The organism is Streptomyces vietnamensis (assembly GCF_000830005.1).
Lineage (GTDB): Bacteria > Actinomycetota > Actinomycetes > Streptomycetales > Streptomycetaceae > Streptomyces > Streptomyces vietnamensis.
In genome coordinates this window covers 167,075-628,447 of record NZ_CP010407.1, presented here as the reverse complement: position 1 = coordinate 628,447, position 461,373 = coordinate 167,075, and the positions used below count along the sequence as shown (strand labels likewise).

Genomic DNA, 461,373 nt, shown 5'->3' with positions numbered 1-461,373 from the left:
CACCGCGCACCGGCCCGGGCAGCGACCCCAACGGCCTCGTGCACCTCGACGGGGAGTACCACCTCTTCCACCAGGCCGAAGGCCGCTGGGCGCACGCCGTCTCCACCGACCTCCTGCACTGGCGCGCCCTGCCGACCGCCCTCGACTGGAACGAGTACGGCCACCGCTGGTCCGGCTCGGCCGTCGCCGATCCGGGCGACGCCTCCGGTCTGTTCGGCGGCGGCTCGGGTCTCATCGCCTACTACACGAGCTACCACCCGGACAAGATCGGCGGGAACCAGGCGGTCCGCGCCGCCTACAGCACCGACCGGGGCCGCTCCTGGCAGCCGTACGGCGGCCCCGAGCCGCTGATCGGCAACCCCGGCGGCCCGGACGGCGGCTGGGACTTCCGCGACCCGAAGGTGGTCCGGGACGAGGCCCACGACCAGTGGGTCATGGTGGTGTCCGGCGGCGACCACGTGCGCTTCTTCACCTCCCGCGACCTCCTCCACTGGTCCCACACCAGCTCGTTCGGCTACGGGGAGTGGGTGGCCGGCGGCGGGGTCTGGGAGTGCCCCGACCTTTTCCCGCTCCCCGTCGACGGCGACCCCGCCCGTACGGTCTGGGTCCTCACCTTCAGCACGGGCGCCGTCCGCGCCACCGACGGCTCCACCGCCCGCTGCCTCACCGGCAACTGGAACGGCACCGCCTTCACCGCTCACCAGGCCCCGGGCCCGGCCCCGCGCAGCGACCACGGCCGCGACTTCTACGCGGCCATCACCTTCGCGGACCTGCCCGACGCGCGCCGGGTCTGGCTCGGCTGGACCACCGACTGGGACTACCCCTTCAGCGCCCCCACCCGCCCGTGGAACGGCCAGCACTCCCTTCCCCGCGAACTCACCCTCGCCGACGGCCCGGACGGCCCCGTCCTGCGCCAGCGGCCCGTCGCCGAACTGGCCTCCCTGCGCACGGACACGACGGTACGGAGGGACCTCACGGCCGGACCCGGCGCGCCCGACCCCTGCGCGGGCCTGACGGGCACCACGTACGACCTGGAGGCCGAGCTCGTGCTGCCTCCGACCGGCGCCGCCACCAGCTGCGCCTTCCGTCTGCGGGCGAAGGACGGGCAGGCCACCCTCGTCGGCTACGACACCGTCCGCGAACGCCTCTTCGTCGACCGCACCACCTCCGGACGCACCGACTTCACCCGGTACTTCGCGGGCCGCACCGAGGCCCCGCTCGCCGCCGTCCGGGCCCCCGACGGCAGCCGCACGGTCCGGCTGCGGGTGCTCGTCGACTCCTCCTCCGTGGAGGTCTTCGGCGGCGCGGGCGAGGCCGTCGTCACCAGCCTGGTCCTGCCCGACCCCGACGCCGACGGCATCGCCTTCACCGCCGAGGGAGGCGCGGTGCGGATCGCCGAACTCGCCGTCCACCGCCTCGCCTCCACCTGCCGTCTCTCCGATGCGCTCCCCGCCCTGCCCGCCTCACCGCCGCCGGGGGAGTTCCGCACGGACCTCGGCACCCTCACCACCGTCCCCGCCGGGCGCTGGGAGCCCACCGGCGCCGGTCACACCGGGGTCTTCGACCGCGACAGCGACGCGATGTCCACCCGACGCTTCGCCGACCTCGAACTCACCACCCTGCTCCGGCTCGGCGGCCCCGACGGAACCCGGGGCGCCGCCTCCCTGATCTGGCGGGCCTCCGCCGACGGCGCCGACGGGTACGTCCTCAACGTCGACCCCGACCTCCGGTCCGTCCGCCTCGTCGTCCGGCGCGGCGGCTCCTTCGACGACGCGGCCGCCCTCGCCAAGGTCCCCGCCCTCGTACGGCACGGCGCCACGTACGATCTGCGGATCGTCCACCAGGGCACCCGTATCCAGGTCTTCCTCGACGGGGAGCGGATCATCGACCTCACCGACCCGGCGGCCACCTACACCGACGGTCACGTCGGCCTGAACGTCTTCGGCGGCCGGGCCGGCTACCAGGACACCTACGCCAAGGAGCTCTGACCCATGTCCTTCCTGGTGATCGGCGAGTGCGTCGCCGACATCGTGCGCGGCGCCGACGGCACCGAACGGATCCACCCGGGCGGCAGCCCCGCCAACGTCGCCTACGGCCTCGCCCGCCTCGGCCGGGACGTCACCCTGCTCACCCAGCTCGCCGACGACCCCACCGGGCGGCTGATCGCGGACCACCTCAAGGGCGCGGGGGTACGGGTGGAGGTCGGCGGCGTTCCCGTACGCACCCCGTCGGCGGTCGTCGGGCTCGACGCGCGGGGCGGGGCCTCGTACACCTTCGACATCGCCTGGACCCTGGAGGCCGGGGAGTACGACGTGGACCGGCCCGTCCACGTGCACATCGGCTCCATCGCCGCCGTCACCGCCCCCGGCGCGGCCACCGTCCTGGCCGAGGTCGGGCGGCTCCGCGACCGGGCCACGGTCAGCTACGACCCCAACGTGCGGCCCGAACTGATGGGGGAGCACGGCGAGGCCGTCGCCCGCGTCGAGCGCTGTGTCGCGCTGAGCGACGTGGTGAAGGCGAGCGACGAGGACCTGGCCTGGCTGTATCCGGGGGAGTCCGTCGAGTCCGTCGCCGCCCGCTGGCTGGGCCTCGGCCCGGCCGTCGTCCTGGTCACCCGGGGCGCCGACGGCTCGCTCGCCTTCACCGGGCGGGAGACGGCCTTCGCAGAGGCGCCGGCGGTCACCGTCGTCGACACGGTCGGCGCGGGCGACTCGTTCATGTCGGCCGTCCTCGACACCCTCGCCGGGCGGGAGACCTTCGACGGGCTCGGTGCCGAGTACCTCGTGAGGCTGCTGCGGAGGGCGGCCGTGGCGGCGGCCGTCACCGTCTCCCGGGCCGGCGCCCAGCCCCCCGACCGGGCCGAACTGGACGCGGCCGGGGAGCGGTTCGCCGTCAGGTGCGGGCGTGTGAGGTGATGTCCGCGGCGAACTGCTCGATCATCTCCGGCGTGACCGTCGGCCGGCACTCGGCGATGGCCTCCAGGTAGTCGGCCGTGCTCGCCCCGGGTGCCGGGTCGTCGCCGCCGCGCCCGCCGACCGCGACGAGGTCCCGCTCGAAGGAGGCCTGGGCGGCGATCCGGGCCGCGTGCTCGATGTCGGCGGGCGTGAACAGCTCGCTCGCGAGGACCAGTTCGTCGATGTCGACGTCCGGCCGCCCGTCGGTGTAGCGGGACCAGATCGCCGCCCGCGCCGCCTTGTCCGGCGTACCGATCGGGATGAGGTAGTCGAAGCGGCCGGGGCGCAGGAACGCCGGGTCGAGGGAGCGGATCGAGTTGGTCGCGCAGACGAGCAGCCGCTCGTCCCGCTCCCGGAACCCCGGTATCAGCTTCAGGAGTTCGTTCGTCACGCCGTGCATGCCACCGGGCTGGGCGGGCTCCGAGCGGACCGGGGCGATCTCCTCGACCTCGTCGATGAAGACCAGGACCCGCTCCAGCTCGGCGATCCGCGCGAAGGCGGAGCGCAGGGCGGCGGCGAGGTTCCCCTCGTCGGCGAGGCGGGACGGCAGGATCTCCACGAAGGGCCAGCCGAGCCGGGAGGCGATGCCCCGCGCGAACGTGGTCTTGCCGGTGCCGGGCGGGCCGAAGAGGCAGACCGCGCGCGGCGGCCGCACCCCGTGCCGGGTGGCCCGCTCCGGCTCGGCCAGCGGCAGCACCACCCGGCGCTCGATCAGGTCCTTCTCCCGCTCCATGCCGGCGACCTTCGCCCACAGGTCGCCCGGAAGGAGCCGGCCTCCGAGGTCGTCGAGGAGGCCGGCGGCGGGGCCGTGCAGCGGCTCCACCTTCTCGAAGTACGCGACGGCCGGCTGGCGCGTGTACCCGGCGTTCAGCAGGCCCTCGCCGAGGAGCTCCTCCTCCGGCAGGACGTACGCGATGCGTCCGACGCGGGCCGCGACGAGCCGCCGCTCCAGCTCCACGAGCAGGGCGCTGGCGAGGCCGCGGCCCCGCCACGCGGAGGAGATCGCGATCCGCATGACCCAGGCCCGCTCGCCGGAGACGCAGGCGAGCGCCGCCCCGATGGGGGCGCCCTGGTGCACGGCGACCACGGCCGGCTGACGGGAGGTGAGGGCGCCGATGCACTCGGCGAGCGAGAAGACGGACTCCTGCCCGAGCTCGGCGGTGGTGTCGATCAGATGGACGACGGCGGCGAGATCGCTCTCGCGGTAGTCGTGGATGTGCCAGTTCACCGGCGGTACCGCCCCTCGTTCGTGCTGTTGCGGCGAGGCTAGGCGGGGTGCAGGGCGGCGGTCCTGCGCCATCCTGCACAAGGCGGGGCGGTCCAACGCGCCGATCCGTCACTGGGCGGAACGGCGCGCATACGGTGAACGGCGGTACCTCTTGGGGGAGGTACCGCCGTTCGGGGGGAGAGGATCGACGCGTCACGTCCTTCTCTTGCTCATCAGCAGTCCGCCGGCCGTCAGGGAGAACAGGCACACGCATGCGCCCGTGATGACGTTGCTGACGATCATGCCCGTGCTGGGGTGCCGGGTGACGACCCAGGGCGCGACGATGAGCCACGCACCCATGAGCAGTACGACGAAGTTCAGGTCCTGGGACCTCTCCGGGGCCATCGACATACACAGGCCGAGGACCGCGAGGGCGATGCCGACGACCAGGTTGGTGATGGCGAGTGTCGGCGCAGCGGCGGCGAAGTGGACCGTGTAGGCGGAGATCGCCGCCCAGACTCCTGCGAGGATCACGAGTTCCTCGACCGCCGCGACACCTCGGGTCTGCAGCATGCGGGCGTAGCGGTCCCGCATCTCCGACGCATCGGGGTGCCCCGTGATATCACCGGGACGGTGAGAGACGTCGGCCATACGACTCGCCTCCTTCTGGCGCTCTGCACGTCTGACCGCGCTTGCGGCATCGTGCCGCGTCTTCATTGTGCCCTTATCTGTCCTTTATGTGTAGGTCTGCCCTCTATGGGATGGGCATAGAAAATGGGTGTCGAAAGTGTGGGAACCCACCAAAAGCGACCCGCCGCGCGCGGTGACCCCCGTCGCCCCGGCGTAGCCTGGAAACGGACTCGGGGACACCGGACTCTTCCCATCGCCGGGAGTACACGATGGCCGGCATCGTACGAAAGAGCTTCGACTCGGCGGACGAGACGCGTCCCTTCGAGGACGGCAAGGGCAGGCTGGACCTGCTCATCGGCGACGGCGGCTCGGTGGGCCGGGCCGTCTTCGAGCCGGGCTGGCGGTGGTCCAAGCACATCAAGCCGATCGCCGGCACCGACAGCTGCCAGGCCTCGCACGTCGGATACGTGGTCAGCGGCCGGATGAAGGTCGTCATGGACGACGGCGAGACCGCCGAGTTCGGCCCGGGCGACTACATGGAGGTCAAGCCGGGACACGACGCCTGGGTCCTCGGGGACGAACCCTGCGTGACCCTCGACTGGCTGGGCTTCACGAACTACGCCCTGCCGCCGTCCTCCTGACGGCTTTCCCGTCCCCCCGCCCCGGGCGCGGGCGAACCATGCTCACCCGGGGCGGTCATGGGTCACGCCGCCGGTGAGGCCTTCGAGGTCTCGGAGGTCGTCGAGTCGCCGGACGCGATGCCGAACGCCGGGTCCGGCACGGACTCGGGCGCGAGCAGGACCGAGGATCGGCCGTCCACGCCGACCGGCACGTCGCCGTCGATGGTCACCCGGCGCAGCTTGCGCTCGTGGTCGTCGGAGTCGTCCACGCCGTAGTGCTGGGTGGCGCGGTTGTCCCAGATGGCCACGTCGCCGACCTGCCACTGCCAGCGCACTGTGTTCTCCGGGCGCTCGATGTGCCCCTGGAAGAGGTCGAGCAGCGCGCGCGAGTCGGCGCCCGTCAGACCACTGATCCGCTGGACGAAGTTGCCGAGGAGGAGGGTGCGTTCGCCGGTCTCCGGGTGGACCCGTACGACCGGGTGCTCAGTGAGGAACTTCGTCGAGGCGAAGACCTCGCGGAAGCGCGCGAGCTGCTCCGGCAGGACGCCGGGGCGCAGGGCCGCGTAGTCGTAGTCGTTGGAGTGCACCGCGCGCAGGCCGTCGGCCAGGGCCTGCAGCGGTTCGGGCAGCTTCTCGTACGCCGTCGCCGTGTTGGCCCAGAGGGTGTTGCCGCCGTACGGCGGGATGACCACCGCGCGCAGGACGGAGAAGGCGGGGTAGGCCGGCACGAAGGTCACGTCGCTGTGCCACTGGTTGGCCCGGCCGCCGTAGTCGGAGTCGATCGGGAACGAGTAACGGCCGTCGGCCGACGGCACGGTGGGATGGGCCACGGGCGTCCCGAGCAGCCGGCCGAAGGCCTCGTGGGCCTCCTCGTCCAGGTGGTCCTGGCCCCGGAAGAAGACGACCTTGTGTTGCAGGAGCGCGGCCCGGATCTCGGCGACGGTCTCGGCGGGGAGGTCGCCGCCGAGCCGGACGCCGGAGACGACGGCGCCGAGGCGGCCGCCGACCTTCTGGACGGTGACGGGGGTGGTCGCGGTCGACATGGCGGGTCCTTTCGGAGGTCCGGGGAGCTCCCGGAGCAATTAATCTCGGAGCGGAAGCAATGAGGTGACGAATGCCCGAGGGGGTGGTACGGGAACCCGTACAAGATGGGGTCGGGACAGCGGGGCGTACGGGGGAGGCGGTGGGCCCGGCGGGCCGGCCACGCGCGAGGGTCGCGAGGGTCAGGCGCCGAGGACGGCGGGACAGGAGGAGGTCGCGAACATGTCCCGGAGACTCGCAGCGGCCGCCGCCGCACGTCAAGCGGCCGTCCGTGCCCCGAACGACCGCTCACGATGGTTGAATCGGCGCCTGCCCGGCGCCGATGGCCGGAGTCCCCACGGTCTGCGGAACCGCCGTTGACCAGCGAAGACTTCCCTCCGTACGGCAGACACGACCGGTGGCGAAGGGGCGGCCGGCGGGCCCGCGTCCGGCGGCCCCGGGATTTCACACCACCGCAACAGTCACCAGAGAGGCACCCATGACGACGACCACCCCGCACGGTTCTCGCATGGCGGGCGACGGCCGGCGCGAGGCCAATGCCGCCACCGTGCTGAGGACCGTCCTCGATCACGGCCCGGTCGCCCGCAGTGCCGTCGCGCGGCTCTCCGGCCTCAGCCCCGCCGCCGTCTCGCGCCAGGCGACCGACCTCACCCGCCTCGGCCTCCTGCGCGAGCTGCCCGAACTCGCCGGGGGCGGGGGAGTCGGACGGCCCCAGATCCCCGTCGACCTGCACATCGGAGCCATCGCCGGGCCCGTCGCGGGCGGCGTCCACCTGGGCGTCCCCGGCTCGACGTTCGCCCTCGTCGACCTGCGCGGACAGGTGGTCGCCCGGCGCACCTACCCCCACGACGGCATCGCGCCGGACGCCCTGCCCGCCGCGATCGCCCGTGAACTGCGCGGATTCCTCGACGCCCATGCGCGGGGGCGCCCCCTGCTCGGGGTGGGCGCCGCGGTCGGCGGCTGGGTGGACCCCGCCGAGGGGGTGGTCGTCCGGCACGACGCCCTGGGCTGGCGCCGTCGGCCGCTCGCCGCCGAACTCGCCCGCGGCCTCGGCGGACGCACCGTACGCCTGGACAACCACGCGCGCTCCATCGCCCAGTCGGAGATCCTCTTCGGGCGGCCCGCCGCCCGCCGCAGCCTGGTCCACCTCTTCGTCGGCAATGTCGTCGACGCGGCCGTCGGCCTCGCCGGCGTCGTGCACCAGGGACCCGGCGCGGCGGCCGGGGACGTGGCCCACCTGCCCGTACCGGACTCCACGGCACCCTGCCCGTGCGGACGTTCCGGCTGCCTGGAGGCCACGGCGTCGAACACCGCCCTCGCGACCACGGCCGTCCGCCGGGGCATCGTGCCCGAGCCCGACACCTTCCTGGTCGTGGACGCGGCGGCGGCCGGGGACCGGCGCGCCGACCGGCTGCTGCGCGAACGGGCGCGTGCGGTCGGCCGCGCCGTCGCCCTGCTCCTCGACGTCCTCAACCCCGATCTGGTCGTCGTGACCGAGCAGTCCAGCATCCTCGAACCGGACTATCTGGAGGAGATCCGCGGGGCCGCGATCGACCTCTCGCACGTCTGCGACGACCCCGAACGCATCGTCAGTCCACATGCTGGACCGGCCACGCTGCCCGTCGCGGCGGGCACGGTTCTGCTGAATCCCCTGTTCAGAAGGCCTCTTGAGACCTCAGGAGAGCTGCTTCCCGCCCTGTGTGAAAGCTGATGTCGTCTCATCATGCGGTCAATGCCGGTTGACCGCTCCGTGAAGCCGCTGTCATATTGCTCCCGTGAATCCGGACATGCACCTCATCTCCCGCAGGCACGTCGACCTCTGTCGACAGGCCAGTGCGGTCTGTGCCGTCCGCGCCTGACCCCGGCGCCGGTCGCCGCACCGGCCTCGCCACTCCCGCCCCGGCCACGCCGCACGCGGGCCCCTCGCACCCCCCTCGCTGACACGCCGTACGCCCTTCCCGTGTGACGGCGCACCCCACCGCGTACCTCCGCACGCCCTCCGCCGGCCGCGCGGGCCTCCCTTCGCGCCTCTTCCTTCCGCAGCGGAACGAATCCGTGCACCCTGCGGCTTCACACCCTCTTTCGCCTCACACCCTCTTTCACAGGCAGGCATCGATGACCGAGCTGTACTCCTCCACGCCCACCGCCCTCTCCCGGCGCACGACCCTGCGCGCCGCGGGCGGCGGCACCCTGCTGCTCGGGCTCGGCCTCACGGGCTGCCGCTCCGCGGTCTCCGAGGCCGAGGCGCCCGCCGGCAAGGCCGCCACGGAGCCGGAGCGCGGCGGCACCCTCACCGTCGCCATCAACTCGGACTTCACACCGAGCCTGCTCTTCGCCCAGAGCGGCCAGTCGCTCCAGCAGCGGCTGATCTACAACACCCTCACCCGGTACGACGACCAGCTGAAGCCGCAGCCCGAACTCGCCACCTCCTGGGAGTACGCGAAGGACGGCCGCAGCATCACGCTCAAGCTGCGCACCGGCGTGACCTACCACGACGGTCGGCCGTTCACCGCCGACGACGTGATCTTCGCGGTGAAGAACCTTCAGAATCCGGTCCGAGCCTCGCAGTTGAGGGCGACGGCCGCCGCCGTCGCCGGTTTCGAGAAGCATGGCGACCACGAACTCGTGCTCAAGCTCGCCCACCCGGTGAACAACCTGTTCGACCTCTTCGAGTTCATGATCCTCACCGACCGGAACAGCGTCGAGGACGCCGTCACCGGCAAGAAGCTCAACGGCACGGGCCCCTTCAAGCTGACCAAGTGGAGCCCCGGCGCCGGTCTCGGCTTCATCCGGAACGAGAAGTACTGGCAGCCCGACCGTCCCTACCTGGACGCCGTCGAGTTCCGCGTCGTACCCCAGGCCGACGCCCTGCTCTCCTCCCTCCGCACCGGCCAGTCCCAGCTCTCCTTCGACGTCCCCGGCAACAACCTCGCCACCGTCGCCACCACCCCCGATCTCGCCCTCGGCGAGTACGCCACCGGAGCCGGAGCCCTGTACCTCGGCGTCAACACCACCGTGGCCCCGCTGAACGACAAGACCGTCCGGCAGGCCCTCGCCTGGGGCATCGACCGCGAGCGCATCCTCAAGCAGGTCCTCGGCGGTCACGGTCTCGCCTCCGCCACCCCCTGGCCCAAGTCCTCGCCCGCCTTCACCGAGGCCGGCCGCACCCACTACACGTACGACCCCGGCAAGGCCCGCGAACTCCTCAAGTCCGCCGGTCACTCCCGGCTCGACCTCCCGCTGCTGCATCTCGGCCTGCCCGGCGACACCGCGGTCGCCGAAGCGATCCAGTACGACCTCAAGCAGATCGGCGTCCAGGTCACCCTCCAGCCCACCGACCCGGCCACCGCCCAGAAGAAGCTCATCTCCCAGTCCATGCCCGCCCTCTGGACCATGGGCCACGGCTTCGCCCAGGTGCAGCCCTCCACCCTCGCCGTCAGCGCCTACCCCTTCAACGAGGCCAAGAACACCTCGAAGTTCCGCTCCGCCGCCTACACGAAGGTCGTCCGCGAAGCCTGGACCACCCCCGCGACCGGCGCCCGCGCCAACGCGCTGCGGCAGCAGATCACCGACACCCTCCTCGACGAGGCGTTCATCATCGACCTCGTCATCCGCGGCTCCGTCCAGGTCTCCGCGAAGAAGCTGCACGGCGTCACCCTCAACAAGTTCGCCTACCTCAACCTCGACGACGCCTACCTGGCGGGCTGAGATGCGCGGCTACCTGCTCCGGAGACTCCCCTCCGCCCTCCTCGTCCTCCTCGCCGCCTCCTTCCTCGCCTTCGCCGTCCTCCGACTCGTCCCCGGCGACCCGGCCGCCGTCCTCGCCGGACCCGACGCGAGCGCCGAGACCGAGGCCGTGATCCGGGCGCGCCTCGGCCTCGACGCGCCCCTGCCCACCCAGTACGTCCGCTGGCTCGGCGACCTCCTCACCGGCGACCTCGGACCGTCCTACGCGATCGGCGGCCGGACCGCCGACCTCATCGGCGACGGACTCGGCGCCACCGTCGAACTCACCCTCGGGGCCCTGCTGTTCGTCGTCGTCCTCGGCGCCGCCTTCGGCATCCTCGGCGCGACCGCCCGCAACCGCTGGGTCCTCGGCACCGTACGCGTCCTCACGACCGGTGCCCTCGCCGTGCCGCCCTTCGTCACCGGTGTCCTCCTCGTCCTCCTCTTCTCCGTCCTCCTCGGCGTCCTGCCCCCGGGCGGCCGCGTCCCCCTTCTCACCGCACCCGACCTCGGCGTCCAGTACCTGCTGCTGCCCTCGCTCTGCCTCGCCCTGCCCAGCGCCGCCGTCCTCGGCCGCTACCTCGAGGACGGCATCGAACGCGCCCTCGCCGAGGACTACGTCCGCACCGCCACCGCCGCCGGCATCGCCCCCCGCCGCCTCCTGCTGAGGCACGCCCTGCCCAACGCCCTCCCGCCCGTCGTCACCCTTCTCGGCATGCAGACCGGCTACCTCCTCGGCGGCGCCGTCCTCGTCGAGGCGATCTTCGCCTGGCCCGGCCTCGGACAGCTCGCCGAACAAGCCCTGATCCGCCGCGACTACCCCGTCGTCCAGGACCTCCTGCTCCTCCTCGTCACCGTCTTCGTCCTCGTCCAGCTCCTCACCGACCTCGTCCACGCCTGGCTCGACCCCCGGATCAGGTGGGAGTGACCGCCATGACCACGCTCACCAAGCCCGCTTCGCCCCGCGCGCGTCGCCCCCGCCACGGCTACCGCGCCGCCCTCGGCACCGCCCGCGGCCGCACCGGTCTCGCCCTCGTCGCCGCCGTCGTCCTCGCGGGGCTCCTCGCCCCGCTCCTCGCCGGACACGGCCCCACCGACCAGAGCGGCCTGGCGCTCGCCGTGCCCGGCACCCCCGGCCACCCGCTCGGCACCGACGACCTGGGCCGCGACCTCCTCGCCCGCCTCCTGTACGGCATCCGCGCGGACCTCGGCATCATCGCCGCCGCCGTCCCGCTCGGCGCCGCCCTCGGCTGCCTCCTCGCCCTGGCCGCCGCCGTACACCCGGTCCTCGACACCGTCGTCCAGCGGACCTTCGACCTGATCCTCGCCTTCCCCGGACTGATCCTCGCGCTCGCCGTGACCGCGATCCTCGGCCCCGGCCGGCTGCCCGTGGTCCTCGTCATCGCCCTCGCCGAGATCCCCGTCTTCGGACGGCTCCTGCGCACCGGCATCCTCGTCCAGCGCGGCCGGGAGTACGTGACGGCCGCCCGCGTCGGCGGCACCTCCGGCGGCCGGATCCTCACCCGGCACATCCTGCCCAACGCCGCCGACCCGCTCGTCGTCCAGATCGCCGTCTCCCTCACCGTCGCCGTCTTCGTCGAAGGCGCCATGAGCTTCCTCGGCGTCGGCGTCCGGCCCCCCGAGCCCACCCTCGGAGCCGTCCTCAGCCAGTCCATGCCCTACCTCGCCCAGGCCCCGCACTTCGCCGCCGGACCGCTCGTGACCGTGACCGCGCTCGTCCTCGGCCTCTCCCTGACCGCCGAGGCACTGAACCGGGAGATACGCCGATGACCACCCCACCGCTCCTCGAAGTCCAGGGCCTGGACGTGGAGTTCACCACCCCCGACGGCGGCACCCTGTACGCCGTCCGGGACGTCTCCTTCACGCTCCGGCGGGGTGAGACCCTCGCCGTCGTCGGGGAGTCCGGCTCCGGGAAGTCCACCACCGCCCTCGCCCTGCTCCGCATGCTCCCCGGCACCGGCCGGATCACCGGCGGCGCCGTACGCCTCGACGGCGAGGACCTCGCCACCGCCGGCGAGGACCGGCTGCGGGCCGTGCGCGGTGCCCGGATCGGCATGGTCTTCCAGGACCCGATGACGGCCCTCAACCCCGTCCTCACCGTCGGCCGCCACCTCGACGAGGTGCTCCGCGCGCACGGCGGGCGCGACAAGCGGGCGCGCAAGGACCGCGCCGTCGAGCTCCTGCGCCTCGTCGGCATCCCCGACCCCGAGCGCCGCCTCGACGACCACCCGCACCAGTTCTCCGGCGGCCAGCGCCAACGCGTCCTCATCGCCATGGCCCTCGCCGGCGAACCCGACGTCCTCCTCGCCGACGAACCCACAACCGCCCTCGACGCCACCGTCCAGGACCAGATCCTCACCCTCCTCGGCGAGCTCACCCGTACCACTGGCACCGCGCTCGTCCTCATCACCCACAACATGGGCGTCGTCGCCCGCGCCTGCGAACGCGTCCTGGTCATGTACGGCGGCACCGTCGTGGAGGACGGCCCCACCGCCGAGGTCCTCACCCGACCGCGCCACCCCTACACCGCCGGCCTCCTCGCCGCCGTGCCCCGGCTCTCCGCACCCTCCGGCACCCGCCTCACCGGCATCCCCGGCACCCCGCCCGACCTGAGCCTCCCGCTCGCCGGCTGCGCCTTCGCCGCCCGCTGCGCCCTCGCCGAGGACCGCTGCCACACGGCCGTACCCCCGCTCACCGCCGTATCCACCCTCCCCGCCGTACCGCAGCCGAACGCGTCCGGCGACACCGTCCGCGTCGCCTGCCTGCCCGCCGCCGAAGGCGCCGAACGGGACGAACCGCTGTTTCCCCCGCCCCCCGCCCGCATCGACCGCCCCGCACCCGGCGCCACCGTCCTCGCCGCCGAGTCGCTGAGCAAGACGTACGGCCGCCGCCGACGCCGCTTCACCGCCCTCGACGACGTCTCCCTCACCCTCGCGGCGGGGGAGACCCTCGGCATCGTCGGCGAGTCCGGCTCCGGCAAGTCCACCCTCGCCCGGGTCCTCGCCCACGCCCACCCCGCCGACGGCGGCCGCATCCTCCTCGACGGCCGGGACGTCACCCGCCCCGGCCGCGCCGAGCTGCACGCCGTACGCCGCCGCGTCCAGATGGTCTTCCAGGACCCCTACGCCTCCCTCAATCCCCGCATGACCGTCGGCGAGATCGTCGCCGAACCACTGCGCGCCTTCGGTATCGGCGCCCCCGGGGAGCGGGCCGACCGCGTCGCGGACCTCCTCCGCCTCGTCGGCCTCGACCCGGCCGCCGCCGACCGGCACCCGCGCTCCTTCTCCGGCGGGCAGCGCCAGCGCATCGGCATCGCGCGCGCCCTCGCCCCCGAACCGGCCGTCCTCATCTGCGACGAACCCGTCTCGGCCCTCGACGTCTCCGTCCAGGCCCAGATCGTCGGCCTGCTCACCGACCTCCAGCGCGACCTGGGCCTCGCCCTCGTCTTCATCGCCCACGACCTGGCCGTCGTCCGCCAGGTCAGCCACCGCATCGCCGTCATGCACGGCGGCAGGATCGTGGAGACCGGCGACGCCGACGAGCTGTGCGAGCGCCCCCGCGACCCCTACACCCGGGCGCTGCTCGCCGCCGCGCCCGAACCCGTGCCCGTACGCGCCGTGGCCGAGGCGGTGTCCGCGTGAGCGCCTGCTGCACCCCGGGACGCGGCTGTACGGGAGGCCACCCGGCGGCCGTCGAACTCCTGCCGCTGCCGACCGTACGGACCTCCCCGCCGCCCCACCCCATGGTGGAGCTGCCGGGCGGCACGTTCCGCATGGGCGACGCCTTCGGCGAGGGCTATCCCACCGACCGCGAGGGACCCGTACGGGAGGTCACCGTCGCCCCCTTCGCGATCGACGCGACCGCCGTCACCAACGCCCGGTACGCCGCGTTCGTCGAGGCCACCGGGCACCGCACCGACGCCGAACGCTTCGGCTCCTCCTTCGTCTTCCACCTCCTGCTCCACCCCGACGCCGAACGCCACGTCCTCGGCCGGGTCCCGCAGGCCCCCTGGTGGCTCGGCGTCGCAGGGGCCGCCTGGCACAGCCCGGAGGGTCCCGGCTCCGACCTCGAAGGCCGCGCCGACCACCCCGTCGTCCACATCTCGTACGACGACGCCCTCGCGTACTGCGCCTGGGCCGGCGTCCGGCTGCCCACCGAGGCCGAATGGGAGTACGCGGCCCGCGGCGGCCTCGACTCCGCCCGCTACCCCTGGGGCGACGAGTTCACCCCGGACGGCCGCGAGAGGTGCAACACCTGGATCGGCACCTTCCCGCACCGCTCCGAGAGGCCCGGCGGACGCATCGGCACCGTCCCCGTCACGGCGTACGAACCCAACGGGTACGGCCTCCACAACACCTCCGGCAACGTCTGGGAGTGGTGCGCCGACGCCTTCGGCCCCGCCGAGCGCGTGATCCGCGGCGGCTCCTACCTCTGCCACGCCTCCTACTGCAACCGCTACCGGGTCGCCGCCCGCTCCCACAACACCCCCGACTCCTCGACCGGCCACGGCGGCTTCCGCTGCGCCCGCTCGCCCCTCCCGGAAGGACCCGCCCCCGCATGAGCACCGCCCCCCGACGCGACCCCTACGAGGGCTTCGCCGGCCGTGTCGGCCGCACCTTCGCCGAGTCCGAGCCCGCTTGGCCGACCCGTACCACCCCGCCCGCCAAGGCCCCCAACATCGTGGTCGTCCTCGTCGACGACATGGGATACAGCGACATCGGCCCCTTCGGCTCCGAGATCCCCACCCCCGTTCTCGACGGCCTCGCCGACGCGGGCGTGCGGCTCGGCAACTACCACACCATGCCGCTCTGCTCCCCGGCCCGCGCCGCCCTGCTCACCGGCCTCAACCCGCACCGCGTCGGCTACGGCATGGTCGCCAACTTCGATCCCGGCTTCCCCGGCTACGGCATGGAGGTCGCCGACGACATCCCCACCCTCGCCGAGCTCCTCCACGACGCCGGCTACGCCACGTACGCCGTCGGCAAGTGGCACCTCGTCCGCGACTCCGCCTCCAACGCCGCCGACCACCGCGGCAACTGGCCGCTCCAGAAGGGCTTCGACCAGTACTACGGCGTCCTGGAGGGCCTCACCAGCCTCTTCCACCCGCACCAGCTCGTCCGGGACAACAGCCCCCTCGACATCGACGAGTTCCCCGACGACTACTACTACACCGACGACATCACCGACCAGGCGATCTCCATGGTGAAGTCGCTGCGCGCCCACGACCCCGACAAGCCCTTCTTCCTCTACCTCGCGCACAACGCCGTCCACGGCCCCCTCCAGGCCAAGGCCGAGGACATCGCCCGCCACCGCGGCCGCTACGACGAGGGCTGGGACGCCCTGCGCGAGCGGCGCTTCGCCGCCCAGATCGCCGCCGGACTCTTCCCGCCCGGCACCGAACTCCCCGAACGCAACAGCGAAGCCGGACTCGACGTCCCCGCCTGGGACTCCCTGACGGAAGACCAGAAGCGGCTCTACGCCCGCTACATGGAGGTGTACGCGGCCCTCGTCGACAACATCGACCAGAACCTCGGCCGGCTCACCGACACCCTCGCCGCACTCGGCGAACTTGACAACACCATCATCGTCTTCACCTCCGACAACGGCGGCACGGGGGAGGGCGGAAGAGAAGGCACCCGCTCCTACTTCAGCCGCTTCGTCCACCAGCCGGTGCCCGGCGACTGGAACCCGGACGTCGACCGCGACCCCGAGCTCATCGGCGGCCCCCGCAGCCTCGTCCACTACCCCCGCGGCTGGGGCATGGCCTCCAACACCCCCTTCCGCCTCTACAAGGGCGACACCTACGCGGGCGGCGTCCGCGTCCCCTTCGTCCTTTCCTGGCCGGAGGGCGTCAGGGACGGCAGGCTCGCCACCGGGCACCGGCCCCAGTACCAGTACGTCACCGACATCGCACCCACCCTCCTCGAACTCGCCGGCCTCGCCCGCCCCGAGACCCGCCGGGGGGTCCCGCTCCAGGAACCGGACGGCACCAGCTTCACCGCCGTCCTCGCCGACCCCTCCCACGACTCCACCCACCCCGAGCAGTACTGCGAGATGTCCGGCAACCGCAGCCACTACCGCGACGGCCACAAGCTCGTCACCCTGCACCGGCCCGGGGCGCCCTACGACGACTCCGAATGGGCCCTGTACGACATCCGCACCGACCCCACGGAGATCCACGACCTCGCCGCCGAGCACCCCGAACTGGTCAAGGAACTCTCGGCCGCCTGGGAGGAGGCCGCCTGGCGCAACGGCGTCTTCCCGCTCCCCGACCACAGCGGCGCCCTCGCCCGCCGCAACCCCGCCGAGGAGCGCCTCGCCCGCCCCCTCACCCTCCTCCCCGGCACCCCGGAACTGGAGCGCTACCGCTCCTCACGGCTTGTCTCCCTGCGCTCCTTCGAGATCGCCGTGGCCGTCGACGAGACCGGCGACGGCGTCCTCGTCTCCCACGGCGACCAGGGCGGCGGCTACAGCCTGTACGTCGAGAACGGCCGGCTGACCTTCGCGTACAACGAGTACGGTGACCTCCACGAGACCGACGCGGGCCCGCTCGCCCCCGGCCCCCACGAGATCCTCCTCGCGGCGACGGCCGAGAAGGGCCTGCGCTGGCGCTTCACCGTCACCGTCGACGGCGGACACCGGGCCGCGCCGGACAGCGTCCACCAGCTCATCGGCATGGCCCCCTTCCAGGGCATCAGCGTCGGCGTCGACCGCAAGTCCCCGGTCTCCTGGCCCCTCTACGAGCGCCACCGCTCCTTCCGCTACACCGGCCGCCTCCGCTCGGTCACCTACCGCCCGGGCGCCCCGGGCCCCGACGCCCCGGAGACGGTCGCCGCCGCACTGAAGGAGGCCGCAGCGGCCTTCGAGTGACCGCCCTATCCGTAGGCGTCGGTGACGCAGTCGGCGGCACAGCGCCCGTGCTCGAAGCGGCGGCGGAGCGCCGCCGCCGCGTGCCGGCGCTCCACCCCCGCGTAGCCGTACCGCTCCTCGGTCATCCGCATCACCGCCTCGACGGTGACGATCGCCGGCTCGCCCTCGCCGGCGGCCCGGCGGGCCGCCGCGATCACGTGGTCGGCCGCCCGCTGGAGGTCCCGGGCGTACTCCCGCTGGGCGACGGCCCGCGCCCGCGAGGCGGCGAAAGGCCGCACGGCCCGGCCCTTCCAGCGCGCCCCGGCGGCCACGAGACCCACCCCGAGCAGCGCGACGAGCACCCCCACGGCGGCATCGGCATCCCACCCCATCGCCGGCCGTCCTCCCCCTTGGACCCACGGGTTCTGCGCGAGCCTCCGAGTCCAGGGGCGGGGTCTCGCCCCTCGGTGGATTGACACGTGTAAGCGAGCGGTGACAGGCTCCTTCTCCGGCCCCGTGTGCCCGCGCAGAAGGAGCAGCACCCCATGAGCACCATCGTCACCACCGCCCGAGGACCCGTGCGCGGCGAGCGCCGTGCGGACGGCAGTCTGCGTTTCCTGGGGATCCCGTACGCGCAGCCGCCGGTGGGCGAGCTGCGGTTCGCGGCTCCGGTGCCGCCGGTGCCGTGGTCGGAGCCGCTGGAGGCGACGGCGTACGGGCCGACGGCCCAGCGGCGGCCGTTCGCGGAGGTCACGACGATCCCGGAGCCGTCGATCCCGGGGGCGGGGGTACTGAACCTGAACGTGTTCACGCCCGATGCCGACCCGGAGGCAGGCCTGCCGGTCCTGGTGTGGATCCACGGCGGGGGATACGTGGCGGGTTCGGCGGCGAGTCCCTGGTACGACGGGGCCGCGTTCAACCGGGACGGCGTCGTGCTCGTGTCGATCGGCTACCGGCTGGGCATCGAGGGGTTCCTCCACCTGGAGGGCGCGCCGGACAACCGGGGGGTACGGGACTGGATCGCGGCCCTGGAATGGGTGCGGGACAACATCGCGGCCTTCGGCGGCGACCCGGCCAAGGTGACCGTCGCCGGGCAGTCGGCGGGCGGCGGCGCCGTACAGACCCTGCTCGCCGTCCCCTCCGCCCAGGGCCTGTTCCGGGGCGCACTGTCCGTCTCCGGCGCGGTCATGCGGCCCGACGGCCCCGAGGTCGCCCGCGCCGCGGCCCGGCTCTTCACCTCCCGCACCGGCGTCCCCGCCACCGCCGCCGCCCTCCGCGACCTGACCGACGACGAACTCCTCGACCTCCAGGACCGCATGTCCGAACCGGGCCCCGACCGCGAGGGCCTGCCGCCGATGCTGGCCCTCGCCCCCTTCGCCGACGGCGACCTGATCCCCGTACCCGTCCTGGACGCCCTGACGACGGGCGACGCGGGCGCCGACGTGCCGCTGATGCTCGGCTTCACCGAGGACGAGTTCTCGATGTTCCCCGCGCCCGGCCCCGACGGCCCGCCGCTGTCCGTCCTCCTCGGGGGGCTCGGCCTCGACCCCGCCAGGGCCGACGACTTCGCCGAGGCGTACGCGGCGGGCGGTGAGGAACGGTACTTCGGCCAGGCGCTGACGGACACCGTCTTCCGCGCCCCGAGCCTCGCCGTCGCGGACGCCCGCGCCGCGCGTGAACGGCCCACCTGGTTCTACGAGTTCCGCTGGCGGTCCCCGGCGCTCGGGCTCGCCTTCCACTGCCTGGACCTGCCCTTCGCCTTCGACCTCCTCGACGCCGAGGGCGTCGCGGCCGTCGCCGGGGACGCGCCGCCGCGCTCGCTCGCCGACGCGATGCACCGGGCCTGGGTCGCCTTCGTCACCGACCAGGACCCGGGCGCCGACTGGCCGCGCTACACCTCCGCGGAACGCGCCACGAAGATCTGGGACGCGGAGCCCCGGATCGCCGCGGACCCCGTGCACCGGGTCCGCGCACTCTGGCTCGACTGAGCCGACCGGCCGTCCCGCCCCCGCGTGCGTCCGCCTGCCGACGAGCCCGATCCTGCGCGCCTCGACCGGTCGGCCGTCCCGCGGGGCCGGCTGACGCGCCATGAGGTCCGGGCACCGGACGGGGGCGACCGGGGCCTGGGTTCAGGACGTGCCGCGGGAGAGGCCGGCCGTCAGGCCCGCGAGCAGGACCGCGAGGCCCGCGTCGAACATCTCGGCGGGGGCCTGCTCCGAGGCGTTCCCGACGACGTGCGCGAGCGTGGGATAGCGGCCGGTGGCGAGCATACGGCCGAGGTAGGGACCCGTCGCCGCCCGCCACTGACTCTCCGTGAGGCCGCTCGCGCGTTCCACGCGCCGCTCCGCGACCTCGTGGCGGACCGCTCCGAAGACGTAGCCGTTCACCGCCTGCAGGGCCTGCATCAGCGTGTCGGGGTCGTCGCCGATCCCGGGCGCGGAGCGCAGCGCCGCCAGGGTCGCCTCCATGTGGGCAAGGGCCGAGGGCCCCACTTGGGGGCGGCCGCCGAGGAGGTCGGCGAGCCACTCGTGGCGGAGGGCGGTGTCCCTGAAGCCGCGCGCGAGGGACCTCACCTCCGCCTGCCAGTCGCCGCCCGTGGCCGGCGGCGGCGCGGGGATCTCCCCGTACACCGCGTCGACCATCAGGTCGAGGAGTTCCTCCTTGGTGTCCACGTAGCGGTAGAGCCGCATGGGACCCGCGTCGAGCGCGCCCGCGACCTTGCGCAGCGACACCGCCTGCAGTCCGTCGGCGTCGGCCAGTCCGATCGCGGCCCGCACGATCCGCTCGCGGCTCAGCGGGCTCAGCGTCGAACGCGAGGCCGGTTCGGGGCGTTCCCAGATGAGCATGCGTGCGTCCTTTCCTCACTCCCCATCGATACAGTGTATCTTGCCGATACGGTGTATCGAATCGACTGGAGGGCAGAGCCGTGTCACGTATCGCCATCGTCGGAGCCGGGCCCGGCGGCCTGGTCCTCGCCCGCGTCCTGCACCTGCACGGCATCGAAGCCGTCGTCTACGAACGCGACGCGTCGCCCGACGCCCGCACGCAGGGCGGCATGCTCGACCTCCACACCGAGAGCGGCCAACGCGCCCTGCGCGAGGCCGGACTGGAAGCGGAGTTCCTCCGCATGGCCCGGCGCGAGGGTCAGGACATGCGCCTGCTCGACCACACCGGGAAACTCCTCCTCCAGGAGGACACCCCCGAGGACGCGCCCATGGACCGCCCCGAAGTCGACCGTGCAGACCTGCGCGCGATCCTCCTGGACTCACTGCCGCCGAGCACGATCGCCTGGGGGCGCGGCCTCCGGCACGCCGAGGCCCTGCCCGAGGGCCGCCACCGCCTGCACCTCACCGACGGCAGCACCGCCGAATGCGACCTGCTCGTCGGCGCGGACGGCGCGAACTCACGCGTGCGCCCGCTGCTCACCGACGCCCGCCCGGCCCACCTCGGCGCCCACATCATCGAGACGGGCATCCCCGACCTCGTCCGTACGCGCCCCGACCTGGCGGCGAGGGTCGGACGCGGGAACTACTGGGCCTTCGGGCCCGACCGGTCGCTGTCCGCGCAGCTCAACGGGGACGGCCGGCTGCGCGTCTACCTCACCTTCCACGGCCCCGAGGACTGGCTCGCCACCTGCGGCATCGACTTCGACGACCCGGCCGTCGCCCGGGCCCGGCTGGCGGGCCTGTTCGCCGACTGGGCCCCGCAGTTCACCGAACTGATCGACGCCTGCGACGACACCGTCGTCCCCCGCACCCTCGCCACCCTGCCGGTCGGCCTCAGCTGGCCCCACACGCGCGGCGTCACCCTCCTCGGCGACGCCGCCCACCTGATGCCGCCCGCGGGCACGGGCGCGAACATGGCCCTGCTGGACGGGGCCGAGCTCGGTCTCGCCATCGCCGCCGGGGGCGGGGACCTCGACGCCGCCGTACGCCGTTACGAGACGGCCATGTTCCCGCGGGCGGAAGAGGCCGCACGCTTCTCCGCACGAGTCCACGAGATGCTCATGGCACCCGACGCCGCCCAACGCCTGCTGTCCTTCTTCCAGCCCGCGGACGTCTAGTGCTGTGACCGGGACGGTCCACCGTGACCGGAAGGCGGCTCGCGGGACGAGCGCATGAGCAACGGCTGGTATTACTGGGGCATGCAGGAAGAGACGGCACGCTCCGCGATCGACACGTTCATCTCCGCGTTCAACGCCTCGGACGACGGCTATGTGACTGCCCTGCTCTCCCAGGCCCTGACCTCGGACGTGGTCTTCTGGGGGCCGTTGGGCCGCAGCGAAGGAATCGCGGCGGTCGAGCAGTTCGTGCTGGACATCCGGCGCCACCCGGCGGGGACCGGCACGATGGTGCGCTGCTCAGCGGTGGACATGCCTGACGAGTGGGCCCGGTACCAGTGGGTCTTCACCACGCCGGACGGAGGCCCCCGCCTGGCGGGAACGGACGTCGTCCATCTGCGGCGGAGCCTCATCGACCAGGTCATCGTCTTTGCGGGGGAGATCGAGCCGTCCGCCTCCTGAGTCGTCCTTCTGTCACTGTCTCTTGTGCTTGCCGGTCAATCTGCTTACGCGGATGCGTGACGACCGATACGGCGTGGAAACTTTAGTTTACGTAGACAGGCTCGGGAACTATAGTTGTCGCATGACGGTCTCTGAGATCACCCCAGAAGAGCAGACAGAGCTCGACAAGGCCCTGTACGACGCCCTGAACCCCCTGGCCTCGGCCATCCGCTCCCGGGAGACCGGGCTGCCCGTCGACCGTATGTGGGAGGCGGATCCTGTCGAAGTGGCGCTGTCCGTCCTGGCCGCGTGGAAGGTGGTGGACGGGGAGGTCAAGCGGCTCACGGAGCAGGCTGCGGCGACCGCCGGCTCCTACGGCGCGAGTTATGAGCAGTTGGGAGCCGTCTGGGGCATCACCCGGCAGGGCGCCCGCAAGAAATGGCCCGAGGCCGTCAGCCGCCCGGCACCCGCAACAGCGGGCAAAAGCAGGCTCGCGCTGTTCGGAGGGACTGCTGAGCTGGTGCAGTCGCCTTCCGGCGGTTGGGGCTGGACCGGGCGAGGCGCTGACGGAGTGTCCGGCACGGCCGCCGACGGGGCGCCGTACGCGACCGCCGAAGAAGCAGCGGCCCACGCGGGCGCATTCCTCAAAGAACACGCCCTCGACATCGGCGATCAGCCCTAACTGCTTGAGCCGGTCGATGCAGTGACCGACACGGTCCAGCCGATGTCGTCATCGGCGTCGGCCGCCGCCAGGACCCGGGCAACGACGCGTTCCCAGGTGCCGTCCACGGCCCACCGCCGACCGCGGACCGGATCGGCCGGCATCAGCGGCTCGATCCGGTCCCGCATCGCATCAGTGATCACCAACCGGGCAGACGCATCCGATCAACTGACCAACCGCTCGAAGAGACACGCTCTAGTCGCCGGTCGTGCCGTCGAGGAGCTCGCGCAGGATGTCCAGGTGGCCGTTGTGGCGGGCCGTCTCCTCGGTGAGGTGGAGGAGGATCCAGCGCAGGTCGACGTGGAGGCCGTCGCGGACGGTTCGCTTCGCCTTGGCGTCCAGGTCGTTCCCGGCGACCAGTTCGCGGTAGCGGGCGCTCTGTCCGGCGTACTCGTCGAGCAGCTGCGCGAGCGGGAAGTCGACGGCGATCCGCATCTCGCGGTCGGGGTCCTCCTCGGTCCAGGGTCCCTGGTCCTCCTCGCCGAGGAAGACCACCTGGAACCAGTAGTACTCGACCCAGCGGAGGTGGTTGATCAGTCCGCTCAGGGTCATCAGGGGCGAGCCAGGCAGAAGAGCCTTGCGGGCGTTCTCCGCCGAGACGCCCTCGCACTTGGCGCGGGCGGTGTCACGTGCGTAGTCGAGGAACGTGGTGAGCTGGGTGCGCTCGTCCCACGCGGGCGGTGTGTCGTCGATTCTGGTCATCGCGTGAAGCCTCCCCGATCATGGGAACGCTGTCGAGGTATTTAGGGCCCTGGACACGGGGCCCGACCCACCGCACCCGCCACGGACGGATCGGAACGCCAGATGCTGAAGGACTTCGCCGACCTCTCCACGCCGCTGATCGCCGACGCCTGCGTACGGCTCGGGGAACCGCTGCGGGCCGCGCCCGCCGGGATCCTGCCCGTCGTCCCCGGGCAGCGCGTCGCCGGACGGGTGCTGCCCGCCCGCCACTACGGAAGCGTCGACGTCTTCCTGGAGGCCTTCACCCGCGCCGCACCCGGAGACGTCCTCGTCATCGACAACGCGGGCCGCCGCGACGAGGCCTGCATCGGCGACCTCGCCGTCCTGGAGGCCGAAGCGGCGGGCGTCGCCGGGGTCGTCGTCTGGGGGCTGCACCGGGACACCCCGGACCTGGTCGGGATCGGACTGCCCGTCTTCTCGTACGGACGCCACGCGCCCGGCCCCGTACGCCTCGACGACCGGGACCCGGACGCGCTGACCGCCGCGCGGTGCGGCGACCACGAGGTGACCGCCGCCGACGTGGTGTTCGGCGACGACGACGGCGTGCTCTTCGTGGCGGCCGACCGCGTGGACGCCGTCCTGGAGACCGCCCGGGAGATCTTCCGCACCGAGCGGGAACAGGCCCGTCGGATCAGGGCGGGGGAGACCCTGCGCGCCCAGACCCGGTTCGACGCGTACCTCGCGGGCCGCGCCGAGGACCCCTCGTACACCTTCCGCCGGCACCTGCGCCGGATCGGCGGCGCGATCGAGGAGTGACGCCCTCCCCAGGTCCTGTCCGTCCCTGACCCGCCGGACAGGACCTGGCCGGGCGGCGCGGTCAGCCCTCGAAGCCGACCGTGCCGTCCGGCAGGATCGCCTCCACGTGCGCGCCGTGCTCCACGGTCCGGCTCACCGTGCAGAACTTCTCGTGCGTCAGACGCACGCCCCGGGCGAACACCTCGGCCGCCTTCGGATTGTTGTCCGGCAGGTCGAACTCGTAACTCACCCGGATCCGACCCAGCCGGCCGTCGTCCTCGGGACCCGACACCGACTCCACCACGATCCGCAGGTCGTCGTGGTCCACCGCCCTGGCCGTCCGGTCGATGACGAGCCCGCCGCAGCCGCCCATCGCCGCCAGCAGCAACTCGACCGGGGTGAACGAGGGCTGCGCGTCCGCGTCGTCGGCGGCGGCCATCCGGACCTCCGCGCCCCGGTCGTTGCGGGCGGTCCAGTTCCGGTACCCGGTGCGGACGGTCTCGATCCGATAGTCGGCCATGGCGGCGAAGCTCCTTCGTTCACGTGCGTGTTCCCGTACGGTACGCGCCGGGGGCGGTGCTCAGGCGATCCGCGCGCCCGCGTGGGCGCGGACGACCGTGCCCCACGCCTCGGACACCGCGCCCCAGACCGCGCGGAGTTCCGGCTCCGCCTCCCGCACCGACGCCACCGCGGCCTCCGGGTCGCCGCCCGCCGCGCGCAGGTCCTCCCCGTCGGCGTCCGCCCACACCGCGACCGTGTCCGCGCCCACCTCCGGATGGAACTGCACCGCCCAGCCCGCGCTCCCGACCCGGAACGCCTGGTACGGGCAGTCGTCACCGGTCAGCAGCGGCACGGCGCCGGCCGGGAGCCGGTCGACCTCGTCCCAGTGCCACTGCGCCGCCGGGGCACCCTCCGGCACCGCGCCGAGCACCGGATCGCCCGCGGCGGCCGGCAGTCTGCGCAGGGACACGGACCCCACCTCGGGCCCCTGGACCCGCCGCGCCACCGAACCGCCCAGGGCATGGGCGACGATCTGGCCGCCCAGGCATATCCCGAGCAGCGGCACCTCGCCGGCCACGGCCTCGCGGACGAGCGCACGGACCCGGGGGAGCCACGGCGCGGCCTCGTCGTCCTCGCAGTTGACGGACCCGCCGAGGACGAGGAGTCCCGTGTGGCCGCCGAGGGTCTCCGGGAGCGCCTCGCCCTTCCAGGCGCGTATCACGTGGAGCCGGAGCCCGGTCCGTACGAGGTGCTCGCCGACCAGGCCGGGGCCGGCGTCCGCCTCGTGCTGGACGACGAGCACGGCCTGCCCTGTCTCCTGCGTCTCCGTCGTCACGGTCGCCCCGCCTCCACGTCTCGTTCCCGGGAACGCCCGGGTGCGTTCGCCCTCCCGAGGATCTCCGAAGAAGGGCCGGTGCGGGAGCCCTCGGGGACGCGTGCGTGAGCACATCTGAGTAGCCCGGTACGGGAGCCTGAGTACGCCGACCGATACGGCGGCCGCCGCCCGCTGATGGACTGGGGTCATGACCTTCGACGCCCGGCGCACCCGCCGCCTCCAGCACGTCACCGCCACCGGCTCGGCCCTCGCGGTGGCCCTCGGCCCGCTGGTCGTCGGCGCGCTGCTCGCCAAGTCGGTCGGCGGGGACCCTATGGCCTCCGTCAACGCCCTGATCGCGGGCGGCGGCCAGCGCGCCCGGATCTCCCGCGCGCAGCTCCGGTCCGGTGTCCGGCTCCGGTCCGGTGTCCGGCTCCGCCCGGGCGTACGGCTCCGCCCCGGCGTACGGATCCGACCCGGTGTACGGCCCGGTTCAGTCGCGCGGCCTGCGCGCCAGGAGGAAGGCCTGCGGCGTGCTCTCCGCGGGGTCCGGCTCCCGTACCAGACGGGCCGATTCGACCAGACCCGCCGCGGACAGCAGGCCCGCGAGACGGTCGGGTGACCAGCGGTACACGTCGAGGCTGACCTCGTGCCCGTACGCCCGCTCCAGACGCACCCGCTCGTCGCCCACCTTGAAGGCGACGAGGGCGTACCCGCCCGGCGCGAGGACCCGGTGGAACTCGGCGAAGGAGGCGGCGAGTTCGGCCTCGGGCATGTGGACCGTCGAGTACCAGGAGAGGACCCCGCCGAGCGAGGCGCCGGGCAGGTCGAGCGCGGTCATCGAACCCACCTCGAAGCGAAGCCCCGGATAGGTGTCCCGGGCGACCGCGATCATCCCGGGCGACAGGTCCACGCCGAAGACCTCGGCGCCGAGGTCCCGCAGATGGGAGGTCACCCGGCCCGTCCCGCAGCCGAGGTCGCCGATCGCGCGCGGCCCGCCCGCCGTCTCCACCTTCTCCACGAAACCGGCGATCATCGCCCGGTCCAGCGGCGTCGTCGCCAACTGGTCGGCGAGCAGCCGCTCGTAGTCGACGGCGACGGTGTCGTACGAGCGGCGGGTGGCGGTGAGGTGCGCGGCTTCGGTCATGGCGGCACCCTATGGCGCTCGTCCCCGCTCGTCCCCGTCCGTTCCCGCTCGTCCCCGACGAGGGGTCCCCAGAGGTCCCCCGCATGCGCGATGATCGTCGCCTCTGAAGATACTCGGCGGTAGCAGGCCGGGTCCACGGCGAAAGGGCACACCGAATGGCGAGGCGGCACCCCGCGCGGGACGACCACCACACGAGCGGAACCGGGGACGGAACCCCGGCCCGCGCGAGCGAACCCGGCATCGGACGGCGCCGGTTCCTCGGGTACGTCCTGGCCGCGCCCACCCTCACCGTCGCCGCCCAGCTCGGCGCCGAGGCCCTCGCCCCGCGGCAGGCCGCCGCGGCGACGCCGGCGCTCATCCCCTCGCTGCCGGGACCGGCCGAACTCCTCGACCTCAACGAGCTGCTCACGCTCGCGGCCGCGCCCACCAGCAACCTCATCACCATCCGCGTCGACGCCGACGGCACGGCCCACTTCGCCCTGCCGCGCGCCGAGGTCGGCCAGGGCGTCACCACCTCCAGCGCCATGATCGTCGCGGAGGAACTCGACCTGCCCCTGGACAAGGTGAAGGTCACCCTCGCCGACGCCCGCCCCGAGCTGCTCTTCAACCAGCTCACCGGCGGCTCCAACACCACCTACTCCACCTACACCCCCATCCGGGTCGCCGCCGCCCTCGCCCGCGCCCGGCTGCTCCACGCCGCCTCCCTCGTCCTCGGCGACGCCGTCGACACCCTCACCACGAAGGCCGGCACCGTCCTCTCCCCGGCCGGAGCGGTGCTCGGCTACGGCGAACTGGCCGCGAAGGCCGCCGCCGTCACCGACGCGGCGGTGGAGGTGACCCTGAAGGACCCGGACCGCTTCCGCGTCATCGGCACCGGACAGCGCCGGGTGGACGCCCTCGAAGCGGTCACCGGGCGCAAGAAGTTCGCCATGGACCTCCAGGTCCCGGACGCGCTGCCCACCATGGTCTGCCGCCCGCCCACCATCAACGGCACGGTCCGCTCCGTGGCCAACCTCGCCGAGGTCCGGGCCATGCCCGGCATCACCGACGTCGTCACCGTCTCCACCGGCGTCGCCGTCCGCGGCCGCACCTTCGGCCAGTGCATCGACGCCGTCCGCGCCCTCCGCGTCGACTGGGGGCCCGGCACGGCGGAGGGCGCCTCCGACGCCACGATCCTGGAGAAGCTGCGCCGGGCCGAACTTCCGCTGGTCGTCCCGCCGCTGCCGCTCCTTACCAAGGCGGTCGACGCCCGCTTCACCTTCCACTTCGCCAGCAACGCCGCCCTGGAGACCAACTGCGCGATCGCCGACGTGCGGAAGGACTCCGCGGAGATCTGGGCCTCGGTCAAGGCGCCGATCGTCGCCCAGGAGAAGATCGCCCTCAAGCTCGGCCTGCCGCCCACCGCCGTCCGCGTCCACGTCACCGAGGGCGGCGGCTCCTTCGGCCGGAAGCTGTTCTCCGACGCCGCCCAGGAGGCCGCCGAGATCTCCAAGGCCCTCGGCAAGCCCGTGAAGCTGATGTGGCACCGCACCGACGACTTCCGCCAGGGCCGTACGCACCCGATGTCCACCTCCCGGGTCCGGGCCACGTACTCGCTCGGCGAGGTCCTCACGTACGAGCAGCGCCACACCTCCGTGGCCACCGACTTCGGGCACGGCGTCGGCGAGGTCCTCACGGCGGAGGCGGCCCGGCTGCCCGTCGCCGACGCCACCTTCTCCGAGACGATGTTCCAGCTCACCCAGATCAGCCCCTACCACCTCGGCGTCACCACCCAGCTCCTCGCCGAGACCGACAAGGGCTTCAACACCGGCTCCATGCGGAACATCTACTCGCCCAACGTCCGCTGCGCCCAGGAACTCGTCATGGACGAACTGGCCGAGCGGACGGGCCAGGACCGGTACCGGATGCGGCGCAAGCTGCTCAAGGACGCGCGGGCCCGCGCCGTCCTCGACAAGGTCGCCGAGGTGGGGTCGTGGGGCCGGAGCATGCCGGCCGGCACGGGCCAGGGCATCGCCGTCCACACCGAGTACCACTCGGCCGTCGCGATCCTCGCCGAGATCGACTGCCGGCCCGAGACCACCGGACGGAAGATCCCGGGTGCGTACACCGGGCCCCGCGTCACCAAGGTCGTCTGCGCCGTCGACGTCGGCCTCGCGGTCAACCCGCGCGGCCTGGAGGCCCAGATGATGGGCGGCATCGCCGACGGCATCGCCATCACCCTGACCTCCGGACTCCACCTGAGCGACGGGCACTTCCTCGAAGGCAGCTGGGACCAGTACTTCTACACCCGGCAGTGGAACACCCCGCCCGAGCTGGAGATCATCGTGATGCCGCCGAGCGGCGACAAGCCGGGCGGCGCGGGCGAACTGGCGGTCGCCGGCGCCATGGCCGCCGTGGCCTGCGCCTACGGCCGGGCCACCGGCACGATGCCGACGGTCTTCCCCGTCAACCACGCCGAGCCGCTCGCCTTCACCCCCCTGCCGACCGTCCCGCCCGTCCCGGCCTCGCCCACCGACGGCCGCGACCGCACCATCTGAGACCTGGAGCCCCCGTGCCGCAGCACACCTTCATCCTGAACGGCAAGGCCGTCACCGCCGACGTCGAGGGCGACGTCCGGCTCCTGTGGGTCCTCCGGGACGTCCTCGGCGTCACCGGACCCAAGTACGGCTGCGGGGTCGGCGTCTGCCGGGCCTGTACGAGCCACCTCAACGGCAAGGCGTTCACGCCCTGCGCCGTACGCGTCGACGACGTGGCCCCGACCGACGAGATCACCACCATCGAGGGCCTCCCCGACACCGTCGGCGCCGAACTCCACCCGATGCAGGAGGCCTGGCTCGACCTCGACGTCGCCCAGTGCGGCTTCTGTCAGCCGGGCCAGATCATGGCCGCCGTCGCCACCGTCCGCAAGGCGCGCGAGGCCGGACGCGAGGTCACCGAGGCCGACCTCGACACGATCCGCAACATCTGCCGGTGCGGCACCTACCACCGCATCCGGCAGGCCGTCCTGGAGGGCGCCCGCCGGATGACGTGAGATCGGTTCGCACCACGGAGGCCCTGGCTTCCTCGCCGCCCCCGCGCGAGCCGTACGCCGTCGCCCGCGCGGGGTGTCCCGGCGTGAGCCGTGCGTTCAGGTCCGCGCCGGGTGCCCCGGCGTGAGCCGTACGTTCCCGTCCGAGGCGGGTGCTGCGGCCCGTGCCGGGCGCCGTCGGCCGTGCCGGGTGCTGTGGCCCGGCCCCGTACCGCCCCGCGGGGTCAGGGCGTCGACTGGAGCAGGGCGAGCGTGGACTCCAGCTCTTGGCGGGTCAGCCGGGCGGCCTCCTCGGGGTCGCCCGCCTCCACCGCCCGGACCACGTCCGCGTGGGCGTCCTCGCCGTGCCGGAGGTCGGTGCCCCGCAGCCCGAGCAGGTCGAGCAGTTCGATCAGGCCCTCGCGGAGCACCGGCGCGAACTCCCCGAACAGGTCGGTCAGGACGGGGTTGCGGGCCGAGGCCACGATGGCCGCGTGCAGGGCGATGTCGGCGTCGACGAAGGCCGCGTCGTCACCCTCGGCGGCCGCCACCCGCCCGGTCAGCGCCTCCCGCATCGCCGCCACGTCCTCCTCGGTCCTGCGCAGTGCGGCGAGCCGCGCCGCCTCCACCTCGACCAGCATCCGCACCTCGTACACGTCCGTCACCGCCGCCCTGCGCAGCCGGGCCGGCCAGTCCTCCGTCGGCCGGGTCGCGATCACGAAGACGCCCGCGCCCTGCCGGGCCTTGACGAGCCCCGCGCCGGCCAGGGCCTGCAGCGCCTCGCGGACCGTGGAGCGCCCCACGCCCAGCTCCTTGGCGAGCGTCGTCTCCCCGGGGAGTTTCGTGCCGACCGGCCAGTGGCCCCGGACGATCTGCTCGCGCAGCCGCTCGGCGGCCTGTTCGACCAGGGGGCTGGGGCGTAGGGCACCGAGCGACATGGGGTCACCTGTTTCTCTGATGGTCCGGAGCTTCTCCGCCGTTCCGGATCGTGGGCGCGCCCTCCGGATCACGGGAACGCTGCCGAGGAATCTACCCGAACTTGTCTGAGGAGTACTTGTCTGAGGAGCTGAGGAGTGGTTACGGTACCCGCCATGATCCGCAATCCCCAGCGCCCGAGCCCCATGCCGTACCACCGCTACCGCCCCTTCCAGGACCGCGTCCACGTCCCCGAGTTCGACCGCCGCTGGCCCACCGCCCGCCTGGAGCGCGCCCCGCTCTGGGTCCCCGTCGACCTCCGCGACGGCAACCAGGCCCTCGCCGAGCCCATGGACACCGACCGCAAGCAGCGCTTCTTCGACCTGCTCGTCCGCACGGGCTTCAAGGAGATCGAGGTCGGCTACCCCTCCGCCAGCCGCGCCGACTTCGACTTCGTCCGCCACCTCGCCGGACTCGTCGCCTCCGGAGCCGTCCCCGACGACGTCACCCCCGTCGTCTTCACCCCGGCCCGCCCCGAACTCATCGAGCGCACCTTCGAGTCCCTCGACGGCCTGCCCCGCGCCGTCGTCCACCTCTACATCGCGACCTCGCCGGTCTGGCGCGACACCGTCCTCGGCCGCGACCGCGCCGAGGTCCGCCGCACCGTCCACGAGGCCGCCACGCTCATGGCACGGCTCGCCGAGGCGCGCCCCGGCGCCGACATCCGCTTCCAGTTCTCCCCGGAGACCTTCAACCTCACCGAACCGGACTACGTCCTGGAGCTGTGCGACGGCCTCACCGAGCTGTGGGACGCGAGCCCCGACCGGCCGGTCACCCACAACCTGCCCGCGACCGTCGAGATCTCCACCCCCAACGTGTACGCCGACCAGGTCGAGTACGTGCACCGCCACCTCGCCCGCCGCGACTCCGTGATCCTCTCCGTCCACCCCCACAACGACCGCGGCACCGGCGTGGCCTGCGCCGAACTCGCCGTCCTCGCCGGCGCCCAGCGCGTCGAGGGCTGCCTCTTCGGCAACGGCGAACGGACGGGCAACGTCGACCTGGTGACCCTCGCCCTCAACCTCTACGCCCAGGGCGTCGACCCCATGCTCGACCTCTCCGACATCGACGCCGTCCGCGACGTCGTCGAGCACTGCAACCGGCTCCCCGTCCACCCCCGCCACCCCTACGCGGGCGAACTCGTCCACACCGCCTTCTCCGGCACCCACCAGGACGCCATCAGCAAGGGCCTCGCCCGGCACGCCAAGGACGCCGCCGAGGCCGGGATCCCGCCGGAGCTCGCCCCCTGGAACGTGCCCTACCTGCCCCTCGACCCCGCCGACCTCGGCCGCGGCTACGAGGCCGTCATCCGCGTCAACTCCCAGTCCGGCAAGGGGGGAGTCGCCCATCTGCTCCGCACCCACCACGGCCTCGACCTGCCGGAGCGGATGCGCCCGGACGTCTCCCGGGCCGTCCAGGCGGTGACCGACGACAGCGGCCGCGAGGCCACCCCCGACGACCTCCGCGCGATCTTCCGCACGGACTACCTGGAGCCCGGCCGGGGCGCGGGACCCGTCGCCCTGGAGTCCTGGAGCACCGACCGGGACACGGAGGGCGGCCACCGCTTCACCTGCGTCCTGCGCGTCGGCGACCGTACGGAACCGGCCGAGGGCAAGGGCAACGGACCACTCTCCGCCCTGGCCGACGCCCTCACCCGGGCCGAAGTCCCCGTCGACGTCCTCGACTTCAGCGAGCACGCCGTCACCACCGGCAGTGCGGGCGAGGCCGCCGCCTACGCCGAGTGCCGGGTGGGGGACCGCACCGCCTGGGGCGCGGGCCTCGACACCTCCGTCCTCACCGCCTCCGTCCAGGCCGTCCTCTCCGCCGTGAACCGGGCGTACGCGGCGTGAGCCGGCCCCCGCACGTGCCCGTCCTCCCCGCCGAGGCCGTCCTCCCCGCCGAGGCCGTCCTCGCCGGGGAGCTGCTCGGCGCCTGCTCCGGCCTGCCCCTCGCCGTGGAGCGGCACGACGGCCGGTACGCCGTCCGACGCCCACGGAGGGCACCGGCTACGCCGTCAACTTCTCCCGTACCGCGTCGAGATACTCCGCCACCGCGTCCCGGTTCCGGGTCAGGCAGCGGATCCGGTCGGTCATCCGGTCCCGCTCGTTCTCCAGGGTCTCCAGCATCTCCGGGGTCGCGTCGGGGAAGTGGATCGTCCGCGGCTTGTTCAGGCACGGCAGGATCTGCTTGATGATCCGGGTGGGCAGGCCGGCGTCGAGCAGGCCCCGGATCTGCATCACCCGGTCCACGTTCGACGCGTCGTAGACGCGGTAGCCGTTCGGCAGCCGGTCGGCGACGATGAGACCCTGCTCCTCGTAGTAGCGCAGCAGTCTGCGCGGTGTTCCGGTGCGCTCGGACAGCTCGCCGATCCGCATGGGAACCCCCCTCCAGGGAATCGCTTGACCTTCACATCAATGTGAGGGTTCGAGCATACGGACATGACCCACGACACGACAGTGGCGGCCGGTCCCGCCACCCCCACGCCCGCGCAACTCCGCCCCGAATCCGGCCGGTTGCCCCTCCCCGCACTCCTCGCCCTCGCCACCGCCGTCTTCGTCACCAGCCTCACCGAGACCCTCCCCGCCGGAGTCCTGCCCGGCATGAGTGCCGACCTCGGCGTCGGCGAGGCCGCCATGGGCCAGTCGGTCACCGGCTACGCCCTCGGGACGGCCCTCACCGCCGTACCGCTCGCCGCCCGCACCGCCGGCTGGCGCCGCAAGCGCCTGCTGCTCACCTCGATGGCCGGATTCGCCGCCGCCAACACGGTGACGGCGGTCTCCTCCTCGTACGCCCTCACCATGGGCGCCCGCTTCCTCGCCGGGGTCGCCGCGGGCGTCGCCTGGGCCCTGCTCGCCGGCTACGCCCGCCGCCTCGCCCCGGCACACCTCCAGGGCCGCGCCGTCGCCGTCGCGATGACCGGCATCCCGCTCGCGCTCTCCCTCGGCGTCCCGGCCGGCACCTTCCTCGGCGACGCCGTCGGCTGGCGGGCCGCCTTCACCGCCATGACCGTGATCGCCGTCGCGCTCCTCGGCTGGATCGCCCTCGCCGTCCCCGACCTGCCGGGCGAACCGCGCGGCGGGCGCGCCCCGGTGGCCCGCACCCTGAGGACCCCGGGCGTCCTGCCCGTCCTCGCCGTCACGTTCACCCTGGTCCTGGCCCACACCGTCCTCTACACCTACATCGCCGCCTACCTCGACCACCTCGGCCTCGGCGGCTCCACCGGGCTGGTCCTGCTGGTCTTCGGCGCCGCCTCGCTCGCCGGGATCTGGTTCACGGGCCGTCACATCGACCGCAGGCTGCGGGCCCTGACCCTCGCCGGAACGATCCTCTTCGCGGTCGCCGCGGCCGCGTTCGCCGTCCCGGCGGCGAGCACCGCCCTGGTCCTCGTGGCCGCGGCCCTCTGGGGCTTCGGCTGGGGCGGCGCGCCCACCCTCCTGCAGACGGCCGTCGCCGAGGCGGGCGGGGACGACGCCGACACCGCGCAGACGATGCTGGTCAGCCTCTGGAACGCGGCCATGGCGGCGGGCGGCGTCGCGGGCGGCCTCCTCCTCGACGGGCTCGGCGCCGGCGCCCTGCCCTGGAGCGTCCTCGCCCTGCTCGTCCCGGTGGTCGTGATCGTGACCGGCGCCCGCGCCCACGGCTTCCCGGCCCGCGGGTGAACCCCGCCTGTCCCACCCGGACGCACCGAGGCCCCCACCGCGCGCGGTGGGGGCCTCCGTACTGCTGCGAGCCGGGTCAGACGGCCGGCGGCACCCGGGACGGGCGGCCCGTGCCGCGCGTCAGGGCGTAGCCGCCGATGCCCGCGAGCGCGGCCAGGACGCCGCCCGCGAGGGTCCAGATCCAGCGGTCCGACCACCAGCCGGAGGACCAGCCGTCCTCCGGGGCCGCCGCCTCGACGGCGGTCTTCCGGCCGGCGTCCTCGTCCGCCTTCGCCTGGTCGGCGGTGGTCGCCCCCGGGACGAGCGGCGCGGCGAGCGAACCGTCGGTGGCGTAGGCGCCGCCCTTGTCGAGGATGTCGGCGCCGATCCGTGCGGTGAACGGCTGGCCGAGGTCCTCGTCGGGCAGATCGCCGGCGGTCAGCCGGACGTAGTAGCTGCCGGGCAGCGGGTCGTTGGCCCAGGCGTCGGCCGAGGCCCGGACCGGGCGCAGCACACAGGCCAGCTCCACGGTCGCGGCCTCCTTCGCCGCCGTACGGGACTGCATGCCGTACATGCACGGCTGGCGCCGCCGCAGCCCGTCGTACACGTCGATCCGCCAGGTGGCGGGCCCGTGCCGCAGTGCCGCCTCGGGCAGCGTGACCGTGGCCTTCACGGTCGGCCGCTCCCCGGTGTCCGCCGGGAACACCCAGTACAGGTAGTCACCCGTGGCGGCCTGAGCCGTGGCCTGCTGCCCCGGCAGGAACCGGGCGGCGGTACGGAAGGTGGTGCCCGCCTCCGTGGGGCCGGCCTCCTCGGAGGAGGACGCCGAGGGACTGGGCGTGTCGGCCAGGGCGGCCGGGGCCGTCAGACCGAGCAGGGCCGCGCCCGCGAGCGCGGCCGTGGCGAGCAGGCGTACGGTACGCATCAGTTGGTCCTCCAGACAGCGACGCGCCAGCGGGACAGCCAGCCCCAGAGCAGACCGGCCAGGAAGCCGACGAGCACCAGCACGCCGAGCAGCCACCAGCCGCGGCCGAGACCGAACGAGGCGATGTCCGAGGCGGACGCGGGGCCGTCGACGACGTCCACCGTCAGCTCGACCGGCATGCCCGGCGTCGTCTTGACCGACGGGGGAGCGGAGAAGGAGTTGCTGACCTGGAGGCAGACCGTCTCGGCCGCCGGCTTGGCGTCACCGGGCTCGTCGTCGGCCTCCGGCTTCGGGTAGCGAAGGCCGGTCGAGATCACGTCGGTGCGTCCGTCGCCCGCCTCGGAGCCGCGGACGATCTCCCGGCCGTGGAGCGTGACGGCGCGCAGCAGCACCCCGTAGTCGTTGTTGACGGCCCGGTCGGCCGACACGCTGACGGAGGCGCGCAGTTCCTGGCCGGGCAGCAGGTCCACCCGGTACCAGCGGTGCTCGCCGAAGGACTCGCGGTCCGTGTACAGGCCGGGCTTCAGCTGCGGCGCCTTCTCGCACCGCGCCGCACCCTGGGTGGCCACGGGGGTGACGACCGGGTCGGCCGCACGGTCCACCAACTGCTTGACGCGGCCGGCGAGGTCCTCGGTGTGGTGGACCGAGGTGTACGTGCCTCCGGTGGCCTCGGCGATGCAGGCGAGCTGCTGCCGGGTCTTGGCGTCCGGCACGAGGCCCAGGGTGTCGATCACGAGGTGGATGCCCTCGGCGGCGATCTGGCGGGCGATCTGGCACGGGTCGACGCCGCAGGTGTCCTCGCCGTCGGTGATGAGGACGATCCGCTTGGTCGCCCCGTCCTTGCCGAGGTCGTCGGCCGCGCCGAGCAGCGCCGGGCCGATCGGCGTCCAGCCGGTCGGGGCGAGGGTGGCGACGGCGGTCTTGGCCTCGGTCCGGTCGAGCGGCCCGACCGGGTACAGGGCGCGGGTGTCCTTGCAGCCGCGCTTGCGGTCGTTGCCGGGGTAGTCGGCGCCGAGCGTGCGGATGCCGAGCCGGACCTCCTCCGGCACCGCGTCCAGGACCTCGTTGAAGGCCTGCTTGGCGGCGCTCATACGGGACTTGCCGTCGATGTCCTTGGCCCGCATGGAGCCGCTGACGTCGAGGACCAGCTCGACCTTGGGGGATTCCTTCGCCGCCGGCTCGTCGGCGGCCGCGCCCGTCGGCAGGAGCGCGACGCTCAGGGCGGCGAGCAGCGCGCAGGCCCCGGTCGCCAGCCGTTTTCTCGTGATCATCGCCGGATCGTATTGATGATCGTGCGACAAACCCAAATCAGGTCCGACTGTTGACGGGATCAGGCCTGGCTGTTGAGGAAGCCGATGAGGGAGGCGCCCCACCAACCGGTCTGGCTGACGGTCGCGGCCAGGCCCGCGAGGACGAGCAGCCGGCGCGGGACGGGGCCGGTGCGGTGGGCTTCGAGGCGCTGGCCGAGCCGGTGCGCCCAGAGGCCGTTGACGGTGACGGCGACGACGAGCCCCAGCTTGGCCAGGGTCAGCGGGGAGTGGAGGTCGGGGCGGAGGAAGAGCCCGGAGACGACGAGCCCGCCGAGACCGGCCCAGATCGGCGTCTGGAGGGCGACGGCCGTGTCGAGGACGCCGGCGAGGGGGCGCTTCCCGGTCAGCCAGAGGACGGCGAACCAGTCGACGGCGAGGACGGAGCCGAGTCCGACGACGAGGAAGGCGACGTGGAAGAACCGGGCCACGGTCAGCAGGGAGGCGTCCGCGTGGACGTGTCCGGCGGTCCAGCAGGCCGCCGCGATGCAGGCGGTGGCGGCGAGCCCGATGGCGGTGAGGAGCCAGGACGGGGTGAGCTCCTGCGCGGGTCTGAGCTCCTGCGCGGTTCTGGACATGCGTTGATCTTCCGGACGTATGAACGGCATAAATTAGGTAAGGCGAAGCTAAGTTCTCACCTGTGTGCACGTCAAGCCGGGGTGACACACGTCCCAGCCCCCGGAAGGGCTGCTCATGCGAGGGGGCAGATCGACCGAATGGGGTCTCCCTGCTCGAGCGGAGCCGAGAGCTCGGGGAAGGGTGGACAAGCACGCGAAGCTCCCGGCAGACACGGGTGATCTCGGTCGAGGACCCGTCTGCCAGGAGCTTCGTCGTCGCGCATGCGTGTCCAGCACGCGGTCAGCGCCGCCGGCTCGGAAAAGGCTCAGTGGAGATCCGACCGGACCTCGGTCAGTCGATGCCCTCGACGATGCGGAAGTCGCGCTCGACGCCGTCGGAGAGGGCGGCCAGCGCCTCCTGGTAGGCAGCGCTCTCGCGCGCCGCGACGGCCTGCTCGAAGCTGTCGAACTCGACCAGGACGGTGCGCTCGGCGATTCCGGCGTCATGCGCCGAGACCCGACCGCCACGGACGATGGTCCGACCGCCCCCGGCCCTGACGGCCGCAGCGGCCAGCTCGTTGTAAGCAGCCAGCTTCTCAGGGTCTGAAATGGTGCGGTAGACGCTGACCCAGTAGCCCTTGGGCATGGAACCTCCAATGTGGGGATGAGTGCATCTGACTTACGGGTTGGTCCCGGACGAGCGGCGGCGGGCGAGAGCGAGGCTTGTCAGCGTCGTGATCGCCATGGCGCCGATGCCGACCAGCGCCGCGGTGGTGTAGGCGCTGTCGTCGGGGAAGAGGTGGCCGGGGCCGGTGCCCGCGGCGAGGATCAGGCCGCCGATGGCGCTGCCCAGGGAGTACCCGACGCTGCGGACGACGTAGTTGAAGCTCATGGCGCTCGACGTCTCGCTCCTGGGGATGACGGCCAGGATGACGCCGGGCATCGCGGCCGAGAAGCCGCCGACGCCGAAGCCGAGCACGCCCATCGCCGCGAACAGTTCGGCCAGGTCCGACCGGGCCGCCGCGAACAGGGCGAACCCGCCGCCGACCACGACGGCGCTGCCGGCCAGGCGCAGGGGGTCGGCGATCCGCGTCCGGACCCGCGGCGTGAGCTTGCCGGCGACGAACCCGAGGACCGAGAACGGGATGAGGACCAGCCCGGCGACGAAGGTCGTCAGCCCGAAGCCGTAGCCGGCGCCGTGCGGCGTCTGCGCGTACCGGGTGATGAGCGTGAGCAGGAGGTACATGCCGATCCCGCCGACGAACATGGCGAGGTTCGCCCCGGCGACCGCCGGGTGCCGCACCGCCCGCACATCGACCAGGGGCGTCGTGCTGCGCAGCTCGATGACGGCCCAGAGGCAGAGCAGCACCACCGCGACGACGGCGAGGCCCGCCGCCACGGCGAGGTGCCGGCTCCACAGATTCCGTTCCCCGGCGAGGAACAGCACCAGGAGCAGCGCAGCGGCCAGGACGACCGCGCCTGCCACGTCCACGTGGGCGGAGCGGCCTTCGGGGGCTTCGGGCATGGAGCGCCACGCGGTCAGGAGGGCGGCGGCGGTGACGACCAGGCCGAGGCCGTACGCGGCCCGTACCCCGCCGAGCTCGGCGAGCAGCGCGGCCAGCGGGTAGCCGACGCCGGCCCCGATGACCGAGACCACCGAGATCAGGGCGATCACGGCCGCGCTGCGCTCCTCGGGGAGGTGGTCCCGGGCCACGCCCATCATCAGCGCGGTCAGTCCGAGCCCGACGCCCTGGGCCGCCCTGCCGGCCAGCAGCCACGCGAACGGCAGCGGCAGCACGGTGAGCGCGCTGCCGGCGACGACGACCGCCAGCGTGGCGAGGATCGCGGCCCGCCGGTGCGGGCCGGCTCCGAGCCGCCCCAGGACCGGCGTGGCGACGGCGCCGCTGAGCAGCGCGACGGTCAGCGTCCACTGCGCGCTGCCGAGCGAGACGTGGAACGAGGTCGCCACGCTGGTGATGAGCGGCGTCCCGAGGCTGGCGACCGCCGCCACCACCAGAGCGATGAACACCAGGGCGGGGACCAGCAGCCGCGCCTCGGAACGCGCCACCGGGAACGCCTTCACCGTGGCCCCGTCGACCGGCTGCCCGGTCACTGCTTCGGCCCTTCGCGGTCCTGGCTTTCGAGCTCTGCCAGATGCTTCAGCGCCGGAAGGGCCGCCACCAGCGTCTCGACCTCGTCGCCGGTGAGCTCGCCGATCAACCGCTCGAACGCGTGGACGCCCGCCTGGCGCCGCGCCCGGACGTAGGAGGCGCCGGCCTCGGTCAGGCACACCAGCGTGACCCGTTTGTCGGACGCGTCGCCCCGCCGCTCGACCAGACCGGACTCCTCCATCACCCGGACCAGGGCGGTCATCGCGGGCTGGGTGACGCCCTCGACCGCGGCCAGATCGGTGATGCGCCGCGGGCCGGTCCTGTCCAGGGTGGCCAGGGTGGCGGCGGACGTCAGGCTCATGTCCCGGGGCAGGCGTCTCGTGGCCCTGGTGGCCAGGCCGTAGAGGGCTGCCCCGATGGCGGCGGACGCGCCGGGAGTGGTGTCTTGACGACTCATGCTCGAAGCATAGCGTTTTTATATTCATAGTTTATGTAAATGGTCGACCGGCAGGGGCGGCCTCGACCGCTGGGAGCCGGTGACGTCTCCGTGAGCCTTTTCCGACCTCGCGGCGAGTCGGGCTGGTTGGGGCACCCTGCGCTCGCCGAGGCCGGGCTCAAGTGCTGGGCCGACAAGGCGTACCAGGGGCTGTCGACTCGGGGGCGACCGTGCCGGCGCAGGCCCTGACATGGCTGAACACCTGCTTCCCGTCCCTGTCTTGCGGTCCCGACCATGGCGACGTGTCCTTATCCCATGCCGCCACTTCCGTACTCTCCCAGTCGAACAGTGGTCTCAGCCGGCCCGATCGCTTCGCCTGGTTCATCGATGCGGTGCGCGAGGGAATCGCTCCCTTCGCGTTGTCCAGCCCCTACTCGGGGGACTTCACCGCGCGGGTGGTGAGCGCCGATCTCGGCGCCACCCAGCTGGCGACCTTCTCCTTCCCCGCTCTCGACGCAGTACGCACCGCCCGCCACATCCGGCGCGGTGACCCCGAGACCTACATGCTGGGGCTTATCCAGCGTGCTCCCATGCAGGTCGCCCAGAAACGCGAGACCGTGGCCGTTCGGGCGGGTGAGCTGGTGCTGTTCGACACCTCCTACCCCCTGGAGGCAGTGTTTCCGGACCATGGGCACCACGTCGTGGTCACGATCCTGCGACTGCCAAGGGCGTCGATGCCGCTTCCCGACGACCAGGTTGACCGGCTGCTCGCCCAGCCGTTGTCCACGTGCAGTGCCACGGGTTCTCTCCTGCGCCACCTCATGGGATCCGCGCTCGGGCCGGTCGCGGACCAGTCGCAGACGGAGAACCAGCGCCTGGGCACGATCGCCGTCGACCTGGCAGCCGCCTTCCTCGCCGGCCACATCGACGCCAGTGGCTTCCTCCCGACCGAGACGAGGCGCCGAGCCCTCGTCGCGAGAATCGGAGCGTTCATCGAGGCGAACCTCGGCGACCCGGGGCTCACTCCGGCCGCCATCGCCTCACAACACCACATCTCGGTCCGCACCCTGCACCAACTGTTCAACGCCGAGCCCGAAGGCGTCATGGCAACCGTGCGGCGCCGACGGCTGGAACGCTGCCGGCAAGCCCTCGCAACGCCCTCCCTGCGCAAGCAGCCCATCGGCGTGATCGCCGCCCGATGGGGATTCTCCAGCCCGGGCGAGTTCAGCCGGGTGTTCAAGAGAACCTACAGCGAGACGCCCCGGCAATTCCGGGACGGCACGGCCGCAGCACGTTCTCCGCGCTGAATGCACATCCGCTCCGCACTCGTCGCCAACTCCACGAACACACGGCACACCACGATGGGTGCGCGGTACCGGGGGACAGAACAGGCCCTGACACCTGCGGTATCCAGGAGAATTCGGGAGGCGAGATGGCAGGTCAAGGACAGGGGCCCAGCGGGGGCGGCGGTTCGTTCAGCCGCGGGACGGGGCAGGGCTGTGGCTTCTGCATGGGTGTTCTGCTGGCTTTGATCATCCTCATGGCGATCGTAGTGGTCGGCGGCTATTCCGCGGTGTCCGGGAGCTGACCGCCACGGTCCGACCCCACACACGAACAGACAACCCGCACTGCAGCCACTGGGCCGTTTTCATCCTGGACAGCCGCAGGCCAGCAGCGTGTGGACGGCCTGCACGGGGTACGGACGGTGGCGCCGGCGCCCTGGTGGGCGCGGTCCGCGAGTACGAGGATCCGCCGGGTGAGGCAGGCCTGGTACCCAGGCCGCGAGGGCGTCCAGGGCCTCGTCCCCTGGACCGCACTCAACGGTGCTCGGGGTTCTCGAAGTCGAAGCGGCAGCCGGCGTCCCATTCGGAGCGCTGGTTGCCGTACGCCGGGATGCCGCCGGCGTCCTTGAGCATCCGGGCGAGGTGGAGCTGGTTCCAGGTCATGAAGGTGGTGTTGCGGTTGGTGAAGTCGTTCTCCGGACCGCCCGAGCCCTCGTCGAGGTAGGAAGGGCCGGGTCCGGCCGGGCCGACCCACCCCGCGTCGGCCTGCGGCGGGATCACGTACCCGAGGTGCTGGAGGCTGTAGATGACGTTCATCGCGCAGTGCTTGGCGCCGTCCTCGTTGCCGGTGATCAGACAGCCTCCGACCCGACCGTAGTACGCGTACTGGCCGCGCTCGTTCAGGATCGACGAGCAGGCGTACAGGCGCTCGATCACCTGCTTCATGACCGAGGAGTTGTCTCCCAGCCACACAGGCCCGGCCAAGGTGAGGATGTCGGCGGCCATCACCTTCGAGTAGATGACGGGCCACTCATCGGTCTCCCACCCGTGCTCCGTCATGTCCGGCCACACACCGGTCGCGATGTCGATGTCCACCGCCCTGAGCACCTCGACCTGCACGCCCTGGCGCTCCATGATCCCGGTGCTGATGTCGATCAGCCCCTGAGTGTGGCTGCGCTCCGGCGACCGCTTGAGCGTGCAGTTGATCACCAGGGCGCGAAGGTCCGTGTAGGAGGTGCCGGAGTCGGTCATCGATGTGTCCCCTTGCGGACGAGGTGGGTGGTCAGCCGGTCAAGCACACCCGGCTGCCGACGTCGGCAACGCCCTGCTCGGTCCGGCCGAAGATCCGGTCTACTGTCTCGCCTCGTCGGGTGGAAGGACCGGTCGCCGCGCCAACGGTCGCGGAGTCGGCCGCCCGATCACCCGCATGGCCCGTACCGGTGACATGTATGGCCGAATCAGACGCCCCGCTGCCCGGTCGTCGATACGGAGTGCTCGCAGCGCGTCGAGGCGCTGTCCGGCGCGTACGAGATGGCCCGGTAGCCGCCTTGCCGCGCCCGAGCCGGGTGGCAGGCCGGGCCCGCTCCGGCCTCTCACCCGAAACCGCCTACGATGACCGCCCATGAGCACGAATGACGACCGAAGACCCCTGGTCGACGGACGCTTCCGACTGATCTCCCGACTCGGCAGCGGTGGCATGGGCACCGTCTGGCGCGCCCGCGACATCGCCCTCGACCGCGACGTCGCCCTCAAGGAGGTCCGCCCGCCCGACCCCGCCGTCGAGGACGCGAACCCCGGATTCGCCGCGCAGCTGCGTGAACGCGCCGTCCGCGAAGCCCGCGCCCTGGCCCGGCTGTCGAACCCGCACGTCGTGACGATCCACCACATCGTCGAGCCGCAGGACGGCTCGCACCCGTGGATCGTGATGGAGCTCGTCGAGGGCAGCTCCGTGTACGACCGGCTCGCCGCGGGCCCGATGCCCGTCCCCGAGGTGCTCGTCCTCGGCCGCCAGGTCCTCTCCGCACTGCGCGCCGCGCACGCCGCCGGCATCCAGCACCGCGACGTCAAACCCGCCAACGTCCTGCTCCGCCACGACGGCGGAGCCGTGCTCACCGACTTCGGCATCGCCGCGTTCGACGGCGCCACCTCCCGGCTCACTTCCACGGGCGACCTGATCGGCTCGCCGGAGTTCATCGCTCCCGAGCGGGTCCGCGGCGAGGAGGGCAACCCGGCCTCCGACCTGTGGTCGCTCGGCATGCTCCTGTACGTGGCGGCCGAGGGCCACCACCCGCTGCGCCGCGCCACCGGCCTCGCGACCGTGGTCGCGGTGCTCGACGACCCGATCCCCGCGCCGGTGCGGTCCGGCGCGCTGGGTCCCGTACTGACCCGGCTCCTCGTCCGCGATCCGGCGCAGCGGCCGGACGGGGCGCTCCTGGACCGGCTGTTGGCGGAGGCTGAGGGCGGCGCGGCCGCGGCGCCTGTTCCCGCCGCTGTTCCCGCCGCTCCTTCCGCGCCCGTCGCCGTCCCCGCCACTCCCGGCCCGTACGCGCCGGCGCCCGCGCCGTACCCGCACCCTGCCTACGGCCCACCCGCCGCGCCGGGCGCGGGCTTCGGCCCGCCGACGCTGCCCACTCCCGCGCCCTCGAGCCCGCGCAAGCGCGCCGCAGGCGTCGCCGTCGGCCTCGCGCTGGCGGCCGCCGCGGTGATCGCCGTCGTGAACCTGTTCCCCGACGGCAACGACGGCGGCGACGGCAGCGGCGGGACCTCCGGGGCGAAGGGCGGCGCCTCGCCGACCGGCGCCGTGCGCACCCCCGGCCAGGGCCCGGGCACGGGCACGGTTTCGTCCGCCTCCGCCTCCGCCCCCGCCCCCGCGGTCCGCGGCAGCCTCCTCACCACCGCCAACGTCCGTGCCGTCATCGCGGAGTTCCGCCGGGCGAGCGGCACCACGACGATCAAGGACCTGACGGTCTACGAGGAGTACGCCCTGGCGAACATCCCGACCCGGCCCGGCGCGAAGACCTACGACGCGTATGAGTACCGGGCCGGCGTGGTCAGGAAGACCGGCCCCGGCGGCACCATCAGCGCCGACGACGCCGACGAGCAGCCCTTCGACGTGTCCACGATGCCCTGGGACAGCCTCCCCGCGCTGATGAAGCGCGGCGAACGCGACCTCAAGGTGGACGACCCCACGATGCGCTACGTCGTCGTCGACCGCTGGACCTTCAACGACGACCGTCCGACACTGCGCTTCTACCTCAGCAACGACTACCGGGCCAGCGGCTATCTCGCCGCCGACGCCTCAGGCAAGGTCGTCTCGACCCTGCCCGCGTCCTGAGGCCGCCGCCCTTGCGGACCGTGGCTGTCCGCAAGGGCTCCTGCAGTCGGAGCATGCCGCTCTACGAGCTGGGTGGGTGCGCTGTCGAAGATCCGAAAGACACGCCCTGGGACTTTCGTCCGGACATCACCGGTCAGCTCCCGGTGACGGTGGTGCGGGCGGTTTCGTCGACGTGGAGGGTGAAGACGTCGGGGCGGGCGTAGTGGCCGGTGGTGTCGAGGTCGAAGCGGGCGCGGGCGAGCTCGTCGAGGTCGAGCTCGGCGGTCAGGACGCCCTCGCCGTCGCGCAGCGGCCCGGCGAGGACCTCGCCCAGCGGGGAGACGATGACGGAGCCGCCGCCGATCAGTACGGTGTCGGGCGCGTCGCCCTGGACGGGGTGGAGGTCGTCCGGCAGGCCGTCGCGGCGCAGGTACTGGCAGGCGGAGAGGACGAAGCAGCGGCCTTCCAGGGCGATGTGGCGCATGGTGGCCTGCCAGGCGTCGCGGTCGTCGACGGTCGGCGCGCACCACAGGTCCACGCCCTTGGCGTACATCGCGGTGCGCAGGAGCGGCATGTAGTTCTCCCAGCAGATGGCCGCGCCGAGGCGGGCGGTGCCGGTGTCGACGACGGGCAGGGTGGAGCCGTCGCCCTGGCCCCACAGGTAGCGCTCGGCGGCGGTGGGCATGAGCTTGCGGTGCAGGCCGAGGTAGCCGTCGGGGCCGAAGAAGAGCGCGACGCAGTACAGGGTGGAGCCCCGGCGTTCGACCGCGCCGATCACGGCGTGGACGCCGAGTTCCCGGGTGACGGCGGCGAGCGTCCCGGTCTCCGGTCCCGGGACCTCGATGGCGGCGGCCTGGTAGCGGCGGAAGAGGTCACGGCCCGCGGGGGTGCGGCTGCCGACCGTGATGCCGAAGTCCAGTCCCTTGGGGTAGCCGCCGATGAACGCCTCGGGAAGGACGACGACCTCGGCGCCCCGGGCGGAGGCCTCGCGGAGGAGTTCCTCGGCCCGGGCCACCGCGGCCGGGGTGTCGAAGAGCGGGGCGGCCGCCTGGGCGACGGCGACGGTCACGGTGCGGCGGGGCCCTGAGGCAGTCGTGGTCATGCCCTTCACGCTAGAAACCCCACCACGCATCCGGCAAACTAATCTTCCTGATGATCGACATCTATGAAACCGAATTCAGGAAGGCCGACCTCAACCTTCTGGTGGTCTTCGCCGCCCTGATGCGCGAGCGCAGCGTCACCCGGGCCGCCGCCGCGCTGCACCTGAGCCAGGGCGCCACCAGCGCGGCCCTCGGACGCCTGCGCGGGCTCTTCGGCGACGAGCTGTTCACCCGCACGCGCACCGGCGTCGAGCCGACGCCGCGCGCCGTCGCACTGGCCCGCCGCATCGAGCCGGCCCTCGGCCTGATCCACGGCGCCATGACCGATCGTGACCGCTTCGACCCGGCGACCGCCCGGCGCACCTTCACCCTGGGCATGTCGGACGACCTGGAGGCGGTCCTGCTGCCCCGCCTGCTGAACGCCACGGCCGGCCTGCCGGGCATCCGGCTCGCCGTACGGCAGGCCAGCCGCAACACCGTCGCCGACATGCTCGACCGCGGAGAGATCGACCTCGGCGTGGCCGCCGCCCCCGCACACGGCCCCGACCACCGCAGCCAGGACCTGTTCCCCTCCGGTTACACCTGCCTGTTCAACCCCCGCCTCCTGCCGCTCCGGACCCCGCTCACCCTCGACGACTACCTCGCTCACCCCCACCTGCTGATCTCCTACGACGGCCGGCGCGGCATCGTCGACGACATCCTGGAAGCACGCGGCCTCACCCGCCGCGTGGTCGCCTCCACCACCCACTTCGCCGGAGCGGCCCTCCAGCTCGCGACCCTGCCCGCCCTCGCCACCGTCCCCGCCCACGCGGCCACCGTCTACGCCGACCTGCTCGACCTCACCGAGACCCCGCCCCCCATCCCGATGCCCGCGTACACCGTCAGCGCCACCTGGCACGGCAGTGCCGGCGACGACCCCGCCCACGCATGGCTCCGCGGGCTCGTCGGCGCGCTGGCTCGCGGCGAGACACCGGACGATCGGAGTGGGCCGCCCAGCTGAACGCACCCCGGCGAGGCCGGGGTTCGGCCGGATCCACGCCCCCGACCAGTGCCGGCGGTCACGATGTCGGAGCAGGAACCCTCGGGATGTCGGAGCAGGAGCCCTCGGACGCGATCGCGCCGCCGGGTTCAATGTCGCCGCCGGGCGCCGGGGCGTGACGCCGTCCTTCCCGAACGCGCAGGGAGGGCGGCCCCGGCCATGGGGCCGCCCTCCCTTTTCCGGATGCTGATTACGGCTTGCGTCCGCACCACGCCACGAGGCGGTCGATGGCCGGCGCGTCCGCGTCGACGTCCACCGCGGCCCCGAACGGCGCACCGTCACGCGGCCCGGCGGGCAGCCCGCGCCTCATGGCGGCGTACGAGATCGCCACGAGTTCGGGGTCCCAGTCCGGGAACTGCCCGGTCGCGGTGGCCATGTCCCAGGTGTGCACGGTGAATTCCGAGGTCCAGACGGCCGCGGCGGCAGCACCCGGAAGGCTGCCGAACGGCAGTGTCAGTATCCGGCCCAGGACCGCGGGATCCGCCCATGCCGCCTCGACCTCACGCACCGCGGCGTCCCACGCCTCCTGCCATTCGGTGTCCGCGAGGTCGTCGGCGACCGTGGGGAGACTCGTCACGTCGCCACCGCGCCCGGCGAGGGCGATCCGGCGCAGGACGGCGACGAGGTGCCCGGCCAGCCGCCGGACGGTGAACTCGGGGCAGGGCGTGGGTCCGTCGAACTGCTCGGGCCGGACTGCGGCGACGGTACGCCCGGCCAGCGCGATCGCCTTCAGAAGGCCCTGGCGAGGGTCGGCGGTGGCATCAGGGGCGACAGTGGACCGTGGGGTGTTCTCAAACCGTGGGGTGTTCTCCATCTGTGTCATGGCTTCATCCTGGAAGCCGAATAGGTCATCTCCTGGCCGCTTTCCGGAAAAGAATGGCAGCCATGAGAGCCGATCGCCTGGTGGCAACCCTGCTGTTCCTCCAAACACGCACCCGTGTGACCGTGGCCGAGGTCGCCGCCGAACTCGAAGTGTCGCCACGGACCGCACGCCGTGACCTGGAGGCCCTGTCCACCGCGGGCATCCCCGTCTACTCGCAGCGTGGCCGTGGCGGCGGCTGGTCGCTGGTCGGCGGCGCCCGTACGGACCTCACCGGGCTGACCGCCGAGGAGATCCGGGCACTGTTCCTGCTCGCGGGCCCTTCGTCCACCACGCCCGAACTCCGCACGGCATTGCGCAAGTTGGTACGTGCGCTGCCCGCACCCCTGCGTGCGGGCGCCGAGGCCGCGTCGCGGGCCGGCCTCACCGACGGCACGAACTGGTCGCGCGCCGACGTCACGGCCACCGGGCCGCACCTCGACGCGCTCCGGCGGGCCGTGGTGGACGGGATCCAGGTGCGGCTCGGGTACGCCGGGCCCGGCAAGCCCGTCGGCGTGCGAACCGTCCATCCGCTCGGGCTCGTGACCAAGGCCGGTCACGACTACCTCGTCGCCGAGACGGAGCGGGGCTTGCGAACCTTCCGGCTCAGCCGGGTCGCCTCGGTTCAGGCAACCGGCGAACCCGTCGTACGGCCACCCGGCTTCGACCTTCCCACGGTCTGGCGTTCGTTCGCCGCGCGCCTGGAGGAGCGGCTGTACGCGGCGACGGTTCGGGCCCGGGCCGAGCCGGGTGCCATGGCGATCCTGGAGCGGCTGTTCGACGGGCGCCTGCACGTCGGTCCGATGCTCCCCGACGGGTGGACGGAGATACGGGTCGACGGGCCGACGCCGGAGGTCGTCGCGACCCAGCTGGCCGGCCTTGGGGCACGCGTCGAGGTGCTGGACCCGCCGGAGGCAAGGGAGCGGCTCGCACGTCTGGCGGTCGAGCTGGCCGGTGTGTACGGGCCGCCGGGCTCTTTCTGAGCAAAAAGCGGCTTCTGAGCAAAAAGCGGCGCGATCGGCGGGGTCTCCTCGTCCCGGGTGCGGGCCCCCTCCCGGGGCCCGCCCCCGGCCCTGCGCACCCGGTCGGCCGGGCCGGTCCGGAGCGACCGAACGCATGGGGGCCCGGGGCGGGGCGTCAGGCCGAGGGGGCCTCCGTGTCGGGGAGCGGGCGGGCCCTGACGCTGTGGGAGGGCTCCTGGTGGCCGCCCGAGGCGAGGATCCGTACCTCGTCCCGGTCGCTGATCTCGGCCCGGATGATGCCGGTGGCGTCGGTGTACACGGGATGGCCTCCGGACCCCGTGAGCTGCGTGCGCTCCACGATCACGACGTCCTGGGCCGAGCCTGTGCTGTCGGAGAACACCAGCTCGTAGCGGAGTGGGTTCATCTACCCGATTTTACGCCGATCGGGCATGCTCACCCGCTGAGGCCACCGCGTCGACCAGGGCGGCCAGGGCCGCCCCGAGGGCCTCGGCGCCCGGGCCCGCCGGACCGCCCGGCTCGCTCATGTACAGGTCGCGGCGGATCTCCACCATCAGGGCGCTCACCCGCGGATCCCGGCCGTAGTGCGCCAGCGGCACGTACGTCCCCGCGAAGGGACTGTCCGTGCCGACGCCGCCGAACCCGGCGAACGCCTCCCGCGCCGCGTCGAGCAGCGCGGGCGGCGTGTGGAAGGCGTCCGTGCCGAGGCAGACCGGCGGGCGCGGCCCTTCGCCGTGCAGCTCGTACGGCAGCCGCTCGGTCGGGTACGAGTGGACGTCGACGATCACCACCCGTCCCGCCACGGCGAGCCGCTCGGCCACGGCCTCCGTCATGGCCCGGGCGTACGGGGTGAAGTACCGGTCGAGCAGCGGCGCCGGGTCGAAACCGTCCGGCCGCAGCGGCGCGCGGTGGGTGGTACGGGTGTACACCGCACCCATCCCCACCGACAGCATCTCCTCGCGCTCGTCCGGGAAGCGCTCCGGATCGACGACGAGGCGCGAGAGCCCGTTGACGAACCGCCAGGGTGTCGTGCCGGCCGCCGCCGCGGCCACGGCGGCGATCTCCGCCGTGTGGGAGTCGGTGATGTGGTCCAGTTCGAGGGCCAGCTCCTTGTCGCCGAGCAGGATCCCCTCGCGCACGTCCGGAGGCACCTCGCGGGAGGAGTGCGGTACGTGGAGGAGGACGGGGGAGTCCGGGGCTCCGGGGAGGAGGCGGAAGGAGGGCGCGGTGTCGGTCATGAGGCGATCCTGCCTCCGACCCCGCCCGCTCCGTGGCGAAACCGCTGGTTAGAGTGGTACGAGGTCGCGCCACCGCACCAGGACCAGGCGCGAGACCGGGCCGACTGTCGACCACAGGGACCCGTACGACCGTCCTTTCCCGCCCCTGCCGTCCCTGTCCCGGAAATCGCGCATCCCATGAGCATCGACGCCGCACCGCGTCCCGACACCACCGCTTCCGCCCCGCGGGGTTCCCGCCCGCGGTGGATCGCCGGGCGCGCCCCGGCCCGCCCCGCGCCCGGCGCCGCCTTCCACAGCGTCAGCGCCGCGACCGCCGCCCTCCTCGGGCTCGTCGCCATCGGCGCCCTCATCCACGAACCGGTACTGATACCCCCGCTGGCCGCCAGCGCCGCGCTCGTGCACTGCGCCCCCGCGCTGCCCCTGGCCCAGCCCCGCAACGTGATCGTCGGCCACCTCATCGGCGCCGCCGCCGGATACGCCGTCGCGGCCGTCGCCGCGCACGGCAGCGCCTGGGCCGCCGCCCTCGCCGCCGGAGTCGCCCTGGCCCTGAACACGCTGGCCCGCACCCCGCACTCGCCGGCCTGCGCGACCGCCGTCGTCATCGTGCTCCAGGCCCCCGCGCCCGGCCGCTTCGTCCCCCTGCTGTTCGGGTCCACGGTGCTGCTCGTCCTGACCGCGTTCGCCGCCTCCCGCATCCGCCGCGCCGCACCGAGGTACCCCGCCTACTGGTGGTGAGGCCCGGAGCCTCCGCACCCCTGCGCCCCGGGGTGGCGACCGTACGCCCTCCCGCTGATCGCGTGTGCGGGCGCCTGCGGCCCGGTGCGCCCCGGTGATCCGCACCTCCGGGCGCCTTCCCCGGGGGTGATCGGGTCACCTTCCGGCCTGTTCCGGTCGGAAGTCGCCCGTGGACGCCGGACCGTCCGCAACGAGGGCGTATGACCCCCTGTATGGCCTCCTCCTTTCCGTACCTCCGGCAGGACTTCGCCGCCTCCCTCGTCGTCTTCCTCGTCGCGCTGCCCCTCTGCATCGGCGTGGCCGTCGCCTCCGGCGTCCCCGCCGAACTCGGTCTCGTCACCGGCATCGTCGGCGGCGCCGTCACCGGCCTCATGCGGGGCAGCAGCATCCAGGTCTCCGGCCCCGCCGCCGGCCTCACCGTCCTCGTCCTCGACGCCGTCCGGACGCTGGGCCCGGCCGGGCTCGGCGTCGTCGTGCTCCTCGCCGGTCTGCTCCAGGTCGCCATGGGCCTGCTGCGCTGGGGCCGTTGGTTCCGGGCCATCTCCCTCTCCGTCGTCGAGGGCATGCTCGCCGGGATCGGCCTCGTCATCGTGGCCGGCCAGCTCTACGCCGCGGCCGGACTCGACGCCCCCGCCTCCGGCCCCGCCCGGCTCGCCGGACTGCCGACCGCACTGGGGCGCGCGGTGACCGGCGGCACCACCCTCGTCCCGCTCGCCGTCGCCGCCGCCACGGTCCTCGTGATCGTCGGCTGGCGGCGCCTGCCCCGCCGGGTGCGGATCGTCCCCGGCGCGCTCGTCGCCGTCCTCCTCGCGGCGCTCGCGACCGCCCTGCTCGACCTGCCGGTGGCGACCGTACGGGTGGGCGGGGTACTGGACGCCGTACGGCTGCCGGGGCCCGACGGGCTCTCCGCCCTGACCGACCTGGCCCTGCTCGGCACCGTCCTCGCCTTCGCGCTGATCGCCTCCGCGGAGTCCCTGTTCAGCGCGGCGGCCGTGGACCGGCTGCACGACGGGCCGCCCACCGACTACGACCGGGAACTGCTCGCCCAGGGATGCGGCAACGCGCTCTGCGGACTGCTCGGGGCCCTGCCCATGACCGCCGTGATCGTCCGCAGCTCCGCCAACGTCCAGGCGGGCGGCAGGACCAAGGCCTCCCGCGTGCTCCACGGCCTGTGGCTGCTGCTCTTCGCCGCCCTGCTGCCCGGCACCCTGGAGTACGTGCCGCTCGCGGCCCTCGCCGGGATCCTCGTCCACGCGGGCTGGAAGCTGATCCCCTTCCGCGGCCTCGTCACCCTGTGGCGCGGCCACCGCGGCGAAGCGCTGGTCCTCGTGGTGACGGCCCTGGCGATCGTCACCGTGAACATGCTCGAAGGCGTCCTCCTCGGGCTCGTCGTCTCCGTCGCCAAAGCGGCCTGGGACGCCTCCCACCTCCGCGTCGACCACACCGACGAGGGGGAGGGGCCGGTGCGCGTCGGCCTGTCGGGCACCGTGACCTTCCTGCGGCTGCCGAAGATCCTCGACACCCTCGAATCCCTGCCGCGCGACCGCCCCGTCGTCCTGGACCTCTCGGGGCTCCACCACCTCGACCACGCGTGCCGGGCCGCGCTCGACTCCTGGGCCGACCGCCACCGCACGGCCGGCGGCCCCGCCTCCGTCCACCTGCACGGGCCGCCGGAGCGGCACGTCTGAGGGGCCGGACCACCGCGGTACGGCTCAGCGGTCGACGGCCACCGCCGCGTGCACGGTCTTGCCGTCCGGCCGCGTGTCCACCGTCACCTCGCGGCACAGGCGCAGCACGATCGGCCAGCCGAAGCCGCCGGGCCGCAGCTCCTCGCGGAGCTCGTGGCGCGGCGGCTCCCCGCTGGAATCGGCCACGGAGACGGTGACCCGGTCGCGGCCGACGGCGACCCCGAAGGAGGTGACCCCGCCCCCGTGCCGGTGGGCGTTCGTGACCAGTTCCGAGGTGACGAGCAGCAGGTCGTCGACCTGGGAGGGCCGCAGGGGGCCGAGGGCCGTGAGCGTGTGGCGGACCAGCTGCCGGGCCTGCGCCGGAGTGAGGAGCGGGGACGTTCCGGTGCTCCCGGCAGTGGGGACGCGGGGCCGGGGTTCGCTCCGGCTGTTCATCGCGGGTCCCTTTCTTCCCGATGTGTCAGAGGGTGACGGGTTACGCCTGCCCACCCAGGCCCGGGTGATGCCTCGGACACGGCGCGCACCGGTGAGGAGTGCCCCCGGGCGGAGCGGGTACGCGAACCGGGACCGCCGAACGGACAGAGAGCAGGAGGAGGTCGTCCCCGTGCGGATCGAGGTGGCCAAGGCGACGGAGACGTACGTGACGAGCGGTACGGGGGAGGGTCTGCCCGATATCGAGGCCCCCCACGAGGTCGCGCCCCGGGACGCGCGTGCCCTGTCACGGGTGTTCCTCCGCGAACTCGCGGCACGGGAGGAGGGGACGGCGGGACACCAGTACGTCCGGAACACCCTGATCGAGATGAACATGACGCTCGTGCGGTACGCGGCCGGCCGCTTCCGCGGGCGGGCCGAGGAGATGGAGGACATCGTCCAGGTCGGCATGATCGGCCTCATCAAGGCGATCGACCGCTTCGACCTGTCCCGCGAGGTGGAGTTCACCACCTTCGCGGTGCCGTACATCGTGGGCGAGATCAAGCGGTTCTTCCGCGACACCTCCTGGGCGGTGCACGTCCCGCGCCGGCTCCAGGAGGCGCGCGTGGAGCTGGCGAAGGCGACCGACGAACTGAGCTCGCGGCTCGGCCGCGCGCCCCGGGTCGCGGAACTGGCGCCCGTCATGGACCTGTCCGAGGACCAGGTGGTCGAGGCCCAGCTGGCCGCGAACGGCTACCACTCGACGTCCCTGGACGCCGCGATCGGCAGTGGTGACGACGAGACGGACGACGCGGCCCTGGCCGACCTCATCGGCGATGAGGACCCGGCGCTCGCGCTCTTCGAGGACTTCCACACCCTCGCCCCGCTCGTGGGGGCCCTCGACGAGCGCGACCGGCTGCTGCTGCACCTGCGCTTCGTCGAGGAGCTGACCCAGACGCAGATAGGCGAGCGGATCGGCGTGTCCCAGATGCACGTCTCGCGGCTCCTGGCCCGGAGCCTGAACCGGTTGCGGGAGGGGATGGTCGGGACGGAGGCCGACGGCTGACCCGGCCCGGTTCTCACCGGACCGGGCCCGGCTCACCGGACCGAGCCGAGGAACGCGCGCGTGCGTTCGTGCGTGGGCGACTCCAGGAGCTCGTCCGCCGGGCCCGACTCCACGATCCGGCCCCGGTCGAACATCAGGATCCGGTCGGAGACGTCCCGCGCGAAGCCCATCTCGTGCGTCACGCACAGCAGGGTGATGTCGGTGGAGCGGGCGATGTCCCGCAGCACGTCGAGCACCTCCGCCACCAGCTCCGGGTCGAGCGCGGACGTCACCTCGTCGAGGAGCAGGATCTCGGGCCGCATCGCGAGGGCGCGGGCGATGGCCACGCGCTGCTGCTGGCCGCCGGAGAGCCGGGTCGGCCGCGCGTCGGCCCGGTCGCCGAGCCCGACCAGGTCGAGCAGGTCCCGCGCCCTGCGGCCCGCGTCCTCCCGGCTCTCGCCGAGCACGTGGACGGGCGCCTCGACGACGTTCTCCAGGACGCTCATGTGCGGGAAGAGGTTGAACTGCTGGAAGACCATGCCGATCCGGCGCCGGTGCGTCGCCAGATGCCGCTCGCTCGCCGGCACCAGCTTTCCGCCCGGGCCTCCCGGCATGTGGGAGAAGGGCCGGCCGTCGACGTGGATGACGCCGTCGGTGACCCGTTCGAGCGTCATGAGCAGCCGCAGGATGGTGGTCTTCCCCGAGCCGCTCGGGCCGATCAGCGTCACGCGCTCCCCGCGCCCGACCTCCAGGTCGAGGCCGTCGAGCACGGTGCGGTCTCCGTACCGCTTGGTGACCCGCTCGAAGCGGACCGCGGGGTCCTCCCGGTCCTCATACGGCAAGGCGTGCCTCCAGTCGTCGTACGAGCACGGACGTCGGCCAGCTCGCGAGCAGGAACACCGCGGCGGCCAGGGTGAAGCTCTCCAGATAGGCGAAGTGGGTACTGCCGAAGGTGTTCGCCTCGTGGACCATCTCGTGCACGGTGATCACCGAGAGCAGGGGCGTCTCCTTGAACATGGACACCGCGTAGTTCCCGAGCGGCGGCAGCACGTTCCGTACGGCCTGCGGCAGCACCACCGCCCGCCACACCCGCCGGCGCGGCAGCGAAAGCGCCGTGCACGCCTCCCACTGCCCCTTCGGCACGGCGTCGATGCCCGTCCGGTACACCTCCGAGAGGTACGTGGCGTAGTGCGTGCCCAGCACCAGGACGCCGAGCACCGGCGCGTCGAGGGCGGGCACCAGGACCCAGGCCGCGAACAGCTGCACCAGGAGCGGCGTCGTACGGACGAACGCGGCCGCCCCGCGCACCGGAAGCGCCAGCCACCCGGGGCCCGCCCGCTGCACGAGGGCGAGGACGAGCCCGAGGAGCATGGCGACGGCGAACGCCGGCACGGTGGCCAGGACGGTGACGCCGAACCCCTCCAGTACGGCGGGCAGCGCGGCCCGGGCCGCCTCCCCGTCCCACATCAGGCACCGCCTTCCTGCCCGAGCCGGGCCTTCGCCGCCCGCTCCAGCGCGTTCATGAGGAGGCTCAGCACGACGGCCATGCCGAAGTAGAGCCCGAGGAGCAGCAGGTACGAGGCGGCCGTCGCGCCCGTCGACGAGCGCAGCTGGTCGATCTGGAAGGTGAGGTCGGGGACCGTGACCAGGGAGAGCAGCGGTGTCGCCTTCAGGAGCTGCACGAGCAGGTTCTTGAACGGCGCCACCATCAGGGCGTGCGCCTGCGGCAGGACGACCCGTCGCAGCCGCAGCCCCGCCCCCATGCCGAGCGCGATCCCCGCCTCGGTCTGGGCCCGGGGGACCGCCGCCACCGCGCCCCGCACCACCTCGGCGCCGTACGCCCCGTAGTTGAGGCCGAGGGCGAGGACCGCGCAGGCCAGCGGTTCGAGCCGGAAGCCGACCATCGGCAGCGCGAAGAACAGCCAGAACAGCTGCACGTACAGCGAGGTCCCCCGGAAGAACTCCACGACGAGGCGCGCACCGCCCCGCACCGGCAGCCGCGCCGACCGGGAGAGCAGCCCGAGGACGTACGCGAGGACCAGGGCGAGCGCGGCGCCGAGCACCGTGGCCTCCACCGTGACGAGGAGCCCCTCGGCGAGCCGGGGCAGCGCACGCCGCAGCTCGGGCAGGAACCCGGCCGCGACGGGCAGGGAGCCGGACCCGAGGGACAGCGAGCCGGCCCCGGCGGGCAGGGCGTCGGCCGCGACGGGCAGGGCGTCAGCCACTCCCGCCGCCCCTCATCCTGCGCACAGGTCGGCGGTCCGCAGCGAGCGGGGCGGGACCTCGCGGGCGGTGAAGCCGTACTTCCCGACGAGCCCGACGAACCGCTCGGGGGAGCCGGTGATCTTCAGGAGCTCCCGGTCGAAGGCGTCCCGCAGCCCGCCCGCCCCGGGCCGGAACACGGCCCCGCCCGCGCCGAGCTGCCGTACCCCGCCGACCACCGGGACGAACGCCTCGCCCACCTCCACCGGCGCGCCCGCGTTCGTCCGGGCGAGCCAGCGCAGGGAGACCGCGGTCAGCGCGAAGGCGTCGATCCGGCCGGCGAGCAGGGCGTCGAGCCCGTCCTGCTGCTTGGCGAGCGTCTTCACCGACCCCTCCGGAACCCCCGCCGCCTTCGCGTAGGAAGCCTCCACGGCCGCGGTCAGCACCCCGACGGTGGCGCCGTTCGCCGCGCAGGACTCCAGGTCGCTCACCCCCTTCGGGTTGCCCTTGCGGACCATGAGCGCGGTGGGGGAGACGAACTCCGGCTCGGAGAAGACCACCTTGGCGCAGCGCTCCGGCGTGATCGACATGCCCGCGCTCACGACGTCGAAGCGGCCGGCGAGCAGTCCGGGGATCAGCGCGCCGAACTCCGTGAGCGTCGGGCGCAGTTCGCGCACGCCGAGCGCCGTGAATATCTCGCGGTGCAGCGTCGGGGCCTCGCCGGCGAGTTCGCCGCCGTCCTGGAAGCCGTACGGCGCCTCACCGGCGAAGCCGACCCGCACGAAGCCCTGTTCCCGCAGGCGCGCGAGGAGCTTCCCGTCGTCGCCGGGTGCTCCCGTCCCGGCCTGGGTGCGGGTGCACGCGGTCAGGGCGAGACCGCCGAGGAGGGCCGCTCCGGTGAGGAAGTCACGGCGGCCGAGCGTCATGAGTGCTCCCCCGGGCGCGCGGCGATGAAGGAGGGGCGCCGGACCGGGGCGGCGAAGGGGGCCTCGGGCACGTTCTCGACGCTGTTGAAGACGAGGAACACATTGCTCCGGGGGTACGGGGTGATGTTGTCGCCCGAACCGTGCAGGGCGTTGCAGTCGAACCAGGTGGCCGATCCCGCCGGGCCCGTGAAGTGCCGGATGCCGCAGGCGTCGGCGAAGGTGGTGAGCGCCTCGTGGGACGGGGTCCCGGCGTCCTGCATCCGCAGCGACTGCTTGTAGTTGTCCTCGGGCGTCTCGCCCGCGCAGCCCAGGAAGGTGCGGTGCGAGCCCGGCATGATCATCAGGCTGCCGTTGGTGGTGTGGTTCGGGGTGAGCGCGATCGAGACCGAGACGGTCCGCATCCGGGGCAGGCCGTCCTCGGCGTGCCAGGTCTCGAAGTCGGAGTGCCAGTAGAAGCCGCTGGCGCCGAAGCCGGGCTTGACGTTGACCCGCGACTGGTGGACGTAGACGTCTGAGCCGAGGATCTGGCGGGCCCGTCCCACGATCCGCGGGTCCTCGGCGAGGCGGCGGAAGACCTCGCTGATCCGGTGCACCTCGAAGACGGAGCGGATCTCCTGGGAGCGGGGCTCGACGACGGCCCGCTCGTCCGCCCGTACGGCGGGGTGGGGGGGGAGCCGGTCCAGCTCGGCGCGGAGCTCGTCGACCTCGTCCGGGGTGACGATCTCGTCCACCGTGACGAAGCCGTCGCGGTCGTACTCCTCCAGTTCCCTGGCCCAGAAGGGGCCTGGCGTACCGGGCTCGGACCACACGACGGGGTCCTTGCGGCCGATGAGCTCCTCCCGGGAGCCGCGGGTGGGGTAGAGGTCGACGGGACGGGTGGGTGCGGAGGCCATGGGGCGGGGTGCCTTCCTTTCGCGTACGGAATCAGGTGGGTGTCAGGCCTGGCCGGGCTCGGATTCGGGTTCCGTGAGGAGCGGGTAGACGCCGTTCTCGTCGTGGTCCTCGCGCCCGGTGACGGGCGGGTTGAAGACGCACAGGCAGCGGAAGTCCCGCTTGACCTCGAGGGTGTGGCGCTCGTGCCCGTCGAGCAGGTACATCGTTCCGGGCAGGATCGTGTACGTACGACCCGTCTCGTGGTCGGTGAGCTCGGCCTCTCCGGCGGTGCAGACGACGGCCTCGACGTGGTGGGCGTACCACATGGAGGTCTCGGTGCCGGCGTAGAGCACGGTCTCGTGGAGGGAGAAGCCGACCCGTTCGCGGGCGAGGACGATGCGCTTGCTCTCCCAGGTCCCGGACGCGGCCCGGACGTGCCGCTCGGTGTTCTCCAGCTCGTCGAAGGTACGGACGATCATGGCGATGGCCTTTCGGGTGGTTCTGTCGGTGCGGTCTCAGGCGGAGTGGCGTACGGAGCGGGCCAGCATGCCGAGGCCCTCGTCGAGTTCGTCGTCCGTCGCGGTCAGCGGTGGCAGCAGCTTGACCACCTCGCCCCGCGGCCCCGAGGTCTCCAGGAGCAGGCCGATCTCGAAGGCCCGCCGGCACACGGCCGCGGCGCGCTCCCCGTCGGCGAACTCCAGGCCCCACACGAGGCCGCGCCCGCGCACGGCCAGGCCCGAGCGGCCGTCGTCGCCGCACAGGTCGAGGAGGGCGCGCTCGACCCGGCCGGCCCGGCCCAGGGTGCGTTCGCGCAGGGTGCCGTCGCGCCAGTACGCGTCGAGGGCGGCCGTGGCGGTGACGAAGGCCGGGTTGTTGCCGCGGAAGGTGCCGTTGTGCTCGCCGGGCTCCCACAGGTCGAGCTCCGGCCGGAAGAGGCAGAGGGACATGGGCAGGCCGTAGCCGCTGATGGACTTGGACAGGGTGACGATGTCGGGCGTGATGCCCGCCTCCTCGAAGGAGAAGAACTCGCCGGTGCGTCCGCAGCCCATCTGGATGTCGTCGACGATGAGGAGCATCTCGTGCCGGCGGCAGAGCTCCGCGAGCGCGCGCAGCCACTCGGCCCGTGCGACGTTGATGCCGCCCTCGCCCTGGACGGTCTCGACGATCACGGCCGCCGGGTGGTCGAGGCCGGAGCCGGCGTCGTCCAGGAGCCGTTCGAACCAGAGGAAGTCGGTGACCTGCCCGTCGAGGTAGTCGTCGAAGGGCATCCGGGCGGCGTGGTGCAGCGGGACGCCGGCTCCGGCGCGCTTGGCGGCGTTGCCGGTGACGGCCAGCGAGCCGAGCGACATGCCGTGGAAGGCGTTGGTGAAGGAGACGACCGTCTGGCGCCCTGTGACCTTGCGGGCGAGTTTGAGGGCGGCCTCCACGGCGTTGGTGCCGGTGGGACCGGGGAACATCACCTTGTAGGGCAGGGCGCGGGGTTCGAGGACCGTCGCGCGGAAGGTCTCGAGGAAGGTGCGTTTGGCAGTCGTCGACATGTCGAGGCCGTGGGTGATGCCGTCGTCGGCGAGGTAGTCGAGGAGGGCGCGCTTGAGCACCGGGTTGTTGTGGCCGTAGTTGAGCGAGCCCGCCCCGGCGAAGAAGTCCAGGTACGGACGGCCGTCCTCGTCGTACAGTCGGCTCCCACTGGCGCGTTCGAAGACGACGGGCCAGGCGCGGCAGTAGCTGCGGACCTCGGATTCGACGGTCTCGAAGACGGAGGGGGCGGCGATGTCGGTCAGGGTCACGAAGTCTCTTCTCCAGGGTGTGGTGCGGGGGAGTGGCGCGGAGTCGGCTCAGGACGCCGCGGGGGCGAAGGGACCGATGCGGTACAGCACTTCGGCGTCGTGTCCCGCGGAGGGGAAGGAGGCGGACGGGAACAGGACCTCGTGGGTCAGGTCGGCGCCGTGCCTGCGGGCGAAGGACCGGAAGAGCCGGTCGGACGCCAGGTTCCCCGGTGTGACGGTCGCCTCCACCCGGTCGAGTCCGTGCTCGGCCGCCACCCGGGCGGCCAGAGCGTCGAGCAGGGTCCCGGCTACCCCGGTTCCTCGGTGCGAACCCTCCACGGCGACCTGCCAGACGAAGAGCGTCCCGGGCGCGTCGGGCCGCAGGTATCCGGTGACGAAGCCCACCGGCCGTCCGGAGGCGTCACGGGCGACGGCGGTCGTGCCGGCGAAGTCACGGCACCACAGCAGATAGCTGTACGGCGAGTTGAGGTCGAGTTCGCCCGAGCCGCGGGCGATCCGCCAGAGTGCGGCGCCGTCCGCGATCTCGGCCGGGCCGACGGAGACGCCGCCGACCAGGGATGTCAGGGGGGCAGTGGTCATGGGCGCCGAAGCTACCGAGCGGACCGCGGAACTTCCTGGGGCGGAGGCCTTGTTCGGGGTGGTGGGGACGTGATAGGTGCGTCGGCGGTGTCCGTGCCGGGAATCTCCTCCCGTGCGCACGGCAGACGCGGACGAATCGGTACAGAATCCCCGTTTATAACGGGTGGATAACGCCTCTGGGTTACCACAGGTGTTATCTCAAGAACGTGAGAAAATCCGGGATTTCGCGTTTGAAGGCCCCGGAAGCGGGGAGCCGGGCCGGGTAAGGCGAACCCGGCCCGGCTCCGTCACTTCTCGCGTGGTGCTCGGACTACCAGATCGCCTCGATCCACTCGGGGTGGTCGATGAACGGGTTCCGGTTGTGCTGGTACGTGTTGTAGATGACGTCGTTGCGGCGCTCCTCGAAGGCGCTCGGCGGATCCTGCTGGTTCCACTGCTTCAGGATCGAGAGGCGGCCGTGGAAGGGGACGCTGCCGTTGGTGGAGGACTCGTTGGGCTCCAGGTCGGGCCAGCCGTCGTCACCCTCGTACCGGACGGCCATGTACAGGATCATGCGGGCGACGTCGCCCTTGTCCGCGTCGCGCGGCTCGAAGGAGTCGCTGTCCGTGTAGGCGCCCGGCGCGCCGCTGACCGGGCTGCCGCCGTTGTCCCAGTCCTTGTTGCCGCGGGTGCTGTTGACCTGCACGTCGCAGGCGCGCAGGTGGTGCAGATCGGTGCCCGGGCCGGCCGAGGTGCCGAAGTTGCCGTGGGACTGGGCCCAGGTGTGCTCGCGGTTCCAGTCGCCCACGGAGCCGCCGTTGAGCGACTTGCTGCGCGAGACGCCGCTGTAGAGCAGGATCACGTTGTTGGTGTTGTTCGGGTCCTGGTCGGTGACCTTCAGCGCGTTCCAGACCGCGTCGTACGAGATCTTGCTCTGGCTGCTGATGATGGTGTGCAGCGAGGACTTGAGGCTAGTCCCGGTCTTGCCGATCGCGTCCTTGTAGTACGTGGTGTCGTACGCGGTCGTCGTGGCGCTCGCGGGAGTCGCGGCGACCGTGGGGAGCGTGACGCCGACGAGGGTGGCGGCGACGGCCGCCGCCCACACCTTCCATCTGCCGGTCCGCACAACGGACATGGGGGGCCCTTTCCCGGGGACGGCACGCGCGGGACGGCGGCCGGCGACTCAACCGATCCGCTGTCTACGCGTGTTGACTACGTGTCATCGGGAGGGTGGCACACGTCAGGTACCTGTCATGTAACGCGGAGGAGGCTGTTCCGTGACGTTCTCGCATACGGCGGAACCGGGAGCCTCAGACGCCCCGGACGTCCACCGGCATCCCCTTCGGTTCCTTGATCCGCTTCATGATGATCTGCGAGTTCACCTCGGTGACCCCGGCGAGCGTCGTCAGCCGCTCGATCCACAGCCGCTCGTACGCCGCGAGGTCCGCCACCGCGATCCGCAGCAGACAGCCGGGACTCCCGAACAGCCGGTACGCCTCGATCACGTCCGGCACGTCCTGGAGCGCCTCCTCGAAGGCCTCCACCGTCTCCCGGTCCCGCCGCACCTCCACCGAGACGAGGACCTCGAAGCCGCGCCCCACCGCCTCCGGGTCGATGATCGCCCGGTAGCCCCGGATCACCCCGTCCTGCTCCAGCTGGCGCACCCGGCGCAGGCAGGGGGAGGGGCTGAGCCCGACCCGCTGGGCCAGCTCCTGGTTGCTCAGCCGGCCGTCGTTCTGGAGCTCACGCAAGATGTGGAGATCGATTCGGTCCATGGCGCAATTATCTACCACGATGAAACAGACCAGGGGCTGATTTCGCAATCGCCTTGCGCGCCTCCTGTCCTATCGTTGCGACCGCAGGAGATATGGGTACGGAGTAAGGACGGCAGGCATGAAGCGGACGAACGACGGGGGAGCGCGCCGGATCGTCGTCATCAGCACCGGGGGCACGATCGCCAGCCGCTGGCAGGGCACCGGCTACGCGGCCGACGCCTCCGGAGACGACGTCCTGGCCACCGCCCCCCTCCCCGAGGGCGTCACCGTCGAGGTCGTCGACCTGTTCAACGTGAACAGCTCCCGCATGACCTCGGCCCACCAGCTCGCCCTCCTGCGCACCGTCCACGAGACCTTCGCCGACCCCGGCGTCGACGGCATCGTCGTCACCCACGGCACCGACACCCTGGAGGAGACGGCCTTCCTCCTGGACCTCCACCACGCCGACTCCCGCCCGGTCGTCCTCACCGGCGCCCAGCGGCCCTTCGGCACCGGAGACGGCGACGGCCCCGGCAACCTCTACGACGCGCTCCAGGTCGCCGCGAGCGTCCGCGACCTCGGCGTCCTCGTCGTCTTCGACGGACGCGTCCACGCGGCACGCGGCACCGTGAAGACCCAGACCCTCGCCGCCGACGCCTTCTCCGACCCCTCCGCCGAGCGCCTCGGCCGCGTCGGGTTCTCCCGCGTCGACATCGAGCGGCAGCCGGAGCGCCCCGCCCCGCTGCCCCTGCCGGCCGCCGCCCGGACCGCGAACCCCGGGGCCACCGGCCCCGACGCCACCCCGCTGCCCCGGGTCGACATCATCACGCACCACTCCGACGGCGACCCGTTCCTCCTGAACGCGGCCGTCTCCGCCGGCGCCCGGGGCATCGTCCTCGTCGCCACCGGCGCGGGCAACGCCACCCCCGAGATCGCCGCCGCCGTGGCCGACGCGATCGCCCGGGGAGTCCTCGTCGCCGTCACCACCCGCGTCCCCGCCGGACCGCTCGCCGAGATATACACCGGCGGCGGCGCGGTCGACCTCGTCGCCTCCGGAGCCCTGCTCACCGGCACCCTCCGGGCCGGCCAGGCCCGGATCGCCCTCCTCGCCACGCTCCTCGCCGAAGGCGCCGGCGGCGCGGGCGACCCCGCCCGCAGCACCGCCCTCCTGCGCCGCCTCCTCGAAGGACCGGTCCGCGCCGAGCCCGCCCTCGCCACCGGCCACTCCCGCTCGGCCTCGGCCGTCGCCGCCCGGGCGTAGGGCCCGTCCGCCGGATCAGGGGCCGATACGGCTCCGACGACCCGGCGCCCCTCAGAACCCCGGCTCGCGGACGGCGCCTCCCCCCGCCCGCCCGCGAGCCGGAATCAACCCTCCTTCACCGGCGCACCGCGCCCGCCGGGCCCGCCCGGCGGCTCCGCCGTGCCCGGAACCGGCCACCACCGGGTCCCGCACGCACGCGTAGCCACCACCAGGCCCCGCACGCGCGCATGTACTCACCACCGGGCCCGCACGCACACGCGTGGCCGCCGCCCGATCCCGTACGCGCACGCGCACGCGTGGAGACCGGATCACCACTTCCGGTGTCCGCGTACACCCCACCCTCCCCACCCTCCCCAAGGACGGCCCCTCATGGTTCCCGCACCGGCCCCGCACGACCTCCCCGTCCGCCGCGAGCACGATCTGCTCGGCGACCGGGACGTCCCCGCCGACGCCTACTGGGGCGTCCACACGCTGCGCGCCACCGAGAACTTCGCCATCACCGGTACGCCCATCTCGGTCTACCCCCTCCTGATCGACGCGCTCGCCGCCGTCAAGGAGGCCGCCGCCCGCGCCAACGAGGAGCTCGGCCTGCTCCCCGCCGACAAGGCGGCCGCCATCACCGGAGCCTGCCGGGAGATCCGTACGGGACGGTTCCACGACCAGTTCGTCGTGGACGTCGTCCAGGGCGGCGCCGGCACCTCCACCAACATGAACGCCAACGAGGTCGTCGCCAACCGGGCCCTGGAGCTCCTCGGCCACGCCAAGGGCGAGTACACCCACCTGCACCCCAACGAGGACGTCAACCTCGGCCAGTCCACCAACGACGTCTACCCGACCGCCATCCGCATCGCGGCGATCGGCGCGGCCCGTGAGCTCCTGAAGGCCATGGCCGTCCTCCAGGACGCCTTCGCCGCCAAGGCCCTGGAGTTCCGCGAGGTCGTGAAGATGGGCCGCACCCAGCTCCAGGACGCGGTGCCCATGACGCTGGGCCAGGAGTTCTCCACGTACGCCGTGATGCTGGAGGAGGACCGCGGCCGGCTCGCCGAGGCGATCGAGCTCATCCACGAGATCAACCTCGGGGCCACCGCCATCGGCACCGGTCTCAACGCCGCCCCCGGCTACGCCGAGACCGCCCGCCGCCACCTCGCCGAACTGACCGGCCTGCCGCTCGTGACCTCCGCCAACCTCATCGAGGCCACCCAGGACTGCGGCGCCTTCGTCCAGCTCTCCGGCGTCCTCAAGCGGATCGCGGTCAAGCTCTCCAAGACCTGCAACGACCTGCGGCTGCTCTCCTCGGGGCCGCGCGCGGGCCTCGGCGAGATCAACCTGCCGCCGGTGCAGGCCGGTTCCAGCATCATGCCCGGCAAGGTCAACCCGGTGATCCCCGAGGTCGTCAACCAGGTCGCCTTCGAGGTGATCGGCAACGACATCACCATCACCATGGCGGCCGAGGCGGGACAGCTCCAGCTCAACGCCTTCGAGCCGGTCATCTTCCACGCCCTCTCGAAGAGCCTGCTCTCGTTGCGCGCCGCCTGCCTGACCCTCGCCGAGCGCTGCGTCACCGGCATCACCGCCAACACCGAGGCGCTCCGCGCGGCCGTGGAGAACTCCATCGGCCTCGCCACCGCCCTGAACCCGCACCTCGGCTACACCGCCGCCACGGCCATCGCCCAGGAGGCGCTCGCGACGGGCCGCGGGGTCGTCGAACTCACCGTGGAGAAGGGCCTGCTGCCCGCCCACCGCCTCGCCGAGCTCCTCACCCCCGAGCGCCTCACCGGCGCGCCGGGCCAGGCCGTCGGCTGACGCGCGGACAGGGCGGGCAGGGGCGATCAAGAGGGCATGTCCGGCCATAAGTTACCGGGCAGTTTCTCGTGACTTCCTCGGCGGGCGGTCGTAGAACGTGTTGCCATTCACTCGCGAGTGAGGAAGATCCCATGAGTGAACACCCCTTGTCCGCCCAGGGAAGACCCCAGGTAAGTCGCCGCCGCTTTCTCACGGGAACAGGTTCTGTTCTCGGCGCCGCCGCCCTCGCCGGCACGATCACGACCCCCGCCCGCGCCGAAGTCCCCGGCCTGAACTGCACCCCCATCCCCGACGGCGCCCAGGTGCGCGCCCTCGTCGTCGGCACCGGCTACGGCGGCTCCGTGGCAGCCCTGCGGCTCGCCCGTGCCGGTGTCGACGTCCACATGATCGAGCTGGGCATGGCCTGGGACGCCCCGGGCCCCGACGGCAAGATCTTCGCCAACACCACCAGGCCGGACTACCGCTCCTTCTGGCTGCGCACCCGCACCAAGCAGCCCATCAGCCAGTTCCTCGGCTACCCCCTCGACAAGGACGTGCCGCTGCACACCGGCATCCTCGACGCGGAGGACTTCGCCGGCATCACCGTCTACCAGGGGCGCGGCGTCGGCGGAGGTTCGCTCGTCAACGGCGGCATGGCGGTCACCCCGCTCCGGGAGCGCTTCCCGGCGATCCTCCCCACCGTCGACCCGGCCGAGATGTACGCCACCTACTACCCGCGCGCCAACGCGGGCCTGGGCGTCACCTCGGTGGACGTGAACTGGTGGGAGAGCCAGGACTGCTACCAGTACGCGCGCGTGGGTCGCAAGCACGCCGAGCGCTCCGGCTTCCCCTTCGTCTTCGTGCCCAACGTCTACGACTGGGACTACATGAAGCAGGAGGCCGCCGGGACCGTCCAGAAGTCCGCCCTGGACGCCGAGGTCATCTACGGCAACAACGCAGGCAAGAAGAGCCTCCAGAAGACCTACCTCGCCCAGGCCGCCGCCACCGGCCGCGTGAACGTCTCCCCGCTCCACCGGGTGACCTCCGTCAGCCCGGCGGCCGCCGGCGGCTACACCGTCGTCATCGACCAGATCGACACCACCGGCGCCGTCCTCGTCACCAAGACCGTCCGCGCCGACCGGGTCTTCTTCGCCGCCGGCAGCGTCGGCACCAGCAAGCTGCTCACCCGCCTCAAGGCGACCGGCGCCCTGCCCGCCCTCAACGGGGAGATCGGCAAGGGCTGGGGCGACAACGGCAACGTCATGTGCGGCCGCGCCAACCACATGTGGGACCCCACCGGCACGCTCCAGTCCTCCATGCCCACCGCCGGCATCGACAACTGGGACGCGGGCGGCGCCTTCGCGGAGGTCGCCCCGCTGCCCACCGGCATCGAGACCTACGCCTCCTTCTACCTCTCCATCACCCGCACCCCGCGCCGCGCCGAGTTCAGCTGGAACCCGGCCACGGGCAAGGTCGACCTGAGCTGGGACCGGGCCTGGAAGCAGACGTCCATCGACATGGCCAGGTCCATCTTCGACAAGATCAACAGCAAGGAGGGGACGATCTACCGGACCGACCTCTTCGGCGCCTACAAGATCTGGGGCGACCACCTCACCTACCACCCGCTCGGCGGCGCCGTCCTCGACCGGGCCACCGACAACCACGGACGCCTCCACGGCTACCAGGGCCTCTACGTCATCGACGGCTCCCTGATCCCCGGGAACACCAGCGTCAACCCCTTCGTCACCATCACCGCCCTCGCCGAGCGCAACATCGAGCGCATCATCGCCGAGGACTTCTGAGCACGCCCACGCGAAAGACCCACGCGGAAGACCCACGTGAAAGAGGGGCCGGCCGGATTCCGGCCGGCCCCTCTCCGCACCCTCAGTGCGTCGGCAGCACGCACACCTCGTCGAGCCCGAGCACCCGGTTGAGCCGCCCGAACGCCAGCCACGAGCCCAGGCTCATCGTCAGCTCCACGATCTCCGCCTGGCTGTACCGCGCCGTCATCCGCGCCCAGAACTCCTCGTCGAGGCCGTGGTGGTCGAGCGCGTACCGCTCCGCGTACTCGGCCGCGAGTCGCGTCCGCTCGTCGAAGGCCTCCGAGACCTCCGTCTCGCGCCACGCCGCCACGAGCGCGTCGAAGCCCTCCTCGACCTTCTCCCCGTCCCGGTCGGTACGCCAGTCCAGACAGAAGCCGCAGCCGTTGATCTGCGCGATCCGCAGCCGCGCCGCCTCGAACTCGCGCAGCCCCAGGGTCGTGTGCGCGTACACCGACAGCGAGAAGTTCGCCGCCGCCGTCCCGATCTCCGGGACCATGTCGCCCCACACGTACCCGATCGGCTCCTGGCCCTCGGGAATGTCGATGATCACCGTGGTCTCCTTCCCAGCTTCCCGACCGCCGGCCGCAACGGCACGTCCAGCGCGTCGTACAGTCCCGGCTCCGCCGCCACCAGCCAGTCGATCGCCCCGACGAGGCGTCCCACCGCCGTGGCGTTCCCGCCCGCCGACCGGTTCTCGCCCTCGTCGGTCGCCGCGACCGTCACCTCGATCCGGGGGCTCCCCTCGACGACCACCCGGTGCGCGCCCGCCCCGTCCGGCGGCACCGGCCAGTCCGGCGCGCACGAGGGATGGATCCGGGTGACGTGCTCGATCACGATGCGGGGCTCCCCGCCGACGATCCCCTGCACCTCGAAGCGGACCGCGCCCTGAGTCCCCGCCTCGAACACGCCCATCGTCCGCGTCTTCACCGTGGACTCCAGCGGGCGCCGCTCCAGAGTCTCGCGGATCTCGTCGAGTTCGGCCCCGAGCGCCCGGGCCATCAGCCGTATCTGCCCGCCCCAGACCATCGTCGGCACCGAAGGCCACAGCATGGGCGGCTCGTACTCCATCGGCTTGCCCATCCCCACCAGCTCGCGGACCGACTCCTCCTGCTCGTACGTCGAGTAGTCGAAGATCTCCTGACAGCGGATCACGTCCACCGTCGCGGCGAGCCCGCTCACCAGGAGCGGCAGCACGTCGTTCCCCCAGCCCGGGTCGACGCCCGACACGAAGAGCGAACCGCCGCCCTCGGCGACGGCCGCGAGCACCGGATTCCGGAACTCGGGCGGCGCGTTGCGCTGGTCGTACAGCGGATACAGGGCGGGCGTCACCACCACCGCGCCCGCCGCCACCGCCCGCGCCACATCGGCGAGCGCCCCGTCGGGCCGGGTGTCGCCGGAGGCCGCGTACACCACCGCCCCCGGCCGCCCGTCGAGCACCGCGCCGACGTCGTCGCCGGCCACCACCCCGAGATCGCGCCCGAGCCCCGCGAGCCGGCCCGCGTCCCGGCCCACCTTGGCCGGATCGGACACCAGCACGGCCGCGAGCTCCAGGCCCGGATGGGCGTCCACGGCGCGAATGGCCGCGCGCCCGACATTTCCGGTACCCCACACCACCGTCCGAATCATGCGCGGAGGGTAGCGCCGGGCCCCGAAGGTTCCCAGACCCGCGGCACGATGTTCTGACGACTCGTCAGAAAGGGTGCTCGTCAGGCCAGTCGCAGCGCCACGAACGGAATCGTGTCCCCCGGCAGGACGTACCGCTCCACCTCCACGAAACCGCGCGCGAGCGCGAACCGCAGCCCCTCCTCGTTCGAGGCGAGCACCACCGTCTCCACGCCCTCGTCGCTCAGCGTCCGCGCGTGCGCGAGCCCCCGCTCGTACAGCGCGGTCCCGAACCCCCGCCCGCGGTACCCGGGCAGCGTCCGCGCGATCACGGTGGCCGCCGGGGTCTCCCCGTCCGGCGGACGCACCGTCGAACACCCCACCGCCACCTCCCCGAGGTACGCGACGTCCAGCCGGTTCCGGCCCGCACGCTCCCGCACTTCCTCGGGGGACAGCACCGCCGTCGGGATGATCGTGTTGTGCACGGCCCGCCAGTCGGCGAGCTGCTCCTCGGTCCGCGCCCGTTCGATACGAAGATCACTCATTCCCGCAGGAAAGCGCGGCCGCCCCGCCCGGTCAACCTCTTTCCGGCCCACCGGGACACATCCGTACGGGTGAGGGCAGGGTCGTGGAGGCAGCGCCGCCCGCCGAACGGGTACGGATCGCTGCACTGCCCCCGGCCAGGAGGAAGCCGTCCCATGCCCGTCCGCAAGGGCGCCCCCGCGCTGCTGAGCGCCGGCACACTGTGCGCGGCCCTGTTGCTCACCGGCTGCGCGGGCCCCGCCCCGTCCGCACCCGTCCCGTCGTCCTCGCCCGCCGCGGGCGACGGCCGCCCCGCCCCGGGCCCGCCCGGGGTCGCCGCCGACGACCTCGCCTCCGCCCCGGTCCCCACACCCCGGATCCCCGGCATCGGCCCCGCCACGCACGCCCTCGTGCCCGACGGCTCCACCCAGGTCCTCGTCGCCACCGGCGCCACCGCCGACTCCAACACGGCCACCGTCACCCTCTACAGGCGCGACCGGGCCGGCCGGTGGACCGAGGCCGCCGGACCGTGGGCCGCCCACAACGCCCTCCAGGGCTGGACCGACGACCACACCGCCGGCGACCTGCGCAGCCCCATCGGCGTCTTCCGGATCGGCGACGCGGGCGGTCTGCTGCCCGACCCCGGCTCCCGGCTCCCGTACGACCAGGACGAGGAGTTCGAGATCAGCGGCACCGGCCTCTCCGGCGAACCCCTCGAAGGCTCCTTCGACCACGTGATCGCCATCGACTACAACCGGGTTCCCGGCCGCACCCCGCTCGACAAGGAACGCCCCCTCGGCGAGGAGAAGGGCGGCGGCGTCTGGATCCACGTCGACCACGGCGGGCCGACCCAGGCCTGCATCGCCCTGGACCGGGAGGCGCTGCGCGAACTCCTGCGCGCCCTCGACCCGGCCGCGGGTCCCGTCGTGGTCATGGGCCCCAAGACCGTACTCGCCCGGTGACGGACCCGTGCGGCACCGGGAGCGGAACGCCCCGGCGCCGCACGTCCGTCAGTCCCCGCCGCCCGACCCGACCGCTCCGCGGAACGAGGCCGTGTGCTCGCGGACCTGCTCCGGCGTCAGATACGCGTCCGTGTACTCGAAGTCCCGCAGCGTCCCCGCCTTCGAGGCCAGGAATCCGGTCCGTACGTAGTCGTCGCCCGCGACGGCGTTGAGCAGCCAGTTCGTCATCACCCGGGTCTTGGCCACATTGGTCCGCAGCGCCGCCCAGTGGTAGCCGCGGGCCACGGCCTGGGCGGGCGCCCCGTGCAGCTCCACGCCGAGCGGCTTCGACACCCCGTCCATCCCGCCGAGGTCCACCACGAGCCCCAGGTCCTTGTGCATGTACGGGTGGGTCCGCTCGCCCCGCAGCGTCGCGACCAGGTTGTCGGCGACGGCCTTGCCCTGCCGCATCGCGTGCTGCGCGGTCGGCGGGCAGATCGCCCCCTCCTCGCCCTTGGCGAGATCGGGGACCGCCGCCGCGTCGCCGAGCGCCCACACCCCGTCGAGCCCCGGCACGTCCATCTCGGACGAGACGACGAGCCGGCCCCGGACGGTCTCCGCGCCGAGCGTGCCGATCAGCGGACTCGCGGCCACGCCGGCCGTCCAGATCAGCGTCCGGCTCGGCAGCACCCGCCCGTCCGTGAGCGTCACTGTGTCCTCGTCCACCGAGGCCACCGACACGCCGAGCGACACCTCGATGCCGCGCTTGGTCAGGATGTCCATGGCGGCGGAGCCCAGCTTCTCGCCCAGTTCGGGCATCAGCTTCGGCGCGATGTCCACCAGGTGCCACTTGATGAGGTCGGGGTCGAGCCGGGGGTACCGCTTGACCGCGTTGGAGGTGAGCAACTGGAGGCAGGCGGCCGTCTCCGTCCCGGCGTAACCGCCGCCGACCACGACGAACCGCAGCCGCGCGGCCCGCTCCTCCTCGTCGTCGCTCGCGTCCGCCAGGTCCAGCTGGGCGATGACGTGGTCCCGGATGTAGACGGCCTCCGCGAGCGTCTTCATCCCGCGCGCGTACTCGGCGAGCCCCGGGATGTCGAAGGTGCGGGTCACGCTGCCGGGCGCGAGGACGAGATGGTCGTACGGCTCCGTCACGTGCTCGCCGGAGATCGTCCGCACCACGCAGACCTTCGCCGCCGTGTCGATCCCGACCACACCGCCCGGGACGATCCGGGTCCGGTGCCGCCGGCTGCGCCGCAGCGACAGCGCGACCGACTGCGGGGTCAGCACGCCGGCGGCCACCTGGGGGAGCAGCGGCAGGTACAGCTGGTACGAGAACGGTGAGAGGAGCGTGATCACCGCCTCCCGTGCGGCAAGGCGCCGTTCGAGCCGCCGCACGCAGCCCACTCCGGCGAAACCGGCGCCCACCACGAGAATCCTCGGTCGCGTCACGCTGTCCGCCCTTCCGTATGAGCGTCGTTTCACCCTTTTTATCGTGATTGGTGAGGTATCGCCCTTCGGGTTACGTTGCGGCAGGAGAACCCACGGCCCCCACGGAAGGCGGAACAGCGCGCATGACCACGTACAAGGTCGGCTACTTCATCGGCAGCCTGTCGGCCACGTCCATCAACAGGATCCTGTCCCGGGCGCTCCTCCGCGTGGCGCCGCCGGGCCTGGAGTTCCAGGAGATCCCCATCAAGGACCTCCCGCTCTACAACCACGACTTCGACGCCGACTACCCTCCCGAGGGCAGGGCGCTGAAGGACGCCATCGCGTCCGTCGACGCGGTCCTCTTCGTCACCCCCGAGTACAACCGGTCCATCCCCGGCGCCCTCAAGAACGCCATCGACTGGGCCAGCCGCCCCTGGGGCACGAACTCCTTCACCCACAAGCCGTCCGCCGTCATCGGCGCCTCGCCCGGCAAGATCGGCACCGCCGTCGCCCAGCAGAGCCTCCGCTCGGTGCTCTCCTTCTGCAACTCCCCGCAGATGAACGCCCCGGAGGCGTACATCCAGTTCACCCCGGGGCTGTTCGGCGAGGACGGCGAGGTCACGGACCCGACGACCCAGCAGTTCCTGACCGACTTCATGGCCGACTTCAAGGCCTTCGTGGAGCGCGTCCTCACCGTCCTGCCGCCCCAGCGCTGAGACTTCGGGCGCGTCAGAGGACCGCGATCCCGAGCGGCCGGGAGCCCGCCGGAAGACGGCGGGTGTCGCCCGAGTCGAGGTCGATCACGGTCAGACCGTCCCAGTAACCGTCCCGGGTGAATCCGCCCGTCACATAGGCGGTGCGGCCGTCCCGGGACACGGCCACGCTCTCGTGCGGGCCCTCCAGCGGATAGACCCGCTCGGCCCCGCCGGGCGTGCGCACCGTCAGGGAGGGCCCCTCGTCCACGTCCGGGTCGATCGGCCCGGTGCCCACGGTCAGGAGCGTCCCGTCGGCGGTCACGGTCGTGCCGTGCTGATGCGTGTTAGCGGTCATGGGCTCGATCGTCGTCCGGCCCGTGCGGGGGTCGACCACCGCGAGCCGCTCGCCCTCGAAGGGCAGCAGCAGCTTCCCGTCCGAAGGCCGTACGGCCGTGTAGTGCGGCTTGAGCCAGGAACCGAGTCCGCCCTCCGTGCCGTACGGGGCGACCTCGATCCGGCGCGGCTCCAGGGTCTTCGCCGCGACGACCGTGACGTCGAAGGAGTCGTGGTCCGTCGCGTACACCTCGGAGCCGTCCCGTGACACGTCCACGTCGAACGGGCGCCGGCCGACCGGGACGGCGTCCGTGACCTTCAGGGTCGCCGTGTCGACGACCTCCAGGGCGCCGTTCCCGCCGGGCACGTTGACCCCCACGTACACCCGCCGTCCGTCGGGCGCGAGCGCGATGCCCATGCCGCCGCCCCGGTACTCGCCCGTGGTCACCGGGCCGGTGTCCGTCCGGTACGGAATCAGCGCGAGCCGCTCGCGGCTCGCCGTGTCCACGACGGCCACGCCCTCGGCGGTCGCCACCCAGGCCCGCCCGTCCTCGCCGACGGCCAGACCGTACGGCGCGGTGCCGACCTTCACCGAACCGGTGGCGCCCCGCGCGGGGTCGACGAACGTGACCGTGTCGGAGCCGAAGTCGCCGACGAGCAGGGTGCCCGGGGCGACCGTGCCGTCCGGGTCCGGCGTCACGGTGACGGGGGAGCCGGGGACGGGGGATCCGGGGACGGGGGATCCGGCCGTGGGAGAGGTCCCGGCGGGTGCCGTCGTGCCGGCGGCGGAGGCCGTCCCCCCGGAGCCCCGGGCGCAGCCCGCGAGCAGGACCACGGCCACCGCGCCGGGCACGAGCACCCGGGCGGCACGGGACGAACGGCGGAACTTCGGCATGACGGACTCCTCGGTACGGCGACCGCGCGGACGGCCCCGTTGGGGTCCGCGCCCTGCCCCGATCCTCCGCCCGCGCCCGCCTCCCCCCGGTCCGCCGCCCGGCCCCTCACGGGCAGCGGATCGGCGGACACAGGGGTCCACCGATCGGTCGACCCCTTGAGGCTCCCCCTCGGGGCTCACCTCTTGAGGGTTTCCCCCGCGGGGCTCACCCCTTGAGGGCGTCCAGGAAGCACAGCACCCGCTCGGTGCACAGCGCGGCTGCCTCCGGCACGTGCTCCGGCGTCCCGCGCTCCATGAACAGGTGGGCCGTCCCCGGGTACAGGAACAGCTCCCGGTCCCCGGCGCCCGCCACGAGCTCGCGCGCCGCCGCCAGGTCGCCGTCGTCGACGAAGTACGGATCGGCGTCCATGCCGTGCACCTGCGTGGGCACGCCCTGCGGCCACTCGGGGCCGAAGGCGGCCACCGGCACGCAGCCACCGAACAGCAGGGCGCCCGCGGCCCCGGGCCGGGTCTGCGCCAGCTTCTGCGCGGGCAGCACGCCGAGCGAGAACCCGGCGTACACGATCTCCCCGGGCAGCCCCCCGGCCGCCCGCTCGCCCCGGGCCGTGATCGTGTCGAAGCCGACCTCCTGGGCGTACCCGACGCCGGCCTCCAGGTCCTCGAACGTCCGCCCCTCGTACAGATCGGGCACGTGCACCGTGTGCCCGGCCCGCCGCAGTTCGTCGGCGAACGCGCCGACGCCCTCCGTCAGTCCCAGCGAGTGGTGGAAGAGCAGTACCTCGGCCATGTCGTCATCCCCTGTGTCACCGTACGGTCACTTCACCGGGCAGCATGACGTACGCCACTGACAGCGGTGCGGGGGACGAGGTCAGAGCATCGGCCGGTGCGGGACGACGGCGCCCGCCTGGCCCACCATGCCCGCGGGACCGCCGACGCCCATCGGGCCGACGGCACCCATCGGTCCGGTGACGCCCATCGGACCGCCGGCACCGGGGTGCGGGGCACCGGCGTGCGCGACGGCGCCCTGCTGCGGCCCGGGGATCCCCTGCGGAGGCATCTGGATCACACGGCTCAGATCCCGCAGAACCTCCTCGGCGACCTGGCGGACGTCACCGGGAACGTCCCCCCGCTCCCGTATGAGCTCGGCATAGATCGGTGCCGTGCCGTCCGCGTGGTTCATGGGGCTCGCTTCCTCGTTCCTGCGCCGGTTCCGTCACCGACGGGCAGACGGCGAGTCTACGGGGCACCACCGACACGCCCGGGATCGGGAGCCGGATAAGGACCCCGCCGGCCTGTCCCCGACCGTGAAAATTCGCTGTCCTCCCCGGCCTTCCCGCCCCGAGAATGGATCACCGAACACACGGGAGGGACCCCCATGAGCCAGGCGACCCTGACTCTGCACGACCTGATGCCGTCCGAAGAGCTCGCCGCCGCACTCGCCGACGGGCACATCACTCGCAAACAGCACCCCGAACTGCCGCTGTCGATCTACACGTACACGCGCGCGTGCCAGTACGCCCAGCACTGGAACCGGGCCACCACCCGGTGCCGCGGGCTCGTCGCCGACGACGCCACCGGGCGGATCGTCGCGCTCCCCCTCCCCAAGTTCTTCAACCTCTCCGAACACGCCGGCGGACGCCCCTACGCGCCCCCGCTGCCCGACGAACCCTTCGAGGTCTACGACAAGGTCGACGGCAGCCTCGCCGTGGTCTTCCACTACGCCGACCGCTGGCACGTCGCCTCCAAGGGCTCCTTCACCAGCGGCCAGGCCACCTGGGCCCAGCGCCGCCTCGACGCCGCCGACACCACCGGCCTGACCCCCGGCGTCACCTACCTCGCCGAGATGCTCTACCCGGGCAACCGCATCGTCGTGAACTACGGCGAGCGCCGCGACCTCGTGCTGCTCGCCGCCTTCGGGGCGGACGGCACCGAGACACCCCTCGCCGAGGCCGCCGAGGGGTGGCAGCCGATCGGCTCCGTCGTCCGCACCTGGCCCGCCATGGGCGTCGACGAGCTCGTCGCCCTGACCGAGTCCAACACCCTGCCCGGCGGCCGCCCGGCCACCGGCACGGACGCCGAGGGCTTCGTCCTGCGCTTCGCCTCCGGCCTGCGCGCCAAGGCCAAGCTCAGCGAGTACGTGCGCCTCCACAAGGTGCTCACCGGCGTCACCGAGCGGGACATCTGGCGCAGCCACGGCATCCAGCGCTTCGCCGCCCTCCCGGCCGGCGAACTGGCCAAGGGCCTCGGCTGCGCCGTCACCGACGTCGAGGCCTCCGGAGGCAAGCCCCTGGACGCCCTCCTCGACCAGGTCCCGGACGAGTTCGACACCTGGGTCCGCGAGGTGATCACCCGCCTCGAGACGGCCGCCGCGGACCGCGAGAAGGCCGTCGACGAGGCGTACGCCCGCCTGGCCCACCTGGCCGGCGACCGGGCGGCCTTCGCCCGCGCCGCCTCGGGCCTCGCCGACCGGGCCCTGCGCGCCCTGCTCTTCCTGCGCCTCGACGGCCGCCCCACCGACCTCCTCGTCTGGCGCCAGCTGCGCCCCGAGGCCACCGACCCCTTCGCCCACGACGAGGAGAACTGACCGTGCCTGTCGTCCACCTCATGACCGGCCTCCCGGCCTCCGGGAAGACGACCGCCGCCCGCGCCCTCCAGGCCGCCGCCGAGGGCCGGATGCGCCGCGTCAACCTCGACGACCTCCGGGCCATGCTCGACGTCCCCGCGCCGGACCGAGGCCGCTCCCACAAGCACGAGCAGACCGTGCTCGGCATCCAGGACGCGGCCGTCCGCGCCGCCGTCGACGACGGCTTCGACGTCGTCGTCGACAACACGCATCTGACCCCGCACGTCCCCAAGCGGCTGAAGGCCGCCGTGGGCGGCCTCGCCACCTTCGCGGTCCACGACTTCACCGACGTCCCCGTCGACGAGTGCGTCCGCCGCGACGCCGCCCGCGACCGGCCCGTCGGCGAGGAGATCATCCGCATCCTCGCCGACAAGCACGCCAAGGCCACCCGGGGCGGCTGGCGCCTCACCGCGGACTGGCTCAACGACCGCCCCACCGTCGGAGACCCCTACGTCCCCGACCCGGCGCTCCCCACCGCCGTCATGTGCGACATCGACGGCACCCTCGCGCTGCGCGTGGACCGGGGCCCGTACGACTTCAGCCGCTGCGACCGCGACCTGGTCAACCCCTCCGTGCGCGACGCCCTGCGGGCCTTCCGGCACACCGAGCAGGACCGGATCGTGCTGCTCTCCGGGCGCAGCGAGGACCACCGCGCCCTCACCGAGAGCTGGCTCGCACGCCACGAGGTGCCCTACGACGAGCTGTGGATGCGCGCCTCCGGCGACGGCCGCGGCGACGACCTCGTGAAGGCGGAGCTCTTCGACGCCCATGTCCGCCACCGGTACGCGGTCCGGGTCTCCCTGGACGACCGCGACCGCGTCGTCGCCCTCTGGCGCCGGATGGGCCTGCCCACCTGGCAGGTCAACTACGGCGCCTTCTGACCCGGCCGCGGCCGGGCGTCCGACGGGGGTGGGACCGCCCACCCCCGTCGGCGTGTCAGGATCGTGGGATGGTGGAGAAGATCATCGCGGCGTGCGACGGCGCGTCGAAGGGAAACCCCGGCCCCGCGGCCTGGGCATGGGTCATCGGCCGCGCCGACGGAGCGATCGACCGCTGGGAGGCGGGCCCCCTCGGCCGGGCGACCAACAACGTGGCCGAACTCACGGCCCTGGAACGCCTCCTGGAGGCCCTCGACCCCGCCGTGCCCGCCGAGGTCCGGATGGACTCGCAGTACGCCATGAAGGCCGTCACGACCTGGCTCCCCGGCTGGCGCCGCAAGGGCTGGAAGACCGCCGCGGGCACCCCCGTCGCCAACAAGGACCTGGTCGTCCGGATCGACACGCTGCTCACCGGCCGGGACGTCGACTTCGTGTACGTCCCCGCGCACCAGGTCGACGGCGACCCCCTCAACGACGCCGCCGACCGCGCGGCCAGCCACTCCGCCCGTACGCAGGAGCCCCTGGCCTCCGAGGGCGGCGCCGAGCTGCCCCCGGCCGAGCCCGCCGCACGCGCCTCCACGCCCCGGCCGCGCTCCTCTGCGCCCCGCAGGGGCTCCGCGAGCGCCGGCGGGGGTTCCGCCCGCAGGACTCGCCCGTCCGGCGGCACCCTGAACGCGAAATTCCCCGGCCGCTGCCGCTGTGGTCGTGCCTACGACAAGGGCGAGACCATCGCGAAGAACGCGGACGGCTGGGGCCATCCCACCTGCGTCTGAACCGACGGGCCGTCCGACTGGCGGGCGGCCCCGTCCGGCCCGTGAGACCGCTCGACCCGGTCGCACGGCAGGCTTCACCCTCGCGTGGACGCAGGTTCTCCCGGGGTTCTGTTCTCGGAGCGGTTGTGGCTGCATACTGATCCTCCTCGCATCCGGTGGCGAACCGTTTTACCTGCTCATTTGTCGTTCTCACGACACCTTCGGCACCGGACGAGAACCCCCTCCTGCTGCCGCCGCGGCCTCTCCGCGGCGGGAGTCGTCCCTGCCCGTGAAAGACCCGAGGTTCCGTGCCAGTACCTGTTCTCCTGACCGGGCGCTCCGTGCGCCTGGAGCCGCTGGCGATGCGGCACGCCGAAGCCCTCGCCCGGGCCGGCGGGGCGGACCGATCGGCCTACGCCTTCACCCCCGTACCCGACGGCCTCGAATCGGCCCTCGACTACATCGCCCGTGCCCTCGCCGATCAGGCGGCAGGCCGTTGCCTGCCCTTCGCCCTGGTCAGTACGGCCGACGAACGAGTCATCGGCTCGACCCGCTTCCTCGAACTCGACTACTGGCGGGGCCCGCTGATCTGGCCGCCCGTCCCCGGCATGCCCCACGGCGATCCGCTGACCGCCGTCCCGGACGCCGCCGAGATCGGGAACACCTGGATCGCGGGCGACGCCCGGGGCACGGGCATCAACACCGAGGCCAAGTACCTCATGCTCCGGCACGCCTTCGAGTCCTGGGGCGTCCGCCGCATCACGATGCGCGCCGACGCCCGCAACACCCGCTCCAGAATCGCCATCGAGCGCCTCGGGGCGACCTGCGAAGGCATCCGTCGCGCCCACTCCCGTGGCCTCGACGGCGCCGTCCGCGACACGGCCTTCTACTCGATCCTCGACGAGGAATGGCCCACGGTCCGGGACATCATCGAGCTGCGCCTCTCCACCCCCCGGCAGGTGCGCATCCCGCAGGACCTGCTGCCGGCCTGAGGCCGGGCACGGGACGTGGTCACCCCGTGACCACGTCCCGTGAACACGGGGGCTCGCGCCCCCGTCCCAGCGGTGGTTCCATGGAAGTGACGGGAAGGACTCGGTGTGAGGACGCGGAGTAGCGGCCGTCACCGGACCGCGCACCGTGCAATCAGGATCCGCGAGAAGCGGATGAGTCCTTCCCGCCCCTCCACCCCGCTCCGGGGGGTGCGACGCGTCCCGGTACGGTGGCCGGGACACAGAGTCGTGCCACCCGAAGGGACCGAGTGATCGTGCCGACCGGAACTCCCGACGTGCTCCTCCGGACGGAGGGCCGCGCCGGGTTCATCACCTTGAACCGGCCCCGCGCCATCAACGCGCTCACCCACGCCATGGTCCTCGCCGTCGACGACGCCCTCACCGCGTGGGAGCACGACCCGGCCGTCACCACCGTCGTCATCGAGGGCGCCGGGGAGCGGGGCCTCTGCGCCGGCGGCGACATCCGCGCCATCCACGACGACGCCCGCGCCGGGGGCTCCGCCTCCGCGGCCTTCTGGCGGGACGAGTACCGGCTCAACGCCCGCGTCTCCCGCTACCCGAAGCCCTACGTCGCCCTCATGGACGGCATCGTGATGGGCGGTGGCGTCGGCGTCTCCGCGCACGGCTCCGTCCGCGTCGTCACCGAGCGCTCCCGCGTCGCCATGCCCGAGACCGGCATCGGCTTCGTCCCCGACGTCGGCGGAACGCATCTGCTCGGCCGCGCCCCCGGCGAACTCGGCACCCACCTCGCCCTCACCGGCACCCCCGTCGGCGCCGCCGACGCGATCCTCACGGGCCTCGCCGACGCCTTCGTACCCTCCGCCGAACTCCCCGCCCTGGCCCGCGACCTGACGGAGCTGCCGGCCGCGGAGGCCCTCGCCCGCCACGCCGCCACACCGCCGGAGGGCGTCCTCGCCGAACAGCGGGAGTGGATCGACGCCTGCTACACCGCCCCGACCGTCGAGGAGATCGTCGAGCGCCTCTACGACACCGGCGTGCCCGCCGCCAAGGAGACGGCCGAGACCCTCCTCACGCGGTCCCCGGCCGCCCTCAAGGCGACCCTGGCCACCCTCCGCCGCTCCCGCGCCCTCGGCACCCTGGAGGAGGTCCTCGACCTGGAGTACCGCGTCTCCTGCGCCGCCCTGACCACCCCCGACCTCGTCGAGGGCATCCGCGCCCAGGTCGTCGACAAGGACCGCGACCCCCACTGGACCCCGGCCACCCTCGCCGAGGTCACCGAGGCCGACGTCGCCCGCTACTTCGCCGTCCCGGCCGGCGGCGACCTCGGCCTGGCACCGCGGGGTGGCGTGTGACCACCAGCACCACCTTCCAGTTCCAGCCCGTCCTGGACCGCATCGCCGAGGAGATCGCGGACCTCACCGACCGGGGCACCCCGGCCGACTACATCCCGGCCCTCGCGGCGGGCGACCCGCGCGACTTCGGCATGGCCGTGGCGGAACTCGACGGCACGGTCTACGGAGTGGGGGACTGGCGGCGCCCGTTCTCCACGCAGTCCGTCACCAAGGTCTTCACCCTCGCGCTCGCCCTCGCCGGAGAGAGCGAGGCGCTCTGGGCGCACGTCGGCCGCGAACCCTCCGGCGACCCGTTCAACTCGCTCGTCCAGCTGGAGTACGAACACGGCATCCCCCGCAACCCGTTCATCAACGCCGGAGCCCTCGTCGTCACCGACCGGCTGCACCGCCTGACCGGCGACGCCTCCGGGAGCCTGCTCGACTTCCTGCGCGCCGAGAGCGGCAACCCGGACCTCGCCTTCGACGACGGCGTCGCCGCCTCCGAGGCGGCCCACGGCGACCGCAACGCGGCCCTCGCCCACTTCATGGCCTCCTACGGCAACATCACGGGCCCCGTCCCCGAGCTGCTGCGCGAGTACTTCCGCCAGTGCTCCCTGGAAGCCTCCTGCGCCGACCTGGCCCTCGCCACGGGCTTCCTGGCCCGGCACGGGCTCCGCGCCGACGGCAGCCGCCTGCTGACCCGCAGTCAGGCCAAGCAGGTCAACGCCGTCATGCTCACCTGCGGCACGTACGACGCGGCCGGTGACTTCGCCTACCGCGTCGGGCTCCCCGGCAAGAGCGGCGTCGGCGGAGCGGTCGTCGCCGTCGTACCGGGCCGCTGCACCCTGTGCGTGTGGAGTCCGGGCCTGGACAGCCGGGGCAACTCGGTGGCGGGCGTGGCCGCCCTCGACCGCTTCACGACCATAACGGGCCTGTCGGTGTTCTGACCGGCCCGGAGTCGCGAGGTCAGCGGGGCCAGTCCGGGGCCGGGTCCTCGTCCAGGAGGGGCCGGAGGGCGCCCACGACCGCGCCGACGCACACATCGCGCAGTTCGGTGCGCGTACAGGTCTCGTGGGTCAGCCAGTCCACGCACAGCACCTGCACGAAGACCAGCCAGCTCTTCAGGACCCCCGACACGGCCGCCCGGGTCCGGTCGTCGGCGAGCGGCAGCACGCCGAGCAGACGCTCGCGCAGGGCGTCGAGCTCACCGGTGATGATCGTCTGGACGAGACGGTCGCCGGCCAGGACGCGGTTCGCCGCGAGCACGGTGTTGCGGTTCTCCGCGAAGTACTCGATGTGCGCGTCCAGACCCTGCGTCAGCTGCTCGACCAGGGTGTCGGCGGGGTCGAGCCGCGTCTTCGCGAGCAGCTGCTCGGAGGCCTCCCTGTAGAGCGCGGCGAAGAGGTCGCGCTTGTTGGGGAAGTGCTGGTAGAGCAGGGCGCGGGAGACCCCGGCCCGCTCGGCGACCTCCTCCATCAGCACCTCGTCGTACGGCAGCGCCGCGAAGAGCCGTGCGGCGACGTCCAGGAGCTGGGCGCGGCGTTCGGCGGGGCTGAGGCGTCTACGGGGAGGCACGCCGCCAGCTTACTTGACAGGCGTCCAGTAAGCGGTCGTACGCTGGCGGTGCACCACTACTAGATGCGCGTCTACTGGATGGGGGCCGCGGACATGACCAGAGCCAAGGCACTGCGGGGGCTCGCCCTGGCCATGGGGTACGCCTGCGTGGCCATCGGACTGTTCCACGTCCTGCTCGGCAACGCCGCGATCCCGGGAGCCGCGTCGGCCGGCCCGACGGTCGACAGCCTGGGCCGGTTCTTCGGCGCGATCTTCGCCGGCTACGGTCTCGCCTGGCTCTGGGCGGCGCGACAGTCGCCGATCCCCGCCGCGGCCGTGCGGGGGCTCACCGCCGTGTTCCTGCTGGGCGCGCTCGGGCGGCTCCTCTCCCTCGCCGTCGAAGGGCGGCCGCACGGGTTCCAGCTGGCGCTCGCCGCCCTCGAACTCGCCCTGTCCCCGCTGCTGTTCTGGCTGGCGAACGCGGACGCGGACGCAAAGGCGGAGGCGCGGGCGCGGGGCGGTTCCGCCTGATTCAGCCCTGCCGTCCCTCACGCGGCGCGCCGCCGAGGGCCGCCGGTTCGCCGAGCGCCCCGGCCGCCGTCCGCCAGGCCTCGGTCACGGCCCCGTGCGCGAGCTCCGTCGCGGCGGCCACGCCGTCGGGCAGCCGCAGCGGCGTTCCGATGTGGACGTGCAGGCACGGCCTGCGGACCGGCGCGGTGAGCACTCCGGCGAGCTGCTTCACCCGCCCGCCCGAGGTGATCCGCCGGGCCCCGGCCTGGCCGATCGGCACGACCGGCGCCCCCGTCGCCCGCGCGAGCCGCGCGAGGCCGGTGCGGAACGTCTCCGGCGGGTTCTCGGCGGCGTCCCGGCGCGGCGGGATGCGCCCCTCCGCGTACAGCATCACGTGCCGCCCCGAGGCGAGCGCCACCGCCGCGTGGTCCAGGGCCGCCGCGGCGTGCGCCGAGTTGCGGTGGACGGGGACGTGGCCCTCACGGGTCAGCGCCCGGCCGAGGACGGGGACCCGCCAGAGCCCCGAAGTGGCCAGGAGGACCGGTTCGACGGCCAGGCGCCTGCGGAGCGCGGCGAGCACGAGCGCCGGGTCGGCGAGCGACGTGTGGTTCACGACGAGGATGCTGCCCGGCTCGACACGGGCCCCGGGGTCCGAGGTGACGGTCAGCCGCCCGAAGAACGGGACGACATGGGCGGCGATGCGGCTGAGCACGGGAGGCCCCCTGGATGCGAGGCGGAACGGTGACGGAACCATCGTCCGGTCACCCCGAGGACCGGACATGAGCATCCGTACTCAACCGCCGTGCGTACTCCGTACCCCGCCGTCGTGAGCCGTCGGACGGCGGGCCGCCGTCCCGGTCAGGGGTTGTCGAACCAGGACAGGGCCGCGATCCGCCAGCCCTCCGGGGTCCGGACGAACTGGATCGTCTTGGTGCCCTCGCCCTCGTACGGCTTCCCGTCGAAGACACCGGACTTGCGGTAGGTGCCGAACCGCGAGGCGACGTCGCCCTCGATCCGCGTCTCCTCGGAGGTCTCCCACTCGGAGAACTCGACGAGCCGCCCGTCGGAGAGCAGCCGCTCGCGCGGGGCGATGAACTCCTCCACGGAGTACGCGGTGAACGTGGGCGCGGTGCAGACGATGACGCCCTGGGGCAGGACGAGCCGCCGGATCCGGTCCACATCGGCGGCCTTGCCGCCCCGGTTGTCGAACGCGCCGTAGAACTCGGCGGTCACCTGGTCGATCTCGGTCTTGGACATGACACGACCCTACGCCCCGTCCCACCGCCCCTCGGCGGTGAGCCGGCCTCCGCGCAGGCCGAGCACGCGGTGGCAGAGGTGCCGCACGGTCGCCGTGTCGTGGGAGATGAACAACATGCCGATGCCCAGGTCGTCCTGGAGGTCCATCAGGAGATTGAGGACACCCGCCCGTACCGTGGGGTCGAGGGCCGAAGTCGGCTCGTCGAGCACAAGGAGATCCGGTCCGCCGGCCAGGGCCCGGGCGATGCCCACCCGCTGGCACTGGCCGCCGGACAGCTCGTGCGGCAGCCGCTCCCCGAGCGCCGGGTCCAGGCCCACGAGTTCGAGGAGCTCGACGATCCGCGCGGGTCCTTCCGTGGCCGACCACGGGCCGTGCAGCCGCAGGGGCTCGGCGAGCTGCTCGCGGATCCGGCGCCGGGGGGAGAGCGAACCGTACGGATCCTGGAACACCGGCTGGAACCGGCGTCGCAGCGGCCGGAGTTCCCGCTCCCGCAGCTTTGTCAGCTCGATCCCGGCGAAGCGGACCGTACCGGCGTCCGGCCGCAGCAGTCCGAGCACGGCCGCGGCCGTCGTCGACTTGCCGCACCCCGACGGGCCCACCAGGCCGACGGTCTCCCCGGCCGCCACCGTGAACGACACCCCGTCCAGGACCGTCCGTGCCCCGCGCCGGACGACGAGGTCCCGTACGTCGAGCAGGGCGTTCACGCTGCCGCCTCCCTCGGGTGATGGCAGGCGACCAGCCGGTCCCCGTACGCCCTCGGCTCGGGATCCTCGCCCCGGCACAGGGCGTCCGCCCGCGGACACCGAGGGGCGAAGGCGCACCCCACGGCGGACAGCCGCGGAACACCCTCGAACGAGGGGAGCCGCGAGCGGTGCGGCAACCCGGCCGTCGGCAGGGAGGCGAGCAGGCCCCGGGTGTACGGGGCGGCCGGGCGCCCCCAGACCACCTCGGCCGCACCGAGTTCGACGATCCTTCCCGCGTACATCACGGCGACCCGGTCGGCGTGCCGGCGTACGGACTCCAGGTCGTGGCTCACGAGCAGCAGCGCCGCCCCGGCCGCCGCGCAGCGCTCCCGCAGCAGCGCGAGGACCTGATCCCGCCGCTCGGCGTCGAGCGCGGTCGTCGGCTCGTCGGCCACCACCAGGTCCGGCCCGTTGACCAGCGCCATCGCGATCACCGCACGCTGCCGCATCCCGCCCGACAGGGCATGTGGATACGCGGACGCCACCGCGCCGGCCAGGCCGACCTCCGCGAGGGCCCGCCGCGCGACCGCCAGGGCCGCGCCGCGCCGCCTCCCCGTCGAAGTCCGTGCCGCGAAGGCCAGTTGGGCGTCGACCCGGTGGACGGGGGAGAGGGACGCCGTCGCGTCCTGCGGGATCCACGCGAGCCGCCGCCCCAGGTCGGCCGAAGTGACCGGGGCGCCGCGCAGCAGCACGCGGCCGGAGACGGCGGCCCCGCGCGGCGCGAGGCCGAGGAGCGCCCGGCCCGTCAGGGACTTGCCCGCGCCGGACTCGCCGACCAGCGCCAGGACCTCGCCCGGGTGGACGTCGAAGGAGACCCCGCGTACGGCCTCGGCGCCCGCGAAGGACACGCGCAGTCCCTCGACGGCGAGCAGGGGTTCAGACGGAGGGAGCGGCAACGGACGAGACCTTTCGCGCGGTACGTGTACGGGTGCGGGCGGCCCGGAGCCCCGGGAAGCCCTGCGACAGGGAGACGGCGAGCGCGGCGAGCAGGGCGAGGGCCACGGCCGGGGCGAGCGCGGCCACCGGCGCCCGCTCGGCGTAGTCGGCCGACTCGTCCAGGAGCAGCCCCCACTCGGGCGACGGCGGCTGTGCGCCGAGCCCCAGGAAGCCGAGCGAGGCGAGCGCCAGGGCCACCCCGGGCAGCCGCAGCACCGCGTGCCGGGTGACCGGACCGGCCACCGACGGCAGGACGTGCCGGGTCCACACCCACCACGGCCCCGCGCCGAGCGCCCGCTGTGCGACGAGGAACCCGGAGGCCCGCACCTCCTGGACGAGCGCCGCCGTGTGGGAGGCGAGCGGCGGCCAGGCGCCGAGCGTCACGGCGAGCGCCGCCGCTCCCGCGCCGGGCCCGGTCACGGCGGCCACCAGGAGCCCGAGGACGACCGGAGGCAGCGCGTTGGCGACGTCCGCGAACGCCGCCGCGGGCCCCGGGAGGAGTCCGAGCACGAGCGCGACCAGAAGGGCCGCGAGGGTCACGGCGCCGGCCGTGCCGACCGTCGCCGCCGCGCCGTGTCCGAGGCGGGCCAGCACGTCGCGCCCCAACGCGTCCGCGCCCAGCGGCCGTTCGGCAGACGGCCCGGCGAGGCGCGCGCCGAGGTCGACGGCGTACGGATCGCGCAGCAGCCCCCAGCCGATCACCCCGGAGAGCACGGCGGCGAGCGCGACCGGCACGGCGACGGGGATCCGCCGGGGCCGGGGCGGCGGCAGGCTCAGGCCCGCCTCCCGGAGGGCGGGCCCGAGCAGCGCGCGCCGTACCAGTGACGCCGATCCGCCCGCGAGCAGGCCGAGTCCGAGGAGCACGAGGACACAGCCCTGGAGCAGCGGCAGGTCCTGCGACCGGGCCGCGCCGAGCGCCGTACGCCCGATGCCCGGCACGGCGAAGACGGTCTCCACGGCGACGGCCCCGCCGGTCAGCCCGACGACCACCATGCCGAACTGCCCGGCGAGCGCGGGCAGCGTCCGCCGGAGCGCGGCCGCCCGGATCCGGACCGTGCCGGTGCCGGCCCCGCGCCACAGTTCGACCCAGCGCTCCGCCAGGACGGCGGGGAGCGCGTCGGCGACGAGCCGGCCGAGCAGCGCGCCCGCGGGGAGGCCCAGGGCGAGCGCGGGCAGCATCACATGGGCCGGGCTCGCCCAGCCCGAGGTGGGCAGCCACCCCAGCCACACCCCGAGGACGATCAGCAGGGCCAGGGCCAGCAGGAACTCCGGCACCGAGGTCAGCATCGCCGCCGGCGCGCCACCCGTGGCCCGCCCACGCAGCAGCACCGGGGCGGCGAACAGCGCGCCGACGGCGAGCGCGACGAGCAGCGCCGCCCCCATCAGGGTCAGCGACACGCCGAGCCCCGCCGTGACCGACGGCAGCACCTCGGCCCCCGACACCCAGGAGGTCCCGAGGTCACCGCGCGGCAGCCCGCCGGCCCAGTCGCCGAGCAGCGCCCACGGCCCGGAGCCGAGCCCGAGGTCGGCGCGGATCGCGGCCAGGGCCTCGGCGGTGGGCTCCTGCTCGGCCGACCGGGCGCGCAGCACCCGCAGCGCGGGGTCCTCGCCGGAGAGCAGGGGCAGCAGTCCGACCAGGGCCAGGACGCCGAGCAGCGCTCCTGCCCTGACGGCGACGGCCTTCACCGTACGGACGCCCTTCACCGTACGTACGTGTCGACGGTGACGAGTTCGCGTTCGCGGGGGTCGTGCGCGGCGCCCACGACACCGGCGGCGTCGCCCTGGACGACGCGCTCGTGCAGCATCGGCACGGCCGCGTCGGTGGCGAGCACGGCGGCCTCCGCCGCGACGATCGCCCGCCGGCGGGCCTCGCCGACGGGGGCCGCCGACGCGGTGGCGAGCGCCCGGTCGACTCCCGGGTCGGCGAGCTGGGAGAGGTGGAAGGAGCCGTCGCTCGCGAAGTCGCTGTACAGGTAGGCGGCGGGGTCGCCGGAGTCCAGGACGGTGGCCCGCGACAGGACGAAGGCGTCGAACTTCCCGGCCAGCGCGTCCGCTTCGACGGCGGCGTACTCCCGCACGTCGAGCCGCACCCTGAACCCGGCCTTCTCCAGCTGCCGTTGCAGCAGCTGGGCGACCTCGGGCAGCTCGGCCCGGTCGGTGAACGTGCCGACGGTGATCGCCGCGCCCTTCGGGTCGGCGGCGGGGGCGCGCCGTACCGGTGCGCGCAGCGGCGCCGCCCATGGCAGGGCGGGGCCGAGGAGCCCGGTGGCGAGGTCGGCCCGGCCCTCGTACACCCCGGCGACGAGACCGCGCGCGTCGACGGCGGCCCGGGCGGCGGCCCGCAGGCCCGCGTCCCTGAACGGGCCGCGCCGGGTGTTGAGGTAGAGGGTGTTGGTGCGGGGCATCGGCACCTCGGTGAGGAGCTCCTGGTCGAGGAGTCGGGCCTGCGCGACGGGGACGGCCTCGACGATGTCGGCCTCGCCGGTGCGCAGGGCGGCGGCCCGGGCGGTGCCGTCGGGGACGTACCGGACGTCGATGCCGGTGGCCTTGGCGCGCCCGCCCCAGTACCGCTCGTACCGGTCGAGGGTCGCCGACGAGGTCCCGTCGGCCCGGACGAGGACGAACGGTCCCGTCCCGGCCCCGACCGGGTTCACCGTCCGTCCCGCGTACGCCTTGGCGGCGAGGATCGCGAGCTGCGGCGAGCTGAGCCGCTGCGGTACGAGGGGGTCGGCGGCGCCCGTGGTGACGGTGACCGCACGCGGTCCTGCCGCGCGGACGGTGAGGTCGACCCCGTCGAGGATGCGGGGCTTCGGCGAGGCCCGTACGGCGGCGGTGAGGGAGCGGACGACGGCCTCGGCGGTCAGGGGCGTCCCGTCGTGGAAGGTGACCCCCTCGCGCAGCGTGAACGTCCAACTGCGCCCGGACCGCCGCCACTCGGTGGCCAGTGACGGGGTCGCGTTCCCGTCGCGGTCGAGCCGGACCAGGGTCTCGGCGGTGGACCAGCGCGACAGCTTGAAGGCGTCGTCGGACAGGGGGGACAGCCCGGACCGGGGCGGCTGCATCATCGCGACCCGTATGCGGCCGCTCGCGCCCTCACCTCCCGTCCCGCTTCCGGCGAAGCACCCGCCGAGCAGGGCGGTCGTGGCGACCACGGCGACGACGGACAGGGGGCCGCGCCGGGAGCGGCGGGGGAGGTGCGGGGGCAGGCGAAACACAGGGGTCCTCGGGGGAGCGGTGTGCGGGACGCCCTGACCCTAGCATCATGACAATCGTTTTCATTTGGAGAGTCCCCGGCTCTCGCGCCGGTCTCCGCGACCTTCTCGGACCTTCTCGGCGAAGGGCGCGGGAACGGCGTAGTCGACGCGGTGGTCATGGCGACCACCCTGAGCCAGGCGATACGTATCGTCTAAAGGTTTCGCGGAAGCGGGAGGGGCAGGCGCGGCGGTGTCCAGTCGGCGTGCCGCAGGATGGCGCGCAGGGTCGCGCGGTCCGGCGCCGCCCGCAGGGCCGTGTTGCGTACGGAGACGGCGACGGGATGCGAGAGCTGCTGGCCCATCCGGCCGGCCTGGCGGGCGGCGCGGGCGACGGCCTGACTGCGCGGTCGCCGCTCGGCGTCGTACCGGGCGAGCGCCGACCCGATGCCGGACGCGTCGGCGCATCCGCCCTCGCCGGACGCGCCGGCGAGCGCGGCGGCCAGTGACACCGCGTCCTCGAGGGCCTGGCAGGCGCCCTGGCCGAGGTTCGGCGTCATGGCGTGGGCCGCGTCGCCGAGCAGGACGGCCCGGCCGGCGACGAAGGACGGCAGGGGGGTGGCCAGTTCGTGGATGTCGTGGTGCAGCACGGCCTCGGGGCGGGTCGCCGCGAGGAGGGCCGGGATCGGCTCGTGCCAGTCCCGGAACCGGCGGCGCAGTACGGCCAGAGGGTCCGGATGGCGCACGGCCGGCGGGGAGTTGAGCACGGCGTGCCACTCGGCCCGCCCGTCGGCGAAGGCGATGTGCCCGAACTCGGCGCCCCGCCCCCAGGTCAGCTCGAAGTCGGACGCCAGCGGCACCGGGGAGTCGGTGATGGCGCGGAGGACGGTGGACCCGCTGTACGCCGGACCCGGGTGGCCGGGGAACAGCAGCGCCCGGAGCGCGCTGTTCACGCCGTCGGCGGCCACCACCAGATCCGCCTCCCGTACCCCCTCCCCGGTGACCACCCCCACCCGGTCCGGGACGGTCAGGTCCAGGGACGTCACCTCCGCCCCGACGAGCAGGCGGTCGGCGGGCAGCGCCGCGCGCAGCGACCGGTGCAGGGCGGCGCGCGGGATCCCGACGATCGGAGTGCCGAGCGCCCGCTCCAGGGCGGCCCCGTCCATCCGGGCCAGCCAGCCGCCGCCCGGGACGCGGGTGCCACCGGTGTACTGGGGCCGGGCCGCCTCGCGTACCGCCTCACCGACGCCCAGGGCGTCCAGGGCGCGGATGCCGTTGGCGTGGAGGGAGATGCCCGCGCCGGCGTCGCCGAGGGCGGCGGAGCGTTCGAGGACGGTCACCTCCCAGCCGACCCGCCGCAGACCGATCGCCGCCGCCAGGCCACCGATCCCGCCACCGACCACCACCGCGTTCCCGCCGCCCATGTCAGGCACCCCTCTGTACGGTTCTTCTACAGCTGTAGAAGAACCGTACTCCTCCCCTCTACAGGTGTAGAAAGGGGGGATGCCCGCCTCCGCCGCCGCCCGACGTGCCCTCCTCGCCGACACCGCCATCGACGTGCTCGCCGAGCAGGGCATGCGCGGGCTCACCCACCGCGCGGTCGACCGGGCCGCCGGCCTGCCGCCCGGTACCACGTCCGCGTACCACCGCACCCGCCAGTCGCTCCTGACCGCGCTGGTGCTCCGCCTCGTCGAGCGCGACCAGGCCGAGATCGAGGAGGCCGGGCAGCGGGCCGGCGCCCCGCGCGACGCCGAGGAACTCGTCGCCGGGCTCACCGCGTTCACCGCGCTCCGGCTCACCGGCGAAGGCCGCCGCCGCTCCCTCGCGCGCTACGGGTGCGCCCTGGAGAGCGTGCACCACCCCGAGCTGCGGGAGATCCTGGTGCCGCGCGACAACGCGGCCCGGCGGTCCGTCGAGGACTTCCTCGCCGCCCGGGGTCTCGCGGACGCCCGCGCGCGCACGGTCACCCTGCTCACCTGCGTGGACGGCCTGGTCTTCGACCGCCTCGTCAACGGCGGAGCCGTACCCGCCGAGGAGATCCGCCGGCTGGTGGAGACCGCGCTGCGATGAGCGCGCGCTCTCGCGCGTATGGAGTGGGCATGTCAAGATGCGGTCGGTCCATGCCAACCGACCCGGGGGGACACCGTGAAGACACAGGCGCACGCCACCAGGGGCGTGCTCGCCCTCGCCGGCGCCCTCGCACTGATCATCGCCCTGCCGGGCAGCGCGCTCGCCGCGCCGCCCACCGCCCTGCCCGCCAACGCCGACGGCCTGGAGCAGACCTTCCAGCCGGCGTACGACTACGACACGGACGGCTGCTACCCCACCCCCGCGATCGGCCCCGACGGGACGCTCAACGGCGGCCTCAACCCGTCCGGCGCCCTCAACGGCCAGTGCCACGACGCCTCGGACCTCACCAACACCAACGGGTACGCGCGCGCGAAGTGCAACAACGGCTGGTGCGCGATCATCTACGGCCTCTACTTCGAGAAGGACCAGGCGGTCATCGGCAGCAGCCTCGGCGGACACCGCCACGACTGGGAACACGTCGTGGTCTGGGTGCAGAACGACCAGGCCCAGTACGTCTCCACCTCCGCCCACGGGAACTTCAACGTCTACGGCCGCGACCGGATCCGCTGGGACGGCACCCACCCGAAGGTCGTCTACCACAAGGACGGCATCGGCACCCACTGCTTCCGCCCGGCGAACTCCAACGACGAACCGCCCGAGAACCACCAGCACACCTGGCAGTTCCCCGGCCTCGTCGGCTGGAACGGCTACCCCGCGGGCATTCGCGAGAAGCTCAGCCAGGCCGACTTCGGCAGCGCGGTCTTCGGCCTCAAGGACGGGAACTTCGCTGCCCACCTCGCCAAGGCGAAGCCGGCCGGCATCCCCTTCGACCCGTACGCCTGACGATCGCGAAGGGGCGATCGCAAAGGGGTGAATATGCCCCGATGCCGCCTCGTCGCCGAGGTCTGGGCGGCACCCTGCTGACGTGCGAAAAGAAGACAAAAAGGTCGTTCCCGGGTAGCGGGGCGCTGCACAGGGGTCCGCTCCCGGCCGGACCGAGGAACCCCGGGCTGCCGACGATCGGTCCGCTCGGCGGACGCACTCCGCCGAGGACGCTTTCGTTACCGGTCCTCATCGCAGTGCACTGCCCTTTAGGGCGGTGGTGAAGCGATGTGGAGCCTGCGGGAGTTGACGCCTTTCGTCACGGAAACCGCGTGTGTGTGGAGGGCGAAGCCGCAGCGTTGATTGGTGCGAATGTTCTGATATTCGGCCATGAATCCGCTGCGGTACGGTGATCGGTATGCAGTTGAGGTACAGCTTCCGCCTATACCCGAATGGTCCTCAGCGCTCCGCGCTGGCTCAGGCGTTCGGGTGCGCGCGGGTGGTTTACAACGACGCCCTGCGGGCTCGTGAGACCGCCCGCGCCGCGGGTGAGGCATTCCCCAAGACCGGGGAGCTGTCGAAGCTGCTGATCACCGAGGCGAAGAAGACCGACGAGCGCGCCTGGCTTGGCGACGTGTCCGCCGTGGTGCTGCAACAGTCGTTGCGGGACCTTGACACCGCGTACCGGAACTTCTTTGACGGCCTCGGGGGTAGGCGCCCGCGTATGGGCACGCCCCGGTTTAAGTCCCGCAAGGACAACCGGCAGGCCGTACGGTTCACCGCCAACGCACGCTGGAAGATCACGGCCGGTGGGGCCCTGTCCTTCCCGAAGATCGGAGATGTGCGGGTCAAGTGGTCCCGCTCCCTGCCCTCGGTTCCGTCCACGGTGACCGTGGTCAAGGACGCCGCCGGCAGGTACTTCGCCTCGTTCGTGGTGGAGACCGCGCCGGATGAGACGCTGCCCGGGACGGACGCCGTGGTCGGTATCGATCTCGGCCTGACCCACTTCGCGATCCTCTCGGACGGTACGAAGATCGACGCCCCGCGTTTCCTGCGCCGGGCGGAGAAGAAACTCAAGAAGGCCCAGCGGAACCTGAGCCGCAAGGCGAAGGGGTCGAACAACCGGGACAAGGCCCGTATCAAGGTCGCTCGCGCTCACGCGCGGGTGGCCGACGCGCGGCGTGAGTTTCACCATCAGCTCTCCACGAAGGTCATCCGCGAGAACCAAGCGGTGGCGGTGGAGGACCTGGCGGTGAAGGGACTCGCCCGCACGCGTCTGGCCAAGTCGGTCCACGATGCGGGCTGGGCGTCGTTCGTCGCGATGCTGGAGTACAAGGCCGCCCTCTATGGCCGGACCTTCATCCGCATCGGACGGTTCGAGCCCACCAGCCAGGTGTGCTGCGCGTGCGGGACCAAGGACGGTCCCAGGCCCCTGCACGTCCGTGTGTGGGAGTGCCGGGGCTGCGGGACGGTCCTGGACCGGGACATCAACGCGGCGGTCAACGTCGCCAAGGCCGCCGGACTGGCGGTGTCGGCCTGTGGAGCGCGGGTAAGACCGGTACGCGTACCGGCGCAGCGCGTTGAAGCAGGAACCCACCGAGACGGTCGGCCGACCGTGGTAGGAATCCCCGGCCTTTAGGCCGGGGAGCGGAAGTCAACGCTCCCACACCCGTGCCACGACCGCCCCCGACGGCGGCCTGCGCATCAACCCGCCGAAGGCCCACGTCCGGTACTGGCATCCGGAGGACGAGATCGTGATCATCGCCCGGGGAAACGCCTCCTCCGGCACCGTGAGCAAGGTAGGTTGCCCGCCATGACCGAACTCGGAACCGTCGCCTGGCCGCCCGCCCCGATGAAGACCGAACGGCTCGTGCTGCGCGAGTCCGAGGCCCGGGACCGCGCCGCCTTCGTCGAACTGTTCGCCTCGCCCGAGGTGGGCACCTACGTCGGTGGCGCCCGACCGCGCGATGAGATCGAGCGCGGGATGCCCGAGGTGCCCGGGCGGCGCCCCCGCCTCTTCGTGGTCGAGCTCGACGGGACGATGATCGGCATGATCACGCTCGATCGACGCGACGCGGAGCGCAAGGGGCGCGTCCGTCCGGAGGGCGGCGAGGCCGAGCTCGGCTACATGTTCCTGCCTCAGGCGTGGGGACGCGGGTACGCCGCCGAGGCGTGCGCGGCGGCACTCGACTGGTTCACCGGCGTGCACCCCGGCGAGCCGGTGGTGCTCTCCACCCAGACCGCCAACGACCGCGCGATGCGCCTCGCGGCGAAGCTCGGGTTCACCGAGGTGGAGCGGTTCGAGGAGTACGGCGCCGAGCAGTGGTTCGGCGTGTGGTCCCCGGCCACGCGGTAGACGGACATGAGCGGCTTCTCCGGGGAGTCCGCGACGAGCTCTTCGAAGGCGCGGACCGAGCTCCTGGCCGGGCTGCGGCTCGACCGGGTGGCCGCCGCGGCCGCCGCCACCGTCGGCGAGCTGCCCGCATACCGGGTCCTGGACGAGGAGGAGACGGTCCGGGAGCTCCTGGCCGTCATGGAGACGGCGCTCGCCGCACTCGCGGAGGGCCGTGCCCCCACGGACCGGGAGCGCGTGGAGTTCTCGGACTTCGGCGCCCGCCGAGCCGACCAGGGCGTCCCCCTCGAACCGCTCCTGGAGGCTTTCCGCCTCACCTCCCGCCACGCCTTCGACGCCCTGTACGCGGCGGCCGGTGCGTACGGCGAGTTCGCCGTCGCCCTCGCGCTGACCCGGGACTTCTGGCTCTGCTGCGACCACGTGTCGACGGCGGTGATCGACGGCCACCGGCAGCGCGAGACGGAGCGGTTGCGCGGCGGCGAGGAACAACGCGCGCTGCTGCTCCGGCAGTTGCTGAGCGGTGAACTCCCGCCGGAGTGGCTGCCGACGGCCACCCGGCTCCTCGGCCTCGACCCGGGCAAGGAGTACCCCGCCTTCCACGCCGTCTCCGCCCCCGGGCTCGCGGACATGCTGCGCGAGCACGCGGCCGCGCTGCTCGTCGAACCCGCGTCGGGGCACGTCGTCGGGCTGGTCGAGCCCGGCAGGCTCTCCTCCCTGCGCGTCCCGGTCGGCCTCGGCCGCGCCCTGCCCGTGGCCCGCGCGCACGAGTCGTACCGGCAGGCCCGCCGGGCCGGTGAACTCGCCGCCGCCTTCGGACTCCGCCGCCCGGTGACGGACGGCGAACTTCCGCTGCACGCCGCCGTACTCGCCCTCCCGGACACCGGTGAACAGCTGGTGGACCGCTGCTTCGGGCACACGAGCGGAAGCCGCCGCGCGACCCTGATCCGTACGGTGGACGCCTACCTCGCGGCCGACGCGAACGCCGAAGCGGCGGCGGCCGCCCTGTACGTCCACCCGAACACGCTCCGGTACCGGCTGCGCACCTTCGCGCGGGTCACCGGGCTCGACCTCGGCCGGTCCGAGGACGCGATGCGGGTCTGGTGGGCACTGCGCCACCTGGAGGCGGTGGCCGCCGGAGCCGGGGGAGCGGCCGGCTGACCCCCGTACGCCACCGCGGTTCTTGTCGGGGGCGACAAACACCGGCGCCCCGCTGTTGGGCACCGCTCCATGGTCACGCGCGCGCGTGACGGGCACGGTGGTGGGCACCACCGCGGGCGAGCCGAGCGCCCGACGAGGGACCGGAAGGAACGACGCCCCCCCATGCCCCAGAAGTACGGCGACTACCAGAACGAGATCTACCTCGACGGGCTCTTCGGCGTCACGCCCGCCCTGCCGATGACCTTCGACGAACTGGAGACGCGGGCGCGGGCGGCGCTCCCGCCCTCGCTCTGGTCGTACGTGGCCGGCGGCGCGGGCGACGAGCACACCCAGGAGGCCAACGTCACGGCCTTCCGGCAGTGGGGGCTCGTCCCGCGCATGATGGTCGGCGCCGCCGAACGCGACCTGTCCGTCGACCTCTTCGGCATCGGGCTGCCGTCCCCGCTGTTCATGGCGCCCGTCGGCGTGATCGGACCGTGTGCCCAGGACGGGCACGGCGACCTCGCGACGGCCCGTGCCGCCGCCCGCACCGGCGTACCGATGATCGCCTCCACGCTCACCGTCGACCCCATGGAACGGGTCGCCGCCGCGTACGGGGACACCCCCGGTTTCTTCCAGCTCTACACCCCCACCGACCGCGCCCTCGCGGAGAGCCTGGTGCACCGGGCCGAGGCGGCCGGCTTCCGGGGCATCGTCGTCACCCTCGACACCTGGGTCACCGGCTGGCGCCCCCGCGACCTCGCCACCGGCAACTTTCCGCAGCTGCGCGGACACTGCCTGGCCAACTACACCTCCGACCCGGTCTTCCGGGCGCGGCTCGCCAAGGCCCCCGAGGAGGACCCGCGCGCCGCCGTCGCGGAGTGGGCGGGGATCTTCGGCAAGCCGCTCGTCTGGGACGACCTCGCCTGGCTGCGCTCCCTCACCGACCTGCCGATCCTCCTCAAGGGCATCTGCCACCCCGAGGACGTCCGCCGCGCCAGGGACGGCGGCGTCGACGGCATCTACTGCTCCAACCACGGCGGACGCCAGGCCAACGGCGGCCTGCCCGCCCTCGACGCCCTCCCCGGGGTGGTCGCCGCGGCCGAGGGACTGCCGGTGCTCTTCGACTCCGGCGTCCGCACCGGCGCCGACGTCGTGAAGGCCCTCGCCCTCGGCGCCACGGCGGTCGGCGTCGGCCGCCCGTACGCGTACGGCCTCGCCCTCGGCGGCGAGGACGGCATCGTCCACGTCCTCCGCTCCCTCCTCGCCGAGACCGACCTCATCCTGGCCGTCGACGGCTACCCGACCCTGGACGCGCTCCGCGCGGAGGGCGCCCTGCGGCCCGTCACGGCGTACGGCGCGCCCGGCCCGCGAGGGAGGTGACGCGGCGGCGCCGTTCCTCACGCGCGCGCGTGTGGCGGTCCAGTTCCTCCATGAGGCGGCGACCGCGATGGTCCGGGTCGAGTTCGTCGAGGACCCGGTCGATCTCGGCGAGCAGCGCGCCGTAGAACTGCCAGCGCTCCGGATCGTGCGCCGCCTCCTCCCGGAGGAGCACGGCGGCCCGGTCGCGGGCGGTGCGGGCCGCCGCGAGCTCCTCGCCGAGACGGGTCTCCGCCGTCTCCGCTCCGGCGCTCGAATGCGAGGTGACGAGGTCGGCGAAGCTCACGAGGGTGTCCGCGAGGTGCCGCAGCGTCTCCCGCAGGGCGAGGCCCGTCCCGGGGCGTACGAGCGCGGCCCCGTGCCGTTTCCTCGCGAGGTCCGTCAGGGAACGGGCCAGGACGCGCAGCACGACCGCGCAGATCTCCAGGGTGTCGAGGCCGGTGCGCAGCACGATCCGGTGCAGCAGCCCCTCCTTGACCCGCGGGTTCAGCCGGAGGCTGTCCTCCGCCTGCCGCAGGGCCGCGTCGACGTCGGCGACGTCGTTGTCGAGGCGCCGCGCCTCGTGCAGCCGCGCCGCGGCCCGCTCCACGGGAGCGGGGGAGGAGGCCGCGTCCGGCAGCGGGGCCGGTTCGTGCGGGGCGTCCGGGTCGGCGAGTTCCTCGCCGATGTCCAGGAGCAGCCGGCGCATCCGCCGGGCCAGGTCCCCGATCGAGTCCCCGGCGGTGTCCACCCAGACCGGCGGGACGAGCACGACGTTGAAGAGCAGTCCCACGACCGCGCCGATCAGCGTCTCCAGGACGCGGTCCCACGCGGTGTCGGCGACCTGTGTGACACCGAGGACCAGCATCGCGCTGATGGCCACCTCGGGGACGAACTCCTCCACCCGGACGAACCGGCCCACGACGAGCGACGCCAGGATGACCAGGGCGAGGCTCCACCAGCTGAGTCCGACGAGCGCGCTGAACGCGATGGCGATGAGCACGCCCACGACGACGGAGTTCACCCGCCGGAGGCTCGTCGTGAGCGTCGAGTACAGCGTCACCTGGACGACGAGCAGTGCGGTGAGCGGTGCGGTCAGCGGCGCCGGCTCGGAACTCAGCCGGAGGGCGACGACGTACGAGAGCGTCGCCGCGGCGGTGGAACGCAGGGTCTGCACCACCACCGGGTCCCGCCCCCATCGCCGCCACCACCTCCATCGGCGCCACGGGCGCGGAAGGGCGTGCAGGACGGAGCGGTGCGGCATGGCGTACTCCTCCTCCGATGGTCGGGGGCCGGTCCTCCGCCGGGACCGTTCTCCGCCGGGCGGGGGACCGTTCTCCGCCGGGCGGGGACTGTGGACGCCTGCCCGCCCCGACTCCATCGAATCGCGATGCTCCGGGGGCCGCCCGCCGAGGCGGTCCGGGGGAGCGTGTGAGGGGCGCCGTTCGCTCCGGCCTAAAATCGTCACATGAACGAGAACCTTCCGCCGTGTCCCCAGTGCTCCAGCGCCTACACCTACGAGATGGGCGCGCTGCTCGTCTGTCCCGAATGCGGCCATGAGTGGCCTGCCGCGTCCGACACCGCCGCCGAGGCGGCCGCCTCCGGCGAAAAGGTGATCAAGGACTCCGTCGGCAACGTCCTCGCCGACGGCGACACCGTCACCGTCGTCAAGACGCTCAAGGTCAAGGGCAGCCCCTCCGGCATCAAGGCCGGCACCAAGGTCCGCAACATCCGGCTCGTGGACGGCGTCGACGGCCACGACATCGACTGCAAGGTCGACGGCTTCGGGCCCATGCAGCTCAAGTCCAGCGTGGTCAAGAAGGCCTGACCGACCACGAAGGGCCCCGATCGAGGCTCTCCATGAATTGCATAATTTGGCAATTCAATACATGATGGGTTTGCTGTGCCCGCAGGTAGCCGCGGGCACAGCATCCGATCGACGACCCGTCGACGCCCCCTCGCCCACGCGAGCCGATGAGGAGAGTCACGACCGTGTCGGTTCCCCTGTACCAGGCCAAGGCCGAGTTCTTCCGGATGCTGGGACACCCGGTGCGCATCCGGGTCCTCGAACTCCTCCAGGACGGCCCGAAGGCGGTACGGGACCTGCTCGCGGCGATCGAGGTCGAGCCGCCGGCACTCTCGCAGCAGCTGGCGGTGCTGCGCCGGTCGGGGATCGTGACCTCGACGCGCGACGGCTCCACGGTGGTCTACCGGCTCGCCGGGGGCGACGTCGCCGACCTCATGCAGGCGGCACGGCGCATCCTCACCGAGATGCTGGCGGGCCAGAACGAACTCCTGGAGGAGCTCCGGGAGGCCGAGGTCACGACACGGTGAACACGACCCTGCACCGGGTGCGCTCCCTCCTGCCCGTACGAGCCGACTTCACCGCCATGGCACGCACCCCGCGCCGTGACCTCCTGGCGGGGCTGACCGTCGCGATCGTGGCACTGCCGCTCGCGCTCGGCTTCGGCGTCTCCTCCGGCCTCGGGGCCGAGGCCGGACTCGCGACCGCCGTGGTGGCGGGCGCGCTCGCCGCGCTCTTCGGCGGCTCGAACCTCCAGGTGTCCGGGCCGACCGGGGCCATGACCGTGGTCCTCGTCCCGATCGTGGCGCGGTACGGCCCCGGCGGCGTCCTCACCGTCGGGCTGATCGCCGGCGTGATGGTGATCGGGCTCGCCCTCGTCCGGGCCGGCAGGTACATGGCCTACATCCCCGCCTCCGTGGTGGAGGGCTTCACGCTGGGCATCGCCCTCGTCATCGGCCTCCAGCAGGTTCCGAACGCCCTCGGTGTCCCCAACCCCGAGGGCGACCGGGTCCTGGCGGTGACGTGGCGCGCCGTCGAGGAGTTCCTCCGGACCCCGAACTGGACGGCCCTCGGGCTCGCCCTGGGCGTCGCCGCCCTCATGCTGGTCGGCGCCCGGTGGCGGCCCACCATCCCGTTCTCCATCGTGGCGGTGATCGCCGCCACGGTTGTCGCACGGCTCTTCCACCTCGACGCGGCGGCACCGATCGGCGACCTGCCCGCCGGGCTCCCCGCCCCCTCCCTCGGTTTCGTCGATCCGTCCGCGCTGGGCTCCCTGATCGCCCCGGCCGTGGCCGTCGCGGCACTCGCCGCCCTGGAGTCGCTGCTCTCCGCGCAGGTCGCCGACGGGATGACCGTGGGCCAGAAGCACGACCCCGACCGGGAGCTGTTCGGGCAGGGGCTCGCGAACCTGGCCGCGCCGCTGTTCGGCGGCGTCCCCGCGACCGGCGCCATCGCCCGTACGGCGGTGAACGTCCGTACCGGCGCCTCCTCCCGGCTCGCGGCCCTCACCCACGCCGCCGTCCTCGCCGTGATCGTCTTCGCCGCCGCCCCCCTGGTCTCGAAGATCCCGCTCGCCGCGCTCGCCGGTGTCCTGCTCGCCACCGCGATCCGCATGGTCGAGGTCGGCTCGCTGCGCGCCATGGCGAAGGCCACCCGCTCCGACGCCGTCGTCCTGGTCCTCACCGCCGTCGCCACCCTCGCGCTCGACCTCGTCTACGCGGTGATCATCGGCTTCGTCGTGGCCGGGGCCCTCGCCCTGCGCGCCGTGGCGAAGCAGGCCCGCCTGGCCGAGGTCGACTTCCGCGCCGACCTGTCCGGCGAGCACAGCGAGGAGGAGCGGGCGCTGCTCGCCGAGCACATCGTGGCGTACCGGATCGACGGCCCGCTCTTCTTCGCCGCCGCCCACCGCTTCCTCCTCGAACTGACCGAGGTCGCCGATGTCCGGGTCGTGATCCTGCGCATGTCCCGCGTCACCACGATCGACGCCACCGGAGCGCTCGTCCTCAAGGACGCCGTCGAGAAGCTGAACCGGCGGGGGATCGCGGTGATGACCTCGGGGATACGCCAGGGTCAGCGGCAGGCCCTCGCCTCCGTCGGAGCCCTCGACCTGCTGCGCCTGGAGGGGCGGGAGTACGCGACCACACCCGAGGCGATCGCCGGAGCCCGCGCCCATCTGAGAGGCGCCGGGATACTGCCCGCCGGCACGTCCCGGCCGCACGGGCCCGCCGTCACCGGGGAGGCCGCACGATGACGATGCCCACCACCCGTCGCATGGTCGAGGTCTCCGGAGCCGAAGCCCTGTGGCTCCTCGAAGGGGCCGCCCACGGGCGACTGGTGCACATCCGGCGGGAGCAGGCGGTCGTCCGCCCGGCCGTGCACGTCCTCGAGTACGGCCGGCTGATCGTCCGCACCCCCGTGCAGGCGGAGGTGGCCGACGGCCGGCCCGTCCTCACGTACCAGGCGGACGACATCCGGCTGCCCGGCGGCACCGGCTGGGCCGTGACCGTGACCGGCCCCGCCGAACCGGTCGGCGACCCGGTCGAGGCCGCGCACTACCTGCGCACCCTCCCCGGCTGGGCGTACGGGCCGCACGACACCCTGCTGCGCATCACCCGGCAGACCGTGACCGGGTACCGCCTGGGCACGGTGGAGCCGCGGTGAACCTGGACGCGAGCTCTCCTCCCCCTGTGAAGACGAAGGCGACGACATGACCATCGAATGGCGCTACACCACCCACCCCGGCCTGGGCGTGCTCTCCCTGGCCGGCTTCCTGGGGGCCGACGCGGTCGGACGGTTCAGCGGCGCCGTGGGGTGGGTCCTCGCCCGTGGCACCGGGCCGGTCATCCTCGACCTGACCGCCCTGCGGGGCTGGTCCGCCGACGGGCAGCCGGCGGTCACGGACGCCGCCCGCCGCCTCGCAGCCGAGGGGCGCCGCCTCGAACTCGCCGCGATCCCCGCCGACGGGTCCCTCGTCCCGAGCGGCGACCACCCGGAGATCCCGGTCCACTGCGACCTGGAGGCGGCGCTCGCCGCCCACCACGGCGGAGGCCGGGAGCAGCGGGAGTGGTGCAGCGGCGAGTGGCCCGGCGTGCGGAGTGACGTGAGCCCCAGCCGGAAGTGACCATGGACCGCCGTGGAGGCGGGAGGATGGTCCCCATGGAGAAGAGTTCTGGGTGGAAGCGATGTACGGTGCGGGCACTGCGGCGGTCCTGCGACGCCGCGGCGGCCTCCTCCGCGGGCGGGCGGTGCGCACGGTGAGCGCGCCGCTGTACCAGTTGAAGGCGGAGTTCTTCAAGACGCTCGGGCACCCCGTACGCATCCGCGTCCTGGAGCTGCTCAGCGTCCGGGAGCACGGCGTCTCGGAGATGCTGGCCGAGATCGGGGTCGAACCCGCGCACCTCTCGCAGCAGCTCGCCGTGCTGCGGCGTTCGAACCTCGTCGTCGCGCGCCGCGAGGGGTCGGGGGTGTTCTACTCGCTGACCAACCCCCAGGTGGCCGAGCTGCTCGCGGTGGCGAGGTCGATCCTCTCCGGTGTGCTCGCGGGTCAGGCCGAGCTCCTTGCCGACCTTCGCGCCGCCACGCCCGGAGCGGTACCGCGCGACTGACGGCCGCCGTCGGACAAGCCCCGTACAAAGACTCGACAAAGCGCGCAAAGTGCAAGGAAAGTGCCGTAACTCCGGTTGCGAGAAGCTCCGTTAGCCGTCCCGGAAGGGTCCTCGCGACCACTGCGGGAGGGTACTCATGGGCCTGTTGCGCAAGATCCGGACGACCGGACGGGTGGCCGAACCGGCACCCCCGGCGCCCATGGGCGAAGTCCTGCCGCAGGCACGTCGCCTGAGCGGCTCCGCCCAGGTGCGCTGCGTCGACGCGGGCTCCTGCAACGGGTGCGAGATCGAGATCGCGGCCGCCTTCAACCCGGTGTACGACGCGGAACGGTACGGGGCCCGGCTCGTGGCCTCCCCGCGCCATGCCGACGTGGCCCTGGTGACCGGGCCGGTGACGCGGAACATGGCGGAGCCGCTGCGCCGCACGGTCCAGGCGATGCCCGAACCCCCGATCGTCGTGGCGGTCGGCGACTGCGCCATCGACTGCGGGGAGTTCGCGGGCGGGTACGGGATCGAGGGCGCCGTGTCCGACGTCGTACCGGTCGACCTCGCCGTACCGGGCTGCCCGCCGGCTCCGGCGGAGATCGTGGCGGCGCTGCGCCGGGTGACGGGCCGGTGAACGCCGTCGCGGCCGGGCTCGGTGCCGCGGCGGGGTTCGGCGCGCTGGGCGCGACGGCGGGCGCCGTACTGCCGCCACGGCCACGCCTGCCGGTGGCGGGAGTGTGCACGGCGGGGGTCGGTGCGGCGGGGTGCGCGGCCGGCGTGGCGGCCCTGGGCGGTGCTGGGTGGTCCGTACGACTGCCGGGACTGCTGCCGCTCGCGGGGACGGTGTGGTCGGTCGACGCCCTGTCGGGCCTGTTCATGGCCGTGGCGGGGGCGGTGGTGACCGCGGTCGCGGTCTACGGCATCGGCTACGCCTCCGGCCACGGCGACCACGGCCTCGCCTCCCGGGCGGCCCAGGCCGTGCTGCCGTTCTTCGCCCTCGCCCTGATCCTGGTGCCCGCCGCGGCCTCCGTCTCCACGTTCCTCGTCCTGTGGGAGCTGACGGCACTCTCCTCCCTCCTGCTCGTCCTCGTGGAACACCGGGAACGGCCGGCGGTGCGGTCGGCGGGCGTCTGGTACGCGGTGATGGCCCACCTCGGTCTGGTCCTGCTGCTCGCGGGCCTCGCCCTGTTCGCCGCGCACGCCGGGGGAGAGGGCTTCGAGGAGCTCCGGCGGCACGCCGACGAACTGCCACCGGCCGTACGGGGCACGGTGTTCGTCCTCACCGGCGCCGCGTTCGCCTCCAAGGCGGGCGCCGTGCCGCTGCACGCCTGGCTGCCACGGGCCCATCCCGAGGCGCCGGGGCCCGTCTCGGCACTGATGAGCGCCGCCATGGTCAACCTCGGCGTGTACGGCATCGTCCGCACCGGCTTCGACCTGCTGGGCGGGGGACCGGCCTGGTGGTGGCTGGGCGTGATGACGGTGGGCGGACTCTCCGCCGTGCACGGGATCCTCCAGGCCGCGATGGCCTCCGACCTGAAGCGGCTCCTCGCCTGCTCCACGGCGGAGAACCTGGGACTCGTCCTCGTCGGGACCGGCGCCGCGGGCCTGTTCGCCGCCTCCGGCGACGGTCCCCTGGCCGCGCTCGCCCTGGCCGCCGCCCTGCTGCACCTGGTCAACCACGCCGCCTTCAAAGCCCTGTTGTTCACCGCGGCGGGTTCGGTGGTCCGGGCCACCGGGGTACGGGACCTCGACCGGCTCGGCGGTCTGCGGGCCCGGATGCCGCTGACGGCGGGACTCTTCGCCGTGGGCGCCCTCGGCGCCGTGGCGCTCCCGCCCGGCAACGGGTTCGCCGGCGAGTGGCTGCTGCTCCAGTCCCTGATCCACGGCATGGAACTGCCGGGGGTGGCCGTGGCGGTCGTGCTGCCGCTCTCGGTCGCGTTCATCGCCCTGTCGGCGGGCATCGCCGCGGCGGTGTTCGTGAAGGCGCTCGGCATCGCCTTCTTCGCCCGGCCGCGTGGGGGACAAGCCGCCCATGCCCACGAGTCGCCCCCGCCGATGCTCGCCGGCATGGGCCTCCTCGCGGTGGCGTGCGCGGGCCTCGCGCTGGCGCCGGGGCTGCTCGGCCCCGGTCTCGACCGGGCGGTCGCCGCGGCCGGCCCCCGGGGCGCCGTGCCCGTGACACGCGAGGGTCTCGGCGTACGCCTGCACGACATCGAGGCCACGCTCTCGCCGCTGTGGGTGGTGGCCGCCCTCACCGGAGCGCTCGTCCTGGCCACCGTCGTCCCCCGGTGGTACGGGACCCGGCGGCGCCGGACGAACGCCCGCCTGTGGGACTGCGGCGGCGGCGCACCGACACCCCGCATGGCGTACACCGCGACCTCGTTCGCCGAACCGCTCCAACGGGTCTTCGACAACGTCCTGGCCCCCGAGCAGGACGTGGACGTGACGCACGCACGGGAGTCGGCGTACCTCGTGGAGCGGGTGCGCTTCCGCAACCGCGTGCCCGACCGGATCGAACACCGCCTGTACGAACCGGTGCTCGGCGCGCTCGCCCGCACCGGACGGAACGCCCGCCGGCTGGCGAACGGCAGCGTCCACCTCTACCTCGGATACGGCTTCCTGGGACTGCTGGCCCTGTTCGTGGTGCTGGCGGTGGGCCGGTGAGCGCGGTCGGATACGCGGCGGTCGCCGTGCAGACGGGCGCGGTCGTCGGCGGCGCGCCGCTCCTGACGGGGCTGATGCGGCAGGTGCGGGCCCGCCTGGAGGGCCGGGCGGGCGCCGGCGTGCTCCAGCCCTGGCGCGACACGCGCAAACTCCTGCGCCGCGAACCGATCGCCCCGGTCGGCACCGGCCCCGCCTTCCGGACGGCCCCGGCGCTCCTCGTGGCGACCACCCTCGTGGTGGGCTCGCTCGTACCGCTGCTCTCGACGGACACTCCGGTCGCGGGGCGGGCGGACCTGATCCTGGTGGTCGCGCTGCTCGCCCTCGGCACCGTGACGCTCGCCCTCGCCGGCCTCGACACCGGCACCGCGTTCGGAGGCATGGGCTCCTCGCGGGAGATGACCATCGCCGCCCTGGTCGAGCCGACGCTGCTGATGGCGGTGCTCGCGCTGTCGCTACCGGCCGGGACCACCAACCTGCCCGCGATCGTCGCCGACGCCGTGCGCGATCCGAGCCGGCTCGCCTCTCCCGCAGGGCTGCTCGCTGCGGCCGCGCTCACGGTCGCCGTGCTCGCCGAGACCGGGCGGCTGCCCCTGGACAACCCCTCCACGCACCTGGAGCTGACGATGGTGCACGAGGCGATGGTCCTGGAGTACGCGGGCCGGGACCTGGCACTGGTCGAGCTCGGGGCGCAGATGCGCCTCGCGGTGCTCCTCGGTCTGCTCGCCTCGCTGTTCACGCCGTGGGGCATCGCCACCTCGGCCTCGGCGGCGGGTCTGGCACTGGCTCTCGTGGCGCTCGCTGCGAAGGTCGCGCTCCTCGGCACCGTACTGGCGGCGGCCGAGGTGTTCTGGGCGAAGCTCCGTCTGTTCCGCGTCCCCGAACTGCTCGCCGGATCCTTCCTGCTCGCACTGCTCGCGGTCGCCGCCTCCTACTTCCTGAGCGGAGAGTGAGCCACCGTTGAGCGACAGCACGTACACCCAGCTCCTGGACCTCGCGTGCGGGGCGTTCCTGCTGGCCGCCGTCATGGTCCTGTGGCGGCACGAACTCACGGCGATCCTGCGGGTCTTCGCGCTCCAGGGCGTCGCCCTGGCCGCCGTCGCCGTACTGCTCGGACTCCACGAGGGCCGGGCCGGCCTCGTCGTGGTGGCGGTGGGCATCGGGGCGCTGCGGGCCGGCGCCCTGCCGTACCTGACGCACCGGGCACTGGCCGCCCTGACGACGGACCGGCAGCCGTACGACACCGCGAGCACCGAGACGCGCGAGACACGGCCGCTGGTGAACGTGGCCGCCTCGCTGCTCACCGCGGCGGCCCTGACCCTCCTGGCCCACGCGGTGGCGCGCCCCCTCGTCGAGCTCGACCCGACGCCGGCCACCCGCGCCCTGCCCGTGGGGCTCGCGGTGGTGCTCATCGGCTTCTTCGTCCTCGTCACCCGGCGCCACGCCCTCGCCCAGGCGGTGGGCTTCCTGCTCCTCGACAACGGCATCACCGCCACCGCCTTCCTCGCCACCTCCGGAGTGCCGCTCATCGTCGAACTGGGCGTCTCCTTCGACGTCCTGCTCGCGGTCCTGGTGCTCCGACTGCTCACCGCCCGGATGCGGGCCGCGTTCGGCACGACCGACCTCGACGACCTGCGGGAGCTGCACGACTGATGGACGCCACCACGACCACGCTCCTCCTGTCCGGCCCCGTCGTCGTCCCCTGCGCCGTCGCCGGTGTCCACGCGTACGCGTACGCCGGGGCACGCCGGACCCCGGCGGTGCCGCGCCCCGTGCCCGTCACGGTCGGCGCGGGGCCGACGGAAAACGCTCCGCCACCGCCGGACGCCGACGCGACCACCCGACACGCCTCCCCCTGGTGGGGGCTCGTCCCACCGTCGGCGGTGCTGGTCTGCGGCGCACTGCTCGCGTCGGCGCTGCCGCGCGGCGGGGCGCTCTCGGCGTGCGGCGGACTGCTGAGGGCCGACGCGCTGACGGCGTGGATGCTGCTCGTCGTCGGAGCCGTCGCCCTGATCGCCTGTGCCGTCCTGCCGTCCCACCTGGCCGGGGAACGCCTCTCCGCACGGGGCACGGCGCTCCTGAACGCCCTGGTCCAGGCGTTCCTGGGCGCCATGTGCCTGGCGGTGGTGACGGCGAACCTGGGGGTGCTGTGGGTGGCGGTCGAAGCGGCGACGATCTTCACCGCCTTCCTGGTGGGCCATCGACACACCCGGCGGTCCGTCGAGGCCGCGTGGAAGTACGTGGTGATCTGCTCGGCCGGCATCGCGCTCGCCTTCCTCGGCACGGTGCTCATCTCCTACGCGGCCCGACAGGCCGGCATCGACGAGGCGCACGCCCTGGACTGGCCGACGCTCGTGGCCCACGCGGACGCGCTCGACCCGTCCGTCACCCGGCTCGGCATCTCCCTGGTGATCCTGGGCTTCGGGGCCAAGGCCGGACTCATCCCCCTGCACGCCTGGCTGCCGGACGCCTACGACCAGGCGCCCGCGCCCGTCTCCGCGCTGATGTCCGGAGTGCTGCTGTCCGTCGCCTTCTCCGCGATCCTGCGCTACGACGTGATCGCGGACACCGCGCTCGGGGACGGCCGGCCTCGCACGCTCCTGGCGGGGATCGCCCTGCTCACCCTGGCCCTCGCCACCGCCCTGCTGCTCGCCCAGCGCGACCACCGGCGCATGCTGGCGTATTCGAGCATGGAGCACATGGCCCTGATCGCCCTCGGCACGGCCATCGGCACCCCGCTCGCCCGGGCGGCCGTCCTGCTGCACATCGCCGGGCACGGCCTTGCCAAGGCGGTCGCCTTCTGCGCCTCGGGCCATGTGCTGCGCCTGACCGGGACGACGCTCGTGGGACGGGTGCGAGGGCTCCTCGCCCGGCTGCCCTGGCTCGGAGGCACCTTCGGCCTCGCGGTGCTCGCGCTCCTCGGCTTCCCGCCGTTCAGCCTGTTCTCCTCCGAACTCGGCATCGTCCGCGCGGGGTTCGCCGTCGGCATGGGCTGGGCGACGGCGACCGCCCTGCTGCTCGTACTGATCGCGTTCGCCGCGCTGGCCGTCCGTACGGCCCGTATGGTCCTCGGCCCGTCACCCGCTCCCGCCCCGGCGCCGTACGGGGCGGGAGCCGTGTGGCCCCTCGTCCTCGGCCTCGGCGCGTGCGCCGCGCTCGGTGTCACGACCGGGCCGCTGACCGACCTCCTGCACGATGCCGCCGCCGCGATCGGAGGCCACTGACCCCATGCGCACCGTCCACGAGATCCCCGTCGAAGAACTCCGTTCGAAAGCCGCCGAGTTGCTGGACGGCGGCCACCGTCTGGCGCTCGTCGCCGCACACCACGACGACGGGGACCGGGTCCGGGTCGTCTACCTCTTCACCGCCGGCCCGCCGGACGTCCGTACCGAACTCCACGTCCACCTGGACCCGGACAAACCCGAGGTGCCGACCCTCGCCCCGCTCTCCTTCCCTGCGGGCCGGTTCGAGCGGGAGATCCGCGACCTGCACGGCGTCGTCCCGCTCGGGCATCCGCTGCCGCGCCGCCTGGTCCGCCACTACCACTGGCCCAAGGGCTGGTACCCGATGCGCCCCGACGCCGCGCCGCCACCGCCGTTCACCGAGCAGGAAGGCCCGTACCCCTTCCTGGAGGTCGAAGGCGACGGCGTGTACGAGATCCCCGTCGGCCCCGTGCACGCCGGGCTCATCGAACCCGGCCACTTCCGCTTCTCCGTCGTCGGCGAGACCATCCTCGAACTCAAGGCCCGGCTGTGGTTCGTCCACCGGGGCGTCGAGAGGCTCTTCCAGGGCCGGACGGTCGCCGCCGGCCTGCCCCTCGCCGAACGCATCAGCGGCGACACGGCCGTCGGCCACGCCCTCGCGTACTGCCTCGCCGTCGAGGAGGCCACCGGCACCGAGATCCCGGGCGCAGCCGCCCGCGGCCGCGCGCTCCTCCTCGAACTGGAACGGCTCCACAACCACGTCGCCGACCTCGGCATGCTCTGCAACGACGTCGGCCACGGCATCCTCCACGCCCACGCCCAGCGCGTACGGGAACAACTCCTGCGCCTGAACGCCGAGATCACCGGTCACCGGCTGCTGCGCGGCGGTGTCGTCCCGGGCGGCACGGTCCTGCGGGCGCTCCCCGACCCCGTACGACTCGCCGCCCTCGGCCGCGACATCCGGGAGGTCGCGGGCCTGGCCCTGCACCACTCCACGGTGCGGGACCGCTTCACCGGCACCGCCGTCCTGACCGCACGCGCCGCCGGGGACCTCGGCTGCCTCGGCTACGTGGCCCGCGCGAGCGGCCTCACCGGCACCGACGCCCGCGTCGGCCACCCCTTCCTCCCGTACGACACGGAGCTCCCCGTCCCGGTGCGGGACACCGGCGACGTCCTCGCCCGCTTCCTCGTCCGGGCGGAGGAGATCGACGTCTCCCTCGCCCTGATCGACCACCTCGCCGAGGGCATCGCCCCGGGCGAGAGCCGTACGCCCGTCGCCGGACGACGCGGCTCCGGAGTCGGCATCGTCGAGGGGTGGCGCGGCGCGATCACCACCCGCGTCGAGACCACCGCCGACGGCCGCCTCGGCCGCGTCAAACCCGTGGACCCGTCCTTCTTCAACTGGCCCGCCCTGCCCGTCGCACTCGCGAACACGATCGTTCCCGACTTCCCCCTCACCAACAAGAGCTTCAACCTCTCCTACGCGGGAAACGACCTCTGACCGGCAGGCGAGGCCCGGCCCGCCCTCGCCCGGGTGCTCGGCGACGCCGCCCACGTGCTCGTGAAGCCCTACTGGAACAGCCGGGGGGCCGGCCTTCCCAGGGCCCGGCCCGCGCGCCACTCCTGCCACTCCTGCCACTCCTGCCACCCTGCCGTCCCACGGCGTCCGAACGCGTTGTCAGTGGGCGGGGATACGTTGTCGATGTTCCGCCGCTCCGGCGTGAACACCCCCTTTGACGTGCATGGGAGAAGTGCGTTGCCGGTCTGGGAGAGGTCGAGCGCGGCACGGGTGGTACCGCCCGCGCGGCCGCGGAAACTTGCCAAGGTACCGTTCGTCGAACTCGCCGACGGGCGCCTGCAGGGTGTGGTGTCGAGCGGCTCCGACATCGGGCGCGTGTACGTGTCCTCGATCGCCGCCGGGACGTACGCGTTCGCGTGCAGCACCAACAACAACCGCCCCTGCGGCGGCGCGCGCGGCTCGTTCTGCAACCACATCCGCGCACTCGTCACCGAGGCCGTCCTGCAGTACGGCGCGCAGCGCGTCGCCCGCTACCTGAAGGCCGACACGCCCGACGCGGAGCCCGATGCCGACGCGCTCGTCTCGGCGATGACCGCCACGCGTCCCGCGCAGGGCGACCGTTCGGCCGCCGCCCCGGTGTTCAGCCGGTTCCTCAGGCACCTCGCCTACCTCGAACGGGAGCCGGTCACCGCACCGCTGCCCGAGATGCAGTGGTTCCCGCCGACGAGGGCGGTCGCCTGATGCGTACGGACCTGCTCGACGACCCCGTCGACGGACTCGACGAGGCACTGGCCGCCGTGGACGCCTTCGACGACGCACTCGTCGCCGGCCTGCTCCGCCCGCAGCCCGCGCAGACCGACGGGATCGCCGCGCTCGCGGCCGCCCTCGCCGGTACGCCGCTCGCCTCCCTCGTCGCCGAGGCCGCCGACAAGACCGCCGCCGGTACTGCGGGCGAGGACCACCTCGTCGCGCTCGCCGCCGCCCGCACCGCGCTCATGGGCTCCGTCCACGACGCCCTGACGGCCCGCATCGGGGACGTCACCGGCCGCCCGGCCGCCGAGGAGACCCCGCAGGCCGCCACCGGCGAGGAACCCGCCGCCCCCGTGCTCGCCGCGGCCCGCGCCTGGCTGTGCGACCTCGCCCGCGCGGGCTGGAGGGGCATCGACCACGAACTCGTCGGCGGCGCCGCACCCGTGGTCTCCGCGCTGCTGCCGGACCCCGCGCTCCGCCGGCAGGCGACGCTCCTCGACGGCTTCGCGGCCGAACTCGCCGCCTCCTGCCCGGGGGCCACCCTGGAGCGCGTCCCGGTGCGCCGCTGGGCCGACCTGTGGTCGCGCGCCCTCCTGCTGACCCTGCCCGGAGCCGCCCGCACGCCCGCCGTGTCCACCGCGACCGGCCGTCTGCTGCCCCTCGGCGTCGACGTGCAGGAGCACGCGACCGCCGTACAGGCCCAGGTCCACGCGGTGTTCGAACCGGCCGACGGCACGCGGCCGCGCCTGGTCAGGGCCGCGGTGTCCGCGCCCAAGCCGGACACCGTCGTCGGCGCCGGGCTCTGGCAGCTGCTCCGGCCGCGCATGTCGCTCCTCGCCGCCGTGAGCGAGGGCCGCGCCGTGGAACTCGACGCCATGCCCGTCACCGCCGAGGGCGACCTCGTCTGGGACGACGAGCACGCCCGCGCGGGGGAGCCCGCCGACCCCTTCGCCACGGCCAGGGTCGTCCTCGCCACCGCGACCGACCCGCTCACCGCCCCGCTGGACCGCCACCCGGCCCGGATCGCCGTGCCCGTCCTCCTGGAGGGGTACGCGGCCGAGCGCGAGGACGACGGGCCGCTGACGTTCACCATTGCGGGACACCGACTGGCCGTCGACACCGACCGCGTACCGGCCGCCGGCCCGCTCACCCCGGAGGCGATCGCCGCGTCCGGAGCCTGCCTGGGCCTGCTGCGCTGGGACGCCGGAGCGTTCCTCCTCCAGCCGCTCGCCGTCGAGACGACCGTCCGGAAGAAGACCGTCGCCGTCCACGCGGGCGCGTGGGCCGGCGGCACCACCGACAAGGCCGGAGTCCGCGCGGAGAAGGCGGCCACCGACACGGTCGCCGTCCTGCGTGAGCGCGCCGGAAAGCTGCTGCGCTCATGACCGACGCCACCGACCCGACCTTCTCGCCCGACCCCGAAGTCGGCACGGACGCCGGCTCCTCGCCCGGTCCCGCTGCCTCGCCCGACCCCGACGACAACCGGCGCCAGGTCCTCTACTGGCGGCTCCTCGCCCGGCTCTTCGACCCCGAGGAGCAGGCCGCGCTGGAATCGGCGAGCCTCGCCGTCGTCGAGGACATCGGCCTGCCGTCCGCGCTGCTCGACCCGGGCGCCTCCGTGGACTCCGTCGTCCAGCGCCACCCCGAGCTGGCCGACGAGTTCGACGGCCTGATGGCCCCGGAGCCCGAGCCGGACGGCGCGCGCGACCGGGCCGCCGAGGTACGACGCGCGGCGCTCGCCTCGAAACTGCTGCTCAACGTCTTCGCCACCGGCACAGGCACCGTCTCCGCCGGGCAGCTCGCCCGCTGGCAGTCGGACGCCGGCTGGCTGGAGCGCGCGCACGGCTGCCCGCCAGGCGGGCTGCGCGGCGGGAAGGCGTCGGGAGCGGCCCTCGACGGCGGCGGCCTCGGGCCCGAACTCGGCGCCATCGAGGCCGACCTCGTCCACCGCATGCACCTGCGCGAAGTGCTCGCCGACCCCGTGCTGGCCGCCCGGCTCACGCCCAGCATGTCCCTGATCGAGCAGCTGCTGCGCGACAAGGGCAACCTCTCCGGCACGGCCCTTGCCAACGCCAAGGCGCTGATCAGGCGGTACGTCGACGAGGTCGCCCAGGTGCTCCGTACCCAGGTCGAGAAGGCCACCGCCGGCGAGCTCGACCGCTCGGTCCCGCCCAAGCGGGTCTTCCGCAACCTGGACCTCGACCGCACCATCTGGAAGAACCTCACCAACTGGAGCCCGGAGGAGGAGCGGCTCTACGTCGACCGCCTCTACTACCGGCACACCGTCCGCAGGACCACGCCCCAGCGGCTCATCGTCGTCGTGGACCAGTCCGGCTCCATGGTCGACTCGATGGTCAACTGCACCATCCTCGCCTCGATCTTCGCCGGGCTCCCCAAGGTGGACGTCCACCTCATCGCGTACGACACGCGTGCGATCGACCTCACGCCCTGGGTGCACGATCCGTTCGACGTGCTCCTGCGCACCAACCTCGGCGGAGGCAACGACGGGCCGGTGGCGATGGCCATGGCCCGGCCGAAGATCGCCGAGCCGAAGAACACCGTCATGGTCTGGATCTCCGACTTCTACGAGTTCAGCCGCTCACAGCCGCTGTTCGAGGGCATCGAGGAGGTCCACCGCTCCGGGGTGCGGTTCATCCCCGTGGGCTCGGTGACCAGCTCCGGACGGCAGGAGGTCAACCCCTGGTTCCGGGAGCGGTTCAAGGCGCTCGGCACCCCGGTGATCTCCGGCCACATCGGCAAGCTCGTGCACGAACTCAAGACCTTCCTCACCTGAGACCTCACCTGAGACCTCACCCGAGACCTCACCCGAGACCGAAAGGCTCCGCACATGTCCGACCTGCTCCGCGCTCCCGCCGAGATCAAGTACGCCGAGGAACTCGACTGGCTGGAGTCGATCGACGACAACCCCAAGCCGTTCTCCTGGCGCCTCTCCCCGAAGATGGTCCGCCTGTTCGTCCTCGGCTCCGAGCGCGCCGACGGCCTGGACCGGGAGGTGTCGCAGAAGTGGTTCGGCGACCGCAGCTTCGTCGAGCGCTCCATCGTCACCCTCGCCTCCGACCGCGGCCTGCTCCTCATCGGCGACCCCGGCACCGGCAAGAGCTGGCTCGCCGAACTCCTCGCGGCCGCGATCAGCCGCAACTCCACGCAGGTGGTCCAGGGCACGGCCGGCACGACCGAGGACCACATCAAGTACTCCTGGAACGTGTCGATGGTCATCGCCAAGGGCCAGTCCCGCGCGTCGATGATCCCCTCGCCGATCATGACCGCGATGGAGACCGGCACCATCGGCCGCTTCGAGGAGCTGACCCGCTCCACCAGCGACGTCCAGGACGCGCTCATCTCGATCCTCTCCGAGAAGTACATCTCGGTCCCCGAACTCGACGGCGCCGACGGCGAGAACATCGTCTTCGCCAAGCCCGGCTTCTCGATCATCGCCACCGCCAACAGCCGCGACCGGGGTGTCAACGACCTCTCGTCCGCGCTGAAGCGCCGGTTCAACTTCGTCCGCATCCCGGTCGTGACGAACAAGAAGAGCGAGGCCGAGATCGTCCGCTTCCGCACCGAGGAGCTGCTGCGCCGACACGCCATCGAACTGGACGTGCCGCCCACCCTCCTCGACGTCCTCCTGCAGAGCTTCGCCGACCTGCGGGCCTCCGCCGCCGCGGCCGGCAGCGACGACGAGAAGCTGGAGTCCGCCCTCTCGACCGCCGAGCAGATCGGCGTCCTGGAGGACTCGATCCTGCACAGCAACTTCTTCGGCGAGCGCACCCTGACCGCCCGCGCCCTCGCCGCCTCGCTCGTCGGCACGCTGGCCCGGCGCGAGCCGGAGGACCTGGCCATCCTCAACAAGTACCTGCACGGCGTCGTCGAGCCGCGCGGCAAGGAGGAGGGCGGCTCCTGGCCCGAGTTCCTCGAGGGCGGCCGCGAAGCGATCGCGAAGCTGTCGTGACCGGGGCCCCGTTCACCGCGCTGCGCGGTCAACTGCACGAGGCGGCAGCCGAGTTCGCCGACGGACCGGACGCCCTGGAGGGCGTCCTCCTCGGACTGGTCGACGACGTCGACCGAGCAGTGACGGAACCGCTGGAGATCTTCCCCGTCTGTCACCACTCCCCGGCCTCCGCCCTCGCCATGGCCCGGCGGCTGCGCGAGAAGCAGCCCAAGGTCGTGTACCTGGAGCTGTGCGAGGACATGGCCCCGCTCCTCACCGAGCTGCGGAACTGCCGGCTGCCGGTCGCGGTGCAGGCGTTCGCGAGCGACATCGACGGCTTCCCGCCCGACTGGGCGCCGCTGTCCGTCGTCGCCCCGATCACGGAGGCCTCCGCCGAGTACCAGGCCATCGCGTACGCCCTCGACACCCCCGGCGTGGAACTGGTCCTCGTCGACCGCTCCTCCGACCACGTCTTCCAGTGGGACGCGCGCCACGACCGCGCCGACGAGCCGGACGCCCGTGAGGAAGGCGGCACCGGGACCGCGCTCCACGGCGAGGCCGTCGGCGTCGAGATCGGCGACCTGCGGCCGCGCTTCGCCGAACTGGAGGAGCACCTGCTCCGCCACGGCAAGGTGCGGCACTGGTCGGAGTGGTGGCACCAGTACGTCGAGGTGCCGCTCGGCGACAGCGACCACGACACCTACCGTCAGGTCATGTTCCTCATCGGCAGCCTGTTCCGGCGGCTCGCGCCGGGGGACGGCGACCGAGTCCGCGTCGACGAGGACCGCGAGCGGTACATGTGGACCCGGATGCGCGAGCACCTGGCCGCGACCGGCGCCGACCCGGCGGACTGCCTGTACGTGTGCGGCGCCTTCCACGCGGCCAGCCGCGTCGACGAGTTCGGCGTGCACGGCGACGACGGCTTCGAGATCTCCCCGCGCACGGCCACGACCTGGCAGTACGGTCTGATCCCCTCCAGCAACGCCGCGATCGAGGCCCAGTTCGGCCTCGCCTCCGGCTCCGTGTCGATCGCCGCGACGCAGTGGACGAAGAACCTCAAGCGCACCCGGGTGAAGCCGTACCGCCTGGACGGCCAGGCCGGCACGAAGAGGACCGGGACGAAAGCCGCCGCGACGGCCGCCCTCCCCGCCGCCGCCCCACCGCCCGAGGACCGCCTCTCCGGCTTCCTCCAGCGGCCGCCGGTCCTCGACACCCTGGACGAGACCGAACTGCTCGGCTGGTCCGTGGACATCGTCCGCGCCGCCCGACGCAACGGCTACCAGGCCTCCACCGCCGACGCGATCGCCGTCTTCGAGACGTCGATCCTGCTCGCCGGGATGCGGGACCGGGCCAAGCCCACCCCGTACGACTTCCAGGACGCCGCGGTCACCTGCATCGAGAAGGACGGCGTGCCCGGGCGCCGGGACGTGCGCCGTCTCGTCGAGATCATGATGGGCGGCGACCGGATCGGCCAGGTCGGCTACGAGGCACTGCCGCCGCTCGCCCGCGACGTCCACGACCGCCTGGCCCCCCTGGAGCTGAACCTCCAGCAGCGCGGGGTGCGCCGGGCCCTGCTCGACATGACCTCCCGGCCGGAACTGCGGGCCTGCTCGGACGTCCTGTGGATGCTGCGCCGCCTGATGCCGGGCGGTGCCGCACGGCCCGTCATGGGGGAGCGGCGGCTCGGCGAGCGGTCGATCCAGGAGTCCTGGGACCTCGCCCTCGGCACCCACCAACGGGCGCTCATCGAGCTCGGCTACGAGGGCGTGAGCCTCGAACAGGTCCTGGAACAGCGCCTGCGCCGCACCGCGTACGGGCCGCAGGCGACCACCGCCGAGGTCCTCGCGGCCGTCGAGGACGCCACGCTGTACCTGGGCGGCCGGCGTCTCGCCGAGGAGCTCGGCGCCCGCGCCCTCGACGTCCTGGCGGGGGAGCGCACGGTCGACGGGGCGCCGGAGGTGCTGCGCCGGGTGCGCGGACTCCTCGCGTACTACCGCACCAGCGAGCCGGTCCTTCCGCCGTGGATCGAGTCCTTCGTCCGCACCGGGTACGCCCACTACTGCACGCTGCTGCCGACGGCCTTCCGCGACGAGGACGCGACGGTGGGGCAGGTCGCGGCGATGCTCGGCTTCCTGTTCAGCATGGAGGGCCTGGCGCTCTCCCTGGGCTGCGACAGGACGCAGCTGGAACTGGCGGTCGCCCAGGCGCACCCCGAGGACCCGGCGAAGACGGCCCTGCTGTGGGCGGCCCAGGTACAGCTGGGCACGCTCTCCCGGGGCGAGCTGCGGGCCCGCTGCGACGAGCTGCTCGCCAACCCCCTGGTCGTGCCCTCGTACCCGCGCTACCTCAGCGGCTTCGTGCACGCCCTGGAGCCGGTGCCGGGCCTCGCGGACGTGGTGGTGGAAGCCGTGTCGAACGCCTTCGGGCGCCTGCCGGACGCCGTCCTGCTGCCGTGGCTCCCGGTCCTCATCACGACCCTCCGCTCGAACGCCGCGGAGCTGGCCCCGCTGCTCATCCGTGAGGCGGGACGGATCTTCCCGGCCCGGCTCGCGGCCCTGGACACCTGGGTCCCGCCGTGGCACGGACAATCGGCCGCCCCACGCGCGCTCCCGGCAACCACCGCCCCTCGGGGAGCGGCGCTCCTTCCCGCCCTCCCGGCGACCTGCGACGCGCTCGCGGAGCTCCTCGGCTGCACGGAGGAATGGACGGCGACGCACGCGTCGGCGGGGACGGGCGCGGCTCTCCTCGCCACCCACCCGGCCACGGCCGAGGCGCTGGCGGCCGTCCTCACGGCCCGATGACCCCGGTTCCGCTGTCGACGGCGGAACCGGACGGCGGCCCCGGGACGGGTGACCCTCGCCGTGCGGCCGCCCGAGGCGGTGCGGCCGCACGGCCGAGCACCGGCGGGTGCGCGGACCGCCGGCTCTGTCGCGGGACGGCGCCGAACAAGGGCTGCCCCACGGCGCGAACGTCAAGGACGCCGCGTCCAGCGTGGCCGGCTGCCCCGATCCCGTGCCCCGCTCCGTCCACGTACGGCAGCGGTTCACTCGTCACGGTGGACTCGGCCGAACCATCGGCCCCCGCGCGTCGAGGCTCGGGCACCGTGACTCCCATGCACGCCCGCCGCATGACAACGCTCCTGCTCATCGCGCTCCTCACCTCCGGATGCGTGGCCGTCCCGCACGGCCCCGCTCCCGCTCCACCGGCCCGCTCCGGCGGGCTCGCGCCGGCCGCCGACCGGCCTCCCGCCCCGCTTCCCGCCGCGCCTCCCATCTGGCCCGCGCCCACGGAGCCCGCCCCTCGTGAGGCCCTCACCGTCACCGACCCCCGCCCGGCTCCCGAACCGACCCGGGCCCCCGACCGGAAGGCCCCCGACCGGAAGGCTGCCGTCGCGGCCGCCGAGGCCCCCGCCGCCCGCCGGCCACGTGCTCAGAGGCCGGCCCCGAACCGCCCGCACACCAAGGCGAACAAGCAGAACAAGCCGAACAAGCCGGCGCACAGGAGGTCCGGTACGCACACCATCCCCCGCTCCCCGCAGAAGAACCGGCCCGCCCCCGCCGGCCCGCACCGGCCGACGGCCGCCCGGCCGCCCGAGATGCGCCGCCTCTGCCACCAGGCCGAGTCCATCCAGGCCCCCATGGGCGCGGCCGACCTCTGCCGCGATCTGTACGGCCGCTGACCTCGGCTGCTCCTTCCGCCCGGGCGGAAACTCGCTTGTACCGGCTCGAGGGGCCCGCGTATAAGACGATCATGTTCACGCCTCGCCCGTTCCTCCACTCCGACATGCCCCGCCTCCAGGAGACCGTGGCGGAGTGGATCGCCACCGCCGGCCGCGACGCCTACGACCACGTGGGCGAGCTTCCGCACCGCGTCTACGACAACCTGCGCGGCGGCCCGCCCGTCGGCGACCTCGTGCACGTCTGGGAGGACGAGCACGACGGCCGCGTCGGGGGCATCACGATCTGCCTGCGGTTCGGTACGGCGTTCGACGCGTTCTGCGCGCCGGAACTGCGCGGCACCGACGCCGAGCGCGCGATGCTGACGTTCGCGGCCGACACCACCACCCGGCACATGGCGGACGACGAGGAGTACGTCCTCACCGACCTGTTCGAGACCGACGCCACCCGCGGACGTCTGCTGAACGAACTGGGCTTCGCCTTCTTCCGGGTCTGGGACGACGTGAACACCCGCGACCTGACCGATCTCCCTCCCGTCGTGGTGCCCGAGGGATTCGCCGTCCGGGCGGCCACCCTCGCCGACGCCGAAGCCCTGGCCGAGGCGCGCAACGCCTCGTTCGGCTCCGACTGGACGGGCGCGGCCTACCGGGACGGGATGATGACCCGGCCCGGGTACGACCCGGGGTACGAGATCGTGGCCGAGGCCCCGGACGGGCGGATCGGCGCGTACACCGTCGCCTGGGTCGACGAGCGCAACGGCCTGGGGCACTTCGAGCCCGTCGGCACCCACGAGGCCTTCCGCCGCCGGGGCCTCGCCTCGGCGGTCATGACCGAGGCCATGCGGCGCATGGCGGAGCTCGGTCTCCGGCGCGTGACGGTCAACCACGACGCCGAGAACGCCCCGGCCGCGAAGCTCTACGGCTCGCTCGGCTTCACCCGCGAGTGCCGCACCCACGGCTACCGCAGGGCGAAGGCCCAGGACTCGACGTCGCGGTAGCGGATCGGGCCCGGGCCGCGGCCGTAGTTGCTGCCGACCAGGTGCAGGCGCTCGGCCGGCCAGCGGCGACCGGTGAAGCCCGCGAGCCCGGCGGCCGCCTCCCGTACGGACGTCGCGTCGTCGCGGCGGGCGCGGGCGAGCGTCAGATGGGGGCGCAGCGGCCGGTCCTCGAAGGGGATGCCGCACTCCTTGACGACCGTCCGCACCTCGGTGGCGAGCGCGTGCAGCCCGTCGAGGTCGCCGTCGATCCCGCTCCACAGCACCCGGTCGTCGAAGTGCCCGCCGCCGCGCAGCGCCAGCTCCAGGGGCTTCCGTGCCGCCGCGATCTCCGCGAGCGGCGGCCGCAGCAGGGGGACGGTCGCCACCGGGAGCTCCCCGAGGAACGCCAGCGTGATGTGCCAGTCCTCGATCCGGTTCCACCGCATGCGCGGGTACGCCTCGTACGCCGGGCGCAGCTCGCGTGCCAGCTCGTCCTTCGCGTCGTCGGGCGGGGCGAGCGCGACGAACACGCGTACGGTCGCGGCCCGCGCCCTGTCGTCGTCACCGGACTCCGTACCCTGCCCGGGCGCCTCAGCCATCTTCCGTTCCCTACTCACCATCTGTCCCGCAACCGTCGGAGGCGAGGGTACGCGGTACCCCGGACACCACCGACGCAGGGGATCGCCCCAGGCCGACCCCGAACCTCCCCGACACCGCATCAGGGGCGCCCGGCGGTCGACGCGCCCCCGCGCGCTCCCCCACGGGGGTGGTTCCCCGGGGCCAGTGGGGCGCAGCGCGGCACGGTCCGCACGGACGCGCGGAGCTCAGGGCCGAAGCTGTGCGCTGTTCCCTGTTCACCTGCGAAGACGGAGGTTCGTCCACCCATGACCCACGCACTTCTCAGACCGTCGGCATGGCGCCGCAGACCGGGCGGGAGGGCCGCGGCGCCGGTCGCGCTCGGGCTCGCGCTCGTCCTGGCCCTGCCCGGCACGGCCTTCGCGGCCCCTGGCGACCTCGACCCGACCTTCGGGGAGGGAGGCCGGGTGACGACCCCCGTCACCAACTACGCGGAGGGCCACGACATCGCACGGCAGGGCGACGGCAAGCTGGTCGTGGTGGGGACGAGCGAGGGCGGCTTCACGCTCGCCCGCTACAACACCGACGGCAGCCTCGACACCACCTTCAGCGGCGGCACGGTGACCAGCGACTTCGGCGGCGGCTCCCACTCGGCCAACGCCGTGGCGATCCAGCCCTCCGACGGCAAGATCGTCGTGGCGGGCACCACCGAGGTGCTCGATGAGGGCGGAGGCTGCTGCTTCTTCTCCGTCGCCCGCTACAACACCAACGGCACCTTGGACACGACCTTCGGCACCGACGGCCTGGTGCGGGTCGACGAATTCGGCGGCTCCGCGGACGGCTCCGACATCGCCGTGCAGCCGGACGGCAAGATCATCGCCGCGGGCAAGCCCGGTGGCGACGGCTTCGCGCTCGTACGCCTCGACACCTTCGGGAACTTCGACCCGAGCCTCGGCGGTGACGGGACCGTGGTCGCGGGCTTCACGTCCACCTCGCCCCAGGGCGGCGGCGGCATCGCGCGGAGCATGGCCCTCCAGCCGGACGGCAAGATCGTCGCTACCGGTTACGTCGGTAACACCGCCTTCGACATCGGCGTGGCCCGCTACAACAGCAACGGCACCCTCGACACCACCTTCAGCGGCGACGGCATGGTCACCGCCGACTTCGGCGGCACCGAGTTCGGCAACGCCGTCGCGGTGCAGCCCGACGGCAAGGTCGTCGCCGCGGGCTCCGGGGGCGCCGGCTACGCCCTGCTCCGCTACAACGCCGACGGCACCCCCGACGCCGGCTTCGGCACGGGAGGACGCACCTCGGTCGCCTCCCCGGGCGACGGCGGCCTCGCGTACGCGATGGCGCTCCAGCAGGACGGCAGGATCGTGCTCGCCGGCCGGGCCAGCGACCCCAACAGCTCCGAGGCCAACGACTTCGGCCTGGTCCGCTTCCAGCCGAACGGCACCGTCGACACGGGCTTCGGCCGGAACGGCTTCGTGGTCACCGGCTTCAACGACTTCGACGAGGCCCGCGGGGTGCTCGTCCAGCCGGACGGCAAGATCGCCGCGGCCGGCTACGGAGCGGGCTTCCAGTTCGCCCTCGCCCGCTACGAGGGCGGCGGCGGCACGACCCCGTCGTACGCCGACCTGTCGGTGACGAAGTCCGGTACGAGCACCGTGAGCATCGGCAACCGCGCCACGTACACGGTGACCGTCACCAACGCGACCTCCTCCACCGCCACCGCGACCGGCGTCACGCTGACGGACTCGCTCTCCGGCGCCGGCGCGACCCTCGTCTCGGCGGTCCCCTCGCAGGGCACCTGCACGACCACCGCGACGGGCGCCACCTGCGCCCTCGGCTCCCTCGCCCCGGGCACCGGCGCGACGCTCACGGTGACGGCCGAACCCCGAGCCACCGGCACGCTCACGAACACGGCCGGCGTCAGCGCCACCCAGCCGGACCCGACGACCCCCAACACGGCCACCGCGACCACCTCGGTCAACAACGCCCGCGGCTGCACGATCATCGGCACCAGCGGCGCGGACACCCTGACCGGCGGCTCCTCCAACGACGTCATCTGCGGCCTCGGCGGCAACGACACCATCCGCGCGAGCTACGGCAACGACACCGTGTACGGCGACTACGGCAACGACAACATCGACGGAGGCTTCGGCGACGACACCCTCAACGGCGGCCCGGGCAACGACACCCTGACCGGCTACTACGGCAACGACCGCCTCACCACCACCGACGGCGTCTCCGGCAACGACACCGCCAACGGCGGCCCCGGCTCCGACACCTGCACCACCGACCCGGGCGACACCCGCATCAGCTGCCCCTGACCCCACCCTCCTCCGAGTGCCGTCGCCGCCCCGCGCGCCGACGGCACTCGTGCGTGCGGACCGGTCCTCAGGCCATGTTGAAGTACGGGAGCGGGCCGGCCGGTTGGTCGGCGGTGATCACCGGCATCGCAGGTGGGTGCCGATCAGGTGTCCAAGGGTCCGGCACCGGGGACCGCGGTCACGGATCCGGCCGGGCCCGCGCCTGCTCCCGTACCGCCCGCGGCGACGACCCGAACTCGGCCCGGAACACCCGGCTGAAGTGGCTCGCCTCGCCGAGCCCCCGGCGCGCCGCCAGGACGTACGCGGGCAGGTGGGCGAGCGACGGATCGACGAGGTCCCGGCGGATCCGCTCCAGACGCCGCCGCACGTGATCGCTCACCGTCACGCCCGACTCCCGGAACAGCGCGTGCAGATGGCGTACGGAGATGTGGTGCGCCGCCGCGATCGTCCCCGGCGACAGGTCCTCCGCCAGGTGTTCGTCCACGTACACGAGGATCCGCTCCAGGACCCCCGAGGACCCGGTGCCGGAAGCCGCTCCCGCACCGCCCGCCTCGCGCAGCAGCGTGCGCAGGATCGCCGACACGTGCTCGCCCATGTCCCGGCGGGCCAGCGGCCCGAACCCGTGTGCCCGCTCGGCCAGTTCACCGAGTACGGCGGCGAGCACCCGCCCGCTCGGTGAGCGCGGCAGCTCCGCGTTGGCCGTCACCGCGCCGTCCGCCCGCGCCAGCTGTCCGGCCGTACCGGCGTCCAGGGACAGCAGGAAGTACCGGTGCGAGGAGCCGAGTTCGAGGCGGAAGGGCCGTGCGCCCGTGTAGAGCACGAAGTCGCCCGGCGCGAGCACCGCCCGCCGTCCGTCCTGCTCCAGCTCGCCGCGCCCCGACACGAGCAGGCCGAGGAGATGGCCCGGCCGGGGCGCCGCGGGGGAGGGCCGGGGCATCACCCGGATCTCCTGCTCCCCGCTGATGTCGCAGCCGCTCAGCGCGCCGAAGCGGCTCGGCCGCATGTCGGCGGCGTACCCCTCGTCGCCCGCCCGGGCCCGGACGAGCACCGTGTCCGAGGCACCCGACAGGTCCGCCGTCGCGGTGTCGAGATAGCCGAAGACCAGATTGCCGTCGTCCCGTCGCTCCACCCGCATGCCGCGCTCCTCCCGCCCCCCTGCCCGCACCGCGCGCACCCTTCGCGCCGCCCGGTCCGCGCACTGCGGGCACAGAACTCTGCGCTGCCGGACCAGTGCCCACCGCGGGATTGCCAGATGCTCGCAGAGTCCCCGCTGCACCCGGAAGCACAGAGGCGGTAACAGATGGATGTACTTCTGGCCATCCTTGGCCAGTTCGGCCTCTACGGCCTGCTCACGGTCGGCATCGCGGTGATCTTCGCGGCGACCCGCGTGGTCAACCTCGCCCAGGGAGACCTGGCCATGGCCGGCGCCTACGCCGCCGCGACCGCGACCGCCGCCCCCTTCGGCCTCCGCACCCTGCTCGCCCTCGCCGCCGGAGCGCCCCTGCTCCTCGTCGTCGAGCGGCTGCTGCTCCGCCGCCCCGGCTCCGACGGCCTGGCCGCCATGCTCGTCACCTGGGGCCTGGGCATGGCCCTGCGGCAAGGTGCGGAACTCCTCTTCACCGGAACCTCGCGCACCGTCGCCGTACCCGTGGACGGCACGCTCGACGTCCTCGGCACCCCCTACCCGACGTACCGCCTCGTCTGCGCCCTCACCGCGATCGGCGTCATCGCCCTCGTCCTGCTCGCGGCCCACCGCACCGACTGGGGACTGCGGCTGCGGGCCGTCGCCGACAACCCGGCCATGGCCGCGCTCCTCGGCACCGACCCGCGCCGCATGCGCGCCACGGCCTTCGCCGCCGGCGGCCTCCTCGCGGTCCTCGCCGGAGCCCTCTACAGCCCCGTCCTCGCCGTGAACCCCAGCATGGGATTCGGCCTGCTCGTCCCCGTCTTCTTCGGCCTGCTGCTCAGCCGCCCCGGCGCCCTGGCCACCGCCGCCGGCGCCGCCCTGCTGATCTCCGCACTGTCGGTCCTGCTGCGCACCTGGCTCTCCGACACCCTCGCCGAAGCCCTCTTCTACGCCGTCGTCGTCGCGATCGCCGCCCTGCGCTCGCGCCCCTGGATCGGAAGGTTCTCCGCATGGTTCCGTCGCACCCCCGCGCCCGCGAGCGCCGCATGACGCCCGCGCCCCGGACCACCGCGCTCGCGGTGGCGGGCACCCTCGCCCTCGTCCTCACCGGCTGCCAGGGCGCGGCCCTGTCCGGCGACGACGCCCCGGCCACCGGCGGACCGGTGAGGATCGGCGTGATCGTCCCGCTCACCGGACCGGTCTCCCAGGTCGGAACCGCCCTGCGCAACGGACTCGAACTGGCCGTCAAGAAGGTCAACGCCGACGGCGGCGTGCACGGCCGGCCCGTGGAGTACGTCGTGGTGGACGACGCCGGCGACCCCGCCAACTCCACCCAGCTCGCCCGCCGCCTGGTCCGCCAGGACAAGGTCACCCTGCTCTTCGGCACCATCACCGGCGACACCGCCGAAGCCGTCGGCAGGGTCGCCGACGAGGCACACGTGCCCTTCGGCACCGCCATCCTCGGCGACACCGAACACTGCTTCGGCCACCAGTGGGGCTTCGGCGAATCCACCCGCCAGATGCTCACCCCGACCGTGCCCGGCCTCGTCGCGAAGTACGGAGGGAAGGTCGCCCTCGTCGGCTCCGACTACAACTACCCCCACTTCTACGCCGGTGTCGCAAAGGAACTCGTGAAGAAGGCCGGCGGCACCGTCGTCGCCGAGGAGTACAGCCCCCTCGGACAGACCGACTGGCAGCCGGGCATCGGCCGCCTCAAGTCCGCGAAGCCCGACACCGTGCTCTCCATGGTCGTCGGCGCCGACGCCGTCACCTTCGGCAAGCAGGCCCAGCAGTTCGGCCTCCTCACCCCGGAACTCGGCTTCGAGGGCGCGTCCCTGGACGCCGACTTCCAGCCCGCGCTCGGCGAGCTCGTCGCGGGCCGCACCCACACGGTGCGCTGGAGCGACCGCCTCGACGACCCCGAGAGCCGCGCCTTCGTGCAGGACTACCGGGCCGCCCACCAGTGGAAGGCCCCCATCCCCGAGGTGGCAGGCAACGCCTACTTCGGCGTCAAGTTCCTCCTGGCCGCGGCGGAGAAAGCCGGCTCGAACGAACCCGAGGCCGTCAACAAGGCGATCGGCGGCCTCTCCTTCGACAGCCCCCTGGGCAAGGGCACCCGCTTCGACGCCTCCAACCACGTGCTCCAGGCCGACATGCGGGAGGTCACCATCGGCCGCGACGGCGCGTACACCGTCACCAGGACCCACCCGATGGTCACCGACAAGACCCCCAAGAAGGGCTGCGCGTGACCGTCCCCACCGCATCCGCCGCCCGCGTCGCCCCCACGACGGGCATCCGGCGCACCCTGCGCCCCGCGCTTCCGGCCCTCGCCGGGGTCGCCCTGCTCGCCGCCCCCTTCGGCCTCGACGCCTTCGCCGTCGCCACCCTCACCCTCGGCCTGTGCCACGGGCTGTTCGCCTACGGCCTCGACCTGAGCTGGGGCCGGGCGGGCCTCCTCAGCGTCGGACACGCCGCGTTCTTCGGACTCGGCGCGTACGCCGTCGCCCTCGGCCAGGAGCACGACCTCCCCCAGGCGGCGACGGTCGCCGCGGCCGTCGCCGCCGCCGTGGCGATCGCCCTGCCCGTCGTCCGCATCGGCCTGGCCGCCCCGGTCCCCGACGCACCCCTGATCCTCCTGACCATCGGCGTCGGACTCCTGCTCCAGCGCGCCGCCACCACCCTCGCCCCCGTCACCGGCGGGACCAACGGACTCTCCGTCTCCGGACCCGACGTCGTGACCTCCTACTACGTCACCCTCGCCGCCGTCGCGGCCGTGGTCGCCGTCTGCGGAGTGCTGTTCGTGCGCGGCCGGTTCGGCGCCCGCCTCGTGGCGGCCGCCCACAACCCCGAGCGAGCCGCCCAGAGCGGCGTCGACGGGACCAGGGTGCGCGCCACCGCCTTCGCCGCGAGCGCCGCCGTCGCCACCCTGGCCGGAGCGCTGTACGCACCCGTGGCCGGCCTGGTGTCGCCGCAGGTGTTCGGCCTCGGCCTGTCGACGTCCGTACTGATCTGGCTCGCCCTCGGCGGCCGCGCGTCCACGGTGGGACCGTTCGCCGGCGCCCTCGCCGTCACCGTCGGCCAGCAGTACCTCGGCTCCACCTGGCAGGGCTGGTACCTCCTCGCCCTCGCCGCCCTGTTCCTGCTCGTCGTCCAGGTGGCACCCGCCGGTCTCACCGCCGCCCCGCGCCGGTGGCTGGCCGGGCCAGGACCCGCCGTACGCCTGCCGGCCGCGGCCCGCCGGGATCGGAGCCGTACCGTACGGGAAACCCCCGCAGGAGCCGCACCCCTCGCCGTCACCGGCATCCGGAAGGCCTTCGGCCCCGTCCAGGTGCTCGCCGGCGTGGACCTGACCGTCGAAGCCGGCCGCTGCGTCTGCCTGATCGGACCGAACGGCGCCGGAAAGAGCACCTTCCTGAACGTCGTCGCCGGACAACTCGCCCCCGATGCCGGCACCCTGCGGCTCTTCGGCACCGACGCGACCGGACTGCCGGTCCACCGCCGGGTGGGGCTCGGCGTCGGCCGGATGTTCCAGATCCCCAGCGTGATCGCCGAACTCTCCCCGGCCGACAACCTCCGCCTCGCCCGCATCGAGGCACCCCAACCCACCGAACCGCCCGCCGAGTTCCGCGACCTCGTCGCCGACGGACTCCGGCCCGCCGGAACCCTCCCGCTCGCCGACCGGCGCCGCCTCGAACTCGCCATGGTGCTCGCCGCCGCGCCCCGGCTGCTGCTCCTCGACGAACCCGCCGCCGGACTCGGCCCCGACGACGCCCGCCGCCTCACCCGGGAACTCCGCGAGGTCAACCGGCGCACCGGCTGCGCCCTGCTCGTGGTCGAGCACGACATGGACATCGTGCGCGAACTCGCCGACGAGGTCGTCGTCCTCGCCGAAGGACAGGTACTCGCCCGCGGCCCGCTCGACACGGTCGCCGCCGACCCCGCCGTCCGCACCGCCTACCTGGGAGCACACTGATGCTCGAACTGACGGGCCTCGCCGGGGGATACGGGCAGGCCGCCGTCGTCCGGCCGACCGACCTGACCGTACGCGGCGGCGAGATCACCGCCCTGATCGGCCGCAACGGCGCCGGGAAGACGACCCTCCTGCGGACCGTCTTCGGCCTCGCCGACCGGCACGCCGGCCGCGTGACCCTCGACGGACACGACGTGCCCCCGGGCCGCCCCGAACTGCTCGCCCGGGCCGGCGCCACCCTGATGCCCGAGGACCGGGGCGTGTTCCCCGCGCTCACCGTCGCCGAGAACCTCCGCCTCGCCCGCCGCCGCGACACCGAACCGGCGGTCGACCCGTACACCGTCTTCCCGCTCCTCACCGACCGCGCCGGGCAGCAGGCCGGCACGCTCTCCGGCGGGCAGAAGCAGCAACTCGGCATCGCCCGGGCGATCCTCGCCGGACGCACCCTCATCGCGGTCGACGAACTCACCCAGGGCCTCCAGCCCTCCGTGGTCGCCGACGTCCTGGAGGCCCTCGGCGCGATCGCCGCCGCCGGAACGGCCGTCCTCCTCGTCGACCAGCACGCCGGAGCACTCCTCGACCACAGCCGGCACGTCGTGGCGATGGAGGCCGGACGGGTCGTCCTCGACGCGCCGAACGGGCCCGGTCTGCGCGACCGCCTCGACGACATCCTCGCGGTCCGCTGACCGCGAGGAGCGAGCCGGCCCGCGCCACCGGCCCGACGCCCTCCCCGCGGTCCGCCGACCGCCCCACCCTCTGGAGCCATCCCATGGACCCCTTCGCCTCAGCCACCGACCTCGCGGCGGCCGTACGCCGACGCGAACTCAGCCCCGTCGAGATCGCCGAGACCTACCTCCGCAGGATCGCGGAACACGACGGGGAGCTCGCCGCGTTCACCTGGCTCGACGAGGACGCCGTCCGCGCCGCCGCCCGCCGCGCCGAACAGGCCGTCACCGACGGCGGCCCCCTCCCGCCGTTCCACGGCGTGCCCGTCCCCGTCAAGGAACTGACCCAGGTCGAGGGCCAGCCCGCCACCTACGGTTCGTACGGAGTCGACGACCGGCCCCGCACCCTCACCGAACCCGTGGTCCGCCGCCTCCTCGACGCCGGGTTCCTCCTCATGGGCCGCACCAACTCGCCCGAGATGGGCCTCCTGTCCACCACCGACAACAGCCGCTTCGGCAGCACCCGCAACCCCTGGAGCCCCGAACACTCCGCCGGCGGCTCCAGCGGCGGCGCCGCCGCGGCCGTCGCCGCCGGCCTCGCACCCGTCGCCCACGCCAACGACGGAGGCGGCTCGATCCGCATGCCGTCCTCCTCCTGCGGACTCCTCGGCCTCAAACCCAGCCGGGGCCGCGTCCCCCAGCAGGTCCCCGGCTGGGAACACGCCACCGTCGAGGGCGCCATCACCCGCACCACCCGCGACGCCGCCGCGCTGCTCGACGCGATGTCCGTGCCCGACCGGCTCGCCATGTACCAGGCCCCCGCACCCGACCGCCCCTACCTCGACGAGGTCGGCCGCGACGCCGGACGCCTCCGCATCGGGCTGCTCACCGAGGCGCCCACCGGCCTGCCCGTCGACCCGCAGTGCGTCGCCGCCGCCGAGCACACCGCCCGGCTCCTCGAAACACTCGGCCACCACGTCGCCCCCGCCGCACCCCGCTTCTTCAGCGAGCAGGCGATCACCGGATACGCGCAGACCGTCCTCGACGCGGCGCTCTGGGCCGCCCCGTACCAGCAGCCGGAACTCGCCGAGCCGCACCTCAGGTTCCGGATGGACCGGGCCGCCGGGAAGCACTCGGGCGAGTACACCCGGGCCGCGACCCTGCTCGCCGAGGAGGCCCGCGCGGTCCGCGCCCAATGGGGCCAGGAGTTCGACCTGCTCCTCACCCCCACCATGGCCTGCCTGCCGCCGCCCGTGGACGCCCTGCTCAAGGAGGCCAACGCGGACCCCGGCGGCCCGCGCACCACCGAGACCCGGATGATCTCCTTCACCTCGATCTGCAACATCACCGGGCAGCCCGCCGTCAGCCTGCCCACCTTCACCTCGGCCGAGGGCCTCCCCGTCGGCAGCCAGCTCATCGCCGGCCCCTGGGACGAGGCCGCCCTGATCCGGGTCGCCGCCGAACTGGAGGCCGTGGACGGCTGGGCCCGCCGCCGCCCCGCGCGCTACGCCGCCTGATCCCCGGCCGCTCGCGCGAGGCGTCTCTCCTCGTCGGCGGTGGCACCGCGCCACCGCCGCTCCCGGTTCCCCCTCCCCAGGGAACCGGCCCCCTTGGAAGGAGCCGCACCATGGCACGTACCGCACCGGCCCGCATGCTGCGCCGGATCGTCGCCGAACACTCCACTGAAACGGCCATCGGTGGGCCCTCCCGCCGCACCGTCCTCGGCGGACTCGCCGCCGGGGTGGGCCTGGCCGCCACCACCGCCGTCGGCGCGGCCGGTCCCGCCCGCGCCGACACCGCCCCGAGGCCCGTCATCGCGATCGTGGGGGCCGGCATCGCCGGACTCAACGCCGCCCTCCGGCTCGCCGACCACGGCATCGCCGCCACCGTCTACGAGGCCGACACCCGCGTCGGCGGCCGGATCCACTCCAACCCGGCCGGCTCCTACTGGGGCGACGGCCAGAGCTCCGAGTGGGGCGGCGAGCTCATCGACACCGGCCACACCCACATGCAGAACCTCGCCGCCCGCTTCGGCCTGCCCCTCGACGACCTGCGCGCCGCCGAGCCCGCCGGCGCCACCGAGGTCTACCGCTTCGACGGCGCCTACTACACCTACGCCCGGGCGAGCGCCGACTTCAAGAAGCTCAAGCCGGTGATCCAGCAGGACCTCGCCACCTTCGACTGGCCCGTCGCCTGGGACGCCGCCAACAGCCCCGGCGCGGTGGCCCTGTCGAACATGTCCATCCACGACTGGATCGCCACCCGCGTCCCGGGCGGCCACGCCTCCCCGTTCGGGCAGCTCCTCGACGTCGCCTACACCACCGAGTTCGGCATGGACACCGCGTCCTCGTCGGCCCTCGGCATCATCGGCATGCTCGGCTACCAGCCGACCCCCAACGGCTTCGCCCTGTTCGGGGAGAGCGACACCCGCTACCGCGTCCGCGGCGGCAACCAGCGCCTCCCGCAGGCCGTCGCCGCCGCCCTGCCCCCGGGCACGGTACGCCACGGCTGGCGGCTCCAGTCCGTGGCGGCCGCACCGGGAGGCCGTCAGCTGCTCACCTTCACCGCCTCCGGCTGTACGCAGACGGTGCTCGCCGACCATACGATCCTGGCCCTCCCGGTCGGCATCCTCCAGCGGCTCGACCTGTCCGCCGCCGGCTTCGACAGCCGCAAGCTCGCCGGCATCGCCGCTGCGCGGATGGGCCAGAACTGCAAGCTCTCCCTGCAGTTCGACACCCGCCACTGGAACGCCTCAGGCCCCTGGGGGATCGCCGGCGGCAGCACGATGAGCGACACCGGCTACCAGACCTCCTGGGACTCCTCCAGAGCCCAGCCCGGCGGGAAGGGCATCCTCACGGTCTACGCGGGCGGCAGCCACGCCGCGGACTTCACCCCGGCCACGCCGTTCCGCACGGCGGCCGACCCCCAGATCGCCGGCTACGCCTGGGCGGCCCTCGCCCAGCTCGAACCGGTCTTCCCGGGCCTGACCGCCCACTGGACCGGCAAGGCCACGCTCGCCGCCTGGCCGCTCAACCCGAACGCGTACGGCTCGTACGCCGGCATGCCCCTCGGGTACGCCCACCAGTACGGGGGCTACGAGGGCGTCCGCCAGGGCAACACGCACTTCGCCGGCGAGCACACCTCCGCCATGGCCCAGGGCTACATGGAGGGCGGCGCCGAGTCCGGCGAGCGCGCGGCCGACGAGGTCCTCACCGACCTCGGCGTCCTCTAGGGCCTTCCGTACGAACGGGCCCGCCGGGCGAGACCCGGCGGGCCCGTCCTGCTCCCCGGCCGGGGATCAGCCCCTGCCGGGGAGCAGGCCCCGCTCCAGGGCCACGACCACGGCGCGGGTGCGGTCGCTGACGTCCAGCTTCGCGAAGACGCGCAGGAGATGGGTCTTGACCGTGGCCTCCGCGATGACGAGACGGCGGCCGATCTCGGCGTTGGAGAGGCCGTCGGCCACCGCACCGAGGACGTCCTGTTCGCGCGCGGTCAGGACGACGGGGGCGGGGCGGCGCATGAGGGCGACGAGGCGTTCGGCGACGCGGGGCGCGAGGACGGTCTCGCCGCGGGCCGCGGAGCGGACGGCCTCGGCGAGCTGGTCGGCGGTGGTGTCCTTCAACAGGTAGCCGACGGCGCCGGCCTCGACCGCCCGCTCGATCTCCACGTCGGTGTCGTACGTGGTGAGGATGAGCACCCGGGTCGGGGCGGGTCCGGCGGCGATCGCGGCGGTGGCCTCGACCCCGTCCATGACCGGCATGCGCAGGTCGACGAGGGCGACGTCGGGCGTGAGGCGCTCGACGAGACCGAGCGCCTCGCGGCCGTCGGCGGCCTCGCCGACGACCGTGATGTCCGGGACCGGCGCCAGGAGCGCGACGACTCCGGCGCGCATCACGGTGTGGTCGTCGACGACCACGACCCGGACGGGCTGGTGCGCTTCGGGCATGTCAGGGCCGTCCGTTCGAGGGGAAGGTCGTGGGGAAGGTCGCGAGGACGCGGGTGCCGTCCCCGACCGAACTGGTCACGGTCAGTTCGCCGTCGAGCTCGGCGAGCCGCTTGCGCATGCCGTCCAGACCGAAGCCGTGCGACTCCTCGACGAGGAAACCGCGTCCGTCGTCGGTGATCTCCAGCTCGATGGCGTACGGACCCTGGGCGAGGACCACGCCGACGGTGCTCGCGTCGGCGTGCTTGCGGACGTTGGCGAGGGACTCCTGGGTGCAGCGCAGGAGCGCGATCCGGGTCTGCTGGTCGCAGTCGACGTCCTCGGCCAGCTCCGCCTCCACCGTGATCCCCGTGTCCTGGGCGAACCGTTCCAGCGTGCGGCGCAGGGTCGGCACCACCGAGCCGGGGGAGAGTCCGCTGCGCGGTGCCGAGCCCACCAGGACCCGGGCCTCGGCGAAGTTCTCGCGCGCGGTCGCCTCGATGGAGCGCAGCTGCCGGGCCGTGTGCTCCGCGTCGCCGTCGAGGCCTGCGCGGGCGGCTTCGGCGAGGACGATGATGGAGGCGAAGCCCTGGGCGAGGGTGTCGTGGATCTCGCGGGCCATCCGCTCCCGCTCGTCGGCGGCGCCCTGGGCGCGATGGGCGGCCGCCAACTGCTCCTGGGTGAGGGAGAGTTCGGTGGCGAGTGCGGAGGCGCGGGCTTCGCCGTCCGCGACGAGCCGGTGAAGCAGGAGCCCCGCCAGGACGGACACGGCGTATCCGGCCAGGGCGGCGGCCGCGTTCCCCGGCGAGTCGCGCCAGATGCTCCCCGCCGCCGTCGCGGCCGCCGCGCAGCCGCTGAGCAGCACGGCGGCCCGGGGACCGCGGGTCTGGAACCAGAACTGGGGGAGGGCGGCGATCAGGAGGGCGGCGCCGCCACCGGGGAGCGCCGCCATCACGCCGAGCCCGGCGGCCAGGACCGCCAGGTAGAGCGGCGAGTGGTGGCGGGCGCGGTGGACGGCGGTGTACGCGAGGGCCGCCGCCACCAGGGCCAGGGAGGCCCATTTCACGGGCCCCGAGTCGTTGCCGACGCCGATGACCGAGGGGACCAGGCCGAGGAGCAGCCAGGCGGCCGTGTACCAGCGGCGCAGGGCGGTGAGCGCCGGCCGCTCAGCCGCTGTGTATGCCGTCTCGTCCGTCATTCCGTCAGCCTACGGACACCGGCGGGGTCCCCGCCCGCTCGGACTTCCCGGATCGACGCATGCCGTGTGCGGGCCACCAGTTCGCCTCGCCGAGCAGCAGCATCAGGGAGGGCAGCACCAGGACGCGGATCACGAAGGCGTCGAGGAGGACCGCGACGGCCAGGCTGAAGCCGATCTGCTTCATCTCGATGAGGTGGAGCGCGGCGAAGCTCGCGAACACCGTCACCATCACCACGGCCGCGCTGGTGACGACCCCGGCGGACGAGGACAGGCCCTGGAGGACCGCCTGCCGGGTGGGGACGCCGGACAGGCGGGCCTCGCGGATCCGGCTGATCACGAACACCTGGTAGTCCATGGAGAGTCCGAAGAGGATCACGAACAGGAACAGGGGGACGCGGGATCCGATCGAGCCCGTGGAGGTGAAGTCGAGGATCCCCTCGGCCCATCGGTGCTGGAAGACCAGGACGAGGACGCCGAGGGAGGCGAACGCGGAGAGCAGGTTGAGGAGGATCCCGACGAGACCGAGGACGACGGACCGGAACGCCCACACCGTCATCACGAAGGTGACGAGGAGCAGTGCCCCGACGATGAGCGGCAGCTTCCGCTTCTGGTGGTCGGGGTAGTCGGCGTAGCGGGCGACCTCGCCGGTGACGGCGACCTCGGTGCCGGTGAGCGCGCCGACGGTCCCGGGCACGAGGTCGGTGCGGAGCCGGTCGAGCGAGGCCCGGGCCTCGGGGCTGTTCACGGAGCGCGGGACGGCCAGTTCGAGCATGGTCGTACGGCGGTCGGCCGAGGTCCGCAGGACGGGAGCGCCGCCGATCGCCGGGTCCTCGGCGCTCGCCCGGTCCGCGAGCGCGCGCAGGGAGCCCGCGACCTCCTCGGCCCGCTCCGCGTCCGCCCGTACGACCACCTGGTGCATGGCCTTCAACTCGGGATAGGCGGCCATGAGCCGGTCGTAGGTCCGCATGGCGGGGATGGCGCGGGAGTGCGTCTCGCGGCTCATCTCCGTGATGTTGATGTCCAGGACGGGGAGGGCGAGGGCGAGGAGCGCGAGGGTGGAGACGGCGAGGGTCACGGCGGGGTGCCGGGCGACGGGACGGAGGACGGCGGCGGTGAGCCGCCCGCCGGGACGGCCCGCACGCGCGGCGCGGTCCCGCACCCGCTTCCCGCGGGCCCTGCGGCGTTCGGCGCGCTCGCCGAGGAGGGCGAGGAGTGCGGGCAGGACGGTCAGCGAGCTGAGGACGGCGACCAGGGTGACGACGACCGCTCCGGTGGCGATGGAGGAGAAGATGACGTCGTCCGCGAGGTAGAGCGTGGCGCTGGAGACGGCGACGGCGAGCCCGGAGACCACCACGGCCCTGCCCGAGGTCGCGGCGGCGAGCTCCACGACGGCCTGCGTGGTGAGGCGTCCGCCGGCGGCCCGGGCCCGTTCCTCGCGCTCCCGCTTCAGGTGGAAGAGGGTGTAGTCGACGCCGACGGCGAGTCCGATGAGCAGGATGACGTTGGTGCCGACGCCGGCGTCGGGGAAGACGTGCGAGGCGATCATCGACAGGCCGACGGCGGCCACGATCGCGGTGAGCGCGAGCAGCAGCGGCACGACGGCCATCACCACGGAGCCGAAGACGATCAGCAGGGTGATCAGGGTGACGGGCAGTGCGATGACCTCCGTACGGGAGAGGTCGTCGCCGCGGAGCTCGTCGACGCCCTTGCCGATGGAGGGGCTGCCGACCTCCTCGACGAGCAGCCGCGGGTGCGCGGCCTGCACCTCGGCGGTCTGCGCGAGGAGCGCGTCGACGTGCTGCTTCCCGTCGAACTCGGCGCCCTTCATGGTGACGTCGACGCGCAGGGCGGTGCGGCGCGCGTCGGCGACCGGGTCGGCCACGGACAGCACCTCGGGCAACTGCCGCATCCGGGCGCCGATCTCGCGTGCGGCGGCCTCGGCCTCGGTCCGGTCGAGGGGGCCGGTGCCGGACGCGGCCTGGATCAGGACGCGTTCGAGGGGCTTCTGCTGGAGACCGCCCTCGGCGGCGAGGGCCTCGGCCCGGCCGGCCTCGCCGATGCGGTAGTCCTCCGTGGTCGCGGGGCGGGCGCCGAGGGCGATGCCCGCGCCCAGGCAGAGGGCCACGAAGAGGAGCCAGCCGATCAGCGCGCGCCAGGGGTGCCGGGCGCTGTGACGGGCCATGCGTACGGTCGGGTTCGTCATGCGTCCCAGACTCGTCGGCGCGGCCGTCGCGCCGACAGGATCGGCCGGTTGAACCTGGTGTCCACCGGTCGGTGGACACGGGACCGAAGACGCAGGTCAGGCCGGCTCGGCTCAGATCGGCTCGGCTCAGGTCAGGTCGGCTGGTCGGGGTCGAGTTTGATGCCGAGGCGCACGGTGGCACTCGCGAGTACGCCCCAGAGGGCGTCGCTCAGGAAGTGGGTCAGGTCGTCGAGGGAGCTCCGCGACTCGGGGTGGGCGGCCCACTGGTTCACCACGCCGTCCACCAGGCCGACCATGCCGAACGCCAGGTTGAGGTTGAAGCCGGTGGGCGCCGGCTCGCCGTCGAGGAACCGCTCGGCGTACGAGTCCAGGAGCCGCGCGAGGCGGAGGGCGATGGCGGTGCGGGTGCCCGTGACGGCGGGCGAGCCGCTGCCGAGGAACCGGTGGAGCTCGGGGTGCAGCGCCACCCAGCCCACATAGGTGCCGGCGGCGTGCTCGATCGCCTCCCGGATCGTGCCCCGGGGGGCGAGCGCGGGGGAGAGCGCGGCCATCAGGTCGTCGGTGATGCGCGCCCGGATCTGTTCGTCGAGGTCCTCGCGGCTGCGGAAGATCCGGTAGACGACGGAGCGGGGCATCCCGGCCTCGGCGCCGATCGCGGCCACGCTGACCGCCGTTCCCTCGCGTTCGATGACGGTGAGGGCCGCGGTGAGGACCTGGTCGCGGCGCTCGGCGCGATGGCCGGTCCAGCGGGTGTCGCGGCCGTCGGGGCGCCCGTCGTTGCGTGTGTCTCTGTCCTCGGCCACAGCGTGGATCGTACCCGGGGATCAAGAAAAGACGGCGCGTGCAGGGTGGTGCAGGTCACATTACCGCCGGTATCCTGGACGCGGTGATACAGGTAAATTCCGGTGTCTGAGGGAGTCCGGGAGAGTGCCGGGGGAGAATGCACCGCCACTGCCGGCCACAGAGGGGATGGACATGGAGAACCAGCACGTCGACGTGCTGATCATCGGCGCGGGACTGTCCGGGATCAGTGCCGCCTGCCATCTGCTCGCCGGGAACCCCGGGACCACGTACGCGATCATCGAGCGGCGCGCCGGCATCGGCGGCACCTGGGACCTGTTCCGCTACCCCGGCATCCGCTCGGACTCCGACATGTACACCTTCGGCTACGGCTTCCGCGCCTGGCACGGCACCAAGGTCCTCGCCGGCGGCACGGACATCCGCCGCTACATCCGGGCCACCGCCGAGGAGCACGGCGTCACCGACCACATCCGCTTCGGCCGCAGGGCCGTCCGCGCGAACTGGTCGAGCGACGAGGGCCGCTGGACCGTCGAGACCCTCGACGAGGCCACCGGCGAGACCCAGGTCCTCACCGCCCGCTTCCTCGTCGGCGCCACCGGCTACTACGACTACGACGCCGGCCACCGCCCCGAGTTCCCCGGCGAGCAGCGCTTCCGCGGCACCCTCGTGCACCCGCAGCACTGGCCCGAGGACCTCGACCACACGGGCAAGCGCGTGGTCGTCATCGGCAGCGGCGCCACCGCCATCACCCTCGTTCCCGCGATGGCCCCCGACGCCGCGCACGTCACCATGCTCCAGCGCTCGCCCACGTACATCCTGGCGCTCCCCGCGGACGACCCCCTGTCGGTCCTCCTGCGCAGGCTGCGCGTCCCGGCCGCGCTCGTCCACCGCGTGGGCCGCACCCGCAACATCGCGATGCAGCGCGGCCTGTACGCCCTGTGCCGCAAGGCCCCCCGCCTCATGCGCAAGGTGCTCCTCGGAGCCGTACGGGCGCGGCTCGGCAAGAGCGTCGACATGCGCCACTTCACCCCGGCGTACAAGCCCTGGGACCAGCGGCTGTGCGTCGTGCCCGGCGGCGACCTCTTCACCACGCTGAAGAGCGGCCGGGCGTCCGTGGTCACCGACCACATCGAGACGTTCACCGAGACCGGCGTCAAGGTCGGGTCCGGCGAGGAGATCCCCGCCGACATCGTCGTCACCGCCACCGGCCTGCGCATGCAGCTCGCCGGCGGCATGGAGCTCGCGGTCGACGGCAAGCCCGTCGTCACCCGCGACCACCTGCTCTACAAGGGCGTGATGCTGGACGGCGTCCCCAACCTGGCGATGATCATCGGCTACACCAACGCCTCCTGGACGCTCAAGGCCGACCTCGCCGCCGCCTACGTCAGCCGGCTCCTCGCCCACATGGACCGGCACGGCCTCACCGCCGTCACCCCCGTCGCCGCCGAGGCCGACCGCTCCTCCGTCTCCGTCATGGGCGAGTCGCTGACCTCCGGCTACATCGCACGCGGCGACGCGATCATGCCCCGCCAGGGCACCCGCGACCCGTGGCGGATCCGGAACAACTACTACCGCGACCGCCGCGCGCTGCGGCGGTCCCCGATCGAGGACCCCGCGCTCCGCTTCGACCGCGCGGTCCCCGACGGGCGCTCCGCCGAGCGACAGGACCGGACCCCCGCGGCCTGACGCCCCTCCGAAAAGCGCCTCCGGACGACAGCCGACCGCGAGAGACCGAGGACGAAGATGACCGGCGTGCAGAGGTACCACGAGAGGCTCCGGACCCTGTCCGAGGCCTCGGTGCACATCCACTTCGACGCGTTCACCGACATCGACTGGGACCACCCCGACTTCGCCATCGACCCGGCGGACCCCCGCTGGGTCCTCCCCGCTGCCGACCCCCTGGGCGGCCATCCCTGGTACCAGGAGCAGCCGTTGGAGGTCCGGACGCGCATCGGCCTGTGGCGGTACGCCAACATCGTCAAGGTGGGCATGCAGTTCGAGAACGTCCTCATCCGCGGCGTGATGGACTACCTCTTCTCCCTGCCCAACCAGGACCCGGAGTTCCGCTACCTCACCCACGAGGTCACGGAGGAGTGCCACCACACCCAGATGTTCCAGGAGTTCGTGAACCGGGCGGGCGCCGACGTGCCCGGCGGGCGGCGCTCCTTCCGCGTCCTCAGCCGCTTCCTGCCGCTGGCCGGCTCGCTGATCCCCGAGTCCTTCTTCACCGGCGTCCTCGCCGGCGAGGAGCCCATCGACCACCTCCAGAAGGCGATCCTGCGCGGCGGCGAGGACATGCACCCGCTGATGCGCCGGCTCATGCAGATCCACGTCGCCGAGGAGGCCCGGCACATCTCCTTCGCCCACGAGTTCCTGCGCGTCAAGGTCCCCGGCTACGGCAGGGCGCGCCGGGGCGCGCTGTCGATCGCCTTCCCGGTGATCATGCGGGTGCTCGGCGACGTCATCATGGTCCCCGACCGGAAGACCGCCGAGACGATAGGCGTGCCCCACCGGGTGATCAAGGACATCTTCTGGAAGTCGCCCGACGGCCAGAAAATGCTCCGCGACCTCTTCTCCGACGTGCGGATGCTCGCCGAGGACATCGGCCTGATGAACAGGACCTCACGGCGGGTCTGGAAGGCGCTGCGCATCGACGGCCGCCCGTCCCGCCACCGCGGCGAACCCGCCCCGCACGCCGCCTGACGCGACCGACAGGTCCCCCGAAGGGAGAACCATGACCTACGTCGTCACCCGGTCGTGCTGCGCCGACGCCTCCTGCGTCCTCGCCTGCCCGGTCAACTGCATCCACCCCGCCCCCGGCGAACCGGGCTTCGGGCAGACCGAAATGCTGTACGTCGACCCCCGCACCTGCGTCGACTGCGGCGCCTGCACGACGGCCTGCCCGGTGGACGCGCTCAAGCCGCACACCGGGCTCACGGAAGCGGAGTTGCCGTTCCTCGAACTCAACCGCGCCTACTACGACGCCCATCCGCACGAGGACCGCACCCCGATGGCCCTCGTGCCCCCTCAACGCCGCACGTCCGCAACCGAGTTGCGGGTCGCCGTCGTCGGTGCCGGGCCGGCCGGGCTCTTCGCCGCCGACGAACTGCTCCGGCATCCGGGCGTGACCGTGACCGTCCACGACCGGCTGCCCACCCCGTACGGACTCGCCCGCGTGGGAGTGGCGCCCGACCACCAGGACACCAAGCAGGTCGCCCGGCTCTTCCGGGCCGTCGAGAGCCAGCCCGGCTTCTCGTACCGGCTCAACACGGAGATCGGCCGCGACCTGCACCACGAGGACCTGGTCCGCGACCACCACGCCGTGATCTACGCCGTGGGCGCGGCCACGGACCGGCGGCTCGGCATCGACGGCGAGGAACTGCCCGGCAGCGTCTCCGCCACCGACTTCACGGCCTGGTACAACGGCCACCCCGACCACGGCGACGACCGCTACGCCCTGGACGGCGAGCGGGCCGTCGTCATCGGCAACGGCAACGTGGCCCTGGACGTGGCCCGCATCCTGACCGCCGACCCCGACACCCTGGCACGCACCGACATCTCCGACCGGGCGCTCGCCGCGCTGCGTACGAGCCGCGTCCGCGAGGTCGTCGTCCTCGGGCGCCGCGGACCGGCCGAGGCCGCGTTCACCCTGCCGGAACTGCTCGCCCTCGCCGCGCTCGACGGCGTCGACGTCCTCGTCGAGGGCTGGCCGGCCGATGTGCCCGCGGACGCCACCCCCAAGACCGGGGTGCTCGCCGAGCTGGCCGCCCGGACCCCCGTACCGGGGCGGCGGCGCATCGTCCTGCGCTTCCGGACGAGCCCCGTGCGCATCCTCGGCGACGACCGGGTGACCGGCCTGACGGTCGTACGGACCGGACCGCGCGCCGACGACGCCGCCGAGACCGCCGGGAGCATCGAGACCATCGAGACGTCGCTCGTCCTGCGCGCGATCGGCTACCGCGCCCGACCCGTCCCCGGCCTCCCGTTCGACGAGGCGACCGGTACGGTGCCCCACGACCGGGGCCGGGTCCGGCCGGGCGTGTACGTGGCCGGCTGGATCAAACGCGGCCCCAACGGGTTCATCGGCACCAACAAGTCCTGCGCCCAGGAGACGGTTTCCGCACTCCTCGACGACCTCGAAGCCGGACTGCTCACCGCCCCCGCCGCGCCCGGCTCCGGCGCACACCCGGGCGCCGTCGGCCTCGACGGCTGGCGGGCGATCGACGAAGAGGAGCGCGCCGAAGGCCGGCTCCAGGGGCGCCCCCGCGTCAAGATCGTCGACAGGGAGGCCCTGCTCGCCGCCGCGCGCTCCGTGCCGGCCCGCCGCCCCCGGCGCTGACCTACCGCCGCCCCGGCGCCGGCCGCGTGCCGCCCCGTGAGGCGGAAGACGGCGTCCGGCAGCCCTCCTTCGACGCACCGGTCACCACCGAGCCCGTCACCGAACGGCTCGCGGCCTAGGAACGGAGGAAGACGCGGACCCCCTGGGAGACCGTGTCGTCGCCGAGGAGTTCGTTGTGGTCGAGACAGCCGGCGCCGTTGTTGACGGCGCCGGCCAGCGGCACGCTGTTGTCGGGGTTGACGACCTCGTCGCAGTTCGACCACCAGGTCGCATAGCGCACGGCCCCGGGCGTCTCGTCGCCCTCCGCGAGCTTCTTCTGGACGTAGGAGCCCGGGGTCATGTCGCGGCAGGCCTGGTCCCACAGCGCGCACGCCCACGCCGTGCTCGTGCCGTGGTTGGGGCCGGCGAGGGAGACCCAGTGGGCGACGGAGGACCGGCCGGCGACGTCGAACTTCACGTACCAGCGGGTGACGAGGCTCCCGAAGGAGTGGGCGACGAGATCGACCCGGCTCGCCCCGGTCTGCCGCTTGACGTCCTCGACGTACGCGGCGAGCCGGCCGGACAGCACCTCGTTGACGGACTGGTGCGTGTCGTAGCCGAAGGAGAACAGGTCGGCGTCGGTGTACCCGTCGGCCTTGAAGTCCGCCCGAAGCCCGCCCCAGACGCCGGGGTCGGCGTTGAACCCGTGGACGAACACGACGGGGGTACGCGCGGGCGCCTCGGCCCGGACGGGCGCCGCCGCCAGGAGCAGGGACGCGACGACGGCGAGCAGCGGCACGACCGTCCGGCCACGGAGTCTCAACACACTGTCCCCTCACATGAGTTACGCACGAGTAGTCACGAGCATGGTGGGGGTTGAAGGGGCGGAAGAACAGCCCTCTGCGCGGCTTCTTCGACCCTCTCGGGGAGAAGCCCGCCGGCCCCGTCGGGGAAGTGATGCCGTCCCAGGGCTTGTCAGTGCAATTTCACATTACTATGTTACAGCGCACCGGCCCGGTGATGGAACGTCATCCGCCGTGCGAACCAGACCAGTTCGCGAACGCATCCCCTCACCAACCCCCCTCACCAGCAGGAGTTCCGTTGTCCCTCCGCAGACGTGTGCGCTCGTCCCTGCTCGCCTCCGCCACAGCCGTCACCCTCCTCGCCTCCGCCGGCCAGGCCGGCGCCTTCACGACGGGCACGGACGACACGACCGCCCCGGCTCCGCAGGCGCAGCCGGGCGGCAACCCCTTCGACGAGGTCGAGCACCGGGGTTCCGCCCCGCGCACCACCTTCGGCCCCGCGCCCGCCCCCGGCGGGCACGCCGCGGGCAAGGTGCCCGGCCGGGCACCGGCCCCCGCCAAGGCGCGGACGCTCGCCGCGAGCGGCACCGCCACCACGACCACCGGCGTCCCCTGCACGCTCGACGGCATCACCGGCCTCGCCCCCGAGCAGTTCGCCGACTTCCTCGCCGATCCCGCGGTCACCGCCGACGGCTGTCTGCGCGGCCTCATATGGACCTGGGACGCCCGGCTCGCACCCGTGATGTCCGACGCCCACGTCCAGGCCGTCGCCCGCCGCATATCCGGCCTGTCCGCCGCCCACGACGGACGGAACTCCTCCCACCTGGAGGAGATGTTCACGTACCTGCACGCCGTCGCCTACCACGACTACTCGCGCGGCGAGATCGACATCACCGACGCGCCCACCGTGAACGCGATGCGGCAGGCCGTCGCCGACTTCGGCGCCGCCGCCCGCACCTTCGACGTCACGAAGACCAACGCGAACACCCTCCGCGAGGCCCTCTACGCGGCCAGCGCGCCCGGCCTGCGGCAGCACCAACTCGGTCTGATCAAGCGGGTCCTGGCCACCATGGACCCCGCGCACACCGCCACGAACCTCGACCCGGCCTGGGCCGGAGCCGCGCTCGCCGGACTCTCCGTCAACTACCTCGGCGTCTACCCGGGCAACCAGGACGCCGCCTTCCAGTCGGCCGTCGCCGCCGACCCGGCCTACCGCGCGACCTTCAGGGCCTTCGCCGGCTACGGGCACCTCAAGGGGACCGTCAACGCCTGGGTCGCCCGTGACGCCCTCGGCGAGTACGGCCGCTTCGGCCAGATCGCGGCCCTCAAGGACGGCGTCGTCGCCGACCTCGGCGCCTCGCTCACCACCGTCGTCGACACCTTCGGCCGCGGCAGCGAGCAGTGGGCGAAGGTCGTCTCCTGGCTCAACTTCTACGAGGCCTGCAAGCCGTACGGCGTGTGCAAGGAGGACATCGAGAAGCAGCTCTTCCCGTACACGTACACCTACGACAACGGGGCCATCAAGGTCCGCACCGCGCTCGACCGGGCCACCGTCGACCAGCTCTACTACGCGAGCAAGCAGGTCAAGGCCCAGTACCACCGCGTCCTCGGCACCGAGCAGCCGCTCGCGGGCGACAACAACACCACCCTGAACATCGTCCTCTACGCCTCCCGCGCCGACTACGAGAACTACCACCCCATCCTCACCGGCATGGGCACCAACAACGGCGGCATCTACATCGAGCGCGGCGCCACCTTCTACACCTACCAGCGGCGCGTCCCGCAGGACTCCTCGCTGACCCTCGAAGAGCTCTTCCGCCACGAGTACACCCACTACCTCAACGGCCGCTGGGCCGTCCCGGGCTTCTTCGGCGAGGGCCCCTGGTACCAGGGCGACCGCACCACCGCCATGGACGAGGGCACGGCCGAGTTCTTCGACGGCGCCACCCGCGACAACGGCATCGCCGTCCGCAAGTCCCTCGTCCGCGGCATCATCAACGACACCGCCGGCGGCGGCCCCCGGATGAACCTCAACCAGATCCTCCACGCCACCTACGACGGCGACGGCTTCCGCTTCTACAACTACGCGGGCACGTTCTTCGAGTTCCTCTGGACCGAGAAGCCCTCCCTGCTCCGCGAGATGTACACCCACCTGCGGGCGAACGACGTGGCCGCGTTCGACGCCTGGCGCAACCGGCTGGGCTCCGACGCGAACCTCCAGCGCGACTACGACCGCTTCCTCGACGCGCAGATCGCCAAGGTCGACCAGCTGTACGTCCCCAACACCACGTTCACGTCGAACGAGCAGCTCACGTACTCCACCGTGGCGGGGGTGCGGACCGCCTTCGCCGGGGCCACGTACAGCAACCCGGACTGCGTCGAGAACGGCGACACCGGCAAGCGGCGCTTCATCTGCACCGGACGCATCACGGCGAACCTGACCAACTGGAGCAGCGACGACCAGAACTTCAAGGACATGTCCGAAACGGTCGACTACTTCATCCTCGACCGTGCGGGCGCCGCACTGAACAACCTGGCCGACATGAACTGCAGCTTCGGACCGATCGAGATCTGGTCCAGCAAGGTGGCGGGCACGTCGAGCTACAGCTGCGAGGGCCCCCTCCGCAGCTGACCGCACCGCACCGCACACCGTCCGGGCCGGTCCTTCCACGGGGGGAGGGGCCGGCCCGGCACCGCGAACTCCCCGACTGGAGGCCGTACTCCGTGAGCACCACCCCGCACTCGGTCCACACCACCGACTACCACACCGCAGGCGAGCCCTTCCGGATCGTCGACGAGGACCTGCCGCCCATCCCCGGCGACACCGTCGCCGAGCGCCGCGCCCTCGCACTCCGGCTCGGCCCCCTCGACGAGCTGCGCCGCCTCCTCGTCCGGGAACCGCGCGGACACTCCGGCATGTACGGCGGATTCATCGTCCCGCCCGACGACGACGGCGCCCACTTCGGCGTGCTGTTCTGGCACAAGGACGGCTACTCCACGGCCTGCGGCCACGGCACGATGGCCCTCGGCGCCTGGGCCGTCGACACCGGACGCGTCCCCGCGCCCGACGACGGCGACGTCCCCGTCCGCATCGACGTGCCCTCGGGGCGCGTCACCGCGACCGTGCACCGTGCGGGCGGCCGCACCACCGGCGTCACCTTCCGCAACGTCCCGACGCGCGTCCTCGCCCGCAAGGTCCCGGTGACCACCTCGTCCGGCACCGTCGAGGTGGACCTCGCCGACTCCGGCGCCTGCTACGTCTCGGTCCCCGCGCGCACCCTCGGCCTCGACACCACCCGGGCCTCCCTGCCCGCGCTCGTCCGGGCCGGGCGGGAGATCCGCGCAGCGTTCCCCGAGCACGACGTGTACGGCGTCATCCTGTACGACGAGCTGCCCGACACCCCCACCGGGCCGCACCAGCGCAACGTCACCGTCTTCGCCGACGGGCAGATCGACCGCTCGCCCTGCGGCTCCGGCACCTCCGCACGGCTCGCCCTGCTCGGCGACGAAGGGCGCCTCGCCCCCGGGGACACCCTCACGCACGAGTCCGTGGCGGACACCGTGTTCACCGGCAGGCTGCTGCCCGGGGGCGTCACCGAGGTCACCGGAGCCACGTACCGCACCGGCACCCACACCTTCGTCCTCGACCCCCACGACGACCTGGGGACGGGATTCCTCCTGTGACCACCATGACGGCCGGGACCGGCCCGCTCCACATCGACGCCCCGACCACGACCCGCCTCCTGACCCCGGCGGCGACGGCCGACGTCCTCGCCGGCGTCCTGCGCGCCGGGTTCGACCCCGAGGCCGCCCCGCCCCGCACCGCCGTCCCCGTCCCGGCCGGCGAACTCCTCCTCATGCCCGCCGCCCTCGGCGCGTACGCCGGAGTGAAGATCGCGGGCGTGGCCCCCGGCAATCCGGCCCTCGGCCTACCCCGCATCACCGGCTCCTACCTGCTCCTCGACGGTACGAACCTCCAGCCGCTCGCCCTCCTCGACGGCGCGGCCCTCACCGAGCTGCGCACCCCGGCCGTCTCCGCGCTCGCCGTACGCCGTCTGACGCCGGACGACCGGCCCCTGCGCCTCGTCCTCTTCGGCACCGGGCCCCAGGCGTACGGTCACCTGGACGCCGTCCTCGCCGTCCGACAGCTCGCCGAAGTGGTCGTCGTCGGGCGCAACCCGATCGGCGCCCGCGCCCTCGCCGGATACGCGCGGACCCTCGACGTGCCCGCGCGCACCGGCACGCCCGGCGACGTGGCGGGGGCCGACCTCGTCGTCTGCTGCACCACGGCCCGTGAACCGCTCTTCGACGGCACCCTGGTGGCCCCCGGCACCACCGTCGTCGCCGTCGGCTCGCACGAGCCGGCGGCGCGGGAGACCGACACCGCACTCGTGACCCGCGCCGAGGTGTACGTCGAGGCGCGCGCGGCGGCACTCCGCGAGGCCGGCGACCTGCTCGTCCCGATGGCGGAGGGGGCGATCGGCGAGGAGCACATCGCGGGCACCCTCGCCGACCTGGTGCACGGCCGCGTCCCCACCGGGCGTCCGCGGCTCTTCAAGAGCGTGGGCATGGCCTGGGAGGACCTCGCCGTCGCGGGCGCCCTGTACCGGGCCGCCCGCGAGGCCTGAACGATTCCTCGGAGGGGCCCGGTCACGCCCCCGTCCGGGCCGACGCCTCTCGATGCCGGAGGTTGACGACCGCGGCCCTGGCCACCGCCGCGGGGTTCAGGAACTGCATCGGACCGATCAGGCGGGACGCGAACATGTGCATGTGCCGCGCCAGGCCCCCGTCGCGCGCCGCCGCCGAGAACATCAGCCGCTCCCCGGGGTTGAACGGCCGTCCCTTGGCGAAGTCGGCGGCCAGGTACTGGTGACCACCCAGGCGGCGCCTGTGCCGGCGCGCGTACGCCGTGAGCGCCTTGTCGAGGTCGCCCGGACCGGTCAGGGCCGGGGCGACCGCCTCTGCGAGCCACTGCGCGGACTGCAGGGCCCACCCGCATCCCACTCCCCACAGGGGGTCGCCGGTCAGGGCGGCGTCACCGATGAGCGCCACACCCGGCGCGGTCGGCTTGCGGGTGCGGAGCGGGTAGTCGACCGTGCCGGTGATCTTCGTGACGCGCTCGGCGGCGTCGATGTCCGGCGCGTCGGGCAGGGCGCGGACCATGTCGAGGAAGCTGCCCTCCAGGTCCTCCCGGAAGGCCGGCAGCCGCTTCTTGTCCGGGAGGACCGCGACGACCGTCACCCCGTCGTCGTTCGGGAACGCGTAGGCCATGTCGGGCACCAGGAACCAGGCGTGGCTGATCCCGTCGCGCAGAGGCAGGTTCCGGAAGTGCGCGAGATAGCCGAAGCGCGCGTTCTCGTGCTGCCGGGTGGGCACCCCGGCGTACTCGGCCACGGCCGAGTCCTTGCCGTCGGCGCCGACCACCAGGCGGGCCCGGATCTCGCGCTCGCCCTCGGGCGTCTTCGCGCGTACCCCCACCGTCCGTCCGGCCTCCTGGAGCAGCCCGGTCACCTGGTGGCCGAGGAGCACATCGACGCCGGGGGTCTCGGCCGCCCGGCACCTGATCAGCGGGTCGAGGGTGCTGCGCCGCACGTTGTAGCCGTACGGCAGCGCGGGGCCCGGCGCGGCGCTCGGCTCGATCCAGCCCCAACGGGTGTACCAGCGTGCCTCGTTGCGCACGGCCCCCGCTTTCTCCAGGGCGGGTATGAGGCCGAGTTCCTCGAGCACCGGGGTGGCGTTGGCGGTGAGGGAGTGGGTGCACAGCGTCTTGTACGCCGTGGGGCGCGAGCGGCGTTCCAGGAGTGCGACGCGGGCGCCGCGCCGGGCGAGCAGGATCGCCGCGGCGCTGCCGGCGAGGCTCGCCCCGCTGATGACGACGTCGTAGTCGTGTCCCGCGTTCTCAGGCTCGGTCATGCGCTGATCGTCCCCCCGTGGTGTGGTGACACTTCTGTCAGGAACATGAGGACGAGGAAGGTGAGTGGTTGTCAAGGGATCGAGCCCGCCACGGGTCTTGGCAACTCCAGTGCCATGTGAAATATTACTGATGTGCCCACGAGAAACACCTCGGATGTCATCGTCGTCGGCGCCGGCGTCGTCGGCGCGGCCTGCGCCCACTACGCCGCCCGAGCCGGCCTCTCCGTCACCGTCGTCGACCGCGGTCCGGTCGCCGGCGGCACGACGGGAGCGGGCGAGGGAAACCTCCTGGTCTCCGACAAGGAGCCGGGGCCCGAGCTCGAACTCGCCCTCGTCTCCACCGCGTTGTGGCGGGAGTTGGCCGAACTTCTCCCGCCGCAGGTCGAGTACGAGGCCAAGGGCGGCCTCGTCGTCGCCTCCGACGAGCCCGGGATGCGCGCCCTGCGCGACTTCGCGGCCCGCCAGGAGAAGGCGGGCGTCACCAGCCAGGAGGTCCCCGCGGACCGGCTCCACGACCTGGAGCCCCACCTCGCACCCACCCTGGCGGGCGGCTTCCTCTACCCTCAGGACGCCCAGGTGATGCCCGCCCACGCGGCGGCCCGGCTGCTGCGCACGGACGGTGAACGGATCCGGCTGCGCCTGGGGGAGGAGGTCACCGGCCTGCTCACCGGCACGGCCGGAGAGATCCGCGGCGTACGGACCACGGCCGGCGAGATCCACGCTCCCTCCGTGGTCAACGCCGCCGGAACCTGGGGCGGCGCCCTCGCCGAACTCGCGGGCGTACACCTGCCCGTCCTGCCCCGCAGGGGCTTCGTCCTCGTCACCGAACCCCTCCCGCGCGTCGTGCGCCGCAAGGTGTACGCCGCCGACTACGTGGCCGACGTCGCCAGCGGCTCCGCCGCACTCCAGACCTCGGCCGTCGTCGAGGGCACCCCGGCGGGGCCGGTCCTGATCGGCGCCAGCCGGGAACGGGTCGGCTTCGACCGGACGCTCTCCACCGAAGTCCTGCGCCGGCTCGCCGCCGGGGCCACCGCACTGTTCCCGGTCCTCGGCACCGTACGGGCCATCCGCACCTACCTCGGCTTCCGCCCCTACCTGCCGGACCACCTGCCCGCGATCGGCCCCGACCCGCGCGTCCCCGGCCTGCTCCACGCCTGCGGCCACGAAGGAGCGGGCATCGGACTCGCCCCCGTGACAGGGGAGATCGTCACGGCCTGTCTGACCGGCGCCGAACCGCCCCTCGACATCCACCCGTTCCGCCCCGACCGGTTCGCCGACGCACCCTGAGGCGCGCGCACCCACCGTCACGAGAGGAGGGCCCGTGGCCCGCACCCCCGCCGACCTCGTCGGCGCACACCCCGAAGCGCCGTTCGAGATCACCTTCGACGGCCGTCGCGTCACCGCCCTGCCGGGGCAGACCGTCGCCGCCGCCCTCTGGGGCGCCGGCATCCTGGCCTGGCGCACCACCCGGGACGGCGGCCGGCCGCGCGGCGCCTTCTGCGGCATCGGCCAGTGCTACGACTGCCTCGCCACCGTCAACGGCGAACCCAACCGGCGCGCCTGTCTGGTCCCGGCCCGCCCCGGCGACGCGATCACCACCCAGGAGGGGCACGGCCATGACCGCCTCGCCGTCTGAGCCGGAGACGCCGGAGACACCGGAGACGCCGGAGACGTACGACCTGGCGGTCGTGGGAGCCGGTTCCGCGGGACTCTCCGGCGCCGTCACGGCCTCCGAACTCGGCCTCTCCGTCGCCCTCCTCGACACCTCCACCCAGACCGGCGGGCAGTTCTACCGGCACCCGGCGCCCGCGCTCGGCGCCGTACGGCCCGAGGCCCTGCACCACGACTGGTCCGCCTTCTCCGACCTCCGGCGACGCCTCGCCGGAAGCGGCGTCGCCCACCTCGCCGGACACCACGTGTGGTCCACGGTGCGGGAGGGCGACGGGACCTGGTCGGTGCACGCGGTCACCGGGGCCGACGGAACCGAGGAGCGGCCCGTACGGATCCGGGCCCGGGCGCTGCTGCTCGCCACCGGCGCGTACGAACGCCAACTCCCCTTCCCCGGCTGGACCCTGCCCGGCGTCGTGGGCGCCGGAGGAGCGCAGGCCATGCTCAAATCAGGGCTCGTACTGCCCGGCCGCCGCATCGTCGTGGCCGGCAGCGGCCCCCTGCTGCTCGCCGTCGCCTCCTCCCTCGCCGCCGCCGGCGCACGAGTGCCGGCCGTGGTCGAGGCCGCCGGCTATCTGCGGTACGCCCGCAGCCCCCGGGCGCTCGTGACCAACCCGGGAAAGGCGGCCGAAGCCCTGCTGCACGGATCCGGACTGCTCCGGCACCGGGTACGGCTCCGGCTGCGCAGCGCGGTCACCGAAGTGCACGGCACCGACCGGGTGGAGGCCGTCACCGTCACCCGCCTGGACGCCGACTGGCGTCCCGTACCGGGCACGGGCCGCCGGATCGCCTGCGACGCCCTGGCCGTCGGCCACGGCCTGGTCCCGCAGATCGAGCTGGCCACGACGGCCGGCTGCGCCACCCGACGGCTCCCCGACGGCACCCTCGGCCTCGCCCTGGACGACCTCCAGGAGACCTCGGAGCCCGGCCTGTGGGCGGCGGGCGAGACCGGAGGCGTGGGGGGTGCGGAACTCGCCCGTACCGAAGGCGAGTTGGCCGCTCGGGCGATCACCGCGCGGATCCTCGGCCGCCGGGCCGGTGCGAGCCGGATCGCCGAACTGCGGCGCCGCCGGGACCGGATGCGCGCCTTCGCCGACGTGATGTCCGCGGCCCACGCCCCGGGCCCCGGCTGGCAGGACTGGCTCACCGACGACACGGACGTGTGCCGCTGCGAGGAGGTCGATGCCGGGCGCGTCCGCGAGGCCGTCGCCGAGCTCGGCGCGCGGGACGCGCGCACCGTCAAGCTTCTCACCCGGGCCGGGATGGGCTGGTGCCAGGGGCGGATGTGCGGGACGGCCGTCGCCTGCCTCGCCGCGCGCGGCGGAACCGCCGAACCGCCCGCGGAGCGGCGCCCGTTCGCGGTACCGGTCCGGCTCTCGACCCTTGCCGCCCTGGACGAGGCCCCGCATCCCGACGCTTCCTAGAGCCTGAAGGAGAGGCCCGTGCGGGCCTCTCTTCTTTCCCCCTCCATAAAATGTCACACACTACAGAAAGGTCATCGCCATGACCGCCACCACCTGGAACACCGACCGCCCCTGGCGCGGCATCATGGTCGCCACCACCCTCCCCTTCCGCGAGGACCTCTCCGTCGACCACGACGCCTACGCCGAGCACGTGGCCTGGCTGATCGCCAACGGCTGCGACGGCGTCGTCCCGAACGGCTCCCTCGGCGAGTACCAGACCCTCACCGACGCGGAGCGCGCCCAGGTCGTCCGTACCGCCGTCGAAGCGGCGGGCGACGGGGCACGGGTCATGCCGGGTGTCGCCGCGTACGGCAGCGCCGAGTCCCGCCGCTGGGCCGAACAGGCCGCCGAGGCCGGCGCCGGTTCGGTCCTGCTCCTGCCGCCCAACACGTACCGCGCCGACGCGACGGCCGTGCGCGCCCACTACACCGAGGTGGCCGGCGTCGGCATCCCGATCGTCGCGTACAACAACCCCTTCGACACCAAGGTCGACCTCACCCCCGACCTCCTCGCCCGGCTGCACGGCGACGGCAGCATCGTCGCGGTGAAGGAGTTCAGCGGCGACGTCCGCCGCGCCTACGAGATCGCCGAACTCGCCCCGGAACTCGATCTGCTGATCGGAGCCGACGACGTCCTCCTCGAACTCGCCGTCGCGGGCGCCGTCGGGTGGATCGCCGGTTACCCCAACGCCTTCCCCGCCAGCTGCGCCGCGCTGTACCACGCCGCCGTCGCGGGCGACCTGACGACCGCTCTCCCGCTGTACAAGTCCCTGCACTCCCTGCTGCGCTGGGACTCGAAGACGGAGTTCGTCCAGTCCATCAAGCTCTCCATGGACCTCGCCGGCCGCCCCGGCGGCCCCACCCGCCCGCCGCGCCACCCGCTCACCGGCACGATCGAGGCCGCGGTGCGGACCGCCACGGAGAAGGTCGTGGCCGACGGCCACCACTGACGCGGGGCCGCCCGAAGCCCACGCCGGCGCCGACCCTTCCCCGACCCGGACGATCCCTTCCCCGGAGGCCTCCTCCCATGACCGACACGCTTCCCACCCTCACCTCCCGCAACCCGGCCGACCCGGCCGACGTGCTCCTGCGCATCCCCGCGCCCGGCGCCTTCGCGGCCGTCGACACCGTCGAACGGGCCCGTGCCGCCCAGCCCGGCTGGCTCCTCGCCGGAGCCGCCGCCCGCTCGGCCGCCCTGGGCGCGATCGCCACCGCCGTCGAGGCCGCGGCCGGCGAACTGGCCGAGCTCGCCGTGCGCGAGGTGGGCAAGCCGCTGACCGAGGCCAGGGCCGAGGTGGCCCGTACCGCCGCGATCTGGCGCTACTACGCCCAGGCCCCCTACCAGCCCACCGGAGAGGTCCACGAGACCGCGGCCGGAACCGGACTGCTCCTGACCCGGCGCCGCCCGCACGGCGTGGCCGGGCTCATCACGCCCTGGAACTTCCCCTTCGCCATCCCGACCTGGAAGGCCGCCCCCGCGCTCGCGGCCGGGAACACGGTCGTCCTCAAACCCGCCCCCGAGGCCACCGCGTGCGCCCGGCGCCTCGCCGAGATCGTCCAGCAGGCGGTGCCGGAGGCGGTGTTCACCGTCCTGCCCGGCGGCGCGACCGAGGGCAACGCGCTCGTCTCGGCCGTCGACGTCGTCTCCTTCACCGGCTCCACCCCCGTCGGCCAGGCCGTGGCCAGGGCCGCGACCGCCCGGGGCATCCCGGCGCAGGCCGAGATGGGCGGCCTGAACGCGGCGCTCGTCCTGCCCGACGCGGACATCGAGCAGGCGGCCGGCCACATCGCGGCCTCCCTCGCCGGGTACGCGGGCCAGAAGTGCACCGCCACCAGCCGCGTCATCGCGGTCGGCGCCGCCCTCGACCCGCTGCGCGAGGCACTCTCCGAAGCACTGAGGGCCCTCCCCGTCGGCGACCCCGCCGACCCGGCCACCGTGTGCGGGCCCCTCATCCACGAGGCCGCCCGCGACCGGGTCGTCGACGCCTGCCGGGGCCTTGCGAAGCTCGCCGCCGGCACCGCGCTCGACGGGCCCGGCTGGTACGCGGCCCCGACCCTGGTGGAGAAGGTGGACCCCGGGCACCGGCTGCTGCGCGAAGAGGTCTTCGGCCCCGTCGCGACCCTGCTCGCCGCCGACGACCTCGCCCACGCGATCCGGATCACCAACTCCGTCCCGTACGGCCTGGTGACCTCCGTCCACACGGCCGACCTGAACACGGCCCTGCACGGCCTCGACCTGCTCGACACCGGGATGATCCGGATCAACGCCCCCTCCACCGGCGTCGACTTCCACCTGCCGTTCGGCGGCTCCAAGGCCTCCAGCCACGGGCCGCGCGAACAGGGCCGAGCGGGCCTGGAGTTCTACACGTCGGGCCGCACCTACACGGTGGCGCCGGCAGGGTCCTCGGCGTGACCGTTTAGGTCCTCGCCGCACAGCGCCCGCTGGTACAGCGCCTTCATGGCACCGTCGATGGGGTGGGGCTGCGGCCTCCCCGAGGCGTCCGGCCTGTTCCAGCGGATGAGGTTGACCGACACGGACATCTGGCGTTCGCCGTCCGCGCTGGTCAGCGACATCGTTCCGGATCCCCAGACGGTGCCGTCGTGACCCCAGAAGGTGGAGCCGCCGAGATCGACCCTGTGCAGACCGAGCCCGTACTGGATCGGCGACCCGTCCAGGGCCGTGGCCGGGATCGTCCGCTGCATCTCCGCAAGGGACGCCGGGCTGACGACCTCTCCGGCGAGCAGCCGGGCGTAGAAGCGGTTGAGGTCCGTCATGGTCGACACCAGCGCGGCCGCCACCCCCACCCAGGACATGTCGTAGACGCTGTAGTCACGCGGAGGGTCGATCAGGCCGTAGAACGCCTCGTACAGCCGCGAGTGCGGGCCCTCGACCTCCGTCCCCTTCGGGAACCCGGTGTGCCGGAGCCCGGCACGATCGATGACGCTCCGGGTGATGCACTCCTCGGCCGGCATCCCGGTCACCCGCTCCAGGAGCTCGCCGAGGAGCAGCCAGTTGACGTTCGAGTACACCCCCGTGGGCCCGCCGGGCTCGCCCACCGGGGGCGCCGAGAGCCCCATCTCGATCAGCTCGGCCGGACGGAAGGTACGGAACCGGTTGTCGTCCAGGCTCCGCGTCGACACGTCGAGGCGGGTCGGGAACCCCTGGAGGGACGGGAACGCGTAGGCGAGGTAGTCGGGGATGCCGCTCGTGTTGTTGAGCAGCATCCGGACCGTGATCCTCCGGCCCCGCTCGCCCGGCACGAGCTCCGGGAGGTAGTCGCCGATCGGTGCGTCGAGCCGGATGTGCCCCTGCTCGACCTGGAGCATGACGGCGGCCGCGGTGAAGGTCTTGGTGACGCTGCCGACGCGGTGCCGCATGTCGGCCGTGACGGGACGGCCGGTCGCGAGATCGGCGACCCCGGACGCGCCGCTCCAGGTCCGGTCCCCGTCCCGTACCGCGGCGATCACGCCCGGCACGCCGGCGTGGTGGACGTCGTCCAGGGCGGCCTGCAGTCGTGTCGTCATCACATGAGTCCTTTCTCGATCATCGGTGGGGTCAGTCGGCGAGGGCGCGCCGCAGCACGGCGCCGAGTTCGGCGTTCTGCCGCTGCGAGACCTCGGCGGAGAGGATCGCCTGCGATCCGTGGAACGTGCCGGGCCACTGGTGGATCTCGACGGACACGCCCGCCTGGAGCAGCCGGACCGCGTAGGCGAGGTCCTCGTCGCGGTTCGGGCAGAACTCGGCCGAGGCGACGTACGCCGGCGGGAGGCCCGACAGATCGGCCGCCCGCGCCGGGGCGGCGTACGGGGTGGCCGGCCGGCCACCCAGGTAGTGCCCCCAGGCGGCGATCGCCTTGCCGCGGTGGTACCAGGGCGTGTCGGTGAAGTTCCGTGCCGACCAGGTCTCCAGACGGTCGTCGAGCCCCGCCTGGTTGAGCAGCTGGAAACGGATCGGCGGCCCCTGCTCGTCCCGCGCCCGCAGCGCCACCGCGGCCGCGAGCCCGCCGCCGGCGCTGTGGCCCCCGACCGCGATCCGTGCGGGGTCGATGCCGAGTTCGGCCGCGTGTCCGGCCATCCAGTTCAGTACGGCGTAGGCGTCGTCGAGCGCGGCCGGGAACGGGTGCTCGGGGGCAAGGCGGTAGCCGACGGAGATCACCACCGCGCCGGAGTTCTCCGCGATGCGGGTGGCCCACGGGTGCTCGGTGTCCACGTTCCCCATGACGTACCCGCCGCCGTGCAGCCAGACCACCGCCCCCTGTGCCCGGCGCGGCCGGTAGATCCGTACCGCCACGTCCGGGTCGCCGGGCACGACACGGTCCTCGACCTCCATCTCCGAGGTGTCCGGCGCCGGTACGGCGGCCGCCAGACCGGCGAAGTAGGCGCGGGCGGAGACCGGGTCGGACAGATCGGTCTGCGGGAAGAAGGGGATGAACGCTTCGAGTTCGGGATCCATGACGACCATCCTGCGGGCCGGCCGCCGGGAGATCATCCGCCATCCGTCGCGCGTCCCGCGCCGGTCACGCACCGAACGGCGCGCCCCCGTCGCTCCGTCCTTCTGCGATCCTTCTGCCATGGAGGCACTGGCCGTACGGCTGTCGGGACTCGATCCGTACGTGGACGGCGCGATGCGCATCGTCGCGTTCTACGACACCCTCATGCGCCGCCGGGTGGACCTCCCGGCGCTCGCCCGGGCATCGGCGGGCCTGGCCGAGTGCGTCGCCGGGATACGGCTCCACGGCACCGGCCGCTCGACCCGCGTCTCGCCCCAGGGCACGCAGGCGTCCACCCCGCCGGCGCCCGCGTCCACCGAGGTGCCGATCACCCTCGACGAGGAGGAGATCGGCACGGTCTGGCTGGAGCGTCCCGGCCCGCCCAACCCGCTCGACGAGGTCCTCCTCGACCGCTTCGCCCTCGCCGCCGCGGCCGCCGCCGAACGCTACGGCCCCGCCCGCACCACCATGGCCGACCCGGCCCTCGTCGAACTGGCCGTCAGTTCCGACAGCGACGACGCCGCCCGGGCCCGGGCGCTCCGCCTCCTGGGCTTCGCCCCCGACCTCCCCGTCCACGTCGTCGCCGTACGCACCAGCCTCCCGCTCGACCGCGTCGGCACCCTGGTCTGCCCGGGCCGCCCGGTGAAGGCGGCCCCGCTCGCCGACGTGGGCGTCATCCTGGCCACCACCCTGGACCGTACGGGCTTCCCCGCAGGCGTACGAGCGGGCATCGGCGGCACCGGGAGCCCCGACCGCTCCTGGCGCCAGGCCCGTACGGCGCTCCGCTTCACCACCCCGCGCGAACCCGTCGTCCACCACGCCGACCTGGGCGCGCTGGCCCTCCTGGCGGACATCCCCGAGGAGGCCGTACGGGACAACCCCGACGTGACCGCGATCGACCGCCTGTCCCCGGAGGACCTGGAGACACTGGACACCTACTGCGCCACCGCCTCCGTCCGCCGCGCGGCCGAGCTCCTCCACCTCCACCACAGCAGCATCGCCCGCCGCCTCGACCACATCGGCAGGACCCTCGCCCTGGACCTCACGGCCCCCGCGGGCCTGACCCGCGCCCGGCTCGCCCTCACCACCTGGCGACTGCTCCACAACTGAGCGGGCGAGCACGGCGGGAAAGTTCGTTGACGCCACCGGACGGGGCTGAAAAGCTGCCCGCGATCATGGACCGACCGCTCTCGGGGGAGACATGCCCTACTTCAAAGCAGTGCTGTTCGACTGGGTCGGAACGCTCGTGGTCCCCAAGTGGGGCCCGATCGCCGGGAGACCGAGGGGCGCCCACTGGATCGAGAGCACCCTGCTCGGCCTCGGCCGCGAAGCCCCGGAGACGGAGGTACGGCGGATCAGCGAGGCCCTGACCGAGGCGGGCCGACTGCCGGACGTGACGGGGGGCTGGTCCGACGTGTCCGCCGACGCGCACCGCGAGGGCTACGACACGTGGATGCGGGCCGCGGGGATCGAACCGGCCCTGGCCGACGCGCTGTACGCGACCCTCTCCGACCCCACCGGCAACCCGTTCGCGACGGACGTCGCACCCACCCTGGCGGGGCTGAAGGCCGCCGGGGTCAAGGTGGCCGTCATCAGCGACATCCACGTCGACATCCGGCCCGCGTTCGAGAAGACCGGCCTGGACGCGTACGTCGACGACTACGCCCTGTCCTTCGAACACGGCCTGTGCAAGCCCGACCCCGCCTTCTTCGGCGTGGCCCTGGAGCAGCTCGGGGTGCGCCCCGACGAGGCCCTCATGGTCGGCGACCGCTCCGGCCACGACGGCGGAGGCGTCGAAGCCGGCCTGCCGACCCTCCTCCTCCCGCCCCTGACCCGGACCGTCGAGGAACGGCTGCACCTGGTGCTCGGGGCCTGCGGGATCGCCCGATGACAGCCCGACAGCCCCTCACCCACGACGCGTTCGTCGCACTCGCCTCCGCCGACCCGGCGGTCCTCGGCCTCGTCCTCAAGGGGTCCCGGGCGCACGAGGGCATGACCACCGAGCACTCCGACCACGACCTGTACGTCGTCCTCGCCGAAGGCGTGCCGACGGACCTCACCCGCTACACCGGGCACCGCACCCGAGAGCTCGACCTCGTCCTCCTCACCCTCGACGAGTTCCGTGCCCTGGGCATGCCGGGCTTCGAACGGTACGCACTCGCCCGCGCCCGGGTCGTGCTCGACCGGCTCGACGGAGACATCGCCCGGATCCTGGCCGCCAAGGCGCGCCTCACCGCCGACGAGGCCTCCCGCGCCGCCGCCCAGTGGCTCGACGCCTACGCCAACTCCCTCTACCGCTCGCTCAAGAACGACAGGGACGGACACGGACTCGCGGCCCGGCTCGACGCCGCCGACAGCATCGGCCACCTCCTCGAACTGCTCTTCGCCCTCGACCGCCGCCCCCGCCCCTACAACAAGTACCTGGAGTGGGAGCTCGCCCGGTACCCGCTGCCCGGCTGGGACACCGACGCCCTGCTCGACGCCGTGGCGCGCATCTCCGGATCGGGCGACGTCCCCGCCCAGCGGCGGCTCTTCGCCCGGGTCGAGGCAGTGGCACGGCACCACGGACACGGCGCCGTGCTCGACGCCTGGGGCGAAGACCTGGAGCTGATGCGCGGCCGATAGGGGGGACGTCAGAGACGCTTCGCGCTGCGCAGCGTCTTGGCGTAGTAGCCGTTGCCGTCGAGGCGGGAGACACCGCCGATGTCACCGATGGTGGGCCCGTTGACCTCCTCGCGGCTGGAGACGAAGACCAGGTGACCCTCGGTGTCGTGGCCGAGGACCATGCCGACGTGGTCGAGGCGCTGCCCGGTGCGCGTGTCCAGCTTGAAGAACACCAGGTCGCCCGGCTGCAGCTCGTCGATGGCGGAGGGACGGTTCTGCGCGGCGATGCCGGTCAGCGGCAGGATGTCCACGCCCTGATCGGAACGGGCCATGCCGTTCGCCGTGCGCGGCAGGCCGTCGCCGGACTTGTCCGAGGACATCAGCGGGTAGCGCGCGCGGAAGCCGAGCACCATGCGCATGAAGCCGGAGCAGTCCAGCGACCGGATCCGCATCGCCTCCGGCTTGCCGACGGTGCCGTCCCGGAAGGGGTACGGGACGCCGAGGTAGTCGTAGAAGTCGGACTGCTCCAGACGGAGGTCACCGCCCTCGGCCCCGGTGGTGTTCAGCGGCCCGAAGTTCGCGTCACCCGCGACGACGCGGCCCTGCTCGTCCTTGCGCTGCGGCGCGCCCGCCACGTACTGGAAGGCGAACGCGAAGATGTCGTCCTCCTTGCTGTCCGCGTTCTCCGCGTACCAGTCCTTGAACCACTTCTCCTTCTCCGCGCCCTTGGCCCAGGGCTTCGGCATGAGCCGGATCCAGTCGGTCGTGGAGACCTTGGAGGCCGTGGAGGTCGGCTCGGCGAAGGTACGGGCCGGGCCCGTGAGCTTCGCGGTCCGCGCGCCGTCGGTCAGGACCGCCTCGACCTGGCCGTCGGCGCCGCGCAGCACACTGCGCGCGGGGTTCTCCAGGCGCGACCACTGCTCCCCGCCCGTGTTCTGGGCCGCGCCCGCCTTCCCGGTGCCGTTGAGGACGCCGACGTTGCGGACCTCGGTGACGCCCTGCTCCTCCTGCTTGCGCAGCTCCAGGGTGAGGTACCCCGAGGTCGCGACGAGCCCGAGCACGGCGAGGCCCGAGAGGAGCGTGCGTGACTTCTTCTTCCCTGCCATGGTTCTTCCTTGGTTCTCAGGCGGTGGCCGGCGGGCGGCGATGCTCAGGCGGCGGCGGGCATGACGCCGAGCAGCAGGCCGGCGGCGACGACGATGTAGGCGAGGAGCGAGACGGAGGCCGTCGCGAGGAGCGTGGGCCCCTTGGGCTGGCGGACCAGCTGGTAGGCGATGAGGCCGGGCACGATGAACCCGAGGGTCTGGTTGCCGTACATCAGGGGGAACTCGATCGAGAGGACGATCATCACCGTCGCCTGGAGCAGCACCCCGAGCAGGACCACCGCGGCGAACAGCCGCTTGCCGTACAGGATCACGAGCCGCTGCATGAGCTTGGTGCCCGCGTACGTCAGCGCGGTGACGCCCACGACCATGGCCGCGCGCTGCAGGTCCTCGATGAGGGTGAGGGCGATCCAGCCCGGGGTGATCATCCCGCCGGGGGAGAGGTTGGTCGTGAGGTAGCACAGCAGGGAGAAGAGCAGGCCTATGGCGATGCCCAGGGCGGCCATCTCGGGGGTCAGTGCGGCGGTGGTCAACGGGGGCTCCGGGCGCGGTTACGGGTGGTGAGGCGGGCGGTCGGCGGGGGGACCGGTGGGTCAGGGCTGCGGATGCGTGCGGTCGTCGCCCTCGTGGGCCGGCTGGTGGAACCAGCCGAACGACTCCTCGGGGGCGGCGGGCACGGGGACGGTCCACCCGTCGTCGGGGCCGCGCTGGGCCGTGAGCACCACCGGCCCGGGGCGCGGGTCGGTCGGCTGGAGCGGGATCCGGACCAGGGGGATCTCCTGGGTCTGGGAGGCCTGGTACCGCTCCTCCTGGGCCAGGGGGTACGAGGCGTACGGGTCCAGGCGCGGCGGCTGGGCGGGGCCCGCCGGTGCCTGCTGCGCCCAGTCCCCGTCGGCGTGGTGGTCGACGGCGCTGTCGTCGGCCGGGAGTTCGGCGAGGTATTCGAGCAGCTCCTCGCCCTGGCCGTGGATGTTGCCGATGGCGACGAGCGAGGAGCCGTCGGGCATCCGGCCGAGCAGGGCCGGCATGAAGTCCTCGGCCGGGCGCCGGTCGCCGCCGAGGTCGACGGCCCGGTCCCGCCAGGCGGCGGGGATGGCGTCGATGGCGCTCTTCGCGGGGTGACCGATGACGAAGACGTTGTCCGGCCGCAGGTCCGGGATGATCTCGCCCATCTGCCCGTTGCGCTCGACGCGGTCGGGGCGGCAGTTGATCACGACGTTCAGGGGGCGGCTGATGGCCCCGAGGTCGAGCAGCTGGTTGACGTTCATCAGGGTCGACTCGGGGTCGTTGGCCGCGAAGACGTTCGCGAAGGCGAGCCGCCGGTTGTCGGGCGTGACGTAGCGCTCCACCGAGAGGACACCGGGGTCCGGCGGCGCGTCGTACATGCCCTGCAGCGCGACCTCCCGGTCGATGCCGAGGAGCTCCGCGACGGCCAGGGCGATCGCGACGTTCTCCTTGAAGGTGAACCAGCTGAAGCCGCGCAGCTCGGCGTCGCTGACCGTCTCGGGGTCGGCGTAGACCAGCCGGCAGTTCCGGGCGTCGGCCTCCTCCTGGAGGATGTGGAAGCGCTCCTTCTCGGCGGTCACGCAGATGCCGTCCTCCGGCATCGAGCGGCACAGGGAGCGGGCCACGTCGTCCAGGGTGGGGCCCATCTCGGCGAGGTGGTCCTCGCGCACGTTGCACAGGACGCCGATCGTGGAGCGGATCAGCTTGCTCTGGTTGACCTCCTGCAGCGCGGGCATGACGGCCATGCACTCGATGACGAGGGCGTGCGGCCGGTACGTGGCGGCCCGGCGCACGATGCCGATCTGCTCCACCACGTTGGCGATGCCGAACTTCCGGTAGACCGGCTCCTCGGTCGCGTCGGGGTGGATGAAGCGCGCCGCCGTACCCGTCGTCTTGGCGACGGTCACCAGACCGCCGCCGCGCAGGGCCCCGGCGCAGAGCCGGGTGATGGAGGACTTGCCCCGGATGCCGTTGACCAGCACCCGGGTCGGGATGGTGTGGAGGGCGGCGTAGTGCCTGCGCTGTTCCACGATGCCCGCGATCAGCAGGAACACGCCGCTGATCAGCAGGACGAAGTAGAGGTAGAGCACGGGCTTGTCACCTTCCGCCGACGCCGGGCCGGGTCTCCGCGGACCGGCGCGCCTGGTTGTGTCTGTGGGCCTGCGCCTGCTGGCGCAGCAGTTCGAGGCTGCGGACGACGGCGCCCACCTCGTCCTGGTACCGGGGGTACAGCACGGTCTTGAGGTCGCCGTCCACGAGCTTCTCGGCACTGCCGGCGAGGGCGCGCAGCGGCCGGACGACCACCAGGTAGACCCAGCCGAGGCAGAAGATGATGGCGGCGAGCCCGAGCATTCCGGCGAGCACGCTGCGGTCCTCGCGCTCGTACGGGGCGATCTGGAAGCGCGAGGCGTCCTGCCGGCTGACGACGGTCCAGCCGAGGTCGGCCGTGACGCCGCCGCCGGAGAACGGGGCCGCCGCGGCGACGGTGACCTTGTTCCCCTCGCGGATCAGCAGGCCGTTCTCCACGGGACCCGCGCCGACGCTCAGGTTGGCGGCCCGCACGAGGTCGGTCAGGGGGCCCTCGGGGAGTTCCTCGAAGGCGAGGAAGCCGTTGCCGGCGGCGACGGTCTGCCCGGCGGAGTCCACCACGCGGACGTCGCCGAGGCCGGGCCGGGCCAGCAGCGAGTCGAGGAACTCCACCCGGATCTCGCCGACCAGGGTGCCGCCCTTCCGCCCCGGCACCGGAGCGCCGGCCTGGACGATCGGCTCCTTGCCGCCCTGCCCGGACACCCGGACCGGCGGCAGGTCCTTGCCGCCGCTCCAGTCGTGGGGGTCCGTACCCGCCTTCGCGCTGATGCCGCCGGCGGCGTCGACGACGTACAGGGCCCGGTAGCGGGGGTGCTTGAGCAGCGCCTCGTCGAGGAGGCGGTTGGTGTCCTCGGGGTTCTCCTCGCCGATCAGACTCGCGGTGGAGACGAGGTCGGCCTGCGCCTCGTTGAGCGCCCTGCGCAGGCGGTCGGCGATCAGGTCCGTGCGGTCGCGCTGGTCGTTGACCATGGTGGCCGGCACGCTGACCGAATCGTCCGTGCGGTTCAGGAGCAGGCCGACGGGCACGCACCACAGGAGCAGCAGCGCCGCCGTCACCACCAGCGGACCGCGTCCGCCGACCAGGATCCGCCGGCGCGGGGCGCCGTCGGAGCCGCCGCCGTCACCGGCGAGCTGCCGGCGCAGGCGTTCGAGAGCGGTGCCGATGCGGGCGGCCTCTCCCCAGCGGGGCACGGTGACGGGCCGGGTCAGATCGCCGCGGGCGAGCCGGCGCGACTCCAGGAACAGCCGGAGCAGCGGCCGCTGCACGGTCGCCCAGAGGACGGTCACCGCGAGGAGCCCGAGCAGGACGAGGACGCCCGCCGCCGCCAGGCCGTACAGCTCGCGGCCCTGGTCGGAGGTCTTCTGCTCGACCACGGGCAGCAGGGCCACCACCGTGAGCCCGAGGCCGGCGGCCTGGCTCGGCTTGTTCTCCGGGTTGGAGGAGGCGAGCGAGGCGTAGCCCGCCGTGGCGATGCGGCCGTTGTACTCGCCGCCCAGGAGGGTGCCGCTGACGCCGGGGTAGCCCCGGGAGCCGGGCTCCTTCGCGCGCACGGGGTGCTCCTCGGTGCGCACGGCGGCCTGGTCGGCCAGGCGGGTCATCTGCTTGTGGAGGAAGGTGAGCTCCTGGCGCTCCTGGTCGGAGTTGAGCGCTTCGGCCTGCTCGAAGCCGGCCGTGCCGAGGATCTCGCCGTTCTCGGCGACGACGGACATGGTGCGGAAGGGGCCGAGGTTGATGGGGGGCACGGACAGGCTGCTGGACGCGAGGAGCAGCTGCTGCGGCCGGCCGGGCCAGTCCAGTACGGCCATGGTCATCAGACGCACGTCGCCGGTCTCGAGCCGCACCATGCGGGGCGTCAGGGCCTGCTTGCCGAGGAGGACGTCCTTGTCCAGCCAGGAGAGGGGGATCGTCTCCCCGCGCGCGGCGAGGACGTCCCCGCTCTCCAGGTCGACGACGGTCGTGCCGGTCCACTTCTGGTAGGTCCGGCCCAGGTCCGACAGGATCCGCTCGGGCTTCACCGGGCTGCCCGCGCTGAGCGCCGTGGCGGTCCGCTGCAGGTCGGTGATCCGCTCGTCGATCGAGGCGCGCAGCGCGATGGCGCCGTCCTCGGCGAAGTACTGCTGCGAGGACAGCACCGCCTCCGGCACGACCGTGTCCTTGCCGGGACCGAGCACCTTGGCCGTCAGACCGGCCAGGCCGAGGATCAGCACGCACAGGACCGCGATCGGCGGACGGATGCCGCCCAGGAGCGGCATGTCCGCACGCCTGCGGCTCCGGCGCCGCCCGCCTCGCACGCGGTACGCGGCATTACTCGATGTCACTGCTGCTCTTTCCTGATTCCTGCGGTCCGCCGCACATGCGGTCCGCCGCTGACGCGGGCCCGGGTCAGCCGTGGTGGTACAAACGCACGAAAGGGGAGGGTGCTCAGTAGTCCAGGGAGAGCTCGGCCAGGCCGTCGCCCCCCGGAGCCCCCCGGTTGAAGAGGAAGCCGCGGGTCCGTTCGGCGGCGAGGCGGTAGCGGGAGAGCCGGTCCGCGGTCAGGCCCTCCGGATGGTCGAGCACGTGCTGGACGTCGACGAGCCGGTTGTCCACGACGGCGCCCTCGGGGAGCTTCTCACCGGGCTCGAGGTCGGGCGGGATGTCCACCAGGGTGGGGCGGTAGCGGGCGGACACGTCCCACCCGGACTCCGTCTCCCGGAACTCGAACCAGCCGATCGCGCCCTCCTCGGTCAGCCCCGTGGGCGACCCGTGCCGGGCCACCTGGTTGCCCAGGCTGAAGGCGACCCACTTGCCGTTGATCTTCTGGATCGGCTGCACCACGTGCGCGTGGTGGCCGATGATCAGGTTGATCCCGGTCTCCTTGGTGATCCGCTCGGCGAGCTGGAGCTGGGGGACGCTCGGCTCGTTGTAGTGCTCAAGGCCCCAGTGGAGCGAGAGGATCACCACTTCGGCGCCCTGCGCCCGGGCCCGCTTCTCGGCCTTCTTGATCTCGTCCGTGCTGATCCGGTTGAACGACCAGCGTTCCTTCGCGGGCGTCGGGTTGAGGAAGGACTCCCACGAGAAGGCCAGGTGCGCCACCTTGACGCCCTTGACGTCACGGATGTTGATCTTCTGCGCTTCCTCGGGCGTACGGGCCGAACCGGTGTGACCGAGCCCCGCCTTGTCCATCGCGTCCAGAGTGCTGCGGATGGCCTTCAGACCGTGGTCATTGGTGTGGTTCGAGGCCGTCGAGCAGGTGTCGTAGCCCACGTCCTTCACGGTCGTGAGGATCTGCGGCGGCACGAGGAACTCCGGGTACCCCTGCCAGGGCCCCTTGGGGGAGCCCACGGGCGTCTCCATGTGGCAGATGGCCAGGTCGGCCTTGCTGATCACCGGCTTCACCCCGGCCATCAGCGGGCCGAAGTCCAGTCCGGCGACCCCCTTGCCGGTCTTCTTCGCGTCCCGGGCACCCTGCTCCACCAGCTCAGGGTGGATGAGAACATCTCCTGCGGCGGCGACGGTGAACGAGCGGCCGCCCGGCTTGATCTGCGACTCCGTGGGCGTGGACGCACAGCCGACGGTGAGGACGGCGAGGGCCGCCGTCACTGCCAGAGCACGGCCTATGGGGAGAGAATCGCAGAATGTCACCGGCTGATCTTCACATGAGTCCCAAGATCGACTGCTCCCAGGGCGTCACGAGAGCATCACTTTTTCTTTACGCTCTCGCCGTCATCGGACTCGTGCTCTCCCTCGCCGGCTGCCATGACGCGGCGCGCGACAGGGAGCAGGCAGGGGATGACGCTCCCAGTCAGCTCGTGAACCTGGACGACCGGATCGTCGAGTACGCCAAGCAGGCCGGAGCCCGTGACCCGTACACGCCCCCCAGCGCGGCCCAGCGGGAACGCCTCGCCCGGGGTGTCGGTCAGCTCCTCGACGGTGAGCGCGACAAGGCCGAGGAGAGCTTCGCCTCCGTCGGCTTCCAGGTGACCCGGCTCACCGACTCCACCTTCGGCCGCCGCTACGACGAGGTCGCCGCGCGGAAGCCGGGGGCCGAGGCGCGATGGGGGCGGCTGTACGTCACCGCCGACTCCGCCGTCCGCTGGAGCGTCCAGGTGCCGCACCCGGTGGCCGACCGCGGCACCGAGTCCCTCGGCGCCCGGCTCCTGGAGAAGACGTCGGGCGGCGCCCTCGTCCTCGCCGGAGCCCACCGCACCTCCGGCCGGGGAGACGCGGCGGACGTCGCCCACCGCACCGACAGCCTCTTCCACACGATCGTCACGGAACTGCAGAAACGCGGTGTTCCGGGCCTCCAGCTGCACGGCTTCGCCAAGGGACCGGACCGCCCCTACGACGCCATCCTCTCCACCGGCGCCGCGCAGACCGCCCCCGAAGAGGCCGCGACCCTCGCCGCCCGCATGCAGGCGAGCGGCCTCCGTGTCTGCCGGGGCTGGGCCGACCGGTGCCCCCTGGAAGGCACCACGAACGTCCAGGGGAAGTCGGCGGAGGGCCACCACGCGACCTTCATCCACGCCGAGCTCGCCCCGGCGGCCCGGGCCGAGGACGGCAAGAAGGCCGCACAGGCCCGGACCGCCCTCTCCGACCTCCTCTTCGACTGGTCGAACATCCCCGCGGGACGCTAGGACCTGGCCGTGTCCGAAGGCCCGGACTGTCCGGGAACGGTGGGGGCCAGGAACTGGCGGGCCTGCAGGTTGTAAGCCTCCCGGAACGCCCCGGTGCCGCCGGCCGGGTCCATGAGCTCTTCGAACGTGCCGTGCTCGACGACCCGGCCCCGCTCCAGGACGTAGATGAGGTCCGCGTGGCGGACGCTGTGGAGCCGGTGGGTGATCAGGACGGTGGTCTGACCCGTACCGGCGAGCCGGTGGATCTGGTCGAAGACCCGCTGCTCGGCCACCGGGTCGAGGGCGCTGGTCGGCTCGTCGACGACCAGGACCTGCCCGTTCCGGTACCGCGCTCGCGCGAGGCCGATCTTCTGCCACTGCCCACCGGAGATCTCCTGACCGCCCCGATAACCGCGGGCGAGCAGCGTGTCCAGGCCGCGGGGCAGCTTCGCCACGACGTCGTCGGCGCCCGCGTAGGCCGCCGCGGCGTCGACGTCGCGGTCGTCGATCGCGCTGCCCGGTCGGCCGATCCCGATGTTCACCCTGGCGGTGAACGGCCACCGCTGGAAGTTCTGGGCGACCATCGCCACCCGGGAGAAGAGCCGCGCCCGACAGGCCTCGGCGGCGTCCACCTCGCCCCACATCACCCGGCCGGTGTCGGGCATGTGCAGGCCGCACAGCAGCTTGGACACCGTGGTCTTGCCCGATCCGTTCGCCCCCACCAGGGCCACGGTCCTGCCGCGGGGGATGACCAGGTCCACCTCTCGCAGCGACGGCTCCTCGGCCCCCTGGTAGGAGAAGGTGACCTTCTCGAAACGGATCGCGTCGAAGTCCTCCGGCAGGTCCAGGCCCGCCTCGGGGATCGCCCGCCGCTCGGCCTCGGTGCACAGCCGCTCCAGGTCGGCGACGAAGAGGGACTCCTCCTGGATGTCGGTGACCCGCAGCACCAGGTCCGTGATGCTCGCCGACCCCGCCCGGATCGCGAGCACCGCGGTACCGCCGACCGCGAGCGCCATCTGCCCGTTCCACAGGAGCAGCCCGAGCACCGTGTACGCGGCGACCGTGGCCACGCCGCGCGCCCCGTCCGCGAGCAGCCCCGTGCGGGCTCCCACCCACGCGAGCCGCGTCTGTTCGCGCTCGCTGGTCTCCGCCATGCCCCGGTAGTGCTCGAGCAGGAACGGGCCCACGTCGTGGACCCGGACCTCGCCCGCCGCCTGCTGGTCGATCAGGAGGCGCCTCAGCAACTGCCCGGCGCGCGCGTGCTGGACGAACCGGTGCCAGCTCTCGTACCGCGCCCGGGCCATCGTCAGGGATCCCCACGCGCTCGGCAGCGCCATCGCGACGAGGAGCGGCAGCAGCGCCACGTGCAGGACGGTCAGCACGCTCGCGGCGGCGATCAGGGAGATCGCCGAGGCGACCACGGCCGTGCAGTAGCCCACCATCCGCCGGGCCCCCTCGGATCCCCACTGCGCCGAGTCCATCAGCTTGTGGAAGGCGTCGTCCTCGATGGCGTCCATCTCCACCCGGGCGACGAGGCCCAGGTACCGCTCGGTGGCGACCCGTTGGACCTTCGGCTCCAGAATCCCCGTCGAGGCGGTCGACGCCGACTTGAGCAGCGAGGAGACGACCGCCATCGCCGACACGAACACCAGCGACGGCAGGGCCGCCCGCAGCCGGTCGACCAGGACCCCCGACGCGAGGAGTTCGGTCAGCAGCGCGTTCACCGCCACCAGCGAGAACGCCTGCGCCACACCGCGGCCGATCTCGCTGACCGCCACCGTGTACAGGGCGCGGAGGTCGGCCTGCCGGGCGAGGCGTACGGCGATGCCGACCTGGCGGGGGAAGCTCACGGCCATCCGCCACATGCTCAGCTTCACCCAGGTCCCGTTGTGCTGGCTCCAGCCCTGGTCGTAGGCGAGTTCACCGCCGAACAGCAACCGCTCGGACGCCGAGACGGGCTCCGCCGAGACGGTCTCCGCCGGGGCCGTGGACGCCGAGTCGTCCGTGGTGGTCGTCATGCCGACCACCACGCATCCGGGCGTGCCGGGCGGAACGAGACGGCGTGCCGATGACGGTGCGGGGCGAGGGGCCGAGGGCCGGGAAGGGGGTGCATGGGCGTTCTCCGGAAGCCGGGGGCTGGGCTGTCGGAGAACTCAACGAGGAGGCCGGGCGGGTCGAACACATGTGTTTCGGACGGCGCCCGAACCCCGCGGTGGAGCGAATGCGCGTTCGTGCCGGATGCATCGATCCTTGCGGCGCGTGGGTCGCGCCCTCGCGGCCGCGTGGCCGAAACGCCGACAGGGGGCCTCCCGGGTCGGAGGTCGAGGACCCGGGAGGCCGTGGCTCCGGAGCCGCCGGGCCTCAGGCCCCCGCCAGCTCGGCGTTCGCGCGATCCGTGATGAGGGTCAGCACGCGGCCGGCGACCGCGAGGTCCTCGGCCGGAATGCCCTCGTACAGCCGGGCGGCGATCCCGAGGCTCTCGGCGGTGGTGGTCTCGTACAGCTCCCGTCCGGCGTCCGTCAGGCGCAGCCGGGAGGCGTGTGCCGGCACCTGCTCCACGAGCTTCGAGGCCGTCAGCTCGTCGACCACTCCGCGCACGACGGACTCGTCGGTCTTGAGCGAGCCGATGACGTCGGTGACGAGCTCGTCCCGGTCGACGGAGTCGCCCGCGACCGAGACGACCCGGAGGGCGACGCTCTGCTCGAAGGTGATTCCGTGGCGGGTCAGCACCCGCTCCAGGAGGGCGCGCGGGGCGTAGTGCGCCAGGGCGACGACGCGACCGTTGAGGATGGGTGCGGTGGTGGTCATGACTGCTCCTCGGCGTTCTCGGTGGTCTCGGTGTGCGGATCAAGAGGTGCTTCGAGCAGGGCCTCGAGCTCGCGGGTGAACTGCCGTGCGCGCGGGCTCTTCCGTCCCCCGAGCGGCTCCAGCATCTGGTCCAGGAGGCCCTGGACCACCGTGATGGCGCGGCTGGTGACGTCGTGCCCCTGCTCGGTGAGCGAAAGGCGCATGGCGCGCGGGTCGTCCGGGTCCCGGGTGCGGGCGACGAGTCCGGACGCCTCAAGCGCGCGGGCGAGCTTGGAGACGTACAGCGCTTCGAGCCCGGTGTGGTCGGCCAGCTGCCGCTGGCTCGGTTGTCGCCCGGAGCGCGCCATGCCGTACAGGGACCCCATCAGCGCGTACTGGGCATGGGTCAGGCCCAGCGGTGCGACCGCCCGGTCGACGGCCACGCGCCACTTCATCGACAGGCGCCAGACCAGGAATCCCGCCGTGGCGCTCTCGGTTTCTGAACTCACGAGAGATACCGTACATGGCTACTATGTACATGGCTACTATTTTCTCGCTCGGGCCCCGAGCCCCGAGCCCCGAGCCCCGGGCCCGGAGGCCGGTGGCCGCCGGGCCCGGGCCGCCGGCTACCGGCCCTTCGCGCTCAGGGCCACCAGGCCGTCCATGCCCATCACGTACACCTGGCCGCCGCCCGCCCAGAACGCGCGCGGCGGGCCGGTCTGAAGGGTCGTGGCGAACCGGTACCACCAGCGGACCCCGCCGTCCCCCGCGTCCAGGGCCCACAGCCGGCCCCCCGCGGCGAGGTAGACGGTGCCGTCCGCGCTCTGGAGCACGGGCAGACCGCCCTTGTCATCGGGGATCGTGCCCGCCCAGCGCACGGAGCCGGTCCGGGCGTCGAAGGCGTACACGAGGATCGACAACGCGGTACGGGCACGGGCGGCGGCGAAGACGGTCCGGCCGTCGGGGCTCGCGACCACGGCCCTCAGGGCGACCTCCGGCCCCGTCCAGGCGACGTGACCGTTCGCCGGGTCGACGGCGCGGACCCGGTCGGTCACATGGAGGAACAGACCGCCGGCCGAGGAGTGCGGCCCGTCGGTCCAGTGGTCGTAGCGGCCTTCGGTCAGCCCCTCCATGGGGTCGTTCGTGGAGCCCGGGGAGGGCTGCTCCCAGGCGAACTTCCGCGTGCGGACGTCGAGCGCCGCGATCGTCTGCGCGCTGCCGTCGGTGTTCTTGCTCGCCCAGAGCAGCCGGGTGCCCGAGGACGGCACGAAGAGGCGGCCCTGCGGATACCGGACCTCCGTGTCCGTGAGGATGCTGTGCCATCCCGTCCGCTTCGCCGTGTCCACGACCCAGACCATCGGTCCGGCGATGATCTGGAGGCCCTTCTTCGGGTCGATCCTGCTCGACCCGGCCGTCCCCGTGACGTACACCTTGCCGTCCAGCGCACCCGCCACCCCCACGCCCGAGGGGGACTTGTACGGAGCCGGGAGGGTCCAGGCCTCGGCGCCGGTGTCGAGGCGGATGGCCCGCAGCGCCTTGTCGAGCTCGCCGGCCCCCCTGCGGACCACGGCGTACGCCATGCCGCCGCTCACGGCCGCGATGTTCCCCTCGATGGCTCCGGCCGCGCTGTCCGGCAGGTGGGCCACCGGGCCCCAGCGGCGCCCGCCCGCCCGGTCGAAGGCCCAGACGTGCTTCGCGCTGAACGCGACGACCGTCCCGCCCTCGCCCAGGATCTGGACCAGGGGCTCGGAGACGGGCTTCGTCCACAGGGGCTTCGCCGCGAACCCGTCGCCCAGCGGGCGCGCCGGGTCGGTGCGGGCGGGGGCGGGAGCCTTGGCGGCGGTCGTGGGCTTCGGCTTCGACGGGTCGTCCCGCCCCAGCCACAGGCCGAACCCGGTGCCGCCGCCCGCGAGCGCCACGGCCCCGCCCGCGAGACCGAGGGTCAGCAGCCGGCGCCGGCCCGGGTCCGCCGGGCCCGGTGGTGCGTACGGCGGTACGGAGGGCGGTACGGGCGGCAGGGGAGGCAGGGGAGGCGCCGGTACCGCCGGCGGCAGGGCCGCCGCGGGCACCGAGGGCGCCATGACCGCCGCCGCCCGCTCGATCGCGGCGATCAGCGCGGGCGGCAGCCACACCTCCGACGTCCGGGGAGTCCCGGCCTTCCGGACGAAGTCGACGACCTGGCGCGGGGTGGGCCGGTCGCCCGGGGCCTTCGCCAGACACGCGGCGACCAGGAGCCGCAGTCCTTCGGGGACCGCCGACAGGTCCGGCTCCTCGTGGGCGACGCGCCGCAGGACGTCCTGCGGCTGCCCGCCGCCGTCGCCGTCGAAGGGGCCCGCGCCGCGCGCGGCGAACACGAGGGTCGAACCGAGCGAGAACACGTCGCTCGCCGGGGTGAGCGGCTGCCCGAAGGCCTGCTCGGGCGACATGTACGCGGGCGTGCCGAGGATCATCCCGGTGGCCGTGAGCGCCGTCGCGTCCGTGGCCCGTGCGATGCCGAAGTCGATGAGGTGCGGCCCGTCCAGGGCGAGCAGCACATTGCCCGGCTTGAGGTCGCGGTGGGTCAGGCCCGCCGCGTGGACCGACTCCAGGGACTCGGCGATCCCGGCCACGAGCGCCCGCAGCGCGGGCTCCGGCAGCGGGCCGTTCAGGGCCACCGCCCGGCCGAGCGAGACGCCCGGGACGTACGCGGTCGCCATCCACGGCACCGGACCGTCGGGGTCCGCGTCGACCAGGGGCGCGGTGAACGCGCCGGAGGCGGCCCGGGCCGCCGTCACCTCCGCGCGGAAGCGGGCCCGGAAGCCCGGGTCGGCGGCCAGTTCCGGGCGGATCAGCTTCACCGCGACGGTCCGGCCGCCGGGCGACCGCCCCAGGTACACCGCCCCCATGCCGCCCTCGCCCAGACGTCCCCGCAGGGCGTACGGGCCGATCGCGGGCGGGTCGGTCGGCAGCAACGGCTCCAGCGGCGTCATGGTCAGGCTCCGTTCGCGTCCAGTGCGGCGACGGTCGTCGCTCCGGTGTCTGCGATGCACAGCCGCCGGTCTCCGGCGGCCCAGGCGAGGTTCGCGGGGCTGATCCCCTTGAACCCGCCGTACTTCCAGCGCGGTGCGCCGTTCGCCGCGTCGAAGGCCCACACCATCCCGTCCGCCCCGATCCGGTACACGTTCCCGTCGGCGTACAGCAGCCGGTTCCCGGGGGACGAACCCGCGGGCTCGGACGGGACCGGGCTGCGCCACCGGGCCTTGCCCGTCGCCGCGTCCAGCGCGGTCAGGGTGAAGCCGTCCGCGTCCCGTACCAGCACGAAGGCGACGGTGCCCCGCTCGTCGGTCGCGACGCCGTCGCCGAGCCGGGAGGCGCCGATGACGTCGGGCACCGTCCACGCCCGTCTGCCGGTCGCCACGTCCATCGCGGTCAGGGTGCCCTGGTAGTCGACGAGGAGGTAGTACGTCCCCGCGGCACCCACCAGGCCGGCCTTGAACTCCTTCGACCAGGCCGCCTTGCCCTTCGCGTCCACCGCGACGATCCGCTCGGTGTCGGCGTACAGCAGCCCGCCGCCGGACCGGGGCAGGCTCCAGAACACGGGCATCGCCCGAGCGGTGTGCAGCCAGGCCGTGCGGCGGGCGGCGAGGTCGACCGCCCACACCCCCAGCCCGTTGGTGCTGCTCTCGTCCGTCAGGAGCGGCAGGAGGTAGGCGCGGCCGCCGCGGACGCCGGGGAAGCCGATCCCGCCGCCGGAGCGGTGCTCCGTCAGGGCCGCCGTCCAGGGATCCTTGCCGTCGGCCATGCGGACCGAGAGGACCCTGGAGTTCAGGCCGGACCCTCCCGCCTGCGGCTTCAGGCCGGCCCCCGACACGTACAGCCGCTTGCCGTCCGTGGCGGCGACCGTCAGGGCGGCGGTGCCCATCACGGAGAAGTACATGTCGTGGTCGGCGCTCTTCACCGTCCAGGCCGTACGACCCCGCCGATCGAGGCCCACGATCTGCTCCAGGGTCACACAGGCGACGACCCCGTCCCCGGGAAGCACCTGCACGGCGGCGGCCGGCAGCTTCGTCTGCCAGGTCAGCTTCGCGTCGGGCACGCTCTCCGGAGAGGGGCGGGAGGACCGGGAGGGCCCGGGCGTGCCGCCGGCGCCCGCACCGCCCTCCGTCCCGGAGCCCTTCCGGTTCAGCGCCCACACCGTGCCGGCTCCGGCGACGGCGAGCGCTCCGCCGGCCAGGCCGAACAGCAGCGTCCGCCGGCCCGGCGCGGGCCCGGGTCCCCCCGGAGGCGGGACGAGGTCCTCCAGCGGGCCGGTGAACGGGACGGTCGGCTCCGGCTCGGGCGGCGCCGCGAGGGCCGCCCGCAGCGCGAGGACCTCGGCCGCGACCCGGTCGGGAAGCCAGCCCGCCGCCTCCGCCGGCCGGTCCCGACGGGGGCCTTGGCCGTAACCGAGCCGGGGGTCGGGGCGACGGCCGAGATCCTCGACGTACGCGATCACCTCGCGCGGGGACGGCCGCCGCGCCGGGTCCTTGTCCAGACACCGCTCGATCAGGGGCCGTAAGCTCGCCGGAACCGCCGACAGATCGGGCTCGGTGTGCACGACCCGGAAGAGCACCGCCGCGCTCGCGCCGTCCCCGAACGGGCTCTCCCCGCACGCGGCGAACACGACCGTCGTCCCCAGCGAGAACACGTCGCTCGCCGGGGTGAGGTGCTGCCCGAGCGCCTGCTCGGGCGACATGTACGGTGCCGAGCCGATCACGGAGCCGGTGGACGTCAGGGACGTTCCGTCGGTGGCGCGCGCGATGCCGAAGTCGATGACGTGCGGCCCGTCCAGGGCGAGCAGCACGTTCGCCGGCTTCAGGTCCCGGTGGATCACCTGCGCCGAGTGGATCCCCACCAGGGCCTCGGCGAGGCCGGCCGTGAGCATCCGTAACGCGTCCTCCGGCAGCGGGCCGTGCGTCCCGACCGCGCGGTGCAGCGAGACGCCCACGACGAACGCGGTCGCCATCCACGGCGTCCGGGCATCCGGATCCGCGTCCACGACCGGCGCCGTGAAGGCCCCCGACACCCGCCGCGCCGCCGCGACCTCGTGCCGGAACCGGTCCCGGAAGGCGCCGTCGACGGCCAGGTCCGGCCGCACCATCTTCACGGCCACCGTCCGGCCCCCGGACGACCGCCCCAGGTAGACCGCCCCCATGCCGCCCGCGCCGAGCCGCGCGACGAGCGCGTACGGCCCGGCCTCCCGCGGATCGTCCGCACGGAGTCGCTCCATCGTGGTCCCCTCCCTCGACGGCCCCACAGGTTACCGGCGAGGAGGGCGCTCGTGTCCGGCTTCACGAAGTGCTCGCACGCGGGGTCCTCGTACGCCCGCCAGGGCCTGTCCGACCCTGATCCGCCGGACGGCTCCTAGGCCTTCTTCGTCCTGGCCGCGGGGGAGTCGGGACCGCAGGACAGACGGGCGGCCTCCGCGCCCACGTCCCCCGCCTTCGCGTTCTCGATCGAGGTGGAGCACTCCAGGACACCCGAACCGTCGGTGGTCCAGCCGATCGCGCGGCCCGCGGCCCGCTCGCCCTTGCCGCAGGTGTACTGGAAGTCGGCGGTGACCTGTCGTACGAAGGCGTATTCCACGACGGTTCCGGGGCCCTCGACGACGGTGCGGTTCGAGTCGGGCTTCGGCGCGGGCCGGTGGACGTCGGCGAAGGCGTAGGCGTCACCCTCGGCGGCTTCCGTGTCCCCGATGTGGGTGCCGAGGGAGCGGAGCACGGCCTCCGCGTCGATCCTCGGGCCCTTCTCGAAGGTGACGGCGGTCGTCGGAGTGTGGAGCGGCATCTGCTTGTTCGTCACCGCGCCGCCCTTCTCGCCCAGCTTCTGCTTGGCGGCGACGCTGGTCAGGACGTCCCGCGTGTCGACGTTGAACCACGTGTACGTGCCGTTCGCGCAGGCCGTCCTGATCGCCTGCGTGGGCAGTGCCGCCGTCCCGCCGCTCTCGGACGTACAGGCGACCGTGCCGGAGAGCAGCGCGGTGACGGCGCACGCGGAGAGGCCGAGCTTCGTGATCTTCATGCTTGTGTCCCCCTGAGATCTTGCGCCATTGGTCGATGGCGGATTCGACCTTGCCTTCGACGGGCTTGCCGGGCAAGGGACTTGAGCCACTTCTGAGCTGGGCCGCGAGCGGCTGGGACCGGGCTCGGGCAGGGCCGGGAGGGCGCCGGATCGGCGCGGCCGTGCGGGGACGTCCGGGATGCCCCGTATCCCGGCGATCCGTCCGGGGTCCGACGGGGTCGTCCGGCATTACGGGGTCGTCCGGCGTTCCGGAATGTGGAGCGGCGGTAAAGCGCGGGAAAAGTCCTGCTCGGCGGGCTGCGGTTCCCGTACGGAGCGTTTCCGCTTTCTTGACGCGTTCTTGGCGCCCCGGCGCCCCGCCCGGGCGTGTCGGAACAACGGATTCCGCAGGAGAGAGGCCATTGACCTGCGGTTCTGCTCGCGCTTCCATTCAGCCCGGGAGCCCATGGAACCACTTGATCACCAGCCGCCTCGGAGGCGATACCGCTCCCGTTCAGAACCACCGCTCGCATCGATCGGAACCGCCTGATGACCGACACCCTCAGCGCGCCGCACGCGTTGGCCCCTCAGACCGAGCCTGTGCCGCAGAAGCTCAAGCGTTCCATCGGTGTCGTGGGCGGTACATTGCTCACGCTCTCGTGCGTGACGCCCGCCTCCACCCTCTTCGTGGTCGTACCCGACCTCTTCGACGGAGTCGGCACGTACGCCGCCCTCACCATCGCCATCGGCTCGCTGCTCTGTATCGGCGTGGCGTTCTGTTACTCCGAGCTGGGCACCCTGATCCCCAGCGCGGGCGGCGAGTACGCCATCGTCTCCACCCTCTCGGGCCGCCTGGCCGGCTGGCTGGTCTTCGTCCTGTCCCTGCTGGTGGTGATGATCGTGCCACCGGTGATCGCCATGGGGACCGCCGACTACCTCGCCCCCCTGGTGCACATCCCCGCCCCGATCGCCGGCGCTGGCGTCATGCTCCTCGCGACCCTCGCGGGCCTCCTCGACCTGCGCGCCAACGCCTGGATCACCGGCATCTTCCTCGTCCTCGAGGTGATCGCGGCCGGAATCGTCGCGATCCTCGGCTTCGCCCACTCCGAGCGCGGCGTCGGCTCCCTCCTCCACGGCCAGGTCGCGGCCGAGGGCGGCTCGCACTCGCTCGTCACCGGCGCCATGGTCGTCTCCGGCCTCGCCATCGCCCTCTTCATCACCCAGGGCTTCTCGACGGCCGTCTACCTCTCCGAAGAGCTGGAGAACCCGCGCAAGAACGTGGCCCGCACCGTGCTCGCCACCCTCGCCATCTCGACCGCCGTCATCCTGGTCCCCGTCGTCGCCATCACCCTCGGCGCCGGCGACCTGGAGACCCTCACCGGCGGCGACATCAGCGGCATGATCGCGGCCTGGTCCAACTCGGCCGTCGGCACCTTCATCAGCCTCTGCGTCGCCCTCGCGATCATCAACGCCGGCATCGTCATGGTCATCCAGAACTCCCGCGTGCTGTTCGCCTCCGCCCGTGACAAGGCCTGGCCGGAGCCCGTCAACAACGCCCTGTCCCGCCTGGGCCGCTTCGGCTCCCCCTGGGTGGCCACCCTGGTCGTGGGCGTGCCGGGCGCGGCCCTGTGCTTCGTCAACCTGGACACCCTCTACGGCGTGACCGGCGTCTCCGTGACCGGCATGTACCTCCTGGTCGCCGTGGCGGCGCTGTTCAGCCGCCGGGGCGCGCACCGCGAGGTCGGGGCGTGGCGCATGCCGCTGTGGCCGGCGGTCCCGGTGGTGCTCATCGGCGTCATGGCGTACATCCTGTACATGCAGGACGTCGAGTACCTGCTGTGGACCGGCGGCATCACGGCGGTGGCCACCCTCTACTGGGCGCTGTACCTGCGGCCGCGCAAGGAGACCCGCTGGCTGGTCAGCATCCCGGAGGACGAGCAGCTCTGACCCTGCCGAAACCGTCCGACCCGAGGGCCGGGGCGCTTCTTGCGCCCCGGCCCTCGGGTGTGCTCCGGACGGGGCCGCTCCGTACGGCGATCACTCCGTCCGGGGGTCGGTCGGTACGTCCCGCGTGTCGTGACGGGCCCCGTGGGCAGCGGAAACGTATCTGTGCATGCATGACCACTGACATGGAACACCTGTTGAACGTACGTCTGTGCGAGCGATTCGGTGATGCGGCCGACTGGGCCGAGGTCACGTCCCTGACCGCCTCCCACCTCCGGGCCGTCGTCTCGGCGCTCGGGCCCGAACACGCCGTGACCTTCCTGACGGCGGCGCGTCGCGCCCTCGACGAGGAGGAATCCCGGGCAGGAACGATTCACCTGGGCTTCGGGGCCCACCTCTGGACCCACCTCGAAGACACCGCCTGGAGCCCGTCGCCCCTGGCCGGGACCTCGGCCTGGGACGCGATGCTGACCATGCACCGCCTCTCCGTCCTGGCCCCCGACCCGGGCCTCGCCGCCCACCTCGACGCCGCCCTGGACGCCTGCCGCCACCGCCTCGTACCGGCGGTGGCCGGGTTCTGACCCACGCGCCGCCGACCGCGCCGACACCCCCGAGGCCTTCGCCGACCCGCCGGCCTCGGGGCCCGCTCCGTCGTGAACGGACCACCGACGACGGCGCCGCCCGGTCCGCCCGCCTATCCGCTCGACGGCCATCTGCACATACGGCGCGCAACCGCCTGACACCGTCCGCGGGGGACGCAAGCGCCCGGGATCGACCAATCAACCGTCAGTCGATCGAAATTCGATCAATCGACAGGATTGCATTGACTCGATCACCAGGCGCACCTAGCTTCTGGCCGCACCCGACCGCCAGAAAGGTTGTTGCGTCATGACCGACAGAGCTTTGCCCGCACGGAAGGTGAGGGGCCGTGGGCTCCTCGCCGTCGTCCTCGCGTTCGGCGGAACCGCCGTCCTCACCGGCGCGCCCGCCGCGGCCGCGGGAAGCGTCACCTATGTGGACTGTTCGCAGGCGGCCGCCGGGGACGGCAGTCAGGCGGCGCCGTTCAACAGCATCGGACAGGCCAACGGGAAGACGTACGGACCCGGCGACACGCTCGCCTTCGCCGCCGGCACCGTATGCACCGGCGCCCTCGCCCCGCGGGGCAGCGGCACCGCCGCCGCGCCCATCGTCCTCACCGGCTACGGCACCGGCGCCCTGCCCGTGATCGACGGCGGCGGCGCCCCCGACGCCGTCTCCCTCACCAACCAGGACCACTGGCGGATCAGCGACCTCCAGATCACCAACCCCGCCATCACCCTCGCCCGCCGCACCGGCCTGCGGATCTCCGCCACCGACGGAACCGCCCACAGCGGCTTCGACATAGGCGGCCTCGTCATCGACCGGGTCGCCGGCCAGACGAACAAGAACAGCCCGACCACCGAGGACTACGTCCAGTCCGCCGGCATCGTCACCGGCGCGAGCGGCACGAACTCGACCCTCAACGACGTCCACGTCCACGACAACCGGATCAGCAACACGGGCGGCGGCGGCCTCAAGATCCGCGTCGGCGCCATGGCCGTCAAGGGCACCGGAGTCCTCATCGAGAACAACGTCGTCAAGGACGTCGGCGGCGACGGCATCATCGCCAGCTACGCCGAAGACCCCATGATCCAGTACAACAACGCCTCCGGCGTCGGCAACGGCGTCTACCCCTTCTCCGGCGGCAACTTCGCCGGCGTCTGGGTGCTCGGCGACCACAACCCGACCATCCAGAAGAACGCCGTGTACGGCATCACGCGGATGTCCGTCGCCGACAGCCAGGCCTTCGACTGCGACTGGGGCAACACCGGCACCTGCACGATCCAGTACAACTTCAGCCGCGACAACATCGGCGGCTTCTTCCTCGACTGCGACGGCTGCGGCACCATCGGCGCCGCCCAGCAGGTCATCCGCTACAACATCTCCGAGAACGACTGCCGCATGAGCAGCGTCAGCGCAGGCCGCTCCGCCCTGCACATGTACAACAACGTCCTCTACTGCACGGACAAGAAGTTCAGCATCACGCTCCCCGACGAGAGCGTCGTCGAGAACAACATCTGGGTGGGGACCACCGACTCCCGGCTGCCCACCGGCGCCGGGATCTCCTGGCTGTGGAACGTCTTCCAGGGCGTGCCCCGGCCCACCGCCAACGGCATCGCCGGCGACCCGCGGTTCGTGAACCCCGGCACCGGCGGCGACACGATCCACTCCGTCGACGGCTACAAGCTGCGCGCCACCTCACCCGCCCTGAACAACGGCTCCGTGATCAGCGGCAACGGCGGCCGCGACTACTGGGCGAACCCGGTGAGCGCCACCACGAAGCCGCACCGCGGCGCGTACAACGGACCCGGCCTGTAAGGGCCTCGGGCGCCGAGGACGGGCGGGGTCCGTCCTCGGGCCGCGCTCACGGCGCCACGTGGTAGTACCGGGTACAGGAGAGGACCATGCCGTCGTCGGCGATCGTGAAGACGTCCACGAAGCGCAGGTCCTGCCCGTCGGTGCCCGGCACCACGCGGCGCCCCGTGGCGACCACGCTGCGGTCCTGTCCCACGACCCGGTCGATCTCGTAGCGGGCCCTCGGCACCGAGTGCCCGAAGTGGGTGTGCAGGACCGCCGGGCGCCCGTGGAACGGAGGCAGACCCGGCAGTTCGAGGACCACGCCGTCGTGCAGCAGGGAGGCGCACGAGTCCAGGTCACCGGCGTCGAGGTAGTCGTAGACCAGGCGGACGTGGTCGATTCCTGCGGCGGTGACCAGGTCGGCCGGCCCCGGCAACCCGGTGCTCGTGTCATCTTGGCGGTTCAACGGCTGAGCCCCTTTCAGTCTCGGCCAGGATTCTGGGGGGAGCCGCCAACTCCGCGTTATCCCCCCTCTATCTCCGACCGGGATCTTCACGGCATGGACAGGGCGGGGGTGGTTGTGGAGACTGTCCTCACTCGGACCTGACGTGTCAACTCGTTTCTTTGGTGGGGGAATCGGTGACGGACGACATCGGGGACAGATCCCAGGAACTCCCGGACATGTCGCCCCTCGCCTTCCGGGTCCTGGGACCGCTGCAGGTCCACGGCCCCGACGGGCCGCTGCGGCTTCCGCCCGGGCGCCAGGAGGTGATCCTCGCGGCGCTGCTCCTGGAAGTGAACCGGGTGGTCAGCACCAACCACCTGGTGGACCTCATCTGGGAGGACAACCCGCCGGAGACCGCCCGCACCCAGGTGCAGATCTGCGTGTCGCGGCTACGGAAGCTCCTCGCCGGAGCGGACGGCGAGGTCTCGATCACGACCCGCCCCCCGGGATACGTCCTGCACACCGACGCGGCGAACGTGGACGCCGCACTCTTCACCGACCTCGTCTTACGGGCCCGCCGACTGCGTGAGAAAGGCGAACTCGACTGGGCCGTACGGTTGTTGAGGGGCGCCGTGACGCTGTGGCAGGGCGACTGCCTGCCCGGCCTCGACAGCGGCCCGCTCGCCAACAAGGCACGCCAGCTCAACGAGGAACGCCTGACCGCCGTCGAACTCCGCATCCAGCTCGAACTCGAACTCGGACGGTACGACGGGCTCGTGGGCGAACTGCAGAGGCTCACCCACGAACACCCCCTGCGGGAGAAGCTGCGCGGCCAGCTGATCCAGGCCCTGTACTGGTCCGGACGGCAGGCCGAGGCCCTGGAGGCCTTCCGCACCGCACGACGGTTCCTCGCCGAGGAACTCGGCCTCGAACCCAGCCGGGAGCTCAGGGAACTCGAATCGGCGATCCTCGCCGGCCGGCTCCCCGCGCCCACCGGAGCCGTACCGGTACCCGCAGTCGTACGCGTACCGGAGGAGAAGGCGTCCCCCGAGGAGCCGGCGCGGCCCGCGGTCGTGGAGTCCGCGGAGGACACCGAGACGACCACCGCGCCGTCCGCAGAATCGGTTCGGCAGGACGCCGTGCCCCACCAGCTCCCCGCCGCCGTCGCCGACTTCGTGTCCGACGCCGGCCAGCTCGCCGCCCTCGAAGAGGCGCTGACCGGACGACCCGGCCGCACCACCGTGGGACTCGCCGCCATCACCGGAAAGCCCGGCACCGGCAAGTCGACCCTCGCCGTGCACGTCGCCCACATGCTCTCCGAGACCGGCTTCCCCGACGGCCAGCTCTACTGCGACCTGCGCGGCACCACCGGCACCCCGGCCACCCCCGAGGAGGTCCTCGGACGGTTCCTGCGCGCCCTCGGCATCCCCGGCCAGCTCATCCCGGAATCCCTGGACGAGCGGGCCGAGATGTACCGCACCCGACTCGCCTCCCGCCGCGTCCTGGTCGTCCTCGACGACGCCGCCGGCGAGGGCCAGGTGCTGCCGCTGCTGCCCGGCAGCCGCGGCTGCGCCGTCCTCGTCACCGGCCGCGCCCGCCTCACCGCCCTGCCCGGCGCCCACCGCGTGGAACTCGACGTGCTCGCCGAGGACCGCGCCCTCGAACTGCTCTCCCGCATCATCGGACGCGAGCGGGTCGCCGGCGAGGCCGCGGCCGCGGAGGCCCTCGTCCGCACGGTCGGACGGCTCCCGCTGGCCCTGCGGATCGTCGCCGCCCGGCTCGCGGCCCGCCCGCACTGGACCCTGGCGTCCATGGTGCAGCGCCTCGCCAACGAGCGGCACCGGCTCGACGAACTCACGCACGGCGAGATGACGATGCGCGCCAGCCTGTCCCTGACGTACGAGGGCCTGGCACCGGAGGACCGCCGCCTCCTTCGCCTCCTGAGCATGGCGCAGGCACCGACCCTGCCGAGCTGGCTGGCGGGCGCCCTGCTCGACGACCGCCGCCCCTTCCCCTCGGACCTGATGGAACCGCTGGTCGACGTGCAGATGCTGGACGTCGCCGGAGTCGAGCGCACCGGCGGCTTCCGGTACCGCTTCCACGAGATCATCCGCGTGTACGCACGGGAACAGCTCGCCGCCCACCACACGCCCGAGGAACGGCAGGAGGCCCTCGCCCGGATGGCGGGCGGCTGGATGCACCTGGCCCAGCAGGCCCACCGGAAGGTGTACGGCGGGGACTTCACCGTCCTGCACGGCGACGCGCCCCGCTGGGAACCCCCGGACTCGTACACGGACGAGGTCCTCGCCGATCCGCTGGCCTGGCTCGACGCGGAACAGGCCTCCCTGTGCGGGATGGTCGAGCACACCGCCGACGCGGGCCTCCACGACCTCAGCTGGGACCTCGCGACCTCGCTCGTCACCCTGTTCGAGGTGCGCGGCCACTACGACCTGTGGGAGCAGACCCATCTGAGCGCCCTGGCCGCCGTCCGCAAGGCGGGCAACCTGCGCGGCACCGCCGCGATACGCGCCTCGCTCGGCTCGCTCTACATGAGCCGCAACCAGTTCGACACCGCCCGGCAGGCCCTGAACTCGGCGCTCGACGTCTTCCAGGCGCTCGACGAGCCGATGGGCGAGGCACTGTGCCGCCGCGACATGGCCCTCATCGCCCGCAGCAGCGGCGACGACACCTCGGCCCTCGAGCTGTACCGGAGGTCCCTGGCCGACTTCGACCGGGCGGGCGACGTCGTGGGCCGCGCGATCGTCCTTACCCAGAGCGCGCACATCCGGATGCGGCAGGGCGAGATCGCGGCGGCACAGAGCCAGTTGGACGAGGCGCTCGACATCTACGAAGGGGTCGGCTACACCGGCGGCCGCGCGAGGACACTGCGGCGCGTCGGACAACTGCTGCTCGAACAGGGCCGGAGCGACCTGGCGGTCCTGACCTTCACGGAAGTGCTCGAACTCTGCCGGGATTCCGGCGACGTGATTGGAGAGGGCCATCTGCTCCGCGACCTGGGCCACGCGTTCGTCATCATGGGGCGTCCCGACCGGGCCAGGGACTTCTACGACCGCGCGGTGACCGCGCGGGAGGGCGTCATGGATTTTAGCGGTGGCGCACTGGCGCGCCTGGACCTCGCCCGTCTCCTCGACGCGGAGCCGGGGCGCTCCCGGGAGCTGCTCGTCCCGGCGGTCGAGGTGTTCCGCGAGCGGCGGATGGGCCGGGAACTCGCGGAGGCGGAGAGACTGCTCGCGACCGGCTGCTGAGGAGCGGGCCGGCCTGACGAAGGTCAGTCCCAGGGGTTGTTGTCGGTGCTGCACGTGGTGATGGGCGTGCCGGTGGCGTCGACCGTGGTCGTGCAGACCGGGGTGGTGCTCGTCGTGGTGCCCGTCGTCCCGTCGGCCCAGCTCGCCTGGACGCCCACCCCGGTCAGGATCACGATCAGCGCGGCGGTCACGGCGGCGCGGACGGAGGTGCGGGCGGCGGTGGTGGAGGAGTACGACATCGGATCCTGCCTCTCGGTGGTGTGCGGCGTTTCCTTCTGACCACCAACCTAGGAACAAGCGGATTCACGGCACCGCTCGCTGCCTTATCACCCCGCTATCACGGAACGGCACCCCACTCGCACCCCTATCACGGGCGTGTATGCCGCTATCGCCCGGCATCCTCGCCCGTTAGTGCCGCGATGCCCCCTGAATAGTCGCGTCCGGAGCATGGATCCCAGCAGACGGCGAGGCGCAGCCCCCGGTCGGCGGCCCGACCGGGCCGTCGACCGGAGGGCCCGCCCCAACTCGACGAGCGGGAGCTTCTCATGACGACCAGTCTCTCCCCCGAGGACACCGTGACGGCCACCGCCGCACTCGGCACCCTCATCCGCGGCCACCGGCTCCGCATCGGCCTGACCCAGCAGGAGCTGGCGGACCTCTCCACCATCAGCGTCCGCGCCATCCGCGACCTGGAGAAGGGGAAGGCACAGCGACCGAGAGCCGACACGATCCGGCTGATCGCCGACGGCCTGCGCCTGGGCCCCCGGGCCCGTACGGCCCTGGAGGACGCGGTACGGCGCGGCCACCGGGGCGGCACCGGGACCCGGCACTTCGCCGCCGAACGGCCGGCCCCGCCCGTACCGCTGCACCCGCTGATCGAGAGGGACGCCGAGGCCACCGTCCTCACGGAGGAGCTGCGCTCCGGAGCCGAACGGCTGATCACCGTCGTCGGCCTGACCGGCGTCGGCAAGACGAGACTGGCCCTGGAGGCGGCGGCCCGGCTGCACGCCACCGGCTTCCCGGTCCTCTGGCACACCGCCCCCGGGGCGGTCGCCGACTGCCTGCCGGCCGACGACGAGCAGCTCGCGGCCCTCACGGCCGACTGCGCCGCCTTCCTGCACGGCGACGGCCGGGCCGACGAACTGACCCCCGAACTGGCCGGCGCCCTCGGCGACCGCGCCGTGCTCCTCGTCCTCGACGGCGTCGACACCGCACTCCTCGACTTCCACCGCCTGAGCCGACTGCTGCGCGAACTGCCCGGACTCCGCCTCCTCCTCACCGCCGACGAACCCTGGAACGTCCCCGGCGAACGCCTCTTCCTCCTCTCCCCGCTGGAGGCACCCGACCCGTCCGACGGCATCCGCTCCGACGCACCCGCCGCCCGGTTCCTCCTCAGCCGGCTCCGCCACGTCCGCCCCGACATCGTTCCCGACGACCGCGTCCTCGCGGACGTCGCGTGGGTCAGCCACCGGCTCGACGGCCACCCGCTCGCACTCTCCGCCGCGGCCTCCTGGCTCACCGTCTGCGACCTGCCCACGCTGCGCGGCATCGTCGAGTCCGACCCGGCGCCGCTGCTCGACCACCTGGCCGACGGCCGCTCCGGCTCCCGGCTCCGCGAGCGCGTCGCCCGCACCCTCGCCGCGCTCCCCGACGGCCACCGGGAGCTGATCGGCGCGCTGTGCGCCGCGGGCGAGGGCGAGTTCGTCCTGGAGGACGTCGTCCGACTGACCGGCATGCCCCTGCCGCACTGCGGCCGCACGGTCCGCGACCTGCTGGTCAGCGGCGTGATCCGGGCCGGTACGGGCGGCGGCCGCTCCGCGTTCCGCGTGCTGTGCGTGGTACGCGCCCTCGCGGCGACGGCGACGGCGACTGCGAGGGCGACCGCGCCCGCGCCCGTGTCCGTGACGACCGGGGTGCGCACGCCGGTCCGGTGAGCGGCACCCGTACGACCGGCGGGCCGCCGCCGACCGCCGTACGACTGCCGGAACCGCTGCCGCATCCCCGTACGGCCGGTGGAGTCCGTACGACTGCCGGAACCGCTGCCGCCCGACTGCCGCCCCGCCGCCGAACCGCTGGCGTACCGCCGCAGCAACTGCCGCTCCCCGCCCCGGCCCACGGGTTGTATGGCGACTGCCCCGCCCGAGCCCCTCTCCTCCCTCTCCTCCGCCGTGACTTCCCCAGGAGCCCCCATGCCGTTCGACACGCCCGTCGCACCCGCTCCGGCTGCCGTCCGGTTGCCGCTCTCGGTGGCCCAGCGTGACATCTGGACGGCACACGCCCTCGACCCCACCGGCGTGAAGTACAACGTCGCCGAGTGCCGCGAGATCAACGGCCCCGTCGACCCGGAGCTGATGGCGGCCGCCTGGCGCCGGCTCGTCGAGGAGGCGGACTTCCTCCGCATCCGCCGCTTCGAGGACGACGGGGAGCAGGTGTGGCAGCTGCTCGACGCCGACGCCGGCTCGCGCAGCCTGCCGTTCACCGACGTGAGCGCCACGGACGACCCGGAGCGCGAGGCCTGGCGGCTGATCGACGCGCTGATCTGCGCCCCCTTCGACCTCACCGACCAGCCGCCGGTCCGCTGCGCGCTGATCAAGCTCGGCGAGGAGAGGTACTTCTACTTCTACGGCTTCCACCACCTGGTCGTCGACGGCGTGGGCGTCTCGATGGCCCTCGCACGGCTGGTCGAGCTGTACGAGCAGGCCGTCGCGGGCGAGCCCTGGGGGCCGTCCCCGTTCGGCAGCCTGGCCGAACTGCTCGCCGAGGACGCGGAGTACCGGCGGTCCGAGGAGGCCGCCGCCGAGCGCGCCGCCTGGCGGGAGCACCTCGCCGGAGCGCCGGACGCCCCCGCCGGCCTCGTCCGGGGCACGGGCCGGGCGGCGGCCGCGCACGGCGGCCTGCCCTTCGCCCGCCGGAGCGTACGGGTGTCCCCGGCGGACGCCGACCGGCTCCGCGCGGTGGCACGCGGCGAGCGCGCCTCCTGGTCGGTCCTCCTCGTCGCCCTGTTCACGGTCTACCTGCACCGCGTCACCGGACGGACCGAGCTGACGATCGCCCTGCCCGTGACCGGCCGGACGTCCCGACGGGCGCGCAGCACCCCGGGAATGTCGTCGAACGTCGTCCCCCTGAGGCTCCGGGTCCGGCCCGAGGAACCGCTCGCCGCACTGGTCCGCTCGGTGGGGGCCGAGGTCAAGCACGGTCTGCGCCACCAGATGACCCGGTACGAGGACCTGTGCCGCGACGCCGGTGTCATCGACGGCGCCCGCAGGCTGGCCGCGCCCGTCCTCAACATCATGGGCTTCCACGCGGAGCTCACCGTCTGCGGCCACCCGACGGTCAACCACAACGTGAGCAACGGCCCGGTCGACGACCTCAGCGTCGCCGTGCTCGACCTGGGCGCCGCGAACGGCCTGCGCATCGACTTCGACACCCCCGTCGAGGGCGTCGACGTGACGGCCGTCGCCGCCCACCAGGACCGGTTCGCCGCCTTCCTGACCACCGTCCTCACCGCCGAGCGACCGACCGAACGCCGGGTCGCCGACCTGGACGTCCTGTCGGAGGCGGAGCGCGAGCTCCTGACGGGCCGGTGGGCCGGACCGCTCGCGGACGCGGTGGACACGACGCTCGTGGAGCGGTTCGAGGAGCAGGCGGCACGGTTCCCCGACGGGGTCGCGCTCATCGACGAGGCAGGCGAGGTCACGTACGCCGAACTGAACGCCGCCGCCAACCGCTGGGCCCGCCACCTGCGGACCCGCGGCCTCGGGCGCGGCGACATGGCCGGCGTCCTCCTCGAACGCGGCACCCGCTTCGCCACCGCTCTCCTCGCCGTCCTGAAGACCGGCGCCGCCCACGTCCTCCTCGACCCGGACTTCCCCGACGACCGGCTGCGCTCGGCGGCCGCCGACGCCGGCATCAGCCACCTCGTCACCCGCCCGGTGCTCGCCGAACGCGTCGAAGGCCCCTGGGCCACCCACACCGAGGCCCCCGGCGAACTCCTCTCGTACCACCCCGGCAACCTCGGCGTGCCGCTCGGACCCGACGACCCCGCCTGCCTGATGTTCACCTCCGGCTCGACGGGCCGGCCCAAGGCCATCCTGTCCTCCCACCGCAACCTGGTGGCGACCCTGATCGGCCAGCCCTACCTCCCCGCGGGCCCGGACCAGGTCTACCTCCAGTGCTCGCCGGTGTCCTGGGACGCGTTCAGCCTGGAGTTCTGGGGAGCGCTCCTGCACGGCGGCACGGCGGTCCTCCAGCCGGGACAGAAGCCCGAACCGGCCCTCGTGACCGAGCTGGCGCGCCGGCACCGCGTCACGACGCTCCTGCTGTCCGCCACCCTCTTCAACTACCTCACCGACGAACACCCCGAGGCCTTCGAGACCGTCACCACCGCCTTCACGGTGGGCGAGGCGGCCTCCCCGGCGCACGTCCACAAGCTCCAGCGGCTCAGGCCCGGCATCACCGTCCTCAACGGGTACGGACCCGCCGAGGTCATGATCTACGCGACCACCCACACCATCGAGGCCGGCGAACAGCCGCACCCGGTGATCCCGATCGGCACCCCGCTGGTCAACAAGCCCGCCTACGTCCTGGACGCGCAGCTGAACCTCTGCCCACCGGGGGTGAGCGGAGAGCTGTACGTGGCGGGCGAGGGCCTCGCCCACGGATACCTGGGCCGGCCGGACCTGACCGCCGCCCGCTTCGTACCGAACCCCTTTGCCACGGACGGCGGCCGGCTCTACCGGACGGGCGACCTGGCCCGCTTCGACCGGGACGGACGCCTCCTGTACGAGGGCCGGGCCGACGACCAGATCAAGATCCTCGGCTTCCGGATCGAACCCGGCGAGACCGAGGCCGCGCTCCTGACCCACCCTGCCGTGACCCAGGCCGTCGTCACCGTCCACGAGAAGCGGCTCGCCGCGTACGTCGTCGCCGACGGGGACACGGACCCCGACGAGATCCGGCGGCACGTGGCCGAGCGGCTCCCCGAGCACCTCGTCCCCACGTACGTGACCGCGCTCGACCGCCTGCCCGTCACCCCCAACGGCAAGATCGACAAGCGGGCGCTGCCGGCACCGACGACGGTCCTGGGAACGGACCGCGCCCCGCGCAACGAGACCGAGGAGATCCTGGCCGCCCTCTTCGGCCGAACCCTGGAGCTCACCGGCCCGGTGGGCATCGACGACAGCTTCTTCGCCCTCGGCGGCCATTCGCTGCTCGCGGCCCGGCTGACGAACCACATCGCCGAGGCGTTCGGCGTGCGCCTGACGATCCGGGACGTCTTCGGGCACCCGACGGTGGCGGGGCTCGCGGAACTGCTCGGTGAGCAGGGCGCCGTACGGGCCGTCCCGCCGCTGGTCGCGGGAGAGGGGGCCGGTGAACCGGCTCCGGCGTCGTTCGCGCAGCGGCGGTTGTGGCTGCTGTCGGAGTTGGAGGGGGACAGCGCGGCCTACAACGTGCCGATGGCGGTACGGCTGGAGGGCGCGCCGGACCGGGCGGCGCTGGAGTCCGCGCTGAGCGACGTGGTGGAGCGGCACGCTCCGCTGCGGACGGTGTTCGAGCCGGTGGAGGGCGAGCCGCGCCAGCGGGTCCTTCCGCCCGAGAGGGCGCGCGTGTCGGTGGACTGGCGTCGGGTCGACGCCGGTGCCCTGGAAGGGGAGTTGGAGGCAGCGGCGCGTCGTGGGTTCGATCTGGCTGTGGAGCTGCCGCTGCGGGCGGTGGCGTTCGAAGTGGCTGACGGCTCGGTCGTCCTGTCGCTCGTGGTGCATCACATCGCGACGGACGGTCTGTCGAATGCGGTGTTCTTCGCGGATCTGCAGCGGGCCTATGAGGCCCGGGTGGCCGGGGCCGAGGGTTCTGTCCTGGAGCCCTTGACCGTGCAGTACGCGGACTACGCGGTCTGGCAGCGACGGGTGTTGGGATCCCCCGATGACCAGGAGAGTGTGCTGGGCCGGGAGTTGGGCTTCTGGCGCGGGGCGCTGGAGGGACTGCCGGAGGAGCACGGGCTGAATCTGGACCGTCCGAGGCCGGCCAGGGCGTCTCATCAGGGCGGTCAGGTCGAGGTCGGGTTCGGTGAGGACCTCTTCGAGCGGGTGGCCGCTTTCGCGAGGGCGGAGGGGTGCACGCCGTTCATGGTGGTGCACGCGGCGCTGGTCGCGGCGCTGACCCGCCTGGGTGCGGGGTCCGATCTGGCGATCGGGACGCCGGTGGCGGGTCGTGGTGAGCGGTCGCTGCAGGACCTGGTCGGGTTCTTCGTGAACACGCTGGTGCTGCGGACCAGCACTGCCGGTGACCCGAGCTTCCGCGACCTTCTGCGCAGGGTGCGTACGGCGGACCTGGACGCCTTCGCCCACCAGGAGGCACCCTTCGACCTCGTCCTCGAAGCGGTCAACCCGACCCGGAGCCTGGCGCGGCACCCCCTCTTCCAGATCAGCCTCGGCCTGGAGACCGACGGCGGCCCCGCCTTCGAGCTGAGCGGAGTCCGTACGGGCCCGGTGGAGAAGTTCTCCAGCGGATCCGCCAAGTTCGACCTGGAGTTCTTCCTCCGCTCCGACGACGAGAAGGAGCTGCGGGCGACCGTCCTCTTCGCGGCGGAGCTGTTCGACGAGGCCACGGTACGGCGGATGGCGACCGTCCTCGGCGAGGTGCTGGCCCAGGTCCTCGACGAGCCGGGTCTGCGGCTGTCGGGTCTGGAGGTGCTGTCGGAGGCGGAGCGCGAACTGCTGACGGGCCCGTGGGCCGGACCGGCGGCGGACGCGGTGGAGACCACGCTCGTCGAGCGGTTCGAGGAGCAGGCCGCGAAGTTCCCGGGCCGGCCGGCCCTGGTCGGCGAGGGAGTTGAGGTCACGTACGCCGAACTCAACGCCGCCGCCAACCGCTGGGCCCGCCATCTGCGGTCCTGCGGCCTGGGGCGCGGCGACATGGCGGGCGTGCTGCTGGAGCGCGGGGTGGAGTTCGCGGCGGCGGTCATCGGGGTCGTCAAGACGGGGGCGGGTTACACGCTCCTGGACCCGGACTTCCCGGACGAGCGGCTCCGCTCGGCGGCGACCGATGCCGGCATCAGCGTCCTGATCAGCGAGCCGCGTCTTGCGGCACGTCTGAACGGGCCCTGGGACACGGCCTCTTGCTCCTCACGGCAGCTGGAAGACCTCAGCGGAGAGAACCTCGGCACGGAGCTGAGCGCTGATGACGTGGCCTGCCTGATGTTCACGTCGGGTTCGACGGGCCGGCCCAAGGCGATCCTGTCGTCGCACCGGAACCTGGTGTCGACGGTGAGCGGGCAGTCGTACGGGAACTTCGGGCCCGAAGAGGTGTTCCTGCAGTGCTCGCCGGTGTCGTGGGATGCGTTCAGCCTGGAGTTCTGGGGCGCTCTGCTGCACGGTGGGACGACCGTTCTGCAGCCGGGGCAGCGGCCGGAGCCGGTGCTGATCGGTGAGCTGTCCCGTAGGCACGGGGTGACGATGCTCCAGCTGTCGGCGAGCCTGTTCAACTTCCTGGTCGACGAGCATCCGGAGGCCTTCGCCACGGTCACCGTCGCCTTCACCGGAGGCGAGGCGGCCTCACCGGCACACGTCCACAAGCTCCAGCGGCTCAAGCCGGGCATCAGGGTCGTCAACGGCTACGGCCCGGCCGAGTCCATGGGCTTCACGACCACCCACACGATCGAGCCCGGGGACACGCTGATTCCGGTCGGCGCGCCCTTGGTGAACAAGGCCGCCTATGTCCTGGACCCTCATCTGAACCTGTGCGCGCCGGGTGTGACCGGTGAGCTGTATCTGGCCGGCGAGGGTCTCGCCCACGGGTACCTGGGCCGGCCGGACCTGACCGCGACCCGTTTCGTCCCGAACCCGTTCGCGGGGGCCGGCGAGCGGCTCTACCGGACGGGCGACCTGGCCCACTTCGACCGGCACGGCCGACTGCACTACGACGGCCGGGCCGACGACCAGATCAAGATCCGTGGCTTCCGTGTCGAGCCCGGTGAGACCGAAGCTGCGCTTCTGACGCACTCCGCCGTGACCCAGGCCGTCGTCACCGTCCACCACGAACAGCTCGCCGCGTACGTCGTCGCCGACGGGGACACAGACGCTGGGGAGATCCGGCGGCACGTGGCTGAGCGGCTCCCCGAGCACCTCGTCCCCACACATGTGATCGTCCTGGAGCGGCTGCCGCTGACCCCCAACGGGAAGGTCGACAAGCGCGCGCTGCCCGAACCGGCCCCCGTCGCCTCCGCCGGCCGTGCCCCGCGCACCCCGCTGGAGGAGACCCTCCTCGGCCTCTTCACCCGCACCCTCGACACCACCGCCGACCTCACCGTCGACGACGACTTCTTCCACCACGGCGGTCATTCGCTGCTCGCGGCCCGGCTGACGAACCACATCGCCGAGGCGCTGGGTGCGCGGCTGACGATCCGGGACGTCTTCGGGCGTCCGACGGTGGCGGGACTTGCGGAGCTGGTTGCCGGACGGGGGGCGGGAGAGGCTCTCCCGCCGCTGGTCGCGGGGGAGGGGACTGGTGAGCCGGCTCCGGCGTCGTTCGCGCAGCGGCGGTTGTGGCTGCTGGCTCAGCTGGAGGGGGACAGTGCGGCCTACAACGTGCCGATGGTGGTGCGGTGCGAGGGAGGGCTGGACCTCGGGGCGCTGGAGTCCGCGCTGAGCGACGTGGTCGAGCGGCACGCTCCGCTGCGGACGGTGTTCGAGCCGGTGGACGGCGAACCGCGCCAGCGGGTCCTGCCGCCCGAGCAGGCCAGGGTGTCGGTGGAACGCCGGCGTATCGGCGCCTCCGACGTCGACGCGGCGCTGGCGGAGCTGTCCGGGCGCGTCTTCGATCTGGCCGTGGAGCTGCCGCTGCGGGCGGTGGCCTTGGAGCTGGCTGACGGCTCGGTCGTCCTGTCGCTGGTGGTGCACCACATCGCGACGGACGGTCTGTCGAATGCGGTGTTCTTCGGAGATCTGCAGCGGGCCTATGAGGCCCGGCTGGCCGGGGTCGAAGGCTCTGTCCTGGAGCCCTTGACCGTGCAGTACGCGGACTACGCGGCCTGGCAGCGGCGCGTGCTGGGCTCGGCGGACGACCCGGAGAGTGTGCTGGGCCGGGAGTTGGGCTTCTGGCGCGGGGCGCTGGAGGGACTGCCGGAGGAGCACGGGCTGAACCTGGACCGTCCGAGGCCGGCCAGGGCCTCGCATCAGGGCGGTCAGGTCGAGGTCGACCTCGGCACGGATCTGTTCGAGCGCGTCGCGGTTCTCGCCCGCTCGGAGGGGTGCACGCCGTTCATGGTGGTGCACGCGGCCCTGGTCGCGGCGCTGACCCGCCTGGGTGCGGGGTCCGATCTGGCGATCGGGACGCCGGTGGCGGGTCGTGGTGAGCGGTCGCTGCAGGACCTGGTCGGGTTCTTCGTGAACACGCTGGTGCTGCGGACCAGCACTGCCGGTGACCCGAGCTTCCGCGACCTTCTGCGCAGGGTGCGTACGGCGGACCTGGACGCCTTCGCCCACCAGGAGGCACCCTTCGACCTCGTCCTCGAAGCGGTCAACCCCACTCGCAGCCTGGCGCGGCACCCCCTCTTCCAGATCTGCCTGGGCCTGGAGGTGGGCGGCGTTCCGGAGCTGCACCTGCCCGGGGTCCGTACCGCCGAGATCTCCGGTCTCGTCAACGGGTCGGCGAAGTTCGACCTCGAGTTCCTGCTCCGCTCCGACGACAGCCGGCGCCTGCACGGCGCGATCCTCTTCGCGTCCGAACTGTTCGACGAGGACTCGGTACGCCGCATGGCGTCGGTGCTCGGCCAGGTGCTGGTCCAGGTGCTCGACGACCCCGGCCTGCCGCTGGCGTCTTTGGAGGTGCTGTCGGAGGCGGAGCGCGAGCTGCTGACCGGACCGTGGGCCGGAACCGTCGCCGAGGTGGGTGAGGCCTCCCTCGTCGAGCGTTTCGAGGAGCAGGTCGTCCGCCGGCCGGAGAGGACGGCCCTGCTCGACGGAGACCGCGAAGTCTCGTACGCGGAGCTGAACGCGATGGCCAACCGGTGGGCCCACCACCTGCGGGCCCACGGCCTGGGCCGTGGCGACATGGCGGGTGTGCTGCTTGAGCGCGGGGTGGAGTTCGCGGCGGCGGTGATCGCGGTGGTCAAGACGGGGGCGGGTTACACCCTGCTCGACCCGGACTTCCCCGACGAGCGGCTCCGCTCGGCGGCGGCCGACGCCGGCATCAGCCATCTCGTCACGGCCCCGGCCTTCGCGGAGCGCGTCGACGGACCGTGGCAGACCCACACCGAGGCCCCTGGCGAACTCCTCTCCCGCAACCCCGGCAACCTCGGCCTGCCCCTCAGCCCCGACGACTCCGCGTGCCTGATGTTCACGTCGGGTTCGACGGGCCGGCCCAAGGCGATCCTGTCGTCGCACCGGAACCTGGTGTCGACGGTGAGCGGGCAGTCGTACGGGAACTTCGGTCCGGGCGAGGTGTTCCTGCAGTGCTCGCCGGTGTCGTGGGACGCGTTCAGCCTGGAGTTCTGGGGCGCGTTGTTGCACGGTGGGACGACCGTTCTGCAGCCGGGGCAGCGGCCGGAGCCGGTGCTGATCGGTGAGCTGTCCCGTAGGCACGGGGTCACGATGCTCCAGCTGTCGGCGAGCCTGTTCAACTTCCTCGTCGACGAGCACCCGGAGGCCTTCGCCACGGTCACCGTCGCCTTCACCGGAGGCGAGGCGGCCTCCCCGGCACACGTCCACAAGCTGCAGCGGCTCAAGCCCGGCATCAGGGTCGTCAACGGCTACGGCCCGGCCGAGTCCATGGGCTTCACGACCACCTACACCGTCGAGCCCGGGGACACGCTGATTCCGGTCGGCGCGCCCTTGGTGAACAAGGCCGCCTATGTCCTCGACGCACACCTGAAGCTGTGCGCGCCGGGGGTGACCGGTGAGCTGTATCTGGCCGGCGAGGGTCTCGCCCACGGGTACCTGGGCCGGCCGGACCTGACCGCGACCCGTTTCGTCCCGAACCCCTTCGCGGGGGCCGGCGAGCGGCTCTACCGGACGGGCGACCTGGCCCACTTCGACCGGCACGGCCGGCTGCACTACGACGGCCGGGCCGATGACCAGATCAAGATCCGTGGCTTCCGTGTCGAGCCCGGTGAGACCGAGGCCGCGCTCCTCACCCACCCCGCGGTCACCCAGGCCGTCGTCACCGTCCACCACGAACAACTCGCCGCGTACGTCGTCGCCGACAGGGACACGGACCCCGGGGAGATCCGGCGGCACGTGGCCGAGCGGCTGCCCGAGCACCTCGTGCCCACGCACCTCGTGGTTCTGGAGCGGCTGCCGCTGACCCCCAACGGGAAGGTCGACAAGCGCGCGCTGCCCGAACCGGCCCCCGTCGCCTCCGCCGGCCGTGCCCCGCGCACCCCGCTGGAGGAGACCCTCCTCGGCCTCTTCACCCGCACCCTCGACACCACCGCCGACCTCACCGTCGACGACGACTTCTTCCACCACGGCGGCCACTCCCTCCTGGGCGCCCGCCTCACCAACCACATCGCCGGTGCCCTCGACGTCCGGCTCACCATCCGCGACGTCTTCCAGCACCCCACCCCCGCCCGGCTCGCCGAGCACATCGAATCCCTGAAGACCGCGCCGGTGAGGAAGGCCCGTCCCGCCCTCCGCCGCCGCACCGCGACCGAGACGGTCTCCGAGACCGTCGCCAAGCCCCAGACCGCCACCGCCAACGCCACCGCCACAGAACGGATCAGCTGATGAACACCTCCCCGACCCCCGCCCCCGAGGACGTCGTCTGGGACCTGCCCGGCGACCTGCCGCACCGCCTGTCGCTGCTCGTGCTCCCGCACGCCGGAGGCAACGCGCACGCGTACAGCGCGTGGCGCGAGCACCTCCCGGCCGACGTACGGCTGCTCATCGGCCAGTACCCGGGCCGGGGCGCCCGCTTCAGCGAGGACCTGCCCGAGTCCGTCGACGACCTGGCGCTGCCCGTGGTCGACGCCCTTCCCGCGGACACCGGTGCCCTGGTGGTGCTCGGGCACAGCATGGGCTCCCTGGTGGCCTTCGAGGTCACCCGTGCGCTGCAGGCCGTCGGCCGCAGCCCGCAGGGCCTGATCGCCTCCGCCTGCCGGGCACCGGTGCTGCCCAACCAGTGCCCGGTGCACCCGGAGCGGCTCGACGACGACGAACTGGTCGCGGCGATCAAGGAGCGCGGCGGCACCGACGACGGCATCCTCGACGACGAGGAGCTCCGCGAGATCGTCCTGCCGTCCATCCGCGCCGACTTCGCCATCGACGACGCGTACCGGTGCACGGCCCCGGCCGTACGGCTCGACTGCCCGGTCGCGGTGTTCGGCGGGGACGCCGACCCGATCGTCCCGGTCGACCTGCTCGACGGCTGGTCCCTGGTGGCCGGGCACGAGGTCGTGCCCCAGGTGCTGACCGGCGACCACTTCTACTTCCAGCAGGACCTGCCTGGCTTCTTCGCCCGCCTGAACCCGGTCCTGGAGACCCTGTACGCCTCCGCCCCCAGCAACGCCTGAGCCCGCCGTCGTCACCTGATACGAGGAGACCACCCACCATGACCACGTACGCCCAGCGCCCGGCCGCCACCGGGATCACCGTCGTCCGGGAGCCCGGCAAGCCGGCCCTCGTCCACACCCCCGGCTTCGACACCATGGCCGAGGCCACCGCCTGGCTGTCCGCCCAGCTCCCCGCCATCCAGGCCGAACTGCACCGTTCCGGCGCGGTCATGCTGCGCGGACTTCCGGTGACCGACACGGAGACGTTCGCCGAGGCGAGGGACGTGCTGATCGCCCGGCGCGCCGGCTACAAGGAGAAGGCCACCCCGCGCAGCGACTTCGGCGAGGGCGTGTTCTCCTCCACCGACCTGCCGGCCGCCCAGGCGATCCGCCTGCACAACGAGAACAGCTACACCCTCGACTTCCCCGGCGTCCTGCTCTTCGGCTGCGTCACCGCCCCCGAGACCGGTGGCGCGACCACCGTCGGCGACATGCGCAAGGCCCTCGCCCTGCTGCCGCAGGACCTGGTCGCGCGGTTCGCCGAGGCCGGCTGGCTCCTCGTGCGCAACTACTCCGACCTGGCGGGCATGCCCTGGCGCAAGGCCTTCTCGTCGGACGAGCCCGCGGGCGCCGAGGAGTACTGCGACGCGAACGCGATCGGCTACGAGTGGCTCGACGAGGACACCCTGCGCACCCGCCAGCGCCGTTCCGCCGTCATCACCCACCCGGTGACCGGCGAACGCTCCTGGTTCAACCACTTCGCGTTCTGGAACGCCCGCAGCCTCGACGAGGACGTCCGCGAGGTCCTCACCGACACGTTCGGCGCGGACGGCCTGCCCTTCGACACCCGCCTGGGCGACGGCACCGTCCTCACCGACGCCGAGGTGGACGCGATCAACGACGTGTACCAGGCGGTCACCCTGCGGGAGAGCTGGCAGGCCGGCGACCTGATGCTCGTCGACAACATCCTCTGCGCGCACGGCCGGGAGTCGTACACCGGAGACCGGAAGATCGTCGTCGCCATGGGCGAGCCGGTACGGCTGTCCGACTGCTCCCCGACCTCCGCCCCCTCCACCACCCTGTACGGAAGGTGAGCCCCGCCATGACCGCCGTCCTCCCCGAGCGTTCCACTGTCGTACCGGCCGCCGCCCAGGCCCCCTCCGCCGCCCAGGCCCCCTTCGCCCCCCAGGCCTCCTCCGCCACCCCGGCCTCATCGGCCCCCTCCGTCTCGGAGGCCTGCTCCTGCGGCACCTGCGTCGCCGCCGGAACCGGCGCGGCGGACCTCCTGGCACGGTTCGCCACCGCTCCCGGCGGCCGCACCGCCGTCGTCGCCGGTGACCGCCGCCTCACCTTCGACGAGCTGCGCGCCGAGGCCGCCGTGTTCGCCGCCCGGCTCGGTGCCCTCGGCGTCGGCCCGGAGAGCGTCGTGGCGCTCTGCCTGCCCCGGGGCGCCGCCCTGGTCACCGCGATCATCGGCACGCTCACGGCCGGCGCCGCCTACCTGCCGGTCGACCCGGCGCTGCCCGCCGACCGCCGCCGCTACCTCGTCGAGGACTCCGGCGCCGACCTGGTGGTCCTGGACGGCACGGACGGCACGGACGGTACGAGTGGTACGGCCGGCTCCCCGGCCCCCGGTGCCCGCGCCGTGACGTTCGCCGAGCTGGCGGCCGCCCCGAGCGGTGACCCGGCCCCGTCCCCGTACACGCCCGTTCCGGTCACCGGAGACACGCTCGCCTACGTCATCTACACCTCCGGTTCCACCGGCCGCCCCAAGGGCGTCGAGATCGGCCGCGCCGCCGCCTCCCTGCTGCTGAAGGAACTGGAGGAGGCGGGCGCCGCCACGGGCGAGGGCCGCCGGGTCGGCTGGAACGCCTCCCCGTCGTTCGACGCCTCCGTGCAGCAGTGGACACGGCTCTGCCGGGGCGACACCCTCGTCATGATCGACGAGGAGACCCGCCGCGACCCGTCGCTGCTCGCCGCCTTCGTCGACGAGCAGGCCCTCACCGATCTGGACATCACCCCCTCGCACGCCGACCCGCTCCTCGACCTGCTCACCGAGGACGGCGGCCCGCGCCCGCTGACCCTCCTCGTCGGAGGCGAGGCGATCAGTCCGGCGCTGTGGGACCGGCTGGCCGCCGCCCACCGGTCCGGCCTGCTGCGCGCGCTCAACGTGTACGGTCCGACCGAGTGCACCGTCGACGCCACCGCCGGCTGGATCGACTGGCCGGGGGAGCCGCACATCGGCGCCGTCCTGCCGGGCCTCCGGATGCGCCTGCTCGACGAGAAGCTCGCTCCGGTCGGGCCGGGGGAGTCCGGCGAGCTGTACCTCGCGGGCCCGCGCGTGGGCCGCGGCTACCGCCGCCGCCCCGGACTCACGGCGGAACGTTTCGTCGCCGACATCGTCTCCGGTGACGCCCCCGGCGGGCGCATGTACCGCACCGGCGACCGCTGCCGGCTGCTCCCCGACGGCCGGCTCGTCTACCTCGGCCGCGCCGACGGCCAGGTCAAGCTGCGCGGACACCGCATCGAACTCCCGGAGATCGAGGCCGCCCTCACCCGCGAGGACGGCGTCGCCGAGGCGGCCGTGATCCTCGGCGAGGACGCCGGCGGCACCGCCTGCCTGATCGCCTACCACCGCGGCGGCGACGCCACCGCCCTGCGCGCCGCCCTCTCGGAGAGCCTGCCCGCCTACATGGTGCCGAGCGCGTACGTCGCGGTGGACCGGTTCGCCACGACGCCCAGCGGCAAGCTCGACCGGTCCGCACTGCCCACCCGGCTCGAAACCCCGGCGGCGGACGCGGAGCCCCCGACCACCGGCACCGGCACCGACGGCCTGAACGGCCGCGCGGAGGAGCTCATCGCCCGTGTGTGGACCCAGGTCCTGGGCGCCGCGTCGATCGGCCCGGACGGCAACTTCTTCAAGCTCGGCGGCCACTCCCTGCTCGCCATCAAGCTCGTCTCCCGCGTGCGGGCCGAGCTGTCCGTGGCGCTCCCGGTCAAGGCCGTCTACGCCCACCCGCGACTGCGTGACCTCGCCGCCCACATCGAGGAGCTGTTGGCCGCACGGGACGCCTGACCGCAGTCCCCGTCGCCGCCCGACCCGCCCGCCCCGTCACTCACGAGGAGCAGCAACCGTGATCCCCCTGTCCTACGCCCAGCGTCGGCTGTGGTTCCTGAACCGGCTCGAGGGTGCCTCCTCGGCCTACAACGCCCCCGTGGTGCTCCGGCTGGGATCGATGCCCGACCCGGCGGTGCTCGAAGCGGCGGTACGGGACGTGGTGGAGCGGCACGAGGTGCTCCGTACCGTCTACCCGGCCCGGGACGAGGAGCCGTACCAGCAGATCCTCGACGACGTCGACGTGCGCTTCGAGGTGGAGGAGTGCGCGGCGGGCGAGGACGTGGAGGCCCGGGCGACGGCGTTCGCCCGGCTCCCCGTGGACGTGACGCGCGAACTCCCCCTCCAGGTGAGGCTGTTCAGGGTGACGGACGGAACGGCCGTTCTCGTCCTCCTCGTGCACCACATCGCGACGGACGGCTGGTCGGTGGGCTGCCTGCTCGCCGACCTCGACACCGCCTACCGCGCCCGCGGCGAGGGCCGCGCCCCCGGCTGGGAGCCGCTGCCCGTCCAGTACGCGGACTACGCGCTGTGGCAGCGGGACATGCTCGGAGACCCCGAGGACCCCGACAGCACCGCGCACGAACAACTCGCCCACTGGCGCAAGGCCCTGGACGGCATCCCGGCCGAGACGCGACTGCCCGCCGACCGACCCCGGCCGACGGAGCCCAGCCATCGGGGCGCGATGGTCACGGCCGAGCTGGACGCCGGAACCCACCGGGCCCTCACCGCCGTCGCACGCGCCCGGCGGGGCACGTTCTTCATGGTGGCCCGCGCCGCCCTGGCCCTCGCCCTGCGGGCGGCGGGCGCGGGGGACGACATCGTGGTCGGCACGGCGGTGGCGGGCCGGCCCGAGGAGGACCTGCACGAGCTCGTCGGGTTCTTCGTGAACACCCTGGCCCTGCGCACGGACCTCTCCGGGGACCCCGGCCTCGGGGCGCTCGTGGACCGCGTCCGCGAGACGGACCTGGTCGCGTTCGCCCACGAGGACCTGCCGTTCGACCTCCTGGTCGAGGACCTCAACCCCGAACGCTCCCTAGGCCGCCACCCGTTCTTCCAGGTCATGCTGAGCGCGCAGACCCGGCGGGAGGACGCGACCGTCCGGCTCGGGACCGTCCCCGCCGTCCTCGACGACGCGGACCTGGCCACCGCCAAGTTCGACCTGAGCTTCCACTGCCAGGAGAGGGCCGACGGCGGCGGGGTGCTCCTCGGACTGCAGTACGCGACGGACCTGTACGACGAGGACACCGCACGGATCCTCCTCACGCTCTTCCGGCGCGCGCTGACGGCCTTCGCGGAAGAGCGGGACAGCACCCCTCTCAGCCGCGTCCGGCTCCTCACGGACGGCGAGCGCGACGCCCTCGACCGCCGCCACCGGGCCCTCGCCGAGGAGCCACGGCCCCGCACCGCGGGCGAGAGCGAGCGGACCGGGACCCGCTCCGTCCGGGACCCCCGCGAGGAGATCCTGAACGGCCTGTTCGCGGAGATCCTCGACCGGGACGACGTACGCCCCGGGGACAACTTCTTCAAGCTCGGCGGACACTCCCTGCTCGCCGGCAAACTCACCAACCGCATCCGAGGGGCTCTGGGCCTCCAGGCCGCGATCCGCGACGTCTTCCTCGCCCCGACCCCCCGGCAGCTCCTTCGCCGCCTCGGCGAGCGGGGCACCGGCCCCCGCCGCCCGGCCCTGCGCCCCGTGCCGGACGAGCACCGCCCCGACCCCGTCCCCCTGTCGTACGCCCAGCGCCGGCTGTGGTTCCTCAACCGGCTCGAAGGCTCCTCCCCGGCGTACAACGCGCCCATGGTGCTCCAGCTGGAGGCCCAGCCCGACGCGGTCGTCCTGGAGGCGGCCGTACGGGACGTGATGCACCGTCACGAGGTGCTGCGGACGGTCTATCCGGTACGGGACGGAGAGCCGTACCAGTGCGTCCTCGACGTGCCGGAGCCGCGGGTCGAGGTCGAGGAGTGCGCCGCGCCTGAGGAAGCGCAGGCGCGGGCGACCGACTTCGCCAGGATCCCGCTGGACGTGACGAGCGAACTGCCCCTCCGCGTACGGCTGTTCCAGGTGGCGGACGGAACGGCGGTCCTCGTCCTCTCGGTGCATCACATCGCGACGGACGGCTGGTCGGTGGGCTCCCTGCTCGCCGACCTCGACCGCGCCTACCGGGCCCGCGCCGAGGGCCGTGCCCCCGAGTGGGAGCTGCTGCCCGTCCAGTACACCGACTACGCCCTCTGGCAGCGCGAGCTCCTCGACGGCGAACACGGCGTCCGCGACGACCAGTTGGCGTACTGGCGCAAGGCCCTGGACGGCATCCCGGCCGAGACCCGGCTGCCCGCCGACCGGCCCCGGCTCACGGAACCCAGCCACCGGGGGGCCGTGGTGACGGCCGAGGTGGACGCCCTGGTCCACAAGGCGCTCGCCGGTGTCGCCCGCAGCAGCCGCGCCACCTTCTTCATGGTCGTCCGGACCGCGCTGTCCCTCGCCCTCCGGGCGGCCGGCGCAGGCGAGGACGTGGTCGTCGGCACGGCGGTGGCGGGCCGGCCCGAGGAGGACCTGCACGCGCTCGTCGGCTTCTTCGTGAACACCCTGGCCCTGCGCACCGACATGACCGGGGACCCCACCCTCGCCGAGCTCGTGCGGCGCGTACGGGACGGGGACCTGGCGGCCTTCGCCCACGACGACCTGCCGTTCGACCTCCTCGTCGAGGACCTCAACCCCGAACGCTCCCTCGGCCGCCACCCCTTCTTCCAGGTGATGGTCAGCGCGCAGACCGCACAGGACACGACCGTCCGCCTCGGCGGCATCTCCGGCGAGGCGGACGGCGCCGACCTCGCCGGAGCCAAGTTCGACCTCTCCTTCCACTGCGTCGAGACGCACGACACCGACGGCGAACCCGGGGGAGTGCTCCTCGGGCTGCAGTACGCGACGGACCTGTACGACGAGGACACCGCACGGATCCTGCTCGCGCTGTTCCAGCGCGCCCTGACGGCCCTCGCCGAGCGGTCCGGCGACACGCCGCTGAGCGAGGTCGACCTGCTCACCGTCGAGGAGCGCCGGGGGCTCGACCGCCGGCACGACGCCCTCGCCCGCGCCCTCGCCGAACGGAGGACATCCGGCGACGGACGGGGAACCAGGACGGGTTCCGCGGCGGATCCCCGAGAGGAGATCATCCGCGGCCTGTTCGCGGAGATCCTCGACCGGGACGACGTACGCCCCGGGGACAACTTCTTCAAGCTCGGCGGACACTCCCTGCTCGCCGGCAAGCTCACCAACCGCATCCGGGGCGCCCTCGGCCTCCAGGCCGCGATCCGCGACGTCTTCCTCGCTCCGACCCCCCGGCAGCTCCTCCGCCGCCTCGACGAGCGGGACGACGGCCCCGCCCGCCCCCCGCTGCGACCCGTCCCCGACGCGCTGCGGCCCGCACGCGTCCCGCTGTCGGCCGCTCAGCTCCGCCTCTGGTTCCTGGGCCGGCTCGAAGGCCCCAGCGCCACCTACAACATTCCCGTGGTGACCCGGCTGCACCGCCCCGTCGACCCGGCCACGCTCGCCGCCGCCCTCGCGGACGTCGCCGGCCGACACGAGGTGCTGCGCACCGTCTACCCGACGGCGGGCGGGGAGCCGTACCAGCAGGTGCTCGCCGGCGCGACGCCCGTGCTCCAGGAGATCGGCGCCGACGGCCCGGACGCACTGCGCGCGGCCGTCGACGCGGCCGCCGGACACGTCTTCGACCTGGCCACCGAGATCCCCTTCCGGGCCTCGCTCGTGACGGACGGCGACGGCGGCCAGACCATGGTGCTCCTCGTCCACCACATCGCCGGCGACGGCTGGTCGACGGGCTGCCTGCTCGCCGACCTGGACACCGCCTACCGGGCTCGCGCCGGGGGCCGGGCCCCCGACTGGGAGCCGCTGCCCGTCCAGTACACCGACTACACCCTCTGGCAGCACGAGCTCCTCGACGGCGAGCACGGCGTCGCGGGCGAACAACTGGCCCACTGGCGCGAGGCCCTGGACGGGCTGCCGCCGCTCCTCGCCCTGCCCACCGACCGGCCGCGCCCCGCCGAGACCGACGGCGCCGGCGCCCTCACCGCCTTCGAGGTGAGCGCCGTCACCCACCGGGCCCTGCTGCGCGTCGCCCGGAGCAACGGCGCCACCCTCTTCATGGTCGTACAGGCCGCCCTCGCCGCCCTCCTCACCCGGCACGGCGCGGGCACCGACCTGGCGGTCGGCACCACCGTCGCCGGCCGCGCCGACGACGCCCTGCACCCGCTCGTCGGCTTCTTCGTCAACACGCTGGTGCTGCGCACCGACACCTCCGGCGACCCCGACTTCACCGAACTGGTCCGCCGGGTCCGCGAGTCCGGACTCGCCGCGTACAGCCACCAGGACCTCCCCTTCGACCGGCTCGTCGAGCACCTCAGCCCGCACCGCTCCGCCGCGCACGCCCCGCTCGTCCAGGTGATGCTGCAGGTGCACGCGGCGGCGAGCGGGGCCGGGACCCCGTCCGTCCTCGACGGCGAACCGGTCGCGTTCAGCGCGGTGGGCGCCAAGTCCGACCTCACCTTCGCGCTGACCGAGCTGGTCGACGCCGACGGCGGACCGGCCGGCCTGCGGGGCGCCCTGGAGTACGCCACCGCGCTCTACGACGCGGACACCGCCGCTCTCCTGGCCCGGCGGCTGACCGAGACCCTCGACGCGTTCGCCGCCGACCCCGGCACCGCGCTCTCCGGCCCGTCGTACGGCCCGGCGGCCCCCGCCGACAAGGCCGTGGTCCTGGACGAACGGGGACGCCCCGCGCCGGTACGGGTGCCCGGCGAGGTCCACGAGCGGACCCCGGGCGGCGGCCTGCGCACCACCGGCCGGCGGGCCTTCGCCGAGGCGGACGGGTCCCTGCGGCCCGTGGCCGTGCTCACCGTGGGCGGCTACCCGGTCGAGCCGGGCCATGTCGAGGACGTGCTCGGCCGGCACCCCGACGTGACGGGAACGGCCGTGGCCGTCCGCGACGACCGCCTGTACGCGTACGTCACCCGCGTCCCCGGCGGCGCCGACGAGGCGACGCTGCGCGGCTGGGCCGCCGAGCGGCTGCCCGAGTACCTGACCCCCGCCCGCGTCGTCCTGGTGACCCGGCTGCCCGCGCCCGGCGCTCACGCCGACGCGCCCGTCGAGGCGGTGACGGAGGTGGGCCCGGACGGCCGGGAGGAACGCCTCCTCGGGGTCTTCCGGGACGTCCTCGGCGGACGTCCGATCGGCCGGGACGACAACTTCTTCAAGTCGGGCGGGCACTCCCTGCTCGCGGTCAGGCTCCTCAACCGGATCCGCGCCGAGTTCGGCCAGGACCTCACCCTGCGGGACGTCTTCCGCAACCCGACGGCGGCTTCCCTCGCCCGCCGTCTGGCCGAGCCCGCCGCCGACCCGAACGCGCCGGCCTCCCGCCCGGCCGCCGCCCCGGCACTGCGCCGCCGCACGGCGGCGGGAGCCCGCCGCCCCAACTGAGGGCCCTCGTTGTGGGCGGCGCCCGCCTGGGGCGGCGCCTCAGCCCACCCCGTTGTGGGCATGCGTTCCGCCGGGGCGCCGCCACCCCCGTTGTGGGCGGCGCCCGCCCGGGGCGGTGCCCTCGTCGCCCTCGTTGTGGGCAGTCGTTCCGCTGGGGCGGAACGGGTGGGCACAACGGACCCGCGCCCTGCCGGTGCCAGAGGCTTCCGCGCCTGAACCCGCACCGGGAGCGCGCCGCGGCGGTGGTGCGGGTCCAGGCGCGGAACGCCTGGGCCCGGCTGGGGGCGCCGTCCCGTGTGCCCACCCGTCCCGCCCTGCGGGACGATTGCCCACACGGCAGCGGGTGCGGGCCCACACGGCAGTGGGGCGACGCCCAGCCAGGCGCGGCGTCGCGCGGGGCCTGGCGCGGCCCCACACGGACCGGTACCGGGGTCGGTGTCGTACCCACCGGCAGCTCCGGCCGTACGCCATCTGCCGATCGGAGCTGCCGGGCCGACTGCCCCGAGCGGCAGGGCCGCGCGCCTAGCGTGAAGGGCACGGAGGCGAGAGGAACCGTTCGCCCCGGTCTCTCGGCCCTTTACCGGAGGAACTCAGCATGCCCCCCAGCAGAACGGAAGACCTGCTCGACGGCGGACCCTCTCCCGCCCCCGCGCCGCCCGTGCTCGACCTGATCGCCCACCAGACGCGTACCCGCCCCGACGCCCCCGCCCTGGTCCACGCCGACGCCCGCCTCACCTACGCCGAGCTGGACGCCGCCGTACGGGACCGGGCCGGGGAGCTCGCCGCGCAGGGCGCGGGGCCCGGCCGGCTCGTCGCCCTCCACCGGCCGCGCGGCATCGACGCCATCGTCGGTCTGCTCGCCGTTCTCTGCACCGGCGCCGCCTACCTGCCCCTCGACGTCCAGGCCCCCGACGCCCGCAACGAGGCGATCCTGAAAGACGCCTGCGGCGACCTGGCGCCCGGCCCGGCGGAGGTCGCCCGGCACGGCGAGCTCGTCCTCGGAGGCCCCGGCGCCGGAGAGGGCGCGGCCTACGTCATCTACACCTCCGGTTCCACCGGCACCCCCAACGGCGTGGTCGTCGCCCACGACTCGCTCGCGCACTTCATCGCCGGTGCCACCCCCGCCTACGGCATCGGGCCCGACGACGCCGTCCTCCAGTTCAGCCCGCTGCACTTCGACGCCAGCATCCAGGAGATCTTCACGACCCTCGGCGCCGGCGGCACCCTCGTCCTGCGCACCGACGACATGCTCGACGTGGCCGAACTCCTCGCGGGCTGTGCCCGGCACGGCGTCACCTACCTCGACCTGCCCGCCGCCTACTGGCACGAGCTCGTCTACGTCCTCACCACCGGCTCCGTCGCCCTCCCCGAGGGCCTGCGCACCGTGATGATCTACGGCGAGGCCGCCCTGCCCGAGCGCGTCGCCCAGTGGCGGGGCCTGGTCGGCGACCGGATCCGCCTCCTCAACGGCTACGGCCCCACCGAGACCACCGTCGTCGCCACCGTGGCCGACCTCAGCCGCCACGACGCCGGACCCATCCCCATCGGCCGGCCGCTGCCCGGCGTCCGCGCCGCCGTCGTCGACGGCGAACTGTGGCTGCTCGGCGGCGGCCTGACCCGCGGCTACCTCCACCGGCCCGAACTGAACGCCCGCCGCTTCACCGAGCTCGACGGCGAGCGCGCCTACCGCACCGGCGATCTCGTCACCATCGGCGAGGACCGGCAGATCCTGTACCACGGCCGCCTCGACGACGAGGTGAAGATCGGCGGCCAGCGCATCGACCCCGCCGCCGTCGACTCCGTCCTCGCCGGCCACGCCGCGGTCCGGGAGGCCGCCGTCGTCGCGCAGCAGGACGGCGACGGCGTCAAGCGGCTCGTCGCCTTCGTGGTGACGGAGGGCGGCACGGGCGCGGAGGAGCTGCGCGACCGGGTACGCGCGCGCATGCCCGCCGCCGCCGTGCCCGCGGTCTCGATCGTCGTCGCCCTGCCCCGTACCAGCTCCGGCAAGATCAACCGCAAGGCGCTGCGCACGGCCGACCCGCGCCTGCCCGTCGTCCACGAGGAACCCCTGCCCGCCGAGGACCGCGTCCCGCTCTCCCACGCCCAGCGCCGGCTGTGGCTGGTCGGCCAGCTCGACGGCCCGTCCGCCGCCTACAACATGCCGATCGTCCTCGACCTGGAGACGGCCCCCGACCGGGCCGCCCTCGCCGCCGCGGTGGCCGACCTCGCCGAACGGCACGAGGTGCTGCGCACTGTGTTCCCGGCCCCCGACGACGAGCCGTACCAGCACGTCCTCGCCCCCACCGCCGTACGGCTGCGCACCGTCGAGTGCCCGGCGGGGGAACGCGCCGAGCGGGTCGCCCGGTTCACCGCCGAGACCTTCGACCTGTCCCGCGAACTCCCGCTGCGCGTCGCCCTGTTCCTGCCGGACGACGGCCCCGGCGCCACCCTGGCCGTCCTGCTCCACCACGTCGCCGGCGACGGCTGGTCCCTCGAACCGCTGATGACCGACCTCGCCCACGCCTACGCCGCGCGCGCCGAGGGCCGCGCGCCCGAACGCGAGCCGCTGCCCGTCCAGTACGCCGACTACACCCTCTGGCAGAACGACCTCCTCGGCGAAGCCGACGACCCCGACTCCCTCGTGGCCCGGGGCCTCGCCCACTGGCGTACGGCCCTGGACGGCCTGCCCGCCGCCACCGACCTGCCCCTCGACCGGCCCAGGACCGCCGTCCGCGCCCACGACGGCGGCCTGGTGACCGCCGCCGTCGAACCGGCCGTCCACGCACGGCTCGTCCGCCTCGCCGAGGAGCACGACGCCAGCCTGCTCATGGTGGCGCAGGCCGCCCTCGGCCTCGCCCTGCGCGCCGCCGGCGCCGGAGAGCACACCGTCCTCGGCACCCCCGTCGCCGGACGCGACGACGAGGCCCTCGACGAGCTCGTCGGCTTCTTCGTCAACACCCTCGTCCTGCCCACCGACACCAGCGGCGACCCCGCCTTCACCGACCTCCTGCACCGGGTCCGCGACACCGACCTCGCCGCCTTCGCCCACCAGCGGCTCCCCTTCGACCTCCTCGTGGAACACCTCAACCCGCCCCGCACACCCGGCGTCCACCCGCTCTTCCAGGTGATGCTCACCCTGCGGACCACCGGCCCCGACGGCGGGCCCTTCCACCTCGGCGCCATCCCGGGCCGCTTCGCCGGCGAAGGACCGGCCACCACCAAGTTCGACCTCACCGCCGCCTTCGAGGAACTCCGGGACGCCGACGGCGCCCCCGCCGGACTCCGGCTCGGCCTGGAGTACGCGCGCGACGTACTCGACGAGGACACCGCCCGCATCCTGCTCGCCGCCCTGGAGCGCGCCCTGCGCGCCGCCGCCGAGCACCCCGAGGCCCGGATCCGGGACAACGGCCTCGTCGACCCCGCGACCCGGCACGCCCTGGACGAACGGCGCGCCCGCACCGCCGCGCGCGCCGCCGAGGCGACCGCACCCACGCGTGCGGAGCCGCCCGCCCCGCACACCGACACCCTGCGGGAACTCTTCGCGGAAGTACTCGGCCTCGACCAGGTCGGCCCCCACGAAGGCTTCTTCACCATCGGCGGCCACTCCATGAGCGGCGTACGCCTCGCCAACCGGATCCGCGCCCGCCTCGGCGCCGACGTCCAGGTCCGCGACCTGCTCCTCGCGCCCACCCCGGACGCCCTCGCACGCCGCATCGCCGACCGGTCCACCACGCCGGAGACGGGCGGCGTCCCGGAGCCGGTACGCCCCCGCCCGGTGCCGCGCGCGGACCGGCCCGCACGCATCCCCCTGTCGTACGCCCAGCGCAGGCTGTGGTTCATCGACACGCTCGAAGGGCCCAGCGCCTCGTACAACATCCCCCTCGTCCTCAGGCCGGCGGAACCCCTCGACGCCGTCGCCCTCGCCGAGGCCCTCACCGACCTCTCCGACCGGCACGAGGTGCTGCGCACCCGCTACCGGAGCGTCGACGGCGAACCCCACCAGGAGATCCTGCCCGCCGTCCGGCCCCCGCTCGACGTGCGGTCCGTACCCGCCGGGCGGCTCCAGGCCACCGTCGCCGAAGCCGCCGGACACGTCTTCGACCTGGCCGAGGAGACGCCCCTGCGGGCCACCCTCGTCACCCCCGACGACGGCGGCGGACAGGTCCTCGTCCTGCTCGTCCACCACATCGCCGCCGACGGCTGGTCCACCGGCCCCCTCCTCGCAGACCTCGGCACCGCCTACCGGGCCCGCACCGAGGACCGGGACCCCACCTGGCGGCCACTGCCCGTCCAGTACGCCGACTACACCCTCTGGCAGCGCGACCTGATCGACGGCCCGGCCGCCGCCGCCCACCTGGAGTTCTGGGAGAGGACCCTCGCCGACGCCCCCGCCGTGTTCGAGCTCCCCTCCGCCCGCCCCCGCCCCGCCGAGGCCACCCACCGCGGCGGACGCGCCCCCGTCACCGTCGACGCCGCCACCCACCAGGCCCTCGAAGCCGTGGCACGGCGCAGCGGCGCCACCCTGTTCATGGTCCTCCAGGCCGCCCTGGCCGCCGTCCTCACCCGGCACGGCGCGGGCACCGACCTGCCGCTCGCCACCATGACCGCAGGACGCGACGACGAATCCCTCGGCGACCTGGTCGGCTTCTTCGTCAACACCCTCGTGCTGCGCACCGACACCTCCGGCGACCCCACCTTCACCGAACTCCTCGACCGGGTCCGGCAGACCGACCTCGCCGCCTACGGGCACCAGGAGCTCCCCTTCGACCGGGTCGTCGAGCACCTCAACCCGCTCCGCACCACCGCCCACCACCCGTTGGCCCAGATCGTCGTCCAGCTCCACCACGACTACACGGGCGACGCCGCCGGCGCGAAGGGCCTCTTCCAGGAGGGCGGGCCGGCGCTCCTGGACACCGTCTCCACCAAGTTCGACCTGACCTTCGCGATGGAGGAGCGGCGGGACGCCGAAGGGCGGCCGATCGGGCTCGCGGGCGGCCTGGAGTACGCCACGGACCTGTTCGACGCCCCCACCGCCGCGCTGCTCGCCGCCCACCTGGAGCGGACCCTGCGGGCAGCGGCCGCCGACCCCGGCGTACGGATCGGGGACGTGGACCTGTTCACCGCCGCCGACCGGTTCCGCCTCGTCAGCGAGTACAACGACACCGCGGCCGTGGTCCCCGGCGCCCCGGAGACGATCCACGAGCTGATCGCCCGCCGGGCCGCGCGCACCCCCGACGCGCCCGCGTTGATCACCGACGGGGAGACCGTCGGCTACGGAGGACTCGACGCCCGCGCCGGCGCGCTGGCCGCCCGTCTCCGGACCGCCGGCGTGCGCCGCGGCGACACCGTCGGCGTCCTCCTCGAACGCGGCGTGTCCCTGGTGGTGACGGCCCTCGCGGTCCTCAAATGCGGCGCCGCCTACCTGCCCCTGGACCCGCGGCTTCCCGAGGCGAGGATCCGGCTGATGCTGGAGGACGCCGGGGTCCGGCTGGTGGCGACCGACGAGGACCACGCCGGGGTGCGCGGGTTGGCGGCCGACGCGGACCATGCCGGGGTGCGCGGGTTGGCGGCCGACGCGGACCATGCCGGGGTGCGCGGGTTGGCGACCGACGAGGACCACGCCGAGGTCCAGCTGGTGGCGACCGACGAGGACCACGCTTCCGTCGTGGTCGTCCCGGCGCTCCTGCTCGTGGACGCGCCCGACGCCGGGGAGCCCCTCGCCGAGGACGTTCCCGCCACCGGGGACGACCTGATGTACGTGATGTTCACGTCCGGGTCGACGGGCCGCCCGAAGGGCGTCGGCGTCACCCACCGCAACGTGGTGGAGCTCGCCCGCGACCGCGACGTCCGTGCCGGGGGACCGCACCGGATGCTGGTCCACTCGGCGACCGGGTTCGACGCCTCCGTCTTCGAGATCTGGGTGCCGCTCCTCAACGGCGGCAGCCTCGTCCTCACCCGCGGCGACGGCACGGACCTCGCCGAGACCGCCCGCGCCGTCCGCGAACACGGCGTCACCACCGCCTACTTCACCGTCGGCCTCTTCCACGTCATGGCCGACGAGGGCCTGGACACCCTGAGACTCCTGCGCGAGGTGTGGACCGGCGGCGACGTCGCCAACCCCGCCGCCGTCCAGCGCGTCCTCACCCACTGCCCCGACACCGTCCTGGTCCACTCCTACGGCCCCACCGAGACCACCTTCGCCTCCCACAACCAGTGGTTCGGCACCGGCGAACGCGCCCTGCGGGGCGCCGGACTCCACCTCGGCCGCCCGATGGACAACACCCGCAGCCACGTCCTCGACGACGCGCTGCGACCCGTCCCGCCGGACGTCCCCGGCGAGCTGTACATCGCCGGCGCGCACGTGGCCCGCGGATACGTCGGCCGGGCCGGGCTGACCGCCGAGCGGTTCGTCCCCGACCCGTTCGAACGGGACGGCAGCCGCATGTACCGCACGGGCGACCGCGTGCTGTGGACCCCCGCCGGTGAACTCCGGTTCCTCGGACGGGCGGACGGCCAGATCAAGCTGCGCGGCGTACGGATCGAACCCGGCGAGGTCGAGCGGACCCTCGCCGCGCATCCCTCGGTCGGCCAGGCGCTCGTCGTGGTCCGCGAGGACCGGCCCGGCGACAAGACCCTCGTCGGCTACGTCGTCCCCCGCAAGGACACGGCGGTCACCGGGGCCCGACTGATCGCCGAGCTGCTCGCCGAGGCACGGACCGCGCTCCCCGAGCACCTCGTGCCCTCCGCCGTCGTCGTCCTCGACGCCCTGCCGCTCACCGTCAACGGCAAACCCGACCGCACGGCGCTCCCCGCCCCGCACCGCCCCGCCTCCGCCGAGGGCGGACGGCAGCCCCGCAACGCCCGCGAGGAGGTGCTGTGCGCGCTGTTCGCCGAGATCCTCGACGTGCCCCGCGTCGGCATCGACGACAACTTCTTCACCCTGGGCGGCCATTCGCTGCTCGGCGTCCGCCTTGTCAACCGCGTCCGTTCCGTCCTCGGCATCGAGCGCACCGTCCGCGACCTGTTCCGCCTGCCCACCCCCGCCGGACTGCTCGGCTCGCCCGAGGACGACGGCACGGCCGCCGCCCTGGGCGTCCTGCTCCCGCTCAGCACCCGTGGCACCCGCCGCCCGCTGTTCTGCGTCCACCCCGGCACCGGCGTCGGCTGGGCCTACGCGGGCCTCGCCCGCCACCTGGGCGACGACCAGCCGCTGTACGCGCTGCAGGCCCGCGCGCTGAGCGAGCCCGGCCACCGGCCGCGCAGCGTCGAGCAGATGGCCGACGACTACCTGGAGCAGATCAGGCGGGTACAGCCCTGGGGCCCGTACCGGCTGCTCGGCTGGTCGTACGGCGGCCTCGTCGCCCACACCATGGCCGTACGGCTCCGCGAGGCGGGCGAGCGGGTCGAACTGCTCGCGCTGATGGACGTCCACCAGACCGGACCCGGCAGCGTCTCCGTGCTCCCGCCCGAGGCGAGGGCCGAGAAAGCGCGGGACCTCGCCACGGCGATGGCGGAGATCCGCCGCGAGGACCCCGTCCTCGCCGGGTTCTCCGACGCCGAACTCCGGGCCGTGCTCCGCGCCTCCGAGACCCACGCCGCACTCATGGCACGGCACGTGCCCGGCGTCGCCGACACCGACACGGTGTTCTTCACCGCCCGCCGGCCGGGGGAGCGGGAAGGCGCCCTCGCCGCCACCTGGATTCCCTTCACCGAGGGCGTCATCGACAATCACACCGTCGAGTGCGGCCATCTCCAGATGGCCGAACCGGAACCTCTCGAAACAATCGGAAGAATTGTCGCGGAGAAACTCTCCGCACTTCAGAAGGAAGAAACGAGGAGCCAGTCATGAGCGAGTCCGTCAACCCGTTCGACAACGCCGAGGGCACCTTCCACGTCGTCGTGAACGACGAGGGCCAGCACTCCCTGTGGCCCGCCTTCGCGGACATCCCGGCTGGCTGGACCAGCGTCTGGGGCGCCGGGAACCGCGCCGAAGCCCTGGAGTACATCACCGCCCACTGGACCGACATCCGCCCGCGCAGCCTCGTCGCCCAGTACGCCTGAACACGTACGGTCCGAACACATAAGGCCCGAACGCGTAAGGTCCGAACACATAAGGCCCGAACACATAAGGCTTGACGCGCCCTCGACCGAAGCGCCGTGCCCCGCAGCCGATGCGGGGCACGGCGCTTTTCCCGTGGGGAAATCCCAGAACGAAAGTGCCGGTCCTTGCTGCCGGTCGTACTTCCCCTTCCGGAATCCCCGGAAAATTATCCTCGACCCATGAAGATACTCCTGAGCGGAACCGCATCGGATTCCCACACATGGAATCTCGTGTACCTCCGTCTCTTCCTCCAGGAACAGGGCCACCAGGTCGTCGGGCTCGGTCCCTGCGCCCCTGCCGAGCTGCTGCTCGCCGGCTGTCTGCGGCACGCGCCCGACGCGGTGGTGCTCAGCAGTGTCAACGGGCACGGCTACCGCGACGGACTCGCCGCCGTCCGCCGACTGCGCGCGGAACCCGCCCTGGCCGGCCTCCCCGTGGTGCTCGGCGGCAAGCTCGGCGTCGCCGGACACCGCCAGGAGGCGGACGTGGCGCGGCTGACCGAGGCCGGCTGCGACGCCGTGCTCGGCGAGGACCTGGACGCCCTGCGCGAGTTCCTCGCCGCACGCGCCCGCAAGGAGGTGCCGGCTTGACCGCCCCGGCCCCCGCCCCCGACTTCGGCCGTTTCGTCGCCGCGTCCGCGGCCGCCGGCCGGCTCGTCGTCCAGCCCCGCATGGGCTTCGGCGACCCCGGCCGCATGCGGGCCGGGCTCGCCCGGACCAGGGCCGCCACCGCCCACACCGCGGGCACCCTGACCGTCGACAGCTACACCCGCGTCGGCGACCTCGCCGCCGCCCGCGCCGCCGTCGCCGAGGGGAGCCGCCTCAACGGCTACCCGATCGCCGCGCACTCCCCGGCCACCACCCGGGCCGTCCTCGACGGGCTGTTCGACGCGGACTTCCCCGTACAGGTCAGGCACGGCTCCGCCCGCCCCCTGGCCATCGTCCGGGCACTCACCGCGGCCGGCCTCGACGCCACCGAAGGCGGCCCCGTCTCGTACTGCCTGCCCTACGGCCGCACCCCCCTGCGGGAGTCCGTCACCGCCTGGGCCCGCGCCTGCGAACTCCTCGCCACCGGGGCGCGCCCCGGAGCCGTACCCCATCTGGAGAGCTTCGGCGGCTGCCTGCTCGGGCAGCTCTGCCCGCCCGGCCTCCTGGTGGCCACGAGCGTCCTGGAGTGCCTGTTCTTCATGCAGTTCGGGCTGCGCAGCGTCTCGCTCAGCTATGCCCAGCAGACCGACCCGGCCCAGGACGAGGAGGCCCTGCGCGCCCTGCACCGGCTCGCTGCCGAATTCCTGCCCGACGGCATCGACCACCACGTCGTCCTCTACACCTACATGGGCGTCTATCCGCGCACCGAACAGGGCGCCACCCGCCTCCTGGAGGCCTCCGCCCGCCTCGCCGTGCGCTCCGGCGCGGGCCGCCTCATCGTCAAGACCACCGCCGAGGCCCATCGCCTCCCGACCGTCGAGGAGAACGTCCGCGCCCTGGAGACCGCCGCCGCGGCCGCCGCGCTCGCCGGACCCCCGGCCCCGGATCCTGCGGCCGAAGGAGGCGGTGAGGTGTACGAGGAGGCCCGCACCCTCGTCGAGACCGTCCTCGGCCTCCACCCCGACCTGTCCCGGGCCCTGCCGGCCGCCTTCGAACGAGGGCTGCTCGACGTTCCCTTCTGCCTCCATCCCGACAACGCCGGCCGCTCCCTCGGGTTCGTCGACCCCGGGGGCCGGCTCCGCTGGGCCCGGACCGGCGCGATGCCGATCCGCCCGGACGCGGCGGCCGACGCGGCCCCCCTCACCTCGGCCGGCCTGCTCGCCGCCCTCCACCACGTCGCCGACCGGTACGACAGCCCCCGGCACCGCGACAGGGACAGCCACCGCGACAGCGGCGAAGGCCACGACCGCCCGCAGGCCACCCCGCTCACCGTCTGAGCCGCCCCCGAACGCGCCCACGCCACCCCGAGGACGCCCACGCCGCCCCGAACGCACCCAAGACGCCCCGACAACACCCACGCCGCCCCGAACAGGAGCCCCGTCATGGACAACGCCCACCCCACCGGTGCCCCGGCCACCCCGCCCCCGCTGGGCGAACACCTCCGCTCGCCCCGGCTGCGCGCCGCGATGCTCGTCCAGCAGGAGGCCCTCCACGCCGCCCGTGCGTTCCTGCGCGGCGAGGGCTTCACCGAGCTGCTGCCCCCGCTCGTCGGACCCGTCACCGACCCGGGCGGCCGCGGCGCCAAGGCCCTCGACGTCGACTACTACGGCCACCCGTACAAGCTGATGACCAGCGCCATCCTCTACAAGCAGGCGTCCCTCCGCGGCTTCCCCCGGCTCTTCTACGTCGCCCCCAACGTGCGCGTCGAGCCCGAGGAGACCGCCGGCACCGGCCGTCACCTCGTCGAGTTCCACCAGATCGACGTGGAGATCGCCGACGGGAGCCGCGAGGACGCCCAGGAGATCGCCGCAGGACTGCTGACGCACGTCACCGAGCACGTGTGGACGGCCGTCCCCGAGATCCTGACCGAACTCGGCCGGATCGAGGGCGACTTCGCCGACGTCCGTGCCGGCAAGTACGACGTCCGCACCCACGACGACGCCGTGGCCCGGCTCCTCGCCGCCGGTCACCCGCAGAACCCCGACGGCGAGATCGACTGGGCCGGCGAACGGATCCTCTCCCTGGAGAGCGACCGTCCCTTCTTCGTCAACGACTACCCCAAGGGCTCCCGCGGCTTCTACGACCGGGAGGACCCCGAACGCCCCGGCGTCCTGCGCAACTTCGACCTCATCGCCCCGCACGGATACGGCGAGCTCGTCTCCGGGAGCGAGCGCGAGGCCGACTACGCCACCATCGTCACCCGCATGCGGGAGAGCGGCGAGAACCCCGCCAAGTACGCCTGGTACCTCAAGGAGGCCCGTGAGGGCATGCCGGCCAGCGCCGGGTTCGGCATGGGTCTGCAGCGCCTCGTCCGCTTCCTCACCGGCCTCGACGCCCTGTGGCAGGTCAGCGCCTACCCGAAGCTCCCCGGGGTGGTGGCCCCGTGACCGCCCTCGGCGCCCCCGGCTTCCCCGAGCGGGCGATACGCGCCCGCGCCCGCAACGGCACCGCCGAGGTCTTCCCCGACCCCACCACGTACGGCACACAGCTGTACGGACCGCGTACGGGGACCCCCGCCGCCGACGAGCTCGACCGGGCGCGCATCGTCCCGCCCGTCTTCATGCCCCAGCGCCTGGAGAAGCTCATCGACCTCGCCCGCGAGCCGGAGTTCACCGACGTCGAACTCGGCTCCCGCATCGGCGGCTTCACCTCCCGGCTGCCCCTCTACCTGTCCGCCTTCGGCTCCACCCGCGCCGGCAGCGGCGACCTCGCCGTCCACGCCGGCCGGCAGGCGGCCCGGCTCGGCATCCCCATGGTCATCGGGGAGAACATGATCCCCGTGCACGGCTACCGCCGCGCCGGCGACGCCACCCGCTCCGCACTCCTCGCCCGCGTCGAGGCCTACCTCGACGCCGCACCCGACGGAGCCGGCGGCGTCGTCGTCCAGCAGTCCACCGAGGACGCCGACTCCGAGGTCTGGAACCTCCTCTACAGCGACCCCGCCTTCCGGCCCCTCCTGGAGAGCGGGCGGCTCGCCTTCGAGCTGAAGACAGGTCAGGGCGCCAAGCCCGGTCTCGGCGGCATGACCGTCGTCGACCGCGCCGAGGCGGAGCAGCTCGCCCGCCGTTTCACGGTCCGCAAGGTCCTCGACCCGGACGGCGAGCGCCAGCTGCGCTGCGCCACCCCCGGGACCTTCACCGACGAGATCCTCCGTCAGCAGCTGCGCTTCATGCGGAACAACTTCCCCAAGGCCCGTACCTGGGTGAAGTTCCACCCGGGCCGCGACATCGCCCACGCCGCCCGCACCGCCTGGTCCGCCGGAGCGGACGCCGTCACCGTCGACGGAGCCGAAGGCGGCACCGGCTGGGCGCCGGGCGTCTTCCTCGACCACGTCGGCCTGCCCCTCGCCGCGTGCCTGCGCCGCATCGGCCGCCCCGACGGCTGCCTCCTCGCCTCCGGCGGCATGTGGGAGGGCGGCCGCGCCGTCCGCGCCCTCGCCCTGGGGGCCACCGCCGTCGGTCTCGGCCGAGCGGCCCTCGTGGCCGTCGACGAGGACCCGGAGCACGGCCTGGAGCGCCTCGTCGACAGCATCGCCCTCGAACTGCGGCTGCTGATCAGCGCGTTGGGCAAGTACGGCGTCACCGCCCTGGACCCCGAGGACCTGTGGTGGCCGGACGGCCACCCGTCGCACCCCGAGCGCACCGCCGACCTGACGGGGGCGACGCCGTGACCGCGCACCGGCGGCGCGCCGCCGACCACGCCGTCCGCGCCTGCTTCTCCGTCCGGGAGGCCCCCGGCATCACCGTGACGGTCTCCCGCGACGGCACCGGCCTCGGCACCACGGCCCGGCACACCGCGCAGCGCGTCCTCGCCGAGGCGGGCCGGGGCTACCTCGGCGGCCGCGTCGAACTGCGTACGCCCCGGCCGCCCGCCCAGGTCACCTCCCGGCCCAGCGCCTTCGGCACGCGCCGCCGCCGCGCCGTGCGCCGGGCCGCCGACCGCGCCGTGGCCCTGGCCGTCGCCGCCACCCTCAGGGGCGACGCGGCCGGCGTCCGGGTCCACGTCCGCACATCCCTCTGACCACGGCCACCGCACCTTCCTCCGCATCGACCACAGAAAGCCGACCCCATGGGAACGACCCCCGCAGCCGGCGCACCGGCAGGCGAAGCGTCCGCCGTCGACTGGCGTCGCGTCAGCAGTCTCGTCATCGGCCAGGCCGCCGTCCAGGCGGGCAGCTTCGCCCTCCTGATCGCCATGAGCTGGACGGCCGTCCAGCTCGGCGGCCGCGAAGCCGTCACGTACGTCACCCTCTCCGCCACCCTGCCGCGCGCCCTGCTCCTCCTCTTCGGAGGAGCGCTCGCCGACGCGCTCGGCCCCCGCGCCGTTCTGCTCCGCGCGACGAGCGTCCGCGTCCTCGTCCTCGCGGCCGGAGTGGCGGTGACCGCCACCACCGAGTCCCTGTGGCCGCTGATCGCCGTCGCCCTCGTCGACGGCGTCCTGCTCGGCCTCACCGGCCCCGCCTCCGGGGTCCTGCTGCCCCGCCTCGCCCCCCAGGAGCAGCTCGGCCGCGCCAACTCCCTCTTCTCCATGGTGCTGCGCCTCGCCCCCATCGCGGGCTCGCCCCTCGGCGCCTGGCTGGTGGTCGTCGGCGGCCTGCCCGTGGCCATGACGGCAGCGGCCGTCGGCTGCGCCGTCTGGCTGGCCTGCGCCGCCCACGTCACCCACGGTATGACCAGGCCCGAGCGGGCTCCGCAGGGGCCCTCGCTGCTGCGCCGCTCCGGCGACGGCTTCCGTCTCCTCGCCGCGCACCCGCGCCTGCGGTGGATGTTCGTCGCCTGCTTCTGCATGGACCTGGCGTTCCTGTGGCCGGCCGAGGTCGCCCTGCCCCTGCGGGCCGCCGACGAGGGCTGGGGCGTCGGCGCCGTCGCCATGGTCCTGTCCGTCTTCGGCGCCGGTGCGCTGGCCTCCGCCGCCCTGGGCGCGGCCCTCGCCCACCGCATCCCGGCGCACACCAAGCTCGTGGTGACCGGTGTCGGTCTCGCGGCCGGCATGGCCGCCATGGCCCTCGTCCCCTCGGCCGTCGTCCTGGCCGCCACGGCCGGCGTCGTCGGCCTGCTCTCCGGCCTCAACGGTCCCGCCCTGGTCACCGCCTACCAACAGGCCGTTCCCGAGGGGCGGATGGGCGCCGCGATGTCCACCTTCGCGCTCTCCGGCATCGGCGCGGCGCCGCTGTCCCTGGCGGTGTTCAGCCCCGTCTCGCTCTCCCTCGGGGTGACCGGGACCTGGCTGCTGTGCGCGGGCCTCGCCCTCCTCTCCCCGGTCGCCGCGGCCGTCGCCCTGCGCGGTGGGGCGGCCACCGCCACGCCGCGCGCCGACGCCCGTACCCGTACCGCACCGGAGCCCACCGCCACGTCCGTGTGAGGCAGACATGATCCCGCTGGTTGCCCCGCCGCCGGAGGCTCCTCCGGCCGGCCCGCTGATCCCCGCGTCACTCCCGCCCCTGACCGCCGCCCTGCCGCGCCTGCCCGGGCTGCGCCCGGTCCGCCCGCAGCTGTGGCTGGTGGCCACCGAAGCCCACCAGGACACCGTCACCCGGTACGCGCCCCTCGTCCTGGCCACCGAGGAACTGGCCCGCGCCGAGGAGTTCCGCCGCTCCGGCGACCGCGCCACCTACCTGTGCGCGCACGTCGGGCTGCGCCGTCTGCTCGGCGCCCACCTGGGCGTCGCGCCCCGCACCGTGTCGGTGGCCCGGGCGCCGTGCCCGTGCTGCGGCGAGCCGCACGGGCGCCCCGTACTGCCCGACGGGCGGCTGCACTTCTCGCTCTCCCACTGCGAGGGACTGAGTCTGATCGCCGTGGCGTCCACCCCCGTCGGCGTGGACATCGAGCGGGTGCCGGCGCCGCACACGGTCGCGGAGGCGTCGGAGGTCCTCCACCCGGCCGAGTCGGCGGAGCTCGCCGCCCTCGCCCCGGCCCTCCGTCCCGCGGCGTTCGCCAGGGTGTGGACGAGGAAGGAGGCCTATCTGAAAGGGATCGGCACGGGCCTGGGCGCCGATCCGTCCGCCGAGTACGTGGGCGCCGGCCCGCTCCCCTCGGCACCGCCCGGATGGCTCCTCGCCGACGTCTCCGTCCCCGCCGGCCACCACGCCGCCGTGGCGCTCCGCCGGTGAGGAGCGTGCCGCCTCCTCCGGTGCGGGGCTCCTCCTCGGCCGCGGCGGGGAGATACTCCGACGCGGCGACGCCGGCCCCGGGAAGTCCCCGGGGCCGGACGCGCCGCCCCGGGGCGGCGCCGACCGGGTGGAGGTCACGGGCACGACGTGGCGGCAGCGTGTTCCATCGCCGACACGAGCGAGTGATCATTCACCGTGATCGCCGCCACGGGGCCGGAACGGCCGCGCGGCGCACCTAGACTCCCCGCACATGTCGCTCTGGCTCCTCAATCACTTCAGCACCTTCACCCTGGCCGTCGTCACCGTCGGCGGGACCGTCCTCCTCGCCGTCGCCGGCAGTGTGCTGCTCCGCCGCAGGTACCCGTCGCTGGCCCGGGGGGAGCACAACGACATGGTCGGGGTGACGCTGGGGATGTTCGGCGCGATCTACGGGATCATCCTCGCGTTCGTCATCGTCACCCTCTGGACCCAGCTGGACAGCACGCAGACGATCGTCGCCAGCGAGGCCACCGACGCCGCGCTCATCGCCCGCGACGCCGCCGCCTTCCCGCCGGCCGTCCGCTCCGACCTCGACACGGCGCTCAGCGGCTACGTCCACGCGGTCGTCGAGGACCAGTGGCCCCGCATGCGCGCCGGACAGCCGAGCTACGGGGCCACCGAGGGGCACCTCAGGTCCGCCTTCGACGTCCTCCAGGCGTACGACCCGAAGTCCCCGCGCGAAGAGGTCTTCTACGAGGAGGCCGTCACCCACCTCAACGACGTGGCCGCCCAGCGCCGCGCCCGCCTGAACATGGCCGAGCAGGAACTGCCGCCCCTGCTCCAGGTTCTGGCCTTCGGCGGCGCGATCGTCCTCGTCCCGCTCACCTTCCTCTACGGCATGCGCAAGCTCCGGATCCAGCTCCTCTTCGTCGCCTCGGTCGCCGCCCTCATCGGCTTCAGCCTGCTCCTTGTCTTCGTCCTCGACCGCCCCTTCGCCGGCGACCTGAGCGTGAGCCCGGCTCCGTACCGGGAGGGGGCCCTCGCCCAGTACTGGGAGCAATGAGCGGTCAGGAGTGGTCGATGACCACTTTGCCGAAGGAGGTTCCGGCGGCGTAGTGGCGGTAGGCGTCGACGGCCCGGTCGAAGGGGAAGACGCGGTCGACGACGGGCCGCAGTCCGTGCTCCTCGACGAAGGCGTTCATCGCGGTGAACTGGGCGCGGCTGCCGACCGCCACGCTGCGGATCGTGGCACCGGAGGCGAAGAGGGCGTGCGGGTCGAGCGGCGGGGCGGTCCTGCCGGTGAAGCCGACGCACACGACGGTGCCGCCCAGGGTGATGGCGCGGACGGACTCGTGGAGGAGTCCGGCGACGTCGACGACACGGTCGGCACCCCGGCCGTCGGTGAGGGCGCGGACCTCGCCGGCCCAGTCGGGGGTGGCCGCGTAGTCGACGACGGCGTCGGCGCCGAGCTCGCGCAGGCGCGCCGCCTTGGCGGGGCTGCTGGTCGTGGCGATCACGCGCGCGCCGAGCGCCTTCGCGAACTGGAGCGCGAAGAGGGAGACGCCGCCGGAGCCCTGCACGACCACGGTGTCGCCGGGGCGGACCCCGGTTCCGTCGCCGGTCAGCGCGTTCCACGCCGTCACCGCGACACAGGGGAGGGTGGCGGCCTCCGCGTACGTGAGGTGCGCGGGTACGGTCACGAGCGAGTCCGCGTCGGCCACGGCGTACTCGGTGAGCATGCCGTCCAGCGAGCCGCCGCGCTGCGCGACGTGCTCGACGGTGAACGGGCCGTCCTGCCAGGACGGGAAGAGCGTGGCGGCGACGCGGTCCCCGACGCGTACCGAGTCGACGCCCGGGCCGACCTCGACGACTTCACCGGCCCCGTCGGAGACGGGGACGACGTCCGGCTTCACCGGGAGGACATAGGTCCCGTCGAGCACGCTGAGCTCGCGGAAGCTGAGGGACGTCGCGCGCACGGCCACCAGGGCCTGGCCGGGGCCGGGCGTGGGGACGTCGTGCTCGCGGACGGTGAGGCCGGGCAGTCCGGCCCCGCTGTGGGACAGGTGGTAGCTCCGCATCGGTCGTGCCCTTCGTCAGAGGTGGGTGGGGTGGGCCGTTCCGCCGGGCATCACGCGTCGGCGGCCTCGGCGGCCTCGGCGGACAGGAGGCCGGCCTCGCGGTCGGTGAACGCGCGGTTGAAACGGTCGATGACTTCGGAGGTGGTGCGTACGGACATTGGCGCCTCCTCGGAAGAGATAGACCGTTCGGTCTATGAGGTAGATAGATAGACCGGTTGATCTACCGTGTCAAGTGCTGCAGAATCGCGGCATGAGCACTTCCGTGAAGCCGGGCCCCCGCGAGCGACTCCTGCTCGCCGCCCAGGAGTTGACCTACAGTCAGGGCGTCGGCGTCGGCGTGGACGCCCTGCTCAAGGGGGCCGGTGTCGCCCGCCGTTCGCTGTACGAGCACTTCGGCGGCAAGGACGGCCTCATCGCCGAGGTGCTGCGCCGCAGCACCGCCGAGGACGTGGAGCGATACCGCTCCACCATGGACGCGGCGGGGGAGGATCCCCGGGCCCGGCTCCTCGCCGTCGTCGACCGGCTCGGCCTCATCGCCGCCGACCCGGACTTCCACGGGTGCCGGTACCTCGCCGCCGACCTCGCGCTCACGGACCCGGAGCACCCCGGCCACGAGGTCACCAGGGCGTACCGGCGCACCCTCCACGGCCTGTTCACGGACGAGTTCCTCGCCCTCGGGCACGCGCGGCCCGGCTTCGCCGCCGACCAGATGCTGATCCTCGTCGACGGCCTCCTCGCCGTCGGCGCGACCCGCCCCGGCGTCGAGCCCGCCGCCGCGGCCCGGGACCTCGCCGAGCACATCATCGACGCCGGCCTCGCGTAGGGCCTGTCCGGCGGATCGGGGTCGGATGGCCCCCGGGGCGGTGCTAGGCCTCGTGCACCCGGGTCAGGAGCTCCATCAGCTGCCGGGCCTCCGCCGCGCTGAGCGGTGCGAGGAGTGCGGAGTTGGCCCGTTCGGTCAGCTCCGCGCACCGCTCCAGTGTGCGTGCGCCCGCCGGCGTCACCGTCACCGCGTTCTTGCGGCGGTCCCGCGGATCGGGTTCCCGTAGCGCAAGGCCGGCCTCCTCCAGCTGGTTGAGCAGGAGGACCACGTCCTTCGCGTCGAAGCCCAGTCGGCGCACCAGATCGGCCTGGGCGACCGGGCCGTACTCGGACACCGCCGCGAGCACGGCGTGCTGCGGGAGTTTCAGCCCTTCCTCGGCGATCGCCTCGGCGACCAGGCCCCGGCCGCGCGCCGCCACGCGGCCGACCAGCCAGCTCGGCAGGGACTGGATGTGTGTCAGGGCGTGCGGGCCTTCGGTGGGGGTCATGGACGCAGACTATCCCGAATTCATTGGACTTCCCAACGATCTGCCTCTACGGTGTTATTCGTTGGGACTCCCAATGATTCATCGATTCCGTGTCCGTACTGCATCCGGAGGTGTCCATGCGTCGTGTCCGCTACGAGGTCAACGGCGGCCCTGAGGTCCTCTTCGTCGAGGAGGTCCCCGAGCCGCAGCCCGGTCCGGGTGAGCTGCTGGTCCGCAGCGAAGCGGTCGGCGTCACCCTGCCCGCCGTACGGAAGGTGCGCGAGGGCGTCGAGCCGATGCCGCTCGGCGGCGAGGTGGCGGGCACCGTCGCCGTCGTCGGCACGGACGTCACCGGCTTCTCCGTGGGCGACCGCGTCACCGGCCTCTGCTTCTCCCACGCGTACGCCGAACTGGCCCTCGTCCACCAGACGATGGCCTCCCGCATCCCCGACCGGGCGACCGCCGTCGACGCCGTGGCCCTGGTCCGCAGCGGCCTGGTGGCGCGCGGTGCCTACGAGGCCGGACGCCCCCGCCCCGGCGACGCCGTCATGGTCACCGCGGCGGCCAGCGCGGTCGGCACCCTCGCCCTCCAGTACGCCAGGGCGGGCGGGGCCTCCCGCGTTGTCGCGGCCGTCAGCAGCGCGGACAAGGCGGAGTTCGTACGCGCCCTCGGTGCCGACGAGGTCGTGCTCTACGGGGACGAGTCCTGGGGCGAACCGGTCGACATCGTCGTCGACGGGGTCGGCGGAGAACTCCTCGGGCCCGCGGTGCGCGCCCTCGCCCCCGGCGGCCGCCTGGTCGCCTTCAGTTCGGGCGGCGGCACGATCGACGCGTACGAACTGCTGGTCCGGGGCGCCTCCGTCATCGGCTTCCAGATGGCGGCCATCGCCCGGGGCGAGCCCGAGGTGTACGCGCGCTGGCTCGACGAACTGTGGGAACTCCACCGCGACCACACGCTCCGCCCCCGCGTCTCCGCCACGATCCCGCTCGCCGAGGCGGCGCGCGCCCACGAGATCGTCGAGTCCCGCAGCAACCTCGGCAAGGTCGTACTGATCCCCTGAGGGCGTGCGGGTGCGCCGCCTGCGCGCGACGGGCGGGCCGAACCCGCCGGCTGCTGCACGCGGATCAGTGGTCGTAGCGGCCCGTGTCGATCTCCCAGCGGTGGTAGCCGGCGATCCAGGCGGCGAGGCCGTCGACGTACCGGCTGGCCGCCTCCCGGGCGGCCGGGGCGAGACCGAGGAGGTCGCAGATCTCGGGGACCTCGGACGACAGCTCCACGAAGCGGTCCACCATCGTCTGGGCCTCACGCATCACCTGGACGGCCGCCTCCTCGGGGGACCCGCCGCGTTCTTCGCGGACGATCATCACCAGGTTGGCCACGTCGCCGCGGGCGAGCTCCTGGGCGTACGAGTGCACGTCGTTGGTGAACGAGGGTATGTCGGCGGCCAGTTGGCGCATCCGGCGGAAGGCCGGATGGTGCAGCACTTCCTGCGGCAGCTCGAAGCGGTTGAGCCGCTCGACCATGTCGAAGAGGGTCTCCATGGCGGCCGTGCCCCGGCGGAGCGCCAGATAGCCCTCCCGGTCCGGGAGGCGGCCGGAGAGCCGGCCGGCGGCCTCGGCGGGGTGGCACGCGAAGTACCACTCCCAGTGGTAGGTGGACCGGGCCCGCCATCGGGCCGACATGCCGCGCGCGCTGCGCTCCCAGAGGTCGGCGAAGGCCTGCTCGACGGGGGTGCGGTCGCCGGGCGCGGGGCCGCCCCCGTGCAGAAGGTCCGTCAGGCGGGTGCATATATCCGCCACTTGCGCCGGGGACCGGCCGAGGTCCGAGTCGAACCGGTCGTCGAAGAGGAAGTAGAAGCTGAGCAGGTCCGCGGCGAGGGCGAGCTCTTCGGTGGGGGAGTCCGGGCTGGTGAACGCGGCGAGACGGGGCACGTCCCACTTGTCGTACGCCGGCAGGGCGATGGTGGCGGCGAGTCCCTCGTGGCGGAGGAGCCAGTCCCGGTGGAGCGGCGCGACGGATGCCTGGTTCGGGTTGCTGCGAGGCGGAAACGGCAGGTCGAGCGTGGTCGCGTTGGACACTGGCCCCCCAGGTTCTGAGCCCGGGTCATCCCGTGACGCCCCCGGCGCGGTCGAAGATTACTTGAATTGATCATCAACTGCCAGGAACGTCAAGGAGATTACTTTCAAGCCAACGGAATCGTTACGTCCGGATCGATCAGTACCAGGCGGCTGCGGCCTGCGGCACCGGATGGCTGCGGCCTGCGGCGCCGGGGGGCTGCGACCCGGTTCGAGCGCGGTTTTCCGGTGCCGGCCGGCCGTGACTTTCCGGCCCCGACCGGCCGTGGCGTCCTGGTCGGTCACGCGTTCCATCGTTCGTTGCGGCGGGTGGTTCGTCCCCCGTCCGCGCCACCCATGGACGGGGCGGCGCGTTGGGGTTGCCGTGACGCCCGGTGCAGTGACGGTTCTGCATCCGGGACCTGCGGGTTCTGTATCGACTCCCGATCTTGGTGGGTCGATGGCGAGAGCGAAGATCTGGATGGTGCACGGTGCCGGAGATGTGGAATCGGGACGAGGGACACGATGCCCGGTTCGTGGACTGCTTCCGGGACGGTCACGCCCTGGTCGGACGTGACGGGGAGCTCGCCGCGCTCCGGGACGCCGTGGCCGGCCACCGGCTGGTCACCGTGACCGGAGCGGCCGGAACGGGGAAGAGCCGACTGGCCCTGGCCGCCGTCACGGCCCCCCTCGACGGCCTCGGACGGACGGTGGTCCGGGTGCGGTGGCACGACGGGATCCCCGTGGGGCGCCGGGCGTTGACGGCGCGGGTCGTCAGGGCCCTGCACGGCGCCGGCCTGTCCTGGGATCCGGCGCACACGGACCTCGCCGCGCCCGCTCCCGCCCTCCCGGCCGATGAGGTGCTGCTCTTCCTGGACGATGTCGATCCCGTGCACACCGAATGCATCGGCCTCGTCCAGACGCTGCTGATGGACCGGTCGGCGGTACGGGTTCTGGTGACCGCGCGGCGGCCGCTCGGGCTCGGCGACGAGCGGACGATCAGGCTGGGGCCCCTGCCGGTGGAGGCGCCACCGGGCCAGGCGGGACCGTCCCCCGCCGCGGAACTCCTGGTCTCCCGGGCGCGGGAGCGCGGATGGGGCGAAGAGCCCGATCCGGCGGCCGTGGCCCGGGTGTGCCGCCTCCTGGAGGGCGTTCCCCTGGCCCTCGAACTGGCCGCGGGCCGACTGGGGGAGTGGACGATGGCGGAGCTCGCCGCCCACCTCGAATCCGGCCAGTGCCGGCTGGCCGACCCGGACCCGCTCCTCCTGCGGCACCGCACGCTGCGCACCTCCATCGGGGCCGTCCACGCCCTGTGCGAACCGGCGGAGCGCAGGGTCTGGCGCCGACTCAGTGTCTTCGCCGGGCCCTTCACGGAGGCGGCGGCGGTGTTCGTGTGCTCGGGCTCCGACCTCGCACCCCACGAGGTGCCTCCCGCCCTGGCGACGCTGAGCGCCACGGGCGTGCTCCAGGTCCTCGGGGAAGCGGGCGCGGTGTGCCCGTCCCGCTACCGCATGGCCCGGGCCGCCCGCGACTTCGGTGCGGAACGGCTCGCGGCGGCGGGCGAACGGCCGGTCACGCGGGACCGGCACGCCGTCCACTTCCGCCGCGCGGCGGCCGTCGCCGAGACCCTGTGGAACACCGGCCTCCAGCGCCAGGCGCTCCAGACCGTCCAGGACGAACACGACGACCTGATGGCCCTCGTGCACCGCGCCGGGGACGGGACCGGTCACGCCGAGACGGCCCTGGAGACCGTGCTGCACCTCTGGTTCTGGTGGGCGGTCCACGACCACGCCCGAGAGGGCAGCGACCACCTGCGCGCACTGCTGCCCCGGCTGCCCGCCGACAGCCCGCTCCTGGCGCAGGGCCGATGGCTCGCCGCCTGGCTCGGCGCGGCACGGGAGCCCGGCACGGCGCACCACCTGCTGTCCCTCGCCTGGCCGGCGGCCGTCCTCGCCGGCGACGACGCCCTCCTCGGCCGCATCGCCCATGTGCACGGCACCCTGGCGTGGCAGCGCCAGGACCCCGAATCGGCCGCCGCGTACTACCGTCAGGCGGCGGACACGACACCTGGCGGCGCCCCCGGAGGTCCGTCACCCGCCGTCAGTCTGGCCGCCCTGGCCGTCGTCCAGGCCCACCGCGCCCCCGCGGCGGCGGCCCGCACCGCCCGCCGCGCCCTCGCCCAGGCGGACTGCGCGAACGACGTCTGGGCCACGGCCCTCGCCCACTACGCCCGCGCCTTCGCCGACCACCGGGCCGGGCGCACCGGCCGCGCCCGGCACCGCGCCTGCCGCGCCCTGGCGGACCTCGAAGCCCGGCTCGACGCCCCGCAGGCCCACCGGGCCCTGCGTCTCCTCCTCACCGCCCTGGACCTCGCCGCGACCGCGGCCGGAGCGCCGATGCCGCACCCTCGCCCGCCTGTCCCCGTGCCCCGCGGCGGAGCACCGACCCCACCGGCGACGGCGAGCCTGGCGCAGCGGTGAGACCACCGCGTCCGCCCAGGCTCCAGGGCAGGGCGGCCACCGGGGTGTTCCCGCGATGGCCGCCCTGTTCCGTTCGGCCCGGCCCGTGCCGGCGTCGCGGGTGTGCCTCGGCCGCCTCGCGCGGATGTCAGTCCGTGTCGCGGACGAGGAGCTCCTCGCGTACGGGATCGGCGGAGCCCGCTGCATATCGTCGGGCGTGCGCGTCGTGGACGAGGGCGGCCCAGCGGTGGGCGACGGTCCGCCAGGCGCGGGCGGCGTCCGCGTGGCGCGCCTGGAGCTGCTCGGCGATCGCGGCCGGGCCGAGGCCGCTGCGGCGCAGCATGGCGCTGTCGCGGCTCCACAGGGAGACGATCGCCGGGGTCGCCTCGGGGTGGAACTGGGTGCCCCAGGCCCGGCGGCCGAGCCGGAACGCCTGGTGGGGCGCGTCGGTGCCGCCGATGAGGTGCACGGCGCCGGGCGGCAGGACGGTCATCTCCTCCTGGTGCCACAGGACGGCGGGCGGGCCGGCGCTCAGCGTGGAGAAGACGGGGTCGTCGGCCGCCGCGGGCAGGAGCGCGAGGTCGTGGACGCCGACCTGTGGGGTGGCGCGGCGCTCGACGGCCCCGCCGAGTTCGGCGGCCATCAGTTCGGCACCCAGGCATATCCCGAACGTGGGGGTCTCACGCTCGACGCCCTCGCGCAGCAGGGCGCGCGCCGCCGGCAGCCAGGGATGGCGGTCGTCCTCCAGAGGGCCAGGAGAACCGCCGAGCACGAGGAGACCGTCGTACGGGGCGAGGGAGCCGGGAAGGGGCCCGTCGAGATAGGGGTGGACGGTGTGCAGGCGGAGGCCCGTTTCGGTCAGCCACGTCCCCCACAGTCCCGCGGGGCATTCCGACTCGTGCTGGACGACCAGGACGAGGGGGGCGTCCGGCCGGGGTTCGTGGGTCACAGGCGGCCTGCCTCGATGACGCTGGAGAGGAAGGCGCGGGTGCGTTCCTCGCGGGGGTCGGTGAAGATCTGTTCGGGTGGGCCCTGTTCGAGCAGGACGCCCTGGTGGAGGAAGCACACCTTGCTCGACACCTCCCGGGCGAAGGCCATCTCGTGGGTGGCGAGCAGCATCGTCATGCCGTCGGCGGCCAGATCGCGGACGATGCCGAGGACTTCGGCGACGAGTTCGGGGTCGAGGGCGGCGGTGATCTCGTCGAGGAGCAGGACGCGGGGCCGCATGGCCATCGCGCGGACGATGGCGACGCGCTGCTGCTGCCCGCCGGACAGGCCGTCCGGATAGCTGCCGGCCTTCGCCGCGAGTCCGATCCGGTCGAGCAGCTCCAGCGCGTGCTGCTCGGCCTCCTCCCGGGACCGGCCCGCGAGTTCGACGGGGCCGAGCGTGATGTTGCGCAGGACGCTCATGTGGGGGAAGAGGTTGTAGCTCTGGAAGACCATGCCGACGTCGCGGCGGAGCGCGTCGACGTCGACACCGGGCCCGGAGACGACGTCGCCGTCGATGCTGATGCTGCCGGCACTGATGTCCTCGAGGGCGTTGACGCAGCGCAGCAGGGTGGACTTGCCGCTTCCCGAGGCACCGATGAGGCAGACGACCTCGTGCTGGTCCACGGAGAGGTCGACGCCCTTGAGGACCTCGTGCTCGCCGTAGCTCTTGCGGACGCCGGTGATGTCGATGAACGCCATGTCAGGCTCCTTGCGCGCGGCGCTGGTCGCGGGCGACGAGGTAGTCGGCGAGGCGGGCCTGCGGGATGGTGATGACGATGAACAGGGCGGCGACCACGGTCACGGCGGAGAGGTTGAACTGGTTCGCCGAGTAGATCTTGGCCTGGGTGAAGACGTCGATGGTGCCGATGACGCCGACGAGGGCGGTGTCCTTCTGCAGGCCGATGAAGTTGTTGAGCATCGGCGGCACGATGCGGCGTCCGGCCTGGGGGAGGACCACGTACCGCATGGTCCGGGCGTAGCCGAAGCCGAGCGAGCGGGCGGCCGCGACCTGGCTGCGGTGGACGCCCTCGATGCCGGCCCGGTACACCTCGGCGGTGTACGCGCCGTAGGTGAGGGTCAGGGCCAGGACCGCGTAGCTGGTGGGGCTGAGGCCGGCCAGGCCGGGGAAACCGGTCAGCGGCAGACCGAAGCCGACGAGGTAGATGACGATGATCGCGGGCATGGCGCGGAACATGTCGATGTAGGCGACGGCGAGCCAGCGCAGGGGGCGTCCCGCCGCGCCGGGGGCGATCCGGGCCAGGGCGAGGACGAGCCCGAGGACCATGACGAGCGCCTGCGTGGCCATGAAGATGATGACGTTGGTGCCGAAGGCACGGGTGATCTCGGCGGCGCTCTGCGACATCAGGGCGGTCTGCAGGAACGTCTTCTGCACGGCCGCGTCGTTCGCCGTCACGAACGTGAGCGTGCCCGCGAGGACGAGGACGGCGAGGCACAGTCCGGCGGTCAGCCGTGCCGAGGCGCGGGAGCCGGCGGACAGCCGGCGGGCGGTCACCAGGTCGCCGGCCCCCTGGGCGAGGCCGGCCCGGCGGGCGCGGACGGCGGCCAGAACGGCGGGGGAGAACACCGCGAGGACGGCGGCCGCCGCCGTCCACAGCAGCGCGGTCCACGGTCCGTCGACCGCCGGCCCGGCTCCGTACAGACAGAGCCAGGTCAGCGCGGTCGTCGCGGTCGCGGCGAGGAGCGCGGCGACCGCGAGGGGCCACGAGGGCGCGGGAGGCCGGCCGGGCGCGCCCTTGGCCGCGACCGTACGGGGGGCGTGCGTGTCGATCACGACGCGGCCCCGAGGGTGAAGTGCGGAACCTTGGTCGGGTCGGTGCCGAAGGCCTCGGCGAGGTGGGTCCTGGCGAGACGGTCGAGGGTGCCGTCGGCGGCCATCTGCCGGATGATCCGGTCCAGCGTCGCCCGGTTCGCGGAGCCCTTCGGGTAGAGGGCGCCGTAGGTCTCGCCGGTGTCGTACTGGCCGACGACCTTCAGCACGCCGCCGGTCTGCTTGGCCTGGGCCAGCAGGATGGAGGCGTCGGCGACGACGGCGTCGACCTGGCCGGCGGCGAGGGCGGCGACCATGTCCTGGTTGCTCTGGAACACCTTGGCCGGGTGGGACGGCTTCAACTGCTCCTGGACGAACAGCGCGCCGGTGGTGCCCAGGGAGACGCCTATGCGGGCGTCGCGGATGCTGCGGGCGTCGACCTTCGATCCCGCCTTGACCAACACGCCCTGGTCGGCGGAGAAGTACGGCGGGGAGAAGTCGACGACCTTCTTGCGCTCCTCGGTGATCGTGATCTCCAGGAGGGCCAGGTCGAAGTCCTTGGTCTTGCCGGCGACCAGCGCGTCGAACGACACGTTCTTCACGTTCACCCGGTCCAGGCCCGCGCGGTGGGCGATGTTGGCGGCCATGCAGTACTCGTAGCCGCTCTTGACGGTCTGCGGCGTGTCGCCGTTCCACCAGCCCGGCGCGGGCAGGTTGGTCTCGACGGTGAGGGCGCCGGCCGTCGCCGGGGTGAGCTTGAACTCGCCGCGCTTCCCGGACACCTCGCAGTCTCCGTACGCGGAGCCGTTCTTGGAGGCGGAACCGGGAGCGTCGTTCGATCCGCAGGCCGTCGTGGCGGCGAGCAGCACTCCGCACAGGGCGAGGGTGGTGGATCTGGTGATGCGGTGCATGTGCACTCCGAAGGAGATGGTGGCAGGAATCCCCACAAGCAGGACCCAAATCGTTTTGGGTCGGTGCGCTAGGATGGTTCCAAAACGTTTTCGGAGTGTCAATGGGGGAGTCGAATGAGCCGGAGGAAGAAGGGTCCGGGCATCCGGGAGATCGCCGAGGCGGCAGGCGTCTCGATGACCACCGTCTCCCACGCCCTCAACGGCAAGGGCGAGGTGGCCCAGGAGACCCGCAGGCGGGTCCAGGAGATCGCCGCCCGGCTCGGCTACAGCCCCGACCCCATCGCGCGCGGCCTCGTCACCGGCCGCGTCGGCGTCATCGGCGTCGTCATCCGCCACATGGCCAGCGAGCCGTGGGAGGCGACGTACGGCCCCTTCTACACCGAGGCGATCGCCGGAGCGACGCTGAAGGCCGTCGAGTACGGGCACGCGCTCGTCGTCGTACCCGTCGGGGAGGGCCTGGGCACCTGGAGCCGCGTCCCCATGGACGGCGTCCTCGTCGTCGACCCCCAGCGTGACGACCCGCTCCTGGCCGACTGCCGACGCCGAGGGCTCGACGCCGTCACTTCCGGACGCCCGCTCGACGACTCCGACTTCCCGTGGGTCAACTCCGACCGGGAGACGGGCATGCGGGCGGTCCTGGACCACCTGCACGCACAGGGCGCCCGCCGCATCGCCCTGCTCAGCGGGGCCCCCACCGACAGCTACACCGTCGACTGTCAGGAGCTCTACCGCCAGTGGTGCGCCGAGCACGGCGTGCGGCCCGTCGTCGAGGCCCCGAAGGGAGGCGACACCGCGGCCGACGCGGCGGACCGGCTCCTGTCGGCGGACGAGCGCCCGGACGCCGTCCACTGCATCAACGAGACCTACGGCCTGGCCGTCATCAGCGCCTGCCGACGCCTGGGCCTGAGCATCCCCGGCGACCTCCTCCTCTCCTCCGCGGCGGCGGGCCCGTACAGCGACTTCGGGGGTCTGCCCGTCACCACGCTCAGCCTCGGCGCCCGCGAGTCCGGCATGCAGATGGCCGACCTGCTGATCCGCCGCCTGCGCGGCGAACCCACGCCGACGTCGGTCACCGTTCCCGTACGGCTCACGGTCCGGGAGTCGACGGACGGAGCGCGTTGAGGAGGCGGACAGACGGGGCGCGTGTCGAGGAAGCCGGCAGGGGGCACGCCGAGGAAGCCGGCACACGGGGCAGGCCGAGGAAGCCGGCACGGGACCCGTCGAGAAAGCCGGAAAAAAATCCGGCGGCGATGTCGAGAACCCGTGGCCTGCTCCGTCCCCGGCGTGAGAGCGACCAGAATGGGCCGCACAAGGACCGAGGAGAACATCATGGCCAAGTACCTGATGCTGAAGCACTACCGTGGCGCCCCGTGCCCGGAGGGCTTCGTGCCCATGGACCAGTGGACGCCCGAGGAGATCTCGGCCCACGTGCAGTACATGCACGACTTCGCCGCCAAGCTGGAGAAGACCGGCGAGTTCGTCGACGCCCAGGGGCTCGCCCCCGAGGGGGTCTGGGTCCGCTACGACGGCGAGGGCCGCCCGCCGGTCACCGACGGCCCGTTCGCCGAGACCAAGGACCTCATCGCCGGCTGGATGGTGATCGACGTCGACAACTACGAGCGCGCTCTGGAGCTCGCCGGGGAGCTCTCGGCCGCCCCCGGGGCCGGCGGGAAGCCGATCCACGAGTGGCTCGAACTGCGCCCGCTCATGGCCGCGCCGCCCGTCATCACGGAGTGACCACACCCATGGACGAGGCCCTGCTCCGAAGCCTCACGCCGAGCGTCCTCACCGTCCTCGTCCGCCGCGGAGCCGACTTCGCGGCGGCCGAGGACGCCGTGCAGGACGCCCTGGTGGAGGCCGTCCGCGTCTGGCCGACCGATCCTCCGCGGGACGCGAAGGGCTGGCTGGTCACCGTCGCCTGGCGCAAGTTCCTGGACGCGGCCCGCGCGGACACCGCCCGGCGCCGGCGCGAGGACCTCGTCGACGAGGAACCCGCGCCCGGGCCCGCGCCCGCGGTGGACGACACGCTCCAGCTGTACTTCCTCTGCGCCCATCCGTCCCTGACGCCCTCGTCGGCGGTCGCGCTCACGCTGCGCGCCGTCGGCGGCCTGACCACCCGCCAGATCGCCCAGGCCTACCTGGTGCCCGAGGCGACCATGGCGCAGCGGATCAGCCGGGCCAAGCGCACGGTCTCCGGCGTACGTTTCGACCGCCCTGGCGACGTCGCCACCGTGCTCCGCGTCCTCTACCTGGTCTTCAACGAGGGCTACTCCGGAGACGTCGACCTCTCCGCCGAGGCCATCCGGCTCACCCGGCAGCTCGCGGCCGCCATCGACCACCCCGAGGTGGCGGGGCTCCTCGCCCTCATGCTGCTCCACCACGCCCGGCGCGCCGCCCGGACCGCGCCCGACGGCAGCCTGGTGCCGCTCGCGGAGCAGGACCGCGGCCGGTGGGACACCCGGGCGATCGCCGAGGGCGTCGAGATCCTGCAGGCGGCCCTCGCCCGCGACCGCCTCGGCGAGTTCCAGGCGCAGGCCGCCGTGGCGGCGCTCCACGCCGACGCCCCCACGGCAGAGGAGACCGACTGGGTGCAGATCGTCGAGTGGTACGACGAGCTCACGCGCCTGACGGACAGTCCGGTCGTCCGGCTCAACCGCGCGGTCGCCGTCGGCGAGGCCGACGGACCGCGCGCCGGCCTGGCGGCGCTCGCGGAGCTCGACGACTCCCTGCCCCGGTACACGGCGGTGGCGGCGTACCTCCATGAACGCGCCGGCGATCTCGCGACGGCGGCGCGGTTGTACGCCGAGGCGGCGAAGAAGGCGACCGACACCCTGGAACGCGACCACCTGACCCGCCGGGCCGCCCGCCTCAACACCCGCTTGCGTCACTGACTCCCCGTCCGCCCCGGGGGCGGCGCTGAACGTGCCCGTTTCACGGAGGAGTTGGCGACGGGACGTGTGCGTCGTGGAGGCGATGCGGAGGGCTTATTCAGAAACCTTGTTGAAGAACCCCTTACCCCTGGTTCGCACTTGATTTGCTCCTGCCAATCCGCACAGGGTTCTCTCGAACGTTTGACGCCCCACACGTCAACACGAGGAGAGATCCCTTTTCATGGCAACTCACAAGCGATCCCGCGGACTTCGCAACGCGGCCATAGCCGCAGGAGTAGCAGGCGCCGCCACCGCGGCGCTGCTCGCGGGCAATCTCGCCGGGGCGGCCGCCCCGGCCGAGGGCACCGTGCACGGACTCGGCGCCCCGGGCGCCGTCGCCGGCAGCTTCGTCGTCATCCTCGACGCATCCGCGAACAAGGCGGAGCTCGCGAAGAAGTACGGCGGCACCCTCCAGCGCTCCTACGGCTCGAAGGTCAACGGCTTCTCGGCATCGGGCCTGACCGTCGAGGAGGCCAAGCGGCTCGCCGCCGACCCCGCCGTCGACACGGTCGTCCAGAACAAGCGCTTCAGCATCAAGGAGACGCAGGAGAAGCCCCCGTCCTGGGGCCTGGACCGGATCGACCAGACCGAGACGGCCGGAGACGACAAGTACACCTATCCCGACGGCGGGGGAGAGGGCGTCACCGCGTACGTCATCGACACCGGCGTCCGGATCACGCACCAGGACTTCGGCGGCCGGGCCACCCACGGCTTCGACGCCGTGGACAACGACGACTCGGCCGACGACGGCAACGGCCACGGCACCCACGTCGCGGGCACCATCGCCGGCACCTCCCACGGCGTCGCCAAGAAGGCGAAGATCGTCGCCGTGCGGGTCCTCGACGACAACGGCTCCGGCACCACCGAGCAGGTCGTGGCGGGCATCGACTGGGTGACGAAGAACCACTCAGGCCCCTCCGTCGCGAACATGAGCCTCGACGGCGGCGCCGACGAGGCGCTCGACGCCGCGGTCCAGCGCGCCATCGCCTCCGGCGTGACCTTCGCGGTCGCGGCGGGCAACGAGTCCTCCGACGCGGGCCAGGGCTCGCCGGCCCGGGTGCCCGAGGCCCTCACCGTGGCCTCCAGCACCAAGGACGACGAGCAGTCGGACTTCTCCAACTTCGGTGCGGTGGTGGACCTGTACGCCCCCGGCTCGGACATCACGTCGGACTGGAACGACAGCGACACCGGCACCAAGACGATCTCCGGCACGTCCATGGCCACACCGCACGTGACGGGCGCCGCCGCCCTCTACCTGGCGGCCCACCCGTCGGCGACGCCCGCCGACACGGCCGCCGCACTGACCGGGGCGGCCACGCCCGACGCCATCAAGAACCCCTCCTCCGGCACGGCGAACAAGCTGCTGAAGGTGACGCCGTAAGGCGCTGTGAGCTGCACCGCACACCGGACGGCCCTCCACGAATGTGGGGGGCCGTCCCCTTTTTCCTCTTTCCCCCTATCGCCGGGAACCGGCCGTGGCGAGAATCTGTCCCTGTGGAGGAGGGCTGCCACGGCGCCGAGGGGGGAACGGGGATGAGCGCATGGGTCGTCCCGGGATACACGGAGTCCCGGGAGCTGGGCGCGGGCGGCAGCGGACGCGTGGCGCTGGCCGTCCACGACGCGACCGGCGTGCCGGTGGCCGTGAAGTACCTGAGCGAGCGGCTGCGTTCCGACGAGTCGTTCGTCCGCGGGTTCCGCTCCGAGGCCCGGCTCCTCGGCGCTCTCGACAGCCCGTACGTCGTCGGGCTCCACGAGTACGTCGAGGCGCCGCGGGGAGCGGCCATCGTCATGGAGCTGGTGGACGGCGTCGCCCTGCGCGCCCTCCTCGCCCGGGAGGGCTCGACCGGCCCCGAGGCCGCCCTCGCGGCCCTCAAGGGCTCGCTCCTCGGCCTCGCCGCCGCCCACCGGGCGGGCGTCGTCCACCGCGACTACAAGCCCGAGAACGTCCTCGTCGCCGCCGACGGATCGTCCAAGCTCGTCGACTTCGGGATCGCGGCCGGACGCGACAGCAGACCCGGCATCGCCGGAACGCCCGCCTACATGGCGCCCGAGCAGTGGAACGGCGCCCCCGCCTCGCCCGCGGCCGACGTCTACGCGGCGACCGCGACCTTCTTCGAGTGCCTGACCGGCCGCAAGCCCTTCGCGGGGGACAACTTCGCCGAACTCGCCCTCCAGCACCTGGAGGCGCCCGTCCCCGACGGACAGGCGCCGGAGCCGCTGCGCCCGCTCATCCGCCGGGGCCTCGCCAAGGCCCCGCACGAGCGGCCGGAGAACGCCGACGCGTTCGTCAGCGAACTGGAGTCGGTCGCCACGGCCGCGTACGGACCGGACTGGGAGGAGCGGGGAAGGGGCCGCCTCGCGGCCCTCGCCGCCCTGCTGCCGCTGCTCTTCCCCTCCTCCGGCGGTACGGCCCAGGGCACGACCGCACTCGCCACGACGACCCTGCCCGAACCGCCCGCGCGGCGCCTCCGCCGGAGGCTCCCCCAGGGACTGCCGGCGGGCGCGGCCGCGCTCCTCCTGGCGCTGCTGCTCGCCCTCGCCGCACGGGCCGGGGGAGAGGCGGACGGGGACGAGGCCGCGCAGGCCTTCGCGACGACGAACACGTCACCGAGCGCGAGCCCACTGACTTCGACCCCGACTCCGAGCGCATCCCCGACGTCGCCCCCGACGACCCAGGAGCCCTCCGCCTCACCGGACACCCCCGAAGCCCCGCCGCCGAGCGCCACGACGGCCGCACCCACCACCGCACCACCCACCACGACACCGCCACCCACACCCACCACGACCGAGCCGACGTCCCCGCCCACGACTCCCCCCACCACCCCGCCGACCACGCCCCCGACGACGCCGCCCGTCTCGGTCACGGACGTCTCCGTCACGAGCCTGCGCCAGACCGGGCCGACGGACGCCGAGGCCACCGTCGAGATCACGACGGACGGAACGGGGCCGCTGACACTCCTCGTCGAGTGGTTCACCAGCGACGAGAAGGGCTCGCCGGGCACACCGGACGGCTCCGAGACCCTGCGGCGCGAAGGAGCGGACCACTACACCCTGACGCTCCCGCACACGGTCCAGGGCGGCGGCTGCTACTGGGGAGTGCGCGCGACCACGGACCCGGCCGCCGCGAACGGCGGTTCCCTCCAGCAGATCTTCATCAGGCGGTGTGTGATCACGTGAACGACGACGACTACAGCGCCACCGAACTGGGCAGCCACTGGTTCGAGGGCCCCACGCCGGACCCGACGCCCGACCGCGTGGAGGGCGAAGTCCTGCGCTTCGGCCCGGGGGTGACCGCGGCCGCCGCCCGACGCGCCGCGAACACCCCGACGGCGGTCCAGATCTGGCACGGCACCCTCCCCGGCGCCCCGCCACCCCGTCGGCCCCGCTCCCGCAGGCCGCTCCGGTACGTGCCGGCCGCCGTGATCCTGCTCCTCGTCCTGGCCTGGCTCGCGTGGCGCGAGTACGGCCCCCGGGTCTCGGTCCAGGACATCGCGGTCACCGCCCCCGAAGCGCCGCTCGGCTGCGACGCCACGGCGAACGTGGTGGGCGTCGTACGCACCGACGGCCGCCCCGGCACCCTCACGTACCACTGGGAACGCAGCGACGGCACCCGCTCCGCGCCCCTGCGCGAGACGGTGACCCGCGACCAGAAGGAGGCCCGACTCCACCTCCTGTGGACCTTCCAGGGCCGAGGCACCCACCATGCCGTGGCGCGCCTCGTGGTCACGTCCCCCACCACCCGCACGGCCGAGGGCACGTTCACGTACCGCTGCGAGTGAGTCCGGCGCATCACCGGCTCAGAGGGGCCGACAGGCCAGGGCCCGTTCGCTGACTCCGCCGTCCTCGTCCGGCTCCACCCGGAACAGCCGGGCCCGAGGGGTGCGGCTCACGGCGTCCGTCAGCAGACCGCCGGTGAAGAGGGCGCCGACGCCGTCCTCCACCGCCCAGCCGGCGGCGAGCGAGCCGGCCGCCACGGCCGCCCGATAGGAGGCCCGCCGTCCCGGCTCACTGTCGTAGTGGGGACAGACCGAGCCGGGCAGCAGGCCAAGGCCGTCGGACAGATGAGTGAGCGGCCCGAAGGAGTCGGTGTGCGAGCCCTCGGCCCAGCAGTTGGCGCCGGCGCTGATCCCGCACAGCAGAGTCCCCCGCTCGTAGGCCTCGCGCAGCAGGCGGTCCACGCCGTGCGCCCGCCACACCGCCAGCAGGTTCGCGGTATTGCCCCCGCCCACGTACACGACGTCCTGAGACAGCAGGAACGCGCGCAGGGCGTCGTCATCGAGCTCGCGCCGGAACAGAGGGAGGACGCTGGCTTCACAACTGCGCGACCGGTACGCGGCGAGGAACTGCTCGACGTAGCCGGGGGCGTCACCGCTGGCCGTGGGGACGAAGCAGACCCTGGGCCGTGCGGCGCGCACCTGACCGAGCACCCAGTCGTCCAGCAGACCGTCGTCGGTGGAGAAACCGCCACCGAGAAGAGCCAGCCGACGCTCGGGAACGGCAGCCACGGGGTGCCTCCTTCATGGCTCGGACGTCATGTATCCGGTCGATCCTTCCCCTGGACGGACCGTCGGTACAAGGGCCGTGCCGGAGTCCAGAGGGCTCCACCACGTGTACGCGTCCTTCCCTGTCGTCATGCGGAACAGCCGACCTCCGCATGGGATGCATGGCGGCATGACAGCAGGTCAGGTCAGGTCTGTCGTGCTCGGGGAGGGGCGGACCGGCGACTACGACGGAAGCGTCAGGTTCACCCGTACGAGTGCGTGGGCAGCGCGGTGCCGAAAGGGCCCGCTCACCCGTAGGAAGGACGGTTGGTGAGTCCCCCTCACATCGTCGACGTACGAGTGCCGGGGAGGTTCGCGTGGGCCGGGAGCGACCGTTCGGCGCACAGGAGGATCGCCGCGCCGGTCAGGACCAGGAGGGCGAGCACCGTCCACAGGTGCCACGGTCCCGCGTCGAGCAGGAATCCCAGGAGCAGTGGCGCGATGGTGCGGCAGACCGACCAGGACAGCTGGTGGACCGACAGGTAGCGGCCCCGCAGGTGGTCGGGGGCGGCTTGGACGGACAGGCTCTGCGCGGGCGCGGAGTGGACGAGTTCGCCGGCGGTGTAGAGCGCGGCGACCGCCAGGACGGCGACGAGGGCGTCCGCGCCGGAGACCAGCCGGGGGAGGGCGGCGAAGGCGGCGAACGAGAGCGCGAAGGTGGCCGCGCCCAGTGCGGCCGTACGGGTGCGTCTGCCGCGCGAGGTGAGCCGGGCGGCGGGGACGCCGAGGGCGGCGACCAGCACGGTGTTGACCGCGAAGACGGCCCCGGCCAGGGCGTCGGGCAGGGCGACGTCGCGGGTGAGGAAGACCGGCAGGGCCATGGCCTGGGCGGTGTAGCCGAAGGCGATGAGGAAGTTGGCCGTCGTGATGAGGAGGTAGGGGCGGTCGGCGAGCACCTGGCGGTATCCGCCGCGGGTGTCCGGCCGCTTGGTGACGGTGCGGACCGGCTGGGGTATCCGGGCCACCAGGACGGCCGCGACGGCGAAGACGGCGGCCAGGGACTCGGCGGCGACGATGAAGCCGGTGGTTCCGTTCCACGCGAGCATGCCGGCCGCGGCCAGGCTGCCGCATCCCATGCCGGCGTTGCGCAGGCTGCGGTCCCACGCCAGGAGCCGGTCCCGCTCGGCGCCTCGGGCGAGGTCGCCGATGAGCGACTGCTGGCTCGGCGAGGACGCCCACATCCCCACCGCCACCACCAGGGCGATCGTCAGGAAGGCGGGGTAGGAGTCGGCGAACGGGTACGTGGCGAAGCCGATCGCGCGCAGCGCGAGGACACCGATGAGGACGCGGCGGCCGCCGAAGCGGTCGATGAGGATGCCCGCGGCGGGCATGAAGGCGAGCGCGCTGAGCCCGGCGACCGTGAGTCCCGTGCCGATCGACGTGAGGGACAGACCCGTGAGTCCATGGATGAACAGCATGGTCAGCGGCACGTAGATGCCGTCGCCGATCGAGGTGGCCAGGCTTGAGGCGATGAGGCGGCGGCGGGCGGGGACTTCGGCGGCGGAGGGGTGGACGGCCGGCGGGGCGGCCTCGGCGACACGGGTATCTTCCACGGAAGATAATTTATCATCCGTGGAAGATAGAGTGAAGAGATGCAGCCCGACGCCATCGCAGCCATCGTCGACCAGTGGAAACGAGAGCGGCCCGATCTGGACGCGTCGCCGATGCTCGTGATCGGCCGGCTCTTCCGGCTCACCCACACGCTCGACCAGCGACTGCGCCCGCCCTTCGCCGCCGCGGGCCTGGGAAGCGGGGACTTCGACCTGCTCGCCGCGCTGCGACGGGCGGGCGAGCCCTACGCCCTGTCCGCGGGCGAGCTCAGCCGTACCGTCCTCGTCACCACCGGCGCGATCACCAAACGCGTCGACCGGCTCGAAGCCCGCGGCCTGGTCGCCAGGACCGTCGACGAGACCGACTCGCGCGGCCGCCTCATCAGCCTCACCCCCGAAGGCGTCGCCCTGACCGACGAGCTCATCGCCGTCCACCTGGACAACCAGCGCCGACTGCTCGCCGGCCTCGGCGGGGACGAACAGGCGCACCTCGCCGACCTGTTGGAGCGACTCGCCCTCACCCTGACGGCGAGCGACGACTGAGATTCGCCCGAGCGGGCCTCTGCCGGGGCCGACGGTCTGACGACGCCGGCGCCCCGTCAGCCGTCCGGAGCGTCCGCGATGCGGTAGCCCACCCCGGGTGTCGTCGTGATGACCGGCGGGCCGCCCAGCTTGCGGCGCAAGCGGCCGATCGTGACCGTCACGGTGTTGGTGAACGGATCGGCGTTCTCGTCCCACACCTGCTCGAGCAGCTCCTCGGCGCTCAGGAACCCGGGACTCGCGCGCAGGAGCGCCTCCAGGACGGCGAACTCCTTGACGGACAGGGCGAGCGGACGGCCGTCCCGGAGAGCCGTACGACGTACCGGGTCGAGTTCGAGACCGGCGGCGCGCAGCGTACGGGCCCGGGCCGACGGCCTGCGGCGGGCCAGGCCCCGGACGCGCAGGACGAGTTCGGGGAAGTGGAAGGGCTTGGCGAGGTAGTCGTCGGCTCCGAGGGTGAGCCCGCTGACCCGGTCGCCGGGCGCCCCGGCCGCGGTCAGCATCAGGACCATCGGACGGTCGTCCCGCCCGGTGATCATCTGGCAGAGCACGTCGCCGTGGATGCCGGGCAGATCCCGGTCGAGGACCACCACCTCGTACGCGTTCACATCGAGCTTCGCGGCGGCCTCCAGGCCGTCGTGCGCGAGGTCGACGGCCATCCCCTGATCCCGCAGTCCCTCGGCGACGACCTCGGCGAGCGACCGCGCGTCCTCCACGACCAGGATCCTCATGCCCGTACCCCCGCCTGCAGCGCCTCGGCTTCCGGGGCCGCCGCCGGCAGCGTCACCGCGACCCGCAGACCACCCTCCGGACGGGCCAGGAGGACGAGTCGGCCGCCGTGCGCGGCGACGATCGCGGCCACGATCGACAGGCCCAGGCCCGAACTCCCCTCCGGTCCCGTACGGGCGACGCCGAGCCGCTCGAACGGCTGCCCGAGCCGGTCCACCTGGTCCTGGTCCAGGACGGCCCCGCCGGTCTCGACGACCAGACGCGCCTCGGATCCGTCGCCGTCGGTGGCGACCCGGATCCAGCCGTTCTCCTGGTTGTGCACGATCGCGTTGTCGACGACGTTCCGCACCATCCGGGACAGCAGCACCGCGCTGCCCCGCGTCCAGGACGCCGGCCCCATCTCGGTGTCGAGGGCCAGGGACTTCACGGCGAGGTCGGGGGCCCGGTCGCCCAGCGCCTCCCGGGCCAGCTCGCCCAGTGACACGAGGGTCCGGTCGGAGAGGTCACCGTGCTGCGCGCGGGCGAGGACGAGGAAACCGTCGAGCAGGTGGTCCACGCGGTCCAGTTCGGTCCGCACCCGGCCGGCGAGCGCGAGGGCCTGCGCCGAGGGCTCCGGTTTGGCGACGGCCACGTCCAGCGACGCCCGAATCGTCGCCAGCGGCGTACGCAGCTCGTGCGAGGCGTTGCCGACGAAGCGGCGCTGCGCGACGAAGGAGGCCTCAAGACGTTCGAGGAGGCCGTCGACGGTGTCGGCGAGCTCCTTGACCTCGTCGGCGGGGCCGGTCACGGCGAGCCGCTCGTGCAGGTTCTCCGCGGAGATCCGCCGCGTCGCCGCGGTGATGAGCCGCAGCGGGCGCAGGACCCGACGGGCCAGGAGGCGGCCGAGGAGGAGCGAGAGGCCCGCCGTCACCACCAGCGCGATGAGCGAGGCGAGGGCGAGCCGGTGCTCCTGCTGCCCGTGCACGTCCGCGAGTTGCCTCTGCAGATCCCGGATCTGCTGCTGGGCGGCGACGAGTTCGGACGAGCCGCTGGGGGCGGGCGCGGGGGTGATTCCGGGCGCGGGCGCGGACAGCCGGGCACCGGACATCAGGTAGGTCAGGGCGAGCAGCACGATCCCGGAGCCGAGGAACCCCGCGGCGTACAGGATCGTGAAGCGCCGTCCGACAGTTCCGCCCCGCAGCATGCCCATGCTCCCCTTCCCGCGCGTGTCCGACCGGACCCAGCATGCCCCGCCGCACCTAACAGCGAAGTGACAGGCACGGTTCGGGCCACGTCATGGTGTCCTGCGTACAACCGTGGTCATGTCTTCGACCCACGCAGTACTCCACGCGGTCCGCCGGGAGTGGACCGCCTTCCGCCGCCCGGGCCGGCTGATCGCCATGGCGGCGGCGATGCTGGCCGTCATCGCCCTCGGCCTGCTCTACGCGTCGGGCAACCACGCGTCCTGCGACGGCCCGTGCCCCGCCGATCCGACCGGGCCGGACGGCTCCCTCGTCAACGACCAGTTCTCCTACCTGCACCAGGAACTGGGCGAGAACGGCAGCATCACGGTCCGCATGACGTCCATGTCGGGCACGATCACCTACCCGCCGCCCCACCACGACCAGATCGTCCCCGGCCTCGTGCCCTGGGCGAAGGCCGGGATCATCATCAAGGACGGGGTCCGCCAGGGCTCCTCGTACGCGGCGCTGATGGTCACCGGCGGCCACGGCGTGCGCATGCAGTACGACTACCTCCACGACATCGCCGGAAGCGGCGGCAACGGCGGCGAGGTCTCGGCCCGGACCCCGCGCTGGCTGCGGCTGACCCGGTCGGGAGACACCGTCACCGGCCACGAGTCCGCCGACGGCGCGCGGTGGACGAAGGTCGGCACGGCACGCCTGACGGGGCTGACCGGCACCGTGCAGGTCGGCCTCTTCGCCACCTCTCCCGGCGACCTGACCCTGCGGCGCGTCGGCCTCGGCGGCGCCACGGAACAGGTGCGCTGGACCCAGGCCGCCGGCGTCTTCGACCACGTCGGCCTCAAGGGCACGGCCGCCGCCGCGGGCTGGCGGAGCGACACCGTCGGAGAGGCGAACCGGACCGACTGGGAGAAGCAGGTCCAGGCCTCCGGCGCGGTGGAGAAGAACGGGACGGTCACCGTCACCGGATCCGGCGACATCGGTCCGGCGGGCGCCGAGGACGGCGCCCGGCCCGTGGAACGCACCCTCGGCGGCCTGGCCCTCGCCCTGCTCATCGTGCTCGTGGTCGCGGTACGGTTCGCCACCACCGCGTACCGCCGCGAAGCCACGGGCGGCGCGCCGGTCACCCGCGCGGAGCTCGCGGCGAAGGCGATCGTCGTCGGGGCCGTCACGTTCGTGACAGGTCTCCTCGCCATCGGCATCGTGATACCCGTCGGCGTGACGATCCTGAAGGGGAACGGCATCCCCGTCCCGGGGGTGTCCGCGCTCACCGGGACACGGATCGTCGTCGGCACGGCCGCCGCGCTCGCCCTCGCCGCCGTGCTCGCCCTCGCGCTCGGCGCCCTGCTGCGCCGCGCCCGGGCCGCGATCCCCGTCGCCGTTCTGGCCATCGCCCTCCCCTACGTGGTGACCTCCTTCCCGCTGCTCGCCGACGGCCCTTCGCAGTGGCTCCTGCGTGTCACCCCGGCCGCCGGCTTCGCCACGCAGCAGTCCCTCGTCGCCCATCCGCAGGTGCTCGCCCACTACGCGCCCTCCACCGGCTACTTCCCCCTTCCCTGGTGGGCCGGAGTCGGCGTACTGAGCGCGTACGCGGTGCTGCTGCTCGGCCTCGCCCTGAGGGCCCGTCCGGCGGATCAGGGTCGGACGGGCCCCGGCCGGCTGCCGGAGGCGAGCGGACTACGGAGCCAGGACCCGCGTTAATCGGTGGTGTGCGGCGCGGCGGATCTTGTACGTTGGCGGAGCGACCGCGCCTCCGATGCGCTCGGCTGCGGCTACTTCCTTCCGAAAACACAAGTGACGCCGCCGCCATCTCTGATCTCGGAGGACGCGGGCGTCTTCGCCCCGCCGGACATCGCGCCCGGGGCCCGAACCCTTTGAATCCGGGGGGATTCACTGCCTCGTCACACCCCGCGCGTCTCCAAGATGTGGTCCGACATGCTCGTGGCCCCGCACATCCTGGCGACCGCCCGCTCCATGCCTCCGTCACCACCGCGGCCCCACCACAGGCTCTACGGGCCGGGCCCCCGCACCCACGCGGGCGGTCCGGCCTTCGTCCGGGAGCCCCGCGACGAGCTCTTCCTCCTCGCCGTCGGCAACTTCGTCTCGCAGCAGACCTTCTACGAGAGCGGCGAGGAGCGCGACGAGCGCTACACCCGGCTCGTCGGCGAACTCGCGGTTCAGGAGCCGGAGTGGACGGCCGGTCTGCTGCGCTGGCTGCGCGGCGAGGGCAACCTGCGCACGGCGTCCCTCGTGGGCGCCGCCGCGTACGTCCGGGCCCGGCTCGAGGCCGGGGCGACCGGAGGCCCGTCCAACCGGTCCGTGATCGACTCGGTGCTCCAGCGTGCCGACGAGCCCGGCGAGCTGCTCGCCCACTGGATCTCGGCGTACGGGCGGAACGTGCCGCAGCCCGTGAAGCGGGGCGTCGCCGACGGCGTACGCCGCCTGTACACGTCCCGGTCCCTGCTCAAGTACGACACCGCCTCCAAGGCCTTCCGCTTCGGCGACGTGCTCAACCTCGTGCACGCCACCCCCGACCCGGACAAGCCCTGGCAGGGCGCGCTCTTCCGGTACGCCCTGGACCGCCGCCACCACCCGGAGCAGGCGGTCCCGCCGGTCTCCGACCACCTGCTGACCGCCCACCGGACGCTGATGGAGTCGGCGCCGGACGAGCGGCGGGCCCTGGTGACCGGGCCGGGCGGCTCCGAGCGCCTCGCGGCGGCGGGCATGACGTGGGAGGCCCTGGCGGGCTGGCTCCACGGACCGATGGACGCCGCCGTCTGGGAGGCCGTGATCCCCACGATGGGGCCGATGGCGCTCCTCAGGAACCTGCGGAACTTCGACGAGGCGGGCGTCTCGGACGAGGTCGCGGCCCGGGTCGCCGCCCGGCTCTCGGACGCCTCCGAGGTCGCCAGGGCCCGGCAGTTCCCCTTCCGCTACCTGGCCGCCCACCAGCACGCGCCGTCACCGCGCTGGGCGGCCCCGCTGGAACGGGCCCTGGGCCACTCCCTGGCCAACGTGCCGGCCCTGCCCGGCCGGACCCTGATCCTGGTGGACCGGTCCGGCTCCATGTTCTGGGACACCGTCTCGGAGCGGTCCAAGCTGACGCGGGCGGACGCGGCCGCCGTGTTCGGCACCGCGCTGGCCATGCGAGCCGAGCAGGCGGATCTGGTGGAGTTCGGCTGGGGCAGCGCGGTGGTGCCGTTCACCCCGGGTGAGCCGGTGCTCGACGTGCTGAAACGCTTCCGCGACATGGGAGGCACCTACACGGCGAAGGCCGTACGGAAGCACTACCGGGCCCACGACCGGATCCTGATCGTCACCGACGAGCAGACCGCCCCGTACGAGCCCGCCGTGCCGGCCGACACGGTCCCGGCCCGCATCCCGGTCTACACCTGGAACCTGGCGGGATACGAGCCCGCCCACGGTTCCACAGGCCGCTACCGGCACACCTTCGGTGGCCTCACGGACGCGGCGTTCCGCACGGTCGGACTCATCGAGGCGGGCCGGGAGGCCGTCTGGCCGTGGGCGTCGGGGACGAAGGACCGGACCTGATCCGCTCGCGTCAGCCGTCGACGTCGAGGGCCGTCCCGTGCCCAGTCCGCGATGTCGAGGGCCTTCCCGGCCTCAGCCGTCGATGTCGAGCGCCGTCCCGTACAGGCGCGAGACCTTCAGCCGGATGACCACGCGCCGCTCGGCGACCTGCTGCTCCAGGAACGCGCTCTCGTCCTCGGGCCTCGCGGCCTCCGGAATCATCGCGAGCAGCTCCCGCCCGGTCGCGTCCCCGGGCGTCGTCGTGATCTCGGAGACCTCGGCCTCGCCCTCGGCCACGGCGAACGACCACACGTCGCCGCCCGGCACGTGGACGGCCGCGCGCGGGTCACGCCGGAGTTGCTTCACCTTGACGCGGTCGGCGGTGGTGGAGAACCGCACGATGCGCGCCTCCGGGTCCCAGCTGTAGAGCATGGTGGTCAGATGGGGATGACCGCTGCTCTTGTTGGTGGCGAGGGTGCCGAACCGCTGCGTGCTCAGCAGCGCGGAGAGGGCGTCGTCGGACAGGGGCCGGGGCGCGGGACCTTGAGTCATGACGTGATCAACTCACGCGCGTGCCCCTGCATTCCACGCCACCCGGAAGTCGCCCTCATCCGCCTTCGACGCGGGTGAACGTCCCCAGGCCCTCCGTGTTCAAGTACTCGACGGTGAACGACTTTCCGTCCGGGGTGAAGGTGACCCCGGTGAGGCCCACGGCGTTCTCGCCGGCGGTCGGGAAGCTGAACGTGTCGCCGTCGTAGTGCGTGAGCCGGTACCTCTGCGGCTTCGGGCCCAGCTCGAGCGTCAGGGTGCCGTCCGCACCGGCGACGACCCGCGCGCGCCCGTAGTAGGGGCTCTCGTACGTGCCGGCGTACGTGTCGGCGGACTTGGCCGGCGTGGCGCCGGACGGCGGGTGGGCGTAGTCGGTCTTCGACCGGCCCTCGTCCGCCTGCTGCTGGTACAGCGCGTCCACGAGCGGGATCCAGTCGCGGCTGATCTCGCCGGTCTGCGCGATGTCGAAGAAGTCGAGGGCGACGGCGTCGGCGACGCCGACCGGAGAGGTGTTGGTGAGGACGACGATGCCGAGCTGCTCGCCGGGCAGCATCGTCACGTTGGTGTGCGCACCCTGGGCGAACGCTCCCGTGTGCGAGAGCCTGAGCCGGCCCTCGTCGTCGTAACTCACGTTCCAGCCAAGCCCGTAGAAGCCGGTCCGGCCGGCCGGTGCGTGCGGCGGGCTGGCGACCGACTCGGGCCAGTGGGTGCGCTCCAGGGCGTCGGCGCCGATGATCTGCCGGCCGTCGAGCTTGCCGTTGCCGAGCTGGAGCTTCAGCCAGGTCGCCATGTCACGGGCGCTGGAACTGACGCCGCCGGCGGGGGACTGCGCGTCCGGGTCCCGGACGAACTCCGGCTTCCAGGCGCCGTCGACCTTCACGTGACCCCAGGCCCGGTCGGAGGCCTTCTCGAAGTCCTCGAAGCGCGAGCTGGTGGAGTTCATGCCGGCCGGCTTGTAGAGCGTGTCGGCGGAGAGCTTCTCCCACGGCACGCCCTTCTCGTCGGCGACCGCCTGCGCGGCGGCCGTGAGCCCGAAGTTGGTGTAGGCGTAGCTCGCGCGGAACGGGGTGAGGGGCTCGTAGCGCAGGTGGGACAGGATGTACGGCCGGTCGTAGCCGAGGTCTTCGAGCAGGTCCCCGGCGTGATCGGGCAGTCCGCTGCGGTGCGAGAACAGGTCGGCGACCGTCACGTGGGAGGTGACCCACGGGTCCTTGAGGGCGAAGCCCGGCACATGAGGGGCCACCGGCTGCGTCCAGCCCTCGGTGCCGACCGCTCCGGAGACGACGGTGGACGCGATCGGTTTGGAGACGGAGGCGAGCTGGAAGACGGTGTCGGCGTCGACGGCCGCACTCTCGCCGGCCTTGCGTACGCCGTACCCCTTCAGGTGGATGACCTTGCCGTCGTGGACGACGGCGACGGCCACGCCCGGCACCCCGGTGCGTTTCATGGCGTCCTTGACGACTCCGTCGAGCCGGTCGACGGCGCGTTGCACGTCCGCGTCGTCGAGTTGGGGCGGGGGCTGGGCCGGCGGCGGCGTGGGCCCGGGCGCCGTAGCGCCCAACAGTGCGGTGAGTCCTGCCGCGGCAAGCCATCGAACGGTGCTCACCTCTCCATTCAAAGGCCTGCGCCGACATCTGTCGCGCGCTGCCGGGCCCACCTTCGTCGCGGCCTGCTTGCCGATCGGCGGCGGCTCCGTCATCGTCTCCCCGCTGGGCGAGGTCCTCGCCGGGCCGCTGCGCGACGGCGAGGGGATCCTGACCGCCGAGCTCGACCTCGACGGGCTCGCCCGCGCCCGCTTCGACCTCGACACCACCGGCCACCACGCCCGCCCCGACGTCTTCACCCTCCACGTCGACGAAACCGCCCGCACGACGGTGACCAGGGGATGGACCCACCCGCCTGTCGAGGGTGCACCGTGCCCGGCGGTAGACTCGGCGACCGTGGCGGATACCCAGTACGAAGACCTGTTGAAGACGGTGCTCACCTCGGGAACGGCGAAGGCCGACCGGACGGGCACAGGCACCCGGAGCATCTTCGGGCACCAGCTCCGCTACGACCTCTCGCAGGGCTTCCCGCTGGTCACCACCAAGAAGGTGCACCTCAAGTCCATCGTGTACGAGCTGCTGTGGTTCCTGCGCGGCGACTCGAACGTCGGCTGGCTCCAGGAGAACGGCGTCTCCATCTGGGACGAGTGGGCCGACGACGCGGGCGAGCTCGGCCCCGTCTACGGCGTGCAGTGGCGCTCCTGGCCCACGCCCGACGGCCGGCACATCGACCAGATCAGCCAGCTCCTCGACACGCTGCGCCGCGACCCGGACTCCCGCCGGATGATCGTGTCCGCCTGGAACGTCGCCGAGCTGGACCGGATGGCACTCGCCCCGTGCCACGCCTTCTTCCAGTTCTACGTCGCCGACGGCAAGCTCTCCTGCCAGCTGTACCAGCGCAGCGCGGACCTGTTCCTCGGCGTCCCGTTCAACATCGCCAGCTACGCCCTGCTCACCCACATGGTGGCCCAGCAGACCGGCCTCGAACCGGGCGACTTCATCTGGACCGGCGGCGACTGCCACATCTACGACAACCACGTGGAGCAGGTGACCGAGCAGCTCACCCGCACCCCGTACGCGTTCCCCGAGCTGAAGCTGCACAAGGCCGACTCGCTGTTCGACTACGCCTACTCCGACGTGGAGATCGTGGGCTACCAGCACCACCCGGCCATCAAGGCTCCGGTCGCGGTATGAGCGACCGTACGAACAGCGCTGCGAACATCGGGCTCATCTGGGCGCAGACCCCCGACGGCGTGATCGGCGTGGACAACACGATCCCGTGGCGCCTCCCCGAGGACATGGCGCACTTCAAGGCGACCACCCTCGGCCACCCCGTGATCATGGGCCGCAAGACCTGGGACTCGCTGCCCGCACGCTTCCGTCCCCTGGTGGGCCGCCGCAACATCGTGGTGACCCGGGACGCGCAGTGGACGGCCGAGGGCGCGGAGCGCGCGGGATCCGTCGAAGCGGCCCTCGCCCTGGCGGCGGGATCGACCGATGCGGCCGGTGACCCGGCGACCGGGGCGCCGGAACCGGCCGACGAGGCCCTCGCCTGGGTGATGGGCGGGGGCGAGATCTACCGCGCCACCCTGCCGCACGCCCGGACACTCTCGGTGACGGAGGTCGACACCCCGATCGTCGGCGACACCTACGCCCCCTCCCTCGACGCCGACTGGCGGATCGCGGAGGACACCGGCTGGCAGGACTCCACGACCGGCCTGCGCTACCGCATCCGCCGGTACGCCCGGCCGTAACCGAAGGCACGCCCTAGGGTCCGTCAGCGCGCGCCTCGCGCATCCCCAGGACGTACGTGGCGGTCAGCGCGACGGCGCGGTCCTCGTCGTGGGACAGCTCCGTGAGCGCGTCCGACGCCGTCGTTCCCGGGATGTCCGCGAGGGCCTGCGCGAGGCGCCGGCGCGCGGACGGCTGCGCGGCGGAGTGGGCGAGGCGCTCGACGAGCAGGCCGGTGATCCGGTCCGCGAGCGCGGGACGGCCCGCCAGCGTGCTCAGCGCGTCGGCCGCGTCGACGTCGTTCACCTCCTCGACGACCATGTCGACGAGCGTCGGGACCGCGTCGGCCACGCCGCGTGCCCCCAGCTCCAGGGCGGCACACCTCCGCACCGCGACGTCGGAGTCCGCGAGGGCCTCCCGCAGCAGGGCGGTCGCCTCGCCGCCCGGGAGCTCGGCGACGGACCGGACGGCACGCCTGCGCACCTCGGCCACCGGTGAGCCGAGGCCGCGCGCGAGGAGCGGCAGCCCGCCGTCGCCCGAGCGCGCCAGGGCCCAGCGGAGGGCGCCCTCGACGATCGGGTCCGCCTCGCCCAGTACCGCCTCGACCAGCGCCTCCACCGGCACCGGGGCCTCTTCGGCCGATGACGCCGAGGACAGGGCCGCGCGCTGCCGCGTCCCGGGGCTGTGCGAGCCCAGCGCCTGGAGGAGGGCGACGATCTGGAGGACGTCCTGCCAGCCGGCGGGCTCCGCCGAACCGATCCGGCGCAGCCGGGTGAGCAGCTCCGTCTCGGCCGCGATGCGGCCCTGCGACTGGCGGATGAGGTCCTCGACGAGTTCCGAGGGCGCGAAGCCGGGAGCGTCGAGCGCGCGCCCGACCTCGCGCAGGGAAAGACCCAGGGACCGCAGGCTCTCGACGTGGAAGATGCGCCGGATGTCCTCGTCCGCGTACTCCCGGTAGCCGGCGCCGGTACGCCCCGTAGGACGCACCAGGCCGAGCGCCTCGTAATGCCGGAGCATGCGGGCGCTGACCCCGGAGTACCGCGCCACCTCACCGATCAACACCGTCTGTCACTCCTCCTGGCCGTTCGTGCCGAGGGCCACGATCCGCTTCGCCTCCTCGACGGCGAAGTCGAATCCGGCGTCCGGGTCGCGCGCCAGCTTCTCCGTGGCGATCGCGTGCTGTCGTACGTGCGGGCGGGGATCCGACATCGCCGCCCGCAGGGCCGGCGTCATCGCCTCGCCGAGCGCGATCAGCGCACGACTGAGGCTCAGCCGCGTCTCGCGCCCGCCTCGCCCGAGCTGGGTAGCGAGGACCCGGGCCAGGCCGGACTCCTCGCCCTCGGGGACGAGCACCACCGCCGCCCGCCAGGCGCTGCGCGCCACCTCGTCGTCTGCGTCGGTCATGAGCTCCCGCGTGATCGCCGGCCAGGCCCGCCCGTCCCCGATCTTGGACAGGGTGTGCAGGGCCTGGCTCCGGGCCTGGGCGAGCTCCGAGCGGAGCTCGCCCAGGAGCCGGGGGAGCGTCAGCGCCGACGCGTGGCGGGTGAGCGCCCAGGTGAGCATCTCGCGGACCTGGAAATCGGGCTCGATCGCGCAGCGTCCGACGAGCGTGTCGACGCAGCGCGGGTCCGGGGCCGTGCCCACCGCGAGCGCGGCCCGCAGCCGCACCGACGAGCTGTCGCTCTCGAGCCCCCGCAGGGCCCGCGTCATCTTCGTACCCTCGTTCGTCATGGTCATCGGGACCACCTCCTCGGGCACAGCGAAGACCTTGTCACCGTGTCAAGGTCAAGCCGAATCGCGCGGGAGCCCTGCGGGGCGGGGGCTCAGTAGGTGTGTCCGACGTGGGCGAGGGCCTGCTTGAGGAGTGTTCCCTGGCCGCCGGGCATCTCGTTCTGCACGGCCGGGGAGGCCGCTTCCTGCGGGCTGAACCAGACCAGGTCGAGCGCGTCCTGCCGCGGGCGGCAGTCGCCGGTGACCGGGACGACGTACGCGAGGGACACGGCGTGCTGACGCGGGTCGTGGAAGGGGGTGATGCCGGCCGTGGGGAAGTACTCGGCGACGGTGAAGGGCTGCAGGGAGGCGGGGACGCGGGGCAGGGCCACCGGCCCGAGGTCCTTCTCCAGGTGGCGCAGCAGGGCGTCACGGACGCGCTCGTGGTGCATGACGCGGCCGGACACCAGGGTGCGGCTGATCGTTCCCTCGGAGCCGATCCGCAGGAGCAGCCCGATGCTGGTGACTTCGCCGCTGTCGTCCACGCGCACGGGGACGGCCTCGACGTACAGGATCGGCATCCGGGACCTGGCCGTGTCCAGTTCGTCCGTGGTCAGCCAGCCGGGCGTGGTCTCAGTCATGTCGGACATCGCTTGATCATACTTTCCGGGCGGAGCTTCGGCCCAGGCCGCGTGTCCGCCGGCCGGGTGGGAGTTCGTACGGGAGTGCTGTCGTTCGGCGCCCGTGGGGCGGTCAGAGGGGCTTGAGCCTCTGGTGCAGGAGACAGAACTCGTTGCCTTCCGGATCGGCGAGTACGTGCCAGTTCTCCTCGCCGGTCTGGCCGACGTCGACGGGCCTGGCGCCGAGCGCGAGCAACCGTTCCAGCTCGGCGTCCTGGTCGCGGTCGGTGGCGTTGACATCGATGTGCAGCCGGAGCTTGCCCGTCCGCGGCTCGTTGCTGGGGCTGAGGATCAGCGTGGGCTGTGCGCCGCCGAACCCGATGCCGGCCGGCCCGATCTCGATGCTGCCGTCGTCCTCGCGGCCGACCTCGACGTAGTCGAGGACCTCGCTCCAGAACGCGGCGAGCCGCTCGGGGTCGGCGCAGTCGAGGATCAGCTCACTGATGCGGGATGCCATGCCGGCGAGTGTACGTGGCGACCCGTTGTGACGCACCGTCATATGGCCGCCGTGAAGTGTTGGTTGACTCCTGGGAAACGGTGGGCTCTTCGGTCCCGCCCGTGACCGTCCGCGCGCCCTCGGCGGTCCTCACATCAGCAGCGAGCCGGGGTCCCGGACCAGCGGGGCCGTGCCCACCGAGTTGCTCACGTTGAAGGTGACGCTCCCCGCGCGGTAGCGGTCCTCGGTCCACTCGATGGGGCGGCCGTCCTGGTTGCTCGTCAGGTGCCGCTGCCGGAGGAGCGGGCTGCCCCGGCGGACCCGGAGCAGACGGGCGTCGTCGCTGCCGGCGGGCACCGCGTCGATGAGGTGCTCGCCGTAGTGGGCGACGATCCCCGCGTCCTCGGCCATGCTGTCCATGATCGAGGGGCAGTCGACGGGCAGGGACTCGACGGTGGGCGCGACCCACTCCGCGTACGCCGTGCGCTCCAGCATCACTGGTTCGTCGTCCAGGGAGCGCAGGCGCAGGACGTCGAGGACCCCGGCCCCTTCCGGGAGGGCCAGGCGGCGCGCCTCCTCGGGCGTGGCCGCGCGGCGCTCGCGATGGAGGAAGCGGCTGGCCGACCGGTAGCCCATGGTCCGCGCCCACTGGGCGAAGCTGTGGAGTTCGGCGAAGCTGTGCCGGCGCTCCCTGCGGAGCACGATCCGGCGGGCGCCCTGGCGCGAGCCGATGATCCCCTCCGAGGTGAGCAGGGCGACGGCCTGGCGCACCGTGCCGCGTGACGCGGACCAGCGGTCGGCGAGGTCGCTCTCGGACGGCAGGCGGGCGCCGACGGGGTACTCGCCGCTGAGGATCGAGCGGCGGAGTTCCTCCGCGATCTCCACGTAGAGCGCCGTCACAGTTGCCCCCCATTTCGTACTTCGCTGTGCGCACCCGGTCACGGGGTGTGCTGTTCCGGTGTCCACCCTAACCCGGCGATCCGGCGCCGGGCGGACCCGTCGATTCATCTCAACGCCATGGGATTCACCCGTGTTTCACCACAACCGGCTCTTCCGGGAGGCGTCTGGATCTCGCCATGTTCCGTTCACTTTCTGGACAGGAGGCACGGGCGAACTAGGGGCGTCTTGTTCAGACAAGTTCCGTCACTTGCTTCTGGGAGAACCCCGTGCGCAGAACCCCCGTCGCCGCAGCCCTGCTCGGCGCCGTCGTCCTGACCACCCTCACCGCCTGTGGCGCCGCTCCCGAGGGCGCGGCCGGCACCGACGGCAAGGGTGCGAAGTCGGCCACCGCCGCCTCGGCCAAGGACTTCGGCGGCATGGACGCCCTCGTCAAGGCGGCGAAGCAGGAGGGCGCGCTGCACGTCATCGCCCTTCCGCCGGACTGGGCCAACTACGGTGAACTGATCAAGGCGTTCGAGACCAAGTACGGCATCAAGGTCGAGAGCGAGAACCCCGACGCCTCCAGCGCCGACGAGATCGCCGCCGTCAAGTCCCGCAAGGGCCAGAAGCGCGCCCCCGACGTCCTGGACCTGGGCATCGCCTTCGCCCGCAGCGGCGCCGAGGAGGGCCTGTTCGCCCCGTACAAGGTCGAGGCCTGGGGCAAGATCCCCGACGCGCAGAAGGACGCCGACGGCCGCTGGTACAACGACTACGGCGGCTACGTCTCCATCGGCTGCGACGCCAAGCGGATCCCGAACTGCCCGAAGACCTTCGCCGACCTCCTCAAGCCCGAGTACAAGGGCAAGGTCGCCCTCAACGGCAACCCGACCAAGTCCGGCTCCGCCTTCGGCGGCGTGTACGCGGCCGCCCTCGCCAACAAGGGCTCCTTCGCCGACATCCAGCCCGGCATCGACTTCTTCGGCACGCTGCGCAAGAGCGGCAACTTCATCCCCGTCGAGTCCACCCCGGCCACGGTCGAGAAGGGCGAGACGCCCATCAGCATCGACTGGGACTACCTCAACGCCGGCTACGCCGACCAGTTCAAGGGCAAGGGCGTCGACTGGCAGGTCGCCGTCCCCACCGACGGCGTGTACGCGCAGTTCTACTCCCAGGCCGTCAGCAAGGACGCCCCGCACCCCGCGGCCGCCCGCCTGTGGATGGAGTTCCTCTACAGCACCGAGGGCCAGAACCTCTGGCTCAAGGGATACGCCCGCCCCGTCCTGCTGCCGGCCATGACCGCCGACGGCACCGCCGACAAGACCTTCGTGGCCAAGCTCCCCAAGGTCGACGGCACCCCCGCCTTCCCGGCCTCCGCCGAGCTCGACAAGGCCAAGGCCACCCTCGCCGAGAAGTGGGACAAGGCCCTCTCCTGATGTCCTCAGCCACCCCCACCGAGGGAACCGCCGGCGGCACCCGCCGCCGGCGGCGCGGCCCGCGCACCTGGCTCGCCGCCCTCCCCCTGATCGCCTTCACGGCCCTCGCCTTCGGACTGCCCCTCGGCGCCCTCCTGTTCGGCGCCGTCACCCGCACCGATCCGGCCACCGGCGCCACCGCCCTCACCGGCGAGCACCTGAGCCGCTCGCTCCAGGGCCCCTACCTCGGCTCCCTCCTCGGCAGCGTGCAACTCTCCGCGCTCACCGCCCTGATCGGCTCCGTCCTCGGCGTCCTCATCGCCCAGGCCGTCGTCACCTCCCGGTCCCAGGCCCTGCGCAGCGCCGTCCTCACCGCCTCCGGCGTCCTCGCCAACTTCGGCGGCGTCCCCCTCGCGTTCGCGTTCATCGCGACCGTCGGCATCTCCGGAGTGGTCACCCAGCTCGCCGACCTCACGAGCCTCGGCTGGAACCTGTACTCCTTCGGCGGCCTCGCCGTCGTCTACCTGTACTTCCTCATCCCCCTCATGGTCCTGGTGATCCTGCCTGCCCTCGACGGCCTGCGCCCCCAGTGGCGGGAGGCCGCGCAGAACGCGGGCGCCGGCGGATGGCAGTACTGGCGCCACGTCGGCATCCCGGTCCTCGCGCCCTCGCTGCTCGGCGGGTTCGTGCTGCTCTTCGGCAGCGCCTTCGCCGCCCACGCGACCGCCGCGGCCCTCGTCGGCGGCTCCGTACCCCTGGTCACCCTGAAGATCGCGGACGCGCTCTCCGGCAACGTCATGGTCGGCCAGGAGAACGTCGCCCTCGCCCTCGGCCTCGACATGATCCTGATCGCCGGCCTGGTCATGGCGATCTACCTCCCCCTCCAGCGCAGGAGCGCCCGATGGCTGCGATGACCCCCACCGCCCCGGACGTCACCCCGGAGTCCGGGGCGCGGGCGGCGGCCCGGCCCACCACCCCCGTACGGACCCGGCGGCGCCCCCGCGTGTGGCGCGGCCTCGTCCTCGGCCTCGGCGGCGCCTACTTCCTCGTCCCGCTGATCGCCTCGTTCGTCTTCACCGTGCACACCCCCGGCCAGGGCGTCTCCTTCGAGGCGTACACCGCACTGCTCTCCGCCGACGGATTCACCCAGAGCCTGCTGCTGTCCCTCGGCCTCGCCGCCGCCACCATCGCGCTCTCCCTGCTCCTCGCCGTGCCCGCCCTGGTCGCGGTCCGGCTCGGCGCGCCGCGCCTGCGGCCGGTCGTCGAGGTGATGTGCATGCTGCCGCTCGTGGTGCCGCCGATCGCGCTCGTCACCGGCATCAGCACCGTACTGCGCTGGGGCCCGGACCACCTGTCGCGAACCCCGCTCTACCAGACGTTCCTCGCCGTCCAGAACGAGGACTTCCCCTTCGTCCTGGTCCTCGCCTACACCGTCATGGCCCTGCCGTTCGTCTACCGCTCCCTCGACGCGGGACTGCGCGCGATCGACGTCCCCACCCTCGTCGAGGCCGCCCGCAACTGCGGGGCGTCCTGGCCGTACGTCATGCTCCGGGTGATCCTGCCCAACCTGCGGTCCTCGCTCGCCGGCGCCGCCTTCCTCACCCTGGCCCTGGTCCTCGGCGAGTTCTCCATCGCCTCGATCCTCGGCTTCCGGCCCTTCGCCGTGTGGATCGTCTCCATCTCCGGCGCCCAGGCCCGCATGTCGGTGGCCGTCTCCCTCCTGAGCCTCGTCATCACCTGGCTGCTGCTCCTCGTCCTGTCCCGGGCCGGAACGGCGCAGACCGGCACGCCCGGAGCCCCCCGCACCTCCCGCAAGGAGTCCTGACCCATGACCTCTGCCACAGCGGAACGGACGGAGTCCACCGCCGCCACCGGGGCCCGCGTCGAATTCCGCGGCCTGCGCCGCGCGTTCGGCACCACCACCGCCCTCGACGGCCTCGACCTGACCGTCGAGCCGGGCGAACTCCTCGCGCTCCTCGGCCCGTCGGGCTGCGGCAAGACCACCGCGCTGCGGGTACTCGCCGGCTTCGAACGCCCCGACTCCGGCGAGGTCCTCGTGGACGGGGCCGACATCACCCACGTCCCGGCCAACCGCCGCGACGCCGGCATGGTCTTCCAGTCGTACAGCCTCTTCCCCAACCTCACCGCCCGCGACAACGTCGCCTTCGGCCTCCGCGTCCGCAAGACCGGGGCCGCCGAGCGCCACGCCCGCGCCGCCGAACTCCTCGACCTCGTCGGCCTGCCCGAGCACGGCGACCGCTACCCGCACCAGATGTCCGGCGGCCAGCAGCAGCGCGTCGCCCTGGCCCGTGCCCTCGCCCTGCGCCCCCGCGTCCTGCTCCTCGACGAGCCGCTCTCCGCGCTCGACGCCAAGGTCCGGCTGAGCCTGCGCGAGGAGATCCGCCGGCTCCAGCTCTCCCTCGGCATCACCACCGTGTTCGTCACCCACGACCAGGAGGAGGCGCTGTCCATGGCGGACCGCGTCGCCGTCCTCAACGCCGGCAGGCTGGAGCAGTGCGCGGCCCCCGCCGAGCTGTACCGCCGGCCCGCGACCGCCTTCGTCGCCGAGTTCGTCGGCACCATGAACCGCCTGCCGGGCCGGCTCACGGACTCCGGCCTGGTGGAAGCGGCGGGCAGCCGCCTCCCCGTCGACGGGGACGTCCCCGACACCCGCGACGTCGAGGTGCTCGTCCGCCCCGAGAACGTCACCGTGACCGCCGACACCGAGGGCGAGGCCGTCATCGTCTCCACCTCCTTCTTCGGCTCCGTCACCCGCGTCCACCTCGACCACCGCGGTACGACGGTCAAGGCGGACCTCCCGTCCCGCGACGCGGGCGAACTCACGCCGGGGGCCCGCGCCACCGTCGGCCTCGCCCCGCACCCCGTCCTCGTCGTACCGAAGGCGGAGCGGTGAGCGGACTCGCCGCCGTCCTCTTCGACATGGACGGCACCCTCGTCGACACCGAGGTCCTCTGGTGGCAGGCCACGGAGGAGGTCGCCGCCCGCCTCGGACACCGGCTCACCGACACCGACGCCCCCGAGGTCGTCGGCCGCGCCGTCGAGGACACCGCCGCCCACCTCGTACGGGCCACCGGCGCGTCCGACCCGGAGGGCATCGCGACGGCGCTGACCACCGCCTTCCAGAGGCGCGTCGACGAGGGCGCGCCGATGCGCCCGGGAGCGGACCGGCTCCTGACCGAACTGGCCCGGGCAGGACTGCCGTTCGCGCTGGTCAGCGCGTCACCCCGCTCGGTGGTCGACTCGGTCGTCGGCGGCGCGCTCGCGCACGTTCCGTTCGCCTTCACGGTCTCCGCCGACGACACCGCACGCACCAAGCCGCACCCCGACCCGTACCGCACGGCCGCCCGGCGGCTCGGCGTACCGGCCGCGGCGTGCGTGGCCGTCGAGGACTCGCCGGACGGAGCCGCCTCGGCCGACGCGGCCGGCTGCACCGTCCTGGTCGTCCCCTCCATGCTGCCGGTGCCCCCGGGCCCGGACCGGATCTTCGCGGACAGCCTGGAGGACGTGTCCCTCGACGGCCTGCGCCGCCACGTCCGGGACCGGGCGGCCGCCCGGAGCGGAGAGCCGCAGGAACAGGGCTGACACGGAACGCCCGACGCGGAGGGCCCGCCCCGGGATCGAACGACCCCGGGACGGGCCCGCGTGCGTGGCGCCGGTCAGCCGGCCGTACGGGCGAACAACCCGGGCTCGTACGAGCCGCCCGGGTTGTGCACGATCACGTTCATCCGGGTGGCCGCGTTGATCAGGGAGACGACGCAGACCAGGGCACCGATCTGGTCGTCGTCGTAGTGCTTGCGCACCTCGGCCCAGGTCTCGTCGGACACGCCCCGGTCGCCGAGCCGGGTGCCCTCCTCGGCGAGCGCCAGCGCGGCCCGCTCGGCCTCGGTGAACACGGTGCTGTGCCGCCAGGTGGCGACCAGGCTGAGCCGGACCGCGGTCTCGCCCTCGGCCGCGGCCTCCTTGGCATGGGCGTCCACGCAGAAGCCGCAGCCGTTGATCTGGCTGACCCGCAGCTGCACCAGCTCCCGCAGGGACCTCGGCAGGGTCGACTCCTCCAGGACCAGCGAGGTGTTGTAGAACCGCTTGGCGACCTTCGCGGCGGTCGGGCTGTCGAACAGGTTGAAACGGGGTTCCATGACGCCGTCCTCATTCGTGATGTCGTGCGCTGTCGCACGGGGTGAACACAAGACGCCGGCGCCCCGCCCCCTGTGACGACACGGCGCTGTGGCGTGAGTCACCGGCCGCCGATGTCACAGAACGACGACGGCCGGCGTCTGGGGAGCATGAATGACGTCACCGAGGCGTTCGTCGCCCACCGCAGACTGCTGTTCACCGTCGCCTACGAGATGCTCGGCTCGGCCGCCGACGCGGAGGACGTCCTGCAGGAGACCTGGCTGAAATGGGTGGGTGTCGACCTCGGCACCGTGCGGGACCGGCGCGCGTACCTCGTCCGGATCACCACGCGCCAGGCGCTCACCCATCTGCGCACCCTCGGCCGCCGCAAGGAGTCCTACCTCGGCCCCTGGCTGCCCGAGCCGCTGCTGACCGCGCCCGACGTGGCCGAGGACGCCGAGCTGGCCGACAGCGTGTCGATGGCGATGCTCCTCGTCCTGGAGACCCTCACCCCGACCGAGCGGGCGGTGTTCGTCCTGCGCGAGGTGTTCGACCTGGCGTACGACGAGATCGCCGAAGCCGTCGGCAAGACCCCGGCCGCGGTCCGCCAGATCGCCCACCGGGCACGCGCCCACGTCGCCGCGCGCCGGCCCCGTGGGGTCGCCTCCGCCGCGGAGACCCGCCGCACCGTCGAGGCGTTCCGCCGGGCGGTCGAGACGGGCGACCTGCAACGCCTGCTCGACGTCCTCGCGCCGGACGTCGTCCTGCTGACCGACGGCGGCGGAGTCGTACGGGCCGCACTCGAGCCCGTCGTAGGGGCCGAACAGGTGGCGGGCCTCCTGGGCCGGCTCGCGGCCACGACGGTGCTCCAGCCCGCACGGGTCAACGGCGACCCGGCGCTGATCGTCCGACGGGACGGCGAGATCGACACGGTCCTGGCACTGCGGATCGACGAGGGCCTCATCACCGGTCTGTACGCCGTGCGCAACCCGGAGAAGCTGTCGCACCTGGACCGGGAGACCACGCTGAGCCGCTGAACCCCGCCCCCCGGAAACGCCCCGACTGTCCCCCCACCCCCCTCCTTCCTATCCTGGAGGAGGAGAGGTGAGGAGGGCCGCGATGGCCGCCGTCGCCGTGCACAGCGCCGTCCTGGGGGAGGGGCGCCCCACGCTTCCGTACGCGGAAACGGGCCGGCCGGGGGGCACACCGCTCGTCCTGGTGCACGGCTACCTGGACTCCTGGTGGACGTTCGAGCCGCTGCTGCGCCGCATGCCCCCGGGCCTGCACGCGTACGCCCCCACCCAGCGCGGCCACGGCGACGCCGACAAGCCGCCCGACGGCTATCTGCCGGAGGACTTCGCCGAGGACCTGGTCGCGTTCATGGACAGCGTGGGCACGGAACGAGCGGTACTGGTCGGCGGATCGAGCGGCGGGGTGCAGGCCCGCATCGTCGCGGGCCGCCGACCGGACCGCGTGGCGGGCCTCGTCCTGCTCGGCGTCCCGGCCACCCTCGCCGACAAGCCGAAGGCCGCCGAACTCTGGAACGCGGTACGGGAGTTGAAGGACCCCGTGGACCCCGAGCTCGCAGCGGACCTCGTCGACGGCCTGACGGCGACCCCCATGGGACGCGGCTTCCTGCAGACCGTCGCCGACGAAGCCCTGAAGGCCCCGGCCCACGTCTGGCGCGAGACCCTGCGCGGCCTCCTCGAGACCGACCTCCGGGCCACCCTGTCGGGAATCCTCGTCCCCACCCTGGTCGTCTGGGGCGACCAGGACCCCGTCCTGACCCGCGAGGACCAGCAGACGATCCTCGACGCCGTCCCCGACTCCCGGCTCCTCGTCTACGAGGGCGTGGGCCACATCGCGTACTGGGAGGCCCCGGACCGCGTACTCCGCGACCTGACGGCCTTCATGGCCGACCGCACCTGAGGCGGGCTACCGGTCCGCGCTGGACAGGGCGTCGGTGACCAGGCGGGTGGCGAAGTCCCGGTCGTCGGTGATCCGGTTGATGATCTCCGCGAGGAGGAAGGAGGTGGCCTCCAGGGCGTTCATCTCCTCCTTGGTCCACTCCCCGTACTGCTGGCGCCACAGGCTCGGGCTGAGCCCGGTGCCCGCCGCGACGACCAGCCCGGCCATGGTGGGGACGGCCTCGGGGCGGACGCTCCTGGGCATCCTGCCCATCGAGGTCACGAGGTTGGGCACGACGTACTCGATCACGTCCTTGTCGTGGTCCTCGCAGGCCATCCGCAGCCACTTCATGTACATGAAGATGATCGTGCACACGCCGTCCAGGAGGTCCTGGGCCCCCGTGGGTCCCAAGGACGCGGTGAACTGCTCGTCGAGCTTCCGCTGTTCGGGATCGACCTCGGTCCTGCCGTCGTAGATGGCCCTGAGCCGGGAGTCGACCAGCATCATCGCCCCACTCACATCACCGGCGGGAGCGTACTGGGGGTCGCAGGGTGAAGACACGGGATCCTCCTCATATGAGGGCGGCAGACGCCACGGCATGCCCGCACGCTAGACCGCCGCCCGGGCGGGGATCCGGAGAATCCCGAGGCACCCCCCTCAGGAGTGACAGGCCCGCCCTCCACGGCGCGGCCCGCGGCCACCGCACGATCTTCAGGCGTCCGTACAACCCTTGCTGATCACGCGGTGGCCGTTCCCGTTCTCGCGCAGGTCCGGCGCAAGACCGCGAAGTCACGCCGGTGTACCGGCCGGTGGCCCGTCCGGTCAGCTCCAGCGGCCTGCGGCCGCGGCCTCGGCGACGTAGTCCTCGAACGACCTGGGCGGTCGTCCGAGCGCCCGCTCCACGCCGTCGGAGACGCCCGCGCCCCGGCCGTCGCGGATGTCCACGAGCAGGCCGGTGAGCAGACGAGCGACGTCGGCGGGCACGCCTTCGGCGACCACGCGGTCCACGAAGACGTCGGGATCGACGTCGAGGTGACGGACCGTCCGGCCGGTGGCGGCGGCGATCAGGTCGGCCGCCTCGCCGAAGCCGATCGCCTGCGGGCCGGTCAACTGGTAGGTCCGTCCACTGTGGCGGTCCTCGGTCAGCGCCGCGGCGGCGACCTCGGCGATGTCCTCCGCGTCGACGAACGGCGTGCGCCCGTCACCGGTGGGCAGGGCGAGGGTTCCGGCCAGCACGCCCTGCAACCAGAAGGACTCGCTGAAGTTCTGTGCGAACCAGTCGGGTCGCAGGACGGTCCAGTCGACGCCGGAGTCGCGGACGGCCCGTTCGGCGGCCTTGAGCGGGTGGCCGTCGTCGGCCCGGCCGACGCCATGGGCGGAGAGCAGTACCAGCCGCCGCACGCCCACGGCGACCGCATCGGCCACCAAGCGCGGGATGCGCGCCTGCCGGTCCACGCCGGCCCGCAGGTCGGGCTCCACGAGGTAGACGGCGGCGGCGCCGTCGAGGGCGGGCGCCCAGGTCGCCGGGTCGTCCAGGTCGAAGTGGACGTCGCCGCCGGTGCGGGACGCCGTACGGACCGGCCGGCCCTCGGCCGTCAGCCGGCGGGCGACGCGGCGGCCGGTCTTGCCGGTGCCGCCGAGGATGAGGATGTTCTTCATGCCCTCCAGACAACCCCGGTGAAGGCAGACGATCCATGGGAGAACGTCGCCGATCCCTTTGTGATCGTCTAGCGTGACCGGCATGGACGTCCTGAGCGATCTGCTGCACCGGGCCCGCGCCAGGAACACGCAGATCCGGCAGCTCATCCACCGGCCACCCTGGTCGATGACCTTCGCCGAGGCCCCTCCGCTCACGGTCGTGGCCGCTCTCGGCGGCCACGCCTCGGTCCGGCTCGACGACGACCCGGAAGTCGCGCCGGTGCGGTTGGCCGCCGGGGACGTCGCCCTCATCAGCGGCATCGACCGGTACACGATCTCCGACGCCCCGGACACCCCGCCGCAGGTGGTCGTCCGCGGCGGACGGAAGCAGGTCATCGACAGCGGGACGGCGGCGCGGCAGAGCCTGGCACCCCGTACGTACGGCGACGGACTGCCCGGCGCCACCACCCTGCTCCGGGGCGCCTACGAACTCCGCGGAGATGTGGGCGAGCGTCTGCTGGAGACGCTCCCACGACTGGCCGTCGTGCCCACCGAGCCGCGCACCCGGGCGGCGCTGGACCTGCTCGCCGCCGAAGTGGCCCGCGAAGAGCCCGGCCAGGACGCCGTCCTGAACCGTCTCCTCGACCTCCTCCTGGTGTTGGCGCTACGCGCCTGGTGCGCCCGGCCGCAGGCCGAACTCCCCTCCTGGTACAGGGCGCTGGCCACCCCAGCCGTCGGCGAGGCTCTGCGCATGCTGCACGAGGACCCGGCGCACCGATGGACGGTCGCCGAACTGGCCGCGCGGGTCGGCCAGTCCCGGGCCGCCTTCGCCGCGCGCTTCACCGGCGTGGTCGGCGAGCCCCCGCTCACCTACCTCACCGGCTGGCGGATGGCCCTGGCGGCGGACCTGCTGCGCGACACGGAGGAGACCGTCGCCGCCGTGGCGCGCGCGGTGGGGTATGCGGACGCGTTCGCGTTCAGCGTGGCGTTCAAGCGGGCGCGAGGGGTCAGCCCGTCGGGCTGGCGACGGAAGGACGGTCAGGACGGCGGGTCAGGTCAGGAGGGATGACCGCACGAGCCGGCGCGACACCGGACACGACAGCGCACCCTGACCGGCACGCCCGCAGCGCGGTGTCGCGGCAGCCGTCGAGGAGTCGCCGCCCTGTTCCGCCGGCGCAGGAGGACGCCCTCGTCGTGCGGCTACGAGCGGATACGGCGCCGCCTCACGAGGAACACGGCTTCAGTCGAGCCGCGCCCGGTCATCGGCCGGGGGGATGCCCAGCCGGTCGGCGAGGGTGGTGAGGGCCGCCCCGAGGGGAAGGGCGATCCGGGTGAGGGCGTGCCGGTCGCCGCGGGTCGGATCCCGGTTGATGATCAGTACAGGGGTTCCGGCCTGAGCCGCCTGGCGGACGAACCGGAGGCCGGACATCACGGTGAGTGAGGAGCCCAGGACCAGCAGCGAGGTCGCCTCGCCGACCAGTCTCCGGCAGTGCTCGACCCGTGAGGGAGGCACGGCCTCGCCGAAGAACACCACGTCGGGTTTGAGGACGCCGCCGCAGTTCGCGCAGGGCAGCACGCGGAAGTCAGCGACCTGCTCGTCGGTGAGGTCGGCGTCACCGTCCGGGTTGATCCCGGCCGCCACCGGTGCGAAGCCCGCATTGGCCTCCTCGAGCCGCCGGGCGAGTTCACGGCGCGGACTGTACGTGCCGCAGGAGAGGCAGACGACCCGGGCCAGGCTGCCGTGGAGCTCCACGACCCCTCCGCTGCCGGCGGCCTGGTGGAGACCGTCGACGTTCTGGGTGATCACGCCCGAGAGCAGGCCGCGGCGTGCGAAGGCGGCCACGGCCAGGTGTCCGGCGTTGGGCAGGGCGCGGCCGAAGGTGCGCCAGCCGAGGTGGCTGCGCGCCCAGTACCGGCGCCGGGCCTGGGCGCTGCCGGTGAAGTCCTGGTAGGTCATCGGGGTGTGCCGGCTCAGGCTTCCGCCCTCACCCCGGTAGTCGGGGATCCCCGACTCCGTGGAGATGCCCGCGCCGCTGAGGACCAGCACGCCCCCGGCGTCCAGCGCGTCGGCGACCGGCCCGAGGTCCGTCGTGCCCGGTGGCAGGTCCTCGTCGGGGGTCCAGCTCAGAGTGGGGCGCATGCGCATGCCGCCAGGGTACGGAACGGACCCGCGCGAGGCCCGTTCACGCCGCAACGATGCCGCCCCCTGGTGACGAGGCGCTCAGGCGGGCGCACGGTCCGCAAGCGCGAGAGCACCCTCCGTGTCACCGCGGACCTGCTCCTGAGGGAGGGCGCGAGATACGGACCCCTACGCGCTGATCGAGGATCTGCCCGCCCTCGCGTACCTCCGGCTGCTCGTGACGTGCGACAGGGCCGTCACAGACCTCCGAGAACGCTTGACCACGCCCGGGGCGGAGAGACGAAGGTGTTCTCCGTCGGCCCGGCGAGCGGGCAGTACAGCTCGCCGCGCAAGCCAGGATCAGAGGGGGAGCCCACGTGTCAGCGACCTGCGTCATTCTCGATATCGGCGGCGTACTGGAGATCACGCCGGAAACGGGATGGGTGCGACGGTGGGAGGAGCGCCTGCTCCTGCCGCTCGGCACCGTGAACGAGCGGATGCGCGATGTGTGGCGGGCCGGCAGCGTCGGCAGCATCAGCGAGCAGGAGGTGCACGAGCAGGTCGCGACCCGTCTGGGTCTCGACGGCGCCCAGGTCGAGTCGTTCATGGCCGACCTCTGGACGGAGTACCTGGGAACCGCGAACAACGAGCTCATCGACTACGTACGAGGACTGCGCGGGAAGTGCAGGCTGGGGATCCTGAGCAACAGTTTCGTCGGGGCCCGGGAACGGGAGACGACGCTCTACCACTTCGACGAACTGGTCGAGCAGATCGTCTACTCCCATGAGATCGGCGTGGAGAAGCCCGACCTGCTCGCCTTCGAGGCCGCATCCACCGGCTTGGACGTACGACCGGAGAACTGCCTGTTCATCGATGACGTCGCAGTCAACGTCGAGGCGGCCCGGGCAGCGGGCATGCAGGCGCATCTGTTCGAGGACAACGCCCGGACCATCGCACGCATCGCCGCTCATCTCGACGCCGGGCCCTCGACCCCGGAACGCCTCCCGCTCGGCTGAGGAAGGTCCTGGCCGGCCCCGGGGGGCGCCGGCCAGGACCCGAATTCCGCACCCGACGCCGAGCGGGTGATCCGTCAGATCATGAGGAGGAGCCGCGTCTGGGGGACGAGCTTCCGGTTGACGCTGGTGCTCTGCACGAAAATGGTGAAGTCGTCGTTGTGGTCGGGCTTGACGCGCGTCTCCACATTCGGCAGACCGAGCAGGGCCCGGGCCTGGGGCCCCGTGTACACCCGGTCCGTCTTCTTCTCCAGTACCGCGATCTGCTTCCGCGCCTGAATCTTCTCCGGCTTGCTCAGCTGATAGAACGCACATCCCGTGCGATAGGTGTGCCCGGACTCGACGACCCATTCCCGGATCGCCGCGTCACGCGCCACCGGAATCAGCTGGTATTCCGACGGATTCACCGGGGTGAGACCGGCCGCCTCGATGGTTTCCTTGTTGACCGCCTCCGCGCCCGTGGAGAACACCGCCCGCGATCCACGGATTCCTTGGGCACGGCCCACCATGAATTTCTCGGTGGCCTCCCGGATGACCTGCCCGGCCTCCTCCAGGCCCTGTGTGCTCGTGGCGTCCCAGACGGCGACGTTCTCCTTGGGGAAACCGCAGTTCATGGCCTCGCGCTTGCCCATCTGGTCCGGTACGAGGACGGCGAGAGTCCAGTTGTCCTCCTGCGCCTCGATCATCTCGGCCACGGCCCGGACCAGTTCACGCGGATTTCCGGCGGGGGCGTCCGGACCGCGGTGACTGGCGTTCTCCTGCCCATCGGTCAGGACGAACGTCAGGAAGCTGTGGTCACCGTACAGTTGAGCCGTCTGCGCCAGCTCCCGCTGCGACTTCAATGCGGCCGCCAGCAGAGCCGTCATTCCACCGACCCGGTACAGCTGCTTCAGCGACGGCATGCGCAGCACGTCCTTGTCGTAGATGACGCATTCCACCTTGTCGGCGAAGACGTACACCGTGACGCGGGTCTCCTGGTCCAGTTCCCTCGACCGGCGGGCAAGATAGGCGATCTGCTGGTCGGCGACTTCGACGACCTTGCGGCTCAGATGGGACATGGAAGAACTGGCGTCGAGCACAAGGGCGACGTGATTGATGTAGTTCTGGTTTCCGGACAAGACAGCTTCCCCCTCTTTCCGACTTGATGTTCCTACCGTCTCATCCACCACTGACAATCGACCTCGGCGAGCGCCGACCGGTCGGGTCATCTGTCTTGTGACGAGATGGCGTAGGGGACATCCGGGTGGATGTGTGCCGGTGCCGCAACTGCCGCCGACCGTCGTGCCGTCGTCCTGTGCGGGTTGCACGACGACCGAGGAGGCATTCATGACCGTGTTCCGACCTGTCCCCGCGACGCCGACGGCACTGATGGATCTCGACCCGTACCGCTTCCCTGCCGTGTACATCGACCACGAGGAGGAGCCGCCGACGGTCGGCGACGACACACCGCCGGCGCCCGAGCCCTCGAGCCACCGGACCGTCCACCTGGCCCCGTCCGACCGCCGCCGACTGGAGCTCCACGCCGCTCTCACCACGGCGGGCATCGCGCCCCTGCCGGGTGACCTCGACGCCGTCGAGGCCCTGTGCGCGCTGGACGACACCACCCACGCCGTCCTCCGGCGCTGGCTGAGCAGGTCCGACAGCCTCTGACGCACCACGGCAGACGAACAAGCGGCATCCACCGGGTCGGGGATGTGGTCGTCGAGGGTGCCGGAGACGGTGAGCTCGCGATGGCGAGGGGCGAGTGCCCCGGTCAGTGGGCCAGTGCGGTCATGTGGTCGGGGTGGTGGGCGGCGACGTCGTGGGCGGCCTGGACGAAGGCGGCGACGGCTGTGGATCGCGAGGTCTCCGGCCAGGCGACCACGACCGCGCTGGGGCTGAGGCCGGTGACCGGCCGGTATGCGATGTCCGGGCGCTGGTGCAGCTTGGTGGTGGAGAGCGACAGGAACGCCACCGCCTGGCCCAGCGCGACCACCTCCAGGAGTTGCTCGACGCTGGCCACGAGCGGCCCCTCGGGAGCGTCGGCCGGCGCCGAGCCCGTGTGGCCGTCGCCTGCTTCCGCTCCGTCGCATCCTGTGTAGTAGGCGGTGTTGGAGGGGTCGGCCCCTTTCCAGCGTGGGATCGGTTCGCCCCTGAGGTCGGTCAGCCGCAGTCGCCGGCGTCCGGCCAGGCGGTGCGCGGCGGGGAGGACGGCCAGTCGCGGCTCGACCACGAGCGTCTGGTGATCCAGCCCTTGACCGTCGAACGGGCTGCGCAGCAGTGCTACGTCGGCACGGCCGTCCCGCAGCATGGCGATCGGCTCTCCGCTGCCGCCGACGACGACTTCGGGCGGCGGCAGGTGCGAACCCGCTTCCCGGTAGGCGGCGAGGATCTCCCGCAGCAGCCCGGCATCGCCTCCCGGCTTGACCGCCACGACGAGTTGGGGGGTCGGCTGACCGGCCCGGCGTGCCCGCCGGGCCGCCGCGTGCACCGCGTCGACCGCGATCCGGGCCTGGTCGAGCAGCACCTGACCGGCGTCGGTCAGCCTCACCTGCCGGGTGGTGCGCTCAAGGAGGCGTACCCCGAGCCGGGACTCCATCTGAGCGATCGCCTTCGACAGCGGGGGCTGCGCCATCCCCAGGTGTTGCGCGGCCCGGCTGAAGTTCAGTTCCTCGGCGACCGCGATGAAGTACCTCAGCTCCCGCACCTCTAGCTCACTCATATCTGTGGACTATAGATCCAGAGTCTTCTGGTCTTTCCCTGCCACCGGTGGGTGAGGGGAGGCTGGGGCCATGACGACTTCGCAGAAGACTGCTCTGATCACCGGCGCCAACAAGGGCATCGGCAAGGAAACGGCGCGCAGGCTCGCAGCCCTCGGCATCACCGTGCTGATCGGCGCCCGCAACGCCGAGCGCGGCGAGGCGGCGGCCGAGGAGCTTCGCGCCGACGGCGCCGACGTACGGTTCGTACCGCTGGACGTCACCGACGAGACCTCGGTCCAGGCCGCCGCCAAGCACATCGACGCCACGTTCGGCCGCCTCGACATCCTCGTCAACAACGCCGCGATCGCCGCCGGACAGCAGAAGCCGAGTGAAATCCCCGCCGCCACCGTCCGGCAGGTCTACGAGACCAACGTGTTCGGCGTCATCGCGGTGACCCACGCCATGCTCCCCCTGCTCCGCCGCTCCGCCGCCGCACGCATCGTCAACATGTCCAGCGAACTCGGCTCCCTCACCCACATGGCCGACCCGGGCAGCCCGTGGTCCTCCTACACCTCGCTCCTCCTCCCTTACTGCACCTCGAAGAGCGCGCTGAACGCGATCACCGTGCTCTACGCCAATGAACTGCGCGCCGAAGGGATCCTGGTCAACGCGGTGAGTCCCGGCTACTGCGCGACCGACCTCAACCGCCACACCGGGATGCGCACGGCGGAGGAGGGGGCGGCGATCGCGGTCGACCTGGCGACGGCGGGCGAGGACGGCCCGACGGGCGCCCTTCTGGCCGAGGACGGGCCGATCCCCTGGTGAGACCATGCCGCGCCCCCTCCGACGCCCGGTCATTCCGGGCGGTTGAAGCGGTGCGCGGCCCACAGCAGGGCGAGGGTGCCGCTGGTCAGGAGGAGGGCGGCTTCCAGGGGGAGGGGCGGTGGTTGGCCGGCCCATTCGATGCCGGCGGCGGCCGCCCGGTCCGGGACCCGGAGGGCGATCGTGCGGCGGAGGAGGTCGACCGCGTACGCGAGGGGGTTGGCGTCGGACAACGCGCGGATCCAGCCGGGCAGAGCCGTGAGGGGGAAGAAGCCGCCCGAGAGGAACAGCAGCGGCATCATCACCAGGCCGAGCAGCGTGTGGAACGTCTCGGCCCTGCGCAGACCCACAGCCAGCGCGAGCGCCAGGGCGGTGATGGTGAAGGACGCCAGGACCATGCCGGCGAGGAGCAGCACCAGGAGGAGCGGGTCGTACGGCAGGCCCGCCACGCCCGCCAGGCTGAGCAGGACGGCGCCCTGCACGGCGGCGGTCAGGGTGCCGCCGGCGCAGCTTCCCAGGAGCAGCGTGGACCGGTGCACCGGAGCCATCAGGAGCTCCCGCAGATAGCCGCTCTCCCGGTCGGTGATCAGGCGGATCCCGACCATGATGGCGGGCGTCTGCACCGTCATCATCAGCATGCCGGGGAAGAGGTAGGTCTGGTAGCCGACGCCCAGGGAGGACCGGGGGATGAGGGCGGCCAGTCCGCCGCCGAGGATGAAGAGGTAGAGCACGGGGTGGAGCAGCATCAGCGCCGTGTGGGTGCGCCGGCCCGCCAGGCGCAGCAGATCGCGGTGGACCAGGGCGTGGACCGCGCGCAGTTCGTGCCGCAGGCGGCCGGCCCCGTCGCCGTAGGGCGTGGCCGAGTACTTCCCGGCGAGGGCGGTCATCGGGTACCGCCCACGGGGTCGAGGGGTGTCCGGTCGGGTGGTGTGGCGTCCAGGCTGCGGCCGGCGTGGTGGAAGAAGACGTCGTCGAGCGTCGGCGGGGTCGCGGACGCGGCGTGCACCGCGATGCCGCGCGCCTCCAGGCCCGCGCACAGGCGCGGGATCCAGGAGCTGCCGCCCGGAACCCGCAGGCAGACGCCGCCCGCGTCGACCGTGACGGCACGGTCGGGCGGCGCGATCCGGCGTACGACCTGCTGCGCCGCCGCGTCGTCGCCGGTGCGCAGGACGACCCGGTCGTCTCCGATCGCGGCCTTCAACGCCGAAGGCGTGCCCTGCGCCACCAGCCGGCCGCGGTCGATGATGGCGATGCGATCGCAGTTCTCCGCCTCCTCCAGGTAGTGGGTGGTGACGAAGAGGGTGCTGCCGTGCCGTTCGCGCAGCGCACGCAGGTGCTCCCAGACCTGGGCCCGGGCATGGGGGTCGAGTCCGGTGGTCGGTTCGTCCAGGAACAGCACGCCGGGCGCGTGCAGCAGCTGGCGGGCGATCTCCAGGCGGCGCCGCATGCCGCCGGACAGGGTGCGTACGGGGGAGCGGCGCCGGTCGGTGAGCCCGGCCGTCTCGAGCACTTCGGCGGTGCGCCGACGGGCCTGGGAGCGGGGCAGGCCGTAGAGGCGGGCGTGGATGTGGAGGTTCTGTTCGGCCGTCAGGTCCGGGTCCACGGCGCTGTGCTGGAAGAGCATGCCGACCCGGCGCCGTACCTCGTGGGGACGGGTGAGGACATCCGCCCCGGCCACCGTGGCGTGACCGGAGGTGGGGCGGGCGAGCGCGCACAGCATGGCGATCGTGGTGGACTTCCCCGCGCCGTTGGGGCCGAGGAAGGCGAACGTCTCGCCTCGACGCACGTCCAGGTCCAGGCCGCGCACGGCGTGGGTGAGGGTGCCCTCCGGTCCCGGGTAGCTCTTGACGAGTCCGCGCGTGGTGATGGCGTACGCGGGATCGGGGAGGTGGTGTGCGGCACGGGGGCTCGTGGGTGCGGCCGTCCTGAGGGCCACGGGGGCGAGCTCGTCGTCGCCGGTGTGTCGCTGCATGGGTTCTGGTCCTCGTCTACGGGTTCGCCGCATCTGCGGCCACGGATGCGGGCCGCTCTTCCCGGCGGTGCTCCGGCCGGCGGCTGCCCGGGACAGCCGCCGGCCGGATGGTGCCGGCTGTCCTACGCGCAGCTGACGCCGATGCAGACCGTGTTGAGGAGGGTCAGCAGACCGACGCACTCACACGTCGCGGCGAACGGCGCTCCGTCGACGCCGACGGGGTCGGTCTCCGGAAGGGCGTGCAGACGGGCCAGCAGTTCGAGGTCCTGGTTCTCCATGGGATTCTCCTTCTTTCTGTGGGATGGCGGCAGCACTGCTCTGCCGCTCGACCCGGCGACCGGTCGAGCCGGCGCCGGGAGTCTGTGGGGAGGGAACGCGGAGGGCGGGGCACGGGGACACGAAGGGAAGCCTGCGACCGGTACGGCAGGCCCTCCCGGGCGCTCAACCCTGCTGCTCGACCATCCAGTGACGGGGGCTCGTCCGACGGGCCCGCAGGAGGAAGGCGAGGATCCCGGCGGACCCGTCGCTCCAGCTGGTCGAGACGTCCCCGTACTCGTTGGGGAACACCACCTGTTCCTGCCGGTGGGCTCTTTCGGCCAGGAGGAGGCCGGCCAGATCCTCGGCCATGTCCTGGTAGACGGACTCTCCCGTGGCGTCCGCCACGTCGAGGAGGAAGTCGCCGTTGCCCGCGAGTCCGTGGCACTGGGTGAGCGCGGCGCGGGAGGCGCGTTCCGTGACGGCGTGCGTACTTCGACGGGCGAGGTCGCCGAACCTGTCGTCCCCGGTGGCCTGCCACAGCCGTACGAGGAAGGTCCCGATGCCCGCCGCGCCGTGGCACCAGTACGGTGCCGTGGGCACGTCACCGGCCTGGGCGGGCCACTGGGCCGCCTCCCCGGTGCGTACGGCTCCGGCCAGGAGGTCCTCGCCGATCTCCACGGCCAGGTCCTTGTGACCGGGGTGCCGGGAGAGGTCCGCGGCGGCGAGCAGGAAGCAGCCGATGCCGGCCGTTCCGTGCGCGAAGCCGAGGTAGCGTTTGCCGCCCTCCGGGGAATCGGCCTCCCCGGGCACGGCCCAGCCCACTCCCGCGGGCTCGCGGGTGACGGCGGCGGTCAGCCGGTCGGCCGCGTCGACGGCCAACTCGGCGAAGCGGGCGTCCCCGGTGCGCTGCCACAGATGGAGGGCGGCGAGACCGCTGCCCGCGGTGCCGTGGGTGATGTCGTGATGGGGCGTCACCTGTTGCGGTGCCAGCGCCAGGGCCAGGGCGTGGTCGACGAGCCGGCGGTCGTCGACGGCGCGTCCGGCGTCGTACAGCGCCCAGGCGGTGCCACGGCCGCCGAAGTGCAGGCCGGGGCGCGGGGAGCGGAGGTCGGTGCGGTCCGCGATCCAGTGCCCCGCGGTGGCGAGCAGCCCGGGCAGGCGCGGATCGCCGGTGAGTTCGAAGTACCGCGTCAGTACGGCCAGGACACCGGCCGCGCCCTGCTGCACGGTGCAGGGGTCGCTCTCCCCGGCCAGGGTCGACACGGGCCACAGCCGTCGGTCGTCCTCGGGAGTCATCGAGTCGACGAGGTGGTTCACGAGCCCGGCCACCACGGCCTCGTGCACCGGGCCGTCCTGCGCCTCGCCACCTCGAACCGGGCCGGCGCCGGCACAGGGCGCTGATCCCACGACCCTGCCTCGCGCCGTCGGGCCCGCCGTCCCCAGGGCCTCGCGGGCCCTGCCCGGATCCCATCGTTCGGCGGGATCGTCCCGCATCAGCCCCAGGATCATGTCCACCACGCCGTCCGGCAGCCGAAGCGGCCCGGTACAGGCCGTCAGCCATGCGGCGAGCCGTTCCTCGGCCGCCCTGCCCGCAGGCTCCTCGGGCAGGAGGTTCGGCACCTTCCCGGCCAGGACGAAGCAGACGGTGGCGCCGAGGCTGTAGTAGTCGGCCGTCGGACGGACCGGCGCGTCGGCCAGGCGCTCGGGGGCGCTGAAGCCGGGCGTCCCCACCCGGGTCGGCAGCGCGGCCTCGTCCTCCAGGACGGCCAGCTCCAGGTCGATGAGGCGCAGTTCACCGTCCGGACGGACCATGACGTTGCCCGGTGTGAAGTCCCGCAGGACCAGGCCGAGGGCGTGCGCCGCCGCCACCAGGTCCACCAGGCGTGCGACCTGCGCCAGCGCGTCGGCCCGGTAGCGCTCGCCTCCCGCGTCGCGGAAGTGCTCGGCCACCCAGGTGCGCAGCGTCACGCCCGGCACCTCGTCCTGGGCCAGGAACAGGTGCCCGCCGTGCTCGAACAGCGCCACCGCTTCCGGGGCGAGCCCCGTGCCCTTGAGCTTCTCCAACGTCCGGGCCTCGGCCCGCAGCCAGTCGCGGACGTCCCCGCCGGAGGCGTCCCCCTCCACGTGCGGCCGGGCCTCCTTGATCACCACGCCCGCACCCGTACGGACGTCACTGCCCCGGTACACGCCGCCCTTGTTCGTCTGCCGGATCGCCTCGCGCACCGCGAAGCGGCCACCGAGCACCACCGGACGGCTCGTCGCGTCCCCGCCGCGCGGCGCCACCGGCACCGCGGCGGGGAACGGACACTCGACCCAGGCCGGTGGGGAGTACTGGCCGGTGCGCCTGTCCTCCACGGGATTGCCGTCGGGATCCTCGATGAACCACACGAGGAGACCGTCGTCCGACAGCCGCCGCCGGCCGACGAACGATCCGTAGCGGTAGTGCACCAGGCTGCGTACGGCGTAGGGCTGGTCGGACAGGATCCGGGGCCCGGCGAGACCCGCCGTGGCCGCGTGCAGCTCCTGGGCGAGAGCGGCCGCCTCGGCGTCGGAACGCGGGTAGACGGTGATGAACTTGCCCGAGCTTCCCCGCGGCGTCGCCCGGGAGTTGAGCGCGCTCACCTGCTCCAGGGACCGGGCGAACTTGAACCCCGACCGCTCCCGCAGCAGCACGCCCAGGGCCTTGGTGAGGACCGTCGGCGCGGAGGCGGCCGTGGCCGAGACGTGCAGCTTCCATCCCTGCGCACGCCGCGTCCCGGCCACGGGCGCGACCCGGCACCACATCTCGTCCGCCTCGACCGCCCAGCGCGCACCCGTACCCGTGGCGTGCAGCGCCTCGCGGAGGAGGCCTTCCAAGTCGACTTCGGTAGCGTGGCTCGTCATTGCGTGTCCCTCTCAACGGTGAGAACCGCTGACGGGAACGTGCCCGGTGACATAAACCGACCAACACACACCCACCCGGATTCACTTCATCCAGCGAGCGCGCGACGTTCTACCCCCGACAAGAGGCGCGCCCGGCGCGGCGAGCGGCGCACGATGGCCGATTCTCCGTCCCCTCAGGACTCCGGGGTCCCCGTCGGCAGGGGCGCGGTCCAGTCGGCGAGGAGCCGGAGGGCCCGGGCGGTGTCGGAGCCCGGTTCGACGTTGTAGACGCACAGGGTCTGTTCGGTGTCACCCGGGACCTGGAAGGACTCGTAGGAGAAGTGGAGATCGCCGGCGAGAGGGTGGTGGTAGTGCTTGGCTCCGTGGGTCCGGCGCAGGACCCGGTGGTCGTTCCACCACGTGGAGAACTCCGGTGACTTCACGGTGAGTTCGCCGATCAGGTCGGCGAGGCGGCGGTCGTGCGCATTGCGGCCGGCTTCCAGACGGAGGATGGCGACGGTCTCGGCGGCGATCCGTTCCCAGTCGCCGACGCGTGCGCGGGCCTCGGGATCGAGGAGGTAGTAGCGGGCGAGGTTGTGGTGCGGCGCGGGCAGGGCGTCGAAGTCGGTGAGGACCTCGCGGGCCAGGCGGTTGGAGGCCAGGACGTCGGTGCGCCGCCCCAGGATGAACGCCGGCACGTGGTCGAGGGTCTGCAGCATCAGATGCAGGCCGGGACGCACGCGCTGGGGACCGGCAGGGGTACGGCGGGCAGGCGTGGGCCGGGCGAGGAGGTCGGTGAGGTGCTCGCGTTCGGACGGGTCGAGCCGCAGCGCGCCGGCGAGGGATTCGAGCACCTCGGGGGAGGGGTTCTGGGCCCGGCCCTGTTCGAGGCGGGTGTAGTACTCGGTGCTGACTCCGGCGAGCCTGGCGACCTCGTCGCGGCGCAGGCCGGGCACGCGGCGCACCCGACCGTCCTCGGGCAGTCCCGCCCGGTCGGGGGTCACCCGGGCACGGCGGGTGCGCAGGAAATCGGCGAGTTCGCGACCACGGTCATCCATGCCCCCAGTGTGACGGGCGGGAGCGGGCCGGACCCCGGGGTCGGGTGGTACTGCCGGTACCTGCCTCGGGGATACCTGCCCGCACAGGGCACTTTCCGGCGTCCCGAGAGACCTCCCCGGGTGGTGTTCTTGTCGAGGGACGACGGCGACAGGCCGCAGCCCCGAACCCCACCCCCTCACCCACCTCGAAAGGTGTGTTTCATGACCACGCACATTTCCGCCCGTCCCCTCTCCGGCCGCGTCGCGGTGGTCACCGGTGCCTCCAGCGGCATCGGTGAGGCCACGGCCGAGCACCTCGCCGAACTGGGCGCCCGGGTCACCGTCCTGGCGCGGCGGGCGGACCGCCTGGAGCAGCTGGTCGCCCGGATCGAGAAGAACGGCGGCGAGGCCCTGGCCCTGGCGGCCGACGTGACCGACGCGGCCGCCGTGCGGGCGGCCGCCGACCGGGTCGCGGCCGAATTCGGCGGCGCCGACCTGCTGTTCAACAACGCGGGCGTCATGCTGCCGGCCCCCGTCGAGGAGCTGGCCACCGACCAGTGGCAGCACCAGATCGACCTCAACATCACCGGTCTGATGCACGTCATCGGCGCCTTCACCCCGCAGCTCGTCGGGGCGGCGGGTGAGCGCGGTGTCGCGGACCTGATCAACACCTCGTCGATCGCGGCGCAGAACATCTTCCCGAACTTCGCCGTCTACTCCGCGACCAAGGCGTACGTCACCCACCTCTCCCGGCACCTGCGGGCCGAGCTGGGCGCGAAGAACGTCCGGGTCTCGGCGATCGAGCCGGGCATCGTCGGCACCGAGCTGCAGAGCCACGTCACCGACGAGGGCGCCCTCGCCTGGCTGGAGGGCTCCAAGGAGACCATGGAGTGGCTCACGCCCGAGGACGTCGCGCGGACCGTCGGCTTCGTCGCGGGCCTCCCGCCGCGGGCCAACCTCCAGCAGGTCACCCTCATGCCCACGGCCCAGGCCGCCTGACACGTACGGGAAAAGGAGCGGGTCCGGGGGCGTAGCCTGCCAGTGCAGTTGTCTTAACGGCCGAGCTGCTGAGTCCCCGGGCGCGAGCCTCATCCGCTGATCAGAGGGAGCGATCCGGACCGGGAGGACGCACCGATACGGTTCTGAGCATGATGATCAACGCAGGCTTCCACGAGGTTCCCGGTGCGGACATTGCCGGGATTCTCGACGAGGCCGCCCGCCAGGGCGTTCCCGTCTTCACGCTCTCCACCGCCGGGCTGACCGACAAGGAGGCGTTCTTCGAGGCGGTGCGGGAGGCACTTCCCCTGGACCCGCCGCTCGGGCCCCACATGGTGTGGGACGCCCTCTCGGATTCGGTCGGGGGTGGGCTGCATGAGCTGAAGTCTCCCCGCGTGGTCATCGTCTGGCCCGACGCCCGGCCCGTTGCGGGCGCCGAGGGCGATTTCTGGATCGCGCTGGAGATCCTCCGCGAGGTAGTCGCGACCCTCGCCGAAGACCGGTACACCGGCGGAAGGCCGACCCAGGTCTCGGTCTACGTCGCCCCGACCCACAGCAGCCGCCCGAAAGGGTCGGTGAGGACCTGGACGTTCATGCCGTGACGTCTGTGTTTGCCGGAGTGGTACGGGGTGTCGGCGGCGATCCGGTCGATCGGCGGCAGCGTCCCGTCCAGGATCACGAAGGCCAGGCGGATCGCGGTCCGCATCGCAGACGGGCCAGGACCAGCAGAGCCTGACGGCCCGGCGTGACGCGGCGCCACCGGGTGCCGGTCTCGCGACGGCGAACCGTGAGATGCCTGGCGAGGTGGCGCAGGTGGGCACTGGGCAGATCGATCGAATGGGGTCTCCCCTGCTCGAGCGGAGCCGAGAGCTTGGAGAAGGACAGGCAAGTACACGAAGCGCCTGGTCGGCACGGGTGAGCTTGGTCGTGAACCCGTCTCCCAGGAGCTTCATCGGTTCGTGCAGCCCGCCACCCACCCTGCCACGCCGTCAGGTTGGAAAGGGCTCGGTGCGTGAGTTTGTCAAGCTGGCGCTGAGTAGCGGTGGCCCGGACAACGTCACCCTCATCGTCGCCGACGTGCTGGACCTCCGCTTCGGTGACAATGCCGCTGCCCAGTTCTCCGCCGTCCCGATCGTGGTCGGCGAGTACGCCGCTGGAGAGTGAGCCGCACCGGGTTCGGCAGACATTGCGTACACCTAGCGCTGTGACCGAGAAGGTTCGCCGGGGCGACAGTGGCGCCTGAACCGGTTGGATGTGGGCGGACATCTGATCTGGTGGGGGAGGCAAGGTGGCGGAGCCGGTCAAGGGGCGTCGATTGACCGACTCACCCGTTGGTCGATCCGCAAACTGCCTGCCTACCTGCGCCGGATCCACGGCCGGGTGATCCGGATCGGGCGCGAGGCCCTGCGCCGTCTGCCGGCCCGGCGCGGCGTCACCTTCCAACGGGCCAAGACGTGGAAGGAGTCCACCGACCCCGAGTGCGACGCCGAGCTCGACCGGATCGAGCATGTCCTGGAACGCTTCCCCGAGCGGACGTTCGCCTTCGACGAGTTCGGACCGCTCGGCATCCCTCCCATCGCTGGCAGTTGCCGGGCCGAACAACGCCAACGCCCGCCACCCCGACGTCCTCGCTGCCCCACGCAAGGAACGCGCCCGCCTCCGCAGCGAGAAAGGCATCCGCCGGGGCGACCGACCCACCCTCGTCACGTGATCCAGCCCGCTGGAGGTGTCCGGTTCCAGTCAACGCATCAGCAGGACACGAGGGTTACGCTCGCCGCGTGATCACCTCCTGGGAGCCCGCGATGGCGGGCGTGCTACGACTTCCCTCGGGCCGGCTCGTTCGAGGCCGGGGACTCAACCGACCTCTTCCCGCAGGGCCAGTGCCCACCTTCGCGGTGTATTTGCTGGGCCACCAGCCGCCTCCCGTGGCGTGGGAGGCCCGCTGGCTGCGCTGGCCGGACTTCTGGCTCCCGTCCGACCGCACGGCTACCGCAGACGCGCTGCGCGAGGCATGGGCGCGCGCAGAGGACGAGCGCGTCGAGGTCGCCTGTGCCGGCGGGTACGGGCGCACCGGCACGGCACTGGCCTGCCTCGCCGTGCTGGACGGGGTACCCGGCCGCGAGGCGGTTGCATACGTCCGGGAACACTACGCATCACGCGCCGTGGAGACACCCTGGCAGCGCCGCTTCGTCTCCCGCTTCCAGTAGTCGGCCATCTCATCGGCAGCCGCTCCCGGCCGCCGTGAAACCCGGTGAACCTCCCCGGTCACGGCACTGGCCCTGCCGAGAGGGCGCGGCAGTCACTCAGCGGTTCAGGCCGTTGCCGGCATCCATGACCGCGAGGTGGTGACGGAGCTCGTCGACCACCCGTGCCGCGTCACTCTCGGCGGGCAGGTAGGTGTCACGCAGCCAGAGCAGGAAGAGTGCCGCCTCGCCCGCCGTGGTGTCGGCCGGCGTCATGCAGTCCCGCCCGTGGACGGTGGCGGTGCCGTCGTACCCGGTGCCGTCGCCTGTGCCCGTCCAGAAGGAGAGGTACGGCTCGCCCTGATGCGTGCGGTCCTGGCGGACCTTGTGGCGGACCTCGGGGAACGATTCCCGCAGGGCTTCGCCCAGGCCGGCGAGGTCGAAGCCCCAGGCGTGCGGCTCTCGCTCCAGGGCGTAGAACAAGAAGGTGGTCCGCTTGTCGTCGGCGTGCGTCATCCAGTCCGGAGCCGTGGGCGACGCCGCGTCGCGCGATCAACGGCTTGATGCCCCGCTTCCACAGCAGGCGGCGGTACTTGTCGAAGTCGTAGCCCCGGTCGGCATACAGACGCCGCGGCTTGCAGCGCGGGCGTCCCCACAGACCCCGAATCGGTGGGACGGCGTCCAGCAGCGGCAGGAGCTGGGTGACGTCATGCCGGTTCCCGCCGGTCAGCGTCACGGCGAGCGGGGTCCCGCGACGGTCGACGATCAGGTGGTGCTTGGAGCCGGGACGGGCACGGTCGACGGGTGAGGGGCCGACGTGGTCCCCCCTTTGAGGGCCTGGACGTGCGATCCGTCCACGGAGCAGTCGTCCAGGTCCAGCAGGTCGGCGCGGCGAAGTTCGGTCAGCAGGGCGGCGTGCAGGCGGGGCCAGACGCCGGCCTGGTCCGTCCCGCAGTCGGCGCCAGGCCGTCACACCGGAACAGCCAACAGTCTCTGCGGGGACATCACGCCACGCGACACCGGTCCACGGCACGTACAGGACGCCGGCAAGCGTCACGGTGATGCAGGGCGCGGGCGGGGCGGCCTCCGCGCCGGGCAGTGAGCGCGGTGCGGCCGGTGTCGGTGCGGATGGCCTGTTGACCGGTGTGCAATGGCCTGTTGACCGGCGTGCAGGGGGTGGGACTCCTGTGCGATGGGCTCAGGATGTCGTACTCGGCCACGGGCCGTCCCTCGCCCTCTCTGGCGACTTCAGACACCCCTGAGTCGATCCCCATCCGGGCGGAGGGAGTCAGTAGAGCGCGGCGCGGACCAGGGGGCCGTAGAAGCGGCCGCGAATGGGCCGGTCCGGGTCGCCGTAGAAGCCGTACCGGGTGTGGTGGAGCCGGTAGCGGTCGGCGTCGGTGACGATCTGGCGCACGGTCCCGGTGGGGTCGCCCTTCGGGCACGGCCCGTGGGCGAGGCAGAGCGTCGTCACCCCGGCGGTCACGGCGGCCGAGGCTCCGGTCGCGGTGAGGAGGACGGGCAGCCGGTCACCGGCCGGTCCGGTGGCCGCCACGCACACGCCGGGCGCGGTCACGAGGTGCCGACGGTCGGCGGCGGACCGCGCGAAGCTGGCGACGGGGATCGCCACCTGATCGTCACGGAAGCCGAAGGAGCCCAGGTCGGTGCCCCGGCAGTCCGCCGTCGACGCTCCGTCCGGGCGGCCGTCGAAGTCGGCCATGGCGGTGGCGGTCAGCACCTCGTCGTAGGCGGCGGGCGCCGAGAGGGCGATGTCCCAGCGGAAGCTGCCCGCGGCCGCGACGAGGGTGATCCCCGCGCGGGTGGTGGTGCAGACCGCGAGGTGGAGCGGGTCGTCGTTGAGGGTGCCGCACTGCCCGTCGTCGACTGGTGTCAGGTCGGTGCGGGCGAAGCCCAGCAGGGCGACGTCGACGTCGTTGCCGGGGTCGGCGTCGCTACGGGTCGCCGCCACCCGGTCGAGAGCGCACAGCACGGCCGCCCCGGTGGCTTCCCCCTCGTCGGTGAAGACCTTGAACGACCACAGCGGGGCGCCGGGCGCCACGCCCACGATCCCGGTGCGGTTGTCACGGGCCGCGACCATCCCGGCAAACGCTGTGCCGATGCCGATGGGGTCGGACAGGCTGGTCCCCGGCACGATCGGCTGCCCCGTGCCGCAGTCGGTGCCGCCGCGGACGTCGAGATCGGGATGGCCGCCGTCGATGCCGGTGTCGAGGACGGCCACCCGCACGCCGGTCACGCCGCCCCGGCCGTCGCCGGAACGGGCGGAGGACCGCTCGGCGTCGATCCGGTCCGCCCACTCGGGCAGACACTGACGGCGTGTGATGTCGACGGCCCTACGGCAGGGCGATGCCGGGACCGCCTGCTGTGATGCGGCCGGCAGAGAGGGGCGGGCCGTCTGCGTCGCGGAGCGGTAGGTACGTTCGCGTGCCACGAACCGTACCCCCGGTGAGCTTCTGAGCACGTCGGCCTGGGCCGGGGCGAGTGCGGCCGCGTATCCGCGCAGTGCGTGCCGGTACACGGCCTCCGGCTCGGCCGGCGCCACGCCGCCGAGGGACCGCAGCTGGCGGACGGCGAGCCCGGCCGGGTCGGCTGTGGTGTCGTCCAGGACGACGATGTAGCGCTCCGGCCGCTGCGGGCCGGTGGCGCTCACCGAGGGGGCGAGAATCCCCGGGAGGACCGTGGCCAGCGCGAGGACAGCCAGCACACTCGTACGGCGGGAACGCTTCACATCTGCTCCTGGTCTCGCGGGCCGTCAGTAACTTCCGGCGTGGATGAGGGGGCCGTAGCCGCGCCCGGGGAACGGGCTGCGGTCGTCGCCCTCGAAGCCGTAGGCCGGGTGCGCGCGCTGATAGCGGCGGGCGTCGTCGGTGAGGATCCGGACGTTCTCCAGCGGCGTGGCCGCGTCGCACGGCCCGTACGCCAGGCACAGGACGGCGGTTCCGGCGGCCGCCGGGGCGGCGAAACTGGTGCCGTCCACCGCCGCGTACGACCCGGCTGCCTCCGAGCTGGTGGTCAGCACGCAGACGCCGGGCGCGGAGACCGTGTGCAGCCGGTCCTCGCGTTTGCGGACGAAGTTGCTGAACTCCAAGGTGGCCTGATCGTCCTGCTCCCCGAAGAAGCCGTAGTCGGCGCCGTAACAGTCCGGGTTCGCACGCGCGCCGGGACGGCCGTCGAAGTCGGTCATCGCCGTCGCGGTCAGGACCTCCTGGTACGCGGCGGGTGCGTGCCGCGCGAGGTCGACGTTGTCGTTGCCGGCCGCGGCGACCAGGGTGATGCCCGCACGTGCGGCGGCGCACACGGCCATGTGGACCGTGTCGCCGTCCACGGCGCCGCACGCGCCGTCGTCCGTGTCCGCACGGCCGTCCTCGGTCGTCGTCAGACTCATGTTGACGACGTGGATGTCGTTGCCGGGATCCTGGTCCGTACGCGTCGACACGATCCAGTCCAGGCCGCACAGCAGCACGGTGTCGTCGGAGGTCCCGCTCGCGTCATCGGGGAACACCTTCACCGCCCACAGCGGCGCCCCCGGCGCCACGCCCACGATGCCGGTGCCGTTGTCCTTCGCGGCGACGACCCCGGCAGCCTCGGTGCCGTGCGGGTCGCCCACGACCATGCTGGCGCCGGGCACGACCGGGCTGCCGCTCAGGCAGTCGGCGCCCCCTCGTACGTCGAGATCGGGATGGCCGCCCTCGATGCCACTGTCCAAAATCGCCACGTTCACACCCGTGACCACCCCCCGGCCGTCGCCCGACCTCGCCGAGGACCGCTCGGCGTCGATCCGGTCCGCCCACTCGGGCAGGCACTGTCCCGGCCCGGTCGCCACACGGCAGTCGACCGCGCGGCGGTGCGCGGGCGGCGCGGTCCGGTAGGTGCGTGTGGGGCTGACGGTCCGTACGGCCGGGTCGGTGCGCAGTCGGGCTGCCTCGTCCCGCGTCAGCCGGGCCGCGTAACCGCGCAGCGCGTGCCGGTACACCGCCGTCGCCGCCGCGCCGGCCCCGTACCGCCGGTTCAGCCGCGCCGCTGCCGCCGCGGGATCGCCCGCATCGTCCGCGAGCACCACCACGTACGCTCTGCGCGCCGGGTTCCCGGGCTCCTTCCCCGCCGCCGACGGTGGCGGGGCCGCGGCCAGGGCACACAGCGCGAGCACGCCGGCCAGCGCGCCCAGCGGGCGAGACAGCCGCGGTCGGGAGAACCGCTTCATCTGTGTCAGCACAGCCCCAGGATCAGCGGGCCGGAGCCCTCACCCCGGGAGGGACGCGTGGTGCGGTCTCTTTTTCACCCGGAGGCAGGGACAGGCGACACGTCTGCCCGCACGGCAGCGGCTGAGGCTGAGGCGATACGTCCGCAGGGCGGTGGCCGACGTCGAGCAGGTGACCGCGAAGCCCTGGCAGCGGTTGCCGGTGTCCCGGATAAGGATTCGTCCGCAGAGAACGGTGTCTCTACCCTGACTCGGAGCGGGAGTGCGCGCATTCCCGCAGGTTGCGGTGCCGTGGCAGAGCGGCCCATTGCGATCGACGTGGGCGAGGTCCCTCCCACGGCGACTGACGGAGACGGGGCGGGCCTGCCCCCATCTGTCCGCGGGGTCAAATCCCGTCGGCACCGCAGCCGACCTGCCTGTTCTTCAGGCCAGGGCCGCCGGCCGCCAGGCGCCACCGGGTGATCACGGCGCAGGCTGGGTAGATGTAGGGCGTAGGAAACCGCCAGAAGGCCGGTGGACGTGCCCTTGTGCACTTCCTTCCACCCCGGAGGGTCGGTTCTTCCGTCGGCCGAATGGCCGGGGACCTCTTCCCCGGCCCAGGCCGTTGACTCGTTGCACGGCCCCCGTCACCGCTTGAATCCCACGATCTGGTCTTGCCGTACCCCGTCCCCGTCAGGGGTGCCGCGCGTCGGCCCGGCGGAAGGCGCACCATGCCCATGGAGCACGCCCGTGAGGGCCAGATTCTGGCCCTGAGCGTTCCTGCCGATCTCGACGTCGCCTCCCGCGCCGCTGCGGCACTGCACGTACAGGAGCTCGTCCTCGCCTACCGGCCTCGGAGCGTACGGTTGCACATGACCTCCGGTCCGGCCAGCGGCGCCTCACTCAGCGTGCTCGCTCGGGTGCGCCGACTGTGCGAAGGTCTCGACATCGCCCTGACACTCACCCACCGGCCCTGGACCGCGCCCACCCCGCCCGTCCAGACGGCCGCACCTGGCGCTGTCGGTCCCTGAACCGATGGGGGTGCATCGTTCATGAGAAACGACGACCGCACCGGCTGCGAAGGGCAGTACGCGCCCGCTGTCGGCGGTCACCTCTACAGCGGGCCCGACGGAACCAGCGTGTACCGGCAGGCGACCCGGCACGACGGCACCGCACACCTCCAGGCCACCGGAGAGTTCGACATGGACAGCGCCGACTGCCTGCGACGGGCTCTGGCCGACGCCCGCAACGACGGCGCCACCCTCATCCGCCTCGACCTGACCTCCGTCGCCTTCGGCGACTCTTCCTTCCTCCACGTCCTCGTCCGCGCCCACAGAAGCCCCGGCACACTCATCCTGACCGGACCCCTGCCCCATCACCTCCGCCACCTCTTCGTCCTCACCGACACCACCCACCTGTTCCACTTCGAGCCCTGACACAGGCACGGAGAAGAGCTCCCTTGCTCTGTTCGCACGGTGAACGCATGAAGGGCCCGGCATGTATGTCAGCCGTTCGCCCTGGCGCTCGGTGAGCATCTGGGCGAAGGGCCGGACGTGAGTGGTGAGGGCGTCGAGTCTGGACGGTCGGCCCTGCCACTGCCCATGGAAGAGGTCCTCCGGGGTGGCTGCGTCGGCGAGGAGCTTGACGGTGCGCGAGGTCATGCGAAGCCGGCGGCCGATCGCCCTCCGGCTGAGCCCGGCCGCCAGCAGTTCGTGGACGGTCGCGTGGTTCACACGGGTGCGGTCAGCGAAACGATGTCCCCTGGGCGAGGGCGAGCCGGACGGGGCTTCGAAGAACGGTGCCCGGTCGCGGCATACGACATCGAGCGGTGCGCGGTCGAGCCAAGACGTCGGAGACGTGACCAGGCCGCGTACGCGCGGGTCGGTCGTTGAGCGCGGGACTGGACGCAGAGCCACTGACAGCGACGCCCCTTCAGCACGAGACCGAGCGCGTGCGTCACCCTGCCCATGTTCAGCTTCCCCGCCGTTGTCGGCGACTTCAGCGTCTCCTTCGTGGCCCCTCCTGCCTCGCGATCTGCTTCGGCAGGGGAGGTGGTGGAGATGTCGCGCTGGATGAGGGCACGGTGCGATTGTTCCCACCTGCACCTGACGTCATAGACCTGGGCCCCGCGCTGTCGCGCACGGGCTGGACGGCAACGGCCTCGGACACAAGCCCGTACAACGACGGTCCCGCAAACGCGCTGGACGGCAATTCCGGCACCTGCTGCAGCTCCGGAACAGGCCAGTACGACGGCCTGTGGACCCAAGTCGACATGAGGCAGAAGTAGACGTTCGACAAGATCCTGCTCCATTCCGGCAGCAACATCGGCGATTATGCGCCTGGCGCGGACGTGTACGTGTACGTGTACATCAAGGTCGTCAACACCGGCAATGTCGCGAGCAACTGGTGGTCGATCGCTGAATTCGCCATCTGCAGCGGACATGTGCCGTGTTGAACTCGCGCTGTTGGGGCTGCTGACGAACCTGCCCTGGCGAAATCGGCCGTGCCCTGCCGGGGCCCGCGACCCGTGGTGGTTCGGGCGCCCGGCTGGTGCCGGCGCAGGTGCTGCTTTTGAGACCCGGGTTATCGATTTCCGGCCGAAAGGGATACCGAGCTTTACAGATGTAGTCGCCAATGACCGACAATGAGCCGGAAGAAGAACGTCCGATTCACTCGGTGGTGCGGCTGAGCGCTCCGCTCACATTGAGGACTTCGTTGCATTCCTGCGCCTGCCGGCCCGTGGCCGGTGTACCGGGCTTCGTACAGGTCACGTTGATGGTCACCGTGTCGTTCTCGGATATCTTGATGGGGGTGACCCAGTGGTAGTCCTGGTTGCGGAACGTCTCCAGCGCGATCGTGGTGATCTTGCGGTCGCCGAAGGTGATCGTCATCACCCCTTCGTCGCCCTGGAAGTTGGCGACGACGATGTCCGTGACCCCGAAGATGCTTTTCTCCGGGACCTTGTAGGTGCCGGTCTTGGTCTGCCCGGTGCCCGTCTTCAGGTCGATGGTCGCCGAGCTCTGCTGACCGCCGCCGGTCGCGGTGCCGCCCTCGGTCGAGGAGCCCCCGCCCCCGCCCGATCCGGTCGCCGCCCCCGACTTCTGGCCGCCGCCGGGCTGGTTGTTCGTGCCGGTGCCGGGGGACTCTTCGCCCGCCTGGTCGCCGGGCGGGGTGGCACGCGGCTGTACCGCCTCGGTGGCCGCCTCCTCGGCGGCGCTGCGCACCGCGGGACGGACCAGCGCGAACCAGGCGAGCAACAGCGCGAGCAGTGCGGCGAGCACTGCGAGCAGCCACTTCGGGAAGATCGGTATCTGGACGAACTCCGCGTCCAGCGGCGGCCGGACGACGGGCTCGTCCCAGCGGGCCCCCGCCGTCTCCTCCTGCTCGCCGGTCTCGCGGGTGTCCACGGTGAACGGCCGGACCACGGGGTTGCCGAACCACACCGGCTTGGCGGTACGGACCCGCAGCCGGACCTCCGTCGACTCCCCGGGTTCCAGCTTCGGCTCCGCCGGGGCGAAGGTGAACCCCAGTTCCTCGCCGGCCTGGCCGGGGGCGAAGCGTACCTGCACCGGGGTGTTGCCCTGGTTGCGCACGGCCAGCAGATAGCGACCGCGCAGCCAACCACGCCGGCGGCGCGGGGCGAGCTCGGTCTTCAGCTCGTGGAACTCCCCGACGTGCACGGTGGTTTCGAGGACCTTGACCGACTCGGGGTGTTCGTTCGGCAGGACCCGTACGCCGAGGGGCATCTCGCCGGCCCGGATCTCCGGGGAGCGCGGCGGCGCCAGACGGAGCGTCACCGTCTCGGAGGTGCCGGGGTAGAGGGAGACGCGCTCGGGTTCCACGGTGGTCCAGGCGGCGCAGTCGCCGACGACCTTCAGGTCGTACGCCTCGACGATGTCGCTGTCGTTGCGCACGGTCAGGCTGGTGGTGGCGATGTCACCCGGCGTCACGGTCACGGCCGGGATGTCGAGGCCGGGCGCACCGGGCCCGGAGGAGGCTGCGGAAGGCGTCACGCTGTCACCGTAGGAAGGTGCCCGGGAGGCGGGGGAGGGGCGGGAGGGCAATGCGCGGGCAGTGACGCTGCCCGGCAAGCCACTGTCAACTCCCAAGTAACGATGGGCTCTTACTGTGGTGAGCCGCCTTCGGCGCACCACTGACCCGTGATCGTCTCGCGCTGTGTCACTCAGCCCCCCCACTGACTCATGAAAACAGGTATCCATGTTCCGCGCAGAGGAGAACGGTCCTGCCATGTCCGACACCACGTCCGACACCACGACACGTGATCTCGTCCAGACCGGCTCGATCCACCGCACCTCTCGCTCCGGTGGCCCGACCCGGGCGAGCGTGGCCGTCTACGCCGCCGACCCCGTGCTGCGGGTCGGTGTCGTCCAGCAACTGCGCCAGCGCCCCGAGGTCGAACTGGTGGACGACGCCGACGCGGAGCGGGCCCAGGTCTCGCTGGTGGTCGTGGACGGCATCGACGACGACGTGGCCGCCCTGCTGAACCGGCTGCGGTACAACAGCGCCACCCGCACCGGCCTGGTGATAGGCACCCTCGGGGCCGGCGGGCTGCAACGCGTCATCGAGTGCGGTGTGCCGGTGGTGCTGCGCCGAGCCGAGGCCGATCAGGACCAGCTCGTGCGGCTGGTCCTGGCGGCGGCCAACGGTGAGGGGGTGCTGCCCGGCGATCTGCTCGGCGAGCTGCTCAGCCACGTCGGCAATCTCCGGCGCTCGGCGCTCGACCCCGGGGCCCTGTCCCTGTCCGCGCTCACCACGCGCGAGGCGGACATGCTGCGCCTGGTGTCGGAGGGCCTGGACACCGCGGAGATCGCCCGCAAGACCTCGTACTCCGAGAGGACCGTCAAGAACGTCCTGCACGAGATCATCACGCGGCTGCAACTGCGCAACCGGGCCCACGCGGTGGGCTACGCGCTGCGCAACGGGCTGATCTGACAGGCCCGTTCGACGGACTGCCCGACGGTGGAGGGGAAGGCGGCGGTGCCCGAAAGCACACCGCGTGCTTCCCCCGGGTGCGGCCCCCGAGCCCTGCCGTCCCGCGCGCGGTCGGCAGACGGTGGCGGGGGCACATCCAGATGCCGCACCAGACTGCGAAGGGGACCGTGATGGAAACCGCTGGCCCCGGCGGGCGGTACCGCCCGGGGAGACTCGGCACCTCGCTCCTGCTGCTGATCCCCCTGCTCGGGGTGACGGCGGCGACCGGGCCGGGCAGCGCCGAGCCCGCGGCGGCTGCCGACGCCGCGGAAACCCGGGTCGCGTACGCGGGCACCGGCCACCGCAGCCTCGGTGAGGTCGCCTCCACCACCTCCAGCACCCCGCTGTTCGGTGACGGCCCGGTCCACTACGACACGCAGCCGTCCGCCCTCGGCGACCAGATGGTCTTCGCCGGCCGCCGCGACGAGAAGGACCCGCAGGTCTATCTGCGGGCCGCCGACGGTTCGGTACGACGGCTCACCAGCGGCATGGACGCGGCGCACCCCCAACTGACCCCCGACGGCCGGTCGGTGGTGTTCGACGCGGCCGAGTCCGCAGGACCGGGCGCCGGGACCCAGCGCGACCTGTGGCTGGTACGCACCGACGGCACCGGCCTGACCCGGCTGACCGACACGTCCGCGAACGAGGAGGACCCGACGGTCTCCCCCGACGGGCAGCGCCTCGCGTACGCCGACGACAGCGACCCGCTGGTCGGCCGACAGATCTACGTACGGGCGATCGGCGGCGGCACGGCCACCCGGGTCACCGACCCCGCCGACGGCACGGCTTCGGAGCCGGCCTGGAACCCGGTCGACGACGACGTCAACCGCGACTGGATCGCGTACACCGCCACCACGACCGTCGACGGGCAGCCCGTGACCCGGCTGCGGATCACCAACGGGACCGCCGACGAGCCGCTGTTCGGGGGCGCGCAGGCAACCTGGCGGGCCCACGGGGCAGCGTGGCTGCCCGACGGGGACGGTGTGCTGTTCCTCAGCCCCGAGATCACCTGTCAGTGCGAGGGCGACTGGGACCACGCGTTCCGCTCGACCGCCCACTCCGACCAGGTCCCCTCGCTGGTGCTCAACGAGGACCGGGACGTCCTGTCGCCCACCTGGCTCGGCTCCATGGACGGCGGCAGGGCGGTGGTGGAGCGCACCTCGGCAGCCAACTCGCACGTGGTGACGCTCCAGGACGCCCGGATGGACGGCTCCGACCCACGCGATCTGGGGCCGACGATCCTCAACGAGGATCCCGCGGCCGACACCAACACCGACCCCGCCAAGGACCCGCTGTTCCAGCCCGCGGCCGGCCACGACCCGTGGACCGAGCGGCAGAACTACACGCCCGACGGCCGCCGGATCGTCCTCACCCGCTTCGAGGACGGCGCCGACGGCCGGATCGAGCGGATCTGGACGGCCGACGCCGACGGCTCCAACGCGGCACCGCTGCCGCTCGCGGGACGCGGCGCGAACGACTGGGACACCGACCCGACGTTCTCCCCGGACGGCAAGCAGCTCGCCTTCACCCGGACTTCGCCGGGCGGCGTCGGCGATGCGGCCGGAGCCAGCCGCATCCTCATCGCGGACGTCGCCACCGGCGCGATCACCGGCGAGGTCGTGCCGCCGGCCGGACAGCTCCAGGGCCAGGACGCCCAGCCCACCTGGTCCTCCGACGGCACCACCCTGGCCTTCACCCGGAACAGGGAGATCAACGGGGGCGGCGGCAACAAGCACGTGTGGACCGTGCCCGTGAACGACCTGACCCGGCAGCGCGACCTGAGCGCCGCCGACTGCCCGGGCGACTGCGCGGTCATCGACGACAGCCCGGCGTTCTCCCCGGACGGGCGCAGCATCGCCTTCAACCGCAAGAACGGCGCCGGCCGGATCGACGAGGAGAACGGCATCCTCCTGGCGTCCGTGTCCGGCGGCGACTGTCAGGTGCTGCTGCCCACCGCCGCCCGCGGCCAGTCCGGCGCCTGCGGCCGGGAGCTGCCGGACACCACGACCACCGGGCCGCACCAGCCGCGCGACGCCGCCTGGACCGCCGACGGCAAGAGCCTGGTATTCAGCTCCCGCGCCGAGGCCCCGGTCAACAGCCCCGAGAAGCTGAGCCTCCTGGACGTCGACTCCGGCGACATCACCCCGCTCACCGCCGGACTCGCGGGCCGCCAGAAGGAACCCACCGTCCAGCAGTCCGTGGACCTCGCCGTCCACGTGCCCGGCACCACGCCGGAGGTCACCGTCGGCGACTCCACCACGGTCCGTGTCGACGTGGTCAACAACGGCCCCGCCGCCTCGCCCGGCACCCGACTGACCGTCGCGCCGCCGACCGGCGTGCAGGTCACCGGGATCAGCCGGCCCGGCGGCACCTGCGACGCCTCCTCGCTCCAGTGCGACCTGGGCGTGGTGGAACCCGGCACCACCGTGCCGGTGGACGTCACGCTCACCGGAGTCACCCCCGGCGACGCCCCGGTCGACTGGTCGGTCACCGGTACGGTCCTGGACCCGCAGCCCAACGACAACGCGGGCCGGACCGTGGTCCCGGTGCGCGAGGCGACACCGCCCACCCCGACCCCGACCCCGACTCCCACGCCCACCCCGACTCCGACTCCCACGCCCACTCCGACTCCCACCACGCCGCCCACGCCCACCCCGACCCCCACCACGCCGCCCACGGTGCCCCCGGAGCCCGAGGAGCCGAAGGCCGGGCCCGGGGTGCGGGTCACGGCCCAGCCGAACCCCGGCTATGTCGGCGGGCGCGTCGTGGTGACGTACACCGTCCGCAACGGCCGCAACGCGCTGGCCACCGGACTGCGGCTGAAGATCGGCCTGCCCTCGGGGCTGCCCCACAGCGGGCCGCCGGAGGGCTGCGACCAGAACTGGGTGTGCGCGCTGCCCGACCTCACGCCGGGCGCGAGCACCGTCGTACGGGTCGTGCTCAGCCCGAAGAAGGCGATGACCGGCCAGGTCGCCGGCGTGCTCACCACCACTGGCACGGACGCGAACAAGAACGACAACACGGCCGAGGAGCGGCTGCGCATCCTCCAGCCGCGCATCGTCGCGGTGCCGGACATCGGCAAGCCCGGCTTCGTCACCTCCGTGCGCGGCAAGGACTTCCCGCCGGGAGTGCCGGTGAAGTTCACGTGGAACCCGGGGATCACCGCGGCGGCGGCGCCCACGATCCCGAAGGCCGACGGGACGTTCATCGGCCAGCTGCTCATCCTCGCCAAGGACCGGACCGGGCCGCGCACCATCACCGCCGGCGGACCCGGATTCTCCCCGGTGAAGACCGACTTCCTGGTCGTCAACGGCAGTGTGCAGCCGCCGGACGAGGTGACCCGCCGGTGATCCACGAGGTCGACGAGGGCCTGCGGCGGCTGCTCGCCGAGAGCGGTCTGGAGGCATCGGGCGTCGAGGTGGTCTTCGACGCCCCCACCCGGGACTGGGCGGCCCGCCGCAGCGCCCCGACGGTCTGCGTCTTCCTGTACGACATCCGCGAGGACGCCGTACGACGCGGTACCGGTGCCGGGGAGGTGTACGACGAGGACGGACACCTCGTCGCCCGGCGCTCCCCGCCGCGCTGGTTCCAGCTGACCTATCTGGTCACGGCCTGGGCGAGTCGCCCGCAGGACGAGCACCGGCTGCTGTCCCAGGTGCTCGGCGCGCTGGTCGCGCACGACACGCTGCCCGCCGGGCTGCTCACCGGCTCGCTCGCCGAACTCGGCCTGACCGTGGGCCTGGAGACCGCCGGGACGGGCATGGACGCGCCGGCCGCCGCGGACGTCTGGTCGGCGCTAGGCGGAGAGCTGAAGGCGTCGCTCGGGGTACGGGTGCGGGCACCGCTCGCCGGTGTGACCAGGGCCGCCGCGCCGCCCGTCACCGAAGGCCTCGTCGTGCGCTCCGCCGCCGCCCGCGAGGGTGAGGAGACGAGCCCGGGCCGCCGGCTGCGCTACACGGAGGCCACCGATCCCGGCCGTGACGGCTTCACCGGGCCCCGTGAACGGCCGCCGGCCCCGGCGCGCAGGCGGCGCAGGGGGGATCGGCAGGCGTGACGTACACAGTGGAACCCGCGGTCGGGGGCGGTGTCGGCGCGGGAGGGGACACCGGTGTGGATCCCCTGTGGGAGCGGCTCGGTGCCGTCGAGGCGCGGGTACGGGAGGCCGTGGCGGTACGACGGTCCGCGGACCCCGATCCCGACGATCCCTACCGGGGCCAGTACCTCACCCCGGAAGCGGCGGCGCGGATCCTGGACGAGCCGGGTGGGCTGGACATGCCCGCCCAGGGACTCTGGCAGCCGCCGGCGGGGTCGGTGCTCGACGGACTCGTCCGGCGGTTCGGGCTGTCCCCGCTCGACCTGGACCTGCTGCTGGTCGCGATGGCACCCGATCTGGACGCGCGGTTCGAGCGGCTCTACGGCTACCTCAACGACGACCTGACACGCCGTCGGCCCACGGTCGGGCTCGCGCTGGAGCTGTGCGGACTCGGCGGCGCCTCGCCCGCCCGGTTCCGCCTCGCCCCCGGAGCGCCGCTGATCGCACACGGTCTGGTGGAGGTCACCGAACCGGAGCGGCCGCCGCTGTCCCGTGTCCTGGCCGTCCCCGACCGGGTCACCGCGCACCTCCTGGGCGGCACACGACCCGACGCCCGGCTCACCGGTGTGCTCGGCGAGGCCCGGGAGGACCCGACCGCCGAGGCCGCGGACGTCCACCGCGCGGCGGCCGCGGCCGGCACCGGCGTCGGTCTCGTCCATCTGCGCAGCCGGGGCGGCGACGCCGAGGGGCTGGCCACCGCCGCCCTGCACGCGGCCGGACTCGGCCCGCTCGTCCTGGACGCGGTGGCGCTCGCCCGGCGCTCGGCCGACGTGCCGGCACTCGCCCGGGTGATCGCCCTCGAAGCCCGGCTGACCGGCGCCGGTGTGGTCCTCGGCCCGCTGACCGCGTTGCCCGGAGAACCCGCCGAACGAGCCCGAACGCTCTCGTCGCTGTGCGCCGAACTACGCGGCATCCCCCTGTTCACCCACGGCACGACCGGCTGGGATCCGGCATGGGCGGCCGACACCCCCGTCGTGCTGAACGTCGAGGCACCCTCCCCGGAACGACAGGCCGCACGCTGGCGCCACGCGCTGGACCGGGCCGCCGGTGACGCCGTGACCGGTGACGTCGAGGCGCTCGCCCGGGCCGTCGCCGCGCATCGCCTGGACTCCGGGCAGTTGCGCCGGGCAGCCGACGCGGCGGTGCGGACAGCCACCATCGAGGGACGGCAGGTGGGTCCCGGCGATCTGCGTACCGCCGTACGGGCGCAGAACGGCGCCGGGCTTGACCGGCTCGCCCGGCGCGTCGAGCCGGGGGTCGGCTGGGACGATCTGGTGCTGCCGCCGACCACCCACCGCCGGCTGCGTGAACTCGCGCTGCGCGCCCGCCACCGCGAGCAGGTGCTCGGGCAGTGGGGGATGCGGCCCGGCGGCGGCCGGGGCCGCGGTGTCATCGCGCTGTTCGCCGGCGAGTCGGGCACCGGCAAGACCATGTCCGCCGAGGTCGTCGCCGCGGACCTGGGCATGGACCTGTACGTGGTGGATCTGTCCACGGTCGTCGACAAGTACATCGGGGAGACCGAGAAGAACCTGGAGCGGATCTTCACCGAGGCGTCGGCGGTCAACGCGGTGCTGCTCTTCGACGAGGCCGACGCGATCTTCGGCAAGCGCTCGGAGGTGAAGGACGCCCACGACCGGCACGCCAACATCGAGTCGGCGTATCTGCTGCAGCGCATGGAGTCGTTCGACGGGATCGCGGTGCTGACCACCAACCTGCGGGCCAACCTGGACGAGGCGTTCACCCGCCGCCTCGACGTGGTCGCGGACTTCCCGGTGCCGGACGCCGGCCAGCGCCTCGCCCTGTGGGACCGGTGCCTGGGCGACCGGCTGCCCCGGGGCGACGACCTGGACCTCGCCTTCTGCGCCGACCGCTTCGAACTGGCCGGCGGCTCGATCCGCGCCTGCGCGGTCACGTCGGCCTACCTTGCGGCCGAGTCGGGGGAGCCGCTGACGATGCGGCAGACGGTGACCGCGATCGCCCAGGAGTACCGCAAGCTCGGACGCCTGGTCCTGGAGAGCGAGTTCGGGCCGTACCTGGCGCAGGCCGCCGGCGCGTGAGGCGGCCGGTCCGGGGTCAGGGCTTGGACCTCCTCGTGGCCTTGCTGAGATCCACGCTGTTGGGCAGCATCGCCTGCGGACGCAGGAGGTCCTTGAGGAGGAACTTCATCAGATCCGCGCCGGACATGCTCTTCAGCCGGTTCGCCAACGCGGGATTGGCGTCCTCCATCCGCATGATCTCCAGCACCGCGCGGTCCACCAGGCCGGGAATGATGTCCCTGCCCTTCAGGGTGTTGGAGCGGATCCGCTCCTTGTACTCCTTCTCCTTCCGGTGGCCGGCGCCGTAGGTCATCGTGCTGAACTCGTCCGCCGCGACCTCGCCCTTGACGACGGGGAGCAGGTTGGCCCGCTCCGGGTCCGTCTCCTGCGCCTTGGCCTGCATGACGAGCTCCATCATGTCGAGGTCCGTCTTGTTCATCCCGCGGTCGAAATTCCGCACGGGCCGGGAGAACCGCTCGGGCATCTTGTCCGTGCGGGTGGGCAGTTCACTCTTGAAGTCCGTGGGTTCGGCGGGGTCGGCCTTGATCACCGGATACTCGCGCTGGGCGAAGTCGCTGAGCATGAGCCAGCCCTGGGACTCCAGGGGCGAGTCCGCGAGCGGGATCTCGAACCGGACCTTTCCGAACCGGGTGTCGCGGAACTCGCTGCCCGGTGCCTCCAGGAAGAAGAAGACGAAGCCCTCGTTCGCCAGGACGTGTGCGTCGTAGCCCTCGGAGTTGTTGGCCGCGTCGGGGTCGTCCTTCAGCAGCTCCGTCTTCGACTTGATCTGGTTCGCCCGCGACAGCAGGTCGGCCCGGGCCTCGTCCTTGGTGTAGTGGCACAGCACGCTCTGCCGCAGCGCGGCCGTCAGGTTCTGTTCGACGCCGCTCACCCAGTCCTTGCGCCCGCGGGTGTTGATCTCGTTGGCCATGGCGGCCCGGTTCATCTCGGAGAGTTCGCGGAAATAGCTCGGCCCGTTCATGGCGAACGCCACGGCGCTGTCGGCCCAGGTCTCCTCGTTCCAGAGCAGGCCGCGTGCGGTCATCGCCTCGAAGGGGGCGCGTGCTTCGGCGGGGAAGTCGTTGTCCCTGCCGATCTGTTCGGTCACCAGGTTGTTCTCGGCCTTGAGAGCCGCGCGGGCCTCGGTCAGGAAGTGCCGGGCGGCGGTCCCGGACTCCTTGGTGAGATTCTCCTCGGCGCTGCCGACCGCCACCAGCAGTGTCACCAGCACCATCGCACAGTGCATCGGGTCACGCTTGGGATCCGCGTCGTACGCCTTGATGCCCTCGCGGATCCCCGCCAGCTCGGGAGACTCCTGCGGGGGCGTCCCCCAGGACTTGAGGAAGGACTTCAGGGGGTTGCCGTCGGACCCGACCGCCGGCAGCTTGTCCGAGAGCGCCTCATGGCCCTTGCGCTGGATCACCGCCGCCCCGGAGGACACCGGCCCGGAGTGCTCCGGGGTGCGCGCTTCCGCCCGCTGCACGGGTGCGGGCCCCGCCATGATCCGGTGCGCGTTCGCCTCGGCCTCCCGTTCGAACCGGTCCGAAGGGTCGGACACGCGCAGGCCGTTGCCGTGGTCGGTGCCCGCGACCGGTCCCTGCCGCTGCTGGACGACGTGGGTGAGTTCATGCGCGAGGGTGTGCTTGTCGCCGCCGCCTTCGCCGATGACGACATGGCTGCCGGAGGTGTAGGCCCGCGCGCCGACGGAACGGGCCGAGCGGGCCGCCGAGGCGCCGGTGTGCAGCCGTACGTCGGAGAAGTCGGTGTCGAACCGGGACTCCATCTCCTGGCGGACCGGCCCGGCGAGGGGTCTGCCGGCCGAGCGCAGGACGTCGTGCACCTCGGTGCCGGGCTGCTCCGGGGCTTCCGTGGTGCGCGCGCGGCGGGCGATCATGCCGGTCGCCGCGGCGTTGCCCGCCGTGCCCTGGGCGGCCTGGAGCGCGGCGGCCGTGAGCGGGGGCGGTACGGCGGCGCCGTTCCCGGACGTCTCCCGTCGGGCGCCGGCCTGGCCGCGCGCAGGTTCCTGGTCCTCGCTCCGGCCGGTGCGCGGCTTGGAAGTCTGCACCTGCTGCCTCCTCGTCGGCGCCCATGCTGCGGCTCTCCAGTTCATCGCGGGGGCGAGCGGGGCGTCCAGGTCCGAAGGGGCAGCGCGAGGGCAATGGTGGGCGACGTCGGGACGGTCAATCCGGGGCGTCCGCAAAGGCAGACGCATTGCCCTCGGGCAGGTCCGCAGGTCCCTGCCGCTCCGCCGGTACGCCGCGCAGACTCGGCCTGGACACAGGTGACCGCAAGGACGTTAAGGAGCGAGCATGCCGACGTACCTCACCCCGGGCGTATACGTGGAGGAGGTGCAGTCCGGTGCCCGACCGATCGAAGGGGTCGGCACGGCCGTCGCCGCGTTCGTCGGCTTCGCTGAGAAGGGCCCGTTCCACGCGCCGACGCTGGTCACCAGCTGGGACCAGTATTCCCAGGTGTTCGGCGGCTTCACCGAGGGCACCTACCTCGCCCACGCGCTCTACGGGTACTTCTCCAACGGCGGCGGCGCCGCGTACGTGGTGCGCATCGGCGGGGCGGCCGAGGCCGCCTCGGGCCCGTCGGCCAATGGCGGCCGGCAGCCGAAGGCGGCTGCGCCGGTCGAACTCGGCGGCTTCCTGATCGCGGCCAGGCCGGGCGTGACCGGGGTGTCGGTGGAGGTCGCCGAGGTGGACGGCGAGAACCCGCCGGAGGACCGCTTCAAGCTCCTGGTCCGGCGCGGCGACGAGGTGGTGGAGACGTACGACGCCTCCCCCCGCAAGAACGTCAAGGGCTACCTGGTCACCCAGGCCCGCGCCTCCAAGCTGATCGAGGTCGCCGAGCAGCGCGGCGCCACCCAGGCCAAGCCCGCCGCCCAGACCCTCGCGATCCCCGACGCCGCCGGCGCGCCCGCCTCCGACGGCTCCGCTGAGCCGGCACGCATCGACCCCGCCGAGTACGTCGGCGACGCGGCGGCCCGTACCGGGTTCGGCGGTCTGGAGACCATCGACGAGATCACCATGGTCGCGGTGCCCGATCTGATGGGCGCCTACCAGCGCGGCGACATCGATGCCGAGGGCGTGCGCACCGTGCAGCTCGCCGTCATCTCGCACTGCGAGCAGATGGGCGACCGCGTGGCCGTCCTTGACGCCCCGCCCGGGCTCAACGCCCAGCAGGTGCGCACCTGGCGCAACGACGAGGCGGGCTACGACTCCCGGTACGCCACCCTCTACTACCCGTGGGTGCGGGTCTTCGACCCGGTCCTCGGACGCAACACCACCGTCCCGCCGAGCGGTCACGTCGCCGGTGTGTGGGCGCGCAGCGACGCCGAGCGCGGTGTGCACAAGGCGCCGGCGAACGAGGTGATCCGCGGCGCGGTCGACCTCGAACTCCGACTCAGCAAGGGCGAGCAGGACCTGCTCAACCCGATCGGCGTGAACTGCATCCGGGCCTTCCCCGGCCGCGGCATCCGGATCTGGGGCGCCCGCACGCTCTCCTCCGACCCGGCCTGGCGCTACCTGAACGTACGCCGCCTGTTCAACTACCTCGAGGAGTCCATCCTCCTGGGCACCCAGTGGGTCGTGTTCGAGCCCAACGACGACCGGCTGTGGTCCAGCATCCGTCGCAACGTCACCGCGTTCCTCACCGAGGAATGGCGCCGGGGCGCGCTGTTCGGTCGTACCGCCGACGAGGCGTTCTACGTCAAGTGCGACCGCGACAACAATCCGCAGGAGTCCATCGACCAGGGCCGGGTCGTCTGCGAGATCGGCGTCTCGCCGGTCAAGCCCGCCGAGTTCGTGGTCTTCCGGCTGGCCCAGTTCTCCGACACCACCAGCCTCATCGACGAGTGATCCGCGAGTCCGGTTCTGCAAGGAAAGGTTGACAGACAGTCATGGCAACGGGCGATGCTCTTTCCACTCACGTCTTCGGCGTGCAGCTCGGCGGATACCTGGTGGAGTCCATCCAGGAGATCAGCGGGTTCACCGTCGAAGAGGATGTCGTCGAGGTCAAGCAGGTCACCGCGGAGGGCAAGCAGATCATCCGCAAGCAGCCGGGTGCCCGGCAGGCCGGTGAGATCACGATCACGCGGGGACTCGACCAGAGCAGCGAGTTCACCCAGTGGATCAAGGAGACCCTGAACAACGGCGCCGTCAACACCGCGCGGCAGAACCTCACCATCGAGATCAAGGACACCGAGGGCAACACCGTCCGCCGCATCCAGCTGATGCAGGGCTGGGCCTCCAAGTGGGAGGGCCCCTCCCTGAAGGCGGGCGAGTCGTCCCCGGCCACCGAGTCGGTCACGATCACGTTCGAGGAGATCGTCGTCGAATGAGACGCCGTACGGTGACAGCGGGCAACCTGGAGGACCTCCTCCAGGTCACGGCGCCCGCCCAGGCGCCGGAGCAGACGGCGGCCCCCGCCCCGCCGCGCCGTGAGGACGACAACGGCGGGCTGCGCACGGAGTTCGAGTTCGAGCTGCCGCGCGGGTACGTCGACGAGGCGGGCACCGTGCACCGGTACGGTTCGATGCGGCTGGCCACGGCCCGCGACGAACTGCGGCCCCAGATCGACCTGCGGGTCAAGGAGAACCCGGCGTATCTGAGCGTGGTGCTGCTGAGCCAGGTGATCACCCGGCTCGGCACGATCACGGATGTGCACGCCGGGATCGTCGAGCGGATGTACGCCACAGACGTGGCGTTCCTCCAGGACTTCTACCGCCGCGTCAACAGCGAGGGCCACACCCGCGCGGCGGTCACCTGTCCGCACTGCGAGGGCGGCTTCGAGGTCGACCTCTCGGGTGGGCGCCTGGGGGAATCGTGACGTACGCCCTTCCCCGGCTCCGGGAGGAGATCGCGTACATCGCCTACCACTTCCACTGGGAGCGCGAGGAGATCCTCGATCTCACGCATGGTGAACGCCAGCAGTGGGTGGCCGAGATCGCCCGTATCAACACCCGTATGAACGAAAGTAGTTGAGCAGATGGCATGGCGGGACAGGCTGCGCGGCCGCGCCGGGGCGGGCGGGTCGGGGGCCCGGGGCTCTGCCGTGTCTGGGGGCTCGGATGCCGGTGGCGACGGCGGTTCGGATCCGTCGGGTGCGTCGGGTGCGTCGGGTGCGTCGGGTCCTGTGGGTTCCTCCATTCCTGGCGACTGGGACGGCGGTTGGCGCCGCACCGCCCCACCTCGACTGACGGTCTCCCGTGCTCCGTTGGGCGTGAGTGACGGCCTCACCTTCCGTGCGGCACTCGCCGCCTGGCAGAACCCTTCCTTCGACAGCGGGCTCGGGCATGCGCTGCTGCCGACGGCTCCGGCTGGGCTGGTGCGGGGTGTGGCTCGCCCGGCCGGCCCGCGCGCTGTGAGCGTGGGCGGGGGGCCGCTGGTGCTCCGGGCGGTGCGGACAGAAGGGGGCGAGGGGCCGGAGGACGGAGCGCAAGGGGATTCTCGCTCGAAGCCAACGTCGGCGTCGGCGTCGGCGTCGGTACGTCCAGGTCGTGGTGGCTCCTTCGGTGCCGACCGCACTGTGGGGAAGGGGAGGTCGGGCGGAACTTCGCAGAGTCGTGACATCACGTCGTCCGTGGGTTCCCCCGCTGTCCCTTCCTCTGTCCCTTCCTCTGTCCCTTACTCCCCGACTCCCGCTGTCCAACGGGCCGTTGCCCCGTCGGCCGCCGCGCCGATTCCGCTCGTACGACGTGTCTCGATGATCCCCGGGGCGGCCGGACCGTCCGTCCGGCGTGCCGCGAAGGAGGCGCCGGAGACGGGTGCGCAGCCCGCGCCGAGCGGAAACCGGTCGGAGGTGTCCCTCCCCGCCGTCCAGCCACGGTCGGCGGGGCCCCGCTTGACGGTCGCCCCCCGGGTGACGGGGCCTGTACGCCATGTCGCTGCCCTGAGGTCCGCGGTGGTCGCCGAGACGGCCGCACCGAGCACGCCCGTACAGCGTGCGGGAAACCGGCCGCCGTTGGGTGCGCCGCCGGTGGAGGACAACTCCGCCGTGACCGCTGCGGGACCCGTGCCCGGTCCGGTGCTTCCCGTGGTTCAGCGGCAGGCCGAGGGCACCCGGAGTTCCTCCGACGGCCCCGCGTCGGGCGCTGCCGTACAGCGTGCGGGGGGCCGGACGACGTTGGGTGCGCCGCCCGTGGAGGACACCCGGAGTTCCTCCGACAGCCCCGCGCCGAACGCTGCCGTACAGCGTGCGGGGGGCCGCCCGACGTTGGGTGCGCCGCCGGTGGAGGACGCCCAGAGTTCCTCCGACGGCCCCGCGCCGAGCGCCCCCGTGCAGCGCACTGGAAGCCGACCTCCGCTGGGTGCGCCGCTCGCTGAACTGCCTTCCACAGCCGCGCCGTTGGTGAAGGACGCCCCTGCCGCGCCCGTGTCCGGTCCGGTGCTTCCCGTGGTTCAGCGGCAGGTCGAGGACACCCAGGGTGCCCCCAGCGGCCCCGCCCCGGGCCCGTCTTCGGGTCCGCGGCGTTCCGGTGCGCGTGCGCGCGGCGGCCTGGGGGCGCCTCTGCCCGCGATGCCGGCCAGCGCCGGTCTGCCCGGCTCCGCCGCGTCCGGGGCCCGAGCCTCCCGTACGGCATCCGGGCCCGACATCCAGCGCACACCGGCATCGCCCGCGCCGGGCGGGGACCGTACGCCGCCCACGGAGCCCGCCTCGGATACGGCACGCCACGCACCGTTGCTGGGGACGGTCGACGTCCAGCGCCACCTCGCGGACCACCCGGCGCCCCAGGGCGGCAGCCCCACGGACCGCGGAACCGTCCCTGCCACGCCGTTGGTGACGCCGTCCCAGGGCGCGGCGTCTCAGGCTCCGGCGGGCACAGTCGTACGGCCCGAGGCGATGCACCCCGGTCCCGGTCCCGGTCCCGGCGACGGACGTCCCCAAGGCCCCAGCAGCCCAGCCCCGGTCGTCGTTGCCCGCCGCGCGGCCGAACCCATGGCAGGCGCTCGCCCCGCGACCGCATCCACCGGAGGCCCCCGTCCCGCGACCGCATCCACCAGCGGCCCCCGCACCGCAGCCCCCTCCATCCCGGTAGCCCGCCGCACCCTCGCGCTGCTGCCCGCACGGCCCCTCACCCTCAGCACCCTGGCGCCGGAAGGCCTGGCACCGTCCGCCGCGTCGCGCCCCGTCGGCGGCCCTCCCGTGGTGGCGGCGCGTTGGAGCGGGGCGCCGGACATCCCCGGCGGCGGCACCCCCGCACCGTCCACCCGGTCGCCCGCGCACCCCGCACACCCCGCGTCGGCACCGTCCGCGGGCGCCGCTGCGACCCCGCCGGTCCAACGGGCCGCAACCGCGCACGCGCCGCACCACCCGGGCGTACCGGCAACCGGCTCGGCCGTACGAGCGACCGGCGCCCCCGGTGTCGTCCAGCGAGTCGTCCCGCTCGTCAAGCCCGCGCCGCCTGGCGGGGGAGTGCCCGGTACGGCGGCGGTCCCCCCGGCGCAGCCCCTGCCGGTCACGCCCCCGTTGACGCCGCCCCTCGCGAATGGCCCGTCGACAGCCGTGGCACAGGCGGCGGCCATCCCCGTGGTCCGGGTGGTCCGGCCGCGGGTCGTGACGCCGGGCGCCCGATCGGCGAGCGGCGGCGGCAACAGCCCTGCGGTGCCCGAGGTCCAGCGTGCGATCTCCGGCGCGGGGAAGGCCGTACCCGACGTACCCGACGTACCCGGCGTATCCAAGGGCGTACCGGCGAAGGCGGTGCCCGCGGCGCGTGGCAAGCAGCAGTACTCCGGGACGGCCTCCGCCTCCGCGTCCGGCCGGCGCACGGAGCGGTCCGCCGACGCGGCGCAGGACCCCGGTCTCGACCTGGACGACCTCGCGCGTCGCCTGCTCGACCCGATGGCCCGCCTGCTGCGCACGGAACTGCGGCGCGGCCGGGAGCGTACGGGGCGCCCCTACGACGGACGCCGCTGACGGCACGGAACGGATGACGGACGGATGACGGACAACATCTTCGCGAGCAGCGTGTTCTTCCGGCTCGCGATCGGCGGCAATGATCTGGGCGCCTTCCACACCTGCTCCGGCATGGGTGCCGAGGTGGAGATCGAGAGCTACGCCGAGGGTGGCAACAACGGCTTCACCCATAACCTGCCAGGCCGGGTGACCTGGTCGAACATCACGCTCACCCGGCCGGTCACCGCCGACACCGCGAAGATCGCCCGCTGGCTCGACGAGACGCTGAAGCGGGTGGAGCCCAAGGACGGCGAGATCGTGGCGCTGCGGCCGGATCTGTCGCGGATCATCAGCTGGCAGGTGTTCGGGATCGTCCCGGTGCGCTGGCAGGGCCCGTCCTTCGACCCCAGCAGCTCGCAGGCGGCGGTGGAGACCCTGGAGATCGCCCACGAGGGACTTCGCCCATCCTGACCATCCCTCAAGTCCCATTCTCCCTACAGCGCCTTGGAAAGGAATCCCGGTCATGTCCCCAGCGTCCCGCTCCAGTCGGGCCAGGGCCCAGCTGACGTTGAAGGAGCCCCCGGCCTCCGTCGGCGCCAAGCCCGGCGGGACGCTCGCGCGGCTGAACCTCCAGTTCAACCCGTCCACCTTGGAGTTGCGCAAGACCACCGAGTGGCGGCGTTCTCCGTCGCGGATGGCGGAGGAGTCGGCGCTGCCCGAGTTCGTCGGCAGTGGCCCGCGCGAGCTGAGTCTCGAGGTGTTCCTGGACGCCACCGCCACCCACGACAACTCCGTGGAGCAGGCGGTGGAGAAGCTGATGAAGGCGTGTGTGCCGACGAAGGCGAGCCTGGGGCGCAAGAAGCCTGCGAGCCCGTGGGTGCGGTTCGAGTGGGGCAGCGCGCGGACGACGTCGTTCGACGGGGTGCTGTCCAGCCTGTCGGTGACGTACACGCTGTTCGACGTGGACGGCAAGCCGCTGCGGGCGACCTGCCGGCTGTCGATCGAGGAGGCGAGCGTCGGTCCGGCGGGGCAGAACCCGACGTCCGGCTCGCGCACCGGGCGCAGTACGCACATCGTCGTGGCGGGCGACAGCCTGGCGCTGCTGGCGTGGCGGGAGTACGGCGACGCGACGGCCTGGCGGGTCATCGCGGAGGCCAATGACATCGACGACCCGATGGCGCTCGTGCCCGGCAGCGAACTGGTGCTGCCGGCGATGAGCGACGCGGGCGCCGAGGAGGAGCAGTGAGTGGCGGGGCAGGGGACGGCCGGTCCTTCGCGGCGGACCCCATCGTGGAGACGCCCGGCGAGCTGCCGCCCGTCTGGGCCGCCCAGCTGGTGAGTTGCGTGGTCGACGAGAACGTGGGCCTGCCGGACGCGGCGGTTCTCACGTTCCGCGATCCCGATCACGAGTTCCTGAAGAAGACCGGCATCACCATCGGCACCCCGCTCAGGGTCTCCGTGGTCACCGTGACCGGGCAGGCGCGCGAGCGGCTGTTCGACGGTGAGGTGACGGCCCTGGAGGTGGACCGGGACCGCACCGGCTCGTTCACGGTGGTGCGTGCCTTCTCCAAGGCACACCGCCTCCAGCGCGGCCGGAAGGTGGCGGCGTACCGGAACATGACGGCGGCGGCCATCGTCCGCAAGGTGGCCGCCGGGGCGGGCCTGACCTGCGGCACCGTGCAGGCCGCGCCGGTCACCTACAAGCAGCTGTCCCAGGCGAACGTCTCCGACTGGGACTTCCTTCAGTTCCTGGCCGCCGAGAGCGGCGCGCAGGTGCGTGTCGACGACAAGGGGCTGCTCCAGTTCACCAAGCCCCAGAAGGCGTCCGGGGCGCCCGCGCCGTCCACGTCGGCTGCTCGGAACCCGATGGTGCTGGAGTACGGGCGCAATCTGCTGGCGCTGCGGGCCTCCTTGTCGGCGGCGGACGGCGCGCAGCAGGTGGAGGTGCGCGGCTGGGACGTCACCACCAAGCGGCCCCTGGTGGCCCGGCAGCCGTCGGTCGACAGCGACACGGTGGTGCCGGGGCTGAGCCCGGTGCTCGCCGCCCGATTCGGCAAGTCGTCGAAGCTGACCGTCACCGACACCCCGTACCGCACCCAGGCCGAGACGAAGGCGGTCGCGGACGCGGTGGCCGGCCAAGTCAGTGCGGGCTTCGGAGAGTTGGAGGCGCTGGCCGAGGGCAACCCCATGCTGCGGGCGGGCAGGCCCATCGCGCTCGGCAACGTCGGGCAGGCCTTCTCCGGCAAGTACACGGCGACGGCGGTGCAGCATGTCCTCGAACCGCACGGCGGATACCGTACGACGGTGTGGGTGAGCGCCAGCCCGGACCGCTCTCTGACCGGCCTGGTCACCGGCGCCAACGCGCCCTCCCGGGGGCCGCGCATGCCGGGCCTGGCGATCGGCGTCGTGACGGACGTGCGCGAGCCGGCCGGCTCCGAGCGCGGCGCCGTGAAGCTCAAGTTTCCCTGGCTGGACGACACGTACGTCACCGACTGGGTGCGCACCGTGCAGTGGGGCGGCAAGGGCGGCGGCGGGGTGGTGAGCCCCGAGGTCAACGACGAGGTGCTGGTCGGCTTCGAACAGGGCCTGCTGGACAGCCCGTACGTCATCGGAGGGCTCTACAACGGCGTGGACAAGCCCTCGCCGCACGACGTCCCGCTGATCGACAAGACGACCGGAAAGGTCAACCGCCGTTCCATCGTGTCGCGTTCGGGGCATCGGGTGGAGCTGCTGGACGCGCGGGCACCGGGGCGCTCCGGGGTGCGGATGATGTCCGCCGACGAGCGCCTCGAAGTCTTCCTCGACAACCGGCGGGACCGGATCGAGATGACGGTGTACGCGGGCAAGGGCCGGCAGGTGCTCAGCTCCGTCGTGCTCGACGAGCGGGGCATCACCCTGGACGCGGGGCGGGGGAACGTGAACGTGTCGGGCGCCAACGTGGACATCAACGGCAGGGTCGGGGTGAAGATCGGCGGCCGCACGGTGGATGTCACCGGCGCCACGGGCGTCACCGTCGACGGCGGCCTGCTCGGCGTCCTCAAGGCCAAGCTCATCCGCATCAACTGATCACCTTTCGAGAGGAGTTCCCATGCCCGCCGCAGCCCGTACCGGCGACCCCACCAACCACGGCGGGGTGATCGCCACCCCGCCGCCCGCCGCCGCCAGGGCGGTGGCGACCGTCCTGATCGGTGGCCGGCCCGCCGCCGTCGTGGGCAGCCTGCACACGTGTGCGATGCCGCCGCACCTTGCCCTGGGACCGGCCAACGTGATCATGCCCAACCCGGCCGGGCTCGCCTCGGGACAGGTCCTCATCGGCGGGCTGCCGGCCGCGCGGGCCCGCGACCGGACGGCGTGCGGCGCGATGATCGTCACCGGCGCCCCCGACGTTCTGATCGGAGGCGTGTGATGAGCGAGCGGTTCATCGGCCGTGGCTGGGCGTTCCCGCTGCGCGTCGGGCCGACCGGCGGGATCGCCCTGGTCGAACGGGAGCGGGAGATCGAGGAGGCGATCCGCCTGGTGCTCGGCACCGCGCCCGGCGAACGCCCCATGCGCCCCGAGTTCGGCTGCGGCATCCACGACTACGTCTTCGCCCCCGGCGACGGCGCCACCGCCGGCCGCATCGCGCAGCAGGTGCGCGAGGCACTGGAGCGGTGGGAGCCGCGGATTTCGGTCGACGACGTGGTCGTCGCCTTCGACGCGGTCGAGGACGGCACCCTGTACATCGACGTGCACTACACCCTGCGTTCCACCAACGACCGGCGCAACCTGGTCTTTCCCTTCTACACGATCCCCTCCGAGGAGGGGGCCGAGGAAGCAGGCGCGGACTGATGGCGCTGCCCTCCCCGAACCTGGACGACCGGCGGTTCCAGCAACTCGTCGACGAGGCGAAGCGATACGTGCAGCAGCGCGCCCCGGAGTGGACCGACCACAACGTCTCCGACCCGGGCGTCACCCTGATCGAGACGTTCGCCTACCTGGTGGACCAGTTGCTGTACCGGCTGAACAGGGTCCCGGACAAGAACTACACCGCGTTCCTGGACCTGTTGGGCATCCGTCTGTTCCCGCCGACCGCAGCCGGCGCCGACGTCGACTTCTGGCTCTCGGCGCCGCAGCCCGACACCGTCGCGCTGCCGCCGGGCACCGAGGTGACCACCGCGGGCGCCGAGAGCGACGAAGCGGTGGTGTTCACCACCACGGACGAACTGCGCATCCTGCCCAGCGAGTTGACCCGCCTGCTCACCGCTCCCCGGACCGGTGAGCAGAGCGACCGGACCGGCATGCTCGCCGACGGCCTCGACATCCCCTGCTTCCAGACGACGCCGGAACCCGGCGACGCGCTGCTGTTCGGACTGCCGACGGCGGTGCCGCGCTGCATCGTCACCGTACGCCTGGACAGCCGTGTGGAGGGCATCGGTGTGGACCCGCGCCAGCCTCCGCTGGTGTGGGAGGCGTGGGACGGCGGCGGCTGGCAGCGGTGCGAGACCGGCGACGACACCACCGGCGGCCTCAACCGGCCCGGCGAGATCACCGTGTACGTGCCGGCCGGGCACACGACGTCGGTGATCGGCGGCACCCGGGCCGGCTGGCTGCGCTGCCGGGTCACCGAGGCGGAGCCGGGCCAGCCGTTCTACTCGGAGTCCCCGACGGTGCGCGAGGCGGCGGTGTTCACCGTCGGCGGCACCATGTCCGTCGAGCACGCCGAGACGGTGACCGACGTACCGCTCGGCACCTCGGAGGGGATCGCCGGGCAGACCTTCCGGCTCGGCCGCCCGCCGATCCTGCTCGACGCCGAACCCCCCACGGTGGAGGTGTCCTCCGGCGAGGGGTGGCAGCGCTGGGAGGTGGTCGAGCACTTCGGCCGCTCCGGACCCGACGACCGGCACGTCCGCGTCGACGCCACCACCGGCGAGTTCGGTTTCCCCCCGGCGCTGCGCGAACCGGACGGCACGCTGCGGCAGTGCGGTGCCGTGCCGCCCAAGGGCGCCCAGATCCGGGTCGCCCGCTACCGCACCGGCGGCGGCCCCGCGGGAAACGTCGCCCGCGGTGCGATCTCCGTACTGCTCAGCTCCGTTCCGTACATCGCCCAGGTCACCAACCGGGAGGCGGCGCGCGGCGGGGTCGCCGGGGAGACCGTCGAGAACGCCCGGCGGCGCGCGCCCCAGGCGCTGCGGATGCAGGACCGCGCGGTGACCGCCGAGGACTACGAGATCATCAGCCACCAGGTCGCGCCCTCGGCGCGCCGGGTCCGCTGTCTGCCGGCCGCGGACGCGCCGGGTGCGGTACGGGTCCTGGTGGTGCCGGACGCGGTGGCCGACGAGGGCGACGACCGGCTGCGCCTCGAGCAGCTGATCCCGTCCGACCAGGTGCTCTCGGCGATCACCGCGAGCCTCGACGAACGGCGCCTGATCGGCACGCGTCTCGTGGTGGAGCCACCGGTCTACCAGGGCATCACCGTGGTGGCCCGCCTCTCGGCGGCCCCCAGCGACACCGACAAGGTCCGCGAGGCGGCGCTGGACGCCCTGTTCCGCCACCTCAACCCGCTGGTCGGCGGCCCGGACGGCACCGGGTGGCCATTCGGGCGACCGGTCCAGTACGGCGAGATCTTCGGTGTCCTGCAAAGCGCCACCGGCAACGCGCTGGTCGAGGAGATCCGCCTGTTCCCGGCCGACCCCGTCACCGGCCGCCGCGGCGCCCCGACGGACCGCATCGACGTGGGTCCGGGCGCCCTGGTCTTCTCGTACCAGCACCAGGTGGTCGTGACGGGGGCCGGGGCGGAGGGGCGGGGATGAGCCGCGCCGCGATACCCGGGCTGCCGAGCAGGTACCCGATCGGGGAGCAACTGCCCGCCCTGTACGCCGACGACGACTTCGCGCAGCGGTTCACCGCCGGGCTCGACACCGTTCTCGCGCCGGTGTTCTCGACGCTCGACAACCTGCCCGCCTACCTCGACCCCCGGGTGACGCCGGTCGACTTCCTTCAGTGGCTGGCGTCGTGGGTGGGTGCCCCGGACGATCCGCAGTGGCCTGTGGAACTGCGCCGGGAGGCGGTCGTCCGCGCGGTGGAGCTGCACCGGTGGCGGGGCACGAAGCGGGGGCTGGCCGAGGCCCTGCGTCTCGCGCTGGGCGTGCATGCCGAGGTGAGCGGCGACGGCGGGGCGGCGTGGTCGAACACCGCGGGCTCCGACCTGCCGCCGGAGCCCGCCGCCGAGCTCCTGATCCGCGTCCTTCCGGACCGCGGGTCGGGGACCGGACGGCTGGACGTGGACAGGGTGCACGAGATCGTCCGGGCCATGTGCCCGGTGCACGTCGCGTTTCGGGTGGAGGCCCTCCCCGGCCCGCCCACCGAGGAAGGGAACTGACGCATGCGAGCATGTCCCGCATGCGGGGCCTCCAACGACCCCGCGGACGACTTCTGCGGCAACTGCGGCACGTACGTGGGCTGGTCGGACTCGTCGACGAGCACGGGTACGCCGACCTCCACGGACACGTCGGCGAGCACGCAGGCGCCCGCGAACCCGCCCACGGTCGCCTCGGCGGCGACGGGATCCACGGAGGCCCCGAGCTCTCCGCCCCAGCCCGCACCGGACGCCGCCCGCACCGACTCCCCGACCGGCGGGTCCGCGGGCGAGACCCCCGCCGAGGAAGCTCCCCCCGCCCCGGCCCCAGGGCTTTCCGAATCCGTACGACCCACCGCCCCCGCATCCGGAACAGCCGCCCGGCCCCCGCAAGCCCCGCCCGTCCCCAGCATTCCACCCTCACCACCCACCGCCTCGCCCTCGCCGGCCACCCCTCGGCCCCCGGCGGCCCCCGTCACCCCGTCTTCCCCGACCATCCCCGAGCCCCCGTCCGCCTCCACCGCCTCGCCCTCGCCCACCACTCCCCGCCCCCCGACCACCCCCACCCCCACCCCCGCCCCCGACCCGATCCTCCCCGTCCTCCCCGCAAAGGCCGTCGCCCCCCGTCCCGTCGTACGTCCCGCGGCCGTGCAGGACGAGGGCACCGGGCGGCCCTGTCCCGTGTGCGGGACGCCCAATCGGCCGGAGCGGAAGTTCTGCCGGCGGTGTGCTGCGGAGTTGAGTCCGGTGGAGAAGGCCGCGCCGTTGCCGTGGTGGCGGACGGTGTGGCCGTTCCGGCGTCGGGTTCGGGCGGGTTCGGGGCGGGGCGTGCGGCTCATCGTGATCCTCGCCGTCGTGGTCGCGCTGTGCGCCGCCGGACTCTTCCTGCTCCCCGCCGGACGCGCCCTGTGGGAGGACACCCGGGACAAACTGGGCAAGGCCACGCCCGTGACCCCGGTGGACATCAAGGCGAGCGGCGCACTCCCCGGGCACCCCGCGACGAACACCACGGACGGGCTGAACGACAAGTACTGGGGTGCCCCCGGACCGGGCGCCTCGGTGACGTACACCTTCCGCGAGCCGTTCCGCCTCGTCGACCTGATCATCACCAACGGCGCGTCCACGTCCCCGGAGGCGTACGCCCGCCAGGCCCGCGCCCTCCAGGTCGACCTGGAGGTGACGACGGCCGACGGCACACGGCACGACGAGCAGCTCACCCTCAGCGACAAGCCGGGCCCGCAGACGATCCAGACCGGGATCAGCGACGCGAAGACGGTACGCCTGACACTGCGCTCACCCGTCGACCTGTCCCGGGGACGTCATCTGGCGCTGGCGGAGGTGGAGTTCTTCCAACGGAGCTGAACCCGGCGCCGTCCCGCTCCACGAATGGCCTTGTGGCATACGGGAGTTGACGTATCGATGGAGTGGGGACGGCGAATCCGCCGGGAGCTGGAGGAGAGGCCGCGTCCCGTCCCGCCCATGGTTACGTTGGTCCCGTGTGGAAACGGCAGCAGTCAGGGGACGGCAGGACCGGTGCGTCCGAGCAGGCGACCCAGACGTCCCGCCCCGCCCCGCCACCCGCCCTCGCCTCCGCCTCCGGCGTCGCGCACCCTCTGCTGTCCCTTCAGCGCACCGCCGGCAACGCGGCCACCTCACGGGCCGTGCGAAGGACCCGGAACCAGAGCGCCCGCCCCGCCCTGCCGGGCATCGAGGAGCGCACCGAGACGGGCTTCGTGCTGCCGTCGTACCTGATGCACCTCCAGGCGGGCGGCCTCTCCTCGACCTACGGACTGACCGGCCACGAGTTCGTCCGGCACGCGGTGTCCGCGGTCGTCGGGCACGCCGACGGCACGGTCGCCGACATCTCGGACGAACTGGCCGGACGGCCGGAGAGCTTCTTCGGACAGGGCCGCGCCTTCGCCGTCGAGGGCCGGACGGGCAGGGAGTGGTACGACGTCACCGTCGCGATCTCCCGGGCCCCCGACGACAAGCCGCCCGTCTTCCAGCCGGGGGACCTGCTGGCCGCCGCCTCGCAGGGGACCGACGGTGTGCCGCAGGCCCTGCTCGAGGACCCCCAGGGCAAGGACACCAAGCTCGACGTCCACCACAACTCATCAGCCACCGTGAGCAGTTCGAGCGGCGGATCCTCCAGCAAGGGCGCCGGCGGCCTCGCCTTCGGGCTCGCGCCCGTCGCCCCGGGCCTGTGGCTCGGCGGCGCCGCCACCGGCAACGCCCAGCCCTGGCAGTCCTCCCGCGAGTCCCGTCGGCAGACGAACGTGGCCGAACCGCGTGTACTGCGCAGCGACAAGGGCTCGGTCGAGGTGCACCGCAGGGTCCGCTACGAGGTCCGTGTCCAGCGGCACGGCGCCGACGACGCGCAGACCTTCGGCGACTCCGGAACGCTCACCCAGCGAGTGCCGACCGAACACCTGGTCCCGGTCGGCACCGAGGCGCCCGCCCCGCCCACGCCGGTGTCCGCGGACACCGTCCGGCGCGTCTCCCTCGCCGACTCCCTGGCACCGGTCGCGGTCGCCGACGACGCGGCCCCGCACCAGACCGGCCGCGGGCTGTTCGACGCCGTCGCCTCCGTGCTGCACCCCTCGCTCACCGCCCCCGGCGCACCGGGACGCGGGCGGCTGTACGACATGACCTCCACGGCCACCGTCCTGGAAGACCTGCCCCGGCTGCTGCGCGACGGCGTGGTCGGCGAGGACCTGTACTCCAAGGACGGAAAGACGGCGGGCAGCTACCGGCTGCGCGCCGCGGTCACCGGTCTCTCCCCGGCCTGGGGCACCGGCAAGACTCAGCTGCGCACGCACCAGCACGGCCAGACGGCGGTCACCGAGAGCGCCGGCAAGGGGCGGGCCGTCCAGGCGGGTCTGGGCCCGGCGATCGGTGTCGGCGCGGCCTCCAACGCGGCCGTCGTACGGGCCACCGCCATGCCTGTCGCGGCGGCCCGCAAGGCGCGTTTCACCGTGGCCGAACAGAGCGTCGCCGGCCGCCAGGGCGCGGAGGTCCGGGGCGAGAAGGCGCTCTACTTCGGAACCGTGACGTTCACCGCGGAGGGCACGGGCCCGCGCTCGGTCCAGGCGATCCTGCACCCGGAGACCCGGGTCGCCGTCCACACGATGAACGTGTGGATCAGCCTCCGCGCCGACGAGGCCCAGTCCTTCGGGCTGCCGCTGCCGCTGGGCATGACGGCCGAGGAGTTCATCAAGAAGCCGACGCGGACCGATGAGAACGGCGACGAACAGAACGTCGAGCGCCATCTCCCTTACGACGGCAGGGGATCCAGCGTCGCACTCAGCCAGGTCGACACCGGCCCGATGGTGCGGGCCGTCCAGCAGATGTTCGCCACCGACCCCCGACTGGCGGGCTACCTCCCCGCGTTCGGCACCACCGCGCCCGCCCTCGGCACCAGCGACGAGGAGGCCGAGACCCAGCGGCGCAACCACCGCGAGCTGATGACCGCACTCTCGGAGACCAGCCTCCGGGTGAACAAGGACCAGTTGCTGTCCACCGGCATCCGGGTACGGCTGCGCCGCAAGACCACCATGCACGCCCACGACGTGCAGATCCTCGTCCGGGGCACGCTGAGCGACACCGCCTACGAAGGCGACATCAAGGACTGGTCGGTGCGCAGCCACACGACTGTCGGAGCCAACGCGCAGAGCGGGCGCAGCAGTTCGCGCTCGATCGGCGGTCTGGTCCTCGGCCAGGCCCGGCTGGTCCCCGGCATCCTGACCGCCGGGGTCCGCTACGAGAAGCACAGCTCCGGCTCGCATCGCAACCAGGCCGGCACGACCGGTCGTACGGACGTCGTCGCCAACGGCTCCGACACCGCCAGTGCCTTCCGGGCGGCCCTGCACCTCGACGTGGAGGCCACCATGACCTCCCGGCCCCGCAAGCTCGCCCGCGGCCTCACAGTCGGCAGCCCGGGCCGGGACGTGCCGGAGGCCGAGACGCTGACGTACATGAACCTGGGCAGCCAGGACGTACGGCTGCTCACGCCGACCGAGTTCACCCTGGACCAGGAGGGCAAGGACCGGGCCGACGCGGCGCTCGGGGACCGTGCGGAACCGGCACCCGCCACCGACGTGGCCGCCGAAGGCATCGGTGACCTGGCCACGCTCGCCCCCGAGCCGGCCACCGGATCCCTGCTGCGGGACTGGCAGCTGGTGGAGACCGTCGACGGGCAGCCCGTCCGCGACCTCGCCTTCGCGCTGCTGTCCAAGGCCGCCGCTCGCAACAGCCGCCTGCGCGAGGACCCGGCGCTGGCGACCGAGGGACTCGCGCCACGGCTGGCGATCGAGGAACGGTTCGGCGAACGAGCCGTCCAGGCGGCGCTGCGGCAGGCCTCGTCCTCCGGCTGGGTCGTCAAGAACCTCCGCTACCCGCGTCGCCTCGCCGCCCTCAACGGCGCGGTCGGCACCCGGCTGGCCCTGGCCAACCCCAGGTTCGTGCACACCGGCGAGGGCCCGGGCACCGAGACCTTCGTGCTCGGCGGCCACCAGTCCGCCGGACAGTCGGGCCAAGGAGCAAGCAGCACCGTGCAGTTCGGCGTCACCGGCTCGGAGAGCGGCACCACGTGGCGTGCCGGGCAGGGCCTGTCGACGTTCCGCACCACGAGCGAGGGCGACTCCCGGTCGTACGCCCTGTCCGGCACGGTCGAGCGCAACGCCCACACCCCGAAGAAGGCCCCGCTGTATCTGGTCCAGTGCGACGTGCTGGTCACCATGGTGGCGGAGGTCAAGGTGACCGGCGGCGGCCCCTACGTGGCGAAGGGCGCCCAGACCCTCCCGGCCGCGGCGGGGGTGTGGCTGACGGAGGCGCAGCTTCCGCAGGAACTGCGGCGGGAGGCGGGGCTGGACGCCGCCGAACCGGACACGGCCGCAGGAGACGAGAGCGACGCGGAGAGTTTCCGGACGGCCGCCGAACAGGCCGTCCAGGACGAGAGTGACGACGAGAGTTTCTGGACGGCCCCTACGGGACCGGGGTTCCGCCGCGAACTCCCCCTCGGATTCGGCATGATCGAGGACCTCCCGAACTTCGTACCGCTGCTCGGGCAACTGCGTTCGCGTCTCGCCTTCAACCAGCAGCAGGACCTCGCCGACACGCTGCTGCCCCGGCGACAGCTCGACGACCGCAACGACAACGTGCAGCGCCTGCTCCGCGTCCTGGACCGGGACGGCTCCGCCGGACTGCTGTCCGGTGCCATGGACGGCGGCGTCACCGTCGAGCTGTTCGACGGCCGCAACACCCCGTACTGGGCGGTGTTCAAGGTCGATCGGGTGGGGGACGGCGAGTACGAGGGCGACGCGACGGACCGGCGGGACATGGAGTACATCACCTCGGCCGTGGCCCAGCAGGCGACCTCCCACGACGAGGGCACGACGACCGGCGTCGAGGGCGTCCTCGCGGGATCCGGCAAACCCGACGGTGGTTCGGGCAAGCTGAAGAGCACCGGCGGCGCGGCGGGCCTCGGCCTCTCGTCCGGCGCGTCGCGACGCGGCGGTGCCGTGAGCCGGGGCCAGCTCGGCATGAAGACGGTCGCGGACGCCAGTTCGGCGGCGGTGGCGAAGATCCGCGTGCCGGTCCGGGCGAGCCTCGAACTGTACCGGGGAAACACCCAGGTGGCGCTCGCCCTGCTGGACAACCTGGCGCTGACCCATCGCGTCCTGCGCACCGACCTGGACGCGCTCTCCCGTGCCGAACTCCCGTCACAGGACGTGCCGTTGGTCGCCCGTGGCTCGCGTGCTCCCGACCCGGCGGCCCCGGCCGACCTGGGCGCCTGGCGCGCGAGCGGTGCCCGGCTGCCGATGGAGGCCCAGGTCAACGGCTTCCAAGGGGTCACACAGGTACGGCAGTTGCTGACGTCCGTGGTCCGGCAGGCGGGCGGCGGCGCGCGGTTCCGCGACAAGGGCCAGGCCGCCGCCTACGCACTGAACGAGGCGGTCTCCACCGAGTGGATGATCGCCGCCCTGCCGCTTCTCACCTCCGCCGGCGTCGACCTGCCGCCCGTGCATGCCTCCGGTGCGGAGGGCCAGAACCTCCGGGCCTCCCTGCATGCGCGCCTGCGCAACGGCCGGGTCCTGGGCGTGGGCGACAAGATGGCCTTCGAGACGATCGGCCAGAGCCATCCGGAGGGTCTGCGCCCCACCCAGCGGGACGGCCAGAGCTCGGCCGACCACAGCAGGGCGGCCCGTGGCATGACCGGCGCGGGGGTCCTCAACGCCGACCAGTTCCGCCTCAACCAGCTGATGGGCAACACGGGCGGCTCGGGCGGGACGACCGATGCCACGGCCAACGCGTCCGGCTCGATGCCGGTCCACAAGCCGAAGATGAAGTCGGTCCTGGTTCAGTTCACCCTTGACATCAGGGCGGTCGCCCACGTCGCCGACCGGGTCCGCACCGGCAACACCTCCACGGCGACCCGCGAGACGACCCTCTCCCGCCCGGTCGTGATCCGCATGCCGGAACCCATGGCGCACCAGATGCTCACCACCCAGGGCAACCAACTCCGCGACGACGACAACCACCTGGGCCTCCGCCCGACGGTGGCACCGCCGCCCGCATAGCGCCCCGTGCCCTCGCCCCCCGCCCGCATCGTCGAACCCCACACGCTGCGAGGCGACGCCTCTTCCTTCAGGAACCATGTTCTGCCCTGCTGGGCCGGCTGGCATGAACGTCCAGGTCCTCACCGACCCTTTCGGGCGGCTGTTGGGGGCCTCACCCGCGTTGCCCGGCTCTCCCCATGACCTGACCGCCGCCCGCGCCCACGGCGTCGTCGGCGCGCTCGCCGAGGCCGGCCTCAAGGGCTGGCGTCTCCTGCGGAAGCTCCGGTGCAGCACGAACCGCATCGCCGACTTCGTGAAGGCCGTCCTCGTCCTTCACCACGCACCAGCGTGAGGTTGGAAAGGCCCACGGACTCCGGGAGGGCGATCGTGGTGAATTCGGTAAGACGTCGTCACAGAACCGTGAAGCAGGCGCGCGAACCTGGTGTTCACCACAGCGCGGTTCGTGCGCTGTCATTCGGGGGAGTACCGCCATGAGCACCGTTCGCAGAGCAGCCGTCGTCCTCGTCGCCGTGTCCGCACTGGCCCTGACCGCCTGCGGGCCCTCCGAGGACGGAGCCGCGGGCGGCACCGACGTGCCGACCACGACTCCCCCCGCCACCGCCACCGCCGCCCCGTCCACGCCGTCGAAGCCGGTGCCGTCCGCCAAGCCGTCGACGCCCGCCAAGCCTTCGACGCCCGCCAAGCCGTCGAAGTCCGGCAAGACGGCCTCGCCGTCGACCGATCCGGACTACGACGTCTTCCCCTGCAGCACCTACGACCTGACGTTCACCGCGAACCTGGCCGAGCCCACGACCAGCAGCTACCTGCTGAAGATCACCAACAAGACGGGCAAGCCGTGCCGGGTGCTCGGCCACCCCATCGTGACCTTCGGCGACCTGGACGGGCATGCGACCCAGCGCGGCACGGCCCCCGGCATCGAGGAGGCCATCCGGCTCGCCCCGGGAGAGTCCGCCTACGCGGGACTCATGGGCGGCCTGAAGGGCCCCAAGAGCAAGACGGTCTCCTCGATCGCGATGACCATGGACACCGAGTCGGACCTGAAGCAGGTGCCGCTCAAGGCCTCGACGCCCGGTCTGAACGTCTCCGACGACAACTCCGTCACCGCCTGGATGGACAACGCCGAGGACGCGCTGAGCCTGTAGCCGGCAGCCGGTGGTCGACAGCCGGATCCTCCTCCTGAGCCTCCACCGCACGGTGGAGGCTCACTGCTTTCCCGCGCCGGTCACGCGGCCGGCTGCAGGCGGACGCAGCAGTGTCCGGGGCCGGGCGCCAGGCACGCCTCGATCCCGGTCTCGTCGATGCCCTTGAGGACACCGCGCAACAGGTGGAGGTTCATGCCGCACACCGTCCGGGTGTGCTCCCGGGCCAGGGCGTGGAAGGGGCAGTTGGCCAGGACGATGGCGTCGTCCTCGTGGCGCGGCTCGAATCCGTACCGCTCGAGGAGCTCGAAGACGTCCGTCCGGTTCTGCTCGCCCAGCTGTGTGCCGAGCTCCTCGGCCTTGCGGTGCAGCACCGCCCGTACCGGTTCGCCGGTCGCGTCGGACTCCTCCACCGCCTGGGCGAGGAGCCGTCCGGCCAGCTCGTAGCGGCGGTCCGGAAGACTGACCGCGACCTGCCTCGTCGAGCGCCGGTAGAGCTTCGCGGGCCTTCCCGCACCCGGACCGGAGCGCCCGCTGCGGCGTTCGTAGACGACGTCGAGCAGCGATTCGTCGGCCAGCCGGTCCAGGTGGAACGCCGCGGTCTTGCGGGCGAGCCCGAGAGCGGCGGCGGCCTCGTCCCGGCTCACGGAGCCCGACTGGCGCACCACGTGGTCGTACAGCCTCCTGCGGGTCGGCTCGTCGAGGGCGGCGACGGCGGAGACGTCGGGGTCGCGTACTTCCTTCGAGGTGGCCACGGACACCAGTGTAAAACCCACAGCCATTGACTAAAGAACGGGAGGGGTCTTCTATAGGAAATGAACCTTGCCGATAGAAGGAGGGGGTCATGTTCTCCGTCACCACAAGCACCAGCTCCGCCACCCGGCGGCGTGAGGCGCTCGCCGACCCCGGCTACCAGGCCTTCCTGATCCTCCGCACCGGATTCACGGTGGCGCCGATCCTCTTCGGTCTGGACAAGTTCGCGAACCTGCTCGTGGACTGGCCCACCTACCTCGCGCCGTGGATCGACGACATCGTCCCCGGGAGCGCCCAGCAGGCCATGTACGCGGTCGGCGTGATCGAGATCGTCGCCGGAATCGCCGTGGCGCTCGCTCCCCGCTTCGGTGGCTGGCTCGTGGCCGGCTGGCTGGCCGGCATCATCGTCGACCTGCTGACCGTCCCCGGGTACTACGACATCGCGCTGCGTGACTTCGGGCTGCTCCTCGGCGCCGTCGCGCTCGCCCGCCTCGCCCAGCGCTACCACGTCCAGCGGCGCTGACCGGTCCGGGCGGGCGGCGCTCCGACGGTGCCACCCGCCCGTGCCGACGCGCTGAAACCCGCACCGGCCCGGCGCGCTGAAACCCGCGTCAGCCCAGGACCGCGGTGTACGCCGCCTCCTGGACCACCGCATCCGGATCGGCGAGCCGAGCCGCCAGGTGGGCCGTCTCCCCGGCGGTCAGGGCCGCCGGCGCGGCGAGCCGGCGCTCGTACGGGCCGCGTGGACGACCGCCCTACGGTGCGCTCTTCGCGGCCGAGGCCCGCCACAGCCGGACGGTGACCCCGCCGGCCAGGGCGGTCCCGAGTACCGCCCACGTGGCCGGGTGGGTCCACACGGCGGTGTCCAGCTGCTGCGCGAGGACGAAGACACCCATGACGACGACGAACCAGCCGAACGCCGTGCGCAGCGTGTCCTGCGGGATGCGGCCCGCGAGCCGGCCGCCCACCAGGCTGCCGACCACCGCCGCCGCGGTCACGGTCAGGGCCGGAGCCCAGTCGATCCCGACGCCCGAGAGGTGCCCGGCGAGCCCGGCGAAGGAGTTCATCCCGATGACGAGGAGCGACGTACCGACCGCGACGCCCATCGGCAGCCCGCCGAGGACGGCGAGCGCCGGGACGACGAGGAAACCGCCGCCGGAGCCGACAAGACCCGTCACCGCACCGACGGCGAGACCCTCCACCGCGATGCGCTTCAGGGGCGGCTCGGCACGGACCCGCCCGGGCCCCTCCCTTCCCGGCTCCTCCCTCCCCGGCTCCTCCCGGCCGGGCCGGGGCCTGCGGAGCATCGCGGCCGCCGTGGCCAGCATCATCAGGGCGAAGGAGACGAGCAGGACCGTGCCCGGAACGTACTCGGCGAGCCGCCCGCCCCCGTACGCACCGGCCATGCTGAATCCGCCGAAGAGCAGCCCGGTCCGCAGGCGGACCCGGCGGGCCCGGGCGTGGGGGACCAGCGCGGCGAGGCTGGTGACGCCGACCACGAACAGGGAGGTGGTGATCGCCTCCTTGGTGTCCTGCCCGGCCAGGTAGACCAGGATCGGCACGGTCAGGATCGAGCCGCCGCCCCCGAGGGCGCCGAGGCTGACACCGACGAGCAGGGACGCCGCGACGACCAGGACGGTCACGACGCGCTCCGCAGCTCCGCGATCGCCGTGCGGATGTCGGGGCGCGGCCCGCGGTTGTACGGCAGCTTGGACAGCAGCACGCCCATGGCGCAGGAGTTGCTGAGGGCCGCGTAGGTCAGGCCGGCCCCGATCGCGGTGCCGATCAGATGGGCGCCCGGGACGAACACCCCGATCAGGCCGGTGGCCAGGACGATCGAGCCGGCCACGAGCCGGACCTGGCGCTCCATGTCCCACCGCTCCGGACCCCGGTCGACGGGCGCGCCGGCCGTCTCCCAGGCGACGATGCCGCCCTCCAGGACGCGGAGGTTCGGCAGGCCGCCCTCGGCCAGGGCCTTCTCGGCCTGCGCGGCACGCGCCCCGGAGCGACAGACGAGCACGACGTCCTCGTCGAGGTGGGCGAGGAGCTCGGCACGGTGCTCGCGCAGGGTGTCGAGGGGAACGTTGTACGAGCCCGGGATGTGCGCCGTACGGAACTCACCCGGCGTGCGGACGTCGAGCAGGCGCGGGGCGCGCCCTTCCCGGACGAGCCGGTGCAGCACGGCGGGGGAGAGGGAGGGGGTGGTGCTCATGGGATTCCATTCCACGTCGGACGTTGATACCCAGGGGGGTATGTAAGAGGTTGTGAGGGGCCCCGGTGGGCGACGGGGCTACGGGGTTACAGGGCTACGGGGGAGGGGCGGGGGCGCGGCGGTCAGGCGCCGACGGGCTCGGCCGTCGACGCCGACAGGGCCCAGGCGGCGTATCCGCCGAGGATGTCGGAGACGTCCTGGAAGCCGCGCTGTCGCAGCAGGCTCGCGGCGATGGAGGAGCGGTGGCCGCCGGCGCAGTGCAGGACCAGGGGCCGGTCGGCGGGCAGCTCGTGCGTGCGGTGCGGGAGTTCGCCGAGCGGGATGTGCAGGGCGGACTCGATGAACCCGTTCGCCTCGCGCTCACCGCAGGTGCGCACGTCCACGACGACCGGCGGCCGCTCTCCCGCGAGGGCGGTGCGCAGGTGCGCGGCGGTGACCCGGCTCGCGGGGGAGACCTCGCCGGCCAGGGCCTCCAGGGCGTCCTCGGGGTTGCGCAGGTAGCCGACGACCCGGTCGAAGCCGATCCGGGCGAGACGGGTGACGACCTCCTCCTCCCGGTTCTGCGCCGCCATGACGAGCAGTTCGGCGGCCGGGTGGAGAACGGTGCCGGCCTGCTCGGCGAAGCGGCCGTCCGCGGGCACGTTCACCGCGCCGCGCAGGTGCCCGGCCGCGAACTCCTGCGGGTCGCGTGCGTCCACCACGATCGCGCCGGCGGCCCGCAGTTCGGTGAACTCGGCGAGCGCCAGCGGACGGGGTGCCGACGCGTCGTAGCGGGCCCGGTCCTTGCGGTTGAGCTCGGCGTCGTACGCGAAGTACCCGGGCGCGGCCGGCTGGCCGGCGGTGACGAGCGCGACGAACTCCTTGCGGCCCATCGGCGCGCAGGCGTAGTTGGTCGCCCGCTGCTCGCCGATCGTCGACTGCTTCTCCGCGGACAGGTTCTTGCCGCAGGCCGATCCGGCGCCGTGCGCGGGGAAGACCCGCACCTCGTCCGGCAGCCCCATCAGCTTGTTCTGCACGCTGTCGTGGAGCATCGCGCCGAGCTCCTCGGCGGTCACGCCCACCGAGGCGAGCAGATCGGGGCGGCCGACGTCGCCGATGAACAGCGCGTCGCCGGTCAGCACGCCGTACGGCACCTCGTCGCCGGCCCGCTCGTACACGAGGACGCTGATCGACTCCGGCGTGTGCCCGGGCGTCTCCAGGATCTCCAGCGCGACGTCGCCGAGGGAGATCCGCTCACCCTCGGCGAGCTCGCGGATCGGGTACTCGGTCTCGGCGTGGCGGCCGTAACCGATCCAGGCGCCGGTCTCGTCCGCCATCTCCAGATGGCCGGCGACGAAGTCGGCGTGGAAGTGGGTGTTGATGACGCCGATCACCCTGAAGCCGTGCGCGGCGGCGTCGGCCAGGTATTCCGAGACGTCCCGGCGGGGGTCGACGACCACCGCCTGCCCCGTGCGCTCGTCGGCGATCATGTACGACGCCTGGGACAGGCAGTCCAGGTAGTACTGGGCGAAGAACACGGCGATCCCTTCATCGGAAGACCTGCGTCACGCAGCGGGGCATCCCTGGATCCGGATACCCCCGTGGGTATTCTCCTCTCGACCGTAAAGTGGCGTCACAGGGAAGTCAAATACCCCCCTGGGTATTCAGCGTCACAGGCGAATGCGCACTTCGGCCGCACCGCAGAGTCCTCGTCCACGCGACCGGCGGCGCGATGCCGGTGCGGAACCGTGGCATGAGCACGCAGATTTTGCCGTCCCGTGGTTGCCGCCCCGACGCGCCCGTCGGAATCTTGGTCACCATGCCCTCGGGCAGCCGGTACTGCTGGTCACGGGGGGTGCAAGCGGCCCTCCGCCCTGAGCGGGGAATGTTCATGCACCTCGAGTTCCGCCACCTCCGCGTCCTGCTCACCGTCGCCGAGGCCGGCAGCATCCGCAAAGCCGCCGCACGGCTGCAGCTCTCCCAGCCCGCCACGAGCGCCCAGCTGAAACGGATCGAGCACGAGCTGGGCGGCCCGCTCTTCACCCGCAGCGCCGAGGGTGTGAAACCGAACGAGACCGGTCAGTACGTCCTGCGCTGCGCACGTGACCTCGTGGTCGGCTTCGACCGGCTGCGCGAGCACGCCCGATCGGCCGCCGAGGCGGACCGGGGGACCGCCTCGCCGCTCCGGGCGGGCGGAACCGCCGGCCCCCTGGTGTCGCTGCTGGTCTCCACCCTCTTCGAGCTCGTTCCGGAACGCCGGCTCGGCATAGACGCCCGCCGATCCGTACACACCCTGGTGAAAGCGCTGAGCCAGTCGAAATGCGACATCGCGGTCTTCGGGGAGTTCCCGGGCTTCCCCCTTCCGGTCGGCGAATCGGTGGTCACGCGCACGCTGCTGCGCGAGCCGGTCTTCGTCCTGCTCGCCGAGGACCACCCCCTCGCACGCCAGGGGAGCGTCAGCCTGCGCGAACTGAGGGACGAGGAGTGGGTCATGCCGGAGGCCGACGAGAGCGGTGTGCACGCCTACCTCCATCTCACCTGCCAGTCGGCGGGATTCACCCCGCGGATCGCGCACGTGACGCCGGACCTGTCCGTGGCGCAGATCCTGGTCGCCGGCCGGCGGGCGGTCTGCGGCGTATGGCCGAGCGCCGATGTCCCGGCCCAGGGCACCGTGCTGCGGCCGCTCGTGGACGTGCCGTTCCACCGGCGGCTGCAACTGGCCTGGAACACGGCATCGGTCCCGGCCGAGCTCGCCGACGCGGTGGGCGAGCGCCTGCTGGCCGCGTATCTGTCGCTCGTGCGGCAGCGGCCGCAGTACCTGGCCTGGTGGGAGGACGGCGGCGAGGAGTTCGCCCTCGGGGCCGCGGAGGGGTGACCGTCCGGGGCGCCGTGCGCCGCACCGTCTGACTTGCGGGCGACCGTCCGGGCCGTGGTTCCCCGCGCCGTGCAACTTGCGGGTGCCCGTCCGGGCCGCGGTCGCCCGCACCGTACGACTCCGAGGTCCCCGCCCCGTACAACTCGCGGGCGACCGTCCGGGCCGCCGTGCGCGGCACCGTATAACTCCACAGTTGTAGCCCACATGGGATCGCGTCAGGAACATGTCACCTGGTGAACACTTCGCGTCAACGTCCCAGGACGTCGTCACCCCCCACGACGAGCGAAGGAAACGCCCCGTCATGTCCCGTTCCCTCCTTGCCCTCTCCACGATGGTCGCCGCCGCCGTCATCACCACGGGCGCGGTCGCCGTACCGGCGTACTCGCAGCCCGACGCGGTGCAGCACGGCACCTCCGTCCGCGACACGGCGATAGCCCGGGCCGAGGCCAACGTGACCCGGAACGCCGCCACCTTCGGCTTCGGAGCGGGCCAGAAGCTCCACGTCAAGGACGTCGTGATCGACGCCGACGGCACCCAGCACGTCCGCTTCGAGCGGACCTACCGCGGCCTCCCCGTCGTCGGCGGCGACTTCGTCGTCCACCAGAAGGCCGACGGCTCGCTCAAGGGATCCACCCACGCCAAGGCCCACGGCGTGGCGGTCAAGTCCGTCACCCCCACCACCGACGCCAAGGGCACCGCGGCCGGCGCCCTCAAGCGCTCCAACGGACTGGTCCGCGACGCCGAGTCCACCCCCGAGCTGATCGTCTGGGCCGCCGACGGCACCCCCCGCCTGGCCTGGCGCACCACCGTGCAGGGCCTGGGCGACAAGGGCCAGCCGCACGGCGAGGTCTTCGTCACCGACGCCACCACCGGCGCCGCGATCGAGAACTACGACGTCGAGCACGAGGCCACCGGCACCGGCCACTCCGAGTACACCGGTGACATCACCCTCGACACCACGCTGCAGGCGAACGGCACCTTCGCCCTGATCGACCCGACCCGCGGCCACATCACCAAGGACGCGCACAACGTCTCGTCCTCGTCGCTGAACGCCTCCTCCGGCACGCTGTTCACCGACGCCGACAACATCTGGGGCGACGGGAAGAAGTTCTCCACCGACCGCGCCACCGCCGCCGTCGACGCCCACGCCAACACCGCGAAGACGTACGACTACTACAAGACCACCTTCGGCCGCAACGGCATCAAGAACGACGGCCGCGGCGCCACCGTCTTCGTCCACGTCGGCACCAACTGGGACAACGCCCAGTGGTCGGACGCCTGCTTCTGCATGATGACCGGCGACGGCAACGGCACCACCGACCCCGAGCAGGTCGACCTCGACACCATGGGCCACGAGATGACCCACGGCGTCACCTCGGCCACCGCCAACCTGCGCTACAGCGGTGAGTCCGGCGGCCTGAACGAGGCCACCAGCGACATCTTCGGCACGATGGTCGAGTGGTACGCCAACAACGCCGTCGACACCCCCGACTACCTCTTCAGCGACCAGTCCACCCCGCCGTGGCTGCGCCGCATGGACAAGCCCTCCCTGGACGGCCGCTCCGCCGACTACTGGTCGAAGTCCGTCGGCCGGCTCGACGTGCACAACTCCTCGGGCGTCGGCAACCACTGGTTCTACCTCGCCAGCGAGGGCAGCGGCACCAAGACGATCAACGGCGTCACCTACAACAGCCCGACGTACAACGGCTCCACCGTCACCGGCATCGGCAACCAGAAGGCCGCCGCCATCTGGTACCGGGCGCTGACCGTCTACATGACCTCCACCACCGACTACAAGGGCGCCCGCACCGCGACCCTGAGCGCGGCGAAGGACCTGTACGGCGCCACCAGCCCCGAGTACGCCACCGTGGCAGCGGCCTGGACCGCGGTCAACGTCCTCTGACGCACCCACGCACCAGCCGATCCGGGGCCGGTCCGCCCCGGATCACCCTCCCGGGCCCCGTCGCGACGACGGGGCCCGAGGAGTGTCAGGGGCATCAGAACGCGAACATGCCGTTTGCCGGACCGGCAACAGCAGTGGCGTGACCGGGACGGCGTGGGCGACGGTGGGCCCATGACCGACGACCACGCAGCGGGACCGCCCGCCTTCCCCGCCCCTTCGCCCGCCGACGGATACGTCGGAGACCCCGCGGTGCGGGCGAAGTGGGACGACCTCTACGCCGACCGGCAGCAGCTCTGGAGCGGCCGGCCCAACGGCGCGCTCGTCGCCGAGGTCGCCGGGCTCACCCCCGGCCGCGTGCTCGACGTCGGCTGCGGTGAGGGCGCCGACGCCGTCTGGCTCGCGCGCGGCGGCTGGGACGTGACCGCGCTCGAGGTCTCGGGCGTGGCGCTGGAGCGGGCGGCCGGGCACGCGCGGGACGCCGGCGTCGCCGTCCGCTGGGTCCACGCCGCCCTCACGGAGGCGGCGCTCCCGCCGGCCTCCTTCGACCTGGTCTCCGCGCAGTACCCGGCACTGCTGCGTACGGCCGACGCCGCCGCCGAACGCGCCCTGCTCTCGGCCGTCGCGGTCGGCGGCGTGCTGCTGCTCGTCCACCACGCGGGGATGGACACCCGACAGCCGGAGGAAGGTGGATTCGACCCGGCCGACTACGTCTGGCCCTCGATGGTCGCGGCACTGCTCGACGAGGACTGGAAGGTGGAGGTGGACGAGCAGCGCCCCCGCGTGGCACCCGAGGGCGGGGCCGGCGCGCACCACACCCACGACCTGGTGCTGCGCGCGCGCCGACTGCGCTGAGCCCCCGAGCCCGGCTGAGCCCCCGAGCCCGGCTCAGCCGTCCAGCGCCGTGTCGAGGGTCATCGCGGCGGTGATGAGCGCGAGGTGGGTGAAGGCCTGGGGGAAGTTGCCCAGTTGTTCGCCCGTCGGGCCGATCTCCTCGGCGAACAGTCCCACGTGGTTGGCGTACGTCAGCATCTTGTCGAAGGCATACCGGGCCTGTTCGAGGCGGCCGGCCCGGGCCAGCGCGTCCACGTACAGGAAACTGCACAGCGAGAAGGTGCCCTCGGAGCCGCGCAGGCCGTCGGGGGAGGCGGCCGGGTCATAGCGGTAGACCAGGCTGTCGGAGACCAGCTCGCCGTCCATCGCGTCCAAGGTGGACAGCCAGCGCGGATCGCGGGGCGCGATGAAGCCGGTGACCGGCATCAGGAGCAGCGAGGCGTCCAGTACGTCGCTGCCGTAGTGCTGGACGAAGGCCTGCCGCTCGGCGGACCAGCCGTGCTCCATCACCTGGTGCAGCACCGCGTCCCGGGCGGCGGTCCAGCGCGGCAGGTCGGCGGGGCGGCTGAAGTCGACGGCCATCCGCACCGCACGGTCGAAGGCGACCCAGCACATCACCCGGCTGTACGTGAAGTCCTGGCGGCCGCCGCGGGTCTCCCAGATCCCCTCGTCCGGGCGGTCCCAGTGCTCGCACAGCCAGTCCACCGCGGCGGCGAAGCGCTGCCAGCCGTCGTAGCCAGCCAGCTGGGTCAGGTCGGGCGCGTGCGCGAAGGCGTAGACGGCCTCGCCGTAGATGTCCATCTGGAGCTGGTCGGCGGCGCCGTTGCCGGCGCGGACCGGGGCCGAGCCGCGCCAGCCCTCCAGATGGTCGAGGACCTCCTCGACCAGGTGCGGGTCGCCGTCCACCCGGTACATGATCTGCAACGGCTCGCCGCTGACCGTCCCACCGGCCCGGAACCGGGCGCCCAGCCAGCGGCGGAAGGCGTCCGCCTCCTCGGTGAAGCCCAGGTCGACCATGGCGCGCACCGACAGCGAGGCGTCCCGGATCCAGGTGTACCGGTAGTCCCAGTTGCGTTCCCCGCCGACCTGCTCGGGCAGGCCCATGGTGGCCGCGGCCACCGGCGCGCCGGACGGGGCGTACGTGAGCAGCTTCAGCGTGATCGCCGAACGGTTGACCTGCTGCTGCCAGCGGCCGCGGTAGCGGCAGCGGCCGATCCATTCGTGCCAGAACGAGCGGACCGCGCCGAAGGAGGCCCGCAGGCTCGCCTCGTCCGCCGGCGCGGGCGGCTCGGCGCCGGGCGCGTCCAGGGTGAGCACGGCGGCGGCGCGCTGACCGGCGGTCAGTTCCACCTCGGTGTGGACGTCCGCGCCGTCGCGCCGCAACGCGACGGTGCCGAGCACCTGGAGGTGCGCGGTGACCGTGGCGCCGGTGAAGCGCGCGGTGGTGCCGTCGAGGACCAGTTCGTGCTCCTCCCGGCCGTAGTCGAACCGCGGCCGGCACTCCACCGTGAAGCGGACCGTGCCGCGGACCACCCGCAGCACCCGGATCAGGGTGTGCCGGTCGGAGGGCACGGTCGGGTCGGCGGCCAGCGGCATGAAGTCGGCCACCTCACCGACCCCGTCGGGGGTGAGGAAGCGGGTGAGCAGCACCGCGCTGTCGGCCAGGTACAGCTGGCGCACCGTCGTGCCCGGCGTCTTGACGGTGATCGAGAAGTGGCCGCCGCGCTCGTGGTCGAGCAGCCTGCCGAAGACGCTGGGCGAGTCGAAACGGGGCGAGCAGAACCAGTCCACCACGCCCTCGGCGGAGACCAGCGCGCACGTCTGCAGATCTCCGATGAGGCCGTGGTCGGCGATCGGCGGGTAGCGGTGCATCGGCGGCGTCCTCGTGACTCAGGGCGGCGGGCGGTCCTCAGCCCCCACCCTCCGCCCGGCCGGCACCCGAGGCCATCGGGGCTGCGCCGAACAGGGCGCCCGACGGCCGGTCGCCGAGCGCCCCGCTCCGCCGGCGGGACCCGGCCCACCGCGTGGACGTCATGCCGTCGTCATGACCCCCGGGCCGCCGAAGGCCGTGACCCCATCCCGTGGGCCCGGTTCACGGAGCCCCGTGTACGACCCCTCCGCCGAGCTCCTCCGCCAGGAGCGCGGCCGTCGCGGCCACCAGCGGGTTGTCGGTCGGGGCGTCCTCCTCGGCCTTGGTGGTGAGGACGGAGAGGACGATCGGCGTGCCGTCCGGCCGCCAGGCGATGCCGGCGTCGTTGGCGCCGCCGTGGCGCGGGGAGCCGGTCTTGTCGGCGAGGAGCCATTCGGGGGGCAGGCCGCGGCGGAACTTCTCGGTGCTGGTGGTGTTGCGGAGCAGCCAGTCGGTGAGCCGCGCGCGGTCGTGGGGCTCCAGCGCGTCGCCGAGCACGAGGCGGGCGTAGGAGAGGCCGATGGCGCGCGGGCTGGTGGTGTCGGTGACCCGCCAGGGCTCCGCCGAGTTGAGCTCGGGCTCCCACCGGTCGAGCCGCGTGACGCGGTCCCCGATCGAGCGGCAGAAGCGGGTGACGGCGGTGGGGCCGCCCAGCTCCTTGAGGAGCAGGTTGCCGGCGGTGTTGTCGCTGAAGCGGATGGTGGCGTCGCACAGTTCGGCGACGGTCATGCCGCCCGCGACGTTCTTGGCGAGCTCCGCGACCGGCGAGACGCCCGACCTTTCGACGTACGCCTGGGTGTAGTGGATGCGCCGGGCGAGGAACTCCCCGTCGTGGTCGAGGTCGCGCAGGACGGCCGCGGCGGCGAGCGTCTTGAACAAGGAGGCCATCGGGAAGCGCTCGTCCGCCCGGTACGCCACCGTCCTGCCCGTGCGCATGTCACGGGCGAACACACCGAGCCGCGCCGTGTGTTCCCGCTCCAGGCGCCTCAGCCGCGCGACGACGCCGCCCGTCTCCGGTAAGGCCTGCGCGGTGCCGCCGCCGAGGGCGAGCGCGGCGGTGAGTGCCGTGCCGACGCCCAGGGCGAGCGCGGTACGGCGGGACGGGCCGGCTGCGTTGACGTACAAGGTGTCTCCTTCGGAGATGATCACTGTCGTACGTGTACACGCCCCGACGGCCGGTCCGGTTTCAGCCCAGCTGACGCCGCACCAGTTCGTGGAAGAGCCCGGTCGTGTCGGCGAGGAGTTCGGCGGGGGTGCCCTCCTGAACGATGCGCCCGTCCGCGAGGGCGATCACCCGGTCCGCGTCCATGATGGTGGACAGACGGTGGGCGATCACGACACGGGTCGCGTTCAGGGCGCGCGTCGACTCGATCACCGTCCGCTGAGCCTCGTTGTCCAGGGCGCTGGTCGCCTCGTCGAAGAAGAGGACGCGGGGCCTGCGGATGAGCGCATGGGCGATCATCAGCCGCTGGCGCTGGCCCCCCGAGACGGTGCCTCCGCCGTCGGACAGCATCGTGTGCATGCCCATGGGCATGGCCTTGATGTCCTCGGCCAGACCCGCCATCGCCGCGGCGGCCCACGCGTCCTCCAGGGGGTACGTCCCGGCGCCGCGGATGCAGTCGAGGACGGAACCGGAGAACGGCTGGGCGTTCTGGAGGACGACGCCGCACTGGCGGCGCACGGCCGCCTGGTCGAGCGCCGCGAGGTCCTGCCCGTCGTACCGGACGGTGCCGGAGACCGGCCGGTCGAAGCCGATGAGCAGCCGCAGGAGGGTGGACTTGCCGCAGCCGCTGGCCCCGACGATCGCGACGAACTCGCCCGGCCGCACCCGGAGACTGACCCCGTCGAGGACCAGCGGGCCGTCCTCGGTGTAGCGGTAGGACAGGTTCTCGGCCTCGATCGCCCCGGTCAGCTCACCCGGCGGGGCGCTGGAGGCGCGGACCTCGGGCGTCTCCCGGAACACCGGCCTGATCTGTTCGAACATCGGCTGTACGGCGGCGGCCGAGAGCAGCGCGCCGGTCAGCTGCGTGACCGAGGACAGCATCATCGTGACGGCGGTGCTGAAGGTGAGGAACTCGCTCGCGGACAGCGTGCCGCGGGCCGGACCGGCCAGGAGCGCGAACATCACCAGCGTGCACAGCGGCAGACAGACCGCTCCGAGGACCGCGAGGACGTTCTTGATCCGCCCCACGCGCCGGTGCAGCTCACGGGTACGGGCGAACTGCCCCGCCCAGGCGGCGTACGCGAAGCTCTCGGCCGCCGCGACGCGCAGCTTCGGCAGACCGCGCAGGGTCTGGAAGGCCTGGTTGTCGAGCTTGTTGCCGAGCCGGATCAGCTGCCGCTGGTACCGCAGCTGCCAGAGACCGAGGCCCAGGAAGACCGCGGCCGTGGCGAGCAGCAGGGCGAGTGCGACGAGGGCCAGGGGCACGCTGTAGACGAGGAGCAGCACCAGGTTGACCGTGCCGACGGTGCCCGCCTGGACTACCACCGGACCGATGCCGGACAGGATCCGGCGGATCGCGCTGATGCCCATGGCGGCGCCGGCCAGCTCACCGGTCGAGCGGCCGGTGAAGAACGTCGTCGGCAGGCGGAGCAGACGGTCCCAGACGGCCGGCTGGAGCGTGGCCTCGATGCGCCCCTCCATGCGGAGGATCGCGGTGTTCTGGAGCAGCATGAAGGCGGCCGACACGATGCTCGTCGCGATGATCGCGAGGCCGGCCTGGACGATGAGCCCGGTCTCGGCGGCGGGTACGTACGCGCCGAGCACCTTGCCGGTGGCGACGGGGACGAGGGAGCCGAGGGCGACCGCGACGAGCCCGCCGAGGAGGAGGTCGCGGAGCTCCGCCCGGGTGCCCCGGACGCTGAACCGGAGCAGGCGCAGCAGGCCCAGCGGCCGGTCGGGCAGCGGCCGGTAGAACATGACGGCGCGCGGCGCGAACGCCGCGGCGGAGGTCCGGCCGACGCGCTCCCGCTCGCCGGTGGCGGGGTCGAGGGCCACGTACCGGCCGCGCCGCCACAGCAGGGCGACGGGGGTTCCGTCCGCCGCCCGGTGGCCCACGAGGGGGCCGCTGTCCTCGCGCCACCAGCCGTCGCCGAGCCGGACGCCCCGGGTGCGGATCCGGGAGGCCAGCGCGATGCGTTCGACGGGGTCGAGGAGTCCGGTCTCCGTGTCGACGGCGGCCGGTTCCGCGAGGGCGATGCGCGCCTCGTCGGCGACGGCCCGGCACACGGCATAGGTCGCGTCGTCGCCCGCACGCTCCGCCGAGGAGGGGCCGCCGGAGCGGCCGATGGAGGCGAGCAGGGTGCGGTCCGCGCGCGTGCGGGCCGCCTTACCCGCCTCGATCCCCGCGGCCGCGCGGTCCTCGTGGTCGCGTTCGAGCTGCTCGATCCAGTCGTCCAGGGCGTACAGCAGCCGGTACTGCTGGTCGACCATGCCCTGCCAGGCCGCGGGGTCGACGAGCAGGGTGCCGGCCCCGTTGCCGTGAGCGCTCTCGTACGCGGCTCCGTACACGACGCTGCCGGGAGCGACCTGCATCCAGAGGACGTCGTCGTCGGCCGCGCCGGAGGAGTCGCCGGGGCCGCCGTCCAGGGCCGCCTGGTACAGGACGCGCAGCCCGCGCCCGATGCCGAGCGAGAAGGCGTGCTCCAGGGGGCTGAGCGGAACCTCGGCCGGCATGCCGTACGCGCCCTGGTCCTGGTACCACTGGCCCTCGTACCACTGGCCGCCGTACCCCTGTTCCCCGTACCCCTGAGTTCCGTACCCCTGCTCCCCGTACCACTGACCGGCCGGGTACGCCGGTTCGTGCAGTTCGCGCAGCTCGATCCGGCGCAGCAGACAGCCCTGCGCGGGCCGGCCGATCAGGGTGTGCGCGGGACCGTCGACCGGGCCGAGCAGCAGCGTGCCCGCTTCGAGGCGGCCCAGGAAGTGCCAGGGCCCGAGCCGCGCCGCGTCGACGGCGAAGAGGTCCACGGCACCGTCCACGACGAGCCACAGCACGTGCGGGCCTTCGAGGGCGAGGCTGCCCAGACCGGCGCAGTCGACCGCGGTGCCCAGGGCGCCCAGGGCCGCGACGACCGGATCCGGGGCGCCGCCGCCGTGCCGTACGCCCGCGAGACCGGCGGGCGGCTGGGGGAGGGTCACGTCAGTGCTCCTTGACCAGGTCGGCGTACGCGCCCCGCGCCGCGACGAGCTGCTCGTGGCGCCCGCGCTCCACGACCGTGCCCCGGTCGAGGACGACGATCTCGTCGCTGTCGCGCACGGTGCTCAGCCGGTGGGCGATGACCACGCAGGCGCAGCCGCGCCGCCGCAGGTTGTCGATGACGAGCTGTTCGGTCGCCGCGTCGAGGGCGCTGGTCACCTCGTCGAGGATCAGGACGCTGGGGCGGCGCACCAGGGCGCGGGCGATCTCCAGGCGCTGGCGCTGCCCGCCGGAGAAGTTGCGGCCGTCCTGCTCGACGCGGCTGCGGATGCCGCCGGGGCGGCGGGCGACCACGTCGTACACGGCGGCGTCCTGGAGGGCGGCGACGACGGCCTCGTCGGGGATGGAGGGGTCCCAGAGCGCCACGTTGTCGCGGACGGTTCCCTCGAAGAGGAACACGTCCTGGTCGACGAAGGAGACGGAGGCCGCGAGGGCACTGCGCGGGATGTCCTCCAGGCGCATCCCGTCGATGCGGATCGCGCCCTCCCACGGCGCGTAGAGACCGGACATCAGCCGCGAGACCGTGGACTTGCCGCTGCCGGAGCCGCCGACCAGGGCGACCTGCTGCCCGGGGCCGACGGTGAGTGAGAAGTCCTTGAGCAGCGGGGCGTCGAGGGGGCTGTAGCCGAAGGTGACGCCCTCGAGCTCGACGTGGCCGGTGAGGCGACGGGTGGGGGCGTGCGGGGCGCGCCGGGTGTGGACGGGGTCGACGGGGAAGTCCTCGACGTCCCTGAGTCGGGCGACGTCGGCGGCGAAGTCCTGGATGCGGCCCGCCACGCCGTTGAGCCGGGTGATCGGCGCGGTGAAGCCGGTCACGAGGGCCTGGAAGGCGACGAGCAGTCCGACGGTGAGGTGCCCCTCCACGGCCCGCAGACCGCCGATCGTGAGGATCAGCGCGCTGTTGAGCGCGGCGAGGGTCGGCGCGACGACCGCCAGCCAGGCGCTGGGCACGCCGAGCCGCTGCTGCACGTCGAGGGTGGTGGCGTGCTGCCCGGCCCAGCGGCGGAAGAAACCGTCCTCGCCGCCGGTGGCCTTCATCGTCTCGATGAGCTGGAGTCCGCTGTACGCGGTGTTGGTCAGTCGGGCGCTCTCGGCACGCAGCTTCTGCGTGCCGGTGGCCCGCACGTGGACGACGACGCGCAGGGCGAGGACGTTGAGCAGGGCGATCAGCACGCCGACGACGGTGAGCTGGGGATCGTACGTCCACAGCAGTACTGCGTAGAGCAGGACGACGACCGCGTCGACGGCCGCCGCTGCCAGGTCGCGGGCGAGGGTCTCGGCGACGGCGTCGTTGGACTGGAGGCGCTGGACGAGGTCGGCGGGGTTCCGCTGGGCGTAGAAGGCGAGTGGGAGCCGGAGCAGATGCCGCAGGAAGCGGGCGCTGCCCAGGGTGGACGCGATGATGCGCCCGCGCAGCAGATTGGCCTGTTGGAGACCGGTGAGGACCGCGGTGAGGACGAGGGCCGTCGCCATCGCCGCGAAGACCACCCCGAGCAGGGACGTCTGGTTCCCGATGAGGAACACGTCGATGTACGTACGGCTCAGGGCCGGCACCCACGCGCCGACGGCCACCAGGAGAAGACTGGCGACGACCGCGGCGGCCATCGTGCCCGAGGTGCCGCGCAGCCGGGCGGGCAGGGCGGCGAGGACACCCGGCCGGTTTCCGCCGCGGCGGAAACCGGGACCCGGCTCGAAGGTGAGCACGATGCCGGTGAAACTGGTGTCGAACTGCTCCATGGGGACGAAACGGCGGCCGCTGCCGGGGTCGTTGACGTACACGCCGGGGCGGCCGAAGCGGCGGCCCGTGCCCTCGTAGACGACGTAGTGGTTGAACTCCCAGAACAGGACGGCCGGGGCGCGGACCTCGGCGAGCGCGGCCAGGTCCATCTGCATGCCCTTGGCCTGGAGCCCGTAACCACGGGCCGCCTTGAGCAGGTTGCCGGCCCGGGACCCGTCACGGGACACGCCGCAGGCGATGCGGAGCTCCTCCAGGGGGACGAAGCGGCCGTGGTGGCCGAGCACCATCGCGAGGGCGGCGGCGCCGCACTCGACCGCCTCCATCTGGAGCACGGTGGGCGTGCGGACGGTCCGGGGCCGCCTGCCCTTGGCGACGGGAGTACGGCGCCGGGGACGGCCGTCGGGCGTACGGCGTCGGGACGCGTCGGCGGGCGTACGGCGTCGGGATGCATCGGCGGGCGGGAGCCTGCGGCTCGTGCCCCGCGCCCTGCCGCCGGACCGGGCCCGCTCCGGGGAGGCCGCCCGCGAGCCGCTCACGGCAGCAGCCAGTCGACGGGGCGCTGCGCGGCGAGGTGGACGGAGCCGGTGACGGGCGTGCCGGAGACGGGGGCGTGCGGGGGCCCGTCCGTGGAGGACCAGGCGTATCCGGAGGCGGTGGCGGCCGAGCGGTCCAGGGCCACGAGCACCGCGACCGGATCGCCCTGCCGGGAGAACTGCGCGGCGAGCCCGCCGTCGCCGAGGAAGGAACGGAGCTGCGCCTGCGTCTGGGGGGTGCGGCCCACGGCGGTGACCCGGCCGTGGAGCACGCCGAACCGGTCGCGCGGGGCGGACTGGACGCCGAGGTCGACCGGGGCGCCCGCGCGGATCGTGGCGGCGCTGTCGCCCGGCAGGTACAGGACGGCCACCAAGGGGGCGGCCGGGTCGGTCACGCGCTCGACGGTCGCCACGTCGGCACCGGTGGTCACGACCGAACCCAGCCTGGCGTACAGGGTGGTGACGCGGCCGCCGGCGACGGCACGGACGGGCCGGTCGCCCCGCTCCGTACGAACGGTCAGCAGGGGCGCGCCGGCGGCGACGGACCGGCCCTCCTCGACGAGGACCTCGGTGACCTGACCGGCGACGGGGCTCTGGAGGAGATACGTTCCCTCGCCGTGGGTGAGGAGACCGGGGGCGGTCAGCTTGGACGTCACCGAACCGGTGAGGGCCCAGAAGCCCGCGGCGGCCATGACGACGACGGTGACGGCGAGCACGAGGCGGCCCTGCGGGCGCGCGAAACGCACGGGCACGTCGAGTTCTTCGGGCGATTGCAGCTTGGAAAGCGCATTGCGGCGGAACTGCACGGACTATTCCTTCGACTGCATTCTGCAACTTTTCCCGCGGTCGAATATCCGCGGTCGATCTCAGAGGCGACCGTGGATCCCGGAACCGAACCGGCTCCGGGATCCACGACCGTCATTCAACTACCCGCCTATGGGCCTGTTCGGCCGTTCGGCCGCTTGACCTTTCGGCTTTTCGGCTCTTCGGCTCAGAGACCGGCGATGCCGGCGTTCACCGAGACGCCGGCGATGCCGGAGACCAGGCCGGGAACGCCGGCGGCGAGGCCCTCGACGCCCTGGACCGTCTGGAGGGAGCCGACGGTGCCGAGGATGTTGGTGACGTCGCCGGTCACAGCGCCGGCGAGGCCGCCGGAGATGGTGACGAGACCACCGGAAACGGCGTCGAGGTCGGCGTCGGAGATCTCAGCGGTCTCAAGGTCGTGACGCATGATGCGCACCCTTCGTTCATGGGGGGAATCCGTCTTCTGCGGCCGCAGCGAGATTGATCAAATCACGTGAACGGCTGACCGGAGAAATTCGGTTGACGCGTGGACGGGGGCGTTTCTGCACGTCGGGAAGCGGCCGTGTCTTCAATTTCACCGAATGCCGACACCTTCTCCTCGGATCCGAGTAACAGATTCGACCGCCCCGCCATGAGCGGGGTACTTAAAGGGACAGAAGGGGTTCGTCCGGGCGGCCCCGCCCCGCTCGGTGTCGGGGAAAGGTGAAGGAGTCGCCCCTCCACACGCACACGTTGTGCAGGTTTCCGGCAGTGCGCGGCGGGCGAGGGGCCGGCCGAACTCTCAGGCCTCGGGGGCCATGTCGTACGTGATCCACATGGTGCGCGTGGCCACCTGGTCGTACTTGGAACGGGCGCGGTGGTTGTCGTCGGCGGTGATCCAGCGGACGACGCTCCAGCCGCGCTCGGCCCCGATGTCGCGCAGAGCACCGAGCAGCAGGTCCACCACGCCGGAGCCGCGGCTCGCCGGGTCCACGAAGAGGTCGTCGAGCCAGCCGCCGACGGTGGCGGACAGCGGGCGCGCGAAGGGCCGGAAGTGCGCGAGCCCGACGAGCCGCCCGTCGGCGCCTTCGGCCACGAGACCCTCCACCTCGTGGCCGGGGTCGTGGATCCAGGACCAGACGAGGCGCGCGGCCTCCTCGGTCTGCTCGACCCGGTAGAAGTCGGCGTACCCCCGGTAGAGGGCACGCCACTGGTCGAAGTCGCCCTCCCGGACCGGACGGACCACGACGGCGGCGGTGTCGGACATGGCTTCACACTCCTCACGCACCGCTCCCTGCGGTGCGGACCCAGTGGATCACGCCGCGATACCGCCTCTGTACTGCGGTTCTCTCCCCGAGCGAGGAAGGGAACACGCGAGATTTCGCGTACGAGGGCCTGCCGGTCCGGACGCTGTGTGAAACTCGCGGCATGGATGGCGGCATGGATGGCGGCATGGACATGGGGCGAGAGTCGCGGTGGGAGAAGGACGCGATGACGGTGGAGATCATGTTCGCCCTGGTGACGGCAGCCGTCCTGGCCGCGCTCGTGTTCGGACTGCTCCTGGTGCCGGCACTGATCGTCGGTGTCTCCGGACCCGCCGGGAGAGCCCTGCTCGTGGTGGGGGCCGTGCTGGCCTCCCTCGCCGCGGTGTGGCGTGTGGTGCGGGTGCTGGTCCGGTTCGATGCGCGGCGGCGCCAGGGGCGTTGATCCGGCGACCACGGGGCGTCGCCGAAAACGCGAGGAAGTTCACGGCCCCCCAGTGCATCCCTTGAGCCCTCTCGGGCGTCTTCTATGCGCCGGGTCCGTGTCCGGTGCCGTCGCAGGACTCGGCAGAACCTGAGCCGGCTTCCCGCGCGACGCGTGTCGGGCGCATGCGGACCTGGAAGACATCGATTCCTACCAAGGGCAGAAGACTTTGCTGACTCCGACACTCGGCCTGCGCAGCGCCGTGACCGTCTCGCTCACGGCCTCGGCCGTACTGGCCGGCGGCCTCTTCGCCGGCCAGGCGCACGCCGCGACGCCCGCCCCGTCGATCACCGCCCCGGGCGGCTTCGTCATGAACAACGGGACGGGTACGACGCTGTACGGGAAGGCCGCGGACACCCGCCGGTCGACCGGCTCCACCACGAAGATCATGACCGCGAAGGTGGTGCTGTCCCAGCCGAACCTCAACCTCGACGCCAAGGTCACGATCCAGAAGGCCTACAGCGACTACATCGTTGCCAAGAACGCCTCCTCGGCCCGGCTCATCGTCGGGGACAAGGTGACGGTCCGACAGCTCCTCTACGGCCTCATGCTGCCGTCGGGGTGCGATGCCGCCTACGCGCTGGCCGACAAGTTCGGCAGCGGCACCACGCGGGACGCCCGCGTCAAGTCGTTCATCGGGAAGATGAACGACGAGGCGAGGAGGCTCGGCCTGAGGAACACCCACTTCGACTCGTTCGACGGCATAGGCAGCGGGCAGAACTACTCGACTCCGCGCGATCTGACGAAGATCGCGAGCAGTGCGATGAAGAACTCCACCTTCCGCACCGTCGTCAAGACGAAGTCCACGAGCCAGAAGGTGACCACGAAGAGCGGCGGTTACCGCTACATGTTGTGGACCAACACGAACAAGCTGCTGAGCACGTACAGCGGTGCGATCGGCGTGAAGACCGGTTCGGGTCCGCAGGCCAAGTACTGCCTCGTCTTCGCGGCCACCCGCGGCACCAAGACGGTCATCGGCACGGTGCTCGGCGCGCCGTCCGAGGCGAACAGGGCGGCCGACGTCAAGAAGCTGCTGGACTACGGCTTCACCAGGTAACAGGCAGAGACCGGCGCACGACGGCGCCGGTCGGCCCCCGGCTGCCTCCCGTCCGACGGGAGGCAGCGCGGCCTCTCCGGGGCGCCGGGCACCGCTGTCCGCACCGCTGTCCCGATCCGGTGGCCGTTCACGGCACCCCCCATGTCCAGCTCGACGCCATCGGGAAGTCTCTCGGATGCCGAGCGCAGACGCTCGAGCACGCCGGTCCTGACCCGGCCGTAGGCCCCGGCCTGGTCTCGCTCCCGGGGGTCCAGACTGGAAGGAGGCCGGCGTGTGGCAGCAGTGGCACGAACTCCTGCTCGCCGAACGCCGAGCCGGCGGCGCCTCAAAAAGCAGTGCTGATCCGAGCCTTCAGCCCGAACCGGCGACCAGTGCCTCGCCGAGCGGGGTGCGCCGGTAGAGCACCGACCGTCCGGACCGGGCGCGGACGAGCAGCCCCGCGCCTCGCAGGATGGCGAGGTGGTCTCCTACCGCGCCGGGTGCCATGGCGAGGCTTCGGGCGAGGTGGCTGGTACTGGCAGGGGCGTCCAGCGCCAACAGCAGCCGGGCTCGGGCCCGGCCGACCAGGGCGGTCAGCGCGTCCGGTTGGGGGACGGTCCCCTGTTCGCCCCACAGGGCGGCGGTGCCGCGGGCACGGTAGACCAAGGTCTTGGGCCAGGGGTCTTCGTGGTGGGCGGCGATATGCCCGACGACGACCGAAGGGATCAGCAGGAGCCCGTCGCCGGCGAGGCGGACCGTTCCGCCTCGCAAGAAGCCGATCTCGATACCACCGGCGCGCCAGGCGATGCCCGGGTGCAGGCTCTCGATGGCCGCGGCCCATCCGTGTTCGCCGATCACACCCACCCGGTGCACGACATCGCGCTCACAGACCGCGCGCAGTTGCGGCCAGTCCGCGGCGAGCAGCTCGTGCCACGCCCGGTCCATCGCCTCGGCGATCCTGGAGACGGCGTCCGGCGAGTCCAGCACTGCGCGTACGCGGGGATCACGGGCGGACGGGCCGGTCGCGGTGGCGGCGAACTCGTGGCGGGCCGCTTCCAGCGGTGTGGCCCGGATCATGGCCAGGTCGTCCGCCCAGGTCTGGTTGAGGCCGCGCGGGGGCGGGGCGACGAAGTTCGGTCCGCCTTGCGGGGTCTGCAGCGCGAGGACGGCGTCCAGCTCGGTCTCGCGGCGAAGCCGTTCGAAGGCCGGCAGGAGCCGGGCGGCCCAGGCGCGCGGCAGCGGCCGGCCCTGGCCGGCGAGCGAGCGCAGCAGCAAGCAGAGGTCCAGCGCGGGCGACAGCGCGAAGCGGCTGCGCAGCAGGTCCTCGACGGAGACTTCGAAGCGGAGCACCTCGCGATGCTACCGGGGGACGTCTGTTTGGATTCGTCCACCGACGAATCAGTGGTGAGTGGCTGGGGTGCACGTCGAGGCTGGGCGCCATGACGCTTCAGGGTGTCGGGCCGGCCTGCTTCGGCTCGGTGGCCGCGGGCATCGGAACGGGCGGCGCGATCGCCCTGGCGGGCGGCGCGGCGGCGCTTACCGCCGGCTGGGTTCTCACCTGGCACCCGCCCACATCCCCGGTCCCTGTCCCGAACCACTCGACGGAATCTTGAAACCACGAACAGCCCATGGAAGGTTCATGCCACATGATCGATGAATTCGCGAAGGACAACCTGCACGGGAGACTGCGGCGGGACCGCGAGGCACTGCTCTGGAAACTCGACGGCTTGTCCGAGTACGACGCCCGCCGGCCTCTGACGGCGACCGGGACCAACCTCCTCGGCCTGGTCAAACACGTGGCCACCGTCGAGGCCAGGTACTTCGGCGAGGTCTTCGACCGCCCTTCCCCGGAACCGCTGCCCCGGTGGCAGGACCACGACGGCAGCGACCAGTGGGCCGCCGAGGACGAGACCCGCGACCAGATCATCGGGTTCTACCGGCGCACGTGGGAACACTCGGACGCGACGATCAACGCGCTTTCCCTCGACGCCCCCGGCCACGTGCCGTGGTGGCCGGAGCCCCACTCCCACACGAACCTGTTCGCCGTCATGGTCCACGTCCTCGGCGAGACCAACCGGCATGCCGGGCACGCCGACATCCTGCGCGAGGGCCTGGACGGCCGGACCGGGATGCGCCCCGAACACGAGAAGCAGATCGACGAGGAAGCCCGTGCGGCCTACCGCGCGAAGATCGAGCAGGCCGCCAGGTCGGCCGCGCCGATCAAGGCTCAGAGGATGTCTCACGTGGCGTGACGTGATGCTCGTGCGGCATGATGCCGGCCGCGGGCGCCTCGGTCGGTACCGCTGGAAGATCGAACGGTCGATCGCCTGGCTCTTCGGCTACCGCCGCCTCAAAAGGGCTTGCGCTTCCTCGCCTTCCTCGACCTGGCCATCGCCCTGACCTGGGAATCCACCGTCCTCGCCGCCATCCTCATCCGGGCCTGGCGGTAGGCCCAGGCGTCAGCAATCGACCACCCAGCGCGCGTCCGCAGGCCAGGATCCTGTGCCGACGATGTGCTCGACGATCCTGAGCGCCTCACCGATGGGCACAGTGTCTTCGTCCGGGTACTCGTCGTCCTGCCCATTGGAGAGGACGAACCCGTCGCTCGATCCCTCGACTTCCGGGGTCACGGCATGCTTGCCGGGATCGCTCTCGTCTTCGAGCAGCATCACCATCGCCCGCTCGGCATTCGTCACGAAGGCCAGCGATCGTCCGGTCCTTGCCCCGCCACCAGTGGTCGGTCAAGCCCTGCACTTCAGGTACGGGCTCGTACCTTTCGAGGTCCAGGGAGTCGACGGCCCCACCGGTGATCCTCGTGATGGTTGTGGCCCAGCCTCTCGCGTGGTTGGCGAGCGCCAACGATTCCACCCAGCCATCGGTGCTTGCATGCGGTGGCGCCCAACGGTAACCGTGGATCCCGAACTCGCCACCGGGGCCGATCATGAATCCGTAGGCCATGGAATACCGACAGTCCCCGGCCGGGATCCACCAGCCCTCAGTGGCCGAGCCCTCGGGAACGTCCGCACCCAGGAAGCGCGGGCCGCTCTCGTAGAACGGCGCCGGCGACAGCGCGAGACCGCCCCAACGGTCCTGGAAGGCCGCTCCGCGGCTGGTACACCGTGCTCGATCCAGGTGTCGCGGTAATGCTCGATGTCCTGCTGAGGAACACGGATGCCCTTGCCGGAGCGGCGGCGACCACCTGCGGTTGAGCCGGCAAAAGCCTTCTGGGCGCGCAGCATCCACAGAGAAGCCCCCACCCAGAATGTTGTGCTCCTGCATTCAGATGTAGTACTTCTTATACATGAGCGAGCAGGTACACAACAGGCTGGCCGTTGTCAGAGCAGAGCGGAAAGTGTCGCGACAGGCACTGGCCGAGGCAGTGGGCGTCCACTACCAGACCATCGGCTACATCGAACGCGGCCAGTACAACCCCAGCCTCGACCTGGCCCTGAAGATGGCCCGGTTCTTCGGGCTGCCGGTGGAGGCGCTGTTCTCCCTGGAGCCGTTCCAGCCGCTCACCGACGAGGTCTACGGGAGGAAGCAGTGATGACCGCGACGCGCTACGACCGACGGATGTACGCCGTGATGAACGACCGCCGGGCAGCCGCGGCCTACGCCACCGCGACCCGGCGCCGCCTTCTGGTGGGGGCTCACTTCGCCCTCACCCTCACCGGAGTGGGCGCCTGGATCGCCACGGTCTTCGGGCCCGGATACGGCCCTGCCGTCGTCGTCGCCGTGGTGATGCTGCCCTGGGTCCTGCTCACCGGCATGCTCAACGGCTCCACCCGAGGCCTGCTCGAGCTGCGCGGCCGGATGCTCGACGAGCGCCAGCTGGTCGAACGCGACCGGGTACGCGCCCTGGCACACCGCATCACCCTGTGGCTGCTCGTGGCCGCAGCGGCCGGCGCCGGTGCGTACGGCTTCCTGACGGACGCGCCCCTCCGGGCGGCCGTCGCCCCGGTCCTCGTCGGTGTGCTCGCCGTGCACTGGATCCTGCCGCTGTGGGTGGCGGGGCTGCGGGTCCAGGACGACCTGGTCGACGACATCGGCGACGAATCCTGAATCCTGCGGCAGCCCGCAGCCCGCAGCCCGCAGCCCGCAGCCCGCAGCCCGCAGAGCCGGCCGCGGGTCGGCCCGAGTCAGGCCCCTTGCGAGGCGGCCTGCTTCGCGGCGGCGACGAAGGTACGGATCAGGTCATGGTCCTTGACGCCCGGCGCGGACTCGACGCCGCTGGAGACGTCGACCCCCCAGGGACGCGCCCGGTCGATCGCCTCGCCGACGTTGTCCGGCGTGAGCCCGCCGGCGAGCAGCCACGGGCCCTCGGGCCGGGCCGTCTCGAGCAGTGACAGGTCCCACGGCTCGCCCGAACCCGCGCGGGGCGAGTCGAGGAGAAGGACCTCCTCGCCGTAGGCGCCGACACGCGTGTCGGGCCGTTCGTTCAAGGACGTGGCCCGCCACAACCGCGGAAAGACCCCGGCCGCGGCCGCGAAGTCCTCCTCGCGATACGCCTTGCCGTGCAACTGCAGGGCGCCGAAACCGAGTTCACCGGCGATACGGGCGGCGTCGGCGGCAGGCGTGTCGTTGACCACCAGAACGGACAGGACACCCGGCGGCACGTGGGCGGCGAGCCGCACGGCCCGATCGTGGTCGAGCCCGCGCACGCTGGTCCCGCTGATCACCAGACCGACGGCGTCCGCTCCGGCCGCAACCGCCACGTCGATGTCGGCGGTCGTCCCGAGCCCGCACACCTTCACGAACACGTGTCTCTCCTCTGTATGCCTCTGGCGCGGTACCCCGAGCCTACCCACCCCAGACCCCCCGCCGGCGCGGACCACCCCAGGGGAGGGAGAGGGGGTGCGGCGTCGAGTCACTCGCGAACCCGAGCGTTCACCGGGGGCTGCACGTCATCGCCCTCCGCGCCCAGACCCGCGAGCAGGCGGAGACCGTCCTCCGCGGGGCTGCCCGGGGCCGCGGACAGTACCAGCAGCTCCATGCCCGGTTCGTCGGGCAGCGCGAAGTTCTCCTGGTGGAGTTCAAGGAGGCCGACCAGCGGATGCCGATACGCCTTGCGTCCATGCGTGCGGGCGCGCACGTCCGCGCGGGCCCAGAGGCGGCGGAAGCGTTCGCTGCCCATCGCGAGCTCGCCGACGAGCGAGGCCAGACGGGGGTCCTCGGGGTATTTGCCGGCGGCCAGGCGCAGGTGCCCGACCACGTCGAGGGTGCATGTGTCCCAGTCCGCGTAGAGGCCGCGCTCGGCCTCCTCGAGGAAGATGTGCCGGGCGGTGTTCAGGCCCGGTATCGGCCGCCCGTAGAGGAGGTGGGCGAGGCGGTTCCCGGCGAGCACGTCCAGACGATGGTTCATGATCAGCGCGGGTGCGTCGGCGACCAGGTCGAGGACGCGCAGCGCCTCCGGCCGGAGGCGCCCGCCCGGCGCCTTCGCGGGGCGGCGGCGCTGCCGGGCGAGCCGGTACAGGTGCCCGAGTTCGGTCTCGTCGAGGCCGAGGACGCGGGCGAGGGCGTCGAGGACCTGCTCGGAGGGCTGGGTCGCGCGCCCCTGCTCCAGGCGTACGTAGTAGTCGACGCTGACCCCGGACAGGTGCGCGACCTCTTCGCGGCGGAGCCCCGCGACCCGGCGGCGGCTGTCGGTGGGAATGCCGACGGCCGCCGGGTCGATGCGGGAACGCCGGGTCCGAAGGAAGCCCGCAAGATCGTCCATGTCCCCAGTATGGCCTCGGTGGCTCCTCGTGAGGGTGGCCCTGCCGATACCAGGAAGCCCGGTCCGACGGAAACGGCGTCCCTGAACAGCGGACCCCCGGGCAGCCAGGATCGAAGGCATCCGATCCGAAGGCATCCGATCCGAAGGAGTCACCGATGAAGACGCTGATCGTCCACGCCCACCCGGAGCCGAAGTCGCTCAACAGCTCGCTGAAGGACCTCGCGGTGTCCACACTGGAGGCCGCCGGGCACGACGTACGGGTGAGCGATCTGTACGCGATGAACTGGAAGGCGGTCGTGGACGCCGCGGACTACGGCCCCGCCGCGTCGAGTCCGCTGAAGGTCGCCCTGGACTCGGGCCGGGCCTTCGACGCCGGGACGCTCACCCCCGACGTCCGCGCCGAGCAGGAGAAGCTGCTGTGGGCCGACACGATCATCTTCCAGTTCCCGCTGTGGTGGTACACGATGCCCGCGATCCTCAAGGGCTGGGTGGACCGGGTGTTCACCTACCACTTCGCGTACGGCGTCGGCGAGCACAGCGACACCAAGTACGGCGAACGCTTCGGCGAAGGCACCCTCGCCGGCCGGAAGGCCCTGCTGTCGGTGACCACCGGCGGCCCGCAGTCCCACTACACCGCCCGCGGGATCAACGGCCCGATCGACGACCTGCTGTTCCCGATCCACCACGGCATCCTCTACTACCCCGGCATCGAGGTCCTGCCGCCGTTCGTCCTCCACGGCACCGACCGGATGACCGACGCCGACTACGCGGACGTCGCCAAGGCCTGGGAAGAGCGCCTGCTCACCCTGGAGTCGACCGAACCGATCGCGTTCCGACGCCAGAACTTCGGCGACTACGAGATCCCCTCGCTGCAGCTGAAGGAGGGACTGGAGCCCGCGGGCCGCACGGGATTCGGGCTGCACGTACGCGGCTGAGCGCCGACGAGAGAACGCGCCGGACACACCGGACGCGCCGGATGCGCCGCGAGCCGGAAGACGATCCGAGGGGCGGACGGAGGAGCGGGCGGGGGAGCGGGCAGAGGACCCGGGGAGCAAAATCCTTCCTCGTCGCCCGTCACATTCCCGTCCGTCGTTCCGTCAGTGCAGTGAAGACGCCGGCGAGCACGCCGGCGGCACCGACCGACTGGAAGACGGAGAGTCCTCGCCATGACGAACACCGCTGCTGTTTCCCTCTCCCGCATGCCGAACCCGGGCGAGTTCGTGCCCGAGCTGGCCGACGTCAGCGCCGCGTTGTTCCGCGCCACCGGCAACCGGTCCGTCCCCCGCACCACGATCAACCTGGTGCACCTGCGGGCGGGGCAGATCGTCCACAACACGTACCTGACCGTCCTGAACACCGGCTTCCTGCGCAAGGCGGGGGAGTCGGAGGAGCGGATCACCGCGGTCGCGTCCTGGCAGGACGCCCCGTACTTCACCCCCGCCGAGCGGGCCGCTCTCGCGCTGGTCGAGGCGACCCTCCAGCCCGCCCCGCACGGCCGCGAGCGTGTCACCGACGAGGTGTACGCCGAGGCTGCCCGGCACTACGACGCCAAGGCGCTGGCCACCCTGACCATCGCGATCGGTCAGATCAACTTCTTCATCGCCCTGGCCGTGATCGGCAAGCCCCAGCCGGTCGAGTCCCTCGCCGACCAGCAGTGGGACTGACCACCCCGACCGACCACCACGACCGATCACCAGGACCCGTGTGCCCCGACCCGTACGGGTGAAGGACGCGCGGTCAGAGCGGGCGGCGCCCGGTCAGGTCCCGCCAGGCGTCCCTGGCGTCGTCGAGCGCCGCTCGCGCCCGGGAGAGCTCGAGGCTGTCCTTGTGACGGGCGCGCGTCTTGTCCAGACGGTCTTGCGCCGCCTGTATCGGCTCCGTCGCCTTGCGGGCCTCGCGCAGCTCCGCTTCGAGCGTGCGGATGTCACCGGCGCGCCGTTCCTGCAGCCGGTTCTCCGTCACGGCCGCGTTCTGGATCCGTACGCTGAACCGGCGTACCGCGCCCTCGGGAAACTCCTCGCCCTCGTAGCACTCCATGTGCTCCCGTCCATCGGGCCGCGTGATGTACACATACGACACGTGCGTGGAACGGGCGAGTTCGAACCGGACGCGCACGCCGGCCAGCGGCACCGCGTCGTCGGATATGAGGACCGCGTGCTCGTGCAGGGTGATCGCACCCAACTGCTCGACCAGGGCACCGCGGTGCGGGTCGCGCAGTCGCTCCAGCTCGGACTCCGCCCGCTGGACCCGGCGCCGATGGGCCCGCTCGGCCCGCCTCACCGCGGTCCGTGCCTGCCACGTCTCGCGAAGGGCCGTGTTCCGCAGCTCCCGTACGGCGCCGCGGGCATCCTCCAGCGCCTTGCGCGCCTCCCGGTGTTCCTCGTGGAACGCGTACGCCCATCCGCCCGGGTACCGGACGAGCCGCCAGACCGTCCACCACACGCCCAGTGCCACCACGACGATGACCCACCAGATCGCGATCAACTGCCTTCCCCCTTCCGCTGCCGCACGGGACGGTGCGGTCAACGACACCCATAGCGGCGGCTGTTGAGGCAGGTCAACCCGCCGACCATCGCAGGGGCGCGCCCATCGGGCCTGCTGATCGTGCGGTGCGAGGAGTCCGTGGAGGAGCTGATCGAGGCCTGACGGGCCCGGGTGCCCGCCCGAAGCGGGCGGGCACCTTGCCCCCCTGGTCGGCGCGCTGAGCGCCGAGCCTCAACCCGTCGACGGGGTCTCGGCCCCGGCCGACTGGGACGGAGGGGCATGCGCCGAGCCCCCGGAAGACGGAGGCGCGTCCAGGGGCTCGGGCAGGCGTGGTACGGAGGCGGGCGCAGGCTCATGGCCCCCGCTTTGGCCGCAGCCTCCTGCGCGGATCACGTCGACGCAACGTCCGTCGCCCAGCCGAGCGATCGAGCCCGGCTGCGGGCCGGTCCGGGGCCGACCCCATCGTGGGGCCGGCCCCTCGCGGGGCCGACCGGGGTTCAGTAGCGGAGCAGCCCCGCGTCGATCCGCTCCCAGGCGGCCCGGAGCTCGGCGAGCCGGGTCTGCTCGAACGGGGCCCGGTCCGCCTGCTCGCGGGAGTCCTCCGACAGCTGGAAGAGCTGGTCGCGGCCGGACTTGCCCCGGTAGTACTTCCAGTCGCCGCGGCGCAGCGCCCGTTCGCCCCGTACCCGCCAGAAGAGGTCCCGCTCGGGCACCTCGGCGCCGCGCAGCAGGTGTCCGGCGAGGCTGGTGCCGTCGAGGGGGTACGCGGGGTGGGGGCGGGCGCCGGCCAGGTCGAGGAGGGTCGCCGTCCAGTCGGGCGTGAACACCGGCAGGTCGCTGACCTGGCCGCCGTCGATCCGGGCGGGCCAGCGCAGGATCGCGGGGACCCGGATGCCGCCCTCCTGGAGGGAGCCCTTGTTGCCGGCGAGCGGCCAGTTGTAGGAGAAGCGCTCGCCGCCGTTGTCGCTGGCGAAGAAGACGAGGGTGTCCTGTTCCCGGCCGGAGCGCTTCAGCGCGTCGAGGACCTGCCCGATCGAGCGGTCGAGGTCCTCGACCATCTCCTTGTACTTCTCGACCGAGCCGCCGTCCTGGTGCCAGAGTGCGGAGCGGTCGCCGGCCTTGATGCGGCGGACTATCTCGTCGCTGGTCTCCTTGTCGCCGTCGGCGATCCACGGCCAGTGCGGGGTGGTGAAGTTGAGGTTGAGCAGCCAGGGCTTGTCGTGGTCGCGGCCGACGTACTCGCTCGCCCGCTCGGTGAGGATCCGGGTGTAGTAGCGCAGGTCCTTGTACTCGGCGTCGCCCTCGTAGAGGTCGTACTCCCCGCCGAGGCCGAGCTTGGAGTAGTACTCCAGGGCCCCGCCGAAGTTGCCGAAGAACTCGTCCCAACCGGACTTGGTGGGGGAGTAGTCGGGGAGGTAGCCGCAGTGCCACTTGCCGATGAGGGCGGTGGCGTAGCCGGAGTCCCGCAGCAGCGAGGCGAGCGTGGGATGGGTGGGCTCCAGGCCGACGGACTTGTCGGCGATCGGCTCGGCGAGTCCGCCCTTCGTACGGCCCGGGTAGCGGCCGGTGTAGAGGCTGAAACGGGTGGGGGAGCAGGTCGCGGAGCCGGAGTAGGCGTCGGTGAAGCGGACGCCCTGGCGGGCGAGGCGGTCCAGGTGGGGGGTGCGGATGTGCGGGGAGCCGTAGGAGGAGAGGTCGGCCCAGCCGAGGTCGTCGCCCAGGATGAAGAGGATGTTGGGCCGCGGGGAGTGGCGGCGCGGGTGCGCGGCGCGGAAGGGACGCTCCTGCGGGTCGGCCGGGGAAGTCGCCTGCGCGGCGGGTGCGGTGGCGCCGAGGGCGGCCGCGGCGGCGGCACCGGCGGCGACCCCGCCGAGGGCGCGGCGGGACAGGGGCGTGGACATACGAGTCTCCAGAAGGGCGTGCGGACGTACGGGCATGCCTCCGGAACCCTGCGGGGGCGGGGACGGCGCCGCGGGCGCGGGCGGGCGGAGGAGCGTGGAAGGCGAGCGGGAAACCGGCCGGTCAGGGGCAGCGACAGGCCGCGCTCGCGACACGGACGAGGTCCACGTGTCGGCGCTGGACGAGGGTGACCGAGCGGTCACGAGGGGGCTGCATGAGCCAGGAGTCTCGCCGAGGCCGACGGGGGCGTCAACGGCGTACAGGCTGGTTGACGCGCGTAGTTCGCATGATCGAAACGCCCCGGACACCCTCGGGAACCGCGTTGCGGCGACCGGCCGCATACGGAGGACAAGCAGTCCCCCATCCCGTTCCGTCCCGTACCTCCGGACTGCGGGGATCCCGGTCTCCGGCCCGGCCGATGGCCGGCCGGACAGACCTCACGCTCTCATGGTCGCGGCGTCGATGACCTCGTCCAAAACCTCGCGGGAACGGACGAGGTCGAGGATCATGCGGTCGATGCGGTCACGCTCGACGGTCAGTTCCTCGACCAGCTCACCGGTGGTGTACTCCGTCGGGCCGCCGTCCACGTCCCGCATGCACGGGAGCAGCATCGCGATCTTCTTGCTGCCCAGGCCCGCCGCGTAGAGGGCCTGGATGCGGATGACGCGGTCGACCGCCCACTCCCCGTAGGCGCGATGACCGCCGGGGGTGCGCTCGGACCGCAACAGGCCCTGCTGCTCGTAGTAACGCAGGGAGCGCTCGCTCACCCCGGAGCGTCGTGCCAGCTCGCCGATCCGCATCGTCCGCTCCGCTCCTACCAGTTCCCACTTGAATCTGACACCGGTGTCAAGTTCTACGGTACCGGCATGACGAACAACGCGGGCGGATCCCGCCTCTTCGAAGCCACCACCCTCGGCCCCCTCGCCCTCCCCAACCGGCTGGTCATGGCCCCGCTGACGCGCAACCGCGCCGACGCCGACGGGGTGCCGACCTCGCTCATGGCCACGTACTACGCGCAGCGCGCCTCCGCCGGCCTGATCATCGCCGAGGCCACCACGCCGAGCGCCGTCGGCCAGACCTACGCCAACATCCCCGCGCTCCACACCTCCGCCCACGTGGCGGGATGGCGCGAGGTCACCGACGCCGTACGGGAAGCCGGCGGGCGGATGTTCGTGCAGATCCAGCACGGTGGGCGGGTCGGCCACCCGGACACCAGCGGTCACGTCCCCGTCGCCCCCTCGCCGGTGGCGCTCCCCGAGGAGATCCACACCGCCGACGGGCGCCGGCCGTCCGTCGTCCCCCGCGAGCTGACGGTCGACGAGATCCGCTCGACCGTGGCCGACTTCGCCGCCGCCGCACGACGGGCCGTGGACGCGGGCTTCGAGGGGGTCGAGGTGCACGCCGCCAACGGCTACCTGATCCACCAGTTCCTCGCGAAGAACACCAACCGGCGCACCGACGCGTACGGCGGTCCGGTCGAGCACCGGATCCGGTTCGCGGTCGAGGTGGTCCAGGCCGTCGCGGACGCGATCGGCCCCGAGCGGGTCGGGGTGCGGATCTCCCCGGGAGTCGGCGTCAACGGCGTCGAGGAGGGCGACACCGACAGCATCTACCCGGCTCTCGTCGCCGCCCTGGCCGACCGGGGCCTCGCCTATCTGCACGTCGTGTTCGCCGACCCGGACCAGCCGCTGTTCCAGGAGATCCGCAAGACCTGGCCGGGCACGCTGATCGCCAACCCCGTCCTCGGGTGGGGAGGACCGCTGCCCGCCGACGGCGGCCGCGGTGCGGGCGAGCGGCTGCTCGCCGCCGGAGCCGACCTGATCTCCCTCGGCCGCAGCTTCCTGGCCAACCCGGACCTCGTCGAACGCCTGCGGACCGGTGCGCCGCTCAACGCCGTACGGGACCAGTACCTGATGTACACGGGCGGGGAGACGGGCTACACCGACTACCCCACCCTCGACGCGCCCGCGCTCGTGGCCTCCTGAGGGCCCTCGGGACGCGCACGCGCCGCCATCCGCCCCACCCTCACCACGCGCGCGCCGGGGGCGACCTGCTCGAACGCCCGCCACGCCGCCCCATGGCCTGCGCCGCCCCGGTCGCCGGGCGCGAACAGCGTGCCGAGCCGACCGCCGCCCGCCCCGCCCCGGACCAGAGGACCCGTACGGCGGCGGAACCACCCGACGACCGACTTGATCGTGGATCTCGCTCAGAACATGGTGTTGTCGTTCTTGGAGGTGGCCGGGACGACCTGGAGGACGTCCCAGTGCTCGACGATCTTTCCGTCGGCGTCGAAGCGGAAGATGTCGATGCCGGCGTACTCCTCGTCGGGCCAGGTCTGGTGGCAGTGCAGGACGACGTGGTCGCCTTCGGCGAAGGCGCGCTTGTACTCGACGCGTTTGCCGGGGTACTCGGCGGCCATGCGCTCGAAGTAGTCGATGAACGCCTGCTTGCCGTCGCCGACGTGCGGGTTGTGCTGGATGTAGGTGTTGCCGACGTACTGGGCGACGGCCTCGGCCGGGCGGCACTGGTTGAACATGAGGTCGTAGAACGCCTTGGCCGTCGCCTTGTTCTTCTCCGGGTCGCTCATGGTGCCACCGTAGGACTGCCGACCGGGCGCGGCACGGTGAACAGGTACAGGAGCCGCTGAGCCATTCGGAGGCAGCGGCAGGCCGTTCGATCGCTTCTGCGGGCATTCCCCGCGCGCGCGTGACTCAGGGTGTCACCACTCCGCCCTGTCGTCACGGTGAGCGACGTCCTTCGACGCCGTGCGCGCCGGGTCCCGGACGCGCGTCCACGCGACCGGCGCCCTCCTCGCCGATGCCCTCGGCCTGCCCCTGATCACCGGCCGCGGACTCGACGGCCCGGAACACGGCGAGACCGTCCACGCCGCCTGCCACCTGCTGCTGCAGATCGCCGCCGAGGCGAGTCCCGCGATCGGGTTCGGCACGGACCACACCGCCCTCACCCGCTTCGAACACCGCCGAGACCGCTACGGGAACGAACGCCGGGTCCTCACCACGCTCAACGACACGGCTCACCTCGCGCCGCCCGCCGACTGAAGCCGAGGAACGTTGCACCGGGGAAGACGGCCGCACCGGCGCCGCGCTCAGCCGGCCTCGCGCACCGGCTCCGTCAACCGCCGCCAGGTCCTCACCAGTTGGCTGAACTCCTTGACCTGGACGAGTACGTGGTCGCGCGCGGCGTTCTCCGCCGTCTCGGCGTCGCCGCGGGCGATGGCGTCGGCGATCGCGCGGTGTTCGGCCAGGGAGCGGCGCATGCGGTCCGGGACGCGCAGTTGCAGTCGGCGGTACGGCTGCAGGGCCCGCTTGAGCGCGTGCGCCTGCCGGCGCAGGTACTCGTTGCCGCAGGAGTCGTAGACGATGCCGTGGAACCGGGCGTTGGCGTAGTAGTAGGGGTCCGCGTCGCCGGCCGCCGCGTGGCTCTCGCATTCGAGCAGGGCGCGTTCGAGCTCGTGCAGCGCCTCCTGGTCGATGCTCCGGGCGGCGAGCCGCGCCGCCATCCCCTCCAGCTCGGCCATGACCTCGAAGCGCTCGGCCAGCTCGGAGACGCTCAGCTCGGTGACGTACGTGCCCTGCTTGGGGCGGATCTGCACGAGTCCGGAGCGCTCCAGGGCCTGGAGCGCCTCCCTGATCGGCGTACGGGAGCAGCCGAACTCCTGCTCCAGGCGTGCGGGATCCAGCCGCTCGCCGGGACGGTAGTGACCGTCCACGACAGCGTTCTCGAGCGCGTCGCGCACGCGCTGGGATTCCGGGATCCGGGCCATGTGCACCTCCGAGCGGTCAGGTTATCCGAGCGGACGGGGCTGGTGCGCGAACCCTGATGTGTCCTACGGTGGCGCTGTTATATATATCGTCCGCCACCATGGATCCTACGCCGTGGCGGCAGCAGAGGCGGGCGAGACCGAAGGCGTACGGAAGGTGCGGACGTGGAACGTCACGACGGCTGGCTGCTGACCGACCTGTTCCAGGCACTGGGACGACGGCGCGGCACGGACACGGCGGCCGGGGAGCGGTCGGCCCCGCCGCCCGACCCCCCGCTGGACCAGCTGCTCGCCGCCTGCGAGGTCCTGATGAGCGACGTGGGCGAGGCCTCGATGCGCGCGGTCGCGGCCAGGGCCCTCGCCGCCTACGACGAGCTCGACGACGACGGCAAGCGGGCCTTCTTCACGCACGTCACCCGGACCTTCGACGTCGACGCCGACCGGGTCCGTACCGCCTTCCGCCGCTGGGAGGAGGCCCGCGCCGCCGGATCCCGCGGAGAGGAGGAGCTGGTCGGGCTCTTCGACGTGGTCGAGCCGGCCCGCCAGCAGCTGCTGCGCCGTATGAACCACGCTCCCGACGCCACGCTCGCCCTGGTCGAGATGCGCGCCGACCTGCGCCGGCTGATGCACCGCCACCCCGAGCTGCGCCCCCTCGACCACGATTTCCACCACCTGCTCACCTCCTGGTTCAACCGGGGCTTCCTGCGCATGGCGGAGGTCACCTGGGACGCGCCGAAGGAACTGCGCCGGCGCCTGATGCAGGGCGAGAGGGTCCACCCGATGGCGAGCGAAGCCGAGCTCCGCCGCCGTCTGGAGCCGGAGGACCGCGCGGTCTACGCGTTCTTCCACCCGGCCACGGGGGAGGTGCCGCTGATCTTCGTGGAGGTGGCCCTGGTGCGCGGTCTGCCGGACCGCATAGCCCCCCTCCTCGAGCCGGGCCCGGCGCTCAGCCCCGCGGACGCGGACACGGCGGCGCTCTACTCGATCAACAACGCCCTGGACGGGCTGGCCGGAGTCTCCTTCGGCAGCTTCCTCATCAAGCAGGTCATCGAGCAGGTGGGCGAGCAACTGCCCCACCTGACGCGGTTCGCCACGCTCTCGCCCCTCCCCGGCTTCCGTCGCTGGCTCGGTGAGCAGGCCGGACAGGACGCCGACCTCGGCCCGCTCGTCCGCGAGCTGGACGCCCTGGAGGGACCCGCGGAGCTCGGCACGGAGGACGTCGAGCGGCTCCGCGCCCGGCTCCTCCCCGCCCTGGCACGGTACGTCGCGGTCGAGCGGCGCGCGGACGGACGCCCCCTCGATCCGGTCGCCCGCTTCCACCTGGGTAACGGAGCCGCCGCCTGGCAGTTGAACTGGCCGGCGAACAGCTCGGCCGAGGCGTGGCGGCAGTCCTATGGCGCGATGATCAACTACCGCTACGAGCCGGGGGAGCTGGAGCGCCGGCACGAGGACTTCGTCCGCCGTGGCACCGTCGCCCTCGGCGGACCACTGCGCGACGCCTTCCCCGAGGCCGTCGCCGCCTCCGCCCCTACCGCTCCGATCGATCGATGAGAGAGGAACACCCCCTCATGGCACCACCCTTCACCACCATCCACCGGTCCTTCGCCGAGCAGGTGGAGCGGCAGCCGGACAAGGCGCTCTTCGAGCTGCCCGACGGCCGGCAGGTCACCTACCGCGAGACGGAGGGGACCGTGGGACGGATCGCCGCCCGGCTCGTCGCCGACGGCGTCACCCCCGGTGACCGGGTCGCCGCGCAGGTGGACAAGTCCCCGGAGGCCATCGCGCTGTACCTGGCGACGCTGCGGATCGGCGGCGTCTTCCTGCCGCTCAACACCGCGTACACCGGCGCGGAGATGGAGTACTTCATCGGCGACGCCCGGCCGCGCGTGCTGGTCTGCTCCCCGGAGCGACGGGCCGACCACGCGCACCGCGAGGGGCGGGACCTCGTCGTCGAGACGCTCGGCACCAAGGGCGACGGCACCCTCCTCGAAGGCGACGGCCGCCACGACGAGGTCGTCGACGCCTCCGCCGACGACCCGGCGGCGATCCTCTACACCTCCGGCACCACCGGACGCTCCAAGGGCGCGGTGCTCACCCACGGCAACCTCGCCTCCAACTGCCGGGCTCTCCTCGAGGCCTGGCGGTTCACCGACCAGGACCGGCTGATCCACGCCCTGCCGATCTTCCACGTCCACGGACTGTTCGTCGCCGCGAACATGACGATCGCGGCCGGTGCCTCCATGCACTACCTGCCGAAGTTCGACGTGGACACGGTCGTGGACCTGCTGCCCCGGGCCACGGTGCTCATGGGCGTGCCGACCTTCTACACCCGGATGGTGAAGCACGACCGGCTCACCCCGGGGACCTGCGCCTCGATGCGGCTGTTCGTCTCCGGCTCGGCCCCGCTGCTCGCGAGCGATCACGAGGCCTTCGAGGCCCGTACGGGACACGCCATCCTGGAGCGCTACGGGATGACCGAGACCGGCATGAACACCACCAACCCGTACGAGGGCGGCCCGCGCAAGCCCGGCACCGTCGGCAAGCCGCTGCCCGGCACCGAGATCCGGGTGGTGGACGGCGAGACCGGTCGGGCATTGCCCGACGGCGAGGTCGGCAGCATCGAGGTCCGCGGCCCCAACGTCTTCAGCGGGTACTGGCAGATGCCCGAGAAGACCGCGTCCGAGTTCCGCGCGGACGGCTTCTTCATCACCGGCGACCTGGGCCGCATCGACGAGGACGGCTACCTCTGCATCGTCGGCCGGGGCAAGGACCTGGTGATCTCCGGCGGCTACAACATCTACCCCAAGGAGATCGAGGAACTGCTCGACGCCCACCCCGCGGTCCTCGAGTCCGCCGTCATCGGTGTCCCGCACCCCGACTTCGGAGAGACGGTCGTGGCCGTCGTCGTCCCGGCCCCGGACCAGGAGCCCACGGAGACCGAACTGCTGGAGTTCGTCGCCGACGACCTCGCCCGGTTCAAGCACCCGCGCGCCGTACGCGTCGTCGAGGCGCTGCCGCGCAACGTGATGGGCAAGGTGCAGAAGGCCGAGCTCCGCAAGCAGTACCAGGACCTGTTCACGGGCTCGAACGCCTGAGCAGTGGCGGGGCCGACAACAGCGGACACGAGGTGAAGGGCTGCCGTGGAGGCGGTCCTTCACCTCTCCTCTCTTCTCCGCGGACCTGACGGCTGTGCCGTCGGTGCGACCGGTGTCATCGGGCGGATCGGCGACGGGCACCGGACCGCGTGACAGGGGGCGGTCCCCAGGGTGCGGGCGGCGCCGAGGAGGATCCGCCGTCCCCGCGCAGGGGAGCTGCCATGGTCATTAGGGCATGGTCGTTAGGGTCGTTCCTGTGACGCACCCTGTACCGGCCACCCGGACCGCCCCCGCCGCCCCGCCCGCGCGCCCTTCCACGCACCCGAGCGTGCCCGCCGACGCGCCCGGTGGGCCGCTGGACGAGCTGGACCGGCGGATCGTCGCCGCCCTGCAGATCGACGGGCGGGCCTCGTGGCGGCGGATCTCGGCGGCCCTGGGGGAGCCCGAGCGGAAGGTGGCGCGGCGCGGGCTGCGGTTGCTGGAGAGCGGGGACGTCGCCGTGCGCGGGCTCGTCATGCGGGGTGAGACGGTGATCCTGCGGATGACGTGCCGGCCGGGCACGGTGCGGGACGCCGCGGTGGCGGCGGCGCGGCGCGCGGACTGCATCTTCTCGTACGCGCTGGCCGGGCCGGTCGACTGCGTGGCCGAGCTGCAGTGTCCGCCGGGCCGGTTGGCGTCGCTGATGCTGGACGAGGTGCCGGCGCTGCCGGGGCTGGTCTCGCAGAGTGTGTCCCCGGTGCTGCGGTACTTCCGCACGGTGCACGAGTGGTCGCCCGGCATCCTGGACGCCGGAGAGGTCGAGGCGCTCGGCGGGCCGCACGGGACCGTGGGAGAACCCGCTCCGCGGGACGTCGAGGTCGGGCCGGAGGAGCTGGCGCTCCTGGGGGCGCTCGCCGAGGACGGGCGACGCACGTACGAGGAGCTGGCGGCCGTGTCCGGGCTCTCCGTGGCGACGGCGCGGCGCCGTGTGGAGACGCTGACGCGGGAAGGCGTCGTGAGCATCCGGGCCGCGGTCGAGCCCGCGCTGCTCGGCCTGCCGGTCGAGGCGCTGCTGTGGATCAAGGTCAGGCCCGACGAGGTCGAGAAGGTGGGCCGGCTGCTCGTCGAGTCGCCGCTGGTGCGGTACGCAGCCGTCGTGATGGGTGAGCATCAGCTCCTGGTCGACGTGACGCAGCCGTCGAAGGCCGCGCTGCACGAGTTCCTCACCGTCTCGCCGTGGGTGCGGCACGTGGAGGCCGTGCAGTCCCATCTGGTCGTCGAGTCCTTCAAGCGCAGTGGTGTCGAATTCCCCGGAGTCGATCGCGAAGCCTCGTAGGGTGACTGAAAAAATCAACCCTGCGGATCTGGTGTCTTAAAAGTTCATAGAGTCTCGGCCATTGACTGAAACAGTCAGCGGCTTCATTGTGGTGCATCACACGCGCCGTACTCCCGGCTCCGACCGGCTCACTGCGGCGACGCTCTCCGTGCCTGCTGCCCAAGGAATGCCATGCCTGTCTCCCCCGGCCCCGTCGCCTCCGGCTCCATCGCGCCCGGCCCTGCCGCATCCGCCACCCCCGACCGGGACGAGATCTGCGCGCTCGACGCCGTCGACCTCGCGACCCGCATCCGCCGCGGCGAACTCTCGGCCCGCGAGGTCGTCCAGGCCCACCTCGACCGCATCGAGCGCCACAACCCGGACGTCAACGCGATCGTCACCCTGGACGCGGAGGGCGCGCTGGCCGCCGCCGCCGACGCCGACGAGCGGCAGGCGCGCGGCGAGGAGCTGGGTCCGCTGCACGGCCTGCCCATCGCCTTCAAGGACACCCACGCCACCCGTGGCATGCGCACCACGCACGGCTCACCGCTGTTCGCCGAGCACGTCCCGCACGAGGACGAGCTCCTCGTACAGCGCATCCAGGACGCGGGCGCCATCCGCATCGGCAAGACCAACGTGCCCGAGTTCGCGGCCGGCTCGCACACCTTCAACCCCGTCTTCGGCGCGACCCGGAACCCGTACGACCTGACGCGCTCGGCGGGCGGCAGCAGCGGCGGGGCCGCGGCCGCGCTCGCCGCCGGGTTCCAGCCGCTCGCCGACGGCAGCGACATGGGCGGCTCGCTGCGCAACCCGGCGTCCTTCTGCAACGTCGTCGGCCTGCGCCCCACCCCCGGCCGCGTCCCCTCGCACCCCACCGGCAACCTGTGGGACACCATGGGCGTCGCCGGGCCCATGGGCCGCACCGTCGCCGACACCGCGCTGCTGCTGTCCGTGATGGCCGGACCCGACCCGCGTATCCCGATCTCCCTGGACGAGCCGGGCGCCGGCTTCCGCGCACCGCTCGGCCGGGACATCGCCGGCCTGCGCGTCGCCTTCGCCCCCGACCTCGGCGGCCGGGTCCCCGTCGACCGCGACGTCCGCGACGTCATCGAGCGCCAGGCCCAGGTCTTCGAGGACCTCGGCTGCGCCGTCACCGAGGACTGCCCCGACCTGGACGGCGCCGAGGACGTGTTCCGCACGCTGCGCGCCCAGGAGTTCCACCACGGTCTCGGCGCGCTGCTCGACAGCGACCGGGCCTCCCTGAAGTCCAGCCTCGTCTGGAACATCGAGGAGGGACGGCGCCTGACCGGCGCCGACCTCGTCCGCGCCCGCACCGGGCACGCCCGCATCCACCTCGCCGCCACCGCCTTCTTCCAGCGGTACGACGTTCTGATCGCCCCGGTCAGCCAGGTCGCCCCGTTCGCCGTCGAGTCGGAGTACCCCACCGACATCGACGGGGAGCCGCAGCACACCTACCTCGACTGGATGCGCTCCGCGTACTTCGTCACCGTCCTGGGCTCACCCGCCCTCTCCGTCCCCGCCGGTTTCACCGGCCGGGGGTCCGGGGGTCGCCCCCCGGGGGAACACAGCACCCCTGCCGGGCTTCCCGTCGGCCTCCAGATCGTGGGCCCGCCCCGCGCCGAGAGGACCGTGCTCGAGACCGGTGCCGCCTACGAGGCCGCCACCGGGCACGGACGCCGTCGCCCCTCCCTCCCGTAGCCGTATGGAGCCCCGATGAGATCACCGCACGTGCTCTGGGCCGTCGTGCCCGTAGCGGCTTTCCTCAGTACCCCCTTCCTGCCCTTCGTCAACGGCCCGCACCTCTGGTTCGGCATCCCCTCCGTCCTCGCCTGGTGCCTGCTGTGGACGGCCGGCACCACGGCGGCGCTCGTGCTCGTCGAGCACTTCACCCACCACACGGACGACGACGAGAACGACCGCGAGGCGAACGACAGCCACGAGGAGGCCGTCGCGTGAACACCACCATGGCCATCACCCTGATCGGCATCGTCACCATCGCCGTCGTCGGCGTCACCGGGCGCCGGCCCGGCCGCGGAGAATTCGGCGAATGGACCGTGGGGAAGCGCAGGTTCTCCACCTTCACCACCTGGTTCCTCCAGGCAGGCGAAGCCTTCACCACCTTCAGCTTCCTCGGCCTCGCCGGCATCGCCTTCGGCGGAGGCGTCGCCGCGGCCTTCGCGCTCTGCTACCTCTCGATCAACTTCATCCTGCAGTACTTCACCGCGCCCCGCATGCGCGAACTGGGCCGCAAGGGCGGCTATCTGACGCAGGCCGACTACTTCGCCGACCGCTACCGCAGCCCCCTGCTCGGCAAGGTCGTCGCCGTCGTCGGCGCCGTCTTCCTGCTGCCGTACCTCCAGCTCCAGATCACCGGCCTCGGCCTGATCGTGCAGCTCGCCACCGGCAGCCGCACCGGCGGCAACCTGAGCATGGTGCTCGCCACCGTCCTCACCGTCGCCTTCGTCCTGTGGTCCGGCATCCGCGGCATCGCCCGCGTCGCCTACCTCAAGGACGCCCTGATGATCATCGGGCTCGTGGTCCTGATCGCCGGCGTGGCACTGTCCGTGAACGGCGGCATCGGCGGCCTCTTCGAGACCGTGCGGGACGCCCACCCGAACCTCCTGACGTTCCACCAGGAGGGCTACGACGCCACCTTCTTCGTCACCGCCGTCATCATCTCCGGCCTCGGCGGCGGACTCGGCACCCTGCCCCACCTGTGGCCGCCGGTCCTCGCCGCCGGCAGCGGCCGCGCCCTGCGCCAGAACGCGATCTGGCTGCCGCTCTACCAGATCGCCCTCGGCATCCCCGTCATCGTCGGCTTCGCCGGAATCCTGCTGGTCAAGCAGGGCTCGGCCCCGAACGCCGTCGCCCTGACCCTCGCCGGCCAGACCCTCCCCGGCTGGCTCGTCGGCGTCGTCGCGGTCGCCGCCGCCTCCGCGGCCATGGTGCCGTCCGCCGCCATCGTCGTCGGCATCTCCAGCCTGCTGTCCCGCAACCTGCTCAGCGCCGGCAACGAACGCGCCCAGCTGCGCACCAACCACGTGTGCGTGATCGGGGCCGCGACGCTCGCCCTCGTCCTCGGCCTCACCCGCCCCGGACTCCTGTCCGACCTCCTCCTGCTCACCTACGGAGGCCTCACCCAGCTCGCCCCGGCGATCGTCATGGGTCTGGCGAAGAAGGTCCGCCTGGACGCCGTGCCCGCACTGCTCGGCATCCTGACCGGCGTCGGCGTCCTGATCTGGCTCACCTTCGGCGGCGTGGACGTCGGCACCTTCGACACCGGACTCATCGCCCTCGTCCTGAATATGGCCGTCACCGCCGTCGCCCAGCTGGTGGTGCGGTCCCGCTCCACCGCCCCGGTCCCGGCCGAGGCCAACTGACCGACCGCCGGGCCGCGCGCCGGGGGCCGCGCGGCCCGGCGGTGGGCGTCTCAACTGTGAGGCGTCCGCCCGCAGAAGGACGGGCCGGTCGCGCTCGCCGGGGGATCGGGCCGGCCGCATCACCGCACCGTCGCTCGCGAAGCCGAGGGCGCACGTGGCCGGTCCCCGGCCGGGAGCGGCCAGACCGGAAGCCTGACCGGGAACTCGGGCGAGCCCTTCGTCAGCGCGGGCCCGGGCTCAGGGGGTATTGCGGCGGAGTGCGCCCGCCGACCTGCCGGAACGCCTTGCCGTCGCTGTAGTGCTGTTCCCGCCGATCGCGGGTCGTGTACGTCGACGTGTCGCTCCTCGTGCGTAGGTGCGGTGGTCATCAGGGGCGTGGTGCGGTGCGGAGCCGGGCCAGGGTGCGGCAGCCGCGCTCCACCAGCTCGGGGTCGCCGTGGGCGGCGCCGTAGGAGATGCCGGAGACGGCATCCAGGACGGACAGGATCCTGAAGTGGGCTTCTTCCGCCGGGGTGAAGGGACGGCCGTAGCCGTCCATCACGGCTTCCAGGAGGTCGGGACGGCCGTGCCACGCATCGGAGAGCCGCACGAAGTCCCGTACCGCCGGTCCTTCTTCCGACCGTTCGAAATCGATCACATACAGGGCGTCGGCGTCCTCGTCCCAGCGCAGATTGCGCAGCTGGAAGTCGCCGTGTGTGGACACCACGTCCAAGGCGGGCAGGTCGGCGGCCTTCTCGGCTGTGGCACGGACGAACTCTTCGTCCCCGGGCGCGAGATGAGGCCGGGCCCCGTCCAGGTGCCGCTCCAGCTTCCCCACGGGCAGCGTGTCGCCGGCCGGCCGGGGCTGAGCGCCGCGATGGACGGCCGCCGCGAGTCGTCCGATGCGGTGGAAGATCCTGCGCTGCTTCTCGGGTGGGTGGGTGGCGCCGTGCAGGGATCGGCCTCCGACCGCGGTGAGCACCACGGCCCGCAGCGATGCATCGGAGGCCACCAGGCGTGGCGCGGCCGCGCCCAGCGAGGGGACCCAGCTACGGAGGGCCGTCACCTCACGCCGGTGGAAGCGGTCGTTCTGGTGGATCTTGACGTACCAGGTGCCGCCCTCGGCACCACGCGCTTGCCATACGCGGCTTTCCTCGCGGGCCCAGGAAACGTCCGTCCAGCCGGCGATGCGGCCCACCGCCCGCTCGGCGAAGGCGCGCACCGCCTCCTCCGGGGCGGCGTCGCGGATGCCGTGGCCGGGGACCGGGACCAGCCGGTCGACGGCCGGGTCGTGGGCGATCGGGTCACCGGGATCCTGGAAATGCAGCGCGACCGGCGCGCCGGCCCGGTAGGCGTCGAGACCGGCCCGGCAGTAGGCGACCATCGGCTCCGGCAGGCCGTCGAGCGGGAACCACCCGACCGCGTCGCACTTGTCCGGTTCGATCACCTGCGGTGTGCCGTGCCAGCGGCGGACCTCGAAGAAGAAGCCGACCCTCTCCTGTCCGCCCGGGGGCCGGTGGTGCACCGTGACGGCCGCGCGGACATCGGCCGGATCCACGACGAGCCCGGTCTCCTCCAGCGTCTCGCGTACGACGGCGGCGACGACGGTCTCCCGCTCCACGTGCCCCGACGGCGCGTGCCACAGGCCCGCCGCGTACACATCACCGGCCCGCCGGGACAGCAGTACCTCCGGGCCCTGTTCCCCGTCGCGGACGGCGAGCAGGTGTACGTCCACCGGCACGGTGTGCCGCCCGCCGCTCACGCGTCGTCTCCCGGACGCCGGGCGAGCAGCACGGTGAACACCGCGTCCTCGACGAGCCCGCCGCGCTGCTCCCACGGTTGCCGGGCCTCGGCTTCGAAGCGGGCATGGCCGTCGCCGAAGAGGGCCGGGCGGGCGCTCACGCGTCCCCCAGCGGTACCCGCGGTGCAGCGGCATCAGCCGGCAGCGACCAGCTCAGCGCATTCGGCCCCGTACCGGAGGTGACGGACTGGATCCCGGTGCCGTCGGAGAGGTCGACCCGGTACGTCTCCGGGCGGTCGGCCCGTACCCAGCGGACGTACAGGTCCTCGAGTTCGGCCCACACGTCCCGCGGTCCGTGGACGCGGACGGTCGCGTCGTCGGGACCGGCCACGGCCCAGGAGTCGTCCTCGGGGGCGACGATCGTCATCGTCTCCGCCTGGAAGTCCCGCACGAGGCCGGGAGCGAGGTAGGCGGCGGCGACCCAGAAGCCGTACGCGTCGTCCGGTGGCGGCGCGAGCCGGGTGGGCCGCGCCGTGCCCGGGTACGCCTTGATCCGCGCGCGGTGATCCAGGGCGGTCAGCCACCGGTATCCCAGCATCGGCCGGTACCCGCTCGGCCGGCCCCGCAGGACGGCTTCGATCCGGCCGGTGGCGGTGCGGGTGACGAGGAGCTGTCCGGGCCAGCTCGGCGTACGGGTCGCGAGCGTGGTCAGCAGCCGTCCCCCGGGCGCGAGTTGCTCCACCCAGGCCGACGGGACGCACGGCACCCCGATGCCGGAGTGGATCCGGTCGTACGGGGCCCGGTTCTCGTGTCCTTCGAGCGCGTCCCCCTCGACCACCGCCGCGTCGACGCCGAGGCGGTCGAGGTTCCTCTGTGCGAAGGCCGCCATGTGTCCGTCCCGCTCCACACCGGTGGCGCGTCCGGCGCCGGTGACGGTGGCGGCGAGCGCGAGGGAGGTTCCCGGCCCGGGCCCGAGCTCCAGATAGCGGTGGCCCGGTTCGAGGCCGAGGGCCTGGAGGGCTTCGACGGTGGCGGGGACGAAAGTGGACATGGAGGTCATGTGGCCGCCGGTCACCGGGCCGCGGGCGAGAGCGTCGAGGGGCTCGCCGTCGCGCTGGAGCAGGATCGACGCGTCGCCGTGGACCAGGTCGAGCCACTCTTCACGGTCGTCGGGGTGGGAGCCGTCGAGGAGGCGCCAGTCGATCGGATCCGCGCCGGGGCCGCTGACCCGGACGTAGGCGTGGGGGAGGAGCGTCTCGCGGCGCACGTGGAGCAGGGCGTCGCGCAGCAGGGGGTCGGTCAGGGTTCCCGTGGAGGTGAGGCGGTCGACCATGGCGGCACGACGACTGCTCGTCGCGCCGGGCTGGAGATCAAGGGACATACGGGTTGTCCTTCGTGGGTGACGGGGCGGTCGCGGGCGTGGTGGTCGGGCCAGGGTGTGTACGAGGTGACCGAGGTCCCGGTAGGGGCTGCGCCAGGAGGCGGCCCATTCCAGCTCAAGGGCCGCCTCGTACGCGGCCCTTCCCGGCGCCCAGGTGTCGTCGAGGTGGTCGTGGAAGATCCGTACGCCCTGCCAGGCCAGCGGCGTGAACCCGTGCCCGGCCGCCAGTTGGTCGAGGGTTTCGGCGGTGTCGCCGCGGGTCTCCAGGCCGAGGTTGCCGGGGCTCCTGTCCGCTTCGGACTCGATGAGCCGGCGCGCGTTCTCGTAGTCACCGGCCAGGGCCTCGCGTACACCGATGGCCCGGCGGTTCTTGGCGAGGATGCTCAGCAGGCCTCCGGGCGCGACCCGTTCGGTCAGCCGGGCGAGCGCCTCACCGGGTTCGTCCAGGTACATCAGCACGCCGTGGCAGCAGACCGCGTCGAACACCTCACGGCCGAAGGAGAGCCCGTCGATGCCGGCCTCCACCAGCTCCACGCGCCCCCGGAGGCCGGGCAGGGCCGCCAGGCGGCCGGCCGCAACGGCCAGCATGCGGGGGTCCGGGTCGACGCCGGTCACCTGGTGCCCGGCGGCGGCGAGCCGGATCGTCATCTCGCCGGTCCCGCAGCCCACGTCCAGGATCCGTACGGGTGACGCGGGCAGTTCGGCGTGCAGGCGGCGCTCGACGAGGTCGTGGCGCAGTCGGCCCCGGGCGCTGTCGGAATGCTCGGCGTAGGCGGCGCCGACGGCAGAGAAGCCGGTCACCGTGACCACCCCATTTCCGTATAGGGGCGGCCGGCCCGGATCCCCTCGATCGCCGCGCGGGTGTAGGGGACGATCGCGTCCGGGAGGCCGTCGATGTCCCAGTACTGCCAGGCGACGGTCTTGTCCGGCTCCCGGAGCTCGGGTGTGCCCTTCCACGCACGTGCGTGGAAGAAGAGCTGGATCCTGGGCCGGTCACCGGGTCGGTCGACCGCGTGCACCGTGTGGACGAGGGTGAGGTCGTCCGCGCTGATGACCAGCCCCGCCTCCTCGTGGGCCTCGCGCACCAGGCATGCGGTCGCCGCCTCGTGCTCACAGTGACCCGCGAGAACGTGCCACATCCCGCCCGCGTAAGCCGAGTCGGGATGGCGTCGGCCCAGCAGGACCTTGCCGTCCTGTTCGAGGACGAGGTGGACGCCGACGATGTGGGGCTCGGTGCCAGGGGGCACCGTCGCGGTCACGGTCTTCGCCGGCCGGTGGCCGGCGTCGGCGTCGGCGGCAGGGTGCTCGGTGGCGTGCCGTTCGAGCAGCATCCGGGTGGAGGGGAGCATGGTCAGGTACGGCAGCTGCTCAAGACTTCGCCAGGCGAGGAGTTGGCCTTCGGTCACCGTCAGCGTGCCGGGGTCACCGCTCCACTCGCCGGTGAACAGCTGAACGGGGACGAGGGTCCCGTCCGTGCCGGTCACATGGCCGACCGCGTACGGCTGGAGGCCGGGGACCTCCAGACCGGCCTCTTCCCGCAGCTCGCGGACCACCGTGTCGAACAGGCTCGTGTCATCCGGCTCCCGGCCGCCGCCGAGCAGGTCCCAGCATCCCGGCGCCCAGATGCCGGGCTTCACGTCCCTCAGGTGCAACAGGTAACGGCCCTGACCGTCGTGGATCACCGCACTGGCGTTCACGGGCGTGACCGGGCCGTCCAGGGCGGCGTCGAGGACGACGCCGCTGCACGTGATGCGGCCGGGCGGCGCGGCACGGCTCGTCGGGTCCGCTTCCGCGTCCAGCGCCGTGAGGGGGCCGGAGAGCGCGTCGCGCTCGCCGGGGTGCCGGCCGAGGTACTCGCCGACCGTGGACCGCAGGTGGTCGCGGGACGGGCGCATGTCAGTACCTCACCAAGGTCGAGACGAACGTCAGAAGCGGGAGAGCGTAGGAGGAAGCGCAGGGCACGGCAGAACCTCACAGGGGTGGTCATGGGGACGGGGGCGGGACAAGACCGCCGGGGAATCGCGCCGCGCGTCAGCGTCGGCCGCCTTGGAGACTGGCTGAGCCTTGGAGACCGGCCGAGCCGTGGAGACCGGTCGAGCCGTGAAGACTGGCCGACAGGGCTCGGCAGAGACGGCTACCGGAGGTGGTCCCTCAGCACCTCCTCCGCCTCGTCGAGCCGTTCACGCAGAACGACAGCGGCTTCCACGCGGTCCCGGGCGTACGCCTCCAGCGACTCGGTGACGGGTCCGAGGCCGTCCACGACCGTGTTGAGCGGATACACGGTGCACCCCAGGTACGCGGCCGTCAGCCGCACCACGCTCACCAACTCCTCCACCGGTACGGCCGGATGACGCCGGTGGTAGACGGCGGCGAGGCGGCCCATCCCCTCGGGCCAGTCCGGCTGGGCGAGGACGGTACGCGGGTCGAGTGCCAGCCGGCCGAGCTCCCACATGAGGCTGCGCCGCCCCGGCGCGGCGAAGTCGATCACCGCAGCGACACCGTCCCCGCGCAGGAGCACATTGGGGCCCGACAGGTCCCCGTGGACCAGCTGCGAGACCGTCCGCCCCGGAGCCCTCTCCAACAGTCGCTCCACCGCCGGCAGCCCGGCCAGCCGCTCGCGTGCCGTCTCCAACGCCCACCGCTCGAAGTCCGTACGAGGAGGATCCGTCTCGTAGCGGTGAACGAGGCCTTCGAGCCGGGACCGGCTGCGCACGGGGTCGACCGCCCTGTCGCGGGCATCGAGCCGGGGCGGCCCGAACCGGTGGCGGGCCAGGCCACGGTGCAAGCGTCCGATCGCCTCCCCGACGGCCTCCCATCGACGTCCGGTGAGCCGGCCGTCGGCGGTGACCGTGTCGCGCAGGTATCGGGTGACCGACATGGTCACCTTCCCGTCCGAGGCGACCAACTGCTTCTGGCCGACCGTGTAGCGGGCGCGGGCGACGGGTACGCGATGCAGCCGGGCGTACTCGCTCAGCGCGGCGGCGCTCTCGGCCGTCTCCCGGCCTGTGCCGGCCGGGTAGGTCTTGACGAACCAGGCGGTGCCGGTCTTCGTGGTGGCCACGTAGTTACGAGTCGCGGTCCCGGACGGACCCGGAGCCATCGACGCCGGAACGATGCCGAACTCGGAGGCGAGCATCAGTGTCACGAGCGAGATCCGGTCTCGGGGGGTTGCGGTGCTCACGACGGGTCTCCTTCACGTGCGGGTCTCGCGCTGGGACGCGAAGCGGGCGGGGGCGGAAGCGATCAGCGGTCCTGGGAGAGTTCCAGCAGTTCGGCGAAGGTTCCGCCGCCGTGGACGAGGTCGTCGTACCGGCCCTGTTCGGTGATCCGGCCGTGCTCCATCACGACGATGTGGTCCGCGATCCGGGTGTTCTCCAGGCGGTGGGTGACCACGATCGTGATGCGGTCGGCGGCGATGGCCTTGATCTGCTCGAAGATCTGGTGTTCACCGCGCGGATCCATCTGGGAAGTGGGTTCGTCGAGGATCAACAGCCCCGGGCGCCGGTACAGGGCCCGGGAACACGCGATGCGTTGCCACTGCCCGCCGGAGAGTTCCGTGCCGCCGAAGACATCGCGGGACAGGAGGGTGTCCAGGCCGGCGGGAAGGTCCTCGACGGCCTCGCGAAGACCGACCGCGTCGACGGCCGCCCACACCGGGACGTCGTCGTGGGTACGGGGCTGCCCGAGGGTGATGTTCTCGCGGACGCGCAACGGCCACTGCGCGAAGATCTGCGGCACCAGGCCGGTGTTCGCCCACACCGTGGCGGGGTCCACCTCGGCGAGGTCGGTGCCGTTCCACGTGACCCGCCCCTTGTCCGGCAGGTAGATCCCGGTCAGCAGCCGGGTGAGCGTGGACTTCCCCGAGCCGTTCGCGCCGACGATCGCGAGGATCCGGCCCCGCTTCAGAGTGAGGGAGACACCGTCGACGGCGGGCTTGTCCTTGCCCGGGTACTGATAGACGACCTCCTCGAGCCGGATCTCCTCTGTCGGCGCGGAGTGCTTGCGGGGCCCGCGCCGGGGCGTACGGGCGGCGGCGTCGTCGAGGAAGGACTGCATGTCACTCAGGTACAGGCTCGTATGGAAGACCGCGGCCCCGTTGACGACGACCTGGGACAGTGCGGCGAGCACGGTCTGGACGGCGATGACAGCCGTGGCGGCGACCGCGAGCTCGATCCGTCCGGACACCACCAGCCACGCGAGGGCGCTCCAGGTCGCGACGAGGAAGACACCGCCCGCCAGCGCGGACAGCAGAGCGATCCGCAGGGTCCGTGGGGCGGCGGCCAGGGTACGGCGGTCGCAGCGGTCGGACAGGGCCCGGTACCAGAAGACCAGGTAGTCGGCCATCGAGTTGGCGCGGACCTCGTCGCCGTACTTCGATGTGGTCGCCCACCAGCGCATCATCCCCCTGACATTGCGGTCCGCCACATTGGCGTAGTGGATCTCGTAGTCGACCCGGGCGGTCAGGACGGCGCCGACACCGGCCGGCAGCACGGCGAGCAGGAGCAGCGGCAGCATCAGCGGGTTCAGTACCGACAGGACACCGCCGGCGGTGACCATGCGGATCAGCGCGGACAGGAACCGCTGTGCGTCCGCGACCATCACGTGGCTGCGCATCACCCCCATCTCGGCCGCCTCGTGCCGGTCCGAGAACCCCTCCTCCGCGTACGCGGACGCTTCGACCCGGCACACCACCTCGACCAGGGAGCTGTCCGTCTCCGTCGTCAGCCGCGGGGTGATCCTCCGCTCCGCGTACGCGGCCACCGCCGCCGTCCCGCGGCCCAGCGCGGCGGCGAGCGTGACGACCAGCAGCGCCGGGACGGCTCCCTGCAGCCTGTCATCGGCGGAGCCGTCGCCGAGAACGGGCTTCATGGCCCGTGCGGTGGCCGTCAGCAGCACTGCGGCCGAGATGCCCGCGACCGCCTGGCAGACGAGCAGCAGCTGCACAGCACGCCGATCGGTCCGCCACGCCAGCCGGGCGATCCGGTTCAGGACGGCCGGGAGCTGCCCGCACATCCGCCGGAAGGACACCTCGGCGAGCGGATTGACGGAGTACTGCCCGCTGTACGTGATCTCCGCCGGTGGGGGCGGAGGCGGCGGGGTGATGTCCCGCTCTTCGCGGGAGGCGGCCGAGGTCAACGTGGTTCCCCCTGACGGTTGTCCGACGTGGTCATGAGGTTCAACGACACCGGCGGGATATCGAACACATGTGTTTCGGTCTCCCTCGGAACCCCGAGATTCGGGGCGCGGCGGAGGGTGGAGGATGCATCGACCCGCCTCCGACAACAGGACCAGAGAGAAGCGGAGTTGGCCGAAACGCCGGTGGTGCCGGTTCGTGCGACTCTGCCGACCCGCGATCGTCGCGGCCCCCCCGAAGCAGGGGAGTTGTCGGATTCTCAAACCATAATGAACCACCCTAATTCGCTGCTACGCTCGACCGCCTGACAGCCCCCGGTGCCACCGGACGGCGGTACCGGGCCATGCCGAACTCGGGAGACTCCCATGAAGGTCTTGATCACCGGCGGCGCCGGATTCATCGGCTCCACCATCGCGTCGCGATGCCTGGACGAGGGCATCGAGGTCGTGATCCTGGACAACCTGTCGACCGGCCGGGCCGAGTTCGTCAAGGACAGGACCTGGTACCGCGGCAGGACCGACGACGGGACGCTGATCGACCGCATCTTCGCCGACCACCCCGACATCGTCGCCACCATCGGCTGTGCCGCCAAGATCGTCGTCCCCGAGTCCGTCGCCGAACCGTTGCACTACTACAGCGAGAACGTCGCCGCCGGCCTCGCACTGATCGGGCACCTGCTGCGCAACGGCTGCGAACGGTTCCTGTTCTCCTCCTCCGCCGCGATCTACGCGCCGGGCCTGGGCATCACCGAGCAGGCCCCGCTCGCCCCGATGAGCCCGTACGCACGGACGAAGGCGCACTTCGAGCAGGCCCTGGAGGACATCACCGCCGGAACGCCGCTGAGGGCCGTCTCCCTGCGCTACTTCAACCCGATCGGTGCGGACCGCAAGGGCCGTAGCGGCCTCCAGGTCCGCCGACCCACGCACGCCCTGGGCGTCATGATCGACAAGTACCACGCGGGCGAGCCGTACCCGATCACCGGAACCGACTGGGAGACCCGCGACGGCACCGGCATCCGCGACTACGTCCACGTCGAAGACCTCGCGGACGCCCACATCGCGGCCGTACGCCGCTTCGACACGATCACCTCCAACGGCCCCGACGGCACCGCGTACCGCGTCATCAACCTCGGCTCGGGCACCGGCACCACCGTCCGCGAGCTGATCAAGGCGTTCGAGAACGTCACCGGCAAGCCGCTGCCCACCGAACTGGTCGGCCGCCGCCCCGGCGACAACGCCGGCGCCTACCCCGACATCACCCTCGCCCACGAGCTCCTCGGCTGGAAGCCGACCCTGACCATCGAGCAGGGCATCGCCGACTCCCTGGCCTGGTACGGCCGCCGCGACCTCGTGCTCACGGAAGGAACCGAAGAATGATCCCCGCCCCTTACGGGCCGCCCGACCGGCGACGAGCATCCTCGTCGCCGGGTACGGCGCCCTTGCCTCCGGGTCCCTGCCCGACCTGACCGGCCTCTCGGGTGCGGCCGTCACCCTTGCGAGCCGCCACCTCACCGGGTCTCCCGACCCGAGGGTCACCCTGATCCGGCCCGGCGCCGTCGACACCACCCGGCCCGACGCGATCCTCGGCGTCTACGCCCGCCTCCTGCCGCCGCTCCATCGACCGGGACGTCTCGGTCGACTCCACCGCCGTGCGGGCGCATCAGCATGCGGCGGGCGGCCACCCGGCTTCGACGAACAGCGGTACAAGAAACGCAGCACCGTCGAGCGAGCCGTCAATCGGCTCAAGCAGCACCGAGCGGTAGCCACCCGCTACGACAAGCGCCGCTGCGTCTGCCTCGGCACCGCAGCCGCAGCAGCCCTCACCATCTGGCTCCGAACGTGATCGACCTGGCAGTCCCTAAGGCGCGAGCGTGTCGAACCAGCGCACGATCTGGGGCCCCGCCAGCTTGAAGGACCCGTTGTGGTCGGCCTTTCCGTGGTCGACCACGGGGGCCGTCACACCGTTGCGGGCCAGATCAGCCGCGCAGCTGATGGAGTTGGCGATCGGCACGTCCGTGTCGCCGGCCGCGCCGTGCAGCCGTACGGGCACGTCGGGCTTCCAGTCGCAGGTCCCGTCCTGCGCCTCGAGCGCGGCCAGCAGGCCGCCGTCCGGGTGCCGCAGCCGCTCGTAGAAGCCGTCGGTCAGCAGCTCCTTCACCGAGCCGGGCAGCTTCGTGACGATGTCCTCCTCGGTGTGCCGGGTGTCGAAGAGTTCCTCCACGTATCCCGCGTACGGCTGCCGGAAGGCCTCGGCCGGGTTGTCGTAGACGGGGTGCAGCCGGTTCTGCGCGGTGAGGAAGTACGACATGTAGAAGACACCGCTGATGTCGTTGACGCGGCCGTCGAGCAGGGCGGGGATCTCGGCGCCCTGCAAGTCGTACGGTCCGGCGACCGGCGCGAGCGCCCGCAGCCGGAAGTGCCGGTCCGCGCCCCGCGCCAGCTCGCGGCCCAACGCCATGGCGACCTGGCCGCCTTGTGAGAACCCGGTGCCGTACACGTCTCCGGTGAGCGGCCTGCCGAGCGCACGCGCGGCGGTGCGGGAGGCCCGCAGCATGTCGAGCGAGGCGGAGACGGAGGAGGCGGTGTCCATGTAGGGGTGGAGGCCGGGGCCCTTGCCGAGCCCGAGGTAGTCGGGTGCGGCGACGGCGCGGCCCGCGGCGGCGTGCAGATAGGGCGCGTACAGCCCGAAGTCCTCGGCGACGGACGGCGCGTAGTCGCGGTGGACCATCGTGCCGTGCGTGTCGGCCACCAGGTCGAGCCGGCGCTCGCCACCCTTGGGGAGCACCAACAGGCCGGTGGCGGTGGTCGGTTCGCCCCGAGGCGTCAAGGTCCGGTACGTGAGGCGGTAGCCGCGCACACCGTGGCGCACGGTCGCCGGGTCGATGTCGGCGCCCTTGAGGAACGCGGCGACCTCGGCCCGGCTCAGGTCGGCGACGGGAGTGACACCGAGAAGGGCCCCGCGCCCCGTGCTCTGCCGGGCCGGGCGGGGTTCGGACGCCGCGACCGCCGGGGCGGCGGCAAGGGCGGCGAGGACGACGGCGGTCGCGGCGGCCAGGGACTGGCGTACTCGCCTGCGCCGCATGGCCTGTCGGAAGCGGGTGCGGGTCGTGGTGTGGGTCATGACGACGACGCTACGGAGCCGTTGATCACCGGGACATCCGATGGTCCCCCCGGCCGGGGTGGGGCCGACCCCACCCCGGAACCAGGGAATCCCCCCGGGCGAAGACGGCGGGCCCGTCGGACATCGGCAACCTCCTCGTCGGCCACGGGACCCCCGCCACCGTCGGGTTCGGCGTTCCGTACGAGGGTCTGCACGGCATCGACGGGCGCGCGTCGCCGGCCGAACTCCCCACCGTCCACACCGTCCACGAACAGGCCGTCCTGAGTCTGTTGGGCATCCGGTGACCGGCCCCGGCCGGGTTGGTGGCTTCACCGTTCCCGCCGTCCCGTGGCAGCCCGGCAACTCCGGCGGCACGCTCGGCTTCGTCGCTGCCGGGGCGTCGATGGAGAGTGTCGGCCCGGCCGCCGGACAGGCGTCCGTGTCTTTGCAGGGGCGTCCCGTCCAGAGGGTGCCCTACCAGTGGGTGAAGTCGTGGACGCCTGCGGGGGCGTAGGGGTCCTGGGCGGGGGAGCGGTCGCTGTCGAGTCCGTCGGGGACGAGTGAGGGCAGTGCGGCCATGAGGGCGGTGTTGCCGGCGCGTACGCGGCCGTTCTCGTCGTGGAGGGAGACATCGGGCCCGACGGAGCCTGCGGTGCCGGGTGCGGTGACGTACAGGCGCGCGGTGGCGGGGTCCCGCAGCAGGAAACCGTCCGGCCGCAGGCGGCTGCCGTCCTCCGGATCGTCCTGGGGCCAGAGCATGGAGGCGGCCGCGCGGAGTGCGTCGCCGAGCTCGAACGTGACGTGGTCGAGGGCGTCGAGCATGTGTCGGCGGGCATCGGCGAGGGGGATGCCCAGGGGGTCGGCGCCGGCGGGGACGGGGGGGGATGGACGAGGGCCTGCCGGAGGGCCGCGATCAGGTGGGTCCAGGGGAGGTTGTCGCCCTCCGGATGGACCAGGGGCACGTCGTACGCCACGGAGTCCTCCGGCCGGAGGCCGTCCCAGAGAACGACACGGGTGACACCTCGATAACGGTTCGTCACTGAGAGTTCCGGGAGTTCGGAGGACCGGCTTCGGCGTCGGCTGCGTGAGGGCGCGGCTGCTCGACGACGGCTCTGGCCGGTCCGGACACCGCACTGCTGCCGAGCACTGGCCCACAACGAAGCGCCGCCGATACGGTCCATGCGTGTGCACCTACGCCTTCGTCCACTACAAGCTGCACTACGCGTGCGTATCGTGCCGGATCAGCTTCAAACGGCATCCCCGCGATGCCGGACACACGTGCCCGCGCTGCGCCGGGCCGCTGCTGTGTGCGGGACACGACTTCGCGGCACCCCGCCGCAGCAACCGAAAGGCGTGGTCGGTGGTCGCGGCGGTCCTGGGCGCCGGGCTGCGTTACGAAGGCTTCGAAACCTGTGGTTGCGGGCGGGAGCCGAAGTTCCGCCCCCGTACCCGTGCCCAGTTGCGCGCCCGCCGCATCGTCGCCGCTCGGACCGGCACCCCGCTCGCGGAAGTGCTCGGTCGGGCCGATCCGCTGGAAACCCACTGATCCCAGCAAGGGCGGGTAACGGCGGAGAGCGTCGGCCCGGCCGGGGGCGACGAGCCGTGACGTGCGCCTTCGCTTTCCTACGCGGGCGGTTGGAGAATGCTGCGGGGGCCCGCACAGCGGGCGCCTTCCTGTGTCACCCGCCGGCGTAGCTCGCGGTCGGCCGTGACCACCAGACACGGCCGGCCGTTCGCGTTCCGGGCCAGTTCGGCGATCAGGTCGTCGCCGCTGCCGGGAGCTTCCTCGACCCGCACGCCGGGCACCGAGGCGACGCCCCGGGCGCCGCCCTCGACGACCAGGACGATCTCGTACGGCCGCGGGTACGGGCCGTCGGCCGGTCCTCCGGTCGCGGCGAGCCGGTCACGCAGCCGCTCGGCGGCTCCGCGCCGGTCGCGCCACCAGCCGTCCGGCACCGATCCCACGACGTTGGCTCCGTCCACCACCAGCAGGGGACGGAGAAGCGGGTCATCGGCGTTCACGGCTCCATGATGCCAAGGAACCGACCTCCACGTACGCGGCGGAGGGAAGGTCCCGGTGGAACAGGCGGGTCGTGTCGGGACGAGGGCGACCAGGAGACGGAGTGGAGTACGGCCGCCCCGCCGAAAGTATGGAGGGGGTCGCTGCCTTCTGGGCGGGGGACCAGCCATCGGGTGGATGTCCCCTGCGCGGCCGTGGACGAGGGTGGGGCCATGGACGACGAGACACCGTTGGCCTTCTCGGCCGCCGCCTCCCCGACCCGCCTCCGCCCCCGTACCCCCGGGCACCCGCGTTCCCGCCGGACCTCCGGGAGCGCAGGGGTGCTGGGGTCGGCCCTTCTCACGATCGCGACCGGGGCGCTCCCGGCCCAAGCGGCCCATGCCGCGCCGCCACGGCCGGTGATCCGCGTGGATGCCGACCGGGACGGTCTGGTCACCCCGGCCGACGACGCCGGCAAGGGCGCGTGGGCCCAGGACCGCGGCGCGCTGATGCTGCCCAACGTGGATGACGACCAGCGACGCTGCCCCACCGCAGGCCCCGGAGGCGAACGCCTGCCCGACGAGCGGCTGGCGGACTGCGGTGACGCCAAGGACACCGTCGTCAATGGTGCCGCCGACCTCGCCGACCTCGCGCCGGCGCACATCACCGCCACGCGTGTCACCGCCGGCACCACGGCCACCGTCGCCGCCGACCCGGCCTCCCGGACGTACGTCCGGATCTTCGCCCGGCGTCATGGCCGCATGGTCCTGCTGAGGCCCGAGGACCGGCTGACCGCCGACGAACTGCGCCACGGCGTACGACTCGGCGGAAGCCGCGTTCCGCCGCGATCTGCGCCGCGGACTCGACCGGGCCGGGCTGCCCGCACCGCTGTACAACTACCCCACCGGCGGGGACGTCTGGATGCAGGACCTCTTCAAGACCGCCTACGCGTCCATCCCCGCGCCGCGCGGCAGGGAGCACCGGGTCACCGTCCTCGTGCGGTCCGCGGACGTGATGCCCGGCACGGCCACCCCCGCCTTCCCCCTCCGGGACGCCTCACGGAGCGCGTTCCCGCTGCTCCGAGGCCCCGGTACGGGAGTGATACAGGAGTACGACGCCACGCGCGTCGGCGGGGACGACAGCCGGTACTACGGTTCGTTCAGCTCCACCGGGAACTTCGGCACCCTTCCGCCGTACACCTGGCGGGGCCGGCGCTATCCGGTGGGCCGGGTGGTCTACGGCGGGACGGGCGGCAAGGAGTCCCCGGACGCCTCCTTCACCCGGATGCTCGCGGCGCAGGGGTACCAGCAGCCGATGGCCCTCGACACCAGTTGGCTGGGGGTCGGGCACATCGACGAGTTCCTGTCCTTCGTCCCGGCCCGGAACGACCGGGGCTGGGTGGCCGTCGTCGCCGACCCCGACCTGGGCGGAAACTCCTGGCAGACCTCGTGGAGCAGGGCCGGGGCGGCGAGCCTCTGGTCCGCGGGATCGCGCCGCAGGACACCGCGAAGCCCGGCCTCACCGTCGCGGGCGCCCTGCGCGACCCCGCGCTGACCCGCGGCACCGAGATCGCCCGGCAGGGCATCGACTCCGCTCTGCGCACCCTGCGCGAGGAAACAGGACTGATGAGACGTCACATCGTTCGCGTACCCGCCTTGTTCGAGGAGCTCGACCTGCCCGCCGGATACCCGCGCCGGGACCTCGTCGCCAACTACCTGCCCGGCGCGGCCAACGGAGTGAGCACCGGCACCGGGGTCTACCTCGCTCGGTGGCGCAGCTGACGTCGACGACCGGCGATCCGGTGCTCGACACTCGGGTGGCTAGCTCAGCACCAGCAGCACCGCCAGGGCGACGAGGAGGGAGTCGATACGGTCCAGCAGACCGCCGGAGCCGGCAAGCCAACGACCGGCGTCCTTCACCCGGGCGCCTCGCTTGACCATCGACTCCAGCAGGTCGCCGAGCGGCCCGCCGACCGCCACGGCCACCGCCGTCTGCCACGTCAGGGACGACAGCACGGCGAGCGTCAGGAGTCCGGCCGCCGCCCCGGCCAGCGTGCCGCTCCACCGTTTGGCGGGCGACAGCGCGGAGAGCCGGGGGCCGCCGAGACGGCGACCGGCCCCGTACGCGACGATGTCGGCGATCGACACGGCCACGAACAGGACGAGGCCCACCGCACCCGACGGGACGAGACCGGCCAGGGCACCCAGCCACACGAGCCCGAGCACGCCCGCCCCCAGGCGGCGGAGCCCGTGCTCGGCGTCGCCCGACAGCAGGGGCACCCCCGCGATCGCGAGCGCCCCGACCGCCGCGACCCGAAGCACCTCACCGGGAGCCAGCCAGGCGGTCAGGACGAGCCCGACGACCGCTGCGCCGAGCACCGCCCGGTCCACCGCGCCCAGCCGCAGCAGCCCGCCGAACTCCGCCACCGCGACCACCCCGACCACGGCCGCGAGCACCGCGATCCCTGGCGGCCCGAGCCAGAACGCGCCCGTGACCACGGGTACGCCGAGCGCCCACACACACCAGCGGACCATCAGCTCACGCCGCCGGGTCGCCGCCACCGCGAGCCCGCCGATCGCCAGTGCTCCGCCGAGGTACGGCACGAGACCGGGGACCGTCGTCACCGGGAACCCCCGCCGCCCGGCACATCCGCCGCCACCGTGACCGGTGCCGCCACCGCCACCGTCGCCCGCGCGCGCAGCGCGTCCAGGGCGCTTCGGCACGCCGCCACGATCCGCTCGTTCTCCGCCGTGTCGCGGACGGCGATCCGGACGGTCCGTCCCTCGTACGCCGGGGACATCGGCGACAGGTCCCGCAGGTAGACGTCGTGGCGTCGGCACTCGTGCACGAGCCGGGCCGCGCTCGGTCCACTCGGCGGCAGGGTCACGGTGAGGAAGTTCGCCACTCCCTCGTCGACCGAGGAGAAGCCGTCGAGCTCCGAAAGTCCGGCGGCGAGCCCCCGCCGCAGCACCGCGGTACGCGCCCGGCGTTCCGCGTAGTACCCGGGGTCGCGCAGCGCCGTCACGGCGGCCAGCTGGGCCGGCAGGCTCACGGGCCACGGCGGCGTCCAGCGGCGCAGCTCCCCGGCCGTGTCCGGGTCGGCCACCAGATACGCGGCCCGCATTCCCGACAGCGCGTACATCTTCGACAGCGACGTGCACACCACGACCCGGGCATCGGCCGAGGCGAGCCCGGCCAGCGACTCCGCAGGATCGACATAGCCCAGATACGCCTCGTCGATCCACCAGCGGGTCCGCGCGGGAGAGGCCTCGATCACCGCGCGCAGCGCGTCGGCGGGAGCGTGGCGGCCGGTCGGGTTGTTCGGATTGACCACCACCACGAGGTCGTACCGCCCGCTCCCGGTCGCGGCGGCGAGCCGAGCCGGATCGAGCAGCCAGCCGTCCTCCCGGCGCAGCCGGAGCCGGTCCACCTGGCAGCCGATCACCCGCTCGGTGACATGGGCGTACTCGCCATAGCTCGGATCGAGGAGCAGTACCCGGCTCCCCGGCGTCAGCCACCGGCCGAACGCCCGGAAGATCAGATCGGACGAACCCGCCCCGACGACCAGCGACTCCACCGGCAGACCACGGCTTTCGGCGATCTCCGCGAGCAGCCCTTCCGCGCCCGTCGGCGGCGAGGTCCGCGCCGCCCATCCCGGATCCTCCGACAACACCGCGCGGACCTTCGGAGACGGAGGGAACCAGGCGTCCAGCACATCGGCCGCGACCACCTCGTGACGGCGGGTCAGCGTCCGGAAGTCCGTACCGATCGCGGAGAAGAAGGCACCGCCGTGCTCGCAGCCGTCCGCGCGCGGCGCGAACTCCACGTCCAACCGCCAGTCGAGGCCCGTCCGCAGCCGCTCCAAGGTCCGGCCATGACGCTCCCGGACCGTCCTCGTCAGCTCGGCCACGGAGCCGCTCAGCACCTCGAACGAGACCGCGCCCGAGCGGACCGTCCGCCCCACCGGCCGCAACCCGGCGGCGAGATACATGTCAAGCAGCTCCGTGCGTCCCATCGCCACCACCCGGCGGCCGCCCCGCGCCGCGACCCAGCGCAGCGCCGCGTACATGAGGAGCGGCGCCGCCACGGTGGACCGCCAGCGCTCCTCGACGGTCAGGACGCGGATCTCGAACGGCGCCTCTTCCGACAGGACCGGCAGCTCCTCGCGCGTCAGGTACTTGTCGAGGGAGTAGCGGCCGACCCACGGCGGAGTGAGGCTGACGAAACCGATCCGCGTCTCCCCACGCGCGGCCACGAGATACACGTTGTCGCCGTCGAGCCCGTCGCTCAACCGCCCGGACGGATGCACCGGATGCTGGCCCAGCTCCTCCGCGTACACCCGGTGCCGCAGCTCGTGGATCCAGTCGTGATCGTCGGGCGTGGCTGCGCGCAGCTGTATGGCATGGTCCATGCGTATGTCTCCCTGAGACGGTCCGGCGTTCGCGCCCCAGCATGCAGAAGCCCGGCAGGCGACACCTGAGTACGGGTACTCACTTGGGTCACCGAACCTCCTTTAGCCCCTGGTGATTCGTGACGGTCAGGGCTCCCATGATCCAGACCGGCTCGATGATCGGATGGGCGGCCGTGTCCTGAGTGGCAGCATGCCGTGTCATGGCGGGTGACAGATCCAGCACCTTTCAGGCAGGTCGGACGGGACTCACAGTGAAGATGCCCGAGCCGGCGCGCGCGCCCGGTTCTCCGTCGACGGGGGAGCGGGCCGGATCCGGGTCGCCTCCGACCCGCCGTCGCCCGGCTCCTCCTGGCCGCGCTGGGACCGGTCCCTGACGTTCCACGGGAAGCCGCTGTACCGGGTCGGTTCGTTCTGCGACACGTGCGAGCTGAGCCTGACGTTGCTGGGCTGGCCGGACGACGAGGCGACCCGGATCGCGGCCGGCATGCGCGGGCGGCTGGCCGGCCTGGACAGACTCGACACCGCGCTGCTCGCCGAATGGAGCCCCGCGATCGGTGAGTTGGAGACCGGCCACTACCGAGCCCTCCTGCTCGACCTCCCGCTGGAGCGCGTGTCCGAGCCGGCCCGGTCGTGGTGGTACCGCCGCGTGGCGGGCCGGGTGGAGGAGGACGGCGACGACTCCGAATACGGCGACGACCGTCCCGAGGGCCACTGGCCCGGCGTCCCGCACTTCCAGCTCACCGCGCCCGTTCCGGGCGGTCGGGTGCCGTTCACGTACGGCGCGGTCCTCCCCTCGCAGCCGCCGGAGGCGCTCGACCCGGCGACCGTCGCCCGGCACGCGGCCGCCATCACAGCGGGGGAGCGGCCCGCCGCCGTGGTCCTGGGCTGGATCGACGACCGGTACGTGGAGGCCCGGCACGAGGAGCGGTGGCTGGTCGGTGCGGTACTCGACGGTCACCGCCGGCTCGCCGCGTACGCGGCCGCCGGCGTGCCGGCCCGGGTGCTCCTGCTCGCTCGCGTGGGCGGCGGCGGTGGCGCCGACGGCGGTCTGGAGGGACTGGCGGAGGTGGCCGCGGCGTACGGCTGCTGCCGGGACTGACGGCGACGGCGCGGGCGGGCATGAACGGGACGGGACCCCCGGCCCCCTCTCCCCGACTCAACCGCCGACAGTGTTGTCATTCGCCCGTGGAATATGCGGGCATTCGCCTGCGGCCGCCCCGGGCCGTCCGTCACCGTGGAGGCGAGGAGGCCCGCCGCCGGCCGACGAGCGGCGGCCGTACCGACACAGAGGAAGAGGAGGACGGGTCATGTGGGAGCCGGACGGCGCGGAAGGGCACGTGGGCAAGGTCGGGGTGCTGCTGGAGGACGGCACGGTCCCGGGCCCGGTCTACATCGACATCGGCAGCTCAGGGCACATCCCCAGCTTCACCGACTGGTGGTGCTACGACGGCGCGCACCGCCGCCCGCTCGCGGACCGGATGCGCGCCGTCTGCGCCTGCGGCTGGCACGGGGAGACGACCTATCCGATCGACTGGAAGCGGGTACCCCGCCGTGAGCCGTACCTGTACGACACCTCCGGACCGGAGAGGGACTGGGAGACGCACACCCGGCAGGTCAACGCTGCCGCGGTCCAGTTGCCCGAGGACGTCGCCCGGCTCATCTCCCGGATCCGTGAACGCCTCGACGAGACCGAGGACACCGATCCTCTGACCGCGTTGCGGATCGTGGGTGCGCTGGACGCGGTCGTCGAGACCGACGGCCCGTATGCCACCCGCCTGGCTACGAGGAAGCACACCGACGAGGAGATCGCTGTGGCGCTCGGCAGCACCGAGAAGGCACTGGCTGCCCGGCTGCGCCGGTACGACAGCACCCGTTATTGACCCGGGAGTGCGGAGAGCGCCGACCCCGGTCGTGATGCGGCCGTAGCGGAGCTGGTCGAGCGCGTCGGCGATGACCTGCTCAGGCGGGAGCGTCAGGGTCTCCGGATCGGCCCGGGTGAGCCGGCGGGGAAGCCGCTTGGGCAAGGACACCGGAATCCGTGTCCGGGGTGCCCTGACGCCGTCGTGCTCGGCCACGAGCGTGAGCAGGTCGGGCAGCGCGGGCGTGTCGTCGTCCAGCAGCCAGTACGTGGTGTGTTCGGTGGCCGCGTCCGTCGGCAGCAGGGTCATGAACCGGGCGAGGTGGTCGGCCGCGACCACGGGGACGAACGTCTTTCCGTTGCCCGGGAGTGCGGGCGGTGAGCCCTGCCAGAGGTCCTTCATGTGGGAGGCGAGCCCGAGGTACTGGTCGGATTCCCCGGTGGCGCTGTCCCCGATGACGCCGGCCGGGTTCACGATGGACCACGGAACGCCCAACTGGGCTGCCAGGTTCTGGAAAACGGCGTCCGCCTCGACCCTGGACGCCTCGTAGGCGCCCAGCGCCCGGTAGGTCTCACGTCGGTGTTCATCGCTCCAGGGGGCGGGGCCCTGCCCGCCCACGCGGTACCCGGAGACCTGGACCAGGCGGCGCAGGTTCGGCAGCCGCGTCGCGAACTCGATGACCGCGCGCACGCTGTCGACGTTGGCGTGACGTGCCTCGTCCACCGACATCCCGAACCGGAAGGCACCGGCGCAGTCGTACATGCTGACCACGGCAGTCGCCAGAGAGCGGGCGACGGTACGAGGCCGGCCCTGCGCGACGAGCAGTTCACTGACCGGCGCGATCCACGACTCGAAGGCCTCGGTGCAGGCGTCGCGCAGCCGTTCGCTCTCCCCGCCCATCTCCAGCGTCACCACCGAGACCGGGCAGCCCAGTTGGAAGTCGCTGTCGTCGAGCATCCCGGCCAGTTCGTCGATCACACGGCCCAGCACCTGGCCCGCCGTGGCGGGATCCATTGCGGAGGCGGCCACGAGAGAGCCGAATCGTGCGGCCGCGAGTTCGATGGCCTTCTGTCCCAGGGCCTCCTTCCTCTGGGGGCAGTGGAAGGAGAGCGACCCCTTCGGGGCGCCCGCGTGCTCCACCGCGGAATCCGCTACGGCACGCAGGGCCTTGGGGCCCATGAACCCGGTGGCCCGGTGGCGACGACCCGCAGGGTCACGCGCGCTCCTGCACGAGGGCGGTGGGAAGGGTGATCCCCGCGATGACGTCGGCAGGCGCCAGGGCGGGCAGGATGCACCGCCACATGTCGGAGATCCGGCACGGCAGGTCGGTCCGGCCGGTGGAGAGCTGCGACATGATCTGGGTGCCGGTGTAGGCGGCCACCAGCAAGGAGGCGAAGGCGGTCTCGTCGGCCCCGGGGAGGAGTTGGCCCTTGCGCCGCGCGGCGACCAGTTCGTCGTGGAACTTCCGGGCCCACCACTCGTAGATCGCGTACTCGTGGAGGTCCGCCTCGTTCTGTTCGACGGCGAGCCGGATGCCCGCGCGCAGCAGGGTGTTCTGCTGCATCTCCACGGCGAGGTAGGAGGTCATGTCGATCAGGTGCTGGAGGCCGGGTTCCCCCGGGGGGAACTCCAGGTCCTTCGCCTGTTCGTGGATCACCGCGCGGGCGAGTCCCTCCTTGGACTTGAAGTGGAAGTACACGGACCCGGTCGTCAGGCCGACCCGGTCGATGATCTTCAGGATGCTCGCCCGGGTGTAGCCGACCTCGTCGAACACCTCCGCGGCGGCCCGGAGGAGGACCTCCCGCGTGCGAACGGCGCGCTGCTGCATGGGTCGAGTGCCCTCTTCCACCTGCACCTGCCCCCTCTCGACAAAATAAAATAATGACCTCTATCATTTCATGACGTGCGCTGACGCGCCAGAGTGAGTGGCTCACGAGCCGGTTGGGGGAACTGCCTTGTCATCGCTTGACCTCGCCCACGGTGAGGCGGCCTTATCCGCCACGCACGTGCCCCAGGTCTTCACCCACAAGACGAACCCGTCGGAAGTCCTGCTCACCGGCTGGTGCCGGACGGGCCCCGACGCCTTCGCCGTCACGGCCCGCTGGCCACGGGCCCACGGGTTCTACGTCCACCGGAACGGTCTGCTCGACCCCCTGCTCCTCAGCGAGTCGATACGCCAGGCCCTGCCCCTGCTCTCGCACGCCGCGTACGACGTACCGCTCGACCACCACCTGCTCTGGCAGGACTTCCGCTGGGAGCTCGACCCCGCCGCGGCGCGCGACGAAGGACACGGCGCCGACGTCGAGTTGCGCGTCACGGCCACCGACGTGAAGTACCGCGGGACGAGGGCCGCGGCCATGGTCCTCCACGTGGAGGCGTGGCGGGAGGGCGCCCGACTGGCCGAGGCCCGGACGCACTTCACCATTCAGGGCCGCGCCGTGTACCGGCGCTTACGCGGACAGTACGCCGACCTCGTGCGCGCCAACGCCCGCGCCCTTCCCGCCCCGCCGCCCGCCCCCGTGACGGGCGGACGACGCGACGAGGACGTCGTGCTCGCGCACGCGGACGGCGAGGGCCGCTGGCAACTGCGGGTGGACACCTCCCACCCGATCCTCTTCGACCACCCGGTCGACCACGCCCCGGGCATGCTGCTGCTGGAAGCGGCGCGCCAGGCCGCGCAGGCCTCATGGCCCCGGACGACCGCGGTCGTGGGCATGGAGGCCGTCTTCACCCGTTACGCGGAACTCGACGCGCCGTGCTGGATCGACGCCCGTCCGCTCCCGGGCGCCCCGGCCGGCCGGCAGCGGATCCTGGTCACCGCCCGGCAGCACGACGAGGAGATCTTCACCGATGTCGTCACCCTGGGCGAAGCCTGAGGGCCTGGACACATGGACGCCGCGTTGACCGACCCTTCCCGCCCGGACCGCGTTCCCTCCCCGTGGACGGTCGACGCGAGCGCCCCGGACCCGTCGCGGCTGCGCGTCCTGGTCGCCGGCGGCGGCATCGGCGGTCTGGCCACCGCGCTCGCCCTGGGACGGCGCGGCCACGACGTGCTCGTCCTGGAACAGCGGCCGGCCCTCACCGAGAGCGGCGCGGGTGTCCGGCTGGCCCCCCGGGACTTCCAGCTCCTGTACGGGCTGGGCGTCGGGGACGCCGTACGGGAACGGTCGCTGACGCTCGACGCGTTCCACGTCCGGGACGGCTCGACCGGAGAGCTGCTCACCTCGGTGAGACTGCCCGCCTGCGACCGCCACTCCTCCCCGGCGCACGCCACGGCCCACCGGCTGGACGTGTACGAGCCCCTGCTCGAGGCGTGCTGGGAGCTGGACTCCGTACAACTGCGCACCGACAGCCACGTCATCGGCCACACCCGGCAAGGAGGGACGGTGCGCGCGATCCTCTCCGACGGGCGCACCGTGACGGGCGACGTCCTGATCCTCACGGACGGCGCCCGCTCCGGCGTCCACCGCGACACGGAACGGGCCCGCGGCGGCCCCGGGGAGCGGCTCGCCGTCTACCGCACGGTCGTCCCCATGGAATCGGTCGCCGACCGGTGGCAGGAGAGCGCGGCCATCTGCTGGACGGGACGGGACTGGCACCTCTCGCACTACCCCCTGCCCGACCACCGCTACCTGAGCCTCACCGCGACCCGGCACCACCACACCGGCGACAGCCTCCACGGCACCCGGGTGGGCCTGGACGAGGTGCTCGGCGCGTTCCCCGGGATCGGGGCCGCCGCCCGCAACGTCCTCACCACGGGCAGACACTGGCGGGCGCTGACGCTCCCCGCCCGGCCGGCCGCCGCGGACCGGGTGCCCGGCCGGATCGCGAGGGTCGGCGACAGCGAGCACGAGGCGCACCGGCCGGAGACCGCCTGCCTGCACCGGGCGCTGGAGGACGCCGTCGCGCTCGGCAGCTCCTGGGACGCCTCGGGCGTCGGTGTCCACGGATGGCTCGCCGACTACGACGCCCGGCGCGGCGAGCGGATGCGGCGGAGCGGCGCGGAGCACGGGTCCCGGTACCGGCACGGCCACTGGGTGGACGGCCTGACCCTCGTCGACCACGTCCTGTCGAAGGACTTCGCCGGCTCGTGCTGAGCGGCGCCGGACCCGGCAGGCGCCCGGTTCGTACGTACACCAGCCCTGTCCGTACGAACGAGGCGCCGACCAGGATCAGGCCCGAGGAGCGGCCTCGACCAGGACCTTCCCGGGGGGATCCGTCCGGCCCGCCGCGATGTCCATGACGAAATCCGGGAACTCGTCGAGGGGGATGCGCCGCGAGACCAGCCGGTCCAGGGGAAAGGCCTCCGGATACTCCGCGCGCAGCCTGAAGCCCTCCTCGTAGTCCTCCTTGAAGCACCCGTACGCGCCCGATACACCGAGCCGCTTCCCGGCGTGGTCCACCCACGTGAGGAGTTCGCCCCGGCGGACGGCGTCGACGTCCACCGGCCCCCCGGGGAAGCGGTCGCCCTTCCGGGTGCCGCCGTAGACGAGCACGACCGCTCCGTCGCGGGCCAGACGGCCCGCGGTCTCCAGGAGTTCCGCGGTGGCCACCGTCGGCGCGACGACGACCACGTCGAACGCGTCGGGGTACGCCCCCGCCTCCGACAGCGGACGGATCTCGTCCGCGGCGAGGATGCCCTGCTCGCGGGCGAAGGCACGGCGGACCCCGCCGCGGTTGAACACCGTGACCGACGCCCCCAGATGGCGGGCGTACATGGCGAACATCAGCCCCGCGCAGCCGGCGCCGACGATCCCGACCCGCTTCCCCCCGAGGGAGTCGAGCCCTGTGAGCTCGAGCAGCTTCCGCAGGGCGTGCACGATGCAGGCGAACGGCTCCGGCATCCAGACGTCCTTGCCGTCGTACGGCCCGGGGACCCGTACGACGGCCTGCTCCAGCTGCTCCTTCGAGCCCCGTACGAAGACGTACTCGGCGAAGCCGGTGGTGCGGTGAGGGGTGATGTTCGGATTGAGCGTGACGGTGTCACCCGCCTCGAATCCGCTGCGGGACCCCGCGAAGAAGACGGAGCCCACGAGCTCGTGGCCGAACAGCGGCCCCCGGTCCTCGGGGACGTCGCGCGAGCCGAGGATCTCCTTGACGTCGGCGCGGCAGATGCCCATGTGGTCGGGCCTGATGACGACGGTGTCGTCACCGAGCGCCTCGTGCGGGAAGGCGTGCGCGCCGAAGCTCACCACGCCGTCCCTCAGCCTGGTCGTCTCGTAGGTCGACGGAACGGTGGACATGTCAGCTCCTTGGGTGGTCCGGGGCAGTGGCCGGCAGCTCCGCCCGCGCGGCGCGGACGCGGGCCCGCCCGATGTCGAGGGCGAGGCGCCGGAGGTCGCCGTCGCGGTAGTCGTTCTCGAGGACCAGCGCGTCGGGGGACGCGCCCGTGTGCGCGAGGAGGGCGGCCAGGGCCTCCCACACCCCGCCGTCCCCGTCCCCGAGCAGCTCCCGGCCCACGACGCCGCCGGTGCCGTCCTTGAGGTGGACCTGCGGCGCGATCCACGGGTGCGTCGCCTCGATCAGCGCCAGGACGTCGACCCCGTACACCCGCGGGTTGTAGGTGTCGAGCACCAGCCGGAAGGAGGGGACGGCCACCTGCTCCACGAGGGCGCGCGCGGCGGCGGGTTGCAGGGCGTTCTCGCCGGCCAGGAGCAGTCCGCGCGCGTCGGCCTCCCGGGCCGCCCAGGCCAGGACGTCCGCGGTGCGCCTCAGGTCGTCCGGGCCGTCGATGGCGCTGCGGCGGAAGCTCGGGACGAACGCCAGGGGCGCGCCCAGGGCCCGGGCCGTGTCCAGGACGCGGACCAGGACGCGCCGGGCGCGCAGCGCGTCCCGACTGCCGGCCGGTGCCGTGAGCCCGATGTCGTTGAGGGTGTTGCCCGCGACCCCGAGCAGCTCCACGCCGTGCGCGGCGCAGTCGTCACGGAGCCGGTCCACGGTGCCCGGAGCGTCGAGCCACGGCCCCCGGCCCGGGCCGCCGAGGTCGAGCTGGAGGCCGTCGGCGCCCGCCCGCCGGGCCAGCGCGGCGGCGCCGAAGTGGTTCCCCGGCAGCCGCCAGCCGGCGAGTCCCACCCGGGGGGACCGGGTCACGACGCCGTCCGCGCGGTGAGGACGCGGCTCTGGGAGACGGGCATCCCGTCACCGACCGGACGCCAGGCGCCGGAGCCGTCGACCACGAGGTGCGCGCCGTGCAGTCCGGCACCGGACGTCGCCGCCAGCTCGCGGGCCAGCGGTCCGAAGCCGGCCGGCGTCATGTAGGCGCTGTAGTCGAAGTCCTCGGGGCGGCGGCGCCGGATCCCGGGGGTGTCGACCATGCCGGCGGGGAGGGCCTGGACGATGCGCAGGGCCTCCCCGCCGGGCGATTCGGCGCTCTCCTCCTGGGCGACGGAGTCGAGCAGCGCCGAGGCGGCGGCCTTCGAGGCGGCGTACCCGGACCGGCCGGGACCCGCGTTGTAGACGACCTCGGAGGAGATCCCGAGGAACACTCCGGGGGAGTCGGGGCGGCGCAGCGCCGGGAGCGTCCGGTCCAGCGTCAGCCAGAGGCCGTGCAGGTTGACGTCGATCTGGCGGCGCCACTCGGCCACGTCGCAGTCCCGGAACAGGGCGCGCCCGGCGCCGTAGTGGACCGCCGAGTAGCAGACGGCGCGCAGGGGTTCCGCCGCCGTCGCGTCCAGGGCCTCGACGACCCGGTCGGGGTCCGTGAGGTCCACGGCCGTCCAGCGGAGCCGGTCGGCGCCTGGGCCGGCCGGGGCGGACCTGCTGAGCACCGTCACGTCGAGGCCCGCGTCGGCCCAGGCGTCGGCGATGCCGCGGCCTATGCCCGTCGAGCCGCCGATCACCAGCGCGCGGCGGTCGTTCTGACCTTGTGCTGTCACCATCTCTCCTTGAGTGGGGCCGGTGCCGGGGCGAAGCGCACGGCGAGTTTGAGGAGCCGGTTCCCGTCGACGGTCCGTCGGCGGCCGACCGAGAGGTCGTTCATGATGCGGGCGGCCTCGGCGGGCTCCACGACGTGGGTCACCAGGTCCCGGTAGAGCTCCGGGTGGCGCCACAGCTCGGCGGCGGCCTCCAGGAGGTGGCCGTTGCCCACGCCGCGGTGGCCGGTCAGCCGGACGCGCCGGCCCTCGGCCGTGGTCGCCTCGGTGAACACCGCCGGCACGGGGCGTCCGGCGCAGTTGGCGGCCCGCACCGCGGCGAGGTCGACCCCGGGCAGGAGGTCACTGGCGGCGCCGGGCGGGAGGCCGCCGAACAGGTCGACGGTCAGGTCGCCGTCGCCGTCGCCGCCGTGGCCGAACCGCAGGGCGGAGGCGAGGGCGTCCAGGGTCCCGTCGCGCGGGGTGGCGAGCAGGGCGGCCGTGGGCCCGTCGCCGACCGGCGGCGGCCCGCCCGTGGCCGCCCCGCCCACCAACTCCGTTCCGGGAACGGGGTGCCGTTCGCTCCACCGGCGCCCCTCGGGCGTGTGGTGCACGAGCAGGACGCGGACCTCCGCCCCGAGCAGGCCGCGGGCGGCGCGCACGGCGAGCTGGCCGATGTTCCCGTCGCCGTACACGACCAGGGTGCGCGGGCGGGCCGCCGCCAGGAGGCCGAGGGCGTACCGTACGGCCGCCAGCGGTTCGACGAGGGTGCCGAGCTCGGCGTCGGGCACCTGCTCCAGCGGGACGACGAGGCCGCCCCGTACCGCAGTGGCGGGGATGAGGGTGAACTCCTGGAGCAGGCCGTCGACGTTGTGCCCGAGCAGGAAGGACGGGTCGTCCCCGTGGGTCGGGTTGACGACGACGGGGGTACCGGGCGCCAGGGACCCGGGGACGCCCGGGCCGGCGGCGACCACCCGGGCGACGCCTTCGTGGCCGATGACGGGCGCCGGGTCGTCGCGCAGCCCGCGCAGCATCTGGATGTCCGTCCCGCACAGCCCCGCCACCGGGGTGGTCACCAGCAGTTCACCCGGGGAGGGGTACGGGGTGGGGCGCAGGCGCAGGCGGACCTTCCCCGCCTCGCGGACGAGCGCCCGGTGGCTGGGAATGTCCTCCGGCGCCGTCATGCCGCCGCCCCGGAGGGCGCGGACACGACCGGGACCGCGGGAGCGGCGGCCGGAACAGCAAGGGCGGTGGTCGGAGTGGCGGCCGGAGTGGCCGTCGCGGCGTGGGCCGCGATCCCCGCGCCCACCAGGCCGTCGGCCTCCCCGGGGGCGGTGACGGTGATGCGCCGCTCCCACCAGTCGGGGGTGTGCTCGCTGGTCAGGTAAAGACCCTGCCGGGCGAGGGACCTCAGCAGGGCGCGCCGGTAGTGGTCGCCGAGGCCGTGCACGACGCCGCCGGTCAGGACCGCCTCGTCGATCTCGGGATCGAGGCACAGGGCGGTGCGCAGGACGTCCGCGACGGGAGCGGTGACCGCGTCGAGCAGTTCGCCCGCGAGGGCGTCCCGCTCGTCGAGGGCCCCGCGCAGCGCTTCCTCGAAGCCGAGGCCGCCGGCCGTCAGGGCACCGAGCCGGGACTCCGACCAGCGGCCGGGCTCCCGCTCCTTGAGGACGTCCGCGGCCCGCGCGATGCCGGGGCCGGAGGAGTACGCCGCCAGGTGTCCCGGCTTCCCGCAGTCGCAGGTCGCTTCGAGCGGTCGTCCGGCCAGTTCCGCGTGGGCCGGCAGATGGCCGATCTCACCCTGCAGCCCGCTGCTGTCCACCGGGATCAGGCCCCGTCGCCGGTCGATGACGCGGCAGGCGATGCCCGAACTGACGGTGGCCAGCAGGATCTTGCGGTGCGCGTCGCGGCCGGGATGCGCGGCGGCGTGCAGCAGTGCGGCCGTGACGTCGTTGACGATGTGCCAGTCGACGTCGCGGCGCCGGGCCGTGAGCGCCGCCCGCAGATCGTACGGCTCGCTGTGCTCGCCCCACAGGGGCGCGGAGGCGTAGACGAGGCCGGAGCGGTGGTCGAGCGCGGCGCCGAAGGAGACGCCGGCCACGGCGCCCGGCGTCTCGGGCACCGCGTCGCACAGGTCCTTGACCATCATGGCCCGGAGCTCGGCGACGCCGGCGCGGGGGAAGCGCCTGAAGCTGGGGGAGGGGCGCGAAGTGCGGGCGCGCAGCTCGCCCCCGGGCAGCCACCACGCCTGGCGGATGTGGGTACCGCCGACGTCGAAGACGGTGACGGCGGCGCTCATATGGCGGCGCCGGCGAGCTCGCCGTTCCTGGTCGCCTTCCATCCGGTGACGAAGTCCAGCGCGCGGCCGAGCTCTTCCGGGGTGAGGTCGTTGGCGAAGACCACGGATCCGATGCCCCGGGTGAGGGGCACGCGCTGGAGCCCGTCGCGGTGCTTGACCGCGTCCGCCAGGGCCTCTTCGAGGAGTTCCCGGGTGAAGGTCGGGTGGGCGACGGGCAGGCCGAGGCCCTGCATCAGCCGCAGTGCCCGGTCGGTGTCCTCCTCCGACAGGTGCCCGCGCAGATGGGCGAGGGCGAGGCAGATCGCCATGTCGACGGCCACGGCCTCGCCGTGCAGCAGAGGGGGGTCGGCCCGCAGTTCCAGGGAGGGGCTGAAGGTGTGGCCGTAGTCGACCGACCTCTCCAGGACCTGCTCCCAGAGGTTGGGCTCCAGCTCGTCGAGCATGCCGGAGATCGCCCTGGACAGGACCTCGCTCACCGCGGAGCCGCAGCCGGCCAGGGTGTCGGAGGTGATGGTGCCGGCCGTGGCCTCCAGCAGGTCGAAGAGGGCGGCGTCCTTGACCAGCGCCATCTTGACGATCTCGGCCATGCCGTTGGCCACGTGCCGCGGGTCGATGGTGCGGAGGAACTCGGGGTCGATCAGGGCGAGTTCCGGCGCGAAGTAGGAGCCCAGTCGGTTCTTGTGGTGACCGTAGTTGATCCCGGTCTTGACCCCGATGCCCGCGTCGATCTGGCCGATCAGCGTGGTGGGGACGCGGATGTAGGGCACGCCGCGGCGGTACATGCTCGCGGCGAAGCCGACGATGTCCAGGACGACGCCGCCGCCGACGGCGACGACCTTCTCGGCGCGGCGCAGGATCCCCATGCGCGACATGGCTTCGGTGACGAGGATGGCCTGTTCCAGGTACTTCGCCTCCTCGTCGCCCTGGACGACCTGCCAGGTCGCCTCGATCCGCCAGTGGGCGAAGTACGCCTCGAACCGGCCCCGGTAGAGCGCGTCGACGGCGGCGTCGATCACCACGAGGGAGCGGAAGGGGTGTCCCCAGCCGCCGCCGCAGGCGTGGGCGAGGGTGGGGTTCTCGGGGTCGAGCAGCCCGCGCACCATGCTGACGCTGTAGTCGACGGGCTGTTTGGCCCGTACGTTCCAGTGCAGCCCGGGGGGCTTGGGAAGGTCGGCAGTCGAATTCAGGCCGGCGGGCCGGGGCGTTGTGGTACCAGGCATGGCGGGACCTCCACGGATTCGATGGGGACCAATGGCGGCAAACCGTCCGAAGCGGGCCGGCCATCGAGTTCGAACGCTAGGTCGTCACGTGAATGCATTTCAACGTGACCATGGTCACAGTAGATGCATTCACATGCATAGAAATGGAGGCGCCGAAACCGGCGTCGGCGGGACTCGGGGGAGATCGCGGGAGGTCGCGGGGGGTCGCGGGAGGGGGCTCAGTCCACCGGCATGGCCGGCGCGTACCTGAGCCGGGCGATGAGCGAGGCCGTGGAGTCGCTGACCGCGGCCGCATCGAAGGTCTCGGTCAGCGCCTTGCGCAGGGTCTGCTCCGCCGCCCCGGCGACCTGCCGACCCGCCTCGGTGACCTGTACGTCCACCCCGCGCTTGTCGTCGGCGGCGGAGCGGCGTACGACCCACTCGGCCTCTTCGAGGCGGGCGACCATCCGGCTGACGGAGGGCTGGTTGGTGCCCAGTGCCTTCACGAGCTCCGAGATCCGAAGGGTGCCGTCCCGTCGCTCCGACAGGGAGAGCAGGAGCAGGAGTTCACTGGTGGAGACTCCGTGGTTGCGGGCCAGTCGCCTGCTGGCCGCCGAGTTGACCTGCTCCATCAGGCGGGCCAACTGCCGCCAGAGGGCGAGTTCGTCCACCTCGCCGCCGGGTCCCCAGGTCTCCATTGGTGCGGCCCTTCGCTGAGTCTTCTGGACGTTCTGTTTACCCGTCTGTCACGTTGCCCAGCGTAACTCCTTGCGCCGGTTGACCGCACCCTCGTGTTCGTTCATCATTTACATGCAATCGCATGCATTGGAAAGCGCACCCCCCAGAAAGGCTCGGTCACCATGCCCTTACCCCTCCTCGCCCTGATGCTCGGGGTCTTCTGCGTGGGTACCGCCGAGATCGCCATCGCGGGGATCCTGCCTGAGATGTCCGCCGATCTGGGAGTGTCCGTCCCGACGGTCGGCCTCCTGGTCACCGGCTACGCGCTGGGCGTGACCATCGGCGGCCCGATCATCACCCTGCTGACCGCCAAGTGGTCCCGGAAGGGGCTGCTGCTCGGGCTTATGGGCATCTTCATCGTGGGCAACGTCGTCGCGGCGCTGGCGCCCAACTACGGGATGCTGATGGGAGCGCGCATCTTCACCTCGTTCAGCCACGGCACCTTCGCCGCCGTGGCCTGGCACGTCGCCGCCCTCATGTCCCCTCCGGACAAGCAGGCGACCGCCATGGCCAAGATCGCGCTGGGCTTCAACTTCGCCAACGTGCTCGGATCCCCCATCGGAACGCTCATCGGCCAGCAGTTCGGCTGGCGCTCCACCTTCGTCTTCATCACGGTCTTCGCCGTGGCGTGCGTCGTCCTCATCTACGCGTTCGTGCCGAGCGGTCTCAGCACCGGAGGCGAGGAGGGCGCCGAGGAGGACGTCTCGCTGCGGGACCAGCTGAAGGTGTTCCGCAGCGGAAGCCTCCAGCTGTCCATGCTGATCACCGTGCTCGCCCAGGGAGCGGTCTTCACCACGTCGACCTACCTGGCGCCCCTGCTCCGCGACGTCAGCCACTTCGTGCCCGCCATGGTCGGCGTCCTGCTGATCGTCTTCGGCATCGGCTCGGTGCTGGGCAACATCCTCGGGGGCAGGGCCGCGGACACCAACGTCATGCGCGGCGTGCTCACCGCCCAAGCAGCCCTGCTGCTCTCGCTCGTACTCTTCTGGGCCGTCAGTCCCTACCAGATCCCCGCGGTCGCCGCCCTGTTCCTGTTCGGCGCCGCCGGCTTCTCCATCATCCCGGCGCTCCAGGCCCGGATCCTCTCGGTGGCCTCCGCCGCGCCGGCGCTCGCCCTCTCGGCCAACGTGTCCGCGTTCAACCTGGGCAACGGACTCGGCGCCTGGCTCGGCGGCACGACCATCGACCTCGGCTTCGGCGTCCGGGACGTCACGCTGACGGCCGCCCTGGCCACGACGGCCGCCCTGCTCCTCTCCCTGGCGATGTGGGCCCGCGGCCGCCGGACAGACACGGAACTCCCCGCCCTCGACACGAGTACGAGCACCGCCGACACCGGCGCCGGCATCCCGGTGCACCAGAAGACGTCGTAGCACTCCGCAGCACTCCGCAGCACTCCGCTCCGGCCTCACGGCCCGGGGGCCGCACCCGCCCGACGGCGGCTGCGGCCCCAGGGCGTGCCCGTCCAGGACTCGGTACGCGAGGATCCCCGGGCCGAGACATCGGGGGGGCGCCCGTCTCCGGGAACCCCGCAGGCGTCGGTGACGGTCACCGACGTGACCGCGCCCGCAGGGATGGTCAGAGGGCTCCCGCTGACGGTCGGGAGGCCTGTGATGCCCCTCTAGGATCGGCCGGGTAAGGATTCGGTGGCAGATGGGTTGGGGCATGGGCGGCACAGTCACGGCGGTGAGTCGCAGCGCGACCTATGCGTTCAGCAAGCCGAACCGAAGTGCGATCAACCTTCTCGCCGGGCTGGGCGTCGAGGGGGACGCCCATGCGGGGGAGACGATCCGTCATCAGTTCCGCATGACCTATGAGCCGGATCTGCCCAACCTGCGCCAGGTCCACCTGATGCATGCGGAGCTCTTCGACGAGCTCGCGCTCAAGGGCTTCGATGTCTCCGCGGGTCAGCTCGGGGAGAACATCACCACGCGCGGCGTCGACCTGCTCGGGCTCCCCACCGGAACACTGTTGCATCTGGGCGGTGAAGCGGTGGTCGAGGTGACAGGGCTGCGGAACCCGTGCGCGAAGATCAACGACTTCCGGTCGGGACTGCTCGGCGAGATGTTCGTCCTCGAGCCGGACTCAGAGGAATTCGCCTTCAAGGCGGGCGTGATGGCGGTCGTCCGCCATGGCGGCCCTGTGAAGCCTGGTGACAGCGTCGTGATCGAACTCCCGCCGACTCCCCACCGGCGACTGGAACGCGTCTAGACAGACTGAAGGAACCTTCGGGGGTAAGGGCCGCCTGTCCGACCCGACCCACTCCCTCCGGCACACGGGCGGAACTCCGGGCGGGGCGGGAGCCGGGTCCGTCATGGCGCCGGCCAGGTCGTCGAGCATGGCCCCGAGGCCCGGCGAGGGCCGCCGGTGGTTCGGGTCGCCGAAGGAGACCTCGCAGACCGTCCCGTACCCGCCCTCACGGTGGTCGACGAAGAGCAGAGCACCGGTGAGCGCCTGGGCGAACGGGACCCAGCGCGCGTGCGCGGTGCCGCGTGGTCGCCTGGGCGTGCTTCTCCAGCCAGCGGGTGATCCTGGACCAGGCCGGGAAGACCTCGTCGGCATCGGACACGGGGGACTCCGATCAGTTCGGGGTGGAGGCGGCCACGGACGCGCAGGACTCCCGGGAGCCGTGGGCCGTGACCCGGGGCCGGGCCGGGCCGGCCTTGGGGAGGTCGATGATGAAGCAGCGGGAGGTCACGGCGTCGGCCGGGCCGAACACGGGCACGGTCCGTTCGTAACCGCGGGTGAACTCGACGAAGAGCCGGGTGCCGTGCTCCGTGGGGCGCGCCTCCACGAACGTCCCGAAGGGCGGGCCGCCGGTGGTGAATCCTTCGAGGGCGTCCCGTACGTCCTGGTCGGAGGGCGTGAGGCCCTTCTCGGCGACGAGGGCGTCGGCGAACCGCGCCGCGTCCTGCCGGGTGGCCTCGAAGGCGTCCTGCTCCCGGGCCTCCTGGCGGTGGTCGGCGATGGCGAAGTAGGCGGCGAGCGCCAGGGCGGGGGTGAGCAGAACCGCACCGAGGACCTTGGCCCAGGGTGCGGTTCCGCCTCTGCGTTCGGTTTTCACTAGGTCCCGAGGTTACTTGGGAAGGTTGTCCACCGCACGGCGGAAGGTCTGCGAACAGGCCGTCGTGCCAGTGGTGTTGGGGTGCTGGCTCGCACGGCTGACGCACCAGGTTCGCTCTTCCTGAACTGCTGTTGACGACCGCCCACACGAGCCGCCGGAGGAAGCCACCGCTCACCGCATCTACCCCGGGTGTAAACCCGTGGGCTGATGCCCGTGCAGTTGATCGAACCGTGGGCTGATGCCTCATGGGAGGGGCGCGTGACAGCGTTCCTCTGTGCCCACGGACTGGCCGTCGCGGCACGGTTGACGATCAGTCACTACGGGAGGGCTCATGATCACCACGCCGTTCATCAGCCGGAAGGGCATGACGCGCCGCGGCATGCTGGGAGCCGCGCTGGCCGCCGGGGCGGCCGTGCCGCTTGCCGCCGTCGCCGGCCCCGCGTGGGCGAAGGAAGCGGGGACGCCCGCTCCGGCGCGGCTCACGCTGCCCGTGCCGACCGGGCCGTACCCGGTGGGCACCGTACAGCTGCGTCTCGTCGACCGGTCGCGTCCGGACGGCATCGCGGGCCCGGGGTGCTTCCGGGAGCTGATGGCCACCGTGTGGTACCCCGCCCGGGACGTCCAGCGGTACCCGGTGGCGCCCTGGATGCCGCCCGGCGCACTCCAGGCGTTCCTCGACGACGTGGGGTTCAGCGCCCTCGCCCCGCTGGCGCCGCTCACCGCCGGCCACGCGGGCGCTCCGGTACTACGGCCGGGCCGACGACTGTCCGTCGTCGTGTACTCGCACGGCGCGCGCAGCCACCAGGGCGACCACACCATCATGGTCCAAGAGCTCGCCAGCCACGGATACGCGGTGGTGACGGTGGCCCACCAGTACGACACGTACACCGAGTTCCCGGACGGCCGGGTTGCCGTCCCGCTCTACGACAGGCAGGCGCCGACGCTGCCCGGGGACTTCGCCGCCGATCTGCGCTTCGTTCTCGACGGCGTCGAGCAGCTCGCTGCCGGGCACAATCCCGACGCCGACCGGCGGCACCTGCCGGCCGGGCTGCTCGGTTCCCTCGACCCGCGGCGCATGGGCGCGTTCGGCTGGTCGAAGGGCGGGACGGCCACCGCCTGCGCCACGCTCGCGGACGAGCGCATCCGGGCCGGGCTGAGCCTCGACGGCCCGATGCAGATGAACCCGCCACTGACCGGCGACCTGGACCGGCCGTTCATGATGATGTCCGCCGCGTTCACCCGGGCCACGGATCCCGAGGCGGCCGCGTTCTGGTCGCACCTGCGGGGCTGGCGGCTGGACATCCAGGCCCAGGGCGCCGTCCACATCTCGTACGGCGACAACGAGGCGCTGTTCCCACAGGTGGCGAAGCTGTTCGGATGGAGCGGTCAGCAGCTCCAGGAAGTGATCGGCACCCTCGATCCCGACCAGGCGGTGAAGATCCAGCAGGCGTACCCGCTCGCGTTCTTCGACGAGCACCTGCGTCACCGCCGGTCCCACCTGCTCGACGGCCCGTCCCCGGCCTTCCCGGCGGTGACGTTCCTCCCCTGAGCACCCGGGACGGGTCTGGGCGAGCGGTTGGTGCCGGACGAGTCGTGGGTGCTGTTCAGGAGGGTGGTGCCAATGACGGGACCGAATCCGACCGACCGCGGCAAGTCGGGATCGAAGATCCACCTGCATCTGCGACAGGAACTGACGAACGCTTTACTCCTTGCCGTCTGCAGGGCGTCAGCCGGACCTGGTGTCCCGGCCGTGCGTAGTCGGGTCGTCGGGGTGTCCACTCCGGTTGCGCAGGGGGTGCAAGGGGCCGGGGAAGCTGACGCCTTCGGACGCGGACGGGGCGTAGGCCGCCGCACCGGGATCGTGGTCGGTCTCGGGGGCGCTGGTGACGAGGTCCGTGTCGTAGGCCGGCCAGTCTCCGGTGAGTGGGCCATGGGGCGGGGGCTGGGGCACGGCCTGGGGGCCCGGTGCCGTCGTGGTGCCGAAGGGTGACCGGACGGGCGCGGGGGTGTACGGAGAGGTCGCGCCCAGGGGAGCGGTGCCGCCGAGCGCGGTGACCTGCTCGGCGGGAATCGCGTCGAGGTCGGCTTCGGTGCCTCGGCCGAGATGGTTGAGCAGGTAGTTCAGCAGGATGGCGACCAGGCAGCCGGCGGTGATGCCCGAGCCCAGCACGGTGGCGGCGGGGGCGGGCAGGCGCTCGTAGAAGTCGGGGGTGGCCACGGGGAAGAGCCCGAAGGCGAGGGTGACGGAGACGATCAGGCCGTTGTGGCCGGTGCCGAGGGCCGCCTTGGCCAGGGTGCGGATGCCGGCCACGGCCACCGATCCGAAGAAGACGACGCCGGCGCCGCCGAGGACGGGCAGCGGGACGAGGGCGACGAGGGAGCCGAGGACCGGGACGAGGCCCATCAGCACCAGGAGGGCTCCGCAGAGGGTGACCACGTAGCGGCTGCGGATCCGGCTGAGGGCGACCAGGCCCACGTTCTGCGCGTATGAGGTGCTGATGAACGAGCCGAGGACGCCGCCGAGGACGGTGGTCAGGCCCAGCGCGCGGAGGCTTCCGGTGAGGGTGCGGTCCTGGGTGGGGCGGCCGGTCACCGCGCCGAGGGCGAGCAGCGAGGCGGTGGACTCCATCATCGACACGAGCATGACCACCACCGTGGTGGCGATCACGGTGGGCACCAGGTGCGGGATGCCGAAGGCGAAGGGTTCGGGCAGGGCGAACAGGGACGCCTGTGTGAGGGAGCCGGGGTCGACCTTGCCGAAGGGGAGGGCGATCAGGGTGCCCGCGACCATGCCGAGCAGGATCGCGATGCGGCCGAGGAAGCGGCCGGAGAGCGCCCGGTGGAGGGCGAGGGTGATGACGAGGGTGGCGCCGGCGAGGGCGAGATTGGAGGAGGAGCCGAAGTCGGGGGCCCCGGAGTCGCCGCCGCGGGCCCAGACGCTGGCCACGGGCAGCAGCGAGATGCCGACGAGGGTGATGACGCCGCCGCTGACCACGGGCGGGAAGAACCTGACGAGCCGGCGGAAGGCCGGGGCGAGGAGCAGACAGACGATCCCGGCGATCAGGGTGGCGCCGAAGATCTCGGCCAGGCCGTCGGTGCCCTTCGAGGCGGTACCGGCCAGCGCCGGGGAGACCACGGTGAAGGAGACGCCGTTGGTCATGGGCAATCGGGCGCCGACACCGAAGAGGTCGAGGGTCTGGGCGATGGTGCCCAGACCGGCCACCACGAGGGCGGCCGCGAGCAGGGCGGAGAGTTCCGCGGCGGTCAGGCCGAGGGCGCTGCCGATGATCAGGGGCGGGGCGGTGAGACCGGCGTACATGCTGGCCACGTGTTGGAGCGCGGCGGGTATCAGGCGGCGGGCGGGCAGGATCTCATCGACCGGGTGCGGGGCCGTGGCCGCGGTTCTTGCAGAGGCGCGGGGAGACAAAGCGGTTCCTTGCGACACCACCTGCCGGAAGGCGGTTTCCGGCAGGCGCGCTGGGTCAGGGGCGGACTGGACGAGGAACGGCTCATCCCGGGAGAGAAGCAGGTGGCGGCGGGCTGGAAGGGATGGAGAACAGCCCTCGCCACCTGGATCCGTATCGTGGAAAGTAACTTCCACTACGGACGCAACCGGACTCTAAGGAGCCGTACCGCCGGCCGTCAACAACCCTTCATTGCTACGCAAGTTGGGTTTGAACTTTGGATGATCCGCCAGGAAGGGAACCGCGCCGGAGTCTTCCCGAGGTCGCGGGCGCGGATGAAGGGGCAGGTGGTCGAAGGTCTCGCCCCATGGAGGATCCTATGAATGGCTGTCTGTCAGGCTGTGGGTTCAACCTGTTGAACCATGCCCGCAACGCCACGGGCACCTTCCCGGACGCTTGGCGAAATCCTGACGGCTCCCTACGGTGTGCCGCTATGTCTTCCGCAGACGACGACCCTTCTCCTCTCCCGCCCTTCCATCCCGCCCGTGCCGCGGCCGTTCGAAGACGCCTGGGGCTGACGCTCGGCCAGGTCGCCTGGGCCATCGCCGCCTACCGCGGCGAACCGCTGCATCCCGACGCCCTCGCGGCCTGGGAAGCGGGCACCGTCGTACCGGACGCCGCCCACATCCAGGCACTCGCCGCCGCGCTCTGGTGCTCGCCCGTCGATCTCGTCGGGGAGGCGGCGACCCTCGCCCAGTGCCGCGCCGTCGCCGGGCTCTCGACCGGTCAGGTCGCGGCCGCGCTCGGCATGACGCACGCCCGCTGGGAGGAGGCCGAGCGCCGCAACCGATGGCGGGGCACGGCCGACCAGACCCGCGCCCTCCTGCACACCCTGCGCCCACCGCCGGCCTGTTTCGTGGCCGCCTGCGGCAGGACCGGCCAACTGCGGGTCCTGTTGCGCGAAGCCGTGAGCGGCTGGTGGCCCAACTACGTCTCCCCGGTCAGCCGGATCGTTCCCCTCCCGCACGAGGTGATCGGCCACGCCCTGGAGCAACTCCACCTGATCTACCAGCAGTTCGAAGGCGCCGTCGGCGGCTCGCCCCGAGCGGCGGCCGCGGCCGAAGCACAGGCGGCCGACTTCCTGGACCGCATCGACCTGTACCTGTGGCAACAGGTGCGCGCCGCGACCCAGGCGGCTCCCGGACCGGGTTCTGCCGCCTCTTGACACTCGAAGCTCGGCCATGAGCAACTAGGGAAACTCCACGCTACGGAGAGCAAGTTCCAAATCGTGGATGAATGTGAAGCGATCGTCCGAAGCTTCGGGAAAGAGCCACGGGAAAGTACGGGACACGATTCCGCCCCCGCAGCCGCAGAACTTCGTATCGCCCCCACAGCCGCAGAACCCCGCACCGGCCCCGCAGCCACAGAACCACCCACCGGCCCCGCAGCCGCACGCACTGCCACCGGCCGCCTCCGATACAGCCCCTCCTGTGTCACCCCTCAGCAATCCCATTCCGGAGCAGGTCCTTCGCGGGCCTGCTCGATCTGCCCGCGACTCGCCAGCCGCTGCTGCCAGGAGGCACGCCACCATGTCGGAAACCGCCCCCGCGAAGGACCCGGTCGAGCCCTCGCCCGATCCGACCACCGCCACCACCGAACCGGCCACCACCACCGAACCGGCCACCACCACCAATTCGACCATCGCCACCGAACCGACCACCGCTACCGAACCGACCACCGCCACCGATCCGACCGCTCCCCACCCGGTCGACCAGACGCTCCCGCCGCTCAGACTCCTCAGCGCCGGTCTGCAGCACGTCGCCGCCATGTACGCCGGCGTCGTCGCGCCCCCGCTCGTCGTCGGCATCGGCGTGGGCCTGTCCACCACGGAGATCGCGTTCCTGATGAGCGCGAGCCTGTTCACCTCGGGCATCGCCACCCTGCTCCAGACCCTCGGGTTCTGGAAGGTCGGCGCGCGCCTGCCCTTCGTCAACGGCGTCTCCTTCGCCGGCGTCGCCCCCATGCTCGCGATCGCGAAGGCCGAGGGACCCGAGGACGCCCTGCCCGTCATCTACGGCGCCGTGATCGTCGCCGGAGTCTTCGGGTTCCTCCTCGCCCCCTTCTTCTGCAAGCTCATCCGCTTCTTCCCGCCGGTCGTCACCGGCACCGTCATCACCCTCATCGGGGTGTCCCTGCTGCCCGTCGCCTTCAACTGGTCCCAGGGCGGCAACCGGCAGGCCGCCGATTACGGCAGCCTCAAGTACATCGGCCTGGCCACCGCCACCCTCCTGATCACCGTGGCCCTGCGGCGCCTGCTGACCGGCTTCCTCAAGCAGATCTCCATCCTGCTCGGCCTCGTCGCCGGCACCCTCGTCTCCCTCCCGCTCGGCGTCGCGGACTTCAGCGGCGTCACCGAAGCCGACATCGTCGGCATCCCCACCCCCTTCCACTTCGGCGCTCCCCAGTTCGCGGCCGCCGCGATCATCTCCATGTGCATCGTGATGCTCGTCTCGATGACCGAGTCCACCGCCGACGTCCTGGCCCTCGGCGAGATCGTCGAGCGGCCCGCCGACGAGAAGACCCTCGCCGCCGCGCTGCGCGCCGACGGCCTGGGCACCGCCATCAGCCCCTTCTTCAACGGCTTCGCCGCCAGCGCCTTCGCGCAGAACGTCGGCCTGGTCGCCATCACCAAGGTGCGCAGCCGCTACGTCGTCGCCGCGGCCGGCGGCATCCTCGTCCTGCTCGGCCTGTGCCCGGTTCTGGCCTCCGTCGTCGCCCTCATCCCGCAGCCCGTCCTGGGCGGGGTCGGCATCGCCCTCTTCGGCACCGTCGCCGCCAGCGGCATCCAGACCCTCGCCGGAGCGGCCCTCGAACGCGGTGACAACGTCCTCGTCGTCGCCATCTCGCTCGGCGCCGGCATCATCCCCATCGCCGCCCCGGACTTCTACCACGCCTTCCCCGAGGGAGCCCGCATCGTCCTGGACTCCGGCATCAGCACCGGCTGCGTCGTCGCCGTCCTGCTCAACCTCGCCTTCAACCACCTCGGCCGAAGACCGGCCGAGACCCCCGAAGCGGCTCCGGCCCTTCACCACTGACAGCCTCGGCCGGTCTTCTCCCACCAGAGGTGGAGGGAGGAGACCGGCTTCGCGCAGGCCGGTACGGGGCTCGGTGGTACGGGTATACGTGTCTGCCGGGCCGCGCGGAACGGCCGGCCGGAACTCGAACTCACCGAACGGGTGTGCTGATGATCGACGTGATCGTGGTCGGCGGGGGACCGACCGGCATGATGCTGGCCGGCGAGTTGCGACTGCACGGCGTGCACACGGTCGTACTGGAGCAGGAGACGGAGCCCACCAAGGTGATCCGCGCGCGTGGCCTGCACGCGCGCAGCATCGAGGTGTTGGACCAGCGCGGTCTGCTCGACCGGTTCCTCGCACTCGGCACGCGGTACCCGCTCGGTGGTTCCTTCGCCGGCATCCGGAAGCCGCGGCCGGACCGGCTGGACACCGCCCACTCCTACATCCTCGGCATCCCGCAGCCCCTCACCGACCGTCTGCTGACCGAGCACGCGATCGAGGCCGGTGCCGAGATCCGGCGCGGCCGCGCGCTGACCGGGCTGAGCCAGGACGAGGACGGGGTGACCGCCGAGCTCGCGGACGGTACGCGGCTCCGCGCGCGCTACCTCGTCGGCTGCGACGGCGGCCGCAGCACGGTCCGGAAACTGATCGGCGTCGGCTTCCCCGGCGAACCGGCCAGGCGTGAATGGCTCCTCGGAGAGGCGGAGGTGGCCGTCGCGCCGGAGACGATGACCGCCGCCGCGGCCGAACTCGGCTCGCCGGACCTGCGGTTCGGCCCCGCACCCGACACGGCCGGGGTCTACGGCTTCGTCGTACGCACGGAGGAAGTCGCCGAGGACCGCACGGTCCCGCCGACCTTCGAGGAGTTCAAGGAGCGGATCCGGGTGCTCGCCGGTACCGACTTCGGCGTGCATTCGCCGCGCTGGCTGTCCCGGTTCGGTGACGCCACCCGGCAGGCCGAGCGCTACCGGGCCGGCCGGGTGTTCCTGGCCGGCGACTCGGCGCACATCCATCCACCGCACGGAGGGCAGGGCCTCAACCTCGGCATCCAGGACGCGTTCAACCTCGGCTGGAAGCTGGCCGCCGAGATCGCCGGCTGGGCGCCCGAAGGGCTCCTCGACAGCTACCACACCGAGCGGCACCCCGTGGCCGCCGCCGTCCTCGACACCACCCGGGCACAGGTCGAGCTGCAGTCCGACGAACCGGGCCCCCGGGCGGTACGCCGACTGATGTCGGAACTGATGGACTTCGAGGACGTGAACCGGTACCTGATCGAGAGGATCACCGCGATCGGAGTCCGCTACGACTTCGGCGAGGGCCATCCCCTGCTCGGCCGACGGCTGCGCGACATCGGGCTCAAGCGGGGACGCCTGTACGAGCTGACGCACGGCGGCCGCGGACTGCTGCTCGACCAGACCGGTCGGCTCTCGGCGGAGGGCTGGGCGGACCGTGTCGACCACGTCGTCGACGTGAGCGAGGAACTCGACGCGCCCGCCGTCCTGCTGCGGCCCGACGGCCACGTGGCGTGGGTCGGTGACGACCAGCGGGACCTGCTCGACCGGCTGCCCCGCTGGTTCGGCCCCGCCGTCGGCTGAGGGCGCAGTCGGGCGCGCGACGATGTTCCTGCCGCTATGCCGGCCTGCCCGCGTCCACGGCGGGCGCGGGCGCGGAGGCGGCCGGTTCGCTCGAGCGGCGCTTGACGACGACAAGGACGATCAGCACGACCTGGAGCAGGATCGGCAGCACGATCCCGGCGTACGCCTCGGCTTTGTCGCCGACCAGGTCCGACGTGAGCCCGAGGTCCCCCAGACCGTGGACGAGCATCGGCAGCAGCAGCGTGCCGCCGACCCGCAAGTACAGGTAGAAGAAATAGCCGGAGGTCGACACGATCACGGCCTGGAAGAGGTCCTGGACTCCCTCCCCGAACGCGTTGCTGACGTGGACGAGGCCGAAGACCAGCGAGGAGTACAGGGCGACCTCGCCCTCGCCGAAACCGGCCCGCTTGAAGACCTGCACGCCGATCCCGCGGAACATCAGCTCCTCGCCGCCCCCGACGCACAGGGTCATTGCCACCAGGGCCAGGACGAGTGACGCCTTCTGCCCGGCCAGGTCCGGGTAGTCCGTCAGGAACGCCGGAGGAGGCGGCCTTCCTGTCCTCGCTCACCAGTCCCGGCCGGCGGTCAGCTCCTCCGCATCCGCGTCCGTGAACCCGTATGCCGACGCGACGAAGCAGAACTCGTCACAGATCCATTCACGTGCAACCGTCTCGATCCCGCTCCCGGCCGCTACGAACTCCCTGTCCAGCAGGTTGAACTCAGCCGTCGCAGCCCGGGTGAGTGCATACAGGTTCTCCGTATCCGACGGCTGCTCGGCCTCGACGCGCCCGCACAGCCGCAACAGGATCGCCTTCCCCTGATCGACCACATGATCAACTGACAATGACGCCCCCATCGATGCCGGACCCCACGCGACCAGGACTTTCACCACACGCTGGCATCCCCGAGGCCGCCGCCTTCGCCGAACTCCACTTCATCGGCATCGATCCCCGCATCGGCAGCGGCGGCATGAGGCCCGGCATCGGCTACGGCGGCGGCTGCCTGCCCAAGGACGTCCGCGCCTTCACCGCCTCCCCCCGGCAGCTCGGCACCGACCGGGCCGCAGCCCTCCTGCGCGCCGCCGAGGCGATCAACGAGAGCCGCACCGACACGGCCCTGGGCCTCATCACCCGGGCCCTTGTCGGCCGCCCGGCCACCGCCCTGCTGGTCGACTGCTGTACCACCCTGGACCCCGAGCCCTGGCGCGCGGCGGGCTGGACCGTCCACCAGCTCGGACGCCCCGGCAAGTAGAACCCGGCCTCACCGCTCCTCGGGGCCGGTGACTCGTTCACCCTCGACACCGGACGTTCAGGGCTGGGGCGAGGCCGGCTGCTTCCCGGGCCTGAGGGGATGGTCCCGGCGTTCGGTCAACCGGTGGGGGCCGTCCGCGGACGATGATGTGTCCATGCAGGTCATGGTGCGGTCGGGGCTGTACGGGACGTGTGGTGCCGTGCGCGGGTGACGACGAGTGAGACGTTCTGTCCGCCGAAGCCGAAGGAGTTGCTGAGCACGGCCTCCTGGGGGGCGTCCCGTCGCTCTGCGACGACGTCGAGATCGATGTCGGGACCGACGCCGGCCGTGGTGAGGTTGCGGGTCGGCGGGATGACGCCGTGTTCCACGCTGAGGACGGCGATGAGCGCCTCGATCGCACCGGCCGCGCCGAAGAGATGACCGAGTGCCGCCTTGGGGGCTGTCACGGTGGCGCGGCCGAACACCTCCCTGATCGCGTGTGCCTCGGCGGTGTCGCCGACCGGAGTGCCGGTGGCGTGGGCGTTGACGTGGCTGATCCGCTCGGGAGCCAGACCGGCTTGCGCGAGGGCCTTGCGCATGGCGGAGACCTGACCGGAGCCGTCGGGAGCGGGTGCCGTGATGTGGTGGGCGTCAGCGGCGATGCCGGCGCCCGCGAGCACCGCGTGGACGTGCGCGCCTCGGGCGCGGGCGTGCTCGGCGCTTTCGAGCACCACGACGGCGGCGCCTTCGCTGAGGACGAATCCGCTGCGGTCCGCGGCGAACGGCCGGGACGCCGAGGCGGGTTCGGCGGCGTGCCGGGACAGTGCTTGTGCCTGGACGAACCCGGCGACGGTGATCGGGGTGATCGCGGCCTCGGTCCCGCCCGCGATGACCACGTCCGCCTCGCCGGCGCGGATGAGCCTGGCCCCCAGGGCGATCGCTTCGGCGCCGGAGGAGCACGCCGAGACGGGCGTGTAGACGCCGGCCCGTGCACCGTATTCGATGCTGATCAGCGCCGCCGCCGCGTTGGGCATGAGCATCGGGACCGTGCGTGGCGAGACGCGCCGGGTCCCGGCGGTCTCCAGTACGTCGTCTTCTTTCAGCAGCGTCCGTACGCCCCCGATGCCCGTGCCTATCGCCGATGCGAGCCGGTCCGGGGCCACGTCCGGGGCCCCCGCATCGGTCCAGGCCTCGGCCGCCGCGGCGAGGGCCGCCTGTTGCGAGCGGTCGAGCCGTCTGGCCTGCACCGGCGTCAGCAGCTCGGCGGGGTCGACCGCCATCGTCCCCGCGACGGTGCCGGGAAGACCGGCGTCCTCGTGGCCGCGCAGGACGCCGCCGCGGATGCCCGACTCGCCGGCGAGCAAGGCCTCCCACGTGGACGCCACGTCTCCACCGAGTGGCGTGATCGCGCCGAGTCCGGTCACGACGACTTCAGTCCGGTGCATACCCTTCCGCCTTTCTTGTATGCGATACAAGTGAACGGCCTTGTTGTATCACATACAATTCCGTCGTGGAGAAGAAGCGAACCGAAGCGCGGTCGACGTCGACCCGGTCGCGTGACCGTGGTCGCGCGACGAGGCGTCGACTGATCGAGACCACTGCCCGGCTCTGCAAGGAGCGACCTGGTGCCGAGCTGAGCGTCGCGGAGATCGCGAACGCGGCAGACGTCTTCCCCAATCAGGTCACCTACTACTTCGGCTCCAAGGACTCCCTGCTCGTACACGCCGCATTTCTCGGCTTGCTGCACGACGCCCGACGGATCGAGCGCATCGGTCGCCAAGCCCCCGACGCGGCGACCTTCCGGCGCAACATCGCCCGCGCCGTACTGGCCATGCCCTCGCTCCCGTCCGTCGCGCGAGCACTCGCCGCCGCGATCTCCAGGCCCGAACTCGCCCCCGTGGTCGACCGGCACCTCCAGTTGCTGTTCCGGCAGTCCGAGCGCTTCGTGAACCAGCTCGTCGACGGTCGTGGCTGGAGGACCCGTCGACCACTCGACGTGGAGGCGAGGACGTTCTGGAGCACCGCGCTCGGCGCAGTGCTGCTCGTCCGCGCCGGGGCACACGGCACGGTCGCCGACCTCGACCTCGCCGGAGCACTGACCATCCACGACGAACCCGAGGACGCCCAGAAGTCATGACGGTGGTTGTAGTGGATGTTCCGGACCGGAAGGGCTTCAGCGCGCTGGGCTTCTGAGGTTCAGACGCGGGCGTGGGCGCGTCGGCGGGTGACCGTCCGGCGGGAGACCGGCACGCCGTCAGCGGCGAGCTCGAACGCGATCCGGGCCGCGGACCACTTGCGCTCCCGCCGCAGCGCCCCGATCGCCGCCACGACCTCGCAAGGTGTCGCTGTCGGTCGGCGGGCGGTGCGGTGCGGTACGGGCGGCATGCGGACCGCCCTGCCCGGCGCTGGGCACCGCGCGTCAATGACCGTACGAGCAGTCAACGACCGTACGAGCAGTGGTGTTCATCGCGGCTGCTGTTCGGTGATCACCGCCCAGTCGTCCGCTGCGCGGCCGTCGGCGATCGCCTGGTCGAACACGCCCCTGAGCAGTTCGCCGAACGGCAGGGGGACCGCGTGGCCGGCTGCTGCGTCGAGGGCGAGGTGGAGGTCCTTGCGTCCGAGTGCCGTGGTGAACCCGGCCGGCTGATAGCTGCGCTGCGCGATCATCGACCCGTATCCGGAGTAGACGGGTCCGGGGAAGAGTGTCGAGGCCAGCAGTTCGACGAACTGGCCCGGGTCGGCGCCGGCCGCGTCGGCGACGCTGACCGCCTCCCCGAGCGACTGGATCGCGCAGGCGATCAGGTAGTTGCCCAGGATCTTGGCGGTGTTGGCCTGTTCGGGCAGCTCGCCCAGGCGCCAGGTGCGGGATCCGATCACGTCGAAGAACGGTTGGGCCCGGTCGATGAGTTCGGGCTTTCCTGCGGCGAGGACGTTCAGTGCCCCGGCCTCCGCGACGCTGACCCGGCCGAACACCGGGGCGGCGACATAGCCGATCCCGTGCGCAGCGTGCTCCTCTGCGGCACGGCGGGCCAGTTCGACGCTCACCGTGGCCACGTTGACGTGGACCGCCCCGTGCCGGGCCTCGCCGAGGACCCCGGAGTCGAGAAAGACCTCTGCGACGGACGCGTCGTCGGACAGGACCGAGAACACCACCGGGCACTGGAGCGCCTCCGCGACGGACGCGACGCGGAGGGCACCGGCCTCCGCGAGCTCTTCCGCAGGCCCCGCAGAGCGGTTCCACACAACGGTCTCGTGGCCTGCCCGCACCAGATTGCGTGCGATCGCCCGCCCCATCCCGCCCAGACCGATGACTGCAACCTCGCCCATCACACGACCACCTCCACCTGTGAACCGTCTAAGACGGTTCTATTGTGGCGCGGGTCGATGCCCGTGTCGAACCGGCTAAGATGGTTCAAGCAGTGGTCCATGGTGGCGTGGAAGGTGGTGACTGTGGAGGCCCGTCAACTGTTCCGGCTGGACAACGAGGTACTGGCGTTCCGCTTCACCGCCACGATGAGCGACCGGGCCGGCGAGGCGCCCCAGGAGCGGCTCTCCAGCCACGGCCGGCTGAAGCTCTGGCTGCACGCCGCGGGACTTGCAGTCCCCGACGTCTCACCCGCCGAACTCCAGGACGCGATCGGCCTGAGGGAAGCGATCTACCGTGCCGGGCTGGCCGTCGCTACCACCCAGCGACCCGATCCGGGCGACGCGGCGATCCTGAACAGGGCCGCAGCTGCCGGACAGTCCAGGCCGGCGCTCGACGAGAACGGGCTCGCAGTCTGGAACCTCAGCAAGCAAGCACCGGTACCGGACGCGCTCGGCGTGCTTGCCGCCGACGCCATCCACGTACTCGGAGGCCCCGACCGCGACCGCATCAAGGCATGCGAAGGCCCCGGCTGCGCCGGTCTGTTCCTCGACACCAGCCGCGGCGGGAACCGCCGCTGGTGCTCGATGAACACCTGCGGCAACAGGGTCAAGAAGGCCCGACTCGCCAACAAGTGACCGGCGACGCCCGTCTTCCACGGGCCGAACCGTTCGGGCAGGTCACGCCACTGGACTCCGGTTCGCACCCGGTGCAGAATCCCGTCGATCACCTGCCGGTGATCCCGCCACCGTCCACAACGCCCGTTGCCGACCGGCAGGAAAGGCTGCAGCCGCTCCCACTCGGCATCCCTCAAATCCCCCGCCCCATGTCCATGTGAACGATCAGGATCAAGGGTCAGTCGCATGCTCCGCCGAGCCAGTCCTAGTCTCCTGAGAACCCGAAGATCCCCAGGTGAGTCGGCCTGTCGCCGGAGTAGAGGACGACGTAGTAACCGGTCCACCGCATCTGACACTCGCCGAGCAGGCTTTGCTCGTGCTCCTCATGGCTCGCAGCCTCATTGGCAGCAGCGATGAGTTCCTCGTACTGCTCGACCGACGGGCGGTCTGTGCCGAAGTGGTGCCTCACACGGTTGAGCGCCAGGGGGCGCAGGGTGCCGCAGTCAGCGATACCGGAGCGCGTCGGCGGGGCATCCGTGGCAACAACCCTGTCGATGTCGAGGATCGTATGGGTGCCCTCGGTCCCCATGAACTCCTCGTCCTCGTAGAGGTCCTCCAGGCTTCGGTATCGGGCATCGTCGCCGTACTCCTCCTGGAACACCCTGGCCTGCAATGTCGCGAAGGCCGCCTCGACATCGCCGTCGTACCCGGTGACGTAGTCCCATCCGCTGGCGCCCATCGCGCCACCCCTCCCTGGAGATCGTGAACGGGCGAACGATAGCGACGGGGACTGACAACGCCGCGGTCTGGCGGCGGGTTCTGCTCGACGTCCCGGATCGAGGTGTCCAGGCGGTCGACCGCATCACGGAGATCGCCCGGACGGGTCCTAGGAGGAGCTGACAGAAACCCGTGATCATCGCCCCGGAGCCTCACCTGATCAGGGGCCCGGCGTCGCCGCCGCACTTCATTCGGCCTGCCACCGTCATGCCTCAGGGCGCCGAGCCCAGAACAGGACATGGCCACTGTCGCCGCCCTCGGGCACGAACTCCTCGTGGACCACGTCAAAGCCGGCTTGCGCGAGCCATGCGCGGTTCGTAGCGGCATCGGCTGTCGACGCCCGTCACGCGGTGACCCGCCGCGACCAGTGACCGCACTACGGGAACCCCGGTGCCGCACCCGATGTCCAGGACAGTGCCAGCCCTTGCGTCAGCTCGTCCCAAGCCAGATGTCCGCCAACACGCCTCGCCAGGCGCCCGTGTCGTGGGTCGCTCCACCCGCCCAGTGCGCCGCGAACATCGGCGGCCGGGCGGATGAGCTCTTCAGCCGGTGCGTCGGTTCGCGGAGAGCAGCCACGTCCAGCGTCGGCGCTCGGTGGCGACGGTCGCGGTGGCCAGTACGGTCACGGGCACGGCTGCCCAGGCGGGCCAGGCGTACCAGGAGGCGATCACGGCGGCGGTCAGCTGGAGCAGTACCAGCATGATCGTGACCCATCCCGGCACCGCGACGATCACGTTGGCCTTGTCCCCCGGGGTGGAGAAGAGGGTCGGAAGACCGATCAGGACCACCACGGACAGGGCGGCAAGCAGCCATGAGTGGTCGGCCAGGGCCCAGGGGGTGGCTACCCAGGCGACGAGTTCCGTGGCGAACCGCAGGGCGGAGGCGGTGCGGTCGTCGGGTCGTTCTGAGGCCGTTGCCCCGCCGGCGGTGTCTGTCACGTGTGGACGATGTCATGTCGGGTGACCAGATGAAAGGGGCAGGAGCGGATCGCCCCCCCCGCTATGCGGGGCGGAGAACGGGATCGATCTTTGCCAGGCTGTCGTGCAGCCGACGGGCCCCCGGGCAACACGATCGTCGGCATCGCCCGACATCTCCTCGCAGAGCCGTAGCGCCTCGTCCAGGTCGTACGAGAAAATGCTGAAGACATCGACGATTGCGGTGTGGATCCAATCGGCGTGGTTATCGTGGGCGACTGCCAGTGCGGACGCGACTATCGCCAGTCCGGCCTTGTCCTTTCGCCGAAGCAGGCCCTCCGCGGTCCGTCTGGTGACGAAGGTGTCGCCAGGATCGAGTACGAGCCCCAGCAGTGGCTCTACGGCCTCCTGCATCTCGGCGAACCCTGCCAGGCTGTGACCGGCATCCGCCCGGTCACGCCAGTCATCGCTTCGCCCGAGTTCGCCAAGCGTCACGACGACCGCACGCCGCAGGTCACTGTCCACGGATTCGCCCGCCCCTCCCACGATTCCGCTCAAAATATCACCGAGGCGCCATACCGGATGATCGACCGGACAGGTCCTGGTTGATGTCGAAAGTCGGCGTCCGGTGGACCTGCTGCCCGACCGCGAGGCGTCCAGCCTGGCTGCTCGGCTCGCGAAACGGACCGGGGGAGGGGGGAGGTGGTCTGCCGTGAGTGTGCACCGTTCTTCGCCGAAGGTGCCGCGGCCGGGGTGCGTCTGCTTCCCGCTTCCGCGGGGATGATCCCGTGCTCTGGCTCGCCCGTCTCGACCGGGTTTCTCGCCGGTGCGAGCACGGGCTCGGTCTACGAGACAGCAGGGTCGGGCTGCGAGCGAACCGCCGGAGCGCCCGTGTCCACCACGTGGAACCAATACCCCTCGTTCGCACTCTGCTTAAGCGACAGCAGAGCATCGTGAACGGAGGCCGCCATGAACCGGCGCGCACTGCTTGCAGCGGGTACCGGCTACGCGGCGGCCGTCGCCGGGGTGGTGGGCTGTGGTAGCGGTCAGGTGAGGGCCGCGCCCGGCGGCGGTTCCGCCCCTGCTGCCGGCGGGCAGCAGCGGCCCCTGGGCTCCGCATCCGCCGCAGTCGGCAACCACGCGGTCGCGCCCCGCGCCGCTGACTGGTCCGCGCTCGGCAGGGGCCTCCAGGGCGGTCTGATACGTCCGGGCGATGCCGACTACGCCATCGCCCGTCAGCTGTACAACACCCGCTTCGACGGTCTGCGTCCCGCCGCCGTCGCCTACGTGGGCGGCACCGCGGACATCGCCGAGTGCCTGGCCTTCGCACGCCGCCACGGTACCCCCGTCGCCATCCGCAACGGCGGGCACTCCTATGCCGGTTGGTCCAGCGGCAACGGACGCCTGGTCATCGACGTCTCTGCGCTGAAGTCCATCCGCAGTGGCTCCGGCAGTGCCGTCATCGGGGCCGGCGCCAAGCTCATCGACGTCTACACCCAGCTCGGCGCACGAAGCGTCACCGTCCCCGGCGGCTCCTGTCCCACGGTCGGCATCTCCGGCCTGACGCTCGGGGGCGGCCACGGTGTGGTCTCGCGCGCCTACGGCCTCACCTCCGACAGCCTCACCGGCGCCCGCATCGTCACCGCCGACGGCAGGACCCTCGAGGTGTCCAAGGAGCGGGAGCCCGACCTGTTCTGGGCACTGCGCGGCGCGGGAAACGGAAACTTCGGCGTCGTCACCGAACTCCGGTTCCGCACCCACAAGGCCGCCGACGGCGTCACCGCGTACATGACCTGGCCCTGGTCCAAGGCCGCTGCCGCGCTCCGCTCCTGGCAGGAGTGGGGCCCCGCCCAGCCCGACGAGATCTGGTCGGCGCTGCACCTGTCCGCCGTCGCCGGCCGGACTCCCACCGTCTCCATCAGCTGCTTCTCGCTCGGCACGTACGGCGCTCTGCAGAACGCCGTCGACCGGCTGGCGGACCGCGCCGGCGGCCCCGGCGCCGCCTCCCACATCACCATGCGGCGCCGCGGCTACCTCGACACCATGCGGATGTACGCGGGCTGCGCGACGCATTCCACCACCCAGTGTCATCTGCCCGGCACGACCCCGGGGCGGCAGCCCGTCGGCGTGCTCCAGCGGGAGACGTACGCGGCGCGCTCGGACTTCTTCAACCGCTCGCTGAGCACCGCCGGCATCCGGTCGCTGCTCGACCAGGTCGAGCGCCACGGGCGCAGCAGCGGCGGCGGCGCCGTATCCGTCGCGCTCACCGCCTTGGGCGGGGCCGTCAACCGTGTCTCTCCGCTGGCGACCGCCTTCGTACACCGCAACTCGCGCTTCCTGGCGCAGTACACCGCGTCCTGGCCCGCCGGTCATTCCGCCGGGGCGGCGACGGCCTGGCTGGACGGCACGCACACCGCGATGCGCCGGTACGCCTCGGGTGCGGCGTACCAGAACTACACGGACGCGAGTCTGAGCGACTGGCGCTCCGCGTACTACGGCTCGGCCGCTCACCGACTGGCTGAGCTGAAGAGGCGTTACGACCCGGGCAGGGTCTTCGACTTCCCGCAGGCTCTGTGAGCCGACGCGGGGTGTCGTCAAGCGGGGTGTCGTCACGCGGCGGCGACCCGGACTACCGGTGCCGGATGCGCGGTGTGTGCTGCCCGCGCACGCGGGGCCTGCGGTTTTCCCGGAGAAAGTACGGGCGTGGGGGCGGGGTCGCCGAGGCGGCGAGGGCCTCCTCGGAGGAGAATCGCTCCCCGCTCGTGCGGGGATGACCCCACCGCCCTCGTCCAGGAGGCACGGGTGCTCAACCTGTCGGCCGCGGAGGCCCGCGCGTGGGCGATGTCCGGCACCCACGCGAGAAACACCGCCGGCCCGGACCTGCAGAAGCCGGCCGCCCCGGCCGATGACCTTCTCGCCGACGCATGGAACACCATGGAGCACCAGCGCCCAGCCGCTCCCGCCCTCGCTCACCGCCGAACCGGCCCCGGCCAGGGACTTCCGCGCCGATGCCTGGGGCCTCGCACCGGCGGCGAAGTGCTGCTCTTCGCGCAGGGCGGCTGCCTGTCGTGGGAGGTCTGCTCCTGGAGCGACGACATCGGGGTGACTCCGGTCACCGCTCAACGCTCGCTGCGCACTTGAAACCGGGGCCCTTCATCGAGGGGCGGCTCCGTTTCCGGCCCGGGCGGTCGGCTCGCAACTCGCGCGGGATTCCGAAGAAGCCGGATGCACGGAGAATCCCGGGCCGGCAGTTCCCATCCGGCCTGGCAACCCGGCGGCTCGGCGCAAGATCCACGGGCGAGCTCGGTCCGACGGGGCAGACGGCTGGGTTCGACCCCGTTCGCCCCCGCGAGAGCGCACTGCTTCAGGCCGTCCCCGGACGCGTCGGGGGCGGGCTCACTGTTGCACCGGCCCGGCCGCGAGGGCGTCCAACTGCTCCTTCGACGACGAGAGCCGGCCGGCTCGCAGGTCTTCGACCACCGTGCGCACCCACTCCAGCTCCGCGGCCGTCACCGCCCGCAGGTACTCGGTCTCCAGGCGGGTGATGCGCGGCAGCCCCTGCTCCGCCTCTGCGGCCATGGCCGTTTCCAGTCCGTCGAGCTGCGCCGCGAGGGCGTCGGCCCGCCGCTGCAGCACGTCCCCCATCTCTTCGGGCGTGAGCAGCAGCAGATTCGAGAGAGCGGCCGGGAACTCCGGGAACTCCTGCTTGGGCGCGGAGAGCATCTCCTCCAGCCAGGCGCGGGCGGTCTCACGCCCCGCGTCGGTGACTTCGTACACGGTCCGCTCGGGGTACTGCTGATCGCGCCCGGTCTCGCGGACCGCGATCAGCCCGTCGCCGTGGAGTCTCTCGATCGTGCGGTAGAGGCTCGCACGCTGCCTGACGTTGACGACCTGCTCCTTGCCCCAGTCCTTGACCAGTCGCTGGATGCCGTACGGGTGCAGCGGCTTGTAGTGCAGCAGAGCCAGGACGGTCAGGGCGAGGGGGGAGCTGCGGGGCGCGGATGCGGTCATGGACCCGATTTTATCCCCGGCATGACTAGTTGACTCGATACTAGTTTCAGTGAAACTATCGAGTCGTCGACACGACGCAGCCCCGAGAGGAACCACCGAGATGTCCCTCACCGAGCGCATCCACTCCGACCACGACCTCATCAAGCACCTCGGCAACTGGACCAAGGCCGGCCACTTCGAGATCAAGGCCCGTCATGGCGCCGCAGTCCTCGACCTCCGCTCTCCCGACCTTCCCGACGACGTCGAGATCCACCTCGACATGGACCGGGCCATGGTCAAGCTGCTCGTCGACGACGCCACCGCCATCGACCACCGGAACCTGAGGTGGACCGCCCGCGGCAAGGTCAAGGACTCCCGGTCCTCGTCCACCCACCACACGACGGCCGGCCGCCGTGTCCGTCTGTCCGGCTCTGCGACGAACAGCGAGATCCGCATCCACCGCGGTGGCATCGCGATCCTGTCGGCGATGTTCTCCCGCGCGTACCTCCAGGACGTGCGCCGCGCACACGAAAGCGGCGGCGTACCGACGATCGACGACCCGAAGGGGTGCCAGTCATGACCCGCATCGGCAAAACCCGCACCGCGCTCGTCATCGGCGGCGGTATCGCAGGCCCGGTCGCCGCGATGGCCCTCCGTCAGGCAGGCATCGAGGCCGCCGTTTACGAGGCGTACGACTCCACCGCCGATGGGGCCGGAGGCGGCATGACCATCGCTCCGAACGGCCAGAACGCCCTCGACGCGATCGGTGCGGGCGGCCTCGTCCGCGCCATCGGCACCCCGGTCACCGCCATGGAACTACGGAGCTGGACGGGCAAACCCCTCGCACGGTTCGCCCCGCCCTCCCGCCTCCCGTCCCTGCAGTTCGTCTGGCGCGCCGATCTCTACCGGGCGATCTACGACGAGGCGGAGCGCCGCTCCGTCCCCATCCACCACGGCAAGCGGCTGACCGGCGCGACGGAAACCGGCTCCGGCATCACCGCGCACTTCGCGGACGGTACGGAGGCGAGCGCCGATGTCCTCATCGGCGCCGACGGCATCCGCTCCACGGTCCGCTCCCTGATCGACCCGGCCGCAGCACAGCCGAACTACGCCGGCCTGGTCTGCTTCGGGGCGCGGCTGCACCAGTCAGGGCTGCCCTCCACCGACGGCGTCATGTACATGTGCTTCGGCAAGCGCGCGTTCTTCGGCTACCAGGTCTTCGAAGACTCCTCGGCGATGTGGTTCGTGAACCTGCCCCACCGCGCCCCGATGACGGTCTCCGAGGCCCAGGCGATCGGCGCGAACGAGTGGATGCGCATCCTGCGGAACGCCTTCGCCGACGACCGCACCCCTGCCCTCGAGATGATCAGCCGCACCAAGGCCGACGAGCTCCTCATCACCGGCCCGATGGAGAACATGCCGGGGGTCGCGAACTGGACCCACGGCCGCATGACCCTGATCGGCGACGCGGCCCACGCCGCCTCGTCCAGCTCCGGACAGGGTGCCTCCATCGCCGCCGAAAGCGCCGTCGAACTGGCACGCTGCCTGCGGGACCTGCCCTACGACCAGGCTTTCGCAGCGTACGAACAACTGCGCCGCCCCCGCGTCGAACGCATCATCAAGCTCGGCGCCCGCACGAACAGCAACAAGACCGCGGGCCCGGTCGGCCGCGTACTGCGCGACCTCGTGATGCCGGCCGCCACGAAGCTGATCAACCCGGAGAAGACGGCCTGGCAGTTCGACCACCACATCGACTGGGAGGCGACGGCAGCCCCGCGCGCATGAACTCAAGCCCGCCCCTGATCTCGCGGAGCAGAGGCGTGAGTCGATGCCCGAGGGAGCCCCGGAGGGCGTCACCCATGTCAACAAGGGTTGACACACCCATCTTGTCAACCTATGTTGACAAGATGGGTAATCAAGCGCTGCTCGCCTGCGGGATGGCCGCCGGCCCCGTGTTCACCCTCGCGTATCTGCTGGAAGGCGCCACCCGTGTGGACTACAAACCGTTCCGCCACCCGGTCAGCTCGCTCTCCCTCGGCCGCGGCGGCTGGACGCAGACCGTCAACTTCCTCGTCGCGGGCCTGCTGTCGCTGGCCTTCGTCGTGGGCCTGTGGCATGCCGGGCCTTCCCGCTGGGGTGCACTGCTGATCGCCACATGGGCGGTGGGCCTGCTGGGCGCAGGCGCCTTCCGGACGGATCCGGTAAGTGGCTACCCTCCCGGCACCCCTGATCAGCTCCAGCGCCACACCCGCACAGGAGCGCTGCATGACCTGTTCTCACTCATCGGATTCCTCGCCCTCGCAGTGGCCTGTTTCGTATTCGCCCTGTCCGGCCCGGCCGGGTGGGCCGTCTACTCGATCGCCAGCGGTGTGCTCTTCGCGACCACGATGGCCCTGTCCAGTGTCGCGTTCAGCCAGCATCAACGCTGGGTGGACCTCGGCGGACTGATCCAGCGCGTCTCCATCTCCATCGCCTGGACCTGGCAGACACTGCTCGCCGTGCACGTCTTGCACGCCTGACGATTGCCCTGGAGTACCTGGTCACGGGTGAGCTGATCTCGAGGTGGCTGGTGTGATCACGTCGAGGACCCGATGTGGACGACCCGCCATCGAACCGGTGATGCTGCTCACGGTCAGTCGTCTGGGCATTCGGAATGTCCAGACGGGCTCAAGCGGTCGATGAGGAAAGCGAGGATCTCGTCCCTGGCCTTCAGCGTGGGATGTCCGTCCTCGTCGACGAGATGGGCGGTGACGACGCTGTGGGGGGAGCCGACCACGTCACGGAAGAACGGGGGCGGGCTGGCGTTGGCGGAACTGCCCGGAAGGACGCGGCCGTCGAAGGCGTCGCCGAGGAGTGCTCGGTACGCGGCGAAGCGCTGCCCGGTGCACCAGCGGTCGTCGTCGAAGCGGTAGGCGAGAACTTTCAGTCCATCGCGCGCGACGCGCTCTCGGACCGCGCGTGCGTCCTCGCCGCTGATCTCGAGTGCGGCAGGGTCGTCCAGCGGTAGTGACGGATGGTTGACCACTGGCGCGATGACGGCCGGCTCAAGCGCCATGGTGAGTGCGAAGTTGCCGGTGAAGCACAGACCGATCGCACCGACTCCCGGACCGCCGCATTCGGCGTGGGCTTGGCGCGCGAGCCCACGTAGCCACGCGGTGACGGGGCTGGAGCCGCCCCCGGCGAACGCACGGAACTCGGCGCTGACGCAGGCGCGACGGACAACCTCCTCACCACCCTCGACCGTGGGATAGGCGCCGTCGATGCCGAAGAGCGAGGGGATGTAGACGGTGAGGCCCGCATCCCGCACCCACCGTGCCAGCCGAAGAACGTCAGGGCTGATACCGGGCATCTCCGGCATCAACACGACGGCTGGTCCGGAACCCGAGGCGTACACCGTCTTCACCACCCCGTCCACGTCCACGAGTCGTCGGGAGAAGTCCTTGATCGCGTCGTCAAGACGTCCGTTGGTTCTCATGCCGACAGCGTGAACTGGCCTGCCCGCACAAGCTGATAGGCCAGATCGCCATGTAGAGGGGTAATCTCGCCATAGGCGTGATGGTGAGGAGGCGAGCGTGAGCGCGCTGCGGGTCGGTGTCCTGGCCTATCCGGGCTGCTTCGCGTCCGAGGTGTTCGGCGTACCCGATCTGTTGACGATGGCCACGCACGTTGCCGGCCCGGACCGCGCCGACTACGAGGTCTCGATTGTTTCGCCTCGTCGTCGTGTCGCCGCATCGGGTGGTGCGGCATTGGCCGTCTCTCCGCTGCGCGAGGTCGACGTCCTTGTCGTGCCAGGGTTCGAGCTCGTGCCGGGCCTCGACGTGGACGCGAAACTCGCGTCCCTCGCCCCGGAAGTTGCGGCAATCCACTCACATGCTGCCGCAGGCCATGTCGTCGTCTCGATCTGCGTCGGGGCGTTCCTGCTCGCCGAAGCTGGACTGCTCAAGGGGCGCCGGGCTACGACGTCGTGGCTCTTCGCGGACGAATTGGCTCGACGCTGTCCTGACGCTGATGTCCGACCCGAACGTCTGGTCGTCACCGACAAGGGGGTGACGACGACGGCGGCCTTCAGTGCCATGTACGACTTCGCGCTGGAGCTGATCCGCCGGCACAGCGGTGCCGGCGTGGCGCGGGCGACCGCGCGTGTGGCGCTCGTCGACGATGCGCGATCGTCTCAGACCCCGTACGTGGACGTGAGACTTCTTCCACAGCCTGGAAACGAGTTCTCCCGCAGGGTCATGCGGCACCTCGACCAGAACCTTGCCGTCCGATACGACCTCGCCGCGCTGTCGGACACATTCAATGTCAGCACGCGAACGCTGCTGCGGCGCTTCGCAGACGAGACAGGCCAGAGTCCGCTGCAGTACCTGCGATCGTCGCGCGTCCATCGCGCCCGACACCTCCTTGAGACCACGGACCGAACGGTCGCCAGCATCTCTGCAACGATCGGCTACAGAGACCCCGGCACCTTCGCTGTTCTCTTCGCCCAACACACCGGACGACGCCCAAGGGACTACCGCGCAGCCTTCCGGCGTGGCGCCAACTGATGGCGACCTTCCCTTGGGGCGCGGCGCATTCGGTGTGTATTCGGAGAAACAGAGAGACCTGTGGGTCGGTTGAGGTTGCCCAGGCTGCGTGAGCCTCGGGGCGTTCGACGAGGTGGCCGCGTTCGAAGCGGACGTTCGTCGAGCAGGTGCGGGGACTGAGCGAGCGCCACATGCGCGCCGGCACCGGGCCGAAGCAGTGGCCGCGGGCTGTTGCCACCGAGCTGGGCGGCCGGCTCGGCGAGCGACTGCGCCGCAAGCTCAGCATCGCCGCCGACCGCACCCGCCTGCTCGCGCTGTGGGAAGCACCCGAAGTGCCCGAGCGGTCGCCGCGCGTGCTCGGGGTCGACGAGTTCGCCTTCCGCGAGGGCCGCACCCATGGCACCGTGCTCGTGGACATCGAGACCAGCCGGGCCGTGGACGTGCTCCCGGATCGCACCTCGGAGACCCTCGCTTCCTGGCTGCGCGAGCATCCCGGCGCGGAGATCATCTGCCGTGACCGTGCCACCGCCTACAGCCGGGCGGCCAAGGAGGCCGCCCCCGAGGCGATCGAGGTGGCCGACCGTCGACATCTGCTGCAGAACCTGTCGGCCGCGGTCGGGAAGACCTGCCATCAGCACCGCTCCTGCCTGCGTAAACACGTCGAACAGAAGGCACCGCCCGAGCCGCCGACGATCGGCCTCCCGCCGGTGCGGCTGCCCCGCACACCGCTCGTCGAGCGGACCCGGGACCGGTACGCAGACGTGCACCGGCTGCTGGGCCAGAGGTGGACGATCAGTGCCATCGCCCGCCACCTCGGCCTGGACCGCAAGACCGTCCGCAGGTTCAAGACCACGCCGTTGGACGAGCTCCTAGTACTCCGGCTGTAGATCGTGATCTTCATGGTTGTTGGGTGGCTTGTCGCTGGTAGTGGCTGGTGCGCGAGCGTGCTTGGTGCCGACGGCGCCATGCGGAGCAGTGCAGGCGGTGGGCAAGGTCGCGGGCCGGTGCGAGCAGGGCTGCGAACAGTTTTTGGATCTCGTTGCAGGTCAGCGGGCTGAGCTCGGGGGTCGTGGTGGTCGTGGCCCGTTCGATGGCGGCTGTGACGGCGAGGAAAGCGTGCGCGAGCATGGCCAGGGTGGTCCAGCGGTGCCAGGAGACCCAGCGGCGGACCTGGTGCTCGTCCAGTCCGGCCAGGCTCTTCGCGGCTTGGAAGGTCTCCTCGACTGTCCAGCGGCGGCCGGCCACCTTGACCAGTGCGGTCAGGTGCGGGTCGCCGCCGTAGACCTCATCACCGGTGACCCACCTGGACCGGACTCCGGCGTCCAGGGCCTGGGCGATCATCTCGGTGGCCAGGGCGGGCCTGGTCGCGGACCTCAGGTCGTCGGGGATGCCGACCGAGTGGCACCGCTGCGGGTCCTGGGTCCAGGACCGTGGGATGGAGAGGCGGCGGTCGATGGCGGCGTGCCCGGCCGCACTCGCGTAGAGGAGGTAGACGGCGACCTGGGAGTTCTCGATCCGGCCCGCGGTTCCGGTGTACTGGCGCTGGACCCCGACGCTCGCGGTGCCCTTCTTCAGGTCCCCGGTCTCGTCGACGACCAGTACGGCGTCCTCGTCGCCGAGGTGCTCGACTACGAAGTCCCGTAGGTCGTCACGCACTCGGTCGGCATCCCAGCGGGCCCGGCTGAGCAGGTGCTGCATGCCGGCCGGGCCGGCGTTACCGGCGTGCTCGGCGATCGTCCAGCAGTTCTTCCTTGGCAGGTCCGCGAGCAGCCCCAGCACGAACGCCCTTGCTGGGCGGCGGGGTTCCACCCGGGCGAACCGGCCCGCCACCTTGCCCATCAGGCCCTCGAACACCGATTGCCACCGAGCAGGATCTACGCTGTGGCCCACGGCCGCCGGCTGATCTTCGTTTGTCGACACAACTCACGATGATCAACGGTGGCCGTCCTCATCGGAGACCCACCTCACTCAGCACGATCAAGGCCGGCGTCAGACCGGCTGTCCGCTGTCAGAAGGTGGCAGCACGCAGCACGACCAGGGCGACGGAGGCCATGGTGAGGACCACCGCCGGAGACGCGCCCTTGCGGTCGCCGACGCGCAGGTGGAAGGCGACCGCCCCAGCGAAATAGAGCGCCAGGCCGATCGCGGCGGCGATTCCGACGGGTCCCCACCAGAGTCCGGCGATCACACCGGCCGCGCCCGCGATCTGAGCACCGATCAGGAAAGCCATCATGCTCTGCGGCACTCCGAGGGTGGACATCTGCTCGGTGATGTGCCGCGTCCGCAGAGACTTGGCCCCGGCCGATACCAGGAGAAGCGCCGACATGAACACGGTGACGACGGCAAGGGAGACGAACATGGCTGAAACCTCAATCGTGCGAGATGCGAGTAAAGGGGCGTGCGCACCTCGACGACGATAGGCGGCCAACAGGTACCTCCAGGTAACCTTCGGGGCATGAGCCTGCGACCCGGAATTGCCTTCCTCGCCGACTGTCCCGCTCTCCTGGCCATGGAGATCATCGCCAGCAAGTGGTCCATGGTCACGCTCTTCGCGCTGACCGACGGCCCGTTGCGCCACGGCGAGCTGGTCGAGCTGAGCGGTGGCATTTCGCGCAAGGTACTGACCCAGACGTTGCGCCGGCTCCAGGCCAACGGGCTCGTCGAGCGGCACGCGTACGCCGAGGCGCCGCCGCGCGTGGAGTACGGCCTGACCGATCTCGGGCGAACCCTGGAGGAGCCCATCAGGATGCTCACCGCATGGGCGCGGGAGAACGGCGAGGCGGTCGTCACCTTCCGGGAAGCAGCCGAGGCGGCCAGGACCGTCGAGGCGGATCAGGCGACCCCGGTGAAGACCCCCTCATGTTGATGAGGACCCGAGCCGTTTCTGATCAATGGAAGAGGCTGGGCCTGTAGACCCTGCCGTCGCCGGAGACTTGGCCATCCTCGTGATCGGGGCCCTCCTGCCGGCGCAGCGGCACGGATGAGGCCACCCATGATCGACGACGGGCGGCGGCAACGACAGGTCGCTCCACAACAGTGATCAAGAACTACAGCTGGAGTACTAGCCTCCACGGATGGCTGAAGTCGCAGCAGGAATGCGGCGGCTTCCTCTCGAACGCTCTCGGCAGGGGTCTGATGCCGACTCCAGGCAGAACAGTTCCAGCTGTGCCACGTCATCGTCAGACTGCGGAAGCCCCGTCACGAAAGTGCGGTCAGAGCCTTGAAAACGGCTCTGGCTGGAGTTCCGTGAAGGGTCAGGCTGTCGGAGTAGGGGTGATCGTGATCCAGCGCCCCGCTTCGTAGACCCCTATCCAGCAGCCACAACCGGGCCGGCTGTGACTTGAGGGCTGTTGGGGAGCAGCGGCGCGAGGTTGTCCCTTACGAAGTCCGCTGCCCGCTTGATCGACTCTTCGGCCCCGGATCGGTCTTCGAAGACGCTGGTGGAGACCATCACTCCGTCCCCGGCGTCCACCCAGTAGTAAGCCACGAAACCGGGGACTCGGCGGAGGATAGGCACGAATCCTTCGTCCACTCGGCGTCCTGCCTCGGCAGAGTCAGTGACTCCTTCGTAACGCCGGATTACTGCGTACATAGCTGATCTCCTCATGGATCCCAAGGTCACTCTGCGCGAGACGACATACCCCCACCGAGCATCTCTTGCTCGGGGAACGTCCGGAGGTGACCTGAATAGGCGTAGCAATGAGCCGATCCAGGGCCATCAGCTGTGGCCAGGACCTCGGCGAACCGAAACTTCACGGAAGCCCGGCCAGAGCCGAATTCAAGGATTGCCGTCAGAGCACGGCGACAGCCCAGAAGATCCGATCCCGATCCCGATCCCGATCCCGATCGCGACCTCCCGCAGTCTGCTGGTGGCCTGCCTGCGAGCGTCCGGCCGACGCGTCTATGCGATCAATCCGATGGAGGTGGCTCGCTACCGGGACCGGCACGCCATGTCCCGCAAGAAGTCCGGCCACCAGGATGCCGTCGTCCTGGCGAACGTCCTGCGAACCGACGCCGAGACCGACCGGCTCCTCGGAGTACTCCGCCGCACCCGGCTCCGCCCGCCCGGCCTGGTCGAAGCCGCGATGGGACGCCAGACCCGCGTTCTCCTCGCCCAGCTCGACACGGCCTGCCAGGCCTGCGACGACCTGGCCCAGGCCGCCGAAGAACTCTTCCTCCAGCGCCCCGACGCGGAAATCATCACCATCTTCCCCGGCCTGACCGTCCTCACCGGCGCCCGGATCCTCGCCGAGATCGGCGACCACCGCACCCGTTTCAACACCGCACGCGACCTGAAACCTATGCCGGTGCTCACGGGGGGTACACCAGGGCGATGATGGCGCGCCGCGAGGGCCGCGGTTTGCACCGGCGGCCACCCTCACGGGTGACGATCAGCATCGTGACCCACTCCACGAGCGCATGCGGCAGGTCGAGCGCGGCAGGACAGATGACCACCGAGGCCGCCGGACACAGCGGTTGAGACGTCAGACATCTCGAACCACCGCCCGAAGGCCTCGCCTGCTGTCCGCCCTTGGCCGTCACCCGATCGGTGACCACTCTGAAGATCCTTGTTGTTCGGGTCTCCAAGTCGGCGGCGGACCGGATCACCCACCATCTCGGGCCGCTGCTCGCGCTCCGGGCCCGCAAGCGGTTCGCGAAGGACACCGTGCTGATCGTCGACGGCACCTGGTCCCCACGCGCGGGATCACTGCTCTGGTTCGGTGACGGGGGTGCGTCTGTTGGGCGTGTCGGTGGGACCGGGAGGATCCCGTCCGAAGGATTGTGGCGGCCGTGCCATCGGCCTTGACCGAACGACGACCGCCATAGCGAAATGGACATGGTGTGACCAGAAGACACAGGCGGCACCGGGGTCTCGGCGCTGCGGGAGTGGCGGTAGCCCTCATCTGGGGATCCGCCACTGCTGGGAATGCCCGGCCCTCCGACGCGACACCCGGCGGCTTCGAGCGGGCGGCCGAGCAAGCGGCAGCGGAATTCGGTGTGCCGAAGGAAGTACTTCTCGGCGTCAGCTACGAGTCCTCCTGGTGGGAGGCCAATGACGGCCGCCCCAGCACCAAGGGGGGTTACGGTCCGATGCACCTGACGGACACGACGTCCGGGGGAGCGTACGCCCATCGCCCAGGCGAAGGGCCGGTGGACACCACGGGCACCGACGACCCGTCCGAGCACACGTTGCAGGCTGCCGCCGCGATGATCGGCGTCGCGCCCCGGACTCTCAAGCGGGACGAACTGCAGAACCTTCGAGGCGGCGCCGCGCTGCTCGCTTCGTATCAACGGCAGATCACCCGTGAGATGCCGCTCGACCCAGGTAGCTGGTACGGGGCTGTGGCGCACTACAGCCAGGCCTCCGACACCACCGCGGCCGGACGGTTCGCCGATGGGGTGTTCGAAGCGATCCGCAGCGGCAGGCAGAGGGTGCGCAAGGACGGCCAGAGGGTGTCGTTGCCGAAGACGCCGTCCGTCCGTCCGACGAGGTCACAGCTCGCGTCCCTGGGGCTGCGGACGTCGGCCGCGGCGGCAGTGCCGGAATGCCCCAGCGAGCTGAACTGCCGGTTCGTTCCCGCTGCTGCCTCGAACTACCAGGTCTCCGCGCGGAAATCGAACGGCATGGACGTCGACTTCATCGTCATCCATGACCTCGAAGGGTCCTATGACGGGGGGATCAGCTGGTTCCAGGACCCCGTCAGCGGGGTTTCCCCGCATTACGTGATGAAGGCCGACGGCAGTGAGGCAACGCAGATGGTTGCCACCAAGGACATCGCGTTCCACGCCGGTAACTACTGGGTCAACCTGCACGGCATCGGTATCGAACTGGAGGGATACGCCGCCCAGGGACCCACCTGGTTCACTCCGGCCCAGTACAAGGCGACTGCCGCGTTGGTGGCCTACCTGGCACGGCGCTTCGACGTCCCACTGGACCGCAAGCACATCATCGGGCACGACAACGTCCTCCCGCCGAGGCCGGCCCGCGCGCCGGACGCACACTGGGACCCCGGCCCGTACTGGGACTGGGAGAAGTTCATGGCTCTCCTCGACGCCGACCACCGCCTGGAGCGCGAGGCCGGGGGAGCGGAGTCGGGCGGGAACATCGGAATCGGACAGGCGGTCACGATCGCCCCGACGTACGGCAAGAACCCGCAGACGGTGACGGTGTGCGCCCCGACGTGCCGGACCCAGACACAGCCTTCGAACCTCCTCTACGTCCGCACGGAGCCCCGCGACGACGCCCCGCTCGTCTCCGACCTCGCTCTCCGTCCGGACGGGTCGGCGGGAACCAACCACATCGACGACTGGGGATCCACCGTGGTGTGGGGGCAGGAGTTCGTGGTCGCCGATGTGCGGGGCGACTGGACGGCCATCTGGTTCGGCGGGCACAAGGGATGGATCCACAACCCGGCGGGCGTGAACACCCGCCTCGCTCCGAACGCACGGATCGTCCGTCCCGCGAGCGGGGTGAAGTCGGTCTCCCTCTACACAACGGCCTACCCTCGCGCCGACGAGTACCCCCGGGGAGTGCCCGCATCGGAACAGACGCGGTTCAACGTGTACACGTTCCCCCAAGGGCAGGCGTACGTGGCCGCCCGCACGCCGGTGGACGCCGACGACTTCTTCCCTGCCACACCCACGCGCCCGGAGGTCGTGGTCACCGGTGACCAGAAGTACGACGTGATCCAGTACAACCGACGCCTGGCCATGGTGAACACCGCGGAGACAGGCCGCTGACCCCGGAGCGGACTCGCGGCAGCATGACCCTGACTTCCCACCGAGTACGGCGTCCGACGCCGTGGTGCAGAGGCCTGGCCAGTTCATTGGGCTGGGTCGGTTGGGGGAGCAACGGTGGTGACGAGTTCCGGTCGAGAGGGTCTGCGACGGTACCGTCGGGCAGGCCGTTGTCCGCAGCAGCGACCAGGTCCGGCCAGGACAGGCCGGGGTCCATGGAGTGCCCGTCGTCACGTGCGAGCAGCTCGGGGTGCGGGCAAAGGGACCGTCGTACTAGCCGGCTACCCGTGCGGGATGTACATCCGCGTCATTGGTCACGCGGGCCATCATGCCGGGTCGCCGTCCGGTCGACGGCGCTGGCTCACTGCCACGCGATCTTTTGCGGGACAACCCTTGGATGATCAATTCCAAGGGGTACCTGCGGAGGGTACGGGGGCGGGCGGTCAGGTGTCGGGGTCGACTTCGGGGTGTGTGAACCGCACGGGTTTGCCCAGCGACCGGGCGTAGGTGATTTCGGCACGGGTGCTGTCTCCGATGTAGTCGCCGACTACGAGCACCTCATCAGCGAGCCGGATCTTCGCCCGGTGCAGATCGTCGAGTCGAACCTTCAGCGCCTCAGCCTCGACAGGATCGGACCAAAGTTCGTGCGGCGACTTCATGTCACAGCCTGGTTTGACGACAATCTTTCCGGCTTTGGTCTCCCGCAGGTCGGCCTCGGTCATCTCGGTCATGAAGCGGGTGGAGCCGCAGATCACGACGATACGCGGGAGGCTCAGCTGCTTCTTCGCGTCGGCGAGTCTCTCCTCGGGGGTGGGCGGTTGCGGGTATGACACTGGTTCCTCCTGGTGGTGTGGTCCAAGGGGTGCCTGGGGAGACGAGAACGAGGGTGTCCGAGATCGTCGGACAGCTTGACCTCGAACGGCACCGAGGGCGCGGACCCGGAGGGGGCATAGCCCGCGTCATGCAAAGCATCTTCGCGCTGACCTCCGCGATCTGGCACAACGACACCACCGGACAAACCGTTCTGCGCTCAGTGATCGCCTACGATCACTGACCCCTTGGAACAGCGCATCTAGCCGGCCGTCGCGGGCAGTTCCGGCGTGACCGTTCAGGCTGCGGCTTCGCCGGAGTCCTCGTCGCCGTTCCGGGCGCCGCCCCGCCTGTAAGGCGGGATCTCGATGACACGCCCGTCGCGGAGGGTCCTCGTGTGCTTCTTCACGCCGTGCTCGACCGGGGAGTTTCGCGGCTTGCCGGAGGCGGAGTCCGGCTTGCCCTCCTTGGCCTCGGTGAAGTCCTCGGCGTCTGCGACGGGGGCGTCCTCGGCGTCCTCGTCGCGCTGAGCGAGCTGCTCCAGGGCCGTCTTGGTGACCACGGCGCCGACGGCCAGGAGGACGCTCCCGGCGGCGATGAGCTTGCCCTTGTGCCTCTCGGCCAGGGCCTTCGCCTTCTCGGTCACGGACCTGGGCTTGCTGTTCTCGGGCTTCCCGTCCTCGGGCATGGAGTCGCTCATGGGCACAGATTTATCGGACTTGTCTCCGGCCTGTCAGGCGTTCCCCCAATATCGGATCGGGGGAACATTGGCCCCCTGGAGCCCCCCATTGTTCAAGAGGTGATCCGCGCGTGCCTGGCCGCCAACCCTCGGATGCAGTACGCGGCCGCGCAAGACGCCGAGTTCCACGCCGCGATTAGACGATGTTCGAGAAGCTGTAGTTCTCCACGCCCGGGATCGCGCCGGCGGCCAGGCACTCGTCCCGACGTTCCGCGGTGCCGTCCGGTCCGGGTGCCCCGGTGGTGAGGCAGTGCACTCAGACCCGTGTTCCCTGCCTCGCGTACTCGTGGATGCGCGTCCCCATGGCTGTCTCGGCCTCGTCGGGATGTGCCACGACGATGAGGACGGTCGTCATCGGGCCGCTGCTATTCGTGCGTCAGGCGGCTGAGGACGAGGTGACCGCGCTCGATGAGCACCGGGTTCTGCTTGGAGAGGCCGGTAGCGAGGTAGGAGACGCCGAGCCTCGCGGTGAGGAGGAGCAGTGCCCTCTCCTCGCTGTCCGACAGCGCGCGGCCGTAGCCGGCGAAGTATGCGGCCTTGAGGTCGGGGCGGGGTGCCCATACCGCTCCGCACAGCCATACGAACTCTTCGACGACGATGCCGTGGGCGGACATCTCGAAGTCGATCACGCCGTAGCCGTGGTGGGGGTCCCACAGCCAGTTGCGGGTGGCGCAGTCGCCGTGCTGGTACACGACGGGCAGGTTCTCGGCGAGCTGCGGCAGCTCGTGGGCAACGCACTGAATCAGGGCACGCTGCCTGTCGTCGAGGTGGCCCGCGGTGGTCTCCAGGCAGGCGGCGGCTTCGCTCGCCTGGTCGGCCATGGACGCGCGGATGATGTCGCGGTCCTGCTTCGAGGCGGGGGTGGAGGAGTCGTGCCAGCGCCTGAGCAGGTTTCCCGCCCGTTCGTGCACCCGCAGCTCCGCCTCCCTGCCGAGGGGCAGCCCGCGTACGACGCGACCCGGTTGGAGCGAGGTCATGATCGCCTGCAAGTCGGGATCCGAGGCGAGGAGGCGGGGTGCCTCGTGCGGGGCGAGGGCACGCGCCGCGTACGCGTAGCCGGCGACTTCCCGCTCGTAGTCCTTCGGGCTCGGGCTGAGCTTCACGAAGACCTCGCTCTCGACCGTGGGCACCCGCCAGACTCGGGAGTCGCCGCGGTCCCAGGAGACGTCCTCGGCCGTGTCGGTGTCCCCGTCCGGCAGGTTCTCGGTGATCCATCGGCGCAGGTCGGGCGGGATGGGGGTGTTCCGCGTCATGTGGTGGTTTCTCCGAATCACGTGCAAGCAGCGGGAGCCCGCAAGCGTGAAGGGTACCGGCGGCTCGGGGCATATGGGTCGGAAGTGGTCAGCGAGCCACGGTTCACGGCCGGTTGTGGCGGTCAGGAGCTGGGCGACGGAAGGACGCCAGTGGGTTCCTGCCCCAGGCGGTTGGACCGGTAGGTGGCAAGGCCGGGGTGTTTGCCCTGCTGCCAGTCCGCCCACCAGGCCGGTCGCTGCCACGTCCCGTTCCACCGGGCGGCCAGGTCGTCCTGGAGCAGGCGGACCTTCGCGTCTGTGCCGTGGGTGATCTCGAATCCGGTTTCGGTGAGCCTTTTCGTCTTGAACAGTTGCAGGTCAGCAGGGTGTGGATGGCTTGGACGGTGTGGCTGATGCGGTGGCAGGGGGCACGAGGCGCACCTCGGGGCATGAGGAGACCCCGGCTGCCGGGGCGGCAGCCGGGGCGGGACGGGACGGGGTCAGGAGGCGGTGCCGGTGACCGTGTCGCCGGACTTGGTCACGTGGTAGGTGACGGTGTCGCCGGTCCAGAAGCGGAAGGTGAGGGTCACCGGAGCGCCGTCCTTCAGCGACTTGAGGAAGTCGGCCTTGATGGTGGTGGTGTTGGCGGTGTAGTTGGGGCTGTAGTTGTCGAACGACTGGTAGGTGGTCCAGGAGGCGGGACCGGCGGCGGTGCCGTCGGCGTAGGTGGACTGCACGTTGGCCATGAGGGCACCGTTGAACCGGGTGGGGATGGCCAGTGCGTCGGCGGTTCCGGTGGCGTCGGCCATCGTCGGCTTGTCGTAGGAGCGCACGAAGAGCTTCCACGGGACGCCGTCGGAGTAGCGGACCTCAAGGGTGGCGTTGACGCCGGCGGCGCGGTCGCCGGCGAGGCGGGTGAGGGCGTCGGCGGTCAGGGTGAGCTGGTCGCCGTCGAGGGTGTAGTCCATGGAGGGGGTCAGCGGGCGGTCGCCCTGCCAGAGGCCGGCGAACTCTTGGCCGTTGGGGTTCAGGGTGATGGTCTGCGCGGTGATGGGGCCGGAGGCCGGTACGAAGAGGTTGTCGGTGGAGGCGGTGCCCGAGCGGGTCCGCCAGGAGCTCTGGATCAGGGCCTTCATCTCGGGGACCATCCACTGCATGGTGGAGCGGTTCAGGAAGTCGTTGGCGGCGTCCCAGACGGCGGAGGTGATGCCGTTGCGCCGCGCCTCGTAGTTGACGTGCTCGAAGTACTTGAGCATCTCGCCGCGCTCGACGACGCCGGAGTAGGGCGAGGTGAGCAGGCCGTACTCGCCGAGATAGACGGGGATGCCCTTCTTGACGAAGGTGTCGTGCACCCGGGCGAAGCCTTCGGTCAGGTCCTTCTGGCTGGTGGCGTCGTAGGTCGTCCCGTTGGCGATGTTCACGCTGAACGGGTACCAGCTGTAGTAGTGCACGGTGGCGACCAGGTTGCGGTCGTGCAGCGAGCTCATCGTGGTGGACAGGTCGTCGAGCCAGTGCTGGGCGTTGTTGGTCTCCTCCGAGGGCAGGACGAGCAGGCGGTCCTTGTTCCTGCCGCCGGAGTTGCGCACGATGCTGTGGAACGAGGTGTTGAGCTCGCGCAGGTACTGGGTTCGCTGGGCGTCGGTCGCGTCGGAGAACTGGGGCTCGTTGATGCTCTCCATGAGCAGCGTGCGGGGCTCGTCCTTGAAGGCGGTGGCGATCTGCTGCCAGGTGGCGTTGAACCGGGCCATGACGGCGTCGTGGTCGGTGGACATGTTCATGATCCACTTCCACGAGTCGTGGTGGACGTTGATCTCGACGTAGAGGCCGTCCTCCAGTGCGAGGTCGACCACCTGCTTGACCCGCTTCATCCACGCCGGGTCGATGGTGTAGGGCGCGGTGTCGGACTGGTGGGGGAACCAGGTGACGGGGATGCGGACGCTGCGGAAGCCCTGGGCGCGCAGGCCGTCGAACGTCGCCTTGGTGGTGAGCGGATTGCCCCAGGACGTCTCGTCGGGGATCGCGTCGAGGGTGTTGCCGAGGTTCCAGCTGGGCTGCATCTGGGCGACGGCGGCCATCGGGTCGTGCGGGACCCTCGCCCCGGCGGCCTCGGCAGCCGTCCGGGGCTGGTCGGCGGGTGTGGCGACGGCGGTGCCGCCGCAGAGGGCGCCGGTGGTGACCAGGGCCACCAGGAGGCCGGCCGTCCGGTGGAGACGGCGGGCGGTCTGCTGTGCGTCGTTCACGGGTCGTCCCTTTCGGGTGAACGGGCGGGGAAACCCCCGACGGATGGTCAGGGGAGCGGGAGGGGCTCGTAGTCGAACCGGTCGAAGTGGACGGTGCCGGCCGCGGCGTACATGCCGATGACCCGGCCGGTGAAGCCGCCGGCCACCTCGGTGGACAGGTAGCGCCCGTCGAGGGTGGCGAGCACGGTGAAGGTGCCGTCGGGCTCCTCGACGCCGAAGACGACGTCGTCGGGGCCGGTGCGCGGGCCGCGCGTCGGTCGCGGAACGACGTCGACACCGAGCACCACGGCTCCGGCGGGCACCGGACGGGAGGCGACCTCGGTGCGGAGCGAGCCGATCCGGGCGAAGACCTTCACCTCGCCGTCGGCCGCCTCGATCTCGTAGTGGTGCTCCTCGTCCATGCGGACGGCGAGGCCGCCGCGGCCCCCTGCGGGATCGATTAGGGCGCGGGCCCGGCAGCCGAGGTGCTGCTGGCGCCGGCCGACGAACACCACGTCGTTCTCGTCCAGGGAGGTGCCGGCGGCGCGCAGGGTGAGCCAGCCGGAACGTTCCTTCGTGGTGCACAGCCGCTCGGAGCGCTCGCGCACCGAGATCCACCGGGGGTGGAGCTCGGCCTGGTCGAAGTCGTCCCGGACCGGTACGGCGGGAGCGGGCTGCAAGGGCCAGGCGGGGGCGGGCAGTTCGGGGGTGACCCGGCCGACCACCGGCCAGCCGTCCACCCACTCGACCGGGGCGAGGAAGGTCTCCCGGCCGAGCACGTACCAGGCGGGGGTGCCGCCGCGTGGCCGGACGGCGAGCAACACCATCCACCAGGAGCCGTCGGGCGCCTGGACCAGGTCGGCGTGCCCGGTGTTCTGGATGGGACTGTCGATGCCGCGGTGGGTCAGGACCGGGTTGGCCGGGCACGGCTCGAACGGGCCCGAGGGCGAGGTGCCGCGGGCGATGGAGACGGCGTGGCCGCGCTCCGTGCCGCCCTCGGCGATCATCAGGTACCAGTACTCGCCGATCCGGTACAGGTGCGGGGCCTCGGGGGCCATGGCGCCGGGCGCGCCGGACCAGATCCGCCGTACCTCGCCGAGGGTCTCGCCGGTGGCCGGGTCGATGCGGACCTGGGAGACGCCGGCGACGGTGCACCAGCAGGTGCCGTCCTCGTCCCAGGCGAGGTCCGGGTCGATGCCCGGGACGCCGGGCAGCCGGACCGGGTCGGACCAGGGGCCGGCCGGGTCGGTGGCGGTGAAGAGCATGTTGCCGCCGTCGCCGACGTTGGTGACGATCAGCCAGAAGCGGCCGTCGTGGTGGCGCAGGGTAGGGGCGTAGATCCCGCCGGAGGAGGGCATGTCGCGCGGCAGGCGCAGCTGGCTCGGCCGGTCCAGGGCGTTGCCGATCTGGGTCCAGTTCACCAGGTCGCGGCTGTGGAAGACGGGGATGCCGGGGAAGTACTCGAAGCTGGAGCAGACGAGGTAGTAGTCGTCGCCCACGCGGCAGACGCTGGGGTCGGGGTGGAAGCCGGGGATCACCGGGTTGGGGAGGGTGCCGGTCGGCTGGGGCTGGTCTGACACGTGGAGGGTTCCTTTCACGGTGGTTCGCGTTCGGGGGGTGGTGCCCCGGACGGTCAGGTGTCCGGGGCACCACCGGTTCACGGGGTTCAGCCGATCGCGCAGGAGGCGCCGTTGAACCGGAAGGCGGACGGATCGGCGTCGCTCTTGGACCAGGTGGCCTTGAAGCCCCACTGGACGCTTCCGCCGGGCGGGACGGTGGCGTTGTAGGAGACGTTTCCGGCGTTGACGCTCGGGCCGCTCTGCGCCACCGAGGCGTTCCAGCTGTCGGTGATGCCGTTGTCGCCGGGGAAGTCGAAGCCGAGGGACCAGCCGTTGACCTGGCCGAGGGAGTTGTTGACGACGGTGACGGTGCCGACCATCACGCCCTGCCACTCGTTCTTGTTGTAGACGACCCGGCAGGGCGCGCCGGTCGGGTGCATCTCGACGACCGTGATGCCGTAGGCGGGCACGGTCTGGATGGTCGGACTGCCGGACTGGGCGGTGCCGATCGAGTGGCCGTTCTTGAGGTAGGAGTGGACGGTCGGGGTGGCGGAGGACGGGGTGAACCCCGTGTAGGAGAGGTTCACCGTGGCCGCGTTGTTCGGGTCCTTGTTGATCAGCATGACGGCCACGTCGCCGTTGGTGCGGCGGACGGCGTGCGCGGAGAGCAGCGAGGAAGATCCGGCGGCCTTGACCAGCGTGTCGCCGGGCGCCCCCAGCCTGCTGATCATCTGGATGCCGTAGTAGGCGGGGAAGGGCGTGTTGACGGTCGGCTCGCAGGGGGAGCCGCTGGAGACCATGCCGCCGTCGTTGTAGTCGGTGGCGCCCTCGACGGTGGTCACCTTGGTGCAGTCGGTGCCGTTGCGCAGGTCCCACCAGTCCACGTTGAACGCGCCGTTCTCCAGCCAGGTGAGGTAGTTGTCCGGGGCGAACAGTCCGTTGGGGGAGGTGTCCAGGTAGGCCTGGGCGTTCGCCTCGGTCACCGCGATGCCGACGTCGGGGGCGCGGGACCCGGCGTACTGGCCGATCAGCGAGCGCACGGCGCCGGCGATGTTCGGGTTCTGGGCCTGCGGCTTGGTGAGCAGGTCGGCCGGGCTGGTGCTGGTGGGATAGGCGTGCACGATGGCGAAGTCGATCTTCGAGCCGGCGATCGACAGGACGGTGTGGTTCCAGTCCATGGTGTCGCCCGGGCCGACGATGCCGTCCGGCCAGTAGCCGGGCGTGGTCAGCACGGCGCCGATCTTGACGCTCGGGTCGGCCGCCTTCATCGCCGAGACGTACTGGAGCACGTTGTTCGCGTAGGTCGTGGCGCTCTTGCTGCTGTGGGTGTCGTACTCCCACTTGGCGCCGTACTCGCCGTTGCCGTAGACCTCGTTGCCGATCTCCCAGTACTTGATGCCGTAGCCCTTGGTGACGTTGGCGTACCGGACCCAGGCGGCGGCCTCCTGGGGGGTGCCCGAGCCGTAGTTGGCGGTGATGATCGGCTGCGCTCCGGCGGCGCGCACGGTGCCCATGAAGGCGTCGAAGCCGGTGTTCGGAGCGACGTACGCACCGTCGTCGGCGGTGCCGGTCTGCCAGTGGTAGACGTCGGAGTGGCTGCCGCCGGGGTAGCGGACGGTGTTGATGCCGGCGGTGCTGAGCAGACCGGGGGTGGTGGGGGCGTTCATGGCGGCGTCGTAGACCGGGATGTTCACGCCGACGCCGGTGGCGGGAACGGTGGCGAGCTGCAGGGCGGCGTCGACCGACACCGACACGGTGCTCGCGGCGACGGCGGGCGGTGCGGCGGCTGCGGGCGGCGCGACGGCGGCGGTCGCGCCGATGACCGCGAGCGCCAGGGCCGCCGCGGCGGCTATGACGCGATCATGACACGAGCGGACTGGCCATTTCATTGCGTCCCTCCAGTGGGGTGGGGGTGCATGGTGTTCGGGTGGGGGATCGAACTCCCGCGTTCTGGACGGCAGAGGCCCGGTGCGGCTGCTCGGGTCGGGCCCGGACGCGAAGCGTGTTCCGTTCGGGGTGCGGGGCCGGCGCGGTGGGGCGCGCGCCGTCGCGGGGTGCATCGTCAACTCCCCTCGGACGGCTCCTCGGTGAGGCGCAGCAGGACGGCGGACGGTGCCGCCGGCAGGGTCAGGGTGAGTACGGCGGTGTCCGGGTGCCAGGCGGTGGTGGCCCGGCCGGCGGCCGGGTAGAGCACCTCGGCGCGGACCTCGGCGCCGAGCAGGTGGGGCAGGTCGAGCTCCCTGACGGCGTCCGTTCCATGACGGCGCCAGGCGGTGACGTAGGTGGTGGCCGGGGTGTGCAGCGCCAGCGCGATCCACGGGTCCTCCCAGGCGGGGAGGCCGAGCGGCCAGGCCGGCAGCGCCTGGGGCAGGTCGGCGCGGATGGACTTGTACACGGCCACCGCCTCGTGGACCAGGTCGCGTGCCGGTGGAGCGAGTTCGGTGAGCCGGCCGGAGAGGTGGACGCGGCCGAGGAGCGCGTTGGTCATGGTCAGGGCGACCTCGTCGGGGGAGTCCTCGGGCAGCGGGTAGGCCCACACGGCGCCCTGTTCGGGCGTGACGGCGGTGGGTGCCGCCGCCGCGATCGGCGGGTAGAGCAGCAGGTCCTGCTGGTCGCTGGTGGACTGCAGCTGGAGCCGGGAGAGCAGGGCGTGGTCCATGCGCATGCCGCCGGAGGCGCAGTTCTCGATCACCAGGTCCGGGTGGCGGTCCAGGATGCCGTCGAGCCAGTCGAGTTGGGCCCGGTTGTGGCCGAGCAGGCCGGCGGCCGGGACCTCACCGGGGTGGGCGCTGGTGCCGGAACCCGGGTCGGTGTTGTGGTCGAGCTTGAGGTATCCGACGCCCCACTCGCCGACCAGGCGGTCCACCACCCCGTCCAGGTGGGCGCGGGCGGCCGGGTGGCGCAGGTCCAGGTGGTACCGGCCGCCGCCCTCCTCGACGCGGCGCCCGTCGCGGCGGAAGAACGCCTCCTCCGGCAGGGACCCGGCGACGGGGCCGGCGACCCCGACCGCCTCCGGCTCCAGCCACAGGCCGGGGACCATGCCCCGCTCCCGGATGCGGTCCAGGACCTCGTGGATCCCGTCGGGGCCGGGGAAGCGGGAGGCGGACGGCTCCCACGCGCCGACGGTCTCCCACCAGTTCTCGTCCTCGTCGGCGTACCAGCCGGCGTCGATGACGAAGTACTCCGCGCCGGCAGCGGCGGCGGCGTCGACCAGCGGCAGCAGCTTCGCGGTGGTGGGGTTGCCCATCAGGCAGTTCATGTAGTCGTTGAAGACGACCGGCAGCCGGTGGTGGTCGGTGTGCGGGCGTCGGGTGGCCCGGCGGTACGCGGTGAGGGCGGCGAACGCGCCGTCCGGGCCGCCGTCCGCGCCGTACGCCAGGGCCACCGGAACGGTACGGAACTCGGCGCCGGGTTCCAGGGGGTGGCGCCAGCCGTGGTCGGCGTCGGTGGGGCCGTACAGCGCCGCGTACGCCGTGTCGTCGCGCACCCCGCACTCCCAACGCCAGCCTCCGCCGTTGTGCTCGATCTGCCACAGCCAGGTACGGCCGGATTCCCGGTCCGTCAGGCCGCCCATCGGCAGGTGGCCGCAGCTGGACCACACGCCCTGTCCGGCCACGACGCGGGTGCTGCGGCCGGAGGTGGTGTGGAATCGGCCGCTCCGTTCGGGCGAGGACACGCGCAGCGGCTGGCGGTGCCATCGGCATTCGGCGAACCACTCGTTCTCCGCCCACAGCAGGTCCGCGCTGTCCAGGGCCGCCGGGCCGGCCCCGGTGAGGCAGCCCGCCACGAGCGAGGCGACCGATTCCAGGTGCAGCGTCCGCGGCCCCTCGTTGCGCAGCACCACCTCGGCACGCAGCACCGGAAGGCCGTCCGGGGACCGGTAGACCGCCTCGGCGGTCAGGCCGCTCTCCGGGGCGTGGAGTTCGATGGCGAGCACGTGCCAGTCGCCGTCCCGGCTCGCCCGGTGCGTGCGATGGCGCAGGCGTCCGCCGAGAACGGTGTCGACGAGGTGCCGGCCCGACCAGTGGCGGCCGAGGTCGGCGGTCGTCACCTCCACCAACGGCAGCGGTGCGCCGAGGCGGGGGGTGGCGCTCTTGTCGCCGGGTGCGCCGATGCGGGTCAGGCGCGGGGCGCCGTGCTCGCCCAGGGCGATCTCCAGCTCCAGGGCGTGGTGGCCCCAGCGGATCGTCTCGTGCGGGTCGCTCATGGTGGCCTTCCTCGATGAGGCGGGAGAGAATTGTGAGCGCTCACAATTTGCGCAGGACGGCGCAGCCGCCGGCGGGCAGCCGGCTCACGGTGGCGTCCGTGAGCAGGTCGTGGGCCGGCCGGGGGAGTGGTACGGCCTCGTCGAGGTGGTTGAGGAGTACGTGCCAGCCGCGGCCGTCCGGGGCGTGCCGGGTGACGGCTTCGACGCCGGGGGGAAGGCCCGGCAGCTCCGGGGCGACGCCGGCCTCCGCGAGAAGCCGGCGGACCAGGGCGGCGTAGTCGGCGTCGTCGAGGCGGGTGGAGAGGTACAGACCGTGGCCGGAGCCGAAGTCGTGGCGGGTGAGCGCCGGGCTTCCGGCGAGCATGCCGTGGGTGTAGGCGGCGAGCACCTCCGCGCCCTCGGTGCGCAGGGACTCGCTCCAGGACCCGGCCGTCGAGCCGTCGGAGAGCGTGACCTCCTCGTCCTGCCGCAGCGGGCGGTGTTCCTCGACGCGGATGCCCAGCGCCTCGCGCAGCGGGGCGGCCGGGTACCCGCCGAGCCGGGCGTGCAGGCGCTCGTCGACGATGCCGCCGAAGTGCTGGACGAGCAGGGTGCCGCCGTCGGCGACGTAGCGGCGCAGGTTCTCGGCGCCCGCGTCGGTGAGCAGGAACAGGGCCGGCGCGAGGACGACCCGGTAGCGGCTCAGGTCGTGCTCGGGGTGGGCGAAGTCGATGGTCGGTCCGGCGTCCCACAGCGCCCGGTGGGCGCGGCGCAGCGGGGCGATGTAGTCGAGCTCGGACGAGGGGAGCCCGTCGACCTGCATGGCCCACCAGGCGTCGGAGTCGTGCAGCACGGCGACCTCGGCCCGTACGGTGGAGCCGGCGAGTTCGCCGAGCCGGGCGACGGCCTCCCCGGCCGCCGTGACCTCGCGGAAGGTGCGGCTGTCCGGCCCGGCGTGCGGGACCATCGCCGAGTGCCACGTCTCGGCGCCGGCCCGGGACTGGCGCCACTGGAAGAACAGCGCGCCCTCCGAGCCGCGGGCGATGTGGCCGAGCGAGTGGCGCAGGATGTCCCCCGGATCCTTGGCGAGGACGCGGCCGCCGGCGTAGACGGTGTTGGTGCCCGATTCCATCAGCAGCCAGGGGGCCCCGCCGGCGAAGGAGCGGGCCCGGTCGGCGTCGAAGGCGGCGTGGGCGGCGGCGTCGACGCCGGGTGCGTCGGGGTAGTGGTTGACCGAGACCAGGTCGACCTCGCGGCCGAACGCCCACAGGTCCAGGTTCTGGTAGCCGGGCAGCATCAGGTTGGTGGTCACCGGCCGGTCGCTGTGGGCGCGGATGGCGTCGCGCTGCTCGCGGTAGGCGGCGAGGGTCTCGTCGGACCAGAAGCGGTTGTAGTCCAGGGCCTGGCCGGGGTTGCGGTGCCACTGGCTCTTGCGGGGCGGCAGGATCTGCTCCCACGAGGTGTAGCGCTGGCTCCAGAAGTTCGTCCCCCAGGCCTCGTTGAGGGCGTCCAGGGAGCCGTGGCGGGCGCGCAGCCAGACCCGGAAGGCGGCCGCGGCGTGGTCGCAGAAGCAGAGGGTGACGTACTCGTTGTGCACGTGCCACAGGGCGAGCGCCGGGTGGTCGCCGTAGCGTGCGGCGAGGGCGCCGGCGATGCGGCGGGCGGCCCGGCGGTAGGCGGGGGCGGCGAGGCAGTAGGTGTCCCGGCTGCCGTGGGTCAGGCGGGCGCCGTCGGGGCCGACCGGCAGGGCGTCCGGGTGGGCCAGGGTGAACCAGGGCGGCGGGGAGGCGGTGGGGGTGGCCAGGTCGACGGCGACGCCGGCCGCGTGCAGCCGGTCGAGGTGGGCGTCGAGCCAGTCGAAGTCGTGGCGTCCCTCCTCGGGTTCCATCAGGGCCCAGGAGAAGACGCCGACGGTGGCCAGGTTGACGCGCGCCCGGCGCATGAGCTCGTCGTCCTGCTTCCACACCTCCGCGTCCCACTGCTCGGGGTTGTAGTCCCCGCCGAAGGCTAGGCCGCCCAGGCGGTCGGTGAGCCGGCGGATGTCCATCCGGGAACCCTCTTTCCGGTCGTGGTGTCAAAGGCGGCGCGGGGCCGGTGCGGTGCTTTCGCGTACCACCAGCTCCGGTGGCATCAGGAGGAGTTGGTCGTCGGGCTGCTCGCCCGCGGTGGTCGCGGCGATCCGCGCCATGACCTGGTCGACGGCGACCTGTCCGAGGTCCTTCTTCGGGCCGGTCACGGAGGTGAGCCGGGGGGAGTGCTGCTCGGCCATCGCCTCCGGGCAGATGGCGATGACGGAGGCGTCCTCCGGGACGGTCCGTCCGCTGGCGCGCAGCAGACTGAGCAGCGGGCCGATCGCGGCCTCGTTCTGCACGACGAACCCGGTGGTGTCGGGCCGGTCCGCGAGGATGCGGGCCAGGGTGCCGGCCGTGCTCTCGTACGTGCCCTCGCACGGCCGGTGGAGGAACCGCAGGTCCCGCCGTTCGGCGCGGGCGCGGAAGCCGTTCAGGGTGCGCTCGGCGTAGCCGGCGTGCCGCCGGTAGACGCCGCTGCTGTAGCCGATGAAGGCGATGTCGCGGTGGCCGAGGTCGGCCAGGTGGTCGGCGCAGAGCGCGCCCGCGGTGGCGAAGTCGTGGTCGACGCACGAGAGTCCGGTGGGGTCGTCGGGCAGGCCGATGAGTGCGGCCGGGATCTCCTGGGCGCGCAGGACCGGGATGCGGTCGTCGTCCAGTCGGACGTCCATCAGGATGACGCCGTCGGCGAGTCCGGTGGCGGCGACCCTGCGGACTCCTTCGGGTCCTTCGTCGTTGGTGAGCAGCAGGACGTCGTAGCCGTGTTCGCGGGCCGCGACGGTGACCGCGATGGCGATCTCCATCATGGTGGGCACGTGCACCTGGGGGTGGAGCGGCACGACCAGGGCGATGATGTGCGAGCGCTTGCCGGCCAGGGCCCGGGCGCCCGCGTTGGGGTGGTAGCCGAGGTCCGTGATGGCCTGCTCGATGCGGGTCCTGGTCTCGTGGGAGATCGGGCGCTTGCCGCTGAGGGCGTAGCTGACCGTGCTGGACGAGACACCGGCGTGCCTGGCCACATCGGCGAGTGTCACCATCGCGCTGTTTCCTTCGTGTCGGTTCCGTTGAGGGCGTGTTCCCGGTCCGGTCCCGGTCCGGCGGGGGCGCGCCGGACCGGAGTGGACGGCTCAGCCCTTGATCGCTCCGGTGAGAACACCGGTACGCAGGTGCTTCTGCACGAACGGGTACACGATCACCAGTGGTACCAGGGTGAGGACGACGACCGCCATCTGCAGCGACAGCGGTGCGGTCTGGGCGTGGGTCTCCCCGAAGCCCGAGTTGACCGAACCGGGCAGGCCGTTCGCCCGGTTGACGTAGGTGAGCAACACGTACTGCAGCGGCCATTTCTGACTGTCCGTCGGCATGTAGAGCATGACGTTGAAGAACGAGTTCCAGTAGCCGACGGCGTAGAACAGCGCGGTGACGGCGGTGACGGCGCGTGAGGTGGGCAGGACGACGGACCACAGGATCCGCCACTCCCCGGCGCCGTCCATCCGGGCCGCGTCGATCAGTTCGGAGGAGGTCTCCTGGTAGAAGGCGCGCAGCACCAGGATGTTGAAGACGGAGACCGCGCTCGGCAGGATCAGCGCCCACCACTGGCCGTAGCCGCCCAGTCCGGTGACCACCAGGAAGCCCGGGATCAGGCCGCCGCTGACGAACATCGTGACGATCAGCAGCATCAGGAGGAAGCGGTGCCCGAACGACCGGGGCCGGGAGAGGCCGTAGGCGCACAGGATCGAGACGACCATGGACAGCGCGGTGCCGACCACGGTGATGCCCAGGCTCACCCCCAGCGCGGTGACGATGGTCGGGTCGCCGAGCATCTGGCGGTACGTCTCGGTGGACAGGCCGTCCGGCCAGATCACCAGGCCGCCGGCCCGGTTGATGGCCCCGGGGGTGGAGAAGCTGGTCAGTACGATGATCCAGAGCGGGACCAGGATGACGGCGAGCGTCCCGCCGAGTGTGAGGCCCTTCGCGGCCTGGCCGACCGGGGTCGGCGGCTCGTCCCAGGAGGGGCGGGCGGAGTGGGTCCGGCGTCGGGCGGCCGTCGCCGCCGTGCGGTGTTTCCCGCCCCGCGAACCGATGGTGAGTGCGTTCGTCATGTGCGATACAGCCCGTCCTCGCCGAAGGCGTGCGCCAGCTTGTTGGCACCCCAGATGAGCAGCAGGGAGACCACGCTCTTGAAGAGCCCGGCCGCCGCGCCGTAGCTGTAGCCGCCGGTGGCGATGCCGTAGTAGAAGGAGAAGGTGTCCAGGACGTCCGCGGCCTCGTGGCCGACGGCGTCGCGCTGGATCAGGAACTGCTCGAACCCGACGGACAGGGCGTTGCCGAGCCGCAGGACCAGCATCAGCACGATCACCCCGCGCAGCCCCGGCAGCGTGATGTGCCACATCCGCCGGAACCGCCCCGCGCCGTCGGCGGCCGCGGCCTCGTACAGCTCGCTGTTGATCGCGCTCAGCGCCGCGAGGAAGACGATGATCCCCCAGCCCGCCTCCTTCCAGATCGCCTGGGAGGTGACCAGCAGGGCGAAGGTGTGCGGGTTGGTCATGATGTCCCAGGTGCCGATGTCGTGCTGGCGCAGGAACTGGTTGAGCACGCCGGCGCCGCCGAGCATCTGCTGGAAGATCGTGACCGCCAGCACCCACGAGAAGAAGTGCGGCAGATAGACCACGGACTGGAAGAAGTTGCGGATCCGCTCGCTGATCACCGAGTTGAGCAGCAGGGCCAGGGCGATGGGGATCGGGAAGAAGAGGATCAGCTGGACGAAACTGAGGTAGAGCGTGTTCTTCATCGAGGCCCAGAACGCCGGGTCGCCGAACAGCTGCCGGAACTGGTCGAACCCGACCCATTCGCTGTGCCAGACCCCGACCAGCGGGTCGTACTCCTGGAAGGCGGTGACGATGCCGAACAGCGGCGCGTAGTTGAACACCAGGAGCAGGACGACCGCGGGAATCGTCATCAGCAGGAGGGACTTGTCGCGCCGCAGCCTGGTCCGCCGGTCGAGCCGCGCGGGACCGGCCGGGCGCTTCTGTGCCGCGGTGCTCACTGGCCGGTGCCGTACTTGTCGAGGACGTTGTCGGTCATCCACCGCTTGAGCCGCTCACCGGGGCCGGAGCGCCAGCCGGCGATGGCGGCCTGCACCTCGGAGACCTTCTTCTTGCCGTGGTAGCAGTCCTTGATGGTGTCGTTGACGTTCTGGGCGGCAGCCGCCGAGGCGATGGCCTGCGGCATGCTGAGGTTCATGCCCCAGAAGGGCGGCTTGGTGAGGTACTCGACGTTGGCGGCCGACCAGCTCGCGTAGTCCCTGGTGATCTGCTCGCCGCCCGGGTTGCTGGTCACGGAGGGGGCGGCGGCCAGGAACTGGTAGCTCGTCACCTGGACGTCCTTCTTCCCCTCCTCCGTGAAGGTCGGCACGCCGTTCGCCCGGGTGTGGTGGACGCCCTCGACGCCGAAGTTGACCATGGTGTACTCGGCCGTGCCGTAGGGCGCGGCGAGGTAGTTCGCGACGGCGAGCAGTTCCTCGATCTGCGCCGGCTTCAGATTGGCATTGAGGTAGCTGATCATGCTGGCGGCGGCGCCCATGTAGATCACGGGTTTGCCCTTGCCGTCGGCGGTGATGGCGTTGAAGGCGCCGCGCCGGTAGTGCGGATCCGCGGCGACGCCGGACTGGTGGTCGGCCAGGTTCCAGGCGCCCAGCCCGCCGCCTCCGATGAGCGTCTTGCCGCTGTAGAAGCGGGTGGCCCCGTTGGCGACGTCACCGGCGAGCGCGTCCGGGTGCATGTAGCCCGAGGCGGCCAGGCGGTTGTGCCAGTCGATGGCCTCCAGGAACTCCTGGGTCTCGAACGGGTGGACCAGCTTGCCGTTGTCGATCCTCCAGTTCATGGGGACGTTCCAGGAGAACTGGAGGTAGGTCCACACGTCGTCGAAGGCCCACACGCCCCGTTTGGCGTCGGTCAGTTCCTTGCCGAGGTTCATCAGGTCGTCGGCGGACCTGATCTGGTCGGCCGTGATGCCCCGGGCCTCGAGGACGTCCCGGCGGTAGAAGGTGGCGCCGGGGATGCCGAAGCTGGTGGAGAAGCAGGGGATTCCGTAGAGCTTGTCGCCCCAGACGCCGTGCTGCCAGGCGCCGGTGGGCAGGGCGGCCAGGTTGGGGTACTTCTTGATGTTGTCGCCGGACAGGTAGGGGGTCAGGTCCGCGAGCTGGGTGCCGGCCAGCCCACCGGTGTTGAAGTTGTTGTTCATCCAGGCCGGCAGGTTGATCCAGTCCGGCAGCTTCTTGGCGGCGGTCATCGTCGGGATGATGGTGTTGTAGTTGATTCCGTCCGTCGGCTTGACGGTCAGCTCGACTCCGAGTGCCTTGTTCATCGCCTGGTAGAAGGAGTTGCCGACCGGTGGGGCCGTGCCCCACAGCGGGGTGACCGCCGTGTAGCTGCCTCCCTTGCCCGGAACGCCGGAGACGCTGGACGGCGGGGAGGCTGGGTAGGAGAGGTAGGCCGGGTCGGTCGCGGCGTCGCCCGCGCCCCGCACGGGGGCTATGTCCGGCTTGACCGCGTTGGCGTTGGCTACGTAGGTCGGCAGGGCGGACTTGAGGCCCTCCTTGGTGTTCGCCCCGGCCTTCCTGTCCGAGCCGCCGCCGCAGGCGGACAGCAGGGGTGCCATCGCGGCGGTTCCCGCGACCGTGGCGGCGGTGGTCAGGAAGCTTCTGCGGTTCAACCCGGATCTCATGGTGGCGTGGCCCCTCTCCGTTGAAGCGTTGAAGCATCGAAGCGTCGAGACGTCGAAGCGCTTGGATGTTTCGGCGACACTAACGACGGGTTTCTAGTTGGGCAAGAGGCTGAACAAATCCAGAATCCTTTGTTTCCTGGGGAGTTGACACCTCCATCGGAGCGTGTCAGCGTCGAAACGCTTCGATCATCCGGTCGCCGAACCGAGCCCGCCCGAAGGGTGTTCCACGTGACTTCCGTGCCCGTGTCCGCTGCCGGCCTGCCCGGTTTCCGCAATCCCACGCTCGCCCTGCGGGAGCGTGTCGACGATCTGCTCCAGCAGCTCACGCTCGACGAACGGCTCGCGATGCTGCACCAGTACGCGCCGGCCGTACCGCGCCTGGGCATCGCCCCGTTCCGCACCGGCAGCGAGGCCCTGCACGGCGTCTCCTGGCTCGGGATGGCGACGGTCTTCCCGCAGGCCGTCGGCCTCGGCGCCAGCTGGGACGAGGAGCTGGTACGCCGGGTCGCCGAGGCGGTCTCGACCGAGCTGCGGGCCTTCCACCACCACCGCCCGCCGGCCATCGGCAGCCCCGAGCGCGGGGCCAACTCACTGCAGGCCTGGGCCCCCGTGCTCAACCTGCTGCGCGACCCGCGCTGGGGACGCAACGAAGAGGGCTACTCCGAGGACCCGGTGCACACCGCGCGGGTCGGCGAGGCGTTCTGCAGGGGACTCGCCGGCGACCACCCGACCTATCTGCGGTCCGCCCCGGTGCTCAAGCACTTCCTCGCCTACAACAACGAGGACGACCGCTGCGTCACCTCCTCCGGACTGCGCCCGCGTGTCCTCCAGGAGTACGACCTGGCCGCCTTCCGCCCCGTCGTCGCCTCCGGTGCCGCGACCGGCGCGATGGCCGCCTACAACCTGGTCAACGGCCGGCCCTGCCACGTCAGTCCGCTGATCGAGGCGGAGCTGCGCCGCTGGGCCGAGCCGACCGGCCACGAGCTGTTCGTGGTCAGCGACGCCGAGGCCCCCTCCAACCTGGTCGACCCGGAGCACTACTTCGACGACCACGCCGAGTCCCACGCGGCGGCGCTCAAGGCCGGCATCGACAGCTTCACCGACCACGACCAGGACAGCGAGACCCCGGTCGGCCGGCTGCGCGAGGCGCTGGAACGCGGTCTGATCGACGAGACCGACGTGGACCGCGCCGTCCGCCGCCAGCTGGAACTGCGCTTCCGCCTCGGCGAGTTCGACCCCGACCTCGACCCCTGGTCCGGCACCGGCCCCGAGGTGATCGACTGCCCCGAGCACCGCGCCCTGGCCCGGCACGCCGCGATCGAGTCGACGGTCCTGCTCAAGAACGACGGCCTGCTGCCGCTCGACCCGGCCCGCACTCCGCGGATCGCCGTCATCGGCCCGCTCGCCGACACCCTCTTCGAGGACTGGTACAGCGGCACCATGCCGTACCGGGTCGGCCTGGCCACCGGCCTCGCCGCGGCCCTCGCCCCGCACGGCGGCGAGATCGTCCGGGTGGAGGGCTGCGACCGGATCGCCCTGCGCTCGCGCACCACCGGTGACCTGCTCGGCAAGACCTCCTTCGACGTGACCGACTGGGGCGGCGGCGCCTCCACGCTGCGCGCCGCCGACACCGGCCGCTACCTGACCCTCCAGGACGACGAGGGCCTGGCCGCCGACCAGGACGTCATCAAGGCCTGGTTCGTCAAGGAGACCTTCCGCTTCGAACCGGCCGGCGAGGACACCGTGCTGCTGCGCAACGTGTTCACCGGACGCTACGCCGCCGTGGACCCGACCGACGGCCGGGTGACGGTCACCGCCGAGACCCCGGACGCCGCCGAGCGCTGGCAGCGCGAGCTGCTGCGCGACGGCCGCGCCGAGGCGCGCGAAGCCGCCGCGACGGCGGACGCCGCCGTCGTCGTCCTCGGCAACCACCCGATGATCAACGGCCGCGAGACCGAGGACCGCGCCGACATCCGCCTGCCCGAGGGCCAGGAGGCACTGCTGCGCGCCGTCGCCGAAGCCCGCCCGCAGACGGCACTGGTGCTGATGAGCAGCTACCCCTACGCCCTCGACTGGGCCGACGAACACCTGCCCGCCGTGGTGTGGACCTCCCACGGCGGGCAGGAGACAGGACACGCGCTGGCCGCCGTGCTGCTCGGCGAGGCCGAGCCCGCCGGCCGTCTGCCGCAGACCTGGTACCGGGGCGACGACCCGCTGCCCGCCCCGCTCGACTACGACATCATCAAGGCGGGCTGGACCTACCAGTACCACCGGACCACCCCCCTCTACGCCTTCGGGCACGGGCTGTCCTACACCGACATCGCCTACCGCGACCTGCTCCTTTCGCAGCCCTCGGTCGACCCGTACGGCGCGGTCGACGCCACGGTGACGGTGGCCAACGGCGGCCCGCGACCCGGCACCGAGGTGGTCCAGGTCTACGTCCGGGCCCTGGACGCCCGCTACGAGGCACCCAAGCTGCGCCTCGCCGACTTCCGCAAGGTCCGGCTGGAGCCGGGGGAGAGCCGCGAACTGACGTTCCGGCTGTCGGCCGAACAGCTGGCCCACTGGGACGTCGCCACCGGAGCCTTCACCGTCGACCCCGGACGCTACGAGGTGATCGTCGCCCGCAGCGCCGACCACCCGGTCCTCATGGCACCGCTCACCGTGCCCGGTGCGGCCGCCGCGCCCCGCGCGGGCGTCGGACGCCGGATCCAGGCCGTCGACTTCGACGACTACGAGGACGCCACCATCGTCGACGCCACCCGCTCCGACGGCGACGCGGTCACGCCCGCCGACCCCGCACGGCCCGCCACGCTCCTCTTCCGGGAGGTCGACCTCTCCGGCGCCTCCGCGATCGAGGTCGAGACCGCCCGCGAGGACGTCCGCGCGATCGGGGGCCGGCTCGAAGTCCGGGCGGGCAGCCGGGTGCTGGCCGAGATCGAGGTGCCCGTGACCGGCGACCGCTACGCCTGGACGAGCACCACCGCCGAGCTCGCCGCCCCGCTCCACGGCGTGCACGACCTGAGCCTGACCCTGCACGGCGACTTCCGACTCTCGGCCTTCCGCTTCGGCGCGGCCGGCTGAGGCCTCCCGCCCCACAGACCGGCGGTCCGCCCAGGGGGAGGGCGGACCGCCGTCCCTCCCTGCCCGGTTCCGGGATCCACCGCCCGCCGGCGAGTCCGTTCCGACCCCCGTCACCACCAGGAGGAATTCCCCATGCCACTCACAGATCTCGGTCTCGACGAACTCGTCGGCTTCCGGCCCGAGGCGCCCGTCCCGCAGGGCTTCGACGAGTTCTGGCGCCGGACCCTCGCCGAAGCCCGATCGCACGGCGGGGCGGTCAAGGCCGAACGCGTCACCGAGCAGTACGCGCTGCGCACCGTCGAGGTCGACGACGTACGGTTCCCCGGCTGGAACGGCGAGCCGGTGGCCGCCTGGCTGCTGCGCCCGCGTGGCGTGGACGGGCCGCTGCCCGTCGTCGTCACCTACATCGGCTACAGCGGCGGCCGTGGACTGCCCACCGAGCACCTGCTCTGGTCCGCAGCCGGCTACGCCCAACTCGTCGTCGACAGCCGGGGCCAGGGCCGGGACACCCCGGACCGGGGCGAGGGCGACGGCACCCAGTGGGTCGAAGGCTTCATGACCCGCGGCATCGACTCCCCGGAGAACCACTACTACCGGCGGCTGATCACCGACTGCGTGCGCGCCGTGGACGCCGTCGCCGAACTGCCCGGTCTGGACGGCGACCGGGTCGTGCTGGCCGGCGGCAGCCAGGGCGGCGGACTGGCCCTCGCCGTCGCCGGGCTCAGCGGGGACCGCGTGGCCGCGACGATGCCGGACGTGCCGTTCCTGTGCCACTTCCGGCAGGGCGCGCAGACCGCCCTGGAGGGGCCGTACCAGGAGATCGTCAAGTACCTGCGCTGGCACAGCCCCCACCGCGTGGAGCAGGCCTTCGACACCCTCGACCACTTCGACGGCGTGCACTTCGCCCAGCGGGCCACGGCCCCGGCGCTGTTCAGCGTCGCCCTGATGGACCCGATCTGCCCGCCCCGCACCGTCTACGCCGCCTTCAACCACTACGCGGGTGAGGACCGCACCGTGACGGTGTGGCCCTTCGCCGACCACGGCGGCGGCTGCGGCGCCAACCCGCCCGTCCAGCTCGCCTGGCTGCGCGAGCGCGGGCTGGCGCCGCAGCTGTGAGCGCCGTGCCCTCCGGTGCCGGGACGCCCGTGACCTCTCCGGCCTTCCCGGAACTGCCCGCCGGCTTCCGCTTCGGCGCCGCCACCGCCGCTTACCAGATCGAGGGCGCCCACGACGAGGACGGCCGCGGCCCGTCCATCTGGGACACCTTCAGCCACACCCCGGGCCGCACCCTCGGCGGTGCCACCGGCGACACCGCCTGCGACCACTACCACCGCTACCCGGAGGACGTCGCGCTGCTGCGCGAGCTCGGCGTCGACGACTACCGCTTCTCCCTCGCCTGGTCGCGCCTGCTGCCCGAGGGCACCGGCCCGGTCAACCCGAAGGGCCTCGACTTCTACGACCGGCTGCTCGACGAACTGCTGGCCGCCGGGATCGCGCCCGCCGTCACCCTGTACCACTGGGACCTCCCGCAGGCCCTGGAGGACCGGGGCGGCTGGCGGGTGCGGCAGACCGCCGAGGCCTTCGCCGAGTACGCGGCCGTCGCCGCCGACCGTTACGGGGACAGGGTCGAGCGCTGGATCACCCTCAACGAGCCGTTCTGCACCGCCTTCGTCGGCTACGCCGAGGGCCGGCACGCGCCCGGCGCGCGGGAGGGCCGCGGGGCGCTGGCCGCCGCCCACCACCTGCTGGTCGGCCACGGCCTGGCCGTCCGGGAGCTGCGCGCCGCCGGCGCCCGCGAGGTCGGGATCACGCTCAACCCCGAGCGGCTGCACGCCGCCTCCGACCGGCCCGAGGACCTCGCCGCCCTGCGCCGGGCCGAAGTCCTGCACAACGAGGTCTGGACGGAACCGCTGTTCGCCGGACGCTACCCCGACCACGAGGGCGAGACCTGGGCGGGCCTGGCCGACGGCCCCTGGCGCCTGCCGGGAGACCTGCAACTGATCGGCGCGCCACTGGACTTCGTCGGCATCAACTTCTACCGGCCGCTCACCGTCGAGGCCGCCCCGCACCACGAGGACGACCCCGAACGGCGCACTGCCACGGACATCGGCGTGGCCGAGTCGAACCCGTACGGGACCCGGCTCACCACCATGGGCTGGTCGGTCGTTCCGGCCGCGTTCACCGAGCTGCTCGTCGACCTGGACTCCCGCTACCCGCAGCTGCCGCCGGTCTGGATCACCGAGAACGGCTCGGCCGAGGCCGACAGCGTCACTCCCGACGGCCACGTCCACGATCCGGAGCGGACCGGCTACCTGGCCGGCCACCTCGCCGCCGTCGCCGAGGCCGTCGCGGCCGGGGTCGACGTGCGCGGCTACTACGTCTGGTCGCTGATGGACAACTTCGAGTGGGCCTGGGGCTACGAGCAGCGCTTCGGCCTGGTCCGCGTCGACTACGAAACCCTGACCCGAACGCCCAAGGACAGCTACCACTGGTACCGGGGCCTGATCACCGCGCACCGCGCGCGGACGGAGGAACCTGCCCGATGAAGTTCACCGACGGCTACTGGCTGATGCGCCCGGGCGTCACCGCGCGCTACGCCACCGAGGTCGCCGACGTCCGCGCCGGCGAGGACCGGATGACCCTCTACGCGCCCGTGAAGCACGTGCGCGGCCGCGGTGACACGCTCAACAGCCCACTGCTGACCGTCGAATGCTGGTCCCCGGCCGAGGGCGTGATCGGGGTGCGCACCACCCACCACGCCGGTTCGGTGCGGCGCGGCCCCGAGTTCGCACTGCCCGGCGCCGAGCAGGGCCAGGGGAAGGTGAGCCGGGACGGCGACGTGGTCGAGCTGAGTGCCGGCGAACTGACGTTGCGGGTGGACGCCTCCCGGCCCTGGCAGCTGGAGTTCCGCGCCGGCGACCGGGTGCTCACCTCGGTGGGGGAGCGCGGCACCGGCTTCGTCACCGACGCCGAGGGCCGGCACCACATGCTCGGACAGCTCTCGCTGGGAGTCGGTGAGCTGGTCTACGGCCTGGGGGAGCGGTTCACCCCGTTCGTCCGCAACGGCCAGGTGGTGGACATCTGGCAGGCGGACGGCGGCACCAGCAGCGAGCAGGCGTACAAGAACGTCCCGTTCCACCTGACCAACCGGGGCTACGGCGTCTTCGTCAACCACCCCGGCAAGGTCAGCTACGAGATCGGCTCCGAGTCCGTCGGCCAGGTGCAGTTCAGCGTCGAGGACCAGTCGCTGGAGTACTTCGTCGTCCACGGCCCGACCCCCAAGGCGATCCTGGAGCGCTACACGGCCCTCACCGGCCGCCCCGCGCTGCCCCCGGCCTGGGCGCTGGGCCTGTGGCTGACCACCTCCTTCACCACCGAGTACGACGAGGCCACCGTCAACCGCTTCGTCGGCGGCATGGCCGAACGCGGTATCCCCTTGAGCGTCTTCCACCTCGACTGCTTCTGGATGCGCGAGTACCAGTGGAGCGACTTCGTGTGGGATCCGGACACCTTCCCGGACCCGGCCGGCATGCTGGGCCGCCTCAAGGAGCAGGGGCTGCGGATCTCCGCCTGGATCAACCCCTACATCGCGCAGAAGTCGGAGCTCTTCGCCGAGGGCATGGGCGAGGGCTACCTGCTGCGCCGCCCGGACGGCAGCGTCTGGCAGTGGGACCTGTGGCAGCCGGGCATGGCCCTGGTGGACTTCACCAACCCCGCCGCCCGCGACTGGTACAGGGGCAAGCTGCGCACCCTGCTCGACGTCGGCGTCGACTGCTTCAAGACCGACTTCGGCGAGCGCATCCCCACCGACGTGGCCTGGCACGACGGCTCCGACCCGGAGCGGATGCACAACTACTACACCCAGCTGTACAACCGGACCGTGTTCGAGCTGCTCCGCGAGGAGCGCGGGGAGGGGGAGGCGCTGCTGTTCGCCCGGTCCGCCACCGCGGGCGGCCAGCAGTACCCGGTGCACTGGGGCGGCGACTGCGAGTCGCACTTCAACGCCATGGCGGAGTCGCTGCGCGGAGGACTCTCCCTCGGCCTGTCCGGCTTCGGCTTCTGGAGCCACGACATCGGCGGCTTCGAGGGCACCCCGACCCCCGCGGTCTTCAAGCGCTGGACCCAGTTCGGCCTGCTCTCCTCGCACAGCCGGCTGCACGGCAGCAAGTCGTACCGCGTGCCGTGGGACTTCGGCGAGGAGGCCGTCGACGTCACCCGTGAGTTCACCCTGCTCAAGCACCGCCTGGCGCCCTATCTCCAGCAGGCCGCCCAGCAGGCGCACGCCACCGGCGTGCCGGTGATGCGCGCGATGGTGCTGGAGTTCCCGGACGACCCGGCCGCCGCCGCGCTCGACCGGCAGTACCTGCTCGGAGACGACCTGCTCGTCGCCCCGGTCTTCACCGAGGACGGCACGGTCGAGTACTACGTGCCCGAGGGGAGGTGGACCAACATCCTGACCGGCGATCAGGTCACCGGCCCGCGGTGGGTGCGCGAACAGCACGGCTTCCACACCCTGCCGCTGCTCGCCCGCCCCGACTCGGTCATCCCGCTCGGGGCGGACGACCAGCGTCCGGTCTCCGCCTGGGCCGAGGGCGTCGAGCTGCGGGTCCACGCCTTCGCCGACGGTGCCGAGCGCACCGTGGTGATCCCGCGCAGCGACGGCCCGGGCGAGAGCGCCCGCTTCCACCTGCGCCGCACCGGCGACCGCCTCCGGGTGACCACCGACAGCCCGCACCCCTGGCAGCTGCGGATCGGCGGCCCGGACGGCGCCGTGCACGTCAGCCCCGCGGGCACCCGTGACGCGGACCTGCCCTACCCGGCCTGAGGCCGGCCCCGACGTGAGGTCACGCGCCACCGCACCGTGGCGCGTGACCTCGCCCCCTTCCGCCCGACCCACGCCCGGAAGTGCCGATGCAGAGCCGCACGAAGCGCCACCTGACGCCCGCCGCGCTCGACGCCCTGCTGCGCGGCTCCGCCGGCATGGGGTGCCGCCTGGAACACGAGCTGACCGACGGCTGGTTCAACAGCGCCTACCGCGTCCTGCTGGACGACGGCCGACCCGCCGTCGTCAAGCTCGCCCCACCGCCCGCCGCACCGGTGCTCCGCTACGAGCGGGGCATCCTCGGGACGGAGACGATGGTCTACCGGCGGCTCGCGGACCTGCCGGAGGGCAGCGTCCCGGCACCCGAACTGCTCCACGCGGACGAGGAGTTCATCGTCCTGTCGGTGCTGGAGGGAACACCCTGGGACAAGGCGGGCGACCATCTGCCGCCCGGAGCGGGGGAGGCCCTGCGCCGCGAGCTGGGCGCGGTCACCGCCCGCCTGCACACCCTGACCCCGGCTGACGGCCGATTCGGCTACCCGGCCGGCGACTCCGCGCTCACCGCCGCCGACTGGCGCACCGCCTTCACCGCCATGGTCGAGGCCCTGCTCGACGACGCCGACCGCTGGCGGTCGCCGCTGGACGTCCCGCCCCGTGACCTCCGCGCCCTGGTGTCCGACGGCGGGTACGCACTCGACGAGGTCACCGAGCCGCGGCTCGTCCACTTCGACCTCTGGCCGGGCAACATCTTCGTCCGGGCGGCCGACGACGCCGGGCCGGCCCGGATCACCGGCCTCATCGACCACGAGCGGGCGTTCTGGGGCGACCCGGCCGCCGAACTGGTCTCGCTGGACTTCGGCGGCGGCACCGGCCCGGACAGCGAGCTCGCCGCTGGGTACACCGGAGCCGGCGGCAGCCTCGACTTCACCCCCGCCCTCCGGCACCGACTGGCGCTCTACCAGCTGTACTTGGGCCTGCTGCTCGTCGTGGAGTGCGCCCCGCGCGGCTACGGGGGCGAACACCTGGCGTTCTGCCGCCGGATGCTCGCCGACGCCGTCACCCGCCTCCGGGCCCTGGGGTGACGGGTGCAACCCCGACCTCGACGCTGCCGGGCCAATGCGAAGTGTCAACCGGCAGTTGAGGCTGGACCGTCCGTCGATGCGCGATGTCTTGACGGTGTCCTGGCGGCTGGCCATAGTGATGCCCGTTGCGGCACGGGAGGTGTCCGTGCCGTCATCACGCGCGCTCCTTCCGGTCGGAATTGTTAGCGCTAACAAAATCAGGTGCCTTCCTCCTTCCCTCCGCGAAGGAGTGCTCGCGGCCGTCCCCCGGAGCTACCCGAGCGGGAGCCCGAGCCGGGTCCGGCGGCGACGGCGAGGGACGGAGCCCGAACCGGACCGCTCACCTCACACCCCACACTGGTGAATGGAGTACTTCATGATCAAATCGTCGATCCGCAGGGTCAGGCGCGCCCTCCTCGCGGTCGGTGCGACCGCCGCGCTCTCCGTCGGCCTGCTCACCGCCACGGCCGGGACCTCGCAGGCGGCCACCCAGGGGCCGTGCGACATCTACCTCGCCGGTGGCACGCCGTGCGTGGCGGCGCACAGCACCACCCGGGCACTGTACGGCGCGTACAACGGCCCCCTGTACCAGGTCAGGCGCGCCTCCGACAGCGCGACCAGGGACATCGGCCCGCTGAGCGCCGGCGGATACGCCGACGCCGCCGCGCAGGACTCCTTCTGCGCCGGCACCAGCTGCGTCATCACCGTCCTCTACGACCAGTCCGGCAAGGGCAACCACCTCACCCAGGCGCCCGCCGGCGGGGCGGCCGGCGGGCCGGACAACCTCGCCAACGCCTTCGAGGCGCCGGTCACCGTCGGCGGGCACAAGGCGTACGGCGTCTACGTCGCCCCCGGAACCGGCTACCGCAACAACAACACCAACGGCATCGCCACCGGCGACCAGCCCGAGGGCATGTACGCCATCTTCGACGGCACGCACTTCAACGGCGGCTGCTGCTTCGACTACGGCAACGCCGAGACCAACAACCTGGACACCGGCAACGGCCACATGGAGGCCCTCTACTTCGGCGACAACAAGGGCTGGGGCTGGGGCAGCGGCAACGGCCCCTGGGTCATGGCCGACCTGGAGAACGGCCTGTTCTCCGGGGTCAACCGAGGGTTCAACGCCAATGACCCCAGCGTCAACAACCGGTTCCTGACCGCCATGCTCAAGGGCGGCCCGAACCAGTGGGCCCTCCGCGGGGGCGACGCCCAGTCGGGCGGCCTGTCCACCTTCTACAACGGCGCACGCCCCAACGCCACCGGCTACAACCCGATGCACAAGGAGGGCGCGATCATCCTCGGCATCGGCGGCGACAACAGCAAGTGGGCCCAAGGCACCTTCTACGAAGGGGTCATGACCCAGGGCTACCCGTCGGACGCCACCGAGAACGCGGTCCAGGCCAACATCACCGCCGCCGGCTACAACAGCGGCTCGACCGGCACCGGCACGCTGACCCCCGGCTCCCGGATCTCCCTGCGGGCCACCACCGCGCCCTGCTGCACCTCGCACTACCTCCGCCACAACGACGCCGACAACAAGGTCGTCATCGCCGGCACCGCCTCCTCCAGCTCGGCCACCGACAAGGCCGACGCCACCTGGATCGTCCGCGCCGGCCTGGCCAACACCTCCTGCCTCTCCTTCGAGTCCGCCAACAACCCCGGGAAGTTCCTGCACCACTACGACTACGAGCTCTACCTGGACTTCGACAACGGCGCCGGCGCCTTCGCCCAGGACGCCACCTTCTGCCCCACCAGGGGCAACAGCGGGGTCGGCACCTCCTTCCAGTCCGTCAACTTCCCGACGAAGTACATCCGGCACTACAACTACACGGCCTACATAGCGAGCAACGGCGGCTCCAACAGCTGGGACAGCGGCACCAGCTGGGCCGCCGACACCAGCTGGCTCATCGCCCAGCCCTGGGGCTGAGCCACCGGGGCAACACCACCGCGCACCGGCCCGCCACCGCTTCGCCGGCGGTGGCGGGCCCGGCTCGCGCGACGGAGGAGCCCGGAAACGGCAGTGACACCACCCGACCGACCCCGAGAGCAGAGGAACCGACCCTTGTCCTACAGCATCCGCGCGGGCGGCCTGGAACGGCACACCGCCGCAGAGATCCTCCGCATCGAGCCCTGGGGACCGGACGCCGTCCGGGTGCGGGCCTCGTCCGGGACCATCGACCCCACCGCCCCCGGTGCGCTGGAGAACCCGCGGCCCGCCCCGCACGCCGAGGTGTCCCTGTCGGACGACGGCAGTGCCCGCCTGGTCAACGGCAGCATCGCCGTCGAGGCCTCGGCGGACGGCCGGCTGCGATTCCGCCACGCCGTCTCGGGCCGCGAACTCCTCGCCGAGCGCAGCCCGCACGCGCTCCACACCGGCTCCCGCGTCCACGTGGCCGGCGGCCGGACGGAGCAGTCCTTCGAGGCCTACGACGGTGAACGGCTGCACGGTCTGGGGCAGCACCTGCACGGGCGCCTGGACCAGAAGGGCTGTGTGATCGACCTCGTCCAGAGCAACACCGTGGCGGCCATCCCCTTCCTGCACTCCTCGCGCGGCTACGGACTGCTCTGGAACAACCCCGCCACCGGCCGCGTCGAACTGGGCGTCGACACCACCCGGTGGACCGCCGACGGCGGCGGGCGCATCGACTACTGGATCACCGCGGGCGACACCCCGGCCCGGATCCTGGACTCCTACACCCGGGCCACCGGCCGTCCGCCCCTCCTTCCCGAGTGGGCGTCCGGCTTCTGGCAGTCGAAACTCCGCTACCGCACCCAGGACGAACTCCTGGCCGTGGCACGGCAGTACAAGAAGCGGGGACTGCCGCTGTCCGTCATCGTCTGCGACTTCTTCCACTGGCCGAGGATGGGCGACTGGCGCTTCGAAGAGAGCGAGTGGCCCGGCCCCGCCGCCATGGTCAAGGAGCTGACGGACCTCGGCGTGAAGCTCGCCGTCTCGGTGTGGCCCACCGTCGAGCCCGGAAGCGACGCGTACGGGGAACTGCGCTCGGCCGGACACCTCGTCCGGGACGCGGACGGCGGCCTGCTCACCTTCCCGTGGCCCTCCCGGTACGCCGGGGAAGCACTGATCCGCCCGATGGCGTACTACGACGCCACCCACCCCGGAGCGCGCGCCGCGCTGTGGCAGCGGCTGAACGACAACTACCGCTCGCTGGGCGTGGCGTGCTTCTGGCTGGACGCCTGCGAACCCGATGTGCCCCCGGGCCTCGCCGAGCGCGCCGTCTACGCGGCAGGGCCGGCCGCCGAGGCCGCGAACCTCTACCCGCTGGAGCACGCCCGCATGGCGGCCGAGGGCCTGCGCGCGGTGGGCGAGGACCGGCCGCTGTCGCTGGTCCGCTCGGCGTGGGCGGGCAGCCAGAAGTACGGCGCCCTGCTGTGGTCCGGCGACATCCCCACGACCTTCGACTCCCTGGGGCGCCAGATCAGGGCGGGGCTGAACGTCGCGATGAGCGGCATCCCCTGGTGGAACACCGACATCGGAGGCTTCTTCGGCGGCGACCCGGACGACCCGGAGTACCGCGAACTGCTGATCCGGTGGTTCCAGTACGGCACCTTCAGCCCGGTCATGCGGCTGCACGGGGACCGCGAGCCCAACCACCCCGCCTTCGCCACGGACATGACCGGCGGGCCGAACGAGGTCTGGTCGTACGGGGAGCAGGCGTACAACATCCTCCGCGACCACCTGCTGCTGCGCGAGCGCCTGCGCCCCTACCTGCACGGCCTGTCCGAGGACGCCCACCGCACCGGCGCCCCGCCGATGCGCCCGCTGTTCTTCGACTTCCCCGAGGACGAGCGTTCCTGGGAGGTGGACGACCAGTTCCTGCTCGGCCCCGACCTGCTGGTGGCACCCGTGTACGAGGGGGGCGTCCGGGCCCGCCGGGTGTACCTGCCGTCCGGCACCCGCTGGCTCGACCCGGCCACCGGCCGTGTGCTGGAGGGCGGAACGACGCTCGACGCCGAGGCCCCGCTGGAGCGCATACCGGTCTTCGTACGGGAAGGCGCCGACGTCGCGGCCCGGCTGACGTCTTCTGAGGCCTGACGAAGGAAGGCACGGCCGTGCAAGCTCTCCCTCGAAGTGGTCGAAGTCGGTACCGGGTGCGGCCCGGCTGCCGCCGGTGACGGTGTGGGTCTTCCAGGGATAGGCGTCGGCGACCGGGCCGCCGGGGTGGCGCACCCTTGGGTGGCCGCCCGGCCCGGAAAGGTTGTCGCCCGACCGAAGGTCTAGTCCAGTCCGCCGCGGCGGATGGCCTCGGAGTACCAGTGGGCGCTGGACTTCGGGGTGCGCTTCTGGGTGGCGTAGTCGATGTGGACGATGCCGAAGCGCTTGCTGTAGCCGTACCCCCACTCGAAGTTGTCCATCAGCGACCACAGGTAGTAGCCCCGGACGTCGGCGCCGGCGTCGATGGCGTCGGCGACGGCTTCGAGATGGCCGCGGACGTAGGCGGTCCGCTCCGGGTCGTGGACGGTGCCGTCGGGAGAGACGACGTCGTCGAAGGCGGCGCCGTTCTCGGTGACGAGCAGGGGCAGGCCGAACTCGTGGTGCAAGGTGGTGAGGGTGTCGGAGAGGCCGGTCGGGTCGATCGGCCAGCCCATCGCGGTCACGTTCTCGTCGGCGCGGTGGAAGGCGACGTCCTCGGCGCCCGGCCACACCGAGTGCGAGCCGGTGCCGTGCCCGTCCTCGCACGGGAGGAGCCGGCCCCTGGCGGGGGAGGAGACGACGGTCGGGGCGTAGTAGTTGAGGCCGAGCAGGTCGATGGGGCGGGAGGTTTCGGCGAGGTCGCCGTCGTGGAGCAGGGCGTCCCAGTCGACCAGGCGGGCGGTGTCCTTGAGGAGGTCGTCGTCGTAGCGGCCCTTTAGCATGGGGCCGGTGAAGATCCGGTTGCCGACGGCGTCGATCCGGCGGGCCGCGTCCTGGTCCTCCGGGCGGTCGCTGCGCGGTCGCACCGCGTGCAGGTTCAGCGAGACGGAGAGCTGGGCGGAGGCGGGCAGCGCGGCGCGCAGGGCGCCCACGGCGAGGCCGTGGGCGAGGTTGAGGTGGTGGGCGGCGCGCAGCGCGTCGGCGGGGTCGGTGCGGCCGGGAGCGTGGGCGCCGCCGGCGTACCCCATGAAGGCGCTGCACCAGGGCTCGTTGAGGGTGATCCAGGTGGGCACGCGGTCGCCGAGGGCCTCGGCGGTCAGGGCGGCGTACTCGGCGAAGCGGTAGGCGGTGTCGCGGGCCGGCCAGCCGCCAGCGTCCTCGAGTTCCTGGGGGAGGTCCCAGTGGTAGAGGGTGGCGACGGGGGTGATGCCGTGCTCCAGCAGTTCGTCGGTGAGGGCGCGGTAGAAGTCGAGGCCGTGGTGGGACAGGGGGCCGTGCCCGGTGGGTTGGATGCGGGGCCAGGCGATGGAGAAGCGGTAGGCGGTGAGGCCGAGGTCGGCCATGAGGCGGACGTCTTCGCGGAAGCGGTGGTAGTGGTCGACGGCGGTGTCGCCGGTGAGGAATGGGGTGGACAGGGGGCCGACCGGCCGAGGGGCGTCGTCTTGGAGCAGGTCGGGGGCGGGCGGGTCCGTCGGGATGAGGCTGGTGTCCCAGCGCTTCCTCCACCGTCAGCGGGCCTCGCTCCGGCGCTTCGTGAGCGGCTCGGTGCGGCGGTTGCCGGCCGGACGAGTCGATCGAAGCGCTTCGATACCTGGGTGTCCATCGGGACGCTCTGACGGCGCTTGTCGCAGGTGGTGGCGCGGCGAGTTCCCGAGGTGCTCATACGGGTCGTGGGCGGCAGTAGCGGTCAAGCAGGTCGGGTGCCGGGACTGGCGCCGCCGGCGGGACGGTCCGAGGCGGCGCTCGCCGGGGCCCGCCAGTGGCTGGGACGGGTCCGGGGAACGGGGGGGCGACGGGTATCACCACCAGTAACCCGGGGGACAGGGCCCCGGCGAACGACGTACTCGGGGTGGTGGGCGGAGGACTACTCCTGTGAGGCCGACGGCTGCGCCTGCGCCTCGACCACCAACACGTGGCCCGGACGGTTGGTCAGGTCAGGGGCTGCGAGGCCGACTCGGGCGAGGTACCGGCCGGTGAGGGTGAGTGCGGTCGTACGCCGCGCCCAGGCGGGCCAGGTGTGCTCGGGGGAGGAGAGTTCGGGGCGCACCCGCAGGACGTAGCGGGTCTCGGGGTCCAGGCCCGGGAGGCGTACGGGCGCGCCGTTCTCGGCGACGGAGGTCTCCAGCTGGACGTACGCGAAGACGGCGTGGGCCCGGTCCCGCGAGACGACGCCGTGCACCCAGGCGGCCGGGTCGGGGTGGTCGGTACGGACGACGTCGCCGCCGTGGAGCAGCGGGCGCAGCTGCTTGTAGGCGCTGACCCACGCGGTCAGCGCGGCCAGGTCGTCCTGCGACCAGTTCGAGATGTCGGATTCGATGCCGGCGTGTCCGAACAGGGCGGTGGCGCAGCGGAGGGCGAGCGTGGTGTCGCGGTGGCTGATGTGGGCGGGGGCGGAGCCGATGTGGGAGCCGATCAGCTCGTAGGGCAGGAGCAGGCCGGTCCAGCGCTGGATGGCCTGGCGTTCGATCGGGTCGATGTTGTCCGATCCCCAGATCCGGTCGGTGCGTTCGAGGATGCCGAGGTCGGCGCGGGCTCCGCCGGAGGAGCAGGACTCGATCTCAAGGCCGGTGTGGCGGCCGCGCAGTTCGTCCAGGAGCCGGTAGACGGCCGTGGTCTGCGCGTGCACGCCGGGTCGGCCGTCGTGGACGGCGTCGGCGAGGTCGCGGTTGTGGTCCCACTTGATGTAGTCGACGCCCACGTCCCCGACGAGGGTGCTGATCCGCTCCAGCAGGTAGGCGTGGGCGTCGGGGTGCGCGACGTCCAGGACGTGCTGGCTGCGCTGTTCGAACGGGAGGCGGTCGGGGTCGGCGAGGAACCAGTCGGGGTGGGCGCGGGCCAGGTCGGAGTCGGGGTTGACCATCTCGGGCTCGAACCAGAGGCCGAACTGCATGCCGAGCCCGTGGACGTGGTCGGCGAGCGGGCGGAGTCCGTCGGGCCACACCTTCTCGTCGACGTACCAGTCGCCGAGGCCGGCCCGGTCGTGGCGGCGGTGGCGGAACCAGCCGTCGTCCACGACGAACCGTTCCACGCCGACCGCTGCCGCGGTGTTCGCGAGGGCGCGTACCCGTTCGGGGTCGTGGTCGAAGTAGACCGCCTCCCAGATGTTCATGGTGACCGGCCGGGCGGTGGTCGGGTGCTGTGGCCGGGCCCGGAGCATGTCGTGGAATCCTCGGCTGATTCCGTCCAGACCCGTGCCGGAGGTCGCGAAGTACACCCACGGGGTTCGGTAGGACTCGCCCTCCGCCAGCCGGATCTCACCCGCGTCCAGCAGTTCGCCGCCGCCGAGGACCGTCGTCCCGTCGGCCAGCCGCTCCGCGTACTGGACGTGGTTGCCGCTCCAGGCGGGGTGCACGCCCCAGACCTCGCCGTGCCGGAAGCCGAAGCCCTCGCTGCCGGCGAGCAGCAGCCCGGCGTCGAAGCCCGTGCGGCCGCGCCGGTTCTCCCTCGACCAGACGCCCTGCCGCAGCGGGGAGCGCTGCGGGGAGCGCTCACGGGCCCAGCGGCCGGCGAAGTCCAGCAGTTCCGCGGCGTGGGCGGGGACCGGCAGCACGCAGGCCAGCACGTCCAGGGTGTAGGTGTCCGTCGCCGTGTTGGTCAGGGTGTGGCGCAGCCGCACCACGCCCTGCTCCGTCATCTGCAGCTCGGTGTGCAGCGCGAGCCCCGCGCCGGGGTCCAGGGCCCGCACGTGGACGGTGCCGCCCCGGCCGTCCTGGGCGCGTACGGCGACCGGTTCGGCGAGCTCGAAGCGCGTCGGGCGGACCCGGCCGTCGCGGTGCCCGGCGAGGGTCGGACGTCCGAACCAACCCCAGCCCCGCCCCTGGGAAGGCATCAGGCTCCCGGCCTGGTGGCGCGAGGTCCGGCCCATGGCGTCGAGTACCTGCGCGGCATCGTCGGCGCGGAAGCCGGGATCGACGCCCCAGTGCAATACCCGGGGCATCTCGGGTCCGGTGGCGTCGAGCGCGAGGGCCGTATCACCGGCCGACAGTACGACGAGATTCGCCTCAGTCATTTCGTCCTCGTTCAGGGGATGGTCCTGGTCCAGTGCCCGACGGGTGCCGCGCCACACCCTCGGCAGCAGGGCAGTCGTGGGACACAGGGGCGACGCGGTCACCGCAGCGGCCAACGAGCCGTGCTCGGCGCGGAAGCTTCCTCGTCCGCCCGGGGCCACGTCCGGAGCCGTCCGGCCACAGGCCTGTTCGGTTCCGTCGGGAGTTCTGTTAGCGCTCACAAATGATGCCCTGATCCGCCGCGTTCGCCGGTTCGGGATCCCTACGTCGGCGGGTTGGTTCCGCGCCCCCGCCCGACGAAGTGCACTCCAAGAAATAGCACGTTCGCCCTCGCGCTGAACATCCCACGGCCGGGAACGGGCGCAGGAGCCGCGATGACGGTCCCGGGTCGACAAAGCTGCTCACCGGGCGGCGGCATCGTCAGGAGGATTGGGGGGCCGCACCGACCGACCGCCACGATCCAGGAGGCGGGCCGGGGCGGGCCGATGGTCCCCCTGGCGTGTCATGGCGCCGATGCGTCGACGATCCGTTCGAAGAAGAACTCGTGCTTGAGGAAGGAGACGTCGTACTCGTGACCCGGGTACGGCGGGATCAGCTGGGCGGCCTGGAACAGCCGCCAGCCGTCCCGGAGCGCCGCCACCCCCGACTCGTACGGCGGCTCGTCGCTGTCGCCGGTGGTGGGCGAGGTGCGGCCGGTGCCGTCGTAACGCGACCAGCCGACGACATGGGAGTCCAGCGACGAGTCCGCCAGGTACAGCACGAGCACCTGCTGCCGCAGCACCGGGGCGGTGGCGTCCGCGGTGCCGGCCCGGGCGGGAAGAATCGCTTCGGTCGTCATGCCACGGTTCCCTTCGGGCGGTTGGAGACCCTGGTCACCCAGTGGTCGAGGTCGTAGCTGTCGTCGCCGGTCAGCGCCCGCCACAGCAGGATGCGGTTGTACCGCTCCAGGCGACCGGTCGCCCCCTCGTACCACGGGAACATCGCGTCCAACTCCGCGTTCACCTGCGGATCGTGGAGATCCGAGGTGTCCCACAGCCGTTGTTGACGCACCGTCGGATTGAAGCGGATCTTGAACATGTAGCGCAGCGTGTCGCTGTCGTTGCGCCTGCCCCCGTGCCAGAGGCCGTGGTGTAGAAACACCACCGTCCCGGCCGGGCAGACCAGCCGGTCCTGGCCGCGCAGGTTCTGGTAGCGGCCGGTGTCCGACTCGTTGGTCCGGCGCAGATGGCTGCCCGGCACGCTGAGGGTGCCGCCCATCTCCAGCGTCACCGCCTGCGGGTAGTACATCAGCTGCACATCGAAGGCGTCCGGCCGGACGTCGATGATGGCGTCCCCGTGCAACGCCTGGGCGTCGCCGCCGCGGGGTTCGCGGGTGTGCACGAAGTGGTGGTCCACCCACGGCTCGGGGCCCACCAGGCTGCGCAGCGCCCCTGCGACCCGCGGCAGTTCGAGCAGCCTGCGGACGAACGAGCCCTCGGGGTAGGCCGCGGACAACGGCGTCCCGTACGGAACCGGCGGCACGTCGTCAGCCAGCACCTTCAGGCCCTCGGCGTTCAGCTCCGCCGGGACCACGGCGTCCAGCCGCAGCGATCCGCGCGCGACGAAGCGCGCCATCTGTACTGAGCTGAGCAGTTCCTTCCTGTTCTCCATGGCGGCCACGCTAGGCCTGCCCGCGGCCCCGCCGGGTGGGCCGCGTTCACCCAGTAGTGGTCGATTCTCACCATGCCGTCCTGCGGTGAATCGAGGTCCACGCCCCTGGATCGGGCCGCGGACGCCGTGGTAGGACTCGTGACCATGCACACGGTCATCGCCCGCCTCGACGAGCCTCCGGAACTCGCCGCCGTCGGCATCGGCGTGCACGGGCCGGCCGGCCACGTGGACGTGTTCTCGCTGCCGGACCTGTGGCAGCTCCACCTGTACAGCTACGACGCCGACTTGACGGTCGACGGTACCGAGCACTCGATCCGCCCCGGCCGGGTCAGCCTCGTACCGCCCGGGACCGAAGTCCGCTACCGCTACCGGGGCCGCTCCGAGCACCTCTACGTCCACCTCCGCCTGGGCGCCAGGGGAGCGGCCACGAGCATCCCGGTGATTCAGCCGGCCGGTCCAGAACTGGATTTCCTCGCCGTGCAGCTGCGGCAGGCGTTGGCCGCCTGGCCGCACACGCCGTCACGGGCGGTCGCCGAGGTGTGGGGCGCCCTGTGGCGGGTCGCCCGGCTCGCCCCGCCACAGGATCGGAGCGCGCAAGCCGTCCATCCCGCGGTGGCAGCCGCGGTGGCCTTGATCGAGGCGCGGCTGACGGAGCCCCTGGCGGTGCCGGAGATCGCGAAGACGGTCGGCGTCTCCCACAACCACCTGACCCGGCTGTTCCGGGCTGCCACGGGGGAGACGGTGGTCGGCTACATCCGGGCCCGGCGGATGGAGCGGGCTCGACACTTCCTGCGCGCCACCACGCTCTCCATCCCCGCCGTAGCCGCCTCGGTCGGCATTCCCGACCTGCAGGCGTTCAACAAGACCTGCCGTCGTGAACTCGGGGCGTCCCCGCGCGGCATCCGTGCCGCCCGTCCCGTCCCGTAGGCACCGCGCGACGGCGCAGATGCTCACATGGGCTGATGTCGGGCACTGCGGCGGTGCTGATGAGCGCGGTGGGCCGTCCGGTCCGCCTGTCAGTGGCGGCGCTGCGCCTCTCGTCCCTCGGCTTTCATGTCCACGGGAGGGCTTCTCCCGAACGAAAGTGCTCGCTCAGCCACTGCGCGGTGTTGCTGACGTGCATCAACGCAGCGGCCTGGCTGAGGGAGGCGTCGCGGATCGACAGTGCCCGGAAGATCGCCTCGTGCTCGGAGATGGTCCGGCCCGCGGCCTGGGTGTCGACCAGACCGCGCCAGATGCGGGCGCGCAGCGTACGCCCGGAGACGCCCTCCAGGACCGTGGCCAGGGTCTCGTTGCCCGTGGCCGAGATGACAGCGCGGTGGAACGCGGCATCGTGGGCGTTGAGCCGCTCCACGTCGTCATGGGCGTCGCGCATGGCGTCCAGGTGCCGTTCCACCTCGGCCAGCTGCTCGTCGGAGATCCGGGTGGCGGCCAGCGCGGTGGCGACCGGTGTGATGACCATTCCGGTGTGCAGCCCCGGAGACGGGACCAAGACCCTCTGGCTCGCCCCCGTCGGTACGACGACGTTCGCCGCCGGTCCCACCACGGCCAGCGCGAGCGGCGTCTCGGCGACCATCAGCGTCCCGCAGACGGCGGGTGACCACCACCTCTACGTCGTGAACGCGCAGGGCAACGCGTCCGCCGCGTCGAACTCGATCGTGCGGCAGCGCTGGAACCACGTCGACGACAGGGCGGCCGGTGTCACCTGCTCCGGCACGTGGTCGAACCGGACCGACGCGAAGGGCATGAACGGGTCCGAGAGGTTCACCAGCACCGCGGGCAACCACACCGAGTACGCGTTCACCGGCTCGGACGTCCGCTACCTCGGCATGGCGCAGCCCAACATGGGCAAGGTGGACGTCTACCTCGACGGCGCCCTGGCCCAGGCGGGCATCGACGCCTACGCCGCGACGGTGACGAAGCGGGTGCCGCTGTTCGAGAAGACGGATCTCGCCGCGGGCCCCACATGATCAGGGTCCGGATCGCCAGCCGGACCAGCGCTGGACGCTCATCGACGCCGGAAACGGCTACTACGAGATCAAGAACGTGAACAGCGGCAAGCTGGTCGACGTGTCAGGCGCGTCGACCTCGGCAGGGGCCCGGCTCGTTCAGGCGGCGGACACGAACGCCGGCATCCAGCTGTGGAAGGTGGCGAACGTGGATTGACCCGGTGCGCAGTCACGAGCGTGCTCCCGCGATCGGTCGGGGTGACGGAAGCGAGCATGACGGGGGAGTGCGCCGCCTCCGTCATGAAAGTCGTTGCAGCCATCTTGACGTGCCCATGCGGGCGGGTATTGACTCCGCTGGCATCCAAGATCTCCTCTGCCTCCTCACGGGAGGGCTCACTTCGGCCCTGAATTGTTAGCGCTCACATTCTTGCGGGGCTGTACTTCGCCCTCGCCGACTCGGTCGACGGCAACGCCTTCGCGCGCGGCCGGTCGGGGGTGTACCCCTCCGCCGGCTCCCTCGCCGGCCGACCCCACCTCCTGGCCCACCGTCAGGTAGCACACGTGTCAACGGCAACCGGACCGTGTGACGGCTCCATCCCTTACAGATAGGACATCTCGATGCGTGGACGAAGTTCCCGCCGCAGGCCTCTGTCCGTAGTGCTCACCGCCGTGGTCGCGGCCGTGGTGGCGTTGGCGTCGATGCTCGTCGCAGCCCCGGCTCAGGCGGCCACCAGCGGCGCCTTGCGTGGTGTGGGTTCCGGCCGGTGTCTCGATGTGCCGAACGCCGGCCAGAGCGACGGAACGTTCCTGCAGATCTGGGACTGCTCGGGCGGGACCAACCAGCAGTGGACGTTGACGTCCGGCAACCAGCTGACGGTGTACGGCAACAAGTGCCTGGATGTTCCGGGCCACGCCACCACGGCCGGCACCCGGGTGGAGATCTGGACCTGTCACGGCGGGGGGAACCAGCAGTGGAGGGTGAACTCCGACGGCTCGGTCGTCGGGGTGGAGTCCGGACTGTGCCTGGACGTCAGCGGCGGCGGTACGGCCAACGGGACGGCGGTGCAGCTCTGGAACTGCAGCGGCGCCGGCAACCAGAAGTGGACCGGCCTGTCCGGGACGGGCACCACGTGTGCTCTTCCGTCGACGTACCGGTGGACCTCGACCGGTCCGCTGGCGGAGCCGGCGAACGGTTGGGCGTCTGTGAAGGACTTCACCGACGTGGTCTACAACGGCAAGCACCTGGTCTACGCGACCTACTCCGACGGATCGTCGTGGAAGTCGATGGGATTCGCTCCCTTCGCGAACTGGTCGGACATGGCCTCGGCCACCCAGACCGCCATGCCCTCGTCCGCGGTGGCGCCCACCCTGTTCTACTTCGCGCCCAAGAACATCTGGGTGCTGGCCTCACTGGGGTGGGGGACCGCCTGGCCCTTCACCTACCGCACGTCCAGCGACCCCACCAACCCCGGCGGCTGGTCCGCGCCGCAGCCGCTGTTCACCGGCAGCCTCCCCACCGGCGGCCCGATCGACCCGACCCTGATCGCCGACGACCAGAACATGTACCTGTTCTTCGCCGGTGACAACGGCAGCATCTACCGGGCGAGCATGCCGATCGGGAACTTCCCCGGCAGCTTCGGCTCCTCGTACACCACGGTCATGAGCGACACGGTGCAGAACCTGTTCGAGGCGCCCCAGGTCTACAAGGTCCAGGGCCAGAACCAGTACCTCATGATCGTCGAGGCCCGGGATGCGAACGAGCACCGCTACTTCCGCTCGTTCACCGCCTCCAGCCTGAGCGGCTCCTGGACCCCGCAGGCCGCCACCGCGAGCAACTCCTTCGCGAGCCAGGCCAACAGCGGTGCCACCTGGACCAATGACATCAGCCATGGTGACCTGGTCCGCAACAACCCCGACCAGACCATGACCATCGACCCCTGCAACCTGCAGTTCCTCTACCAGGGCAGGTCTCCCTCCTCGGACGGCACCTCCTACCTGCAACTGCCGTACCGGCCGGGAGTGCTCACCCTCCAGCGCTGACCCGCCCGGTCCACCTGATAGCCGATACTCAACGCCTTGAGGGACCCCGGCCGTACGGCGGCCGGGGTCCCTCGTCCTGTGCGCGTCCGGTTCCAGGGCACCTGGTGCCGGACCGCTGTCGCCGAGCGGCACGCCCAGCGTCGTGGAGGCCACGAAGTGCCTGACGTACGCCGTTGACGAGGATCCTTGAAAATGGTTCTGTCCGCACTTCCGTGAACGAGGTCCGGCCGCCTTGGACGACGGATCGTTCCTCCTGGGCAGCTCTTGGCGGTGGGGGCTACTGCGCGATCGATCGAAGAGCTGCTGTACCCAGACGCCGACGGCGTTGTGATGGAGGGCTTCAGGGCCGACGACTGTCTCGTCATTGCCCGAGCTTTCAGTCGAACGCCCCTCCGCTCATGCTCTGCCTGCGGCGTCCCGTCGAAACGCGTCCACAGCCGGTACGGACGGAGGATCTCTGATCGCCCTGTTGCCGACCGGTCGACGATCATTCTGCTGACGGTTCGCCGGTTCTTCTGTGACAACACCGAGTGCATGCGTCGTACGTTCGTCGAGCAGATCGCCGGGGTCAGTGAGCGACACCGCCAGGCCAGCATGGGGCTGTGTCAGTTGTTGCACGCCATCACGATTGAGCTCGGAGGGCGCCCCGGATCCAGGCTGTGTCGGAAAACGGGTGTGCCAGCGGGGAGAATGCGGCTGCTGAAGCTCCTTCACGCTCCACCCGTTGCACAACGGGCACCGCGCATTCTGGGCGTGGACGAGTTCGCCTTCAGACGGGGACACACCTACGGCACGATCCTCGTCGACGTGGAAAAGCGTCGCCCCGTCGACGTTCTACCCGATCGCACGTCTGAGACGCTCGCGTCCTGGCTCGTTGCCCATCCTGGAGTGGAGATCGTCTGCCGGGATCGAGCCAGTGCTTACACGCGAGCGATCAAGGAAGCGGCGCCGCTTGCAATGGAGGTTGCGGACCGCTGGCACCTGCTGCGGAATCTGTCGCAAGCGGTGGAGAAGACCTGCCAGCAGCATCGAGCCTGCCTGCGGAAGTACGCGGAACGGACGCCTTCCCCGATACCCCGCATGCCGCTGCTGGAGGCGCAGCCTCCCACGTTCATCGTGCAGCGCGTTCAGCAACGATACGAACTCATCAACCGCATGCTCGACAAGGGCTACCCGCTGAGCGAAGTGGCTCGCAGAGTCGGCCTGGACCGGAAGACCGCCCGGCGCTATCGCGACACCGAGCTCGACGTTCTGATCGTGTCCGCCCGTGATCGGCGCAACGTCCCCCTGGACCGCTACGAGCCCTTCCTTCTGCTGCGGGCACGTATTCTCGCGAGATCCTGAGCCCGGGCCCAGGATCAGGCCGGGCCTACCGCCTTTCCCGACCTGCGGATCGGCGGGCCAAGAACCTTGTCGACTTCCGTGGCCGCGACGTCGAGGAGTTCCTCACCGAACAAGCAGAGAGACCCTTCCCAAGGGTGGCCAAAACTGCCGAAGCGGAAGTCCTCCGCAAGGAAGAAGAAGTAGTCCCCGTCGGGATACGGGCTCAGCGGCCAGGCCGGTCGCCCAGGACCGCCGACCCCCTGCGGTGCGAAGCGGTACGACGTGTGCTGCCAGTCGAGGGCGAACAGAGTGCTCGACGGGCCGACGCAGTAAGACAGCCCCTGCTCGACGACCGCGACCAGGCGGTCCAGACGCTCGTCACCCGGATCATCGTCAAGTGCGGCGAGGCTCCAGGTCACCGACGCGACGGGCTCCTCGATGGCCGGCCACTTGATCGTACTCGTACTCGGACGGAAGCTGAAATCCTCGTAGAAACGGTCCCATACACGTCGGTACTCGGCCTCCGGCAGCACGACCACGGGATCTCCGAGCATGCCGCGATTCTACCGTTCAGCAACGTTCGAGAATCGCGTGATTCGCTTCAGGTTGTACCCAGGTTCTGTCGTCCAATGTCACGCCCATCAAGAGTGAGGTGAGGGCGACGGCTGCTTCGTAGGGTTCGGCGGCTTTGTCGTATCGGGTGGCGCTGCCGCGGCACTGCTTCACGTAGTTGAAGCACCGTTCCGCGACATGGTGGTGCTTGGAGACCGCGCGGTCGAAGGCCGACGGCCGACCTCTGTGGCTGCCGCGCCGGGCGCGGATCGCTTTCGAGCTGTAGCCCTTGTCGTCCAGGACGTGATCGGGTCGGATGCGGGGCCGCCCGGGTCCGGGTCGGGGCACCCGGATCGCTTGCATCACGGTGGTGAACCGGGTGCAGTCGTTGGTGTTGCTGCGCGTCGGCGCGGTCCACGGCGTCGTCACAGGGCTGTGTTCCGTTCCGCCGCCGGGACCGCTGGAAGCGCGAGGCGGCATCACCTGCTCTCCACGGCAGGACCACTTCGTGGCTCAGGGACTCGGTCGCCCCACGCAGTGTCTCCCGGCCCGCCTTGGCGGGGACGGTCAGACGAAGCCGAGCTTCTTCGGCGAGTAGCTGACCAGCAGGTTCTTCGAGTGCTGGTGGTACACGCCTCGCGTGGCCGCTGACCAGCGGAAACGGCCATGATTCGGCCTGGCTGTAGGCGGCTGGTCCGTGTATGGCCCGAATCTTGATCGGCCTCGTCCCTGGCCCCGAAGAGCGACCGCCATGCGGGAGCAGTTCGCACCGAAGGACGACAGCCGCTCAGCCCCGCCCCCTTATGGCCGCGATGAGCCGCGAGTCGTGATCCTTACACCCCCGCTCGCGCGGGGACCACGGCACCGCCCTGTGCATCACCACCGCGACCCGCGGAACACCCCCCTCGCGCGAAGACCACCCGCCCCGGGACGGCCGCCTCTAGCGACTAACCGGTCCGGCAGCGAGGTGGAGGAGAATGGTCCCGCGCAGGTCTCAGTGAGGCGGAGGGGCGAGGGGTGCTGTACGAAACCGCAAAGATGGCGCTGGAACAGCTCACGGACGATCGGGCCCTGGAACGGGTGGCCCTGCGAGTGCTCCGGAAGCGCTACCCCAATCTCCGCCTCACCAGCGCCACCGGTGAAACCGGCCTCGACGGCTACGATCGCCCCTTGTTCGAGGGCGAGATCGACGTCGCGCTGTGGGTCAGTATGCAGCGTACGTGGACCAACGAAGCTCACCATCGAGTTGCAGAA

Annotated in this window: 389 protein-coding genes and 16 pseudogenes (2 of these 405 only partly in view); 219 read left to right on the top strand and 186 right to left on the bottom strand. The window is 72.5% G+C overall.

Annotation, left to right across the window (positions count from 1 at the left end; genetic code table 11):
• Nucleotides 1-1,988, top strand: partial view of a glycoside hydrolase family 32 protein gene (locus SVTN_RS02810; protein WP_041127651.1) — the 3' portion only. It extends 1,606 nt beyond the left edge of the window; the window shows 1,988 of its 3,594 coding nt (coding positions 1,607-3,594); its start codon lies off the left edge, out of view; the stop codon is at nt 1,986-1,988.
• Nucleotides 1,989-1,991: 3 nt separating this feature from the next.
• Nucleotides 1,992-2,915, top strand: a complete 924-nt coding sequence (locus tag SVTN_RS02805) for a carbohydrate kinase family protein (RefSeq protein WP_041127650.1) — start codon at nt 1,992-1,994, stop codon at nt 2,913-2,915.
• Here the strand turns inward: SVTN_RS02805 and SVTN_RS02800 are convergent.
• The gene (locus tag SVTN_RS02800) at nt 2,893-4,182 is read right to left on the bottom strand and encodes an ATP-binding protein (RefSeq protein ID WP_041127649.1); all 1,290 of its coding nucleotides are present in this window, start codon (nt 4,180-4,182) and stop codon (nt 2,893-2,895) included. The genes SVTN_RS02805 and SVTN_RS02800 overlap by 23 nt on opposite strands.
• Before the next feature lie 192 nt (nt 4,183-4,374).
• On the bottom strand, nt 4,375-4,812 hold the full coding sequence (locus SVTN_RS02795; protein ID WP_052498898.1) for an SPW repeat protein: 438 nt from the start codon (nt 4,810-4,812) through the stop codon (nt 4,375-4,377).
• 248 nt (nt 4,813-5,060) lie between these two features.
• On the opposite strand from SVTN_RS02795, the gene SVTN_RS02790 reads away from it, so the two are divergent.
• On the top strand, nt 5,061-5,432 hold the full coding sequence (locus SVTN_RS02790; RefSeq protein ID WP_041127648.1) for a cupin domain-containing protein: 372 nt from the start codon (nt 5,061-5,063) through the stop codon (nt 5,430-5,432).
• Between the two features lie 62 nt (nt 5,433-5,494).
• Here SVTN_RS02790 and SVTN_RS02785 read toward each other — a convergent pair whose 3' ends face one another.
• Nucleotides 5,495-6,454: a TauD/TfdA dioxygenase family protein gene (locus tag SVTN_RS02785; RefSeq protein WP_041127647.1), complete on the bottom strand. Its 960-nt coding sequence runs from the start codon at nt 6,452-6,454 to the stop codon at nt 5,495-5,497.
• A 476-nt stretch (nt 6,455-6,930) separates the two neighbouring features.
• Here SVTN_RS02785 and SVTN_RS02780 point away from each other — a divergent pair, with 476 nt between their 5' ends.
• From SVTN_RS02780 to SVTN_RS02750, 8 genes are all read left to right on the top strand, one after another.
• On the top strand, nt 6,931-8,163 hold the full coding sequence (locus tag SVTN_RS02780) for an ROK family transcriptional regulator (protein ID WP_052498896.1): 1,233 nt from the start codon (nt 6,931-6,933) through the stop codon (nt 8,161-8,163).
• A gap of 76 nt (nt 8,164-8,239) precedes the next feature.
• Nucleotides 8,240-8,311 carry a putative leader peptide gene (locus SVTN_RS46530; protein ID WP_425429041.1) on the top strand — a complete coding sequence of 24 codons (72 nt, stop codon included), beginning with the start codon at nt 8,240-8,242 and terminating at the stop codon, nt 8,309-8,311.
• 256 nt (nt 8,312-8,567) lie between these two features.
• Complete coding sequence (locus tag SVTN_RS02775) at nt 8,568-10,160, top strand: ABC transporter substrate-binding protein (protein WP_041127645.1); 1,593 nt, start codon at nt 8,568-8,570, stop codon at nt 10,158-10,160.
• Nucleotide 10,161: 1 nt separating this feature from the next.
• Nucleotides 10,162-11,106, top strand: coding sequence for an ABC transporter permease (locus SVTN_RS02770; protein ID WP_041127644.1), 945 nt, complete (start codon nt 10,162-10,164; stop codon nt 11,104-11,106).
• A gap of 5 nt (nt 11,107-11,111) precedes the next feature.
• Nucleotides 11,112-11,969 (top strand): ABC transporter permease, encoded by an 858-nt coding sequence (locus tag SVTN_RS02765; protein ID WP_041133475.1) that lies wholly within the window; start codon nt 11,112-11,114, stop codon nt 11,967-11,969.
• The gene (locus tag SVTN_RS02760; protein WP_041127643.1) at nt 11,966-13,840 is read left to right on the top strand and encodes an ABC transporter ATP-binding protein; all 1,875 of its coding nucleotides are present in this window, start codon (nt 11,966-11,968) and stop codon (nt 13,838-13,840) included. The genes SVTN_RS02765 and SVTN_RS02760 overlap by 4 nt, the downstream gene beginning before the upstream one ends.
• 101 nt (nt 13,841-13,941) lie before the next feature.
• On the top strand, nt 13,942-14,760 hold the full coding sequence (locus SVTN_RS02755) for a formylglycine-generating enzyme family protein (protein ID WP_078908711.1): 819 nt from the start codon (nt 13,942-13,944) through the stop codon (nt 14,758-14,760).
• A complete protein-coding gene (locus SVTN_RS02750; protein WP_041127641.1) occupies nt 14,757-17,069 on the top strand; it encodes an arylsulfatase in 2,313 nt (770 codons plus the stop codon). Before SVTN_RS02755 ends, SVTN_RS02750 begins: the two co-directional genes overlap by 4 nt.
• 5 nt (nt 17,070-17,074) lie before the next feature.
• Here the strand turns inward: SVTN_RS02750 and SVTN_RS02745 are convergent, their stop codons facing one another.
• Nucleotides 17,075-17,440, bottom strand: coding sequence for a hypothetical protein (locus SVTN_RS02745; protein ID WP_041127640.1), 366 nt, complete (start codon nt 17,438-17,440; stop codon nt 17,075-17,077).
• Nucleotides 17,441-17,593: 153 nt separating this feature from the next.
• On the opposite strand from SVTN_RS02745, the gene SVTN_RS02740 reads away from it, so the two are divergent.
• Entirely contained in the window at nt 17,594-19,036 is a 1,443-nt protein-coding gene (locus SVTN_RS02740; RefSeq protein WP_041127639.1) for a carboxylesterase/lipase family protein, read from the top strand.
• A 141-nt stretch (nt 19,037-19,177) separates the two neighbouring features.
• Here the strand turns inward: SVTN_RS02740 and SVTN_RS02735 are convergent, their stop codons facing one another.
• Complete coding sequence (locus SVTN_RS02735; protein WP_041127638.1) at nt 19,178-19,894, bottom strand: TetR/AcrR family transcriptional regulator; 717 nt, start codon at nt 19,892-19,894, stop codon at nt 19,178-19,180.
• A gap of 80 nt (nt 19,895-19,974) precedes the next feature.
• Here SVTN_RS02735 and SVTN_RS02730 point away from each other — a divergent pair, with 80 nt between their 5' ends.
• From SVTN_RS02730 to SVTN_RS02720, 3 genes are all read left to right on the top strand, one after another.
• Nucleotides 19,975-21,111, top strand: coding sequence for an FAD-dependent oxidoreductase (locus tag SVTN_RS02730; RefSeq protein ID WP_041127637.1), 1,137 nt, complete (start codon nt 19,975-19,977; stop codon nt 21,109-21,111).
• A gap of 81 nt (nt 21,112-21,192) precedes the next feature.
• Nucleotides 21,193-21,570: a hypothetical protein gene (locus tag SVTN_RS02725; RefSeq protein WP_041133474.1), complete on the top strand. Its 378-nt coding sequence runs from the start codon at nt 21,193-21,195 to the stop codon at nt 21,568-21,570.
• 121 nt (nt 21,571-21,691) lie between these two features.
• Nucleotides 21,692-22,231, top strand: a complete 540-nt coding sequence (locus SVTN_RS02720; protein ID WP_041127636.1) for a hypothetical protein — start codon at nt 21,692-21,694, stop codon at nt 22,229-22,231.
• Here the strand turns inward: SVTN_RS02720 and SVTN_RS43050 are convergent.
• Complete coding sequence (locus SVTN_RS43050; protein WP_425429070.1) at nt 22,228-22,413, bottom strand: hypothetical protein; 186 nt, start codon at nt 22,411-22,413, stop codon at nt 22,228-22,230. The two genes, SVTN_RS02720 and SVTN_RS43050, sit on opposite strands and share 4 nt — an antisense overlap.
• A 52-nt stretch (nt 22,414-22,465) precedes the next feature.
• Nucleotides 22,466-22,972: a DinB family protein gene (locus SVTN_RS02710; RefSeq protein WP_041127635.1), complete on the bottom strand. Its 507-nt coding sequence runs from the start codon at nt 22,970-22,972 to the stop codon at nt 22,466-22,468.
• 102 nt (nt 22,973-23,074) lie between these two features.
• On the opposite strand from SVTN_RS02710, the gene SVTN_RS02705 reads away from it, so the two are divergent.
• Nucleotides 23,075-23,767, top strand: a complete 693-nt coding sequence (locus SVTN_RS02705; RefSeq protein WP_041127634.1) for an RraA family protein — start codon at nt 23,075-23,077, stop codon at nt 23,765-23,767.
• A 61-nt stretch (nt 23,768-23,828) separates the two neighbouring features.
• Here the strand turns inward: SVTN_RS02705 and SVTN_RS02700 are convergent, their stop codons facing one another.
• The 3 genes from SVTN_RS02700 to SVTN_RS02690 all read right to left on the bottom strand — a co-directional run bounded on the left by SVTN_RS02700 (nt 23,829) and on the right by SVTN_RS02690 (nt 26,208).
• The gene (locus tag SVTN_RS02700; protein WP_041127633.1) at nt 23,829-24,266 is read right to left on the bottom strand and encodes an OsmC family protein; all 438 of its coding nucleotides are present in this window, start codon (nt 24,264-24,266) and stop codon (nt 23,829-23,831) included.
• A gap of 60 nt (nt 24,267-24,326) precedes the next feature.
• Nucleotides 24,327-25,082, bottom strand: coding sequence for a type 1 glutamine amidotransferase (locus SVTN_RS02695; RefSeq protein ID WP_041127632.1), 756 nt, complete (start codon nt 25,080-25,082; stop codon nt 24,327-24,329).
• Between the two features lie 472 nt (nt 25,083-25,554).
• Entirely contained in the window at nt 25,555-26,208 is a 654-nt protein-coding gene (locus tag SVTN_RS02690; RefSeq protein ID WP_041127631.1) for a class I SAM-dependent DNA methyltransferase, read from the bottom strand.
• A gap of 155 nt (nt 26,209-26,363) precedes the next feature.
• On the opposite strand from SVTN_RS02690, the gene SVTN_RS02685 reads away from it, so the two are divergent.
• Together SVTN_RS02685 and SVTN_RS02680 are read left to right on the top strand one after the other, a co-directional pair.
• Entirely contained in the window at nt 26,364-28,745 is a 2,382-nt protein-coding gene (locus tag SVTN_RS02685) for a molybdopterin cofactor-binding domain-containing protein (protein WP_041127630.1), read from the top strand.
• A 14-nt stretch (nt 28,746-28,759) separates the two neighbouring features.
• Entirely contained in the window at nt 28,760-29,239 is a 480-nt protein-coding gene (locus SVTN_RS02680) for a (2Fe-2S)-binding protein (RefSeq protein WP_041127629.1), read from the top strand.
• A gap of 221 nt (nt 29,240-29,460) precedes the next feature.
• On the opposite strand, the gene SVTN_RS02675 is transcribed toward SVTN_RS02680, so the two are convergent.
• Nucleotides 29,461-30,153 carry a FadR/GntR family transcriptional regulator gene (locus tag SVTN_RS02675; protein WP_041127628.1) on the bottom strand — a complete coding sequence of 231 codons (693 nt, stop codon included), beginning with the start codon at nt 30,151-30,153 and terminating at the stop codon, nt 29,461-29,463.
• 153 nt (nt 30,154-30,306) lie between these two features.
• On the opposite strand from SVTN_RS02675, the gene leuA reads away from it, so the two are divergent.
• The gene (leuA, locus tag SVTN_RS02670) at nt 30,307-32,040 is read left to right on the top strand and encodes a 2-isopropylmalate synthase (protein ID WP_099055154.1); all 1,734 of its coding nucleotides are present in this window, start codon (nt 30,307-30,309) and stop codon (nt 32,038-32,040) included.
• Nucleotides 32,041-32,196: 156 nt separating this feature from the next.
• Here the strand turns inward: leuA and SVTN_RS02665 are convergent, their stop codons facing one another.
• Nucleotides 32,197-32,565 carry a MerR family transcriptional regulator gene (locus SVTN_RS02665; protein WP_041127626.1) on the bottom strand — a complete coding sequence of 123 codons (369 nt, stop codon included), beginning with the start codon at nt 32,563-32,565 and terminating at the stop codon, nt 32,197-32,199.
• 63 nt (nt 32,566-32,628) lie between these two features.
• Between SVTN_RS02665 and SVTN_RS02660 the strand changes: the two genes are divergently transcribed.
• On the top strand, nt 32,629-33,849 hold the full coding sequence (locus SVTN_RS02660) for an MFS transporter (protein ID WP_041127625.1): 1,221 nt from the start codon (nt 32,629-32,631) through the stop codon (nt 33,847-33,849).
• Between the two features lie 76 nt (nt 33,850-33,925).
• On the opposite strand, the gene SVTN_RS02655 is transcribed toward SVTN_RS02660, so the two are convergent.
• The 6 genes from SVTN_RS02655 to SVTN_RS02630 form a co-directional block, all read right to left on the bottom strand.
• A complete protein-coding gene (locus SVTN_RS02655; RefSeq protein WP_041127624.1) occupies nt 33,926-34,753 on the bottom strand; it encodes a hypothetical protein in 828 nt (275 codons plus the stop codon).
• A complete protein-coding gene (locus tag SVTN_RS02650; protein WP_041127623.1) occupies nt 34,753-36,024 on the bottom strand; it encodes a VWA domain-containing protein in 1,272 nt (423 codons plus the stop codon). The genes SVTN_RS02655 and SVTN_RS02650 overlap by 1 nt, the downstream gene beginning before the upstream one ends.
• 59 nt (nt 36,025-36,083) lie before the next feature.
• Nucleotides 36,084-36,638 carry a hypothetical protein gene (locus SVTN_RS02645; protein ID WP_052498888.1) on the bottom strand — a complete coding sequence of 185 codons (555 nt, stop codon included), beginning with the start codon at nt 36,636-36,638 and terminating at the stop codon, nt 36,084-36,086.
• Between the two features lie 331 nt (nt 36,639-36,969).
• Nucleotides 36,970-37,263 (bottom strand): DUF1330 domain-containing protein, encoded by a 294-nt coding sequence (locus SVTN_RS02640; protein WP_041127622.1) that lies wholly within the window; start codon nt 37,261-37,263, stop codon nt 36,970-36,972.
• A gap of 33 nt (nt 37,264-37,296) precedes the next feature.
• Nucleotides 37,297-38,730 carry an MFS transporter gene (locus SVTN_RS02635; RefSeq protein ID WP_041127621.1) on the bottom strand — a complete coding sequence of 478 codons (1,434 nt, stop codon included), beginning with the start codon at nt 38,728-38,730 and terminating at the stop codon, nt 37,297-37,299.
• The gene (locus SVTN_RS02630) at nt 38,727-39,089 is read right to left on the bottom strand and encodes a MarR family winged helix-turn-helix transcriptional regulator (RefSeq protein WP_041127620.1); all 363 of its coding nucleotides are present in this window, start codon (nt 39,087-39,089) and stop codon (nt 38,727-38,729) included. Before SVTN_RS02630 ends, SVTN_RS02635 begins: the two co-directional genes overlap by 4 nt.
• A 377-nt stretch (nt 39,090-39,466) precedes the next feature.
• On the opposite strand from SVTN_RS02630, the gene SVTN_RS02625 reads away from it, so the two are divergent.
• Nucleotides 39,467-40,471 (top strand): helix-turn-helix domain-containing protein, encoded by a 1,005-nt coding sequence (locus tag SVTN_RS02625; RefSeq protein ID WP_041133471.1) that lies wholly within the window; start codon nt 39,467-39,469, stop codon nt 40,469-40,471.
• Nucleotides 40,472-40,856: 385 nt separating this feature from the next.
• Here SVTN_RS02625 and SVTN_RS46525 read toward each other — a convergent pair.
• Nucleotides 40,857-40,934, bottom strand: a pseudogene (locus SVTN_RS46525) (IS5/IS1182 family transposase); the annotation flags it as partial.
• A 47-nt stretch (nt 40,935-40,981) separates the two neighbouring features.
• Nucleotides 40,982-41,698: a flavodoxin family protein gene (locus tag SVTN_RS02620; RefSeq protein ID WP_041127619.1), complete on the bottom strand. Its 717-nt coding sequence runs from the start codon at nt 41,696-41,698 to the stop codon at nt 40,982-40,984.
• A gap of 370 nt (nt 41,699-42,068) precedes the next feature.
• Between SVTN_RS02620 and SVTN_RS02615 the strand changes: the two genes are divergently transcribed.
• Nucleotides 42,069-43,781: a serine/threonine-protein kinase gene (locus tag SVTN_RS02615; RefSeq protein WP_245727424.1), complete on the top strand. Its 1,713-nt coding sequence runs from the start codon at nt 42,069-42,071 to the stop codon at nt 43,779-43,781.
• A 133-nt stretch (nt 43,782-43,914) separates the two neighbouring features.
• Here the strand turns inward: SVTN_RS02615 and SVTN_RS02610 are convergent, their stop codons facing one another.
• Nucleotides 43,915-44,862: a nitrilase-related carbon-nitrogen hydrolase gene (locus SVTN_RS02610; RefSeq protein ID WP_052498882.1), complete on the bottom strand. Its 948-nt coding sequence runs from the start codon at nt 44,860-44,862 to the stop codon at nt 43,915-43,917.
• A 50-nt stretch (nt 44,863-44,912) separates the two neighbouring features.
• On the opposite strand from SVTN_RS02610, the gene SVTN_RS02605 reads away from it, so the two are divergent.
• Nucleotides 44,913-45,860: a LysR family transcriptional regulator gene (locus SVTN_RS02605; protein ID WP_041127617.1), complete on the top strand. Its 948-nt coding sequence runs from the start codon at nt 44,913-44,915 to the stop codon at nt 45,858-45,860.
• Between the two features lie 229 nt (nt 45,861-46,089).
• Here SVTN_RS02605 and SVTN_RS02600 read toward each other — a convergent pair whose 3' ends face one another.
• Entirely contained in the window at nt 46,090-46,722 is a 633-nt protein-coding gene (locus tag SVTN_RS02600; RefSeq protein ID WP_245727423.1) for a TIGR03086 family metal-binding protein, read from the bottom strand.
• Nucleotides 46,723-46,784: 62 nt separating this feature from the next.
• On the opposite strand from SVTN_RS02600, the gene SVTN_RS02595 reads away from it, so the two are divergent.
• Nucleotides 46,785-47,741: a helix-turn-helix transcriptional regulator gene (locus SVTN_RS02595; protein WP_041127615.1), complete on the top strand. Its 957-nt coding sequence runs from the start codon at nt 46,785-46,787 to the stop codon at nt 47,739-47,741.
• 154 nt (nt 47,742-47,895) lie between these two features.
• Here SVTN_RS02595 and SVTN_RS02590 read toward each other — a convergent pair whose 3' ends face one another.
• A complete protein-coding gene (locus SVTN_RS02590; RefSeq protein WP_041127614.1) occupies nt 47,896-48,144 on the bottom strand; it encodes a DUF6296 family protein in 249 nt (82 codons plus the stop codon).
• A gap of 10 nt (nt 48,145-48,154) precedes the next feature.
• Nucleotides 48,155-48,976 (bottom strand): N-formylglutamate amidohydrolase, encoded by an 822-nt coding sequence (locus SVTN_RS02585; RefSeq protein ID WP_041127613.1) that lies wholly within the window; start codon nt 48,974-48,976, stop codon nt 48,155-48,157.
• A 177-nt stretch (nt 48,977-49,153) separates the two neighbouring features.
• On the opposite strand from SVTN_RS02585, the gene SVTN_RS02580 reads away from it, so the two are divergent.
• Both SVTN_RS02580 and SVTN_RS02575 read left to right on the top strand, forming a co-directional pair.
• Entirely contained in the window at nt 49,154-49,711 is a 558-nt protein-coding gene (locus SVTN_RS02580; RefSeq protein ID WP_041127612.1) for an HPP family protein, read from the top strand.
• A 212-nt stretch (nt 49,712-49,923) separates the two neighbouring features.
• Entirely contained in the window at nt 49,924-51,399 is a 1,476-nt protein-coding gene (locus SVTN_RS02575) for a SulP family inorganic anion transporter (protein ID WP_041127611.1), read from the top strand.
• Nucleotides 51,400-51,423: 24 nt separating this feature from the next.
• Here the strand turns inward: SVTN_RS02575 and SVTN_RS02570 are convergent, their stop codons facing one another.
• Nucleotides 51,424-51,834, bottom strand: coding sequence for an ATP-binding protein (locus tag SVTN_RS02570; RefSeq protein WP_063782234.1), 411 nt, complete (start codon nt 51,832-51,834; stop codon nt 51,424-51,426).
• Between the two features lie 169 nt (nt 51,835-52,003).
• On the opposite strand from SVTN_RS02570, the gene SVTN_RS02565 reads away from it, so the two are divergent.
• The gene (locus SVTN_RS02565; RefSeq protein ID WP_052498880.1) at nt 52,004-52,876 is read left to right on the top strand and encodes an RNA polymerase sigma factor SigF; all 873 of its coding nucleotides are present in this window, start codon (nt 52,004-52,006) and stop codon (nt 52,874-52,876) included.
• A gap of 32 nt (nt 52,877-52,908) precedes the next feature.
• Here SVTN_RS02565 and ehuA read toward each other — a convergent pair whose 3' ends face one another.
• The 10 genes from ehuA to SVTN_RS02515 form a co-directional block, all read right to left on the bottom strand.
• Complete coding sequence (gene ehuA, locus SVTN_RS02560) at nt 52,909-53,697, bottom strand: ectoine/hydroxyectoine ABC transporter ATP-binding protein EhuA (RefSeq protein ID WP_041127610.1); 789 nt, start codon at nt 53,695-53,697, stop codon at nt 52,909-52,911.
• Nucleotides 53,687-54,322 (bottom strand): ectoine/hydroxyectoine ABC transporter permease subunit EhuD, encoded by a 636-nt coding sequence (ehuD, locus tag SVTN_RS02555; protein WP_041127609.1) that lies wholly within the window; start codon nt 54,320-54,322, stop codon nt 53,687-53,689. The genes ehuA and ehuD overlap by 11 nt, the downstream gene beginning before the upstream one ends.
• Complete coding sequence (gene ehuC / locus SVTN_RS02550; RefSeq protein ID WP_425429040.1) at nt 54,322-55,005, bottom strand: ectoine/hydroxyectoine ABC transporter permease subunit EhuC; 684 nt, start codon at nt 55,003-55,005, stop codon at nt 54,322-54,324. The genes ehuD and ehuC overlap by 1 nt, the downstream gene beginning before the upstream one ends.
• An 87-nt stretch (nt 55,006-55,092) precedes the next feature.
• The gene (gene ehuB / locus SVTN_RS02545; protein ID WP_041127608.1) at nt 55,093-55,983 is read right to left on the bottom strand and encodes an ectoine/hydroxyectoine ABC transporter substrate-binding protein EhuB; all 891 of its coding nucleotides are present in this window, start codon (nt 55,981-55,983) and stop codon (nt 55,093-55,095) included.
• The gene (gene thpD, locus SVTN_RS02540) at nt 55,980-56,876 is read right to left on the bottom strand and encodes an ectoine hydroxylase (RefSeq protein WP_041127607.1); all 897 of its coding nucleotides are present in this window, start codon (nt 56,874-56,876) and stop codon (nt 55,980-55,982) included. Before thpD ends, ehuB begins: the two co-directional genes overlap by 4 nt.
• Nucleotides 56,877-56,918: 42 nt before the next feature.
• The gene (locus tag SVTN_RS02535) at nt 56,919-57,335 is read right to left on the bottom strand and encodes an ectoine synthase (protein WP_041127606.1); all 417 of its coding nucleotides are present in this window, start codon (nt 57,333-57,335) and stop codon (nt 56,919-56,921) included.
• Nucleotides 57,336-57,371: 36 nt separating this feature from the next.
• The gene (gene ectB / locus SVTN_RS02530) at nt 57,372-58,637 is read right to left on the bottom strand and encodes a diaminobutyrate--2-oxoglutarate transaminase (RefSeq protein ID WP_425429039.1); all 1,266 of its coding nucleotides are present in this window, start codon (nt 58,635-58,637) and stop codon (nt 57,372-57,374) included.
• Between the two features lie 54 nt (nt 58,638-58,691).
• The gene (gene ectA, locus SVTN_RS02525) at nt 58,692-59,222 is read right to left on the bottom strand and encodes a diaminobutyrate acetyltransferase (RefSeq protein ID WP_041127604.1); all 531 of its coding nucleotides are present in this window, start codon (nt 59,220-59,222) and stop codon (nt 58,692-58,694) included.
• A gap of 310 nt (nt 59,223-59,532) precedes the next feature.
• Complete coding sequence (locus SVTN_RS02520; protein WP_052498878.1) at nt 59,533-60,336, bottom strand: endonuclease I family protein; 804 nt, start codon at nt 60,334-60,336, stop codon at nt 59,533-59,535.
• Between the two features lie 175 nt (nt 60,337-60,511).
• Nucleotides 60,512-60,976 carry an Lrp/AsnC family transcriptional regulator gene (locus SVTN_RS02515; protein WP_041127603.1) on the bottom strand — a complete coding sequence of 155 codons (465 nt, stop codon included), beginning with the start codon at nt 60,974-60,976 and terminating at the stop codon, nt 60,512-60,514.
• A gap of 118 nt (nt 60,977-61,094) precedes the next feature.
• Between SVTN_RS02515 and SVTN_RS02510 the strand changes: the two genes are divergently transcribed.
• From SVTN_RS02510 to SVTN_RS02500, 3 genes are all read left to right on the top strand, one after another.
• Complete coding sequence (locus SVTN_RS02510) at nt 61,095-62,216, top strand: asparaginase (RefSeq protein WP_041127602.1); 1,122 nt, start codon at nt 61,095-61,097, stop codon at nt 62,214-62,216.
• A 369-nt stretch (nt 62,217-62,585) separates the two neighbouring features.
• The gene (gene aspA, locus SVTN_RS02505; protein WP_052498876.1) at nt 62,586-64,019 is read left to right on the top strand and encodes an aspartate ammonia-lyase; all 1,434 of its coding nucleotides are present in this window, start codon (nt 62,586-62,588) and stop codon (nt 64,017-64,019) included.
• A 131-nt stretch (nt 64,020-64,150) separates the two neighbouring features.
• Entirely contained in the window at nt 64,151-65,800 is a 1,650-nt protein-coding gene (locus SVTN_RS02500) for a GMC oxidoreductase (RefSeq protein WP_052498874.1), read from the top strand.
• Nucleotides 65,801-65,882: 82 nt separating this feature from the next.
• On the opposite strand, the gene SVTN_RS02495 is transcribed toward SVTN_RS02500, so the two are convergent.
• From SVTN_RS02495 to SVTN_RS02485, 3 genes are all read right to left on the bottom strand, one after another.
• Nucleotides 65,883-66,371, bottom strand: a complete 489-nt coding sequence (locus tag SVTN_RS02495; protein ID WP_041127600.1) for a carboxymuconolactone decarboxylase family protein — start codon at nt 66,369-66,371, stop codon at nt 65,883-65,885.
• Nucleotides 66,368-67,447, bottom strand: a complete 1,080-nt coding sequence (locus tag SVTN_RS02490) for an NAD(P)H-dependent amine dehydrogenase family protein (RefSeq protein ID WP_041127599.1) — start codon at nt 67,445-67,447, stop codon at nt 66,368-66,370. The genes SVTN_RS02495 and SVTN_RS02490 overlap by 4 nt, the downstream gene beginning before the upstream one ends.
• 80 nt (nt 67,448-67,527) lie before the next feature.
• Nucleotides 67,528-67,968, bottom strand: a complete 441-nt coding sequence (locus SVTN_RS02485) for a GNAT family N-acetyltransferase (protein ID WP_041127598.1) — start codon at nt 67,966-67,968, stop codon at nt 67,528-67,530.
• A gap of 153 nt (nt 67,969-68,121) precedes the next feature.
• Between SVTN_RS02485 and SVTN_RS02480 the strand changes: the two genes are divergently transcribed.
• Nucleotides 68,122-68,907: a transpeptidase gene (locus SVTN_RS02480; RefSeq protein ID WP_041127597.1), complete on the top strand. Its 786-nt coding sequence runs from the start codon at nt 68,122-68,124 to the stop codon at nt 68,905-68,907.
• A 48-nt stretch (nt 68,908-68,955) separates the two neighbouring features.
• On the opposite strand, the gene SVTN_RS02475 is transcribed toward SVTN_RS02480, so the two are convergent.
• Entirely contained in the window at nt 68,956-70,338 is a 1,383-nt protein-coding gene (locus SVTN_RS02475; RefSeq protein WP_041127596.1) for an NAD(P)/FAD-dependent oxidoreductase, read from the bottom strand.
• Nucleotides 70,339-70,460: 122 nt separating this feature from the next.
• Between SVTN_RS02475 and SVTN_RS02470 the strand changes: the two genes are divergently transcribed.
• Nucleotides 70,461-71,033 carry an NADPH-dependent FMN reductase gene (locus SVTN_RS02470; RefSeq protein WP_041127595.1) on the top strand — a complete coding sequence of 191 codons (573 nt, stop codon included), beginning with the start codon at nt 70,461-70,463 and terminating at the stop codon, nt 71,031-71,033.
• Nucleotides 71,034-71,046: 13 nt separating this feature from the next.
• On the opposite strand, the gene SVTN_RS02465 is transcribed toward SVTN_RS02470, so the two are convergent.
• The 3 genes from SVTN_RS02465 to SVTN_RS02455 form a co-directional block, all read right to left on the bottom strand.
• The gene (locus SVTN_RS02465) at nt 71,047-72,240 is read right to left on the bottom strand and encodes a YncE family protein (RefSeq protein ID WP_052498872.1); all 1,194 of its coding nucleotides are present in this window, start codon (nt 72,238-72,240) and stop codon (nt 71,047-71,049) included.
• Nucleotides 72,241-72,445: 205 nt separating this feature from the next.
• Entirely contained in the window at nt 72,446-73,027 is a 582-nt protein-coding gene (locus tag SVTN_RS02460) for a dienelactone hydrolase family protein (RefSeq protein ID WP_041127594.1), read from the bottom strand.
• A gap of 81 nt (nt 73,028-73,108) precedes the next feature.
• Nucleotides 73,109-73,420: a hypothetical protein gene (locus tag SVTN_RS02455; RefSeq protein WP_041127593.1), complete on the bottom strand. Its 312-nt coding sequence runs from the start codon at nt 73,418-73,420 to the stop codon at nt 73,109-73,111.
• A 195-nt stretch (nt 73,421-73,615) separates the two neighbouring features.
• On the opposite strand from SVTN_RS02455, the gene SVTN_RS02450 reads away from it, so the two are divergent.
• The 6 genes from SVTN_RS02450 to SVTN_RS02425 all read left to right on the top strand — a co-directional run bounded on the left by SVTN_RS02450 (nt 73,616) and on the right by SVTN_RS02425 (nt 79,742).
• On the top strand, nt 73,616-74,824 hold the full coding sequence (locus SVTN_RS02450) for an RNA ligase (RefSeq protein ID WP_041127592.1): 1,209 nt from the start codon (nt 73,616-73,618) through the stop codon (nt 74,822-74,824).
• Between the two features lie 2 nt (nt 74,825-74,826).
• Entirely contained in the window at nt 74,827-75,744 is a 918-nt protein-coding gene (locus SVTN_RS02445; RefSeq protein WP_245727422.1) for a phosphatase domain-containing protein, read from the top strand.
• 68 nt (nt 75,745-75,812) lie between these two features.
• Nucleotides 75,813-76,514, top strand: a complete 702-nt coding sequence (locus tag SVTN_RS02440; RefSeq protein ID WP_041127591.1) for a ribonuclease H family protein — start codon at nt 75,813-75,815, stop codon at nt 76,512-76,514.
• A gap of 287 nt (nt 76,515-76,801) precedes the next feature.
• On the top strand, nt 76,802-77,485 hold the full coding sequence (locus SVTN_RS02435) for a GNAT family N-acetyltransferase (protein WP_041127590.1): 684 nt from the start codon (nt 76,802-76,804) through the stop codon (nt 77,483-77,485).
• 266 nt (nt 77,486-77,751) lie between these two features.
• Nucleotides 77,752-78,816 carry an enoyl-CoA hydratase/isomerase family protein gene (locus tag SVTN_RS02430; protein WP_041127589.1) on the top strand — a complete coding sequence of 355 codons (1,065 nt, stop codon included), beginning with the start codon at nt 77,752-77,754 and terminating at the stop codon, nt 78,814-78,816.
• A complete protein-coding gene (locus SVTN_RS02425) occupies nt 78,813-79,742 on the top strand; it encodes a glutaminase (RefSeq protein ID WP_041127588.1) in 930 nt (309 codons plus the stop codon). The genes SVTN_RS02430 and SVTN_RS02425 overlap by 4 nt, the downstream gene beginning before the upstream one ends.
• Before the next feature lie 19 nt (nt 79,743-79,761).
• Here SVTN_RS02425 and SVTN_RS02420 read toward each other — a convergent pair whose 3' ends face one another.
• On the bottom strand, nt 79,762-80,370 hold the full coding sequence (locus SVTN_RS02420) for a TetR/AcrR family transcriptional regulator (RefSeq protein ID WP_041127587.1): 609 nt from the start codon (nt 80,368-80,370) through the stop codon (nt 79,762-79,764).
• A 93-nt stretch (nt 80,371-80,463) separates the two neighbouring features.
• On the opposite strand from SVTN_RS02420, the gene SVTN_RS02415 reads away from it, so the two are divergent.
• Nucleotides 80,464-80,880 (top strand): DUF4345 domain-containing protein, encoded by a 417-nt coding sequence (locus tag SVTN_RS02415; RefSeq protein ID WP_041133462.1) that lies wholly within the window; start codon nt 80,464-80,466, stop codon nt 80,878-80,880.
• A 1-nt stretch (nt 80,881) separates the two neighbouring features.
• Here the strand turns inward: SVTN_RS02415 and SVTN_RS02410 are convergent, their stop codons facing one another.
• From SVTN_RS02410 to SVTN_RS02380, 7 genes are all read right to left on the bottom strand, one after another.
• Nucleotides 80,882-81,571, bottom strand: a complete 690-nt coding sequence (locus SVTN_RS02410) for a lysophospholipid acyltransferase family protein (protein ID WP_041127586.1) — start codon at nt 81,569-81,571, stop codon at nt 80,882-80,884.
• A 146-nt stretch (nt 81,572-81,717) separates the two neighbouring features.
• Entirely contained in the window at nt 81,718-82,116 is a 399-nt protein-coding gene (locus tag SVTN_RS02405) for a nuclear transport factor 2 family protein (protein ID WP_041127585.1), read from the bottom strand.
• 9 nt (nt 82,117-82,125) lie between these two features.
• The gene (locus tag SVTN_RS02400; protein WP_041127584.1) at nt 82,126-82,821 is read right to left on the bottom strand and encodes an ABC transporter ATP-binding protein; all 696 of its coding nucleotides are present in this window, start codon (nt 82,819-82,821) and stop codon (nt 82,126-82,128) included.
• Nucleotides 82,818-83,756, bottom strand: coding sequence for an ABC transporter ATP-binding protein (locus SVTN_RS02395; protein ID WP_041127583.1), 939 nt, complete (start codon nt 83,754-83,756; stop codon nt 82,818-82,820). Before SVTN_RS02395 ends, SVTN_RS02400 begins: the two co-directional genes overlap by 4 nt.
• Nucleotides 83,737-85,500 (bottom strand): ABC transporter permease subunit, encoded by a 1,764-nt coding sequence (locus SVTN_RS02390; protein ID WP_052498871.1) that lies wholly within the window; start codon nt 85,498-85,500, stop codon nt 83,737-83,739. Before SVTN_RS02390 ends, SVTN_RS02395 begins: the two co-directional genes overlap by 20 nt.
• Nucleotides 85,497-87,002: an ABC transporter substrate-binding protein gene (locus SVTN_RS02385; RefSeq protein WP_052499602.1), complete on the bottom strand. Its 1,506-nt coding sequence runs from the start codon at nt 87,000-87,002 to the stop codon at nt 85,497-85,499. Before SVTN_RS02385 ends, SVTN_RS02390 begins: the two co-directional genes overlap by 4 nt.
• A 200-nt stretch (nt 87,003-87,202) precedes the next feature.
• Nucleotides 87,203-88,411, bottom strand: a complete 1,209-nt coding sequence (locus SVTN_RS02380; protein WP_041127582.1) for an FAD-dependent monooxygenase — start codon at nt 88,409-88,411, stop codon at nt 87,203-87,205.
• Nucleotides 88,412-88,490: 79 nt separating this feature from the next.
• Here SVTN_RS02380 and SVTN_RS02375 point away from each other — a divergent pair, with 79 nt between their 5' ends.
• The 6 genes from SVTN_RS02375 to SVTN_RS02350 all read left to right on the top strand — a co-directional run bounded on the left by SVTN_RS02375 (nt 88,491) and on the right by SVTN_RS02350 (nt 94,752).
• On the top strand, nt 88,491-89,057 hold the full coding sequence (locus SVTN_RS02375) for a TetR/AcrR family transcriptional regulator (RefSeq protein ID WP_041127581.1): 567 nt from the start codon (nt 88,491-88,493) through the stop codon (nt 89,055-89,057).
• A 75-nt stretch (nt 89,058-89,132) separates the two neighbouring features.
• Entirely contained in the window at nt 89,133-89,900 is a 768-nt protein-coding gene (locus tag SVTN_RS02370) for an NPP1 family protein (RefSeq protein ID WP_041127580.1), read from the top strand.
• Between the two features lie 397 nt (nt 89,901-90,297).
• A complete protein-coding gene (locus SVTN_RS02365; protein WP_041127579.1) occupies nt 90,298-91,518 on the top strand; it encodes an RNA-guided endonuclease InsQ/TnpB family protein in 1,221 nt (406 codons plus the stop codon).
• Between the two features lie 174 nt (nt 91,519-91,692).
• Complete coding sequence (locus SVTN_RS02360; protein WP_041127578.1) at nt 91,693-92,235, top strand: GNAT family N-acetyltransferase; 543 nt, start codon at nt 91,693-91,695, stop codon at nt 92,233-92,235.
• A 6-nt stretch (nt 92,236-92,241) separates the two neighbouring features.
• Nucleotides 92,242-93,390 carry a PucR family transcriptional regulator gene (locus SVTN_RS02355; RefSeq protein WP_041127577.1) on the top strand — a complete coding sequence of 383 codons (1,149 nt, stop codon included), beginning with the start codon at nt 92,242-92,244 and terminating at the stop codon, nt 93,388-93,390.
• Nucleotides 93,391-93,552: 162 nt separating this feature from the next.
• Nucleotides 93,553-94,752, top strand: coding sequence for an alpha-hydroxy-acid oxidizing protein (locus tag SVTN_RS02350; RefSeq protein ID WP_052498869.1), 1,200 nt, complete (start codon nt 93,553-93,555; stop codon nt 94,750-94,752).
• Here the strand turns inward: SVTN_RS02350 and SVTN_RS02345 are convergent.
• Entirely contained in the window at nt 94,715-95,992 is a 1,278-nt protein-coding gene (locus SVTN_RS02345; RefSeq protein WP_078908152.1) for an FUSC family protein, read from the bottom strand. The two genes, SVTN_RS02350 and SVTN_RS02345, sit on opposite strands and share 38 nt — an antisense overlap.
• A 204-nt stretch (nt 95,993-96,196) precedes the next feature.
• Between SVTN_RS02345 and SVTN_RS02340 the strand changes: the two genes are divergently transcribed.
• The 19 genes from SVTN_RS02340 to SVTN_RS40855 all read left to right on the top strand — a co-directional run bounded on the left by SVTN_RS02340 (nt 96,197) and on the right by SVTN_RS40855 (nt 116,878).
• Nucleotides 96,197-96,556, top strand: coding sequence for a zinc ribbon domain-containing protein YjdM (locus SVTN_RS02340; protein WP_041127575.1), 360 nt, complete (start codon nt 96,197-96,199; stop codon nt 96,554-96,556).
• A 164-nt stretch (nt 96,557-96,720) separates the two neighbouring features.
• Complete coding sequence (locus SVTN_RS02335; RefSeq protein WP_041127574.1) at nt 96,721-97,062, top strand: ArsR/SmtB family transcription factor; 342 nt, start codon at nt 96,721-96,723, stop codon at nt 97,060-97,062.
• Nucleotides 97,063-97,118: 56 nt separating this feature from the next.
• Nucleotides 97,119-98,783, top strand: a complete 1,665-nt coding sequence (locus tag SVTN_RS02330) for a SulP family inorganic anion transporter (protein WP_078908709.1) — start codon at nt 97,119-97,121, stop codon at nt 98,781-98,783.
• Entirely contained in the window at nt 98,780-99,193 is a 414-nt protein-coding gene (locus SVTN_RS02325) for a pyridoxamine 5'-phosphate oxidase family protein (RefSeq protein ID WP_041127572.1), read from the top strand. The genes SVTN_RS02330 and SVTN_RS02325 overlap by 4 nt, the downstream gene beginning before the upstream one ends.
• Nucleotides 99,194-99,239: 46 nt before the next feature.
• Nucleotides 99,240-99,653: an STAS domain-containing protein gene (locus SVTN_RS02320; protein ID WP_041127571.1), complete on the top strand. Its 414-nt coding sequence runs from the start codon at nt 99,240-99,242 to the stop codon at nt 99,651-99,653.
• Nucleotides 99,654-99,786: 133 nt separating this feature from the next.
• A complete protein-coding gene (locus SVTN_RS02315; protein WP_041133458.1) occupies nt 99,787-100,137 on the top strand; it encodes an ArsR/SmtB family transcription factor in 351 nt (116 codons plus the stop codon).
• 136 nt (nt 100,138-100,273) lie between these two features.
• The gene (locus tag SVTN_RS02310) at nt 100,274-100,756 is read left to right on the top strand and encodes an NADH-quinone oxidoreductase subunit B family protein (RefSeq protein WP_041127570.1); all 483 of its coding nucleotides are present in this window, start codon (nt 100,274-100,276) and stop codon (nt 100,754-100,756) included.
• Entirely contained in the window at nt 100,753-102,786 is a 2,034-nt protein-coding gene (locus SVTN_RS02305) for a proton-conducting transporter transmembrane domain-containing protein (RefSeq protein ID WP_041127569.1), read from the top strand. Before SVTN_RS02310 ends, SVTN_RS02305 begins: the two co-directional genes overlap by 4 nt.
• Complete coding sequence (locus SVTN_RS02300) at nt 102,783-103,736, top strand: respiratory chain complex I subunit 1 family protein (protein ID WP_041127568.1); 954 nt, start codon at nt 102,783-102,785, stop codon at nt 103,734-103,736. Before SVTN_RS02305 ends, SVTN_RS02300 begins: the two co-directional genes overlap by 4 nt.
• A gap of 7 nt (nt 103,737-103,743) precedes the next feature.
• Nucleotides 103,744-104,436, top strand: a complete 693-nt coding sequence (locus tag SVTN_RS02295) for a hypothetical protein (RefSeq protein ID WP_041127567.1) — start codon at nt 103,744-103,746, stop codon at nt 104,434-104,436.
• Nucleotides 104,436-106,007: a proton-conducting transporter transmembrane domain-containing protein gene (locus SVTN_RS02290; protein WP_041127566.1), complete on the top strand. Its 1,572-nt coding sequence runs from the start codon at nt 104,436-104,438 to the stop codon at nt 106,005-106,007. Before SVTN_RS02295 ends, SVTN_RS02290 begins: the two co-directional genes overlap by 1 nt.
• 4 nt (nt 106,008-106,011) lie before the next feature.
• On the top strand, nt 106,012-107,487 hold the full coding sequence (locus SVTN_RS02285; protein WP_041127565.1) for a hydrogenase large subunit: 1,476 nt from the start codon (nt 106,012-106,014) through the stop codon (nt 107,485-107,487).
• 201 nt (nt 107,488-107,688) lie between these two features.
• Nucleotides 107,689-108,246, top strand: a complete 558-nt coding sequence (locus SVTN_RS02280) for a hypothetical protein (protein WP_245727421.1) — start codon at nt 107,689-107,691, stop codon at nt 108,244-108,246.
• Nucleotides 108,216-109,640, top strand: a complete 1,425-nt coding sequence (locus tag SVTN_RS02275; protein WP_041127563.1) for a hypothetical protein — start codon at nt 108,216-108,218, stop codon at nt 109,638-109,640. Before SVTN_RS02280 ends, SVTN_RS02275 begins: the two co-directional genes overlap by 31 nt.
• On the top strand, nt 109,637-111,049 hold the full coding sequence (locus SVTN_RS02270; RefSeq protein ID WP_041127562.1) for a VWA domain-containing protein: 1,413 nt from the start codon (nt 109,637-109,639) through the stop codon (nt 111,047-111,049). Before SVTN_RS02275 ends, SVTN_RS02270 begins: the two co-directional genes overlap by 4 nt.
• 54 nt (nt 111,050-111,103) lie before the next feature.
• A complete protein-coding gene (locus SVTN_RS02265) occupies nt 111,104-112,225 on the top strand; it encodes an ATP-binding protein (RefSeq protein ID WP_041127561.1) in 1,122 nt (373 codons plus the stop codon).
• Complete coding sequence (locus tag SVTN_RS02260; RefSeq protein ID WP_041127560.1) at nt 112,222-115,005, top strand: DUF5682 family protein; 2,784 nt, start codon at nt 112,222-112,224, stop codon at nt 115,003-115,005. The genes SVTN_RS02265 and SVTN_RS02260 overlap by 4 nt, the downstream gene beginning before the upstream one ends.
• Nucleotides 115,006-115,331: 326 nt before the next feature.
• Nucleotides 115,332-115,883 (top strand): hypothetical protein, encoded by a 552-nt coding sequence (locus SVTN_RS02255; protein ID WP_159026409.1) that lies wholly within the window; start codon nt 115,332-115,334, stop codon nt 115,881-115,883.
• A gap of 71 nt (nt 115,884-115,954) precedes the next feature.
• Nucleotides 115,955-116,878: a GNAT family N-acetyltransferase gene (locus SVTN_RS40855; RefSeq protein ID WP_052498868.1), complete on the top strand. Its 924-nt coding sequence runs from the start codon at nt 115,955-115,957 to the stop codon at nt 116,876-116,878.
• Here the strand turns inward: SVTN_RS40855 and thpR are convergent.
• On the bottom strand, nt 116,839-117,456 hold the full coding sequence (thpR, locus tag SVTN_RS02245; protein WP_041127558.1) for an RNA 2',3'-cyclic phosphodiesterase: 618 nt from the start codon (nt 117,454-117,456) through the stop codon (nt 116,839-116,841). The genes SVTN_RS40855 and thpR overlap by 40 nt on opposite strands.
• 285 nt (nt 117,457-117,741) lie before the next feature.
• On the opposite strand from thpR, the gene SVTN_RS02240 reads away from it, so the two are divergent.
• On the top strand, nt 117,742-119,766 hold the full coding sequence (locus SVTN_RS02240; RefSeq protein WP_041127557.1) for a DUF11 domain-containing protein: 2,025 nt from the start codon (nt 117,742-117,744) through the stop codon (nt 119,764-119,766).
• A 178-nt stretch (nt 119,767-119,944) separates the two neighbouring features.
• Here the strand turns inward: SVTN_RS02240 and SVTN_RS02235 are convergent, their stop codons facing one another.
• On the bottom strand, nt 119,945-120,901 hold the full coding sequence (locus SVTN_RS02235) for an AraC-like ligand-binding domain-containing protein (RefSeq protein ID WP_041127556.1): 957 nt from the start codon (nt 120,899-120,901) through the stop codon (nt 119,945-119,947).
• 165 nt (nt 120,902-121,066) lie between these two features.
• Here SVTN_RS02235 and SVTN_RS02230 point away from each other — a divergent pair, with 165 nt between their 5' ends.
• The 6 genes from SVTN_RS02230 (at nt 121,067) to SVTN_RS02205 (ending at nt 128,759) form a co-directional block, all read left to right on the top strand.
• The gene (locus SVTN_RS02230; RefSeq protein ID WP_041127555.1) at nt 121,067-121,942 is read left to right on the top strand and encodes a branched-chain amino acid ABC transporter permease; all 876 of its coding nucleotides are present in this window, start codon (nt 121,067-121,069) and stop codon (nt 121,940-121,942) included.
• Nucleotides 121,903-123,141: an ABC transporter substrate-binding protein gene (locus tag SVTN_RS02225; protein WP_041127554.1), complete on the top strand. Its 1,239-nt coding sequence runs from the start codon at nt 121,903-121,905 to the stop codon at nt 123,139-123,141. Before SVTN_RS02230 ends, SVTN_RS02225 begins: the two co-directional genes overlap by 40 nt.
• Entirely contained in the window at nt 123,138-124,865 is a 1,728-nt protein-coding gene (locus SVTN_RS02220) for a branched-chain amino acid ABC transporter ATP-binding protein/permease (RefSeq protein WP_041127553.1), read from the top strand. Before SVTN_RS02225 ends, SVTN_RS02220 begins: the two co-directional genes overlap by 4 nt.
• Nucleotides 124,865-125,548, top strand: a complete 684-nt coding sequence (locus SVTN_RS02215; protein WP_041127552.1) for an ABC transporter ATP-binding protein — start codon at nt 124,865-124,867, stop codon at nt 125,546-125,548. Before SVTN_RS02220 ends, SVTN_RS02215 begins: the two co-directional genes overlap by 1 nt.
• A gap of 83 nt (nt 125,549-125,631) precedes the next feature.
• Nucleotides 125,632-127,044, top strand: coding sequence for an amidase (locus tag SVTN_RS02210; RefSeq protein WP_041127551.1), 1,413 nt, complete (start codon nt 125,632-125,634; stop codon nt 127,042-127,044).
• Nucleotides 127,045-127,154: 110 nt separating this feature from the next.
• On the top strand, nt 127,155-128,759 hold the full coding sequence (locus SVTN_RS02205) for a flavin monoamine oxidase family protein (protein WP_041127550.1): 1,605 nt from the start codon (nt 127,155-127,157) through the stop codon (nt 128,757-128,759).
• 66 nt (nt 128,760-128,825) lie between these two features.
• Here SVTN_RS02205 and SVTN_RS02200 read toward each other — a convergent pair whose 3' ends face one another.
• The 4 genes from SVTN_RS02200 to SVTN_RS02185 form a co-directional block, all read right to left on the bottom strand.
• Nucleotides 128,826-129,473: a response regulator gene (locus SVTN_RS02200; RefSeq protein ID WP_041127549.1), complete on the bottom strand. Its 648-nt coding sequence runs from the start codon at nt 129,471-129,473 to the stop codon at nt 128,826-128,828.
• A gap of 1 nt (nt 129,474) precedes the next feature.
• On the bottom strand, nt 129,475-130,647 hold the full coding sequence (locus tag SVTN_RS02195; RefSeq protein ID WP_041127548.1) for a sensor histidine kinase: 1,173 nt from the start codon (nt 130,645-130,647) through the stop codon (nt 129,475-129,477).
• 4 nt (nt 130,648-130,651) lie between these two features.
• Nucleotides 130,652-132,850, bottom strand: coding sequence for an MMPL family transporter (locus SVTN_RS02190; RefSeq protein ID WP_041127547.1), 2,199 nt, complete (start codon nt 132,848-132,850; stop codon nt 130,652-130,654).
• Between the two features lie 131 nt (nt 132,851-132,981).
• The gene (locus tag SVTN_RS02185) at nt 132,982-133,653 is read right to left on the bottom strand and encodes a TetR/AcrR family transcriptional regulator (RefSeq protein ID WP_041127546.1); all 672 of its coding nucleotides are present in this window, start codon (nt 133,651-133,653) and stop codon (nt 132,982-132,984) included.
• A 172-nt stretch (nt 133,654-133,825) separates the two neighbouring features.
• Here SVTN_RS02185 and SVTN_RS02180 point away from each other — a divergent pair, with 172 nt between their 5' ends.
• The 3 genes from SVTN_RS02180 (at nt 133,826) to SVTN_RS02170 (ending at nt 137,990) form a co-directional block, all read left to right on the top strand.
• Nucleotides 133,826-135,337: a flavin-containing monooxygenase gene (locus SVTN_RS02180; RefSeq protein ID WP_041133456.1), complete on the top strand. Its 1,512-nt coding sequence runs from the start codon at nt 133,826-133,828 to the stop codon at nt 135,335-135,337.
• A gap of 66 nt (nt 135,338-135,403) precedes the next feature.
• Nucleotides 135,404-136,354, top strand: coding sequence for an AurF N-oxygenase family protein (locus tag SVTN_RS02175; RefSeq protein WP_245727420.1), 951 nt, complete (start codon nt 135,404-135,406; stop codon nt 136,352-136,354).
• A gap of 31 nt (nt 136,355-136,385) precedes the next feature.
• The gene (locus tag SVTN_RS02170) at nt 136,386-137,990 is read left to right on the top strand and encodes an FAD-dependent oxidoreductase (RefSeq protein ID WP_041127544.1); all 1,605 of its coding nucleotides are present in this window, start codon (nt 136,386-136,388) and stop codon (nt 137,988-137,990) included.
• A gap of 115 nt (nt 137,991-138,105) precedes the next feature.
• Here the strand turns inward: SVTN_RS02170 and SVTN_RS02165 are convergent, their stop codons facing one another.
• A complete protein-coding gene (locus tag SVTN_RS02165; RefSeq protein WP_041127543.1) occupies nt 138,106-138,792 on the bottom strand; it encodes an esterase/lipase family protein in 687 nt (228 codons plus the stop codon).
• A gap of 278 nt (nt 138,793-139,070) precedes the next feature.
• Here SVTN_RS02165 and SVTN_RS02160 point away from each other — a divergent pair, with 278 nt between their 5' ends.
• The 3 genes from SVTN_RS02160 to SVTN_RS02150 all read left to right on the top strand — a co-directional run bounded on the left by SVTN_RS02160 (nt 139,071) and on the right by SVTN_RS02150 (nt 143,400).
• Nucleotides 139,071-141,404, top strand: a complete 2,334-nt coding sequence (locus SVTN_RS02160) for a collagenase (protein ID WP_041127542.1) — start codon at nt 139,071-139,073, stop codon at nt 141,402-141,404.
• Nucleotides 141,405-141,496: 92 nt separating this feature from the next.
• Nucleotides 141,497-142,456: a proline racemase family protein gene (locus tag SVTN_RS02155; RefSeq protein ID WP_041127541.1), complete on the top strand. Its 960-nt coding sequence runs from the start codon at nt 141,497-141,499 to the stop codon at nt 142,454-142,456.
• Nucleotides 142,457-142,461: 5 nt separating this feature from the next.
• On the top strand, nt 142,462-143,400 hold the full coding sequence (locus SVTN_RS02150; protein ID WP_041133455.1) for an ornithine cyclodeaminase family protein: 939 nt from the start codon (nt 142,462-142,464) through the stop codon (nt 143,398-143,400).
• 22 nt (nt 143,401-143,422) lie between these two features.
• Here the strand turns inward: SVTN_RS02150 and SVTN_RS02145 are convergent, their stop codons facing one another.
• On the bottom strand, nt 143,423-144,685 hold the full coding sequence (locus tag SVTN_RS02145; protein WP_041127540.1) for an NAD(P)/FAD-dependent oxidoreductase: 1,263 nt from the start codon (nt 144,683-144,685) through the stop codon (nt 143,423-143,425).
• Between the two features lie 132 nt (nt 144,686-144,817).
• Between SVTN_RS02145 and SVTN_RS02140 the strand changes: the two genes are divergently transcribed.
• The 5 genes from SVTN_RS02140 (at nt 144,818) to SVTN_RS02120 (ending at nt 150,228) form a co-directional block, all read left to right on the top strand.
• Nucleotides 144,818-145,972, top strand: coding sequence for an NAD(P)/FAD-dependent oxidoreductase (locus tag SVTN_RS02140; RefSeq protein ID WP_041127539.1), 1,155 nt, complete (start codon nt 144,818-144,820; stop codon nt 145,970-145,972).
• 34 nt (nt 145,973-146,006) lie between these two features.
• Nucleotides 146,007-146,321 carry a (2Fe-2S)-binding protein gene (locus SVTN_RS02135; RefSeq protein WP_041127538.1) on the top strand — a complete coding sequence of 105 codons (315 nt, stop codon included), beginning with the start codon at nt 146,007-146,009 and terminating at the stop codon, nt 146,319-146,321.
• Nucleotides 146,302-147,777, top strand: coding sequence for an NAD(P)/FAD-dependent oxidoreductase (locus SVTN_RS02130; RefSeq protein WP_041127537.1), 1,476 nt, complete (start codon nt 146,302-146,304; stop codon nt 147,775-147,777). Before SVTN_RS02135 ends, SVTN_RS02130 begins: the two co-directional genes overlap by 20 nt.
• Before the next feature lie 79 nt (nt 147,778-147,856).
• A complete protein-coding gene (locus SVTN_RS02125) occupies nt 147,857-148,765 on the top strand; it encodes a dihydrodipicolinate synthase family protein (RefSeq protein ID WP_041127536.1) in 909 nt (302 codons plus the stop codon).
• Between the two features lie 77 nt (nt 148,766-148,842).
• Entirely contained in the window at nt 148,843-150,228 is a 1,386-nt protein-coding gene (locus SVTN_RS02120) for an aldehyde dehydrogenase family protein (protein WP_041127535.1), read from the top strand.
• On the opposite strand, the gene SVTN_RS02115 is transcribed toward SVTN_RS02120, so the two are convergent.
• Nucleotides 150,195-151,340, bottom strand: coding sequence for a serine hydrolase domain-containing protein (locus SVTN_RS02115; protein ID WP_052498867.1), 1,146 nt, complete (start codon nt 151,338-151,340; stop codon nt 150,195-150,197). The two genes, SVTN_RS02120 and SVTN_RS02115, sit on opposite strands and share 34 nt — an antisense overlap.
• Nucleotides 151,341-151,371: 31 nt before the next feature.
• Nucleotides 151,372-152,268 (bottom strand): alpha/beta hydrolase, encoded by an 897-nt coding sequence (locus tag SVTN_RS02110; RefSeq protein WP_052499599.1) that lies wholly within the window; start codon nt 152,266-152,268, stop codon nt 151,372-151,374.
• On the opposite strand from SVTN_RS02110, the gene SVTN_RS02105 reads away from it, so the two are divergent.
• The 3 genes from SVTN_RS02105 (at nt 152,267) to SVTN_RS02095 (ending at nt 154,930) form a co-directional block, all read left to right on the top strand.
• Entirely contained in the window at nt 152,267-153,415 is a 1,149-nt protein-coding gene (locus tag SVTN_RS02105; RefSeq protein WP_245727418.1) for a helix-turn-helix domain-containing protein, read from the top strand. The two genes, SVTN_RS02110 and SVTN_RS02105, sit on opposite strands and share 2 nt — an antisense overlap.
• Nucleotides 153,416-153,506: 91 nt before the next feature.
• Entirely contained in the window at nt 153,507-154,196 is a 690-nt protein-coding gene (locus tag SVTN_RS02100) for an HAD family hydrolase (protein ID WP_041127534.1), read from the top strand.
• Entirely contained in the window at nt 154,193-154,930 is a 738-nt protein-coding gene (locus tag SVTN_RS02095; RefSeq protein ID WP_041127533.1) for a hypothetical protein, read from the top strand. Before SVTN_RS02100 ends, SVTN_RS02095 begins: the two co-directional genes overlap by 4 nt.
• Nucleotides 154,931-154,938: 8 nt before the next feature.
• On the opposite strand, the gene SVTN_RS02090 is transcribed toward SVTN_RS02095, so the two are convergent.
• From SVTN_RS02090 to SVTN_RS02070, 5 genes are all read right to left on the bottom strand, one after another.
• Entirely contained in the window at nt 154,939-156,015 is a 1,077-nt protein-coding gene (locus tag SVTN_RS02090) for a C40 family peptidase (RefSeq protein WP_041133451.1), read from the bottom strand.
• 44 nt (nt 156,016-156,059) lie between these two features.
• Nucleotides 156,060-156,545 (bottom strand): poly-gamma-glutamate biosynthesis protein PgsC/CapC, encoded by a 486-nt coding sequence (locus SVTN_RS02085; protein WP_041133450.1) that lies wholly within the window; start codon nt 156,543-156,545, stop codon nt 156,060-156,062.
• A gap of 60 nt (nt 156,546-156,605) precedes the next feature.
• Nucleotides 156,606-158,108: a poly-gamma-glutamate synthase PgsB gene (gene pgsB, locus SVTN_RS02080; protein WP_245727417.1), complete on the bottom strand. Its 1,503-nt coding sequence runs from the start codon at nt 158,106-158,108 to the stop codon at nt 156,606-156,608.
• A 7-nt stretch (nt 158,109-158,115) separates the two neighbouring features.
• A complete protein-coding gene (locus SVTN_RS02075; protein ID WP_167352189.1) occupies nt 158,116-160,359 on the bottom strand; it encodes a HAMP domain-containing protein in 2,244 nt (747 codons plus the stop codon).
• A 169-nt stretch (nt 160,360-160,528) separates the two neighbouring features.
• Nucleotides 160,529-161,731, bottom strand: a complete 1,203-nt coding sequence (locus SVTN_RS02070; protein WP_078908148.1) for a CapA family protein — start codon at nt 161,729-161,731, stop codon at nt 160,529-160,531.
• A 14-nt stretch (nt 161,732-161,745) separates the two neighbouring features.
• On the opposite strand from SVTN_RS02070, the gene SVTN_RS02065 reads away from it, so the two are divergent.
• Nucleotides 161,746-162,723: a hypothetical protein gene (locus SVTN_RS02065; RefSeq protein WP_245727416.1), complete on the top strand. Its 978-nt coding sequence runs from the start codon at nt 161,746-161,748 to the stop codon at nt 162,721-162,723.
• Here the strand turns inward: SVTN_RS02065 and SVTN_RS02060 are convergent.
• The 6 genes from SVTN_RS02060 to SVTN_RS02035 form a co-directional block, all read right to left on the bottom strand.
• A complete protein-coding gene (locus SVTN_RS02060) occupies nt 162,720-164,720 on the bottom strand; it encodes an ATP-binding cassette domain-containing protein (protein WP_052498866.1) in 2,001 nt (666 codons plus the stop codon). The genes SVTN_RS02065 and SVTN_RS02060 overlap by 4 nt on opposite strands.
• Nucleotides 164,721-165,063: 343 nt before the next feature.
• Nucleotides 165,064-165,510, bottom strand: a complete 447-nt coding sequence (locus tag SVTN_RS02055) for a MarR family winged helix-turn-helix transcriptional regulator (protein ID WP_041127530.1) — start codon at nt 165,508-165,510, stop codon at nt 165,064-165,066.
• On the bottom strand, nt 165,507-165,998 hold the full coding sequence (locus SVTN_RS02050; protein ID WP_041127529.1) for a MarR family winged helix-turn-helix transcriptional regulator: 492 nt from the start codon (nt 165,996-165,998) through the stop codon (nt 165,507-165,509). The genes SVTN_RS02055 and SVTN_RS02050 overlap by 4 nt, the downstream gene beginning before the upstream one ends.
• Nucleotides 165,999-166,115: 117 nt before the next feature.
• Nucleotides 166,116-168,458, bottom strand: a complete 2,343-nt coding sequence (locus SVTN_RS40850) for a protein kinase domain-containing protein (RefSeq protein ID WP_052498865.1) — start codon at nt 168,456-168,458, stop codon at nt 166,116-166,118.
• Nucleotides 168,459-168,460: 2 nt separating this feature from the next.
• Nucleotides 168,461-170,737, bottom strand: a complete 2,277-nt coding sequence (locus SVTN_RS40845) for a protein kinase domain-containing protein (RefSeq protein ID WP_052498864.1) — start codon at nt 170,735-170,737, stop codon at nt 168,461-168,463.
• A gap of 134 nt (nt 170,738-170,871) precedes the next feature.
• Nucleotides 170,872-171,528 carry a hypothetical protein gene (locus SVTN_RS02035; RefSeq protein WP_041127528.1) on the bottom strand — a complete coding sequence of 219 codons (657 nt, stop codon included), beginning with the start codon at nt 171,526-171,528 and terminating at the stop codon, nt 170,872-170,874.
• A gap of 528 nt (nt 171,529-172,056) precedes the next feature.
• Here SVTN_RS02035 and SVTN_RS02030 point away from each other — a divergent pair.
• The 3 genes from SVTN_RS02030 (at nt 172,057) to SVTN_RS02020 (ending at nt 175,848) form a co-directional block, all read left to right on the top strand.
• Nucleotides 172,057-173,454: an APC family permease gene (locus SVTN_RS02030; RefSeq protein WP_041127527.1), complete on the top strand. Its 1,398-nt coding sequence runs from the start codon at nt 172,057-172,059 to the stop codon at nt 173,452-173,454.
• A 194-nt stretch (nt 173,455-173,648) separates the two neighbouring features.
• A complete protein-coding gene (locus SVTN_RS02025; RefSeq protein WP_159026408.1) occupies nt 173,649-174,032 on the top strand; it encodes a hypothetical protein in 384 nt (127 codons plus the stop codon).
• Nucleotides 174,033-174,339: 307 nt separating this feature from the next.
• The gene (locus SVTN_RS02020) at nt 174,340-175,848 is read left to right on the top strand and encodes a right-handed parallel beta-helix repeat-containing protein (protein WP_052498863.1); all 1,509 of its coding nucleotides are present in this window, start codon (nt 174,340-174,342) and stop codon (nt 175,846-175,848) included.
• Nucleotides 175,849-175,894: 46 nt separating this feature from the next.
• Here the strand turns inward: SVTN_RS02020 and SVTN_RS02015 are convergent, their stop codons facing one another.
• The gene (locus SVTN_RS02015; protein WP_052498862.1) at nt 175,895-176,293 is read right to left on the bottom strand and encodes a nuclear transport factor 2 family protein; all 399 of its coding nucleotides are present in this window, start codon (nt 176,291-176,293) and stop codon (nt 175,895-175,897) included.
• Nucleotides 176,294-176,508: 215 nt separating this feature from the next.
• Here SVTN_RS02015 and SVTN_RS02010 point away from each other — a divergent pair, with 215 nt between their 5' ends.
• On the top strand, nt 176,509-179,538 hold the full coding sequence (locus SVTN_RS02010; protein ID WP_041133444.1) for an AfsR/SARP family transcriptional regulator: 3,030 nt from the start codon (nt 176,509-176,511) through the stop codon (nt 179,536-179,538).
• Nucleotides 179,539-179,561: 23 nt separating this feature from the next.
• Here the strand turns inward: SVTN_RS02010 and SVTN_RS02005 are convergent, their stop codons facing one another.
• Complete coding sequence (locus SVTN_RS02005; RefSeq protein ID WP_041127524.1) at nt 179,562-179,777, bottom strand: hypothetical protein; 216 nt, start codon at nt 179,775-179,777, stop codon at nt 179,562-179,564.
• 306 nt (nt 179,778-180,083) lie between these two features.
• Here SVTN_RS02005 and SVTN_RS02000 point away from each other — a divergent pair, with 306 nt between their 5' ends.
• The 16 genes from SVTN_RS02000 (at nt 180,084) to SVTN_RS01925 (ending at nt 216,530) form a co-directional block, all read left to right on the top strand.
• The gene (locus SVTN_RS02000; protein WP_041127523.1) at nt 180,084-181,472 is read left to right on the top strand and encodes a helix-turn-helix domain-containing protein; all 1,389 of its coding nucleotides are present in this window, start codon (nt 180,084-180,086) and stop codon (nt 181,470-181,472) included.
• Nucleotides 181,473-181,727: 255 nt separating this feature from the next.
• Nucleotides 181,728-191,261, top strand: a complete 9,534-nt coding sequence (locus SVTN_RS01995) for a non-ribosomal peptide synthetase (protein ID WP_078908147.1) — start codon at nt 181,728-181,730, stop codon at nt 191,259-191,261.
• Nucleotides 191,261-192,046, top strand: coding sequence for a thioesterase II family protein (locus tag SVTN_RS01990; protein WP_041127522.1), 786 nt, complete (start codon nt 191,261-191,263; stop codon nt 192,044-192,046). Before SVTN_RS01995 ends, SVTN_RS01990 begins: the two co-directional genes overlap by 1 nt.
• 38 nt (nt 192,047-192,084) lie before the next feature.
• The gene (locus SVTN_RS01985) at nt 192,085-193,119 is read left to right on the top strand and encodes a TauD/TfdA family dioxygenase (protein ID WP_041127521.1); all 1,035 of its coding nucleotides are present in this window, start codon (nt 192,085-192,087) and stop codon (nt 193,117-193,119) included.
• 8 nt (nt 193,120-193,127) lie between these two features.
• On the top strand, nt 193,128-195,101 hold the full coding sequence (locus tag SVTN_RS01980; protein ID WP_041127520.1) for a non-ribosomal peptide synthetase: 1,974 nt from the start codon (nt 193,128-193,130) through the stop codon (nt 195,099-195,101).
• Nucleotides 195,102-195,159: 58 nt separating this feature from the next.
• Complete coding sequence (locus tag SVTN_RS01975; RefSeq protein WP_078908146.1) at nt 195,160-200,631, top strand: condensation domain-containing protein; 5,472 nt, start codon at nt 195,160-195,162, stop codon at nt 200,629-200,631.
• Between the two features lie 595 nt (nt 200,632-201,226).
• Nucleotides 201,227-208,480, top strand: coding sequence for a non-ribosomal peptide synthetase (locus SVTN_RS01970; protein ID WP_041127519.1), 7,254 nt, complete (start codon nt 201,227-201,229; stop codon nt 208,478-208,480).
• A complete protein-coding gene (locus SVTN_RS01965) occupies nt 208,477-208,692 on the top strand; it encodes an MbtH family protein (RefSeq protein WP_041127518.1) in 216 nt (71 codons plus the stop codon). Before SVTN_RS01970 ends, SVTN_RS01965 begins: the two co-directional genes overlap by 4 nt.
• A 219-nt stretch (nt 208,693-208,911) precedes the next feature.
• Nucleotides 208,912-209,322: a cobalamin B12-binding domain-containing protein gene (locus tag SVTN_RS01960; RefSeq protein ID WP_041127517.1), complete on the top strand. Its 411-nt coding sequence runs from the start codon at nt 208,912-208,914 to the stop codon at nt 209,320-209,322.
• Nucleotides 209,319-210,656, top strand: a complete 1,338-nt coding sequence (locus SVTN_RS45295) for a methylaspartate mutase (RefSeq protein ID WP_041127516.1) — start codon at nt 209,319-209,321, stop codon at nt 210,654-210,656. Before SVTN_RS01960 ends, SVTN_RS45295 begins: the two co-directional genes overlap by 4 nt.
• Nucleotides 210,657-210,761: 105 nt before the next feature.
• The gene (locus tag SVTN_RS45290) at nt 210,762-211,766 is read left to right on the top strand and encodes an asparagine synthetase A (RefSeq protein ID WP_041127515.1); all 1,005 of its coding nucleotides are present in this window, start codon (nt 210,762-210,764) and stop codon (nt 211,764-211,766) included.
• The gene (locus SVTN_RS01945; RefSeq protein WP_041127514.1) at nt 211,763-213,049 is read left to right on the top strand and encodes a glutamate synthase-related protein; all 1,287 of its coding nucleotides are present in this window, start codon (nt 211,763-211,765) and stop codon (nt 213,047-213,049) included. Before SVTN_RS45290 ends, SVTN_RS01945 begins: the two co-directional genes overlap by 4 nt.
• On the top strand, nt 213,046-213,399 hold the full coding sequence (locus tag SVTN_RS01940) for a hypothetical protein (RefSeq protein WP_052498861.1): 354 nt from the start codon (nt 213,046-213,048) through the stop codon (nt 213,397-213,399). Before SVTN_RS01945 ends, SVTN_RS01940 begins: the two co-directional genes overlap by 4 nt.
• A 48-nt stretch (nt 213,400-213,447) precedes the next feature.
• Entirely contained in the window at nt 213,448-214,740 is a 1,293-nt protein-coding gene (locus SVTN_RS01935; protein WP_041127513.1) for an MFS transporter, read from the top strand.
• Nucleotides 214,741-214,747: 7 nt separating this feature from the next.
• Entirely contained in the window at nt 214,748-215,488 is a 741-nt protein-coding gene (locus SVTN_RS01930; protein WP_052498860.1) for a 4'-phosphopantetheinyl transferase family protein, read from the top strand.
• A gap of 250 nt (nt 215,489-215,738) precedes the next feature.
• Nucleotides 215,739-216,530, top strand: a complete 792-nt coding sequence (locus SVTN_RS01925; RefSeq protein ID WP_041127512.1) for a bestrophin-like domain — start codon at nt 215,739-215,741, stop codon at nt 216,528-216,530.
• Between the two features lie 4 nt (nt 216,531-216,534).
• Here the strand turns inward: SVTN_RS01925 and SVTN_RS01920 are convergent, their stop codons facing one another.
• Nucleotides 216,535-217,545: a zinc-dependent alcohol dehydrogenase family protein gene (locus tag SVTN_RS01920; protein WP_041127511.1), complete on the bottom strand. Its 1,011-nt coding sequence runs from the start codon at nt 217,543-217,545 to the stop codon at nt 216,535-216,537.
• A gap of 250 nt (nt 217,546-217,795) precedes the next feature.
• Between SVTN_RS01920 and SVTN_RS01915 the strand changes: the two genes are divergently transcribed.
• The gene (locus SVTN_RS01915; RefSeq protein WP_041127510.1) at nt 217,796-218,368 is read left to right on the top strand and encodes a TetR/AcrR family transcriptional regulator; all 573 of its coding nucleotides are present in this window, start codon (nt 217,796-217,798) and stop codon (nt 218,366-218,368) included.
• A 43-nt stretch (nt 218,369-218,411) separates the two neighbouring features.
• On the opposite strand, the gene SVTN_RS01910 is transcribed toward SVTN_RS01915, so the two are convergent.
• Nucleotides 218,412-218,855 carry a MarR family winged helix-turn-helix transcriptional regulator gene (locus SVTN_RS01910; RefSeq protein WP_041127509.1) on the bottom strand — a complete coding sequence of 148 codons (444 nt, stop codon included), beginning with the start codon at nt 218,853-218,855 and terminating at the stop codon, nt 218,412-218,414.
• 116 nt (nt 218,856-218,971) lie between these two features.
• Here SVTN_RS01910 and SVTN_RS01905 point away from each other — a divergent pair, with 116 nt between their 5' ends.
• Nucleotides 218,972-219,895, top strand: coding sequence for a quinone oxidoreductase family protein (locus tag SVTN_RS01905; RefSeq protein ID WP_041127508.1), 924 nt, complete (start codon nt 218,972-218,974; stop codon nt 219,893-219,895).
• Between the two features lie 64 nt (nt 219,896-219,959).
• Here the strand turns inward: SVTN_RS01905 and SVTN_RS01900 are convergent, their stop codons facing one another.
• On the bottom strand, nt 219,960-220,913 hold the full coding sequence (locus SVTN_RS01900; RefSeq protein WP_052498859.1) for a terpene synthase family protein: 954 nt from the start codon (nt 220,911-220,913) through the stop codon (nt 219,960-219,962).
• Nucleotides 220,914-221,389: 476 nt separating this feature from the next.
• Between SVTN_RS01900 and SVTN_RS01895 the strand changes: the two genes are divergently transcribed.
• A complete protein-coding gene (locus SVTN_RS01895) occupies nt 221,390-223,369 on the top strand; it encodes an ATP-binding protein (RefSeq protein ID WP_052499598.1) in 1,980 nt (659 codons plus the stop codon).
• A gap of 127 nt (nt 223,370-223,496) precedes the next feature.
• Here SVTN_RS01895 and SVTN_RS01890 read toward each other — a convergent pair whose 3' ends face one another.
• The 4 genes from SVTN_RS01890 to SVTN_RS01875 are packed head-to-tail and all read right to left on the bottom strand — an operon-like array spanning nt 223,497 to nt 227,017.
• On the bottom strand, nt 223,497-224,297 hold the full coding sequence (locus tag SVTN_RS01890) for a type 1 glutamine amidotransferase (RefSeq protein ID WP_052498858.1): 801 nt from the start codon (nt 224,295-224,297) through the stop codon (nt 223,497-223,499).
• Nucleotides 224,294-225,037 carry an amino acid ABC transporter ATP-binding protein gene (locus tag SVTN_RS01885; RefSeq protein ID WP_041127507.1) on the bottom strand — a complete coding sequence of 248 codons (744 nt, stop codon included), beginning with the start codon at nt 225,035-225,037 and terminating at the stop codon, nt 224,294-224,296. Before SVTN_RS01885 ends, SVTN_RS01890 begins: the two co-directional genes overlap by 4 nt.
• Nucleotide 225,038: 1 nt before the next feature.
• Nucleotides 225,039-226,130, bottom strand: coding sequence for an amino acid ABC transporter permease (locus SVTN_RS45100; RefSeq protein WP_218922675.1), 1,092 nt, complete (start codon nt 226,128-226,130; stop codon nt 225,039-225,041).
• A complete protein-coding gene (locus SVTN_RS01875) occupies nt 226,127-227,017 on the bottom strand; it encodes an ABC transporter substrate-binding protein (RefSeq protein WP_041127506.1) in 891 nt (296 codons plus the stop codon). Before SVTN_RS01875 ends, SVTN_RS45100 begins: the two co-directional genes overlap by 4 nt.
• Nucleotides 227,018-227,131: 114 nt before the next feature.
• Between SVTN_RS01875 and SVTN_RS01870 the strand changes: the two genes are divergently transcribed.
• The 6 genes from SVTN_RS01870 (at nt 227,132) to SVTN_RS01845 (ending at nt 233,726) form a co-directional block, all read left to right on the top strand.
• The gene (locus SVTN_RS01870) at nt 227,132-228,139 is read left to right on the top strand and encodes a LacI family DNA-binding transcriptional regulator (RefSeq protein ID WP_052498857.1); all 1,008 of its coding nucleotides are present in this window, start codon (nt 227,132-227,134) and stop codon (nt 228,137-228,139) included.
• Between the two features lie 207 nt (nt 228,140-228,346).
• Nucleotides 228,347-228,754, top strand: coding sequence for a YciI family protein (locus tag SVTN_RS01865; RefSeq protein WP_041127505.1), 408 nt, complete (start codon nt 228,347-228,349; stop codon nt 228,752-228,754).
• An 8-nt stretch (nt 228,755-228,762) separates the two neighbouring features.
• Nucleotides 228,763-229,908 (top strand): RNA polymerase sigma factor, encoded by a 1,146-nt coding sequence (locus SVTN_RS01860; RefSeq protein ID WP_041127504.1) that lies wholly within the window; start codon nt 228,763-228,765, stop codon nt 229,906-229,908.
• Nucleotides 229,909-230,128: 220 nt separating this feature from the next.
• A complete protein-coding gene (locus SVTN_RS01855) occupies nt 230,129-231,328 on the top strand; it encodes a S8 family peptidase (RefSeq protein WP_041127503.1) in 1,200 nt (399 codons plus the stop codon).
• A gap of 152 nt (nt 231,329-231,480) precedes the next feature.
• Complete coding sequence (locus tag SVTN_RS01850) at nt 231,481-233,124, top strand: serine/threonine-protein kinase (protein WP_041127502.1); 1,644 nt, start codon at nt 231,481-231,483, stop codon at nt 233,122-233,124.
• Nucleotides 233,121-233,726 carry a hypothetical protein gene (locus SVTN_RS01845; protein ID WP_245727415.1) on the top strand — a complete coding sequence of 202 codons (606 nt, stop codon included), beginning with the start codon at nt 233,121-233,123 and terminating at the stop codon, nt 233,724-233,726. The genes SVTN_RS01850 and SVTN_RS01845 overlap by 4 nt, the downstream gene beginning before the upstream one ends.
• Nucleotides 233,727-233,744: 18 nt before the next feature.
• Here SVTN_RS01845 and SVTN_RS01840 read toward each other — a convergent pair whose 3' ends face one another.
• Together SVTN_RS01840 and SVTN_RS01835 are read right to left on the bottom strand one after the other, a co-directional pair.
• Nucleotides 233,745-234,452 carry a Type 1 glutamine amidotransferase-like domain-containing protein gene (locus tag SVTN_RS01840; RefSeq protein WP_052498856.1) on the bottom strand — a complete coding sequence of 236 codons (708 nt, stop codon included), beginning with the start codon at nt 234,450-234,452 and terminating at the stop codon, nt 233,745-233,747.
• Nucleotides 234,453-234,769: 317 nt separating this feature from the next.
• A complete protein-coding gene (locus SVTN_RS01835) occupies nt 234,770-236,041 on the bottom strand; it encodes an MFS transporter (protein ID WP_052498855.1) in 1,272 nt (423 codons plus the stop codon).
• A 39-nt stretch (nt 236,042-236,080) separates the two neighbouring features.
• Between SVTN_RS01835 and SVTN_RS01830 the strand changes: the two genes are divergently transcribed.
• A complete protein-coding gene (locus SVTN_RS01830; protein ID WP_041127501.1) occupies nt 236,081-236,581 on the top strand; it encodes a MarR family winged helix-turn-helix transcriptional regulator in 501 nt (166 codons plus the stop codon).
• Nucleotides 236,582-236,637: 56 nt separating this feature from the next.
• Here the strand turns inward: SVTN_RS01830 and SVTN_RS01825 are convergent, their stop codons facing one another.
• On the bottom strand, nt 236,638-237,309 hold the full coding sequence (locus tag SVTN_RS01825) for a response regulator transcription factor (RefSeq protein WP_041127500.1): 672 nt from the start codon (nt 237,307-237,309) through the stop codon (nt 236,638-236,640).
• Complete coding sequence (locus SVTN_RS01820; RefSeq protein WP_041127499.1) at nt 237,306-238,496, bottom strand: sensor histidine kinase; 1,191 nt, start codon at nt 238,494-238,496, stop codon at nt 237,306-237,308. Before SVTN_RS01820 ends, SVTN_RS01825 begins: the two co-directional genes overlap by 4 nt.
• Before the next feature lie 112 nt (nt 238,497-238,608).
• Between SVTN_RS01820 and SVTN_RS01815 the strand changes: the two genes are divergently transcribed.
• Both SVTN_RS01815 and SVTN_RS01810 read left to right on the top strand, forming a co-directional pair.
• Nucleotides 238,609-240,189 (top strand): DUF1349 domain-containing protein, encoded by a 1,581-nt coding sequence (locus tag SVTN_RS01815; RefSeq protein WP_218922674.1) that lies wholly within the window; start codon nt 238,609-238,611, stop codon nt 240,187-240,189.
• 234 nt (nt 240,190-240,423) lie between these two features.
• On the top strand, nt 240,424-242,040 hold the full coding sequence (locus SVTN_RS01810; RefSeq protein ID WP_041133430.1) for a TROVE domain-containing protein: 1,617 nt from the start codon (nt 240,424-240,426) through the stop codon (nt 242,038-242,040).
• A 72-nt stretch (nt 242,041-242,112) separates the two neighbouring features.
• Here SVTN_RS01810 and SVTN_RS01805 read toward each other — a convergent pair whose 3' ends face one another.
• Together SVTN_RS01805 and SVTN_RS01800 are read right to left on the bottom strand one after the other, a co-directional pair.
• Entirely contained in the window at nt 242,113-242,571 is a 459-nt protein-coding gene (locus tag SVTN_RS01805) for a TIGR03618 family F420-dependent PPOX class oxidoreductase (protein ID WP_041127498.1), read from the bottom strand.
• A gap of 55 nt (nt 242,572-242,626) precedes the next feature.
• Entirely contained in the window at nt 242,627-244,174 is a 1,548-nt protein-coding gene (locus tag SVTN_RS01800) for a serine hydrolase (RefSeq protein ID WP_041127497.1), read from the bottom strand.
• Here SVTN_RS01800 and SVTN_RS45285 point away from each other — a divergent pair.
• The 3 genes and pseudogenes from SVTN_RS45285 to SVTN_RS01790 all read left to right on the top strand — a co-directional run.
• Nucleotides 244,104-244,304 (top strand): annotated as a pseudogene (locus tag SVTN_RS45285) (hypothetical protein); the annotation flags it as partial. The gene SVTN_RS01800 and the pseudogene SVTN_RS45285 sit on opposite strands and share 71 nt — an antisense overlap.
• 204 nt (nt 244,305-244,508) lie before the next feature.
• The gene (locus SVTN_RS01795) at nt 244,509-245,306 is read left to right on the top strand and encodes a thymidylate synthase (RefSeq protein ID WP_041133429.1); all 798 of its coding nucleotides are present in this window, start codon (nt 244,509-244,511) and stop codon (nt 245,304-245,306) included.
• A complete protein-coding gene (locus SVTN_RS01790; protein WP_041133428.1) occupies nt 245,303-245,866 on the top strand; it encodes a dihydrofolate reductase in 564 nt (187 codons plus the stop codon). Before SVTN_RS01795 ends, SVTN_RS01790 begins: the two co-directional genes overlap by 4 nt.
• Before the next feature lie 13 nt (nt 245,867-245,879).
• Here SVTN_RS01790 and SVTN_RS01785 read toward each other — a convergent pair whose 3' ends face one another.
• From SVTN_RS01785 to SVTN_RS01765, 5 genes are all read right to left on the bottom strand, one after another.
• Nucleotides 245,880-246,905 (bottom strand): HEAT repeat domain-containing protein, encoded by a 1,026-nt coding sequence (locus SVTN_RS01785; protein WP_041127496.1) that lies wholly within the window; start codon nt 246,903-246,905, stop codon nt 245,880-245,882.
• Between the two features lie 6 nt (nt 246,906-246,911).
• A complete protein-coding gene (locus SVTN_RS01780; RefSeq protein ID WP_041133427.1) occupies nt 246,912-247,580 on the bottom strand; it encodes a HEAT repeat domain-containing protein in 669 nt (222 codons plus the stop codon).
• Nucleotides 247,581-247,666: 86 nt separating this feature from the next.
• Complete coding sequence (locus SVTN_RS01775; RefSeq protein WP_041133426.1) at nt 247,667-248,194, bottom strand: NUDIX hydrolase family protein; 528 nt, start codon at nt 248,192-248,194, stop codon at nt 247,667-247,669.
• A 112-nt stretch (nt 248,195-248,306) separates the two neighbouring features.
• Nucleotides 248,307-248,690: a VOC family protein gene (locus SVTN_RS01770; protein WP_041127495.1), complete on the bottom strand. Its 384-nt coding sequence runs from the start codon at nt 248,688-248,690 to the stop codon at nt 248,307-248,309.
• A gap of 129 nt (nt 248,691-248,819) precedes the next feature.
• Nucleotides 248,820-249,569, bottom strand: a complete 750-nt coding sequence (locus SVTN_RS01765; protein WP_041127494.1) for a GntR family transcriptional regulator — start codon at nt 249,567-249,569, stop codon at nt 248,820-248,822.
• A 266-nt stretch (nt 249,570-249,835) separates the two neighbouring features.
• Here SVTN_RS01765 and SVTN_RS01760 point away from each other — a divergent pair, with 266 nt between their 5' ends.
• From SVTN_RS01760 to SVTN_RS01740, 5 genes are read left to right on the top strand one after another with little or no spacing between them, the layout of a single operon-like run.
• Nucleotides 249,836-250,981: an ABC transporter substrate-binding protein gene (locus SVTN_RS01760; protein WP_041127493.1), complete on the top strand. Its 1,146-nt coding sequence runs from the start codon at nt 249,836-249,838 to the stop codon at nt 250,979-250,981.
• A complete protein-coding gene (locus SVTN_RS01755) occupies nt 250,981-251,874 on the top strand; it encodes an ABC transporter permease (RefSeq protein ID WP_041127492.1) in 894 nt (297 codons plus the stop codon). The genes SVTN_RS01760 and SVTN_RS01755 overlap by 1 nt, the downstream gene beginning before the upstream one ends.
• Complete coding sequence (locus tag SVTN_RS01750) at nt 251,862-252,785, top strand: ABC transporter permease (protein ID WP_078908142.1); 924 nt, start codon at nt 251,862-251,864, stop codon at nt 252,783-252,785. The genes SVTN_RS01755 and SVTN_RS01750 overlap by 13 nt, the downstream gene beginning before the upstream one ends.
• 3 nt (nt 252,786-252,788) lie before the next feature.
• A complete protein-coding gene (locus SVTN_RS01745) occupies nt 252,789-253,874 on the top strand; it encodes an ABC transporter ATP-binding protein (RefSeq protein WP_041127491.1) in 1,086 nt (361 codons plus the stop codon).
• On the top strand, nt 253,871-254,563 hold the full coding sequence (locus tag SVTN_RS01740) for an HAD family hydrolase (protein ID WP_041127490.1): 693 nt from the start codon (nt 253,871-253,873) through the stop codon (nt 254,561-254,563). The genes SVTN_RS01745 and SVTN_RS01740 overlap by 4 nt, the downstream gene beginning before the upstream one ends.
• A 74-nt stretch (nt 254,564-254,637) precedes the next feature.
• On the opposite strand, the gene SVTN_RS01735 is transcribed toward SVTN_RS01740, so the two are convergent.
• Nucleotides 254,638-255,117 (bottom strand): carboxymuconolactone decarboxylase family protein, encoded by a 480-nt coding sequence (locus tag SVTN_RS01735; RefSeq protein ID WP_041127489.1) that lies wholly within the window; start codon nt 255,115-255,117, stop codon nt 254,638-254,640.
• A gap of 147 nt (nt 255,118-255,264) precedes the next feature.
• On the opposite strand from SVTN_RS01735, the gene SVTN_RS01730 reads away from it, so the two are divergent.
• Nucleotides 255,265-256,131 (top strand): RNA polymerase sigma-70 factor, encoded by an 867-nt coding sequence (locus SVTN_RS01730; protein WP_174518224.1) that lies wholly within the window; start codon nt 255,265-255,267, stop codon nt 256,129-256,131.
• An 82-nt stretch (nt 256,132-256,213) separates the two neighbouring features.
• Nucleotides 256,214-257,023, top strand: coding sequence for an alpha/beta fold hydrolase (locus SVTN_RS01725; RefSeq protein ID WP_041127487.1), 810 nt, complete (start codon nt 256,214-256,216; stop codon nt 257,021-257,023).
• 6 nt (nt 257,024-257,029) lie between these two features.
• Here the strand turns inward: SVTN_RS01725 and SVTN_RS01720 are convergent, their stop codons facing one another.
• Entirely contained in the window at nt 257,030-257,563 is a 534-nt protein-coding gene (locus SVTN_RS01720; RefSeq protein ID WP_041127486.1) for a hypothetical protein, read from the bottom strand.
• A gap of 261 nt (nt 257,564-257,824) precedes the next feature.
• Nucleotides 257,825-258,661, bottom strand: a complete 837-nt coding sequence (locus SVTN_RS01715) for an NAD(P)H-binding protein (RefSeq protein WP_041127485.1) — start codon at nt 258,659-258,661, stop codon at nt 257,825-257,827.
• 82 nt (nt 258,662-258,743) lie between these two features.
• Here SVTN_RS01715 and SVTN_RS01710 point away from each other — a divergent pair, with 82 nt between their 5' ends.
• Nucleotides 258,744-259,709, top strand: coding sequence for an AraC family transcriptional regulator (locus SVTN_RS01710; protein ID WP_041133424.1), 966 nt, complete (start codon nt 258,744-258,746; stop codon nt 259,707-259,709).
• A gap of 171 nt (nt 259,710-259,880) precedes the next feature.
• Here SVTN_RS01710 and SVTN_RS01705 read toward each other — a convergent pair whose 3' ends face one another.
• On the bottom strand, nt 259,881-260,786 hold the full coding sequence (locus SVTN_RS01705) for an NAD-dependent protein deacetylase (protein WP_041127484.1): 906 nt from the start codon (nt 260,784-260,786) through the stop codon (nt 259,881-259,883).
• Nucleotides 260,787-261,136: 350 nt separating this feature from the next.
• Here SVTN_RS01705 and SVTN_RS01700 point away from each other — a divergent pair, with 350 nt between their 5' ends.
• A complete protein-coding gene (locus SVTN_RS01700) occupies nt 261,137-261,775 on the top strand; it encodes an HAD family hydrolase (RefSeq protein ID WP_041127483.1) in 639 nt (212 codons plus the stop codon).
• A gap of 74 nt (nt 261,776-261,849) precedes the next feature.
• On the opposite strand, the gene SVTN_RS01695 is transcribed toward SVTN_RS01700, so the two are convergent.
• On the bottom strand, nt 261,850-262,890 hold the full coding sequence (locus tag SVTN_RS01695) for a vWA domain-containing protein (RefSeq protein WP_041127482.1): 1,041 nt from the start codon (nt 262,888-262,890) through the stop codon (nt 261,850-261,852).
• 208 nt (nt 262,891-263,098) lie between these two features.
• Between SVTN_RS01695 and SVTN_RS01690 the strand changes: the two genes are divergently transcribed.
• Nucleotides 263,099-263,422 carry a hypothetical protein gene (locus SVTN_RS01690; RefSeq protein WP_052498853.1) on the top strand — a complete coding sequence of 108 codons (324 nt, stop codon included), beginning with the start codon at nt 263,099-263,101 and terminating at the stop codon, nt 263,420-263,422.
• 103 nt (nt 263,423-263,525) lie between these two features.
• On the opposite strand, the gene SVTN_RS01685 is transcribed toward SVTN_RS01690, so the two are convergent.
• Nucleotides 263,526-264,473, bottom strand: coding sequence for a LysR family transcriptional regulator (locus SVTN_RS01685; protein WP_041127481.1), 948 nt, complete (start codon nt 264,471-264,473; stop codon nt 263,526-263,528).
• 70 nt (nt 264,474-264,543) lie between these two features.
• Here SVTN_RS01685 and SVTN_RS01680 point away from each other — a divergent pair, with 70 nt between their 5' ends.
• Nucleotides 264,544-265,278 carry an SDR family oxidoreductase gene (locus SVTN_RS01680; RefSeq protein ID WP_041127480.1) on the top strand — a complete coding sequence of 245 codons (735 nt, stop codon included), beginning with the start codon at nt 264,544-264,546 and terminating at the stop codon, nt 265,276-265,278.
• Nucleotides 265,279-265,307: 29 nt separating this feature from the next.
• On the opposite strand, the gene SVTN_RS01675 is transcribed toward SVTN_RS01680, so the two are convergent.
• The 5 genes from SVTN_RS01675 to SVTN_RS01660 form a co-directional block, all read right to left on the bottom strand.
• Nucleotides 265,308-266,162 (bottom strand): ABC transporter permease, encoded by an 855-nt coding sequence (locus tag SVTN_RS01675; protein WP_041127479.1) that lies wholly within the window; start codon nt 266,160-266,162, stop codon nt 265,308-265,310.
• On the bottom strand, nt 266,159-267,247 hold the full coding sequence (locus SVTN_RS01670) for a daunorubicin resistance protein DrrA family ABC transporter ATP-binding protein (RefSeq protein WP_041127478.1): 1,089 nt from the start codon (nt 267,245-267,247) through the stop codon (nt 266,159-266,161). The genes SVTN_RS01675 and SVTN_RS01670 overlap by 4 nt, the downstream gene beginning before the upstream one ends.
• A 122-nt stretch (nt 267,248-267,369) precedes the next feature.
• Nucleotides 267,370-267,525 carry a VenA family class IV lanthipeptide gene (locus SVTN_RS44700; protein WP_167352188.1) on the bottom strand — a complete coding sequence of 52 codons (156 nt, stop codon included), beginning with the start codon at nt 267,523-267,525 and terminating at the stop codon, nt 267,370-267,372.
• Between the two features lie 163 nt (nt 267,526-267,688).
• Nucleotides 267,689-270,388 (bottom strand): class IV lanthionine synthetase LanL, encoded by a 2,700-nt coding sequence (gene lanL, locus SVTN_RS01665; RefSeq protein ID WP_041127477.1) that lies wholly within the window; start codon nt 270,386-270,388, stop codon nt 267,689-267,691.
• 173 nt (nt 270,389-270,561) lie between these two features.
• Nucleotides 270,562-271,425, bottom strand: coding sequence for a helix-turn-helix transcriptional regulator (locus SVTN_RS01660; protein ID WP_041127476.1), 864 nt, complete (start codon nt 271,423-271,425; stop codon nt 270,562-270,564).
• Nucleotides 271,426-271,626: 201 nt separating this feature from the next.
• On the opposite strand from SVTN_RS01660, the gene SVTN_RS01655 reads away from it, so the two are divergent.
• Nucleotides 271,627-272,403: an SDR family oxidoreductase gene (locus SVTN_RS01655; protein WP_041127475.1), complete on the top strand. Its 777-nt coding sequence runs from the start codon at nt 271,627-271,629 to the stop codon at nt 272,401-272,403.
• A 149-nt stretch (nt 272,404-272,552) separates the two neighbouring features.
• Nucleotides 272,553-273,002 (top strand): barstar family protein, encoded by a 450-nt coding sequence (locus SVTN_RS01650; protein WP_041127474.1) that lies wholly within the window; start codon nt 272,553-272,555, stop codon nt 273,000-273,002.
• Here the strand turns inward: SVTN_RS01650 and SVTN_RS41765 are convergent.
• Nucleotides 272,951-273,285 (bottom strand): annotated as a pseudogene (locus tag SVTN_RS41765) (hypothetical protein); the annotation flags it as partial. The gene SVTN_RS01650 and the pseudogene SVTN_RS41765 sit on opposite strands and share 52 nt — an antisense overlap.
• 123 nt (nt 273,286-273,408) lie before the next feature.
• On the opposite strand from SVTN_RS41765, the gene SVTN_RS44620 reads away from it, so the two are divergent.
• From SVTN_RS44620 to SVTN_RS01645, 3 genes and pseudogenes are all read left to right on the top strand, one after another.
• Nucleotides 273,409-273,564, top strand: coding sequence for a hypothetical protein (locus tag SVTN_RS44620; protein ID WP_162494301.1), 156 nt, complete (start codon nt 273,409-273,411; stop codon nt 273,562-273,564).
• Nucleotides 273,565-273,726: 162 nt separating this feature from the next.
• Nucleotides 273,727-274,029 (top strand): annotated as a pseudogene (locus SVTN_RS45280) (IS630 family transposase); the annotation flags it as partial.
• A gap of 149 nt (nt 274,030-274,178) precedes the next feature.
• Nucleotides 274,179-274,607, top strand: a complete 429-nt coding sequence (locus SVTN_RS01645; RefSeq protein ID WP_041127473.1) for a protein-tyrosine phosphatase family protein — start codon at nt 274,179-274,181, stop codon at nt 274,605-274,607.
• 96 nt (nt 274,608-274,703) lie between these two features.
• Here SVTN_RS01645 and SVTN_RS44615 read toward each other — a convergent pair whose 3' ends face one another.
• The 4 genes and pseudogenes from SVTN_RS44615 to SVTN_RS01630 all read right to left on the bottom strand — a co-directional run bounded on the left by SVTN_RS44615 (nt 274,704) and on the right by SVTN_RS01630 (nt 278,814).
• Nucleotides 274,704-275,099: a hypothetical protein gene (locus tag SVTN_RS44615; protein WP_041127472.1), complete on the bottom strand. Its 396-nt coding sequence runs from the start codon at nt 275,097-275,099 to the stop codon at nt 274,704-274,706.
• Nucleotides 275,089-275,634: pseudogene (locus tag SVTN_RS41755) on the bottom strand (IS5 family transposase); the annotation flags it as partial. The gene SVTN_RS44615 and the pseudogene SVTN_RS41755, both read right to left, overlap by 11 nt.
• A gap of 237 nt (nt 275,635-275,871) precedes the next feature.
• Nucleotides 275,872-277,329, bottom strand: coding sequence for a S8 family serine peptidase (locus tag SVTN_RS01635; RefSeq protein WP_078908141.1), 1,458 nt, complete (start codon nt 277,327-277,329; stop codon nt 275,872-275,874).
• Between the two features lie 24 nt (nt 277,330-277,353).
• On the bottom strand, nt 277,354-278,814 hold the full coding sequence (locus SVTN_RS01630; RefSeq protein WP_078908140.1) for a S8 family serine peptidase: 1,461 nt from the start codon (nt 278,812-278,814) through the stop codon (nt 277,354-277,356).
• A 695-nt stretch (nt 278,815-279,509) separates the two neighbouring features.
• Between SVTN_RS01630 and SVTN_RS01625 the strand changes: the two genes are divergently transcribed.
• Nucleotides 279,510-279,809 carry a hypothetical protein gene (locus tag SVTN_RS01625; protein WP_063782233.1) on the top strand — a complete coding sequence of 100 codons (300 nt, stop codon included), beginning with the start codon at nt 279,510-279,512 and terminating at the stop codon, nt 279,807-279,809.
• Nucleotides 279,810-279,830: 21 nt separating this feature from the next.
• A complete protein-coding gene (locus SVTN_RS01620; RefSeq protein ID WP_052498850.1) occupies nt 279,831-280,214 on the top strand; it encodes an STAS domain-containing protein in 384 nt (127 codons plus the stop codon).
• Nucleotides 280,215-281,447: 1,233 nt separating this feature from the next.
• Here SVTN_RS01620 and SVTN_RS01615 read toward each other — a convergent pair.
• On the bottom strand, nt 281,448-282,791 hold the full coding sequence (locus SVTN_RS01615) for a COG1470 family protein (RefSeq protein ID WP_078908139.1): 1,344 nt from the start codon (nt 282,789-282,791) through the stop codon (nt 281,448-281,450).
• A gap of 235 nt (nt 282,792-283,026) precedes the next feature.
• Here SVTN_RS01615 and SVTN_RS01610 point away from each other — a divergent pair, with 235 nt between their 5' ends.
• From SVTN_RS01610 to SVTN_RS01595, 4 genes are all read left to right on the top strand, one after another.
• The gene (locus SVTN_RS01610) at nt 283,027-283,731 is read left to right on the top strand and encodes a helix-turn-helix transcriptional regulator (protein ID WP_041127470.1); all 705 of its coding nucleotides are present in this window, start codon (nt 283,027-283,029) and stop codon (nt 283,729-283,731) included.
• A 170-nt stretch (nt 283,732-283,901) separates the two neighbouring features.
• Complete coding sequence (locus SVTN_RS01605) at nt 283,902-287,120, top strand: DUF11 domain-containing protein (RefSeq protein ID WP_041127469.1); 3,219 nt, start codon at nt 283,902-283,904, stop codon at nt 287,118-287,120.
• Nucleotides 287,117-287,824, top strand: a complete 708-nt coding sequence (locus tag SVTN_RS01600; RefSeq protein WP_041127468.1) for a Pvc16 family protein — start codon at nt 287,117-287,119, stop codon at nt 287,822-287,824. Before SVTN_RS01605 ends, SVTN_RS01600 begins: the two co-directional genes overlap by 4 nt.
• Nucleotides 287,821-289,920 (top strand): AAA family ATPase, encoded by a 2,100-nt coding sequence (locus tag SVTN_RS01595; protein WP_425428938.1) that lies wholly within the window; start codon nt 287,821-287,823, stop codon nt 289,918-289,920. The genes SVTN_RS01600 and SVTN_RS01595 overlap by 4 nt, the downstream gene beginning before the upstream one ends.
• A 16-nt stretch (nt 289,921-289,936) precedes the next feature.
• On the opposite strand, the gene SVTN_RS46520 is transcribed toward SVTN_RS01595, so the two are convergent.
• Nucleotides 289,937-291,964 carry an eCIS core domain-containing protein gene (locus SVTN_RS46520; RefSeq protein ID WP_425428937.1) on the bottom strand — a complete coding sequence of 676 codons (2,028 nt, stop codon included), beginning with the start codon at nt 291,962-291,964 and terminating at the stop codon, nt 289,937-289,939.
• Between the two features lie 244 nt (nt 291,965-292,208).
• On the opposite strand from SVTN_RS46520, the gene SVTN_RS01585 reads away from it, so the two are divergent.
• The 16 genes and pseudogenes from SVTN_RS01585 (at nt 292,209) to SVTN_RS01515 (ending at nt 311,852) form a co-directional block, all read left to right on the top strand.
• Nucleotides 292,209-293,762: a phage tail sheath family protein gene (locus SVTN_RS01585; RefSeq protein ID WP_041127467.1), complete on the top strand. Its 1,554-nt coding sequence runs from the start codon at nt 292,209-292,211 to the stop codon at nt 293,760-293,762.
• A 41-nt stretch (nt 293,763-293,803) separates the two neighbouring features.
• The gene (locus tag SVTN_RS01580; protein WP_041127466.1) at nt 293,804-294,244 is read left to right on the top strand and encodes a phage tail protein; all 441 of its coding nucleotides are present in this window, start codon (nt 293,804-293,806) and stop codon (nt 294,242-294,244) included.
• The gene (locus tag SVTN_RS01575) at nt 294,241-294,732 is read left to right on the top strand and encodes a zinc-ribbon domain-containing protein (RefSeq protein WP_041127465.1); all 492 of its coding nucleotides are present in this window, start codon (nt 294,241-294,243) and stop codon (nt 294,730-294,732) included. The genes SVTN_RS01580 and SVTN_RS01575 overlap by 4 nt, the downstream gene beginning before the upstream one ends.
• Nucleotides 294,729-294,887 (top strand): DUF6760 family protein, encoded by a 159-nt coding sequence (locus SVTN_RS44695; RefSeq protein WP_167352187.1) that lies wholly within the window; start codon nt 294,729-294,731, stop codon nt 294,885-294,887. The genes SVTN_RS01575 and SVTN_RS44695 overlap by 4 nt, the downstream gene beginning before the upstream one ends.
• A 2,521-nt stretch (nt 294,888-297,408) precedes the next feature.
• Nucleotides 297,409-297,819: a hypothetical protein gene (locus SVTN_RS40835; RefSeq protein WP_052498849.1), complete on the top strand. Its 411-nt coding sequence runs from the start codon at nt 297,409-297,411 to the stop codon at nt 297,817-297,819.
• Nucleotides 297,820-297,843: 24 nt separating this feature from the next.
• Nucleotides 297,844-298,269: a phage tail protein gene (locus tag SVTN_RS01565; protein WP_041127464.1), complete on the top strand. Its 426-nt coding sequence runs from the start codon at nt 297,844-297,846 to the stop codon at nt 298,267-298,269.
• 52 nt (nt 298,270-298,321) lie between these two features.
• Nucleotides 298,322-299,044, top strand: coding sequence for a CIS tube protein (locus tag SVTN_RS01560; RefSeq protein ID WP_041127463.1), 723 nt, complete (start codon nt 298,322-298,324; stop codon nt 299,042-299,044).
• Nucleotides 299,041-300,864, top strand: a complete 1,824-nt coding sequence (locus tag SVTN_RS01555; RefSeq protein WP_041127462.1) for a VgrG-related protein — start codon at nt 299,041-299,043, stop codon at nt 300,862-300,864. Before SVTN_RS01560 ends, SVTN_RS01555 begins: the two co-directional genes overlap by 4 nt.
• A gap of 22 nt (nt 300,865-300,886) precedes the next feature.
• Nucleotides 300,887-301,204, top strand: coding sequence for a PAAR domain-containing protein (locus tag SVTN_RS01550; RefSeq protein ID WP_041127461.1), 318 nt, complete (start codon nt 300,887-300,889; stop codon nt 301,202-301,204).
• Nucleotides 301,204-301,626, top strand: a complete 423-nt coding sequence (locus SVTN_RS01545) for a GPW/gp25 family protein (protein WP_041127460.1) — start codon at nt 301,204-301,206, stop codon at nt 301,624-301,626. Before SVTN_RS01550 ends, SVTN_RS01545 begins: the two co-directional genes overlap by 1 nt.
• Complete coding sequence (locus SVTN_RS01540; protein WP_041127459.1) at nt 301,626-303,587, top strand: putative baseplate assembly protein; 1,962 nt, start codon at nt 301,626-301,628, stop codon at nt 303,585-303,587. The genes SVTN_RS01545 and SVTN_RS01540 overlap by 1 nt, the downstream gene beginning before the upstream one ends.
• Complete coding sequence (locus SVTN_RS01535; RefSeq protein WP_041127458.1) at nt 303,584-304,156, top strand: phage tail protein; 573 nt, start codon at nt 303,584-303,586, stop codon at nt 304,154-304,156. Before SVTN_RS01540 ends, SVTN_RS01535 begins: the two co-directional genes overlap by 4 nt.
• An 804-nt stretch (nt 304,157-304,960) precedes the next feature.
• The gene (locus SVTN_RS45090; RefSeq protein ID WP_245727414.1) at nt 304,961-305,494 is read left to right on the top strand and encodes an NADase-type glycan-binding domain-containing protein; all 534 of its coding nucleotides are present in this window, start codon (nt 304,961-304,963) and stop codon (nt 305,492-305,494) included.
• A 134-nt stretch (nt 305,495-305,628) separates the two neighbouring features.
• Nucleotides 305,629-310,710 carry a hypothetical protein gene (locus tag SVTN_RS01525; RefSeq protein WP_245727413.1) on the top strand — a complete coding sequence of 1,694 codons (5,082 nt, stop codon included), beginning with the start codon at nt 305,629-305,631 and terminating at the stop codon, nt 310,708-310,710.
• A 100-nt stretch (nt 310,711-310,810) separates the two neighbouring features.
• Nucleotides 310,811-311,041 (top strand): annotated as a pseudogene (locus SVTN_RS01520) (IS5/IS1182 family transposase); the annotation flags it as partial.
• Nucleotides 311,042-311,180: 139 nt separating this feature from the next.
• Nucleotides 311,181-311,852 (top strand): DUF4232 domain-containing protein, encoded by a 672-nt coding sequence (locus SVTN_RS01515; protein ID WP_041127456.1) that lies wholly within the window; start codon nt 311,181-311,183, stop codon nt 311,850-311,852.
• Between the two features lie 80 nt (nt 311,853-311,932).
• On the opposite strand, the gene SVTN_RS01510 is transcribed toward SVTN_RS01515, so the two are convergent.
• Nucleotides 311,933-312,631: a helix-turn-helix transcriptional regulator gene (locus tag SVTN_RS01510; RefSeq protein ID WP_099055152.1), complete on the bottom strand. Its 699-nt coding sequence runs from the start codon at nt 312,629-312,631 to the stop codon at nt 311,933-311,935.
• A gap of 62 nt (nt 312,632-312,693) precedes the next feature.
• Between SVTN_RS01510 and SVTN_RS01505 the strand changes: the two genes are divergently transcribed.
• Nucleotides 312,694-313,125: a DoxX family membrane protein gene (locus SVTN_RS01505; protein WP_041127454.1), complete on the top strand. Its 432-nt coding sequence runs from the start codon at nt 312,694-312,696 to the stop codon at nt 313,123-313,125.
• Nucleotides 313,126-313,357: 232 nt separating this feature from the next.
• Here the strand turns inward: SVTN_RS01505 and SVTN_RS01500 are convergent, their stop codons facing one another.
• The 3 genes from SVTN_RS01500 to SVTN_RS01490 all read right to left on the bottom strand — a co-directional run bounded on the left by SVTN_RS01500 (nt 313,358) and on the right by SVTN_RS01490 (nt 316,331).
• Nucleotides 313,358-314,245 (bottom strand): sulfite exporter TauE/SafE family protein, encoded by an 888-nt coding sequence (locus tag SVTN_RS01500; RefSeq protein ID WP_041127453.1) that lies wholly within the window; start codon nt 314,243-314,245, stop codon nt 313,358-313,360.
• Complete coding sequence (locus tag SVTN_RS01495; protein ID WP_041127452.1) at nt 314,242-314,814, bottom strand: rhodanese-like domain-containing protein; 573 nt, start codon at nt 314,812-314,814, stop codon at nt 314,242-314,244. The genes SVTN_RS01500 and SVTN_RS01495 overlap by 4 nt, the downstream gene beginning before the upstream one ends.
• Nucleotides 314,815-314,936: 122 nt before the next feature.
• On the bottom strand, nt 314,937-316,331 hold the full coding sequence (locus tag SVTN_RS01490) for an MBL fold metallo-hydrolase (RefSeq protein WP_041127451.1): 1,395 nt from the start codon (nt 316,329-316,331) through the stop codon (nt 314,937-314,939).
• Between the two features lie 353 nt (nt 316,332-316,684).
• On the opposite strand from SVTN_RS01490, the gene SVTN_RS40830 reads away from it, so the two are divergent.
• The 3 genes from SVTN_RS40830 (at nt 316,685) to SVTN_RS01475 (ending at nt 320,423) form a co-directional block, all read left to right on the top strand.
• Complete coding sequence (locus SVTN_RS40830; RefSeq protein WP_159026405.1) at nt 316,685-317,668, top strand: LysR family transcriptional regulator; 984 nt, start codon at nt 316,685-316,687, stop codon at nt 317,666-317,668.
• A gap of 301 nt (nt 317,669-317,969) precedes the next feature.
• Complete coding sequence (locus tag SVTN_RS01480; RefSeq protein WP_041127450.1) at nt 317,970-319,571, top strand: M4 family metallopeptidase; 1,602 nt, start codon at nt 317,970-317,972, stop codon at nt 319,569-319,571.
• Between the two features lie 171 nt (nt 319,572-319,742).
• On the top strand, nt 319,743-320,423 hold the full coding sequence (locus tag SVTN_RS01475) for a class I SAM-dependent methyltransferase (RefSeq protein WP_041127449.1): 681 nt from the start codon (nt 319,743-319,745) through the stop codon (nt 320,421-320,423).
• A 33-nt stretch (nt 320,424-320,456) separates the two neighbouring features.
• Here SVTN_RS01475 and SVTN_RS01470 read toward each other — a convergent pair whose 3' ends face one another.
• The 7 genes from SVTN_RS01470 to SVTN_RS01440 form a co-directional block, all read right to left on the bottom strand.
• Nucleotides 320,457-322,274 (bottom strand): glycoside hydrolase family 15 protein, encoded by a 1,818-nt coding sequence (locus tag SVTN_RS01470; protein WP_041127448.1) that lies wholly within the window; start codon nt 322,272-322,274, stop codon nt 320,457-320,459.
• A 220-nt stretch (nt 322,275-322,494) separates the two neighbouring features.
• Nucleotides 322,495-323,436, bottom strand: coding sequence for a class A beta-lactamase (gene bla, locus SVTN_RS01465; RefSeq protein WP_041127447.1), 942 nt, complete (start codon nt 323,434-323,436; stop codon nt 322,495-322,497).
• Nucleotides 323,437-323,497: 61 nt separating this feature from the next.
• A complete protein-coding gene (locus tag SVTN_RS01460; protein WP_041127446.1) occupies nt 323,498-326,452 on the bottom strand; it encodes an NHLP bacteriocin export ABC transporter permease/ATPase subunit in 2,955 nt (984 codons plus the stop codon).
• Between the two features lies 1 nt (nt 326,453).
• A complete protein-coding gene (locus SVTN_RS01455) occupies nt 326,454-328,580 on the bottom strand; it encodes an NHLP family bacteriocin export ABC transporter peptidase/permease/ATPase subunit (RefSeq protein ID WP_281192706.1) in 2,127 nt (708 codons plus the stop codon).
• Between the two features lie 200 nt (nt 328,581-328,780).
• A complete protein-coding gene (locus SVTN_RS01450; protein WP_041127445.1) occupies nt 328,781-329,587 on the bottom strand; it encodes a biotin/lipoyl-containing protein in 807 nt (268 codons plus the stop codon).
• Between the two features lie 185 nt (nt 329,588-329,772).
• Nucleotides 329,773-330,012, bottom strand: a complete 240-nt coding sequence (locus SVTN_RS01445) for a hypothetical protein (protein WP_041133411.1) — start codon at nt 330,010-330,012, stop codon at nt 329,773-329,775.
• A 354-nt stretch (nt 330,013-330,366) separates the two neighbouring features.
• Nucleotides 330,367-330,831, bottom strand: coding sequence for a GNAT family N-acetyltransferase (locus SVTN_RS01440; RefSeq protein ID WP_041127444.1), 465 nt, complete (start codon nt 330,829-330,831; stop codon nt 330,367-330,369).
• 185 nt (nt 330,832-331,016) lie between these two features.
• Here SVTN_RS01440 and SVTN_RS01435 point away from each other — a divergent pair, with 185 nt between their 5' ends.
• Together SVTN_RS01435 and SVTN_RS01430 are read left to right on the top strand one after the other, a co-directional pair.
• Nucleotides 331,017-331,271, top strand: coding sequence for a DUF6332 family protein (locus tag SVTN_RS01435; RefSeq protein ID WP_041133410.1), 255 nt, complete (start codon nt 331,017-331,019; stop codon nt 331,269-331,271).
• Between the two features lie 229 nt (nt 331,272-331,500).
• A complete protein-coding gene (locus SVTN_RS01430) occupies nt 331,501-332,367 on the top strand; it encodes a D-alanyl-D-alanine carboxypeptidase family protein (protein ID WP_041133409.1) in 867 nt (288 codons plus the stop codon).
• A 351-nt stretch (nt 332,368-332,718) separates the two neighbouring features.
• Here the strand turns inward: SVTN_RS01430 and SVTN_RS01425 are convergent, their stop codons facing one another.
• Nucleotides 332,719-333,696, bottom strand: a complete 978-nt coding sequence (locus SVTN_RS01425; protein ID WP_041127443.1) for a winged helix-turn-helix domain-containing protein — start codon at nt 333,694-333,696, stop codon at nt 332,719-332,721.
• A gap of 102 nt (nt 333,697-333,798) precedes the next feature.
• On the opposite strand from SVTN_RS01425, the pseudogene SVTN_RS46515 reads away from it, so the two are divergent.
• Nucleotides 333,799-333,890: pseudogene (locus tag SVTN_RS46515) on the top strand (APH(3') family aminoglycoside O-phosphotransferase); the annotation flags it as partial.
• 102 nt (nt 333,891-333,992) lie between these two features.
• Entirely contained in the window at nt 333,993-334,598 is a 606-nt protein-coding gene (locus SVTN_RS01420; RefSeq protein WP_041127442.1) for a DinB family protein, read from the top strand.
• 207 nt (nt 334,599-334,805) lie between these two features.
• On the opposite strand, the gene SVTN_RS01415 is transcribed toward SVTN_RS01420, so the two are convergent.
• On the bottom strand, nt 334,806-335,042 hold the full coding sequence (locus SVTN_RS01415; RefSeq protein WP_245727998.1) for a hypothetical protein: 237 nt from the start codon (nt 335,040-335,042) through the stop codon (nt 334,806-334,808).
• Nucleotides 335,043-335,647: 605 nt separating this feature from the next.
• On the opposite strand from SVTN_RS01415, the gene SVTN_RS01410 reads away from it, so the two are divergent.
• Together SVTN_RS01410 and SVTN_RS01405 are read left to right on the top strand one after the other, a co-directional pair.
• The gene (locus tag SVTN_RS01410; RefSeq protein WP_041127441.1) at nt 335,648-335,893 is read left to right on the top strand and encodes a helix-turn-helix transcriptional regulator; all 246 of its coding nucleotides are present in this window, start codon (nt 335,648-335,650) and stop codon (nt 335,891-335,893) included.
• On the top strand, nt 335,893-336,408 hold the full coding sequence (locus SVTN_RS01405) for a hypothetical protein (protein ID WP_041127440.1): 516 nt from the start codon (nt 335,893-335,895) through the stop codon (nt 336,406-336,408). The genes SVTN_RS01410 and SVTN_RS01405 overlap by 1 nt, the downstream gene beginning before the upstream one ends.
• 77 nt (nt 336,409-336,485) lie before the next feature.
• On the opposite strand, the gene SVTN_RS01400 is transcribed toward SVTN_RS01405, so the two are convergent.
• Nucleotides 336,486-337,106, bottom strand: a complete 621-nt coding sequence (locus SVTN_RS01400) for a phosphoribosylanthranilate isomerase (protein ID WP_041127439.1) — start codon at nt 337,104-337,106, stop codon at nt 336,486-336,488.
• A gap of 107 nt (nt 337,107-337,213) precedes the next feature.
• Nucleotides 337,214-338,062 (bottom strand): helix-turn-helix transcriptional regulator, encoded by an 849-nt coding sequence (locus tag SVTN_RS01395; RefSeq protein ID WP_041127438.1) that lies wholly within the window; start codon nt 338,060-338,062, stop codon nt 337,214-337,216.
• Nucleotides 338,063-338,217: 155 nt separating this feature from the next.
• On the opposite strand from SVTN_RS01395, the gene SVTN_RS01390 reads away from it, so the two are divergent.
• Nucleotides 338,218-338,997, top strand: a complete 780-nt coding sequence (locus tag SVTN_RS01390; RefSeq protein ID WP_041127437.1) for an NAD(P)H-dependent oxidoreductase — start codon at nt 338,218-338,220, stop codon at nt 338,995-338,997.
• A gap of 231 nt (nt 338,998-339,228) precedes the next feature.
• Nucleotides 339,229-339,726, top strand: a complete 498-nt coding sequence (locus SVTN_RS01385) for a carboxymuconolactone decarboxylase family protein (RefSeq protein WP_041127436.1) — start codon at nt 339,229-339,231, stop codon at nt 339,724-339,726.
• Nucleotides 339,727-339,799: 73 nt separating this feature from the next.
• Here SVTN_RS01385 and SVTN_RS01380 read toward each other — a convergent pair whose 3' ends face one another.
• The 4 genes from SVTN_RS01380 to SVTN_RS01370 all read right to left on the bottom strand — a co-directional run bounded on the left by SVTN_RS01380 (nt 339,800) and on the right by SVTN_RS01370 (nt 343,245).
• Nucleotides 339,800-340,546, bottom strand: coding sequence for a hypothetical protein (locus SVTN_RS01380; protein WP_041127435.1), 747 nt, complete (start codon nt 340,544-340,546; stop codon nt 339,800-339,802).
• Nucleotides 340,547-341,043: 497 nt separating this feature from the next.
• Nucleotides 341,044-342,483 carry a sulfatase family protein gene (locus tag SVTN_RS01375; RefSeq protein ID WP_041127434.1) on the bottom strand — a complete coding sequence of 480 codons (1,440 nt, stop codon included), beginning with the start codon at nt 342,481-342,483 and terminating at the stop codon, nt 341,044-341,046.
• Between the two features lie 85 nt (nt 342,484-342,568).
• On the bottom strand, nt 342,569-342,661 hold the full coding sequence (locus SVTN_RS46510) for a putative leader peptide (RefSeq protein ID WP_364289753.1): 93 nt from the start codon (nt 342,659-342,661) through the stop codon (nt 342,569-342,571).
• 221 nt (nt 342,662-342,882) lie between these two features.
• A complete protein-coding gene (locus SVTN_RS01370; protein ID WP_041127433.1) occupies nt 342,883-343,245 on the bottom strand; it encodes a MerR family transcriptional regulator in 363 nt (120 codons plus the stop codon).
• A gap of 66 nt (nt 343,246-343,311) precedes the next feature.
• Here SVTN_RS01370 and SVTN_RS01365 point away from each other — a divergent pair, with 66 nt between their 5' ends.
• On the top strand, nt 343,312-344,430 hold the full coding sequence (locus SVTN_RS01365) for an alkene reductase (RefSeq protein WP_041127432.1): 1,119 nt from the start codon (nt 343,312-343,314) through the stop codon (nt 344,428-344,430).
• Nucleotides 344,431-344,651: 221 nt separating this feature from the next.
• On the opposite strand, the gene SVTN_RS01360 is transcribed toward SVTN_RS01365, so the two are convergent.
• A complete protein-coding gene (locus tag SVTN_RS01360) occupies nt 344,652-345,032 on the bottom strand; it encodes a nuclear transport factor 2 family protein (protein ID WP_041127431.1) in 381 nt (126 codons plus the stop codon).
• A 178-nt stretch (nt 345,033-345,210) separates the two neighbouring features.
• Between SVTN_RS01360 and SVTN_RS01355 the strand changes: the two genes are divergently transcribed.
• Nucleotides 345,211-345,504, top strand: a complete 294-nt coding sequence (locus tag SVTN_RS01355) for a hypothetical protein (RefSeq protein ID WP_041127430.1) — start codon at nt 345,211-345,213, stop codon at nt 345,502-345,504.
• 47 nt (nt 345,505-345,551) lie between these two features.
• Here the strand turns inward: SVTN_RS01355 and SVTN_RS01350 are convergent, their stop codons facing one another.
• Nucleotides 345,552-346,229 carry a GntR family transcriptional regulator gene (locus SVTN_RS01350; RefSeq protein WP_041127429.1) on the bottom strand — a complete coding sequence of 226 codons (678 nt, stop codon included), beginning with the start codon at nt 346,227-346,229 and terminating at the stop codon, nt 345,552-345,554.
• Nucleotides 346,230-346,391: 162 nt separating this feature from the next.
• Here SVTN_RS01350 and SVTN_RS01345 point away from each other — a divergent pair, with 162 nt between their 5' ends.
• The 6 genes from SVTN_RS01345 to SVTN_RS01320 all read left to right on the top strand — a co-directional run bounded on the left by SVTN_RS01345 (nt 346,392) and on the right by SVTN_RS01320 (nt 354,016).
• Nucleotides 346,392-347,777, top strand: a complete 1,386-nt coding sequence (locus tag SVTN_RS01345; protein ID WP_052498846.1) for a malonyl-CoA decarboxylase domain-containing protein — start codon at nt 346,392-346,394, stop codon at nt 347,775-347,777.
• Between the two features lie 17 nt (nt 347,778-347,794).
• Entirely contained in the window at nt 347,795-349,321 is a 1,527-nt protein-coding gene (locus SVTN_RS01340; RefSeq protein ID WP_041127428.1) for an AMP-binding protein, read from the top strand.
• A gap of 256 nt (nt 349,322-349,577) precedes the next feature.
• Nucleotides 349,578-350,636, top strand: a complete 1,059-nt coding sequence (locus SVTN_RS01335) for an Lrp/AsnC family transcriptional regulator (RefSeq protein WP_245727412.1) — start codon at nt 349,578-349,580, stop codon at nt 350,634-350,636.
• Between the two features lie 171 nt (nt 350,637-350,807).
• Complete coding sequence (locus SVTN_RS01330; RefSeq protein WP_078908133.1) at nt 350,808-352,334, top strand: amidase; 1,527 nt, start codon at nt 350,808-350,810, stop codon at nt 352,332-352,334.
• 15 nt (nt 352,335-352,349) lie between these two features.
• A complete protein-coding gene (locus SVTN_RS01325; protein ID WP_041127427.1) occupies nt 352,350-352,592 on the top strand; it encodes a hypothetical protein in 243 nt (80 codons plus the stop codon).
• Entirely contained in the window at nt 352,589-354,016 is a 1,428-nt protein-coding gene (locus SVTN_RS01320; protein WP_099055151.1) for a sodium:solute symporter family protein, read from the top strand. The genes SVTN_RS01325 and SVTN_RS01320 overlap by 4 nt, the downstream gene beginning before the upstream one ends.
• A 367-nt stretch (nt 354,017-354,383) precedes the next feature.
• On the opposite strand, the gene SVTN_RS01315 is transcribed toward SVTN_RS01320, so the two are convergent.
• From SVTN_RS01315 to SVTN_RS01290, 6 genes are all read right to left on the bottom strand, one after another.
• A complete protein-coding gene (locus SVTN_RS01315; protein WP_041127426.1) occupies nt 354,384-355,757 on the bottom strand; it encodes a phosphotransferase in 1,374 nt (457 codons plus the stop codon).
• A complete protein-coding gene (locus SVTN_RS45265; protein ID WP_245727411.1) occupies nt 355,754-355,897 on the bottom strand; it encodes a hypothetical protein in 144 nt (47 codons plus the stop codon). The genes SVTN_RS01315 and SVTN_RS45265 overlap by 4 nt, the downstream gene beginning before the upstream one ends.
• Entirely contained in the window at nt 355,894-357,918 is a 2,025-nt protein-coding gene (locus SVTN_RS45260; RefSeq protein WP_078908702.1) for a methyltransferase domain-containing protein, read from the bottom strand. Before SVTN_RS45260 ends, SVTN_RS45265 begins: the two co-directional genes overlap by 4 nt.
• On the bottom strand, nt 357,915-359,012 hold the full coding sequence (locus SVTN_RS01300) for an NUDIX hydrolase (RefSeq protein WP_078908131.1): 1,098 nt from the start codon (nt 359,010-359,012) through the stop codon (nt 357,915-357,917). The genes SVTN_RS45260 and SVTN_RS01300 overlap by 4 nt, the downstream gene beginning before the upstream one ends.
• Before the next feature lie 239 nt (nt 359,013-359,251).
• The gene (locus SVTN_RS01295) at nt 359,252-360,298 is read right to left on the bottom strand and encodes a phosphotransferase enzyme family protein (RefSeq protein WP_052498844.1); all 1,047 of its coding nucleotides are present in this window, start codon (nt 360,296-360,298) and stop codon (nt 359,252-359,254) included.
• A 62-nt stretch (nt 360,299-360,360) separates the two neighbouring features.
• Complete coding sequence (locus SVTN_RS01290; protein ID WP_041127425.1) at nt 360,361-362,253, bottom strand: ABC transporter ATP-binding protein; 1,893 nt, start codon at nt 362,251-362,253, stop codon at nt 360,361-360,363.
• 363 nt (nt 362,254-362,616) lie between these two features.
• On the opposite strand from SVTN_RS01290, the gene galE reads away from it, so the two are divergent.
• Complete coding sequence (gene galE / locus SVTN_RS01285) at nt 362,617-363,627, top strand: UDP-glucose 4-epimerase GalE (protein WP_041127424.1); 1,011 nt, start codon at nt 362,617-362,619, stop codon at nt 363,625-363,627.
• A gap of 481 nt (nt 363,628-364,108) precedes the next feature.
• On the opposite strand, the gene SVTN_RS01280 is transcribed toward galE, so the two are convergent.
• Together SVTN_RS01280 and SVTN_RS01275 are read right to left on the bottom strand one after the other, a co-directional pair.
• Nucleotides 364,109-365,371, bottom strand: coding sequence for a hypothetical protein (locus tag SVTN_RS01280; protein ID WP_052498843.1), 1,263 nt, complete (start codon nt 365,369-365,371; stop codon nt 364,109-364,111).
• Nucleotides 365,372-365,824: 453 nt separating this feature from the next.
• Complete coding sequence (locus SVTN_RS01275) at nt 365,825-366,172, bottom strand: hypothetical protein (RefSeq protein WP_041127423.1); 348 nt, start codon at nt 366,170-366,172, stop codon at nt 365,825-365,827.
• 361 nt (nt 366,173-366,533) lie between these two features.
• On the opposite strand from SVTN_RS01275, the gene SVTN_RS41715 reads away from it, so the two are divergent.
• A complete protein-coding gene (locus SVTN_RS41715) occupies nt 366,534-366,896 on the top strand; it encodes a hypothetical protein (protein WP_174518221.1) in 363 nt (120 codons plus the stop codon).
• Nucleotides 366,897-366,973: 77 nt separating this feature from the next.
• Here SVTN_RS41715 and SVTN_RS01270 read toward each other — a convergent pair whose 3' ends face one another.
• On the bottom strand, nt 366,974-367,372 hold the full coding sequence (locus tag SVTN_RS01270; protein ID WP_041127422.1) for a PIN domain-containing protein: 399 nt from the start codon (nt 367,370-367,372) through the stop codon (nt 366,974-366,976).
• An 826-nt stretch (nt 367,373-368,198) separates the two neighbouring features.
• Here SVTN_RS01270 and SVTN_RS44110 point away from each other — a divergent pair.
• Nucleotides 368,199-369,130, top strand: a pseudogene (locus SVTN_RS44110) (protein-arginine deiminase family protein).
• Between the two features lie 39 nt (nt 369,131-369,169).
• Here SVTN_RS44110 and SVTN_RS01255 read toward each other — a convergent pair.
• Both SVTN_RS01255 and SVTN_RS01250 read right to left on the bottom strand, forming a co-directional pair.
• On the bottom strand, nt 369,170-369,973 hold the full coding sequence (locus tag SVTN_RS01255) for a phosphatidate cytidylyltransferase (RefSeq protein ID WP_174518220.1): 804 nt from the start codon (nt 369,971-369,973) through the stop codon (nt 369,170-369,172).
• Nucleotides 369,970-371,760, bottom strand: coding sequence for a histidinol-phosphate aminotransferase family protein (locus SVTN_RS01250; protein ID WP_041127419.1), 1,791 nt, complete (start codon nt 371,758-371,760; stop codon nt 369,970-369,972). The genes SVTN_RS01255 and SVTN_RS01250 overlap by 4 nt, the downstream gene beginning before the upstream one ends.
• 439 nt (nt 371,761-372,199) lie before the next feature.
• On the opposite strand from SVTN_RS01250, the gene SVTN_RS01245 reads away from it, so the two are divergent.
• The gene (locus SVTN_RS01245) at nt 372,200-372,859 is read left to right on the top strand and encodes a hypothetical protein (RefSeq protein WP_041127418.1); all 660 of its coding nucleotides are present in this window, start codon (nt 372,200-372,202) and stop codon (nt 372,857-372,859) included.
• A gap of 307 nt (nt 372,860-373,166) precedes the next feature.
• Here the strand turns inward: SVTN_RS01245 and SVTN_RS40825 are convergent, their stop codons facing one another.
• The gene (locus SVTN_RS40825; protein ID WP_176573028.1) at nt 373,167-374,759 is read right to left on the bottom strand and encodes an LmrA/YxaF family transcription factor; all 1,593 of its coding nucleotides are present in this window, start codon (nt 374,757-374,759) and stop codon (nt 373,167-373,169) included.
• Nucleotides 374,760-374,832: 73 nt separating this feature from the next.
• Complete coding sequence (locus SVTN_RS01235) at nt 374,833-375,447, bottom strand: ScbR family autoregulator-binding transcription factor (protein WP_041127417.1); 615 nt, start codon at nt 375,445-375,447, stop codon at nt 374,833-374,835.
• Between the two features lie 127 nt (nt 375,448-375,574).
• Here SVTN_RS01235 and SVTN_RS01230 point away from each other — a divergent pair, with 127 nt between their 5' ends.
• Both SVTN_RS01230 and SVTN_RS01225 read left to right on the top strand, forming a co-directional pair.
• On the top strand, nt 375,575-376,495 hold the full coding sequence (locus SVTN_RS01230; RefSeq protein WP_063782232.1) for a ScbA/BarX family gamma-butyrolactone biosynthesis protein: 921 nt from the start codon (nt 375,575-375,577) through the stop codon (nt 376,493-376,495).
• A 12-nt stretch (nt 376,496-376,507) separates the two neighbouring features.
• Nucleotides 376,508-377,716: an FAD-dependent oxidoreductase gene (locus SVTN_RS01225; protein ID WP_052498840.1), complete on the top strand. Its 1,209-nt coding sequence runs from the start codon at nt 376,508-376,510 to the stop codon at nt 377,714-377,716.
• A gap of 75 nt (nt 377,717-377,791) precedes the next feature.
• On the opposite strand, the gene SVTN_RS01220 is transcribed toward SVTN_RS01225, so the two are convergent.
• From SVTN_RS01220 to SVTN_RS01190, 7 genes are all read right to left on the bottom strand, one after another.
• Entirely contained in the window at nt 377,792-378,862 is a 1,071-nt protein-coding gene (locus tag SVTN_RS01220; protein WP_041127416.1) for an alcohol dehydrogenase catalytic domain-containing protein, read from the bottom strand.
• Nucleotide 378,863: 1 nt separating this feature from the next.
• Entirely contained in the window at nt 378,864-379,709 is an 846-nt protein-coding gene (locus tag SVTN_RS01215; protein ID WP_041127415.1) for a sugar phosphate isomerase/epimerase family protein, read from the bottom strand.
• On the bottom strand, nt 379,706-380,497 hold the full coding sequence (locus tag SVTN_RS01210; protein WP_041127414.1) for an SDR family NAD(P)-dependent oxidoreductase: 792 nt from the start codon (nt 380,495-380,497) through the stop codon (nt 379,706-379,708). Before SVTN_RS01210 ends, SVTN_RS01215 begins: the two co-directional genes overlap by 4 nt.
• Nucleotides 380,491-381,654 (bottom strand): alcohol dehydrogenase catalytic domain-containing protein, encoded by a 1,164-nt coding sequence (locus tag SVTN_RS01205; protein ID WP_052498839.1) that lies wholly within the window; start codon nt 381,652-381,654, stop codon nt 380,491-380,493. The genes SVTN_RS01210 and SVTN_RS01205 overlap by 7 nt, the downstream gene beginning before the upstream one ends.
• On the bottom strand, nt 381,651-382,769 hold the full coding sequence (locus SVTN_RS01200; RefSeq protein WP_052498838.1) for an ROK family protein: 1,119 nt from the start codon (nt 382,767-382,769) through the stop codon (nt 381,651-381,653). Before SVTN_RS01200 ends, SVTN_RS01205 begins: the two co-directional genes overlap by 4 nt.
• A complete protein-coding gene (locus SVTN_RS01195; protein WP_078908127.1) occupies nt 382,766-383,989 on the bottom strand; it encodes a sedoheptulose 7-phosphate cyclase in 1,224 nt (407 codons plus the stop codon). The genes SVTN_RS01200 and SVTN_RS01195 overlap by 4 nt, the downstream gene beginning before the upstream one ends.
• Before the next feature lie 218 nt (nt 383,990-384,207).
• Nucleotides 384,208-384,666 (bottom strand): MarR family winged helix-turn-helix transcriptional regulator, encoded by a 459-nt coding sequence (locus tag SVTN_RS01190; protein WP_052498837.1) that lies wholly within the window; start codon nt 384,664-384,666, stop codon nt 384,208-384,210.
• Between the two features lie 162 nt (nt 384,667-384,828).
• On the opposite strand from SVTN_RS01190, the gene SVTN_RS01185 reads away from it, so the two are divergent.
• The gene (locus SVTN_RS01185) at nt 384,829-386,076 is read left to right on the top strand and encodes an MFS transporter (RefSeq protein ID WP_041127413.1); all 1,248 of its coding nucleotides are present in this window, start codon (nt 384,829-384,831) and stop codon (nt 386,074-386,076) included.
• Between the two features lie 292 nt (nt 386,077-386,368).
• Entirely contained in the window at nt 386,369-386,914 is a 546-nt protein-coding gene (locus SVTN_RS01180) for an MOSC domain-containing protein (protein WP_041127412.1), read from the top strand.
• A 370-nt stretch (nt 386,915-387,284) separates the two neighbouring features.
• Here the strand turns inward: SVTN_RS01180 and SVTN_RS01175 are convergent, their stop codons facing one another.
• Nucleotides 387,285-387,767, bottom strand: coding sequence for a hypothetical protein (locus SVTN_RS01175; protein ID WP_041127411.1), 483 nt, complete (start codon nt 387,765-387,767; stop codon nt 387,285-387,287).
• Between the two features lie 331 nt (nt 387,768-388,098).
• Between SVTN_RS01175 and SVTN_RS01170 the strand changes: the two genes are divergently transcribed.
• Nucleotides 388,099-389,316, top strand: coding sequence for an alpha/beta hydrolase family protein (locus SVTN_RS01170; RefSeq protein ID WP_041127410.1), 1,218 nt, complete (start codon nt 388,099-388,101; stop codon nt 389,314-389,316).
• Nucleotides 389,317-389,493: 177 nt separating this feature from the next.
• Here the strand turns inward: SVTN_RS01170 and SVTN_RS01165 are convergent, their stop codons facing one another.
• Nucleotides 389,494-391,212, bottom strand: coding sequence for a solute carrier family 23 protein (locus tag SVTN_RS01165; protein ID WP_281192290.1), 1,719 nt, complete (start codon nt 391,210-391,212; stop codon nt 389,494-389,496).
• A gap of 452 nt (nt 391,213-391,664) precedes the next feature.
• Here SVTN_RS01165 and SVTN_RS01160 point away from each other — a divergent pair, with 452 nt between their 5' ends.
• The 3 genes from SVTN_RS01160 (at nt 391,665) to rox (ending at nt 395,843) form a co-directional block, all read left to right on the top strand.
• Complete coding sequence (locus SVTN_RS01160) at nt 391,665-392,396, top strand: helix-turn-helix domain-containing protein (protein ID WP_052498836.1); 732 nt, start codon at nt 391,665-391,667, stop codon at nt 392,394-392,396.
• A 364-nt stretch (nt 392,397-392,760) separates the two neighbouring features.
• Nucleotides 392,761-394,266 (top strand): nucleobase:cation symporter-2 family protein, encoded by a 1,506-nt coding sequence (locus SVTN_RS01155; protein WP_078908125.1) that lies wholly within the window; start codon nt 392,761-392,763, stop codon nt 394,264-394,266.
• Between the two features lie 149 nt (nt 394,267-394,415).
• Nucleotides 394,416-395,843, top strand: coding sequence for a rifampin monooxygenase (gene rox, locus SVTN_RS01150; protein WP_041127409.1), 1,428 nt, complete (start codon nt 394,416-394,418; stop codon nt 395,841-395,843).
• Nucleotides 395,844-395,877: 34 nt separating this feature from the next.
• Here rox and SVTN_RS01145 read toward each other — a convergent pair whose 3' ends face one another.
• A complete protein-coding gene (locus SVTN_RS01145; protein WP_281192705.1) occupies nt 395,878-396,330 on the bottom strand; it encodes a CPBP family intramembrane glutamic endopeptidase in 453 nt (150 codons plus the stop codon).
• A gap of 78 nt (nt 396,331-396,408) precedes the next feature.
• On the bottom strand, nt 396,409-396,699 hold the full coding sequence (locus SVTN_RS01140; RefSeq protein ID WP_041127408.1) for a DUF5713 family protein: 291 nt from the start codon (nt 396,697-396,699) through the stop codon (nt 396,409-396,411).
• Between the two features lie 2 nt (nt 396,700-396,701).
• On the opposite strand from SVTN_RS01140, the gene SVTN_RS01135 reads away from it, so the two are divergent.
• Nucleotides 396,702-397,094, top strand: coding sequence for a hypothetical protein (locus tag SVTN_RS01135; protein WP_041127407.1), 393 nt, complete (start codon nt 396,702-396,704; stop codon nt 397,092-397,094).
• 161 nt (nt 397,095-397,255) lie between these two features.
• Here the strand turns inward: SVTN_RS01135 and SVTN_RS01130 are convergent, their stop codons facing one another.
• Entirely contained in the window at nt 397,256-398,518 is a 1,263-nt protein-coding gene (locus SVTN_RS01130; protein ID WP_041127406.1) for a beta-ketoacyl-[acyl-carrier-protein] synthase family protein, read from the bottom strand.
• Between the two features lie 65 nt (nt 398,519-398,583).
• Between SVTN_RS01130 and SVTN_RS01125 the strand changes: the two genes are divergently transcribed.
• Nucleotides 398,584-399,210, top strand: a complete 627-nt coding sequence (locus tag SVTN_RS01125; protein ID WP_041127405.1) for a TetR/AcrR family transcriptional regulator C-terminal domain-containing protein — start codon at nt 398,584-398,586, stop codon at nt 399,208-399,210.
• A gap of 59 nt (nt 399,211-399,269) precedes the next feature.
• Here SVTN_RS01125 and SVTN_RS45250 read toward each other — a convergent pair whose 3' ends face one another.
• Nucleotides 399,270-399,401 (bottom strand): hypothetical protein, encoded by a 132-nt coding sequence (locus tag SVTN_RS45250; protein WP_425429069.1) that lies wholly within the window; start codon nt 399,399-399,401, stop codon nt 399,270-399,272.
• Between the two features lie 135 nt (nt 399,402-399,536).
• A complete protein-coding gene (locus tag SVTN_RS01120; RefSeq protein ID WP_041127404.1) occupies nt 399,537-400,400 on the bottom strand; it encodes an NAD(P)-dependent oxidoreductase in 864 nt (287 codons plus the stop codon).
• A 57-nt stretch (nt 400,401-400,457) separates the two neighbouring features.
• Between SVTN_RS01120 and SVTN_RS01115 the strand changes: the two genes are divergently transcribed.
• A complete protein-coding gene (locus SVTN_RS01115; protein ID WP_218922673.1) occupies nt 400,458-401,075 on the top strand; it encodes a CGNR zinc finger domain-containing protein in 618 nt (205 codons plus the stop codon).
• 11 nt (nt 401,076-401,086) lie between these two features.
• Here SVTN_RS01115 and SVTN_RS45080 read toward each other — a convergent pair.
• From SVTN_RS45080 to SVTN_RS01100, 4 genes and pseudogenes are all read right to left on the bottom strand, one after another.
• Nucleotides 401,087-401,302: pseudogene (locus SVTN_RS45080) on the bottom strand (transposase); the annotation flags it as partial.
• A gap of 17 nt (nt 401,303-401,319) precedes the next feature.
• Entirely contained in the window at nt 401,320-401,793 is a 474-nt protein-coding gene (locus SVTN_RS01110) for a hypothetical protein (protein ID WP_041127402.1), read from the bottom strand.
• A 580-nt stretch (nt 401,794-402,373) separates the two neighbouring features.
• Nucleotides 402,374-402,769, bottom strand: coding sequence for a hypothetical protein (locus SVTN_RS01105; protein ID WP_041127401.1), 396 nt, complete (start codon nt 402,767-402,769; stop codon nt 402,374-402,376).
• 12 nt (nt 402,770-402,781) lie between these two features.
• Complete coding sequence (locus tag SVTN_RS01100) at nt 402,782-403,270, bottom strand: hypothetical protein (protein WP_041127400.1); 489 nt, start codon at nt 403,268-403,270, stop codon at nt 402,782-402,784.
• 444 nt (nt 403,271-403,714) lie between these two features.
• Here SVTN_RS01100 and SVTN_RS01095 point away from each other — a divergent pair, with 444 nt between their 5' ends.
• Together SVTN_RS01095 and SVTN_RS01090 are read left to right on the top strand one after the other, a co-directional pair.
• Nucleotides 403,715-405,322: an FAD-binding oxidoreductase gene (locus SVTN_RS01095; RefSeq protein ID WP_041127399.1), complete on the top strand. Its 1,608-nt coding sequence runs from the start codon at nt 403,715-403,717 to the stop codon at nt 405,320-405,322.
• Between the two features lie 225 nt (nt 405,323-405,547).
• Nucleotides 405,548-405,886, top strand: a complete 339-nt coding sequence (locus tag SVTN_RS01090) for a hypothetical protein (RefSeq protein WP_041127398.1) — start codon at nt 405,548-405,550, stop codon at nt 405,884-405,886.
• Between the two features lie 255 nt (nt 405,887-406,141).
• Here SVTN_RS01090 and SVTN_RS01085 read toward each other — a convergent pair whose 3' ends face one another.
• A complete protein-coding gene (locus tag SVTN_RS01085) occupies nt 406,142-406,756 on the bottom strand; it encodes a PadR family transcriptional regulator (protein ID WP_041127397.1) in 615 nt (204 codons plus the stop codon).
• A gap of 100 nt (nt 406,757-406,856) precedes the next feature.
• On the opposite strand from SVTN_RS01085, the gene SVTN_RS01080 reads away from it, so the two are divergent.
• From SVTN_RS01080 to SVTN_RS01070, 3 genes are all read left to right on the top strand, one after another.
• Nucleotides 406,857-407,315, top strand: a complete 459-nt coding sequence (locus SVTN_RS01080) for a hypothetical protein (protein WP_041127396.1) — start codon at nt 406,857-406,859, stop codon at nt 407,313-407,315.
• Nucleotides 407,312-408,520, top strand: coding sequence for an FAD-dependent oxidoreductase (locus SVTN_RS01075; RefSeq protein WP_041127395.1), 1,209 nt, complete (start codon nt 407,312-407,314; stop codon nt 408,518-408,520). Before SVTN_RS01080 ends, SVTN_RS01075 begins: the two co-directional genes overlap by 4 nt.
• 122 nt (nt 408,521-408,642) lie before the next feature.
• A complete protein-coding gene (locus tag SVTN_RS01070; protein ID WP_041127394.1) occupies nt 408,643-409,254 on the top strand; it encodes a DUF998 domain-containing protein in 612 nt (203 codons plus the stop codon).
• A gap of 113 nt (nt 409,255-409,367) precedes the next feature.
• Here the strand turns inward: SVTN_RS01070 and SVTN_RS01065 are convergent, their stop codons facing one another.
• Entirely contained in the window at nt 409,368-410,210 is an 843-nt protein-coding gene (locus SVTN_RS01065) for a dienelactone hydrolase family protein (RefSeq protein WP_041127393.1), read from the bottom strand.
• A 97-nt stretch (nt 410,211-410,307) separates the two neighbouring features.
• Between SVTN_RS01065 and SVTN_RS01060 the strand changes: the two genes are divergently transcribed.
• Nucleotides 410,308-411,279, top strand: a complete 972-nt coding sequence (locus SVTN_RS01060; protein WP_041127392.1) for a GlxA family transcriptional regulator — start codon at nt 410,308-410,310, stop codon at nt 411,277-411,279.
• A 170-nt stretch (nt 411,280-411,449) separates the two neighbouring features.
• Entirely contained in the window at nt 411,450-412,145 is a 696-nt protein-coding gene (locus SVTN_RS01055) for a transposase (protein WP_159026403.1), read from the top strand.
• 211 nt (nt 412,146-412,356) lie between these two features.
• Here the strand turns inward: SVTN_RS01055 and SVTN_RS01050 are convergent.
• Nucleotides 412,357-413,097 (bottom strand): annotated as a pseudogene (locus SVTN_RS01050) (IS701 family transposase); the annotation flags it as partial.
• Nucleotides 413,098-413,266: 169 nt separating this feature from the next.
• Nucleotides 413,267-413,617 (bottom strand): DoxX family protein, encoded by a 351-nt coding sequence (locus tag SVTN_RS01045; protein ID WP_041127390.1) that lies wholly within the window; start codon nt 413,615-413,617, stop codon nt 413,267-413,269.
• Between the two features lie 96 nt (nt 413,618-413,713).
• Between SVTN_RS01045 and SVTN_RS01040 the strand changes: the two genes are divergently transcribed.
• Together SVTN_RS01040 and SVTN_RS46505 are read left to right on the top strand one after the other, a co-directional pair.
• Nucleotides 413,714-414,124, top strand: a complete 411-nt coding sequence (locus SVTN_RS01040) for a winged helix-turn-helix transcriptional regulator (protein ID WP_052498833.1) — start codon at nt 413,714-413,716, stop codon at nt 414,122-414,124.
• Between the two features lie 898 nt (nt 414,125-415,022).
• Nucleotides 415,023-415,520 (top strand): annotated as a pseudogene (locus SVTN_RS46505) (IS110 family transposase); the annotation flags it as partial.
• A gap of 58 nt (nt 415,521-415,578) precedes the next feature.
• Here SVTN_RS46505 and SVTN_RS43560 read toward each other — a convergent pair.
• Nucleotides 415,579-415,713 (bottom strand): annotated as a pseudogene (locus SVTN_RS43560) (IS5/IS1182 family transposase); the annotation flags it as partial.
• A 124-nt stretch (nt 415,714-415,837) separates the two neighbouring features.
• On the opposite strand from SVTN_RS43560, the pseudogene SVTN_RS46500 reads away from it, so the two are divergent.
• Both SVTN_RS46500 and SVTN_RS01025 read left to right on the top strand, forming a co-directional pair.
• Nucleotides 415,838-415,954: pseudogene (locus tag SVTN_RS46500) on the top strand (IS5/IS1182 family transposase); the annotation flags it as partial.
• Nucleotides 415,955-416,145: 191 nt separating this feature from the next.
• Nucleotides 416,146-417,999 carry an N-acetylmuramoyl-L-alanine amidase gene (locus SVTN_RS01025; protein WP_041127388.1) on the top strand — a complete coding sequence of 618 codons (1,854 nt, stop codon included), beginning with the start codon at nt 416,146-416,148 and terminating at the stop codon, nt 417,997-417,999.
• 440 nt (nt 418,000-418,439) lie between these two features.
• Here the strand turns inward: SVTN_RS01025 and SVTN_RS01020 are convergent, their stop codons facing one another.
• The gene (locus tag SVTN_RS01020) at nt 418,440-418,829 is read right to left on the bottom strand and encodes a hypothetical protein (protein ID WP_041127387.1); all 390 of its coding nucleotides are present in this window, start codon (nt 418,827-418,829) and stop codon (nt 418,440-418,442) included.
• A gap of 68 nt (nt 418,830-418,897) precedes the next feature.
• Between SVTN_RS01020 and SVTN_RS41685 the strand changes: the two are divergent.
• A pseudogene (locus SVTN_RS41685) lies at nt 418,898-419,050 on the top strand (IS982 family transposase); the annotation flags it as partial.
• A 54-nt stretch (nt 419,051-419,104) separates the two neighbouring features.
• On the opposite strand, the gene SVTN_RS01015 reads toward SVTN_RS41685, so the two are convergent.
• From SVTN_RS01015 to SVTN_RS00965, 11 genes are all read right to left on the bottom strand, one after another.
• Nucleotides 419,105-419,506 (bottom strand): hypothetical protein, encoded by a 402-nt coding sequence (locus SVTN_RS01015; RefSeq protein ID WP_041127386.1) that lies wholly within the window; start codon nt 419,504-419,506, stop codon nt 419,105-419,107.
• A 404-nt stretch (nt 419,507-419,910) separates the two neighbouring features.
• The gene (locus SVTN_RS01010) at nt 419,911-420,798 is read right to left on the bottom strand and encodes an aminoglycoside phosphotransferase family protein (protein ID WP_041127385.1); all 888 of its coding nucleotides are present in this window, start codon (nt 420,796-420,798) and stop codon (nt 419,911-419,913) included.
• Nucleotides 420,799-421,277: 479 nt separating this feature from the next.
• Nucleotides 421,278-423,017, bottom strand: a complete 1,740-nt coding sequence (locus SVTN_RS01005; protein ID WP_041127384.1) for a cellulase family glycosylhydrolase — start codon at nt 423,015-423,017, stop codon at nt 421,278-421,280.
• Between the two features lie 47 nt (nt 423,018-423,064).
• Complete coding sequence (locus SVTN_RS01000; RefSeq protein ID WP_041127383.1) at nt 423,065-424,576, bottom strand: glycoside hydrolase family 43 protein; 1,512 nt, start codon at nt 424,574-424,576, stop codon at nt 423,065-423,067.
• A gap of 86 nt (nt 424,577-424,662) precedes the next feature.
• Nucleotides 424,663-426,444, bottom strand: coding sequence for a cellulose binding domain-containing protein (locus SVTN_RS00995; RefSeq protein WP_052498830.1), 1,782 nt, complete (start codon nt 426,442-426,444; stop codon nt 424,663-424,665).
• Nucleotides 426,445-426,617: 173 nt separating this feature from the next.
• On the bottom strand, nt 426,618-428,762 hold the full coding sequence (locus SVTN_RS00990; protein WP_041127382.1) for a glycoside hydrolase family 36 protein: 2,145 nt from the start codon (nt 428,760-428,762) through the stop codon (nt 426,618-426,620).
• 40 nt (nt 428,763-428,802) lie between these two features.
• The gene (locus tag SVTN_RS00985; RefSeq protein ID WP_041127381.1) at nt 428,803-430,788 is read right to left on the bottom strand and encodes a beta-galactosidase; all 1,986 of its coding nucleotides are present in this window, start codon (nt 430,786-430,788) and stop codon (nt 428,803-428,805) included.
• Between the two features lie 27 nt (nt 430,789-430,815).
• Nucleotides 430,816-431,844, bottom strand: a complete 1,029-nt coding sequence (locus SVTN_RS00980) for a LacI family DNA-binding transcriptional regulator (protein WP_041127380.1) — start codon at nt 431,842-431,844, stop codon at nt 430,816-430,818.
• 90 nt (nt 431,845-431,934) lie between these two features.
• A complete protein-coding gene (locus tag SVTN_RS00975) occupies nt 431,935-432,909 on the bottom strand; it encodes a carbohydrate ABC transporter permease (RefSeq protein WP_078908120.1) in 975 nt (324 codons plus the stop codon).
• Nucleotides 432,906-433,853 (bottom strand): ABC transporter permease, encoded by a 948-nt coding sequence (locus SVTN_RS00970; RefSeq protein WP_052498829.1) that lies wholly within the window; start codon nt 433,851-433,853, stop codon nt 432,906-432,908. The genes SVTN_RS00975 and SVTN_RS00970 overlap by 4 nt, the downstream gene beginning before the upstream one ends.
• Entirely contained in the window at nt 433,850-435,520 is a 1,671-nt protein-coding gene (locus SVTN_RS00965) for an ABC transporter substrate-binding protein (RefSeq protein WP_052498828.1), read from the bottom strand. Before SVTN_RS00965 ends, SVTN_RS00970 begins: the two co-directional genes overlap by 4 nt.
• Nucleotides 435,521-435,760: 240 nt before the next feature.
• Here SVTN_RS00965 and SVTN_RS00960 point away from each other — a divergent pair, with 240 nt between their 5' ends.
• From SVTN_RS00960 to SVTN_RS00930, 7 genes are all read left to right on the top strand, one after another.
• Complete coding sequence (locus tag SVTN_RS00960) at nt 435,761-438,616, top strand: glycoside hydrolase family 3 protein (RefSeq protein WP_245727410.1); 2,856 nt, start codon at nt 435,761-435,763, stop codon at nt 438,614-438,616.
• A gap of 132 nt (nt 438,617-438,748) precedes the next feature.
• The gene (locus tag SVTN_RS00955; RefSeq protein WP_041127378.1) at nt 438,749-439,732 is read left to right on the top strand and encodes an acetylxylan esterase; all 984 of its coding nucleotides are present in this window, start codon (nt 438,749-438,751) and stop codon (nt 439,730-439,732) included.
• A gap of 29 nt (nt 439,733-439,761) precedes the next feature.
• A complete protein-coding gene (locus SVTN_RS00950; RefSeq protein WP_041127377.1) occupies nt 439,762-441,162 on the top strand; it encodes a GH1 family beta-glucosidase in 1,401 nt (466 codons plus the stop codon).
• Nucleotides 441,159-443,441 (top strand): alpha-xylosidase, encoded by a 2,283-nt coding sequence (yicI, locus tag SVTN_RS00945; protein WP_041127376.1) that lies wholly within the window; start codon nt 441,159-441,161, stop codon nt 443,439-443,441. The genes SVTN_RS00950 and yicI overlap by 4 nt, the downstream gene beginning before the upstream one ends.
• Before the next feature lie 86 nt (nt 443,442-443,527).
• Complete coding sequence (locus tag SVTN_RS00940) at nt 443,528-444,520, top strand: phosphotransferase family protein (protein WP_041127375.1); 993 nt, start codon at nt 443,528-443,530, stop codon at nt 444,518-444,520.
• Between the two features lie 355 nt (nt 444,521-444,875).
• Entirely contained in the window at nt 444,876-446,429 is a 1,554-nt protein-coding gene (locus tag SVTN_RS00935) for an alpha-L-arabinofuranosidase B (RefSeq protein ID WP_041133381.1), read from the top strand.
• 135 nt (nt 446,430-446,564) lie between these two features.
• Nucleotides 446,565-448,559 carry a glycoside hydrolase family 31 protein gene (locus tag SVTN_RS00930; protein ID WP_052498826.1) on the top strand — a complete coding sequence of 665 codons (1,995 nt, stop codon included), beginning with the start codon at nt 446,565-446,567 and terminating at the stop codon, nt 448,557-448,559.
• Between the two features lie 182 nt (nt 448,560-448,741).
• Here the strand turns inward: SVTN_RS00930 and SVTN_RS00925 are convergent.
• The 4 genes and pseudogenes from SVTN_RS00925 to SVTN_RS00910 form a co-directional block, all read right to left on the bottom strand.
• A pseudogene (locus SVTN_RS00925) lies at nt 448,742-449,995 on the bottom strand (GH1 family beta-glucosidase); the annotation flags it as partial.
• A 467-nt stretch (nt 449,996-450,462) separates the two neighbouring features.
• On the bottom strand, nt 450,463-452,607 hold the full coding sequence (locus tag SVTN_RS00920) for an alpha-galactosidase (protein WP_052498825.1): 2,145 nt from the start codon (nt 452,605-452,607) through the stop codon (nt 450,463-450,465).
• 500 nt (nt 452,608-453,107) lie between these two features.
• Nucleotides 453,108-453,443, bottom strand: a complete 336-nt coding sequence (locus SVTN_RS00915; RefSeq protein ID WP_052498824.1) for a hypothetical protein — start codon at nt 453,441-453,443, stop codon at nt 453,108-453,110.
• Nucleotides 453,440-454,255, bottom strand: a complete 816-nt coding sequence (locus SVTN_RS00910) for a phytanoyl-CoA dioxygenase family protein (protein ID WP_174518218.1) — start codon at nt 454,253-454,255, stop codon at nt 453,440-453,442. Before SVTN_RS00910 ends, SVTN_RS00915 begins: the two co-directional genes overlap by 4 nt.
• Nucleotides 454,256-454,399: 144 nt before the next feature.
• Between SVTN_RS00910 and SVTN_RS00905 the strand changes: the two genes are divergently transcribed.
• Nucleotides 454,400-455,182: a helix-turn-helix transcriptional regulator gene (locus SVTN_RS00905; RefSeq protein WP_041133375.1), complete on the top strand. Its 783-nt coding sequence runs from the start codon at nt 454,400-454,402 to the stop codon at nt 455,180-455,182.
• A gap of 124 nt (nt 455,183-455,306) precedes the next feature.
• On the opposite strand, the pseudogene SVTN_RS00900 reads toward SVTN_RS00905, so the two are convergent.
• Nucleotides 455,307-455,714: pseudogene (locus tag SVTN_RS00900) on the bottom strand (FadR/GntR family transcriptional regulator); the annotation flags it as partial.
• Here SVTN_RS00900 and SVTN_RS00895 point away from each other — a divergent pair.
• From SVTN_RS00895 to SVTN_RS00885, 4 genes are all read left to right on the top strand, one after another.
• Complete coding sequence (locus SVTN_RS00895) at nt 455,710-456,225, top strand: hypothetical protein (RefSeq protein WP_159026401.1); 516 nt, start codon at nt 455,710-455,712, stop codon at nt 456,223-456,225. The pseudogene SVTN_RS00900 and the gene SVTN_RS00895 overlap by 5 nt on opposite strands.
• A gap of 76 nt (nt 456,226-456,301) precedes the next feature.
• Nucleotides 456,302-456,421: an RICIN domain-containing protein gene (locus SVTN_RS45240; RefSeq protein ID WP_245727409.1), complete on the top strand. Its 120-nt coding sequence runs from the start codon at nt 456,302-456,304 to the stop codon at nt 456,419-456,421.
• 401 nt (nt 456,422-456,822) lie between these two features.
• Nucleotides 456,823-458,244, top strand: coding sequence for a non-reducing end alpha-L-arabinofuranosidase family hydrolase (locus SVTN_RS00890; protein ID WP_052498823.1), 1,422 nt, complete (start codon nt 456,823-456,825; stop codon nt 458,242-458,244).
• Between the two features lie 330 nt (nt 458,245-458,574).
• Nucleotides 458,575-459,588 carry an ISL3 family transposase gene (locus tag SVTN_RS00885; RefSeq protein ID WP_245727844.1) on the top strand — a complete coding sequence of 338 codons (1,014 nt, stop codon included), beginning with the start codon at nt 458,575-458,577 and terminating at the stop codon, nt 459,586-459,588.
• 14 nt (nt 459,589-459,602) lie between these two features.
• Here the strand turns inward: SVTN_RS00885 and SVTN_RS00880 are convergent, their stop codons facing one another.
• Both SVTN_RS00880 and SVTN_RS41670 read right to left on the bottom strand, forming a co-directional pair.
• Nucleotides 459,603-460,121, bottom strand: coding sequence for a DUF2716 domain-containing protein (locus SVTN_RS00880; RefSeq protein WP_041127373.1), 519 nt, complete (start codon nt 460,119-460,121; stop codon nt 459,603-459,605).
• A 16-nt stretch (nt 460,122-460,137) separates the two neighbouring features.
• Entirely contained in the window at nt 460,138-460,548 is a 411-nt protein-coding gene (locus tag SVTN_RS41670; protein ID WP_159026400.1) for a transposase, read from the bottom strand.
• 817 nt (nt 460,549-461,365) lie between these two features.
• On the opposite strand from SVTN_RS41670, the gene SVTN_RS00875 reads away from it, so the two are divergent.
• Nucleotides 461,366-461,373: the 5' end (the start) of a hypothetical protein gene (locus SVTN_RS00875; protein ID WP_041127372.1), read on the top strand. It continues 391 nt past the right edge of the window; 8 of the gene's 399 nt are visible here — the first part of the coding sequence; the start codon lies at nt 461,366-461,368; the stop codon falls past the right edge of the window.

What these genes read in the sequence shown, in the direction of transcription:
- SVTN_RS02355 (WP_041127577.1), top strand. Translation starts at nt 92,242, where the DNA reads ATGAGCGGCTTCTCCGGGGAGTCCGCGACGAGCTCTTCGAAGGCGCGG.
- SVTN_RS02095 (WP_041127533.1), top strand. Translation starts at nt 154,193, where the DNA reads ATGACAGCCCGACAGCCCCTCACCCACGACGCGTTCGTCGCACTCGCC.
- SVTN_RS02130 (WP_041127537.1), top strand. Translation starts at nt 146,302, where the DNA reads ATGACCGCCTCGCCGTCTGAGCCGGAGACGCCGGAGACACCGGAGACG.
- SVTN_RS02000 (WP_041127523.1), top strand. Translation starts at nt 180,084, where the DNA reads ATGACGACCAGTCTCTCCCCCGAGGACACCGTGACGGCCACCGCCGCA.
- SVTN_RS01110 (WP_041127402.1), bottom strand. Translation starts at nt 401,793, where the DNA reads ATGGGCGCCAGCGGATGGGACTACGTCACCGGGTACGACGGCGATGTC.
- SVTN_RS02005 (WP_041127524.1), bottom strand. Translation starts at nt 179,777, where the DNA reads ATGTCGTACTCCTCCACCACCGCCGCCCGCACCTCCGTCCGCGCCGCC.
- SVTN_RS01135 (WP_041127407.1), top strand. Translation starts at nt 396,702, where the DNA reads ATGCCGGACCCCACGCGACCAGGACTTTCACCACACGCTGGCATCCCC.
- SVTN_RS02360 (WP_041127578.1), top strand. Translation starts at nt 91,693, where the DNA reads ATGACCGAACTCGGAACCGTCGCCTGGCCGCCCGCCCCGATGAAGACC.
- SVTN_RS02775 (WP_041127645.1), top strand. Translation starts at nt 8,568, where the DNA reads ATGACCGAGCTGTACTCCTCCACGCCCACCGCCCTCTCCCGGCGCACG.
- SVTN_RS02725 (WP_041133474.1), top strand. Translation starts at nt 21,193, where the DNA reads ATGCAGGAAGAGACGGCACGCTCCGCGATCGACACGTTCATCTCCGCG.
- SVTN_RS01075 (WP_041127395.1), top strand. Translation starts at nt 407,312, where the DNA reads ATGACCCGCATCGGCAAAACCCGCACCGCGCTCGTCATCGGCGGCGGT.
- SVTN_RS02720 (WP_041127636.1), top strand. Translation starts at nt 21,692, where the DNA reads ATGACGGTCTCTGAGATCACCCCAGAAGAGCAGACAGAGCTCGACAAG.
- SVTN_RS01550 (WP_041127461.1), top strand. Translation starts at nt 300,887, where the DNA reads ATGCCCGCCGCAGCCCGTACCGGCGACCCCACCAACCACGGCGGGGTG.
- SVTN_RS01055 (WP_159026403.1), top strand. Translation starts at nt 411,450, where the DNA reads ATGCGCGCCGGCACCGGGCCGAAGCAGTGGCCGCGGGCTGTTGCCACC.
- SVTN_RS40830 (WP_159026405.1), top strand. Translation starts at nt 316,685, where the DNA reads ATGCACCTCGAGTTCCGCCACCTCCGCGTCCTGCTCACCGTCGCCGAG.
- SVTN_RS01365 (WP_041127432.1), top strand. Translation starts at nt 343,312, where the DNA reads ATGACGAACAACGCGGGCGGATCCCGCCTCTTCGAAGCCACCACCCTC.
- SVTN_RS01545 (WP_041127460.1), top strand. Translation starts at nt 301,204, where the DNA reads ATGAGCGAGCGGTTCATCGGCCGTGGCTGGGCGTTCCCGCTGCGCGTC.
- SVTN_RS02330 (WP_078908709.1), top strand. Translation starts at nt 97,119, where the DNA reads ATGGCACGCACCCCGCGCCGTGACCTCCTGGCGGGGCTGACCGTCGCG.
- SVTN_RS00895 (WP_159026401.1), top strand. Translation starts at nt 455,710, where the DNA reads ATGACCATTCCGGTGTGCAGCCCCGGAGACGGGACCAAGACCCTCTGG.
- SVTN_RS01770 (WP_041127495.1), bottom strand. Translation starts at nt 248,690, where the DNA reads ATGGCATCCCGCATCAGTGAGCTGATCCTCGACTGCGCCGACCCCGAG.
- SVTN_RS01960 (WP_041127517.1), top strand. Translation starts at nt 208,912, where the DNA reads ATGAAGATACTCCTGAGCGGAACCGCATCGGATTCCCACACATGGAAT.
- SVTN_RS01250 (WP_041127419.1), bottom strand. Translation starts at nt 371,760, where the DNA reads ATGGACCATGCCATACAGCTGCGCGCAGCCACGCCCGACGATCACGAC.
- SVTN_RS01710 (WP_041133424.1), top strand. Translation starts at nt 258,744, where the DNA reads ATGGACGTCCTGAGCGATCTGCTGCACCGGGCCCGCGCCAGGAACACG.
- SVTN_RS01670 (WP_041127478.1), bottom strand. Translation starts at nt 267,247, where the DNA reads ATGCAGCGACACACCGGCGACGACGAGCTCGCCCCCGTGGCCCTCAGG.
- SVTN_RS01045 (WP_041127390.1), bottom strand. Translation starts at nt 413,617, where the DNA reads ATGTTCGTCTCCCTTGCCGTCGTCACCGTGTTCATGTCGGCGCTTCTC.
- SVTN_RS02150 (WP_041133455.1), top strand. Translation starts at nt 142,462, where the DNA reads ATGACGGCCGGGACCGGCCCGCTCCACATCGACGCCCCGACCACGACC.
- SVTN_RS01780 (WP_041133427.1), bottom strand. Translation starts at nt 247,580, where the DNA reads ATGACCATGACGAACGAGGGTACGAAGATGACGCGGGCCCTGCGGGGG.
- SVTN_RS02655 (WP_041127624.1), bottom strand. Translation starts at nt 34,753, where the DNA reads ATGCGTACCGTACGCCTGCTCGCCACGGCCGCGCTCGCGGGCGCGGCC.
- SVTN_RS02365 (WP_041127579.1), top strand. Translation starts at nt 90,298, where the DNA reads ATGCAGTTGAGGTACAGCTTCCGCCTATACCCGAATGGTCCTCAGCGC.
- SVTN_RS02785 (WP_041127647.1), bottom strand. Translation starts at nt 6,454, where the DNA reads ATGTCGACCGCGACCACCCCCGTCACCGTCCAGAAGGTCGGCGGCCGC.
- SVTN_RS02575 (WP_041127611.1), top strand. Translation starts at nt 49,924, where the DNA reads ATGGCCTCCTCCTTTCCGTACCTCCGGCAGGACTTCGCCGCCTCCCTC.
- SVTN_RS01405 (WP_041127440.1), top strand. Translation starts at nt 335,893, where the DNA reads ATGACCGCGACGCGCTACGACCGACGGATGTACGCCGTGATGAACGAC.
- SVTN_RS02380 (WP_041127582.1), bottom strand. Translation starts at nt 88,411, where the DNA reads ATGGGCGGCGGGAACGCGGTGGTGGTCGGTGGCGGGATCGGTGGCCTG.
- SVTN_RS02415 (WP_041133462.1), top strand. Translation starts at nt 80,464, where the DNA reads ATGACCAGAGCCAAGGCACTGCGGGGGCTCGCCCTGGCCATGGGGTAC.
- SVTN_RS01505 (WP_041127454.1), top strand. Translation starts at nt 312,694, where the DNA reads ATGTTCTCCGTCACCACAAGCACCAGCTCCGCCACCCGGCGGCGTGAG.
- yicI (WP_041127376.1), top strand. Translation starts at nt 441,159, where the DNA reads ATGAAGTTCACCGACGGCTACTGGCTGATGCGCCCGGGCGTCACCGCG.
- SVTN_RS01815 (WP_218922674.1), top strand. Translation starts at nt 238,609, where the DNA reads ATGTCTTCGACCCACGCAGTACTCCACGCGGTCCGCCGGGAGTGGACC.
- SVTN_RS01560 (WP_041127463.1), top strand. Translation starts at nt 298,322, where the DNA reads ATGTCCCCAGCGTCCCGCTCCAGTCGGGCCAGGGCCCAGCTGACGTTG.
- SVTN_RS02375 (WP_041127581.1), top strand. Translation starts at nt 88,491, where the DNA reads ATGCCCGCCTCCGCCGCCGCCCGACGTGCCCTCCTCGCCGACACCGCC.
- SVTN_RS40850 (WP_052498865.1), bottom strand. Translation starts at nt 168,458, where the DNA reads ATGACGCCGCTGGAGCCGTTGCTGCCGACCGACCCGCCCGCGATCGGC.
- SVTN_RS01360 (WP_041127431.1), bottom strand. Translation starts at nt 345,032, where the DNA reads ATGAGCGACCCGGAGAAGAACAAGGCGACGGCCAAGGCGTTCTACGAC.
- SVTN_RS00910 (WP_174518218.1), bottom strand. Translation starts at nt 454,255, where the DNA reads ATGGAGAACAGGAAGGAACTGCTCAGCTCAGTACAGATGGCGCGCTTC.
- SVTN_RS01870 (WP_052498857.1), top strand. Translation starts at nt 227,132, where the DNA reads ATGAGCCGGAGGAAGAAGGGTCCGGGCATCCGGGAGATCGCCGAGGCG.
- SVTN_RS01825 (WP_041127500.1), bottom strand. Translation starts at nt 237,309, where the DNA reads ATGAGGATCCTGGTCGTGGAGGACGCGCGGTCGCTCGCCGAGGTCGTC.
- SVTN_RS01185 (WP_041127413.1), top strand. Translation starts at nt 384,829, where the DNA reads ATGCCCTTACCCCTCCTCGCCCTGATGCTCGGGGTCTTCTGCGTGGGT.
- SVTN_RS01920 (WP_041127511.1), bottom strand. Translation starts at nt 217,545, where the DNA reads ATGCGGAGCTACCACCTGTCCCACAGCGGGGCCGGACTGCCCGGCCTC.
- SVTN_RS01515 (WP_041127456.1), top strand. Translation starts at nt 311,181, where the DNA reads ATGAGCACCGTTCGCAGAGCAGCCGTCGTCCTCGTCGCCGTGTCCGCA.
- SVTN_RS01065 (WP_041127393.1), bottom strand. Translation starts at nt 410,210, where the DNA reads ATGAGAACCAACGGACGTCTTGACGACGCGATCAAGGACTTCTCCCGA.
- SVTN_RS01235 (WP_041127417.1), bottom strand. Translation starts at nt 375,447, where the DNA reads ATGCAGCAGCGCGCCGTTCGCACGCGGGAGGTCCTCCTCCGGGCCGCC.
- SVTN_RS02205 (WP_041127550.1), top strand. Translation starts at nt 127,155, where the DNA reads ATGGCACGTACCGCACCGGCCCGCATGCTGCGCCGGATCGTCGCCGAA.
- SVTN_RS46510 (WP_364289753.1), bottom strand. Translation starts at nt 342,661, where the DNA reads ATGCAGCCCCCTCGTGACCGCTCGGTCACCCTCGTCCAGCGCCGACAC.
- SVTN_RS01080 (WP_041127396.1), top strand. Translation starts at nt 406,857, where the DNA reads ATGTCCCTCACCGAGCGCATCCACTCCGACCACGACCTCATCAAGCAC.
- SVTN_RS02405 (WP_041127585.1), bottom strand. Translation starts at nt 82,116, where the DNA reads ATGTCCAAGACCGAGATCGACCAGGTGACCGCCGAGTTCTACGGCGCG.
- SVTN_RS01805 (WP_041127498.1), bottom strand. Translation starts at nt 242,571, where the DNA reads ATGACTCAAGGTCCCGCGCCCCGGCCCCTGTCCGACGACGCCCTCTCC.
- SVTN_RS01040 (WP_052498833.1), top strand. Translation starts at nt 413,714, where the DNA reads ATGAGCCTGCGACCCGGAATTGCCTTCCTCGCCGACTGTCCCGCTCTC.
- SVTN_RS02535 (WP_041127606.1), bottom strand. Translation starts at nt 57,335, where the DNA reads ATGATCGTCCGTACCTTCGACGAGCTGGAGAACACCGAGCGGCACGTC.
- SVTN_RS01170 (WP_041127410.1), top strand. Translation starts at nt 388,099, where the DNA reads ATGATCACCACGCCGTTCATCAGCCGGAAGGGCATGACGCGCCGCGGC.
- SVTN_RS01830 (WP_041127501.1), top strand. Translation starts at nt 236,081, where the DNA reads ATGCAGCCCGACGCCATCGCAGCCATCGTCGACCAGTGGAAACGAGAG.
- SVTN_RS01715 (WP_041127485.1), bottom strand. Translation starts at nt 258,661, where the DNA reads ATGAAGAACATCCTCATCCTCGGCGGCACCGGCAAGACCGGCCGCCGC.
- SVTN_RS01325 (WP_041127427.1), top strand. Translation starts at nt 352,350, where the DNA reads ATGAGATCACCGCACGTGCTCTGGGCCGTCGTGCCCGTAGCGGCTTTC.
- SVTN_RS02100 (WP_041127534.1), top strand. Translation starts at nt 153,507, where the DNA reads ATGCCCTACTTCAAAGCAGTGCTGTTCGACTGGGTCGGAACGCTCGTG.
- SVTN_RS01095 (WP_041127399.1), top strand. Translation starts at nt 403,715, where the DNA reads ATGAACCGGCGCGCACTGCTTGCAGCGGGTACCGGCTACGCGGCGGCC.
- SVTN_RS01755 (WP_041127492.1), top strand. Translation starts at nt 250,981, where the DNA reads ATGTCCTCAGCCACCCCCACCGAGGGAACCGCCGGCGGCACCCGCCGC.
- SVTN_RS02145 (WP_041127540.1), bottom strand. Translation starts at nt 144,685, where the DNA reads ATGACCGAGCCTGAGAACGCGGGACACGACTACGACGTCGTCATCAGC.
- SVTN_RS40855 (WP_052498868.1), top strand. Translation starts at nt 115,955, where the DNA reads ATGTTCACGCCTCGCCCGTTCCTCCACTCCGACATGCCCCGCCTCCAG.
- SVTN_RS02690 (WP_041127631.1), bottom strand. Translation starts at nt 26,208, where the DNA reads ATGACCGAAGCCGCGCACCTCACCGCCACCCGCCGCTCGTACGACACC.
- SVTN_RS01510 (WP_099055152.1), bottom strand. Translation starts at nt 312,631, where the DNA reads ATGGCTGTGGGTTTTACACTGGTGTCCGTGGCCACCTCGAAGGAAGTA.
- SVTN_RS01980 (WP_041127520.1), top strand. Translation starts at nt 193,128, where the DNA reads ATGACCGCCGTCCTCCCCGAGCGTTCCACTGTCGTACCGGCCGCCGCC.
- SVTN_RS01370 (WP_041127433.1), bottom strand. Translation starts at nt 343,245, where the DNA reads ATGCGGATCGGCGAGCTGGCACGACGCTCCGGGGTGAGCGAGCGCTCC.
- SVTN_RS01470 (WP_041127448.1), bottom strand. Translation starts at nt 322,274, where the DNA reads ATGCACCGCTACCCGCCGATCGCCGACCACGGCCTCATCGGAGATCTG.
- SVTN_RS02460 (WP_041127594.1), bottom strand. Translation starts at nt 73,027, where the DNA reads ATGGCCGAGGTACTGCTCTTCCACCACTCGCTGGGACTGACGGAGGGC.
- lanL (WP_041127477.1), bottom strand. Translation starts at nt 270,388, where the DNA reads ATGACGAGCCACGCTACCGAAGTCGACTTGGAAGGCCTCCTCCGCGAG.
- SVTN_RS01650 (WP_041127474.1), top strand. Translation starts at nt 272,553, where the DNA reads ATGATGATCAACGCAGGCTTCCACGAGGTTCCCGGTGCGGACATTGCC.
- SVTN_RS02190 (WP_041127547.1), bottom strand. Translation starts at nt 132,850, where the DNA reads ATGACGAACCCGACCGTACGCATGGCCCGTCACAGCGCCCGGCACCCC.
- SVTN_RS01070 (WP_041127394.1), top strand. Translation starts at nt 408,643, where the DNA reads ATGGGTAATCAAGCGCTGCTCGCCTGCGGGATGGCCGCCGGCCCCGTG.
- SVTN_RS01585 (WP_041127467.1), top strand. Translation starts at nt 292,209, where the DNA reads ATGCCGACGTACCTCACCCCGGGCGTATACGTGGAGGAGGTGCAGTCC.
- SVTN_RS02615 (WP_245727424.1), top strand. Translation starts at nt 42,069, where the DNA reads ATGAGCACGAATGACGACCGAAGACCCCTGGTCGACGGACGCTTCCGA.
- SVTN_RS02270 (WP_041127562.1), top strand. Translation starts at nt 109,637, where the DNA reads ATGACCGACGCCACCGACCCGACCTTCTCGCCCGACCCCGAAGTCGGC.
- SVTN_RS00885 (WP_245727844.1), top strand. Translation starts at nt 458,575, where the DNA reads ATGGAGGGCTTCAGGGCCGACGACTGTCTCGTCATTGCCCGAGCTTTC.
- SVTN_RS01395 (WP_041127438.1), bottom strand. Translation starts at nt 338,062, where the DNA reads ATGGACGATCTTGCGGGCTTCCTTCGGACCCGGCGTTCCCGCATCGAC.
- SVTN_RS01990 (WP_041127522.1), top strand. Translation starts at nt 191,261, where the DNA reads ATGAACACCTCCCCGACCCCCGCCCCCGAGGACGTCGTCTGGGACCTG.
- SVTN_RS02255 (WP_159026409.1), top strand. Translation starts at nt 115,332, where the DNA reads ATGACAACGCTCCTGCTCATCGCGCTCCTCACCTCCGGATGCGTGGCC.
- SVTN_RS00915 (WP_052498824.1), bottom strand. Translation starts at nt 453,443, where the DNA reads ATGACGACCGAAGCGATTCTTCCCGCCCGGGCCGGCACCGCGGACGCC.
- SVTN_RS02735 (WP_041127638.1), bottom strand. Translation starts at nt 19,894, where the DNA reads ATGCTCATCTGGGAACGCCCCGAACCGGCCTCGCGTTCGACGCTGAGC.
- SVTN_RS01905 (WP_041127508.1), top strand. Translation starts at nt 218,972, where the DNA reads ATGCGTCGTGTCCGCTACGAGGTCAACGGCGGCCCTGAGGTCCTCTTC.
- SVTN_RS01810 (WP_041133430.1), top strand. Translation starts at nt 240,424, where the DNA reads ATGCTCGTGGCCCCGCACATCCTGGCGACCGCCCGCTCCATGCCTCCG.
- SVTN_RS02055 (WP_041127530.1), bottom strand. Translation starts at nt 165,510, where the DNA reads ATGACCACCACCGCACCCATCCTCAACGGTCGCGTCGTCGCCCTGGCG.
- SVTN_RS01575 (WP_041127465.1), top strand. Translation starts at nt 294,241, where the DNA reads ATGAGACGCCGTACGGTGACAGCGGGCAACCTGGAGGACCTCCTCCAG.
- SVTN_RS01985 (WP_041127521.1), top strand. Translation starts at nt 192,085, where the DNA reads ATGACCACGTACGCCCAGCGCCCGGCCGCCACCGGGATCACCGTCGTC.
- SVTN_RS00920 (WP_052498825.1), bottom strand. Translation starts at nt 452,607, where the DNA reads ATGACTGAGGCGAATCTCGTCGTACTGTCGGCCGGTGATACGGCCCTC.
- SVTN_RS02485 (WP_041127598.1), bottom strand. Translation starts at nt 67,968, where the DNA reads ATGAGTGATCTTCGTATCGAACGGGCGCGGACCGAGGAGCAGCTCGCC.
- SVTN_RS01855 (WP_041127503.1), top strand. Translation starts at nt 230,129, where the DNA reads ATGGCAACTCACAAGCGATCCCGCGGACTTCGCAACGCGGCCATAGCC.
- SVTN_RS02490 (WP_041127599.1), bottom strand. Translation starts at nt 67,447, where the DNA reads ATGATTCGGACGGTGGTGTGGGGTACCGGAAATGTCGGGCGCGCGGCC.
- SVTN_RS01440 (WP_041127444.1), bottom strand. Translation starts at nt 330,831, where the DNA reads ATGTCCGACACCGCCGCCGTCGTGGTCCGTCCGGTCCGGGAGGGCGAC.
- SVTN_RS02265 (WP_041127561.1), top strand. Translation starts at nt 111,104, where the DNA reads ATGTCCGACCTGCTCCGCGCTCCCGCCGAGATCAAGTACGCCGAGGAA.
- leuA (WP_099055154.1), top strand. Translation starts at nt 30,307, where the DNA reads ATGATCCGCAATCCCCAGCGCCCGAGCCCCATGCCGTACCACCGCTAC.
- SVTN_RS02285 (WP_041127565.1), top strand. Translation starts at nt 106,012, where the DNA reads ATGCGCACCGTCCACGAGATCCCCGTCGAAGAACTCCGTTCGAAAGCC.
- SVTN_RS01660 (WP_041127476.1), bottom strand. Translation starts at nt 271,425, where the DNA reads ATGGATGACCGTGGTCGCGAACTCGCCGATTTCCTGCGCACCCGCCGT.
- SVTN_RS01010 (WP_041127385.1), bottom strand. Translation starts at nt 420,798, where the DNA reads ATGACGCGGAACACCCCCATCCCGCCCGACCTGCGCCGATGGATCACC.
- SVTN_RS02745 (WP_041127640.1), bottom strand. Translation starts at nt 17,440, where the DNA reads ATGGGGTGGGATGCCGATGCCGCCGTGGGGGTGCTCGTCGCGCTGCTC.
- SVTN_RS02440 (WP_041127591.1), top strand. Translation starts at nt 75,813, where the DNA reads ATGGTGGAGAAGATCATCGCGGCGTGCGACGGCGCGTCGAAGGGAAAC.
- SVTN_RS01790 (WP_041133428.1), top strand. Translation starts at nt 245,303, where the DNA reads ATGAGCGACCGTACGAACAGCGCTGCGAACATCGGGCTCATCTGGGCG.
- SVTN_RS01930 (WP_052498860.1), top strand. Translation starts at nt 214,748, where the DNA reads ATGATCCCGCTGGTTGCCCCGCCGCCGGAGGCTCCTCCGGCCGGCCCG.
- SVTN_RS01210 (WP_041127414.1), bottom strand. Translation starts at nt 380,497, where the DNA reads ATGGTGACAGCACAAGGTCAGAACGACCGCCGCGCGCTGGTGATCGGC.
- SVTN_RS01965 (WP_041127518.1), top strand. Translation starts at nt 208,477, where the DNA reads ATGAGCGAGTCCGTCAACCCGTTCGACAACGCCGAGGGCACCTTCCAC.
- SVTN_RS00905 (WP_041133375.1), top strand. Translation starts at nt 454,400, where the DNA reads ATGCACACGGTCATCGCCCGCCTCGACGAGCCTCCGGAACTCGCCGCC.
- SVTN_RS01580 (WP_041127466.1), top strand. Translation starts at nt 293,804, where the DNA reads ATGGCAACGGGCGATGCTCTTTCCACTCACGTCTTCGGCGTGCAGCTC.
- SVTN_RS02240 (WP_041127557.1), top strand. Translation starts at nt 117,742, where the DNA reads ATGACCCACGCACTTCTCAGACCGTCGGCATGGCGCCGCAGACCGGGC.
- SVTN_RS02665 (WP_041127626.1), bottom strand. Translation starts at nt 32,565, where the DNA reads ATGCGGATCGGCGAGCTGTCCGAGCGCACCGGAACACCGCGCAGACTG.
- SVTN_RS02760 (WP_041127643.1), top strand. Translation starts at nt 11,966, where the DNA reads ATGACCACCCCACCGCTCCTCGAAGTCCAGGGCCTGGACGTGGAGTTC.
- SVTN_RS01565 (WP_041127464.1), top strand. Translation starts at nt 297,844, where the DNA reads ATGACGGACAACATCTTCGCGAGCAGCGTGTTCTTCCGGCTCGCGATC.
- galE (WP_041127424.1), top strand. Translation starts at nt 362,617, where the DNA reads ATGAAGGTCTTGATCACCGGCGGCGCCGGATTCATCGGCTCCACCATC.
- ectA (WP_041127604.1), bottom strand. Translation starts at nt 59,222, where the DNA reads ATGACCACTGCCCCCCTGACATCCCTGGTCGGCGGCGTCTCCGTCGGC.
- SVTN_RS02035 (WP_041127528.1), bottom strand. Translation starts at nt 171,528, where the DNA reads ATGAAGATCACGAAGCTCGGCCTCTCCGCGTGCGCCGTCACCGCGCTG.
- SVTN_RS02600 (WP_245727423.1), bottom strand. Translation starts at nt 46,722, where the DNA reads ATGACACAGATGGAGAACACCCCACGGTTTGAGAACACCCCACGGTCC.
- SVTN_RS01535 (WP_041127458.1), top strand. Translation starts at nt 303,584, where the DNA reads ATGAGCCGCGCCGCGATACCCGGGCTGCCGAGCAGGTACCCGATCGGG.
- SVTN_RS01675 (WP_041127479.1), bottom strand. Translation starts at nt 266,162, where the DNA reads ATGACCGCCCTCGCCGGGAAGTACTCGGCCACGCCCTACGGCGACGGG.
- SVTN_RS02020 (WP_052498863.1), top strand. Translation starts at nt 174,340, where the DNA reads ATGACCGACAGAGCTTTGCCCGCACGGAAGGTGAGGGGCCGTGGGCTC.
- SVTN_RS01390 (WP_041127437.1), top strand. Translation starts at nt 338,218, where the DNA reads ATGAAGACGCTGATCGTCCACGCCCACCCGGAGCCGAAGTCGCTCAAC.
- SVTN_RS02570 (WP_063782234.1), bottom strand. Translation starts at nt 51,834, where the DNA reads ATGAACAGCCGGAGCGAACCCCGGCCCCGCGTCCCCACTGCCGGGAGC.
- SVTN_RS02230 (WP_041127555.1), top strand. Translation starts at nt 121,067, where the DNA reads ATGGATGTACTTCTGGCCATCCTTGGCCAGTTCGGCCTCTACGGCCTG.
- SVTN_RS02515 (WP_041127603.1), bottom strand. Translation starts at nt 60,976, where the DNA reads ATGGACCGAATCGATCTCCACATCTTGCGTGAGCTCCAGAACGACGGC.
- SVTN_RS02705 (WP_041127634.1), top strand. Translation starts at nt 23,075, where the DNA reads ATGCTGAAGGACTTCGCCGACCTCTCCACGCCGCTGATCGCCGACGCC.
- SVTN_RS00985 (WP_041127381.1), bottom strand. Translation starts at nt 430,788, where the DNA reads ATGGACATCCGCCGGCTCACCGACCGCCTGGGCGGCCTAGCCTTCGGC.
- SVTN_RS01895 (WP_052499598.1), top strand. Translation starts at nt 221,390, where the DNA reads ATGTGGAATCGGGACGAGGGACACGATGCCCGGTTCGTGGACTGCTTC.
- SVTN_RS00940 (WP_041127375.1), top strand. Translation starts at nt 443,528, where the DNA reads ATGCAGAGCCGCACGAAGCGCCACCTGACGCCCGCCGCGCTCGACGCC.
- SVTN_RS02765 (WP_041133475.1), top strand. Translation starts at nt 11,112, where the DNA reads ATGACCACGCTCACCAAGCCCGCTTCGCCCCGCGCGCGTCGCCCCCGC.
- SVTN_RS02320 (WP_041127571.1), top strand. Translation starts at nt 99,240, where the DNA reads ATGACCATCGAATGGCGCTACACCACCCACCCCGGCCTGGGCGTGCTC.
- SVTN_RS02235 (WP_041127556.1), bottom strand. Translation starts at nt 120,901, where the DNA reads ATGCGGGTGGAGCGACGGGACGACGGCAATCTGGTCTTCGGCTATCTC.
- SVTN_RS02620 (WP_041127619.1), bottom strand. Translation starts at nt 41,698, where the DNA reads ATGACCGACTCCGGCACCTCCTACACGGACCTTCGCGCCCTGGTGATC.
- SVTN_RS02290 (WP_041127566.1), top strand. Translation starts at nt 104,436, where the DNA reads ATGGACGCCACCACGACCACGCTCCTCCTGTCCGGCCCCGTCGTCGTC.
- SVTN_RS01340 (WP_041127428.1), top strand. Translation starts at nt 347,795, where the DNA reads ATGGCACCACCCTTCACCACCATCCACCGGTCCTTCGCCGAGCAGGTG.
- SVTN_RS01375 (WP_041127434.1), bottom strand. Translation starts at nt 342,483, where the DNA reads ATGCCCGTACGTCCGCACGCCCTTCTGGAGACTCGTATGTCCACGCCC.
- SVTN_RS40845 (WP_052498864.1), bottom strand. Translation starts at nt 170,737, where the DNA reads ATGGAGCGACTCCGTGCGGACGATCCGCGGGAGGCCGGGCCGTACGCG.
- SVTN_RS02685 (WP_041127630.1), top strand. Translation starts at nt 26,364, where the DNA reads ATGGCGAGGCGGCACCCCGCGCGGGACGACCACCACACGAGCGGAACC.
- SVTN_RS01330 (WP_078908133.1), top strand. Translation starts at nt 350,808, where the DNA reads ATGCCTGTCTCCCCCGGCCCCGTCGCCTCCGGCTCCATCGCGCCCGGC.
- SVTN_RS02225 (WP_041127554.1), top strand. Translation starts at nt 121,903, where the DNA reads ATGGTTCCGTCGCACCCCCGCGCCCGCGAGCGCCGCATGACGCCCGCG.
- SVTN_RS00990 (WP_041127382.1), bottom strand. Translation starts at nt 428,762, where the DNA reads ATGAGCGACCCGCACGAGACGATCCGCTGGGGCCACCACGCCCTGGAG.
- SVTN_RS01970 (WP_041127519.1), top strand. Translation starts at nt 201,227, where the DNA reads ATGCCCCCCAGCAGAACGGAAGACCTGCTCGACGGCGGACCCTCTCCC.
- SVTN_RS02105 (WP_245727418.1), top strand. Translation starts at nt 152,267, where the DNA reads ATGACGACCATCCTGCGGGCCGGCCGCCGGGAGATCATCCGCCATCCG.
- SVTN_RS44700 (WP_167352188.1), bottom strand. Translation starts at nt 267,525, where the DNA reads ATGGAGAACCAGGACCTCGAACTGCTGGCCCGTCTGCACGCCCTTCCG.
- SVTN_RS01085 (WP_041127397.1), bottom strand. Translation starts at nt 406,756, where the DNA reads ATGACCGCATCCGCGCCCCGCAGCTCCCCCCTCGCCCTGACCGTCCTG.
- SVTN_RS02605 (WP_041127617.1), top strand. Translation starts at nt 44,913, where the DNA reads ATGATCGACATCTATGAAACCGAATTCAGGAAGGCCGACCTCAACCTT.
- SVTN_RS02215 (WP_041127552.1), top strand. Translation starts at nt 124,865, where the DNA reads ATGCTCGAACTGACGGGCCTCGCCGGGGGATACGGGCAGGCCGCCGTC.
- SVTN_RS02790 (WP_041127648.1), top strand. Translation starts at nt 5,061, where the DNA reads ATGGCCGGCATCGTACGAAAGAGCTTCGACTCGGCGGACGAGACGCGT.
- SVTN_RS01495 (WP_041127452.1), bottom strand. Translation starts at nt 314,814, where the DNA reads ATGAGCACCACCCCCTCCCTCTCCCCCGCCGTGCTGCACCGGCTCGTC.
- SVTN_RS02520 (WP_052498878.1), bottom strand. Translation starts at nt 60,336, where the DNA reads ATGTCCGTTGTGCGGACCGGCAGATGGAAGGTGTGGGCGGCGGCCGTC.
- SVTN_RS01205 (WP_052498839.1), bottom strand. Translation starts at nt 381,654, where the DNA reads ATGACGGCGCCGGAGGACATTCCCAGCCACCGGGCGCTCGTCCGCGAG.
- SVTN_RS01605 (WP_041127469.1), top strand. Translation starts at nt 283,902, where the DNA reads ATGGAAACCGCTGGCCCCGGCGGGCGGTACCGCCCGGGGAGACTCGGC.
- SVTN_RS01190 (WP_052498837.1), bottom strand. Translation starts at nt 384,666, where the DNA reads ATGGAGACCTGGGGACCCGGCGGCGAGGTGGACGAACTCGCCCTCTGG.
- SVTN_RS01445 (WP_041133411.1), bottom strand. Translation starts at nt 330,012, where the DNA reads ATGCGTCACGACCTTGAGACCGCTGAGATCTCCGACGCCGACCTCGAC.
- SVTN_RS02510 (WP_041127602.1), top strand. Translation starts at nt 61,095, where the DNA reads ATGAAGCGGACGAACGACGGGGGAGCGCGCCGGATCGTCGTCATCAGC.
- SVTN_RS02120 (WP_041127535.1), top strand. Translation starts at nt 148,843, where the DNA reads ATGACCGACACGCTTCCCACCCTCACCTCCCGCAACCCGGCCGACCCG.
- SVTN_RS01735 (WP_041127489.1), bottom strand. Translation starts at nt 255,117, where the DNA reads ATGGAACCCCGTTTCAACCTGTTCGACAGCCCGACCGCCGCGAAGGTC.
- SVTN_RS01885 (WP_041127507.1), bottom strand. Translation starts at nt 225,037, where the DNA reads ATGGCGTTCATCGACATCACCGGCGTCCGCAAGAGCTACGGCGAGCAC.
- SVTN_RS01705 (WP_041127484.1), bottom strand. Translation starts at nt 260,786, where the DNA reads ATGCGCATGCGCCCCACTCTGAGCTGGACCCCCGACGAGGACCTGCCA.
- SVTN_RS01620 (WP_052498850.1), top strand. Translation starts at nt 279,831, where the DNA reads ATGAGAAACGACGACCGCACCGGCTGCGAAGGGCAGTACGCGCCCGCT.
- SVTN_RS01935 (WP_041127513.1), top strand. Translation starts at nt 213,448, where the DNA reads ATGGGAACGACCCCCGCAGCCGGCGCACCGGCAGGCGAAGCGTCCGCC.
- SVTN_RS01820 (WP_041127499.1), bottom strand. Translation starts at nt 238,496, where the DNA reads ATGGGCATGCTGCGGGGCGGAACTGTCGGACGGCGCTTCACGATCCTG.
- SVTN_RS02065 (WP_245727416.1), top strand. Translation starts at nt 161,746, where the DNA reads ATGAGTCCCAAGATCGACTGCTCCCAGGGCGTCACGAGAGCATCACTT.
- SVTN_RS00995 (WP_052498830.1), bottom strand. Translation starts at nt 426,444, where the DNA reads ATGAAATGGCCAGTCCGCTCGTGTCATGATCGCGTCATAGCCGCCGCG.
- SVTN_RS02630 (WP_041127620.1), bottom strand. Translation starts at nt 39,089, where the DNA reads ATGAGCCTGACGTCCGCCGCCACCCTGGCCACCCTGGACAGGACCGGC.
- SVTN_RS01155 (WP_078908125.1), top strand. Translation starts at nt 392,761, where the DNA reads ATGTCGGAAACCGCCCCCGCGAAGGACCCGGTCGAGCCCTCGCCCGAT.
- ehuB (WP_041127608.1), bottom strand. Translation starts at nt 55,983, where the DNA reads ATGACGCTCGGCCGCCGTGACTTCCTCACCGGAGCGGCCCTCCTCGGC.
- SVTN_RS02110 (WP_052499599.1), bottom strand. Translation starts at nt 152,268, where the DNA reads ATGGATCCCGAACTCGAAGCGTTCATCCCCTTCTTCCCGCAGACCGAT.
- SVTN_RS02480 (WP_041127597.1), top strand. Translation starts at nt 68,122, where the DNA reads ATGCCCGTCCGCAAGGGCGCCCCCGCGCTGCTGAGCGCCGGCACACTG.
- SVTN_RS02805 (WP_041127650.1), top strand. Translation starts at nt 1,992, where the DNA reads ATGTCCTTCCTGGTGATCGGCGAGTGCGTCGCCGACATCGTGCGCGGC.
- SVTN_RS02350 (WP_052498869.1), top strand. Translation starts at nt 93,553, where the DNA reads ATGCCCCAGAAGTACGGCGACTACCAGAACGAGATCTACCTCGACGGG.
- SVTN_RS01475 (WP_041127449.1), top strand. Translation starts at nt 319,743, where the DNA reads ATGACCGACGACCACGCAGCGGGACCGCCCGCCTTCCCCGCCCCTTCG.
- SVTN_RS01120 (WP_041127404.1), bottom strand. Translation starts at nt 400,400, where the DNA reads ATGGGCGAGGTTGCAGTCATCGGTCTGGGCGGGATGGGGCGGGCGATC.
- SVTN_RS01860 (WP_041127504.1), top strand. Translation starts at nt 228,763, where the DNA reads ATGGACGAGGCCCTGCTCCGAAGCCTCACGCCGAGCGTCCTCACCGTC.
- SVTN_RS02640 (WP_041127622.1), bottom strand. Translation starts at nt 37,263, where the DNA reads ATGCCCAAGGGCTACTGGGTCAGCGTCTACCGCACCATTTCAGACCCT.
- SVTN_RS02195 (WP_041127548.1), bottom strand. Translation starts at nt 130,647, where the DNA reads ATGACGGACGAGACGGCATACACAGCGGCTGAGCGGCCGGCGCTCACC.
- thpD (WP_041127607.1), bottom strand. Translation starts at nt 56,876, where the DNA reads ATGGCCTCCGCACCCACCCGTCCCGTCGACCTCTACCCCACCCGCGGC.
- SVTN_RS01750 (WP_078908142.1), top strand. Translation starts at nt 251,862, where the DNA reads ATGGCTGCGATGACCCCCACCGCCCCGGACGTCACCCCGGAGTCCGGG.
- SVTN_RS01540 (WP_041127459.1), top strand. Translation starts at nt 301,626, where the DNA reads ATGGCGCTGCCCTCCCCGAACCTGGACGACCGGCGGTTCCAGCAACTC.
- SVTN_RS01220 (WP_041127416.1), bottom strand. Translation starts at nt 378,862, where the DNA reads ATGTCCACCGTTCCGTCGACCTACGAGACGACCAGGCTGAGGGACGGC.
- SVTN_RS02780 (WP_052498896.1), top strand. Translation starts at nt 6,931, where the DNA reads ATGACGACGACCACCCCGCACGGTTCTCGCATGGCGGGCGACGGCCGG.
- SVTN_RS00880 (WP_041127373.1), bottom strand. Translation starts at nt 460,121, where the DNA reads ATGCTCGGAGATCCCGTGGTCGTGCTGCCGGAGGCCGAGTACCGACGT.
- SVTN_RS02470 (WP_041127595.1), top strand. Translation starts at nt 70,461, where the DNA reads ATGACCACGTACAAGGTCGGCTACTTCATCGGCAGCCTGTCGGCCACG.
- SVTN_RS01610 (WP_041127470.1), top strand. Translation starts at nt 283,027, where the DNA reads ATGTCCGACACCACGTCCGACACCACGACACGTGATCTCGTCCAGACC.
- SVTN_RS02310 (WP_041127570.1), top strand. Translation starts at nt 100,274, where the DNA reads ATGGGCCTGTTGCGCAAGATCCGGACGACCGGACGGGTGGCCGAACCG.
- SVTN_RS02465 (WP_052498872.1), bottom strand. Translation starts at nt 72,240, where the DNA reads ATGCCGAAGTTCCGCCGTTCGTCCCGTGCCGCCCGGGTGCTCGTGCCC.
- SVTN_RS00890 (WP_052498823.1), top strand. Translation starts at nt 456,823, where the DNA reads ATGCGTGGACGAAGTTCCCGCCGCAGGCCTCTGTCCGTAGTGCTCACC.
- SVTN_RS01300 (WP_078908131.1), bottom strand. Translation starts at nt 359,012, where the DNA reads ATGCGCCCGTCCCGCGACCACCTGCGGTCCACGGTCGGCGAGTACCTC.
- SVTN_RS02675 (WP_041127628.1), bottom strand. Translation starts at nt 30,153, where the DNA reads ATGTCGCTCGGTGCCCTACGCCCCAGCCCCCTGGTCGAACAGGCCGCC.
- SVTN_RS01730 (WP_174518224.1), top strand. Translation starts at nt 255,265, where the DNA reads ATGAATGACGTCACCGAGGCGTTCGTCGCCCACCGCAGACTGCTGTTC.
- rox (WP_041127409.1), top strand. Translation starts at nt 394,416, where the DNA reads ATGATCGACGTGATCGTGGTCGGCGGGGGACCGACCGGCATGATGCTG.
- SVTN_RS02010 (WP_041133444.1), top strand. Translation starts at nt 176,509, where the DNA reads ATGTCGCCCCTCGCCTTCCGGGTCCTGGGACCGCTGCAGGTCCACGGC.
- SVTN_RS01200 (WP_052498838.1), bottom strand. Translation starts at nt 382,769, where the DNA reads ATGAGCGCCGCCGTCACCGTCTTCGACGTCGGCGGTACCCACATCCGC.
- SVTN_RS02455 (WP_041127593.1), bottom strand. Translation starts at nt 73,420, where the DNA reads ATGAACCACGCGGACGGCACGGCACCGATCTATGCCGAGCTCATACGG.
- SVTN_RS01690 (WP_052498853.1), top strand. Translation starts at nt 263,099, where the DNA reads ATGACCGTGTTCCGACCTGTCCCCGCGACGCCGACGGCACTGATGGAT.
- SVTN_RS02090 (WP_041133451.1), bottom strand. Translation starts at nt 156,015, where the DNA reads ATGGCAGGGAAGAAGAAGTCACGCACGCTCCTCTCGGGCCTCGCCGTG.
- SVTN_RS02500 (WP_052498874.1), top strand. Translation starts at nt 64,151, where the DNA reads ATGAGTGAACACCCCTTGTCCGCCCAGGGAAGACCCCAGGTAAGTCGC.
- SVTN_RS02325 (WP_041127572.1), top strand. Translation starts at nt 98,780, where the DNA reads ATGACGATGCCCACCACCCGTCGCATGGTCGAGGTCTCCGGAGCCGAA.
- SVTN_RS01435 (WP_041133410.1), top strand. Translation starts at nt 331,017, where the DNA reads ATGGACATGGGGCGAGAGTCGCGGTGGGAGAAGGACGCGATGACGGTG.
- SVTN_RS01130 (WP_041127406.1), bottom strand. Translation starts at nt 398,518, where the DNA reads ATGCACCGGACTGAAGTCGTCGTGACCGGACTCGGCGCGATCACGCCA.
- SVTN_RS01140 (WP_041127408.1), bottom strand. Translation starts at nt 396,699, where the DNA reads ATGGGGGCGTCATTGTCAGTTGATCATGTGGTCGATCAGGGGAAGGCG.
- SVTN_RS01420 (WP_041127442.1), top strand. Translation starts at nt 333,993, where the DNA reads ATGATCGATGAATTCGCGAAGGACAACCTGCACGGGAGACTGCGGCGG.
- SVTN_RS01995 (WP_078908147.1), top strand. Translation starts at nt 181,728, where the DNA reads ATGCCGTTCGACACGCCCGTCGCACCCGCTCCGGCTGCCGTCCGGTTG.
- SVTN_RS02585 (WP_041127613.1), bottom strand. Translation starts at nt 48,976, where the DNA reads ATGACCGACACCGCGCCCTCCTTCCGCCTCCTCCCCGGAGCCCCGGAC.
- SVTN_RS02280 (WP_245727421.1), top strand. Translation starts at nt 107,689, where the DNA reads ATGTTCCGCCGCTCCGGCGTGAACACCCCCTTTGACGTGCATGGGAGA.
- SVTN_RS01275 (WP_041127423.1), bottom strand. Translation starts at nt 366,172, where the DNA reads ATGCTCGACGCCCTCGACCACGTCACGTTCGAGCTCGGCGACGCACTC.
- SVTN_RS01685 (WP_041127481.1), bottom strand. Translation starts at nt 264,473, where the DNA reads ATGAGTGAGCTAGAGGTGCGGGAGCTGAGGTACTTCATCGCGGTCGCC.
- SVTN_RS01195 (WP_078908127.1), bottom strand. Translation starts at nt 383,989, where the DNA reads ATGCCTGGTACCACAACGCCCCGGCCCGCCGGCCTGAATTCGACTGCC.
- SVTN_RS02770 (WP_041127644.1), top strand. Translation starts at nt 10,162, where the DNA reads ATGCGCGGCTACCTGCTCCGGAGACTCCCCTCCGCCCTCCTCGTCCTC.
- SVTN_RS02700 (WP_041127633.1), bottom strand. Translation starts at nt 24,266, where the DNA reads ATGGCCGACTATCGGATCGAGACCGTCCGCACCGGGTACCGGAACTGG.
- SVTN_RS02610 (WP_052498882.1), bottom strand. Translation starts at nt 44,862, where the DNA reads ATGACCACGACTGCCTCAGGGCCCCGCCGCACCGTGACCGTCGCCGTC.
- SVTN_RS01410 (WP_041127441.1), top strand. Translation starts at nt 335,648, where the DNA reads ATGAGCGAGCAGGTACACAACAGGCTGGCCGTTGTCAGAGCAGAGCGG.
- SVTN_RS02755 (WP_078908711.1), top strand. Translation starts at nt 13,942, where the DNA reads ATGGTGGAGCTGCCGGGCGGCACGTTCCGCATGGGCGACGCCTTCGGC.
- ehuD (WP_041127609.1), bottom strand. Translation starts at nt 54,322, where the DNA reads ATGTGGGACGGGGAGGCGGCCCGGGCCGCGCTGCCCGCCGTACTGGAG.
- SVTN_RS01225 (WP_052498840.1), top strand. Translation starts at nt 376,508, where the DNA reads ATGGACGCCGCGTTGACCGACCCTTCCCGCCCGGACCGCGTTCCCTCC.
- SVTN_RS00975 (WP_078908120.1), bottom strand. Translation starts at nt 432,909, where the DNA reads ATGACGAACGCACTCACCATCGGTTCGCGGGGCGGGAAACACCGCACG.
- SVTN_RS44615 (WP_041127472.1), bottom strand. Translation starts at nt 275,099, where the DNA reads ATGACGCACGCCGACGACAAGCGGACCACCTTCTTGTTCTACGCCCTG.
- SVTN_RS01910 (WP_041127509.1), bottom strand. Translation starts at nt 218,855, where the DNA reads ATGACCCCCACCGAAGGCCCGCACGCCCTGACACACATCCAGTCCCTG.
- SVTN_RS01775 (WP_041133426.1), bottom strand. Translation starts at nt 248,194, where the DNA reads ATGACTGAGACCACGCCCGGCTGGCTGACCACGGACGAACTGGACACG.
- SVTN_RS02580 (WP_041127612.1), top strand. Translation starts at nt 49,154, where the DNA reads ATGAGCATCGACGCCGCACCGCGTCCCGACACCACCGCTTCCGCCCCG.
- SVTN_RS01915 (WP_041127510.1), top strand. Translation starts at nt 217,796, where the DNA reads ATGAGCACTTCCGTGAAGCCGGGCCCCCGCGAGCGACTCCTGCTCGCC.
- SVTN_RS01160 (WP_052498836.1), top strand. Translation starts at nt 391,665, where the DNA reads ATGTCTTCCGCAGACGACGACCCTTCTCCTCTCCCGCCCTTCCATCCC.
- SVTN_RS02660 (WP_041127625.1), top strand. Translation starts at nt 32,629, where the DNA reads ATGACCCACGACACGACAGTGGCGGCCGGTCCCGCCACCCCCACGCCC.
- SVTN_RS02075 (WP_167352189.1), bottom strand. Translation starts at nt 160,359, where the DNA reads ATGCCGCTCCTGGGCGGCATCCGTCCGCCGATCGCGGTCCTGTGCGTG.
- SVTN_RS01925 (WP_041127512.1), top strand. Translation starts at nt 215,739, where the DNA reads ATGTCGCTCTGGCTCCTCAATCACTTCAGCACCTTCACCCTGGCCGTC.
- SVTN_RS02590 (WP_041127614.1), bottom strand. Translation starts at nt 48,144, where the DNA reads ATGAACCCACTCCGCTACGAGCTGGTGTTCTCCGACAGCACAGGCTCG.
- SVTN_RS02060 (WP_052498866.1), bottom strand. Translation starts at nt 164,720, where the DNA reads ATGACGACCACCACGGACGACTCGGCGTCCACGGCCCCGGCGGAGACC.
- SVTN_RS02345 (WP_078908152.1), bottom strand. Translation starts at nt 95,992, where the DNA reads ATGCCGCACCGCTCCGTCCTGCACGCCCTTCCGCGCCCGTGGCGCCGA.
- SVTN_RS01865 (WP_041127505.1), top strand. Translation starts at nt 228,347, where the DNA reads ATGGCCAAGTACCTGATGCTGAAGCACTACCGTGGCGCCCCGTGCCCG.
- SVTN_RS02200 (WP_041127549.1), bottom strand. Translation starts at nt 129,473, where the DNA reads ATGCCCGAAGCGCACCAGCCCGTCCGGGTCGTGGTCGTCGACGACCAC.
- SVTN_RS00980 (WP_041127380.1), bottom strand. Translation starts at nt 431,844, where the DNA reads ATGGTGACACTCGCCGATGTGGCCAGGCACGCCGGTGTCTCGTCCAGC.
- aspA (WP_052498876.1), top strand. Translation starts at nt 62,586, where the DNA reads ATGGTTCCCGCACCGGCCCCGCACGACCTCCCCGTCCGCCGCGAGCAC.
- SVTN_RS01725 (WP_041127487.1), top strand. Translation starts at nt 256,214, where the DNA reads ATGGCCGCCGTCGCCGTGCACAGCGCCGTCCTGGGGGAGGGGCGCCCC.
- SVTN_RS00935 (WP_041133381.1), top strand. Translation starts at nt 444,876, where the DNA reads ATGATCAAATCGTCGATCCGCAGGGTCAGGCGCGCCCTCCTCGCGGTC.
- SVTN_RS01480 (WP_041127450.1), top strand. Translation starts at nt 317,970, where the DNA reads ATGTCCCGTTCCCTCCTTGCCCTCTCCACGATGGTCGCCGCCGCCGTC.
- SVTN_RS01655 (WP_041127475.1), top strand. Translation starts at nt 271,627, where the DNA reads ATGACCACGCACATTTCCGCCCGTCCCCTCTCCGGCCGCGTCGCGGTG.
- SVTN_RS02645 (WP_052498888.1), bottom strand. Translation starts at nt 36,638, where the DNA reads ATGTCCAGAACCGCGCAGGAGCTCAGACCCGCGCAGGAGCTCACCCCG.
- SVTN_RS02450 (WP_041127592.1), top strand. Translation starts at nt 73,616, where the DNA reads ATGAGCCAGGCGACCCTGACTCTGCACGACCTGATGCCGTCCGAAGAG.
- SVTN_RS01680 (WP_041127480.1), top strand. Translation starts at nt 264,544, where the DNA reads ATGACGACTTCGCAGAAGACTGCTCTGATCACCGGCGCCAACAAGGGC.
- SVTN_RS01385 (WP_041127436.1), top strand. Translation starts at nt 339,229, where the DNA reads ATGACGAACACCGCTGCTGTTTCCCTCTCCCGCATGCCGAACCCGGGC.
- SVTN_RS45290 (WP_041127515.1), top strand. Translation starts at nt 210,762, where the DNA reads ATGGACAACGCCCACCCCACCGGTGCCCCGGCCACCCCGCCCCCGCTG.
- SVTN_RS02650 (WP_041127623.1), bottom strand. Translation starts at nt 36,024, where the DNA reads ATGATCACGAGAAAACGGCTGGCGACCGGGGCCTGCGCGCTGCTCGCC.
- SVTN_RS01850 (WP_041127502.1), top strand. Translation starts at nt 231,481, where the DNA reads ATGAGCGCATGGGTCGTCCCGGGATACACGGAGTCCCGGGAGCTGGGC.
- SVTN_RS02750 (WP_041127641.1), top strand. Translation starts at nt 14,757, where the DNA reads ATGAGCACCGCCCCCCGACGCGACCCCTACGAGGGCTTCGCCGGCCGT.
- SVTN_RS01745 (WP_041127491.1), top strand. Translation starts at nt 252,789, where the DNA reads ATGACCTCTGCCACAGCGGAACGGACGGAGTCCACCGCCGCCACCGGG.
- SVTN_RS02210 (WP_041127551.1), top strand. Translation starts at nt 125,632, where the DNA reads ATGGACCCCTTCGCCTCAGCCACCGACCTCGCGGCGGCCGTACGCCGA.
- SVTN_RS01350 (WP_041127429.1), bottom strand. Translation starts at nt 346,229, where the DNA reads ATGGCCCGGATCCCGGAATCCCAGCGCGTGCGCGACGCGCTCGAGAAC.
- SVTN_RS01015 (WP_041127386.1), bottom strand. Translation starts at nt 419,506, where the DNA reads ATGAGCGACTCCATGCCCGAGGACGGGAAGCCCGAGAACAGCAAGCCC.
- SVTN_RS02740 (WP_041127639.1), top strand. Translation starts at nt 17,594, where the DNA reads ATGAGCACCATCGTCACCACCGCCCGAGGACCCGTGCGCGGCGAGCGC.
- SVTN_RS02125 (WP_041127536.1), top strand. Translation starts at nt 147,857, where the DNA reads ATGACCGCCACCACCTGGAACACCGACCGCCCCTGGCGCGGCATCATG.
- SVTN_RS02180 (WP_041133456.1), top strand. Translation starts at nt 133,826, where the DNA reads ATGGAGAACCAGCACGTCGACGTGCTGATCATCGGCGCGGGACTGTCC.
- SVTN_RS02340 (WP_041127575.1), top strand. Translation starts at nt 96,197, where the DNA reads ATGAACGAGAACCTTCCGCCGTGTCCCCAGTGCTCCAGCGCCTACACC.
- thpR (WP_041127558.1), bottom strand. Translation starts at nt 117,456, where the DNA reads ATGGCTGAGGCGCCCGGGCAGGGTACGGAGTCCGGTGACGACGACAGG.
- SVTN_RS01625 (WP_063782233.1), top strand. Translation starts at nt 279,510, where the DNA reads ATGCCCATGGAGCACGCCCGTGAGGGCCAGATTCTGGCCCTGAGCGTT.
- SVTN_RS01115 (WP_218922673.1), top strand. Translation starts at nt 400,458, where the DNA reads ATGCCCGTGTCGAACCGGCTAAGATGGTTCAAGCAGTGGTCCATGGTG.
- SVTN_RS00955 (WP_041127378.1), top strand. Translation starts at nt 438,749, where the DNA reads ATGCCACTCACAGATCTCGGTCTCGACGAACTCGTCGGCTTCCGGCCC.
- SVTN_RS02595 (WP_041127615.1), top strand. Translation starts at nt 46,785, where the DNA reads ATGAGAGCCGATCGCCTGGTGGCAACCCTGCTGTTCCTCCAAACACGC.
- SVTN_RS01875 (WP_041127506.1), bottom strand. Translation starts at nt 227,017, where the DNA reads ATGCACCGCATCACCAGATCCACCACCCTCGCCCTGTGCGGAGTGCTG.
- SVTN_RS01280 (WP_052498843.1), bottom strand. Translation starts at nt 365,371, where the DNA reads ATGACCCACACCACGACCCGCACCCGCTTCCGACAGGCCATGCGGCGC.
- SVTN_RS02710 (WP_041127635.1), bottom strand. Translation starts at nt 22,972, where the DNA reads ATGACCAGAATCGACGACACACCGCCCGCGTGGGACGAGCGCACCCAG.
- SVTN_RS02795 (WP_052498898.1), bottom strand. Translation starts at nt 4,812, where the DNA reads ATGGCCGACGTCTCTCACCGTCCCGGTGATATCACGGGGCACCCCGAT.
- SVTN_RS01180 (WP_041127412.1), top strand. Translation starts at nt 386,369, where the DNA reads ATGGGCGGCACAGTCACGGCGGTGAGTCGCAGCGCGACCTATGCGTTC.
- SVTN_RS02030 (WP_041127527.1), top strand. Translation starts at nt 172,057, where the DNA reads ATGACCGACACCCTCAGCGCGCCGCACGCGTTGGCCCCTCAGACCGAG.
- SVTN_RS02115 (WP_052498867.1), bottom strand. Translation starts at nt 151,340, where the DNA reads ATGACGACACGACTGCAGGCCGCCCTGGACGACGTCCACCACGCCGGC.
- SVTN_RS02170 (WP_041127544.1), top strand. Translation starts at nt 136,386, where the DNA reads ATGACCTACGTCGTCACCCGGTCGTGCTGCGCCGACGCCTCCTGCGTC.